The 456,346-nt window shown below is 60.2% G+C and carries 436 protein-coding genes, 4 tRNA genes and 2 pseudogenes (2 of these 442 running past the window's edge); 226 read left to right on the top strand and 216 right to left on the bottom strand.

The window, feature by feature from the left end; translation table 11 throughout:
• Together AC1DK3_RS16735 and AC1DK3_RS16730 are read right to left on the bottom strand one after the other, a co-directional pair.
• Positions 1-2,398: the 5' portion of a helicase-related protein gene (locus AC1DK3_RS16735; RefSeq protein WP_477193376.1), read on the bottom strand. Its footprint begins 815 nt before the window's first position; the window shows 2,398 of its 3,213 coding nt (coding positions 1-2,398); its start codon is at positions 2,396-2,398; its stop codon lies beyond the left edge, outside the window.
• A gap of 114 nt (positions 2,399-2,512) precedes the next feature.
• Positions 2,513-3,373 (bottom strand): DUF3108 domain-containing protein, encoded by an 861-nt coding sequence (locus AC1DK3_RS16730; RefSeq protein WP_477193375.1) that lies wholly within the window; start codon positions 3,371-3,373, stop codon positions 2,513-2,515.
• A 223-nt stretch (positions 3,374-3,596) separates the two neighbouring features.
• On the opposite strand from AC1DK3_RS16730, the gene rpmB reads away from it, so the two are divergent.
• The gene (gene rpmB / locus AC1DK3_RS16725; protein ID WP_477193374.1) at positions 3,597-3,905 is read left to right on the top strand and encodes a 50S ribosomal protein L28; all 309 of its coding nucleotides are present in this window, start codon (positions 3,597-3,599) and stop codon (positions 3,903-3,905) included.
• 55 nt (positions 3,906-3,960) lie between these two features.
• On the opposite strand, the gene AC1DK3_RS16720 is transcribed toward rpmB, so the two are convergent.
• The 4 genes from AC1DK3_RS16720 to AC1DK3_RS16705 all read right to left on the bottom strand — a co-directional run bounded on the left by AC1DK3_RS16720 (position 3,961) and on the right by AC1DK3_RS16705 (position 8,689).
• Positions 3,961-5,031 carry an esterase-like activity of phytase family protein gene (locus tag AC1DK3_RS16720; protein WP_477193373.1) on the bottom strand — a complete coding sequence of 357 codons (1,071 nt, stop codon included), beginning with the start codon at positions 5,029-5,031 and terminating at the stop codon, positions 3,961-3,963.
• Between the two features lie 10 nt (positions 5,032-5,041).
• Positions 5,042-6,934, bottom strand: coding sequence for a cobaltochelatase subunit CobT (gene cobT / locus AC1DK3_RS16715; protein WP_477193372.1), 1,893 nt, complete (start codon positions 6,932-6,934; stop codon positions 5,042-5,044).
• Positions 6,935-6,967: 33 nt separating this feature from the next.
• Complete coding sequence (gene cobS / locus AC1DK3_RS16710; protein ID WP_477193371.1) at positions 6,968-7,969, bottom strand: cobaltochelatase subunit CobS; 1,002 nt, start codon at positions 7,967-7,969, stop codon at positions 6,968-6,970.
• 96 nt (positions 7,970-8,065) lie between these two features.
• A complete protein-coding gene (locus AC1DK3_RS16705; protein ID WP_477193370.1) occupies positions 8,066-8,689 on the bottom strand; it encodes a J domain-containing protein in 624 nt (207 codons plus the stop codon).
• A 149-nt stretch (positions 8,690-8,838) separates the two neighbouring features.
• On the opposite strand from AC1DK3_RS16705, the gene AC1DK3_RS16700 reads away from it, so the two are divergent.
• A complete protein-coding gene (locus AC1DK3_RS16700; RefSeq protein WP_477193369.1) occupies positions 8,839-9,120 on the top strand; it encodes a BolA family protein in 282 nt (93 codons plus the stop codon).
• A 22-nt stretch (positions 9,121-9,142) separates the two neighbouring features.
• Here AC1DK3_RS16700 and AC1DK3_RS16695 read toward each other — a convergent pair whose 3' ends face one another.
• Together AC1DK3_RS16695 and aroB are read right to left on the bottom strand one after the other, a co-directional pair.
• The gene (locus AC1DK3_RS16695; protein WP_477193368.1) at positions 9,143-10,450 is read right to left on the bottom strand and encodes an HlyC/CorC family transporter; all 1,308 of its coding nucleotides are present in this window, start codon (positions 10,448-10,450) and stop codon (positions 9,143-9,145) included.
• Between the two features lie 74 nt (positions 10,451-10,524).
• A complete protein-coding gene (aroB, locus tag AC1DK3_RS16690; protein WP_477193432.1) occupies positions 10,525-12,219 on the bottom strand; it encodes a 3-dehydroquinate synthase in 1,695 nt (564 codons plus the stop codon).
• 261 nt (positions 12,220-12,480) lie between these two features.
• Between aroB and AC1DK3_RS16685 the strand changes: the two genes are divergently transcribed.
• From AC1DK3_RS16685 to AC1DK3_RS16640, 10 genes are all read left to right on the top strand, one after another.
• The gene (locus AC1DK3_RS16685; RefSeq protein WP_177228187.1) at positions 12,481-12,624 is read left to right on the top strand and encodes a hypothetical protein; all 144 of its coding nucleotides are present in this window, start codon (positions 12,481-12,483) and stop codon (positions 12,622-12,624) included.
• Positions 12,625-14,526 (top strand): hypothetical protein, encoded by a 1,902-nt coding sequence (locus AC1DK3_RS16680; protein ID WP_477193367.1) that lies wholly within the window; start codon positions 12,625-12,627, stop codon positions 14,524-14,526.
• 7 nt (positions 14,527-14,533) lie between these two features.
• Positions 14,534-15,466: a site-specific tyrosine recombinase XerD gene (locus AC1DK3_RS16675; RefSeq protein ID WP_477193366.1), complete on the top strand. Its 933-nt coding sequence runs from the start codon at positions 14,534-14,536 to the stop codon at positions 15,464-15,466.
• Between the two features lie 56 nt (positions 15,467-15,522).
• The gene (locus tag AC1DK3_RS16670) at positions 15,523-16,182 is read left to right on the top strand and encodes a pyridoxamine 5'-phosphate oxidase family protein (RefSeq protein WP_477193365.1); all 660 of its coding nucleotides are present in this window, start codon (positions 15,523-15,525) and stop codon (positions 16,180-16,182) included.
• On the top strand, positions 16,182-17,732 hold the full coding sequence (locus AC1DK3_RS16665; RefSeq protein ID WP_477193364.1) for a peptide MFS transporter: 1,551 nt from the start codon (positions 16,182-16,184) through the stop codon (positions 17,730-17,732). Before AC1DK3_RS16670 ends, AC1DK3_RS16665 begins: the two co-directional genes overlap by 1 nt.
• A gap of 158 nt (positions 17,733-17,890) precedes the next feature.
• Entirely contained in the window at positions 17,891-18,838 is a 948-nt protein-coding gene (locus tag AC1DK3_RS16660) for an acetyl-CoA carboxylase carboxyltransferase subunit alpha (RefSeq protein WP_092869137.1), read from the top strand.
• A 234-nt stretch (positions 18,839-19,072) separates the two neighbouring features.
• On the top strand, positions 19,073-19,975 hold the full coding sequence (locus AC1DK3_RS16655) for a L,D-transpeptidase family protein (protein WP_477193431.1): 903 nt from the start codon (positions 19,073-19,075) through the stop codon (positions 19,973-19,975).
• A gap of 78 nt (positions 19,976-20,053) precedes the next feature.
• A complete protein-coding gene (locus AC1DK3_RS16650; RefSeq protein WP_477193363.1) occupies positions 20,054-20,899 on the top strand; it encodes a L,D-transpeptidase family protein in 846 nt (281 codons plus the stop codon).
• 70 nt (positions 20,900-20,969) lie between these two features.
• Positions 20,970-22,025 (top strand): L,D-transpeptidase family protein, encoded by a 1,056-nt coding sequence (locus tag AC1DK3_RS16645; RefSeq protein ID WP_477193362.1) that lies wholly within the window; start codon positions 20,970-20,972, stop codon positions 22,023-22,025.
• Between the two features lie 162 nt (positions 22,026-22,187).
• The gene (locus AC1DK3_RS16640; protein WP_477193361.1) at positions 22,188-22,763 is read left to right on the top strand and encodes a TIGR00645 family protein; all 576 of its coding nucleotides are present in this window, start codon (positions 22,188-22,190) and stop codon (positions 22,761-22,763) included.
• A 64-nt stretch (positions 22,764-22,827) separates the two neighbouring features.
• Here the strand turns inward: AC1DK3_RS16640 and AC1DK3_RS16635 are convergent, their stop codons facing one another.
• Both AC1DK3_RS16635 and secA read right to left on the bottom strand, forming a co-directional pair.
• Positions 22,828-23,031 (bottom strand): SEC-C metal-binding domain-containing protein, encoded by a 204-nt coding sequence (locus AC1DK3_RS16635; RefSeq protein WP_477193430.1) that lies wholly within the window; start codon positions 23,029-23,031, stop codon positions 22,828-22,830.
• Positions 23,025-25,779, bottom strand: a pseudogene (gene secA, locus AC1DK3_RS16630) (preprotein translocase subunit SecA); the annotation flags it as partial. The gene AC1DK3_RS16635 and the pseudogene secA, both read right to left, overlap by 7 nt.
• Before the next feature lie 422 nt (positions 25,780-26,201).
• Here secA and AC1DK3_RS16625 point away from each other — a divergent pair.
• From AC1DK3_RS16625 to mutT, 4 genes are all read left to right on the top strand, one after another.
• A complete protein-coding gene (locus tag AC1DK3_RS16625) occupies positions 26,202-27,122 on the top strand; it encodes a peptidylprolyl isomerase (RefSeq protein WP_477193360.1) in 921 nt (306 codons plus the stop codon).
• A 94-nt stretch (positions 27,123-27,216) separates the two neighbouring features.
• On the top strand, positions 27,217-28,464 hold the full coding sequence (gene argJ, locus AC1DK3_RS16620) for a bifunctional glutamate N-acetyltransferase/amino-acid acetyltransferase ArgJ (RefSeq protein ID WP_477193359.1): 1,248 nt from the start codon (positions 27,217-27,219) through the stop codon (positions 28,462-28,464).
• 14 nt (positions 28,465-28,478) lie between these two features.
• Entirely contained in the window at positions 28,479-29,138 is a 660-nt protein-coding gene (locus AC1DK3_RS16615; RefSeq protein ID WP_477193358.1) for a thiopurine S-methyltransferase, read from the top strand.
• Positions 29,135-29,557: an 8-oxo-dGTP diphosphatase MutT gene (mutT, locus tag AC1DK3_RS16610; protein ID WP_477193357.1), complete on the top strand. Its 423-nt coding sequence runs from the start codon at positions 29,135-29,137 to the stop codon at positions 29,555-29,557. The genes AC1DK3_RS16615 and mutT overlap by 4 nt, the downstream gene beginning before the upstream one ends.
• Here mutT and AC1DK3_RS16605 read toward each other — a convergent pair.
• Positions 29,520-30,416 carry a methyltransferase domain-containing protein gene (locus AC1DK3_RS16605; protein WP_477193356.1) on the bottom strand — a complete coding sequence of 299 codons (897 nt, stop codon included), beginning with the start codon at positions 30,414-30,416 and terminating at the stop codon, positions 29,520-29,522. The genes mutT and AC1DK3_RS16605 overlap by 38 nt on opposite strands.
• 123 nt (positions 30,417-30,539) lie before the next feature.
• Here AC1DK3_RS16605 and AC1DK3_RS16600 point away from each other — a divergent pair, with 123 nt between their 5' ends.
• The 9 genes from AC1DK3_RS16600 to AC1DK3_RS16560 all read left to right on the top strand — a co-directional run bounded on the left by AC1DK3_RS16600 (position 30,540) and on the right by AC1DK3_RS16560 (position 38,288).
• The gene (locus AC1DK3_RS16600; protein WP_477193355.1) at positions 30,540-31,367 is read left to right on the top strand and encodes a ComF family protein; all 828 of its coding nucleotides are present in this window, start codon (positions 30,540-30,542) and stop codon (positions 31,365-31,367) included.
• Between the two features lie 127 nt (positions 31,368-31,494).
• On the top strand, positions 31,495-31,755 hold the full coding sequence (gene grxC, locus AC1DK3_RS16595; protein ID WP_477193354.1) for a glutaredoxin 3: 261 nt from the start codon (positions 31,495-31,497) through the stop codon (positions 31,753-31,755).
• Positions 31,756-31,757: 2 nt separating this feature from the next.
• Positions 31,758-32,633, top strand: a complete 876-nt coding sequence (locus tag AC1DK3_RS16590) for a carbon-nitrogen hydrolase family protein (protein WP_477193353.1) — start codon at positions 31,758-31,760, stop codon at positions 32,631-32,633.
• Positions 32,630-33,082 (top strand): DUF1178 family protein, encoded by a 453-nt coding sequence (locus AC1DK3_RS16585; protein ID WP_477193352.1) that lies wholly within the window; start codon positions 32,630-32,632, stop codon positions 33,080-33,082. The genes AC1DK3_RS16590 and AC1DK3_RS16585 overlap by 4 nt, the downstream gene beginning before the upstream one ends.
• Positions 33,083-33,229: 147 nt before the next feature.
• The gene (bioB, locus tag AC1DK3_RS16580) at positions 33,230-34,294 is read left to right on the top strand and encodes a biotin synthase BioB (RefSeq protein WP_477193351.1); all 1,065 of its coding nucleotides are present in this window, start codon (positions 33,230-33,232) and stop codon (positions 34,292-34,294) included.
• Entirely contained in the window at positions 34,278-35,411 is a 1,134-nt protein-coding gene (locus AC1DK3_RS16575) for an 8-amino-7-oxononanoate synthase (RefSeq protein WP_477193350.1), read from the top strand. Before bioB ends, AC1DK3_RS16575 begins: the two co-directional genes overlap by 17 nt.
• The gene (gene bioD, locus AC1DK3_RS16570; protein WP_477193349.1) at positions 35,408-36,055 is read left to right on the top strand and encodes a dethiobiotin synthase; all 648 of its coding nucleotides are present in this window, start codon (positions 35,408-35,410) and stop codon (positions 36,053-36,055) included. Before AC1DK3_RS16575 ends, bioD begins: the two co-directional genes overlap by 4 nt.
• Positions 36,052-37,311 carry an adenosylmethionine--8-amino-7-oxononanoate transaminase gene (locus AC1DK3_RS16565; RefSeq protein WP_477193348.1) on the top strand — a complete coding sequence of 420 codons (1,260 nt, stop codon included), beginning with the start codon at positions 36,052-36,054 and terminating at the stop codon, positions 37,309-37,311. Before bioD ends, AC1DK3_RS16565 begins: the two co-directional genes overlap by 4 nt.
• Positions 37,308-38,288: a beta-ketoacyl-ACP synthase III gene (locus AC1DK3_RS16560; RefSeq protein ID WP_477193347.1), complete on the top strand. Its 981-nt coding sequence runs from the start codon at positions 37,308-37,310 to the stop codon at positions 38,286-38,288. Before AC1DK3_RS16565 ends, AC1DK3_RS16560 begins: the two co-directional genes overlap by 4 nt.
• 27 nt (positions 38,289-38,315) lie before the next feature.
• Here AC1DK3_RS16560 and AC1DK3_RS16555 read toward each other — a convergent pair whose 3' ends face one another.
• The 5 genes from AC1DK3_RS16555 to AC1DK3_RS16535 form a co-directional block, all read right to left on the bottom strand.
• A complete protein-coding gene (locus AC1DK3_RS16555) occupies positions 38,316-38,894 on the bottom strand; it encodes a YceI family protein (RefSeq protein ID WP_477193346.1) in 579 nt (192 codons plus the stop codon).
• The gene (locus tag AC1DK3_RS16550) at positions 38,891-39,475 is read right to left on the bottom strand and encodes a cytochrome b (protein WP_477193345.1); all 585 of its coding nucleotides are present in this window, start codon (positions 39,473-39,475) and stop codon (positions 38,891-38,893) included. The genes AC1DK3_RS16555 and AC1DK3_RS16550 overlap by 4 nt, the downstream gene beginning before the upstream one ends.
• A gap of 115 nt (positions 39,476-39,590) precedes the next feature.
• A complete protein-coding gene (locus AC1DK3_RS16545; RefSeq protein WP_477193344.1) occupies positions 39,591-40,496 on the bottom strand; it encodes a transglutaminase family protein in 906 nt (301 codons plus the stop codon).
• The gene (locus AC1DK3_RS16540; RefSeq protein ID WP_477193343.1) at positions 40,493-43,060 is read right to left on the bottom strand and encodes a circularly permuted type 2 ATP-grasp protein; all 2,568 of its coding nucleotides are present in this window, start codon (positions 43,058-43,060) and stop codon (positions 40,493-40,495) included. Before AC1DK3_RS16540 ends, AC1DK3_RS16545 begins: the two co-directional genes overlap by 4 nt.
• A 117-nt stretch (positions 43,061-43,177) precedes the next feature.
• On the bottom strand, positions 43,178-46,480 hold the full coding sequence (locus AC1DK3_RS16535; RefSeq protein ID WP_477193342.1) for a transglutaminase family protein: 3,303 nt from the start codon (positions 46,478-46,480) through the stop codon (positions 43,178-43,180).
• Between the two features lie 361 nt (positions 46,481-46,841).
• Between AC1DK3_RS16535 and AC1DK3_RS16530 the strand changes: the two genes are divergently transcribed.
• From AC1DK3_RS16530 to hutX, 10 genes are all read left to right on the top strand, one after another.
• Complete coding sequence (locus AC1DK3_RS16530) at positions 46,842-47,879, top strand: zinc-binding metallopeptidase family protein (protein ID WP_477193341.1); 1,038 nt, start codon at positions 46,842-46,844, stop codon at positions 47,877-47,879.
• Between the two features lie 85 nt (positions 47,880-47,964).
• Positions 47,965-48,144 carry a hypothetical protein gene (locus tag AC1DK3_RS16525; RefSeq protein ID WP_477193340.1) on the top strand — a complete coding sequence of 60 codons (180 nt, stop codon included), beginning with the start codon at positions 47,965-47,967 and terminating at the stop codon, positions 48,142-48,144.
• Entirely contained in the window at positions 48,145-48,705 is a 561-nt protein-coding gene (locus AC1DK3_RS16520) for a hypothetical protein (protein ID WP_477193339.1), read from the top strand. It abuts the gene before it with no gap.
• Between the two features lie 53 nt (positions 48,706-48,758).
• A complete protein-coding gene (hemP, locus tag AC1DK3_RS16515) occupies positions 48,759-48,980 on the top strand; it encodes a hemin uptake protein HemP (RefSeq protein WP_477193338.1) in 222 nt (73 codons plus the stop codon).
• Positions 48,981-49,002: 22 nt separating this feature from the next.
• Entirely contained in the window at positions 49,003-49,914 is a 912-nt protein-coding gene (locus tag AC1DK3_RS16510; protein ID WP_477193337.1) for a heme/hemin ABC transporter substrate-binding protein, read from the top strand.
• Positions 49,911-50,996 carry a FecCD family ABC transporter permease gene (locus tag AC1DK3_RS16505; RefSeq protein WP_477193336.1) on the top strand — a complete coding sequence of 362 codons (1,086 nt, stop codon included), beginning with the start codon at positions 49,911-49,913 and terminating at the stop codon, positions 50,994-50,996. The genes AC1DK3_RS16510 and AC1DK3_RS16505 overlap by 4 nt, the downstream gene beginning before the upstream one ends.
• 3 nt (positions 50,997-50,999) lie before the next feature.
• Positions 51,000-51,821 carry a heme ABC transporter ATP-binding protein gene (locus AC1DK3_RS16500; protein ID WP_477193335.1) on the top strand — a complete coding sequence of 274 codons (822 nt, stop codon included), beginning with the start codon at positions 51,000-51,002 and terminating at the stop codon, positions 51,819-51,821.
• Positions 51,818-52,228, top strand: a complete 411-nt coding sequence (locus tag AC1DK3_RS16495) for a bleomycin resistance protein (RefSeq protein ID WP_477193334.1) — start codon at positions 51,818-51,820, stop codon at positions 52,226-52,228. Before AC1DK3_RS16500 ends, AC1DK3_RS16495 begins: the two co-directional genes overlap by 4 nt.
• A 183-nt stretch (positions 52,229-52,411) precedes the next feature.
• A complete protein-coding gene (gene hmuQ, locus AC1DK3_RS16490) occupies positions 52,412-52,762 on the top strand; it encodes a heme-degrading protein HmuQ (RefSeq protein WP_477193333.1) in 351 nt (116 codons plus the stop codon).
• Between the two features lie 5 nt (positions 52,763-52,767).
• A complete protein-coding gene (gene hutX / locus AC1DK3_RS16485; protein WP_477193332.1) occupies positions 52,768-53,289 on the top strand; it encodes a heme utilization cystosolic carrier protein HutX in 522 nt (173 codons plus the stop codon).
• Positions 53,290-53,373: 84 nt separating this feature from the next.
• Here hutX and AC1DK3_RS16480 read toward each other — a convergent pair whose 3' ends face one another.
• The 3 genes from AC1DK3_RS16480 to AC1DK3_RS16470 all read right to left on the bottom strand — a co-directional run bounded on the left by AC1DK3_RS16480 (position 53,374) and on the right by AC1DK3_RS16470 (position 56,817).
• Entirely contained in the window at positions 53,374-54,744 is a 1,371-nt protein-coding gene (locus AC1DK3_RS16480) for a sensor histidine kinase (RefSeq protein WP_477193331.1), read from the bottom strand.
• Entirely contained in the window at positions 54,731-55,408 is a 678-nt protein-coding gene (locus AC1DK3_RS16475; protein WP_477193330.1) for a winged helix-turn-helix domain-containing protein, read from the bottom strand. The genes AC1DK3_RS16480 and AC1DK3_RS16475 overlap by 14 nt, the downstream gene beginning before the upstream one ends.
• 143 nt (positions 55,409-55,551) lie before the next feature.
• Positions 55,552-56,817, bottom strand: a complete 1,266-nt coding sequence (locus AC1DK3_RS16470; protein ID WP_477193329.1) for a multidrug effflux MFS transporter — start codon at positions 56,815-56,817, stop codon at positions 55,552-55,554.
• A 520-nt stretch (positions 56,818-57,337) separates the two neighbouring features.
• Here AC1DK3_RS16470 and AC1DK3_RS16465 point away from each other — a divergent pair.
• From AC1DK3_RS16465 to AC1DK3_RS16455, 3 genes are all read left to right on the top strand, one after another.
• Positions 57,338-57,898: a LabA-like NYN domain-containing protein gene (locus AC1DK3_RS16465; RefSeq protein WP_477193328.1), complete on the top strand. Its 561-nt coding sequence runs from the start codon at positions 57,338-57,340 to the stop codon at positions 57,896-57,898.
• A gap of 731 nt (positions 57,899-58,629) precedes the next feature.
• Complete coding sequence (locus AC1DK3_RS16460) at positions 58,630-61,794, top strand: efflux RND transporter permease subunit (protein WP_477193327.1); 3,165 nt, start codon at positions 58,630-58,632, stop codon at positions 61,792-61,794.
• A gap of 14 nt (positions 61,795-61,808) precedes the next feature.
• The gene (locus tag AC1DK3_RS16455; protein ID WP_477193326.1) at positions 61,809-62,993 is read left to right on the top strand and encodes an efflux RND transporter periplasmic adaptor subunit; all 1,185 of its coding nucleotides are present in this window, start codon (positions 61,809-61,811) and stop codon (positions 62,991-62,993) included.
• A 94-nt stretch (positions 62,994-63,087) separates the two neighbouring features.
• Here AC1DK3_RS16455 and bcsS read toward each other — a convergent pair whose 3' ends face one another.
• The 3 genes from bcsS to AC1DK3_RS16440 form a co-directional block, all read right to left on the bottom strand.
• Positions 63,088-64,518, bottom strand: coding sequence for a cellulose biosynthesis protein BcsS (gene bcsS, locus AC1DK3_RS16450; RefSeq protein ID WP_477193325.1), 1,431 nt, complete (start codon positions 64,516-64,518; stop codon positions 63,088-63,090).
• Positions 64,519-64,712: 194 nt separating this feature from the next.
• A complete protein-coding gene (locus AC1DK3_RS16445) occupies positions 64,713-68,807 on the bottom strand; it encodes a Pls/PosA family non-ribosomal peptide synthetase (RefSeq protein ID WP_477193324.1) in 4,095 nt (1,364 codons plus the stop codon).
• Positions 68,704-69,381 (bottom strand): 4'-phosphopantetheinyl transferase family protein, encoded by a 678-nt coding sequence (locus AC1DK3_RS16440; protein ID WP_477193429.1) that lies wholly within the window; start codon positions 69,379-69,381, stop codon positions 68,704-68,706. Before AC1DK3_RS16440 ends, AC1DK3_RS16445 begins: the two co-directional genes overlap by 104 nt.
• 415 nt (positions 69,382-69,796) lie before the next feature.
• On the opposite strand from AC1DK3_RS16440, the gene AC1DK3_RS16435 reads away from it, so the two are divergent.
• The 3 genes from AC1DK3_RS16435 to AC1DK3_RS16425 all read left to right on the top strand — a co-directional run bounded on the left by AC1DK3_RS16435 (position 69,797) and on the right by AC1DK3_RS16425 (position 71,569).
• Positions 69,797-70,558: a M23 family metallopeptidase gene (locus tag AC1DK3_RS16435; protein WP_477193323.1), complete on the top strand. Its 762-nt coding sequence runs from the start codon at positions 69,797-69,799 to the stop codon at positions 70,556-70,558.
• Positions 70,559-70,662: 104 nt separating this feature from the next.
• Entirely contained in the window at positions 70,663-71,199 is a 537-nt protein-coding gene (locus AC1DK3_RS16430; RefSeq protein ID WP_477193322.1) for a VOC family protein, read from the top strand.
• 211 nt (positions 71,200-71,410) lie between these two features.
• The gene (locus AC1DK3_RS16425; RefSeq protein ID WP_477193321.1) at positions 71,411-71,569 is read left to right on the top strand and encodes a Classical arabinogalactan protein; all 159 of its coding nucleotides are present in this window, start codon (positions 71,411-71,413) and stop codon (positions 71,567-71,569) included.
• Positions 71,570-71,819: 250 nt separating this feature from the next.
• On the opposite strand, the gene AC1DK3_RS16420 is transcribed toward AC1DK3_RS16425, so the two are convergent.
• Positions 71,820-73,211, bottom strand: coding sequence for an aminotransferase-like domain-containing protein (locus AC1DK3_RS16420; protein ID WP_477193320.1), 1,392 nt, complete (start codon positions 73,209-73,211; stop codon positions 71,820-71,822).
• Between the two features lie 288 nt (positions 73,212-73,499).
• Here AC1DK3_RS16420 and AC1DK3_RS16415 point away from each other — a divergent pair, with 288 nt between their 5' ends.
• The 8 genes from AC1DK3_RS16415 to AC1DK3_RS16380 all read left to right on the top strand — a co-directional run bounded on the left by AC1DK3_RS16415 (position 73,500) and on the right by AC1DK3_RS16380 (position 81,290).
• Positions 73,500-73,895 carry a RidA family protein gene (locus AC1DK3_RS16415; RefSeq protein WP_477193428.1) on the top strand — a complete coding sequence of 132 codons (396 nt, stop codon included), beginning with the start codon at positions 73,500-73,502 and terminating at the stop codon, positions 73,893-73,895.
• 15 nt (positions 73,896-73,910) lie between these two features.
• A complete protein-coding gene (locus AC1DK3_RS16410; RefSeq protein WP_477193319.1) occupies positions 73,911-74,717 on the top strand; it encodes an ABC transporter permease in 807 nt (268 codons plus the stop codon).
• On the top strand, positions 74,714-75,589 hold the full coding sequence (locus AC1DK3_RS16405) for an ABC transporter ATP-binding protein (RefSeq protein WP_477193318.1): 876 nt from the start codon (positions 74,714-74,716) through the stop codon (positions 75,587-75,589). The genes AC1DK3_RS16410 and AC1DK3_RS16405 overlap by 4 nt, the downstream gene beginning before the upstream one ends.
• A complete protein-coding gene (locus AC1DK3_RS16400) occupies positions 75,586-76,554 on the top strand; it encodes an aliphatic sulfonate ABC transporter substrate-binding protein (protein ID WP_477193317.1) in 969 nt (322 codons plus the stop codon). Before AC1DK3_RS16405 ends, AC1DK3_RS16400 begins: the two co-directional genes overlap by 4 nt.
• A 3-nt stretch (positions 76,555-76,557) precedes the next feature.
• On the top strand, positions 76,558-77,214 hold the full coding sequence (locus AC1DK3_RS16395; protein ID WP_477193316.1) for a cysteine hydrolase family protein: 657 nt from the start codon (positions 76,558-76,560) through the stop codon (positions 77,212-77,214).
• Positions 77,201-78,817 (top strand): gamma-glutamyltransferase family protein, encoded by a 1,617-nt coding sequence (locus AC1DK3_RS16390; RefSeq protein ID WP_477193315.1) that lies wholly within the window; start codon positions 77,201-77,203, stop codon positions 78,815-78,817. Before AC1DK3_RS16395 ends, AC1DK3_RS16390 begins: the two co-directional genes overlap by 14 nt.
• A gap of 35 nt (positions 78,818-78,852) precedes the next feature.
• Positions 78,853-79,554: a cysteine hydrolase family protein gene (locus AC1DK3_RS16385; protein ID WP_477193427.1), complete on the top strand. Its 702-nt coding sequence runs from the start codon at positions 78,853-78,855 to the stop codon at positions 79,552-79,554.
• Positions 79,555-79,976: 422 nt separating this feature from the next.
• Complete coding sequence (locus AC1DK3_RS16380) at positions 79,977-81,290, top strand: tyrosine-type recombinase/integrase (RefSeq protein WP_477193314.1); 1,314 nt, start codon at positions 79,977-79,979, stop codon at positions 81,288-81,290.
• A 332-nt stretch (positions 81,291-81,622) separates the two neighbouring features.
• On the opposite strand, the gene AC1DK3_RS16375 is transcribed toward AC1DK3_RS16380, so the two are convergent.
• The gene (locus AC1DK3_RS16375) at positions 81,623-81,835 is read right to left on the bottom strand and encodes a hypothetical protein (RefSeq protein ID WP_477193313.1); all 213 of its coding nucleotides are present in this window, start codon (positions 81,833-81,835) and stop codon (positions 81,623-81,625) included.
• A gap of 182 nt (positions 81,836-82,017) precedes the next feature.
• On the opposite strand from AC1DK3_RS16375, the gene AC1DK3_RS16370 reads away from it, so the two are divergent.
• The gene (locus AC1DK3_RS16370) at positions 82,018-83,310 is read left to right on the top strand and encodes a virulence-associated E family protein (RefSeq protein ID WP_477193312.1); all 1,293 of its coding nucleotides are present in this window, start codon (positions 82,018-82,020) and stop codon (positions 83,308-83,310) included.
• Positions 83,311-83,662: 352 nt separating this feature from the next.
• Here the strand turns inward: AC1DK3_RS16370 and AC1DK3_RS16365 are convergent, their stop codons facing one another.
• From AC1DK3_RS16365 to AC1DK3_RS16355, 3 genes are read right to left on the bottom strand one after another with little or no spacing between them, the layout of a single operon-like run.
• The gene (locus AC1DK3_RS16365) at positions 83,663-84,850 is read right to left on the bottom strand and encodes a patatin-like phospholipase family protein (RefSeq protein WP_477193311.1); all 1,188 of its coding nucleotides are present in this window, start codon (positions 84,848-84,850) and stop codon (positions 83,663-83,665) included.
• The gene (locus AC1DK3_RS16360; RefSeq protein WP_477193310.1) at positions 84,840-87,095 is read right to left on the bottom strand and encodes a ThiF family adenylyltransferase; all 2,256 of its coding nucleotides are present in this window, start codon (positions 87,093-87,095) and stop codon (positions 84,840-84,842) included. Before AC1DK3_RS16360 ends, AC1DK3_RS16365 begins: the two co-directional genes overlap by 11 nt.
• Positions 87,085-88,263 (bottom strand): ComEC/Rec2 family competence protein, encoded by a 1,179-nt coding sequence (locus AC1DK3_RS16355; protein ID WP_477193309.1) that lies wholly within the window; start codon positions 88,261-88,263, stop codon positions 87,085-87,087. Before AC1DK3_RS16355 ends, AC1DK3_RS16360 begins: the two co-directional genes overlap by 11 nt.
• Positions 88,264-88,744: 481 nt before the next feature.
• Between AC1DK3_RS16355 and AC1DK3_RS16350 the strand changes: the two genes are divergently transcribed.
• The 3 genes from AC1DK3_RS16350 to AC1DK3_RS16340 all read left to right on the top strand — a co-directional run bounded on the left by AC1DK3_RS16350 (position 88,745) and on the right by AC1DK3_RS16340 (position 92,809).
• On the top strand, positions 88,745-89,491 hold the full coding sequence (locus AC1DK3_RS16350; protein ID WP_477193308.1) for a hypothetical protein: 747 nt from the start codon (positions 88,745-88,747) through the stop codon (positions 89,489-89,491).
• Between the two features lie 39 nt (positions 89,492-89,530).
• The gene (locus tag AC1DK3_RS16345) at positions 89,531-91,558 is read left to right on the top strand and encodes a nuclease-related domain-containing protein (RefSeq protein WP_477193307.1); all 2,028 of its coding nucleotides are present in this window, start codon (positions 89,531-89,533) and stop codon (positions 91,556-91,558) included.
• 123 nt (positions 91,559-91,681) lie between these two features.
• Entirely contained in the window at positions 91,682-92,809 is a 1,128-nt protein-coding gene (locus AC1DK3_RS16340) for a hypothetical protein (RefSeq protein WP_477193306.1), read from the top strand.
• A gap of 702 nt (positions 92,810-93,511) precedes the next feature.
• Here the strand turns inward: AC1DK3_RS16340 and AC1DK3_RS16335 are convergent.
• Positions 93,512-94,534, bottom strand: coding sequence for an Lrp/AsnC family transcriptional regulator (locus AC1DK3_RS16335; RefSeq protein ID WP_477193305.1), 1,023 nt, complete (start codon positions 94,532-94,534; stop codon positions 93,512-93,514).
• A gap of 272 nt (positions 94,535-94,806) precedes the next feature.
• On the opposite strand from AC1DK3_RS16335, the gene AC1DK3_RS16330 reads away from it, so the two are divergent.
• From AC1DK3_RS16330 to AC1DK3_RS16250, 17 genes are all read left to right on the top strand, one after another.
• On the top strand, positions 94,807-95,493 hold the full coding sequence (locus tag AC1DK3_RS16330; RefSeq protein ID WP_477193304.1) for a flavin reductase family protein: 687 nt from the start codon (positions 94,807-94,809) through the stop codon (positions 95,491-95,493).
• A 472-nt stretch (positions 95,494-95,965) separates the two neighbouring features.
• Entirely contained in the window at positions 95,966-96,334 is a 369-nt protein-coding gene (locus AC1DK3_RS16325; protein WP_477193303.1) for a Zn-ribbon domain-containing OB-fold protein, read from the top strand.
• Complete coding sequence (locus AC1DK3_RS16320) at positions 96,334-97,479, top strand: thiolase family protein (RefSeq protein WP_477193302.1); 1,146 nt, start codon at positions 96,334-96,336, stop codon at positions 97,477-97,479. Before AC1DK3_RS16325 ends, AC1DK3_RS16320 begins: the two co-directional genes overlap by 1 nt.
• A complete protein-coding gene (locus tag AC1DK3_RS16315) occupies positions 97,479-98,234 on the top strand; it encodes an SDR family NAD(P)-dependent oxidoreductase (protein ID WP_477193301.1) in 756 nt (251 codons plus the stop codon). The genes AC1DK3_RS16320 and AC1DK3_RS16315 overlap by 1 nt, the downstream gene beginning before the upstream one ends.
• A gap of 8 nt (positions 98,235-98,242) precedes the next feature.
• Positions 98,243-99,046 (top strand): enoyl-CoA hydratase/isomerase family protein, encoded by an 804-nt coding sequence (locus tag AC1DK3_RS16310; RefSeq protein WP_477193300.1) that lies wholly within the window; start codon positions 98,243-98,245, stop codon positions 99,044-99,046.
• Between the two features lie 61 nt (positions 99,047-99,107).
• Positions 99,108-100,586, top strand: a complete 1,479-nt coding sequence (locus tag AC1DK3_RS16305) for an aldehyde dehydrogenase family protein (RefSeq protein WP_477193299.1) — start codon at positions 99,108-99,110, stop codon at positions 100,584-100,586.
• 239 nt (positions 100,587-100,825) lie between these two features.
• Positions 100,826-101,923: an LLM class flavin-dependent oxidoreductase gene (locus AC1DK3_RS16300; RefSeq protein ID WP_477193298.1), complete on the top strand. Its 1,098-nt coding sequence runs from the start codon at positions 100,826-100,828 to the stop codon at positions 101,921-101,923.
• A 2-nt stretch (positions 101,924-101,925) separates the two neighbouring features.
• The gene (locus AC1DK3_RS16295) at positions 101,926-102,144 is read left to right on the top strand and encodes a hypothetical protein (protein ID WP_477193297.1); all 219 of its coding nucleotides are present in this window, start codon (positions 101,926-101,928) and stop codon (positions 102,142-102,144) included.
• Complete coding sequence (locus AC1DK3_RS16290) at positions 102,141-103,553, top strand: cytosine permease (protein ID WP_477193296.1); 1,413 nt, start codon at positions 102,141-102,143, stop codon at positions 103,551-103,553. Before AC1DK3_RS16295 ends, AC1DK3_RS16290 begins: the two co-directional genes overlap by 4 nt.
• A 97-nt stretch (positions 103,554-103,650) precedes the next feature.
• Positions 103,651-104,013 (top strand): NIPSNAP family protein, encoded by a 363-nt coding sequence (locus AC1DK3_RS16285; protein WP_477193295.1) that lies wholly within the window; start codon positions 103,651-103,653, stop codon positions 104,011-104,013.
• A 111-nt stretch (positions 104,014-104,124) separates the two neighbouring features.
• Positions 104,125-105,393 carry a nuclear transport factor 2 family protein gene (locus tag AC1DK3_RS16280; protein ID WP_477193294.1) on the top strand — a complete coding sequence of 423 codons (1,269 nt, stop codon included), beginning with the start codon at positions 104,125-104,127 and terminating at the stop codon, positions 105,391-105,393.
• Positions 105,394-105,567: 174 nt separating this feature from the next.
• The gene (locus AC1DK3_RS16275; protein ID WP_477193293.1) at positions 105,568-106,725 is read left to right on the top strand and encodes an acyl-CoA dehydrogenase family protein; all 1,158 of its coding nucleotides are present in this window, start codon (positions 105,568-105,570) and stop codon (positions 106,723-106,725) included.
• Positions 106,726-106,748: 23 nt separating this feature from the next.
• Positions 106,749-108,698, top strand: coding sequence for a CoA transferase (locus tag AC1DK3_RS16270; RefSeq protein WP_477193292.1), 1,950 nt, complete (start codon positions 106,749-106,751; stop codon positions 108,696-108,698).
• Complete coding sequence (locus AC1DK3_RS16265) at positions 108,695-110,176, top strand: aldehyde dehydrogenase (protein ID WP_477193291.1); 1,482 nt, start codon at positions 108,695-108,697, stop codon at positions 110,174-110,176. Before AC1DK3_RS16270 ends, AC1DK3_RS16265 begins: the two co-directional genes overlap by 4 nt.
• A gap of 3 nt (positions 110,177-110,179) precedes the next feature.
• On the top strand, positions 110,180-111,370 hold the full coding sequence (gcvA, locus tag AC1DK3_RS16260) for a transcriptional regulator GcvA (RefSeq protein ID WP_477193290.1): 1,191 nt from the start codon (positions 110,180-110,182) through the stop codon (positions 111,368-111,370).
• Positions 111,371-111,698: 328 nt separating this feature from the next.
• Entirely contained in the window at positions 111,699-113,204 is a 1,506-nt protein-coding gene (locus AC1DK3_RS16255; RefSeq protein ID WP_477193289.1) for a sodium:proton antiporter, read from the top strand.
• 817 nt (positions 113,205-114,021) lie between these two features.
• On the top strand, positions 114,022-114,558 hold the full coding sequence (locus AC1DK3_RS16250; RefSeq protein WP_477193288.1) for a terminase small subunit: 537 nt from the start codon (positions 114,022-114,024) through the stop codon (positions 114,556-114,558).
• A gap of 607 nt (positions 114,559-115,165) precedes the next feature.
• On the opposite strand, the gene AC1DK3_RS16245 is transcribed toward AC1DK3_RS16250, so the two are convergent.
• A tRNA-Ala gene (locus tag AC1DK3_RS16245) sits at positions 115,166-115,241 on the bottom strand.
• A 184-nt stretch (positions 115,242-115,425) separates the two neighbouring features.
• Between AC1DK3_RS16245 and AC1DK3_RS16240 the strand changes: the two genes are divergently transcribed.
• The 3 genes from AC1DK3_RS16240 to folD all read left to right on the top strand — a co-directional run bounded on the left by AC1DK3_RS16240 (position 115,426) and on the right by folD (position 116,974).
• Positions 115,426-115,716 (top strand): YggT family protein, encoded by a 291-nt coding sequence (locus tag AC1DK3_RS16240; protein ID WP_477193287.1) that lies wholly within the window; start codon positions 115,426-115,428, stop codon positions 115,714-115,716.
• Positions 115,717-115,778: 62 nt separating this feature from the next.
• On the top strand, positions 115,779-116,063 hold the full coding sequence (locus tag AC1DK3_RS16235) for a DUF167 family protein (protein ID WP_477193426.1): 285 nt from the start codon (positions 115,779-115,781) through the stop codon (positions 116,061-116,063).
• Positions 116,064-116,086: 23 nt separating this feature from the next.
• Entirely contained in the window at positions 116,087-116,974 is an 888-nt protein-coding gene (gene folD / locus AC1DK3_RS16230; protein ID WP_477193286.1) for a bifunctional methylenetetrahydrofolate dehydrogenase/methenyltetrahydrofolate cyclohydrolase FolD, read from the top strand.
• A gap of 28 nt (positions 116,975-117,002) precedes the next feature.
• Here the strand turns inward: folD and AC1DK3_RS16225 are convergent, their stop codons facing one another.
• The 6 genes from AC1DK3_RS16225 to AC1DK3_RS16200 form a co-directional block, all read right to left on the bottom strand.
• Positions 117,003-117,284 (bottom strand): KTSC domain-containing protein, encoded by a 282-nt coding sequence (locus AC1DK3_RS16225; protein ID WP_477193285.1) that lies wholly within the window; start codon positions 117,282-117,284, stop codon positions 117,003-117,005.
• 11 nt (positions 117,285-117,295) lie between these two features.
• Positions 117,296-118,822: a YifB family Mg chelatase-like AAA ATPase gene (locus AC1DK3_RS16220; RefSeq protein ID WP_477193284.1), complete on the bottom strand. Its 1,527-nt coding sequence runs from the start codon at positions 118,820-118,822 to the stop codon at positions 117,296-117,298.
• A gap of 279 nt (positions 118,823-119,101) precedes the next feature.
• On the bottom strand, positions 119,102-119,995 hold the full coding sequence (locus AC1DK3_RS16215; protein WP_477193425.1) for a DUF3800 domain-containing protein: 894 nt from the start codon (positions 119,993-119,995) through the stop codon (positions 119,102-119,104).
• A gap of 25 nt (positions 119,996-120,020) precedes the next feature.
• On the bottom strand, positions 120,021-120,560 hold the full coding sequence (locus AC1DK3_RS16210) for a hypothetical protein (RefSeq protein ID WP_477193283.1): 540 nt from the start codon (positions 120,558-120,560) through the stop codon (positions 120,021-120,023).
• Complete coding sequence (gene gshB / locus AC1DK3_RS16205) at positions 120,557-121,507, bottom strand: glutathione synthase (protein WP_477193282.1); 951 nt, start codon at positions 121,505-121,507, stop codon at positions 120,557-120,559. Before gshB ends, AC1DK3_RS16210 begins: the two co-directional genes overlap by 4 nt.
• A gap of 173 nt (positions 121,508-121,680) precedes the next feature.
• The gene (locus AC1DK3_RS16200; protein ID WP_477193281.1) at positions 121,681-123,915 is read right to left on the bottom strand and encodes a primosomal protein N'; all 2,235 of its coding nucleotides are present in this window, start codon (positions 123,913-123,915) and stop codon (positions 121,681-121,683) included.
• 104 nt (positions 123,916-124,019) lie between these two features.
• Between AC1DK3_RS16200 and fsa the strand changes: the two genes are divergently transcribed.
• From fsa to AC1DK3_RS16180, 4 genes are all read left to right on the top strand, one after another.
• The gene (gene fsa / locus AC1DK3_RS16195; protein ID WP_477193280.1) at positions 124,020-124,676 is read left to right on the top strand and encodes a fructose-6-phosphate aldolase; all 657 of its coding nucleotides are present in this window, start codon (positions 124,020-124,022) and stop codon (positions 124,674-124,676) included.
• A gap of 15 nt (positions 124,677-124,691) precedes the next feature.
• Entirely contained in the window at positions 124,692-126,116 is a 1,425-nt protein-coding gene (locus AC1DK3_RS16190; RefSeq protein ID WP_477193279.1) for an FAD-binding oxidoreductase, read from the top strand.
• 82 nt (positions 126,117-126,198) lie between these two features.
• The gene (locus AC1DK3_RS16185) at positions 126,199-127,170 is read left to right on the top strand and encodes a tyrosine recombinase XerC (RefSeq protein WP_477193278.1); all 972 of its coding nucleotides are present in this window, start codon (positions 126,199-126,201) and stop codon (positions 127,168-127,170) included.
• A 31-nt stretch (positions 127,171-127,201) separates the two neighbouring features.
• The gene (locus tag AC1DK3_RS16180; RefSeq protein WP_477193277.1) at positions 127,202-128,236 is read left to right on the top strand and encodes a TraB/GumN family protein; all 1,035 of its coding nucleotides are present in this window, start codon (positions 127,202-127,204) and stop codon (positions 128,234-128,236) included.
• A 4-nt stretch (positions 128,237-128,240) separates the two neighbouring features.
• Here the strand turns inward: AC1DK3_RS16180 and lpdA are convergent, their stop codons facing one another.
• The 5 genes from lpdA to sucC all read right to left on the bottom strand — a co-directional run bounded on the left by lpdA (position 128,241) and on the right by sucC (position 136,264).
• The gene (gene lpdA, locus AC1DK3_RS16175) at positions 128,241-129,644 is read right to left on the bottom strand and encodes a dihydrolipoyl dehydrogenase (protein WP_477193276.1); all 1,404 of its coding nucleotides are present in this window, start codon (positions 129,642-129,644) and stop codon (positions 128,241-128,243) included.
• A 3-nt stretch (positions 129,645-129,647) separates the two neighbouring features.
• Positions 129,648-130,955 (bottom strand): 2-oxoglutarate dehydrogenase complex dihydrolipoyllysine-residue succinyltransferase, encoded by a 1,308-nt coding sequence (odhB, locus tag AC1DK3_RS16170; protein ID WP_477193275.1) that lies wholly within the window; start codon positions 130,953-130,955, stop codon positions 129,648-129,650.
• 18 nt (positions 130,956-130,973) lie between these two features.
• Positions 130,974-133,934, bottom strand: a complete 2,961-nt coding sequence (locus tag AC1DK3_RS16165) for a 2-oxoglutarate dehydrogenase E1 component (RefSeq protein WP_477193274.1) — start codon at positions 133,932-133,934, stop codon at positions 130,974-130,976.
• Positions 133,935-134,046: 112 nt separating this feature from the next.
• Positions 134,047-134,946: a succinate--CoA ligase subunit alpha gene (gene sucD, locus AC1DK3_RS16160; protein WP_477193273.1), complete on the bottom strand. Its 900-nt coding sequence runs from the start codon at positions 134,944-134,946 to the stop codon at positions 134,047-134,049.
• A gap of 118 nt (positions 134,947-135,064) precedes the next feature.
• On the bottom strand, positions 135,065-136,264 hold the full coding sequence (gene sucC, locus AC1DK3_RS16155; protein ID WP_477193272.1) for an ADP-forming succinate--CoA ligase subunit beta: 1,200 nt from the start codon (positions 136,262-136,264) through the stop codon (positions 135,065-135,067).
• 196 nt (positions 136,265-136,460) lie between these two features.
• Between sucC and AC1DK3_RS16150 the strand changes: the two genes are divergently transcribed.
• On the top strand, positions 136,461-137,099 hold the full coding sequence (locus AC1DK3_RS16150) for a 2OG-Fe(II) oxygenase (protein WP_477193271.1): 639 nt from the start codon (positions 136,461-136,463) through the stop codon (positions 137,097-137,099).
• Between the two features lie 60 nt (positions 137,100-137,159).
• Here the strand turns inward: AC1DK3_RS16150 and mdh are convergent, their stop codons facing one another.
• Entirely contained in the window at positions 137,160-138,131 is a 972-nt protein-coding gene (mdh, locus tag AC1DK3_RS16145; protein WP_477193270.1) for a malate dehydrogenase, read from the bottom strand.
• A gap of 176 nt (positions 138,132-138,307) precedes the next feature.
• Complete coding sequence (zapE, locus tag AC1DK3_RS16140; RefSeq protein WP_477193269.1) at positions 138,308-139,411, bottom strand: cell division protein ZapE; 1,104 nt, start codon at positions 139,409-139,411, stop codon at positions 138,308-138,310.
• 275 nt (positions 139,412-139,686) lie between these two features.
• On the opposite strand from zapE, the gene AC1DK3_RS16135 reads away from it, so the two are divergent.
• On the top strand, positions 139,687-140,283 hold the full coding sequence (locus AC1DK3_RS16135) for a GNAT family N-acetyltransferase (RefSeq protein WP_477193268.1): 597 nt from the start codon (positions 139,687-139,689) through the stop codon (positions 140,281-140,283).
• Positions 140,284-140,558: 275 nt separating this feature from the next.
• Positions 140,559-140,687: a hypothetical protein gene (locus AC1DK3_RS16130; RefSeq protein ID WP_339086324.1), complete on the top strand. Its 129-nt coding sequence runs from the start codon at positions 140,559-140,561 to the stop codon at positions 140,685-140,687.
• 286 nt (positions 140,688-140,973) lie between these two features.
• Here the strand turns inward: AC1DK3_RS16130 and AC1DK3_RS16125 are convergent, their stop codons facing one another.
• Complete coding sequence (locus tag AC1DK3_RS16125; RefSeq protein ID WP_477193267.1) at positions 140,974-141,567, bottom strand: C40 family peptidase; 594 nt, start codon at positions 141,565-141,567, stop codon at positions 140,974-140,976.
• 339 nt (positions 141,568-141,906) lie between these two features.
• Here AC1DK3_RS16125 and AC1DK3_RS16120 point away from each other — a divergent pair, with 339 nt between their 5' ends.
• The 3 genes from AC1DK3_RS16120 to AC1DK3_RS16110 all read left to right on the top strand — a co-directional run bounded on the left by AC1DK3_RS16120 (position 141,907) and on the right by AC1DK3_RS16110 (position 145,378).
• The gene (locus AC1DK3_RS16120; protein ID WP_477193266.1) at positions 141,907-142,932 is read left to right on the top strand and encodes an aldo/keto reductase; all 1,026 of its coding nucleotides are present in this window, start codon (positions 141,907-141,909) and stop codon (positions 142,930-142,932) included.
• An 82-nt stretch (positions 142,933-143,014) separates the two neighbouring features.
• Positions 143,015-143,938: a polyphosphate kinase 2 gene (gene ppk2, locus AC1DK3_RS16115; protein WP_477193424.1), complete on the top strand. Its 924-nt coding sequence runs from the start codon at positions 143,015-143,017 to the stop codon at positions 143,936-143,938.
• Between the two features lie 99 nt (positions 143,939-144,037).
• Positions 144,038-145,378: a PQQ-dependent sugar dehydrogenase gene (locus AC1DK3_RS16110; RefSeq protein ID WP_477193265.1), complete on the top strand. Its 1,341-nt coding sequence runs from the start codon at positions 144,038-144,040 to the stop codon at positions 145,376-145,378.
• Positions 145,379-145,388: 10 nt separating this feature from the next.
• Here the strand turns inward: AC1DK3_RS16110 and AC1DK3_RS16105 are convergent, their stop codons facing one another.
• Entirely contained in the window at positions 145,389-146,327 is a 939-nt protein-coding gene (locus AC1DK3_RS16105) for a hypothetical protein (RefSeq protein ID WP_477193264.1), read from the bottom strand.
• A gap of 119 nt (positions 146,328-146,446) precedes the next feature.
• Positions 146,447-147,127 carry a YggS family pyridoxal phosphate-dependent enzyme gene (locus AC1DK3_RS16100; RefSeq protein WP_477193263.1) on the bottom strand — a complete coding sequence of 227 codons (681 nt, stop codon included), beginning with the start codon at positions 147,125-147,127 and terminating at the stop codon, positions 146,447-146,449.
• 171 nt (positions 147,128-147,298) lie between these two features.
• Here AC1DK3_RS16100 and AC1DK3_RS16095 point away from each other — a divergent pair, with 171 nt between their 5' ends.
• The 6 genes from AC1DK3_RS16095 (at position 147,299) to AC1DK3_RS16070 (ending at position 153,909) form a co-directional block, all read left to right on the top strand.
• On the top strand, positions 147,299-147,703 hold the full coding sequence (locus AC1DK3_RS16095; RefSeq protein WP_477193262.1) for a GlcG/HbpS family heme-binding protein: 405 nt from the start codon (positions 147,299-147,301) through the stop codon (positions 147,701-147,703).
• A 361-nt stretch (positions 147,704-148,064) separates the two neighbouring features.
• Complete coding sequence (leuS, locus tag AC1DK3_RS16090) at positions 148,065-150,689, top strand: leucine--tRNA ligase (RefSeq protein ID WP_477193261.1); 2,625 nt, start codon at positions 148,065-148,067, stop codon at positions 150,687-150,689.
• 22 nt (positions 150,690-150,711) lie between these two features.
• A complete protein-coding gene (locus tag AC1DK3_RS16085) occupies positions 150,712-151,263 on the top strand; it encodes a hypothetical protein (protein ID WP_477193260.1) in 552 nt (183 codons plus the stop codon).
• A 53-nt stretch (positions 151,264-151,316) separates the two neighbouring features.
• The gene (gene holA / locus AC1DK3_RS16080; protein WP_477193259.1) at positions 151,317-152,363 is read left to right on the top strand and encodes a DNA polymerase III subunit delta; all 1,047 of its coding nucleotides are present in this window, start codon (positions 151,317-151,319) and stop codon (positions 152,361-152,363) included.
• A 63-nt stretch (positions 152,364-152,426) separates the two neighbouring features.
• Positions 152,427-153,425 (top strand): adenosine kinase, encoded by a 999-nt coding sequence (locus AC1DK3_RS16075; RefSeq protein ID WP_477193258.1) that lies wholly within the window; start codon positions 152,427-152,429, stop codon positions 153,423-153,425.
• 190 nt (positions 153,426-153,615) lie between these two features.
• Complete coding sequence (locus AC1DK3_RS16070; RefSeq protein WP_477193257.1) at positions 153,616-153,909, top strand: hypothetical protein; 294 nt, start codon at positions 153,616-153,618, stop codon at positions 153,907-153,909.
• Positions 153,910-154,028: 119 nt separating this feature from the next.
• On the opposite strand, the gene coaA is transcribed toward AC1DK3_RS16070, so the two are convergent.
• The 7 genes from coaA to mnmE all read right to left on the bottom strand — a co-directional run bounded on the left by coaA (position 154,029) and on the right by mnmE (position 161,424).
• Complete coding sequence (gene coaA, locus AC1DK3_RS16065; protein ID WP_477193256.1) at positions 154,029-155,027, bottom strand: type I pantothenate kinase; 999 nt, start codon at positions 155,025-155,027, stop codon at positions 154,029-154,031.
• Positions 155,024-155,356, bottom strand: a complete 333-nt coding sequence (locus AC1DK3_RS16060; protein ID WP_477193255.1) for a phosphoribosyl-ATP diphosphatase — start codon at positions 155,354-155,356, stop codon at positions 155,024-155,026. Before AC1DK3_RS16060 ends, coaA begins: the two co-directional genes overlap by 4 nt.
• Positions 155,357-155,471: 115 nt before the next feature.
• On the bottom strand, positions 155,472-156,344 hold the full coding sequence (locus AC1DK3_RS16055; protein ID WP_477193254.1) for a ParB/RepB/Spo0J family partition protein: 873 nt from the start codon (positions 156,342-156,344) through the stop codon (positions 155,472-155,474).
• Between the two features lie 70 nt (positions 156,345-156,414).
• Positions 156,415-157,260: a ParA family protein gene (locus AC1DK3_RS16050; RefSeq protein ID WP_477193253.1), complete on the bottom strand. Its 846-nt coding sequence runs from the start codon at positions 157,258-157,260 to the stop codon at positions 156,415-156,417.
• 3 nt (positions 157,261-157,263) lie between these two features.
• The gene (gene rsmG / locus AC1DK3_RS16045; RefSeq protein WP_477193252.1) at positions 157,264-157,935 is read right to left on the bottom strand and encodes a 16S rRNA (guanine(527)-N(7))-methyltransferase RsmG; all 672 of its coding nucleotides are present in this window, start codon (positions 157,933-157,935) and stop codon (positions 157,264-157,266) included.
• Between the two features lie 61 nt (positions 157,936-157,996).
• Complete coding sequence (mnmG, locus tag AC1DK3_RS16040) at positions 157,997-159,976, bottom strand: tRNA uridine-5-carboxymethylaminomethyl(34) synthesis enzyme MnmG (protein ID WP_477193251.1); 1,980 nt, start codon at positions 159,974-159,976, stop codon at positions 157,997-157,999.
• 134 nt (positions 159,977-160,110) lie between these two features.
• On the bottom strand, positions 160,111-161,424 hold the full coding sequence (gene mnmE, locus AC1DK3_RS16035) for a tRNA uridine-5-carboxymethylaminomethyl(34) synthesis GTPase MnmE (protein WP_477193250.1): 1,314 nt from the start codon (positions 161,422-161,424) through the stop codon (positions 160,111-160,113).
• A gap of 74 nt (positions 161,425-161,498) precedes the next feature.
• On the opposite strand from mnmE, the gene AC1DK3_RS16030 reads away from it, so the two are divergent.
• Positions 161,499-163,541 carry a thioredoxin domain-containing protein gene (locus AC1DK3_RS16030; RefSeq protein ID WP_477193249.1) on the top strand — a complete coding sequence of 681 codons (2,043 nt, stop codon included), beginning with the start codon at positions 161,499-161,501 and terminating at the stop codon, positions 163,539-163,541.
• Between the two features lie 91 nt (positions 163,542-163,632).
• Positions 163,633-164,601, top strand: a complete 969-nt coding sequence (locus AC1DK3_RS16025) for a sterol desaturase family protein (RefSeq protein ID WP_477193248.1) — start codon at positions 163,633-163,635, stop codon at positions 164,599-164,601.
• Positions 164,602-164,724: 123 nt separating this feature from the next.
• Here AC1DK3_RS16025 and rho read toward each other — a convergent pair whose 3' ends face one another.
• The 3 genes from rho to hemE form a co-directional block, all read right to left on the bottom strand.
• Positions 164,725-165,990 (bottom strand): transcription termination factor Rho, encoded by a 1,266-nt coding sequence (gene rho / locus AC1DK3_RS16020; protein WP_477193247.1) that lies wholly within the window; start codon positions 165,988-165,990, stop codon positions 164,725-164,727.
• A gap of 202 nt (positions 165,991-166,192) precedes the next feature.
• Positions 166,193-166,735 carry a protoporphyrinogen oxidase HemJ gene (gene hemJ, locus AC1DK3_RS16015; protein ID WP_477193246.1) on the bottom strand — a complete coding sequence of 181 codons (543 nt, stop codon included), beginning with the start codon at positions 166,733-166,735 and terminating at the stop codon, positions 166,193-166,195.
• Between the two features lie 3 nt (positions 166,736-166,738).
• Positions 166,739-167,794: a uroporphyrinogen decarboxylase gene (gene hemE, locus AC1DK3_RS16010; protein ID WP_477193245.1), complete on the bottom strand. Its 1,056-nt coding sequence runs from the start codon at positions 167,792-167,794 to the stop codon at positions 166,739-166,741.
• A gap of 451 nt (positions 167,795-168,245) precedes the next feature.
• On the opposite strand from hemE, the gene AC1DK3_RS16005 reads away from it, so the two are divergent.
• Genes AC1DK3_RS16005 through dnaQ form a run of 5 tightly spaced genes read left to right on the top strand, consistent with a single transcriptional unit; the run spans position 168,246 to position 171,900 of the window.
• Complete coding sequence (locus AC1DK3_RS16005) at positions 168,246-169,097, top strand: pyruvate, water dikinase regulatory protein (protein ID WP_477193244.1); 852 nt, start codon at positions 168,246-168,248, stop codon at positions 169,095-169,097.
• Positions 169,090-169,701, top strand: coding sequence for a Maf family protein (locus tag AC1DK3_RS16000; RefSeq protein WP_477193243.1), 612 nt, complete (start codon positions 169,090-169,092; stop codon positions 169,699-169,701). The genes AC1DK3_RS16005 and AC1DK3_RS16000 overlap by 8 nt, the downstream gene beginning before the upstream one ends.
• A complete protein-coding gene (locus AC1DK3_RS15995; protein WP_477193242.1) occupies positions 169,698-170,528 on the top strand; it encodes a shikimate dehydrogenase in 831 nt (276 codons plus the stop codon). Before AC1DK3_RS16000 ends, AC1DK3_RS15995 begins: the two co-directional genes overlap by 4 nt.
• Entirely contained in the window at positions 170,528-171,142 is a 615-nt protein-coding gene (gene coaE, locus AC1DK3_RS15990) for a dephospho-CoA kinase (RefSeq protein ID WP_477193241.1), read from the top strand. Before AC1DK3_RS15995 ends, coaE begins: the two co-directional genes overlap by 1 nt.
• A 41-nt stretch (positions 171,143-171,183) precedes the next feature.
• Entirely contained in the window at positions 171,184-171,900 is a 717-nt protein-coding gene (gene dnaQ, locus AC1DK3_RS15985) for a DNA polymerase III subunit epsilon (protein WP_477193240.1), read from the top strand.
• Positions 171,901-171,950: 50 nt separating this feature from the next.
• Here the strand turns inward: dnaQ and secB are convergent, their stop codons facing one another.
• Positions 171,951-172,457 carry a protein-export chaperone SecB gene (gene secB, locus AC1DK3_RS15980; RefSeq protein ID WP_477193239.1) on the bottom strand — a complete coding sequence of 169 codons (507 nt, stop codon included), beginning with the start codon at positions 172,455-172,457 and terminating at the stop codon, positions 171,951-171,953.
• 138 nt (positions 172,458-172,595) lie between these two features.
• Positions 172,596-173,126 carry an FxsA family protein gene (locus AC1DK3_RS15975; protein ID WP_477193238.1) on the bottom strand — a complete coding sequence of 177 codons (531 nt, stop codon included), beginning with the start codon at positions 173,124-173,126 and terminating at the stop codon, positions 172,596-172,598.
• 297 nt (positions 173,127-173,423) lie between these two features.
• Between AC1DK3_RS15975 and AC1DK3_RS15970 the strand changes: the two genes are divergently transcribed.
• From AC1DK3_RS15970 to AC1DK3_RS15960, 3 genes are all read left to right on the top strand, one after another.
• The gene (locus AC1DK3_RS15970) at positions 173,424-174,179 is read left to right on the top strand and encodes a Tim44/TimA family putative adaptor protein (protein ID WP_477193237.1); all 756 of its coding nucleotides are present in this window, start codon (positions 173,424-173,426) and stop codon (positions 174,177-174,179) included.
• A 64-nt stretch (positions 174,180-174,243) separates the two neighbouring features.
• Positions 174,244-175,542 (top strand): murein transglycosylase A, encoded by a 1,299-nt coding sequence (gene mltA / locus AC1DK3_RS15965; RefSeq protein ID WP_477193236.1) that lies wholly within the window; start codon positions 174,244-174,246, stop codon positions 175,540-175,542.
• Complete coding sequence (locus AC1DK3_RS15960) at positions 175,539-176,189, top strand: Smr/MutS family protein (RefSeq protein ID WP_477193235.1); 651 nt, start codon at positions 175,539-175,541, stop codon at positions 176,187-176,189. The genes mltA and AC1DK3_RS15960 overlap by 4 nt, the downstream gene beginning before the upstream one ends.
• Position 176,190: 1 nt before the next feature.
• On the opposite strand, the gene AC1DK3_RS15955 is transcribed toward AC1DK3_RS15960, so the two are convergent.
• Both AC1DK3_RS15955 and AC1DK3_RS15950 read right to left on the bottom strand, forming a co-directional pair.
• A complete protein-coding gene (locus tag AC1DK3_RS15955) occupies positions 176,191-176,721 on the bottom strand; it encodes an invasion associated locus B family protein (RefSeq protein WP_477193234.1) in 531 nt (176 codons plus the stop codon).
• Positions 176,721-177,227: an RNA methyltransferase gene (locus tag AC1DK3_RS15950; protein ID WP_477193233.1), complete on the bottom strand. Its 507-nt coding sequence runs from the start codon at positions 177,225-177,227 to the stop codon at positions 176,721-176,723. Before AC1DK3_RS15950 ends, AC1DK3_RS15955 begins: the two co-directional genes overlap by 1 nt.
• Positions 177,228-177,279: 52 nt before the next feature.
• Between AC1DK3_RS15950 and AC1DK3_RS15945 the strand changes: the two genes are divergently transcribed.
• Positions 177,280-178,260: an NADPH:quinone oxidoreductase family protein gene (locus AC1DK3_RS15945; RefSeq protein WP_477193232.1), complete on the top strand. Its 981-nt coding sequence runs from the start codon at positions 177,280-177,282 to the stop codon at positions 178,258-178,260.
• 10 nt (positions 178,261-178,270) lie between these two features.
• Here AC1DK3_RS15945 and thpR read toward each other — a convergent pair whose 3' ends face one another.
• Together thpR and AC1DK3_RS15935 are read right to left on the bottom strand one after the other, a co-directional pair.
• Complete coding sequence (gene thpR / locus AC1DK3_RS15940) at positions 178,271-178,843, bottom strand: RNA 2',3'-cyclic phosphodiesterase (RefSeq protein WP_477193231.1); 573 nt, start codon at positions 178,841-178,843, stop codon at positions 178,271-178,273.
• 37 nt (positions 178,844-178,880) lie between these two features.
• On the bottom strand, positions 178,881-179,603 hold the full coding sequence (locus tag AC1DK3_RS15935) for an arylesterase (protein WP_477193230.1): 723 nt from the start codon (positions 179,601-179,603) through the stop codon (positions 178,881-178,883).
• Positions 179,604-179,708: 105 nt separating this feature from the next.
• Between AC1DK3_RS15935 and AC1DK3_RS15930 the strand changes: the two genes are divergently transcribed.
• The 3 genes from AC1DK3_RS15930 (at position 179,709) to AC1DK3_RS15920 (ending at position 183,881) form a co-directional block, all read left to right on the top strand.
• Entirely contained in the window at positions 179,709-180,440 is a 732-nt protein-coding gene (locus tag AC1DK3_RS15930) for an ABC transporter ATP-binding protein (RefSeq protein WP_477193229.1), read from the top strand.
• On the top strand, positions 180,437-183,013 hold the full coding sequence (locus AC1DK3_RS15925) for an ABC transporter permease (protein ID WP_477193228.1): 2,577 nt from the start codon (positions 180,437-180,439) through the stop codon (positions 183,011-183,013). Before AC1DK3_RS15930 ends, AC1DK3_RS15925 begins: the two co-directional genes overlap by 4 nt.
• Before the next feature lie 106 nt (positions 183,014-183,119).
• Positions 183,120-183,881, top strand: a complete 762-nt coding sequence (locus tag AC1DK3_RS15920; protein WP_477193227.1) for a Bax inhibitor-1/YccA family protein — start codon at positions 183,120-183,122, stop codon at positions 183,879-183,881.
• Positions 183,882-184,018: 137 nt separating this feature from the next.
• On the opposite strand, the gene AC1DK3_RS15915 is transcribed toward AC1DK3_RS15920, so the two are convergent.
• A complete protein-coding gene (locus AC1DK3_RS15915; RefSeq protein ID WP_477193226.1) occupies positions 184,019-184,402 on the bottom strand; it encodes a DUF2794 domain-containing protein in 384 nt (127 codons plus the stop codon).
• Positions 184,403-184,882: 480 nt separating this feature from the next.
• Between AC1DK3_RS15915 and AC1DK3_RS15910 the strand changes: the two genes are divergently transcribed.
• Positions 184,883-186,961: a M3 family metallopeptidase gene (locus AC1DK3_RS15910; RefSeq protein WP_477193225.1), complete on the top strand. Its 2,079-nt coding sequence runs from the start codon at positions 184,883-184,885 to the stop codon at positions 186,959-186,961.
• Positions 186,962-187,018: 57 nt separating this feature from the next.
• Here the strand turns inward: AC1DK3_RS15910 and AC1DK3_RS15905 are convergent, their stop codons facing one another.
• Together AC1DK3_RS15905 and acnA are read right to left on the bottom strand one after the other, a co-directional pair.
• Complete coding sequence (locus tag AC1DK3_RS15905) at positions 187,019-187,792, bottom strand: DUF1223 domain-containing protein (RefSeq protein WP_477193224.1); 774 nt, start codon at positions 187,790-187,792, stop codon at positions 187,019-187,021.
• Positions 187,793-188,000: 208 nt separating this feature from the next.
• Positions 188,001-190,715, bottom strand: coding sequence for an aconitate hydratase AcnA (acnA, locus tag AC1DK3_RS15900; protein ID WP_477193223.1), 2,715 nt, complete (start codon positions 190,713-190,715; stop codon positions 188,001-188,003).
• Positions 190,716-190,950: 235 nt separating this feature from the next.
• Here acnA and ccmA point away from each other — a divergent pair, with 235 nt between their 5' ends.
• The 5 genes from ccmA to AC1DK3_RS15875 are packed head-to-tail and all read left to right on the top strand — an operon-like array spanning position 190,951 to position 193,816.
• Positions 190,951-191,574 carry a heme ABC exporter ATP-binding protein CcmA gene (ccmA, locus tag AC1DK3_RS15895; protein ID WP_477193222.1) on the top strand — a complete coding sequence of 208 codons (624 nt, stop codon included), beginning with the start codon at positions 190,951-190,953 and terminating at the stop codon, positions 191,572-191,574.
• Positions 191,571-192,236, top strand: coding sequence for a heme exporter protein CcmB (ccmB, locus tag AC1DK3_RS15890; protein ID WP_477193221.1), 666 nt, complete (start codon positions 191,571-191,573; stop codon positions 192,234-192,236). The genes ccmA and ccmB overlap by 4 nt, the downstream gene beginning before the upstream one ends.
• 52 nt (positions 192,237-192,288) lie before the next feature.
• Positions 192,289-193,056: a heme ABC transporter permease gene (locus AC1DK3_RS15885; RefSeq protein WP_477193220.1), complete on the top strand. Its 768-nt coding sequence runs from the start codon at positions 192,289-192,291 to the stop codon at positions 193,054-193,056.
• Between the two features lie 6 nt (positions 193,057-193,062).
• Positions 193,063-193,236 carry a heme exporter protein CcmD gene (ccmD, locus tag AC1DK3_RS15880; protein WP_477193219.1) on the top strand — a complete coding sequence of 58 codons (174 nt, stop codon included), beginning with the start codon at positions 193,063-193,065 and terminating at the stop codon, positions 193,234-193,236.
• Between the two features lies 1 nt (position 193,237).
• The gene (locus AC1DK3_RS15875; protein WP_477193218.1) at positions 193,238-193,816 is read left to right on the top strand and encodes a DsbE family thiol:disulfide interchange protein; all 579 of its coding nucleotides are present in this window, start codon (positions 193,238-193,240) and stop codon (positions 193,814-193,816) included.
• 12 nt (positions 193,817-193,828) lie between these two features.
• Here the strand turns inward: AC1DK3_RS15875 and AC1DK3_RS15870 are convergent, their stop codons facing one another.
• Genes AC1DK3_RS15870 through AC1DK3_RS15860 form a run of 3 tightly spaced genes read right to left on the bottom strand, consistent with a single transcriptional unit; the run spans position 193,829 to position 196,627 of the window.
• Positions 193,829-194,467, bottom strand: a complete 639-nt coding sequence (locus AC1DK3_RS15870) for a carbonic anhydrase (RefSeq protein WP_477193217.1) — start codon at positions 194,465-194,467, stop codon at positions 193,829-193,831.
• On the bottom strand, positions 194,464-195,654 hold the full coding sequence (gene nhaA / locus AC1DK3_RS15865; protein ID WP_477193216.1) for a Na+/H+ antiporter NhaA: 1,191 nt from the start codon (positions 195,652-195,654) through the stop codon (positions 194,464-194,466). The genes AC1DK3_RS15870 and nhaA overlap by 4 nt, the downstream gene beginning before the upstream one ends.
• Positions 195,655-195,712: 58 nt before the next feature.
• Positions 195,713-196,627 (bottom strand): bifunctional hydroxymethylpyrimidine kinase/phosphomethylpyrimidine kinase, encoded by a 915-nt coding sequence (locus AC1DK3_RS15860; protein WP_477193215.1) that lies wholly within the window; start codon positions 196,625-196,627, stop codon positions 195,713-195,715.
• Between the two features lie 172 nt (positions 196,628-196,799).
• On the opposite strand from AC1DK3_RS15860, the gene AC1DK3_RS15855 reads away from it, so the two are divergent.
• The 10 genes from AC1DK3_RS15855 (at position 196,800) to AC1DK3_RS15810 (ending at position 205,448) form a co-directional block, all read left to right on the top strand.
• Positions 196,800-197,699 carry an HpcH/HpaI aldolase/citrate lyase family protein gene (locus AC1DK3_RS15855; RefSeq protein ID WP_477193214.1) on the top strand — a complete coding sequence of 300 codons (900 nt, stop codon included), beginning with the start codon at positions 196,800-196,802 and terminating at the stop codon, positions 197,697-197,699.
• 183 nt (positions 197,700-197,882) lie between these two features.
• The gene (locus AC1DK3_RS15850; RefSeq protein ID WP_477193213.1) at positions 197,883-198,947 is read left to right on the top strand and encodes a MaoC family dehydratase; all 1,065 of its coding nucleotides are present in this window, start codon (positions 197,883-197,885) and stop codon (positions 198,945-198,947) included.
• Between the two features lie 83 nt (positions 198,948-199,030).
• On the top strand, positions 199,031-199,558 hold the full coding sequence (locus tag AC1DK3_RS15845; RefSeq protein WP_477193212.1) for a superoxide dismutase family protein: 528 nt from the start codon (positions 199,031-199,033) through the stop codon (positions 199,556-199,558).
• A gap of 173 nt (positions 199,559-199,731) precedes the next feature.
• The gene (locus AC1DK3_RS15840) at positions 199,732-200,709 is read left to right on the top strand and encodes an NAD(P)/FAD-dependent oxidoreductase (protein ID WP_477193211.1); all 978 of its coding nucleotides are present in this window, start codon (positions 199,732-199,734) and stop codon (positions 200,707-200,709) included.
• Between the two features lie 85 nt (positions 200,710-200,794).
• Positions 200,795-201,205, top strand: a complete 411-nt coding sequence (gene sdhC, locus AC1DK3_RS15835; RefSeq protein WP_477193210.1) for a succinate dehydrogenase, cytochrome b556 subunit — start codon at positions 200,795-200,797, stop codon at positions 201,203-201,205.
• Complete coding sequence (gene sdhD / locus AC1DK3_RS15830; RefSeq protein WP_477193209.1) at positions 201,205-201,588, top strand: succinate dehydrogenase, hydrophobic membrane anchor protein; 384 nt, start codon at positions 201,205-201,207, stop codon at positions 201,586-201,588. The genes sdhC and sdhD overlap by 1 nt, the downstream gene beginning before the upstream one ends.
• Before the next feature lie 5 nt (positions 201,589-201,593).
• On the top strand, positions 201,594-203,441 hold the full coding sequence (gene sdhA / locus AC1DK3_RS15825) for a succinate dehydrogenase flavoprotein subunit (RefSeq protein ID WP_477193208.1): 1,848 nt from the start codon (positions 201,594-201,596) through the stop codon (positions 203,439-203,441).
• An 84-nt stretch (positions 203,442-203,525) separates the two neighbouring features.
• Positions 203,526-204,125 carry a hypothetical protein gene (locus AC1DK3_RS15820; RefSeq protein WP_477193207.1) on the top strand — a complete coding sequence of 200 codons (600 nt, stop codon included), beginning with the start codon at positions 203,526-203,528 and terminating at the stop codon, positions 204,123-204,125.
• Positions 204,126-204,231: 106 nt separating this feature from the next.
• On the top strand, positions 204,232-205,011 hold the full coding sequence (locus AC1DK3_RS15815) for a succinate dehydrogenase iron-sulfur subunit (RefSeq protein WP_477193206.1): 780 nt from the start codon (positions 204,232-204,234) through the stop codon (positions 205,009-205,011).
• A gap of 53 nt (positions 205,012-205,064) precedes the next feature.
• Entirely contained in the window at positions 205,065-205,448 is a 384-nt protein-coding gene (locus AC1DK3_RS15810; RefSeq protein ID WP_477193423.1) for a VOC family protein, read from the top strand.
• A gap of 18 nt (positions 205,449-205,466) precedes the next feature.
• Here the strand turns inward: AC1DK3_RS15810 and AC1DK3_RS15805 are convergent, their stop codons facing one another.
• A complete protein-coding gene (locus AC1DK3_RS15805; protein WP_477193205.1) occupies positions 205,467-206,498 on the bottom strand; it encodes an MBL fold metallo-hydrolase in 1,032 nt (343 codons plus the stop codon).
• 129 nt (positions 206,499-206,627) lie between these two features.
• Between AC1DK3_RS15805 and AC1DK3_RS15800 the strand changes: the two genes are divergently transcribed.
• The 4 genes from AC1DK3_RS15800 to AC1DK3_RS15785 all read left to right on the top strand — a co-directional run bounded on the left by AC1DK3_RS15800 (position 206,628) and on the right by AC1DK3_RS15785 (position 212,414).
• The gene (locus tag AC1DK3_RS15800) at positions 206,628-207,380 is read left to right on the top strand and encodes a helix-turn-helix transcriptional regulator (protein WP_477193204.1); all 753 of its coding nucleotides are present in this window, start codon (positions 206,628-206,630) and stop codon (positions 207,378-207,380) included.
• Between the two features lie 84 nt (positions 207,381-207,464).
• Complete coding sequence (locus AC1DK3_RS15795; protein WP_477193203.1) at positions 207,465-208,676, top strand: aminotransferase class I/II-fold pyridoxal phosphate-dependent enzyme; 1,212 nt, start codon at positions 207,465-207,467, stop codon at positions 208,674-208,676.
• 17 nt (positions 208,677-208,693) lie between these two features.
• Positions 208,694-211,447 (top strand): FtsK/SpoIIIE family DNA translocase, encoded by a 2,754-nt coding sequence (locus AC1DK3_RS15790; RefSeq protein ID WP_477193202.1) that lies wholly within the window; start codon positions 208,694-208,696, stop codon positions 211,445-211,447.
• Positions 211,448-211,652: 205 nt separating this feature from the next.
• Entirely contained in the window at positions 211,653-212,414 is a 762-nt protein-coding gene (locus AC1DK3_RS15785) for a LolA family protein (protein WP_477193201.1), read from the top strand.
• 391 nt (positions 212,415-212,805) lie between these two features.
• Here the strand turns inward: AC1DK3_RS15785 and AC1DK3_RS15780 are convergent, their stop codons facing one another.
• Both AC1DK3_RS15780 and AC1DK3_RS15775 read right to left on the bottom strand, forming a co-directional pair.
• Complete coding sequence (locus AC1DK3_RS15780; protein WP_477193200.1) at positions 212,806-213,330, bottom strand: cyclic nucleotide-binding domain-containing protein; 525 nt, start codon at positions 213,328-213,330, stop codon at positions 212,806-212,808.
• Between the two features lie 199 nt (positions 213,331-213,529).
• Positions 213,530-214,216, bottom strand: a complete 687-nt coding sequence (locus tag AC1DK3_RS15775) for a response regulator transcription factor (RefSeq protein ID WP_477193199.1) — start codon at positions 214,214-214,216, stop codon at positions 213,530-213,532.
• A 225-nt stretch (positions 214,217-214,441) separates the two neighbouring features.
• Between AC1DK3_RS15775 and AC1DK3_RS15770 the strand changes: the two genes are divergently transcribed.
• Entirely contained in the window at positions 214,442-214,906 is a 465-nt protein-coding gene (locus AC1DK3_RS15770; RefSeq protein WP_477193198.1) for a L,D-transpeptidase family protein, read from the top strand.
• Positions 214,907-215,028: 122 nt separating this feature from the next.
• On the opposite strand, the gene AC1DK3_RS15765 is transcribed toward AC1DK3_RS15770, so the two are convergent.
• The 3 genes from AC1DK3_RS15765 to tesB all read right to left on the bottom strand — a co-directional run bounded on the left by AC1DK3_RS15765 (position 215,029) and on the right by tesB (position 218,059).
• Positions 215,029-216,549 carry an ammonium transporter gene (locus AC1DK3_RS15765; protein WP_477193197.1) on the bottom strand — a complete coding sequence of 507 codons (1,521 nt, stop codon included), beginning with the start codon at positions 216,547-216,549 and terminating at the stop codon, positions 215,029-215,031.
• A gap of 44 nt (positions 216,550-216,593) precedes the next feature.
• Positions 216,594-216,932 carry a P-II family nitrogen regulator gene (locus AC1DK3_RS15760; RefSeq protein ID WP_013950212.1) on the bottom strand — a complete coding sequence of 113 codons (339 nt, stop codon included), beginning with the start codon at positions 216,930-216,932 and terminating at the stop codon, positions 216,594-216,596.
• 230 nt (positions 216,933-217,162) lie between these two features.
• Positions 217,163-218,059, bottom strand: coding sequence for an acyl-CoA thioesterase II (tesB, locus tag AC1DK3_RS15755; RefSeq protein WP_477193196.1), 897 nt, complete (start codon positions 218,057-218,059; stop codon positions 217,163-217,165).
• 112 nt (positions 218,060-218,171) lie between these two features.
• On the opposite strand from tesB, the gene AC1DK3_RS15750 reads away from it, so the two are divergent.
• Positions 218,172-219,446, top strand: a complete 1,275-nt coding sequence (locus tag AC1DK3_RS15750) for an FAD-dependent monooxygenase (RefSeq protein WP_477193195.1) — start codon at positions 218,172-218,174, stop codon at positions 219,444-219,446.
• Here AC1DK3_RS15750 and rimM read toward each other — a convergent pair.
• The 5 genes from rimM to AC1DK3_RS15725 form a co-directional block, all read right to left on the bottom strand.
• Positions 219,443-220,036, bottom strand: a complete 594-nt coding sequence (gene rimM / locus AC1DK3_RS15745; RefSeq protein ID WP_477193194.1) for a ribosome maturation factor RimM — start codon at positions 220,034-220,036, stop codon at positions 219,443-219,445. The genes AC1DK3_RS15750 and rimM overlap by 4 nt on opposite strands.
• A 98-nt stretch (positions 220,037-220,134) precedes the next feature.
• The gene (locus AC1DK3_RS15740; RefSeq protein WP_477193193.1) at positions 220,135-220,653 is read right to left on the bottom strand and encodes a hypothetical protein; all 519 of its coding nucleotides are present in this window, start codon (positions 220,651-220,653) and stop codon (positions 220,135-220,137) included.
• Positions 220,654-220,661: 8 nt separating this feature from the next.
• Positions 220,662-221,033: a 30S ribosomal protein S16 gene (gene rpsP, locus AC1DK3_RS15735; RefSeq protein WP_339086416.1), complete on the bottom strand. Its 372-nt coding sequence runs from the start codon at positions 221,031-221,033 to the stop codon at positions 220,662-220,664.
• A 54-nt stretch (positions 221,034-221,087) separates the two neighbouring features.
• Positions 221,088-222,665 carry a signal recognition particle protein gene (ffh, locus tag AC1DK3_RS15730; RefSeq protein WP_477193192.1) on the bottom strand — a complete coding sequence of 526 codons (1,578 nt, stop codon included), beginning with the start codon at positions 222,663-222,665 and terminating at the stop codon, positions 221,088-221,090.
• 363 nt (positions 222,666-223,028) lie between these two features.
• Positions 223,029-223,595, bottom strand: coding sequence for an acyloxyacyl hydrolase (locus AC1DK3_RS15725; RefSeq protein WP_477193191.1), 567 nt, complete (start codon positions 223,593-223,595; stop codon positions 223,029-223,031).
• 504 nt (positions 223,596-224,099) lie between these two features.
• Here AC1DK3_RS15725 and dapF point away from each other — a divergent pair.
• The 6 genes from dapF to AC1DK3_RS15695 all read left to right on the top strand — a co-directional run bounded on the left by dapF (position 224,100) and on the right by AC1DK3_RS15695 (position 229,413).
• Positions 224,100-224,969, top strand: coding sequence for a diaminopimelate epimerase (gene dapF, locus AC1DK3_RS15720; RefSeq protein ID WP_477193190.1), 870 nt, complete (start codon positions 224,100-224,102; stop codon positions 224,967-224,969).
• Between the two features lie 56 nt (positions 224,970-225,025).
• Complete coding sequence (gene mtaB, locus AC1DK3_RS15715; protein WP_477193189.1) at positions 225,026-226,288, top strand: tRNA (N(6)-L-threonylcarbamoyladenosine(37)-C(2))-methylthiotransferase MtaB; 1,263 nt, start codon at positions 225,026-225,028, stop codon at positions 226,286-226,288.
• Entirely contained in the window at positions 226,285-227,379 is a 1,095-nt protein-coding gene (gene ftsY / locus AC1DK3_RS15710; RefSeq protein ID WP_477193188.1) for a signal recognition particle-docking protein FtsY, read from the top strand. The genes mtaB and ftsY overlap by 4 nt, the downstream gene beginning before the upstream one ends.
• A 24-nt stretch (positions 227,380-227,403) precedes the next feature.
• On the top strand, positions 227,404-228,072 hold the full coding sequence (locus tag AC1DK3_RS15705) for an inner membrane-spanning protein YciB (RefSeq protein WP_477193187.1): 669 nt from the start codon (positions 227,404-227,406) through the stop codon (positions 228,070-228,072).
• A gap of 4 nt (positions 228,073-228,076) precedes the next feature.
• On the top strand, positions 228,077-228,688 hold the full coding sequence (locus tag AC1DK3_RS15700) for a septation protein A (protein WP_477193186.1): 612 nt from the start codon (positions 228,077-228,079) through the stop codon (positions 228,686-228,688).
• A 221-nt stretch (positions 228,689-228,909) separates the two neighbouring features.
• Positions 228,910-229,413 (top strand): MarR family winged helix-turn-helix transcriptional regulator, encoded by a 504-nt coding sequence (locus AC1DK3_RS15695; protein WP_477193185.1) that lies wholly within the window; start codon positions 228,910-228,912, stop codon positions 229,411-229,413.
• Here AC1DK3_RS15695 and AC1DK3_RS15690 read toward each other — a convergent pair.
• The gene (locus AC1DK3_RS15690; RefSeq protein ID WP_477193184.1) at positions 229,410-230,438 is read right to left on the bottom strand and encodes an aspartate-semialdehyde dehydrogenase; all 1,029 of its coding nucleotides are present in this window, start codon (positions 230,436-230,438) and stop codon (positions 229,410-229,412) included. The genes AC1DK3_RS15695 and AC1DK3_RS15690 overlap by 4 nt on opposite strands.
• Positions 230,439-230,708: 270 nt before the next feature.
• Here AC1DK3_RS15690 and AC1DK3_RS15685 point away from each other — a divergent pair, with 270 nt between their 5' ends.
• Positions 230,709-231,161: a hypothetical protein gene (locus AC1DK3_RS15685; RefSeq protein ID WP_477193183.1), complete on the top strand. Its 453-nt coding sequence runs from the start codon at positions 230,709-230,711 to the stop codon at positions 231,159-231,161.
• A 124-nt stretch (positions 231,162-231,285) separates the two neighbouring features.
• Here the strand turns inward: AC1DK3_RS15685 and leuB are convergent, their stop codons facing one another.
• Positions 231,286-232,401 (bottom strand): 3-isopropylmalate dehydrogenase, encoded by a 1,116-nt coding sequence (gene leuB / locus AC1DK3_RS15680; protein ID WP_477193182.1) that lies wholly within the window; start codon positions 232,399-232,401, stop codon positions 231,286-231,288.
• A gap of 121 nt (positions 232,402-232,522) precedes the next feature.
• Here leuB and AC1DK3_RS15675 point away from each other — a divergent pair, with 121 nt between their 5' ends.
• Positions 232,523-233,602: a M23 family metallopeptidase gene (locus AC1DK3_RS15675; protein ID WP_477193181.1), complete on the top strand. Its 1,080-nt coding sequence runs from the start codon at positions 232,523-232,525 to the stop codon at positions 233,600-233,602.
• Here the strand turns inward: AC1DK3_RS15675 and AC1DK3_RS15670 are convergent.
• The 19 genes from AC1DK3_RS15670 to AC1DK3_RS15580 all read right to left on the bottom strand — a co-directional run bounded on the left by AC1DK3_RS15670 (position 233,582) and on the right by AC1DK3_RS15580 (position 252,631).
• Complete coding sequence (locus AC1DK3_RS15670; RefSeq protein ID WP_477193180.1) at positions 233,582-234,211, bottom strand: DUF4337 domain-containing protein; 630 nt, start codon at positions 234,209-234,211, stop codon at positions 233,582-233,584. The two genes, AC1DK3_RS15675 and AC1DK3_RS15670, sit on opposite strands and share 21 nt — an antisense overlap.
• A gap of 63 nt (positions 234,212-234,274) precedes the next feature.
• On the bottom strand, positions 234,275-234,949 hold the full coding sequence (locus AC1DK3_RS15665) for a 2,3-bisphosphoglycerate-dependent phosphoglycerate mutase (protein ID WP_477193179.1): 675 nt from the start codon (positions 234,947-234,949) through the stop codon (positions 234,275-234,277).
• Between the two features lie 44 nt (positions 234,950-234,993).
• Entirely contained in the window at positions 234,994-235,791 is a 798-nt protein-coding gene (dapB, locus tag AC1DK3_RS15660; protein WP_477193178.1) for a 4-hydroxy-tetrahydrodipicolinate reductase, read from the bottom strand.
• A 134-nt stretch (positions 235,792-235,925) separates the two neighbouring features.
• Entirely contained in the window at positions 235,926-236,459 is a 534-nt protein-coding gene (gene ppa / locus AC1DK3_RS15655; RefSeq protein ID WP_477193177.1) for an inorganic diphosphatase, read from the bottom strand.
• Between the two features lie 139 nt (positions 236,460-236,598).
• Positions 236,599-237,105: an N-acetyltransferase family protein gene (locus tag AC1DK3_RS15650; RefSeq protein ID WP_477193176.1), complete on the bottom strand. Its 507-nt coding sequence runs from the start codon at positions 237,103-237,105 to the stop codon at positions 236,599-236,601.
• Between the two features lie 154 nt (positions 237,106-237,259).
• Positions 237,260-237,736, bottom strand: a complete 477-nt coding sequence (locus tag AC1DK3_RS15645; RefSeq protein ID WP_092868809.1) for a phasin family protein — start codon at positions 237,734-237,736, stop codon at positions 237,260-237,262.
• A gap of 260 nt (positions 237,737-237,996) precedes the next feature.
• The gene (locus tag AC1DK3_RS15640) at positions 237,997-239,292 is read right to left on the bottom strand and encodes an ATP-dependent DNA helicase (protein ID WP_477193422.1); all 1,296 of its coding nucleotides are present in this window, start codon (positions 239,290-239,292) and stop codon (positions 237,997-237,999) included.
• A 293-nt stretch (positions 239,293-239,585) separates the two neighbouring features.
• Positions 239,586-239,843, bottom strand: coding sequence for a hypothetical protein (locus tag AC1DK3_RS15635; RefSeq protein WP_477193175.1), 258 nt, complete (start codon positions 239,841-239,843; stop codon positions 239,586-239,588).
• 113 nt (positions 239,844-239,956) lie between these two features.
• Complete coding sequence (typA, locus tag AC1DK3_RS15630; RefSeq protein ID WP_477193174.1) at positions 239,957-241,795, bottom strand: translational GTPase TypA; 1,839 nt, start codon at positions 241,793-241,795, stop codon at positions 239,957-239,959.
• Positions 241,796-242,024: 229 nt separating this feature from the next.
• Positions 242,025-242,807 (bottom strand): hypothetical protein, encoded by a 783-nt coding sequence (locus AC1DK3_RS15625; RefSeq protein ID WP_477193173.1) that lies wholly within the window; start codon positions 242,805-242,807, stop codon positions 242,025-242,027.
• Between the two features lie 77 nt (positions 242,808-242,884).
• A complete protein-coding gene (locus AC1DK3_RS15620) occupies positions 242,885-243,604 on the bottom strand; it encodes a site-2 protease family protein (protein ID WP_477193172.1) in 720 nt (239 codons plus the stop codon).
• A gap of 65 nt (positions 243,605-243,669) precedes the next feature.
• Positions 243,670-244,197 carry a hypothetical protein gene (locus tag AC1DK3_RS15615; RefSeq protein ID WP_477193171.1) on the bottom strand — a complete coding sequence of 176 codons (528 nt, stop codon included), beginning with the start codon at positions 244,195-244,197 and terminating at the stop codon, positions 243,670-243,672.
• Between the two features lies 1 nt (position 244,198).
• Positions 244,199-244,408, bottom strand: a complete 210-nt coding sequence (locus AC1DK3_RS15610) for a TOBE domain-containing protein (protein ID WP_477193170.1) — start codon at positions 244,406-244,408, stop codon at positions 244,199-244,201.
• A 15-nt stretch (positions 244,409-244,423) separates the two neighbouring features.
• On the bottom strand, positions 244,424-246,829 hold the full coding sequence (locus AC1DK3_RS15605) for a TonB-dependent receptor plug domain-containing protein (protein WP_477193169.1): 2,406 nt from the start codon (positions 246,827-246,829) through the stop codon (positions 244,424-244,426).
• A 203-nt stretch (positions 246,830-247,032) separates the two neighbouring features.
• A complete protein-coding gene (aguB, locus tag AC1DK3_RS15600) occupies positions 247,033-247,893 on the bottom strand; it encodes an N-carbamoylputrescine amidase (protein ID WP_477193168.1) in 861 nt (286 codons plus the stop codon).
• Complete coding sequence (locus tag AC1DK3_RS15595; RefSeq protein ID WP_477193167.1) at positions 247,894-248,916, bottom strand: agmatine deiminase family protein; 1,023 nt, start codon at positions 248,914-248,916, stop codon at positions 247,894-247,896.
• 414 nt (positions 248,917-249,330) lie between these two features.
• A complete protein-coding gene (locus AC1DK3_RS15590) occupies positions 249,331-249,549 on the bottom strand; it encodes a hypothetical protein (RefSeq protein ID WP_477193166.1) in 219 nt (72 codons plus the stop codon).
• Between the two features lie 48 nt (positions 249,550-249,597).
• Positions 249,598-251,259, bottom strand: a complete 1,662-nt coding sequence (gene ybaL, locus AC1DK3_RS15585; RefSeq protein WP_477193165.1) for a YbaL family putative K(+) efflux transporter — start codon at positions 251,257-251,259, stop codon at positions 249,598-249,600.
• A gap of 142 nt (positions 251,260-251,401) precedes the next feature.
• The gene (locus AC1DK3_RS15580; protein ID WP_477193164.1) at positions 251,402-252,631 is read right to left on the bottom strand and encodes an argininosuccinate synthase; all 1,230 of its coding nucleotides are present in this window, start codon (positions 252,629-252,631) and stop codon (positions 251,402-251,404) included.
• A 150-nt stretch (positions 252,632-252,781) separates the two neighbouring features.
• Between AC1DK3_RS15580 and AC1DK3_RS15575 the strand changes: the two genes are divergently transcribed.
• Both AC1DK3_RS15575 and AC1DK3_RS15570 read left to right on the top strand, forming a co-directional pair.
• Positions 252,782-253,390, top strand: coding sequence for a DsbA family protein (locus tag AC1DK3_RS15575; protein WP_477193163.1), 609 nt, complete (start codon positions 252,782-252,784; stop codon positions 253,388-253,390).
• A 214-nt stretch (positions 253,391-253,604) separates the two neighbouring features.
• Positions 253,605-254,408 (top strand): hypothetical protein, encoded by an 804-nt coding sequence (locus AC1DK3_RS15570; protein ID WP_477193162.1) that lies wholly within the window; start codon positions 253,605-253,607, stop codon positions 254,406-254,408.
• Between the two features lie 62 nt (positions 254,409-254,470).
• Here AC1DK3_RS15570 and AC1DK3_RS15565 read toward each other — a convergent pair whose 3' ends face one another.
• The 6 genes from AC1DK3_RS15565 to hslV all read right to left on the bottom strand — a co-directional run bounded on the left by AC1DK3_RS15565 (position 254,471) and on the right by hslV (position 260,482).
• On the bottom strand, positions 254,471-255,064 hold the full coding sequence (locus AC1DK3_RS15565) for a hypothetical protein (protein WP_477193161.1): 594 nt from the start codon (positions 255,062-255,064) through the stop codon (positions 254,471-254,473).
• 125 nt (positions 255,065-255,189) lie between these two features.
• Complete coding sequence (locus tag AC1DK3_RS15560; protein WP_477193160.1) at positions 255,190-255,960, bottom strand: hypothetical protein; 771 nt, start codon at positions 255,958-255,960, stop codon at positions 255,190-255,192.
• Between the two features lie 97 nt (positions 255,961-256,057).
• Positions 256,058-257,251, bottom strand: coding sequence for a dual-specificity RNA methyltransferase RlmN (gene rlmN / locus AC1DK3_RS15555; RefSeq protein ID WP_477193159.1), 1,194 nt, complete (start codon positions 257,249-257,251; stop codon positions 256,058-256,060).
• Between the two features lie 226 nt (positions 257,252-257,477).
• Positions 257,478-258,782 carry an ATP-dependent protease ATPase subunit HslU gene (hslU, locus tag AC1DK3_RS15550; RefSeq protein ID WP_477193158.1) on the bottom strand — a complete coding sequence of 435 codons (1,305 nt, stop codon included), beginning with the start codon at positions 258,780-258,782 and terminating at the stop codon, positions 257,478-257,480.
• Positions 258,779-259,867 carry a hypothetical protein gene (locus AC1DK3_RS15545; RefSeq protein WP_477193157.1) on the bottom strand — a complete coding sequence of 363 codons (1,089 nt, stop codon included), beginning with the start codon at positions 259,865-259,867 and terminating at the stop codon, positions 258,779-258,781. The genes hslU and AC1DK3_RS15545 overlap by 4 nt, the downstream gene beginning before the upstream one ends.
• Before the next feature lie 45 nt (positions 259,868-259,912).
• Entirely contained in the window at positions 259,913-260,482 is a 570-nt protein-coding gene (hslV, locus tag AC1DK3_RS15540) for an ATP-dependent protease subunit HslV (RefSeq protein ID WP_477193156.1), read from the bottom strand.
• 208 nt (positions 260,483-260,690) lie between these two features.
• Here hslV and hisB point away from each other — a divergent pair, with 208 nt between their 5' ends.
• The 3 genes from hisB (at position 260,691) to hisH (ending at position 262,545) form a co-directional block, all read left to right on the top strand.
• Positions 260,691-261,314, top strand: coding sequence for an imidazoleglycerol-phosphate dehydratase HisB (hisB, locus tag AC1DK3_RS15535; RefSeq protein ID WP_339086467.1), 624 nt, complete (start codon positions 260,691-260,693; stop codon positions 261,312-261,314).
• Between the two features lie 64 nt (positions 261,315-261,378).
• Positions 261,379-261,879 carry a DUF2628 domain-containing protein gene (locus AC1DK3_RS15530; protein WP_477193155.1) on the top strand — a complete coding sequence of 167 codons (501 nt, stop codon included), beginning with the start codon at positions 261,379-261,381 and terminating at the stop codon, positions 261,877-261,879.
• A 12-nt stretch (positions 261,880-261,891) separates the two neighbouring features.
• Positions 261,892-262,545, top strand: coding sequence for an imidazole glycerol phosphate synthase subunit HisH (gene hisH, locus AC1DK3_RS15525; RefSeq protein WP_477193154.1), 654 nt, complete (start codon positions 261,892-261,894; stop codon positions 262,543-262,545).
• 214 nt (positions 262,546-262,759) lie between these two features.
• Here hisH and AC1DK3_RS15520 read toward each other — a convergent pair whose 3' ends face one another.
• The 3 genes from AC1DK3_RS15520 to AC1DK3_RS15510 all read right to left on the bottom strand — a co-directional run bounded on the left by AC1DK3_RS15520 (position 262,760) and on the right by AC1DK3_RS15510 (position 264,342).
• A complete protein-coding gene (locus AC1DK3_RS15520) occupies positions 262,760-263,119 on the bottom strand; it encodes a hypothetical protein (RefSeq protein ID WP_477193153.1) in 360 nt (119 codons plus the stop codon).
• Positions 263,120-263,376: 257 nt separating this feature from the next.
• Positions 263,377-263,745 (bottom strand): hypothetical protein, encoded by a 369-nt coding sequence (locus AC1DK3_RS15515; RefSeq protein ID WP_477193152.1) that lies wholly within the window; start codon positions 263,743-263,745, stop codon positions 263,377-263,379.
• Positions 263,746-264,033: 288 nt separating this feature from the next.
• On the bottom strand, positions 264,034-264,342 hold the full coding sequence (locus AC1DK3_RS15510) for a hypothetical protein (protein WP_477193151.1): 309 nt from the start codon (positions 264,340-264,342) through the stop codon (positions 264,034-264,036).
• Between the two features lie 274 nt (positions 264,343-264,616).
• On the opposite strand from AC1DK3_RS15510, the gene hisA reads away from it, so the two are divergent.
• Genes hisA through AC1DK3_RS15495 form a run of 3 tightly spaced genes read left to right on the top strand, consistent with a single transcriptional unit; the run spans position 264,617 to position 267,194 of the window.
• A complete protein-coding gene (hisA, locus tag AC1DK3_RS15505; protein ID WP_477193421.1) occupies positions 264,617-265,345 on the top strand; it encodes a 1-(5-phosphoribosyl)-5-[(5-phosphoribosylamino)methylideneamino]imidazole-4-carboxamide isomerase in 729 nt (242 codons plus the stop codon).
• Positions 265,342-265,566, top strand: coding sequence for a hypothetical protein (locus AC1DK3_RS15500; RefSeq protein ID WP_477193150.1), 225 nt, complete (start codon positions 265,342-265,344; stop codon positions 265,564-265,566). Before hisA ends, AC1DK3_RS15500 begins: the two co-directional genes overlap by 4 nt.
• Positions 265,567-265,580: 14 nt before the next feature.
• A complete protein-coding gene (locus AC1DK3_RS15495) occupies positions 265,581-267,194 on the top strand; it encodes a peptide chain release factor 3 (protein ID WP_477193420.1) in 1,614 nt (537 codons plus the stop codon).
• 35 nt (positions 267,195-267,229) lie between these two features.
• Here the strand turns inward: AC1DK3_RS15495 and AC1DK3_RS15490 are convergent, their stop codons facing one another.
• Entirely contained in the window at positions 267,230-267,541 is a 312-nt protein-coding gene (locus tag AC1DK3_RS15490; protein ID WP_477193149.1) for a hypothetical protein, read from the bottom strand.
• Between the two features lie 156 nt (positions 267,542-267,697).
• Between AC1DK3_RS15490 and hisF the strand changes: the two genes are divergently transcribed.
• Positions 267,698-268,474, top strand: a complete 777-nt coding sequence (gene hisF / locus AC1DK3_RS15485; RefSeq protein ID WP_477193148.1) for an imidazole glycerol phosphate synthase subunit HisF — start codon at positions 267,698-267,700, stop codon at positions 268,472-268,474.
• Positions 268,475-268,606: 132 nt separating this feature from the next.
• Here hisF and nth read toward each other — a convergent pair whose 3' ends face one another.
• Positions 268,607-269,395 (bottom strand): endonuclease III, encoded by a 789-nt coding sequence (gene nth, locus AC1DK3_RS15480; protein WP_477193147.1) that lies wholly within the window; start codon positions 269,393-269,395, stop codon positions 268,607-268,609.
• Between the two features lie 76 nt (positions 269,396-269,471).
• On the opposite strand from nth, the gene AC1DK3_RS15475 reads away from it, so the two are divergent.
• Complete coding sequence (locus AC1DK3_RS15475; RefSeq protein WP_477193146.1) at positions 269,472-269,969, top strand: DUF2244 domain-containing protein; 498 nt, start codon at positions 269,472-269,474, stop codon at positions 269,967-269,969.
• A gap of 8 nt (positions 269,970-269,977) precedes the next feature.
• On the opposite strand, the gene AC1DK3_RS15470 is transcribed toward AC1DK3_RS15475, so the two are convergent.
• From AC1DK3_RS15470 to AC1DK3_RS15435, 8 genes are all read right to left on the bottom strand, one after another.
• Positions 269,978-270,730, bottom strand: coding sequence for a sulfite exporter TauE/SafE family protein (locus tag AC1DK3_RS15470; protein ID WP_477193145.1), 753 nt, complete (start codon positions 270,728-270,730; stop codon positions 269,978-269,980).
• Between the two features lie 16 nt (positions 270,731-270,746).
• Positions 270,747-270,959 carry a hypothetical protein gene (locus AC1DK3_RS15465; RefSeq protein WP_092868839.1) on the bottom strand — a complete coding sequence of 71 codons (213 nt, stop codon included), beginning with the start codon at positions 270,957-270,959 and terminating at the stop codon, positions 270,747-270,749.
• A gap of 17 nt (positions 270,960-270,976) precedes the next feature.
• On the bottom strand, positions 270,977-271,372 hold the full coding sequence (locus tag AC1DK3_RS15460; RefSeq protein WP_477193144.1) for a VOC family protein: 396 nt from the start codon (positions 271,370-271,372) through the stop codon (positions 270,977-270,979).
• 17 nt (positions 271,373-271,389) lie between these two features.
• Positions 271,390-271,998 (bottom strand): 3-isopropylmalate dehydratase small subunit, encoded by a 609-nt coding sequence (gene leuD, locus AC1DK3_RS15455; protein WP_477193143.1) that lies wholly within the window; start codon positions 271,996-271,998, stop codon positions 271,390-271,392.
• Positions 271,999-272,027: 29 nt separating this feature from the next.
• On the bottom strand, positions 272,028-272,459 hold the full coding sequence (locus tag AC1DK3_RS15450; RefSeq protein ID WP_291164376.1) for a hypothetical protein: 432 nt from the start codon (positions 272,457-272,459) through the stop codon (positions 272,028-272,030).
• A gap of 90 nt (positions 272,460-272,549) precedes the next feature.
• Positions 272,550-273,080, bottom strand: coding sequence for a hypothetical protein (locus AC1DK3_RS15445; protein WP_477193142.1), 531 nt, complete (start codon positions 273,078-273,080; stop codon positions 272,550-272,552).
• 169 nt (positions 273,081-273,249) lie between these two features.
• Positions 273,250-273,561, bottom strand: coding sequence for a metallopeptidase family protein (locus AC1DK3_RS15440; RefSeq protein ID WP_477193141.1), 312 nt, complete (start codon positions 273,559-273,561; stop codon positions 273,250-273,252).
• Positions 273,562-273,719: 158 nt separating this feature from the next.
• The gene (locus AC1DK3_RS15435; RefSeq protein WP_477193140.1) at positions 273,720-274,541 is read right to left on the bottom strand and encodes a class I SAM-dependent methyltransferase; all 822 of its coding nucleotides are present in this window, start codon (positions 274,539-274,541) and stop codon (positions 273,720-273,722) included.
• A 173-nt stretch (positions 274,542-274,714) separates the two neighbouring features.
• Between AC1DK3_RS15435 and AC1DK3_RS15430 the strand changes: the two genes are divergently transcribed.
• The gene (locus tag AC1DK3_RS15430) at positions 274,715-275,476 is read left to right on the top strand and encodes an N-acyl amino acid synthase FeeM domain-containing protein (protein ID WP_477193139.1); all 762 of its coding nucleotides are present in this window, start codon (positions 274,715-274,717) and stop codon (positions 275,474-275,476) included.
• A gap of 64 nt (positions 275,477-275,540) precedes the next feature.
• Here the strand turns inward: AC1DK3_RS15430 and leuC are convergent, their stop codons facing one another.
• The 3 genes from leuC to trxB all read right to left on the bottom strand — a co-directional run bounded on the left by leuC (position 275,541) and on the right by trxB (position 279,113).
• Entirely contained in the window at positions 275,541-276,941 is a 1,401-nt protein-coding gene (leuC, locus tag AC1DK3_RS15425; RefSeq protein ID WP_477193138.1) for a 3-isopropylmalate dehydratase large subunit, read from the bottom strand.
• A 160-nt stretch (positions 276,942-277,101) separates the two neighbouring features.
• Positions 277,102-277,995, bottom strand: a complete 894-nt coding sequence (locus AC1DK3_RS15420; protein WP_477193137.1) for a LysR family transcriptional regulator — start codon at positions 277,993-277,995, stop codon at positions 277,102-277,104.
• 149 nt (positions 277,996-278,144) lie between these two features.
• On the bottom strand, positions 278,145-279,113 hold the full coding sequence (gene trxB / locus AC1DK3_RS15415; RefSeq protein ID WP_477193136.1) for a thioredoxin-disulfide reductase: 969 nt from the start codon (positions 279,111-279,113) through the stop codon (positions 278,145-278,147).
• Between the two features lie 200 nt (positions 279,114-279,313).
• Between trxB and AC1DK3_RS15410 the strand changes: the two genes are divergently transcribed.
• Positions 279,314-280,582: an MFS transporter gene (locus AC1DK3_RS15410; RefSeq protein WP_477193419.1), complete on the top strand. Its 1,269-nt coding sequence runs from the start codon at positions 279,314-279,316 to the stop codon at positions 280,580-280,582.
• A 28-nt stretch (positions 280,583-280,610) separates the two neighbouring features.
• Here the strand turns inward: AC1DK3_RS15410 and radC are convergent, their stop codons facing one another.
• The 3 genes from radC to rplS form a co-directional block, all read right to left on the bottom strand.
• Positions 280,611-281,405: a RadC family protein gene (gene radC / locus AC1DK3_RS15405; protein WP_477193135.1), complete on the bottom strand. Its 795-nt coding sequence runs from the start codon at positions 281,403-281,405 to the stop codon at positions 280,611-280,613.
• A gap of 14 nt (positions 281,406-281,419) precedes the next feature.
• Positions 281,420-282,253, bottom strand: coding sequence for a type I methionyl aminopeptidase (map, locus tag AC1DK3_RS15400; protein WP_477193134.1), 834 nt, complete (start codon positions 282,251-282,253; stop codon positions 281,420-281,422).
• Positions 282,254-282,417: 164 nt separating this feature from the next.
• Complete coding sequence (gene rplS / locus AC1DK3_RS15395) at positions 282,418-283,113, bottom strand: 50S ribosomal protein L19 (RefSeq protein WP_477193133.1); 696 nt, start codon at positions 283,111-283,113, stop codon at positions 282,418-282,420.
• A gap of 43 nt (positions 283,114-283,156) precedes the next feature.
• Here rplS and AC1DK3_RS15390 point away from each other — a divergent pair, with 43 nt between their 5' ends.
• Positions 283,157-283,798: a hypothetical protein gene (locus AC1DK3_RS15390; protein WP_477193132.1), complete on the top strand. Its 642-nt coding sequence runs from the start codon at positions 283,157-283,159 to the stop codon at positions 283,796-283,798.
• A 130-nt stretch (positions 283,799-283,928) separates the two neighbouring features.
• The gene (locus AC1DK3_RS15385) at positions 283,929-284,315 is read left to right on the top strand and encodes a hypothetical protein (protein WP_477193131.1); all 387 of its coding nucleotides are present in this window, start codon (positions 283,929-283,931) and stop codon (positions 284,313-284,315) included.
• A 310-nt stretch (positions 284,316-284,625) separates the two neighbouring features.
• On the opposite strand, the gene AC1DK3_RS15380 is transcribed toward AC1DK3_RS15385, so the two are convergent.
• From AC1DK3_RS15380 to hrcA, 10 genes are all read right to left on the bottom strand, one after another.
• A complete protein-coding gene (locus tag AC1DK3_RS15380; protein WP_477193130.1) occupies positions 284,626-286,311 on the bottom strand; it encodes a L,D-transpeptidase scaffold domain-containing protein in 1,686 nt (561 codons plus the stop codon).
• 134 nt (positions 286,312-286,445) lie between these two features.
• Positions 286,446-287,174: a tRNA (guanosine(37)-N1)-methyltransferase TrmD gene (trmD, locus tag AC1DK3_RS15375; RefSeq protein WP_477193129.1), complete on the bottom strand. Its 729-nt coding sequence runs from the start codon at positions 287,172-287,174 to the stop codon at positions 286,446-286,448.
• Positions 287,175-287,250: 76 nt separating this feature from the next.
• Positions 287,251-287,538: a DUF1330 domain-containing protein gene (locus tag AC1DK3_RS15370; RefSeq protein ID WP_092868854.1), complete on the bottom strand. Its 288-nt coding sequence runs from the start codon at positions 287,536-287,538 to the stop codon at positions 287,251-287,253.
• Positions 287,539-287,696: 158 nt separating this feature from the next.
• Positions 287,697-288,716: a L,D-transpeptidase family protein gene (locus tag AC1DK3_RS15365; protein ID WP_477193418.1), complete on the bottom strand. Its 1,020-nt coding sequence runs from the start codon at positions 288,714-288,716 to the stop codon at positions 287,697-287,699.
• A gap of 158 nt (positions 288,717-288,874) precedes the next feature.
• Complete coding sequence (pyrF, locus tag AC1DK3_RS15360; RefSeq protein ID WP_477193128.1) at positions 288,875-289,576, bottom strand: orotidine-5'-phosphate decarboxylase; 702 nt, start codon at positions 289,574-289,576, stop codon at positions 288,875-288,877.
• An 8-nt stretch (positions 289,577-289,584) separates the two neighbouring features.
• Positions 289,585-290,184 (bottom strand): NADPH-dependent FMN reductase, encoded by a 600-nt coding sequence (locus AC1DK3_RS15355; RefSeq protein WP_477193127.1) that lies wholly within the window; start codon positions 290,182-290,184, stop codon positions 289,585-289,587.
• Between the two features lie 46 nt (positions 290,185-290,230).
• Positions 290,231-291,388 carry a molecular chaperone DnaJ gene (gene dnaJ / locus AC1DK3_RS15350; RefSeq protein ID WP_477193126.1) on the bottom strand — a complete coding sequence of 386 codons (1,158 nt, stop codon included), beginning with the start codon at positions 291,386-291,388 and terminating at the stop codon, positions 290,231-290,233.
• A gap of 158 nt (positions 291,389-291,546) precedes the next feature.
• Entirely contained in the window at positions 291,547-293,475 is a 1,929-nt protein-coding gene (gene dnaK, locus AC1DK3_RS15345) for a molecular chaperone DnaK (RefSeq protein WP_477193125.1), read from the bottom strand.
• Between the two features lie 383 nt (positions 293,476-293,858).
• Positions 293,859-294,512 (bottom strand): nucleotide exchange factor GrpE, encoded by a 654-nt coding sequence (gene grpE / locus AC1DK3_RS15340; RefSeq protein ID WP_477193124.1) that lies wholly within the window; start codon positions 294,510-294,512, stop codon positions 293,859-293,861.
• A 126-nt stretch (positions 294,513-294,638) separates the two neighbouring features.
• Positions 294,639-295,712: a heat-inducible transcriptional repressor HrcA gene (gene hrcA, locus AC1DK3_RS15335; RefSeq protein WP_477193123.1), complete on the bottom strand. Its 1,074-nt coding sequence runs from the start codon at positions 295,710-295,712 to the stop codon at positions 294,639-294,641.
• A gap of 155 nt (positions 295,713-295,867) precedes the next feature.
• Between hrcA and rph the strand changes: the two genes are divergently transcribed.
• From rph to AC1DK3_RS15290, 9 genes are all read left to right on the top strand, one after another.
• Complete coding sequence (gene rph, locus AC1DK3_RS15330) at positions 295,868-296,581, top strand: ribonuclease PH (protein ID WP_477193122.1); 714 nt, start codon at positions 295,868-295,870, stop codon at positions 296,579-296,581.
• Between the two features lie 20 nt (positions 296,582-296,601).
• Positions 296,602-297,027, top strand: coding sequence for an anthrone oxygenase family protein (locus AC1DK3_RS15325; RefSeq protein WP_477193121.1), 426 nt, complete (start codon positions 296,602-296,604; stop codon positions 297,025-297,027).
• A complete protein-coding gene (locus AC1DK3_RS15320) occupies positions 297,012-297,446 on the top strand; it encodes a VOC family protein (RefSeq protein WP_477193120.1) in 435 nt (144 codons plus the stop codon). The genes AC1DK3_RS15325 and AC1DK3_RS15320 overlap by 16 nt, the downstream gene beginning before the upstream one ends.
• Complete coding sequence (gene rdgB / locus AC1DK3_RS15315; RefSeq protein WP_477193119.1) at positions 297,443-298,327, top strand: RdgB/HAM1 family non-canonical purine NTP pyrophosphatase; 885 nt, start codon at positions 297,443-297,445, stop codon at positions 298,325-298,327. Before AC1DK3_RS15320 ends, rdgB begins: the two co-directional genes overlap by 4 nt.
• Entirely contained in the window at positions 298,320-299,639 is a 1,320-nt protein-coding gene (gene hemW, locus AC1DK3_RS15310) for a radical SAM family heme chaperone HemW (protein WP_477193118.1), read from the top strand. The genes rdgB and hemW overlap by 8 nt, the downstream gene beginning before the upstream one ends.
• 9 nt (positions 299,640-299,648) lie before the next feature.
• Positions 299,649-300,230: a YqaA family protein gene (locus AC1DK3_RS15305; protein ID WP_477193117.1), complete on the top strand. Its 582-nt coding sequence runs from the start codon at positions 299,649-299,651 to the stop codon at positions 300,228-300,230.
• Between the two features lie 14 nt (positions 300,231-300,244).
• Positions 300,245-300,787, top strand: coding sequence for a disulfide bond formation protein B (locus AC1DK3_RS15300; protein WP_477193116.1), 543 nt, complete (start codon positions 300,245-300,247; stop codon positions 300,785-300,787).
• Positions 300,788-301,208: 421 nt separating this feature from the next.
• Entirely contained in the window at positions 301,209-301,394 is a 186-nt protein-coding gene (locus AC1DK3_RS15295; RefSeq protein WP_477193115.1) for a hypothetical protein, read from the top strand.
• A 251-nt stretch (positions 301,395-301,645) separates the two neighbouring features.
• On the top strand, positions 301,646-301,864 hold the full coding sequence (locus tag AC1DK3_RS15290; RefSeq protein ID WP_477193114.1) for a hypothetical protein: 219 nt from the start codon (positions 301,646-301,648) through the stop codon (positions 301,862-301,864).
• Between the two features lie 41 nt (positions 301,865-301,905).
• Here the strand turns inward: AC1DK3_RS15290 and AC1DK3_RS15285 are convergent, their stop codons facing one another.
• Together AC1DK3_RS15285 and AC1DK3_RS15280 are read right to left on the bottom strand one after the other, a co-directional pair.
• Positions 301,906-302,466 (bottom strand): HNH endonuclease, encoded by a 561-nt coding sequence (locus AC1DK3_RS15285; protein ID WP_477193113.1) that lies wholly within the window; start codon positions 302,464-302,466, stop codon positions 301,906-301,908.
• A gap of 132 nt (positions 302,467-302,598) precedes the next feature.
• Positions 302,599-303,294, bottom strand: a complete 696-nt coding sequence (locus AC1DK3_RS15280) for a DNA-3-methyladenine glycosylase family protein (protein ID WP_477193112.1) — start codon at positions 303,292-303,294, stop codon at positions 302,599-302,601.
• A 164-nt stretch (positions 303,295-303,458) separates the two neighbouring features.
• Here AC1DK3_RS15280 and AC1DK3_RS15275 point away from each other — a divergent pair, with 164 nt between their 5' ends.
• The 21 genes from AC1DK3_RS15275 to AC1DK3_RS15175 all read left to right on the top strand — a co-directional run bounded on the left by AC1DK3_RS15275 (position 303,459) and on the right by AC1DK3_RS15175 (position 322,339).
• The gene (locus AC1DK3_RS15275; RefSeq protein ID WP_477193111.1) at positions 303,459-303,893 is read left to right on the top strand and encodes a hypothetical protein; all 435 of its coding nucleotides are present in this window, start codon (positions 303,459-303,461) and stop codon (positions 303,891-303,893) included.
• Entirely contained in the window at positions 303,893-304,753 is an 861-nt protein-coding gene (gene gluQRS / locus AC1DK3_RS15270; protein WP_477193110.1) for a tRNA glutamyl-Q(34) synthetase GluQRS, read from the top strand. The genes AC1DK3_RS15275 and gluQRS overlap by 1 nt, the downstream gene beginning before the upstream one ends.
• 256 nt (positions 304,754-305,009) lie before the next feature.
• A complete protein-coding gene (locus tag AC1DK3_RS15265; RefSeq protein WP_477193109.1) occupies positions 305,010-305,423 on the top strand; it encodes a hypothetical protein in 414 nt (137 codons plus the stop codon).
• A 169-nt stretch (positions 305,424-305,592) separates the two neighbouring features.
• On the top strand, positions 305,593-306,525 hold the full coding sequence (rsmI, locus tag AC1DK3_RS15260) for a 16S rRNA (cytidine(1402)-2'-O)-methyltransferase (RefSeq protein ID WP_477193108.1): 933 nt from the start codon (positions 305,593-305,595) through the stop codon (positions 306,523-306,525).
• Complete coding sequence (locus tag AC1DK3_RS15255; RefSeq protein ID WP_477193107.1) at positions 306,522-306,905, top strand: YraN family protein; 384 nt, start codon at positions 306,522-306,524, stop codon at positions 306,903-306,905. The genes rsmI and AC1DK3_RS15255 overlap by 4 nt, the downstream gene beginning before the upstream one ends.
• A 435-nt stretch (positions 306,906-307,340) precedes the next feature.
• Positions 307,341-307,904 (top strand): F0F1 ATP synthase subunit delta, encoded by a 564-nt coding sequence (locus AC1DK3_RS15250; protein ID WP_477193106.1) that lies wholly within the window; start codon positions 307,341-307,343, stop codon positions 307,902-307,904.
• A gap of 110 nt (positions 307,905-308,014) precedes the next feature.
• Positions 308,015-309,544 (top strand): F0F1 ATP synthase subunit alpha, encoded by a 1,530-nt coding sequence (gene atpA / locus AC1DK3_RS15245; protein ID WP_477193105.1) that lies wholly within the window; start codon positions 308,015-308,017, stop codon positions 309,542-309,544.
• Between the two features lie 25 nt (positions 309,545-309,569).
• Positions 309,570-310,457 carry a F0F1 ATP synthase subunit gamma gene (locus AC1DK3_RS15240; protein ID WP_477193104.1) on the top strand — a complete coding sequence of 296 codons (888 nt, stop codon included), beginning with the start codon at positions 309,570-309,572 and terminating at the stop codon, positions 310,455-310,457.
• Between the two features lie 15 nt (positions 310,458-310,472).
• Entirely contained in the window at positions 310,473-310,877 is a 405-nt protein-coding gene (locus AC1DK3_RS15235; RefSeq protein WP_291164489.1) for an organic hydroperoxide resistance protein, read from the top strand.
• A 22-nt stretch (positions 310,878-310,899) separates the two neighbouring features.
• Positions 310,900-312,333, top strand: a complete 1,434-nt coding sequence (gene atpD, locus AC1DK3_RS15230; protein ID WP_477193103.1) for a F0F1 ATP synthase subunit beta — start codon at positions 310,900-310,902, stop codon at positions 312,331-312,333.
• Positions 312,334-312,399: 66 nt separating this feature from the next.
• Positions 312,400-312,672 carry a hypothetical protein gene (locus tag AC1DK3_RS15225; protein ID WP_477193102.1) on the top strand — a complete coding sequence of 91 codons (273 nt, stop codon included), beginning with the start codon at positions 312,400-312,402 and terminating at the stop codon, positions 312,670-312,672.
• 29 nt (positions 312,673-312,701) lie between these two features.
• Positions 312,702-313,100 carry a F0F1 ATP synthase subunit epsilon gene (locus tag AC1DK3_RS15220; protein WP_477193101.1) on the top strand — a complete coding sequence of 133 codons (399 nt, stop codon included), beginning with the start codon at positions 312,702-312,704 and terminating at the stop codon, positions 313,098-313,100.
• A 247-nt stretch (positions 313,101-313,347) separates the two neighbouring features.
• On the top strand, positions 313,348-313,611 hold the full coding sequence (locus AC1DK3_RS15215) for a hypothetical protein (RefSeq protein WP_477193100.1): 264 nt from the start codon (positions 313,348-313,350) through the stop codon (positions 313,609-313,611).
• Positions 313,612-313,949: 338 nt separating this feature from the next.
• Positions 313,950-315,092, top strand: a complete 1,143-nt coding sequence (gene cyoA / locus AC1DK3_RS15210; RefSeq protein ID WP_477193099.1) for a ubiquinol oxidase subunit II — start codon at positions 313,950-313,952, stop codon at positions 315,090-315,092.
• Between the two features lie 18 nt (positions 315,093-315,110).
• Positions 315,111-317,117 carry a cytochrome o ubiquinol oxidase subunit I gene (gene cyoB, locus AC1DK3_RS15205; RefSeq protein WP_477193098.1) on the top strand — a complete coding sequence of 669 codons (2,007 nt, stop codon included), beginning with the start codon at positions 315,111-315,113 and terminating at the stop codon, positions 317,115-317,117.
• Positions 317,118-317,120: 3 nt separating this feature from the next.
• Positions 317,121-317,765, top strand: a complete 645-nt coding sequence (cyoC, locus tag AC1DK3_RS15200; protein WP_477193097.1) for a cytochrome o ubiquinol oxidase subunit III — start codon at positions 317,121-317,123, stop codon at positions 317,763-317,765.
• Positions 317,762-318,145, top strand: coding sequence for a cytochrome o ubiquinol oxidase subunit IV (gene cyoD, locus AC1DK3_RS15195; protein WP_339086548.1), 384 nt, complete (start codon positions 317,762-317,764; stop codon positions 318,143-318,145). The genes cyoC and cyoD overlap by 4 nt, the downstream gene beginning before the upstream one ends.
• A complete protein-coding gene (locus tag AC1DK3_RS15190) occupies positions 318,142-319,014 on the top strand; it encodes an SURF1 family protein (RefSeq protein ID WP_477193096.1) in 873 nt (290 codons plus the stop codon). The genes cyoD and AC1DK3_RS15190 overlap by 4 nt, the downstream gene beginning before the upstream one ends.
• 6 nt (positions 319,015-319,020) lie before the next feature.
• The gene (locus tag AC1DK3_RS15185; RefSeq protein ID WP_477193095.1) at positions 319,021-320,412 is read left to right on the top strand and encodes an ATP-binding protein; all 1,392 of its coding nucleotides are present in this window, start codon (positions 319,021-319,023) and stop codon (positions 320,410-320,412) included.
• Entirely contained in the window at positions 320,402-320,935 is a 534-nt protein-coding gene (locus AC1DK3_RS15180) for a response regulator transcription factor (RefSeq protein WP_477193094.1), read from the top strand. Before AC1DK3_RS15185 ends, AC1DK3_RS15180 begins: the two co-directional genes overlap by 11 nt.
• Positions 320,936-321,211: 276 nt before the next feature.
• Positions 321,212-322,339 carry a hypothetical protein gene (locus AC1DK3_RS15175; protein ID WP_477193093.1) on the top strand — a complete coding sequence of 376 codons (1,128 nt, stop codon included), beginning with the start codon at positions 321,212-321,214 and terminating at the stop codon, positions 322,337-322,339.
• Between the two features lie 352 nt (positions 322,340-322,691).
• Here AC1DK3_RS15175 and AC1DK3_RS15170 read toward each other — a convergent pair whose 3' ends face one another.
• The 3 genes from AC1DK3_RS15170 to AC1DK3_RS15160 form a co-directional block, all read right to left on the bottom strand.
• Complete coding sequence (locus tag AC1DK3_RS15170; protein ID WP_477193092.1) at positions 322,692-323,618, bottom strand: glycosyltransferase 61 family protein; 927 nt, start codon at positions 323,616-323,618, stop codon at positions 322,692-322,694.
• A gap of 258 nt (positions 323,619-323,876) precedes the next feature.
• Positions 323,877-324,527: a hypothetical protein gene (locus AC1DK3_RS15165; RefSeq protein WP_477193091.1), complete on the bottom strand. Its 651-nt coding sequence runs from the start codon at positions 324,525-324,527 to the stop codon at positions 323,877-323,879.
• 208 nt (positions 324,528-324,735) lie between these two features.
• Positions 324,736-324,812: transfer RNA gene (locus tag AC1DK3_RS15160), tRNA-His, on the bottom strand.
• Between the two features lie 302 nt (positions 324,813-325,114).
• Between AC1DK3_RS15160 and AC1DK3_RS15155 the strand changes: the two genes are divergently transcribed.
• From AC1DK3_RS15155 to AC1DK3_RS15145, 3 genes are all read left to right on the top strand, one after another.
• Positions 325,115-325,309 (top strand): hypothetical protein, encoded by a 195-nt coding sequence (locus AC1DK3_RS15155; protein ID WP_477193090.1) that lies wholly within the window; start codon positions 325,115-325,117, stop codon positions 325,307-325,309.
• Between the two features lie 189 nt (positions 325,310-325,498).
• A complete protein-coding gene (locus tag AC1DK3_RS15150) occupies positions 325,499-326,740 on the top strand; it encodes a sensor histidine kinase (RefSeq protein WP_477193089.1) in 1,242 nt (413 codons plus the stop codon).
• Between the two features lie 300 nt (positions 326,741-327,040).
• The gene (locus AC1DK3_RS15145; RefSeq protein ID WP_477193088.1) at positions 327,041-327,565 is read left to right on the top strand and encodes a hypothetical protein; all 525 of its coding nucleotides are present in this window, start codon (positions 327,041-327,043) and stop codon (positions 327,563-327,565) included.
• Positions 327,566-327,589: 24 nt separating this feature from the next.
• On the opposite strand, the gene glpD is transcribed toward AC1DK3_RS15145, so the two are convergent.
• The 3 genes from glpD to AC1DK3_RS15130 all read right to left on the bottom strand — a co-directional run bounded on the left by glpD (position 327,590) and on the right by AC1DK3_RS15130 (position 332,060).
• Complete coding sequence (glpD, locus tag AC1DK3_RS15140; protein WP_477193087.1) at positions 327,590-329,086, bottom strand: glycerol-3-phosphate dehydrogenase; 1,497 nt, start codon at positions 329,084-329,086, stop codon at positions 327,590-327,592.
• Positions 329,087-329,173: 87 nt separating this feature from the next.
• The gene (locus AC1DK3_RS15135) at positions 329,174-331,105 is read right to left on the bottom strand and encodes a sodium:solute symporter family transporter (protein WP_477193086.1); all 1,932 of its coding nucleotides are present in this window, start codon (positions 331,103-331,105) and stop codon (positions 329,174-329,176) included.
• A 421-nt stretch (positions 331,106-331,526) separates the two neighbouring features.
• Positions 331,527-332,060: a copper chaperone PCu(A)C gene (locus AC1DK3_RS15130; protein ID WP_477193085.1), complete on the bottom strand. Its 534-nt coding sequence runs from the start codon at positions 332,058-332,060 to the stop codon at positions 331,527-331,529.
• A 177-nt stretch (positions 332,061-332,237) separates the two neighbouring features.
• On the opposite strand from AC1DK3_RS15130, the gene coaBC reads away from it, so the two are divergent.
• The 4 genes and pseudogenes from coaBC to AC1DK3_RS15110 all read left to right on the top strand — a co-directional run bounded on the left by coaBC (position 332,238) and on the right by AC1DK3_RS15110 (position 336,041).
• On the top strand, positions 332,238-333,473 hold the full coding sequence (coaBC, locus tag AC1DK3_RS15125) for a bifunctional phosphopantothenoylcysteine decarboxylase/phosphopantothenate--cysteine ligase CoaBC (RefSeq protein WP_477193084.1): 1,236 nt from the start codon (positions 332,238-332,240) through the stop codon (positions 333,471-333,473).
• Positions 333,470-333,910 (top strand): annotated as a pseudogene (gene dut / locus AC1DK3_RS15120) (dUTP diphosphatase); the annotation flags it as partial. The gene coaBC and the pseudogene dut, both read left to right, overlap by 4 nt.
• 243 nt (positions 333,911-334,153) lie before the next feature.
• On the top strand, positions 334,154-335,155 hold the full coding sequence (gene cysK, locus AC1DK3_RS15115; protein WP_339086564.1) for a cysteine synthase A: 1,002 nt from the start codon (positions 334,154-334,156) through the stop codon (positions 335,153-335,155).
• Between the two features lie 34 nt (positions 335,156-335,189).
• Complete coding sequence (locus tag AC1DK3_RS15110; RefSeq protein WP_477193083.1) at positions 335,190-336,041, top strand: HesA/MoeB/ThiF family protein; 852 nt, start codon at positions 335,190-335,192, stop codon at positions 336,039-336,041.
• Positions 336,042-336,115: 74 nt separating this feature from the next.
• Here AC1DK3_RS15110 and AC1DK3_RS15105 read toward each other — a convergent pair whose 3' ends face one another.
• The gene (locus tag AC1DK3_RS15105) at positions 336,116-337,114 is read right to left on the bottom strand and encodes a 2-hydroxyacid dehydrogenase (RefSeq protein ID WP_477193082.1); all 999 of its coding nucleotides are present in this window, start codon (positions 337,112-337,114) and stop codon (positions 336,116-336,118) included.
• Between the two features lie 309 nt (positions 337,115-337,423).
• Here AC1DK3_RS15105 and AC1DK3_RS15100 point away from each other — a divergent pair, with 309 nt between their 5' ends.
• Positions 337,424-337,981, top strand: a complete 558-nt coding sequence (locus tag AC1DK3_RS15100) for an SH3 domain-containing protein (protein WP_477193081.1) — start codon at positions 337,424-337,426, stop codon at positions 337,979-337,981.
• Positions 337,982-338,046: 65 nt separating this feature from the next.
• Here the strand turns inward: AC1DK3_RS15100 and irrA are convergent, their stop codons facing one another.
• A complete protein-coding gene (gene irrA, locus AC1DK3_RS15095) occupies positions 338,047-338,484 on the bottom strand; it encodes an iron response transcriptional regulator IrrA (protein WP_477193080.1) in 438 nt (145 codons plus the stop codon).
• A 275-nt stretch (positions 338,485-338,759) separates the two neighbouring features.
• Here irrA and fabA point away from each other — a divergent pair, with 275 nt between their 5' ends.
• From fabA to AC1DK3_RS15070, 5 genes are all read left to right on the top strand, one after another.
• Positions 338,760-339,284, top strand: coding sequence for a 3-hydroxyacyl-[acyl-carrier-protein] dehydratase FabA (gene fabA / locus AC1DK3_RS15090; RefSeq protein ID WP_477193079.1), 525 nt, complete (start codon positions 338,760-338,762; stop codon positions 339,282-339,284).
• 66 nt (positions 339,285-339,350) lie between these two features.
• A complete protein-coding gene (fabB, locus tag AC1DK3_RS15085) occupies positions 339,351-340,583 on the top strand; it encodes a beta-ketoacyl-ACP synthase I (RefSeq protein WP_477193078.1) in 1,233 nt (410 codons plus the stop codon).
• A 134-nt stretch (positions 340,584-340,717) separates the two neighbouring features.
• Positions 340,718-341,587, top strand: a complete 870-nt coding sequence (gene fabI / locus AC1DK3_RS15080) for an enoyl-ACP reductase FabI (protein WP_477193077.1) — start codon at positions 340,718-340,720, stop codon at positions 341,585-341,587.
• Positions 341,588-341,637: 50 nt separating this feature from the next.
• The gene (locus tag AC1DK3_RS15075) at positions 341,638-342,483 is read left to right on the top strand and encodes a glutamate racemase (protein ID WP_477193076.1); all 846 of its coding nucleotides are present in this window, start codon (positions 341,638-341,640) and stop codon (positions 342,481-342,483) included.
• 134 nt (positions 342,484-342,617) lie between these two features.
• Positions 342,618-342,878 (top strand): hypothetical protein, encoded by a 261-nt coding sequence (locus tag AC1DK3_RS15070; protein WP_477193075.1) that lies wholly within the window; start codon positions 342,618-342,620, stop codon positions 342,876-342,878.
• Between the two features lie 91 nt (positions 342,879-342,969).
• On the opposite strand, the gene pnp is transcribed toward AC1DK3_RS15070, so the two are convergent.
• The 29 genes from pnp to mutS form a co-directional block, all read right to left on the bottom strand.
• The gene (gene pnp, locus AC1DK3_RS15065) at positions 342,970-345,177 is read right to left on the bottom strand and encodes a polyribonucleotide nucleotidyltransferase (protein ID WP_477193074.1); all 2,208 of its coding nucleotides are present in this window, start codon (positions 345,175-345,177) and stop codon (positions 342,970-342,972) included.
• Between the two features lie 171 nt (positions 345,178-345,348).
• The gene (gene rpsO, locus AC1DK3_RS15060) at positions 345,349-345,630 is read right to left on the bottom strand and encodes a 30S ribosomal protein S15 (protein ID WP_477193073.1); all 282 of its coding nucleotides are present in this window, start codon (positions 345,628-345,630) and stop codon (positions 345,349-345,351) included.
• Positions 345,631-345,830: 200 nt separating this feature from the next.
• Complete coding sequence (gene truB / locus AC1DK3_RS15055) at positions 345,831-346,751, bottom strand: tRNA pseudouridine(55) synthase TruB (RefSeq protein WP_477193072.1); 921 nt, start codon at positions 346,749-346,751, stop codon at positions 345,831-345,833.
• Positions 346,752-346,795: 44 nt separating this feature from the next.
• A complete protein-coding gene (rbfA, locus tag AC1DK3_RS15050; protein WP_477193071.1) occupies positions 346,796-347,200 on the bottom strand; it encodes a 30S ribosome-binding factor RbfA in 405 nt (134 codons plus the stop codon).
• A gap of 15 nt (positions 347,201-347,215) precedes the next feature.
• Positions 347,216-347,767: a YcxB family protein gene (locus AC1DK3_RS15045; RefSeq protein ID WP_477193070.1), complete on the bottom strand. Its 552-nt coding sequence runs from the start codon at positions 347,765-347,767 to the stop codon at positions 347,216-347,218.
• Between the two features lie 101 nt (positions 347,768-347,868).
• Complete coding sequence (locus tag AC1DK3_RS15040) at positions 347,869-348,399, bottom strand: hypothetical protein (protein WP_477193069.1); 531 nt, start codon at positions 348,397-348,399, stop codon at positions 347,869-347,871.
• A gap of 145 nt (positions 348,400-348,544) precedes the next feature.
• Positions 348,545-351,316, bottom strand: a complete 2,772-nt coding sequence (gene infB / locus AC1DK3_RS15035) for a translation initiation factor IF-2 (RefSeq protein ID WP_477193068.1) — start codon at positions 351,314-351,316, stop codon at positions 348,545-348,547.
• 18 nt (positions 351,317-351,334) lie between these two features.
• The gene (locus AC1DK3_RS15030; RefSeq protein WP_477193067.1) at positions 351,335-352,027 is read right to left on the bottom strand and encodes an RNA-binding protein; all 693 of its coding nucleotides are present in this window, start codon (positions 352,025-352,027) and stop codon (positions 351,335-351,337) included.
• A gap of 33 nt (positions 352,028-352,060) precedes the next feature.
• Positions 352,061-353,713, bottom strand: a complete 1,653-nt coding sequence (gene nusA / locus AC1DK3_RS15025) for a transcription termination factor NusA (RefSeq protein ID WP_477193066.1) — start codon at positions 353,711-353,713, stop codon at positions 352,061-352,063.
• A gap of 4 nt (positions 353,714-353,717) precedes the next feature.
• Entirely contained in the window at positions 353,718-354,356 is a 639-nt protein-coding gene (rimP, locus tag AC1DK3_RS15020; RefSeq protein WP_477193065.1) for a ribosome maturation factor RimP, read from the bottom strand.
• 125 nt (positions 354,357-354,481) lie between these two features.
• Positions 354,482-355,066, bottom strand: coding sequence for a tRNA (guanosine(46)-N7)-methyltransferase TrmB (gene trmB / locus AC1DK3_RS15015; protein WP_477193064.1), 585 nt, complete (start codon positions 355,064-355,066; stop codon positions 354,482-354,484).
• 172 nt (positions 355,067-355,238) lie between these two features.
• Complete coding sequence (gene metK, locus AC1DK3_RS15010; protein WP_477193063.1) at positions 355,239-356,444, bottom strand: methionine adenosyltransferase; 1,206 nt, start codon at positions 356,442-356,444, stop codon at positions 355,239-355,241.
• 214 nt (positions 356,445-356,658) lie between these two features.
• Positions 356,659-357,126, bottom strand: a complete 468-nt coding sequence (locus AC1DK3_RS15005; RefSeq protein ID WP_477193417.1) for a helix-turn-helix domain-containing protein — start codon at positions 357,124-357,126, stop codon at positions 356,659-356,661.
• A 112-nt stretch (positions 357,127-357,238) separates the two neighbouring features.
• Positions 357,239-358,864 (bottom strand): apolipoprotein N-acyltransferase, encoded by a 1,626-nt coding sequence (gene lnt, locus AC1DK3_RS15000; RefSeq protein WP_477193062.1) that lies wholly within the window; start codon positions 358,862-358,864, stop codon positions 357,239-357,241.
• Positions 358,864-359,895 carry a hemolysin family protein gene (locus AC1DK3_RS14995; RefSeq protein ID WP_477193061.1) on the bottom strand — a complete coding sequence of 344 codons (1,032 nt, stop codon included), beginning with the start codon at positions 359,893-359,895 and terminating at the stop codon, positions 358,864-358,866. The genes lnt and AC1DK3_RS14995 overlap by 1 nt, the downstream gene beginning before the upstream one ends.
• 14 nt (positions 359,896-359,909) lie before the next feature.
• On the bottom strand, positions 359,910-360,422 hold the full coding sequence (gene ybeY / locus AC1DK3_RS14990; protein WP_477193060.1) for an rRNA maturation RNase YbeY: 513 nt from the start codon (positions 360,420-360,422) through the stop codon (positions 359,910-359,912).
• A 2-nt stretch (positions 360,423-360,424) separates the two neighbouring features.
• Entirely contained in the window at positions 360,425-361,438 is a 1,014-nt protein-coding gene (locus AC1DK3_RS14985) for a PhoH family protein (RefSeq protein ID WP_477193059.1), read from the bottom strand.
• Between the two features lie 164 nt (positions 361,439-361,602).
• Positions 361,603-362,955: a tRNA (N6-isopentenyl adenosine(37)-C2)-methylthiotransferase MiaB gene (gene miaB / locus AC1DK3_RS14980; protein WP_477193058.1), complete on the bottom strand. Its 1,353-nt coding sequence runs from the start codon at positions 362,953-362,955 to the stop codon at positions 361,603-361,605.
• A 74-nt stretch (positions 362,956-363,029) separates the two neighbouring features.
• Positions 363,030-363,911: a lyso-ornithine lipid O-acyltransferase gene (gene olsA, locus AC1DK3_RS14975; RefSeq protein ID WP_477193057.1), complete on the bottom strand. Its 882-nt coding sequence runs from the start codon at positions 363,909-363,911 to the stop codon at positions 363,030-363,032.
• A gap of 8 nt (positions 363,912-363,919) precedes the next feature.
• Positions 363,920-364,375 carry a Fur family transcriptional regulator gene (locus AC1DK3_RS14970; RefSeq protein ID WP_477193056.1) on the bottom strand — a complete coding sequence of 152 codons (456 nt, stop codon included), beginning with the start codon at positions 364,373-364,375 and terminating at the stop codon, positions 363,920-363,922.
• Positions 364,376-364,462: 87 nt separating this feature from the next.
• Positions 364,463-364,972, bottom strand: coding sequence for a ribosomal protein S18-alanine N-acetyltransferase (gene rimI / locus AC1DK3_RS14965; RefSeq protein ID WP_477193055.1), 510 nt, complete (start codon positions 364,970-364,972; stop codon positions 364,463-364,465).
• A complete protein-coding gene (gene tsaB / locus AC1DK3_RS14960; protein WP_477193054.1) occupies positions 364,969-365,667 on the bottom strand; it encodes a tRNA (adenosine(37)-N6)-threonylcarbamoyltransferase complex dimerization subunit type 1 TsaB in 699 nt (232 codons plus the stop codon). The genes rimI and tsaB overlap by 4 nt, the downstream gene beginning before the upstream one ends.
• Before the next feature lie 14 nt (positions 365,668-365,681).
• Positions 365,682-366,272, bottom strand: coding sequence for a malonic semialdehyde reductase (locus AC1DK3_RS14955; RefSeq protein ID WP_477193053.1), 591 nt, complete (start codon positions 366,270-366,272; stop codon positions 365,682-365,684).
• Positions 366,273-366,345: 73 nt separating this feature from the next.
• Positions 366,346-366,900 (bottom strand): NifU family protein, encoded by a 555-nt coding sequence (locus AC1DK3_RS14950; RefSeq protein WP_477193052.1) that lies wholly within the window; start codon positions 366,898-366,900, stop codon positions 366,346-366,348.
• Positions 366,901-367,028: 128 nt separating this feature from the next.
• Positions 367,029-367,529 carry a universal stress protein gene (locus AC1DK3_RS14945; protein ID WP_477193051.1) on the bottom strand — a complete coding sequence of 167 codons (501 nt, stop codon included), beginning with the start codon at positions 367,527-367,529 and terminating at the stop codon, positions 367,029-367,031.
• A 57-nt stretch (positions 367,530-367,586) separates the two neighbouring features.
• The gene (gene trpS, locus AC1DK3_RS14940) at positions 367,587-368,624 is read right to left on the bottom strand and encodes a tryptophan--tRNA ligase (protein WP_477193050.1); all 1,038 of its coding nucleotides are present in this window, start codon (positions 368,622-368,624) and stop codon (positions 367,587-367,589) included.
• A 105-nt stretch (positions 368,625-368,729) separates the two neighbouring features.
• Positions 368,730-370,310, bottom strand: a complete 1,581-nt coding sequence (gene murJ / locus AC1DK3_RS14935; RefSeq protein ID WP_477193049.1) for a murein biosynthesis integral membrane protein MurJ — start codon at positions 370,308-370,310, stop codon at positions 368,730-368,732.
• A gap of 189 nt (positions 370,311-370,499) precedes the next feature.
• Positions 370,500-373,301, bottom strand: a complete 2,802-nt coding sequence (locus AC1DK3_RS14930; RefSeq protein WP_477193048.1) for a [protein-PII] uridylyltransferase — start codon at positions 373,299-373,301, stop codon at positions 370,500-370,502.
• Positions 373,298-376,129 carry a DNA mismatch repair protein MutS gene (gene mutS / locus AC1DK3_RS14925; RefSeq protein ID WP_477193047.1) on the bottom strand — a complete coding sequence of 944 codons (2,832 nt, stop codon included), beginning with the start codon at positions 376,127-376,129 and terminating at the stop codon, positions 373,298-373,300. The genes AC1DK3_RS14930 and mutS overlap by 4 nt, the downstream gene beginning before the upstream one ends.
• 196 nt (positions 376,130-376,325) lie before the next feature.
• Between mutS and AC1DK3_RS14920 the strand changes: the two genes are divergently transcribed.
• Entirely contained in the window at positions 376,326-378,599 is a 2,274-nt protein-coding gene (locus tag AC1DK3_RS14920) for an NADP-dependent malic enzyme (RefSeq protein WP_477193046.1), read from the top strand.
• 16 nt (positions 378,600-378,615) lie between these two features.
• Here the strand turns inward: AC1DK3_RS14920 and olsB are convergent, their stop codons facing one another.
• The 6 genes from olsB to AC1DK3_RS14890 form a co-directional block, all read right to left on the bottom strand.
• Positions 378,616-379,584 (bottom strand): l-ornithine N(alpha)-acyltransferase, encoded by a 969-nt coding sequence (olsB, locus tag AC1DK3_RS14915; protein WP_477193045.1) that lies wholly within the window; start codon positions 379,582-379,584, stop codon positions 378,616-378,618.
• A 78-nt stretch (positions 379,585-379,662) separates the two neighbouring features.
• Entirely contained in the window at positions 379,663-381,600 is a 1,938-nt protein-coding gene (locus AC1DK3_RS14910) for an ATP-binding protein (RefSeq protein ID WP_477193044.1), read from the bottom strand.
• 141 nt (positions 381,601-381,741) lie between these two features.
• Positions 381,742-381,969 (bottom strand): Trm112 family protein, encoded by a 228-nt coding sequence (locus tag AC1DK3_RS14905; protein WP_477193043.1) that lies wholly within the window; start codon positions 381,967-381,969, stop codon positions 381,742-381,744.
• A 14-nt stretch (positions 381,970-381,983) separates the two neighbouring features.
• Positions 381,984-382,667, bottom strand: a complete 684-nt coding sequence (locus AC1DK3_RS14900; protein ID WP_477193042.1) for an LON peptidase substrate-binding domain-containing protein — start codon at positions 382,665-382,667, stop codon at positions 381,984-381,986.
• Between the two features lie 30 nt (positions 382,668-382,697).
• Entirely contained in the window at positions 382,698-383,609 is a 912-nt protein-coding gene (gene trxA, locus AC1DK3_RS14895; RefSeq protein ID WP_477193041.1) for a thioredoxin, read from the bottom strand.
• Positions 383,610-383,640: 31 nt separating this feature from the next.
• Positions 383,641-384,138 (bottom strand): prolyl-tRNA synthetase associated domain-containing protein, encoded by a 498-nt coding sequence (locus AC1DK3_RS14890; RefSeq protein ID WP_339086620.1) that lies wholly within the window; start codon positions 384,136-384,138, stop codon positions 383,641-383,643.
• 184 nt (positions 384,139-384,322) lie between these two features.
• On the opposite strand from AC1DK3_RS14890, the gene AC1DK3_RS14885 reads away from it, so the two are divergent.
• From AC1DK3_RS14885 to AC1DK3_RS14875, 3 genes are all read left to right on the top strand, one after another.
• A tRNA-Gly gene (locus AC1DK3_RS14885) sits at positions 384,323-384,397 on the top strand.
• Positions 384,398-384,785: 388 nt separating this feature from the next.
• The gene (locus AC1DK3_RS14880; RefSeq protein ID WP_477193040.1) at positions 384,786-385,601 is read left to right on the top strand and encodes a class I SAM-dependent methyltransferase; all 816 of its coding nucleotides are present in this window, start codon (positions 384,786-384,788) and stop codon (positions 385,599-385,601) included.
• 288 nt (positions 385,602-385,889) lie between these two features.
• Complete coding sequence (locus AC1DK3_RS14875; RefSeq protein WP_477193039.1) at positions 385,890-386,087, top strand: hypothetical protein; 198 nt, start codon at positions 385,890-385,892, stop codon at positions 386,085-386,087.
• A gap of 351 nt (positions 386,088-386,438) precedes the next feature.
• Here AC1DK3_RS14875 and AC1DK3_RS14870 read toward each other — a convergent pair whose 3' ends face one another.
• On the bottom strand, positions 386,439-386,780 hold the full coding sequence (locus AC1DK3_RS14870; protein ID WP_477193038.1) for a hypothetical protein: 342 nt from the start codon (positions 386,778-386,780) through the stop codon (positions 386,439-386,441).
• Positions 386,781-387,002: 222 nt separating this feature from the next.
• Positions 387,003-387,740 (bottom strand): hypothetical protein, encoded by a 738-nt coding sequence (locus AC1DK3_RS14865; RefSeq protein ID WP_477193037.1) that lies wholly within the window; start codon positions 387,738-387,740, stop codon positions 387,003-387,005.
• A 338-nt stretch (positions 387,741-388,078) separates the two neighbouring features.
• On the opposite strand from AC1DK3_RS14865, the gene AC1DK3_RS14860 reads away from it, so the two are divergent.
• From AC1DK3_RS14860 to AC1DK3_RS14845, 4 genes are read left to right on the top strand one after another with little or no spacing between them, the layout of a single operon-like run.
• Positions 388,079-388,699 carry a LemA family protein gene (locus tag AC1DK3_RS14860; protein WP_477193036.1) on the top strand — a complete coding sequence of 207 codons (621 nt, stop codon included), beginning with the start codon at positions 388,079-388,081 and terminating at the stop codon, positions 388,697-388,699.
• A 36-nt stretch (positions 388,700-388,735) separates the two neighbouring features.
• Entirely contained in the window at positions 388,736-389,578 is an 843-nt protein-coding gene (locus tag AC1DK3_RS14855) for a TPM domain-containing protein (RefSeq protein ID WP_477193035.1), read from the top strand.
• A 38-nt stretch (positions 389,579-389,616) separates the two neighbouring features.
• Entirely contained in the window at positions 389,617-390,237 is a 621-nt protein-coding gene (locus tag AC1DK3_RS14850; protein ID WP_477193034.1) for a TPM domain-containing protein, read from the top strand.
• A 57-nt stretch (positions 390,238-390,294) separates the two neighbouring features.
• Complete coding sequence (locus AC1DK3_RS14845) at positions 390,295-391,752, top strand: MFS transporter (protein WP_477193033.1); 1,458 nt, start codon at positions 390,295-390,297, stop codon at positions 391,750-391,752.
• Between the two features lie 6 nt (positions 391,753-391,758).
• Here AC1DK3_RS14845 and purH read toward each other — a convergent pair whose 3' ends face one another.
• The 4 genes from purH to htpX all read right to left on the bottom strand — a co-directional run bounded on the left by purH (position 391,759) and on the right by htpX (position 397,672).
• Entirely contained in the window at positions 391,759-393,342 is a 1,584-nt protein-coding gene (gene purH, locus AC1DK3_RS14840) for a bifunctional phosphoribosylaminoimidazolecarboxamide formyltransferase/IMP cyclohydrolase (RefSeq protein ID WP_477193032.1), read from the bottom strand.
• A gap of 105 nt (positions 393,343-393,447) precedes the next feature.
• The gene (locus AC1DK3_RS14835; protein WP_477193031.1) at positions 393,448-395,166 is read right to left on the bottom strand and encodes a heparinase II/III family protein; all 1,719 of its coding nucleotides are present in this window, start codon (positions 395,164-395,166) and stop codon (positions 393,448-393,450) included.
• 117 nt (positions 395,167-395,283) lie between these two features.
• Positions 395,284-396,711, bottom strand: coding sequence for an RsmB/NOP family class I SAM-dependent RNA methyltransferase (locus tag AC1DK3_RS14830; RefSeq protein ID WP_477193030.1), 1,428 nt, complete (start codon positions 396,709-396,711; stop codon positions 395,284-395,286).
• A 1-nt stretch (position 396,712) separates the two neighbouring features.
• On the bottom strand, positions 396,713-397,672 hold the full coding sequence (htpX, locus tag AC1DK3_RS14825) for a zinc metalloprotease HtpX (protein ID WP_477193029.1): 960 nt from the start codon (positions 397,670-397,672) through the stop codon (positions 396,713-396,715).
• Between the two features lie 153 nt (positions 397,673-397,825).
• Between htpX and AC1DK3_RS14820 the strand changes: the two genes are divergently transcribed.
• Entirely contained in the window at positions 397,826-398,077 is a 252-nt protein-coding gene (locus AC1DK3_RS14820) for a DUF1674 domain-containing protein (protein ID WP_477193028.1), read from the top strand.
• Between the two features lie 34 nt (positions 398,078-398,111).
• On the opposite strand, the gene acs is transcribed toward AC1DK3_RS14820, so the two are convergent.
• The 6 genes from acs to tsaD all read right to left on the bottom strand — a co-directional run bounded on the left by acs (position 398,112) and on the right by tsaD (position 403,805).
• Entirely contained in the window at positions 398,112-400,058 is a 1,947-nt protein-coding gene (acs, locus tag AC1DK3_RS14815) for an acetate--CoA ligase (RefSeq protein WP_477193027.1), read from the bottom strand.
• 148 nt (positions 400,059-400,206) lie between these two features.
• Entirely contained in the window at positions 400,207-400,875 is a 669-nt protein-coding gene (locus AC1DK3_RS14810) for a class I SAM-dependent methyltransferase (protein WP_477193026.1), read from the bottom strand.
• Positions 400,872-401,312, bottom strand: a complete 441-nt coding sequence (locus AC1DK3_RS14805; RefSeq protein WP_477193025.1) for an EVE domain-containing protein — start codon at positions 401,310-401,312, stop codon at positions 400,872-400,874. The genes AC1DK3_RS14810 and AC1DK3_RS14805 overlap by 4 nt, the downstream gene beginning before the upstream one ends.
• 52 nt (positions 401,313-401,364) lie before the next feature.
• Positions 401,365-401,580, bottom strand: a complete 216-nt coding sequence (locus AC1DK3_RS14800; protein WP_477193024.1) for a hypothetical protein — start codon at positions 401,578-401,580, stop codon at positions 401,365-401,367.
• A 99-nt stretch (positions 401,581-401,679) separates the two neighbouring features.
• The gene (locus AC1DK3_RS14795; protein WP_477193023.1) at positions 401,680-402,675 is read right to left on the bottom strand and encodes an NAD(P)H-dependent glycerol-3-phosphate dehydrogenase; all 996 of its coding nucleotides are present in this window, start codon (positions 402,673-402,675) and stop codon (positions 401,680-401,682) included.
• A gap of 59 nt (positions 402,676-402,734) precedes the next feature.
• Positions 402,735-403,805 (bottom strand): tRNA (adenosine(37)-N6)-threonylcarbamoyltransferase complex transferase subunit TsaD, encoded by a 1,071-nt coding sequence (gene tsaD / locus AC1DK3_RS14790; RefSeq protein WP_477193416.1) that lies wholly within the window; start codon positions 403,803-403,805, stop codon positions 402,735-402,737.
• Positions 403,806-403,965: 160 nt separating this feature from the next.
• On the opposite strand from tsaD, the gene hemC reads away from it, so the two are divergent.
• From hemC to AC1DK3_RS14770, 4 genes are all read left to right on the top strand, one after another.
• A complete protein-coding gene (hemC, locus tag AC1DK3_RS14785; protein ID WP_477193022.1) occupies positions 403,966-404,898 on the top strand; it encodes a hydroxymethylbilane synthase in 933 nt (310 codons plus the stop codon).
• Positions 404,898-405,623 carry a uroporphyrinogen-III synthase gene (locus tag AC1DK3_RS14780; protein WP_477193021.1) on the top strand — a complete coding sequence of 242 codons (726 nt, stop codon included), beginning with the start codon at positions 404,898-404,900 and terminating at the stop codon, positions 405,621-405,623. Before hemC ends, AC1DK3_RS14780 begins: the two co-directional genes overlap by 1 nt.
• A 133-nt stretch (positions 405,624-405,756) precedes the next feature.
• Positions 405,757-407,478 carry a COG4223 family protein gene (locus AC1DK3_RS14775; protein ID WP_477193020.1) on the top strand — a complete coding sequence of 574 codons (1,722 nt, stop codon included), beginning with the start codon at positions 405,757-405,759 and terminating at the stop codon, positions 407,476-407,478.
• 20 nt (positions 407,479-407,498) lie between these two features.
• Complete coding sequence (locus tag AC1DK3_RS14770) at positions 407,499-409,226, top strand: heme biosynthesis HemY N-terminal domain-containing protein (protein ID WP_477193019.1); 1,728 nt, start codon at positions 407,499-407,501, stop codon at positions 409,224-409,226.
• Between the two features lie 107 nt (positions 409,227-409,333).
• On the opposite strand, the gene AC1DK3_RS14765 is transcribed toward AC1DK3_RS14770, so the two are convergent.
• Positions 409,334-410,068 (bottom strand): outer membrane protein, encoded by a 735-nt coding sequence (locus AC1DK3_RS14765; RefSeq protein ID WP_477193018.1) that lies wholly within the window; start codon positions 410,066-410,068, stop codon positions 409,334-409,336.
• A gap of 616 nt (positions 410,069-410,684) precedes the next feature.
• Here AC1DK3_RS14765 and AC1DK3_RS14760 point away from each other — a divergent pair.
• Positions 410,685-410,760: transfer RNA gene (locus tag AC1DK3_RS14760), tRNA-Thr, on the top strand.
• 242 nt (positions 410,761-411,002) lie between these two features.
• On the opposite strand, the gene AC1DK3_RS14755 is transcribed toward AC1DK3_RS14760, so the two are convergent.
• From AC1DK3_RS14755 to AC1DK3_RS14745, 3 genes are all read right to left on the bottom strand, one after another.
• Entirely contained in the window at positions 411,003-411,728 is a 726-nt protein-coding gene (locus tag AC1DK3_RS14755) for a hypothetical protein (RefSeq protein ID WP_477193017.1), read from the bottom strand.
• A gap of 562 nt (positions 411,729-412,290) precedes the next feature.
• Positions 412,291-412,671 carry a hypothetical protein gene (locus tag AC1DK3_RS14750; RefSeq protein ID WP_477193016.1) on the bottom strand — a complete coding sequence of 127 codons (381 nt, stop codon included), beginning with the start codon at positions 412,669-412,671 and terminating at the stop codon, positions 412,291-412,293.
• Positions 412,672-412,681: 10 nt separating this feature from the next.
• Positions 412,682-413,143 (bottom strand): DUF3157 family protein, encoded by a 462-nt coding sequence (locus AC1DK3_RS14745; RefSeq protein WP_477193015.1) that lies wholly within the window; start codon positions 413,141-413,143, stop codon positions 412,682-412,684.
• A gap of 537 nt (positions 413,144-413,680) precedes the next feature.
• Between AC1DK3_RS14745 and AC1DK3_RS14740 the strand changes: the two genes are divergently transcribed.
• From AC1DK3_RS14740 to AC1DK3_RS14730, 3 genes are all read left to right on the top strand, one after another.
• On the top strand, positions 413,681-414,535 hold the full coding sequence (locus tag AC1DK3_RS14740) for an SPFH domain-containing protein (RefSeq protein WP_477193014.1): 855 nt from the start codon (positions 413,681-413,683) through the stop codon (positions 414,533-414,535).
• Entirely contained in the window at positions 414,535-414,804 is a 270-nt protein-coding gene (locus AC1DK3_RS14735; protein WP_477193013.1) for an NfeD family protein, read from the top strand. Before AC1DK3_RS14740 ends, AC1DK3_RS14735 begins: the two co-directional genes overlap by 1 nt.
• A gap of 377 nt (positions 414,805-415,181) precedes the next feature.
• A complete protein-coding gene (locus AC1DK3_RS14730) occupies positions 415,182-415,994 on the top strand; it encodes a class I SAM-dependent methyltransferase (RefSeq protein WP_477193012.1) in 813 nt (270 codons plus the stop codon).
• A 68-nt stretch (positions 415,995-416,062) separates the two neighbouring features.
• Here AC1DK3_RS14730 and AC1DK3_RS14725 read toward each other — a convergent pair whose 3' ends face one another.
• Both AC1DK3_RS14725 and AC1DK3_RS14720 read right to left on the bottom strand, forming a co-directional pair.
• Positions 416,063-416,302 (bottom strand): hypothetical protein, encoded by a 240-nt coding sequence (locus AC1DK3_RS14725; RefSeq protein ID WP_477193011.1) that lies wholly within the window; start codon positions 416,300-416,302, stop codon positions 416,063-416,065.
• Positions 416,303-416,742: 440 nt separating this feature from the next.
• Positions 416,743-416,928, bottom strand: a complete 186-nt coding sequence (locus tag AC1DK3_RS14720; RefSeq protein WP_477193010.1) for a hypothetical protein — start codon at positions 416,926-416,928, stop codon at positions 416,743-416,745.
• A 357-nt stretch (positions 416,929-417,285) separates the two neighbouring features.
• On the opposite strand from AC1DK3_RS14720, the gene AC1DK3_RS14715 reads away from it, so the two are divergent.
• Positions 417,286-417,786: a hypothetical protein gene (locus tag AC1DK3_RS14715; RefSeq protein ID WP_477193009.1), complete on the top strand. Its 501-nt coding sequence runs from the start codon at positions 417,286-417,288 to the stop codon at positions 417,784-417,786.
• A gap of 160 nt (positions 417,787-417,946) precedes the next feature.
• Positions 417,947-418,276, top strand: a complete 330-nt coding sequence (locus AC1DK3_RS14710) for a hypothetical protein (protein WP_477193008.1) — start codon at positions 417,947-417,949, stop codon at positions 418,274-418,276.
• A gap of 58 nt (positions 418,277-418,334) precedes the next feature.
• On the opposite strand, the gene AC1DK3_RS14705 is transcribed toward AC1DK3_RS14710, so the two are convergent.
• From AC1DK3_RS14705 to AC1DK3_RS14690, 4 genes are all read right to left on the bottom strand, one after another.
• The gene (locus tag AC1DK3_RS14705) at positions 418,335-418,613 is read right to left on the bottom strand and encodes a hypothetical protein (RefSeq protein ID WP_477193007.1); all 279 of its coding nucleotides are present in this window, start codon (positions 418,611-418,613) and stop codon (positions 418,335-418,337) included.
• Between the two features lie 145 nt (positions 418,614-418,758).
• The gene (locus AC1DK3_RS14700) at positions 418,759-419,082 is read right to left on the bottom strand and encodes a hypothetical protein (protein WP_477193006.1); all 324 of its coding nucleotides are present in this window, start codon (positions 419,080-419,082) and stop codon (positions 418,759-418,761) included.
• An 86-nt stretch (positions 419,083-419,168) separates the two neighbouring features.
• Positions 419,169-420,335: an efflux RND transporter periplasmic adaptor subunit gene (locus AC1DK3_RS14695; RefSeq protein ID WP_477193005.1), complete on the bottom strand. Its 1,167-nt coding sequence runs from the start codon at positions 420,333-420,335 to the stop codon at positions 419,169-419,171.
• Between the two features lie 118 nt (positions 420,336-420,453).
• Positions 420,454-423,642, bottom strand: a complete 3,189-nt coding sequence (locus tag AC1DK3_RS14690; protein ID WP_477193004.1) for an efflux RND transporter permease subunit — start codon at positions 423,640-423,642, stop codon at positions 420,454-420,456.
• Positions 423,643-423,915: 273 nt separating this feature from the next.
• Here AC1DK3_RS14690 and AC1DK3_RS14685 point away from each other — a divergent pair, with 273 nt between their 5' ends.
• Positions 423,916-424,839: a LysR family transcriptional regulator gene (locus AC1DK3_RS14685; protein ID WP_477193003.1), complete on the top strand. Its 924-nt coding sequence runs from the start codon at positions 423,916-423,918 to the stop codon at positions 424,837-424,839.
• Positions 424,840-424,862: 23 nt separating this feature from the next.
• Here the strand turns inward: AC1DK3_RS14685 and AC1DK3_RS14680 are convergent, their stop codons facing one another.
• Positions 424,863-427,106 (bottom strand): ABC transporter substrate-binding protein, encoded by a 2,244-nt coding sequence (locus AC1DK3_RS14680; protein WP_477193002.1) that lies wholly within the window; start codon positions 427,104-427,106, stop codon positions 424,863-424,865.
• A 367-nt stretch (positions 427,107-427,473) separates the two neighbouring features.
• Between AC1DK3_RS14680 and AC1DK3_RS14675 the strand changes: the two genes are divergently transcribed.
• Entirely contained in the window at positions 427,474-428,358 is an 885-nt protein-coding gene (locus tag AC1DK3_RS14675) for an SDR family NAD(P)-dependent oxidoreductase (RefSeq protein WP_477193001.1), read from the top strand.
• A 247-nt stretch (positions 428,359-428,605) separates the two neighbouring features.
• On the opposite strand, the gene AC1DK3_RS14670 is transcribed toward AC1DK3_RS14675, so the two are convergent.
• Positions 428,606-429,505 (bottom strand): alpha/beta hydrolase, encoded by a 900-nt coding sequence (locus tag AC1DK3_RS14670; RefSeq protein ID WP_477193000.1) that lies wholly within the window; start codon positions 429,503-429,505, stop codon positions 428,606-428,608.
• Between the two features lie 355 nt (positions 429,506-429,860).
• On the opposite strand from AC1DK3_RS14670, the gene AC1DK3_RS14665 reads away from it, so the two are divergent.
• The gene (locus AC1DK3_RS14665) at positions 429,861-430,976 is read left to right on the top strand and encodes a beta-ketoacyl-ACP synthase III (protein ID WP_477192999.1); all 1,116 of its coding nucleotides are present in this window, start codon (positions 429,861-429,863) and stop codon (positions 430,974-430,976) included.
• A gap of 46 nt (positions 430,977-431,022) precedes the next feature.
• On the opposite strand, the gene AC1DK3_RS14660 is transcribed toward AC1DK3_RS14665, so the two are convergent.
• Positions 431,023-431,574, bottom strand: coding sequence for a DUF1345 domain-containing protein (locus tag AC1DK3_RS14660; protein ID WP_477192998.1), 552 nt, complete (start codon positions 431,572-431,574; stop codon positions 431,023-431,025).
• A gap of 412 nt (positions 431,575-431,986) precedes the next feature.
• Between AC1DK3_RS14660 and AC1DK3_RS14655 the strand changes: the two genes are divergently transcribed.
• A complete protein-coding gene (locus tag AC1DK3_RS14655; protein ID WP_477192997.1) occupies positions 431,987-432,418 on the top strand; it encodes a response regulator in 432 nt (143 codons plus the stop codon).
• Positions 432,419-432,449: 31 nt separating this feature from the next.
• Here the strand turns inward: AC1DK3_RS14655 and AC1DK3_RS14650 are convergent, their stop codons facing one another.
• Positions 432,450-433,154: a response regulator gene (locus AC1DK3_RS14650; RefSeq protein WP_477192996.1), complete on the bottom strand. Its 705-nt coding sequence runs from the start codon at positions 433,152-433,154 to the stop codon at positions 432,450-432,452.
• A complete protein-coding gene (locus AC1DK3_RS14645) occupies positions 433,144-435,507 on the bottom strand; it encodes a sensor histidine kinase (protein ID WP_477192995.1) in 2,364 nt (787 codons plus the stop codon). Before AC1DK3_RS14645 ends, AC1DK3_RS14650 begins: the two co-directional genes overlap by 11 nt.
• A 652-nt stretch (positions 435,508-436,159) precedes the next feature.
• On the opposite strand from AC1DK3_RS14645, the gene AC1DK3_RS14640 reads away from it, so the two are divergent.
• Positions 436,160-436,684, top strand: a complete 525-nt coding sequence (locus AC1DK3_RS14640; RefSeq protein WP_477192994.1) for a nucleoside deaminase — start codon at positions 436,160-436,162, stop codon at positions 436,682-436,684.
• Between the two features lie 9 nt (positions 436,685-436,693).
• Here AC1DK3_RS14640 and AC1DK3_RS14635 read toward each other — a convergent pair whose 3' ends face one another.
• Positions 436,694-437,374 carry a hypothetical protein gene (locus AC1DK3_RS14635; RefSeq protein WP_477192993.1) on the bottom strand — a complete coding sequence of 227 codons (681 nt, stop codon included), beginning with the start codon at positions 437,372-437,374 and terminating at the stop codon, positions 436,694-436,696.
• Between the two features lie 433 nt (positions 437,375-437,807).
• Between AC1DK3_RS14635 and AC1DK3_RS14630 the strand changes: the two genes are divergently transcribed.
• Positions 437,808-438,197, top strand: coding sequence for a hypothetical protein (locus AC1DK3_RS14630; RefSeq protein ID WP_477192992.1), 390 nt, complete (start codon positions 437,808-437,810; stop codon positions 438,195-438,197).
• A gap of 41 nt (positions 438,198-438,238) precedes the next feature.
• Here AC1DK3_RS14630 and AC1DK3_RS14625 read toward each other — a convergent pair whose 3' ends face one another.
• Entirely contained in the window at positions 438,239-439,981 is a 1,743-nt protein-coding gene (locus AC1DK3_RS14625; RefSeq protein WP_477192991.1) for a carboxylesterase/lipase family protein, read from the bottom strand.
• Between the two features lie 369 nt (positions 439,982-440,350).
• Here AC1DK3_RS14625 and AC1DK3_RS14620 point away from each other — a divergent pair, with 369 nt between their 5' ends.
• Together AC1DK3_RS14620 and AC1DK3_RS14615 are read left to right on the top strand one after the other, a co-directional pair.
• Positions 440,351-442,045, top strand: coding sequence for a carboxylesterase/lipase family protein (locus AC1DK3_RS14620; RefSeq protein WP_477192990.1), 1,695 nt, complete (start codon positions 440,351-440,353; stop codon positions 442,043-442,045).
• A 195-nt stretch (positions 442,046-442,240) separates the two neighbouring features.
• Positions 442,241-442,837, top strand: coding sequence for a DUF938 domain-containing protein (locus AC1DK3_RS14615; protein WP_477192989.1), 597 nt, complete (start codon positions 442,241-442,243; stop codon positions 442,835-442,837).
• A 2-nt stretch (positions 442,838-442,839) separates the two neighbouring features.
• Here the strand turns inward: AC1DK3_RS14615 and AC1DK3_RS14610 are convergent, their stop codons facing one another.
• Positions 442,840-443,508, bottom strand: a complete 669-nt coding sequence (locus AC1DK3_RS14610) for a response regulator (RefSeq protein WP_477192988.1) — start codon at positions 443,506-443,508, stop codon at positions 442,840-442,842.
• Positions 443,505-444,896 carry a HAMP domain-containing sensor histidine kinase gene (locus AC1DK3_RS14605; protein WP_477193415.1) on the bottom strand — a complete coding sequence of 464 codons (1,392 nt, stop codon included), beginning with the start codon at positions 444,894-444,896 and terminating at the stop codon, positions 443,505-443,507. Before AC1DK3_RS14605 ends, AC1DK3_RS14610 begins: the two co-directional genes overlap by 4 nt.
• A 254-nt stretch (positions 444,897-445,150) precedes the next feature.
• Here AC1DK3_RS14605 and AC1DK3_RS14600 point away from each other — a divergent pair, with 254 nt between their 5' ends.
• From AC1DK3_RS14600 to AC1DK3_RS14580, 5 genes are all read left to right on the top strand, one after another.
• Positions 445,151-445,885, top strand: coding sequence for a MotA/TolQ/ExbB proton channel family protein (locus AC1DK3_RS14600; protein ID WP_477193414.1), 735 nt, complete (start codon positions 445,151-445,153; stop codon positions 445,883-445,885).
• Complete coding sequence (locus AC1DK3_RS14595) at positions 445,882-446,547, top strand: hypothetical protein (RefSeq protein WP_477192987.1); 666 nt, start codon at positions 445,882-445,884, stop codon at positions 446,545-446,547. Before AC1DK3_RS14600 ends, AC1DK3_RS14595 begins: the two co-directional genes overlap by 4 nt.
• Positions 446,544-447,143 (top strand): hypothetical protein, encoded by a 600-nt coding sequence (locus AC1DK3_RS14590; RefSeq protein ID WP_477192986.1) that lies wholly within the window; start codon positions 446,544-446,546, stop codon positions 447,141-447,143. The genes AC1DK3_RS14595 and AC1DK3_RS14590 overlap by 4 nt, the downstream gene beginning before the upstream one ends.
• A gap of 74 nt (positions 447,144-447,217) precedes the next feature.
• Positions 447,218-447,466: a hypothetical protein gene (locus tag AC1DK3_RS14585; protein WP_477192985.1), complete on the top strand. Its 249-nt coding sequence runs from the start codon at positions 447,218-447,220 to the stop codon at positions 447,464-447,466.
• Positions 447,466-448,974: a sodium:solute symporter family protein gene (locus AC1DK3_RS14580; protein WP_477192984.1), complete on the top strand. Its 1,509-nt coding sequence runs from the start codon at positions 447,466-447,468 to the stop codon at positions 448,972-448,974. Before AC1DK3_RS14585 ends, AC1DK3_RS14580 begins: the two co-directional genes overlap by 1 nt.
• A 33-nt stretch (positions 448,975-449,007) precedes the next feature.
• Here the strand turns inward: AC1DK3_RS14580 and AC1DK3_RS14575 are convergent, their stop codons facing one another.
• The 4 genes from AC1DK3_RS14575 to AC1DK3_RS14560 form a co-directional block, all read right to left on the bottom strand.
• On the bottom strand, positions 449,008-449,487 hold the full coding sequence (locus tag AC1DK3_RS14575) for a DoxX family protein (RefSeq protein ID WP_477192983.1): 480 nt from the start codon (positions 449,485-449,487) through the stop codon (positions 449,008-449,010).
• A gap of 9 nt (positions 449,488-449,496) precedes the next feature.
• A complete protein-coding gene (locus tag AC1DK3_RS14570; protein ID WP_477192982.1) occupies positions 449,497-450,285 on the bottom strand; it encodes a molybdopterin-binding protein in 789 nt (262 codons plus the stop codon).
• On the bottom strand, positions 450,282-451,130 hold the full coding sequence (locus tag AC1DK3_RS14565; protein ID WP_477192981.1) for a cytochrome b/b6 domain-containing protein: 849 nt from the start codon (positions 451,128-451,130) through the stop codon (positions 450,282-450,284). Before AC1DK3_RS14565 ends, AC1DK3_RS14570 begins: the two co-directional genes overlap by 4 nt.
• 90 nt (positions 451,131-451,220) lie before the next feature.
• Positions 451,221-451,514, bottom strand: a complete 294-nt coding sequence (locus AC1DK3_RS14560) for a pentapeptide MXKDX repeat protein (protein WP_477192980.1) — start codon at positions 451,512-451,514, stop codon at positions 451,221-451,223.
• Between the two features lie 231 nt (positions 451,515-451,745).
• Between AC1DK3_RS14560 and AC1DK3_RS14555 the strand changes: the two genes are divergently transcribed.
• The gene (locus AC1DK3_RS14555; protein WP_477192979.1) at positions 451,746-452,243 is read left to right on the top strand and encodes a DUF2165 family protein; all 498 of its coding nucleotides are present in this window, start codon (positions 451,746-451,748) and stop codon (positions 452,241-452,243) included.
• A 34-nt stretch (positions 452,244-452,277) separates the two neighbouring features.
• Here the strand turns inward: AC1DK3_RS14555 and AC1DK3_RS14550 are convergent, their stop codons facing one another.
• Positions 452,278-453,492 carry a tetratricopeptide repeat protein gene (locus tag AC1DK3_RS14550; RefSeq protein ID WP_477192978.1) on the bottom strand — a complete coding sequence of 405 codons (1,215 nt, stop codon included), beginning with the start codon at positions 453,490-453,492 and terminating at the stop codon, positions 452,278-452,280.
• A 246-nt stretch (positions 453,493-453,738) separates the two neighbouring features.
• Here AC1DK3_RS14550 and AC1DK3_RS14545 point away from each other — a divergent pair, with 246 nt between their 5' ends.
• Positions 453,739-454,032: a hypothetical protein gene (locus AC1DK3_RS14545; protein ID WP_477192977.1), complete on the top strand. Its 294-nt coding sequence runs from the start codon at positions 453,739-453,741 to the stop codon at positions 454,030-454,032.
• A 301-nt stretch (positions 454,033-454,333) separates the two neighbouring features.
• Positions 454,334-454,627 (top strand): hypothetical protein, encoded by a 294-nt coding sequence (locus tag AC1DK3_RS14540; RefSeq protein WP_477192976.1) that lies wholly within the window; start codon positions 454,334-454,336, stop codon positions 454,625-454,627.
• 121 nt (positions 454,628-454,748) lie between these two features.
• On the opposite strand, the gene AC1DK3_RS14535 is transcribed toward AC1DK3_RS14540, so the two are convergent.
• Entirely contained in the window at positions 454,749-455,531 is a 783-nt protein-coding gene (locus tag AC1DK3_RS14535) for a bestrophin-like domain (protein WP_477192975.1), read from the bottom strand.
• A 572-nt stretch (positions 455,532-456,103) separates the two neighbouring features.
• Here AC1DK3_RS14535 and AC1DK3_RS14530 point away from each other — a divergent pair.
• Positions 456,104-456,346: the start of an FAD-dependent monooxygenase gene (locus AC1DK3_RS14530; protein ID WP_477192974.1), read on the top strand. Its footprint extends 1,305 nt past the window's final position; only the first 243 of its 1,548 coding nucleotides appear in the window; the start codon lies at positions 456,104-456,106; the stop codon falls past the right edge of the window.

Here is a 456,346-nt window from a genome sequence, read left to right as displayed (position 1 = left end):
CGCTCAGTTCGTCGACGGAACAGCCGAGGATCGACATCATGTCGTCGGTTGCTCGGAAGCCGCCGTCGCCGGTCGATCCTTTCGGAGGGGCTTCGGTTTTGCCGGGGCCTGAGCGCCAGGCGAGCAACGGTCTGATCAGATCGGCGAGCCGCTCGAGGATATCGAGGCGAATGGCGCGCGGGCCGCAGAGGTGGAAACCGTGGGCGCGATAGAGCGCTTCCGGCGTTGCCGGATCGACCGCAACACTTGTCAGGCCGGGGCGCGGAAGTTGCGGCGCCGTGCCTGCTGGCGTCGGGTTCTTCAGAAGCCAAAGCGTCGCCGCGAGGTCGGCCGGCGCGGGCTTCAGCATGAGCGGGAAGAAGATATTGAAGGCACCGAAACGCAGCCCGAATTTGCGGAGTTCCGCTCGCGCCGCCTGATCGAGTGCGTTGATCTCGTTCGCGACTGTCTCGCGCTTCAATGCGCCGAGACCTTCCTTGAGCTGGAAGGCGATGCCGCGCGCCAAGCCCTGCAGCTCCGTGCTGCGCGACATCTCAACGAGCGGCTTCAATTTATCGGCGATCGTATCGTCGAGCCACGTTTTGAGACGCGCTTGGACCTTCTCGCGATCGGCTTCGCTCATCGCATCGTCGGCGAGCAGCGTCAGGCCCGGCTGCAACGGATCTTCGTTGCGTTCGAGCTTTGCAAGCTCATCCTCGCGCCAAATGATGCTGCCGGTGCGCGTCAGCTTGAACGCTTCGTTCTGAGCCGCAGCGACCCGGCGCGCACGCATGCCGAGTTCGCGCGTCACCACCTGCATTGCGGCCTGACGCGTCGCTTTCTCGTGGATGCCGTCGCCAGCCGCGTCGAGGGTGAAGCGGAAGCCCTTGAGGCGTCCCACGAAGTGATTTTCGACAGTGATTGCGCCATCGTCTGCGATGTCGGCTGTCAACTCGTCTTTGTCTCGCATGCCCTTCATCAAAGCGCTCGTCCGCCGATCTACAAATCGTTGTGTCAGACACTCATGCAGAGCATCGGACAGGCTGTCTTCGATGGCCCTTGTCCGTTCCTGCCAGTGTTGTGGGTCGGCTAGCCAATCGGGACGATTGGCGACGAATGTCCAGGTCCGGATGTGCGCGATACGGTTCGCAAGCGTATCGATATCGCCGTCGGTGCGATCGGCCAACGAGACCTGCTTGGAGAACCAATCTTCGTCGATACGATTGTTGCCGGTCGTCAAATGCCGGTAGATATTGCCAACCAGTTCGGCGTGACTCTGGCCAGAAATCTTCCTGTAATCGGGAACCTGACAGACGTCCCACAGCAATGCCACACGATCGCGGTTCGTCGCGATATCGGTGATTTCGCGATCAGCCGTCAAAGCTTCGAGCGCCGCGACGTCGTCGGCCGTGCGCGCCCGCGTCAAGCGCTGCTCGCGCGGCAGTTCGCGAAGCGACGCGTGCAGAGCGTCGAGCGACGAGAAATTGAGCTCGCGGCTACGCCATTGCAGTGTCTTGACGCTATCGAAGCTATGGGTCTCGAGACGCTCGACCATATCGGCGTCGAGACCGTCGGCGCCGCCTGTCACGCCGAAGGTGCCGTCATTCATATGACGGCCGGCGCGGCCGGCAATCTGGCCGATCTCAGCGGGCGTCAGATTGCGATGATTGTAACCGTCGAACTTGCGAAGTGCCGAGAACGCGACGTGATCGACATCGAGGTTCAGGCCCATGCCGATGGCGTCGGTCGCGATCAGGAATTCGACGTCGCCGGATTGATAGAGCGCGACTTGCGCATTGCGCGTCCGGGGAGACAGCGCGCCGAGGACGACGGCCGCTCCGCCGCGCTGGCGACGGATCAATTCCGCAAGCGCATAAACTTCCTGCGCCGAAAAAGCGACGATCGCAGTGCGCGAGGGAAGACGCGTGATCTTCTTCTCGCCGCTGTACGTCAGCTTCGAAAGCCTGGGCCGTGAAATGAAGTTGGCGCCTGGGATGAGATCGCTGATCGCCTCGCGCATCGTCTGCGCGCCGAGGAGCAGCGTTTCGGACCGGCCGCGGGCATGCAGCAAGCGATCTGTGAAAACGTGGCCCCGTTCGGGATCGCCGCACAGCTGGATTTCATCGATCGCGAGGAAATCGACGTCGATGTCGCGCGGCATTGCCTCGACGGTCGAGACCCAGTAGCGCGCGCGCTCCGGCTTGATCTTTTCCTCGCCGGTGATGAGCGCGACCTTGTCCGCCCCCACCCGCTGCTTGATTTTGTCATAGACTTCGCGCGCGAGCAGGCGCAGCGGAAGGCCTATCATGCCGCTTTCGTGGCCGAGCATCCGCTCTATTGCGAGGTGCGTCTTGCCGGTATTCGTTGGTCCGAGCACCGCGGTCACGTTTCGGATGCGGGCCTCGAGATCACTTGCCATGTCGTACTTGACTCCGATCGAGCCCTGGCATTGCAGAGGAGGGCCAAGAGATCAAGGGTTATTCGGCCCCTCTGCGAAGGGTATCGGGTCGCGCAACCCCGCGCCCTAGGCGTATTATTGCTTCAGCGCTATCTGCTGATTGTTCGCGGCGGTGATGTTAATCGTATCAATCATCATAACGGCGGGGCCTATGCTCGACGGCACCGTCACCCGGTAAGGCACATATATTCCGGCCGCAGGCACGGCGCGCAGTGCAATCTCAATATGGTCGTAGTCGATCCAGGGATTGACGAAGTCCTTGGGCTTATGGCCCGCGATCGGAACATATTTTACCTGGCAAACCACAAGTTCGGGCGGCTGGCCCGAGGGTTGCTTCTCCTTGATCGGTTCGCGTCCTTTGAAGGACAAGCGAAGATCGTAGCGCGCCTTGCCATCGAAAACGGGGATGGTGCGATTGCACGCATCTTCGGCATTGGCGTTCGAGATCGCGAGCGTCGCGCCCATGGGATCGAAGACGTTCTGAAGGTTTTCCGGCTTCAGCTTGACCGCTTCCGCAGACGGCGACTTGTTGGGGACGAGCGCCACCGAAACGACGCGGGTGCCATCGAAGCTGAGCTTCACGGAGGTCGTTTTCGACTTCGTCTTGGTGCTCATCTCGAAGCTTGCGGGCCGAGGGCCGCCCGTCGTCTCGACAGAGCCGCTGCCGATGAAATTTCCCGCCCATTTGAAGGCGCCGAACAGGGCCGAAATATCGGTCTTGCCGTTCGCCGTATACGATTTACCGTCGTAGTGGGAGTTGAACCGGTATTTCCCGACGTTGAAGCCGTTGAACGAAAGCCGGTAAACTGCGTCAACCTCGCTCGGGTAGGCCACGTCGCCCGCCTTGGCGGCCTGAAGCGGCAAAACCGCCGCCGCGATCAGCAGAAAACAGCAAAAAGCGCCATGTCTCGTGGCTCCAGCACGCAAATTCGACATCGTTCTTCCCTGCAATCCCCTTAGGCAACCCGGTGGTAGGGCGGATTTGCGACGAATGTTGGACTTTGAGTACTCTTAGAACCCAGTCTTGACGTGCGTCAGCCAAGTCCATTATACAGCTGGCGAAACCCCGTAGGCGCTGCTTGCGGGGCACAATTTTTTGCTGCAATAGCAGCCTTTAGATCAACCGCGCTCGTAAAAAGCAGCGGCACAGGAGATAGTTATGACCAGGCGCTGCGAGCTGACAGGGACTTTGCCCCTCTCAGGCAACCTCAGAAGCCACGCCGAAAACAAGACGAGGCGCACGTTTCGTCCGAATTTGCACGTCGTGACCTTGCTGAGCGATGTTCTCGGACGGAAGGTCCGTTTGCGCGTTTCGGCACGGGCTCTGAAAACCGTCGAGCACCGCGGCGGTCTCGATGCATTCCTTCTGAAGGCGGACAACGACGAACTGTCGCTGACCTGCCTCAAGCTGAAGCGCGAAATTCAGAAAGCGCAGGCTTCGAAGGCCGAGACCAGTAAGGCTGCCTAAAGCGGCCTTTCGCCCTTTAGCCGATATTCAGCCACCGATATTTAGCCCGGCGCCCTTAACCCGGCGGCCGGGCTTTCGCTTGCTCTTCGTCCTTCAGGACGAACTGCAATAGCAGCGTGCGCTGCAGCACCTTGTTGAAGTTGTCGTCCGAGATCATCGTAATCAGGATTTCTCCCGTCTTGAGACGCGTGACGGCGAGACCTTCCATATTATCAATCTGATCATTCATATCGGCTTCGATCAGTATCTCGCCTTCGGACGTGTGATCGGGCCCAAGGTCATCGGGCGCAACGCGTCTCAACCGCATCTTGACGCCTTCCAGCCAGCGGAAGCGGCGTTCCAGGACGAAAAGCGTTCCGTCATCGAGGCTCGAAATGTCGGTGACATCGTAGTCGCCGATATTTTTCAGATGGATGGTTCGCGGGCCGCTTGCCGTCCAGAGCCAGCCTGTGTGATTGCGGGACGGATCGTAGAGCCGTTCCGAGAACGCGATGGGAGCGCCCTTGTAGGGACCGCCCTTCATGACAGTCAGCGCTTCGAGGCCCTGATTGGAGTGCATTTTTTTGGCGCCGGCTGGCAGCTTGAGAGTTCCGCGGTCGGCCGACAGACCCGCAGGCGTCAAGTCATAGCGCTCGATGCGGTGTCTTCCTTCGAAACCGATGAGAACCGAACCGCGCTCTAAGGTTCCGCTTTCAAGGGCGATCGATTCAGAATCGCGGTCGCGGCTTCTCCGGATGGGTTGGCCCGCCGTCTCCCGAAGCGGACCGATGCGGGCATTCGTTATTCCAGCTGGATGAGTGCCGTCGTAAACAAGCGTTCCGGTCAGCCACTCGCCGGCGTCTGAAATCGAAACGAATGTTTTTGCGTCGTCATCCATCAAGAGGGCGGACCAGCCGCCGAATTGCGGCGCGGGCGACGTCAGTTGCAGACCGCCACGGAACGTCACCTTGGCGAGGGGCTTATCGGCTTCGAAGCGTTTGAAGGACGTGATGCGGCGGCTTTCAACGACGATCGGGCCGGGCTTGAGCTTCGAGATGTCCGGCTTGTCGTCGGCTGTTGCTGCTCCAGCCATCAGGCCAAAAAGCGCAACGGCGAGGCCGATACGGCTCAAGCTGTTCAGCGACAAGCGTCGACCCTCAATGAGCGCGTGCGTAGCGGCGGCGCGCCGCGACCGGCTCGTCGGCGTCAGGTTTTTCCTCAAACAGTTCGACGAGTTTTTCGGTCATCGCGCCGGCGAGCTCCGAGGCATCCGTAATCGTGACGGCGCGCTGGTAGTAGCGCGTCACGTCATGTCCGATGCCGATGGCGATGAGTTCAACCGGCGAGTGCGTTTCGATCTCGTGGATGACTTGGCGAAGATGCTGCTCGAGATAGCTTCCGGAATTCACGGAAAGCGTTGAATCGTCGACCGGCGCGCCGTCTGAAATCATCATCAGGATGCGGCGCTGCTCGGGGCGATTGACGATACGGGAATGCGCCCAAGCCAGCGCTTCGCCGTCGATGTTTTCTTTGAGCAAGCCTTCGCGCATCATCAAGGCGAGCGCGTTCTTCGAGCGGCGCCACGGCGCGTCCGCCGTCTTGTAGATGATATGCCGGAGATCGTTGAGGCGGCCCGGCGACGGCGGCTTTCCTGCCGCGAGCCATTCTTCGCGCGACTGTCCACCCTTCCAGGCCTTCGTCGTGAAGCCGAGAATTTCGACTTTGACGCCGCAACGTTCGAGCGTGCGCGCGAGGATATCGGCGCAGCATGCCGCGACCATGATGGGCCGGCCGCGCATCGATCCTGAATTGTCGAGCAGCAGCGTTACGACGGTGTCGCGGAAATCAGTATCGCGCTCGCGCTTGAAGGACAGCGCGCCTGTCGGGTCGGTGATGATCCGCGTCAGCCGCGCGGCATCGAGCTGACCTTCCTCGAGATCGAAATCCCAGCCGCGGTTCTGTTGCGCCAAGAGACGCCGCTGCAGCTTGTTGGCAAGCTTTGCGACGGCCGCTGAGAGCGTCTTCAGTTCCTTATCGAGAAACGCGCGGAGCCGTTCGAGTTCTTCCGGCGTCGACAGATGATCGGCGCCGATCTCTTCGTCGTAGGCGTGCGTGAAAACCTTGTAGCCGAACGCTTCCGGGTTATCGAGAACGGTCATGTTCGGACGCCACGGCGCGGGCGTCTCGTCGTCGTTCAAATCGCCTTCGTCGAGATCTTGCGGTTCGGTCTCGCCCGACTCCATCGTTTCCTCGGATTCCGAAAGGTCGCCTTCGGAGAGCTGCTCCTCGCTCTGCTGATCCTGGCCCTCGGACGCGTCCTCGCTCTTATCGCTCGAGTCTTCGGCGCCGCCCTCGGCTGCGCCCTCGTCGCTCTCTTGCTCTTCGTCCTCGGACTGCGGCTGGTCGTTCTGATCGACCATTTGGAGGATCTTCAACAGATCGCGGATCTGGCGTCCAAACTGCTCCTGATTTTCGGAGAGGGCCTCGAGCCTGCTCAGAAGCTTGCCGCCGCGAGATTCTATCAGCGGCCGCCAAACGTCGACGAGGCCTTTCGTCGAAGGCGGCGGCGCCTGGCCGGTGATTCGTTCGCGAATGAGCAGGGCAAGCGCGTCTTCTAGCGGCGCTTCGGCACGCGTGCTGACGGTGCGAAAACGGCCGTGGCTGTAATGGTCTTCGAGGCGGGCCGTCAGGTTCGATGCCATTCCCGGCATGCGCGCCGATCCGACCCCTTCGACGCGCGCGCGTTCCGCTGCTTCGAACACCGCGCGTGCGGGACCTGCCGATGGCGCGATCCGGCGATGAAGTTTGGCATCATGGCATCCGATGCGCAGCGCCAAGCTATCGGCCCAGCCGCGCGTCAGTGCGATGTCCTTGGCGGACGGCGCGCGCGGCAGGTCGGGAATGTGCACGGCCTTGCCTGCGATATCGCCCTTGCCCGGGCCGAAATCGACCTCGACCTCGCTGTCGCCCGCAATGGCACGGACAGCAGGACCGAGAACACGCTTCAGCGGTTCAGATGGAGCTTCGCGGCGTTTGGTCGGAAGTGTCATGAACGGCCCAGATTAACGGCCTCGATCAATCGGTCAGCTCAGCGCAACGTTTGCCGTGCTCTCGGGCAGTTCTTCGCCGAAGCAACGCTGATAGAATTCAGCGACCAGCGGCTTTTCGAGATCATCGCATTTGTTGAGGAACGTGACCCGGAAGGCGAAGCCGATTTCGCCGAAGATCTCGGCGTTCTCGGCCCACGTCATCACGGTACGCGGGCTCATCACCGTCGAGAGATCGCCGTTGATGAAGGCAGACCGCGTCAGATCCGCGACGCGGACCATGTGCGAGACCTGCTTGCGCTTGGCTTCCGTCTTCGCAAACGACTTGACCTTCGACAGCACGATCTTTGCTTCATCGTCATGCGGAAGATAGTTCAGCGTCGCGACGATCGACCAGCGGTCCATCTGGCCCTGGTTGATCTGCTGCGTGCCGTGATAGAGGCCGGACGTATCGCCGAGACCGATCGTGTTCGTCGTTGCGAACAGCCGGAATGCCGGATGCGGGCGAATGACCTTCGACTGATCGAGAAGCGTCAGCTTGCCCGACACTTCGAGTACGCGCTGAATGACGAACATGACGTCGGGCCGGCCGGCGTCGTACTCGTCGAACACGAGCGCGATGTTGTTCTGCAGCGCCCAGGGAAGAATGCCTTCCCGGAACTCGGTGACCTGCTTGCCTTCCTTCAGCACGATCGCGTCCTTGCCGACGAGATCGATGCGCGAGACGTGGCTATCAAGGTTGACGCGAACGCACGGCCAATTGAGGCGCGCCGCCACCTGCTCGATGTGGGTCGACTTACCGGTGCCGTGATAGCCCTGGATCATCACGCGGCGGTTGTGCTTGAAGCCCGCGAGGATCGCGAGGGTCACGTCCCGGTTGAAGAGATAGTCGGGATCGAGATCCGGCACGTGCGCATCCGCCTGCGAATAGGCCGGAACCTCCAGATCACTGTCGATATTAAACACTTGGCGGACAGACAGTTTCATGTCCGGAAGGTTGGCGACTGGCGCGCCGGCCGCGCTAGATGACGTGCGCATTTCCATGGAGTTCCCGATCAAATCGCCCAGTTGCCGCGTGCGCCCCCGAACAGGTGCAACTCCTGTCGGGTGCACTCGGTTCAAAGGCTCGGAGGATTAGACCAGGCCAGATTGCTTCAAGTAATTATAGGCTTGCAGGATTTCGCGCAACTTTTCCTCGGATCGGCTATCTCCGCCGTTGGCATCCGGATGGTGCATCTTCACCAATTCCTTAAAGCGCGTCTTGATATCTTGGGGTGTCGCCTCGTTGCCGAGGTCCAGAACGCGGAGCGATTTCTGTTCCAATGGCTTCAGCTGGCGGCGGAATGCGGTCGCGGCCGTCGCTGTACGAGACGAGCGGGCTTTCCGGTTCGTTCGCTGCGTAGCGTTTACGCGGGCCTCGGCGTCGGCCGTTCTCGCCTCGTCGCGCGCGCCGTTAGCCCAGGCGTTTGCGCCCGTTTTCCAGGTAGGACGATGACCCGTCAGCGCGTCCTTGCGGAAATTGCTGACCTCGGTGTCGCTCATACCCTCGAAGTAGTTGTACTCCTGATTGTACTGGCGCACGTGGTCAATGCAGAAGCTGAAAAACTCGTTGTCGCGTCCGCGGCCCTTCGGCGCCTTATGGCCGCCGGGCTTATCGCACCCCTTCCATTGGCAAACGGGTGGGCGCTCTTCCTTCTTGGCGCCTTGGCGCTTCGAGGAGACGCGGATGCTGTCGAAGTATTTCGATTCCAGTTTCATTGTCTGAATTATGAGGGTTGGCGCGCCCAGAAACAAGGCGGCAAGAAAACTCTTGATTTCCGTCCCGACTGTGCGGTCAATCCCTTAATAGGCCCTTTCGGCGCCCATCGCAGTCATGCCGTTCAGAAGATTTTCTTTAAGAGACAAAAATGTCGGTTACGGGTCGAGTTCGAGAAAAGCTTATGATCGCGCTTCGTCCGACGCGGCTCGACGTTATCAATGAATCCGAGCTGCATGCCGGCCACCGCAATTCGCCTGGAACGGGCGACAGTCATTTTCGCATCCTCGTCGTCTCCGAAGTTTTTTCGGGAAAGTCGCGCATCGAGCGCCATCGCCTCATCAACGACCTCCTGAAGGACGAGCTGGCCGGCGGCATTCACGCCTTGGCACTTTCGCCCCTCGCGCCCGGAGAACCTCTGCCGAAGGGCTGAGCTTCCAACCGCGGAAAACTGGTCACCGTACAGTTCTCGCGGCGTTCGATCCAGCACTTACCATGTCGGATTTGGACACCGGCTTGATGCGGATTGCCGTGATTTTATTGCGGCTTTTGCGCAAAATCTCAAATCTGTAACCGTGGAAGGTGAACACCTGACCGGGTTCCGGGATCGTCTGGGCCTCGTGTATCACGAGCCCTGCAACGGTCGTCGCTTCATCGTCGGGCAGCTCCCAATCCAAATGGCGATTGAGGTCCCGAATTGCAACGGTGCCGTCGACGTTGACGGTTCCATCCGACTGCATGCGGATGTGGCTGTCGGGCACGTCGTGCTCGTCGGTAATCTGCCCGACGATTTCTTCGAGAATGTCTTCGAGTGTGATAAGACCTTGCACCTCGCCGTATTCATCGACGACGAGTGCCATCTGCGTTTTCTTTTTCAGAAACTGATTGAGCTGGTCCTTCAGCGTCGTCGTATCGGGAACGAACCACGGCTCGGACGCCGACTTCATAATATCGAGTTTATCGGGCTGCCAGTCGGTGCGCGACAACGCCTGCAGCAGATCTTTCGTATGCAGCACGCCGACGATATTCTCGGGCTCGTCCTTCCAGAGCGGTACGCGGGTATATTGCGAGCGCAGCACCAGATCGAGGATCTTGGCCGGCGGATCGTCGACGTCGATCGTTTCCATTTTTGTCCGATGGACCATGATGTCGGCCACCTGCAGGTCGCGCAGGTCGAGCACGCCGCCGAGCATCTCGGCATCGCCCTTGGCGACCGTGCCTTCTCTCGCCTGAAGATCGATGGTGCCGCGAATTTCCTCGTGCGCCGCGAGGATGTTCGCCTCGTCGTCGGCCTTGCCGGGCGTCCAAATCAGAATGCCGCGAACGACGAACTCAATCGCTTTCGTGAATGGCGTCAGGGCATAGATCAATACCTGCATGACCGGCGCCACAATGAGCGCAACGCGATCGGCGTAGGCGAGGGCGTAGGTCTTCGGAAGGACAGCGGCGAAGATCACGATCAGGATCGTGATGATGGCGGTCGCGTATGCGACGCCGACCTCGCCGTAGAGGTGCACCGCGATGTTAGAGGCGAGGGCTGCCGCCAGAACATCGACCAGCGTGTTTCCGAGCAGAACCGTGCCAATCATCTTTTCCGGCCGTGACAGCACCTTGTTCACGAGGGCGGCGGCCGTGTTGCCGTCCTCTTCGAGGGAGTGCATTCGCGCTCGGGACGCGGCGGTGAGCGATGTCTCGCTGCCGTTGAAGAATGCCGACAACACAATCAGCAGAACGATGGCTGCCAAGCTTATGACGATGGTCATGGTCGGTGTTCGCTGTTCCTGATCAGGGGAGGCAGCAGTCTAGCACATCAATCGGTTGCGGACGCTTAATATGCTCAGCGATCAATTTCCCGGGCGAGGAATGCCAGCACGGTTTCGGGCGGGACATCGCGGGAAACGAAGGCTTGGCCGATGTCGCGGACGAGAATGAACGCGAGCTTTCCGGCTTTAACTTTCTTGTCTTGCCCCATCAGCCTGAACAGTTCTTCGGGACTTGCCCGTCCGCCCGGAATATCGCTGATCTTCGTCGGAAGGCCCACGGCGCTCAAATGCTTCGCTGCCCGTTCGGCGCGACCTGCCGGACAGATCCCCAACTCCTCCGAGAGGCGGATCGCCAAGCACATCCCGATGGCGACGCCTTCACCATGCAAGAGGCGGTCGGAATAGCCGGTCCACGCTTCGAGCGCGTGGCCGAACGTGTGGCCCAGATTGAGCAACGCGCGGTCGCCCGTTTCCGTCTCGTCGCGCGCGACGATTGCCGCTTTGGCCGCCACACTCGTTTCGATGGCCTGCGTCAGAGCCGGACCGTTATTGCCGAAAACGCTCTGCCAGTTGGCCTCGAGCCAAGTGAAGAATTCCGCGTCGCCCAGCAGACCGTATTTCGCGACTTCGGCATACCCAGCGCGCATCTCGCGCGGGGGCAGCGTCGTCAAAACGGCGGTGTCGGCGACCACGAGATTTGGTTGGTGAAATACGCCGATGAGATTTTTGCCTTGCGGGGTGTTGATGCCCGTCTTGCCGCCGACGGAGCTATCGACTTGGGCCAGCAGCGATGTCGGAATTTGAACGAAGCGCACGCCGCGGCGCAGAATGCCCGCCGCGAAACCAGCGAGATCGCCGATGACACCGCCGCCGAAGGGCAAAACGAGATCGCCGCGTTCGAGGCCCATCTCCAAAAGCCGTTCCGAAAGCGCAGCGAGATCGCGGAAGTTCTTCGTCGCTTCGCCGGGCTTCATGATCACGGAGCCCGCAAACATGCCCTGGCTTTTTAGGCTTTCCTCAAGCGTCGCAAGGTGGTGGCGGGCGACATTCTCGTCGGTCACGACACCGCATTTGACCTCACCGAAACGCGCCTTGAGAAGCGCGCCGGTTTCGCGAAGAATCCCGCGCGCAATCAAAACATCGTAGGAGCGATCGCCGAGTTCGACGTGCACCGTTCGCGATGGATTTGCATCCGCGGCGGAGGTTGCTGCGAACTCCGTCCCGGCTGCGAGGCGGTTGATGATTTCGGTGACGATGACGTCATGGGGCTCGTCGCGGCTTTCAATCGTCATGTCGGCTTCAGCATATATTGGATACCGTTCTTCAATCAGCTTTCGCATCGTGGCTTCGGGATTGCCGTCGCGCAGGAGCGGCCGGTGATCGCGCTTCGACACACGACGCATGAGGACCGGCAGGTCCGCTCGCAACCAAACGGAGACGGCGATGTCTTTAATGCGCAGTCGCGTTTCCGGATTTATGAAGGCGCCGCCTCCGGTCGCGAGCACCTGCGGCCCGTTGCCGAGCAGCCGGGCGATCACCTTGCGCTCGCCGGCGCGAAAATGAGCCTCGCCGTGATCTGCAAAAATCTCGTTGATAGTTTTGGCGGCGGCACGCTCGATCTCGTCGTCGGCGTCGACGAAGGGTAGATTGAGTTTGACGGCCAGCCTTTTGCCGACCGACGACTTGCCGCAGCCCATGAGGCCGACCACGACGATCGGTCGCCCTCCGACGTTCTTTTTCGCGCGCTCAATCGCTTCGGCTTCCATCATCCGAGGCTCAATACCGACGGGTTCGGCGAGTTGGTTGGTTTCTAGGCTGGTTTCTGGCGGTGGTTCGCGCGGCGGGATGGTCATTTCGGCGCCGTCATGCCACGAACCAAAAACGTTCGCAAATTGGAAACTCACTGGAAAGCCACAGCGAACCCATACCATCTTGCCGATCCATGGAGGGGCTCTTCGGCAAAATACCATAATGAGTCATAATCACGCCTACAAAGATGTTCACCTAACGGCCGGGACGGGACACACAAAATGCCGAGCCTTTTCCGGCTTTTATTCGTACTTTGCGCGCTGACGGCGCTGGTTCTGGGCAGCCTTTACGTGCTGGCGACCCGGTTTGAGCCGGAGCAGCAGACGATCAGCAAGCCCGTGCAGAATATCAAAATCCGGCGGTGAATGACGATGGTGTATGCACACCGAAGACTGACAGCAGCAGCCAAATGCCTTCTGGTGCTCCTACTCCTTCCGCTCGCCGCCGCCACCGCGTCACTTCCAGCTTCCGCGCAGGATGCGCCGGCCGCACCCGCAAAAAAGAAGAAAGCTGATCGGAACGACGCTTATTCGCCACCGGCTGAGCAGCGCACCTATCTACAGCCGTCGGGCCTGGAACCGTCGGGCGGGCCAGCGGGAAGCTCCGGCGGCGGTACGTGGGGGCAGCCGAACCCGGATAGCGTGGTGCAGCCGGATCCCGGTCGGGGCGGCCAATCTGGTCCGCAGAACGGCGTCGTACGCGGCGCCATCCTTCCGGGCGTGGAAAAGGACGAGCTGGCACCCGTAATGTCGGGCGACGGCTCCGGGTTGCCTTACGAACTGTGGGGCGGGATGGACGTCGGCGCACTCGAGAAGCTGATCAGCACGATCGAGATCCCGCCCAGGTCGCCGGTTTTGCACGACCTGTGGAAGCGGCTGATCACGTCGCCTTCGCCCGGCGCATCGAGCGCGGATTTTGGAGCGCTGCGGCTAGAAGCGCTTTACCGCTCGGGATTGGCGCGGGAAGCCGCCGCCGAAATCGCGAAACAAGGCGGTAACGACAGCCCGCTTCTCGTCACGCTTCAGGCTCGCAACGAGCTTGCCTCCGGGCATTCGGATAAAGCCTGCGAACTCGTCGCCAGGTCGGCGACGCTCAAGGGCAACATCCCAGCGCGGCTCAAGGGACAGTCGATCCTGATGGCGGGCTATTGCTCGGCGATCCAGGACGACAAATCTTCCGCGGGCCTTGCCGCGGAGCTGGCGCGCGAGGAAGGCGTAGAGACGTCTCCCGGCCTCGAGGCGCTGGATGCTCTCGCGATGAATTCCAAGCCTCATTATTCGCCGGTCAAACAGATAACGCTCCTCGACTACCGGATCGCCGAACGGGTTGGAGGGCTTCCTCACAAAACGGTTTTAGAGAAGGGCGAACCGGCGTTGCTTGTCTCGCTCGCGAGCGATCATTCGACGCCCGTCGATCTCGGGTTGCCCTCGACGGAGGCGGCCGCGCGATTGAACGCGCTTACCCCGGAGCAACTTGCCGGCATCTATCGGGTCAATGCGGAGCAGGTGCCGGCGGATGATCTTCTGGCCGGCCGCGGACCGCAAGGCGTTGCCCGCCGCTCGGCGCTCTTCAGAGCTGCCGAAGATGAGCGCACGCCGATGCGCAAGGCGCGACTTATCCGGACCTTCCTCGATGACGCCAAGCACGAAGGTCTCGGCATGATCGGCGCCCAGATGATTGCGCCAACCACGGCACAACTCCGGCCGGCTCCCGAAATCGTCTGGTTTGCCGAAACCGGCGTCGAGATCGGCTTGGCGTCGAGCCAATTCAACATGGCTCGCGATTGGATCGGCGTTGCCGATCAGGGCGGCGGTCCGGGCCTCGGACATTGGCGCGCCTTGATCGATATCGCCGACGCCAAAGAGCCGGACCGGGGCCGAAGCTTTTCGGCTCTCGAGACCTATGCCGCGAATGGCCGCTTTCCGTCGGCCGCGCTCTATCGGCTGACGACGGTGCTCGAAGCGCTCGACTATCTGGTGCCTATCCCGCTCTGGGATGCCGCGAACAAGACACCACAGCCGACGTCCGGCTATTTGCCGGAAACCGGCGTTTTGACTGAATTGCAAGTGGCATCAAAAAAGCAGGAATTCGGGCACACCGTTCTGCTCGTCATGAAGGCGCTCGGGCCGAACGGGGCGCAGGACGCTAACCTCATCGCGCTCGGAGACAGCATTCGGGCGTTGAAGCGCGCCGGTCTGGAAGCCGACGCGCGGCGGCTCGGCCTTGAAGCGCTGCTTCCTTCATGGCCGCGCACGGAAACGAATTGAGGGCTCGATGACGCGTGTCGCGGAACGCGATGGCCACCTCGCGGACTTTCTTGCGATGCTTTCGGCCGAGCGCGGCGCCTCGGAAAATACCATCGAAGCCTACACGGCGGACCTCGAAAATTTTCTCGGCTTTTTGTCGGAGAGAGGGATCGCGCCGGCGGACGCCAAATCAACCGATGTACAAGCCTATCTCGGATTTCTCGCAAGCGAGGGGCAAGCGGCGACGTCGCGCGCGCGGCGGCTCTCGGCAATCAAGCAGTACTATCGTTTTCTGCTGGCCGAAGACATGATCGCTCTCGATCCGACGTCCGGCCTCCAGGGGCCGAAGAAGCAGCGCGCTCTACCGAAAGTTCTGAGCATCGCCGAGGTCGACCGGTTGCTGACCGTTTCCCAGCAGCAGTGCGAGGGTCAAGACGGCCGAGCGCTCTTTCGCGCGTTGCGGTTTCACTGTCTCCTCGAAGTTCTCTACGCGACAGGGATGCGCGTTTCCGAACTCGTTGGGCTGCCGCGCAACGTTCTCAGAGGCGATCAGCGCGTTTTCACCATCAAGGGCAAAGGCGGCCGCGAGCGGCTCGTTCCGCTCAACGCGACAGCGCGTTCGGCGCTCGATGCGTTTCTCGGCGTTTCGGCGCGGCTCGACACTTCAGAATGGCTTTTTCCGTCGAAATCGGCGCTTGGCCACGTGACGCGGCAAGGTTTCGCGCAGGATCTCAAAAGCGTCGCCGAAGCGGCGGGAATTGCGCCGGAACGCGTGTCGCCTCACGTGCTCCGCCATGCGTTCGCAAGTCATCTACTCGATCGCGGCGCGGACTTGAGAGCCGTGCAACAGCTTCTTGGCCATGCTGACATTTCGACGACAGAGATTTATACGCATGTGCTGCAGGAGCGGTTGAAGGCACTCGTCAACGCCCATCACCCGCTCGCCAAAAAAACGAACTAGACCGACGCCGGCGATCCTTTGGGATGGCGGCGCGTCCAACTCAAGGGGAGACGCCAATGAGCCGCCTTTACGGAGACGTTCATCGCGCCATGCAAATGGCTTTCGATACGCGAGCGATGGCAGACCGGGTCGAGGCGGTTGCCCTCAAGCCGGAGATCGACGAGACTGCGAAGGCTTTCATCGAAAGCCGCGACATGTTCTTTCTGACGACGATCGACGATCGTGGCCGTCCGACAGTCTCTTACAAAGGCGGCACTCCCGGCTTCATCAAGGTGCTCGATGCGAACGCGCTGCTTTTTCCGAGCTACGACGGCAACGGAATGTACCTGTCGATGGGCAATATCTCGGGCAACCCGGAGATCGGCATGCTGTTCATCGACTTCGAGAAGCCGTTTCGCCTGCGCGCGCAAGGGCGTGCCGAACTCATCGTGAGCGGGCCCGAGCTCGACGGCTTCAAAGAGGCCGAAATGGTGGTGAAGGTGAGTATTCACGAAGTCTGGATGAATTGTCCGCGATATGTCCACCGTCACGCGAAGGTCGAAGCTTCGCGTTATGCGCCGGGCGTCGAAACCGAAACGCCATTTTGCGAGTGGAAGCGCATCGACGCGATGCAAGATGTGCTGCGTCCGTATGAGCGGACCAAAGTGGAAGAACTCGGAACAACAACCATCGATGAGTGGATGGGCAAAGTCATGACCGGCGACAAAGGCGCCTGATGCCTTCGCGCAAGGGCGAACAGATTTCTGCAAACGGGGTCGCAGCTTCGATCGTTTCGGAGCCGCGCGGCTCTTGGTTCGGCCTCGGGCTCGGCCTGTCATCGCATCCGCGCGGGCTTTCGGCACTCTACTTCACCGAGCTTTGGGAGCGCTTTTCGTATTACGGAATGCGGGCGCTCTTGGTTCTGTTCATGGTGGCTCCCGTCACCGAGGGCGGGCTCGGCTTCGCGACACCCAACGCCGGCAGCATCTACGGCACCTACGCGATGGCGGTCTATCTCCTGGCCCTTCCCGGTGGCTTCATCGCGGACCGGCTTCTCGGTGCTAAACGGAGCGTGCTCTTCGGAGGGGCGACGATCGCCTGCGGGCACTACGCCCTGGCGTGGCCCTCGCCTTCGACGTTCTATCTGGGTCTGGCGCTGATCGCGATCGGCACGGGCCTTTTCAAGCCGAACATCTCAGCCCTTGTCGGCGGTCTTTATTCAAAAGACGACACGCGGCGCGACGCCGGTTTCTCGCTCTTTTACATGGGCATTAACATCGGAGCGTTTTTGGCGCCGCTGGTGACGGGTTTTCTCGCGCAGAGCAGCATGTTCAAGGGTTGGCTCACTGCTGCCGGTTTCGATCCCAGAATGAGCTGGCACTGGGGCTTCGGCGCGGCCGGCATCGGCATGACGATAGCGATGGTGCTCTTTTATCTGAACAGGAACCAGCTCAAAGATCCCGATGTCGCGACCCCCGAATCGAGGTCGTCGGTGGTCCGTCAGGGCATTCTTGTCGGCGTCGGCTCGCTGGCTCTCCTTGCGATTGCACTGGCCTCCGACGTCGAGGGCTTCCACTGGCTGCGCTGGCTCTTCGTCGTGCTGCCGCTGCTCGGCATCGCTTATGGCACTACGCGCCAGAACGACCCGGACGCTCGCCGCATGGCGGCCGTCGGCGTCTTCTTCATCGCGGCCATGATTTTCTGGGCGGTCTTCGAACAAGCCGGCACCACGCTGTCGCTTTTCGCTGACGCGCTGACGCGCAACGAAGTCTTGGGGTTCTCTTTCCCGTCGTCGTGGTTCCAATCGGCCAATCCCATCTTCGTCATACTGCTGGCGCCGATCGTCGCGGCGCTTTGGATAAAGCTCGGCAAGCTGCAGCCGTCTTCGCCCGTCAAATTCGGCCTCGGCCTCACCTTCCTCGCTGGGGCGTTTCTCCTGATGGTTCCAGCCGCCACCTACGCGGCCGACGGTCGTGTCTCGCCGCTTTGGCTGCTCGGGCTCTACTTTCTGTTCACCATCGGCGAGCTGATGCTGAGCCCAGTTGGACTTTCGACGATGACCCGCATCGCGCCGCCCCGAATGTCGGGCCAGGTGCTTGGAATTTGGTTCCTCGCGGCCGCGTTCGGAAACAAGCTCGCCGGCGACATCGGAGGCGCCTTCACCGCCAGCGATCCAGATGCACTTGCGCTCTCGTTCCTGGCGCAAGCCGGGCTGGTTGCCGTTGCCGCGGCGCTCATGTTCGCGGTCGCGCCAACGGTAAGGCGGCTTTCGGAGGGCGAAAGTTAAATAATCTCAGAGCCCCGGCGTGCCAGAACTGGGTGCCGCAGGGCTTGACGACTTGACACCCGCGGCCAGCCGTGGCGAATGTCGCGCGTGAAAAAGGCGCTTGCCGCACGCTTCAGTTGCACAGCAGAAAGCCAAGTTCCGTGAACGCTACGACCGCATTGCGTACCTACCTCGACTTCGAAAAGCCGATCCTCGAGCTTGAGAACAAAGTTGCCGAGCTCAAGGCCATGCAGACCGAAGGCAAGGGTCCGCACATCGCCGACGAGATCACCAAGCTCGAGCAGAAGGCGAAGGCCGCTCTGGCCGATACGTATGCCAAGCTGACGCCCTGGCAGAAGACGCTGGTTGCGCGGCATCCCGAGCGGCCGCACGCGCTCGACTTCATCGGCGGCCTCATCGAGGAATTCACGCCGCTCGCGGGCGACCGGTATTTCGCCGAAGATGAAGCCATCGTCGGCGGCATAGGCAAGTTCCGGAACCGGTCGGTCGTCGTTCTCGGGCACGAGAAGGGCGCCGACACCGAGCAGCGCATCAAACACAATTTCGGCATGGCGCGCCCAGAAGGCTACCGCAAGGCCGTGCGGCTGATGGAACTCGCGGAACGCTTCAATCTGCCGATCATCACGTTCGTCGATACGCCCGGCGCCTATCCCGGGATCGGGGCGGAGGAACGCGGACAAGCCGAAGCCATCGCGCGGTCGACGGAATGCTGCCTGCGGCTCGGCGTTCCGATCGTCACCGTGATCGTTGGCGAAGGCGGTTCGGGCGGTGCGATCGCCATCGCGACGGCCAATCGGATTCTTATGCTCGAGCACGCCATTTATTCGGTCATATCGCCCGAAGGCGCCGCATCGATCATCTGGCGCGACAGCAACAAGAAAGAAGAAGCCGCGACCAACATGAAGATCACGGCGCAGGACCTCGATCAGCTCGGGGTCATCGACGCGATCGTGAAGGAACCGACAGGCGGCGCGCATCGCGACCGCGAATCAGTAATTATCGCGACCGGTAACGCGATTGCCCGCATGCTTTCGGAGTTCGACGGCAAATCGGCCGAAGATATTCGGGCTCAGCGTCACGAGCGGTTTTTGTCGATAGGGCGCTAGGTTCGCACGAAACTCCTGTCCGACATTCCGTCCGGCGGGGCTGACCCGCCCACCGTGACGCCGCATTTGGACACGATACTTGAGTTGACTCGGATCTTCTCCGATTTCAGTAATCGTTTGAGTTCATTGTGCTAACAGTCCGCCAGCCCGCGGCACGGGGAATTTGTTCGGGACGGGAAGGGCGTATTGGTGGGAACCAACACTGGCTCAACGATGAGAGCCGTTGTGCTGCTCATGACTGCACTCGCCGTCGCGACGCTCGCGGCGTGCTCGAGTGCGCCCACTATTCCTCCGCCATCCGAAGTGCCGTTGTCGAACGAGGCGCTGTCGCTCCTCGCCAAGAAGGGCATGCAGCCCGGGTCCCCGGTTTTCGTTCGGATCTTCAAGGAAGAATCCGAGCTTGAAGTCTGGAAGCAGCGCGACGATGGCCGCTTCTATCATTTCAGGACCTACCCGATCTGTAATTGGTCAGGCGAGATCGGGCCGAAGCAAAGCACCGGCGACCGGCAAGCCCCTGAGGGCTTCTATTCCATCACGCCCGTCCTGATGAACCCGAACTCGAAATTCTATCTGTCGTTCAATCTCGGATATCCCAACGCCTTTGACCGGTCTTGGGGCCGCACGGGCGATTCCGTGATGGTGCACGGCAACTGCCGCTCGGCGGGCTGCTACGCCATGACAGACGCCCTGATGGAAGAGATCTACGGGCTTACCCGCGAATCGTTGAAGGCAGGCCAGCCGAGCTTCCAGCTTCACGCCTATCCCTTCCGCATGACAGACGCGCGGATGGCCCGAGAGAAGTCCAACAAGTGGTACGGCTTCTGGAAAACGATGAAGCAGGGATACGACTACTTCGAAAAGTACCGCATTCCGCCGAGCATCACCGTCTGCGAACGCCGGTACGTCGTCGACGCCGTTGCACGCAGCCGCCCCGACCCTGCTGGACGTTGCCCGGCGTTCGATCGACCGTTCGTCACGGCCTTTACGCCGCTGCCCGAGCCTGCTCAAACGGATGTAGCGAGCGGCAACAAGCTCAAGGGAATTGCCAATCCCGATAACGAACCATCGCTCGCCGAGATCAAGACTGCAAAGCAGCAGCAGAGTTCGCAATCGTCCCTTGCGAACGCGGCGAACTGATCTTTCGGCGTTGCGGGCAATTCAATGACAAACAAAAGCGCGACCCCGTCCAAATCGCGACAGCCACGGCGACGCCGGGTGGGCAAAACGCTCGGCTTTGGCGCCGTGCTTTTAGCGCTCGCTGCGGTCGCGTTTGTTTCTGTACCTGTATTGTTGCCGAAACTGCCGGGCGGCGACGTTGTTCTGATCAAGTACGAGCGAAAACTACGGCGGCTTCTCTGGGATTTCGGTCTGCCTATGCCAAGGGAGCCGGATCTCGCGAATTATTCCGAGCGGCTTCGCAGTGCCGGCGTCGCCGAGGGTGCGCCTGTGCTGATCAGGATCTTCAAGAGCGAATTCGAGCTTGAACTCTGGATGCAACGTGACGGCGTGTTCCGCCGTTTCGCGACGTATCCGATCTGCCGCTGGTCGGGGGATCTCGGGCCGAAGCTGCAAGAGGGCGACAGCCAAGCGCCGGAAGGCTTCTACACGGTCGATTCCTCGGCCCTCAATCCCAACAGCCGCTGGTATCGTTCGTTCAATCTCGGCTACCCGAACGCGTTCGACCGGGCGCATGGGCGCACCGGTTCGCTGATCATGGTTCACGGCGGCTGCGCGTCCATCGGCTGCTTCGCGATGACGGACGCGCAGATGCAGGAAATCTGGAAGCTCGTCACCGCGGCGCTTTCTGGCGGCCAAAAGCGCTTTCAAGTTCAGGTCTATCCGTTCCGGATGTCGGAGGAACGGATGAACGGCCATGCCCAGAGCCCCGCTCTCGACTTCTGGAAAAACCTGAATGCTGGCAATGACCTGTTCGAATCAAGCATGCTGCCTCCGAAAGTGAATGTCTGCGCGGGTAAGTACCGGTTCGCGCCGGGAGAAAAGGGCTCCCCCGACGCCTCTACGATCGACGACACGTGCGTCGGCGAAGACGCCAAAAGTTAACCGTTCACAGCGTCGCTTATCTCGCCGGTGTTGGCGAAAAGTCACTTCGAATTGCGTGCTCGGGGCGTTAATGTTCCGTTCGCGAGAGGGCAAGGTACTCGGTCGCAAGTCCATGGTGTCGTACGGTTCAACGCGTCTGAAGCTCGTCGCGGCGATGATCCTCGGTCTCGTCGCGATCAGTCATGTCTCGATTGATGACGCCAATGCGCTGACGATCGAACTCAAGGACGTTGCCGCCGATCGCGTCGAACGCCAGCGTGCGGCAGCTACCGGTGCGCTGCCGCTGCCCGGAACTCCCGACGTCGGCGTGCTGCAGCAGCGCTTAAAGGAAAAGGGCGTGACGCTGTCGTCACCCATCCTCATCCGCATCTTCAAAGCTGAATCCGAGCTCGAAGTCTGGAAGCAGAAGGATGACGCCTTCATCCTGTTCGCGACCTATCCCATCTGCCACTGGTCGGGCACACTCGGGCCGAAACTTCGCGACGGCGACCGGCAGGCGCCCGAAGGCTATTACACGGTGACGCGCGCGCAGGCGCGGCATGTGGGTCGATGGCCGGTGTCGCTCGATATCGGCTTTCCCAACATCCTCGACCAGTCACAGGCGCGGACCGGGTCCGACATCCTCATTCACGGCGGATGTTCGTCCGTCGGCTGTTTCGCGATGACGAACCCGGTATCGGAAGAGATTCATCAGCTGACGATAGCTGCGATCGACGCGGGAGAGCAGCTCGTGCCGGTGCACATTCTGCCGTTCCGCATGACGGATGAGAACATGGCTCAGCAGAGCGCGTCGCCGTGGTCGCCGTTCTGGAACAATCTCAAGGACGGTTACGACGTCTTCGAGCGTACGAAGCGTCCCCCGGCCGTCGGGGTGTGCAGCGGCCGTTATATTTTCCGCGAAGCGCGGGCGAAAGAATTGCCGGGTCAGCTCGACGCATGCGGTCCGACGATCGCGTCCATCCGCGAGCAAGATCAGTGGCTCGCCAACGTGCCGCCGCCCTCGCCCATTCTGCCCAAGGCTGCTGCTCAAACGGCTCAGTCGAAGACGCCGCCCATTCCGCAGATTCAGACGAGCCTCGAAAGCGAAGCACCCCCGCCGATGTTTTCGTGGCGGCTTATTCGCTGACTTTGCCGCGCTGACACATTGTGGCGCTAACTTTAGCCGCCGCTTGTGATTTTGCCCCGCAATCCTACCTACGTTAGCGCCTAGTCGCCGCACTGGCGGGCGCTTGCCTTGCGTGGCCAACGTTGCGATAGAGCACACAAATTCACGGATTGAGGATCATCGATGGCCGAAAAAACAATTGCGAAGCGCATAGAGATCACGCTGGAAGGCTGGTTGTTCAGCTCGCGCTGGCTGCTCGCGCCATTCTATTTCGGCCTCGCGCTGTCGCTGATCATTCTCATGATCAAGTTCCTGATGGAGCTTTTTCACCTCGCCGCCGTCGCGTTCTCGTCAACAGAGTCCGACGTGATCCTCGGCTTGCTGACGCTCGTCGATTTGACGCTGACAGGATCGCTGCTGATCATCGTCATCTTCTCGGGATACGAAAATTTCGTCTCGAAGATGGACCATTCGGATGACGGCGACCGGCCGGCGTGGATGGGAACGATCGACTTCGCCGCTCTGAAGCTCAAGATGCTTTCGTCGATCGTCGCGATCTCGGCCGTGCAGCTTCTCCGTCAGTTCATGTCGCTCACCACCGTTACGCCAGAGCGCGAGAAAGAGCTGATGTGGCTCGTCATCATCCACGTGGTGTTCGTCGTTTCGAGCGTGCTCCTGGCGCTATCCGACCGGATCGCGGGCGGCGGACATGACGAACAGCCGGCTTCTTCCGGATCGTCGAAGGGGAACGGCCACTAACAACCGGCGCGCTTCACACGAATATCGGAATAAGATTGAGGCGCCTTTCGGCGCCTCAATGCGTTCAATCCATTTTGCCGTGGCAGTGCTTGTATTTCTTGCCTGAGCCGCAGGGGCAGAGGGCGTTGCGCGAAACGCGGCCCCAGGTTGCGGGGTCCTTCGGATCGACCGCGCCCTCGTTCTTACGGCTCTGCAGCGGTGCGCGCCTCTCGGGCTCGGGTCCCGCAGCGCGGCGTGCACGGGCCCCTTGAATGGCGGCGTCGGCCAACGCCAGTTCGGGATCGCGCTCGAACTCGTCGAAGCCCGTCGTCGCGTCGACGTGGTGGGCTTCCATCGGCGGCAGATCGACGGGCTGCAGCGCGGGCTGATCCTCGGGCGGCGCCAGTTCGACGTGCATCAGCTGGCCCGTCACGTTTTCGCGCAGACGTCCGAGCATGCTCTCGAAGAGGACGAACGCTTCGGATTTGTATTCGTTCAGCGGATCGCGCTGACCGTAGGCGCGGAAGCCGATCACCTGACGCAAATGCTCAAGCGTCACAAGGTGCTCGCGCCAGAGGTGATCCAGCGTCTGGAGCAGCACCATCTTTTCGATCTGGTGATAGAGCTCCGGTCCGAGTTCCTTGGCTTTCTCGTCCGCCTTGGCGTCCGCGGCGGCCTTGATGCGTTCCTTGATCTCTTCGTCGGCGATGCCTTCCTCGGCAGCCCAGGCGTCGATCGGAAGATCCAGCGCGAGAACGTCGTTGACCTGCTCGTAGAGGCCCTTCGTGTCCCACTGCTCGGCATAGGCCGCCGGCGGAATGAAGCGCGTGACGTATTCGTCGATCAGCTCGTTGCGAAGCTCGACGACCGTCTCGGAAACGTCCTCCTGGCCCATGATGTCGAGCCGCTGCTCGAAGATGACCTTGCGCTGGTCATTCATGACGTCGTCGTACTTCAGGATCTGCTTGCGGATATCGAAGTTGCGCTGCTCAACCTTTTTCTGGGCCGTTTCGAGCGACTTGTTCATCCAGGGATGCGTGATCGCTTCGCCGTCCTTAAGGCCGAGCGTCTGGAGCACCTTGTCCATGCGCTCGGATCCGAAGATGCGCATCAGGTCGTCATCGAGCGCCAGATAGAACTTGGAACGGCCTGGGTCGCCCTGACGGCCGGAACGGCCGCGCAGCTGATTGTCGATGCGGCGGCTTTCATGGCGCTCGGTCGCGAGCACGTAGAGGCCGCCGGCCTCGAGCGCCTTTTTCTTATTGGCGGCGACGTCTGTGACAAGCTCAGCGCGCTTGCTGCTGATCGCCGTCTCGTCGGGCGGGGTTCCCTTTGCCGTTTCTTCGGCGATCCAATCGCGCAGGCGGAACTCGGCGTTGCCGCCCAGCTGAATATCGGTACCGCGGCCCGCCATGTTGGTGGCGATCGTCACGGCTCCGAACTGGCCGGCCTGCGCAACGATGCTCGCTTCCTGCTCGTGATAGCGTGCGTTCAGCACCTGATGCGGGACCGGGTCGCCCTTGCCCTTGGCTTCGGACGCGAACTTGGTCAGCATCGCCGCCATATCCGTCAGATGCTTGCGCAGTTCTTCTTCCTTGCCGGGCTTGATGGCAGCGGCCTGCTCTTCGAGCTGCTTGGCAAGTTCCTTGAAATACTTGTGGTCCTTCAGAAGCTCTGAAAGTTGCTCAGACTTCTCGATCGACGTGGTGCCGACAAGGATCGGCTGTCCGCGATGTCTGGCTTCCGCGATCGATTGCACGATGGCTGCGAGCTTCTCGCGCTGTGTCCGGTAGATCTCGTCATCCTCGTCGATACGGCTGACGGGGAGATTGGTCGGGATGTCGATGACCTCGAGCCCGTAGATATCCATGAACTCGCTGGCTTCGGTCATTGCCGTACCGGTCATGCCGGCGAGCTTCTTGTAGAGACGGAAGTAGTTCTGGAACGTGATCGACGCCAGCGTCTGGTTTTCGGGCTGGACCTCGACCTTCTCTTTGGCTTCGAGCGCCTGATGCAGGCCTTCCGAATAACGGCGGCCAGGCATCATGCGGCCGGTGAACTCGTCAATGATGACGACCTGCCCGCCTTTGACGATGTAATCCTTATCGCGCTGGAACAGCTTGTGGGCCTTCAGCGCTTGCGTCAGGTGATGGACGATCGTGACGTTGTCGATGTCGTAAAGCGTGCCCTTCAGGAGGCCCGCGGCTTCGAGCGCGCGCTCCATCTTTTCGTTGCCGGCTTCCGAGAATGAAACCTGACGCTGCTTTTCGTCGAGTTCGAAGTCTTCGGGTGCGACGATCTTCATCATCTCGTCGATCTGCTGATACAGTTCGGCCTGGTCTTCCAATGGGCCGGAGATGATCAAGGGCGTGCGTGCTTCGTCGATGAGGATCGAGTCCACTTCGTCGACGATTGCGTAAATGTGCGGCCGCTGCACCATCTCGGTGTAGTTCATCTTCATATTATCGCGGAGATAATCGAAACCGAGCTCGTTGTTCGTGCCGTAGGTCACGTCGCAGGCGTAGGCGATCTTGCGGGATTCGTCGCTCATGTCGTGTACGATGCAGCCGACAGTGAGACCGAGGAAGCGATAGATCTGCCCCATCCAATCGGCGTCGCGCTTGGCGAGGTAGTCGTTGACGGTAACGACGTGGACGCCTTTGCCGGTGAGGGCGTTGAGGTACACGGGGAGCGTGGCGACGAGCGTTTTACCTTCGCCCGTTCTCATTTCGGCGATATCGCCCTGATGGAGGACCATGCCGCCAATGAGCTGCATGTCGAAGTGGCGCTGGCCAAGCGTGCGCTTTGCCGCTTCACGGACGGTCGCGAACGCGGGAACGAGGAGATCATCGAGCGAGGCGCCGTCGTTCAGCTGCTGACGGAATTGCTCCGTGCGCGCTCGAAGCTCTTCGTCGGATAGGTCCTGCAGCTCGGGCTCGAGCGCATTGATCGCCGCGACACGAGACCGAAAGCCTTTGACTCTCCTCTCGTTCGAGGAACCGAAAATCTTCGAAGCGAGATCACCGAACGAGAGCATATTTTTAGATCCGTCCTACAAATTCGACTTGGCCGTACCCCCTGGCACGGCCGGCTCAGTCTCTTATCGCCGGGCAGCGTAAAGCCAAAAAATGCGCGGCCAGGGCCTCCCCCGCCACGCCTGCGTCGACGTTCCCACAGCGCCACTAATTGCGCGGTCGACACGGGCTTTAACGCCCGACCCGATTAGGCGCAGACATAAGAACTCGCCCCCCCGACTGTCAATGTTATGCGCTATAACGCCGACGTAAGAGATTTTCTTCCCGTGGCCAAGAATTAACTTGGTTTTCTGGCCTTGGCCCGCTATCGAAACCCGCTTGTTGGCCGCCTGCCGCGGTCTTGCCGTCGTGCCCAAAACGAGCCCCATACGAGCCCTGGGACGGCAACTTAAGGTCCTCAACCTCCAACGCGGAGCCAACGCTGATGAAGCGTATCACCCTTATTCTTATGACTTTCGCGCTCGCGGGCATGGCCGCACCTTTCACGGCGGTGGCCGAGGACAAGGTCGTCGCCACGATCGACGGCAAACCCATCACCGAAGGCGATCTTGCGGTGGCCGAGAGCGAAATCGGCTCAGACATGGGCACAATGCCGCCCGAGCAGAAGCGCACATCCCTTCTCGAATTTCTCATCGATAATCAGCTTTTTGCGGAAGCGGCCGAAGCCCAGAAGCTGAATGAGGGCGCCGACTTCGAGACACGCCTCAACTATCTGAAGCGCCGCGCCCTTCGGGAGCTCTATTTCGACAAGGTCATTAAGGCCTCGGTTAGCGATGCTGACGCGCGCAAGATTTACGACGATCAAGTCAAGTTGTTGAAGCCAGAAGAGGAAGTATCGGCGAGACATATTCTTGTCGCTACTGAGGATGAGGCTAAGGCGCTGAAAGAAAAGCTCGACAAGGGCGCCGATTTTGCTCAGCTCGCCAAAGAAAACTCCAAGGATCCGGGTTCGAAGGACGATGGCGGCAACCTTGGTTACTTCGGTCATGGGCAAATGGTGCCGCAGTTCGAAGAGATCGTCTTCAAGCTGAAGAAGGGCGAAGTCTCCGATCCGGTGAAGACGCAGTTCGGCTGGCATCTCGTGAAACTCGAGGATCGCCGGACCAAGCAGCCGCCGGCGTTCGAGATCGTCAAGGACCGGATCGTCCAGTCCCTGCTTCTGCAGAAAGCTCAGCAAACGGCTGTGGGCCTGCGCGGAAAGTCGAAGATCGAGATCGTCGATCCGGAAATCAAGAAGACGGTGGATGCCCGCAATGCGGCGGTCCAGGCCCAGTCGAAGCCGGCGGCCGCTGAACCACCCAAAGACGCTCCGAAGGACGCTCCCGCAGAGGCGGCGAAGCCCTAAGCTTCCCTGCCAGTCAAAAGTTCTTGCTCGGGCCGCTTGATTATGGCGGCCCGATCTGTTTCAGGGAGCCTCGCACCCTCTCCGGAGATCCCTTATGAGCAAAGCTTCGAGCGTTTCGCCGTTCGCCCCTAAAGCTCTCGCTAAATTGCCGATCATCGAGGGCGTTGCCTTTGCGACTGCGGAAGCCGGTATTCGCTACAAGAACCGCACGGATCTCTTGCTCGCCGTGCTCGACGAAGGGACTTCGGTTGCTGGCGTTCTTACACAATCGAAGACCGCGTCCGCCCCGGTTCTCACTTGCCGGAAGCACCTGAAAAAGGGTGCGGCGCGGGCGGTCGTCGTGAATTCCGGCAACGCCAACGCCTTTACGGGGAAAAAGGGCAGCGAGGCGGTCGACATCACGGTTGCACATGCCGTTGCGGCCGTTGGCTGCAAACCGCACGAAGTCTTCGTCGCTTCGACCGGCGTCATCGGCGAACCGCTCAATGCGGAAAAGTTTGCCCATCTTCTCGGTGACCTCGCCAAGCAGGCCGAGCCCGACGCTTTCGAAAAAGCGGCGCGGGCGATCATGACCACCGATACCTTTCCGAAGCTCGCGACGCGGACCGCGCTGATCGGGGACACCGAGGTCACCATCAACGGCTTCTGCAAGGGCGCGGGGATGATCGCGCCCGACATGGCAACGATGCTGTGCTTCATCTTCACGGATGCCGCGATCTCGTCCGATGCGCTGCAAGAGCTGTTGGCCGAGCACGCCGCCACCACGTTCAACTGCATGACCGTCGATGGCGACACGTCGACGAGCGATACTTGCCTGATGTTTGCGACTGGGAAGGCGGAAGCTCGCGGGCAAAAGCTCATCACGAAGGCCAAGTCGAAGAAGCTCCAGGCGTTTTCGGAGGCTCTCTACGACTTGATGCGCGATCTCGCGATCCAGGTCGCGAAGGACGGCGAGGGACTTACGAAGTTCGTGACGTTCGAGGTCGGCGGCGCCAAATCATGGCACGCGGCGCGGGCGATCGCGCTCTCCTGCGCCAATTCACCCATTCTCAAGACGGCGATTGCCGGAGAAGATCCGAACTGGGGCCGCGTCGTGATGGCTGTCGGCAAGTCCGGCGAAGCTGCCGACCGCGACAGGCTTGCAATCTGGTTCGGTCCCCACTGCGTTGCGCGCGACGGGGAGCGCGCCGCGGATTATGACGAGAAGACCGTTGCCGCTTATATGAAGAACTGCGAGATCGTCATTCGCGTCGACGTCGGGGTTGGCAAGTCGGGAGCGCGGGTCTGGACCTGCGACCTCACGCACGGATACGTATCGATCAATGCCGATTACCGGAGCTGAGAAGCTGAGAGCCAATGGATAAGGCGTTCTGGAACGAGCGCTGGCAGCGCCGCGAGATCGGGTTTCATCAGCAGCGAATCCATTCGCAGCTTTTGCGCTTCTGGCCGAAACTTGGATTGCGCCAAGAGACCGCCGTTTTCGTGCCGCTTGCGGGCAAGAGCCGCGACATGGTCTGGCTCGCGACGCAGGGGCATCGCGTCATCGGGGTCGAGCTGTCGAACGTTGCGGTCCGCGAATTTTTCGACGAAGGCGGCCAGGTGCCGAATCGCTCCTCGGCCGGCGCGTTCGAGATTTCGTCCGCCGGGCCGTTCGAGCTTTATTGCGGCGATTTTTTCGAATTCGACGGCGATGTCCTGAAGGACGTCGTGGCGGTTTACGACCGCGCCGCGCTGATCGCGCTGCCACCTGGAATGCGCGCCTATTACGCCGAGACGCTTGCTCGGATCGTGCCGCGTGGGGCCATCATTTTCCTCATCGCGATCGATTATCCCGAGGGTGAGATTTCCGGGCCGCCATTTCCGGTTTCGCGTGACGAGGTTCACCGTCTTTACGGAGATACGTTCGAGATCGACGTGCTCGAGACGCGCGATGGCCTCGCCGATAGCGACAACCTCAAGAAACGCGGCGTCACTCGCCTCGACGAGACCGTCTACCTGCTGAGGCGGCAGGCATGAAGCCATTGCTTCTCGTTGCGGCCGTCGCGCTCATCGACGACGACAAACGCGTGCTGATCGCCCAGCGCCCGGCGGGAAAGTCCATGGCTGGCCTTTGGGAATTTCCCGGTGGCAAAGTGGAGCCGGGGGAAACGCCTGAGGACGCGCTATGCCGCGAAATCAAGGAAGAACTCGATATCGAACTTTGCCGGACGTGTCTCTCGCCGTTCAACTTCGCGAGCCATGCGTACGAGAATTTCCACCTTCTGATGCCGCTGTACCTCTGCCGCACCTGGGAGGGAGAGATCGCGCCGCGAGAAGGCCAGACCGTGAAGTGGGTCCGGGCGCTCGATCTCAACCGCTATCCGATGCCGCCGGCGGACGAACCGCTCATTCCGTGGCTCAGAGATCTTTTGAGCGGGGCTTCAGCACATCTTTGAGACTGACTTCGGCCGATCCTGGCCGCAGCGGTTTCTGCTGGCTTTTGTGGGGCACCCATCCGGTCAGCGTGACGATTTCGAACGTCGCCGGGACGCGGCCGCCAGGAAGGCCAAAACGCTCCTGATAGATTTGCGCTGCCCGTAACAACAGGGTGCGCGTCACCGGCGTGCGGCGGCGCTCCGTCAGGGCATTACTCGCCGCCATGGCCTTGATCTCCTGCATCAAGGCCAGAGGCGACGCATAGGTTACCTCGACGAGGTCGCTATCGGCGACCGGCAGCGCGAAGCCCGCGCGCTGGAGAAGCCCGCCAAGCTCGCGGACGTCGGCGAATGGCGCGACGCGGGGAGAGGCACCGCCGAGGACCTCATCCTCAGCGAGAATCCAGGCCTCGCGCAATTCTTTTAGCGTTTCGCCCCCGAGCAGCGCGCCGAGAAAAAGCCCGTCGGGCTTCAGTGCGCGATTGATCTGGATGAGAGCGCCGGGGAGATCGTTGACAAGATGGAGCGCCAGACCGGACACCACGAGATCAAGGCTGCCCGCCGCGAACGGCAGTGCTTCCTCGTCGGCACCGACTTTCAAACCGCGTGCGCGCATGAGGCTCGCGAGAGACGATTCGACATCGATGATCGTGCCGATCGCCGGAAGCGTCCGGAGCCGTTCCGCCACGAGCCCGTTATACGCACCCAGACTGACGGCAAGCGGAAAATCCCGGCGCACGAGCGAAAGGCGTTCGGCGAAATCGTCGGCGACGCGCTCCAGCAGAAAATCGGGAAGGTTCGCGCCGCCGGTCGCCTTGGCGATACGCTCGCGGCGCATTCTCATAAATTTGCGGTCAAAAATCTGCGGTGCGCCGGGCATCGCTTGTCTTTCTCGTAAGTGGGATTCGGCTCGTAGCTGATCGGGGCCGATTGCCGGGACCCTGGAAGGGCGGCCGGCGTCGAAGCACTCGCTGGCGTTAGCGCGTTGCGCTAGTGTTGTGCAATGTCGAACAGTAACACGGTTGCGAACGACGATACGGGAGATGGCCCGAGCGGCAGCTCAGGCATGCCCTCGCGGCTTCGTCCTTTCCGGGGGCTTCGGCTCACTCGGCTTCGGCGGGCAGCCCTCGATCTGTTTCTGCCTCCGGTCTGCCTCGGCTGCCGGATCCGGATCATGGACCACGATTCCCTCTGTCCGTCCTGCTGGAGCCAAATCAATTTCGTCCGCCCTCCAGTGTGCGACAGGCTCGGATTGCCTCTCGCCATCGATACCGGCGGCCTCACGCTCTCGGCGGCCGCCATTGCGAACCCACCGGACTACGATCGTGCCCGGGCAGTCGCCAGCTTCGGCGGGCTCCTGCAGGTGCTCATTCACGGGTTCAAATTTCACGACAATCATAACGTCCGGCGGCTTTTCGGGCGGTGGATGGCGGACGCGGGGCGCGAGGTGCTTGCCGAAGCCGACCTTCTGGTGCCGGTGCCGCTCGCGCGGTGGCGGCTGATGGGACGGCGATTTAACCAAGCGCAAATTCTGGCGGCGGAGGCCGGGCGGCGAACCGGCAAGCCCGTCAATCCGTTCGCGCTCGTCAGAATCCGTTCGACGCCACATCAAATCGGCCTCACCCGGGCTCAGCGGAGCCGGAATGTGGCGGGTGTTTTCCGCGTACCTGCCCGTGAATTGCCGAATATCTCAGGAAAAGCCATAGTTTTGGTCGACGATGTCATCACGAGCGGTGCAACGGCATCGGCCGCGGCCCGGGCCTTGAAACAGGCAGGCGCTCGCAAAGTCGACGTGCTCGCACTTGCGATAGTTTCAGAACGTTATTCCTGAGACTGCAAAGGGCGTGGCAAAGCCGCGGCACAGCGGCGCAAATCAACGATGCAAGGTTGCATGACCTCGGGAACGGTTTAGTTTTGATTCGAACTTTTCGTATGGCGTGTTGAGAGGCGCCGAAGAAATGCAGAAGGTGACGGTCTACACTGCTGGCAACTGCTGCTACTGCCATATGGCCAAAGACCTATTGCGGCGCAAAGGTGCAGCGTTCGAGGAAATCGACCTGTCGGGCCGCAACGATTTGCGTGCTGACCTTACCTCGCGCGCGGGCGGCCGAAGAACAGTTCCTCAAATCTGGATCGGGAATGTACACGTGGGTGGCTGCGACGACCTTTTCGATCTCGAGCGCAGCGGACGCCTCGATACGCTTTTGACCGCAGCCTGATCATGTCATCACGTTCCAAAACAGCATTTCGGGCCGCTCTCGTACAAATGCGAGCCGGTCGTAGCGTCGAACGCAACGTTGCCGACGCGGTATCGCTCATCAACGAAGCGGCGGACCGCGGAGCAGAGTACGTTCAGACGCCGGAATGCACGACCTTGATGGAGCTCGATCAGGCACGTCTCATGGCGGAGACGAAGCCCGAGGACGGCAACGTCGCGCTCGCGGCATTTACCGATGCCGCCCGCAAGCGCAAGATCTGGTTGCACATCGGATCGATGGCCGTGAAGGTCGGCGAGCGGCGTCTCGCCAATCGCACGTACGTCATTGCTCCCGATGGTGCGATCGCCGCACGATATGATAAGATCCACATGTTCGATGTCGATCTCGGCGGCGGCGAGTCCTACAGCGAAAGCGTGAACTATCAGGCCGGTCCGAGCGCAATTATCGCGGAACTTCCGTGGGGCCGTCTTGGCCTGACCATTTGCTACGATTTGCGATTCCCCGCGCTGCATCGGGCGCTGGCGAAGGCCGGAGCTAAATTCATCACCGCGCCGGCAGCATTCACGCGGACCACGGGCGAAGCGCATTGGCACACGCTGCTCAAGGCGCGTGCCATCGAGACCGGCGCTTATATCCTGGCGGCGGATCAGGGCGGCCGGCACGAAAACGGCCGGGAGACGTTCGGCCATAGCCTCATCATCTCGCCTTGGGGCGAGGTTCTGGCGGAGGCAGGCGTTGATCCCGCGGTCGTCCTCGCCGACATAGATGCGGCCTACGTCGACCAGGTGCGGCGGAAGCTGCCGTCACTCACTCACGACCGCGATTTCGATGTCGTGGTCGCCAACTCGAAGGCGCCGTCACTGGTGCACGGATCGTGATCAAGTACCGTCTTGAATGTTCGTCGGGACATGAATTCGAAAGCTGGTTTCGCGCGAGCGCCGATTTCGACTCCCAATCGCTTGCGGGAGAAATCGCCTGTCCGCTTTGCGGCTCGATCGACATCGCGAAGCAGCCGATGGCGCCCTCAATCGTGACGAAGGCGGCCGTCGCGTCGCGATCCGCCGGTCCCGCCCCGATGCAGAGCGGGGCGATGCAGACCGGGGACGCGAAGGCTGCACTCGAAGCACTGCGCGCCATAAAGAAGACCGTCTTCGAGAACTCTGAAGACGTCGGATCGCGTTTCGCGGACGAAGCGCGCAAAATGCATTTCGGCGAAATTGAAGAGCGCCAAATTCGCGGAAGCTCGACCCTTGAAGAGGCGCGCGAGCTCGTCGACGAAGGCGTACCGTTCGGCATCCTCCCCGCACTTCCCGAGGATCTTAACTAAAGCTCAAGGGAAAGCTCCCCGATTGCCGTTTTCCGTGGGCCCGTCCGGCTCAGAGAGGCATTTTGGCGGTTGCTAGCCGGGGCGGAAGCGGTGCAAACATCTTCTCCGGATCGGGGCGTTGTCCGCCCCCGCGGAGATCGCACCTGAATGACCTCACCCGTTACCCGTCTCGATGCCTCTGCCCGTACCCGCGGAGGCCCGGCAATCCGCCATGACTGGACGGGCGCCGAAGCTCTGGCGCTCTACGAGCTTCCGCTCATGGATTTGCTATTTCGCGCCCAAAGCGTGCATCGGACGTCTTTCGACCCGAACAAAGTTCAGATGAGCCGTCTCCTGTCGATCAAGACGGGCGGCTGCGCGGAAGACTGCGGCTACTGCAGCCAGTCCGCTCACCACAAGACCGGCCTCAAGGCATCGAAGCTGATGGAGGTCGAACGCGTCCTCTCGGAGGCCCGGAAGGCCAAGGCCGCCGGTGCAACGCGCTATTGCATGGGCGCCGCATGGCGCAGCCCCAAGGCGCGAGACATGGACGTCGTCGTCGCAATGGTTGAAGGCGTCAAAGCGCTCGGCATGGAAACGTGCATGACGCTCGGCATGCTTTCGGACGACGATATCCTCAAGCTGCGCGACGCCGGTCTCGATTATTACAATCACAACGTCGATACGTCCGAAGCCTACTACGACAAGATCATCACCACGCGGACGTACGCCGACCGGCTCGATACGCTGGCGCGCGTTCGCGATGCGGGCATGAAGGTTTGCTCGGGCGGCATCGTCGGCATGGGCGAAGAGCGGCAAGATCGCGTCGACATGCTCGTGACGCTCGCCAACCTCGAAGAGCATCCGGAGAGCGTTCCGATCAATATGCTGATCGCCATTCCGGGAACGCCTCTCGGAGATACCGAGCGGATCGACCCGATCGATTTCGTCCGCACGATCGCGGTCGCCCGCATCATGATGCCGAAGTCGTTCGTGCGTCTCTCGGCGGGACGCACAGAAATGAGCGACGAGATGCAGGCGCTCTGCTTCTTCGCGGGCGCCAATTCCGTCTTCGTCGGCGATACGCTGCTGACGGCGGACAATCCGGGCGAAGACAAGGACAGCAAGCTTTTTGCGAAACTCGGCCTGTCGGCGCTCGACATCGAAATCGCCGATCCTCACGAGGCGGAGCTAGCGTCCACTGCGGTTCAACGGGATGCCCGGCAATCATGAGCGTGCGCTCGACGCGCTCCTCCGCCGCGGGCGTTTGAGGACGCTCGAAACGGCGCACGGCATCGATTTCACATCGAACGACTATCTCGGGCTCGCGCAATCGCGCGAGCTGGCGCAGGCGGTTGAGCGGGCGGTTGCTCGCGGCGTACCGGTCGGCGCCGGCGGCTCGCGCCTGCTGCGCGGCAATCACGAAGAACACGAGGCGTTGGAGCAGGAAGCGGCGCGGTTTTTCGGCGGCGAGACGGCACTGTTCTTTGGCGGCGGCTTCATCGCCAATTCGGCTCTGCTCTCGACCTTGCCATCACGGGGCGACCTGATCGTCTACGACGATTTCATTCATGCGAGCGCTCACGACGGCATGCGCTTGTCGAAGGCGAACTCGGTCGCGGTTCGTCACAACGATGCGCAGGCCTTCGAGGACAGCATCGCGGCTTGGCGGCGTGACGGCGGAACGGGACAGCCGTGGATCGTCATCGAAAGCCTTTACAGCATGGATGGGGACCGGGCGCCGATCAGGGATCTCTTCGACATCGCGCGGCGTCACGACGCGATGCTCATCATCGACGAAGCGCACGCGACGGGCGTCTTCGGCGCGATCGGCCGCGGACTTGCAGCCGATCTCGAAGGCAACGACAACGTCATCAGTTTGCATACGTGCGGCAAGGCACTCGGCGCCATGGGCGCGCTGGTAATTGGACCACGGGTCATTCGCGATTTTCTCGTCAACCGAGGCAGGCCATTCATTTACGCAACCGCTCCATCACCGCTGATCGCAGCGACGGTGCGCGCGGCGCTCGAGATTTGCCAGACGCAGCCGGAACGGCGCGAGCGTCTCATGAGCCTCGTCGCGCATGCGGAACGAGAACTCGCGGCGAAGACGCGCTTTACTCCTTCCGGTTCGCAAATCCTGCCCCTGGTCGTCGGCGGCGATGTACCGGCGGTGGCGCTTGCGAAATCGATGCAGAGCCGCGGTTACGACATACGCGCGATCCGTCCGCCCACGGTGCCGGAAGGCACGTCCCGGCTGCGGCTCACGATTACTCTCAACGTGGATGACGTCGCAATTACACGGCTTGTCGACGAAATCGCAGCGGCCGAAGCGGAGACCGCGGCATGACCATTCGTATCGTCGTTGCCGGCACCGGGACGGATATCGGCAAAACCGTTTTCGCCGCCGCGCTCACAGAAGCGCTCGATGGATATTATTGGAAGCCCGTGCAGGCGGGCCTTGCGGGCGACACCGATGCCGAGACCGTCAATCGGCTGACGACCTTGGCAGAGTCACGAATTCTCCCGGAGAGATACCGGCTGAAAACGCCGGCCTCACCGCATTATGCCGCCGAGGTCGACGGCATCGAGATCGATTCCAAGAAGCTTTCGCCGTTCGGGCTGCCGACACCGCTGGTGGTCGAGACGGCCGGCGGCCTGATGGTGCCGCTGACGCGGCGCTTGTTGCAGATCGACTTGCTGGCGCAATGGAGATTGCCTGTCATTCTCTGCGCTTCGACCGCGCTCGGAACGATCAATCACTCGCTGCTTTCCATCGAAGCCCTGAAGCGCCGCGCCATTCCAATTCTCGGCGTTGCTTTCATCGGCGACGAAAATGCCGATAGCGAGCGCACGATCGTGACGTTCGGGGCCGTGAGGCGACTCGGCCGTCTACCGCGCATCGACAATCTCAACGCTGACACTTTGCAGGCGGCATTCGCCGAGAATTTCGCGGTTGCAGACGTTCTCGATATCGGGGCCGTCGGCCCATGACATCGTCCGCGATCTGGCATCCATTCACGCAGCATGCGCTCGAACCATCGATGGCTCGCATCGCCCGGGCTGAAGGCGCGTGGCTCGAAACTCCTGAGGGGAAGCGCATTTTCGACGGCGTCTCTTCGTGGTGGGTCATCACACACGGGCACCGGCATCCGAAGATCATCGAAGCCATTCGCGCGCAAGCCGAGTTGCTTGACCAGGTCATCTTCGCCGGCTTTACGCACGAGCCTGCGGAAGCCGTTGCGGCTGGTCTGTTGAAGATCACGCCGCAAGGTTTGCGCCACGTGTTCTTTTCCGACAGCGGTTCGACGTCCGTCGAAGTCGCGCTCAAAATGGCGCTCGGATATTGGAAAAATATCGGGCAATCCCGCACGCGCATTCTCGCGCTGGAAGATGCCTATCATGGCGACACCGTCGGCACGATGTCGGCGGGTGCTCGCGGCGTTTTCAACGCGGCTTACGAGCCGCTGCTGTTTGAAGTCGGCCGCATTCCGCTGCCCAAGCCGCATCATGCGCAGCCGACGTTTGATGCACTCGAAATCGCCTGCCGGAAAGGGGACGTCGCCGCGTTCATTTGCGAGCCGCTGATCCTCGGGGCGGGCGGCATGCTGATGTACGACGCGGACGCCCTCAAGGAGATGCACCGGATCTGCAAGGCGCACGACGTGCTCTTCATTGCAGATGAGGTGATGACCGGCTTCGGCAGAACGGGAACCGTGTTTGCATGCGAGCAGGCGGGAATATCGCCCGACATCCTCTGCATCGCCAAAGGAATTACCGGCGGGTCCATACCGCTCGCAGTTACGATGTGCAGTCCGCCCATATACGACGCCCATCTCTCGAAAGACCGTTCGCGGACATTCTTTCACTCAAGCTCTTACACGGCCAATCCGATCGCCTGCGCTGCGGCGGCTGCCAATCTCGAAGTTTGGCGCACGGAACCCGTTATCGAGCGAATTTTGGCCCTTACGCAGAAACAGGCCCTGTGTCTTAAAGACTTGGAAGCCGACCTGCGCTTCTCGAACCTCCGGCAGCTTGGTACAATCACGGCCTTCGAGCTTGCCGACGCTCAACAAGGCTATCTTGCCGATATTACTCTCGCAATGCGCGCACGCCTCCTCGAACGCGGCGTGCTTCTCCGGCCTTTGGGATCGACCGTTTACGTGATGCCGCCCTATTGCACGACCAAGGATGAACTCAAATTCGTCTATCGCAGTCTCGTCGATACCGTCGATGAGGTGCTCTCGTGACGGGCGTGGAAATCATCAGTTATGGCCATTACGCGCCGGAGCGCATCGTATCCAATCGGGAGATCGAGACGCGCCTTGGTCTAGAGGACGGTTGGATCAAGCGACGTACCGGCATCGAGGAACGCCGATATGCGGCGGACGGCGAAGCGCTTTCGGACATTGCGGTGAAGGCCGGCGACATGGCGCTGGCACGAGCTGGGCTTTCGCGCGACGATGTCGGGTTGCTGTTGCTCGCGACATCGACGCCGGATCATTTGCTGCCGCCGTCGTCGCCGCTCGTCGCGCATCGTCTTGGATTGGCGAACGCCGGTGCGATCGACATGGCGGGCGCTTGCGCAGGATTCATCTATGCGCTGACGTTGGCCGACAGTTTCGTGCGGACGCAGGGAATAGCGGTTCTCGTCATCGCAGCCAACATTCTTTCTCGCCGTATCAACGAAGCGGATCGTGCAAGCTGCGTGCTCTTCGCGGACGCTGCAGGCGCAGTCTTATTAGCGCCGTCCGCGCGTGCGGAAGCTGGCATTCAAGGCGCGCATCTCGCGGCCAAGGGCCAGCATTATGATCTGATCACGATACCTGGCGGCGGCAGCCGCAAACCGTTTTCCAAAATCCGCGACCCGCAAGACGTATTGATGGTCATGAACGACGGCAAAGCCGTCTACGCGGCGGCCGTCGATATGATGACGGAGTGTGCGGAAAAGGCGTTGGCAAAGGCCGGGATGTCCACGGGCCAAGTCGATCATCTCATACCGCATCAGGCCAATGAGCGGATGATGAATACCTTAGCGCACCAGCTTGACGTTCCGCCCGAGCACCTCAGATCGACGATCGAGAATTTCGGCAACAGCTCGGCTGCGACGATCCCGTTCACGTTGTCGGCCACAGCGGTCGACCGGCCGTACGCGGCGGGCGAGACCGTGTTGATGACCGCGGCGGGCGCCGGATTAACTGGCGGCGCCGCAATCTTCAGATTGTAATTCCGCGTCGGCCGTTACTCGCAGCCGTTACTGGCGGATGCCCTCGACGTCGAGCATGAGTTCTACGGTCTTCGACGCGGGGCCAAGATCGCGGTTGATGCCGAAATCAGCGAGCGTCAACTCCGTCGTTCCCGTGAAGCCATCGCGGTAGCCGCCCCAGGGATCTTTGCCGCCACCGAGGCGCTCGGCATCGATCGTGATTTCTTTCGTCACGCCGTGCAGCGTGAGATTGCCGGTGATCTTTGCCTTGTCGGGTCCGGACGCCTTGACGCTCGTGCTCTCGAAGGTCGCCGTCGGGAACATCTCGGTATCGAGCAGATCGGCCGCGCGCAGATGCTTGTCGCGTTCGGCGTGATTGGTATCGATGCTCGTCGTGTCGATTTCGACCTTCACTTTCGAAGCGTCGGGGTTCTTGTCGTCGAATGTAAAGTTGCCGGAGAACTTATCGAAGCGGCCGGTCAGCCAGCTGAAGCCGAGATGCTTAATGCGGAAGGTGATCGACGCGTGGGCGTTCTTGGTGTCGATGACGTAGTCGGCCGCCGACGCGGGGAGCGCGAGCAGCGAAACGGTCATCGATGCCGCAAGAGCCGCTATTCTGAAGTTCATTGCCGATTTTCCTTTTCTTGGACGAGTGATTCAATTGGCGGCGGACCCGACCACATGCGTGTCAGGACCGGGCTTTTGTCGAGGTAATGATGCTTCAAAGCGGCGGCAGCATGAACGACGGCGAGCGCGATCGTCGCGTAGCTGAGAATTCTGTGAACGTAGCCGGCGCGGCTTTCGAGCCCGTGCATTTGAAAGATCGACGGAACTGAAAACCAACCGAAGACGCTGATCGGCTCCCCGCCTGCGGTCGATATCAGGTAGCCGCTCGCCATCAGCACGAACAGCAGAACATAAAATCCCCAATGGACGGCGTAGGATGCCCTTTGCTCGAGAGGCGAAAGCTCGCGGTCGGACGGCTTCACGTTCGCCGCTCGCCAGATCCAGCGAACGAGGAGCGCAAACAGCAAGAGCATGCCGACGCTACGATGGATGTCGGGGGCGGAATTGTAATACGGGCTGTAGTAGTCGAGGCGCACCATCCATAGGCCAAGTATAAACATGGCGACGATCGCAATCGCCATGAGCCAATGGAAGAGACGCGAGACGACCCCGTAGCCCTCCGATGTATCGCGAATAAGCATCGTAGCACCAGCTTGCGCGAAGGCGCGACGTCTCTCGACGCCCCCTGATGCAGAACAAATGCGAGCGGTGTACGGCTCCTTCAAGAGGGCACAAAAAGGTAACTATCCGTGACGTTTAGCGACCGCTTAGCGCGTCAGCTGGCGCGCCCGCGATCATATTGACGTCGACGCCGACGCTGACGGAATGCTCGCCTCCGCCGCGCAGCACGCCGCTGATCGGGCTCACGTCATCGTAGTCGCGGCCGTAAGCGACCGTCACGTGTTCGTCACGAACCATGATGCCATTGGTCGGATCGAAATCCACCCAGCCGTATTCCGGCGACCAGACCGAAATCCACGCGTGCGTCGCGTCCGCGCCTTGCAGCTTCGGACGTCCCGGCGGTGGCCTCGTGTGGAGATAGCCGCTGACGTAGCGGGCGGGAATACGAAGCGCACGAAAGCACGCCAAGGCAGCGTGCGCGAAATCCTGGCAGACGCCGCGTTTCGTCTGGAAGACTTGCGTCAACGGGGTCGAGACATCGGTTGCGTGCGGATCAAATGTGAAATCGTTATACATCCGCATGACGAAATCCATCGCCGCATCGAGGACTGGCCGTCCCGGCGCGAACGACGGCGCGGCATAGTCGGCGAACTCGAGCGTCGGCAGCGTGATCCGCGAGGCGCAGCGGTACATCAGAACGTGGACATCGCGCTCGCCGCCAGCTTTCAGCAGGCAATCATCGAGATGATCCCACGGCGTCGTCGACGAGAGATCAACGGGCGGCGGCGTTCGCTTCTCGACCGTGCTCCGCGCCAGCAGCACAAGCTCTTTGTGCTGCGACTCCATATCGAGAATGATGTCGATGTTTCCGAAGGCGTCTATCCCGTCCTGCCGCGACGTCGGCACCGGCTCGACAGTCAGGCTGTGATGGCGGACGATCTGCCCCGGCAGCGAGCGCGGCGTCATGTGCGCGATATGCAGAGACTGCACGACCATCGAGCGATAGCGGTAATGAGTTTTATGCGTAATATCGAAGATCATAGCGAGGGTTCTACCCTCGTGTGAGTCCGATGGGGCGCTTCGTCCATGACGTTGAAGTAGTGCCGCGTTATTTCGTTGGAAAGCTCGGGCAGCATTTCCAGCTGATCCAGCAGAAGCCGTTCGAGCATCGCGCCGCTTTCTTCCTTCGCCATCGCTTCGACGTCGGCCCTGCGGATCGACGTCAGCAGCGCGAGGATGAGCCGGCGATCTTCCGGCAGCCCCGGGCCCTGGTGCGTATCGGGAAGTCCTTCGAGATGCCGGGCTATTGCCGAGAGCTGATAGGCAAGGCTTCGCGGGTTTGCTTCGTCGAGCAGAAGAAGGTCGAGCACCAGCGCCAGCATCGGGTCGAGCCTGTAGCGCGAGCGATACGTGATGAAGCTGTCGGCGAGTTCGAGCAAGAGCAACAAGCTGCTCTGCGTCTCTTCCGGATCAGGCAACGGAATGAACAGCGTGAGAATTGCCTCGCTGAGATTCTGCGCTCGTTCGATGCGCCGGCCCATGTCGAGGAATGCCCAGCCCGAGTTCCGCGTCATGTTCTCGTGCATGAAGCCGTTGAAGGCGGCGATGGCGGCGAGCCCCTCGTCCAACACATCGAGGACTTCGAGCGGTTGCGCCGAGTTCAGCGCCTCTCTCCAACGGTTACCGGAGCGGAATTTGCTCAGCGTCTGCCAAGCTTCGAGCGACAGACGATCACGTACGAGATGGGCAACGCGATAGAGCCCATCGAGCGTGCGCTCGAGAGTGCGCGAGCCGATGCCGCTCGTGATGAGACGTTCACACAGCCGCTCGATTTCGGCATCGGGCGGCGTCTCCCGGCTGCCGGTGACGAGACCTAGATCCCTGCCGAGAAGAACTTCGAGGCATTTGCGCGCCGCGCGGCGGCCGGTATCAGGCGCGCCATCTTCCTGGATCCGCCGAAGGGCGCCGCGAAGCACCCGCATCGTCCAATCGGCGCGCTCGCTGTAGCGGCCAAGCCAGAACAGATCATCGGCGACGCGACTCTGGATGACGCGCTTTGAACGTTCGATGCGCGTCGTTGCCAGCGTCGGCCGCCAAAGGCTGACGTGCGGCGCGAGTTCGCTTTCCGACAGGACCCAGACGTCGCGCGTGCGGCCGTCCGGAGCGCTGAGCGCCACGGCGCGGTCAGGATCGATGCTCATCGCGAGCCCTCCCGGCATGACCTGATAACCGCTCTCCGTTCTGCAAACGAAGAGGCGGACGGCAAAGGGCTTTGGCACGAACCCGTCGCGACCGAGGATCGGTGCAGAACTGAACCCCACCTTTTCCTCGGCGACCAACGTTGCTCCATGAAGCTCGATCTCGCGCTTCATTTTCTCGCGTTCGGGCGCGGAAAGTCCGCGGGCTTCCCAGCCGAGCGCGGCCTGGCCCGGCCGCCCTGTGCCCTCCTGCGCCTTGCGGATGATGAACTTGTCGGGCCGCGCGAAAAGCTCGCGGCGCGCGTCGGGATCGCCAAGCCAGCGGCGCGGTGCATCCGCGAGTTCGAGATCCTCTCCCAGAACGTGACGAGCGAGTTCCGGCAAATAAGGTCCGAGGCCGCGGTTTTGCGCGAGCGCCGTTCCTATGGCGTTGACGACAATGCGCGGCGACTTGCGGCAGACGCGGAGCAGGCCGGAGGGGCCGATAAAGCCCGTCGGGTCGAGTTCGAGCGGATCGCTCGATTTGCCATCGATGCAGCGCACGAGGAGGTCGATCTCTCTCAAACCTTCGAGCGTCTTCAGATAGACCTGCTCGTTTCGCGTCTTGAGATCGTGGCCTTCAATGAGCAAGTAGCCGAGGTAGCGCGCGAGATAGGCGTGCGAGAAATAGTCTTCGTGATGCGGGCCCGGAGTCATCAGCGCGATACGCGCATTTTCGCGGCCGCTGTGGAGCGTCAGCGTCGACTGCAGTTTCTGAAAATAGGGCGCCAAGCGGCGCGCGTTGCAGTCTTTGAAGAGATCACCGGCGACGTGCGTGTGCACGACGCGGTTTGCCAAAGCAAAGCCGATGCCCGCCAGCGTCTCGGTGTGATTGTCGATGATATGCCATTTGCCGTCTTCGCCGCGGGCGATGTCGGCGGCGTAAAACATCAGGCCGCCGGCATTCGGCAAGATGCCATTAGCCGGTGCGAGATAAGCGGCGTCGGAAAAGATCAGCTCGGCAGGCACCCGTCCTTCGCGCAGAAGCTTCTGCTCGCCATAGACATCATTCAACAGCGCATCGAAGAGCCTCGCACGTTGAATGAGCGCCGATTCCAAGTCTTGCCATTCGCTTGCAGAAATGACGACGGGCAAGAGGTCGAGCGTCCAGCGTTGCGGCGTGGTGTGTGGATCGGCGAAGATATCGTAGGCGATACCCGTTTCACGGACGCGAGACGCGAGACGGCCATATCGCGCTTGCCGTTCGGTTTCGGGCAGCTCGGCCAATCCTTCGAGCAGCCGTCGCCAATGCGCGCGAACCGTTCCCGACGGATCCAGCAGCTCATCGAATCCCGTTATCTCCTTGCGCCGGTAGGCGTTCAAGAGATCGGAAACCGGCTGTTCATTCATTGCCGCTGCTGTCGTCATTCCGACTGGTCCACGCCGCGACGTCCTCCCCCAAATCGATCAAGGCACTATCGTGCGACGAGGCGCGGTCCGCAAGCGACGGGAGAATGCAAGAGGCGACTACACACTGCTTGTCTTTCAGCCCGGAAAGCGGCGGAGGTCCAGCGTGCATGGATAATCCGGGTTAACGCTCTCGGGCTTGACCGACATTGGTCCGGCCGTGTGGCCTTCCGCGTCGAAACGCGCTAGGCGGCGGCCTTCGGCTTCGTAGCCGTTGATCGGGAACACATCGTAGCTGCGTCCGCCCGGATGTGCGACGTGATAGCGACAGCCGGCAATCGACCGCCCGCTCCACGTATCGACAATATCGAACGTCAGCGGCACGTGCGCGCCGATCGTCGGATGCAAAGCGGACGGGGGCCACCAAGCGCGATAGCGGACGCCCGCGACGGCTTCGCCCCAGTTTCCGGTGGGCGCCAACGGTAGCGGACGCCCGTTGCATGTAACGACGAAGCGATCGCCCGTCTGACCTTTGACCTTTGCTTCGACACGCTCGAGCGAAGAATCAACGTAGCGCGCGGTGCCCCCCGCAACGCTCTCTTCGCCGAGCACATGCCAGGGCTCGAGCGCCTGACGCAATTCGAGCGTGAGGTTCGATGCCGACACGGTGCCGTAAAGCGGGAAGCGGAATTCAAAGTGCGGACGGAACCATTCGAGCTCTACCGGCAGGTTTGCCGCCTTGAGGTCGGCAATGATCGTCGCAAAGTCGGACCAAAGGTAATGCGGCAGCATAAATCGATCGTGCAGCGCTGTGCCCCAGCGCACCAGCTTCTGGCGATATGGCTTTTCCCAGAACATCACGATCAGGGCGCGCAACAGCAGTTGCTGCGCAAGACTCATGCGGGCGTGCGGCGGCATTTCGAACGAGCGGAACTCGACAAGCCCCAACCTGCCCGTCGCGCTGTCCGGAGAATAGAGCTTATCGATGCAGATCTCGGCACGATGCGTGTTGCCCGAGACATCGATCAGCAGGTTGCGGAAGAGCCGGTCGACGAGCCACGGCGGGATGTGCCCAACTCCTCGATCCGGCACTTGCGAAAGAGCGATTTCGAGTTCGTAGAGCGCTTCGTGGCGGCCCTCGTCGGCGCGCGGCGCTTGGCTCGTTGGTCCAATGAACATGCCGGAGAAGAAATAGGAAAGTGAGGGATGATTTTGCCAATAGGCAATGACGGACGCCAATAGATCCGGACGGCGCAGGAAGGGACTGTCTGCCGGTTCCATGCCGCCGAGGACGATGTGGTTGCCGCCGCCGGTTCCGGTATGACGACCATCGAGCATGAACTTTTCGGCGGAAAGGCGCGTGTCGTGCGCCTCCTCATAGAGCGCGGTCGTTATCGCGACTGTGGTCTCCCAACTCGCCGAGGGATGAATGTTGACTTCGATGACGCCGGGATCGGGCGTAACCTTGATCACGTTGAGGCGCGCATCCGACGGCGGATTATAGCCTTCGACCTGAACCGGAACGCCGGTCTCTTTCGCCGCTTCCTCAATCGCCGCAACGAGGGCCGCATAGTCTTCGGCATCTGTCAGCGGCGGCATGAACACGCAAATGGCGTTGCCGCGCGGCTCAACCGTCAACGCGGTTCTGACGGAGCCTGCGATGTCCGGCGTGATCTCGATGGGTGTGTTCGGCTTGGCGGCTTCTAGCGTCACGACGCGGCGTTCCTGCAGCAGGACGGAGCGCTCGGGCAGCGCCCGGGATTGGCTCATCGGATCGCGCGGGATGACGTTCGATTGCTCGGTTGGCTCAAGCACGGGGAACGATTGCAACGGAAGGCGGAAGCCGGCGGGAGAATCACCCGGCACGAGGAAAAGATGCTCCCGCCGGAGCGCCCAGCGCTCGGTGACCCATCGACGGCCGCGGTCCGCTGTCTGCCAAGCTTGTATCGGAAGAACGTAACTCGCGACTTGGCCCAGTCCGCGATCGAAAACGCGCGCGATCCGTTCGCGCTCGGCGGGGTCGTCCAGCCTATTGGCTTCGGTCGTGACATTGATCGGCAGGTTGCGCTCGACGAGCAGGAAGTGCGCCGGATCTTCATAGGCCGGGATGGCGCTATCGACCGGAAGGCCGAGCTTCGCACACAGGCCGCGCACCAGATTGTCGGCGTCTTCGATCATCGCGGGGCGCGCGACGCTCTCGCTGACGATCAAGTCCTGGTTTTCCCAGAGCGGCAGGCCATCGCCACGCCAGTAAAGAGCGAACGCCCAGCGCGGTAGCTGTTCGCCCGGATACCATTTGCCCTGGCCGTAGTGGAGCAGTCCGCCCGGCGCGAAGCGGCGTTGCAGCCGGCGGATCAATTCATCGGCGTAGCGGCGCTTGGTCGGTCCGACGGCTGCCGTGTTCCATTCGGCGGCTTCCATATCGTCGGCGGCGACAAAGGTCGGTTCGCCACCCATGCTGAGCCGCACGTCGCCCTTGACGAGCCGATCGTCGATCGCGTTGCCGGTCGCGACGATGGTCTTCCACGTTTCGTCGTCATAGGGTTTCGTTACGCGCGGCGTCTCGCGAATGCGTGTGACTGCCATCTTGAAGTCGAATGAGACTTCCGCCTTCGTGTGGCTGCCGCTGATGGGCGCGGCGCTGACGGGATGAGGCGTTGCGGCGAGCGGAATGTGGCCTTCGCCGGCCAATAGACCGGATGTCGCGTCGAGGCCGACCCATCCGGCACCCGGAATATAGACCTCCGTCCAGGCGTGGAGATCGGTGAAGTCCGTGTCGGCCCCGGCAGGACCGTCGTGAGGTTTCACATCCGGCTTCAACTGAATGAGGTAGCCCGATACGAAACGCGCCGCGAGGCCGACGTTGCGCAGGATCTGCGTCAGAAGCCACGCGCTGTCGCGGCAAGATCCGGAACCGTTCGCGAGCGTTTCTTCGGGCGTTTGAACGCCGGGCTCCATGCGGATGAGATAGCTGACATCGCCCTGCACCATGCGATTGAGATCGCAGATGAAGTCGATCGTCGTCTGCGATTTGGGAACGATCTTCTTGAGATAGCGCTCGAGGTTTGGTCCGAGAGGCGCCGCAACGAGGTAGGGCGCGAGTTCTTTCTTGACGACGTCATCGTAAACGAACGGCCAAGCCTGGGCTTTCTCTTCGATGAAGAAGTCGAACGGATTGATCACCGCCATGTCGGCGACGAGATCGACGGTGACGGAGAATTCCGTCGTCTCTTCTGGGATGACGACACGGGCAAGGAAGTTGCCGAACGGGTCCTGCTGCCAGTTCAGGAAGTGCGATTTCGGCGTGATGGTGAGCGAGTAGCTCAGAATGGGTGTCCGGCAATGCGGGGCGGGGCGAAGCCTGATCACCTGTGGCGCCATACTTACCCGTCGGTCGTAGCGGTAACTCGTTTGATGGGTCAGCGCGACGTGAAGGACCATGAAGCAGCATCATCCCTGTTTTATCTGATCGCGGTGCCGGGCCTTCGGGAGGGCCCCAGGCAACGAAATAGTCTTACCTGCGTTACCGGGCCGAAAGTTATGGTACAAGCGCGGGTTAGCCTAAAAAGTTCGCAGCCGCCAATTCTGCATCACGTTTGAGCAGGGTGCTGAAAAATTTGGACCCCAGTGCGATTTATAAGGGCATCGACGTGTTTTATCGGCAAGGCCCAATGAGCCGACAAGGAGCGGTCAGCGATTTCCGGCACCCCCCGTTCGGGGCCATTTGCGCGTTTGCCTACGGGCACCGGGGCGTTTGGTACGCGGCATGAAGAATTTCGCCTGCTCGCACTGCGGAAACACCGTGTATTTCGAGAGCGTGAAGTGCGTGAAATGCGGCAGCACGCTCGGTTTCGATACCGGGGAAATGGCCATCGTTGCGATCGCGGAAAGTGGTGACAGTGAGGTTGCGCTCGAGACCCCCATCTTCCGCAAGCAGAGCAGCGCTCCGACAGATGTTCCGCTTCGATATTGCGCGAATGCGGAGTTCGGCGTTTGCAACTGGCTGACGCCTGAGTCCGAGAGCAACGTCTTCTGCAAGGCATGCGACCTCAACCGCCTTATCCCTAACCTTTCGGAACGTGGCGGTCTCGGCGCGTGGCGCGCGCTCGAACATGCCAAGAAGCGCCTCGTTTATTCGCTTCTGCGATTTGGACTGCCTTTCGATGGCTCAGCTTCGGCGAAGGGCCCGCTGACATTCGATTTCGTGCGGAACTCGCTGACCGGCCATCTCGATGGCGTCGTTACCATCGACGTCAGCGAAGCCGACTCCGTGCAACGGGAACGGCAACGGCAGCGGTTCGATGAACCCTACCGTTCGCTACTCGGCCATCTGCGCCATGAAAGCGGGCACTACTACTGGATGGTTCTCGTTGAAGAGCGCGATCGGCTCGACGAGTTTCGCGCGCTCTTCGGCGACGAGCGCGAAGACTATGACGCTACGCTTACGCGCCATCACAGTTCAGGCCCCGCGCCCGATTGGCAGGAGCGGCACGTTTCCGCCTATGCTAGCGCGCACCCGTGGGAAGACTGGGCGGAAACTTGGGCGCACTATCTGCACATGGTCGATGCCCTCGACACCGCTGCGGCCGAAGGCATGGAAGGCCATGGCGTTCATCTCGACCTGCGCGACGATATCTATTCGAGCGTGACGTTCGGCGCGCTGATGGCGCGATGGATACCGCTGACGATCGCCATGAACAGCCTGAGCCGCAGCATGGGTCATGATGATTTTTATCCGTTCGTAATTCCCGGCGCGGCTTACGACAAACTCGCATTCGTGCATCGCGTCATCCACGAGCGCACTCAGCAGCCGGCTGCTACCGAGACCTCCAAAGTTTAAACTTGACTCTCGTAGTATACTTTCGCTTAATGGCTTCATTCGCCATTTGCGGGGCCTTGAACCTCGATATTTTGGGTAGAAAACCATGAAACAATCGCACCTTAACGGTGAGCGATTGGACGTGCGCGATAATTCCGGCGCAGTCCTAGCCGCATCGCTGTTCGCCGCCTCCGCGGGAATGATTTGGGATTTAGCGACCGGCCATGTCTCGGCATTCGATCGCATGCTCTCCAACCTTTCTGACGATGAAGGGGATGAGCGATAAATGCGGAACAAATCTCCGAAGCCAAACGACGGCAAGACCGACGGCGAGGATACCTGTGCGGGCCACGCACTCGGATTTCCCCTGCGCGCCGAACTCGAATTTCTGCCGATCGAGAACGTTACGCTCGATATCTTCCGCTGCCTTTGCGAAGTGTACACCACAGGCGCGGCGCAGCCGTGGGAGATCGCGATGAAAGAGGCCGAGGCAAAGCTCGGCCCCGCTGAAGGCCCTCTTCTTGTCGCTCGTGTAACGGCACTCCTCAGAGCGCTCCGATTCGAACGCAAAGTCGGCTTTTCCTATCTCAGCATCGGCTGCCAGCATGTATCGCCCGACGAGCTTGCGGTGTCGGGGCTTTTGAAAGCTGCGCGCTCCGGCAACGAGATCGCATTGGACCGTGGATTGAAGCTGCTGGTAGAGGATCCGCAGGCACCGGCGCGCACACAGTTCGCCGCTCGCGCGCTCGCCTCCATGCAGTCGCAGCACATTGCTTCCGACGTGGACGTTCGTGGCGATAGCCGCACGTCGGAAAAGAAGACCGCGCCGGCCCATTATCTTCACTAGAGCGGCTATTGAAAGATATGTCCGCTCCCAGCCCCTCATCCTTGATCGAGCGAATGCCTCAGAAAAAAGAGGTCGCAGCATCCGTACTGCGCCAAGCGGGGCAAAGCCCTATTTCGATGACCGAATTGCCAAACACCGATGGCCCGATCGAGAACGGCGTCCGATATCGGGTCGACGAATTGCTCAAAGGTAATCGCGAAGCAACTCTCTTGCACCGAGGGCAAGAGTATCGCCTGCGCATTACCGCAACGGGCAAGCTGATCCTAACCAAGTAAGACACAACCAGGGACGCACGATATGGGCGTGGCAACACGACGATTTGCAATTGCTGGCGCGGCTCTCACGCTGGCTGGGTTACTGACCGAACTCGGCTTTGATCGCTCCCGTGCTGTCGCGGCCGATACGGGCGCGGTACGGATTCTGTCTCTCGGTGGCGACGTGACAGAGATCCTTTACGCGCTTGGGCAGGAGCAAAAGATCGTCGCGGTCGATACGACGAGCCAGTTTCCAGCGAGTGCCCTCGCCGACAAAAAGTCGGTTGGATACTTGCGCGCGCTCTCTGCAGAGGGCGTGCTTTCCATGAACCCCACGCTCATTATCGCATCCGAGCAAGCTGGGCCGCCCGAGGTCGTCAAAGCCATCAAGGGCAGCGGCGTCCAATACGTCGATATCGCCGAAAAGCAGACGGCAGAGAGCGTGCCCGAAAAGGTTCGCCGTATCGGCGAAGTTGTCGGCGCCGCCAGCGAAGCCCAGACGCTTGCGTCGAAAATCGAGGCCGATTTTGCGTCTCTCGAAAGCGATCGCAAGCAGAACAAAGATCGCAAGAAGGTACTGTTCGTTCTCGCCGTTCAAAACGGCCGCGCGACGGTCGGTGGCGTGGGCACGGGCGCTGACGCCGTCTTGCAGCTTGCCGGCGCCGACAATGCAGCGGTCGGAGTCAACGGCTACAAACCGGTGAGCGATGAGCAGTTGGCGGAGTTTTCTCCCGACGCGGTTGTCGTGATGAGCCGCGGCAGTGGCGATCGCCACGGCGCCAGCACGGCGCTGGAGTTGCCGGGTCTCAGCCAGACACCGGCTGCAAAGACCAATAGTCTCATCGAAATGGACAGCCTTTATCTTCTCGGCTTCGGACCGCGCGCCCCTTCAGCCGCGCATGACTTGATGAAGGCTCTCTATCCCGAGCCGGGCCAGACCGCTGCAACGCCGTGACAGCCATCGATGCCAGGTTCGCTAAAGTCGCCGGCGCGGTGAGGCCTGCGCGAGCCAAGGTTTTCCTTCTGCTCACCGGGCTGCTGCTCCTTTCGGCAATCTTGTCGCTCGCTATCGGGCCGACCGGCGTTTCGCTGCAGTCACTGCCCCGCGCGCTTGCGGCGGCTGCCGGCTATGCCGCCGATTCCAGCGCTGAGCGAGACAGGCTGGTTCTGATCGATCTCAGACTGCCACGAACACTGCTCGCTGCTTTCGTCGGTGCGGCCCTCGCTACGTCGGGCGCGATGATGCAAGGCCTATTCCGCAATCCGCTCGCAGACCCGGGCCTCATCGGCGTTTCTTCGGGCGCGGCGCTTGCTGCGATTGCAACGATCGTGCTCGGTCACGGGATCGCAGCTCCCTTGATCGCGCCTCTCGGAATTTACGCATTGCCTATCGCCGCGTTCTTCGGCGGCCTTGTCACGACGGTCACGCTTGTCGCCATCGCTGCGCGCCGAGGACGGCTCGCAGTTGGCACATTGCTGCTTGCCGGCATCGCTCTCGGCGCGTTGGCTGGTTCGCTCGGCGGATTTCTTGCATACGCGAGCGATGACCGGGATTTGCGGGATCTGACGCTCTGGTCGATGGGCAGCCTTTCCGGCGCTAGCTGGCAGAAAGTTTTTGCCGTCCTTCCCTTTGCTGCCGCCATCTGTCTGGCCGTGCCGCACCTCGTGCGCGGGCTCAACGGATTTCTCCTCGGAGAGTCGGAAGCGATGCACCTCGGCATCGATACCGAGCGGACAAAGCGGATCACCATTGCGACCACGGCCGCGGCCGTTGGAGCAGCCGTCGCTGTTGCCGGCGTGATCGGCTTTGTCGGTCTCGTTGCACCCCACGTCATGCGGCTGCTTTCCGGCCCCGATCATCGTGTCGTTCTTCCGGGAAGCGCCATCCTCGGTGCGACACTCGTCATCGTCGCCGACATTATCGCGCGCATGGTGTTACGGCCCGCAGAGCTGCCCATCGGCATCGTGCTCGCGCTCGTCGGCGCACCCGTGTTTCTTCATCTCGTGCTGAGGCGCGGCATCGGCGGGGGAGAATAGGCGATGCTTGAAGCGCGAAGCGTCTCGGCGGTGGCGGGTTCGAAGCGGCTCATCGACAACGTGTCGTTGGCGATCACGCCCGGCCGGCTCACCGCCGTGATCGGCCCGAATGGCGCCGGAAAATCTACACTTCTGCGCGTCATGGCGGGCGAGCTCAAGCCGAGCGAGGGCGCGGTCTTCCTCGACGACACCGATCTCCGGAAAGTGCCGGTCGCCCGACTTGCGGCACGGCGATCGGTCGTCGCGCAATCGACGACACTTTCATTTCCGTTCACAGTTCTCGAAGTCGTCATGCTGGGCGCGACGGTGCCGGGATTTGGCATTCGCGATTCCGCTGCGGCGAACGCTGCACGCGACGCACTAGAGGCCGTCGGCTTGGCAGAATTCGAAACGCGGATGCTCAATGAGCTTTCCGGCGGCGAGCGCCAGCGCGTCCATATTGCTAGAGCCCTATGCCAATTGGCCACCGCTCCGCGTTCGCAGGCGGGAGCGGCCGCAATCTTGCTCGATGAACCAACTGCGAGCCTCGATCTCAAACATCAATGCGATGTGCTCGCCCTAATCAAAGCGCAGGCCGAAATGGGACGCGCAGTCATGCTCGTCATTCACGATCTCAATCTTGCCGCAGCATTTGCTGATGAAATCGTACTGATGGCCGCAGGCAGGATCGCCGGAAAAGGTAAACCCGACGATCTCTTGAATGAGGATCTGCTCAGCCACACGTTCGGGTGTCGATTGCGGGTGGTTTCGTCCAAAGATGGCGGGCGATTGATCTTGCCTTCGGCCATCACGCGCGAAGCGACCATGGGAGCGGCTGCAGAATGATGACGTTACCTGATGAACTGACTGCCAACGGCGTTGCGGTGCCATTGGCGATACCCGTCCTACTTTCAACCAATATCGAACGCTCCGCCGAAATCTATGACAGCAAAGGGTTCGTCGTCGTGCACCCCGCGCATAACTATCTGATACTGCGCCGACGCGCTGTCGAGCTGCACATATCTTCCGTTGCGGTCGTTCCCGAACCGCATTGCGTCTCCGCTTACATTCGCGTCAACGACGTCGACGAATGGCATTCCGCATTCAAAAACGGCCCGTCCAAGCGGCTATCGGAAGTTTCGGACAAGCCTTGGGGTATGCGGGAATTCCACTTTATCGACGATGACGGCAATCTTCTCAACATTGGCCAAATGCTGCCGACGCACATGGAATACCGGATAGGCGCAGCGTGACGATAATGTTGACTTTTTGCGGACACAATAGTAGCGTGCCGCCGCGGTAACGCACTGCAAACAACAAGAATTCAAAATGCGTCTTAGAGCACGATGACATCCGTCTCGCAGCTCCGAGATGGCCGGCGGACCGGAAATCCCAGCTTCCGGTTCGCCGTTTTTCTCAAAAGAAAGGTGCACTAAATGTACATCGCGATGAACCGCTTCAAAGTCGAGCCCGGCCTCGGAAGAGATTTCGAGCAGCTGTGGATCGCTCGGGAAGTGCACCTGCACAAGGAACCCGGTTTCGTATCGTTTCACTTGCTTCGCGGACCCGAGCGCGAGGATCATCTTCTTTATTCATCGCACACGGTGTGGCGTTCATTCGCAGATTTCGATGCGTGGACGAAATCTGAATCGTTCCGCAAGTCGCATTCCAGCGCCGGAACGACGAAGAAGCTTTATCTCGGCCATCCCGAGTTTGAAGGCTTCGAAGCGATCCAGGAAGTTCGCTCCGACGGCTCGAAGTCGGTGTTTGCAGCGGCGGCCGAGTGAGCAGCATGAGCGAAACACTGACATCTGAGGCAGGCGAACGCCTGCCGCTCCGCGAGCGTCTGGCAAAGAATGCGGATGGTATCCTCGAGCAGATCGCCCGCGAATACGGCGTCAGCACGTTTGAGGCTGTCGAAGCGCTTCCTGATCCGCACCGGGCCATTATTCCCGGCAGCGCGTTTGAGACGATATTGACTGCCCTTACAGCGTGGGGACCGGTGGTCTTCATCGTTCACACGCCCGACATCGTGCTCGAATGCGAAGGCCCGATCCCGCCCGGTACGATCGGCCGCGGATATTTCAATCTGCATGGCGACAGCCCCATCGGCGGCCATATCAAAGCAGAGAACTGCACGCACATCGTCTTTGTTTCGCGTCCCTTCATGGGGCGGGAGTCGCGGTCGGTTCAATTCTTCAACGGCGCCGGCGAAGCGATGTTCAAGATCTTCGTTCGCCGCGACGAGAAGCGCGAATTGATCAAGGAACAAGTTGCGCTGTTCGACGACCTGAGAAAAAGCTTCGCGGGCTAACCAAGCGGCGCTCAGAGCGACGGAAATTTCCAAGGGGCGCATCAAAATTGCGCCCCTTAATTTTTTTGCGTCCGCTGCCTCGGCTTACATGCCCGGGAATCTCACTTCCACGCGCAGCCCGGGGGCGTTGTCAAAGAGCTCGATCTTTGCGGAATGAAGTTCGACGATCGCTGCAACGAGGCTGAGGCCCAAGCCGCTCCCCTCGGTCGAGCGGGCACGCTCCAACCGATACAGGCGGCGGAACACGTTCACCCGTTCGTGCTCCGGGATACTCGGTCCCGAGTCAGAAACTTCGACGACGTGCACGGCGCCGCGTGAGGAGAGGCGCATGGTAATCTCCGTGCCGGGCGGGCAATGGCGAATGGAATTCTCGACGAGGTTGGCGAAGAGCTGAACGAGGAGTTCCGGATCTCCCCGAACGTACACCGGGCCGATGCAATCGCTGACGTACTTTAGCTTGTCGCCCGCGTCCTCGGCCACGACATCGTAGACGTCGCGAACGTCGGCGAGGAGAAGCGAAAGATCCACCATTACGAAGCGCGATTTACGAGCGCCAGCCTCGATCTGCGTAATCCGGAGTAGGGCGTCGAATGTTTCCGATATAGAATCGATATCGCCGAGCGCCGCATCGATTGCGTTTTGAAACTCCGCTTTGTTTTCCCCGTTGCGCGCGTCGTCCAGGCGTTGGCGCAAGCGGCCGAGCGGCTTCTTCAGATCGTGCGCGATATCTGACGAAGATTGATTTACGTTCTCGATCAGTCTCTGCAGGTCGCCCAGCATGCGGTTCACTTGCAATGCGACCTGGTCGATGTCGTCATGCTGTCCGGAGATCGGAACGCGGGCGGTGATTTCGCCTTGTGAGACTCTCGCAAGGGGCCGGGCGAAGGCATTGATGCGATGTTGCGCTTCGCGTGCGAAATAGGCCGCGCAAAGAGCGAGCGCCAGGGCGGCCGCGACCACGCCGTATGCGAGCAGCCTCAGCAGAAACGACTTCATCTGCTTGACTTCGCTATTATCGCTGCCGACGAGGAGCCGCCCTTTGACGAGGGGCCTCCATATTGCGAGAAATTCGTCGTCGGGTTCGCCGCGATCGAGGGTGAGAAACATGTCGGAGCGCTTCAGCGTCATCCATTGCTTCGAATCTTTTACACCCCGAACATTGCCCGCCAGAAAATTTCCGTTCTTGTCGACGAGCTCGATGATGAAGTCGGGATCGCGGACGGATTCGCTTTCACTGGCGACGAGGGCAACGAGATCGTCGAACGTGCGGTCGCCGTCCAGAGCTGCGAGAGAATCGAGTGTCGTCTCGACGCGGTCGCGAATGTCTGTCACGAGCCGCTCGCTGGCGACGAAATAGACGGCTGTGAAAAGCGCTAATATCGTCGTTAGGAAAAACAACGAAAACGTCGCCGCCAATCGAAACGGCGTGCGTTTGAGGAGATCACGTGCCGTCATGGACCGTGTATCCGCTCCCACGAATGGTGTGGATCAGCTCTTTGCTATAGGGCTTATCGATCTTGGCGCGCAGCCGGGAAATGTGCGTTTCGACGACGCTCGTCTTCGGATCGAAATGGAAGCTCCATACCCGCTCCAACAGCATCGTGCGCGTGACGACGCGACCGCGATTGCGCATGAGCACTTCGAGCAGGCGAAACTCACGCGGTTGGAGATCGATGATATCGCCCGCGCGCGTCACCTTTCTGCTCACGAGGTCGATCTCGAGATCGCCGACCTTGAGGCGCGTCTCTTCACCTTTCGTATGCGGGCGGCGCGCCAGCGCGTTGACGCGAGCAAGAAGCTCGGAAAACGCAAATGGCTTGACGAGGTAATCGTCGGCGCCCGCATCGAGACCTTCGACGCGATCGTCGACGCCTCCCAGCGCCGTCAGGAATAATACGGGCACGCCGCGTCCGGCACTTCGAATTGTCTTGATGATCGCGAGCCCGTCGAGGCCGGGAAGCATGCGATCAAGGATAATCACGTCGTAATTCTCGGCGACGGCTTGAGCGACCGCATCGCGGCCGTCAGCGAGGTGATCAACCGTATGACCTTCTTCCTCAAGGCCCTTCAAGATATATCGTGCGGTATTCAAGTCGTCTTCAAGCAGCAGAATTCTCATGTCCGTACTGCCCTCGCGCCCCGGGATCGACCCGTCAGCAATCACCGTCGCCGTCGCAGCATTTAGTACACGAGGCGAAGGGTGGCCAGTGCGAGATGGCTTTTAGGCGCTCGTTACGTAAATTTTAGGTGGCGAACCTTGCATTACGCCGGGCGGTTTCGGCCGAACAGGCCCTTCGAGCCCTCGATATAGAGGACAATGAGGCCCGCAATTATGCTGCATACTGCAAATCCGGCCGTTATCGGAAAGATCGAGCCGTCGAACGATGCGCCGACGATGCCGCCTGCGATAGCGGCGATGGCAGTCCCGAGCGAGCCAATCACCGACGACGCCATCCCCGCATTGTGACCTTGCGGCTCCATGGCGAGTGCATTGAAGTTCGGCGCAATCAATCCGAATAGGAAAAACTGAACGCCGACCGCCGCCGCGAAGAGCCAAAATCCGGCCACGCTCAGCGCGGCTGCTATCGCCAGCAGAATCGCAACGCCGATGAAGGCGACCAGTGCCGAGTGCGACACCCACCGCATTCCAAGCCGGCCGACAAGACGCGCGTTGGCGAATGAAGCGAAAGCGATCGCAGACGCGAGCGCGCCGAAGATGATGGGGAAGTTCTCTCCCATGCCAAAGACGCCGACGAAAACTTGCTGGGCGCTAGCGACATACGCCAGCAAGCAGCCGAACATGAAGCCGCCCGCCACCCCGTAACCCGATGTCTGCGGATTGAGGATGGCGGCCATCAGAGACTTCCCGAGCGTCATCGCGCGGTCTGTTCCGAGTGCGGGGCCGGCGGTTTCGGGTAATCTCGTCCCTGACCATACTGCCGCGAGCACCGCCATCGCGAGCAGCACGGCGAAGATCCAGTGCCAGTCACCGAAAAGAACGACGGCCTGCCCGATCGAGGGGGCGAAGACCGGGATCATGATGAACACCATCATCGCAAACGACATCACCCGCGCCATTTGCCGACCGCTATACAGATCGCGAACGACCGCGACCGCGATGATCCGCGGAGACGCCGCGCCGACACCCTGAATGATGCGTGCGATCAGCAGCGTTTCAAACGTGCCTGCCAGGATCGCTCCGAGGGTCCCCAAAATGAAAATCGCGAGGCCGGTCATAAGGACCGGCTTACGGCCAAGGCGGTCTGAAAGTGGGCCGAACAACATCTGGCCCACCGAGAACCCGGCCATATAGAGAATGATGACGAGTTGCCGGTCGTTGTCCCTGGCGACGCCGAAAGTCGAGGCAATTTCCGGTAACGCCGGCAGCATGATGTCGATCGCCAACGCGGTCAGCGCCATCAGCGCCGCGATCAGGCCGACGAATTCGACGAACGGAATCGATAGCAAAATAGCCGGTGTGTCCGGGCGCGACGCTTGAATGCGCGCCTCACGCTCTGACGTTGTCATGTGATGGTCCTGAAGCCTTTTGCGGCCGATACGGGGAAGGCCCGTCGCTCAGCGTTGAAATCGCGCGAACGCGGCGTCTGTCTCACTGCCGCTTTTTCGCGCGCTGGTTAGCACGCGGCTCGGCGTTCGTCATCCGGCTGGTTCATGGCCTTTCTGCGACGAAAGACCGGATGACGGCGCCATGCGCTCGCAAACGCCCGGGGCATCGGCAGATTCGTCGGTCACGCTGGGATCGGTCGATGGCCACATCAACTTCGCTTTCACCACCTGATATATTTTTTTTATAAATAGTGGAACCAATTGGTGGGTGCAATCAATGGCCTTCGCCCCGAAATTCGTGCTGTCAAATTGTCCGAATTGGCTGGGACTATCCATTGGCTAATAATTGCCACTCATCGGACGACGCGGCACAGCGATGGAAACGAACGCGATCGAGAGCCGACAACCATTGACAATCTGGGATATAGACTGAAAATACTCGGTGCGAGGATTCTTCTGCTGCAGGAGTCTGAAACCCCTCATGCATTTTTATCCGACTGAGCGGGTCGCGTTATTTATTGATGGCGCCAACCTTTATGCTGCTGCGAAATTGCTCGGATTCGATATCGATTACAGGAGATTGCTCCGGCATTTTAGGAGCAAGGTTCAGCTTGTAAGAGCGCTCTATTACACGGCAATTGCTGACGAGCAGCAATATTCGTCCATACGTCCTTTGATCGACTGGCTCGAGTATAATGGGTTTTCGATGGTGACTAAGCCATCGAAAGAGTTCGTCGACAGCGCGGGACGGCGACGCATCAAAGGCAATATGGACATCGAGCTTGCCGTCGATGCCATGCGGCTGGCGGGGAATCTCGATCACATCGTCATCTTCTCCGGCGACGGCGATTTTCGCAGTCTGGTCGCTGCTTTGCAGCAAATGGGCAAAAGGGTGAGCGTTGTGTCGACGCTTCAGACGCAGCCTCCGATGATTGCCGACGAGTTGCGGCGTCAGGCCGATCAATTCCTGGATCTCGCCGATCTCGAAAAGGAGATTGGCCGCGCTCTGAATGGCAAGGGAAGCCCGCAAGGGGAGCTGTAAGCGCTCAGTCCGCGCCGTGAAACTGTCGTTTCACGTTTTTTTGCGGTCCTCCGCTTTTTAGGAAATTGCGGCGCGCTTTCGCTCACGCGCTGCAATCGTCGCAAACCGTCAGTCCCAGATGTTGCTACTTCGGCTACAATCTAGGGCCGCCGCTTTAACAGCGGAACCCTGACGCAGATCAAACTCACAGTATCGACAATCAGATTTCTCTGTTTTCATATGCTCGTCATTGTCGATCTCTCAAAAATGGCCCTGCGCCGGGTTCATTGCCCAATCCAGCGGCATCTCTGCCGTCTGATCTTCAACTCTGAGCTTGCGCGGCGCTTTTTTGATCAGTCTCGGTGCAGCATTATTCGTGGGGTCCAATTTCATTGAGAGTTGATCGCTTCCAGCGATCTTTTATTGGCCATTTTTCACGAGCCGTCGGCAGGTAAAACGACCTCGCCCTGAATTTCGGAGCGAACGACATATCGCCACGCGGCTTCGGATGGCTTTGTGGCCGCAAAGATACGATCCTCGGCAGAAGTGCCCGTGAAAGCTGGCGAACCCCGTGAGGTTTCCTACTTTTCATCAGGCGGATCGTCAGGCTTCAGCATATTTACCTCGCCCAAAGATCGTCTCAATGGCTGCTTGAGGTGAGACAGGTTTAAAGGCTTTAAGAAGGGCAGGCGATCCCAGAACGGGACACCCGAGCCGCCATCCGCGGCTACACGCATTAATGTGGACGGCGTATGGTCAACTTCTTCATCCACCGGCCCATCTTCGCCTCGGCGATCGCCGTCATCATGGTTCTGGCAGGAACCATTTGCTATTTCCTGCTGCCCGTTTCGCAACTTCCTGACGTCACGCCGCCGCAAGTCGTGGTGAGCGCGATTTATCCGGGCGCCAGCGCCCAGGTTGTTGCCGATACGGTCACGACGCCGCTCGAACAGCAGATCAACGGCGTCGAAGGCATGACGTACATGTCGTCGTCGAGTTCGAACGACGGCTCGTCCAACATCACGATCACATTCGATGTCGGTTATCCGCTCAGCATTGCGGCCGTCGACGTCCAGAACCGCGTGGCGGAAGCTGCATCGTCGTTGCCGCCTATCGTCAACCAAGCTGGCATCTCGATCAGGAAACAAAACCCGAATTTCGTTTTGATCGTCAATTTGACGTCGCCCGATCAATCCGTCGATCCGGTGACGCTCAGCAATTACGCCTACCTTCAGATCGTCGATCCGTTGAAGCGGCTGGCGGGTGTGGGCGACGTACAGATCTTCGGCGAACGGCGCTATTCGATGCGGTTGTGGCTCGATCCCGATAAGCTGTCCCAGCTCGGGATCACGGCAGTCGACGTTCAAAACGCGGTCGCGGAACAAAACATTCAGGTCGCGGCCGGAAAGATCGGTCAGTCGCCGGCGCCGCCGGGGACGCCGTTCGAGATGCAGGTCAACGCGACCGGACGCCTGAGCAATCCGGAAGAATTCGGAAATATCGTCGTTCGGTCCAATCCGTCGACGGGCGCCATCGTGCGCCTTCGGGATGTCGCCCGCATCGAGCTTGGGGCGCTTCAATATTCGTCGTCGGCATTTTTCGGCAAAGACCCTTCGGTCGTGCTCGCCGTATTCCAGATGCCGGGATCGAACGCGCTCGATCTGCAGCAGCGCGTGCTGACCAAGATGGACGAACTGTCGAAGCGGTTCCCGAAGGGGATCGCCTACGGCATGCATTATGACACGACCCGCTTTGTTTCGGCGGCCATGCATGACGTGGTTTTCACGCTGCTCGAGGCGCTGATCCTGGTCGTTCTCGTTGTGTACGTCTTTCTGCAAAGCTGGCGCACGACGATCATTCCGACGATTGCCATACCGGTTTCGCTGATTGCGACGCTCGTCATTATGCACGCGCTCGGATTCTCGCTGAACATGCTCAGTCTTCTCGGCATGGTGCTGGCGATCGGCCTCGTCGTCGATGACGCCATCGTGGTCGTCGAGAACGTCGAGCGGCAGCTGGAAAACGGTCTCAAACCCATGGCTGCGGCTTTGAAGGCCATGTCGGAAGTGACGGGTCCGATCATCGCGACGACCGGCGTTCTCATGGCGGTGTTCATTCCCGTGGCGTTCATTCCGGGTGTCTCCGGCCGTCTCTATAATCAGTTCGCACTGACGGTCGCGATTTCGGTCGGATTATCGGCTTTCAACTCGTTGACACTCAGCCCGGCGCTGGCCGCGGTCTTTCTTCGCCATCGCGGGCCGCCATCGTTCGTGCTCTTTCGCTGGTTCAACGCCGGCTTCGACCGGATCTCGCACGGATACGCTCACCTGGTGCGCTTCATGACACGCATCCGCTGGGTGATGCTCTTCCTTTTCGCGGCCGTGCTCGGCGCCACGTATCTGCTCTCCCAGCGCATTCCTTCGACATTTTTGCCCGTCGAAGACCAGGGATACTTTTTCGTCGTCGTCCAGCTACCGGACGGATCATCGCTCGAACGAACCGATGCCGTCGCCAAGAAGGTCAGAGACATTCTGGAAAACACTCCGGGTGTCGATATCGTCGGCTCGATCAGCGGCCTCAACTTCCTGACGAGCGCGGCGCAATCGAACTCCGCCGTCGAATTCGCCATTCTCAAGCCGTGGAACGAGCGGCCGCCCGAGCAGAGCGCGTCGAGCTTGGTGCAGGCGGTTCGCGGGCAGTTGCTCATGATCCCCGAGGCCGTCGTGCTCAGTTTCGACCCGCCGTCGATACCCGGCCTCGGAACGACGGGCGGATTTGAATTCCAGGTCGAAGATCTGACGGGCCGCGGCAGCGTTGCTCTCAACGACGCGACACAGGCGCTGATTGCCGAGGCCCGCAAACAACCGGAGCTCGATGCGCAGCAGCTGTTCACGTCGTTTTCGACCTCGACGCCGCAATTCAACTACGACCTCGATCGCTCGAAGGCGAAACTGCTGGGGCTCAATCTGCCGGACGTATTCAACACGCTGCAGATCTACCTCGGTTCGCTCTATGTGAACGACTTCAACCTTTTCGGGCGCACGTTCCGCGTGACGCTGCAAGCGGACACCAATGCACGCGCGGATCCGTCGAGCCTCTCGCGGCTTTACGTTCGGAACGCGACGGGCGGAATGGTGCCGCTCAGTACGCTCGGAACGCTGAAGCCGATCGTCGGGCCTGAGACGGTTCCTCATTACAACAACTATGCTTCGGCACTGATCAACGGCGGTCCCGCGCCGGGCTACAGCACCGGGCAGGCCATTCAGGCGATGGAACGCGCCGCGGCGGCGGCTCTGCCTCGCGACTTCAGTTACGAATGGACTGGCATTACATTCCAGGAACTGAAGGCGGGTTCGATCGCCCTCGTCGTCTTTGCGTTGGCCAGCGTGTTCGTCTTTTTGATCCTTGCTGCGCAATACGAAAGCTGGTCGATGCCGTTCATGGTGCTGCTTGCAGTGCCGCTCGCGCTGTTCGGCGCGCTCCTTGCGCTCTGGGTTCGCGGCCTGCAAATCGATGTCTATTCGCAGATCGGATTTGTCATGCTCATCGGTCTTTCGGCGAAGAACGCCATTCTGATCGTCGAGTTCGCGAAGAGACGGCGTCTCGAGGGCTTGTCCATCGTCGATGCTGCGATGGAAGCGGCGCGGCTTCGGTTGCGCCCTATATTGATGACCGCATTCGCTTTCATTCTTGGCGTCGTTCCGCTCATGATCGCGAGTGGGGCGGGCGCTGCCAGCCGGCAATCGATCGGAACGACGGTCTTTGGCGGAATGCTGGCTGCGACGCTGCTTACGCTGCTGTTCGTTCCGGTGTTCTACGCGGTCATCGAAGAGTGGCGGGAAGGGCGTGATGCCCACACTTCCGGGAAGGTCGACACATCAGGCAGCGATGCTTCGCATCCGGCTGCCGCCGAATAGACAGGGATTTCGCGATGCGCCTTTGGAAGATCATTGGCTTGGTTTTGCTGGTTGCCGCTGGCAGTGCGGCCTACGTTCACCGGCAAGAAATCGAGAAGCTTGTTGCCTCGCTCGAGCAGCCGGCGGCCGCGCCGCCTCAGGCCAGCTTCGTCATGCCCGTACCTGTCGCGCCTGTCGTCAAACGCTCGGTGAGTATTTATCTCGAATATCCTGCGCGGACGGAATCCATTCGTGACATCACGCTGCAGGCGCGGGTTTCAGGCTACGTCCAGAAACAGAATGTTCCCGACGGCGCGGACGTCGCCGCCGGCGACCTTCTGTACGTGATCGATCCGCGGGATTATCAAGCGGCGCTCGATCGCGCGAAAGCTCAGAAACAGCGCGATATCGCTGCCCGGGAATACGCCAGCTCCAGTCTCGAGCGTGGGTCGGAACTCACCAAAAGCGGGTGGCTCGCCAAGGATACTTTCGATCAGCGATCAAGTTCGCTGCGCCAAGCCGACGCCGCCATAACGATTGACGAGGCCGCCATCCGGGAGGCCGAGCTCAATCTTGAATATACCGAAATTCGTGCGCCGTTCGCTGGACGGCTGGGCAAGAACCAAGCGCCGATCGGCGCGCTCATCAACGTTGCGGGAGCGGCCCTCAATACGCTGGTACAGATCGATCCCATTTACGTGACGTTCAATCCGAGCGAGGCGGATCTCGCCGCCATTCAGAAAGTGCATGCTAGCGGCACAACGGCTGCCGAGATCTTTGTTCCCGGGAACGACAAGGCGAAGCACAAAGGCACGATCACGTTCATCGACAACACCGTCGACCGGCTGACGGGGACGCTCACGGCCCGGGCCACCATCGCCAACGCCGATCGCGCGCTCTTGCCGGGGCAATACGTTCGCATCCGCATTCATGCCGGCGAAGACCCCAATGCTCTGATGGTACCGCAGACCGCGCTCGGCTCGAGCCAGCTTGGAAAGTATGTCTACGTGGTCGGCGAGAAGAACATGGCGGAGCAGAAACTGGTGACGACGGGCCCGACGGATGGGGATCTCATCAGCGTGGTCGGCGTGAACGAGAAAGATCTCATCATCACTGGGAATCTGCAAAAGATCGGGCCTGGATCTCCGGTACAGCCTCTCACGGCTCCGCCGCCACAGGCTGGCGAGAAGCGCACCGTCACGACCGGCGCCGTCAATTAATTCGAATAGCGCTCAAAGAGAAAGGCGCGGCTGACTCAATGTAGAGTTCAGCACGCCCTTTTTTTATTCGTCTCGGGCTTGGCTTCGCGCCGCGTTAGAAATCAACGCGCAGCATCGATCCGCCGTAAGCGCCTTCGCCGCCTGCTCTCGATTCGCCACCGCCACTACTGTCGTTCACGAACTGCTGACCAACGTTGAAGGTCAGCTTGGCAGGAAGACCACTCCACCAGAGATGGAACGGGATCGTTGCGAATGCGCCGACGCGTGTCGCGAGATCACCCTCGTCGCTGTAAACAGAGCTTTCAGGTCCGAAGATGATCGTCTTCATGTTGTAGCCCACGCGAGCTTCCGCGTAGTACGAGTTGAAGGCGGTCGAGTAGCTGCCTTCCAAGCTGCCGTACAACGGGCTTTCATCGTCGGTCTCGAGTTCGACAGCGACTTTGAAGCCGTCGGCTCCACCGCGGACGTCGTTATTCGGGTCAAAGGGCGACAGGTGAACGTTGCGCACCTCGTAGCCGAGGTAGGCAATGGCGCTCCATTTTGAGAAGACCCACTGATAGCCGAGCATGATGTCGAGCGAGCGGTCGTCGGCGTCGACTTTCCTGTCGAGCGGTTCGCCGGCCTGATAATTGTAATCCGCGATGATGCCCTGCGTGCGAAGCAGGAAGCCATTCTTGTAAAGATCGCCGCTCAAGCCGAAGACCGTGCCGCCGTAGTAAGCGACCGCATCATTCGCTGCGTCGATGCCGCTGTAGGTAATGACCTTCGGGCCGCGATCTTCCGTGATCGGGTCGGGGTTCAAAACTTTCGAACGGTCGAGCTTATAGACGAGCCCTGCCTGCACCGTCCAAATCGAGGGAACTTCGCGGTCTACGAAATCTACCCCGTCAACGGTGCCGCTATTCGTGATTCTGGCTGAGAAATCCGAATAACGCGCCTCGCCGCGCAGATAGAAGTTATCGGAAATCCGCCGTTCGACGCCGCCGCCGACAAAGTAGCCGCCGAAGTTCTGGCCGCCCTTGCCGTGGGCCGTCGTGTCGTCGGTGTCGATGTCCCACCATCCATCGTTGGAGAAGTGAGCCTGTGTGTAGCCGCCCGTCGCGTAGACCAGCGTCCGCTCGTTGACCAGAACGCCAGCGCGCGCGCCGATCGCCCATGAGCGATCGATTGTCATCGCGTTATGAATGTCTTCGTTGCCGCGATTCAATTCGGAGACCGAGAAGTCGGCGAAGGCGCCGACGACGAAGCGGTCGCCCACCTGACGGTCGATGCCGTAAATCAGCGAGACCAAGCCGCCATCAGCGAACTCGTTCTTGGACGAGGTCGTGTCCTCGCTGTCGTGATAGTTGTTTTTCGAGTGGTTGTGCCCGTAACCGCCGCTAACTCCGAAATATACGCCCGACCAGCTCGGCGCTTCGACCTGAACTGGCGTGTCCTTCAAAGAGAAAGGTCCATCGGCGAGCGCGGGTGCGACCATCGCGGGCATCGCCGCGCCGCACGCCATCACCGCAAAAAGTTTCTTCATTGGTCTTCCTCAAGCGCAAAGTCGCGAGCGCAACGACCATCCTCAATGCGAAGATGTCGAAACACGGTCTGGTACTTCTCTCAACGGTATGAGGGGATGTGATTCGCGTGTCAGAGTCGAGTTTGAACGTCAACGAACAAATGCGTCGGCGCCGCGGTGATGTCCGCGGTGCCACAGTTTCACATTAGTTGTACTCACACGGGGACGTGTAGCAACTCGATTTGCTTTTTCACCAGCCGCGGTGACCTCCTATGTTGTGCATAAGAGTCGCCATCGCCGGCCCGCGGATTGTCGCTTACGGCGACGCTTTCCTTCGGCGCGGCAAGAGGCTCGCACGGTGTGCCGTGCCAGCGCGTTCCGGCTGGCAGGACGTCGCCTTTCATCAGGACCGATAGCGCACCGAGGTTCGATGCAGCGTGCATTTCCGTTCCGTAGAGAACGACCGCCATATTACCGACGGTGCAGCCATCGCCGATTTTGATGTGATCAGCCTTGAAGACGCGATCCTCGAAGAGATGGTTCTGGATCGTCGCGCCGACGTTCAGGCACGCGCGGTCACCGATGTGCACGAGATCGAATTCGGAAAAGAGGGTCGTTTCGAGGTAGCACCACTTCCCGATTTTGCAGCCCATCATGCGCAAGCACGATGAGATGAACGGCGTTCCCATCAGCGGCGTCATGGTCGTCGCCGCCACTGTTTCGTACACGCCATTCACGAGTTCGTTGTTCCAGATAAACCGGCACCAGAGAGGCTTCACTGTCGGCGCGATGCGGCCGACGAACAGCGCCTTGACGAGAGCCGCGAGTACAATGGACCCAGCCGCCAGAGCCGCCGCGACAAAGGGAATGCCCACGATCACGGCCCAGAGCGGCAAGGTGCGATAGCCGATCACAAGATAGCTCGCGAACGCGATGCCTTCCGCGGCGACGATAAAGCCCGGCAATAGTATGCGGAGCGTATCGGTCGTCGTCCGGGCGATCTTCGCGCGGCGCGTCGGCTCAAATATTTCCGCGTCGTTGAAGCAAACATTGCGCTGCGTTTGGGGGAGAGCAAATCCAGGCGAACCCAGCCAGCGCGTATCGTCGGGAATTTCAGAGGCGTTTGCCGGCGGCGTCGACGCAACGCCAATCAACGCGTTGTCGCCCACGGCATGACCGCCCGGAATGAGCGCGCTGTTGCCGATGAAAGAGCGCGAGCCGATGCGCACCGCTCCGATCTCGACCGTACCGGCGTTGAGTCGCTCTCCGCCGACGAGGCAAGCGTCGGCCAGGAAGCTCCCATCGCCGACCTCGAGGAGGCTCGGCATAACATGCGAGACGGTTGAAACTTCCGAGCCAGCGCCGATCTTCGCACCCAAAGCGCGGAGAAAGACCGGGCAGTAGACTGTCGCGTAAACCGGCAGCAGGATGGTCTTCGTGTTTTTCAGCAGATAGCTGACGAACCAATGCCTCAGGTAGGCGAGGCTGAGGACCGGCATTTGGCCAGCCTCGGACGGCTGGAGAAGGGTAACAAGCGTAATTGCGCCGATCGCGTAGGTCAGGACTCCGACCGGTACCGCGATGAACGCGCCGATTGCGCCACCGAGCGGACCACCGAACGAAAGTCCAGCCGCGATGATAATGGCGGATGGGATGATCGTCGCGATCAGAAAATATCCCATCACGTAAATAAGCGCGAGATGCAGCACGCCGAACGAGAACGATCGCAGCAGCGTTGGCGAAGGCGTCGTGGCTTCCGGTGTTACGACTTCGGCCAGCAGCGCGGGCGATCCGCGACGGCATTCGTAACTTCCCATAGCGGCTCCGTCGGGCAGCGACGACATATCGTCGAGCCGTGCGCCGTCGCCCATGCTCGTGCCGAGACCGAGACTGCAGTGCATGCCGATGAAGCAATTCTCGCCGATGTCGACCGGTTCGATGACGAGGTAGCCGTCCTCAACGCGATACCCGAGGATCTGGCTTTCAAGACCGATGCTCGAACCGCGGCCGATGGAGACGACGTCGTAGGCGCCGCACAAGGATGTCGACAGCGAGACGTTGCGGCCAATCTTGGCACCCATTGCGCGCCAATAGAGATTCATCAACGGCGTGCCCGCGAACATATCCGACCAGCTCAAGGCTTGGAAACGGGTCACAAACCACCACCGGAAGTAATAGAAGCTCCAGAGAGGATAGCGGCCGGGCTTGACGCGGCCGATGACCAGCCACTTGAGCGCGATGCTCAAGAACAGCATGCTCGGCCAGATGGCGAAGCCGACCATCGTCGAGATTTGCGCCGCGCGCTGCCACGTGAGCTGGCCGTCGGTCACGGCGGTCGCTATCAGCACCATGTACGCGAGGGGCGCTAAGAGAATGCCGTAATAAGCTGCGATGCTCAACGCCTGGAGCGACACCGTCGTCCAGCGCATCAGCGGATGTACGCTTTTGAAGGCTTCCTCCGATACGTTCGCCCGCGACGGGTTTTCCTGTTTTTCTCCGCCCATGCGGCTTTCGAGAACGGAGGCGAGAGCCCTTACGGAGCGATGCTCATAAAAGTCGCGAACCGAGACTTGAACGCCGGCGATCGCTTCACGCACGCGGCTCGCGCATCGCGAAGCCAAGAGTGAATGTCCGCCGAGATCGAGAAAGAAATCATCAGTGACCGAAATGCTCGGCAGGTGAAACGCATCGGACCACGCCGCCGCGATGCGCGCCTCGAGCTCGCTTGCAGGGGCGACGACATTGCCGAGCCCCTTCAGAAGCGTCTTGGGCTGCGGGAGCTTTTTCCGGTCGACCTTGCCGCTCGTCGACATCGGAAGCTCGTCGATGACGTCGAGATATTGGGGCACCATGTATGCAGGCACGCGGCGGCGCAGCAGTTCGTCGACCGCTTGACGATCGAGGCTTTCTTCCGCTCCGTGACAAACGACGAAAGCCGCAAGCTCCTTCAAGTCTTCTCCCACCGCGATGACCGCAGCGGCAGCAGCCTTGATTTGAGGATGCTCCATCAGGACGGCTTCGATCTCGGAAAGCTCGATGCGAAAGCCGCGGAGCTTCACCTGGTCGTCGAGGCGCCCGAGAAAATAGAGTTCGCCTTCGTGCCCGAGCCGCACATGATCGTATGTGCGATACAATCGGCCTTTCGTTGCCGGTTCGAATGAATCGGCAACAAAGCGCTGATCGGTGAGCGTTTGGAGATGCATGTAGCCGCGTCCGACGCCAGCGCCGCCGATGAACAGCTCGCCGTTTTCGCCCGGTGCCACGGGCTGAAAATTTTCGTCGAGGACGTGCGTGGAATAACCCGGCAGAGGTCTACCGATGGCAACCGGCTCGCCGCTTACGCACTCATGCCACGTGGCAACGACGGTTGCCTCCGTCGGGCCGTACGTATTCAGCATTCGGCGTCCCGGCTTTGCCCATCGCGTTACCAACTCTTGCGAGCAGGCTTCGCCGCCAAGAACGAGCGTCGTCACCGTCGGAAGATCGCGATCGATCATCGCGAGCATCGTCGGCACGGTCGAAAAATAGCTGACCTGCATGTCGTCGATAAATTGAGCGACGTCGGCGGGCGACCTTTCGACTTCTTCGGGCGGAACGATCAACGTTCCACCGCGAGAAAACGCAGCCCAGATTTCTTCTACCGATGCGTCGAAGGCGGTCGAAAATCCCTGATAGATGCGATCGTTCGCGGTCACCTTGTAGACTGAACGCAGCGATTTGACGAAAGCGACAACGTTGCGATGTTCGATCATCACGCCCTTTGGGCGACCCGTCGAACCCGATGTGTAAATAATGTAGCTCAACGCACTCGGGTGGATTTCCGCATCGAGCAGAAGGTCGACGGACTCGTCCGGTTGCCCGGCCAGAACGTGCCGTTGCCGGTCAACCAGCAGGAGCGGCGTCGCGACTTTACCTTCGAGCGCGCCTGCGAGCGCGTTTTCCGAGATGATCAAACGTAGCTGCGCGTCTTCTTCGATTGCGCGGATACGCTCCAACGGCGAACGCGGATCAATTGGCACATAGGCGGCGCCGGCTTTCAAAATGCCGAGAATCGCCGCGTAAAGCTCCGGCGATTTCTTAAGATAAATTCCGACGAGATCCTCGGCGCCTATTCCGCAAGAAACCAAATAATTGGCTATGCGATTTGCGGCGGCATCAAGCTCTTCATATGTGAGCGTTTCGCCGGCAAATTCGATTGCAGGATGATCAGGCCGCCGCTGCGCTTGGAATTCGAAATAGTGGTGGAGGAGCCGTGGCCCTCTTGTTCGCCCAGGTTCCAGCGAATGCCAATTTGGTTCGTATACTGACACGGGCTTCCTCGATGGGCTGACGCCACGAGCCCCCTTCTTCCTTGCGGCCGCCCATTGCGACGGCCACGGAAAGTCGATGCCCTTGGCATTTGGCGATCCATGTCCGGAACGTTACCGGTTCGCTCTGGCGGTCCTGATGTCCCGGCCAAAGGCGATCGTTGCGGGGATCAAATGCAACTGATGATGCTTCAGCAATTCCGGTGCCAAGCATCTTGAGGTAGGCTTCTTTGAGAGCCCAAAGCCGAGAACCCGCCGTTTCTCGCTCCCCCACAGCCATCGATTTCAGAGCCGCGCGTTCGTCAGTTGTGAAGACGTCAGAAAGCCAGGCGTCATTCGTATCAGCGATGGCATTTTCAATATCGATACCAACCGGTCCACACGTAGATACCGCAACAACGGACGCCCAACGCGTGTGAGAACAGCTGAAATTCAACGCGCCAGCGTTGTTCGATAGCGTTGGTTTTCCCCACGCCGACCTTTTGAAACTCCACTCGTGCGTTGCAGTCCGGCCGCCGACACTTTCCGTCAACGCTTTCCGAAGAACTGCGCGCGTCGCAAGCGAGCGGCTGCGCATTTCGACGTTGCGTATCGAAGCGAACTCGTCGACGTCGGCTTGGGTCGGTGTCCCGAAATGGTCCGTAAGGTTACTCGCGGCAGCATGTGGCACGTACCAAATTCGTACACCCGGGAAAACGGGCTCGGCCTCGAACGCATTAATAGAGATTTCCACCTCGGCGCCGCGGACGGGCGGGCCTTGGGTTAACTTCCCCGGAAAAGAAAACAGACGAGCCATTTTTGCAATCAATGCAGACGGACACAGACGCGCGTCATCGCGGGCCGCATGCGATCTGCTCTAAAAAGAATTGGGTGTTAATGAAATGCTAAACTATGCTTACTGATCAAATTGCTGATATAAAGGTAAACTGCACTTTTCAGGCAAAAAATCCGCGACACATTCAAATCGGTGTCGCAAGGGTATTGGTATTGGTTTGAAAATTCCAGAGAGTTTAAAGGACGTGCTTCTATTTCGGTATGCGATTTTTATCGTCGTTGGCTTCTACGTTACGCTCACAGTCACAACGGGAAATGCCGCTGATTCGAACGACACATCGACTGTTACACCTAGCGGCTTAAAACCGAATTACCCCGCCGACTACAATTGCACACCCATTTCGTCACCATATGGGAGTTGGATTGACGTCGACGGTACGCGCCGCGATGAAATTCATACGGGCGTCGATGTCGGCCGACTGGGCGAATGGATATTGGCGCCTGCGTCGGGAACGGTGCGCGCGGCTTGGCAGGCAAATTGGAAATGGGGCACCGAAGGCGCCCTCCTGATCCGGCACGATCGCGAAGATCTAAATCTTACCAAAGGGCCGAAATATTATTACTCCGAGTTCGATCACCTGGACTTCGACGAAATCAAACATTTCAGCGAAGGGCAAAAGGTGAAGCGCGGTCAGCGGCTGGCTCGCGTCACGCATCCCGGTGAAAACCAAACCTATCTGCCGGAGGTTCATTGGGAAGTCTGGAAAGCCGATCATGATAATCTGACATGGCGCACCAATAGTTACGGCGCACCTGATTGGTGGAATGACAGCGCGGAGCTTGTCGACCCTCTCTCGCTGCTTGGCCTTAATAATCCGCCGACTGAGGATAAGAGCGTTGCCATTGTCCCCTTCGTAAATGGCAAGGACTACGCCGGCTTTCGCGGTTTCACCTATATTATGCCGTGTACTCCGAAGTGAGCCGTGTTCCGGACCGAAAACCTCGGTGCGGGGTCGTGCTCATAGTTGGCATTACGCTTGCTTAGATATCTCCAAAATTCGATCCGAACCAGGAGTGGGGTCACATGTCCCAAATTATTTCGAAGCCGCGCATCGCCGTAATCACATTATTCTCGGCAGTATTCGCCGCTTTCTTTTCGCTCCCGGCTAATGCCCAGAGCCCGGCACCCGCCGCGCAGGCTGATAACGGAAGCGTTTGGTGGAACGAACTCATCAGCGCCAACCCGGAGCGCAGCCGCGATTTCTACGCGGGCGTGATCGGCTGGACGCCGAAGATCGTTGCCGCGGAAGATACCTCTCGCCCTCCCGCTGCCGGCGAAAACGAATACACTCTGTTCATGCAGAACGGCAGCGAGAGCGCCGGGCTCGCGAAGTATGACGGCAAGGAGCCGACCGATCCCAAGCCCGGCTGGCTGACCTACATTCAAGTCAGCAATGTCGACGACGCCGTTGTCGAAGCCTTGAAGAAGGGCGGCAAAGTTCTCAAGGCTCCGACCGACGCGAATAACATCGGTAGACTTGCGATTGTCGCCGATCCCGACGGCAATCCCTTTGGCCTCGTCACGCCATTGAGCAAGGATTCGACCGCCGCGGGACATTAGAATTTCGAAGGTCACCCGCGAAGATCGGAGCGTTCCATCATAGGCCCGGTGGGGATCAGCAATCCCTGCCGGGCCTTCATGCTTTCGGCCCGCTCTCGGCCAACCCACCTATTTCTGCCGACCCTCGAGGGAACGCACCCTGTTCAGAAGGCGTTGCCAAGTTGATACGGGTGCTCCGTTAGACGATTGGGAAGAAGCAAAGGACGCTGGGATGGGAAACGGCAACGATCCTCCACGAATTCCTTTCCCCACGCAGGAGCCCGGAGAGCTTCCGACCCTGCCGCCTGCACCGAAGGAACCGCCCCAGCCCTCTCCCGTGCCGCTCGACGAGCCTGGCGAGAAACCCGATCCGGAAGCTCCGGTGACGTAGTCCACCTGCAGTTCTGGTTTTCCAGAAGCGTCGTTCGATCATCCTTTTCAGCATGCGTGGTCGATCCTCCGGGGGTTTTGGCAAATGCCGCCGCGCGTTCGAGATTTGGAACCGCACCCCATCAGGCGAACCATCGAAGCCCTGAAATGGCCGACGAACTGGTGTGTCTTGAAACCGCTCACAACTGATAAGTCGCGTTCGACTGTCGATGACTGACAGTCGAGGACCGCGAGCCATTCCAAGCTGCGCTTTAAGCCATCGCGGCGGTCGGCGCCCAAGGGTTGCCGCTCACCACGAGGTCGGCAAGGATTTTCGCGGCTCTCTGAAGCACGTCATGGCTTTCGGCTGCCGAGAGGCACACACGGACTGCGTCGCGGGCATTCTTCGGATCCAAATTGAAAAATGCGGCCGGACTGACGCCGACGCCCCGAAGCTTGGCTTCGGCAGCAAAGACTTCGCTTTGCCAGCCCGACGGCATGCGCAGCCAGACATGAAACGCGGTCGAGCTCGATGAATAATCCAACCCGCGAAAAGCCTGTTCGGCAATCAGTTGCCGTTCCGCGTTGCGTGCCCGCTGTGCGTCCTCGAGCTCAGCGATAAGTCCCGTGCGGACGAGACGAGCTGCTATTTCGGCCTCTATCGGCGCCGCCATAAGAGTCGTTGCGCGGAGTGCAGTTCCGACAGCGCGCCGCCATTGCTCTGGCACGCGCATATAGCCGACGCGCATGCCGGGTCCGCAATTCTTAGAAAAACTCGTTATATATATGGCTTGAGAGCGGAGGCGAGCCGCCAGCGGTTCAGGGCGCGGCGAAAGAAGAAACCCGTATACGTCGTCCTCGATCACCGCGATCTTGTAACGTTCGCAGATTTTGGCGATCGCCTTTCGACGCTCCGGAGGCATGGTCGTGGTGGTCGGATTATGCAGAGTCGGTGCGCAATAGAGCACCCGGGAATGGCTTGAGCGCAAAGCGTCCTCGAGAGCGTCCGGCATCAATCCATCGTCATCCATTGCCACCGGGACGACGTTACGACCGAGCATTCTGGCGGCAGTTCGCGCGCCATAAAATGTTGTCGCCTCCATGAGGATGCTTTCGCCGGGCTCCGTCAGCGCGGCGAGCGCAATAGCGATACCATGCTGGGCGCCAGCACAAACGACGATATCGTCACTCCCCGCCTTCACGCCCATGGCTTGCAGATAAGTGGCTCCAGCTGCGCGATGGGAGACGGTTCCGATGTCGGTCTGTCTGCCGAGAAGAGCGCCATAATCCAGGTCGCGGGCGACTTCGCTTACAAGCTCGCGCAAGTTCGGCAGAGGCGGCGCGCCCGCGGGGAAATTATGCGAAAGATCCGTAAACGGCGCGTTATTTGGCGTCGTCAACGACGATACAGGAGAGTCTGGAAGCCTCGCGAGCACGAACGTCCCCTGACCGACGCGCGCTTCCGCAAGACCCCGTCGCTGTATTTCCGAATAGGCCCGCGTTACCGTGGTGACATCGAGTTCCAATTGATCGGCGAGTGAGCGATGCGTCGGCAATCTGGCGCCGTTGAGAAGCACGCCATCATCGATCGCACGCGTGACGGCGTCAGCAATCGCGAGATATCGCGGTCCATTGAGACGCCTGACTTCAGAGATCCACTTCATGCTGCTTCCACGCGAGGGTCCGACGTCATTGTATGGATTTTCGCGCGTCACAGAAGATCATTTGTCTGCATATATTGGATGCACACCGCCATTCAGTTGGGCAGAGCGTAACTTGCAGAGCTCCCTCTCCTTTGCCTGAGGCCAAGAGAACCAGTATTTTTAAATGAGAAATGCGAGCCGCGCGCTGGCGGCCACGGCGCAAAGCACTGGCCCACACCTTGCAAAATCTGGTGCAGACATTTCGTCTGTATGGATCTGTTCATGTCTGCAAATATCGCGACCTCGGGATTGAGTTTTTACATGGTCCCGAATGCTCCCGAGCCGGTCGCTACCTTTTCACACGCCGTCGAAGCGGGAAGCTTCATTCACGTTACAGGACAGATGCCGACCTATCCCGGCGAGCCTGAACGTCCGATACCGGACGACATCGAAGAGCAGACCCATCGGGTGATGGCCAACCTGCATATTGTGCTAACCGGATTGGGTCTCGATTGGTGGAGCGTCGTGCGCGCCGGCGCATATCTGACGAATTTCGAAAAGGACTACGCGCGCTTCAACGAGATCTATTCGAGTTACTTCCCGGCCAATCGGTTGCCGGCGCGGACGTGCATCGGTGTAACGGCCCTTGCACGCAGCGCGCGGGTTGAAGTCGATCTCGTGGCCTTTCGGCCCCTCACGCGGTAGAGAGGCATTGGCTCGATGAGTGCGACCCAGCCCGGCCTGACATTGCAGTTACGACGCAGCATCCCAAGGCGGCAGTATCGTCTTCTCGCCGTTGTCGGCTTCGTCCTCTGTCTGTTCGTTTGGGGGCTCATCAGCGCTTCCGCCATCGTCGATCCGGTCTTCCTGCCGTCACCTGTCACCGTCGCTCATACGATGGCAGATATATTCAGTGATCCAACGATCTGGTCGGATCTTTGGGTCAGCTTCGTGCGAGTCACAGTTGGCTTTTTGCTCTCCGCGATGGTCGCGCTGCCCATAGGCATCTTGATGGGCTCGTTCAAACCGGTCGAGGCCATTGTTCAACCGGTGACGGAATTTATCCGGTACGTTCCGGTTCCGGCACTCATTCCGATTTTGATGGTAACGCTCGGGATCGGCGAAGAGTCGAAATGGGCTCTTATTTTTATCGGCACCTATTTTCAGCTTGTACTCATGGTCGCCGATGAAGTGCGACGTGTCCCTTATGAGCTCTTGCAGGTGGCTCAGACGCTGGGCGCGACGCAGGGCGAGATTATTCGCCGCGTTCTGTGGCGCTCCGCGATGCCGGGCATTTTCGACGCGCTTCGTCTCTGCAACGGCTGGGCCTGGACATATCTGATCGTTGCCGAGCTAGTCGCCGCGAACGAGGGATTGGGATTTCGCATTCTGAAATTTTCGCGCTTTCTGCAGACGCCGAAAATATGGGTGTATCTCATTCTCCTCGGCACTATCGGCCTGCTTATCGATTTGATGTTTCGCGCGCTCAACCGCCGACTGTTCAAATGGGCTGAGAGCGGAAAATGAGCCAGATTCTCGAGGTCCAGAACGTCTCGAAGGTCTATCCCACCGACAAAGGTGGCGTCGAAGCCTTGCGTCCGACGTCATTCAAAGTCGAGCGCGGGGAGTTCGTGACGCTCATCGGTCCATCGGGCTGCGGTAAGACGACGATGCTGTTCATCCTCGCCGGACTCGAAGAGCCGACCGATGGATACATGTTCGTCAATGGGCGCCAAGCTATCGGCCCCGGCGCCGACCGCGGCATGGTTTTCCAGAATTACACTCTCTATCCCTGGCTGAACGTCACCCAGAACATTCTCTTCAGTGCGACGCTGAACGGCTCTCGTCAGAGTGGCGAAGACCTGAAAGCCGCCAAGGAGCGATGCGCCGCGCTTCTCTACCTGATGGGTCTTGAGGCGTTTGCGAATGCGTATCCGCGCGAGTTGTCCGGGGGGATGAAGCAGCGCGTTGCCATTGCGCGCGCGCTGCTTCCACGCCCGGCAATCCTTTTAATGGACGAGCCTTTTGGCGCTCTCGATGCGCAGACGCGCGAGGAAATTCAGCAGCTGACGGCGCTTCTCAGCCGCCATGAAGGCACGACGGTGCTGATGGTGACGCATGACGTCGATGAAGCCCTCTTTCTATCGACGCGGACGTTGGTGTTCTCTCCTCGTCCCGGCAGGATCGTCGACGATATTTCGGTTCCGTTCGGCGATGTTCGAAAGCTCGATCTCAAGCTGGCGCCCGAATTCATCTCTCTCAAGCGTCACATGCTCGGCCTCTTGAGGCGCGAGTCGGACGCCCACCGCGAAGATTACCTGCAACGGCTGCTGCAAGCGCAGGAGCCGGAGTTGTCCCATGTGAGTCAGTTGCACAAAGCGCGAAAGGGAAGCCAATGAAAGCTGTGTTCAGAGCCTTGACGGCAGTTCTAATGATGGCGCTATCCGCGGTCTCGTGGTCGACGGCGCGTGCGGACGCGCTGAAGCCCTATAAGGTCGGCTATAATAGTTGGATCGGATACATTTCCCTGTTCATCGCGAAAGAGAAAGGGTTCTTCAAGGACGAAGGTCTGGACCTCCAGATGCAATCGTTCAGTTCGCCGGGTGATGGCCTCGCACCGCTCCTCGGAGGCCAGCTTGATGCGCACTTCACGACTGCCGATAGCGTCATCACAGCGCTCGACAAAGCTCCAGGCCGTCTGGAGATCGTCTATATGACCGACACATCTGCCGGCGCCGACGCCATTCTCGCGAAATCAGATATTGCGACGCCCGCAGATCTCAAGGGAAAAACCGTGGCCGTAACCGCTGGCCAGTGCAACGAACTCCTCCTTCGCAAAGCGCTCACGAAGTATGGTCTGGCACCGAGTGATATCAAGCTGACGAACATGAATCCCGACGACGCGGGCGCGGCCTTCGCCGCTGGCAAGCTCGACGCCGCCGTCACCTGGGAACCTTGGATCACGAAGGTGCAGGGCGAGAAAAAGGGTCATGTCATTTTCTCGTCCAAAGAAGCGCCGAACCTGATCCTCGACGTTGTTGCCATCAGCGACAAGACCGCGAAGAACAAGTCTGACGAGACGAAGGCGTTTCTTCGCGCGTTGAACAAAGCCAATGAACTGGCGATCTCCGATCCGAAGGCGGCTTCCGATGTCGCGGCGAAATCCCTGGAGCTCAAGCCGGAGGAAGTGCTCGACATGCTGCCGAAGGTTAAGCTTTATGGCGCGTCCGATAACGTCACCCAGATGAAGGGTCCGGCAATCGAAGTCGGAAAGGAACTGGCCGCGTTCTTCAAAGAAGTAAAAGTAAACGATGGCGTCGTCGACACGTCGAATATTTTCAATCCGTCATTCATAGGCAAGTAGCCCATGGAACCACTTTACCGAGCCATACCGGCGGGCAAAGTCGGGACGCAAAACACGGCCCTGCTCGTCATCGACATGGAGCGCGACTTTGTCGATCAGGGAGCCGTTCAACAAACTCCGGGAGGGCGGGCGATCATCCCCGCCATCAACCGGCTCATCGGTTGGGCGAGGCAGCACGCGTTGCCCATCATTTTTACGCACGAAATGCATCGGTCAGATCTCAGCGACTACGGGATCGAGCTGGAGTTCGACCCTGTACACTGCCTCGAAGGAACGGCGGGCTGCGAGCTGACCGAGGGCCTCGATGTCCGTCCCGAAGATTGGCGCATTCGCAACAAGCGTCGATACGACTGTTTCGTCGGAACCGACCTCGATCTCCTCCTGCGTTCTCGCGGCATCAAGAACCTGGTCTGCTGTGGAGTGACGACGCACTGCTGCGTGATGAGCACGGTTTATTCGGCTCGTAACCTGGATTATCGCGTCACAGTTCCGACGGACGCCGTTGCGGCCGTTTCTCCGGCTCATCAAGCGGCTGCGCTGCTCTGCATGAGCGATGTGTTCGCCTATCTTTCGTCGACGAGTGCCATCACGTCGTGGCCGCTCGCGGCGGGCGTTTTCGAGACCAGCACGGTGGCGCAGCGTTCGCATGCCGTTGTCTGAGAACACACCGGAGAGCGTCTCCAAGCTTTACGCGTCGGGCACTCGAGGTTGTATCTCGGCTCCGCATCATGCTGCGGCGGAGTCGGGACGCGCAGTGCTCGCCGAGGGCGGCACTGCCATCGAGGCGATGGTTGCGGCAGCAGCGACCATCGCTGTCGTTTACCCACACATGAACGGCTTGGGCGGGGATGCATTCTGGCTGATAAAGCGCAAGGACCAGGAGCCGATTTTCATCTCCGGCTGCGGCCGTGCAGCCGCGCGCGCAACGGTCGGCTATTATCGCGATCGCGGATACACCGAGCTTCCGGTGCGAGGCCCCGATGCGGCGCTGCTGGTTCCCGGTGCGATTTCCAGTTGGAAACTGGCGCTCGATCTCGTCCCTGAAGCGCGACGTCTCTCGTTGGAACGTCTGCTGCGAGACGCGACGGATCATGCGGTCAACGGCTGCCCTGTATCCCGCAGCCTTTCGGCGACCCTCGACAGCTTCTCCGCCGAGCTCTGCACGATCCAAGGATTTGAGCAGGTGTTTCTGCCTGATGGGCAGGTTCCAGCTCCCGGCGAACGTTATTGTCTGCCCGCACTTGGAGCGACGCTTCGCAGGCTCGCCGAAGAAGGTCTCGACAGCTTCTATCGAGGTGCGCTCGCGGAGATTCACGGGCAATTCTTCGAGGAAGCCGGCAGTCCACTTCGACTCGAGGATTTCCAGTCGTACACAGCGGAATACGGAAAGCCTCTATCTGCCCTCGTTTCCGCGGGAACGCTCTACAATTCCCCGCCCCCAACGCAGGGGTTTGCCTCCTTACTCATTCTTGCAATCTTTGACCGGTTGCGTGTCAGCTCGGCCGACGGCAGTTCGTACATCCACAGCTTGGTGGAGGCGACCAAGCGCGCATTCGATCTTCGGAACAAAAACCTCGCCGATCCGGATTTCATGCCGATTGAGGCATCCCAATTCCTTCTGCCTAGTGCGGTATCGGAAATGGCGGCAGCTATTGATGAGAGCCGGGCATCACGATGGCCGGGCCCGTCGGAACTCGGGGGTACCATATGGATGGGCGCGGCTGACAGCGATGGCACTGTCGTGAGTTTCATTCAAAGCCTGTTTTGGGAATTCGGATCCGGTTTGACGTGTGCGAAGACCGGAATCGCCTTCGAAAATCGCGGCGCAGGCTTCTCGCTCGCACCCGGCCCCAATCAGGTGGCCCCGCGAAAGCAACCCTTTCACACGCTCAATCCCGCGCTCGCCCAACTCAACGACGGCCGGACAATGGCCTACGGCACGATGGGAGGCGATGGCCAGCCGCAAACGCAAGCAGCACTGTTCACGCGTTATGCCCTGTTCGATCTCAGTCTTGAGAATGCGATCAGCGCGCCTCGTTGGCTTCTTGGGAAGACGTGGGGTAACAGCAGCCTGTCGCTAAAGCTCGAAGGGCGCTTCTCTCAGGAAATAGAGAACCAGCTGATCAACCTCGGCCACAGCACCGAGCGGTTCTCCGATTACTCCGAATCGATGGGACATGCCGGCGCGGTGGTTCTTCATCCTTCAGGTCGTGTGGAGAGCGCCACCGATCCCCGATCGGATGGTGCAGCCCTCGCAATCTGATTGTGTCCGTAACCTCTGGGCTATCCGGGCATTCGATTAAGGAAAGAAGCGGTGTCAAAGACATTCATACAGCAGATCCTTACCCGTGGCCGCACGACGGAGACCTGCAGCCCGAAACAACAGCTTTACTCGTCATCGATATGCAGCGCGATTTCTGCGATCCGAATGGATATCTTGCGTCATCGGGATATGACATCGCCGCAACGCGCGCGATTGTGCCGAGGGTAGCCGCCGTTTGTGAGAAGGTCAGGACCTGGGGTGGTCTTGTGGTATTCACCCGGGAAGGCCATCGCCCGGATCTCAGTGATCTCCCACGTCTCAAAGCTTGGCGATCGCAACAAGCAGGCGCCGAAATCGGATCGGCCGGACCGATGGGACGATTGCTCGTCAGGGGCGAACCTGGCTGGGATATAATCGGTGAACTCGAACCGCAGCCCGGCGATGTCGTGGTCGATAAGCCTGGGTACAGCGCATTCTATGCCACCGACCTCGAACGCATACTCAGCACGCGTCGTATACAGAAGCTTATTTTGACCGGCGTGACGACCGACGTCTGCGTTCACTCGACGCTCCGCGACGCAGTCGACCGAAATTACGAGTGTTTGGTAATTGCGGATGCATGTGCTGCAAGCGTTCAAGAAAACCACGCCGCTGCATTACACACCATAAAAACAGAAGGCGGGATATTTGGTGCTGTCGCGAATTCCGGCAGCCTTGGCTTTGAGTCGAAGGCATAGAGCATGGTTCCAAGCGAAACGGCTCGTTTGCCCGACGTCGCAGAGCAACTGCCTCCGCTCCGGCATGACGAGTACTCCATCGAAGTGGTTGGGTGAGCGCCAAGCGTCTGCAGCGATCCGCGTCTAGCCACGGTCCGAAGTTGACGCAGCGTTAGACGCAACGGATGATCCGTTTTGGAAAAACACTATAATTTCCGTATGTTATGAAATTCCATGGTGGAGCCGAGGGGAATCGAACCCCTGACCTCTGCAGTGCGATTGCAGTGGACGATAGTTTTAGCGAGTTTACCCTCAGTGGATGCCGGTTCCACGCCATTGACGTTTCACAATTTTCTTCGTTATGCCTGGGTTCGGGTAAGCACTAGTAATTACCGTGCATTGCTTACCCTCGCTTACCCCATGCTTACCCGAAAGCTCTCCGCATGCCCAAGCTGACCAAGCGCGCCATCGACGCGATCTCGCCGGATTCCAGTCGGGACGTGGTGATCTGGGATGATGGTCTGCCGGGCTTCGGGCTACGGGTGAAGCCGTCGGGTGCGAAGTCCTTCGTCATCCAGTATCGGAACGCGCTTGGTCGATCTCGCCGCGTTACGGTAGGACGGTACGGTGTCTTGACTCCGGATGAGGCGCGCGACGAGGCAAGGCAGTTGTTGGCGGCCGCGGCGCGAGGCCAAGACCCAGCGCAGCAGCGCGGCGAGGACCGGTCCGCATGGACCGTCAAGGACCTGTGCGCTGACTATCTCGACGCGACGAAGGCGGGAAACATCCTCAGCCGCCAAGGCAAGACAAAGCGCGCCTCAGCGCTTGCGATCGATGAGGGCCGGATCAAGCGGCACATCCTGCCGCTTCTCGCACATCGTGCCGTTCGGGATCTCAAGCCTTCTGATGTCCGGTCGTTCTTCGTTTCAGTGAAGGCGGGCAAGACCGCTGCCGACGTCAAGACCGGTTTCCGTGGTCGAGCTATCGTCACCGGCGGCCAGGGGACAGCAAAGCGCACAATAGGACTGCTGTCAGGCATTCTGGCACACGCAGTCGCAATCGGGTTGATCGAGCGAAACCCCGCTCACGGTCTTCGCCTGCCGGCCGACGGCAAGCGTAGACTTGGCGACTTCCCTAAGAAGTATTCTGCGTTAGGTCGGGCTCTCGCCCTGGCCGATGAGCGGCGAGAGCCTTGGCAGGCGGTGGAGGCTATCAGGCTCGCAGCTCTGACCGGCATGCGGCGCGGCGAAGTAATCGGGCTGCGGTGGAGCGAGGTCAACCTTGAAGGTCGCCTTCTACACCTGACCGAAAGCAAGACCGGGGAAAGCGTTCGCCCGCTGGGCAGCGAAGCCGTTGATCTTCTGCGGTCCATATGCCGTCGCAACGGAAAGGGCGAGTTCGTTTTCACGACAGAACGAAAGGACAATGCACCATTCGGTGGCCTGCCCAAGGCATATCGACGGATCGTGCAACATCCCGATCTCCATGCCGACGATCGTCAGCCGCTCGCCGACCTAACACTACACGGCCTTCGGCACGGCTTCGCGACCACGGCGGACGGGCTCGGAATGACACTGCCGACCGTCGCGGCTCTTCTCGGCCACGCTTCTGGCGGCGTAACGGCAGGATATATTGCGCGTGTTGACACGGTTCTCATCGCCGCCGCCGATAAGGTTGCCGGTGAGGTAGCGAAGATGATGGGACCGGCTCAACGGGCTGCTGTTGTCAGAAGCCTGGCAGCGGCGAGGAGCGCGTAATTTTCGCACCCCATTGATTTCATTGATGATTCTAGCCAACAACCATTCGTCGTCCATCTAGCGCCGGTAATTTATCGGAAAGGACGACGCTAAAATGCTTGATCTAGAAAACCTACCGCCGCGCCTAACCCGCGCAGAGGCTTCCGCGTATCTTCACAAACGCCATGGCATCAGTCGCTCACACAGCACACTGGCAAAGCTCGCGTGCCTCGGCGGCGGACCGTCCTTCCGTAGGGCCGGTCATCGTAGCGTTCTCTACGACGTTACCGAGCTGGATCGTTGGGCCTCCTCCCTACTGAGCCAGCCAGCGCGATCGACCAGCGCATTCCTCGTCAATGAGATACGGTGAGGGCTAATAAATGCATTCTCAGACAAACCAACTCCGCTTGGATAATGCAGCACAGCTGCATTTTGCTGGCTGCATAGGCCTCGCCGAACTTTTGGTACGTATTGAAAACTTGGTCCGGTGCGGGACGATCCCTGACGAAATCATCATCGAGCTGACCGAGCGGCATGAAGCTTTGATTAAGGTCTTCAAGCGTCACCGGTCGAAGCTTCGCGTCTTGTTCCAGGCAAGCAGGCCGCTGCCTCGCGTGGAAGTTCAGCCGGATTTTCGGGCGGCACTTGCTGATCGCAGATTCGAGTCCGCGATCGGATACGCCTACCGATTGAAGGCATGGCTAGATCGACTTGAATCGCGCTTCAACCTGCCGGGAGACGATATCTGATGGGCCACGCCACAACTGATCACGGGGACCAAACCGTGGCCTCCCTCATACCTGCTTCGACGCTGCCCGCTGCGGGGCAAGTCGGCCAGATTATGGGCATCGGCAGGTTCGACGTTGAACTTGAGGCATCGCTCAATGATCGAGGATGGGCGATTAAGTTCAACCAGCTATCGGGCGAGTTGGAACTGCATCGACCCGAGGGCGTCACCCCGATGAGCGACGAGCGGTTGGCCGAAATTCGGTTCACGATCGAATATGCTTCCAACGGCAAGGAGCCGGCGAAGGAAAAGATCATGGACGCTGTCGGACTCATAGGCGAGCGGCGGGCATATCACCCCGTTCGCGACTACCTCGGAAACTTGCGCTGGGACGGCGTTGAGCGCTTAAACAGGTGGCTTGTCGATTATTTGGGCGCTGATGACACTCTCTTGAACCGGGCCTTCGGACGGAAAATACTGTGCGCAGCCGTTCGACGAGTGCGGCACGCCGGCTCCAAATTTGACGCGATGCTCGTGCTTGAAGGTCCGCAGGGCATAGGGAAGTCCTCTGCCATCCGCGGGCTGTGCCATGATCAAGCGTGGTTTACCGACCAGCTAGAGGTGGGGGCCGATCCAAAAGTAACCATAGAGAAAACGGCAGGTGCGTGGCTCGTGGAAATGCCAGAATTGGATGGACTTGGACGGCGCGATACGAACCGGGTCAAGTCGTTCATCACTTCAACACATGACCGGGCGCGGCTGGCCTACGGTAGGTTTGCTGTCACGAAGGGCCGCCAATTCGTTCTATTCGGGACCACCAACGAAAGCCGCTACCTTAGCGATCTTACCGGCAATCGACGGTTCTGGATCGTTCGTGTCACGAAAGCAGATCTCGCAGGCATTGCCGCCGTCCGCGATCAACTGTGGGCGGAAGCTGTTCTTGAAGAGCCAAGGGAAAATCTATGGCTCGATGAGCTTTCACTTAAAGCAGCAGCTGCCCAGCTCACGCACGAAGCATCGGATTTCGGGCCGTGGCTAGAACCGCTCGAAAACAGCATTCCTGATGGGCCCCTCAAAATCAAGGTCACTGATGTTTGGAAACTTGTTGGCATCGACGGTGCGCAGAGCATCAACAAGCTGACGAAGGGTCATCAAGCTCAATTGAAAGCGACAATGGCGGGTCTTGATTTTGAACGAAAAGATACCGGGATTCGGGACGCTGCCGGCAAAAAAGTGCGCGCATACGTGCGAGGCGAACTCGATGACGCTCGATGGTGGCAACCCGGAGATCCTCAGCCACCGATCATTTGGTAGCGAAAAGAGCCGGCAAGCACTTTTCTGCCGGTCCTTTTGTAAAGGGCTGCGCACAGAACCCGTTCCACAACTCTCCCACCATGTAGAACCCGTTCCACCCAGCGCTGATTTGGGAAGCGGTGGAACGGGTCGGCAGCGAAACCGCTTCCAGCGCTCGACCATTAAAATATCTGGCATGGAAGCGATGGATTGGGTGGAACGGGTTATTTTTCTGGAGATACCAAAGTTCCTGCTAAATACCGATTTGTTGCGAATTCTAATCGCTTAAGGGAAGTTTGGGCGAATGAGTCTGAACCCCGTCCGACCGATTCCGAGGGCGCAAGCGGGAAGAGAAGCTACATAGCCATGGCTCTCAATCGGCAAGGCTGGGCAGATATCGCTCGATAATGATGTGTGTCAGCTGCTCCCCGCGCTTTGCCAGTGCATCCAGATCCCGCTCGCGCACGGGCGCAAAGTCGGTCGGGTAGTCCCTCACAGCATCCCGCGGCACCAGATCGGCCGGCGCCCATGGCAGCTTATTGTCCTGCTGGCCGAGATAGACCATGCCGAAGCCCTGGAGGTCGCCGCATTCTGCAAATTTGTGCAGGCGCTGGTAAACTGCATCCTGCGCCTTGCGATGTACTCCTGCGAACGAGCGCGCGACACGGCTCGGCCACCAATAGTGTCGATCCTCTCCGCTCATCTGACCGGCGCCCGCATTCAGACTGACGATGTGGGTCACTGGATAGTTGAACAGAAAATCGACGGAACGTCCGGGCTCGAGCACCGCCACGCCGAGATTGTCGAATACGCCGCCATCCGTCAGTGAAACTGTATCGCGCCTGATTCCACCTTTGGAGACGAAGTCGAAGCTCTCAAGTAGGGACGGCAACAGCAGCGGAAACGCTGCGGATGCCGCCACTGCCTTGGCGACGCTTGGCGCTGGGCCGCTGATTGCACCGTACCTCCAACCGCCCGATTTCTTAGAACCAAACCGAAACGCCGTCCCTGTCCTGAGATCGCAGGCGTTTATAATAGTGACCAGTCCTTCGCGTTGCACCTCGTCGACGCGTCGCTCGCCAAAAAGGTTGCGTGTGAGTGCCGCTTCGAATGCTGTCGAAAGGCTGCCCCATACCGGCAGGCGCGTTGCAAGGTCATCGACCTTGTGAGCCAGACGACCCGTTGGAAACCCTAGCCATCGGCGCATGCGGGAGGCAGCGAAGGACACGGCCCATAAGAGCAGAGACAATGTCCCTGACACCAGCGTTGTCGCTAGGATGCGAAGACCTTCAGAGCTGAGAAACACCTCACGTAGAATATCCCATTGCAGGCCACGCCGGAGAACCGACACCATGTGCCGGTCGAATGTAGGAAAAGCCTCGCCACGATAGGCCCAACAGGAACCGATGATACTGCCACCCGAGACGGTCGACAGAACCCTCACTTTTTCCAGGATCTTGCGGTCGTGAAGCGCACGCAGGCAACCCAGATGGAAAGCCATCGCGCGCGCGCCGCCGCCGGAAAGAGCCAGTCCGATTACGGGTTCGGGTTCAGGCGCCATAATCGGACCGTTGGAAGACGCTTGCGGAAGGGATCGGAAAACGCGAAGTGCCACCCATGATCAGCATGAGGAAGCGCCGCCCCAGATATGAGCCGTCTTCTCCCAGTAGGACCCTCATCGCCTCCAGATCGGTCGGGCTCGGCGATGGCAGGCCCATCGGATGCGTGTGCCACATGCCGACGAATGCGACCGACCCGCCCGTCCTTCTTTTCCTTTCGTCATGCGCCGCCGCCACGTTGGCCGTACCGCACAAGAACCCAGCCGCCGATGCGATGCTGTCGGCCGGGGGACCGCTGATCTCGTCAATCGAGATCACTTTCAGGAATTCATCGACAGAACCAAAGAGGATGCCACCTGTTTCTGTGCGATCACCGTGCAATCTCTCGCAACGGCGCACCCAGGCCAGCATGGAAGCCAGCGCCTCGCGGTTCACGCGTATCTCGTATCCGTGGCGGGGGTCGCGAAGCACATGGTCCGGCTGCCAGCTGAAGTCGATCTCCCGGGCGGGTCCGGTGGCAAGCCCTCCGCCTGAAAGATTTATCCCCAAAAACCTTTGCCGTTGGATTCCCGGCAATTCCGCGAGCCAGGTCGCGGCGACGTTCGTCATTCTCGAGCTGAGTCCGACCACATCTGCAAATGAGCCCCTGAAGGTCGGGCTCGAACATCCCGGCTCCGGCTGGAAGAGCTTCCGGCGCTCCGGCGCTTTTGGCCAGAACTCCTCCAGGTACGCTGCGCCATTGTGACAATTGCCCAGCGCAATTTTGCTCTTCCTCTCAAGTGCGAGCGACATACCGGGCGCCCTCTCGATGGCAAGTGTCATCATCCCGAAATCCGCATTGTGCCCGATGCACATCGAGAGGATCGGAGGGTGTTTCTTTGGATGCGTACGAAAGTGCAGCTCGAGCGCGCTGGCCACTGCATTAGAAGCCGTCGCGTCAATGATGACGTCGGCGCTGACGAGTTCTTTCAGCCGCTCGTCGCTTCTGAGATGCGAGACGATGTCCTTATCGTGATCGGACACTTCGACGCCAGGGTTGGCGTCCCTAACACTCAGTCTCAATGAGCTGCATTTTGTATATCCGACATGTCTGCTCGGGAAGGCTTGCCGCACGAGGATACCCGGCGTCACAGGCCCGCGGTCGTAGAGCTGAAGGCGACGGACTCCCGCCCGCGCAAGCATCATCGCGACCGCGCTGCCGATCGCTCCGCAGCCCAGGATCGCGATATGGCGACCGCGCCACCAGGCTGCTGCGGACAACCCGTCGCGTCGTTCGACGATTTCAGGGCGATCCTCAAGCACGCGGCACCATTCGACCTTCGCCTCGCCCGCCCATGCGAAGAATGCGTCATCATCCGTCGTCTTGTCCGGCGGCGCGTTCAGCGAGGCCTCACGGAGTTTTTCCGCCTGCTCCGGCTGAATGCGCCAGCAGGCCAAATGCTGAAGCCGCTTGCCGCCTGCGATCCCGCGCATCGCCGCGCCCAGTAGAAATAATGCCGGCTTTTTGCTCTCCGTCCTCAGCACGCCAAGTGAGATGATGTTCTGGATCATTTGTAGCGGCACGCCCCGGTCAATGAGCGCGAGCATGAGATCGAGCCTGGTGGTTGGATATTCGTGCGGCATCGAGCCCGGCAGCAGAATGGCCGTGGCGAGCCTTCCGTCCGGCACCTCCTCACCGATCTCGATCCAGCCCCCGAGCTCCGCTACAACCTCATTCTCGCGGCTGATAAGGGCGTAGCCGCCCCAGAACGCATCGGCCGGGTTCGGCGTGTTTTCTCTGGGGATGACCGCAAAATTCGTCACCGAATAAGCGATCGGCGGATGCAGCGGCAGGCCTAGAGAATCGAGTTCTCCTGACGCTCCAGCCTTCAGCCAGTCGTTCAGCCGCTGCATGAACCCGAACAGGCCCTGCGACGGCTGCCATTCCACATCCGGCGCTTGGTAGAGGCAGATCGTGTCCCCCCACTGCACATGTGGGAAATCGGCGTAGCCTTTATGGGAAAAACGGACTTCCGGCCGCGACAGGGGGAAGGTCCAAGGGATGCTCAGGCGGAAAGCCTCGCGAAGCCGGAGTGGCACGGCCCCCGTCTTCCGCGCGAAACCGCGGCAATCGATTGACACACTGACATCGAGGTTCTTACCTTCGTCGGCCGGCTCAAGGATATCCAACACCTCGATAGCGCCGTTTGACGCCCGTGCTATTTCGTCGAGCTGTTCAAGCGCCCAAGCCTGACCGTCAGACCTCATGCGCGCCGAAACCGACTTTGGCGCTCGGTGGCACGTTGCTGCCGCGCGCCTTGGCAATCGCCAGCGCGAGAGCGCTCTCCGCGCTTTCCGAAAGCTCATAATTCTCGCCGGCCAGCCTCAGACCCTGAGATGTGGCAGTGAAGATGATGGGCCGCACATGCTCCGGCGTACTTACCTCGCCGGTGCAGACGAAGCCCGTGTTACAGATCTCCTCGTAACGGTTTCTCGCCTTCCGGTGCGGGGGGAGATCACCCGTATAGTTCAGACCGGGAAACTCATTTGAACTCGCCACAATGTAGCCGGGATTGAGCTGGCAAGCTTTGAGTTCCGCCATGATGTCCTGCTGTAGAACGTCTCCATCAGCGCACCGCTCATACATCGCCTTCTTGGAGCAATGATGCGGCGCCAGGAGCACGTTCCACTGCAGCATGCGCTCGTTCTGGTGCCGGTGAGTCTCCTCGAAGATCTGCATCAGCGTCGGATAGGAAAGATCGCCCAAGAAGAGAGCACGAATGGGCTGTCCCGGTCCGATCGTGACCTGCATCGCAAGGCTCGTTTCGTTGCGCGCATCGGCAAGGCCGCTTTTGAACGGCGCATGGATGAATGCGTGGAAACGGTTCTTCACGTCGACGCCGTCGATCGTCACGACCGAACTCCCAGGCCGCGTGTAGAATTCGTGCTTCGGAAATCCTTCGTATCGCTTGCCGGGCTCGAACAGCTCGCTGTAACCAATTATCCGGACACGATGACCCGATCCCGGATCACCGCCAACCTCAATGCTTCGCTCTGCCCTCCGGTGCGCCTCCTGACTAAACGCTAGCGCGTCATCGCAAAGCTCATTCTCGTCCTCATACTCCCAGAAAATCCGTGGAGTGTGCCAGATCTCTCCAATCGTTACGCGCTCCAGGAGCTCCGCGAAGCCCCGGCAGTGGTCCTGGTCCGGATGCGTCAGCACAAAACACGACAGGTAGGGCTTTCCGTTGCGCAGTGGCAGCTTGGCGACTAGCTCGTCGACGATGGGCACATGCTCATTTCCTTCCTCGTCGGCCATGAGCTTGTCATTGATGTCGACCTGGATGATCTCGCTTTCACTCACGACGATCGTGGTGCTATCGCCGCATCCGACAGGCCAGAAAATGAATGATGGGCCGGAAACCCCGCTGAACATCTTTTCCCCCTAAAGGATTCTATTCGTAATCGAGCGGACGCCCGGAGATAGTGCGCCTCGATTCCCCGTCAGGGAAAGGTAGTCGATGCGTCCAATGTGGAAAACCTGCTAAGGGCTCTGGTGGCCTTAACAATATTTTCCGCCTGCGTCTTTTTTCGTTTTTCCAATCGGTCGGCATGCCCGCTGGCGCTAGAATAGCGAGATGAGTGATTCGGCTTCCACTGCAGCTAAAGATCCTCCTTCGACCGCGCCGGCCTCCTATCCTATCTTGGTCAGCTGTTTCGCTGACCGAGAAAGGGCGGAGGCTTTCGGGTATTTAGTTGCCGCATAAATCTCGTTCTTCGGACGGCGCTTCGATCTATCAGCGCTGGATGGCGTCACCGTCGCGAGCGATTATGCGAAGGCGCTCACCAGCCTCGACCGCGGCTACGACGCACACGCGCCGCTCGTGCCTTCAAGCGCATTCGCGCAGGGAGTCGCCATGACGCCCGCCGTGATGCGAGACAGCCGGATCAAAAGCCACATCGTCCTCAATGCCTCGATCATCCTCCCGATCGAGGACGATAGCCTTGAGGGATGGGGCCAAGCGGTCCAAACGCTCGCCCATGAGTGCGCCCATGTGGAAATTACCAAGGTCTTCAACACCTGCTTTCCCGGAACCTTGCTCAAGACCGTGGTCGGCGATTTCCGGGACGCGCTTCGCTGGCAAGTTATAGGGGCCTGTTGGGACGAATACGCCGCCTCCCTTCTCGCCGCGCCCTTCGACCGGGACCCGACCGACAATTACGAGTGCACCTTCCTGCAGACGCTCGCCGTCGTCGATGCCGCCGCCGAGGCCGCGATCCGGACATATCGCCTGCACGGGAACCATCGGCAAATAGCTTGCGAGGTCTTCGGTGCCTACGGCTCGCTTCTCAAATACGCTGCCTATCAGCTGGGCAATCTGGCTGGTAGCGCCCGCTCCTTAACTGACCTGCCCCGTACGCAGGCCGCGCTAGCGGGGCATTGGTTCGCTCAGTATTACACTCAGCTCGATGCCACGCTTCACAGCTTGTGGGAATCCTACAGTGCCTGGGAAAGCAAGGCAGTCTTTGAGAGAATCGGCGATATCGCTGAAAGTCTAGTCGCAAGCAAAGGCCTCGCACTGCGCAGCCTCGGGGATGGTTCCGTTTACGTTGAAGTCCCTTTCACAGCCCGCACTTTGCCACTGGACAGTGCGACCAGATAGCCGGGGCGCGCCGCGACCGGTGCCGCAGCAGGATTCCAAATGATCAAAGCTCCCAACGTCCAAGCATTTCTACGTCTCCTGGAAAAACGCGAGCTGCCAGCCAAGACTCTAGACGGCTCGGTAGCGCTCGATGGTGCTACCATCTTTGGCCAGATCAAAAATATCCTGGAGCGGCCGGCGCCTGGATTGCGCAATGAAGACCTGTTCAGGCTCAAGAAAACGATCAAGATGGCTGCCATCGCGGGGCGGGCCCCTGCAGTCGCCGTCACCGCCATCAACTGCATTTGGGATGCGACAAAACTCTCGACTGCGCTTGTGCCACTTACAGACTTCGAACCCTGGTCAAGGGCGATCGATCTTGCTCTCGCCGCCGCTGTGCATTGGGATTCCGGCCAGTATCACCTGGAGCGTTTCTCGCGCGAGCATGCTGTCGCGCATGCTGCGGAGCGGCTCAAAAATCAAGGCTATACATTCGATCTTCTAGAGGGCGGCATCGCGTTAGATGCCGCCGCCTTCAAACGGGCATGTGCCCGTATCGATGGTCTGGTGGCCGGTCTCGGCGGTCGAGCTGTCGCCGAACGAATCGTACGCGAATATGTTCGGACCGATCGCATGTTCGATGGCTCTTTCCTTTATGGCCGCAACGTCGATCAGATCGGCAACGCACGACTTCCATCAATCCCATGGCACTACCTGTTTCAGCTGGCGATGAAGCATATTCATAGACAGCCGTCGTCGACGACGGCGCAACAGGATTGGTCTGTGGTTGTCGATCTCGCGCGTGATCTGTGCGCCACTCTCGATGTCGAGCCGTACTCCGCATACGATGGGATCGACATAGCGCCCAAGGGCCTGCAGGACACGCTACAGGACTTGGTGCTCTACGATGAACTCTTCAGCTTCCAGCAATGGCAGCCGCGCTATGCCAGCGAGTTGATGGATGCGTGGCTGTCATTCATGGCGTCGAAGGGCTATCCGGTGCCGGATCAGACAATGGCAAACTGGTGCACTTTGTCGGGATCGCTGCTGAAAGCTGCTGCCGATGATATGTTCGTCGTCACGGCGCCGACTGCCCACGCCGACATAGACTTCGCCGCGGCAGCCGCCATGTTGTCCTCCATGGCCACCGGATCGGACAATTTGAACCACGGCTACGCGACGCCGCTCGATACCGCCAAGCGCACCGCTCCGTACGTGCCACTCATCAAGATCGTCGGTGATCTCTACCTCATCCCGCCACGCGCCCTGCTCGCTCGCGCGCTCTACGAGTGGTTCTACAAACGTATGCGTGAGGCGCCCGTCAGTAAGGTCAATCCGCCACCCGACACTCTGGACAATACGATGGGTGCCGCCCTCGAACATCAGGCAGCACTGGTGGTTCGAGGCGTTAATCACGATGCCATCATCGCCGGCCGCAAGTATCGCGATCCACTCAGTGGCAAGATCCCGGAGATCGACGTACTCGTCGAAACTTCGGAGCGCATTTTTCTGATCGAGTGCAAGAAGAAGCCACTGACCAATCTCGCCCGCGGCGGCAGCTCGCTGCATGCAATCATCGATTTATCGAAAGCGCTCTTGGACATGCTTGTGCAGCTGGCGCGCCACGAGAAAGTGTTGCGGTCGCAAGGACGCATTGATTTTCTCGATGGCAGCTCGATCTCCCTCAACGGTCGTGCGGTGGAGAAGATTGCTGTGACGATGCTGGATCACGGTTCCTTGCAGGATCGAATGGTTATTTCCAGCATCGTCCGCGGTCTGTTTGGTCGCCAGCTTTTGGCCGCTTCCTCAGATGACCAAACACTGTTGCAGGGTGTCAATAAAACGCTCACCGATCTACAAGCCGAGCTAACTTCTCTGGCCGGCGCCGCCGAAGGTGGTGACGTCGGTGAATTGCTGCGAGTGTATGCGCTTGGCACGTGGTGGTTGGGGCTCGATGCGTTGCATTACCTATCCCGCACCCACCGCGATCTGTGGGCGGCTTTGCGGCCTCTGCGCCATTTGACCTTCCGAACGGGCGACATGATGACCGAAATCGCCTATCTGCGCCGGGCCAAAATGATCACGTGACCGGTTTTCGAAAGCGCTGCCCATCATGATTGTTCGCACCGCCTTTAAGTGCCTCACCTGTGACCAGGCTCACACTATCCGCATCGGGCCCGGCCAGGAGGATTACCAAGATCATCGCTTTCCTTGCACCGTCTGCGGCGAGCCGATGGCCGTCGCCGTCCATCTCGATTTTGCCAAAGCCGGCTGGCGGCTCGAGGCTCTGGAAAACCCGAACACTGCGTCGAGGTCGACGGCGCACCGATCGTCAATGTCGATGCCAATTTCATCGTCCCCAAGAAGCAGCGCCACGCCGATATGGCGTTTCCACGCCTGCAGCAGATGCACGCCATGTCGCTGGCTGCCGAGAAAGCCGGCTACATCGGACAACCGACCCCGATCGGCCAGTTAAGTCAGCAGCGGCCGTTGCGGCGTCCAGATTTTTTGGGCGAATGGCGGCTCCTCAAAAAGGCATGGTCCCTGCGCCGCAACGGCCACGAAAAGCTGTCTGACCGCAAAATGGAAGAGGCCAGCGCGACGTTCTATTTGTCTGATCCGCTAAGGACCTTTGATGATTGGTTATGGCGTTTCCTACTCAATCTCTGTCAACCCGCTTTCCTCGCCCGCTTCAAGGACGCATTCGCGAGCATCCAGCCCTTGCTAGGAAGTTCCGAGTTCGATCGCTTCCTTAAAATCTATGACGCGTTGGCGGCCGAGCGGGGAACTCGCAATTTCGATCTCATTCGTGCTTACTTCGCGGCCTATAGCGATTTTTCCCAGGTCCTGTTTCTCATTACGCAAGGCGTGGTAATTCCCGCCGCGGATGCCGCATCAACGATAAACTTTGACGCCACGCGCATGTTCTACGGCAACGCTTTCGAGGCGTTTTCGTCCTCTGTCGACATTCTGGCCTATATCAATAACATCATCGAAGGCCGACCCTTCGATACCTTCCAAACGACGACACGCGACAAGTATCTTACCCTCGACAAGTCGAGTCGCTGCCATCCCTTCGCCTCCAATCCGGTCTTCGCGGCTTTGTGCGGTGAATTCGACAACCAGCTCCGTAATGCATCTCACCACGGAGGATTCGCCTTCGATGCCAGGACCCAACTGATCCTCTATCGTGCCGGTAAAGGTGGAAGGGGAGAGGAGCAAACGCTCCCTTACGTGTCCTATCTGGCCCGCTCCACACATTTGTTTCTTCAGGCTATGACACTACTCCAAGTCGAGGTCATGCTCTGTCACGTCACGGGCCGCCGCACCCGGGTCTAGTCTAGCATGCTTTGTGGGCGCAAAATCAGGACACAAATAAACTGTCTGCGCGATCATACCGGCTCAACTTATCGTGCTTGTTCCCGCTTTTTAATGTGGTGCGCAAAAGATACGAGAAGCTTTCAGCTTACTGGGGGAGTAGTTCGAAAATGTCCGCTTCCTCCGCAAAGAAGACTGATCGCGAGACCGCTTTGTCCCATGAGCGGAAATCGATCGCGCGCATGATCGGCGAGGCGGAGGCTATTGCCGACCGAGTCTGCTTACTGATGTATTGCGTCAGGCCATGGCGAGTTGAACAGAGTGCCTTGCCTGCATCTGAAGTTTGGTTCGGATCGACCACGCCTGGATCGGCCTCAGCCCCGATTAGCTTGCCCTTACACCAGGGCATGCGAACTGTCTGCTTGTCAGCCGTGCATGTTTATTCTTGGTGGAGAGACAAACAACATGCACCCGCTCAACCCATTTCCGTAGTCCAACGTCCAGTTTTGGAAACTATCTCCGATCTTTTGATGAGCGGTCGACACCTAGCAGACGTTGACGCTTGCTTATCCACCGGCAGACAGAGCGTAAGTCGACCTGGCGATTCAACGTCGACTTTCAACGGTGGATCTCACGTGTCGCACAACTTTCCCTGACCAGACGAGACTTCGATCCTCGTTCTTCCAATTTGATAAGCCAAATGAGAGAAGTTCGGTCCGCGGCTCATCGTACAGTAAACCGGTCAGTTCCGAGCAACTGAGCATCGGCGTCGCGGATAGGTGTGAGGCGCTTGTAGTGCAGGTCGATGTAAATCGACACTTCCACGCAGGCTACCGACGGCCAGCGCCGTATCTCATTGTCGATAATCTCCAGCAGCTCGTGCTCTGACCTGCATATGATTTCCGTAAAGATGTCGTACCGGCCCGCGCAAATCGCGACGTAAGTCGTATTGGGCAGGCGTGCCAGCGCGTCGGCAAGGTCGGCAACCCGGTGGCCTGGTGCTGCGCGCGATGCCACCAAGGCCATGCTCCGGTATTCAAGGCCCATGGGATTAATGAGCGCGATCACCTCGAGGATTCGCGACTCGGTGAGCTGCTTCACACGCGTGCGCACCTGGGTTTCCGAGATATTTAAATCGTCGGCGATCTGCTGAAAGGATGCGCGCCCATCTCCACTGAGCGCTCTCACGATATTCTTGTCGGTCTGATCGAGTTCGCGCGGTCGAATCCCGTCATGCGCATCGATTTTGGTTCGCGCGGAAGCAAAATGCGCGTTTTGATAGAGCAGGTTTAGATAAGGAAAGACCTCGATCGAATTGATCCCTTCTATAGGGCCGATTTGAGCCTCGATCGTCTCTTGCAACTTGCTCATGTCGGGGCACAGGATCTCCGCATAGATTGCGAAACGTCCCGTCGCGATAATGACGTAGTCGATCGCCGGAATCTTCTTCAGCGCCTCCGCAATCCGTGAAGCCGGTACCTTGGGATCGGTCGTGAGGCCGAGGAGCGCTGCTGCGCCATAACCGAGCACTCTGGGATCGGTGAGCGCAGTGATCTGGATGATGCCTTCGTCGAGGAGATGCCGCACGCGTTGGCCCACCGTTTTCTCGGCGATGCCTATGTCGCGCGCGATCTGAGCGAACGACTGGCGCCCGTCCGCTTGCAGCATCGACACGATTTGTCGGTCAACGTCCGAGAGCGGAGCTGCCAGTCGTAAGTAGTCTGTAGTCGTAAGCTTTTTCGCCATCCTGCCCCGCTTTTGCCGCCTCGGCGGATCGTGGTCCAAAAAATGTCAATAAACGCGAAACGTGTCTATTGACCCGACACAATACGCGGAATACTGTCGTTTTGTCGCGTGACGCGGCGGAAGATGGCTTCTGGCGAGCTGGTAGTTCACTAAGCTACTGCCGCAGATCGAGAAAACAGGCATGGACGATCTTCCCTTGCGCATTGACGGCCTCAAGCACTCAGACATCGAGAATTCGCTCGGACTGATGGGTGGGAAGGTCGCTCTTGTTGTTGACCGACAAGCAGTTCTGGCAGTTGCCCGATGAGAGGCGCCGACACGCCGTCCGACGAAATCGTCGCCAGATCCACCGCATCAAGTTTGGTTTCCCGATGTGCTCGGCCGGAAGGCGTGGCCGAGAAACTGATGCCAAAGACGGAACGCGTATGAACCACATCCTCGATCCTCACTTTGTCGTCGAATGCAACGGCATCGACCCGAATGTCTTCAAGGGGGCCATGGCCGCCATGCCGGCCGCGGTAACGGTCATCACGACGCTTGCTCGGGATGGTAGCCCGACAGGCGCGACGCTGTCGGCAGTGACGCCTCTTTCGTTGAGTCCCGCCCTCATGCTCGCCTGCTTCGACCATCACTCGGATACCCTAACGGCTATTCGTGCGACGCGCCGCTTCCTTATCCACGTTCTGGCCGACGGCCAGCAGGAGCTTGCACGGTGTTTCGCCCGGAAGGGCTTAGGCAAGTTCGACGGTGTTGATTGGACTGAAGGTCCTTTGCAACTGCCGTTGCTCAAGGGGAGTGCCATCACCGTCGCCTGCTGTCTATCCGAAGTGGTCCCCGGTGGTGATCACACCATCGTCCTCGGCGAGATTGCGGACATCAATATGAACAGCAAGCTGCGTCCGCTCGTCTATGCTCAGCAGCAGTTCATTCCTCTGATGCTCGAAGGCGCGAGGGGATGAAACGGGTCGTCGAGCAGTTGCCCCCATGAACGATCGCGTGATTAGTTCGGCCGTGACGAAAGTGCGATGGCGCTTAACCGTGTGAACATGGAATTTGCCGCCGTCACCGTCGACGACGATATCCGCATCGGCCGTGAGGCGTTTGGATTTAGTGCCAAGGCAAACGCTTCTTAGCAGCGCCTCTTCATCGGCAAACGGTCTGAACATTGCTTTGGCCGTCATTACTGGCGTCTGCCTTCAGTGTCATTGCGCCAGCGCAATACGCTGCGGACAGTTTCGCAGAGCAATCACCACACTGAACATCTGCATGAATGGTCCTGACCGAAGTAGCGCCACTTCGGTTCGTTGGCGGCTGCGGAGGAGAATACCAAACCAGAGTGACTATAGATCATTCAGCAATGAGAATTTGGGGGCCTACGTACGGAAGAAGTTTCTGCCACTCTGAGCAATCATTCTGTCGATCGGAGCTGTAATGCCTGCTGAATATGCCTTTGTTTCAGACGAGTCGGGCGAGATGACCCTTCTTGCATCGAGGAGCCGAAAAACTGGTTTGGGAGTCTTCCCCCGCCTGCCCGCAACTGCACCGTCTGCATCACAATATGAAGATCTTGAGATTCACGGGGATGCTTCGCTCTACAGCTTCACAGTCATTCATCCGAATCCAAAATCTGGTCTCGCACCTTTCGTGCTCGCAATGGCCGACTTCTCCCAGGAGGTGCGGGTGCTTGGCCGGATCGAGTGTCCACTCGAAGACGTTGCTATCGGCATGAAATTGAGCTGTCGGCAATCCGGCGACAACGCATCGGGCTTCGTCTTCGTTCCTGCTGCGGGGGCCGCGTAATGCGTGAGGTTTACATTTCCGGAGCGGCGATGACGCCCTTCGCCCGGCACACCCGCTCGATGCAGGACCTCGTGCAGGAAGCCGTTCTCGGTGCCGTGCGCAATGCAGAGATCGAGCTTTCCGACATTCAGGCGATGTATAACGCCAACGTTTTCGGGGGCATGATCCTCGGCCAAGTGCTGGTTCGCGACCTCGGGATCACGGGACCTGCGCTCTATAATGTGGAGAATGCCTGTGCCAGCGGTGCGACTGCCGTGCATCTGGCGCGGATGGCTCTGCAGCTCGGCAAGTACGATACCGTCGTCGTCTGGGGCGTGGAGATGCTTAGCCAGCTTGGCGGCGGCACTATCCCTCTTCAGCGCAATGACTACAAAACCGAGCTCTACGCTGCTCAAGGCCTGACCCTTCCATCGGTCTACGCGATGCGGGCGATGCGCTACTTGCATGAGCGCGACCTTCCGCTGTCGGTCCTTGCTCAAATCGCTGTCAAGAATCGCGCCGCAGGCAGTCGCAACCCGTATGCGCAACAGCGCAAGGAAGTGACCGTCGAGGAGGTGCTCGCCTCGCGGCAGGTCGCGGAGCCGCTGACCTTGCTGCAATGCTGTCCGTCGGTCGTTGATGGCGCGGCGTGTGTGGTTCTCACGACCCGCAAGCCGACCAATAGCGCCAAGCCAGTGCGCATCCTCGGTTCCGCTGTGCAGTCGGGTCACCAAGAACTCGGGTGTGGAGACATTCTCGATGGCGAGATAACCGCGCGAACGGCGCGGCTGGCTTACGAAGAAGCCGGCGTCGACCCGAGCGAAGTGGACGTCGTCGAACTGCACGACGCCTTCACGATTGCCGAGCTCATCTACTACGAAGCGCTCGGTCTTTGTGCTCCCGGTGAGAGCGCGTCGCTCCTTCAGAGCGGCGCGACAAGTCTCGGGGGCCGCGTGCCGGTCAATCCGAGTGGCGGGCTGCTGGCCAAGGGACACCCACTCGGCGCCACGGGCGTCGCGCAGATGGTCGAGATCGTCTGGCAGCTTCGAGGTCAGGCGCAAGGCCGTCAGGCTGAGGGTGCGCGGGTCGGCGTAACTCAATGCACTGGCGGCGGCATCGCTGGCGTCGACCACGCCGCCTCATCTGTTCATGTGCTGGCGGTGTAATGATGGAACAACGAACCGTCATCGTCACCGGCGGCGCTCGAGGCATCGGCTTCGGCATCGCTGAGCATTTTGCCCAGCATGGCTATAACGTTGTGCTGTTCGATCGGGATAGCGCTGCATTAGCTGAGGCGAAGGAAAGGCTCTCTGAGGTCGCGGGCGAAAAGAGCCTTCTCACTCTAGAGGTCGACGTCACCCACGGTGCGGCCGTGAAGGGGGCTATCGAGGCAACGCGAACGGCCTTCGACAGCGTCGACGTTCTGGTCAACAACGCCGGCATCGTGCGCGACAAGCGCATCGTGAACATGGAAGAGGAAGATTGGGACGTCGTCATTGCGACCAATCTGCGATCTCAATTCCTGGCATGCAAGTACGTCGCCCCCATCATGTTCGAGCAGGGGGCGGGGCGGATCATCAATATCTCGTCGCGCGCTTGGCTTGGCGGGTTCGGACAGAGCAATTATTCGGCTGCGAAGGGCGGTGTCGTCAGCCTCACTCGCAGCCTTGCCCTCGAATTCGCCAGCAAAGGCGTGACTGTCAACGCCATTGCGCCCGGCATTATCGAGACACCGCTTTTCCTCGGGTTCGACGCCAATGTGCAAGAAAATCTGCGCTCCTCGGTGCCGCGCAAGCGAATTGGCCGGCCCGATGACATTGCGCGGCTGGCTCTGTTCCTAGCAGAACCCGACAATGACTACATGACTGGGCAGACGATCTACGTTTGCGGCGGTCGTTCCCTTTCAAGCGTCAGTGTCTGAGGGGCGCCATGGGAATTCTCACAAACATCGAAGCTGGACTGGCGATCGTCACCATCGACCGCGCCGAAAAGCACAACGCGCTCGATATCGATCACCTTAAAGCATTGCGTGACGCTCTTACTCGCTGTGACGCCGACCCGGACGTCAGGGTCGTGCTGCTGACTGGAGAGGGAGGGCGCGCCTTCTCTACGGGAACCGATCTCTCCTCCGTCGGGACCGATGCTCCGCGTTACGCGGAGGCTTACGGGAAGGACCTCGATTCGGCATCGCGGACGGGACTCTACATCCGGCTCCTGGACTTGACCAACCTACCGCGCCGCAAGCCGCTCATCGCTGCTGTCGACGGCTTCTGCCTTGGCGGCGGTTTCGAGCTCGCGCTTCAGTGCGATCTCATCATTGCCAGCGACAAGGCCCAGTTCGGTCTTCCCGAAGTGTCGATCGGCAGTCTGCCCGGAGCAGGCGGCGTCTGGAACATCTTCCGCTGGCTACCGCGGGGGCTGGCCATGCATCTGCTGCTGACCGGAGAGCGCTTATCGGCAATGCGTGCTGTCGAGGTCGGTCTCGTCGGCAAGATCTTTCCGGCCGAGGAATTCGCTGTTCTTAGTCGGTCTTACGGCGCCTCTCTCGCCCGGCAAGCGCCTCTGTCTCTGCAGCTTATCAAGATGCTTGCTTCACAGACCGAGGGCGCTCCTCCCGCTCTCGGCATGCAGTTGAGCGAGTTGGCCTGGAGCCACTTGCGCGACACGGAAGATCGTCTCGAGGGCCGTCAGGCTTTCATGGAGAAGCGAGCGCCGGTCTACAGCGGACGATGAATTCCAGCAAAAGGTCACCGATACCCATGGCCGGTCAGGACGATTGAAGGATACGATGTTGATGACGCAGACCTCCTCGACCTCATTGCGCGCTCTTGAGTTTGCAGCACGCTCTCACCGGATATTCATCGGCGGTGAATGGGTGCCTGCCGCATCCGGCGAAACCTTCGACACCATCAACCCGGCGACCGAAGAGCTGCTCGCGACCGTTCCGAAGGGTGGTGCGGAGGACATCGACCGTGCCGTCCGCGCCGCGCGCAACGCCTTCGAATACGACGCGCCTTGGAGGCGCATGACCCCATCGGAGCGTGGCAAGGTCGTCCATCGGATCGGCGACCTGATCCTCGAGAATGCCGACGAGCTGGCGATGATCGAGACGCTCGACAACGGCAAGCCGTTTTCGGTCGCTCGTCACGGCGACATCCCCTTTGCCGCCGACGTCTTCCATTACATGTCGGGTTGGGCGACGAAGCTGGAAGGAAGCTCTATTCCGCTCGGGCAGAAGTACCTCGCGTTCACGCAGAAGGAACCGGTCGGGGTCGTGGGCGTCGTCATAGCGTGGAACTTTCCGCTGCTTTTGTGCGCGTGGAAGCTCGGTCCGGCTCTCGCCGCCGGATGCACGGTCGTGGTCAAGCCGGCTGAACAAACGCCGCTCGCGGCATTGCGCTTAGCGGAAATCGCGCGCGAGGCCGGACTTCCAGACGGCGTGCTCAACGTAGTTACCGGCTACGGCGACGCGGGAGCCGCTCTGACGGCACACCCCCACGTCGACAAAGTCACGTTCACCGGCTCGACTGAGGTCGGCAGGAAAATCGTGCACGCTGCAACTGGCAACCTCAAGAAGGTTTCGCTCGAGCTCGGCGGGAAGTCACCCAACATCGTCTATGCCGACGCGGATCTCGCCACCGCCATCCCCGCCGTAGCTAACGCGATTTTCGCTTACCACGGACAGGCCTGCAACGCCGGCTCGCGGCTCTACGTCGAGAAATCGATCTTCGACAAAGTTGTGGCTGGCGTGAGCGACTACGCCAACAGCATCGTCCTAGGGCCGGGCGCCGAGAGCACGACCCAGATGGGTCCGCTCGTGAGCGAAGAGCAACTCGATCGCATCCTTGGCTACATCGCCGCGGGCAAGGGCGACGGCGCCCAGATCGCCGCGGGCGGCGAGCGGCACGGCAGCAAAGGGTACTTCGTCAAGCCGACCGTACTCACCGATACCCGCCCCGATATGTCCGTCGTGCGAGAAGAGATATTCGGCCCGGTGCTGGTCACCATGCCGTTCACGGATCCTGCCGATGTCATTCGGCAGGCCAACGACACTTCGTATGGCTTGGCCGCGGGCGTGTTCACGACAGACTTGTCGCGAGCCTACACCACCGCCGCGCGGCTCCAGGCCGGCACCGTCTACATCAACCAGTACCACATGCTCAACGCGGCGCTGCCGTTCGGCGGTTACAAGGAGTCGGGTTGGGGCCGCGAGTTGGGTCGGCTCGCAGTCGATGACTTCATGGAGTCGAAGTCGGTGGTGGCGGCACTGTGACGATCACCGCAGCGAGAGTTCCGACAAATCGGAAGGAGGAGGAATGAGGTTTTACAGCTCATCGCGGATTGGGCAACAGCGCGATCCGATAAGGGGTCGGCCATTGAGATTGGATCGAGATCGCATGTCACGCTGACCGATCGCTGGGCGCGGACCTCGGAAGTTCACGAGGCCGTTCCAACGAGTTTCGCCTCTGCTGCCAAAGCACGGACAGATATAATCCAGGGAGGAAGAAAAGTATGCGCGTAGGCTTTCTGCAAGAGGGTGATTTCACCGGCACGACGATGGCGAAACGCTATCGCGAGATGATCAACGAGGTGTCGCTCGCCGATAAGATGGGTTTCTCTGCGTGGGGAACGTCTGAGCAGCACTTCAGTCCGCCATCGTTCAGCGTCTCTGCTCCAGAAGTGCTGTATGCCGCTGTGGCAGAGAACACTGAGTCGATCATCATTCGCTCGATGGCCTCGATCCTCGTTCAGTACAATCATCCCGTGATGATTGCCGAGCGCGCCGCCACGATGGACATCATTTCCAACGGCCGATACGAGCTTTGCACCGGCCGATCCAACAACCAGGTCACCCTGAATGCCTTCAAGGTGCCTATCGCCACCACTCAAGAACAGTGGACTGAGGGCATTGAACTGCTGCGTCGAGCGTTCACCGACGACGTGCTGACCTTCGACGGCAAATTCTGGCAGGTTGGGGAATGCCAAGTCACTCCCAAACCGATCCAGAAGCCGTACCCACCACTTTCAGTCACCGCGACCAGCGTGAAAACCCACGGCTTGGCAGGTGCAAAGGGGCTCGGCGTTGTCTCAGCGGACAGCTACTTCGGCTGGGACTACATCCGTCAGTGCGTCCGCGCTTACGTCGAAGGCACCGAGAGCGAGCCGAACGTACAGCCGCGCAACAACTATTACGGATACTACGTCTGCACGGCCTACTGCGCAGAAACGCGGGAGGAAGCTCTCGCGGTCGCTGAAGCGCAAGCGCTCCAGTACTTCAAGGCCATCGTCGATCTGTACCAGGGGATGTCGAAGAACGCGTCCTACGAATACATGGCGCAGATCGAACCCCTGTTGAAGCACAAGGACGACATCCAAGCCCTCATGCAGCATACCCCTGCTGTGATTGTCGGCACCCCCGAATATTTCATAGAGACCTTCCGCAAGCTCGAGGAGCAAGGCGTCGATGAGGTGCTGCTACGAATCGATGGCTTCGGCCACGAAAACCACCTGAAGACAATCCGTTTGATCGGCGAGGAAGTGATCCCCCACGTGCGCGGGGGGCGTGGTCGTGACGTGCGCGCCAACATAACTATGAAAACGGGAGCCTGAAAATGTCCAAGCACTTCGCTCCAGCGGAGAGTGTTACTTCCGCGAACACTGCAATGCAGGGTCATGAAGCCGAGTTGGCTTCCCTTCTCGCTCAAAGGATTCGTGTGGTCGAGCAGAGTGCCTCCGAGGAGACCTCTCTGCGCGTACGCGACTACGTGTTGGCAATTCTGGTGGCAGGGGTTCTTCCTTTGGTCGCACTGGTGATTGGGGGGATGCAATGAGCGAGTCGACAGCGTCTTACGTCACGCGAGCTAACGATGAGGGCTGGTGGCCGGCAGCGCCGGGCGACCGGATCTGGTCGACGACGACCTTGTTCGGCGTCGCGGTTAGTGTGGCCGTCGCCACGTGGGTGTTCATCATCGGCGCTACCGCTGCTGCGTATCTGAATTTCACTCAGGGCGTCGTGGCGATGCTCGCAGGGTCGATGCTCGGCATTCTCATTCCGGTTCTGGCCGTTCTGCCGATCACTGCTAAGTACGGCATTGACTCGGTGGCGGCACTGCGGCCCCAGATGGGCACGCGAGGCGCATACTTCGGTCTGATTCTGCTTGCGCTCTCCGTCATCGGGTGGAATTCGGTGCTGACCATCTTCCTCGGCCAGGCATCGTCACAAATCGGAGTGTCGCTCGGGCTGGTCGGCGCCGATCAGGCCGCCAGCGTCCAGATCGCTGTTATTGCTGCGACCGTACTCGGTGTATGGATCACCCTGGCGCGCGGCGCCCAATCGGTATCGATGGTCGGCACGCTTGTGGCGGTCTCCATACTCGTGCTCAGCGCCTTGATCATTTTCCTGATCATCAACGGGTTCGGCTTGGACAAGCTACTGGCCGCCAAGCCCGCGTACGCTAGCGAGTCTCGGAGATACAATTTCACCACAGGCGTCGAACTGCTGATGGCGATCAACCTCGCATGGTGGCCATACATCGGCGGCCTGGTACGGCTGGGTAATGGTCCGCGCCGCTCGATGTGGCCCATGATCCTGGGCATCGGACTGTCCGTTGCCGGCGTTTCAGTCATCGGTCTCGCGGCCACGCTCGCAGTGCCGGATTCCGCTGGCGACCCGACGAAGTTCCTGCTTCAACTCGCGGGACCGATTGGGGCTGTCCCGATCCTGCTGTTCATCATCCTGGCCAACTTCGGCACGCTGCTGGTCGGAACCTACGTGTTCGCAGTCGGCATCGGTCAGGTGACTTCGCTTCAGGGTAAGTTGCCGTGGAACGTGGCGACGCTGCTGGGCATCTTGCCGGTGTTCATCGTATCGACGTTCTTTGCCAAGCAGCTGTACGGAAATATTCCGGTGTTTCTCGCTTTCCTCGGCCTGACCTTCGCACCTGTGTGCGGCATCCAGCTTGCCGACACGTTCCTGCTGCGCCGTAAGGCGTCGCTTACGGGGATCTTCGTGCACGGACCGGGCACGCCCTACCACTACGTGGGCGGTGTGAACCCGTTCGCGGTTGTCGCGCTGGTCGTAGGCGTTGCCACGTACATGTTCCTGCTCGATCCGCTGACGTTCGCGTCCAGCACGCCCTACGAGTATGTGACGGCGACCCTTCCGTCAGTGTTGTTATCGGGCCTTTCCTACGCGGCGCTGATGAAGTGGGCGGCGCCCAAGAGTTGGCTGGAATCATGAACCCAACCCGACTGCGAGTCGCGCAGGGCGCTGTCAGTGCCCTGCGCTACCGAGCATCTCCCGACTTTCCGCAAGATCCATCGAGAAGGGTCAATGCATGATCTTCGAGTATCGCAAGTACGTCGCCACTCCTGGCAAGCTGCTGAACGTCCACGCGCGTTTCGAGAACCACCTCGTGGCGCTCTTCGAGCGGCACGGAATGGAGGTGATCGGATTCTGGACGCCCGTGCATGGCGGCTCCTTCATCAGCGAACTGCACTACATTCTGCGGTGGCGCACCATCGACGCGATGCAAGAGGCGTGGGCACGTCTCGTGGCCGACCCCGATTGGATAAGTGCAGCGGCAGAATCGGAGCGCGACGGACCTCTTATCCAGAGTGCGGAGTCGCACATCTGGGCAGCGACGCAGTATTCGCCAGTCCCCACTTCGCAGACGACCAGTTCGCAAAAAAATTCATGACATTTGCTCTCGCCTCCCGGCGGGGACCTCAACCACCACGATAGGTTCGCGATCGGACGAAACGGCTTCGTCCGGTTCAACCGATCGAAAAGCCTGCAAGGAACTGAAGGAATGCTTGAGTTCTTCCACTATGACGACGCTGGACTGGAGAAGCAGTACGCGCTGCGGATGTACCGGCCAGACTTCGAAACCGACATTTGGCCGTCCTGGGTGAAGAGAGCCGACGATTATCGTGCGATCGCTCCCTGTCGGCTGGATTTGGAGTATGGAAGCCGTCCGCGCGAGCGATTGGATTTCTTCTCTGCACAAGGTGGAAAGGACTCACCTGTTCTTGTCTTTTTCCACGGTGGATACTGGCAACGCGGAAGCAAGGACTTCTACAGCTTCCTCGCCGAGCCGTTCGTCAAGAACGGCATTTCCATCGCGATCGTAAATTACGATCTATGCCCCACGGTACGAATCTCGGAGATCAGCAAGCAAGCTCGCGGCGCAGTGGCTTGGATCTGGCGCAACGCATCTAATCTAGGCGTCTCACGAGACAAGGTTTTCGCCATGGGGCATTCGGCGGGTGGGCATATTACGGCAATGCTCATGGCGACCGATTGGCCGTCCCACGGCAGCGACTTGCCGCGCGATCTCCTGAGGGGCGGCATACCCGTCTCGGGCCTGTTCGACCTTGTGCCGCTGCTCCCAACGTCCATCAACGCGGGCCTCAAGATGGATGAGGCGGAAGCCAAGGCCGAGAGCCCAATGAACAACCCTCCTGCAACGAACGCTCCGCAGCTTGTTGTCGTCGGGGGCCGTGAGACGCCGGAGTTCCACCGACAATCAGATATCTACGCGAATGCCTTCGCCATGACAGAAAGAAGTATGGAGCGCTACGACGTTCCCGCCAGCGATCACTTCGACGAATTGAATGAACTGGCCCAAGAGAGCAGCGAATTCTTCCGGAGAACGAAGGAGTTCATCTTCGCCACGGTCGACAAAGCTGCGAATGGTCCTGTCACCGAGGCAGTCGTGCGCGAGTACCTGGCCGCCTTCAATAAGCATAACCTCGATGCGATCGAGGCATTGTTCGCAAGTGACGTTGAAATGCTGACGCCGGGAGGATCCGATTTCTGGGGTACGCGCTTCAAAGGCAAGGACACCGTGATGGATGCGATCCGCGCGCGACTTGCTGCTTCTTCCGATCTGCAATGGAACGATGAACGCTCATGGGTGATGGGCAACAAGGCTGTCATCGAGTGGCGGGTTACTGCTACGCAGACAGACGGAAGCAAGCTCGATTGCCTCGGCGTCGATCTATTGGAGTACAGGGGCACAAAGATCACGAAGAAAGACACGTACTATAAGAATGTCCAAAAAAATGTCGCACGCTAATAGGCCGAAGACGTCTCACGGCCCCTCTCTCGCAGCCCTCGACCATATCGGAGTCTTTGCACACAGGCGCGACCGGGATGTTTCGGTGTCTGCTGAAGATCAAGCTCGCCAGCGAAGTCTGCGCTTCCATCAGGGAAGCAAGTTGAGCGAAGCAAACAAGCGATGGGTAGCGAGATGAATTTTCAACTGACGGAAGAGCAGCGATTGCTCGTCGATGCCACGCGACGGCTTACGCTGGAGACACTCGAGCCGATCCTCAACCGGCATGCGCCTGACCGGTCTTTGCCAAAGCAAGCCATGCTCGAAATCTACGCTGCATTGGCGGAGTTCGGCGTGACCTCGATGCGGCTTCCGGCCGATCGGGGCGGCGCGGGAATGGCGGCTCTCGACTTCGGATTGATGCTGGAGCAACTGCCGCCGGTCGTGGCGATCTCACTGATCTCGCACGATGGGTCCACGGTGCGCCTCAGCGCCGGCGCCAGCGAGGCCGTATGCGCGCGCTATCTGCCGGACCTCACCGCGGGGCGCAAAATTGCCTGCACCGCGACGAGTGAAAGCGGGTCAGGTTCGGATTCGAACGCAATATCGACGCGGCTGACAGTACGAGGTGAACGCGCAATCATCTCGGGGCAAAAGCTTTGGATTACCAATGGCTCGATCTGCGACGTGATGGTTGTCGCCTGCACGACGGGGGCAGACGACAGGGGCCGTCCACTTAATCGCCGCGTCATCGTGGACCTTCATGAAGCAAAGAACGTTACCATCCGCGAAATTCCAATCACCGGCGTTAGGCAGGGGCATCTCAGCGAGGTCTTCTTCGACGACGTCGAGGTGCCGGTGGAGAATATTGTCGGCGAGCCGGGCGATGCCGGAAAATACATGACGCTGATGTGGAACGGAAACCGGCCGCTTCTCGGCTTGATCTGCACCGGCATCGCGTCACGAGCCTATAAGATCGCAAGAGATCACTGCGCAAACCGCAAACAGTTTGGCCGCACTCTCGCCAGCATGCAGTTAGTCCAACAAGACTTGTCAGACATCGAAACCGCCGTCACGGCGTCGCGGCTGATGTGCCTTTCGGCATTGGATGCGCTGGATCATGGACTACGCGGCAATGGCACCTCGGCGATGGCTAAACGATTTGCCACGAGCCAATCGCTACGCGCTGTCGACCTTTCGATGCAGCTCATGGGGGCGTTGGGTATCTGCGAGGAGGTCGGGCTTGAGCAGATGTGGCGCGATGCTCGCGTGTTCCAGGTCCCCGATGGAACCAATGGGGTCCTCGCGCTGATCCACGGCCGCGAGATTACTTCCACCGCGGCCTTTCGCTAATCTGAGTGAAGATAGACAGAGCCATGAATGTCTTAAGTTTGGATGGGCGTCTCGCCGTTAGACTTTGCGGCCAACTGCTGCGAAAGGCGGGGGCGAAAGTGCATCTGGGAGATTGCGCGCAATTTGCCGGTCCATACGATGTCGTGCTGTTCTCGTCGGACGAAAACGATGCGGCTGCGATCGCCGCGGAACATTGCAGTGCAATCCTGTGCGACATTGCAACCGGGTTTGGGCCAAATTGCGATGGGCCGAGCTTGAGCGATGCCGAGATCCAGGCGCTTTTTGGCCTGACCGATGTCACGGGCTTTGCCGAGCACGGGGCTACCGCAACGCGGATACCGGTGGTCGAAATCTCGGCTGCCCTGTATGCAGCCGCACTTATTTCGGCCTCTCGTCTAGCGGAGAAACCTCCGCGCCGGATCGACGTATCGTTGGTCGCCGCAGCGGCGGCAATGCTGACCACATTTCTGCCGAAAGCCTTCCTCGGTCATCGCAGCGGGCGCGTCGGTAATCGCCACCCAGCAGCTGCTCCCTGGAATGGCTATCCTACACGTGATGGACACGTGTTGATTTGCACCAGCACAGAAGCTCAATGGGCGCGCCTGCGCGATACAATATGCGATCCCGCACTTGAGGATCCGCGCTTTGCTACCTTGTCGGGCCGCATTGCGGTCGTGGACCATTTGGATGCGTTGATCGCCAAATGGACGGCTTCACAGGCGACCTCGGAATGTGTTGGCCTCTGCGAGGCCATTCAGATTCCGGCTGGGCCCATAATTGCTCCTGAAGATCTTTGGCGCGAACCGAACTTCGCCTTCAGACATCCTGAAGCCGCCGCAAAGCTGCAAGACTCAGTATCAGGCAGCACCGTAGCGGCTAACATCGACCTCTTTCGTCTCTCTCTCCTCAATAATGGGGTGGCTGACATACCGCGCGGGACCGGCACCACAACCCAACCGCTGTCGGGCTGGAAAGTGGTCGAGCTTGGCCAATTCACCGCCGTCCCTCTAGCTACCCGGCACTTAGCTTCGCTCGGCGCGACGGTTGTGAAAGTCGAGGCACCCTCCGGCGAAACATCGCGGCGCTGGCAGCCGGGGATGGATGGGACGAGCTACTACTTCGCGCAGACGAATGCCGGCAAACGCTGCGAGCGGTTGGATTTGACCGCGCATGAGGGCAAGAGGCGTCTGGAAGAGTTGATCAGTGACGCTCACATACTGGTCGAGAACATGCGCCCCGGCTCGCTTGAGAAACTAGGTTTCGGCGTCGAGCGATTGGCCCAGATCAATCCAAACTTATTGTATTGCTCGGTCTCGGGTTTCGGGCTTGCAACGGCCTATCCTGGCCGACCCGCATTCGACACAGTGATACAGGCCATGTCGGGGGCGATGGTCGCAACGCCAAGCAGTCGAGGTCCGGTGAAGCTCGGCATTTCGGCCGCCGACATTCTTGGCGCCCAGGTGACGCTGTTCGCCATGCTGGCAGGCGTGTGGTCGACGAACCGCTTTGCCGACGTCGCGATGCAGGACGTCACTGCCTGGGCCGCACTTCTGGCCGGCGAAGGCGAAGGGAACGCAGGCTATCTGCTTGAAGTTTTAGACGGGCCAATTTGGATCGCCGACGAGTGCATCGTGGACGAAGCTGAATTGCTCTTCGTGACAACGCTTCCTCGAGCGCACGCAGCATGTCGACTCCGTAGCGCGGGCAATCGTGTGCAACCGGTGCGCAGGGTGGACGAGCTGCTCTTCGATCCAGCATTTCAGCGCGACATGATCCTTACCGCCTCCGATGAGGATGGTCGGGGATGGCCGCTTCTTCATCCGCCTTATCGCATCGATGGCGTGGAGTTTCCGCCGCCAAGTTTACCGGCGCGGGTCGACCGGATGCCCTTATACGGCCCCCTCGATTCGGCTCTCACGCGTGAGACTGTTTTACTGGACGGATGGCGTCACTCCCATGGAAGTAACATATGAAGACCTACCAGCTCTTCATCGACGGTGCTTTTGTCGATCCGGTTTCAGGATCGTGGTTTGATAGCATCGATCCCTACCGGGGAACCGTTTGGGCAAAGCTGCCGCGCGGCGGCGAAGCCGATGTAGAACGCGCTGTAGCAGCGGCCAAGAGCGCCATGACTGAGGGGCCTTGGTCCCGGATGAGCGCAACCGAGAGGGGCTCGATCCTTGTAAGGCTCGCGGGACTGATTGCCGACAATGCCGAGCGACTCGCGCAGATCGAAGTGCGGGACAATGGAAAACTTCTGACCGAGATGCTCGGCCAGCTGCGCTACATCCCGCACTGGTGGCGCTACTACGGTGGTCTTGCCGACAAGCTGCAAGGCCATGTCGTGCCTATCGACAAGCCTGACATGTTTGCATTTGTCGAGCACGAACCGGTCGGAGTAGTTGCCGCGCTGACCGCTTGGAACTCGCCTCTGCTTTTTGTTGCATTCAAATGTGCTCCGGCGTTGGCAGCCGGCTGCGCGGTCGTCGTGAAACCGTCGGAGTTCGCTTCGGCCAGCACTCTGGAATTTGCCGAACTTGCAGCATTAGCGGGAATCCCGCCCGGCATATTCAACGTCGTCACGGGTTTCGGGCCGGAAGCTGGCAAGGCACTCGTCGATCATCCGGACGTAGCAATGGTGACTTTCACCGGGTCCGACACCACGGGTGCCGCGATCTATGCTCAGGCTGCGAAATCCATGAAGCGGGTGGCATTGGAGCTGGGAGGCAAGTCCCCCAATATCGTCTTTGCTGATGCCGACATTGACGCTGCCGTAGCAGGAGTCGTGTCGGGAATCTTTGCCGCCACCGGCCAGACTTGCATCGCTGGATCGCGTCTTCTCGTGCAAAATTCAATCCGCAACGATTTTGTCGAGCGCCTGGTTGAAATGGCGAGCTCCGCTCGGATCGGCGATCCTATGTTGCCGCAGACCAATATTGGGCCAATCACGACGCCCAGCCAGTATCAGAAGGTGCTGGATTATATAGAGATCGCCAAACGCGAAGGCGCGCGCTGCATCTTGGGTGGTAAGCCCGCTTCGGGCAAAGGGATATCGGGCGGGCAGTTCATCGAGCCCACCATCTTCGATGACGTAACGTCTCGCATGCGTATCGCGCAAGAGGAAGTCTTTGGTCCGGTCCTATCAATTTTGGGCTTCGATGACGAAGCCGAAGCCGTGCGGATCGCCAACGACACGATCTACGGTCTGGCGGCTGGGGTCTGGACCAAGGACATGAAGCGCGCGCTCCGGATACGGAAAGCACTTCGCGCAGGAACCATTTGGGTCAATACTTACCGTGCTGTCAGCTTTATGATGCCATTTGGCGGAATGAAACATTCCGGTCTGGGGCGTGAGAACGGCATCGAGGCGATTAACGATTTTCTCGAACGTAAAAGCGTTTGGATCTCGACTTCGGACAGCGTTCCCGGGAATCCATTCGTGATGCGTTGAGCTATGACTGACTCAATGTTGGCTCGGGTGTTTCCTAACGGCTTTCCGCTAGCCTGCTCGTCTTTTCAAGACGAAGCTGACAGCTTCGCCCGCATTCGAAGGTGGCGCTCCGAACGGCGGACAATTGGATTGCTTAGCGCCGAGTTCCGTGCAACGTTGAATATCAAAGTCAATGCGCCGAAACAACGCTCCATCGGCTGCAACGAGATACCGCGAATGCGCAGTCTTCCGCCGCTAAATCCCTTACGCGCATTCGAAGCTGCCGCACGGCACAAGAGCATCCGAAAAGCCGCGGAAGAGTTGGGTGTCACGTCAGGGGCAGTTAGCCGGCAAGTTAAGGTTCTCGAAGAATTCCTTGGCATCGCCATGTTTCGTCGCTCGCCCAGCGAAGTAATTTTGACGGCCGAAGGCGAACAATACTTTCAGATTGCAACGGTGCACCTGCACGCTTTAGCCGAAGGAACGAACATCCTCACTGGGTACAAGGACGAGCAGATTGTTCGAATTCGAGCTTACACAACGTTTGCCGCCAAGTGGCTAATTCCGCGAACAAAGTCGTTTTATTTGGAAAATCCGAATACAGAGTTGCGCCTCACGACCTCACTTGAGGGCGTCGATTTTGACCGAGAAAACATCGATGCCGCCATTCGTTTGTGCGATGGCAACTACCCGGGCTGCGAAGTAGATCGTCTCGTTGCGAATGATCTGGCTCCCCTTTGTAGTCCCCAATATGCCGCTGAGAATGGCTTGCACACGGGACGGGATCTTGCTCGCGTAAGATTTCTACATACGGTGGCGAGGCCCGACGACTGGCGACTCTGGATCGAGGCGGCGGGGCTTACGGGGGTGGTCGATGCACACGGAGGGCCTAAGTTCGCCTCCTCGCTTCTCGCTTACCAAGCCGCGATGGGGAACCAAGGCGTGCTGCTCGGGCCGATTGCGCTATTCCGCAAGGACATCCAGCAAGGAACGCTCATTCAAGTATGCGATCCTGTCGTGTCTCGTGGGAATTTCACCTACTATTTTGTGTATCCGCGGAGCCGACTGCGAAATCCAGCGTTGAGACGTTTCCGTTCGTGGTTGTTGAAAGAGATAGAAGAGGAAATGGAACTAGACGCTGCGCAGGGCGCCAAGACGATTCCGCAATGTCGGCATGACAACTCACTAATTTCAGATGAATGGAGTTGGGGTTGAGCCGGCGTTCAAGTATCGCCTGTCTTGTGTAACGTGCCTTTTGGCGGCGCTCGCACTCGGCGCGGGCACCTCTGTTGCGCTGATCTATCCCATCACCTTCGCACAGAACCTTGAGGGAGGTGCAATTCACTCCGGCATCGCTACCCTCAGTGCTGGTAGGAGCATTGGTTTACACGGTTGCGTTTGGCACCTTGCGTGTTGAGCCGCAACTTTCACGGATGCCAGATTACATCACAAATGTCGGGCGCCAATCGCGGCGTCCGGATCCCTACCCTTCCTCTTTTCGATTTTATAACCCCGCTCACGTTAGCGGCTTAATGAGCGGAGCTTGCGTTTGGGCGTGTGGTTTGACTTCTTGCTTTTTGCCGTAACGCTAGCCTGTATCGCCGTATTGAAGTATCGCGCAATAGCGGCTGCCATCATAGGTCCGAGCGCCATTATTGCCGGCTCATTCTTCTTCGTAGGTGGGGCCTGGGCGGGAGAACGCGTACACATTGACGGTCAGCACCTCGGCGCGCTGTGGATCGTTCCGTTTGTAGGCCTTTTGTTGTCGATCGCCATTGTGCCCCTGACGCATCCGCGCTTTTGGCATCACAACTTCGGAAAGATAGCAGCGGCCTGGGCGCTCGCTTTTCTTTTGCCCAGCTCGCTCGTCTTCGGTCTCACTTCAACGCTCTACGAACTCGCTCACACTCTGTTGCTCGAGTATATTCCATTCGTGGTCCTGCTTCTCGCCCTCTTCACTGTGGCCGGAGGCGTACTGGTGAAGGGGAACCTCCACGGCTCGCCGGCTCTCAATACGAGCATTCTCGGAATTGGGGCACTCATCGCCGGGGTAGCCGGAACAACCGGTGCAGCTATGCTCCTTATCCGTCCGGTTATTCGAGCTAACGACAACCGACTTCACAATGTGCACGTCATCATCTTCTTCATCTTCATCGTTGGGAATATGGGTGGCGCACTGACGCCCCTCGGAGACCCTCCTCTGTTTCTTGGCTTCCTGAAGGGGGTTGGTTTTTTCTGGCCGACCGTCCATCTCTTTGGCCCCTGGCTCGTCGTCGTGTCGGCATTGCTCGCCGTTTTCTTCGTCCTCGACACACATCTCTTTCGGCTCGACAAGAGAAACCCTCCCAAGCCAGATCCTACTCTCGACAGCAGGCTGAGCATTGCGGGATGGATCAATATTGCGCTGCTCGCCGGTATCTTGCTCGTGGTGTTGGCTAGCGGTCTGTGGAGGCCGGCAGTTGGTCTGAACATCTTCGGCGTCGAGATTGGGCTACAAGATCTACTACGTGATGTCGTACTCCTGCTGATCACTTGGTGCTCGTGGGCAAGCACTTCAGAGGATATTCGCGCTGGCAATGACTTCAGCTGGGCCCCGATCGTCGAGGTTACAAAGCTGTTTGGCGGCATCTTCATCACCCTTATCCCGGCGATCATCATCCTGAAGGCCGGTAGTGCGGGTGCGCTCGCACCAGTCATACGCCTCGCAATGGACGAGGCCGGTCAGCCAAACAACGTCATGTATTTCTGGCTTGCAGGTGGTCTGTCGAGCATTCTCGACAATGCCCCAACCTACCTTGTGTTCTTCAATATGGCAGGTGGAGATCCTGCCCTCCTCACTGGCCCTTTGCGCACTACACTAGAGGCAATCTCCGTGGGCGCAGTGTTTATGGGTGCGAATACCTACATCGGCAATGCTCCCAATTTGATGGTCAAGGCCATCGCCGAGAGCCAAGGAATCCGAATGCCAAGCTTCTTTGGCTATATGGCTTGGTCGGGGGCCATTCTCGTCCCTTGCTTCTTGCTGCTCACATGGCTCTTCTTCCTATGACTTCAGTTGCACGCTGAGTCGAAAGGTGAGAACCGTCGTTACGACCGGTGACCTTCATTAGTGACTATCCAGCGAATGACCGCGACCATGGTGAGGTCTATGATCCAAAGGACGCGCAGCGACGTAGCGCAAGAAGGACGACATGAATGACATCCTGGTCGTCGGCATTCACTGGATTCGCCAGCAAGTAATTTGAAATCACGACGCTGCGGAGCCGGCCAGTCTCCCGCTTAGCCACTAAGGACGCCGAAGCGCATTTCTGCAGCTTACTTGGATTTGCAGACCCGATGTCCCATACAGCATCCTTTTCCCCCGAAGTGATCCAGCGCATGACCGACGTCTACAGACGCGCGGCCTAGGTACTCAAGCTTGACCGGGCGCGCGAGCGCAACCGTCTTGTCGTCTATATTCCGTCCGTCGATGACGCGCACCGGATGCGCGACCGTGCCGTGCGCATGTATAGACGGGCGGCAATGCTCGATGGGCTTCCCCTCGCCAGCACCAGGGCCTCTTCCGACCTCGACTCTCGGTCTGACGAAAGCGCGGCAGAGTCACCTCCCTCGGTAGTGGAGCGGCATGTTCCCGATTAGGCGGTCACCCACGCGAACGCCGGAATGATTTTTGTTGTTGGCCCTTTGCGTCAATTGGTGGTTGTCTGCTTTCGGTGGTCTTGCCGACGTAACCGCAGCACACTTGACCTAGCGTGACGGCGGACGAAGGAAGGTCCGTTTTCTCGGCGAAGCGGAAGTGCCCGGTCGCCAGTCAGCTCCATAACCATTGATGCCTAATATCAACACCGAATGAGGAGGTGTTGGCGATGGCTGGGTTGACTGCAAAGCAAGAGCGGTTCGTTGAAGAATTTCTGCTGGACTTAAACGCTAAGCAGGCAGCTATCCGCGCGGGCTATGCTCATAATAGCGCAGAGGTGCAGGGTTCCAGATTGCTAAGCAATGCTAATGTGTCTGTTGAAATCGAACGACGCCGCGGTGAGCGTTCCGAAAAATTGAACATTGACGCCGTTTGGGTGCTCAAGCGTCTCTCAGACGAAGCAAAAGCGGATATTGCTGACCTTTACGACAAGAACACAGGTGCACTCCTGCCGGTGCACGAGTGGCCGTTGATCTGGCGTCAAGGGCTCGTCCAGAGCATCGAGTCCAAAGAGCTATTTGAGGGCAAGGGCGATGACCGCGAGCACATCGGGCGAGTACGTAAGATCAAGCTCGACAACCGCGTGCGCCGCCTTGAATTGATCGGCAAACACGTCCAGGTCAATGCTTTCCAGGATCAGGTGCACGTCCAAGGCATCGACGGTCTAGCGGAGCGGCTTGCACGAGCACACAAAAGGATGGCTTAGGGCGCGAGCTTTACCGGGAGCCCAGCGCCCGCAGCGTTATGGCGCAACAGCGGCGCGAGGCACCACGGCGGAACTAATCTTTCGTCTGCCTACGCGTCTGGTTCGATCGATATTACGGACCTCACTTTTCTGTTGAATTTCGGTGGCGAGTAGCGGCACCGAATGCAGTTCTCTAACAGCTTGGAAATACGGCCCAGGAGTAGGACTCTCGCTGGCGCCTCTGAGGCCTTCCGCCGGCGCGGACTTCATCCGAACATACAGCCGCGGGCCTTAAGGGAGACGCGCGGCGTTATGGAACAGTTCGCTCGCGAGGCGAAGCTTATGGAAGGCCTGGATCCGAATGCGGATGTGCGTTGCCATTCCAATCTGCGGAGCAGCAGAGCATGTCAGCGCTCGTCAGATGCTCATTGCAATTGCTGGGACGGCTTCCGTCCGCCTCGCAAGGCGCCGAGTTCGAGCAGCCGGACGACGGAAAATTTCAAACCTGAGACGCGACCTGCGAAGCATCGAAATTGACGCTGCTGCTTACCCTGCGCTTACCCGAACAGAGTGAAGCGCGCGGCCCCGGATTAGGTACAGAAGAAACCGCTTTATAATCGGATGTTTTTGGTGGAGCCGAGGGGGATCGAACCCCTGACCTCTGCAGTGCGATTGCAGCGCTCTCCCATCTGAGCTACGGCCCCAATGGTCGGGCATTTAAAATTTGGCCTCGTTCATTGTCAAGAAAGCGCGTCGTGCGGAGCCCGCTCGCGACGCCGTAATTGCCCCTGCCTACCGGCCAAGTCCCAAGCAAGCGGGATCAACTACTTGCGGCGCACTGGTCGTCAGGGCTACATGGCGCAACAGTCGACAACTGCGGGACGACGAATGCTCGAGCTTCTGGGTTTTATCAGTTATCTCATCACTCTTTATACGTACATCATCATCGCCGTGGTGATCGTCAGCTGGCTCATGGCGTTTGGGGTTATCAACGCCTACAACCCCATGGTGCGTTCGATCTGGCAGGGGTTGAATGCGGTGACGGAACCGTTGCTGCGGCCCATCCGGAACGCGCTTCCCAACTTGGGCGGTCTCGATATTTCGCCCGTTATTCTGTTGCTGCTCTGCTATTTCATCCAGACGGTCGTTCTTCCGAATATCGCCAAGGCGGTCGTGTGATCAGCCGCCTGGCGTCCCAGCCGCCGGCTCGCAAGGCCTGGCGGCATGGGAGCGCGTGCGTCATTGCGCACTTTCGGCTGACGCCGAAATCTTCCAAAGAGGCGATTGACGGGATCGTCGAAACCCCCGACGGTCCGGCCTTTCAGGCGCGTGTCCGCGCACTTCCCGAGGATGGAGCCGCCAACAGGGCGCTCGAAGAGCTGGCCGCCCGGTGGCTCGGAGTGACCAAGAGCTCGGTTTCGCTCGCAACGGGGGGCAAGTCGCGGCTCAAATCCTTGAAGATTTCCGGTGATCCGGAGACGCTTGAACGGCTACTGCAAGAACGAACAAACGTATTGAGAAAATAGGCGAACCAGGAGGAAAGACGGGAATGTCCGTGGCGCACATCATCGATGGGAAAGAGATTGCGGCGAAGGTCCGCGCTGAAGTGGCGTCCGAGGTCGCGCGTCTTCAGAAAGAACATGGCCTGAAGCCCGGACTTGCCGTCGTGCTTGTCGGCGAAGATCCGGCCAGCAGGGTCTACGTTGCGAACAAGGCCAAGCAGACCGTCGAAGTCGGCATGAACTCTTGGGAGCATCGCCTTCCGGCTGAAACGCCCGAGGCCGACGTGCTGGCGCTCGTTCAGAAGCTCAACGACGATCCGTCCTGCCATGGCATTCTCGTGCAGCTGCCGCTGCCGAAGCACATCAACGCCGAGAAGGTGCTGAACCTCATCAGCCCCGACAAGGATGTCGACGGGTTCCATCCCGTGAACGTCGGCCGGCTTTGGGTTGGCGAACGCGCACTCGTCCCGTGCACGCCGACCGGCTCGGTCATCCTCGCGAAGAGCGTGCTGCGGAACCTCTCGGGCCTCAACGCCGTCGTCATCGGCCGGTCGAACATCGTCGGCAAGCCGGTCGCGGCGTTGCTGCTCAGGGAAAACTGCACGGTGACGATCGCCCACTCGCGCACGAAGAACATTGAAGACGTCGTTCGTGGAGCCGATCTCGTTATCGCCGCCGTCGGCATTCCGGAGATGGTCAAGGGAAGCTGGATCAAGCCGGGCGCGACCATCATCGATGTCGGCATCAATCGCGTTCCGTCGGACAACGGAAAGACGAAGATCGTCGGCGACGTTGCCTACGAAGAGTGCGCGAAAATCGCAGGCGCGATTACGCCGGTTCCCGGTGGCGTTGGCCCCATGACGATCGCGTGCCTATTGCGGAATTCCGCTCAGGCCGCCGCGATGCAGGCCGGCGTCAAGTCTGCTTTCGGCTGAGCCGACACGTTAAAGTCCGTGGCCCAAGTCAGTGAATTGTGCGCCGGGACCTTCGTGTCCCGGCGTTTTTCGTTGATCGCCAGCGGCGCGTTTCAACGCACTCTTCGCAGGCGTAGTGGCCGCGAATGCGGGTCTTGAAATATTCCGCGACGGAGGCCGCGTTGACGAGGCCCTCGTATTCCCGGCCCGGCACTTCGAAGTAGGTGATGCAGCTGCCGTTCGAAAAAACGATGTCCAACTTCCGGCTTGCAGCGTCGTATTCAGCGGCATGAATAACCGACGATTTCCGAAACTCCATTTTCTTCACCATTCTCGACTTCACTATACTCTGACTTGCCGCAGCGTCTCCCCTCGATAGCTCAGGGCTTCCGCTACATGAGCGCGGGCCACGGTCTCACAACTCTCCAGGTCCGCTATGGTTCGAGCGACCTTGAGCGTGCGGTGAAAGCCTCGCGCCGATAATCCAAGGGTTCCCGCCGCATGGCGGAGCAGCGCCACACCCGCTTCGTCGGGCGTCGCCGTTTGTTCGAGAAGCGTTGCCGAGCAATCGGCATTCGTGCGGACACCTTTTGCGCCCAGCGCCGCGAACCGCGTGCGTTGTCGATCGCGAGCCGCGGCGACGCGAGAGCGGACTTCGGCGCTTCCTTCGGACGGCGCGGGCAAAACGAGATCAGCCGCTGATATCGCGGGGACCTCAATCTGCAGATCGATGCGATCCAGCAGCGGCCCAGACACGCGCGCCTGATAATCGCCAACGCAGCGCGGACCGCGGCGGCATGGTTCGCCGGGATTGCTGCCTCCGCATTTGCACGGGTTCATCGCTGCGATCAGCTGAATGCGGGACGGGTAAGCAATACGGTGGTTCGCCCGGGCGATGACCGTCTCGCCCGATTCCAACGGCTGGCGCAACGCGTCGAGCACGTTCGGCTGGAACTCGGGCAGCTCATCGAGGAAGAGGACGCCATGATGCGCAAGCGAGACCTCGCCGGGCCTTGGCCGCGAGCCGCCGCCAACGAGCGACGCCATGCTCGCCGAGTGATGCGGCGCGCGAAACGGCCGCTCGACCGTGAGCTTGCCGCCAACGAGTTCGCCCGCGAGCGAATGCACCATCGAGACTTCGAGTATCTCTTCGGGTTGTAGGTGCGGGAGGATCGACGGCAGGCGCGAGGCCAGCATCGATTTGCCGGAGCCGGGCGGCCCGATCATCAGCAGGTTGTGGTTGCCTGCAGCCGCGATCTCCAAGACGCGCTTGGCCGTTTCCTGGCCTTTGATATCGCGGAGGTCGACGGCGTAGCTCTGGGTCGGGAGGACGTTAGGCTCGGGCCGGGACAGCGTCTGTGTGCCCTTGAAGTGATTTACGAGCGACAGGAGATGCGGCGCGGCCAGGATCGCGAGGTCTTCGCTGGCCCAGGCCGCTTCGGGGCCCGAGGCTGCGGGGCAGATGAGGCCCTTGCCGATGGCGTTGGCGCCCATCGCAGCGGGCAGCGTGCCCGGCACGGCGCGTATCGAGCCGTCCAGCGCCAGTTCGCCGATGGCGGCATAGCCTGCGATGGCATCCGGCGCGATCGCCTCCATCGCGCACATCATCGCGAGCACGATGGGCAAATCGAAATGGCTGCCTTCCTTCGGCAGGTCGGCGGGCGCGAGGTTGACGGTGATGTGCTTGAACGGGAGCCCGAGGCCGACGGCGTGGAGGGCGTTGCGGACGCGCTCGCGGCTTTCGGCGACCGCCTTGTCGGGCAAGCCGACGATGGCGAAGGCGGCGGCTCCAGGCGTCACGCGGACCTGCACTTCGACAGGCCGTGCCTCTATGCCGATGAACGCGAGCGTGGAGATCTGACCGTACATGTTGCTCCCCCAAGGGGAGCTAATCAGCGGGCTGAGATAAAGTCAAGAACGAATGGGGAACACACGAAATGAACGAAACAGTCCATCAGAATTGAGTTCAATGAATCGAAAACGGAATCAAAATCAATGGGTTGCTCAACTAATTGATTCATAACGACTTATCTTGCCGCAGATGCGAAAATAAGCTACTTTGCAGCCGCTGGTGCGAAACGCTGGAACTATCCGAAGCTGCGGCTGACTGCGGCTCCTAGAGGGAATGACAGCCGGAATGGTTGTCTATCAACCCTCTGGAAGAATCGGACCAGGGCGCACCAGCTTTTCGTCATCATAGCCGAACATCCGAAACAGCTTTTCTTGGCCAGCGCTCAGATTGGCTTCCCAAAGATTCCAAGGCAGACCAGTGACGCCCCATCCGGCGATGCGTCGGTCTTTTCCTTTCCGTGCGATTCGCCCACCGAGATTTGAGACAAACCGGGTGTCGCAAGAGTGAAACCGTCGCTCGTCGACTGCTCTCGAGAATGAACCGCTTATTATGTCAGCAATCTGCAACCCTGCGACGTTGCTCGCCGGCGCGGTCGTAATCAGATCCAAATCTACGACCGGCCAGGCTAGATTGCGTGGCAGCGTGTTAGTACCGGAAGCAAGATTTCTCCGGTCTTTCTCGAGGTATGTTTTAAACCGATCTAAGTAGAATCCACCGCGCTGCGCGATCGTGATTTCCACCGGCCGAGCCTCACCGTAATCGCGGTGGCTTCGCGCGAGGCACCACTCCGTCGCTCGCTCCAGGAGAACTTTTAGAACCATCTGGGAGTACCACAGCTTCCGCCTCGGCTCGATCGAAAAGCTAGTGGCGTCATCTGAATAGACTCGCAAATCCGCGGCTCGCTCAGCGCGCACATTACGATAGTTGAGCATGTTGCCCTTATGAGAAATCAGAGTGAAGCATCGAAGGGGCAACTTGCCGATAAATCGGGTCGCCCAAAGCTTCGTCCGCTCATCGAGGTCGGTAAAATGCAGCGGCTGTCCGCGCCAATGCCGTCGTTGCTGGTTGATCCGATGTACCCATTCGGGAAGATCAGGCTCGCGCCGAGCTGCAACCACAACAGCAGAAACAATGAAAAATTCTGACGCAGCAGCCTTGAGTGCTTGGTCGCCAAATTCATCGCTGAAAATGTGGTAAGCTGGCGGTGCGATATGATCACCCCTTCGTCATCACCAGCGTCATGCCGATCAGGGATGAATTCGTGAACTGAATTTCGACAGCCTGCTTATCGTTGTTGACGACGATGTCCATGTTGGCGGCGACGTCGCTGCCCTGGATGACGACGTGAAAGCCTTTCGGCGTAACGTCGCCGATCAGGTCGCCCTCGAAATTGTGGATCGTCTCTTTCCAGTGTCCCGTCAGCTTGCCGCCCGTTTCCTTCACATTGCTGACGATCTCGACGGCACCGCCGGCCGTGGCACAGCGGATCGTCTGCTTCAGCTCGTCCTCGGTGTCCGTCAACAGGTAGGTCGCGCGGCATTTGATTTTTTCGGTCGGGCTCGCTTTGTAGCCAATCATACCGATGCCCGACCACCGTCCGAGAAGCGGTGCGAACGGTGAGGCGGTAACGGCCTGCGCTTCATTCCATGGCAACGCGGGGGCAACGAACAAAAGCGCCGCGAGCGCGCTTACGATCGTGATCGATCTCATCGTGAATTGGCCTTTCATCGTCTTGATATCGATACGCGCGTTCATGCTTGCGATTTTCTCTTGTCTTCGATGACGTCCCAGATCATCGCGGCGATGTCGTTGCCGCCGAACTTCTTCACCTGGCGAATGCCCGTCGGGGACGTGACGTTGATTTCGGTGATAAACGGGCCGATCACGTCGATGCCGGTGAAGATCAGTCCGCGGCGTTTCAATTCGGGCTTGAGGCGCGCGCAGATCTCGCGGTCGCGGTCGTTTAATTCGACGGGCACGGCGGTGCCTCCGACGTGCAGGTTCGAACGCGTTTCTCCGGCTTGGGGAACGCGGTTGATCGCGCCTGCGATTTCGCCATCGACCAGGATGATGCGCTTGTCGCCTTCCTTCACCTCGGCGCGGAATTCCTGCACCATGAAGGGCTCGCGGAACACTGTTTGAAAGAGTTCGACGAGGGAGCCTAGATTTCCGTCCTCCGGCCTGATGCGGAACACGGCGGCGCCGCCGTTGCCGTAGAGCGGCTTGACGATGATGTCCTTATACTCAGTGCGGAACGCCTGCACGTCGGCGAGCGAGCGCGTGACGAGCGTCGGCGGCATCAGGTCGAGGAAATCCAGGACGAACAGTTTTTCCGGCGCGTTGCGCACGCTCGCCGGGTCATTGACGACGAGCGTTTTCGGGTGGATGCGTTCGAGAAGATGGGTCGTGGTGATGTAGGCCATGTCGAACGGCGGGTCTTGCCGCAGTAGGACGACATCGAGGTCGCCCAGGTTTTCGGTGCGCGGATTTGAAAGCGCGAAATGCGCGCCGTGCTTGTCTTCGACCTTCAGCGACTGGCCGCGGGCGAGAAGCTTGTCGCCGTGCAAGGCCAGATCGAGCGGCGTGTAATAGAAAATGTCGTGTCCACGCTTCTGCGCTTCGAGGAGGATGGCGAACGTTGAATCGCCGCTGATGTCGATGCGATCAATCGGGTCCATCTGGACGGCAATGCGAAGAGGCATAAAAGACTTTCGTACGTGGTGTTGAGATCGGTGAAGCCGCGAGGCTCTCATCGTCGTTTAGACGATTTGCGCACCGGGCGGAATGATTGGAAACGCTCTCGCCAGTAAGCGCCGCGGCTTATGGCAAACATGCCGCACACGTATTCGAAAGGCGGCGCCAAATCAGAGCCGGATCATAGGAAATTATAGGGGTCGATATCGACGGTGATCCGGACATCGGATTTGAGTTTTGGAATCATTCCAGCCCACGCACGCAGATAGCTTTGCAAATCGACATCGCGCGGCGCTTTCACGAGAAGCCGCCAGCGATGGCGGCCGCGGACGACGGCGATCGGGGCTTCAGAGGGGCCGAGCACCGAAATCATTTCGCTAGGAGGCGCACGGCGCGCAATTTCGCAGGCGACTTGCTCGGTCAGCGCTTTGTCGCGTGCTGAGACAATGATTGCCGCCAACCGGCCATAGGGCGGCAGGAGGCCAGCCTGGCGCGTCTTGACCTCGTAGTTCAGGAAGGCGTTGCGGTCGCCGGCGACGATTGCTGTCATCACCGGGTGGTCAGGCGAATAGGTTTGCACGAAGCCGCGGCCGACGAAGCTCGTTCGCCCGGCGCGGCCCGTCACCTGATGCAAAAGCTGGAACGTGCGCTCGGCGGAACGCGGGTCGGCTCCGTGTGCCAGCCCCAAATCGCCGTCGACAACGCCGACGAGGGCGAGGCCCGGGAAGTTATGGCCCTTCGCAACGATCTGCGTGCCGATGATAATGTCGAACTCGCGGGCTTCGATGCCGCGGATCATCTCGCGCATCTCGGGCAATCCGGGAATGAGATCGGACGAGAGCAGCGCGACGCGCGCGTCAGGGAAACGCTCGGCGACTTCTTCCTGGACGCGCTCGACACCCGGGCCGCAGGCAACAAGCGAACCGGGTGCTGCACACTTCGGGCATTTCTCCGGAAGCGACAGCGAGAAGCCGCAGTGGTGACAGGTCAGCTTTTTCTTGAAGCGATGCTCGACAAGCCAAGCTGTGCATTGCGGGCATTCGAGGCGGTGGCCGCAGGATCGGCACAAGGTCAGCGGCGCGTATCCACGCCTATTCAGAAACAGTAGTGATTGCTGGCCTTTTTCGAGCGTCTCGGTCATCGACGCAACAAGACGCTCGGCCAGCCATTTGCCCGGCACCAGCTTTTCGGAGCGAAGATCGATCGCCGATACGTCCGGCATATCGACACCCGAGAAGCGGCCCGGAAGCACGGCATGTCGATACCGGCCGATCAGCGCATTCACGTGGCTCTCGATCGACGGCGTCGCGGAGGCGAGGATGACGGGGAATTTTCCGAGGTTGCCGCGGACGACAGCCATATCGCGCCCTTGATAGTGGACGCGGTCATCCTGCTTGAAACCCTGGTCATGCTCTTCGTCGACGACGATGAGGCCCAGCTCGCAGAACGGTAGGAACAGTGCCGAGCGCGCGCCGACGACGCAGCGGACGTCTCCGCGTGCGACGCCTTTCCAGATGCGGCCGCGTTCGGCTGGGCTGAGTGCTGAATGCCATTCGACGGGTGGCGCGCCGAAGCGGCGGGCGAAGCGGTCGAGGAATTGGCTGGTCAGCGCAATTTCGGGGAGCAGAATGAGGGTTTGGCCGCCCGCTTCGAGCGCACGCGCAACGGCTTCGAAGTAGACCTCGGTTTTGCCCGAGCCGGTGACGCCGTCGAGCAAGGTGACAGAGAAATTATGGGCATCGACCGCGCTGCGCAGGCTTTCGACAGCACGCGTCTGATCGGCGGTGAAGCCTGTCGTGCCGTGTTGCGGCTCTGGCCGCGGAAAGACCCGCTCGGGAATAGCGACTTCGACGAGCATCCCGGCCGCGGCGAGACCATCGACCACGCCCGTCGAACAGCCGGCGAGATTTGCGAGATCGGATTTCGCACGGACAAGGCCGTCGGCTGCGATCTCGAGGACGCGGGTGCGCGCCTGGGTCATTTTCGGCGGCGGGGTGGCACCTTCGACGATACAAACGCCGAAACGGTGTTTAGGGGGCTCGAACGCGGCGTCGGCGCTCATCATCATGCGCGCGACCATGCCGAGCGGCGCCAAGGTGTAGCGTGCGACCCATTCGGCGAAGCGCATCGAAATTTCGGGCAGGCACGGTGCGTCAATGCGGCTCGTCAGTGCCTTGAGCTTCTTCGGATCGACGGGTTTACCCTCGCCGCGCGGACTATCCCAAATGATCCCTATGCGCGTCTGCGGCCCAAACGGCACCAGCACGAACGCGCCAGGTGCGGCGTCCATGCCTTCCGGCACGAGATAGTCGTAGGTCTGGTCGAGCGCCACAGGCATGAGCACAGGCACGCTGCGGGCGGCCTCGACGGCGCTGTTATCCAGAATTTGAAGCAGGCTATCCAAAGGGGCGTTCAACGGACTAGAAGCTTCCTCCGAGAATCGGTCGTGCTAGGTTTGCCGGGAAGTTGCGGCGCACCAAAGGCAGGGCCAAGACTTAAGGACGAGGTGAGGAGAAAGAAATGAAATTCTTCGTCGATACCGCCGACGTGACCGAGATCAAAGAGTTGGCGGCGACGGGCTTGCTGGACGGCGTTACGACGAACCCGTCACTTGTTGCCAAAGCCGGCCGCGACTTCAAGGAAATCGTCAAAGAGATCTGCGCGGTGGTGCCGGGTCCCGTATCTGCGGAGGTCGCCGCGACCGACTACGCCGGCATGATGCTGGAAGCTGAAGTGCTGCGGAAGATCGCGAAGAACGTGACCATCAAGGTCCCGCTGACGCTTGACGGTCTCAAAGCCTGCAAAGCTCTGACGGGCGACGGCACGATGGTGAACGTTACGCTGTGCTTCTCGGCCAACCAGGCGTTGCTCGCGGCTAAGGCCGGGGCGACGTTCGTTTCGCCGTTCATCGGGCGTCTCGACGACATCGGTCTCAACGGCATGGACGTCATTCGCGAAATCCGCACGATCTACGACAACTACCCGGATCTCTCGACCGACATTCTCGCAGCATCGATCCGGACGGTGAACCATGTGAAAGAGGCGGCCCTCATCGGCGCCGACGTCGCGACCATTCCGCCGAGCATTCTGAAGGCGCTGGTGAAACATCCGCTTACGGATGCCGGTCTCGTCACCTTCGTCAACGACTGGAAGAAGACCGGACAAACGATCGTGTGAGGCGGGCACGGCAAAGTGCGAGCACGGACCTTATCCAACGATCTGATCGGACGCTTCGCACACATCGTCGGCGATGCGAACGCGTTGACGCGCGCCGAGGACCAAGCCGGATATCTCACCGAATGGCGGGACCGCTACACCGGTAAGACGCCGGTCGTTCTGCGTCCGGGTTCGACGGAGGAGGTTTCGCGCATCCTCGCGCTTGCCTATGCCGAAAACGTCGCTGTCGTTCCGCAAGGCGGCAACACGGGGTTGGTCGGCGGACAGATCCCATCGGCCGAGGGTAATGAGATCGTGCTGTCGCTCGGCCGTCTCAAAGCCGTTCGGGACGTCGAGGCGGCTGGCGGGACGATGGTCGTCGAAGCTGGTGTCACGCTGCACGCGGCGCAGATCGCGGCCAACGAAGCCGGGCGCATCTTCCCGCTGAGCCTCGCGTCGGAAGGCAGCGCGCAAATTGGCGGCGTGCTGGCGACCAATGCGGGCGGCACCGCGGTTCTCGCATATGGAAATGCGCGCAGCCTGACGCTCGGTCTTGAAGCCGTTCTTGCGGACGGCCGCGTTTGGCATGGCTTGCGGCGGCTCAAGAAGGACAACACCGGTTACGACCTGCGCGATCTTCTGATCGGCTCGGAGGGTACGCTCGGCATTATCACGGCGGCTTGCGTGAAGCTCTTTCCGACGCCGGCGGAACGCGAGACGGCGATCGTCGCGCTGCAATCGCCGAAGCATGCGCTCCGGCTCTTTCGGATGGCTGAAGCGGAGGCTGGAGGATCGCTGACTGCATTCGAGTTCTGGGCGCATCGCGCGCAAGAGTTCGCGCTGAGCTACGTTCCCGGTCTGCGCGACCCCTTCACGGACGCTTATCCTTGGTATGCGCTGATCGAGCTCTCGCATGGCGGGACCGGGGCGCGCGTCGCTAATACCATCGAACGAATGCTGACGAATGCGCATTCGAAGGGACTGATCCTCGACGCCGCCATTACGCGATCGCTCCGGCAGGCGGAGGATTTCTGGCGCTTACGCGACGGCTTTTCCGAAGCGCAAAAGGGCGCGGGTGGAAGCATCAAGCACGATATCTCGGTGCCGGTTGCGCGCATTCCGGAGTTTCTCGAACGCGCTGCCGCCGTCGTCGAGGATATTTGCCCAGGTGCGCGGCCGGTTCCGTTCGGACACTTCGGTGATGGCAACCTGCATTACAACGTCAGCCAACCCGAGGGGATGGATCGCGCTCAGTATCTCGCGCTTTGGGATACGATGTCGGAGGCGATCTTCGCGCTCATTGCGGAACTCGACGGTTCGATTTCGGCCGAGCACGGGATTGGGCAAATGAAGCGGGACGCTCTCGTCCGCCATAAGTCCGCGGTCGAGATCGACATGATGCGCGCCATCAAGCGTGCGCTCGATCCCAAGGGGATCCTCAATCCGGGTAAGTTGCTTTAGCGAAGCATCGCGTTATCGTTTGATTAACCAACGCGGGTAACGTTCGGAGGCATGTGCCGAGCACCGGCATGGGGAACAGCCATTGGCGCAATCGCTCGACGAAGTATTGGCCGCGGATACCGAGCTGCCGCTCAGCGACGATCTCAAGAGCGTCATCGTGGCGTGGCTCGATCATCTCGTCGTGGAGCGCGGGCAGAGTGCGGCAACGCGCGAGGCCTATGAGCGCGATGCTCGCCAGTTCCTTGCATTCCTCAAGACGAAACTGGGTCATCCGCCGTGTCTTGGCGATCTCGAACGGCTGGACGCAAAGACGATACGGGCTTTCCTCGCCGGGCGTCGTAAGGCAGGCGTGACGTCGCGGTCGCTCGCACGGTCGCTATCGGCACTGCGCACGTTGTTCCGCTGGATGGAGCGCGAGGAAACTTTGAAAAACCGCGCGATCTTGCAAGTCGCAGCACCGAAGATCCCGCATTCCATTCCGAAGCCTCTGACCGTTCAGGGCGCAGCCTCGCTCATCGAGCGCGACGGCGGCGACGCTGAGGACTGGATCACAGCCCGCGACGTCGCGGTCATGCTGTTGCTCTATGGATCGGGGCTGCGCATCAGCGAAGCCTTGAGCCTCATGCCACGCACGGCGCCGATCGACGGGCGCGATATCATGCACGTGACCGGCAAGGGCGGTAAGCAGCGGCTGGTCCCAGCGCTCGCCGTCGTCTCCGAGGCGATCTCCAAATATATGCGGCTTTGTCCTTATCCACTTGAACCGGACAAGCCGCTCTTTCGCGGGGCCCGGGGCGGACCGTTGTCGCCGCGTTTGATCCAGCTCGCGATGGAGAAGTTGCGCTTCGAACTTCAGTTGCCGGATACGGCGACGCCGCATGCGCTGCGGCACTCCTTCGCGACGCACCTGCTTTCGGCAGGCGCGGATTTACGCCAAATTCAGGAGCTTTTAGGTCACGCCTCGCTGTCCACAACGCAAGTCTATACGGAAGTGGACCGGGCGCGCTTGCTGACGGTGTACGATCAGGCCCATCCGAGAGCGTCTCGCAGTTGAAGGCCGCTCCGACTTGTTCAAGAGTATCGCCATGACGTCTTTCCGCCGGCTGAGGTTCAGCCGCCGTTCGCTTTTTGCTCTGACGGTTTTTGCTCTCGCATTCGCTGCAGGTCCCGTTGCTGCGGAGGACTCGCCAGCGCGATGTCAGGGCATCGACATGCTGGACGAGATGCAGGTCAAGCAGCCCGCGCTCTACGATAAGATCATGGCGGAAAGCAACGCGACGTCCAACGCCGAGGCCATGCTTTGGAAAGTCGAAAAGCCCGGCGTTCCGGCATCCTATTTATTCGGGACGATGCACCTCAGCGATCCGCGCATCACCGAACTTCCAGCGGCAGCGATCGACGCCATTGCGCATTCGAAGTCGGTCGCGCTTGAGGTTGCAGATCTATCTCCGGAAGCCGTGGCGGCGGCGATGGCGAAAGCCGCCGGGCTCATCGTCTATACGGACGGGTCGTCGCTCAAAAGCGCGCTTTCAGCAGACGACTACAGTAAGGTTGAGCGGGTCGTCGTCAAATCCGGCATGCCGGGAAAATTGGCGGCGATGATGAAGCCCTGGCTCGTCAGCATGCTGCTCGCGACGTCCGATTGCGAACGCAAGCAGATCGCTTCCGGCAAGGTCGTTCTCGATCTCCGCGTTGCGGCAGAGGCCAAGAAAGCCGGCATTGCTGTTACGGGATTGGAGACGATCGAGGGCCAGCTTCGTGCGCTCGCGTCCATTCCCGACGATCAGCAAGTGGCGATTTTGAAAGTCGAACTCGACACCATCGACCGCGCCGACGACATGATGGAAACGATGGTGCAGATGTACGTGAAGCGGCAGATCGGTGCGGCGATGCCGTTCCAACTGGCGCTTGCGGCCGAGAGCGGAGCGTCTCCGGACGTTTTTGATGGATTCAAGAAAGCCCTGCTGATCGACCGGAACGCGGGGATGCGCGACGCGGCGTTACCGCTGCTTGAGAAGGGCAATGCCTTCGTCGCGGTCGGCGCGCTGCATCTCCCCGGCCCGACCGGGCTCGTCACGTTGCTGCGAGAGTCGGGCTACACCGTCACGCCGGTGATGTAGCGCATCAGAGGTGGATGGCGCGCTTGGCGACGGCCAGCGCCGCTTCCTTGACGGCTTCCGAGAACGTCGGGTGAGCGTGGCAGGTGCGGGCCAGATCTTCCGCCGAGCCGCTGAACTCCATCAGGACGCAAGCTTCCGCGATCAGCTCGCCGGCATTGGCGCCGATGATGTGAACGCCGAGAACGCGATCGGTCTTGGCGTCTGCAAGGATTTTCACGAAGCCGTCGGTCATATGGATGGCTTTGGCGCGCCCATTCGCGGTGAAGGGGAACTTGCCGACATTGTAGGCGATGCCCGCTGCCTTCAATTCCTCTTCGGTCTTGCCGACGCTTGCGACCTCGGGGCTCGTGTAGATGACGTTCGGGATCACGTCGTAATTCACGTGCCCTGCCTGGCCGGCGATGATCTCCGCAACGGCGACGCCTTCGTCTTCTGCTTTATGCGCCAGCATGGGACCGGCGATGACATCGCCAATGGCGAAGACGCCTGTGACGTTCGTTTGATAGTGGCCGTCGACGAGAACGCGCTTTTTGGGATCGAGCGCAATGCCTGCTTCGGCGAGGCCCAGTCCCTCGGTGAAGGGCACCCGGCCGACGGCGACGAGAACGGCATCGGCCTCTACGGATTCAGCAGCGCCGCCTTCGGCCGGCTCGACCTTGGCCGTCACGCCGGTGTCCGACGTTTCAACGGCGGAGACTTTGCTCGACAGCCGGAACGCAATGCCCTGCTTTTCGAGGATGCGTTGGAATGATCGGCCGATCTCGGCATCCATGCCGGGCAGAATGCGGTTCAAATATTCGATGACGAGGACTTCCGAGCCGAGCCGCCGCCAAACGGAGCCCAGCTCAAGCCCGATGACGCCGGCGCCGACGACCAAGAGCTTTTTCGGCACTGTCGTAAAGTCGAGAGCGCCGGTCGATGAGACCACACGCTTTTCGTCGATTTCGATGCCGGGAAGCCGCGTCACGTCGGAGCCAGTCGCGATCACGATCCATTTCGTCTCGAGCGTCTGCGTCTCGCCGCTCGGCGACGTGACGGCGACCCGACCCGATCTGACGATGCGGCCGCTGCCGAAAACGCTGTCGATCTTGTTCTTCTTCAGCAGATAGGCGACGCCGTCGACGTTGCCTTTGACGCCTTCGCGTTTGAACGCCTGCATCTTCGCGAGGTCGAGCTTCGCGTCGGTGTTGATGCCCATCGATGCGAAGCCGTGCTTCGTCTCGTCATAGGAATGCGAGGCGTGGAGCAGGGCCTTCGACGGGATACAGCCGATATTCAAGCAGGTGCCGCCGAACGTCGCCCGCTTTTCGACGACGGCAACCTTCATTCCGAGCTGCGCTGCACGGATCGCGCAGACGTATCCGCCAGGACCGGTGCCGATAACGATGAGATCGTACTGCGCTGCCATCCCTTAAAGCTCCAGGATGAAGCGCTGCGGGTCCTCAAGGCATTCCTTGACGCGAACAAGGAAGGTGACGGCCTCCTTGCCATCGACGATGCGGTGATCGTAGGAGAGCGCAAGGTACATCATCGGCCGGACGACGACCTGGCCGGCGCGGACGACAGGGCGTTCCTCTATGCGATGCATGCCGAGAATGCCGGCCTGCGGCGCATTCAAAATCGGCGTCGACATCAGCGATCCGTAGACGCCGCCGTTCGAGATCGTGAAAGTGCCGCCCTGCATGTCCTCGATCGACAGCTTGCCGTCTCTTGCCCGCTTGCCGAACTCGTTGATGCGCTGCTCGATCTCGGCAAGGCTCATGCGATCAGCATCGCGCACGACGGGCACGACGAGGCCTTTCTCCGTCCCGACTGCGACGCCGATATGATAGTAATTCTTGTAGATGAGATCGTCGCCGTCGATCTCGGCGTTGACGGCCGGAACGTCGCGCAGTGCCTGGATGCAGGCTTTGACGAACAGCCCCATGAAGCCGAGCTTCACGCCGTGGCGCTTCTCGAAAATGTCTTTGTATTGCGAGCGAAGCGCCATCACGGCGCTCATGTCGACGTCGTTGAACGTCGTCAGCATCGCGGCCGTATTCTGCGCATCCTTTAGGCGGCGGGCGATGGTCTGGCGCAGCCTCGTCATCTTGACGCGTTCTTCGCGTGTCGCGTCGTTGCCGGGCGAGGGAAGGCGCGTATCCTGCGGGGGCACCGCCTTCAGCGCAGGCGCCGTTTGAATGGCGACGACGTTCGTCGCGGGCGCGGCGCTTAGAACCTCATGCACCTGCGGCGCGGCGGCCGGTCTCGGCGCCGATGCCGTGGCGTTGACGACATCCTCTTTCAGGATTTGTCCACGCCTTCCCGAGCCACGTATTTCTGACGCTTCGAGGCCCGCCTCGGTCATCGCCTTCTGCGCTGCCGGGGGTGGCGGAGGAGGAGCACTTGCGGCTGCGGGCGCCGGCTTTTCAGCCTCGCGCTCGGGAGCGGACGGCGCGGCCTGAGATTTTGCCTCGGGCTTTTGCGGTTGAGACGTGGCGGCGCCTTCCCTCAATGCGGCGAGAAGCGATCCGACGGCGACTGTCGATCCGGATTGAACGAGAATTTCGCCGAGCACCCCTGAGGAGGGCGCCGGGACTTCAAGTGTCACCTTGTCGGTTTCAAGCTCGACGAGCGGCTCGTCCGCGTTGACGGTATCGCCTTGCTTCTTGAACCATTTGCCCACAGTCGCTTCCGTCACGCTTTCTCCGAGCGCGGGGACGCGAATCTCGATCGACATCTGAGCCTCTCAGCCTTCTTAAGTTCCGAGCGCGTCGGCGACGAGCGCGGTCTGCTCCTTGATATGCTGCGAAAGTAATCCTGTCGCCGTGGACGCGGATGCGGGCCGTCCTGCATACCGCGGACGGCGATGTATATATCCGAGATGGTTCAGAACCCACTCGATATTCGCATCCATGAAGTACCAGGCACCCATATTTTTGGGCTCCTCCTGACACCAGACGATCTCGGCGAACTTGAAGCGGCTGAGTTCTTGGATAAATGCGCGTGCCGCAAACGGATAAAGCTGTTCGACGCGAAGGATATAGATGTCGTCACGGCCTTGCGCGTCGCGCGCATCGAGAAGGTCGTAGTAGACCTTGCCGGTGCAGATGACGACGCGCTTGATCTCGTTGTCGGGCTTGAGCTTAACGGTCGAGGTGCCGCGTTCGGCATCGTCCCACAGCAGACGATGGAAACTCGCGTTCGGGCCGAAATCCTCGATCTTGGAGACGACGCGCTTGTGGCGCAGCAGCGACTTCGGCGTCATCAGGATCAGGGGCTTGCGGAAATTGCGATGCAGCTGCCGGCGTAAAATATGGAAATAGTTTGCGGGCGTCGTGCAGTTGGCGACCTGCCAATTGTCTTCAGCGGAAAGCTGCAGATAGCGCTCGAGGCGCGCCGAGGAGTGCTCCGGTCCCTGGCCCTCGTAGCCGTGCGGCAGCAGGCAGACCAGCCCGGACATACGCAGCCACTTGCGCTCACCCGATGACAGGAACTGGTCGAAGATGACCTGCGCACCGTTCGCGAAGTCGCCGAATTGCGCTTCCCAAAGCGTCAACGCGTTCGGTTCGGCGAGGGAATAGCCGTATTCGAAGCCGAGAACCGCTTCTTCCGACAACATCGAGTTGACGATTTCGAAGCTCGCCTGATTGGTCGAGAGGTGCTTCAACGGAGAAAACCGGCGTTCGTTTTCCTGGTCGATGAAAACGGCGTGACGCTGCGAGAAGGTGCCGCGTTCGCAATCCTGGCCGGACAGGCGGACGCGGAAGCCCTCCATCAAAAGCGACGCGAACGCCATATGCTCGGCCATCGCCCAGTCGATGCCCAGGCCCGTATCGATCATCTCGCGACGGCGCTCGAGCAGCTTGCCGGCCGTCTTGTGGATGTGGAAATCGTTCGGGATCGTGGTGATGCGATGCCCGATATCTTTCAGTGTATCGATCGCGATGCCCGTGTTGCCGCGCCAATCATCGCTATCGGGGCGGGTGATGCCGGACCAGCGTCCGTCGAGCCAGTCGGCCTTGTTGGGCTTATAACCGTCCGAAAAACTGAATTCATTGTCGAGGTTGGCGCGGACCGTCGCCTTCATCTCGGTGAACTCGGCGGGGGTCATCACACCCTCATCCATGAGTTCTTTCGAATAGATGTCGACGACCGTCGGGTGCGATTTGATGCGTTTGTACATCGCCGGCTGCGTGAACATCGGCTCGTCCGTCTCGTTGTGACCGTGACGGCGATAGCAGAACATGTCGATAACGACGGGCTTCTGGAAGCGCTGGCGGAACTCGGTCGCAATTTTCGCGACGTGGACGACGGCCTCGGGACTGTCGCCGTTGACGTGGAAGATCGGCGCTTCGATCATCAGCGCCACATCAGAACAATAGGGCGATGACCGCGAGTGATGCGGCGCGGTCGTAAAGCCGATCTGATTGTTGATGATGAAGTGAATAGATCCGCCGGTCCGATGCCCCCGGAGGCCTGAGAGACCAAAGCATTCGGCGACCACACCTTGGCCTGCGAACGCCGCGTCGCCGTGAATGAGAAGGGGCATGACCCGCGTGCGATCGCCGCTCGGGCAGCCTGCCTGGTCCTGCTTTGCGCGGACTTTGCCGAGCACAACCGGATCGACGATTTCGAGATGCGAGGGATTGGCGGTCAGCGACATGTGAACGGTGTTGCCGTCGAACATCCGATCCGACGACGCGCCGAGGTGGTATTTCACATCGCCGGAACCTTCGACGTCGTCCGGCTTGAACGAGCCGCCCTTGAACTCCTTGAAGATGGCGCGGAGCGGCTTCGACATCACGTTCGCGAGCACGTTGAGACGGCCCCGGTGGGCCATGCCCATGGCGATTTCCCGAACGCCCAAATGGCCGCCGCGCTTGATGATCTGCTCGAGCGCCGGAATGATCGATTCCGCGCCGTCGAGGCCAAAGCGCTTCGTGCCGGTATATTTGAGATCGCAGAATTTCTCGAAGGTTTCGGTTTCGATCAGCTTTCGCAGAATGGCCTTCCGGCCTTCCGGCGTGAACCGAATGTCTTTCTCCGCGCCTTCGATGCGCTCTTGGATCCAGCCTTTTTGCGTCGGGTCGGTGATGTGGGTGAACTGAACGCCAATTTTCCGGCAATAGGTTCGCCGCAGGATCGTAACGATCTGGCGCATCGTTGCCGTTTCGAGGCCCATCACGCGGTCGATGAAAATCGGGCGGTCGAGATCGGCTTCGGTAAATCCGTAGGTTTCCGGCATCAGCTCGCGATGGGCGCGGCGATCTGCGAGACCGAGCGGATCGAGGTCTGCTGCCAAATGGCCGATGACGCGATAGGCGCGGATCAGCATCAGGGCGCGAATGGAATCCTGCGTGGCACGGAGGGAAGCCGCCGGCGTCATCTCGAAGCCCGAGATCTGCGCGCGGCGTTCAATCTTGTCGCGAATGGTGCGCTCGGCTTCGCCGTAGTCGCCCGTCAGTGCACCAACGAGATCCCGGTCCGATCCGTTCTCATTCAGAAGCGCCGATAATGGAGGCGCCCAGGCTGGTCCTCCGGACGTCGGGATTGCGGACGGAGGCTCCTTGATGCTTTCGAAAAACCTTCGCCATTCATCGCTGACGGCGCCCGGATTGCGCTCGTATTCAGCCTGCATGTCTTCGATGTAGGGCGCGTTGGCCGCGCTCAAAAAGGAAGTGCGTAGAAAAGCTTCGTTCTGGCCATTTCGTGCCATGAAATTCGTCCTTATTCATACTCCAGAAGCATCGCCTTCATGCTCTGGATGACGCGGACAAGACCGGATAATGCGTGCCGCCGGTCGTTCGGCCTATTCGTTCTGGCGGAGGCTACGCTCGCAAGACTTCAACAAGAGTACGACCTAGAGCGGCGGGGCTCGGCGCGATGGCGATGCCTGCGGCCTTCATCGCCTCAAGCTTGTCCTCTGCCTTACCCTTGCCGCCCGAAATGATTGCACCGGCATGACCCATGCGCCGCCCAGGGGGCGCGGTCACGCCAGCGATGAAACCTGCCATCGGCTTTTTGCGTCCCTTCTGCGCTTCGCGCATCAGGAACTCAGCGGCGTCTTCCTCAGCGGAACCGCCGATTTCGCCGATCATGATGATCGACTGCGTGTCGTTGTCGGAAAGGAACAGGTCGAGGACGTCGATGAATTCCGTGCCCTTGACGGGGTCACCGCCGATGCCGACGGCGGTCGTCTGCCCGAGCCCAACATCAGTTGTTTGTTTCACGGCCTCATATGTGAGCGTTCCGGAGCGCGATACAATGCCGACTGAGCCCTTCTGGAAAATGTTGCCGGGCATGATGCCGATCTTGCACTGGCCAGGCGTCAGGAGGCCCGGACAGTTCGGCCCAACGAGGCGCGACTTCGAACCATCGAGGGCCCTTTTGACGCGAACCATATCCATCACCGGGATGCCTTCGGTGATGCACACGATGAGCGGCAATTCCGCGTCGATGGCTTCGAGAATGGCGTCAGCCGCGAAGGGCGGGGGAACGTAAATCGAGGTTGCCGTAGCACCCGTCTTGGCGACAGCCTCGCCGACGCTGTCGAAAAGCGGAACGTCCGCGAGTTCGGCGTCGGGGTGCTTGGAGCCGCCCTTACCGGGCGTGACGCCGCCGACGATCTTGGTGCCGTAGGCGCGGGCCTGCTTCGTATGGAAGGTGCCTTGGCTTCCCGTTATTCCCTGGCAAATGACCTTGGTATTCTGGTCGACAAGAATAGACATTCCAACCCCGCGTGAAGGCGTGTCTTCAACGCCTAAATGTTGCGCATTTTTTGCAGTGCAGCAAGTGGAACCGGCTGATTAAACCGTAAGCTTACGAAGTTTCAACCGCACGACACTGCTAAGCTGCGTTCTTCAGCTGATCGGTGATTTTCTGGGCGGCGTCGGCGAGATCGTCGGCGGGGATGATTTTCAGACCCGATTCCTTCAGGATTTTCTTGCCGAGATCCACGTTCGTTCCTTCCAGCCGGACGACGAGCGGGACTTTGATATCCATCTCGCGCGCGGCGGCGACGACGCCCTCGGCGATGATATCACAGCGCATGATGCCCCCGAAAATATTGACCAAGATCCCTTTGACCGACTCGTCTGCCAGAATGATCTTGAACGCCGCCTGAACCTTTTCCTTCGAAGCGCCGCCGCCGACGTCGAGGAAGTTTGCGGGCTCGGCACCGTAAAGCTTGATAATGTCCATCGTCGCCATGGCAAGACCGGCGCCGTTCACGAGGCAGCCGATGTTGCCGTCCAGCTTGACGAAGGCGAGATCGTATTTCGAAGCTTCGATTTCGGTCGGATCTTCCTCGCCGAGATCGCGCAGCGCGACGATCTCCGGGTGGCGGTAGAGCGCATTTGAATCAAAGTTCATCTTGCCGTCGAGGCAGATGAGCTTGCCGTCCTTCGTGACGACGAGCGGATTGATCTCGAGGAGGCTCATGTCCTTCTCGACGACCATGCGATAGAGGTTTTCAACAAGGTTTCCACAGGCTTTCAACTGGTCGCCCCTCAGGCCCAGCGCGAAGCCCACCTTGCGGCCATGGAACGGTTGATACCCGGTCGCGGGGTCGATGGTGAGGGTGTGGATTTTTTCGGGCGTGTCGTGGGCCACGTCCTCGATGTTCATGCCGCCGGCTTCGCTGACGATGAAAGCAACGCGCGACGTTGCGCGGTCGACAAGCGCCGAGAGGTAAAGCTCGCGCGCAATCGCGGAGCCGTCTTCGATATAAAGCCTGTTGACGACGCGGCCTGCAGGGCCGGTCTGGACGGTCACGAGCGTCTTGCCGAGCATTTCCCTGGCGAACTGCTCGACCTCTTCCAGAGACTTCGCGAGGCGGACGCCGCCCTTGTCCCCGGCTGACGGCTGCTTGAACTTGCCTTTACCGCGGCCGCCGGCATGGATCTGGGCCTTGACGACCCAAACGGGGCCGGGAAGCTTTTTCGCAGCCTCGACGGCCTCTTCCACGGAAAATGCGGGAAACCCGTTCGGGGTCGGCACGCCATATTCCCGGTAGAGTTCTTTGGCCTGATATTCGTGGATGTTCATAACCCTGCCCTCACAGAACAAATCTCCGTCATCATGCGCATCGCGGCAGCGCGTGCCGCTTTTTGTCCAAATTCCCAACGATAAGGTCGCGATGCCCTGGCATTTCCGGGGTGCGCCCAGGCCGCATATTGAGTCGGCCACGCAAGAACCGTAAACCCGGTTCCGATACTCGCTTAGTCAATAACGGGGAACGTCCATGACATTTGCCTGCATCAACATCGACGGCCTGAAGGCGGCGCGGACTGGCCGCGATCCCTTCAATTTCCTGGTCGGCGAGAATTTCATTCAGCCGTCGACTGTCGAGCCGCTGAAAAAAGATTTTCCCGATCTCAAGGAGCCGGGGTTTCTGACAGAGTCCGACATTGGAGCGGGCATCCACGGCGCCTTCCAGAAGCTGCTCGCAGATCTGAAGAGCCCCGAAGTTTCCAAGATCATCTCCGAGAAGCTCGACATCGATCTCGTCGGTAAGCCGAAGATGATCACCATTCGCAAGCTGTCGGCTGCGAAGGACGGACGCATCCACACGGACGGCGAAGCCAAGATTGCGACGATGCTCACCTATCTCAACGATAAGTGGGACGGCACCGGAGCCGGTTGCCTGCGCGTTCTGCGCAACGATCACGATTTCGAGGATTACATCGAGCAGATCAGCCCGCTCACCGGCACGGTTTTCGCCTTCCGGCGCTCCGATTCTTCGTGGCACGGGCACACGCCGTTCGTTGGCGAACGTCGCGTCGTTCAAATGACGTGGCTTAGAAGTGAAGCCGATGTCGCCCGCAAGGAGAAGCGCGGCGCGCTCTCGCACAACCTCAAGAAAATGTTCAAGTTCGGCTGAGGCCGAAAATCTTATCTCTTCTCCTTGAGGGTGGCGTGCCGGCACGGTTGCGCCACCCTTTTAGTTTGCGAGGACCGGATTGATTTTCTTGCAAGCGTCGATGAGGCCCTGCACGGAAGCGACCGACTTCGCAAACATCGCCGTTTCGCCGTCATCCATCGAAAGCTCGACGATCTTCTCTATACCGCCAGCACCGATGATGGCGGGAACGCCGACGTAGGTGTCCTTGACGCCGTATTCGCCGCTCAAATAGGCGGCGCAGGGCAGCATGCGCTTCTTGTCCTTCAGATAGCTCTCGGCCATGGAGATGGCGGAAGCCGCCGGGGCGTAGAAGGCCGAGCCCGTTCCCAGAAGGGCGACGATTTCGCCGCCGCCGCCGCGCGTACGCTTGATCATCGCGTCCAGGCTCTCCTGGCTGAAGAAGCCGAGCTTCACGCAGTCGGGAAGCGGAACGCCGCCGATTGTCGAGTAGCGGATCATCGGCACCATGTCGTCGCCGTGGCCGCCCAGCGTCAAGGCGCGAACGTCCTCGATCGAAACACCGGCCGCTTCGGCGAGGAAGCAAGAAAAGCGGGCGCTATCGAGCACGCCTGCCATGCCGACGACTTTGTTCGTGGGGAGCCCGGTGAATTTCTGGAGGGCCCAAACCATGGCATCGAGCGGGTTGGTGATGCAGATGACGAAGGCGTTAGGGGCATGGGTTTTGATCGCGGCGCCGACCTGCTCCATCACTTTCAGGTTGATGCCGAGGAGATCGTCGCGGCTCATGCCGGGTTTGCGAGGGACGCCGGCGGTGACGATGCAAACGTCCGCTCCGGCGATTGCCGCGTAGCCCTCGGGGCCGGCGCCGGAAAGCTTGGCATTATATCCTTCGACAGCGGCGGTCTGCGCCAGATCGAGGGCTTTTCCCTTCGCGACACCTTCTATGATGTCGGTCATGACGATGTCGCCGAGTTCCTTGAGGCCTGCCAGCAGGGCGAGTGTGCCACCAATCTGTCCCGATCCGATCAGTGCAATCTTGGTGCGCGCCATGCTGCTCCCCCAGGGATGACTAAAGTTATGTTTGCCGACAAACCCGCGACGTTGGTTGCTGCCTAATCAAATTCCTCAGTCCGTCAAGCACAAGCCGCAACTTTCATCCCAAAATCCAGTCGCGCGCGATGATTTCTTTCGACGCCCTCGACAAGTGGGCCCGGCACGAGGCGTTGTCAGTGGCGGGTTCGGCCTCCGGAATGGCCCGCCAAATAGGCCTCCGAACGCATTTCGGTCAGCCGAGACGCGGTTCGCTGGAAGAGATCGGCGCCATCGCCCTTGGGGTAAAGCGCGGACGGCTCAGCCGCGGCGGAGGCGATGAGACAGATGCGGCCGTCGTAGAGGGCGTCGACAAGATTGATGAAGCGACGCGCGACGTCCCGCCGGTCGGGCGTGAGCAGAGGGATCCCATCTATAATGACCGTGTGGAAGGCGTGGGCGATATGAATGTAATCGTTCGCGCCCAATGGCCGATCGCAAAGGTCGGCGAACTGAAAGCGGGCGACGCCCATCGATGCAACCGGCACCTGGAGCTTGCGGCCTTTGACATCCAGCGTTTGCGGTTTACCGGGATGGTTGCCGGTCAACCGTTTCCAATGCGCATCGAGAGCGGCTTTGGCGGCGGTATCGATCGGATGAAAGTAAAGCGTCGCGCCTGAAAGCTTATCGAGCCGGAAATCCTTCTTTGCGCCGAGCTCGACCACATCGAGCCGCTTTTCCAGCGACGATATAAAGGGAAGGAAAAGCTGGCGATTGAGACCGTTCTTATAGAGCTCCGATGGGCGCGCATTGGACGTCGCGACGACGACGGTACCTGCTGCGAAGAGCGCTTCGAACAACCGGCCAAGGATCATGGCATCGGCAATATCGGTGACGTGCATCTCATCGAAGCACAGGAGCCGCGCTTCTTTTGCGATCCCTTCCGCGACGTGCGGAATTGGATCGCCGTCGACCGTCTTTCGGGCTTCGCCGATGCGGTCATGCACGTCTGCCATGAATTCGTGAAAATGCGCACGCCGTTTCGGCTCGAAGGATGTCTCCTCAAAAAAGAGGTCCATCAGCATTGTCTTGCCACGGCCCACCGAGCCCCAAATGTAGAGGCCCTTCGGCGGTACCGGCGGTTTGCTGAACACTTTCGCCAGCATGCCGTTCTTCGGCCGATACGCCGCGAGTTCGATCTCCAGCTCGTCGAGACGTATCGCGAGTGCGGCCTGCGCAGCGTCAGGCTCGATCTCTTGCTCGGCGAGCCGCCGCTTATATCCATCAGTGATCGTCGCCATCCGGCCCCCAATCGTGATCGTTCTCGGTAGTCGGCGGAAGCCGAGAGATGCAACAGCGGATCGCCGCGACGAATTGGGGTGCGCCGAATGTCGCTCTCCAATTGCGTCGCCTCGCTCAACGCCGAGCAATCAAAGGTTCTCTGCCACCCGTCGCCTAAAAACGCATTGCTGCCGTGCAGCATTTTCTATCGCCCGGCGCAGAATAAGTCCCATTTTAGGGGATGTTACAAGCGCTTAGCGCGCGGCGGCGCGGCGCGACACGAGGAGACCGAATAATGTTGAAAGAGGCCCCGGAAGCAAGCGCGGACCGGCTTGGCTCCATCAGGCGACTGCTGACAAGCGAGAGCTACTTGCTCGCCGAACATTTGCAGCGGCTCGACCCCGAGGCGCGTCATCGCCGTTTCGGTCACGATGTTTCGGATGAATTCATCACTCGATATGCGTCGCATGCGGGCGATTTCGGAAACGTGACGTTCGGCTATTTCGTCGACGGCGAATTGCGTGCTGTCGCGGAATTGCGTCCGGATGATCTCATGCATCGCCCCGGTGCGGAGGTTGCATTTTCAGTGGAGAAGCCGTTCGTCGATCGCGGGATTGCTACACAGTTGATGGGTCGCGTGATACGCACTGCACGCAATCGTGGACTGCGCCACCTCATTCTCGTGTGCTTGCCCGATAACGCGAAGATGCAAGCGATCGCGCGTCACTACGGAGCAGAGATCAAGGTCGAGGACGGGTCCGTCATCGCCGACATCATTCCGAAAGATCCGGATTATCAATCGTGGGTCGGCGAATTGTTGGACGAGCGAATGACGTACCTTCACTCCGCGCTCGATTTCCAAAAGCGTCTCAGAGGCGCGGCCGAATTGTAATTGCGATTGGCTGTCCGAACGCGAATTGCGTAATTCGAAATGGCTTAATTCAGATACAACGAGATGTTTGCAGCGCGGTAATTCGAGCCCGCGAGTCGGTCTAAAGGCCAATAGACGTCGAAAAATAAGAAAAATTGAGTCATTATCGCAACAGTTTGCGTTAATAAACGCCTTTTTGCCCGCGATTTCAAACTTCTCCGTCTACAAAGCTCTCGAATTTGCTCATGTTTGTGAAGTTCGAGCTGATTCGAACATCCTAGAGGGAGATTAATACTATGGCTAAGGCAGCTAAGACCGTTAAGGCAGTCGCGAAGCGCAAGAAACCCGTTGCCAAGAAGGCAGCTCCTGCGAAGAAGACCGTCAAGAAGGCAGTCAAGAAAGTCGCTAAGCGGAAAGCCGCTTAATTCCATTTCGCGTCCCGGAGCTCTGGACTGGGCACTCAGGCTTCGGACGCAAATGCAAATGGCGAACGGGCGCTCTCGAAGCGCCCCTTTCTCTCCAAACGGTACTATCCAATGGCCGGGCGATTGCGATAAGCATCACCGGCCATATCTTTTTTCCGATATAAACTAGCTATTCCGCCAATCCCGCCGCGGAATTTGCCGTCGATATCGGATCGGCAATCCCCATGCGTTCGTTCAAAACGGTCAAATATGAGCAGGCCGATTGCTCGACCTGCCCATATTGCATTTAGCCTACGCGGAACACGGCACCGGCGACTGACCTCGCCCGCTCGCGCACTGCGTTTCCGTCGTTGCCGGATTTTACGATCCACTGTCCGTTGGACGCGCGTCCGGTGATCATGCCGACGTGATGCGGCCAGACGACCACGGCACCGACCTGCGGTCCGCTCGAGCGTCCGTAGCGCTTCCAGTTGGCAGCAAGATTGTATTCTGGACCGCCGCCCAACTGCGTGCGCATCCACCAACCGCACCATGCGCGCGGACGGCCGCCTACGCTGCCACCACCGGCTGACGCATATTTGCGGCCGCTGTAGGAGCGGTGCTGAGCGTACTTCCGGTGGCCGCTGCCGCTATTGGCATAATGACGGCGTGTTCCGGAACGAGACGCATATCCGGAACCAGACTTTCGGTATGAGGATTGACGGTGGGCAGAACGACCGCGCTGAGCGTAGCGGGCCGAATACTGGCGCTTGCCAGCCGAATGCGCATGGGAGCGCTCGTATCGGTCACTCTTGTAACCGTGTTGAGGGCGCGCCTCCGCAGATGCCATTCCGGCAAACCAAGCAAAACACATCGCCACTGCGATTAAACTCAATCGCATTTTAACTCTCCTTACTACTTGTCTTCACAAACGGGGCGCACTCACCGTCGTAATGGGGCGAAAACAAGAGAGGATTCGACGCGCGGCATATCGTCTTGCTGATGCACAACTGGCGGGATTTTGGGAATTTCCGTCTATTTATTAAAAAGTTAACTCAAATAAGACCGTGTACAGAAGATTTTATTTACTACCTTGGGGCGAGTAAATTGTGAAGTTTGCGTAAGGAACGATGCCATATGTGATCGATTTTAACCGTCATATCGGGCGTTTTTTGAAACGGGGGTGCGGCGACAATCCGCACGCAGACGCCTAAATCACCGCCAAATGAGGACTGTTCCGATGGAATACCGAAGACTTGGCGCATCCGGACTATCGGTTCCACTCTTGAGTTTTGGCGCAGCCACGTTCGGCGGTTCGGGCGAATTCTTCAGTGCGTGGGGCTCTACCGATGTCGCGGAGGCGCGCCGCATGGTGGATCTCTGCCTCGATGCCGGCGTTACGCTTTTCGACACGGCCGACATCTATTCAAATGGAAATTCAGAGATCGTACTCGGCGAAGCACTGAAAGGCCGCCGAGACAAAGCTCTCATTTCGACGAAAGCGACATTCCGTTTCGGTGATGATCCCAACGCCGTCGGATCATCGCGTTTTCATCTCTTGAAAACCTGCGAACAGGCACTGAAACGCCTGCAGACGGATCACATCGATATTTTCCAGCTTCACGGCTTCGATGCGATGACGCCGCCGGAAGAAGTGCTCTCGACGCTCGACCAACTCGTACGCGACGGCAAAATTCGCTACGTCGGCGTATCGAATTTCTCCGGCTGGCATTTGATGAAGTCGCTCGCGGTCGCCGATCGCTACGGCTATCCGCGCTACGTCGCGAACCAGACTTATTATTCGCTTGTCGGTCGCGATTACGAATGGGAACTCATGCCGCTCGGCCTCGATCAGGGTCTCGGCGCGCTCGTCTGGAGCCCGCTCGGGTGGGGACGACTTACCGGCAAGATCAGACGTGGACAGCCATTGCCGGAGACGAGCCGTCTTCATAAGACGGCCGAGCAGGGGCCGCCTGTTCCGGACGAGCATGTATATAAAGTCGTCGATGCCATTGATGAGATCGCGAAAGAAACCGGCAAGAGCATTCCGCAAATCGCGCTCAATTGGCTATTCCATCGCCCGACGGTTTCGAGCGTCATCATCGGCGCGCGCAACGAGCAGCAACTTCGGGACAATCTCGGTGCAGTCGGCTGGAGCCTGACGCCTGAGCAAATGAAGAAGCTCGATGCCGCCAGCGAGACGGCGAAAGCTTACCCGTATTGGCATCAGATGAACTTTACGGAACGCAACCCGCCGCCAGTTTGAGAGGCGGAGTCGCATTGTCACAGCGTTGTCATCTGGCTCGCGAAAGGATCGCGAGCAATTGGGCAAAAATAGACGGGCGATCATGGACGAGCAGGAAAAAGCCGAGCGGACACTATCAGCGCGCATCGAGGCCGAAATCGCCGACAGCTTCGACGAGGAGCTGGAAATGGAGATGGACGATGGCCGGCTGGAACGGCTTCTCGATGGACGTGATCGCGACGGCGATGCGGGCCTTCTCGATCGCCAGGTCTATTTCAAAGAGCTGTTCCGTCTGCAGCGGGAACTGATCAAGCTGCAGGACTGGGTCGTCAACACCAAGGCTAAGGTCGTCGTCATTTTCGAGGGACGCGATGCGGCCGGTAAAGGCGGCGTCATCAAAAGGATCACGCAACGTCTCAATCCGCGTGTCGTGCGCGTCGTCGCGCTGCCGGCGCCGAGTGAGAGAGAGCGCTCGCAATGGTATTTTCAGCGTTACGTTCCGCATCTCCCGGCTGGCGGCGAAATCGTTCTCTTCGATCGCTCCTGGTATAATCGCGCGGGCGTCGAGCGCGTCATGGGCTTTTGTACGGACTCCGATCTCGAAGAATTCTTCCGCACCGTTCCCGAATTCGAAAAGATGCTGGTTCGTTCGGGGATCACGCTCATCAAATACTGGTTCTCGATTTCCGATGACGAGCAGCATTTGCGATTCGAGATGCGCATCCACGATCCGATCAAGCAGTGGAAGCTATCGCCGATGGATCTCGAGTCGCGGCGGCGGTGGGAAGACTACACAAAAGCCAAGGAAGGGATGCTCGAGCATACGCATATTCCGGAGGCGCGCTGGTGGGTGGTTCACGCCGACGACAAGAAGCGTGCACGGCTCAATTGCATCCATCATCTGCTGAGCCAAATGCCGTATGAGGAGATTCCGCGGGCGCCAGTGGCGCTGCCGGAGCGCGTGTATCATTCGGATTATAGCCGGACGCCGGTGCCGGCTGATCTCCACGTGCCGGAGACCTACTGACCGGCACACTGGATCAGCACATGGGCTTTGCAGGAACTTTCTTCGAAGCGAAAGCGTAACTTCCCATCAGGCTCCGGCGGGAGCCGATGTGGAGGCGCTATGTTTTTTCGTTCGATTTTGTCGCTAGCCGGCGCGACAGTTCTTGTCTGCGTTGCGCCGGTTGCCACTTTTGCCGATGCGGCGATGCCGGCGGGCTTCGGACCGAATCCCGATCTTCCGGCACCGCAATCCAGTATCGTGCCGACGATCAAAGTCGCGCCCGGTGTCGGCTGGCCGCAGAGTACGAAGCCTTCGACGCCAGCGGATCTTTCGGCGACGGCGTATGCGACGGGACTAGACCATCCGCGCTGGCTCTATGTGCTGCCGAACGGCGACGTTCTTGTTGCCGAGACGAATGGGCCGAAAGGTCCTGACGACGGCAAAGGCATCAAGGCGTTGTTTCAAAGACTTTTTCAAAAATATGCGGGCGCTCGGACCGCGAGCGCGGATCGCATTACGTTGCTGCGCGGCGTGAAGCCTGACGGATCCGCCGAGGAGCGATCGGTTTTTCTGAGCGGATTGCATTCGCCGTTTGGGATGGCGCTCATCGGCAATGATTTGTACGTCGCCGACACCGACAAGCTCCTGAAGTACGAATACCACTCTGGCGATAAGACGATTACGTCGCCCGCCGTGAAAGTCGCCGATCTTCCGGGCGGCCCGATCAATCATCACTGGACCAAGAACATCATTGCGAACCCTGACTGGTCAAAGCTCTACGTAACCGTCGGATCCAACAGCAACGCCGGCGAGAACGGTCTCGATAAGGAGACTGACAGAGCGCGCATCCTGGAGATCGATCCGAAGACGGGCGCAACGCGGGCTTTCGCGATCGGCCTCCGTAATCCCAACGGCATGGGCTGGGAGCCGACATCCAAAACGCTTTGGACTGTCGTCAATGAGCGCGACGAACTTGGAGACGATCTCGTTCCGGACTATTTGACGTCCGTTCGTGACGGAGGCTTCTACGGCTGGCCTTATAGCTACTTCGGTCAGCATCTCGATCCGCGCGTAAAAGACGAGCGTCCGGAGCTTGTCGAAAAAGCCCTGGTGCCGGATTACGCGCTTGGCGCTCACACGGCTTCGCTCGGTCTCGCGTTTTCTTCAGATAAAGCGTTACCGTCGCGTTTCGCGCATGGCGCATTCGTCGGCCAGCACGGGTCGTGGAACCGCAGCAAACCTGCGGGTTACAAGGTCATCTTCGTCCCGTTCACGAACGGTAAACCGTCCGGCCCACCCGAAGACGTCTTGACGGGCTTTCTCGATGCCGACGGCAAAGCGCGGGGACGCCCCGTGGGAGTCGCGATCGGCAATGACGGAGCACTTCTCGTCGCCGACGACGTTGGCAATTCGGTTTGGCGCGTCTCGCCGTCAGGCAGAACCGCCCAGCGCACGCCGTGAAGGCTCTGCGCTAGCGAATGCGGCGCGGGTTCATATAAAGGTCGGCTTCCTGGCGCTGGATGTCGGGTTTAATACGTCCGTCATGAATATCGCGCGCCAGTTTCTTCACGTGGCGACGGGCTCCGCCATTGAAGACGAGCATTCCGGTGAAGAGCTTCATCACCATCAGCAGTCGCGGATCGGCATGATCGCCGCGCACTTTGCACCGCCATTTGCCGCCGATCGTGAACACAGCACCATCAATGTGGCCGACGTGCTCGCCGTGCTGATCGATCAGCGTGTAGTCACCGCCGAGATTTATGAAATCGCGACGGAACCTGTAGAATTTCGGTTCGCCGCCTTCCATCAGGAAGAACGAGAAATTCTCCGGCATCAGCGGCCATTTGTGGGCTGAGCGTTCGAGATAGACGATATAGTCGTCGGGGCTCGTATTGATGGAATAGCAGGGGACGGGAAGCCCGTGCGCCGCGAGCGTCTGCTGAACGGACCGGCCTAGCATCATGTCCATGCTGGCCTTCCAATTCAACGTCTCGGAGAACAGCTTGAAGACGAGACGCTTGTTCATGCCGGTCGCGTCTTTCCAAAGCTCCCTGCGATAACCGAGGACTCCGGTGCGCGCGCCGTTCTCGATGACCTCGGCGAAGATATCCATGTCGGTCGTAAACTGACGCGACTTGCCGCGATTGCGCTCTTTCTTCCAGAAGCCGAATTCGTACGAATTGAAATTCGTGATCCAGACGTCGACCTGAAAGTCGTGCCAGGTTTTACGCGCTGCGCTGGTCGCGTCCTTCTTGCCCTTCTCGAGCTTTGAAACGGCTGTCTTGGCTTTGACGGTTTCTTCCTTTTTCGCCTGCTCCAGCACTTCCGCGCGCGCGACGTTCGCAGCTTCAGCAGCGGCCGTGTTGGCTTCGACTTCGGCGATATCTTTTTTCTGAGCAGATGCAGTCATCGGGGAAAGTTACCTCGCGTGCGCCAACGCCCACACATCAAGCGAATCACTTGGGGAACGTAGCACCGCGAGTGCTTGTCACTGTGGTCGTGAGCAAATTTGCCGTGGGAAAAACCGGATCAGCGGACGCCAAAAATCGCGCTCCCCACACGGACATGCGTTGCGCCAAAGGCGATTGCGGTTTCGAAATCGCCGCTCATGCCCATGCTGAGGCCGGCGAGTCCCAATTCGCGCGCGAGCTTCGCGAGAAATGCGAAATGGACAGCGGGCTCTTCGTCCACCGGCGGAATGCACATGAGGCCTTTGATCTCGAGCTTCAGGTCGTCACGGCAAAACGCGACGAAGGCGCGCGCATCACCCGGCATGATCCCCGCCTTTTGCGGCTCTTCGCCGGTATTCACTTGAACGAAGAGGTCGAGGCTACGGTCTTGCGTCGCCATTTCACCGGCGACGGCGCGCGCAATCTTTTCGCGATCGATCGTATGGATCGCGTCGAAGAAGGCGACTGCTTCCTTCGCCTTGTTGGATTGCAGCGGACCGATGAGATGCAACCTCACGTCCGGAAACTCGGCGCGCAGCGGGGGCCATTTGCGCTCCGCCTCCTGGACGCGATTTTCGCCGAATATGCGCTGCCCAGCCTCGATGACGGGACGGATCTCGCCGGCATCGAAAGTTTTAGAAACCGCAACCAGTTCAATGCTTTCCGCGTTACGACCTGCGGCTTTCGCGGCGGCGGCGATTTCGTCGTTTACGCGCTTTAACCTGTCGACTGCGCTTTCCTGATAGTCGTTCTGTTGCACGCGTGTTCCTCGTTGGTCTCAAGTCTTTCCATAGACATTCCGGGGCATGAGGAACAAGTGTCGCAATTTCGCGCGGGCAATCTATGTAAAGGGTTGAGGCGCGACTGAAACGTCCGGCTTCGCTAACCGTTATCCCCCGAACCTTTAGACCGAACTCAAGGAGCATCCCCTATGCTGAAACTCGCCGACGCTCGCCGCATCATCGACGCCGCAGAAAAGAAGGCGAAGGAGATCGGTCAGCCCATGAACATCGCCGTCGTGGACGAGGGCGCGAACTTGATCTCGCACATCCGCATGGACGGGGCGTGGCTCGGATCGATCAACATTGCGATCAACAAGGCCTTCACATCGCGCGCCTTCAATATTTCGACGAAGGAATTGGCCGAGAACAGCCAACCTGGCGACCAGTTCTTCGGCATCCATGTTTCCAACCACGACCGTGTGATGATCTTCGCGGGCGGCATTCCGCTGAAGGGTTCCAAGGGAGAAGTCATCGGCGCCATTGGCGTTTCAGGCGGCAGCGGCGCGCAGGATCAGACCGTTGCAGAAGCGGGCGCTGGCGCGCATACTTGCTAACAGGTGACGTTCTCGCCGGATCATATGCTCGACATTCGGGTGCATGATCTGGCGGACGCACAATCGACACTTAGCTGCTCGCATCCCGCACGATCTAACCGCTTTTATGTTTTTGGGGCGATTTGCTATCGGTCGAGCTCCGCTCGCGCTCAGACGCTCTTCACCGTGGCCAACTGCCCTGGCTCGCCCAATTGTTGTTCCTGCAACCTTGACGTGACGGGCGCATGTAGGCGATTACGCGGGCCCGCTCTGATCGCGCTGGCCCTGGCCGGCCAATTGTTGTGCCAACGACTTGACCGGCTTTACCATTCGGGCTCTTTACGGCCTTCCGACGAATTCATGAACGAGATCCAAGGCCCCCATGGCCAATGAACGTTACAACGCGGCTGAGCGCGAAAAACACTGGCAGTCCGTTTGGGAAAAGGGCGAGATCTTTCGCGCCTCCGAAGATCCCTCACGTCCGAAATCCTACGTGCTCGAGATGTTCCCGTATCCTTCGGGGCGCATCCACATGGGCCATGTCCGCAACTACGCGATGGGCGACGTCGTCGCGCGTTACAAGCGGGCTCGCGGTTTCAACGTGCTGCACCCCATGGGTTGGGATGCTTTCGGCATGCCGGCGGAAAACGCCGCGATGGAACGCAAGGTCCATCCTGGCACGTGGACCTATGCCAATATCGACACGATGCGCGGACAGCTCAAATCGATGGGCTTGTCGCTCGACTGGTCGCGCGAGATCGCGACGTGCTCGCCGAGCTATTACAAGCATCAGCAAAAGCTGTTTCTCGATTTCCTGAAGAAGGGGATCGCGTACCGAAAGTCTTCGAAGGTCAATTGGGACCCGATCGATCAGACGGTGCTCGCGAACGAGCAGGTTATCGACGGCCGCGGCTGGCGTTCCGGTGCGCTCGTCGAACAGCGCGAGCTGACGCAATGGTTCTTCAAGATCACCGACTATGCCGACGAACTGCTGAGCGATCTCGATACGCTCGTGAACTGGCCCGAGAAAGTGCGCCTGATGCAGGCGAATTGGATCGGCCGCTCGGAAGGCATGCTGGTCCGGTGGGCTCTCGATAAGACGACGGCGCCGAAAGATTTCAGCGAGCTCGAAGTTTATACGACGCGGCCCGACACGCTTTTCGGCGCGTCGTTTCTCGCCGTCGCGGCCGATCATCCGCTGGCAAAAGCCGCAGCCGAACGCGATCCGAAGCTCGCCGAGTTCTGCGACGAGTGCCGCCGCATGGGCACATCGGTCGCCGACATCGAAGCCGCTGAAAAGCGCGGTTACGACACGGGCATTCGCGCCGTCCATCCGTTCGACGATGGCTGGGAGCTTCCGGTCTACGTAGCGAATTTCGTTTTGATGGACTACGGCACGGGCGCGATCTTCGGCTGCCCTTCCGGCGATCAGCGCGACATGGATTTCGCGCGCCGCTACAATCTTCCCGTCGTACCCGTCATCTTGCCGCCCGGCGAAAACGCCGAGACGTTTCAGCTGACTGACAAGGCCTACGTCGACGACGGCACGATAATCAATTCGCGGTTCCTCGATGGCCTTTCGACGTCAGCCGCTTTCGAAGAGGCGGCCAACCGTCTCGAAAAGCAGAAGCTCGGTTCGCGTCCGCAGGGCGCGAGAAAAGTCAATTACCGGCTCAGAGACTGGGGCATCTCGCGGCAGCGCTATTGGGGCTGCCCGATCCCCATCATCCACTGCAAAACGCACGGTCCTGTTCCGGTTCCCGAGACGGACCTGCCGATCGAGCTTCCCGAGGATGCGACGTTCGATAAGCCCGGCAATCCGCTGGACCGGCATCCGACGTGGAAGCACGTCAATTGCCCGATTTGCGGCGAGCCTGCGGTTCGCGAAACCGACACGATGGACACGTTCGTCGACTCGTCCTGGTATTTCGTACGCTTCACCGCGCCTGAAGCTCAGACGCCGGTCGATCTCAAGGCCGCTCACTATTGGCTGCCGGTCGATCAATATATCGGCGGCATCGAGCACGCGATTTTGCACCTTCTCTATTCGCGCTTCTTCGTGCGGGCGATGTGCGACACCGGGCATCTCTCTTTCGCGACGAACACGCGGGAGCCGTTTGCAGCGCTCTTCACGCAAGGCATGGTGACCCACGAAACTTACAAGTCCGAGGATGGCCTTTGGCTCTTGCCGAACGAAGTCCGGATCGAAGGCGAAGGCGCAAACCGCCGGGCTGCCGAGATTTCGACCGGGCGTCCGGCCGCGATCGGCAGCATCGAAAAGATGTCGAAGTCCAAGAAAAACCTCGTGGACCCTGACGACATCATCGCCCATTACGGCGCCGATTGCGCCCGCTGGTTCATGCTGTCGGACAGCCCACCGGAGCGCGACGTCATTTGGACGGAAGCCGGTGTTGCCGGTGCAGGTCGCTTCATTCAGCGCGTCTGGCGGATCGTCGAGGAGATTGCCGAAACGTATCCCGGCGAAAAAGGCCCGAAGCCGGATTCATTCGGCCCGGAGGCTCTTGAGGTCCGAAAGGCTGCTCACCGGGCTCTCGACGCCGTGGGGCGGGCCATCGAATCGCTGCGTTTCAACGTGGCGGTGGCCAATATCCACGAGTTTTCAAATGTGCTCCAATCGGCTTTATCCAAGCGCGGTCCGGACGTTGCCTGGGCCGTTCGGGAGGCCGCAGAACTGCTCATTGTCATGATCGGCCCGATGATGCCGCATTTGGCTGAAGAATGCTGGGCGCGGCTCGGATACAACACGCTGGTTGCGAATGAACCGTGGCCAGCCCCAGAACCTGAGCTGCTCGTTGACGATCGAGTCACCATTGCCGTACAGGTTAATGGTAAGCGACGGGACGAACTTGTGATTTCGCGCAGTGCGAAACCCGAGGAAGTTGAAGCGGCGGCGTTGCAGCTTGGATCGGTGGTGCGTGCGTTGGATGGGCGGCCGCCGAAAAAAGTTATCGTCGTTCCGCAGAGGATCGTGAATGTCGTTGGTTGAGGGGCGGGTTGGGAGACGTGGCATGTGCAGCAGCCGGTCGGTTGCGCGCGGCCTTTTCGCGTCTTCGGTCTTTATTGCCGTTTCAGCACTTAGTTCGACTCTGGGCGGTTGCGGCGACGGCGGTTTCCGTCCTCTTTACGGCTCGGCGTTGATCAACGGTTCTGCCGTCACCGAAAGAATGGCCTCAGTCGACATTGCGCCCATTCCGGGCCGCGTCGGCCAGCGGATTCGCAACGAGCTGATCTTCCAGGCGACCGGCGGGGGCGCTCCGAAGCCGCCGCAGTACCGTCTCGACGTCGCCATCCGCGAATCCGTCACTTCGATGCTCGTTGCCGTCGACGGCAACGCGGGCAGCCAGATTTACAGCATCGACGCTTCGTTCAACCTCATCAGGCTTTCCGACAAGAAGGTCGTGGCGAGCGGCACAAGCTATGGCCGCGCTTCGTTCGATCGCGTGTCGTCGATTTTTGCCAACGTCGAGGCGCGTCAGAACGCAGAAAACCGGGCGGCCGAGACGGTTGGCCAGGAAATACAGACGCGGCTGCTCGCAGTTCTATCGACCGGCAACGTCTAGCTCTGGTATCTTCAGCTCTGATTTCTGGGGTAGCGCCCTAGAAGAGCATCACGATGACCGCCGTCAAACCACAACAAGCTCCAGCGTTCATGAAGGCGCCGCCTGCCGATTTGGTGGCTGTGCTTTTCCACGGGTCGGACCCTGGCCTCGTCAGCGAACGTGCGGCGGCGCTCGCCAAAGGCTTAGCGGCTCGCGAAAATCCGCCGGGCGAAGTCCTGAAGCTCGACGAAACGGAACTCGACGAAGACCCCGCGCGGCTCGAGACCGAGTTGCAGACACGCCCAATGTTTTCGGGGCGAAGAATAGTCCGCGTCATCGCCGGCCGGCGCATTTCAACGGCGCTTCTGAAGCCGCTTCTCAATTCAGGGCCGCTCGAAGGCTTGCTGGTCGTCGAAGCGGGCAATCTGAAAGCGGACGACAGCCTGCGGGCGCTTTTCGAATCCCAGTCTCGTTGTTTCGCCGTCGCCTGCTATCCCGATAGCGCCGCCGACATCGACACGCTGATTTCGGAAGTCCTTTCTTCCTTCTCGTTGACGATCGAAGGCGACGCCCGAGCGTTGCTGCAAAGCCGGCTCGGCGCCGATCGCGCTTTGTCGCGCGCCGAGATCGAGAAGCTCGCGCTTTTTTGCCTCGGCCGTCCATCGATCACGCACGACGACGTCGAAGGGTTGGTCGGCGATGCGGCCGGGCTCGCGCTCGAACGGATTGCAGAAGCCGTCGCCGAGGGCCGAACGAAAAGTGCGATCAGCGATTTCGGGCGCGCGCTTGCGTCGGGTGAGAACGCGCAAGTGATCATCTCGATCGTGCAAAGATATTTCCTGAAGCTGCATCGCGTCAGGAGCGACGTCGATGCAGGCCAGCGTCTCGACGATGCGCTGAGGTCTATTCGGCCGCCGCTGTTCTTTAAGCAAAAGGACAGTTTTTCGCGCCAGGTGCGGAGCTGGTCTCGCGGCCAGCTCGATCAGGCGCTCAGGCGGATTTCGGAAGCTGCAAAAGCGGCACGTCTTACGTCGAGCCTCGAAGACGTTATCGCCGAGCGCTTGATTTTGGCTCTCGCATCGATGGCCGCAGTGTCGGCGGCTGCGGCGGGCGGCCGCTAGCGGGCGGCTTGCGACCGTCTCTCGCGTCCCTATAGTGCCTGCGCAAATGGCAAGGGGGACGTCATGACTGACGCGCGTTACGACGTAATCGGGATCGGTAACGCGATCGTCGATATCATTGGGCGCTGTAACGACGCCTTTCTCTCCGAGATCGGCGTCACCAAAGGCAGCATGCGCCTCATCGACGCCGACGAAATCAAAAAGATCTATTCGTCGATGGGACCCGCCGTCGAGATCTCCGGCGGTTCGGCCGCCAACACGATTGCCGGCGTCGCCTCGTTCGGCGGGCGCGCGGCATTCGTCGGCACCGTTGCAGACGACGATTTCGGCAAAGTCTTTTCGCACGACATTCGTTCGATCGGCGTGGCGTTCACTTCGCCGGCCGTTTCGAATGGCGCGCCGACATCGCGTTCTCTCATTCTCGTTACGCCCGATGGCGAACGCACGATGAATACGTTCCTCGGTATTTCGACGAGCCTTGGAGAAACGCAGCTCGATTTGGAAATGATCCGCGCGGCATCAATTCTTTATCTCGAAGGATATCTCTTCGACGAACCGCAAGCGAAACAAGCATTCCGGGCAGCGCATCAGGCTGCAAAAAACGCGGGCCGAAAAACGGCGCTGACACTTTCAGATGGTTTTTGCGTCGACCGCCATCGCGGGGAATTTCTCGATCTCATTCGTTCCGGCGTCGATATTCTTTTCGCCAACGAAAATGAGATCAAATCGCTTTATCAAACGGATTCGTTCGAAGTTGCAGCAGAAAACGCGAGAAATGACGCGAAACTCGCCGTTCTGACGCGCAGCGGCAAAGGCTCGGAGATTCACAGCGAAGGCCAATCCATACGGATATCGGCATTCCCGGTCGATAAGGTCGTCGATACGACCGGCGCGGGCGATTTATATGCGGCCGGATTCCTATTTGGATATGCGAAGGGATTAAATCTCGAAATTACCGGCCGCTTGGCCAGCCTCGCCGCATCCGAAATAATCAGCCACATCGGCGCACGGCCCTCCGTTTCACTCGCCGAATTCGCGAAGCAACACGGCATTATTCCGTAACCCGGGGCATGCGTCGCCTTATCGTCGAATGAGTTTGAAATGCCTATTTCCGATGAACGGTGTTCACATGGAGAATGTATAGGGGGTGAAACGTGTCCAATTCGGACTCAAATTTATTCTCCCTGGAATTAGAGAATGTATTCGCGCAGTCTCGAAATAACGAATCGCTTCGTTTCGAGGTTCGCTCAAAATGCTTCACTCTCCCATTCGCCGTGGCCGCCCGAAAGGTACCGGTATCGATGATAGCGACCGTATTGCACGGCTGGACGAGTTGCTGAGGGTACACCCCGCATTGAGACCGACGACCGCAATACGGTTGATGGGATATTCAAACCCGTCGGCGATCCGCCGCCTTCGCGACAAATACAAAGTCTTTGCCTTGAAGACCCGCATCGAGTTTTCAAAAGACCTTCGGGGAGCCGCGCCGGTATCTTCCGGACACGCCTCCGAGCAGTCGCCTCAGGCGATGCTGCCAGGTCGCTGAGCCTTTGCAGCAACCGACCTAATCGATAATTCGATTTCTGAACTCATCCTGTGAATCACTCATGGGCCGCTTCCCCAAGCGGCCCCTTTTTTTGTCGATCCAGGCTGGACAATCGCCGTCTAAAGCTTGCGCAGCGACGCCGCTTCGACGCGATGGCTCTCGCCTTTTTGCAAAATGAGCTGGGCGCGGCGGCGCGTCGGAAGAATGTTTTCTTCGAGGTTCTTCAGGTTGATTTCGCGCCATAGCTTCAGCGCCACCCGGCGCACCTCGTCAGGCGCGAGAGCCGCGTATTTATGGAAGTAGGCGCCGGGATCGCGAAACGCCGTGCTTCTGAGGCGCATGAAGCGTGTCAGATACCATTTCTCGATCACCGCCGGGTGGGCGTCGATATAAATGGAGAAATCGATGAAATCGGAGACGAATGGAATTGTGCTGCCGTCTTTCGGCATCTCGGCCGGCYGGAGAATATTCAGTCCTTCGATAATGAGGATATCGGGCTGATGAACCTCCACTTCGGCGCCGGCAAGAATATCGTATTGGAAGTGCGAATAGACGGGCGCGGCAACGCTCGATACGCCGGATTTCACGTCGCCTAAAAAGCGCAAAAGGCGCTCGGTATCGAAGCTTTCGGGAAAGCCCTTGCGCTCCATCAGGCCGCGGCGTTCAAGCTCGGCGTTGGAAAAGAGAAAGCCGTCGGTCGTCATCAGGTCGACGCGTGGATGGTCCGGCCAACGCGCGAGCAGGGCCCGCAACACGCGTGCAGTCGTGCTCTTGCCGACTGCTACTGAGCCCGCCACACCGATAATGAAAGGGACTTTGGTATCTTTGCGCCCCAGGAATTCCGAGCTGACGGAATGCAGTTTTTGCGCGGCCGCGACGTAGAGATTGAGAAGCCGCGACAGGGGCAGATAGATCTGTTCGACCTCGTCGACTGAAAGCTCCTCGATGATACCGGAGAGCTGCTCCAGCTCATTCGACTGCAGCGTCATCGGCGTATCGGCACGAAGCCTCGCCCATTCCTCGCGGGTAAAGACCCGGTAGGGAGAGAACGGGACGCTCTCGGGCCGCGCCTCTTCGCGCGCCTTAGGCTTCTTACGAGGGGCGACCCGTGTCTTCACGATGCACCCTTGGTCCGGGAGGCCTTCTCGTCGAGACCCGATGTGCCCATGCGTCCGTCAAGAACCTTCAGCACCTCGTCGAGGGTGACGTCGCGGGATTCAAGCAGGACGATGAGGTGATAGAGGACGTCTGCCGCTTCGGCCTTGAGCGCGGTGGTATCCGTTCCCATCGCAGCTATGACGGCCTCGACCGCTTCTTCGCCGAACTTCTTGGCGCAGCGTTCCGTACCAGCGGTCAACAGCTGGGATGTATATGACTTTCCACTCGTATCGGATCGCCGCGAATGGATGAGCGCGGCAAGACGCTCCAACGTATTCACTTCGCTCATTTTTGTGTCTCGTGCGATTGGGCTCGAAGCCCCGAGCCTTTCAGCACGCACAGCATCAAGCCGCCGCGACAGCGTCAAGCGGCGGCTTCAGAATTGCGATAAAAAGCTTAAAAACTCAACCTCCGCCAAGGCGTTGGCGGATGTAGTCGAGCTGGTCGAAGTTGCCATACCTGATTGTGAGGGTGCCGGTTTCGCCGGAACCGCGGCGGACTTCCACCTTCAGGCCGAGGAGATCGGTCAATTCCTTCTCGAAGGCTTTGGTATCGGCATCCTTGTCGCGCGCGCGCCGGTTTCCGGTCGGGCCTTGTTCGCCGAAGGTTTGGACGAGGGCTTCGACGTCTCGGACGTTCAGGCTGTCATCGATGATCTTCTTCGCCAGCGTCTCCGCATCGGCCCGGCCGATCAAAGCGCGGGCGTGGCCAGCCGTCAGCTGACCCTGCTGGACGAGCGATTGCACGCCTGTCGGTAGTTTCAGCAGCCGGAGCGTGTTGGCGACGTGGCTGCGGCTCTTGCCGATGATTTCGGACAGCTGCTCCTGGCTGTAGTCGAAGCGCTCGACCAGCTCGCGATAGCCAGACGCTTCTTCGATAGCGTTGAGGTCCTGCCGCTGGACGTTTTCGATGATCGCCAGCTCGAGGACTTCGCGGTCACTGAGTTCGCGGATGATCACCGGGATCGTATGCATCCCGGCCTTTTGCGCGGCGCGCCAGCGGCGTTCACCGGCAACGATCTCGTAACCGCCCGACATGCCGTTCGGACGAACGACGATCGGCTGGACGAGGCCTTTGGTGCGGATCGATTCAGCGAGTTCCGCGAGTTCATCTTCGCGGAAGTCCTTGCGGGGATTGAGCGGGCTCGATTTGACCTCGGCTATGGAGACCATGCGCTGCTCGCCTTCCGGCGGAAGGCGGTGTCCGAGGGGTGCCGGTTCTCCGATCAGAGAGGCAAGGCCACGGCCCAGGCGGCTCTTCGGCACTACGGAATTCATCTGCTTTTTCGTCCCCTGCTTGTCAGTTTATAGCTGCAATAATCCCAGTGATTTCGGGCACTCGCGATGATCAGGCTGCCTTATACCGCCGCTCGCGTTCCATGATTTCGGTCGCCAGCCGGATGTAGGCCTGGCTGCCGGCGCAATCGTAATCGTAGAGGAGGATGGGCTTGCCGTGCGACGGCGCCTCGGCGATGCGCGTGTTGCGCGGAATGACCGTGTCGTAGACCTTGTTGCCGAAGAAGGCGCGGACGTTGTCGGCGACTTCGCGCGAGAGCGACGTGCGCGCGTCGTGCATCGTCAGCACGACGCCTTGGATCTCGAGGCGCGGATTGAGCGTCGCGCGGATCTGCTCGATGGAATCCTTCAACTGCGAAATACCTTCGAGTGCGAAGAACTCGCACTGCACGGGCACCAACACGGCATGCGCTGCCGACATCGCGTTGAGCGTCAGCAGATTGAGCGAAGGTGGGCAGTCGATCAGGACATACGTGAAATGGGTGTCGGCATCGCGCGCGCGCTGATGCCCGATCAGCGCCGTGATCGCGTCGCGGAGCTTGAATGCTTTGTTTTGATCGGTTGCGAGTGCCGCGTCGATACCGACCAGATCACTATTCGCCGGTACGACGAAGAGGTTCGGGACTGCGGTTTTCAGCACTGTTTCGAGGATCGCAGCGTTGCCGGTCAATACGTCGAACGTCGTCTTGAAGCGCTGCTCGATGTCGATGCCGAGCCCGGTCGAGGCGTTGCCCTGGGAATCGAGATCGAGAACCAGAACCCGCTCGCCGACGGCCGCCAAGGCGGTGCCGAGATTGATCGCCGTCGTCGTCTTGCCGACGCCGCCCTTTTGATTGGAGACAGCAACGATCCGCGGCCCTGCGTTCGCACCGCCCGTGCCTGATACGTAGCCGGCCACGGGTTATCCCTCCGTCCTTGGGTTCAACGCTTTGAGCAACACAACACGGCCGCCCTCTTCCGTAACGCTTGGAATCAGCTCAAAGGCAAACTGCCAATCCTGAGCTGCGTTCTCGATTTCGGCCGCTACCTCACGGCCCTTCAAGAACATGCCAAGCGTAGAAGACGCAAAATAAGGTGCCGCGATCTCGACCAGCCGAGAGAGTGGAGCAAGAGCGCGCGCAGTAACGCAGTCGGCCTTGCCTACCTTAGCGTGAGTCTCGGCATTTTCGATCCTCATGCACAGAATGTCCACAGCAACGCGGGTCTCGCGGGCAACCTCGCGCAGGAATGCGGCCTTGCGGCTGTCGCTCTCGACCAGTATGTGGCGCGTCCCGCCGGTTTCGGAAGCCATGATCGCCAGGACGAGGCCCGGAAAACCGGCGCCGGACCCAAGGTCGAGCCACGTTCGCGCGCCTTCCGGCCGGTACTTCCAGAGCTGGGCGCTATCGGCGAAATGACGGTGCCAGATCTCGTCCAGTGTGCTCGGCGCGACGAGGTTGATCGTTTTCTGCCAGCGTTTGAGAAGGGCTGCGTAAGTCTCTAGCTTTTCACGGACGTCACGTGAAATTCCGAAGCGCCGCTGGAATTCTTCCGGGGTATCGATGCGCGGCAGGGCCATATCTCGTTGTTTCATCGCATTTTCTTTACGCGAACCTTCTTACGCGAACGGGGGCCCCACTTTGCTTGAAAATGCTCTAGGCGCTCTTGCTGCCGCTTTGACGGTCACCCTTCGCTTCCCGCGTCCCATCCTTTGCTGCCTTGAGCCGGGCTAGCAGGGTCAGAAGGGCGGCGGGGGTCATGCCCTCGAGCCGTCCAGCCTGGGAAATCGTTGCCGGGCGATGGCGAGCCAGCTTCTGCTGGATCTCGGCGGACAGGCCCGGAATGGCGGCGTAATCGAAGGCGTCGGGGATGCGAACGGCCTCGTCCCGCTTCAACTGGGCGACGTCTTCGTCCTGGCGCCGGAGATAGGCGGCATACCGGCCGTCGACCTCGAGCTGGGCGGCTACGGCCGAATCGATCTTGCCGATCTCAGGCCAGACGGCCTTCAGGCGGTCGAGCGAAATGTCCGGAAAAGCCAACAATTCGAAGGCCGTACGGCGGCGGCCGTCGCGGTTGATCGCCAAGCCATGGCGGGCGGCTTCGGTCGGGGTCATGGCGAGCTGGTTCAGAAGGTTCAGGCCGTCGGCGAGGGCCTTAGCCTTGGCTTCGAACTTGCGGCGGCGCTCAGGGCCGACGCAGCCGAGGGTGATGCCTTCGGGCGTCAGGCGTTGGTCGGCGTTGTCGGCGCGCAGCTTCAGCCGGAATTCGGCCCGCGACGTGAACATGCGATAGGGCTCGGAAACGCCCCGGGTTATGAGGTCATCGACCATCACGCCCAGGTAGCCGGCGGTGCGCGAAACGGCGTACGTTTCACGTGAATCCTCCGTAACCCTCGGATTTGTTTCACGTGAATCCGTTTCACGTGAATCACTGGAGGTTGAATCGCGCGTGGTTTGGCTTGCCGTCAGGGCGGCATTGATGCCCGCAAGAAGGCCTTGGGCGGCGGCTTCCTCGTATCCGGTCGTTCCGTTGATCTGACCTGCCAGAAAGAGGCCCGGCAGACGCTTGACCTCCAGACCCGGGGTCAGCTCGCGCGGATCGACGTAGTCGTATTCGATGGCATAGCCCGGGCGCTTGATCACGACATTCGCCAGACCGGGCATGGTTTTCAGGAAGGCTTCCTGGACTTCCACGGGGAGAGATGTCGAGACGCCGTTCGGGTAGATCGTGTCGTCGTCGAGGCCTTCGGGCTCGAGGAAAATCTGGTGGGCTGCACGGTCGGCGAATCGCACGACCTTATCTTCGATCGACGGGCAATAGCGCGGACCGACGCTCTCGATTTGGCCGGAATACATTGGCGAACGGGCGAGATTCGCGCGGATGATGTCGTGCGTCTCTGCGGTCGTGTGGGTGATGCCGCACGCGATTTGCGGGGTCGTGATGGCCTCGGTCAGAAACGAAAATGGCACCGGATCGTCGTCGGCCATTTGCATTTCGAGGCTCGCCCAATCGATCGACTTGCCGTCGAGGCGGGCGGGGGTGCCGGTCTTCAGGCGACCGAGCTTCAGCCCGAGCCCATAGAGCCGCTCGGACAGCTTGAGGGCGGGCGCCTCGCCAGCCCGGCCGGCCGGAATCTTCTGCTCGCCCATATGGATGAGGCCATTAAGGAAGGTGCCGGTCGTCAGAATGACAGCGCCCGCTATGAGGTGCTGGCCGTCCGCGGTGATCACGCCCTGGACGCGGCCCATGTTAACGATGAGGTCTTCAACGCCACCTTCGATCACGTCGAGGTTTGGGATGGCGGCGATTTCGGCCTGCATGGCCTGGCGGTAAAGCTTGCGGTCGGCCTGGGTGCGGGGGCCGTGGACCGCGGGGCCCTTCGAGCGGTTGAGCAGCCGGAACTGGATGCCCGCGACGTCCGCGACGCGGCCCATCAGACCGTCTAGGGCGTCGATTTCGCGGACTAGATGGCCCTTTCCGAGGCCGCCGATTGCCGGATTGCACGACATTTCGCCGATCGTCGCGAAAGTATGGGTGACGAGCGCCGTCCGCGCACCCATCCGCGCCGCGGCTGCTGCTGCTTCGGTCCCGGCGTGGCCGCCGCCTACTACGATGACGTCGTACGTGCTGCTCATGGCGTGGATCATGGCCTGACCTAGCGCATCCGGGGTTCGCACAAAAGACGGCATGTCGCCGGATGTTGCCCACAGGAGTCTGAAAAATGGGGGCTTGCGAATCCGGGAATCATTTCACGTGAAACCTTTTGGACTCACTTGCCGATGCAGAATCGACTGAAAATTTGGTCAAGGACGTCCTCAACGTCGACCCGGCCGGTGATCCGGCCCAGCGCGTGAGCGGCGCGGCGCACGTCCTCCGCCCGGAGTTCGATGGAATCGGCAGGGCCGTTAAGGAAGGCGCCGATATCGTTCAGGGCATTTTCCAGGGCTTCCCGGTGCCTTACCCGGGTCAGCGCCGGTTCGGTCCCGGAGCCGACAGCCGCGCCGGCCCGGAGGGCGATCTCGGCGATGAGCTGGTCGATCCCGGCACCGGTTTTGGCCGAAATCGCTAAGCCCCTGATTTCCGACTCAAATCCAAGATCCTGTTTGGAACGGATTTCAAGACTTGTTTCACGTGAAAAACTAAGTGGCGGAATCGATTCAGAATTTTCCGTTAACCACAGCACCAGATCGGCGTCGCGAGCGGCGGCGAGGCTGCGCCGTATGCCCTCGCGTTCGATGTCGTTCGCGGCTTCGCGGATGCCCGCCGTGTCGGAGACGATGACCGGGAGGCCGGCGAGATCCAGCCGAACCTCGATGACGTCGCGGGTCGTTCCGGCTTCAGCGGAGACGATTGCGGCTTCGCGGCGGGCGAGGGTATTCAGCAGGGTCGACTTTCCCGCGTTCGGCGGTCCCAGCAGGGCGACGCGAAAGCCGTCGCGAAGGATCTCTCCTCGATGGCCGTCGTCAAGATGCGCGGCGACCTCCGTTAGCAAAGAAGCTGCGCGTTTTCTCGCTTCGGCGAAGGACGATGCCGAGACGTCGCCTTCGTCGGAGAAATCGATTGCCGCTTCGGTCAGCGCGGCAATCTCGATCAATCGCGTCCGCCAGCTTTCGTAGATCTTCGAGAGAGCGCCCGCCGTTTGCGCCAGGGCTTGGCGGCGCTGGGCGTCGGTTTCTGCGTCGATCAGATCGGCCAGGCCCTCGACCTCGGCGAGATCGAGCTTGCCGTTTTCGAAGGCGCGACGGGCGAATTCGCCGGGCTCCGCCAACCGGCATCCGGCTATTTTACCCAGCGCCGACAGGATCGCGGCAATGACGGCGCGACTTCCGTGGATCTGGAACTCGGCGATGTCCTCGCCTGTTTCGGTCGAAGGCGCCTTGAACCAAATGACGACCGCTCTATCGAGCGCTTCTCCGGTCGTTGGATGCTTGATGGTCCGGTAAGCAGCGAAGCGCGGCTTCGGCAATGGTCCCGACATCATTTCGAGAGCCTGCTGGGCTGCCGGACCCGATACGCGGATCACGGCGACGCCGGCGCGTCCCGGTGCGCTCGACAGCGCGAAGATAGTTGAAGCCTCATTCATTTGGTTCGCGTACTCGTAGACGCCGTCGGGTGCAACTCGATCACGAAAACCCTCCTAACTCATACTAGAGTGCAATGAGCGAAAACCGGCTGAAGTACGAGACGAGTCCCTATCTCCTGCAGCACAAAGACAATCCCGTGCATTGGTGGGGGTGGGGTCCGGAAGCGCTTGCGGAAGCGAAGCGGACGGGCAAACCCATTCTACTCTCCGTCGGGTACGCTGCATGCCACTGGTGCCACGTGATGGCGCACGAAAGCTTCGAGGATGCCGCGACTGCCGAGGTGATGAACAGCCTCTTCATCAACATCAAGGTCGATCGCGAGGAGCGTCCCGACATCGATGCGATCTACATGGGCGCGCTGCATCGTCTCGGCGAGCAGGGTGGGTGGCCGCTGACGATGTTCCTCGACAGCGAGGCAAAACCCTTCTGGGGCGGCACGTACTTTCCACGTGAATCACGCTACGGGCGTCCGGCGTTCGTGACCGTTCTTCTCCGCATCGCGGAGGCTTACCAGAACCAGCCCGACAATGTGCGCAAGAACACCGAGGCGCTTCTCGCATCGTTGAAGGACGATGCTGTCACGCACTCTCGCGGGAATGTGCCCGGTCCTGACGTTCGCGATCTTGTTCAGCGCATCGCGCGTGCGGTCGACCGCGAGCGCGGCGGTCTCTCGGGTGCGCCGAAGTTTCCGCAGTGGAACATCTTCTGGCTCTTGTGGCGTGGGGCCATTCGTTTCGACGAGCAAATTGCGAAAGACGCTGTCGTCACGACGCTTCGCAATATTTGCCAGGGCGGCATCTACGATCATCTCGGTGGAGGCTTCTCGCGCTATTCCGTCGACGAGCTCTGGCTCGTGCCGCACTTTGAAAAGATGCTCTACGACAATGCGCTGCTGATCGATCTCATGACGGAGGTTTGGCGCGAGACGCAGGAGCCTCTCTTCAAGATCCGCATTGCGGAGACTGTCGATTGGATGACGCGTGAGATGATCGGTGAAGCCGGTGGGTTCGCCGCTTCTCTCGATGCAGACAGCGAAGGCGAAGAAGGCAAGTTCTACGTCTGGAGCGCAGCGGAAATCGCGGAGGTCCTCGGCACTGAGGATGCGGAATTCTTCGACCGCGTTTACGGCGTGACGCCCAACGGCAACTTCGAAGGGCACACAATTCTCAATCGTCTCGACTCGCTCGCTTTGCTTTCGGATGCGGAAGAGGAGCGACTGGCGGCGATGCGTGCGAAGCTTCTGTCGCGTCGTGCGCTGCGCATCCGTCCGGGATGGGACGACAAGATCCTCGCCGACTGGAACGGGTTGATGATCGCCGCGCTGTCGCGCGCTGCTGTTGTGTTCGAAAATCCGGAATGGCTGATGCTCGCCGAGCGCGCGTTCACGTGTGTCACGACGAAGCTCTCAGCGGGTGGAGATCGTCTTTTCCATTCGTATCGCGATGGTCTCGCGAAGGCTCCGGCGACAGCGTCGGATTATGCGAATATGACCTGGGCCGCGCTTCGCTTGTTCGGCGCGACGCAATTGGAAACCTATCTCGCTCAGGCACAGCGCTGGGCAGAAGTTCTCGATCAGCATTATTGGGATGGCGAAGACGGCGGCTATTTCACAGCGGCCGACGATACGACCGATGTCGTGGTGCGGCTCAAGACGGCATCGGACGACGCTGTTCCAAGCGCCAACGCGATCCAGCTTTCCAACTTGATTGCGCTCGCGGCGCTGACCGGCGAGAGCCGGTACGATGACCGGGCGCGGGAACTCACGCGTGCGTTTGCGGGCGCAGAGGCTCGGGCGCCCACCGGGCACTGCGGTCTTATCGCCGCGGAACTGGATTTGGATCGTCTGGTTCAGGTTGCAGTCATTGGCGGCGGCGATGATCAACTCGCAACGGCGCTGCGCCATATTTCGTTACCCGGTGACGTCGAGTTCATTTCGGCAGCGGCGACACCGTTAAGCGGCCAATCGGCTCTTGGCGGAAAGTCCAGCATCGGAGGCAGATCAACGGCTTATGTGTGCACCGGTCCCACTTGCAGCGCGCCTTTGCACGAGCCTGAGGAATTCCTCGAGCGCCTCAGAGCAGCGCGCCGCGAAACGAGAGATGCAACTTTTCGATGACTCTTTACCGCGTTGAAACGTCTCAGAGTTCAAACGCTTGGCTGAACCAGCCTCGGAGCGATATAGAGGCTGGGTGGAAAGGCCGCGCTGCATGAAGCTTCTTCGCGAAATCGTTCGATACGGATATGCGCCCTTCATGATGTTCGGGCTGACCGCGGCCGCCTATTGGGTGGTGAGCGAGCTCGTCGTCGCGCGGGGCAACAGCTGGGCCTATCTCTGGCTCTTGCCGCTGCTCGCAACCGCCTATGCAACTTCATTCGCGGCCGAGAAGATCGCCCCGTTTTTCGATGAGTGGAACGATCACTCCGAACACGGCGACATGGCCGCCAACACAGCGCACATCGCGGCTTACGAATTGTCGGCGATGAATGGCGTCTTCCTGATCCCGGTCATCTGCTGGCTTTTCCCGTTCCAGGGTATTTGGCCGACGCATTGGCCGATGTGGACGCAGGTCCTGATGGCGTTCCTCGTCGCCGACTTCGCGTTCATGATGATGCACTACCTGAGCCATCGGTATGCGCCGCTCTGGAGGCTGCATGCGGTCCATCACGGTGTCGGCCGGCTGTACGGCTACAATGGCGTCATCCGCCATCCCATCCATCAAGTCATCGATATGGTCGTCGGCAACATGCCGCTCGTGATCATCGGCATGCCGGTTCCGGTCGCGGTGGTGCTCGGCTTCCTGATCTCGGTGACGCTGATCGTGCAGCACTCGAATGTCGATGCGCGGCTCGGTCCGCTCCAGAAACATCTGTCGATTGGCCGTCTCCATCACATGCATCACGTGAACTGGGGTACGGAAGGCGACTGCAATTTCGGCCTGCTTCTGACGATCTGGGACCGGATGCTCGGCACGTTCAGCGACAAGCCGAAGCGTGAAATCACGTCCGAGGATATGGGTGTCGACGAGCTTCCGAATTTCCCGAAGGGCTACATCGAGCAGCTGCTGCTGCCGTTCTACTACGAGCCCGGGAAGGGTGAGCCCGAGCGCTATAAGAAGCTCGCCGCCAAGACGCCGGCGCAGGAAGCTCGGGACCAAATCTTTCACGCGGCGGAGTAAGTCTCACCTAGTCGTCAGGTGATGTGCCGCCGGCTTCCGATCTTCAAAGCCCTTCTGCCATCGACCAATAAAAAAGGCCGCCCTAGCGAGCGGCCTTTTTCACGTGAATCATTTTTCGGTGGATTACGTGTTCATCGACTGGAAGAACTCGCCGTTGGTCTTGGTGGACCGGAGCTTGTCGATCAAGAACTCGATGCCGTCCATCGTACCCATCGGGTTGAGGATGCGGCGGAGCACGTAGACCTTCTTGAGCTGATCTTTTGGTACGAGCAGGTCTTCTTTGCGCGTGCCCGAGCGCGATACGTCGATTGCCGGGAAGACGCGCTTGTCGGAGACCTTGCGGTCCAGAATGATTTCCGAGTTGCCGGTACCTTTGAACTCTTCGAAGATGACTTCGTCCATGCGCGAGCCGGTATCGATCAGCGCGGTCGCGATGATGGTCAGCGAGCCGCCCTCTTCGATGTTGCGGGCTGCACCGAAGAAGCGCTTCGGCCGCTGCAGGGCGTTCGAGTCGACGCCGCCGGTCAGAACCTTGCCGGAAGACGGTACAACCGTGTTGTAGGCACGACCGAGACGCGTGATCGAGTCGAGCAGGATGACGACATCCCGCTTATGCTCAACAAGACGCTTAGCCTTCTCGATGACCATTTCGGACACTTGAACGTGGCGCGACGGCGGCTCGTCGAACGTGGAGGATATGACCTCGCCTTTGACGTTGCGCTGCATGTCGGTGACTTCTTCCGGCCGCTCATCGATGAGCAGAACGATCAGGTAGCATTCCGGATGGTTGGCCGTAATTGAATGCGCGATGTTTTGAAGAAGGACGGTCTTGCCGGTGCGGGGCGGCGCCACGATTAGGGCGCGCTGGCCTTTGCCGAGCGGCGAGACGATGTCGATCACGCGGGAAGAGAAGTCTTTGATGGTCGGGTCTTCGATCTCGAGCTTCAGCCACTGCGTGGGATAAAGCGGCGTCAGGTTGTCGAAATGGCTCTTGTGCTTCGTCATCTCGGGGTCTTCGAAGTTGATGTTCGAGACCTTGAGGAGGGCGAAGTAGCGTTCGCCATCCTTGGGCGACCGGATCTGGCCTTCGACGGTATCGCCCGTGCGGAGGGCAAAACGGCGGATCTGCGAGGGCGAGACGTAGATGTCATCGGGACCGGGCAGATAATTCGCGTCGGGCGATCTTAAAAAGCCGAAGCCGTCCTGGAGGACTTCAACGACACCGGTCGCGGTAATTTCGGTTTCCTGGGTCGCGAGCTGCTTGAGCGTCGCGAACATCAATTCCTGCTTACGCAGGGTCGAGGCGTTCTCGACACCGGCCTCTTCGGCAAAGGTGACGAGCTCGGCGGGGGATTTCCGCTTCAAATCCTCGAGCTTCATTTGCTTCATTGAAAAAGAACTCCACGGAGCGCCGCATTAAAGCGGTATCGGGTGGTGAGGTGGGATGAATGAGCCTGGCATGACGGCGACGAGGCGGGCGCCTCGTCATGGACCGGCGGGCGTTGACGCATCAAAACGTCGAAACGTGCCGTCTGCCAAAATCCTATGAGGACTGATTTTCCATAGCAGATCGGCGCGGATTAGGAAAGTCTCAAAATGGCTTTACAATTACAAGGATGACAATGCCGATCATCAGCACCGCCGGGACCTCATTGATAATCCGCCAGTGACGCGCGGGTTTCGTGTTGCGATCTTCACGAAAGGCGCGAGCCGAAGCCGACAGGTAGCCATGCAACCCGGAAAGCAGGAGGACCAGCGTAATTTTGGCGTGCAACCAAGGTGCTGACCAGAAGTGGCCCGTGGTCGCAAGCCATAGGCCGAGCACCCAGGCGATGATCATCGCCGGCGTCGCGATGATGTTGAGAAGCCGGCCTTCCATCACCTTGAAGCTTTCGGACTGAGCGGAGCCCACCGGCGCCTCGGCATGATAGACGAAAAGCCGCGGCAGATAGAGCATGGCCGCCATCCAGGCGATGATGGCGATGACGTGGAAGGATTTGATCCAGAGATAGGCGTCTGTAGGGAAGATGAGGACGAAAGCCGCGGCCAGAAGAATTGTCACCCCCAGCGCAATCGCGGCGCGGCGCGCTGGGGAGCCTGCCTGAGGCGAGACGGTGGAGGGAGCGTCTGACATGCTTCAGTTTCCCTTTTCGCGGACCTTTTGAACAAGCCGGGCGACATTTTCGGTCGGCGTTTCGGGTACGATGCCGTGCCCGAGGTTGAACACGAAGGGTAAGCCGGCCATAGCCTGGCAGATTGCGCCGGTGCGGGCGTCGAGCGCGTCGCCACCGCTGACCAGTAGCAGCGGATCGAGATTACCCTGGACGACTTTGCCTGTTTTCGCGATTGCCTGCATCACGCTCAGCGGGCAGGCCGTATCGCAGCTCACGCCATCGACGTTGGTTCCGTCGATATATTTCTGAAGGCTTGCTGCCGCTCCGCGCGGAAAGCCTATGATCGGTATGCCAGGGTGACGGCTTCGGACTTCGGCGACGATGCGCGCCGTCGGTCTGATGACCCAGCGCTCGAATTCATCCTCGGCGAGGCTACCCGCCCAGCTGTCGAAAATCTGCAGCGCATTCGCGCCGGCTTTCACTTGGCCCGACAGGTAGGCGATCGAGGCTTCGGTCAGGATGTCGATGAGCGCCGAAAAACCCGGCCGATCGCGATACGCCCAGCTGCGCGCAGCTGCCTGATCGCTCGATCCCCGCCCTTCGGCCATGTACGTTGCGACGGTCCAAGGTGCCCCACAAAATCCAATCAAAGCCGTTTCGCGCGGCAGCTCCCGGCTGAGCAGCGCGACCGTCTCGCAAACTTTTGCGAATTTGTCGTGGGTGTTCGATAGGGCGAGTCGGGAGAGGCCTGCAACCGTGTTGATCGGGTCGAGGCGGGGGCCTTCGCCTTCGGCAAAACGGACGCTTTGGCCAAGTGCGTCGGGAACGACGAGGATGTCGGAAAACAGGATTGCGGCGTCGAAGCCGTAGCGCCGGATCGGCTGCAGCGTCACTTCGGCAGCGAGCTCCGGCGAATAGCACAGGTCGAGAAAGGTCCCGGCTTCGGACCTGATTTTGCGGTATTCCGGCAGATAGCGTCCGGCTTGGCGCATCAGCCAGACTGGAGGCGGCGCAACGGCCTTGCCCGAAAACGGGGTCAGGAAACGCTTCAGGGGCTGGTTGGCCTTCAGGTCGTGCAACGTCGTTCTTCCCTTCACTTCAAATCAGATAAGTTTTCTTGAAGCTTATTTTTTAGACTCTTAGGGCAGCGAGGTTCGGGGATGATGAAATCGTCCACATGCTGTCCACAAGGTTTCAGTCAGTCAGATCGTGTAGCACGAGCGATAGTGCTTGTGGGGCTCCCAGCGCAATAGCAGGATAAGGCGTCTATTTATCAATGTCTTGCGTACGACCTGCAACGACAACCCAGAAGGGTTGTTTGTTGAAAACCGCAGGACAGGGGCTGGAGAGGCCCGTTGTCCCTTGGGATAGCCATTCGTCGAACAACATCTTTCCCTTTTGCCCGGATGTGGGTATCGCGGTGGGCGAGCCGATGGTTGTTCTCTCAACCCGAAACGAGCCCACCGGGTCCGGGGATAACGTCGGGGTTTTGAACAGGCTGCCGCCCGTCAGTCGCAAGAGATCGATGTCATGACGCTGCCGAGCCTGTTTCATATGCACCTCGTTTCCGATGCGACCGGTGAAACGCTTGCAGCGATCGCGAAAGCGGCGATCGTGCAGTATCAGAACATTCGGGCGATCGAACACGTGCACCCATTGGTGCGCACCCAGCGGCAATTGAAGCGTGTGCTTGCCGACATCGAAGCCGAGCCCGGCATCGTGCTTTATACTGTCGTCAACCAGGCGCTGGCGGTCGAGCTCGAGCAGCATTGCCAGAAGCTCAAGATTCCATGTCTCGCGATCTTGCGTCCGATCATGCAGGTGTTCGAGAGCTATCTCGGCGCACCGCAAACGCCGACGGTCGCAGGCCAGCACGTTCTCGATGCCGATTATTTCCGGCGCATCGATGCGATGAATTTCACGATGGCGCACGACGACGGCCGGTTGCCGGACAATCTCAGCGATGCGGACATCATATTGCTCGGCATTTCGCGGACGTCGAAAACGCCGACTAGTCTCTATCTCGCGCAACGCGGATACAAGACGACGAATTTGCCGCTCGTTCCGCAGGTGTCGCTGCCCGAGCAACTGTTCCGGCAGCACTCGGCATTTGTGGTGTGTTTGATTGCAAATGTGGATCGAATTGCAGACGTGCGTCGCAATCGCGCGATCCTCATGGCTGACCGGGATCTCGAAACGTATGTCGATCGTGATATGATATCGGCCGAAATCGCCTATACGCGGAAGATCGCCGCTCAATACGGTTGGCCGATCATCGACGTGACGCGACGGTCCATCGAAGAATCTGCAACGATGATCCTGAAGCTCTTAAACGACCGGAAGGCCGGATCAAAACCGGAGACGGACCCGGTCAATGTCTGACGTCACCCGGTTGATACTCGCTTCGGCCAGCATCGCGCGTCGCACGTTGCTCGAAGCGGCGGGTCTCGAATTCGAGGTCATTCCCGCAGAAATCGACGAGACGGCCATTCGGGATGCCATTCTCGAAAAGACATCCGGCGCGGAGGCGGCAGATGTTGCCAGCGTACTCGCGGCGGAAAAAGCCCGCGTCGTTTCCATCGAACATGGGGATGCTCTCGTCATCGGCGCCGATCAGGTGCTGGCGCTCGGCCCTAAGATTTTTTCAAAAGCCGAGAGCGTGAGTGAGGCACGCGAACACCTCGTCATGTTGCGCGGGCGCACGCACGATCTCGTTTCCGCCGTTGCGCTGGCTCGAAACGGGGTCGTTCACTGGCAAACGACATCGACGGCCGCGATGACCATGCGGAATTATTCCGATGAATTTCTCGGCGCCTATCTCAAGCGCGCCGGAGATCGCGTTCTCGGTAGTGTCGGCTGCTACGAATTGGAAGGTTTGGGCGTGCAACTCTTCGAACAAATCGAGGGCGATTATTTCACGATCCTCGGCATTCCGCTGCTGGCGCTTCTCGCGCGTCTTCGCGAAGAACAGATGATCACAGCATGAAGCGGGCCTGTGTCATCGGGTGGCCGATCGCGCACTCGCGCTCACCGCTCATTCATCAGTATTGGCTGCGGACGTACGGTATCGAGGGCACTTATACGAAAGAGCCGGTTCGAGCCGAGGAGCTGCCGCAGTTTCTCGCGTCTTTGAAGGATCGCGGATTTGCGGGTTGCAACGTAACCGTCCCGCATAAGGAAGCTGCGTTTGCGGCTGCCAAGATTCAATCTCCTTCGGCCATCGCGGTCGGCGCCGCGAACACGCTCTGGTTCGAGGGCGATGCTCTGGCCTGCACTAATACCGACACCTACGGCTTCATGGCCAATCTCGATCAGTCGGCGCCACATTGGAAACAGTCGCCGCGCCCCATCATGATCCTTGGCGCGGGAGGATCAGCGCGGGCGGTGATCCATGGATTTCTGGAAGCCGGCCGCGACGACATTCGCGTTTACAACCGGACGGTCGAGCGGGCGCAGGAGATAGCGCGTCACTTCGGCGCGCGCGTTTCCGCTTGGCCTTGGGACGTTCGAAATGATCATATCACGGACGTTTCCGTCATCGTTAACACGACGACGCTTGGCATGAACGGCGCGGGGGATACGGGCATCGATTTTTCTCGGGTACCCAAAGATGCGGTTGTCGCGGATCTCGTTTACGTCCCGTTGGAGACCGGATTGTTAAGCTCCGCTCGCAAATATGGGCTCGTTGGCGTGGACGGGCTCGGGATGTTGCTACACCAGGCTGTCCCCGGGTTCGAGAAGTGGTTCGGCGTTCGCCCGGAGGTGACGCGCGAGCTTTATCGGCTTGTTGCAGAAAATATTCGTGAGGCGTGATGCTTGTCGTTGGATTGACGGGTTCGATTGGCATGGGCAAATCGACCGCGGCGGCACGGTTCCGTGCGCGCGGAATCAGCGTTTTCGATGCGGACGCCGAGGTGCACCGGCTCTACGCCGGTCCGTTGAACGACGAGATCGAGCGGGCTTTTCCGGGATCGGTCGCCGGCGGCGTTGTCGATCGCGGCAAGCTCGCGGCGCAGCTCGTGGCCGACTCTCATCGCTTCAAAGATCTCGAAGCAATCGTGCATCCTCACGTTCACGAGGCGGAGCGTCGCTTCTTGCAAGACGAGAAGACACACGGCGCAGTGATGGCAGTTCTTGAGATTCCGCTCTTCTTCGAGGGCGGGCGCGACGAGCATGTCGACGCTATCGTCGTCGTTACGGCGTCGCCCGAGTTGCAGCGCGAGCGTGTGCTGGCGCGCGCGGGGATGACGGATGCCAGGTTCGAGGCCGTGGTTGCGCGGCAGCTTCCGGAGGACGAAAAGCAATCGCGCGCCGATTTCGTTGTGGACACCAACGGATCGGTCGAAAGCTGCAACAGCCAAATCGATCGCATCATCACTAAGCTACTCCCCCTTAGCGCCACGGCTTACGATAAGTATTGGCGATAATTCTTGGCGCCCGACGGCGTCTCCCGGGGGAAACGGACTGAATGCGCGAAATCGTACTCGATACCGAAACGACGGGCCTCGATCCGAAGAAGGGTCATCGCCTCATCGAAATCGGTGGCGTCGAAATGGTCAATCGCATTCCGACGGGCCGAGAGTTCCATCGCTTCATCAATCCGCAACGCGATGTGCCGCGGGAAGCGCAAGAGATCCACGGGATCGCGACGGAATTCCTCTACGACAAGCCGTTGTTCCGCGATGTCGTGCGCGAGTTTCTGACGTTTGTCGGTGACGACGTTCTCGTCATTCACAACGCCCAGTTCGACATCATGTTTTTGAATTACGAGCTCGGACTCGTCGGCGAGAAGGCTTTGAGCTTCGATCGCGTGGTCGATACGCTCGCGATTGCGCGGCGACGGCATCCTGCGGGCCCGAATACGCTCGACGCGCTTTGCAAAAGGTATTCGATCGACAACTCCCAGCGCACGAAGCACGGCGCGCTCGTCGACAGTTTGCTTTTGGCGGAGGTCTACGTCGAGCTGCTCGGCGAGCGGCAAGCGACGTTCGGTCTGCAGTCGGCGAGCGCTAACGCGTCGGGCAATCAGCGTGGTGGGGCACGGGGTATGGCGGCAGCGGTTCGTCCGCGGCCGTTACCGTCGCGGATCGGGCTGGCGGAGGCCGACGCTCATCGTTCGTTCGTCGAGAAAATGAAAACATCGGCGCTTTGGCTTCGTTTCTGGGGTGAAACGCCGGTCGCCTAGGCTCTGCAGTGAAGCCTGAGATTGATCTCAGGCCGAGATCGCATTCGGGTTTAGGCGTTGGCCCGGCCCGATCCCTGGCTTCGTTGCTGCTGGCGGCTAACATAGAGTGCACCGAAATCGATCGGATCGAGAAGCAGCGGGGGGAACCCGCCTTCGCGCGTTATGTCGGCGACCAGGCGGCGGAGGAACGGGAAGATCATCGCGGGGCCGGAGATCAGAAGAAACGGCTCCAATGCGCCTTCCGGCATGCTTTCGATATTCAACAGGCCAGCATAGACCGTCTCCAGCACGTAAATCGTGCCGATGTTGTTCGTTGCGGTGGCTTTGAACTCGATCGACGTCTCGTAGAGATCTTCGTTGATCTTGTGAGCGCCAACGTTGACCTCGACCTTGACGCTCGGCTGGTCGCCGGCCGACGCAATCAGCTTGTGAACGTTCGGATTTTCGAACGACAGATCCTTGATGTATTGATTGACGATCTTGGCCCGGATCGGATTTTGGCCGTCGGGTTTCTGCGCGGCGGCAGCGCCGTTGCCATTGGTTCCCTGTTCGGCCATCGTGCCCTCTTCAATTCATCTATGGATCGAGAAATTCGGAGCGCGGTCGCTAGCACGTCATGCCCGGGCGCGCAACGGAGAGCGCATCAGTTGCGTCAGCGTCTTGAACGTTCCGAACGCCTCAGTTTCGCGAACGTCTTAGTTTCGCGAACGTCTGGGCTGAACGGCTTTGCCCTGATGCAGCGGGCGTTCGCTTACGCGCTCGTATTCGCCCTCGATGACGACACCCTCATCGCCAGCCGGCGTTTCTCCGGTGCTGGCGCGGAAGGTCTCACGGCTGACCTCGGCCTGATAGTGGAACAGCGTGACAAGCTTCAGGAGCCCGGTCCGGATGACGAGGTGGCGGACTTGAGGGATGAGAAGGCACAGGCCGAACAGATCCGAGATCACGCCAGGAAAGATTAGGAGCAGGCCGGCGAGGACCTGCAAAAATCCATCGAAGAGCGGCGGGAAGCCTTCCCGTTCCGTGCCCAATCGCGACAACGCCCGCTCGAAGACGGAGAGGCCGACCCGGCGAATGACGTAAGTTCCGAGGACTGCGGTGCCGAGAACGATTGCAGCGAGCCACCAGATGCCGATTGTCTGCCCAAGACGGATCAGCAACCCGATTTCCAGCAGCGGGAGGGCCGCGAACGCCAGGATCAGGGCAATTTTGAACGGTTGAGACATAAGCGCTCGCAAAACTATTGCGGCACCTTAGCGCGGATGGGCGTCAGCGGCCATCGACCATCAGGAAGCAGGCCCCCATGTTCAACGATATTCACATTGTGGCGCGGGCCTTGGCCTCCGTAATCCAGTCGTCAAGGGCCAGCGGCGACGGGCGGCAGACGCCGGATGCTTAAGGTGTTATAGAAGTTCTATCTTCAAATCGTCCGTCCGGGCCCTTAGATAAGGGGCCTAGGGTGGCGGGCCATCCAATAGAAGCCTTTTTTGGCACCACGTCACCCGGAGGCGCTGACCTTTAGTATGAACGGTCAATTCGATCTTATTACAATCATTGCTCTCGTCATCGCTGTTGCAGCGATCATCAAGCTTCGGAACGTGCTTGGCCACCGTACGGACGATGACGAGAAGCGCGTCGAGCGGCTGAAAACGCGTGAGCGGGAAGCGGCCCAGCGCCCGGCCACGGAGACGGCTTCGGCTGACGTCATCACGATGCCGCGCCGCGATCGGGAGCCATTAGCTCCTGTGTCCGCGCCTGAAGCCGCTGCGACAAACGCCGAGGCACGCATCAGGGCGTATCCTGTTTCGGATCCCGCTATAACCACCGGTTTCCTCGATATTGCGAAGGCCGATCCGTCGTTCGATCCCGACGCCTTTGTGGCTGGCGCAGGCCGCGCTTACGAGATGATCGTGTCGGCGTTCGCGGAAGGAAACCGCAAGGCGCTGAAGGACCTTTTGAGCAAAGAGGTCTACGACGGCTTCACGGCTGCTATCGCAGAGCGGGAAGCTCGCGGCGAGACGATCGAGCAGCAGTTCGTCGGCATCCGGAAGGCCGATGTTGTCGAGGCGGAACTCAAGAATGGCGTGGCCTCGGTGACGGTGCGCTTCGTCAGCGAGCTGATCTCGGCAACCCACGACAAGGCCGGTGAGGTCATCGCGGGCGACGCCCAGAAGATAAAGGACGTGACCGATATCTGGACGTTCAGCCGCGATATCTCGAACGCCAAGGCTCGGAGCAACCTGAATTGGCGGTTGGTTGCAACTCAGGCTCCAACTTAAGAAAAGATTAACAGACGCGATGTGACCGTGTGGGCGGGTATGCCGCTTCACACGGAAAAGCGTCATGCGTTGGTCAGGCACCTCAAGGGCGTTCAGCCCGCAATTTTTCAACCCCGTTCGTCTCGTCACGCTGTTATTCTCTCTCGTATCGATGCAGATTGCGCACGTTCCCGCGTTCGCAAAAGCACCGTCCGATAAGTCTCAGAACAAAGCACAGTCGCGAATGGCTTCGAACCCAATCTCCTTCGAGCCCATTTCGTTCAACGATCTTCCCGCCTGGGAAGAGGACGATCATCTCGCTGCCTGGAAGGCGTTTCTGGCGTCATGCGGGCCCTTGCTGAAAGCGGGCCCGCGCGAGCCGACGCCCGGAAGTGCCGGTTCACCGCAAGAGCTTCTCGATGTTTGCTCGCGGGCCGTTGCGTTGTCGAAGTCGAAGACCCCGCAAACGCGGCAGGGCGCCCGGCAATTCTTCGAGGCTCATTTCCAGCCCAATCGGGTCGTGGGGAACGACCACGATGGTTTGCTCACCGGGTACTTCGAGCCGGACATCAAAGGTTCGCGGACGCCGGACAAGACCTTCAAGGTGCCAGTCTATCGACGGCCGCACGACCTCGTGAATATGGTTCCGGAAAGCGAGCGCGGTTCCAAGTCGGCAGCCCTCACGCATCAGCGCAAGACTGACCGTGGCTTGGAGCCCTATTTTACGCGCACCGAGATCGAGGAGGGCGGACTCGAGGGCCTGGGTCTCGAGCTCTTTTACCTCAGGGACGCGGTCGACGTTTTCTTCATGCAGGTCCAGGGGTCCGGGCGTATCGAATTGCCGAACGGCGACAAAGTTCGGATTACCTATGACGGCAAGAACGGTTACCCCTATAACTCAATCGGACGATTATTGATCGATGAAGGTCATCTAACGGCGGATGAGATGTCGTTGAAGTCTTTGAAGAAATGGCTGAAGGCCGACAAAGACCGGGCGAAACCCGTTATGCGGAAAAATCATTCCTACGTTTTCTTCAAAGAGCTGTCGGGCGAGCAAGCCAAGGCGCCGATGGGCGTTCACTGCATTCCTCTCCAGCCTTTGCGAAGTCTCGCTGTCGATACGACGTATTACCCGATCGGGATTCCGATCTATGTCGACGCTCCGCAAATCACGCATGCAACTCCATCGCGCGAATTTCACAGGCTGATGATCGCCCATGACGTCGGCTCGGCGATCAAGGGATCGGAGCGTGGCGATATTTTCTTTGGTTCGGGCGATGCGGCGGGCCGGCTTGCGGGCGTGACGAAGCACCCAGGCCACCTTTACGCGCTGCTGCCCCTTGACGGCTCGCACGCTCATAAGACTGCGAGCGATGGGCCGTGAAAAAGCAGAGTGGCGGGGGCAAGGGGCGGGGATCGGCCGACGACAACGATCTGGATCAAGAAATCTGGCGGCACACCGCTGCAACGATCGAGCCTTTGAAACGCGCCAAGTCTCGCTTCCATCCCGCGAGCGATGCCCTAAAAGCCGGCGGCAAAGCGGCCGGCGTTCCGAAGCCGAAGGCGTCCGCCGAGCCCGAGAGACTGCCGGTCAAGCCGCGTTCGACGCCCGCTCATCCCGAAATTTCGCGTCCGAAGCCGTCGCTCGCGAAAGCTCCTGACCTTGCGCTCTTCGATCGCAACAGCGTGCGGAAATTGCGCGGCGGCCGGACAGAGATCGAAGCGCGCGTCGACCTTCACGGCATGCGCCAGGACGAAGCCCACGTGGCGCTGCGAAGCTTTCTCTTCAGCTGCCAACGGCGCGGCTTGCGGTTCGTTCTCGTGATCACCGGCAAGGGCAAGACGAACGGCAAAGCCGTTTCGGAAGAGGGGTACGGGGAGCGGGAGCGCGGTGTTCTCAAGCGCAACGTTCCGCGTTGGCTCGATGAGCCCGAGTTGAGGGCAATCGTCGTCAGTTTTACGGTGGCCGCCATCCAGCACGGCGGCGAAGGCGCGATGTACGTTCATCTGCGTTCGAAGAACCGGGCCTGACTTAAAAGCAAGTTTCCTGAAGCTTTTGCAGCGCCTGTCCGATGCCGTTCAAGGAGTAGGTGTCGGTAACGTTGGCGCCGCGATCGGAGGAGATCGCGATCGTCATCGTGTTGCCTTTCCGCATGGCCTCGACGAGCTTCAGTTCCTGCGTGGAATCGCCGACGTAGGCCCGATCGCTCGCGCCGAAAAGCCTGAAGCCGGCCGGGCTGACGGTCGCTGTGCCCTGCGCGAGTTTCTTGATGCGGAATCCCATGAGGAAGCTGACTTCGGCGCGGATGCCATCCTTGGGCCACGCTGAGATATAGGCCCGTGGGGCTTCGCGGGGCGTGTCCTGCGGCTCGCTCGTTTTCGGTTCGCTCGTTACGAAGCAGAAGAGGTGCGGGTCATTGGTGTCGGCCATCACGACCCAGTCGCCGAAGGTCATTACGCGGGTCATCTGCTCTGCACCGAGAGCGGGCCTCGGCGCTGGGCTCAACGCGACGAGACCAAGAAATAGAACAAACAAAATGCTCCGCACATTCTGCTTCCCCATCAAGGTCCCCCCTCACCGATCGGGCGATCGGCGAACCGCGCCAAGCTCCTCATGCGATCGTACATCACAATCGCGCCGGCCATCGCGACATTGACGCAAAAGGACGTCGGGATCTTGACGACATAGTCGCAGCGCTCGATCAGCGGTTCGGAGAGCGAACCAAGCTCCGGTCCGAGCACATATGCCGCTCGAAGGGGATGACGAAAGCTCGGCAGGTCAATCGCGTCGTCGAGAAGCTCGATGCCGACGAGCTTGCAGCCGCCGGGCAGCGCCATTTCGTCGAGGGTCGACCAATTGTAGTGGGGCAGGTGCAATTGGCTTTTCGACGTGTCAGCGTGAGCTTCCTGGGCCTTATAGGTGGCGCCGACGGTAAAGGTGAAGCTCGCGCCGAAGGCGTGCGCCGAGCGCATCAGATTGCCGAGGTTCAGCGACTTCGACATCCGCTCGGCTCCGATTGCGAAATAGCCCTTCGGGTGCGGCGGCCATGTGGTCGCTTTTCTTGACATTGTGTTCTGCTCGTGTGTGTCAGAGGGATATGCAGCGAGTGGGACGTCACACATGAAAGCAGCTCTTTGCAAGAGCCTTGACGGGGCAAAAAGTCTCGCCGTCGAAACACTGCCGGAACCGGTTGCGGGACCGGGGCAGGCCATCGTTCGGGTGGCGGCCGTGGGCCTCAACTTTGCCGATACGCTGATCACGCGGGGCAAATACCAGTTCAAGCCGGAGTTGCCGTTTTCGCCTGGGGCGGAGATTGCGGGCGTCGTCGAAAGCATCGGCGAGAACGACACGGGCATTTCCCCCGGTCAAGCCGTCATGGCGTACGTCAATTGGGGCGGGGCGTCGGAGAAGATCGCCGTCGATGCCGATCAGCTCATTCCTATTCCCGACGGCGTGGCGGTGACGGTCGCGGCGGGGCTTTCTGTGACGTATGGCACGGCGATGCATGGGCTTGCCGATCGCGGCCGCATGCAGTCTGGAGAGACGGTCGTCGTGACGGGTGCTGCCGGAGGCGCGGGTCAAGCTGCCGTCGAGATCGCCAAGCTCATGGGTGCTCGCGTGATCGCCGTCGTCTCGTCGGAAGACAAGAGTGCGATTGCTAAAGCCGCAGGCGCGGATGACGTGATCCTGTTTCCGGGATCGGATCTCAAGGCGAAAGTTCGTTCGCTGACGAACGGCGACGGTGCCGATGTGGTCTATGATTGCATCGGCGGAGACGCGTCCGAACCACTGGTTCGAGCGCTCAACTGGCAAGGCCGGTTTCTGGTCGTCGGATTTGCTGCGGGGGACATTCCAAAGATCCCTCTCAATCTGCTGTTGCTCAGGGGCGCGGAGATATCCGGTGTTTTCTGGGGCGAGTCCGTGAAGCGCGATCCTACTGGGCATCGCCGCAACATGGAGCAAATCTTGCGCTGGGTGCGCGACGGGCGCCTGCAGCCGCGCATCCACGGTATTTACCCACTTGAGCAGATCCGCGAAGCGCTTGAGGTTCTGGAGCGGCGCGAGGCGACCGGTAAGGTCGTCCTGACGATGTCGTCATAGGCGACGCTCACTACCAGCTGGCTTCGCTGTCGTCGGCGAGAAACCCAAATCCGCGCATGGGAAAACAATCTTCGATCCCATAGGGCCCGCCGCCGACGCCGGGCCGCGACGACATCAACACGGTTCGCCCAACAAAGAAGGGTTCAGAGCGATAGCCGCCGTGACTCGATAGAAAACGAGCGACGACGTCGGCGTTGGAGTGCTTCAATCTTGCGAGCGTGACATGTGGTTTGAACGCGCGCGTATCGGGCGGCAGGCCCGCATTGCGCGCGGCTTTCTCGTGTGCGCGCGCTAATTCCTCGAGTTCGGGGCGGAGTTCAACCGCGGCGAAAATCGATCGAGGATCATCGCCGCCGAAGGCGCCGAGACCCGAGAGGCGGACTTCGAATCCATCAGGTTCGATCATGTTGAGGTTTGCGGTGAACTCGCGTGCTTGCGCATTGCCGATATCGCCGCCGAATCTCAGCGTGATGTGATAGCTCTCGGGCTGCAGCCAACGCGCGCCGGGCAGCGGCACACGCAGGCGATGCAGCTCTTCGCGGATATCGTCCGGCAACTCGATGGCGGTGAACAAGCGGGGCATCGGAATGTCCTTGCTCGCAAGAGGGGCGAAGGCGCCGTTATTTTTTCTGCGCTTCCTTTTGCTCGACGCTTGCGACGAGCGCTTCGGCGTCGGGCATGATGCGCTTGACGACCTCGGCGACACCGGCTGCAGTCGGGTGCAAGCCATCAGGCTGCGTGAACGATCGATCCAAGGCTACGCCCTCGAGGAAAAAAGGGTAGAGCGGAACGGCGTATTTCGAGGCAAGGTCCGGAAATATCGCGTCGAACGATTTTGCGTACTCGTCGCCCCAATTGTTCGGTGCCTTCATGCCGGTGAGGAGGACCGGGATACCCTTGTCTTTCAAAGCGGCGAGCATCTTGTCGAGATTGGCGCGCGGCACTTTCGGATCGATGCCTCTGAGTGCATCGTTGGCGCCAAGCTCCAGGATCACCGCATCGGGTTTGGGGTCGAGCGCCCAGTCGAGCCGCGACAAGCCGTCGGACGTCGTGTCGCCAGAAACGCCGGCATTGACGACGGTGACCTTGTGCCCCTTCGCCTCAAGCGCCATCTGAAGCTGCGCGGGGAACGAATCAGTAGTTTTGACGCCATAGCCGGCGGTAAGACTATCTCCGAAGGCAACAATCGTCGCCGGTCGCCCTTGAGCGGCTACTGGGGACGTCATGATGGGAGTGGCCGTGGAGGCAAAAATCGTCATGAGGCAGAGTGCCGCCTTCGCAAACCATGGCCTTGGCCGGGCCTCCAGATACTTGCGGGGACCAAGGGAAAATCCATCGTTCATTTTTCGGCCCCACACATCACGCAATTCATGAGCTGACGTAGAGGCTCGATACGCACGGTACAAGGCCGCCACGACAACGGCCATGATAACACAGGGCATCTTAGCTTGAGCGAACCCATCATCAAACTCGACAATGTGCATCTCTCTCTGACGAGCCGCGCAGGTCCAGTCCATATTCTCCGCGGTGTGTCGCTTGCGATCCCTCATGGGCAGTCCGCGGCGATCGTCGGGCCATCGGGGTCCGGCAAGACATCGCTGCTCATGACGATGGCGGGGCTCGAGCGGGCGACAAGCGGTGAGATCAACGTATCAGGGCGGAGCATCGGGCCTTTGTCCGAGGATGAGCTTGCCATGCTGCGCGGCGCGCATATGGGCATCGTGTTTCAATCATTTCACCTTGTCCCGACGATGACGGCGCTCGAGAACGTCGCTTTGCCGATGGAACTCGCAGGCGACAGCAAGGCTTTTGAGACGGCGCGCGGTCTTTTGGACGAGGTTGGGCTCGCGGCGCGCGTCGAGCATTTTCCGGCGGAACTCTCAGGCGGCGAGCAACAGCGCGTTGCCATCGCACGGGCGCTCAGCCGTTCGCCCGAGATCATTTTTGCCGACGAGCCGACGGGCAATCTCGACGGTCGAACGGGGCGACAGATCATCGATTTGCTTTTTGGTCTGCGCGAGCGCCGAAACGCGACGCTCGTGATCGTCACTCACGACAACAAGCTTGCCGCGATGGCGGATCGCATCATCCGCATGGCGGATGGCGCGATCGTATCGGATGAGCGGACTGGCGTCTCCGATGCGGGTTCCGGTTCCGCGATGCACGCGGTGTCGTCGTGACGGTGTCGGCGCTGGAAAGCGCCCTACCGCAACCGCGCGCCGGATTGCGCACGATCGTGCGTCTCGGTTTGCGTGAGCTTCGCAATGGGTTCGACGGGTTCCGGATCTTCATCGCCTGCCTGGCGCTGGGCGTGATGGTGATCGCCGCGGTCGGTGCGCTTGCGGATGCGTTGCGTGCCGGGCTCGCGACCCAAGGCGAGGTTATTCTCGGCGGCGACGTGATGTTTGCGCGTGCGCACGTGCGGGCGGCTCCTGCCGAGCGGGACGTATTCCAAAGTCTCGGTCAGGTGAGCGAAACCGCCACCATGCGGACGATGGCGCGCCGTCTCGATGGATCGGATCAGGCGCTGGCGGAACTCAAGGGTGTCGACGGTCTCTATCCGCTGGCGGGCGACGTCACGCTCAAGAGCCCCGGCTCGTTTGCCCATGCCATCACGGGCGACGGAGTCGTCGCCGACGCGATGCTTCTCGATCGCCTGGGGCTCAGGGTCGGCGACAAGATGCGCCTCGGTGAAGCCGAGGTCGTGGTCGGAGGCACTCTCGATAACGAGCCCGATGCCGTCGCGGACCGGATGACCTATGGGCCAAGAATTTTCGTCTCTCTTGAAACGCTTGAAAAGACGGGCCTCGTCAAGCCTGGCACGCTGATACGCTGGCGTTATGCGATCAAGCTTCCAGCGAACGCCGCGAGCGACCGGCAAGCGCTCAGCGAGTTGCGGAAAGACATCGCGCTAAAGATTCCCAATGGCGGCTTCACGAGCGGCGACCGTTTCGATCCTTCACCACAGATCACCAGGGTGCTCGAGCGGCTGCGGCAGTTCCTCATCCTCATCGGACTTGCGTCGCTGCTCGTCGGCGGCGTCGGCATTGCCAATGCGGTTTCGACGTTCATCGACAAGCGGATGAAAGTGATCGCGACGCTCAGAAGCGTTGGCGCGTCGGGCGCGCAGATCATGGGAATTTTTCTCGTTCAGCTCGGGCTGATGACCGCGATCGGTATCGCGATCGGTTTGGCGTTGGGCGTTGCCGTTCCGTCGATCATCGATGCGTTCTACGGAGATCTTTTGCCGGTCCGCATCAATGTTCAGGTTTCGCCGCAGAGTTTGGGGATTGCCGCGCTCTACGGCGCCATCATTGCGTTGCTGTTTGCACTCTGGCCGCTTGGGCGCGCCGAAAATGTGCGCGCGAGCGTCCTCTTTCGCGATTCCGTCAACTCGCCCGGCGGCAGACCCCGCCCAGCGCTCATCGCGATCATGGGCGTGCTGGCCGCTCTTCTCGTCGGCGTCGCGGTCCTGACGTCGGAGCCGCGTTCAATCGCTCTCTACGTCGTCGCGGGCCTCGTCGTCATGCTGGCGGTGTTTGGATGGCTCGGCGGCTATCTCTCGCGTCTCGCCGGCCGGCTGCCGCGACCTCGGCGGCCCGAACTTGCTCTTGCCCTGCGCAACATCGCGTCGCCGGACGGGTTGACGCGGTCCGTCCTCTTGTCGCTTGGCACGGGTCTTTCGTTGCTGGTCGCGGTGGGGCTTGCCAATGCTGCTCTCGTCGCCGATCTCCAGGAGCGGCTGCCGGCCGAGGCGCCCGACTACTTCCTTCTCGATATTCCGCCTGCCGACTTCGAAGGGCTCACGGCGCGCGTTACGCAGCATGTGCCCGGTGCGAAGCTCGTCGAAGCGCCGATGCTGCGGGGCCGGATCGTTGCGATAAAGGGGAAGCCGGTCGAAGAGCTGACATTCCCGGCAGACGCGCAATGGGTTTTGAACAGCGACCGAGGGCTCAGCTATGCCGATACCGTTCCGGAGGGGTCGACGGTTTCGAGCGGCACCTGGTGGGATAAGGACTATTCCGGGCCACCGCTCGTCTCGTTCGAGGGCGAGATCGCCAAAAAACTCGGCATCGGCTTGGGCGACAGCGTTACGGTCAACGTGCTCGGTCGCAATATCGACGCCAAGGTCGCAAGCCTGCGCGACGTCAAATGGGAAAGCATCGCCCTGAACTTCATCATGGTCTTCTCGCCGAACACACTCCGGGCGGCCCCGCACAATCTGCTGGCGACAGTTCGTTTGCCGCATGGCGGCCCGCCAGGGCCCGAGTCAGACATGGTGCGGGATCTCGGGAAGGCCTATCCGAGCGTCAGCGCGATCAGGGTTCGCGACGCAATCGACCAGTTCAGCAAGATTTTTGCTAAGGTCATGGTCGCCGTTCAGGTGGCGGGCAGCGTCACATTGACCGCAGGCGCGCTCGTTCTCGCGGGCGCTTTGGTAACCGCCCAGCGCCGCCGCATTCTGGAAGCCGTCATCTTGAAAACGATTGGTGCCCGCCGGCGGCAGATCCTCGAGGTTCACGCCTGGGAATATGCGGTTCTTGCCGCCATTGCCGCGCTCGTCGCCATTGGGCTCGGAAGCGCCGTCGCCTGGGTTGCGGTCACGCGGGTCATGGAACTAGACTACGTCTTCTCTCTCAGTTCCATCGGCATCAGCCTTGGGCTGGCGGGGGCCATGATTGCCCTATTCGGTGGCATTGGCACTTGGGCTATCCTGCGGGCGCCCCCGGCGCCGTACCTGCGCTCGGAATAAAAGACTAACCCCTTTTGTTTACGGGGCTTGAAAGCAATCAGATGAAATAACATATGATTGCGCGGGACCCGGCGACTGGCCGGACACAATACGAGGATACGAGACCATGGCTGAAGTTTTTACGCGACCAAATAGCCCGTACGGCGGCGCACGGACATCTGGCGCGATCGACCAGGGGCTGCGCTCGTTCATGCTCGGCACCTACAACTATATGGCGCTTGGCGTCGCCGGCACGGCCGTCGTCGTCATGCTCTTGATGGCTAACCCGCAGGTCATGGCGGCGATTGCCCTCGGCCCGATGAAGTGGGTGGTGTTCGCGGCCGTTCTCGGCCTCGGCTTTTTTGCGCCGCGTCTTTTCTTCGGCGGAAGTGACGTTCTCGCGCACGGCGCCTACTGGCTCTATTGCGCTCTCTGGGGTGCTTTGATCGCTCCGATGGTGTCGCTGTACGTCGGCATGGGCATGGCTGGCATCGTCGGTCAGGCGTTCTTCATCGCTGCTGCGATGTTCGCCGTGACGAGCCTCATCGGCTACACGACGAAGAAGGACATGACGGGCTGGAGCGGCTTCCTGTCCATGGCATCGATCGGCCTGATCGTCGTCATGCTCGGTAGCTTCTTCTTCATCAACGATGCCGGCACCAGCAAGTTGGTGAGCATGGGTATCTCGGCTGTCGTCGTGTTGCTCTTCTCGGTCATTACGGCCTTCGAAACGCAGGCGATCAAGTCGATGTACATCGAGCAGGCGTCGTACGGCAATGAAGCCCAGCTGAAGCGCTCGTCGATCTTCGGCGCCTTCATGCTCTACGGCTCGTTCGTGACGCTGTTCATCCACATCCTGAATCTCTTGGGATTGGCGAACCGCGAGTAACGACTAACCGCCGAGACTCATCTGAATTGAGAAAGGCCCCGGTTTTCGGGGCCTTTTTTGTTGGGCGCTCTTTTTGATTGGCACTTCCGACTCCCGTTCCGGGAGCCGGCCGAAAGTGCGGATGAGATCAGCGGATCTTAGGCTCCCACGACGCCCGGGCGATCTTCCAGGACGCTGAGGACGCGTTTCAAGTCCTGACCACGCTTCATAATCAGGCCGCCCGCCGCGATGACGCTGTAGGCGCCCTGCTTCCGGGCTAGGCGCAAGTCTTTCTCGATGCGGTAGAGCGGATATTCGCTGGCTTTGCGGTAAACGGAAAAAACCGCCTTATCGCGGAGGAAGTCGATGGCGTAATCGCGCCAGACTCCGGATGCTACCTTTCGGCCGTAAAGATCCAGAATTGCGGTCAGCTCGTATCGATCAAAAGTGGTACGGCGACCGGGCTCCGAGGCGGTATCGGGTGCCCCAAGCTTGCCCGCAGGCCGCGGGCGAAAAGCTATCGGTTCGGTTGTCTCGCTCAAACGGTCTTGTCCATCGTTAGCCTCTTAAAGATCGCGCCAACGCTCGAGGAATGCAAGAGAGCAAGGTTGATAATCTTATGACCCAGAATTGCATGGCCGGGAATTCAACGGGCAGTGCACGGAAAGACCCTCAGGCGGACAAATTCGCGACTCCGCGGAGGCCACAAACAGCCGTAATAAAACGCAATAAAGATAACCGTTGCCTTTGGATCAAGCTTCAAAGGACCGGCTCTGGACTCATAGCCCCCCAGCCCCCCGGGGCCACAGTTTCGAGGTTGGGTTCACAGGCAACTCTTCCCCTCCTGCGTTTTGGCTCCCCGTCCAAGACGAACTTCTTTCCCCTGATCGTCCTACTTCCGGAGGATCGGCCCAAAAGGCCGATCCTCCGGCTTTATTCATTGCGACTGTTTCATTAGTTGTCGCGCGCTTTTGTGCGTATATAAAGTTACATAGCGGGGAAGATTAGAGATCGATCTCAGGATGATAGCAAAGCGCAAGGCGGCTCCGAAGCCGCGTTCCAAGCCCAGTATCAATCCACTCATGGCGAAGTGGAACGGCCCGTTTCAGATGCCGCCGTTCGCCAAAATAGAAGCGCGCCATTTCAAACCGGCCCTCAATGCCGCCTTTCGCGAGCACAAGGCCGAGATTGAGAAAATCGCGAAAAACCCGGCGAAGCCGACATTCGCCAATACCATCGTGGCTTTCGAGAAGAGTGGCTGGCAGCTGTCACGGGTCGCGTCGGTTTTCTGGAATCTCGAGGGGTCCGATTCGACGCCTGAGTTTCAGGAAATAGCGCGCGAGATGGCGCCGCGATTTGCGGCCCATGAAACGCAGATCCTGCTCGACAAGCGCCTCTTCAAACGCATCGACGATCTTTATGAGCGGCGTGACGCGTTGAAGCTCGGCGAAGAAGATCTGCGCGTTCTCGAACGCCATCACCTAGAGTTCGTCCGTTCGGGCGCGCGGCTTTCGGCGGCGGACAAATCGCGCGTCAAAGAAATCAATGCACGGCTCGCGACGCTCGTTACGCAGTTCATGCAGAACGTGCTCAAGGACGAGCAGTCGTGGCGGCTCGTTCTCGACGGCGAGAACGACCTCGCGGGTTTGCCCGACACTCTGAAAGAAAGTGCCGCGCGCGCTGCTGCCGATGCGGGCTTCCAGGGTAAGGCGATGATTACGCTCGCGCGTTCGAGCGTCGAAGGATTTCTCACGTATTCGAGCCGGCGCGATTTGCGCGAGCAGGCTTTCAACGCGTGGACGCGCCGCGGTGCGCATGACGGCGAGACTGACAATCGCCAGATCGTCGCCGAGGCGGTGGCGCTGCGCGGAGAATACGCGCGGCTGATGGGCTTTCCTTCGTTTGCCGAATTCAGCTTGCAAGACACGATGGCGAAAACGCCCGGCAGGGTCGATGAGCTTCTTCGCGCCGTGTGGGAAAAAGCTGTCGTGCGCGCGGGCGAAGAGCGCGATGCGCTTGCAGCCGAAGCCGTCAGCAGCGGCGATAACACAGAGATCATGCCGTGGGACTGGCGGTATTATTCCGAGCGCGTGCGCAAGGCAAAATACGATTTCGATGAATCGAAGTTACAGCCCTATCTAGAGCTCGATCAGATGATCCGCGCGGCGTTCGACACGGCGTCGCGCTTGTTCGGTCTGAAGTTCCAGGAGCGCAAAGATCTGCCGCGCTATCACCCGGAAGTGAGGGTGTGGGAGGTGCTCGACAAGAAGGGCGCCCACGTCGGCATTTTCATGGGCGATTATTTCGCGCGTCCGACGAAGCGTTCGGGCGCGTGGATGTCGGCATTCCGCGCGCAGCACAAGCTCGGGAAAGGCCAGAGCCCGATCATCGTCAACGTGCTGAACTTCGCGAAGGGCGGCGAGGGCGAGCCGGCGCTTCTGTCGTTCGACGATGCGCGCACGCTGTTTCACGAATTCGGACACGGGCTGCACGGGTTGCTTTCCAACGTGACCTATCCGTCGATTTCCGGGACGTCGGTGTCGCGGGATTTCGTCGAGCTGCCGTCACAGCTTTACGAGCATTGGCTTTCGACGGCGGAAGTTCTCGAAAAGCATGCGCTGCATTACAAAACCGGAAAGCCGATGCCGAAGGTTTTGCGGCAGCGGCTAGCTGCGGCGCGGAATTTCAATCAAGGCTTCGCGACGGTCGAATACACGTCGTCGGCGCTCGTCGACATGGCGCTCTATTCGGCGGAAACGGCATCGATTGCCGACGTCGAAGGCTTCGAGCGTGTGGCGCTCGCGCAAATCGATATGCCGAAAGAGATCGTAATGCGGCATCGTCTTCCGCATTTCATGCACATCATGTCGGGCTACGCTGCTGGGTATTACAGCTATCTGTGGTCGGAAGTGATGGACGCCGACGCATTCGCCGCGTTCGAGGAAACCGGAAACGTCTTTCATCCGGGCACGGCGAAGAAGCTTCACGAGTTCATCTACTCGGCTGGAAACCGGCGTGATCCGCACGCGGCTTATGTGGCGTTTCGCGGACGGCCGCCAAAGATCGATGGTCTGTTGAAGAAGCGCGGGCTCGCCGCTTAAAGGGGTCGCGTAAAGTCTGGCTGGGCTGCGGCGGCTCTGGAATTACCAGAGGTTTATTCACCAGAGGCCGGCCATCGTCGCTCCGATGATCGGGCCGCTACGCCCTTCCTGCACGAGGACGACGAGTTTTTGCACGTCGGCCTGCATCATCGCGGCTCGGGGCAGCTGCACTTTCATCGGCATCCCCTTCCAGATGCCGATGGGCGTCAATTCGCGGACGATGTTGGTGTAGGTGAGCGTCTTGCCGGCGTTCTCGCCTTCCTTGATCTGCACGGCTCCCGTCATTTGGACGACGCCGAGCCAGATCGTCGCTTCGCGTGGGTTGCGTCCCGGCGTATCGCCGCCCAAGGCGAAGTTCAGGGTATTGCGCTCCTGCCAAAATCGGACTGGCACCTGCATTGGTCCGCCCGTTTTCACGGTGTCGTCGATCGCCTGCTGGATTGCCGCTTTCGACCCGCCGTTTACGTGCGCCACGCCATTGACGATGGCTTGCGGCGTGAAAATCTCGCCGTCGCCGCGGTTGCGGGCGTAATTTCGCTGACGCTCGCTGTTGCGCGGTGAGCCGAACGTGTCCTTCCAGCCGAGATAGTTCCAGTAATCGACGGGCAGCGAGAGCGCGATGATCGAGGGATCATCCGATAGCGTTTTGAGGAGCGCGTCTGCCGGGGGGCAGGACGAGCATCCCTGGCTCGTGAAGAGTTCTATGACGCCCTTGATCGGCTTCTCTGTTTGGACATCGAGGGAAACTTCCTGCGCCCGCGACGGCGACGCCAAAGCCCAAGCTGCGGCGAGGGCCGTCAAAACCAACGGGGCGATGATGCGGAAACGCATGGAGGTGTCAGCCTTCGAGCCTAAGTGGCAGGTGCCACAACAATCCTTTTAGCTTGCCGCCCGCGAATGAAAAAGTGAAAGGCTCGAAAGCCTTGTCACGAACGGGTGAGCATTGAGACGTTCGCTCCAGCGAGAAAGATCGTTACTGGAGCGCATGATTAATTTGGTCCCGGCCGGGCTGAGCTTCGGCCGGGACGCCGGCGCCTTCTCAGGCCGCCAGGTTTCTCAAAACGTAGTGCAAGATGCCGCCGTTCCGGAAGTACTCGAGCTCGTCGAGGGTATCGATCCGGCAGAGGACGGGTACGGGGATCGACGTGCCGTCGGCGCGCGTGATCGTGAGCGTCAGGACTTCCCGCGGCTTGATGGTGGCGAGGCCCGGGATGGTGACGCGCTCGTCGCCCTTGAGGCCTAGGGACTGCCAGGAAGCGCCTTCGGTGAAGACGAACGGAGCGATGCCCATGCCGACGAGGTTCGAGCGATGAATTCGCTCGAACGATTGGGCGATGACGGCGCGGATGCCGAGAAGGTTTGTGCCTTTCGCCGCCCAGTCGCGGGATGAGCCGTTGCCGTACTCGATACCGGCGAACACCACGAGCGGCACGCCCTCCGCTTCGTATTGCATCGCCGCGTCGTAGATCGCCATTTCCTTGCCCGACGGATAATGGATCGTCAGGCCGCCTTCCTTCACGTTGCCGTTCGCATCTTTCACCATGTGGTTCTTGATGCGGATGTTGGCGAACGTGCCGCGCATCATCACCTCGTGATTGCCGCGCCGCGTGCCGTACTGGTTGAAGTCGGCGGGCTCAACACCGTTGTCTAGGAGATACTTTCCAGCGGGGCTCGCGGTTTTGATCGATCCGGCGGGCGAGATGTGGTCGGTCGTGATCTTGTCGCCGAAGAGACCAAGAATGCGGGCGTTGACGATATCGTTGATCGGTTTCGCGTCGCGAGAGATGGTCTGGAAATAGGGCGGGTTCTGAACGTAGGTCGACGAACCATTCCAGCCGTACGTCAGGCCACCGCTCGTCGCGATGCCTTGCCAATTGCTGTCACCCTTGAAGACGTCGGCGTAGCGAGACTTGAAGAGTTCGCGCGTGACGTTTTCGATGATGAATTTCTGGATTTCCTGCGACGTCGGCCAGATATCCTTCAGGAAAACCGGCTTGCCGTCGCTGCCTTCGCCCAATGGTTCCTTGGTCAGGTCTTTCTGCACGGTGCCAGCGAGCGCGTAAGCGACGACCAGCGGGGGCGACGCGAGATAATTGGCCTGCACGTCCGGGCTGACGCGGCCTTCGAAGTTGCGGTTTCCGGAGAGCACGGCGGCGGCGACGATGCCGTTGCCGTTGATCGCCTTTGAAATTTCCGGCGCGAGCGGGCCAGAGTTTCCGATGCAGGTGGTGCAGCCGAAGCCGACGAGGTTGAATCCGATCTGGTCGAGGTACGGCTGGAGGCCGGATTTCTCGAGGTAGGCGGCAACGACCTGCGATCCCGGCGCCAGCGAGGTCTTGACCCAAGGCTTGCTTTTCAGGCCGCGCTCCGCCGCGTTGCGGGCGAGGAGGCCCGCAGCAATCAGGACGCTCGGATTGGACGTGTTCGTGCAACTCGTGATCGCAGCGATGACGACATCGCCGTGGCCGATGTCGAACGTTTTGCCTTCGACGGGTGCGCGTTTGGTGAGTTCGCCCGGCTTTTTGTATTCGTCGGCAAGGGCCGCCCCGAAGCCGCTCTTGATGTCGGTCAGCGCGATGCGGCCTTCGGGGCGCTTCGGGCCAGCCATCGACGGCACGACGTCACCCAGTTCGAGGGACAGCGTGTCGGTGAAGACCGGATCGGCCGATCCCGCGTCGCGATACAGGCCCTGGGCCTTGCAGTAAGCTTCGACAAGCGCGATGCGATGGGAGTCGCGGCCCGACATCGTCAGATAATTGACGGTTTCCTTGTCGACGGGGAAGAAACCGCACGTTGCGCCGTATTCGGGCGCCATGTTGGCGATCGTGGCGCGGTCGGCGAGCGACATCGAGTCGAGGCCGGGTCCGAAGAATTCGACGAACTTGTTGACGACGCCCTTCTTGCGCAACATCTGCGTGACCGTCAGCACAAGGTCGGTTGCCGTCACGCCCTCCGGGAGCTTGCCGGTCAAGCGGAAACCGATGACTTCGGGAATGAGCATCGATTGCGGCTGGCCGAGCATTGCGGCTTCGGCTTCGATGCCGCCGACGCCCCAACCGAGCACGGCGAGACCGTTGACCATCGTCGTGTGACTATCGGTGCCGACGAGCGTATCGGGATAGGCGATGGTTTTGCCGTCCGACATCTCGTTGGTCCACACGGTCTGCGAGAGATATTCGAGATTGACCTGGTGGCAGATGCCGGTGCCGGGCGGCACGACGCGGAAATTCTGGAAGGCGCCCTGGCCCCATTTCAGGAAGTTATAGCGCTCGCCGTTGCGCGCATATTCGAGCGCGACGTTATCGGCCAAGGCTTTCGGCGTGCCGAATTCATCGACAATGACGGAATGGTCGATGACGAGATCGACAGGCACGAGCGGGTTGATCTTCGTCGGGTCGCCACCGAGCCTCGTCATGCCGTCGCGCATGGCGGCGAGATCGACGACGGCTGGAACGCCGGTGAAATCCTGCATCAGGACGCGGGCCGGGCGAAAGCCGATTTCCTTTTCGGTCTTGCCCTTATTGCCGATCCATTCGGCCATTGCGACGATGTCGGCTTTGGTGACCGAGCGGCTGTCCTCATGCCGCAAGAGGTTTTCGAGTAGGACCTTCATCGCGTACGGGAGCCGCGAAATCCCTGTCAGACCATTCGCCTCGGCATCGGGCAGCGAATAGTAAACGTAGTCCTTGCCCTCGACGGTGAGGGTTTTGCGGCAGTTGAAGCTGTCGTCGGAAACGGGTGTATGGGCGCTCAAGATCAGGCCTCCGAAAGATTAAGACGAAGGGCTGCGCCGCCGGAGTGCCGGCGGATCGAGGTGTCCCGCGGCACGAGCTCGTCGGTCCGCGCGACCCCTCGCTTTTGCGCTAGCGAAGGATACAACGTGCCTTCTATATAATCGTTATAAAATGAAAACACCAATCGCGAGATGGTCAAATTAGCGCGCAAATGCCACCGTCTTGCTCATTCACACGCCACGGAATCTCATCGCTGTGCAGCTGATTGCCGAAGACTTGGTCATAGATCGCGGTTCACGCCGCATCATCGACGGGCTGTCGTTTGCCGTCAAAGGCGGGGAGGCGCTGGTTTTGACCGGTGCGAACGGCATCGGGAAGACGACCTTGCTGCGCACGCTCGCTGGCTTCATCCGGCCGTTCCGCGGCGTCATCCGGCTCGATGGCGGCGACGATGAGCTGACGCTCGGGGAGCAGTCGCACGTCGTCGGGCATACCAACGCGGTGAAGTCGAGCTTGTCGGTCGCGGAGAATGCGGGCTTTTGGAATACATATCTCGATGCCGGCGGCAATGGAGTCTCGCGGATCGCGGCATCGCTTCGCCATTTCGGCCTTGAAGACTTGAGCGACTTTCCTGCGGCTTACCTGTCGGCTGGGCAGAAGCGGCGGCTCGGACTTGCCCGGCTGCTGGTCGCACACCGTCCGGTCTGGCTGCTTGATGAGCCAACCGCATCGCTTGACACAGCGTCATCGGAGCGGCTGGTCGCTGCGGTCAATGATCATACGAGTTCCGGCGGCGTTGCCGTCATCGCCACGCATCTGCCGCTCGGTCTCGAGCGCGCGCGGACGCTGGATCTCGCAGCGCAGAGGATGGCGGCTTGAAGAGCTTTTGGGCTCTCCTTTCCCGGGATGTGAGACTTGCGGTCCGCGAAGGCGGCGCGATCGGGACGGCGCTCGGCTTCTTTCTCGTCGTCGTGTCGCTCATGCCGCTCGGCCTTGGACCGGATCTCAATCTGCTGTCGCGCATCGCGGCCGGGGTGCTGTGGATCGCGCTGCTGCTGGCGGCGCTTCTGTCGCTCAATCGGATTTTCGAGGCCGACCACGAGGATGGGACGCTCGATGTGCTCGCGACGGGCCCATTGCCGCTGGAATTGGTTACCACTGCCAAGTCCCTGGCGCATTGGATCACCACCGGAATTCCGCTCGCCATCATGGCGCCGGTGCTCGGCATTCTCCTGAACCTCGATCTTGCGGCGTATCCGATCCTGGTCGCGACCACGCTCGCCGGCACTCCGGCGGTCAGTTTTCTCGGCGCCATCGGCGCGGCGTTGACGATGAAGACACGTCGCGGCGGCCTGCTGCTGGCGCTCATCGTGCTGCCGCTTTACGTTCCTACCTTGATTTTCGGGATATCGGCTGTCAGCGCCGGGGCCGGGCCGACGGGGATGGCGGCGTCGTTCCTCATTCTGGCGGCGATTTCCCTTGTCGCAATCGTGCTGGGGCCCCTCGCCGCAGCCGCCGCACTGAAGGTCCAGCTACAATAATTGTAATCTGCCCTTCATTGCGCCTTACCTTTTAAAGTCTTAGATCCGGCACATGCAGACACTGACGCAACGCCTCGCCAACCCGACCCGCTTCATGGAGCTTTCCGCACGGCTGCTGCCGTGGATTTCGGGGGCGGCCGCCATTCTGTTGGCCTATGGGCTTTATCTCGCGTTCTTCGCGTCGCCCGCCGACTATCAGCAGGGCGAGACGGTGCGGATCATGTACATCCACGTGCCGTGCGCGTGGCTCTCGATGATGGTCTATGGGCTCATCGCGCTTTCGAGCTTCGGGCTTCTGGTTTTCCGCCATCCCTTGGCGGATGTCTCGGCGAAGGCCGCTGCGCCGCTCGGAGCCGCATTCACGTTCCTGGCGCTGCTGACAGGCTCGCTCTGGGGTAAACCGATGTGGGGCACCTATTGGGTCTGGGACGCGCGGCTGACGTCGGTCCTGATCCTGTTTTTTCTCTATCTCGGATTGATGGCACTTCGGTCGGCACTCGAGGACGAGGGCGCGGCGGCGAAGCTGACCGCCATCCTGGCGCTCGTCGGAGTCACGATCCTGCCGATCATCAAATTCTCTGTCGACTGGTGGAACACGCTACATCAGCCGTCGACCGATTTCACGTCGACGGTCGATCCGAGCATGCGGCTGCCGCTTCTCGTCATGGCGGTTGCGTTCACGCTTCTGTTCTTCGCTATGCATCTCAAAGGCATGCGAAATGAAATTCTGCGCCGGCGGGTGAAAGCTCTCAGAACGCAGGCCGTCGCCGGACGCGACCGGCTCGCGGCGCAGGCTGCAAATCAAGGCGCGGCGGAGTAAACGATCATGGATCTCGGACCTCACGCCGCCTTCATCTGGATTTCTTACGCCGCCGTGACGGTGACCGTCACCGGGCTCATTCTTTGGCTGATCGCGGATGGCCGCAAGCAGGCTGCCGATCTCGAAGCTCTCGAGCGGCAGGGTGTGAAGCGCCGTTCAGCGGCGGCGGGAGGACGATAGAGTGGCCGAAGGCAAGTCGAATTTAGTACGCGTTTTACCGGTCGTGGTTTTTGCAGTCGTCGCGGGGTTTTTCGCGATGGCGTTGCGGTCCGGCGATCCGTCTCGGTTGCCGTCTACGCTCGTCGGAAAGACTGTGCCTCAGACGACCTTTCCGCCGCTCGAAGGGCTTGAGGTTGACGGCAAACCGGAGCCGGGGTTCAGCTCTTCCGATCTTGCGAAGGGCAAAGTCTCAGTCGTCAATTATTGGGCGTCCTGGTGCCAGCCCTGCGTTGAAGAGCATCCGTTTCTCGAACAGCTGAAAGAAGAAGCGGGCGTCGATATCTACGGCGTCAACTACAAGGACCAGACGGACGCGGCGCGCCGTTACATCGGCCGTTACGGCAATCCTTATTCAGCTGTCGGGACGGACAAAAGCGGGCGCGCGGCCATCGACTGGGGCGTCTACGGCACCCCTGAGACCTTCATCGTCAATGGCCGGGGCGAAATCGTCTACAAGCACGTCGGGCCGATCTCGGCCGACTCTTTGACGACGAAGCTTCTGCCAGCCATCGAGAAGGCAAAAGCTGCGCCGGCGCCTTGAGCGGCGTTCGCCTTAGAGCGGATAGAACATTCCGCGCGAATGGTTCAGCACCGTCAACGTTCCCGTTCTGATGTCGAAGTGCGCTCCGTGCAGCGCCAGGCGGCCGCGTTCTTCCTGATCGCGAACGAACGGGAACGTCCGCAGGTTTTTGATCGCCTGCTTGATGCCTTCCTTCTCGAGAGCTTCCTGCTTGATGGCCTGGGGGCTGTTTTGATGCGCGGCGAGCACCGAGAGGCGGGCGTCGTCGAGCATCGACATCCAACGCGAAATGAATTGCGCTTCCGTTTGGATCGCAGCGCTCTGATCAAGGGCGGCTTTGACGCCGCCGCATCCGGAGTGGCCCATGACGATGAGATTTTTGATGCGGAGATTCATGACCGCAAATTCCACGGCCGTACTGACGCCGTGATATCTGCCGCCCGTTTCGTAGGGCGGCACAAGGTTCGCCACGTTGCGGACGATGAAGAGTTCGCCCGGCATCGCGCTGAAGATCGTTTCCGGATCGACGCGACTATCCGAGCAGGAAATGACCATCGTCTCCGGGTTCTGCCCGTAGGTAGCTAGCTCTTCATAATGGTCGGCGTTGAGAACGAAGTGGCGGTGCCTGAAACGCCGGTAGCGGTCTGTGAGGGATTCGGGGAAACTGCTCATTTATTCTTGTTGCTCCTGACGTCTCGTTCCGACCCGCTTCTAATAATTACAATGTAACCGACGACCGCCGACAGTAGAGAGCCTGCGAGGACGCCCAGACGGACTTCCGCACTCGCATCCGATTCGGGAAATGCCAGCATGCCGATGAATAGGCTCATGGTAAAACCGATGCCGCCCAAAATAGCTGTGCCGAAAAGCTGCATCTGGGAGGCTCCGCGGGGCATTTCTCCTAAACCGGTGGCGAGTGCAGTCCTGACTGCGCCGTATATTCCGAGTGGCTTGCCGAGGAAAAGACCCAACGCGATGCCAATGGGGATTTGCGACAGCATGTCGTCGGCTGACATGCCGGTGAGAGATAGTCCGGCATTGGCAAAAGCGAAAACCGGCACAATGAGGAAGCTGACCCAGGGGCTTAGCGCGTGCTCAAGTCCCTCGAGCGGGCCCTCGGTACCCCTTTTGTTTCCCGTTAGCGGAATTGCAAGCGCGGTTGCGACGCCAGCCAGAGTTGCGTGGACGCCGGACTTCAACACGCAGAGCCAGACAAAAGCGCCGATCAGCAAATAGGGCCAAGCGCGGATCACGCCCGAACGGTTGAGAAGGACCAGGCCCGCGATGCCGACGGCTGCGAGCGCGAGGGCCTGCATCGAGAGATCGGCTGTGTAGAAGAAGGCGATGATCAGGATTGCGCCGAGATCGTCGATGATGGCGAGCGCGAGCAGAAACACTTTCAGCGCCGGTGGCACCCGGCTGCCGAGGGCCGCCATTATGCCGACGGCAAAGGCGATGTCGGTCGCCGCAGGAATCGCCCAGCCGCGAAGCGCGACGGCGTTGTCCCAGTTGATGATGGCGTAGATCAGCGCGGGAACGATCATACCGCCCAACGCGCCAACAATCGGCAGCATAGCCGCGCGGCGGTTGGAGAGTGCGCCGCGGATCGATTCGCGTTTGATCTCCAGCCCGACGACAAAGAAAAAGACGGACATCAGTCCGTCGTTGATCCAGTGGATCACTTCCTTCGTCAGAGCGAACGGCGCAATTCCCAATTGAACGGGCGTCGCGAGCGTTTGGTCGTAGATACCCTTGAGCGGCGAATTGGCGACTATCAACGCCAGTATCGCGGCGCTCAGCAGAACCAATCCGGCTGCGGCTTCGCGATTGAGGCCTTGGGCACTCGTTTCTGGTTTCATTCGGCCCTCCACATGCGTTTGGGACAGGTATGCAAGTCGAAGCCCGGATCAGCAAGACTTACGGCTGGTTGCGTGCGGATTTGCGCAGCGGGAACGCCTCGATTTCGTCGGCTGAGAAGCCGTTTTCCCAGTCCACGAGATGGGGTAGCAGATGATCGCTGCCGCGGCTGACTTCGAGCGTTCGCCGCACGCCCGCGATGGCATATCCGAGCGCTTGCTTGGGCGATTGCCCGAGCATCAGCTTGGCCGTCAAGCAGCCTGCGAAAATATCGCCGGTGCCGTGGGGAACGTCGTTCCATCTCTCGACGGTGCCGATGAATGCGTCGTCACCGGCGACGAGCGCGGTTGCCAGTTGCGATGGTCCATCCGGTATCGACGTGCCGGCGACGATCGGGCGAATAGGTTTTTTGTCTGTCGCGTTTTCTTCACGCGAACCGGTATCCACTTCGCTTGAAAACGCTCTGAGCCTGCCGATCGCTTCGAGGGCATCTGCACGCGATCTGACGTCGACGCCGGAGAGCCAGGACAGCTCGAACCGGTTTGGCGTCAGGACGTCGGCGAGGGGAAGCAAGAGATCACGGGTCGCGGCGGCTGCCTGTTCGTCGAGGTAATGGCCTTTCGGATCGTCGCCAAAGATCGGGTCGCAGATGTAAGTCAGCGCGGCATTCAATCCCCGCATGCGCTTGACGGTGGCGGYGACGATTTCCACGTGCCCGGCGGACGGGAGATAACCTGAGAAGACAGCGTCGAAATTTCCGAGCCAGCCATTTTTCTCGAGTGCCCCGATCATGTTGTCGAGAAGGGCCGGATCGAGCGTCATGCCGGCGATATGGGTCCGTATCGGGTGGTTGGAGAGGACGACCGTCGGCAATCCCACGACCTCGATGCCGGCTCGCTGCAAGGGCGGCATCGTGGCGGTCAGCCCCACGGGATCGCGGGCGACGTACGAGGAAATCATCAGGATTCGGGACATGAGGCCGATAAAGTCGTTGGAGGGGTGAGTGTCCTATACCAGCACGCAGGGGACGTACCCAGCGAGAGCACTATGATTCATGTGAAACGCTGTGAAACCTCGGTTCCGCTCAAGGTTGCAAAGCGGGATGGTTGCGTTGCACAATCCGGCAATTCATCTCGGAGTCGACGCAATGGTCATGAGACCGAGACGCAGTGTTCTCTATCTTCCGGGCGACAACGAGCGGGCGCTCGAGAAAGCGAGAACGCTGCCGGCGGATGCGATCATCATAGATCTCGAAGACTCGGTCGCTCCGGCGAACAAGGAACGGGCGCGCAATCAGGCGATCGCGGCCATTCATGAGGGCGGCTTCGGGTCTCGAGAGGTGATCCTGCGCGTCAATCCGATCGAAACGCCGTGGGGGATGGTGGACCTTCACGCGGCGATCGCGGCGGTTCCAGACGCGATCCTCATCCCGAAGGTTTCAAACTCGGGCGATATCTTGGGCACTGCCAAGGTCGTCAAGGCGGCGGAGGCCGATCCGCGCATCAGGCTCTGGGCGATGATCGAAACGCCCATGGGTATCATCAACGCCAAGGAAATCGCGGCTTGCGGCCCTGATCCCGACAACCGGCTCGTCTGTTTGGTTCTCGGCACGAACGACCTCTTGAAGGAGAGCAGGGCGCTCGCCAGCAGCAACCGTTTCGCGGTCGTTCCCTGGCTCGCGATGACGCTCGTCGCGGCGCGCGCCTACGGGCTCGACGTGATCGATGGCGTGTACAACGATTTCAAGGATGATTTGGGTTTTCGGGCCGAGTGCGAGCACGGCCGGACGCTCGGCATGGACGGGAAAACGTTAATCCATCCCTCGCAGGTGGTGCCGTGCAACGAGGTCTTTTCGCCGACCGATGAGGAAATTGCGTGGGCGCGCAAGATCATCAGGGCGTTCGAAGAGCCCGAGAATGCGCGCAAGGGCGTCATCACGGTCGAGGGGCGCATGGTCGAACGGCTGCACCTCGTCATGGCGAAGCGGGTCGCGGCGATTGCCGAGGCGATCAGCGCTCGCTCCAGGGTGGAAGAGCCCTGGTTCTGAAAAGGGCGGCCCGCTGCCTTCTGCGGCCCTAGATCGCGTCCTCAAATCGCGAAAAAAGTTGCGGTTGCGGGTGGACATCCCGAAATAGGGCTGGCCGAAAAAGGCTGACCGAAAAAGACGTAAGTAACCGAAGCCCAGTTTCTGGGCATTCCGAAATACTTTCCGAAATACAAGGCGGGGACGATGGCCGGTACAAAGACCAACGCAGGCAATTTCTTCGAAGATTTCACGTACGGCCAAATGATCCATCACGCGACGCCTAGAACCGTCACCGACGGCGACGTCGCGCTTTACACCGCCCTTTACGGTTCCCGGTTCGCCGTTCAATCGGCTGATACCTTCGCGACGGCGCTCGGGTATCCGAGGGCGCCGCTCGACGACATGCTGACGTTTCATGTGGTCTTCGGGAAGACGACGCCCGATATCTCTCTCAACGCTATCGCAAACCTCGGGTATGCCGATTGCCGGTTCCTGAAGCCGGTCTATCCGGGCGATACGTTGTCCTCGACGTCGGAGGTGATCGGGCTCAAGGAAAATTCGAATGGCGAGACGGGCACCGTCTACGTACGTTCGACGGGGCGCAATCAGCACGATGAAATCGTGCTCGAATATTGCCGTTGGGTGATGGTGCGCAAGCGCACCAAGGGTTCGCCAGCGCCGGAAGCGGTCGTACCGAAGCTTCCCGAACGCGTCGACCCGCAAGACTTGGGCCGCGCCGTGCCGCCGCTCGATATCAGCAAATACGATTTCGCCCTGTCGGGCTCGCCGCATCGGTGGGAAGACTACGAGCCGGGCGAGAAGATCGACCACATCGACGGCATGACACTCGAAGAAGCCGAGCACCAGACGGCGACGCGGCTTTATCAGAACACCGCCAAGGTGCACTTCAATCAGCACACGGAATCCAAGGGGCGCTTCGGCAAACGCATCGTCTACGGCGGCGTCGTGATCTCGCTCGTTCGGGCGCTGTCCTACAACGGGCTCGGCAACGCGTTCCATCTCGCGGCGATCAATGGCGGGCGCCATGTGGCCCCGACCTTCGCAGGCGATACGATTTACGCCTGGTCGGAAGTGCTTGAAAAAGCAGAGATTCCTGGCCGCAAGGACATCGGTGCGCTGCGTGTCCGGTTCGTTGGCGTCAAAAACCAGGATTGCGCGTCGCTGCCGCTCAAAACGCCGACGGGCGAGTACGCGGAGGGGGTTGTCCTCGATCTCGATACGTGGCTTCTGCTGCCTCGCCGGGTGTAAGCGAAACTCGGCACTGGGCCAGCGTGGGGCCGTTCGCGGCGGTTCAACCGTCCGGCGGCGCGTGATGCAAGGGGAGCAGTCGCATGAAGATCGGAACGACGGCAACTGCGGCGGTGGCGGTCCTTCTCTTTGCTGCAACCCCGAGGGCGGAAGCCATGGGAGAGACCGCGGTCGCCGAGATCAAGTTTGCCAACGGCAGCAGCGCGGGCACCATCACGCTGACGGAAATCGCCGCGGGCGTTCTCCTGAAGATCGATCTCAAAGGATTGACGCCCGGCGCGCACGGACTGCACCTTCACGAAGCCGGCAAGTGCGAAGGCGATTTTTCGTCGGCGGGCGCGATTTATAATCCCCTCGGGGCGAAGCACGGTTTCCTCAACGAGGAAGGTCCGATGGCGGGGGATTTGCCAAACGTCGTCGCCGGGGCCGACGGCGTAGCTTTGGCCGAGATCCTCAGTCCCTACCTGCATCTCAGCAAAGATACCGAAGACTCGCTTTTCGATCCCGATGGGTCGTCGCTCGTATTGTTCGAAAAAGCGGACGATTATCAGGCCGATCCCGAAGGCGGAGCTGAGCCGAGGATTGCCTGCGGTGTCCTCAAAGCGCAGTAGGCGACGCGGCCGACGCGCAATCATCGTGATTTATACGTTGATCACTCAACCGCCCGATATGCTTCGATAACGATTGGGCAAGAATTCCTATACAAGCTGGTTCCGTTGACGCCGGGTCGTCGTCGTGGCGCGTCGCGCCGCGAGGCGCGCAGGGTCTTGGAAGCGAGCCTTCAGTGCCAAACAAAGTTGCCATTATCGGCGCTGGGATGGCCGGCCTGTCGTGTGCGCGCCTGCTTCGGCGGGCGGGCTTTGTTGTCGATGTCTTCGAGCAAGACCGGAATATCGGCGGCCGCATCGCAACGACGCGCATCGGCAACGATACGTTCGATCACGGGGCGCAGTACCTCTCCGGGCATTCGGAAGGTTTTCAAGATTTTCTCGATGAGGTTTCCGGCCTCGGCTACGCCGGTCAGTGGGCACCGCGGGCGACCAGCAATGGGACGCGAGCGGACGAGCAAAGCCAGCCGTGGGTCGTCGGCACGCCCGGAATGTCGTCGCTCTTCCGGCCGCTCGTCGAGGGGGTACGCGTGACGACCGGCCGGCGCGTTCAGTCGCTGGAGCGGCGCGACAAGGGCTGGCACCTGTGGTTCGAGGATCAAGCATCGGCCGGTCCGTTCGATGCCGTCGCCGTCGCGGTGCCCGCGGCGCAAGCGCGATTGCTTCTCGGGCGCATCGGTGAATTCGCGGCGCCGCTCGCGGACGTGTGCATGACGCCGTGCTGGGCCTCGATGGTGCGGATCGAAGAGAAGGTCTTTCCGGCTCAGGACGTCTTCACGGATATGTCGGAGAGCATCACGTGGATCGCTCGCAACAATACGAAGCCCGGCCGTAATCCAGCGGGCGAGAATCTCGTCATCCATGCTTCGCCCGTCTGGAGTTTGCAGGCGGAGGATGCCGATCCCGACGATGTCGCGGCGGAGCTTTGGAGCCAGGTCAGCTACGCCTTGGATCTGCCACCTGTCAGACCGTCGCGGATGACGGCGCACCTTTGGCGTCAGGGGCTCGTCGATCGGCCGCTCGGGGAGTCGCATCTCTATTCCCCGGAGCACAGGGCGGGCGTTGCCGGTGACTGGTGCCTTGGGGCGTCCGCCGAGCATGCCTTCGATAGCGGCGGTGCGCTCGGCCGGGCGATCGTCAATTCGCTGGCCTAGTCCCACTCTCTGTGGCATTTGGCGAATTGCCGCGCTCGCTTCGAGCCGCTACACGTTTGCTTCACACGCATCAGAAGGACGTCCGATGGAGGCTACATCAGGCCGCGGCGTGCGACCCGAGCGGCCGCTCTCGCCACACCTTCAAATCTATTCTCCGCTCATCAATATGGTGATGTCGATCCTGCATCGCATCACTGGCGCTGCGCTTTACGCCGGCTCGCTGCTGCTCGCGTGGTGGCTGATCGCGGCGGCGTCGGGCCCTGACTATTACAACTATGTCTCGAGCTGGTTCGCCACTATGCCCGGCAAGATCATTCTGCTCGGATACACGTGGGTTCTCATGAACCACATGCTCGGCGGCCTGCGCCACTTCCTTTGGGACACGGGACACGGCTACGGCCTCAAGACGATCGACATTCTATCGTGGGGCTCGCTCGCGGCATCTTTCACGCTGACCGCCATCATCTGGGCGTTCGTCGCTCTCGGGGGCGCCTGATGAAATCGATGCGCACGCCGCTGAAGAAAGTTCGCTACCTCGGGTCGGCGAAAGAAGGCACCGATCACTTTTGGAAGCAGCGGGTGACGGCGGTCGCCAACGTGTTTCTCGGCATCTTCCTCGTTTGGCTCATCGTGTCGTTGCTCGGTGCCGATTACGCGACCGTGCGCCAGAAGCTCGGAAACCCGCTGATCGCGCTTGCGTTGCTCGGGCTAATCCTGTCGGGCACCATTCACATGCGGCTCGGCATGCAAACGATCATTGAAGACTATGTGCATGAGGAAGGGCTGAAGCTCGCAGCCCTCATGCTGAACACGTTCTTTGCGATCTTCATCGCGCTCGTGAGCGTGTTCGCCATTTTGAAACTGAGCTTTGGAGCCTAAGACGGATGTCGGCAGCGAATGGCAAAGCCAATGGTGCGATTGCCGCGCCTTCCCAGGTCGGCAAGGCCTATCCCGTGCAGGATCATGTCTACGATGTCGTCGTCGTCGGCGCCGGCGGTGCGGGACTTCGGGCGACGCTCGGCTGTGCGGAGGCCGGTCTTAAAACCGCGTGCGTGACGAAGGTTTTTCCGACGCGGTCGCACACCGTCGCGGCGCAGGGCGGCGTTGCCGCGGCGCTCGGCAACATGGGTCGCGACGACTGGCGCTGGCACATGTACGACACCGTCAAGGGCTCCGATTGGCTCGGCGACCAGGACGCGATCGAATATCTTTGCCGCAACGCGCCCGCCGCCGTTTACGAGCTCGAGCATTACGGCGTTCCGTTTTCGCGCACCGAAGACGGCAAGATCTATCAGCGGCCTTTCGGCGGCATGACGACCGACTACGGCGAGGGTCCGCCCGCGCAGCGCACGTGCGCCGCCGCCGATCGCACCGGTCACGCGATGCTGCATACACTGTACGGCCAATCGCTGCGGCAGTCGGCCGAGTTCTTCATCGAGTATTTCGCGCTCGACCTGATCATGGACCGCGACGGCGTTTGCCGGGGCATCATGGCGCTCAATCTCGATGACGGCACCGTGCATCGGTTCCGCGCGAAGAAGACCATTCTCGCGACGGGCGGATATGGTCGAACGTATTTTTCGTGCACATCGGCGCACACCTGCACGGGCGACGGCAACGCGATGGTTCTGCGCGCCGGTCTGCCGCTTCAGGACATGGAATTCGTGCAGTTTCATCCGACCGGAATTTACGGCGCGGGCGTGCTGATCACGGAAGGTGCGCGCGGCGAAGGCGGATATCTCACCAACTCGAAGGGCGAGCGCTTCATGGAGCGTTACGCGCCGCACGCGAAGGATCTCGCGTCGCGTGATGTCGTCTCGCGCTCGATGACGATCGAAATTCGCGAGGGCCGCGGCGTCGGGGCGGAATCAGATCACATCTATCTGCATCTCGATCATCTCGATCCGAAAATTCTTGCGGAGCGTTTGCCGGGCATTACCGAGAACGCGAAGGTCTTTGCCGGCGTCGATCTTCGCCGTCAGCCTATCCCCGTGCTGCCGACGGTCCATTACAACATGGGCGGCATACCGACGAATTATCACGGTGAAGTTCTGACGAAGAAGGACGGCGATCCAGATCACGTGGTGCCGGGCCTGATGGCAATCGGCGAAGCGGCGTGCGTATCGGTGCACGGCGCCAACCGCCTCGGCTCGAATTCGCTGATCGATCTCGTCGTCTTCGGCCGCGCGGCCGGGCTTCGCTGCGCGGAGACGATCGAAGCGGGCGCGTCCCAGCCTGATATGGCGAAAGATGCCAACGAGCCGGCGCTCGCGCGGCTCGACCGCTTCCGTTACGCCAAGGGTTCAACGCCGACGGCGGCGCTCAGGCTCCGCATGCAGAAGACGATGCAAGCGAACTGCGCCGTGTTCCGGGATGGACCGGTGCTGAAAGAAGGCGTCGAAAAGATTAATGCGGTGTGGCGCGACGCGAATGACATCTCGGTCACGGATCGTTCGCTCATTTGGAATTCGGATCTCGTCGAAACGCTGGAGTTCGACAATCTGATATCGCAGGCGGCCGTCACGGTCGTCGGGGCGGAGAACCGCAAGGAGAGCCGGGGCGCACATGCGCGCGAGGACTATCCGAAGCGCGACGACGTCAACTGGATGAAGCACACGCTCACCTGGGCCGATTATGCGACGAAGACCGTCAAGATCGACGACAGGCCGGTGCATACCAAGACGATGACCAACGAGGTCAAGTACATCGAGCCCAAGGCGCGGGTTTATTGAGCGGTTCTGGATGGCGCGAGTACAAATAGCGCCGTCACAGGAAGTCGCCTATGGTGCGGCCGCTACTGGAAAGGCGCATCAGGCTTGAGCAAAGTTCCGAGGGAAGACGCCGACGAGACCGACACGCGGATGTCGCCCGATCCGTTCGCGGCGGTGCTGCCCGCGTTGGCGGCGCTCGGAGCCGTCGCGTCGATCGCCGCCATCAACTGGTCGGGAGAGGGAAAGCTCGCGACGCGCACGCGAACGAAGCGCAAAACCGGCGCGGCGCTTCGTGATCTCGAAACCTGCTGCATCGGCCTTGCCGAGATTTTCCGCCGCTTTCAGCGGCACCCCCGCGTTTTCGCCGGCGAAGGCGGGCAGGCGTCGGCACCCCTCAAATTCGGTGTCCATGGGCAGCGCATCCGCGCCGACGCACAACGCCTTTATCTGCAACTGATGAACGACATTGCGTCGATGCTGGTTCTGGCCGCCCAGAACGCGTTCGACGTGATGACCGCCATCGAGGACGGCGATATCGACGCACCTGAAGAGATCTTTTTCGGGTTCGGCGAGCAGCAGGAGCGGCTCAACGAAATCATCCAATCGCGGGTGCCGCTGCGCGTTGCCGTCGATACAGGGGCCGAGATTGCCGATCAGCTGACGGCTCTCGTCCGGGAGCTCAAGAAGCACCAGAAAGCCGGCTAAGCGAAAGAACCGCGCGCGGCGGTCCCGCATGTTGACACTGGTGGCTTGTTCAAGCTTCTGTCATTAGACAGTTCGTTATTTTCCGCAGGCGGGACCCCGAAGTCTCATGGTTGAGCTCACGCTTCCAAAAAATTCGAAGATTTCCGAGGGCAAGACCTGGAACAAGCCGGATCATGACGGCGACTGGAAGGAGTTCCGCGTCTATCGCTGGAACCCGGACGACAGCCGAAATCCGCGTATCGACACGTATCATATCGATCAGAAGCAGTGCGGGCCGATGGTGCTCGACGCGCTCATCAAGATCAAGAACGAGATCGACCCGACGCTGACCTTCCGCCGTTCGTGCCGCGAAGGCATCTGCGGCTCGTGCTCCATGAACATCGACGGCACGAATACTCTCGCTTGCTTGAAGGGTATCGACGAGGTCAAGGGCGCCGTGAAGGTCTATCCTTTGCCGCACATGAAGGTCGTGAAGGATCTCATCCCTGATCTGACGAACTTCTACGCGCAGCACGCATCGATCGAGCCGTGGCTCAAGACGGATAGCCCGACGCCGCCGAAAGAGTGGCGGCAGTCGCGCGATGACCGCGAGAAGCTCGACGGTCTTTACGAGTGCATTCTTTGCGCGTGCTGCTCGGCGTCGTGCCCTAGCTATTGGTGGAACTCCGATCGGTATCTCGGTCCTGCTATTCTGCTGCAGGCCTATCGCTGGGTGGTCGACAGCCGCGACGAGGCGACTGGCGAACGGCTCGACAATCTCGAAGATCCGTTCCGTCTTTACCGCTGCCATACGATCATGAACTGCGCGAAGGCGTGCCCGAAAGGTTTGTCGCCTGCCAAAGCCATTGCCGAACTGAAGAAGCTGATGGTGGAACGGCGCGTCTAGAAATTCGCGCCGCTCGATCAGACAGCCAGTCGATAGGAGCAGCCGTGCTGGACATTCTCGATCACATCGGTTTCCCGATTTCCGACTACAATCGGTCGCTGAATTTCTACACCAAGGCGCTGGCGCCTTTGGGCATTCTGCTCCTCAAGGAAATGAAATTCTCGGAAGAGGACGAAGACGGCTACGCGGGCTTCGGGCGCGAGCGTCCGCAGTTTTGGATCGGTACCGGAACGGCGCTGAAGGGCCGGCTGCACGTCGCGTTTTCCGCGCAGAATCGGGCGGAAGTGCAAGCCTTCTACGATGCGGCGATTGCCGCCGGCGGCAAGGACAATGGACCGCCCGGCCTCAGGCCGCATTATCACGCCAACTATTACGGCGGCTTCGTCATCGACCCCGACGGGCACAACATCGAGGCCGTGACGCATCTGCCGGAATAATCGCTCCGCCTGCTGACGTTAGAGGTTGAGCTGATAGGTGTGGGCCAGCCAGCGGTAGCTGCCGGGTGCGATTGTTTCCACATACCCTAGCGACGGGAACGGCATATGGTAGCCGATGACCGGCAGGCGATCCGTTGCTGCCATATCGAATATGCGCCGTCGCGTCGCCACGCTCTGCTCTTTGTCGGTGTCGAAAACGCAGTGCCATTCCGGATGCGCGAGCGACGCGACCTGATGGTGGGCGCAATCACCCCAGAACAGAATCGATTTGCCGCGACTCTCGATCATGTAGGCGAGGTGTCCGGGCGTGTGGCCATGGGCTTCAACGGCGCGGATACCGCTCACCACATCGTCTCCGGGTTTTATGAACGTGTACTTGTCGACGATCGGTTTCGAGTTGGCCCGGTAAACACTGGCGAACTTTTCCATGTCGCCTGAGAATTTTCCCTCTGGAGCCCAGAAGTCGTGCTCGATGCCGCTGATCACGTAGCGCGCGTTCGGGAAAAGTGGTTCGCCGTTCTCCATGACGCCGCCGATGTGATCGGGGTGGCCGTGGCTCAGAAGAACGATGTCGATATCTTCGCGCTTGAATCCGGCCGGTGCGAGTTGTGCTGCGAGCCATCCGCCATCGGGACGCGGGATAAAGCCATTGGAGCCGTTTCCGGTGTCGATCAGGATGATTTCCTTCCCCGTGTTGACGATCGTCGGAGAAAAGCCGGGCTGATATTTCTGTTCGGGCAAGAGATTGTCGCGCATCAGCTTTCGGACGTCGGCTTCGTCGGCGTTTTTGCCGATGAGCGGGAACGGTCCGTCGATGAAGGATTCCGAATCCGAAATTGTCGTGATCTCGAAGTCGCCGAGTTTGAAGCGATAAAATTTCGGCTGCCAACCGCCGAGCAATGCGGCCGAAGCTTCGCCGCGTGATGCCGTCGACAGGCTCAGTGCGGGCATTGCTGCGAGACCGAGGCCTGCTGCTAGAAGCCTGCGGCGGTCGAAGTTCAGCGCGGCGGGCACTTTGCCCGAGATTTCATTTGCGGTTGTCTTCGACATTTCGGCGTCCCACGGAGGTGTTAAAAGATTGGGCGAGGCTAGACTGGGAGAGAGGACGCGCGCTTGTACGAACCTGCTACTGACGTGAACCAAGGCCCCAAACCGTTGTGGCATGTCGGGGACGGGCGGATGCTTTTCGCCGGTTGTTTGCGGCGGAATGCACTTCACAGTCATAGCGCTTCGGTGCTTCTCGCAGGGCTCTACGATGACTTTCGGCTGAAGCTCGGCGGCGGCAACTGGTTTTCCTGCCGGGCCGCGATCATCCGCGCCGGAGACGCGTATGAGTTCGACGCGGACGGCCGTCCGTTGGCTGTTCTTTACGTCGAGCCCACTGAAACCTCTGCCGAAGGCCTTGCAGCACTCATCCAGGAGACGCGCGAAGAACATGGCGCTCTGATCGGACAGCAGTCGGACCTCGGCCTGCTGCGCGGGATCTACGAGGATGCGGGAAGTTCTCGATGGGTGCATGAAGCCGCGGCCGAGCTCATCGAATTTTCGAAGTCTGGAACTCGCCCGACGATCGACTTTCGCGTGGCGCGGGCCATCGAGGCGATCGCGGTGAAGGAGCGTGACGAAAGAGAAATGGACGCCAAGATGGACGTCGGGCGTGCGGGTCCGCCAAGTGTCGCCGATGCCGCTCGAGGCTCCGGTCTTTCGATGTCGCGGTTTCAGCATCTCTTCAAACAGGAGACCGGCGTTTCCTACCGCCGCTACGCCGCCTGGACCAGGATGCGGGCCGCCGTTTCGGAAGTCGTCGCCGGCAGCAACTTCACGACCGCCGCGCATGCCGCGGGTTTTTACGATCAGCCGCACTTTGCGCACGAATTTCGCCGGATATTCGGTGCGCCCGCATCGCGCAGCCTCGCGAATGTCAGGTCGTGAGCTTTGCCGCGCTTACCGCTTCCCGCTTCCATCTGGCGCGCGAGCGTGCGATAGCGGCTTAGACGCAGCCTCGACTGTCCGCTGATGAGCCATCCGCTTTCCTCTCTCACATCCGGCGCGATTTCCTCGCCCTTCACGCAGCTTCGGAAGCTTCTCGCCGGTATTCCATCCGGCCACGAGAAGCCTGTTGAGCTGACGATCGGCGAACCGCGCGAGGCGATGCCGGATTTCATTGCGGCGAAGCTCGCCGAGGCGACGGCGCTTTACGGGAAATATCCGCCGATCCGCGGCGCGGAGGATGCGCGGCTCGCGATTTCCGAGTGGCTTCAGAAGCGTTACGCGTTGCCATCGGCGGTCGATCACGAGCGGGAAGTGCTGATGCTCAGCGGCTCGCGGGAAGGGCTGTTCTTCGCGTGCCTTCCGGCCGTTGGACGCAAGGAGATCAAGGGGCGTCCCGCGATCCTGATGTGCAATCCCTATTATTCGGCCTACGTCGCCGGTGCGTTGGCGGTCGGCGCCGAGCCCGTGTATCTCAACGCGACCAAGGCGACGGGCTTCCTTCCGGATCTCGATGAGATCGCGCGCGATAAGAGCCTGCTCGCCCGAACGGCGGCACTTTTCATCAACTCGCCCGCCAATCCGCAGGGCGCGGTTGCCGATAGGCGTTACATCCTGAAGGCGCTCGAACTCGCCCGCGCGCATGACTTCATGCTGTTTCTCGATGAATGCTATTCGGAGATTTATACAGAGGCTCCGCCGACGGGCGGTCTCGAAGTCGCTATTCAGACGCCCGAGCGCTTCCGCAATCTCGTGGTTTTCAATTCGCTGTCCAAGCGTTCGAACCTGCCGGGACTTCGATCCGGCTTTTGTGCTGGAGATGAGACTTTCCTCGAGGCCTACGGCGAGGTCCGGAACATGTGCGCTCCGACCGTGCCGCTGCCGGTACAACATGCGTCCGCCGCCATTTGGCGCGACGAGGCTCATGTTGAGACCTCTCGAGCGGCTTATAGAGACAAATTCCTCATTGCTGACAATGTGTTAGGTGACCGTTACGGCTATAAACGCCCCGCGGGCGGCTTCTGTCTCTGGCTTGATTTGAGCCAATTCGGTGGCGGCGCTCAGGCGGCGGTAACCTTATGGCAACGTGCAGGCGTCAAGGTTATTCCCGGCAGCTTTCTGGCTCAGACGGGACGGGACGGCACCAACCCCGGCGCGGACTATGTGCGCGTCGCGATGGTGCAAGACTCTTCGACGATCCGGGAAGCGCTCGAACGCACGATTTCCGTGCTGCGTTAAAGAGTACGTTCGCCGTTATGTCGCTTGATACGCGTGGATTGGATCCTCAGCGGCTGCTTCCGCAGTCTCTGGAGGACCGGCTGTTAGGCTGGGTAGGCCGCTTTGGCGGGGCAATTTTGCTCGGCTCGACGGCGCTCATCTGGGTCAGCCTTGTGTCGTGGTCCGTGCTCGATCCGAGCCTGACCCACACGACGACTGTTGCCGCTCGCAACTTCGCGGGGCCGGTCGGTGCAATCATTTCTGATCTTCTCTTCCAGATGTTGGGTTTCGGAGCGGTCATCGCGCTCGTTGCTCCCGTCGTCTGGGGAATTGAAATGGTCAGATCAGAGCGTGTCGATCAAGGCCGCGTGAAGCTCGGCTTTTATCCGCTTTCGATTTTAGCGCTCGTCGGGGCGATCTCTGCTCTGCCGATGATGACCGGGTGGCCGCTCCGTCATGGCTACGGCGGGCTTCTGGGCGATGGCGTCTATCATTTGGCGCTCAAAATTTTTGCGATGCTGAACGAGGAGCGGGCTCCGCTCGCCGCCGGCTGCGTGCTCATGGCCGCGGCGATCCAGACGTCCGGCAAAGCGATCGGGTTCGAGCCTGAGGCCGTCTTCAGGTCGCTGCTCAGTTCTTTGAGCTCGGGTTTGCGCTACGCGACAAGCAAGCGCCGCTTGGAAGAAGCGGCCGCTATCGCTCCTGTATTCGCAGCCGGTGCTGCCCGTGTTCGAAAGAGCTGGTTCGGGCGATCCTCCGAGGCGGCTGGATCCGCTGACACGTATTCTTCGCTCGACGCGTACGCGGATGGGCCGACGCGTACCCTCGATCTCAATCCGGAACGCACGGCGCGTCCGCGCCGGGATGGGGATGCCGACGTCCATTCCGATGTGTCGCTCAACGTTTCGCCCCACGACGAGATGCATGGCGCGCGGGAGAACTTCGACCGGGCCGGGATCAATCCTGGTGCCAATGAGGCGGACGTTTCGCGTGACCATTCCGCGGACGACATCCTCAACCGCGAGTTCGATTTCGACGACAGCATCGACAATTCCAGCCGCGAAATCGCAGCGCGCTTTGCGCCGGCTTCTGCAGGCCGGGAATACGAGAAATACGAGAGGTCTCCGGATCGGTCATCCGAGCGGGCGCCTGCAGTCATGCCACCGCCCATTCCGGCAGCGACAGCCGCCCCTCAGCCGCAACGGCCCGCTTCACCGGCGAAGCCAGCTGCAACTCAGAGCAATGGGCTTCTTGCGGGTATGGCGTGGTCGCGCGTGCAACCTCAATGGAAACGCCCTTCTCTCAATATGCTGAAGCGGCCCGGCGCTCAGAAGCCGCGTCCGGAGCTGTCGCAGACCGTCATGCGCGGAAACGCGCGACTGCTCGAGGACGTGCTCGCGGACTTCGGCATCAAAGGCGAAATCAAGGATATCCGTCCCGGTCCGGTCGTGACGCTTTACGAACTCGAGCCGTCTCGCGGCACGAAGTCTTCGCGCGTCATCGGACTTGCGGAAGATATCGCGCGCTCGATGAGTGTCGCGAGCGTTCGCGCGGCCGTCGTGCCCGGCCGCAATGCCATCGGTCTCGAATTGCCGAACACGCGCCGCGAAACCGTGCTTTTACGCGAAATTCTCGAAGCCGACACGTTCAAGGCGGAGAGCGCAGGCTTGCCGCTTGGGCTCGGCAAATCGATCAGCGGCGATCCGGTCGTCGCCGACCTCGCGCGCATGCCGCACCTGTTGGTCGCGGGTACGACGGGGTCTGGCAAATCCGTCGGCATCAATTCGATGGTGCTATCGCTTCTCTGTCGTCATTCGCCCGACGATTGCCGCATGCTGATGATCGACCCGAAGATGCTTGAGCTCTCGGTCTACAACGGCATTCCGCATTTGCTGACGCCGGTCATCACCGATCCGCACAAGGCCGTTGCCGCGCTCAATTGGGCGGTGCGCGAAATGGAAGAGCGCTACAAGCGCATGGCCGGGCTTTCGGTGCGCAATATCGACGTCTTCAACAATCGCGTGCGCAACGCGAAGAAGCGCGGCGAGATGCTGTCGCGCACGGTTCAAACGGGATTCGACAAGTCAGGCCAGGCGCGGTTCGAGACGCAGAAAATGGATCTCGAGCCGTTGCCGCGCATCGTCATCATCGTCGATGAGTTCGCGGACCTGATGATCGTTGCGGGCCGCGAGGTCGAAGCCTCTGTGCAGCGTCTTGCACAGATGGCACGGGCTGCCGGTATCCATCTCATCATGGCGACGCAGCGGCCCTCGGTCGACATCATCACCGGAACGATCAAGGCGAACTTCCCGACGCGCATTTCGTTCAAGGTCACTTCGAAGATCGACAGCCGCACCATTCTCAACGAGCAGGGCGCAGAGCAGCTGCTCGGCCAGGGCGACATGCTCTACTCGACCGGGGCAGGGCAGCTCGTGCGCGTGCACGGCGCATTCGTCACCGACGAAGAAGTCGTGGCGTTTGCGGATGCGCTGAGACAAGAGGCATCACCCAAATACGTCGAGGGCATTACGGATGCGCCGCCGCCGTCGGACGTTGCGGGCGGGGTTCGGGAGGCGAGCGACGACGACCTCTACGATCGGGCCGTCGCCATCGTCTTGAGGGACGGCAAGGCGTCGACGAGCTATGTGCAACGCCGGCTTTCGATCGGTTACAATCGGGCCGCGGATTTGATCGAGCGCATGGAACGCGAAGGGCTTATTTCTGCGGCGAACTCCGTCGGGAAGCGCGAAATTCTCGTTCCGCGTGGCGGCGGTGCCGACGCTGCTGCGTGACATCGATAACACGCGGCGCTGCAACTGAGGATAATCGCCTAGTCAATCCGCTCGCGGCTTGCCTGTGACATGGCAATCGCCGTAGGCAACAAACACAATAGAATTTCCGCCTAGTTCTGGACGCAATCTTTGCCGAAACCGTAATCTGCGTACAGAGCCCCGCGATGGGGCTTCGGGGCTTTGGGGGGCCACGATGGGACGATTCATGAGCGAAATTTTGCGCGTAGGCGCCTTGTCGGTGGGCTTTGCCCTCGCGTCGATCGGAGCTGCCACGGCGCAGGATCCGGACGGGCCGACGAATACGATCGTCAATCCGCCGGCCAACGCAACCAAGCCCGCAGATACAGCTAAGCCCGCCGTCAAGGGTTGGACGGGAGAGGTTTCTCCCGCGAATAGTCCTGACGGCATCACGCTCGATGCGAATCAGACGAAGCTCGTCGAGCAGGTCAGCGGGTATTTCCAGTCTCTGCAGAATTTGAAGGGCGCGTTCGTTCAGACGGACGCCGAGAACAAGCGGATGAAGGGGAAGTTCTTCGTCAAGCGACCGGGTCGCTTCCGGTTCGATTACGCTCTGCCGTCGAAACAAGTCATCGTTTCGGACGGCGAGAACCTTGCCATTCAAGATCTCGATTTGAACAACGAAGATCGGGTGTCGCTCGATCAAACGCCTTTCCGGCTCTTGCTGCGTAAAGATGTCGATCTCATTCGCGATGCGCGCATCATCGAAGTGCAGCAGGCCGACGACCTCATTGTCCTCTCGCTGGAGGACAAAGATCCCAATTCTCCGGGCAAGATAAAGCTGTATCTGGCGACCAAGCCGGCGTTGGAACTGAAGGAATGGGTGACTACCGATCCGCAAGGCCAAGCCACCCGAATCGAGTTATCGCAGCTGAACAAAAGCGATGAACTCGATGGGAATTTATTTAAAATTCAACCGCTTGGGCCAAAAAAGGCGACCCCTTTCTGAGTTTTTGATGGCAAATCAGGGTGTTGCGCTTTCGACGCGATGCAATACCCAACCTGTGGATAAACTCAAGTTTGTCTTCACATTTTCGTGATGTGCCCGCGCAGGCACTATTGAATTCTGTGTGCTTGCGCTTAAGTCCAATCATGCAGGTGGCGTCACCCTGTATTCGGTAGTGCCCCCCGTCTAGCCGAAGACGCCGCCTCTGGTACCGGCTTCCCTCCCGGTGCCGAGCGCGACAAGCGCATAGCGCCCAGTTCCTCCCCCCGGGACTGGGCGCACTCTTTTTCAGCCCCTAATTCAGCCCCCCAATTTCCGGCCCTTTTTCTTGCCAAGATTTGGACAAGATCTGCCGCGCTCAAACGCTGGGGTCAGCGTGAGGTGCCGTTGGATGTCAGCCTGGGTGCGCTTCGATGGGCAGATTCGGGCGAACCTGAGGTAGCTGTGGGGCGACGGTTGCACGCTCCATGATCGTATCAACAGCTTTCATGTCGTTCGCCAATAGTTTTAGCCGGGTGGTGATGCACGAGGAGAAGTGCTGCGCGAGCCCGGTGTCCTCCTCCATCAGCTCATGCATTTTCTGGCGCGTGAGGCGCAGTGCTTTCACTTGGCTCTGCGCAATCACCGTCGTCGTGTGCACGAGTTCAATGAACATCGCCAATTCCGCGATCATCACGCCTTCGGGCAGAGTTTCGCCGCGCGATTTTTGCGGAACGTCGCGATGATCGTTGATGCGGACGCTGGTGCCCGAGACGATGACGATTGCCGCGTCGCTCGGTTCATCCTCGGCGATGATGGCATCGCCCGGTCGATAGATGATGCGTTCCGCGCGCCGAACGATCTCTGTCAATTGCAGTGGCGTCAGACCTTGGAAGAGCGGCAACGCCAAAAGCGGTTTGACGAGGGCGTCGATAGCCATCGTTCTAGAACTCCATGCCGACAGGACAGATCGAACGCGCCAGCGACGTGGCTTGGCTCGCCGAGCGAGGGAAATTTAAAACACGACTCGCCAGTCCCCGAAACAATCGCCGGGCCAAACGGCGAAGGGGCCTGTGGATGCATCCGATTAGCAACGGATGCGCGGTCGAAGTGCTTCCCGAAAGGCTAATGCAACTCGCCTAAGGCGCGAGCTTGTAGCCACCACTCTCGGTAATCAGCAACTCGGCGTTGGAAGGATCTTTCTCGATTTTCTGACGCAACCGATAGATGTGCGTTTCGAGAGTGTGTGTGGTGACGCCAGCGTTGTAGCCCCAGACTTCGTGCAGCAGGACGTCCCGCGAAACGACCTTGTCGCCGGAGCGATAGAGATACTTCAGGATCGAAGTCTCTTTCTCCGTCAGGCGGATCTTGCTGCCAGTCTGATCTACCAGAAGTTTCGATGCGGGCTTGAAGGTGTAGCTGCCGATCGCGAAGACAGCGTCTTCGCTCTGCTCATGCTGGCGGAGCTGAGCGCGAATGCGCGCGAGGAGAACCGCGAACTTGAACGGCTTTAGCACGTAATCATTGGCGCCGGCATCGAGCCCCAAAATCTGGTCGGCGTCCGATGTATTGCCGGTCAACATCACGATCGGGGTTTTAAATCCCGATTTGCGAAGCAGCTTCACGGCCTCGCGGCCGTCCATGTCCGGCAGGCCGACGTCGAAAACAACGAGATCGAAACGGCCTGTCTTTGCCGCTTCTATTCCTTTGCTCGCGGTCGCGGCTTCCGACACCTCGAATTCATCGTGTAGGACGAGTTGATCTTTCAACGACGTACGCAGATCTTCATCGTCGTCGACGAGGAGGACCTTTCGGGCCGTGCTCATGGACGGGGCTCCAGTTTCTTGGCTTGCTTTTAGTGTGGAACACTAGCATCGCGTGCGGGGGCAACATAGGGTCTGCAAGCAAACAGGCAAGGGGAATGGCTGGTTCCTTGAATGGCGGCATTGAAGACCCGTGGACGGCGCGCGCGCAGCGCCTCTCAGAGCGGCCCCAAACCGGCGGCAAAGCTCTTCGTTAGGGCGTTGTCTCGGGCCTCGCGGCGAGGCCGTTTGCAGTTTGGCCAGTTCGACGTCCCCTGCGCATTGGGTTTTGGCGGCATCAGGGTTTTGAAGCGCGAGGGGGATGGCGCAACGCCGACGGGGCGGTTTGCGGTGCGCTATGCGCTCTATCGGCCGGATGTGCGGCGGCCGCGCACGGTGCTCGATGTTTACCCCATTCATCCGAATGACGGGTGGTGCGACAGTCCCTTCGACCGCAATTACAATCGTCCGGTGAAGCTGCCCTATCCCGCAAGTGCCGAGCGTCTTTGGCGCTCCGACCGGCTCTACGATGTCGTGGTGGTGCTCGGCTATAACGATGCGCCGCGTGTGCGCAATCGCGGCAGCGCCATTTTCATGCACATCGCGCGGGGCGATTTAAAGCCGACGGAAGGTTGCATCGCGCTGCGGCGTACGGATCTTCGGCGGCTCCTCGCGATGCTGCCGCGCGGATGCGAAGTCATCGTTTCAATTTGAAGACATAAAAAAGGGCCCGATGCACGAAGCGCCGGGCCCAAGGTTGAGCACGTCTAGGTGGAGACGCGTGCTCGGGAGGAGAGATCCCGCGGCCCTTTTCAGGGCCACGGGAAATGCGTGGATCAGTAGTGGTAAGCGCTCTCGCCGTGATCGACGAGATCGAGACCTTCGCGCTCTTTCTCCTCCGACGGCCGGAGGCCGATGACGATATCGACCAGCTTGAAGAGAACGGCGGAGCCGATGCCACTCCAGAGGAGCGTCAGTCCGACCATCTTGGCCTGAGCGGTTACCTGAGCGACCATGTCGTAGGTGCCTGCCGCCATTTCGCCGGGCTTCGAGAGGTAGTCGGCGATGCCGGCTCCGCCCCACTCGGGATTGACGAGAAGGCCCGTACCGATTGCGCCGACGATGCCGCCGATGCAGTGGACGCCGAAGACATCCAAGCTGTCGTCGTAACCGAGCGCTCCCTTAACTGCCGAGCAGAAGAAGAAGCAGATCGGGCTGACGACGAGGCCGAGGATGATCGAGCCCATGACACCGGAGAAACCGCAAGCCGGCGTGATCGCCACGAGACCAGCGACGACGCCCGACGCCATGCCGAGTGCCGACGGCTTGCCTTTCGCGATCCACTCAACGAGCGTCCACGAGAGGCCTGCTGCGCAGGTCGCGATGAACGTGTTGATGAACGGAACGCCAGCAAACTGGTTGATCTCGAGGTTCGAACCAACGTTGAAGCCGAACCAACCGACCCACAGGAGAGCGGCGCCGATCATCGTCATCACCAGCGAGTGCGGAGGCATGGGTTCTTTACCGTAGCCGATGCGCTTGCCGAGGATCAGACAGCCGACGAGTGCGGCGATGCCTGAGTTGATGTGAACGACGGTGCCGCCAGCGAAGTCGAGTGCGCCCCACTGGAAGCCGATGCCTGCATCCTTCAGCACGGCGTCGAGAGCCGCTTGTGCCTGGACTTTCGCGTCGCCCGATGCGGACGCCACCGCCTTGGCAGCACTAGCGAAGGCATCTGGACCGCCCCAGTACCAGACCATATGCGCCATCGGGAAATAGATGAACGTTACCCAGAGCGCCATGAACACGAGCATCGCCGAAAATTTCAGACGCTCGGCAACGGCACCCAGGATAAGGCAGGGTGTGATACACGCGAACGTCATCTGGAAGATGATGTAGGTGTATTCAGGAATGTAGACGCCGTTCGAGAAGGTTGCGGCGAGCGAGTTCGAATCGACGCCCTTCAAGAAGGCTTTGGAGAAACCGCCAACGAAGTCGTTGAGGTTGCCGCCGTTGGTAAAGGCCATGGAGTAGCCGTAGAGCACCCAAAGAATCGCGACGAGGCAGAGCGTTGCGAACACCTGCATCATCATCGACAGCATGTTCTTCGAGCGAACTAATCCGCCGTAGAACAATGCGAGGCCCGGCACCGTCATCAGAAGAACGAGGACTGATGCGATGTACATAAAGGCGGAGTCGCCCTTATTTGGCACCGGAGGCGCCACTGCGGCCGCGGCGGGAGCCGCAGGGGCAGCAGTCGTTGCTGCGTCCTGGGCTAACGCCGGGTCGATAATAAGCGCAATGGCGCCGAGGGCCCCCAAGACCCCTGCGTACCGCGCTATAGTTCGAAACTCCATGTGTGTGCTCCCTGATTGACGTCTAAAAAGCGAAATCCTGGGCTTTAGAGCGCGTCGTCGTCCGATTCACCGGTCCGTATGCGGACCGTGTGCTCGATCGGCGAAACGAAGATTTTGCCGTCGCCGATCTGACCGGTTTTCGCGGCGCGCTGGATCGCAGCGAGCGCCTTGTCCACCTGTGCGCCCGGCACGACGACTTCGATCTTGATCTTGGGAAGAAAGCTCACCGCGTACTCGGCGCCGCGGTAGATTTCCGTGTGGCCCTTCTGGCGGCCGTAGCCTTTGACTTCAGTGACGGTCATGCCCTGCAGACCGAGATCGGTCAGCGCCGAGCGAACCTCCTCGAGCTTGAATGGCTTGATTACCGCGGTAATGAGCTTCATAGGGCCCCCTTTTCTCGTTGAACCGGCCGTGACCGGGTGATCGACAAAACAGTCTCATCCCCACGCCGGGAAGCAGACTTCGCGACGTAGGGAGTCAAGACGCGTGCCAGTTTCGCAGCGCTTACTCAAGCTGTTGATTAGACAACGGAAAGTTTATCAGCCCGCAGATCCGGTGCGCGTTCAGCACACGTAGCAAGCACAGAAATTGTGCATTTTGGGCCGATTGAACGCTATTTGGGCAGGAATGCGGTTTCTCTGGGGCGCATCAGTCCTTCCTGGACTGCAGACGCAACCAGTTGTCCCTGGCGGTTGAATATCGCGCCCCGGCAATAGGCGCGCGCGCCAGAGGCGCTGGGGCTGTCCTGGACGTAGAGCAGCCAGTCGTCGGCGCGGAACGGCCGGTGAAACCACATGGCGTGGTCGAGGCTCGCCAATTGGATATCGCTGTCGAACAGCAGCTTGCCGTGGGCGACCAGGGCCGTGTCGAGCAGGGTGAAGTCCGACGCGTAGGCTAGAACCGCCTGGTGGATGTAGGCATTCCCATTGAGCGGGCCATTGGTTTTGAGCCAGATCGATTGCATTGCGGGCCTCGGCTCCCGGCTGGCGTAGCGAGAAGCATCGACAATGCGAACGTCGATTGGCCGGTCGCGGCTGAGGTAGGAACGCATGCTTTCGGGCAGATCGGCATTGCCGGCGCGCAGCAGCTCCTGGCTGCTGGGGAGGGCCTCGGGCGGGGGCACGTCGGGCATTTTCGACTGATGCTCGAAACCCGCCTCCGGTTTGTGGAACGAGGCGCTCATCGAGAAAATGGCGCGTCCATGCTGGATGGCGCGCACCCGGCGGGTCGTGAAACTGCCGCCGTCGCGGATACGTTCAACGTCGTACACGATTTCTCGCTCGGGATCGCCGGCGAGCAGGAAGTAGCCATGCAATGAGTGGATGGACCGGCTCTCGTCGACCGTCGATGCGGCTGCAACTACGGCTTGGCCAAGAACCAAGCCGCCGTAAACGCGTTGCCAGCCTTCGGTCGCCTTCGGTCCGCGGAACAGGTTGTCTTCAAGCGGTTCCAGGGTCAGCGTCTCAAGGAGCTTGTCCAGGGCCGAATGCGACGAAGGCGATGCTGTCATGATGGACTTTCGCAAGGAAGTTGTAGTGAGATGAAGACGTTGACGGTCTGGCAGGCGCGTTGAAGGCCGGCGCGAAGATATCTAGGCTGTCACGGCGTCAGCGAAAAGCAAGTTGCTGTCGCGGCAATTCAGTCCGGTGGTGCAGTCGGTGGTGCGTGTTTTGAAATTCGATGTGGCGATTGCGGGCGGCAGCTTCGCGGGCTTGGCAGTCGCGCGGGGGCTCGCTCAGGCCCTTGGGCCGGATATCAAAATTGCCGTCATCGAGCGCGCCGATCCCGCGGCGACGCCCGCCGGTTCCGACAGCCGGGCGTTTGCGATTTGGGCCGGGACAAAGAAAATCCTCGAGGGTCTCGGCGTCTGGGATGCGGTGAGCGGCGACGCTCAGGTCGTCACATCGATCGAGATTTCGGATTCGAATATCGACGACGCCTTCAGGCCGTCGCGGGTCACTTACGACGCGCACACGAAGGACGGATCGCCCGCCGCCTACATTGTGCCGGCAACGTCGCTTCAGGCGGCGCTCTACAAGTCGGTCGCCAACGATCCCTCCGTCAGCTGGATCGCTCCGGCGGACGTCGATGGGATGTTGCTCGGAGAATATTCGAGTGAACTTACACTTCGCGACGGAAGGGCGATCAGCGCTCAGCTCACCATCGCCGCCGACGGAAGAAATTCAAAGCTCAGGGACGACGCCGGCATCAAGACGATCGGCTGGGCCTATCCGCAAACCGGCATCGTGGCGCGCGTGAAATTCGAAGAGCCGCATGGTGGCGTCGCGATCCAGCATTTCTTGCCGGGCGGTCCATTCGCGATCCTGCCGCTGCCGAACAATCGCGCCTGCATCACTTGGAGCGCGGACAAAGACGAAGCGGCGCGGATGACGGCTCTCAATGACGATGATTTTCTCGCTGAACTCGATCGGCGCATTGGAGGCCGTTTTGGCGCGATCACGCTCGACGGGCGTCGCCAGTCTTGGCCGCTCGATGTGCGCATTGCGCGGCGGCTCATCGCGCCGCGGTTCGCGCTCGTTGGCGATGCGGCGCATGGCGTGCATCCAATCGCGGGACAAGGCGTCAACCTCGCTCTCAGAGACGCGGCCGCGATGATCGAAGTTTTGGCGGATGCCGGGCGTCTCGGGATCGACTTCGGCAACGGTACGCATCTCGAGCGTTATCAGCGCTGGCGCCGCTTCGATTCCACAATGTCCGCGACGCTTTACGATAGCCTCAATCGCACCTTCGCCGTCGACAACATCGTGCTCAGAGCAGGCCGTGGCGCGGCGCTGGGGGTTCTCGACCGTCTGCCGAGCCTCAAGGATTTCATTATCGCCGAAGCCGCGGGCGTTACCGGAGATCTGCCGAAGCTCGCGAGGGGCTGCCCCGTCTAGGAGCGATCGTCTTCGCCCGATACTTCCGATTCTTCCGGGCCTTCGGATCGATCCTCAGCGTCCTCATCGTCGCTTCCCGTCAATTCAGGGCGATTGATAACTATGGTACCGGCTGCAAGGTCGACTGCCGGAACCCATCGATCCTCGAACGGAATGAACTCGGTCTCGGTGCCGTCGCCGGGTTTCAGCTCGAGTAAATCTCCCGCGCCGAAATTCTGTACGGAGACGATCTTTCCAAGTGCGCTGCCGTCGCTTGCCACTGCGCGAAGGCCGATGAGATCGGCGTAATAGTATTCCGCGCTTTCCGATTCCGGCAATCTATCGCGGTTTATATACAGCTTGGTTCCTCGCAACGGCTCAGCGGCATTGCGGTCCTCAATTCCACCAATTCGCGCGACGATGCCTTTGCTCGTCACGCGCACGACGCGGAGTGTGAAACTTCGCTGTCCCGCAGCGTCGGTTAGCGGCCCGTAGGACGCGATGGCTTCGGGGGCTCCGGTGTACGCGCGGACCAGGACGTCGCCGCGGATGCCGTGAGCGCCGGAGATTTCGCCGACGAGGATTCGGTTTGTGGTCTTGTTGTTCGGCAATGGAGGTTCCAGCCAAGTCTCGGGTTGCAAGTGGCGTTATATTTTCAATCGCGCGGTGCCGCAGTTTTTATTTTCGGAGTTTTATTGTTGCGGGGCGGCTACTGGCTCGGCAAGGGGCCGAGATACGTAATCTGGATATCTATCTTTTTGCCGCCGACGAGGACTGTCACATTCTGAGATAATGCGTAGGGATCGATTTCGCCGCTTATTGGTACGGTATAGCTCGGCTTGGAGTGCGCGGGGTGGCGCGCCGATCGATAGCGCAGCGGAATTTTGTAAGTTCCGCGCAGGAAAGTCCTCGCTGCCGGGTGCTTCGGGTGTGAATCCAGCTCGCCCGTATAGACCCTGCCTTGAGGATCCGCGCCGAACAGCCGGCCTTTGCGGCGTATCAAAATGAATCGCTCAAATGCATGTACCTGTTTGCGCTCGCGCGCACTCGTGATCTCATACAGGCCATCTGCGGCCTTCCACTCTATCATTGCGGTCCACTCCCACTCACCCAGAGGTGGTGCTCCAAAATTCGGGCCAGTGAGAGCTGCAACGAAAAAACCTCCCGAGTTGCACTCGAGAGGTTTTTTGGAAACACGAAATATCTCGCGCGTCAGTTCGCGGTTCAACTCGCGGTTTAGGCGGTCTCGCCCTGTGCGGCTTCGGCAGCCTTGGCGGCTTTCTCTGCAGCTGCGGCGGCGCGCTCCTGAGCCTTCTTCTTCGGCTTCGCCTTCTCGGGATTGACCGATGCCTCGCGCTTGGCAAGACCGGTAACGTCGAGCAGGCGGAGAACGCGATCGGTCGGCTGCGCGCCAACGCTCAGCCAATGCTTTACGCGCTCTTCAACGAGCTTGATGCGGTTCGGATCGTCCTTCTTGAGCATCGGATCGAAGGTGCCGATCTGCTCGATGTAACGGCCGTCGCGCGGGCTCGTGTGGTGGGCAACGACGACGTAGTAGTAGGGACGCTTCTTGGCGCCACCGCGCGACAAGCGAATTTTCACCGACATAGTACTGTTCTCCTGTTCAAATCGAATGCGTTTTTGAAGTGGTTGTTTGAGACGTCATCTTTTCTTTCCGGGAAGCCCGGGGAATTTCGGCATTCCCCCGCCGAGGCCTGGAAGGCCTCTCGGCAGTCCGGCACCGAGACCAGGAAGGCCGAGACCGGAAGGAAGGCTCGGCGTGGACCCGCCGGTAAGGCCCTTGGCGACCTGCTCCTTGAGTTCGGCGGGGAGCTGTTCGAGCGCCTTCGGGTCGAGCTTTGCGAGATCGGCCTGCATCGCCTGCATCTCGGCCTCCGAAGGCCCACCGCCGGTGCGCCCGAGGAATTTGTTCAGCATGCCGCCGTTGCGGCCCATGGTTTTCATCATGTCCGCCATCTGGCGGTGCATCTTGAGTAGCTTGTTGAGCTCTTCGACCTTGGTGCCCGAGCCCGCAGCGATGCGGCGCTTGCGCTTGGCGTCGAGAATTTTCGGGTTGCGCCGTTCCTTCGGCGTCATCGACGAAATGATCGCGCGCTGATGAACGAGGCTTTTGTCGAGACCAGCTTCGTTGATCTGGCCTTTGATCTTGGAGACGCCCGGCAACATGCCAAGCACGCCGCCCATGCCGCCGAGCTTTTGCATCTGCTGCAATTGATCGGAGAGGTCTTCGAGGTCGAAGTTCCCCTTCTTCATCTTCTCGGCGATCTTCGTCGCCTTTTCGACGTCGATCGTTTGAGCCGCTTTTTCGACGAGCGAGACGACGTCGCCCATGCCGAGAATGCGCGACGCGATGCGGCCCGGATGGAAATCTTCGAGCGCGTCCCATTTCTCGCCGACGCCGATCAGCTTGATGGGCTTACCGGTTACCGCGCGCATCGAAAGCGCGGCGCCGCCGCGGCCGTCGCCGTCGGCGCGGGTCAGGACGATGCCTGTCACGCCGATATGGCCGTCGAAGGCCTTCGCGGTGTTGACGGCGTCCTGGCCGGTCAGCGAGTCGGCGACGAGAAGAACTTCGTGCGGGTGGATCGCGGCTTTGACGTCGCGAACCTCATCCATCAGCTCTTCGTCGACGGTCACGCGGCCGGCGGTGTCGTAAATGATGACATCGAAGCCGCCGAGCTTGGCTGCGTCTTCGGCACGGCGGGCGATCTGAAGCGGATTTTGGCCCGCGATGATCGGGAGTGTCGCGACGCCTGTCTGCTCGCCGAGGACGCGCAGCTGTTCCTGTGCTGCCGGTCGCCGCGTGTCGAGCGACGCCATCAGCACTTTCTTGCGATCGCGGTTCGTCAGGCGGTAGGCGATCTTGGCGGTTGTCGTCGTTTTGCCCGAGCCCTGCAAGCCGACCATCAGGATGCCGACGGGCGGAGCCGCGTGCAGGTCAATCGGTTGCGCATCCGAGCCGAGCATCGCGACGAGCTCGTCGTTGACGATCTTGACGACCATCTGGCCGGGCGTGACGGAGCGGAGGACTTCGGCGCCGACGGCCTTGGCTTTGACCTTCTCGGTGAAGTCTTTCACGACATCGAGCGCGACGTCGGCTTCGAGAAGGGCGCGGCGAACTTCGCGCATGGCCTCGACGACGTCGCCTTCGGTCAGCGCGCCGCGTCGGGTCAGCTTATCAAGGACGCCTGAGAGGCGATCTGAGAGACTCTGAAACATTCAGCCTTGCAAACCCGTTCTTGCTAACTCGTTTCGGTCGTCATCCCCGTGCAGGCGGGGATCCTCCCAAGCCTGAAGCCTGGATGGATCCCGGCCTTCGCCGGGATGACGTTAGATGTGGGAACGTCCGTCCCATGCGCAAAGCTGGACCGCGCACAAAGCACAAACGCACCCGGGAGCGCCACGCGCCGCCGGATGTTAACCCCCCTGCCTCCCGGACGCTTTTCGCGAAAAAAGGCCATGTGCAGGGCGGCGGCTCTGTGTTCAGGGCCGTCGGAATGGCGTGGGTATGGGGGAAAGGGGCGAAAATGTCAACTTTGGAGGCGGGTGCGACGCCTCCACGCGGGGCCGGCGCAGGCGCGGTTAGAAGCGGTAGCCGTAGCGGAGGCCGATGCGGTCCATGCCTTCGTTGAATTTTTGGGTGTAGGCGTTCGACATGTGCTCGAAATAGACCGAAATGTCGGAATGCTCGTCGAGGTGGTAGCCGACCTCGAGCGGAATGTGGAACAGGACGCGCGAGCCCAGCCATTTCTTGTCGGGATCGGAGCCCGGTCCGCCGATTTCGCCGTCGTGGATGGCGGCGCCGAGGCCCAGTCCAAAGAATAGCCCAGACGGGCAATCGCCTTGCCAGCGGGCGTCGATGTAGCCGTCGCTGGTGTCGCCGCGGGTGTTGATCGAGCCGCCGATCACCGGCCGGATGGCGCCCCAGGGCAGCGCCCACGCCGCTGCAAATTGGGCTTCGATATTGATGTCAACGGCGTTGTGCTCGACCTGGAAGCCGCTCCAGAGGTCCGGCACGTCATGGGCGAGAACGCCGACTTTGAGTGCATAGAGAAGGCTTTCGGCCGACGCACCGCTCGTCGCCCCGGCCACCATGACGGCGGCAAGACCGGCTGTCGCCACGATGCGCGCGTAAACGCCCAATCCCAAGGCCCTGTCCCCGACGACTTAAAGGGTACTTGTGCGGGATTTCGTTATCTGCGCAAGGCGCGAACGACAGAAACTCGGGCCGGCTTGCGCCCCTGTCACACTGTCCGCCCGGCCTACTTGCTAACTTTGTAAAGCCGGGGTGCGTCGCTTGTGTTGCCTGCCCCAGGCGCGCGCCAATCTGAAAACGCGGCGCTCATAGGCTCGTTCGTCGGGGGCGAGGCAAATACAACCGTAGCAATAGCAAGGGCGCGCGCGGGCCAGGGCGATTTTGAAAAGGAGCGGGTTCGACGAGTGTTGCGCCATTTAGGTTCTCATGGGATTTGAGCGACGCTCGAAGTTCGTTCAACTAAAACAAGCATTTGCGGCACTCTAACGGACAAGCCAGGGCGTTTGTTCCGCGACGAGGACAAGGCAATCGCCGGAATATCGATCATAGCGCGGCCTTTCCGATCCGTGACCCTGTTCCGATTGTCATTTTTTGCGCTTCTCGCCATATAGGCTCACATGAATACCGCAACGACACTTCCCTTCCTCAAAATGAACGGACTCGGCAACGAGATCGTCGTTGTCGATTTGCGCAATAGCTCCCGGACGTTCACGCCGGAAGAAGTCGCGGCGGTTGCCGCGGATCGTATTTCGCGGTTCGACCAGATGATGGTTCTGCACGCGCCCAAAACGGCGGGCACCCAATCGTTCGTGCGCATTTATAACGCCGACGGATCGGAAGCCGGAGCGTGCGGCAACGGCATGCGCTGTGTCGGCTGGTTTCTTGCCCAAGGCGGCGCGGGCGATCGCTTTCTGGTCGAAACACGCGCAGGCGTTCTCGACACGGTCGTCAAAAACCAGGCTTCGATAACCGTCGATATGGGAGAGCCCAAATTCTCGTGGCAGGATATTCCGCTGGCGGAAGAATTCCGCGACACGCGGGCGATCGAGCTGCAAGTCGGGCCGATCGATAATCCGGTCTTGCATTCTCCGTCCGTCGTCAATGTCGGCAATCCGCATGCGATCTTCTGGGTCGATGATCTCGATCTCTACGACCTCGGGCGATTTGGGCCGTTGCTCGAGAACCATCCGATTTTTCCGGAGCGCGCGAATATCTCGCTGGCTCATGTGACGTCTTCGGAATCCATTCTCGTCAGAACGTGGGAGCGCGGAGCGGGATTAACGTTGGCATGCGGCTCGGCGGCGTGCGCCGTGGCGGTGTCGGCTGCCCGGAAGCGGCTCACCGGACGCCGCGTGAAAGTAACCCTACCCGGCGGCGATCTCATGATCGAGTGGGCGGCCAATAACCACATCCTGATGACGGGCCCCGTGGAGTTCGAGTACGAGGGCGCGATCGATTTTTCCAAATTGGCAAAGGTGTCGGTCTAGTCCGACGCCCGGCTTCGCTATTGCGAGCGCCTCTCAAAAGGACGACGACGAAGCTTATGTCCGAACCCGAAGTAATCACGCTCGGCTGCCGGCTGAATGTCTATGAATCCGAGGTTATGCGGCGTCATGCACGCGAGGCGGGGCTTGATAACGCCGTCATCGTCAATACGTGTGCAGTGACAGGCGAAGCCGTCCGCCAGGCCGCGCAAACCGTGCGCAGGCTGCGGCGCGCGAGACCGGACGCACGCATTATCGTTACCGGCTGCGCGGCGCAAATCGAGCCAGAGCGCTTTGCCGATATGGCCGAAGTCGATCACGTCATCGGCAATGACGAGAAGATGAAGGCAGAGACCTTCGCCGGGTTGTCGACGTCGACGAGCGAGCGGGTTCTGGTGAACGACATCATGAGCGTGCGCGAGTCGGCGCTCCATATGATCGACGGTTTTCATTCCCACACGCGCGCGTATTTGCAGATTCAGAATGGGTGCGATCATCGTTGCACGTTTTGTATTATTCCGTTCGGCCGCGGTCCGTCGCGCTCGGTGCCAGCTGGCGAAATCGTCACGCAGGTGCGCGGGCTCGTCGAGCGTGGATACTTGGAAGTCGTGCTGACGGGCGTCGACATCACGTCTTATGGCCGCGATCTTCCCGGTGCTCAGACGCTCGGCCAGCTCGTGCGGCAGGTGTTGAAGCATGTGCCGGAACTTGTGCGTCTTCGCCTGTCGTCGATCGATCAAGTCGAAGCCGATGCCGATCTGATGATCGCGCTCGGCGAAGAGGAGCGGTTGATGCCGCATTTGCATTTGTCGCTGCAAGCCGGCGACGATCTTACGTTGAAGCGAATGAAGCGGCGGCATTTGCGCGCCGACGCGATTGCGTTTTGCGAGAAAGCGCGGACGCTACGGCCCGACATCGTGTTCGGCGCCGATCTCATCGCGGGGTTTCCAACTGAAACGGATGACATGTTCGAAAATTCTCACAGCATCGTCGATGAATGCGGACTTACGTATCTTCACGTGTTTCCATTTTCTCCTCGCCAAGGAACACCGGCAGCACGTATGCCGCAAGTTCCAGGGAACGTCGTGAAGGAGCGTGCAGCCAAGCTTCGCGCCAAGGGCAGCGACGTGCTCGCTTCGTATCTCGAAAGTCAACGCGGGAAGGTGGTCGAAGTGCTGGTCGAACGCGACGGCAATGGACGCACGCCGCAATTTGCAGAGGTTCTCATGCAGGGCGAGCGTATTCACAGTGCGGGCGCGATCGTGAGTGCTCACATCAAGCGCGCGGATGCGCAACGGCTCGTCGGCGAGGTTTGCGCGTGAGCGAATCCAAGGAAAAAGGCAAAGGGATCTTCGGCCGCTTTTTCAAAGGTGCGTCAGAGCCTGCCCCTGAACAAGAGGCGAAACGCAGCGAGGAGGTTCCTCCGTCTGACGCTCCGGACGCCGCTCCGCCGGTCGCCGTCGCCAAAGACATCGCGCCCGTCGCCGAACCGCCTGTGAAACAGAGCTGGTTTCAACGGCTGAAGTCGGGGCTTGGCAAAACGTCATCGAAATTGACGTCCGGCATTACCGATCTATTTTCAAAACGAAAGCTCGACGCCAATACGCTCGATGATCTCGAAGATCTCTTGATCCAGTCGGATCTCGGTCTCGAGACGACGAGCCGGATCACGAACGCCATCGGCAAGGGGCGCTTCGAGAAGGGCATTTCCGCCGACGAGGTGCGAAGTGTTCTCGCGACGGAGGTTGAGCGGGTGCTGACGCCCGTCGCCAAGCCGCTTGTCATCGAGCCGTCGCATAAACCGCATGTGATCATGATGGTCGGCGTCAACGGCACGGGCAAGACGACGACGATCGGCAAGCTTGCCAACAAATACAAATCCGAAGGAAAATCGGTTGTGCTCGCCGCGGGTGATACGTTCCGTGCGGCGGCCATAGACCAGTTGAAGGTATGGGGCGAGCGCGCGGGCGTTCCCGTCGTTGCGCGCGAAGTTGGCGGAGATTCTTCAGGCCTCGCCTTTGACGCCTTGAAGCAGGCGCAAGCGACTGGCGCGGATGTGCTTTTACTCGATACGGCCGGGCGGCTGCAAAATAAGCAGGTCCTGATGGAAGAACTCGAAAAAGTCACACGCGTTCTAAAGAAGCTTGATCCGAGCGCACCGCACGACGTTGTGCTTGTGCTTGATGCGACGACGGGTCAGAACGCCCTGAACCAAGTCGAGGTTTTTAGAGACCGCGCCGGTGTGACAGGTTTGATCATGACGAAACTCGATGGGACGGCCCGTGGGGGCATTCTTGTCGCGATTGCAGCCAAGTTCGGCTTACCAGTGCACGCCATCGGCATCGGAGAAGGGGTGGACGATCTGCAGGCCTTTTCGGCGGCGGATTTTGCGCAAGCCATTGCAGGGATCTGACCTCTCGGGGGAACGGAACACCATATGACCCAAGACTTAAATATCGGGAATGCTCCACTGATGAAGGCACGGAAGCGCTTCTTTCCATTCAACGCCGAGCAGACGATCAACATTCTCAGTGAGTTCGGCCCGTTGGTGACGATGTTCGTCGTCAACGCATTCTTCGGCATCAATGCGGGGACCTGGGCGCTGATCGGCACGACGTTCTTGGCGATCGGCGTGATGCTTTACATGTTCCACCGGCCGCCGATTTTCCCGCTTATCGCGTCGAGCGTCACGATCGTCTTTGCAGCTCTGACGCTCATCACGCATGATCCGATGTGGGTTCAGATCAAAGTTACGATCTTCAATGCTCTGTTCGGTGTGTTCCTGATTTCCGGGCTTTGGTTGAACCAGAACTTTTTCAAATATGTTTTCGATAAAACGTTCCACTACACCGATGAAGGCTGGCACAAGTTTACTTGGAGCTTCGCGCTCTTCTTCTTTTTGACGGCTGCCGCGAACGAATACGTTCGTCAGACCTTTCAAGAAAACCGGATGTACGAGATTTTGGGCCATGAAATGGACGGTGTGAACGTCTGGATCCTGTTCAAGGTCGCGATCGTCCTGCCGGTGTCTGGACTTTATGCGTGGGTCCTCACCAGGTTCATGCAGAAATATCGCCTGCCCGATCCGGCGAACGTTGAAGGCTAGAGACATGTCGGATCAGCAAAATGCGCCGGGTTCCAGCGACGAGCCGCAGTTCGATCGCAAACAGCTGATCAAGCTGCTCGTCGAGCTTGGCCCGCTCGTCGTATTTTTCATCGGCAACAGCCGCTACGGCATCTTCGCTGGCACCGGGGCCTTCATGGTCGCGACGGTCATTTCGCTTGCGGCGTCACACATTCTGCTCGGGCGGATCGCTACGATGCCGCTCGTTACCGGCGTCTTCGTGCTGGTGTTCGGTGGCTTGACGTTGTGGCTGCAGGACGATCATTTCATCAAGATCAAGCCGACCATCGTGAACGGTCTCTTCGCGGCAATTCTATTCGCGGGGCTTGTTTCGGGCCGTCTGTTTCTCAAGATCGTCTTTGGTGACGTCATGCGCCTCTCTGAAGAGGGCTGGCGGATTCTGACGCTCAGATGGGCGTTGTTCTTCGTATTTCTCGCGATCCTCAACGAGGTGATGTGGCGGCTGTTCTCCACCGACACGTGGGTGGCGTTCAAAGTCTTCGGCATTATGCCGATCACATTCATTTTCGCGCTCGCCCAAATAGGTATCCTGAAGAAATACGAAGCCCCTGCCGGCGATGGGCCTAAAGCGCCGTAATTCGAAGGGCCGCCTCGACGCCTTTCTGTTATTCGCAAATTTTTGAACGCCGTTTCCCTTTTCACTGGACGGAGCACTCCGCATGGTATTTCTTGGCAGGAACTACCGGACTAAACTTTAGGTTTGATCATTTCGCCTTATCGCTGAGCCAGGATTTTTGAGTCTTGGAACTTCGATGAATCTTTCGGGGGGAAGATGGGTGGAATGTACTGGGGCATGGAATGGCACGCGATACAATCAACCGCCTTGAACGGTCGCCTTTGCACCTTCTACACAGAGCCGGACAATGTGCGGCTGACATCTTCCAAAGTGAACTTGGCGAGGATGATCTAACACCTCGCCAATATGCCATCTTGTTGACGGTCGCCAACAATGAGGGCGTCAGCCAGACTCAGCTCGTAGAGCTGACCGGCATCGACCGCTCGACACTGGCGGACGTGGTCCGCCGCATGCTCAAGAAGGGCTTGCTTCAACGCCGCCGTACGAGGGACGACGCGCGAGCCTATGCCGTCAAGGTGACGGATGAGGGTGCGAAAGTTCTGAAAGCGCGCGATCCGCTTGCTCGCAAGGTCGACGAGCGCATTCTGTCGGGCCTGCCCGCATCGCAAAGAGACCGGTTTCTCCAGGATCTCGGGGCGATCATTCAGACGCTCAACCGCCTGAGAGAAAAAGAGAGCGCCGGCAAATCTGCAGACGCTCCCTCAACTCAGCGGCGTGGAGCTTAAGCGGCCTTCGGTACGAGCCGCTGATTGACGATCGTCTCTGCGATCTGCACGGCGTTGAGAGCAGCGCCCTTCAGCAGATTGTCGGAGACGATCCACATCGCGAGACCGTTTTCGACGGTCGCGTCTTCGCGGATGCGCGATACGAACGTCGAGAATTCGCCGGCCGCTTCGACAGGCGTGATGTAGCCGCCGGGCTCGCGCTTATCGATGACGACGATGCCGGGTGAAGCGCGCAGAATTTCGCGGGCTTCCTCGGGGCTGATCGCGTTCTCGAACTCGATGTTCACTGATTCCGAATGGCCGACGAATACCGGAACGCGCACGCACGTCGCCGTCAGCTTGATCTTGGGGTCCAAGATCTTCTTGGTCTCGGCGAGCATCTTCCATTCCTCCTTCGTGTATCCGTCTTCCATGAAGACGTCGATGTGAGGAATGCAGTTGAAGGCGATCTGCTTCGGAAACTTCTTCGGATCGACTTCCTGGCCCGGCACGTACTTGCCTTTGGTCTGCTGCCAAAGTTCGTCCATCGCGTCCTTGCCGGCGCCGGAGACGGACTGGTAGGTCGAAACGACGACGCGCTTGATCTTCGCTGCATCGTGAAGCGGCTTCAGCGCCACGACGAGCTGAGCCGTCGAGCAGTTCGGGTTCGCAATGATGTTCTTCTTCGTGAAACCGCGGATCGCGTCGGCATTTACTTCCGGCACGACGAGCGGCACGTCCTGGTCGTAGCGCCAGCACGACGAGTTATCGATGACGATCGTTCCCTGTGCGCCGATACGCGGCGACCATTCCTTCGAAACGGTCGATCCTGCCGACATCAAGCAGAAGTCGACGCCGGTGAAGTCAAACGTTTCCAAATCCTGGCATTTGATGACGCGATCGCCGAACGAAACCTCTGTGCCCATCGAACGGCGCGATGCCAAAGCATGGATTTCGCTGACGGGAAATTTGCGTTCCGCGAGCACATTCAGAATCTCGCGGCCTACGTTGCCCGTGGCGCCGACGATGGCGACCTTATAGCCCATAACGTTATGTCCTTGAAAACCTTGGTTTTTATCTACGAGCTTGGCTCGCGCGACGCATGTCTTCCTGGGCGTTCACATACTCGGCCAGCCCAAGATTTTCAAGGATTGTCGAGGCATGGCAGGTGCACGCGGTCTTAATTGAACTTCGCATACGGAAAATGAGGGTCGAGACATCCCGTCCAAGCGTCCGCGGCCGCGAAGGAAACATTTTATGTCTTTAGTAGCGGCAACTGTTCGCCGCTCGCGACAGAAGGAAAAGGGGGACCACCCGTGAATCCGTTGAAGACGCTTACGATGTTTGCCATCGGGGCGCTTGTGCTTACTGCTCCAGCATTCTCGCCATCCAGCTTGGCGATCAGCGCGTGGCTGGACGATGCGGAGCTTCAGCGGTTCAAGGACGCGACGCTCGACGGCCGCTACGCGAACGGCAAGCATTTCACCGAACACTACGGCAGCGATGGGCGGCTCAACTACGTCGAAGCCGCGATGTCGCTCCGCGGGCATTGGTCGATCACCCAAGGCACGCTGTGCACGATCTATGATTTCGACGAGACGGGCGGGTGCTACCGCGTCGCGAAAGTCGATACGAACTGCTACGAATTTTATTTCGTTTCGCGGACGGAACAAGCAGCGCCGGGTCCGGGCGACGGCAAGCCGCGCTGGACTGCTCGCGGGGCCATTCAGGGCCTGCCAAGCGCCTGCCAAGACGAGCCGGCTGTTTAATTGCGCTTGGCGATCGCGTTCCGCGGGCCGACCGCCAAGCGCGTGACGTTTCTTCGTTCTTCTGCTGTCATCCCGGCTGTCGCAACGCGGAGAGCCGGGATCTAGAGCACCTTGTGAAGTGCGATTAGGCGGCGAGCGACTTCAGTTCTGCTTCAATGGCTTTGCCCATCTCGCTCGTGCCGACCTTGGTCATTCCGGGCTGCATGATGTCGCCGGTTCTGAGGCCCTTATCGAGGACGCCCGCAATCGCCTTCTCGACGAGATCGGCTTCGGTGCCAAGGTCGAACGAATAGCGAAGCGCCATCGCGAACGAGGCGATCGTCGCGATCGGGTTCGCGAGGCCTTGGCCGGCTATGTCGGGCGCGGAACCATGCACGGGCTCGTAAAGCGCCTTGCGGCGGCCGGTCTTGGGATCGGGAGCACCGAGCGAGGCTGACGGCAACATGCCGAGCGAGCCCGTCATCATGGCTGCTTCGTCGGACAGGATATCGCCGAAGAGATTGTCGGTGACGATGACGTCGAACTGTTTCGGATTGCGGATCAGCTGCATCGCGCAATTGTCGGCGAGAATGTGCTCGAGCTTTACGTCCGGCGCATAAGACTTATGGACGTCGGTCGTGACCTGCTTCCACAGCACGCCGGTCCGCATGACGTTGTGCTTTTCGGCCGAATGCACGAGGTTGTTGCGCTTCCGTGCGAGGTCGAAAGCGACCTTGGTGATCCGCTCTACTTCATGCGTGGTGTAGACCTGCGTGTCGACTGCGCGGCGCTCGCCGTTCTCGAGCGTCACGATTTCCTTTGGCTCGCCGAAATAGACGCCGCCTGTCAGCTCGCGCACGATCATGATGTCGAGGCCTTCGACCAGCTCGCGCTTCAGGCTCGAAGCGTCGGCGAGCGCGGGGTAGCAGATCGCCGGGCGAAGATTGGCGAAGAGATCGAGATCTTTCCGCAGGCGCAGGAGGCCGGCTTCCGGGCGATGCTGATAGGGAACGTTTGCCCAATTCGGTCCGCCGACGGCGCCGAAGATCACGGCGTCGGCTTTTTCCGCCTTCGCCATTGCCTCGTCGGTGATCGCGACGCCGTGCGCGTCGTATGCCGCGCCGCCGACGAGATCGCGGTCAACCGAGAAGCGGACGACATTGCTCTTGCTGTTGAAGAAACCGATGAGCCGTTCGACCTCTGCGATTGTTTCAACGCCGATGCCATCGCCAGGGAGCAAAAGTAGGGTGTGCGTCGTCATCGGTTAACAATCCTTGGTCCAACTCAGGAGGGGAAATCAGTCGGGGGGAGTGCTAGCGTTTGGACAGGCGCGCGGCAAGCTCCCGGCCGCGGAAAACGGCACTTTGGCGCAGAGGGGTGATATGCAGCTTCGACGGTGTCGGTCCGCTTCGGCGGCATTAGGACTTCTGCTGACAGGCCTTCTGACCGGAGGCGCGGCTTCAGAGGACCGGCCGGAGCTGTCGCTGCCGCTTGCCTGCCAGCCCCATAAGACCTGTTTCATTCAGAACTACGTCGATATCGACCCTGGGCGCACCGCCAAGGACTACATGTGCGGCCGGGCCACTTACGATAAGCACAGCGGCGTCGATTTCCGCCTGCTCTCGGCCGCCGCTACGCAGCCGCCGGTGGCCGTCCTCGCGTCGGCCGATGGCACTGTCAAAGCGGTGAGGGACGGGGTCGCGGACGTTTTCTTCAAGAAGGCAAAGCCGCAAGACGTTGCGGGCCGCGAATGCGGCAACGGCGTCATTCTCGATCATGGGGGCGGCTGGGAAACCCAGTATTGCCACATGCGCCAGGGCAGTGTGCGCGTCGCCAAGGACCAGACCGTCAAGCGCGGCGATCAGCTGGGCGAGGCCGGATTTTCCGGCATGGCGGACTTTGCACAGGTCCACATCAGCGTTCGTCACGACGGGAAAATCGTCGATCCTTTTCTCCCCGATGCTGCAGACGGAAAATGCGATCCCAATGCTCGCGGTCCCGGGATGTGGCAGCCGGCGGCTGCTGCGGCATTCCCTTATAAAAACGGTGAATTGATCGGCGCGGCGTTCGCAGGCGCGCCGCCGACTGTCGAGGCGCTCGAGATCAACGATCGCGACGTCGTTCCGCTGACGGCGTCATCGCCCGCGATCATCCTCTTCGGCCGATTCATCAACCTGATGAAAGGCGACCTCGTGCGTTTCGTCGCCTCGGGGCCGGGGAGTGAGATTTTTGACGAGAGTGCCGCTCCGCTCGAGCGCGATAAGGCGACATACGTTGCTTTTGCAGGCAAACGCCGCCTCTTGGACACTTGGCCCGCGGGACACTACAGCGGGCGCGTGGAGCTCATTCGCGATAAAGGCGTGATCGCGACGAACCTCGTCAGCTTCGATCTCGCTGGGGCGCCCGGTTCAAAAACGTCTGGGCCCGAGCCATCCGTGCCGTCACGACAGGAAGCCCGGTAGCGGAACGAGCAGCGTGAAGCCGCCGATGGTCAGAACCGCACCGAAGCCGCCGAGCACAAAGCTTACGTAAAGGAGGAAGTTGCCGCCCGAGATCAGCGCAACGGAAGCAAGAACGATCGCGATTTGCAGGAGCGCTTGGCCGTAGTCGAAATAGGGGCCGCGCTTCAGGGCTTCGTCACGCGAGGCTTCAAGGGCTTTGGCCTTCGCGAAGAGTTCGTCGAGGCCTTCGCCCCGATCCGGATCGGAAGTGAGCTGCTTATCCAGAACCTTGTAGTCGGCGATTTTTGCTTCGATCAGCTTTTTGGCGTCGTCCGGCATCGCGGGCGTCGACTTCAGCATCACATCGAATTCGTCGACGTGAAGCCGCAGTGACTGGCGGCGCGCATTCTTGGCCTGGAAGAAGGACCAGACGTTCGCGGCGGCGATATTGTGCTGGGTCGCGTCTTGCTGGGAGTTGCTGTCGCCGAGGCTGCAAATGGCTAGAAGGACAGCGAGAATGCCGACATAGACGCCGATGAGCTTCTCTCGGGTCTTTACGATGTGGTCGCTTGTGCTTTCGCGGTTGACGCCTTCTGCGGCCGCGTCGCCACTGAGTTCTTGCAACGCCATCTCACCCCCCGGTCGATCAGCACTGTTTAGATAAAGCGGTCCTTAGTCGATGCGGTCCGAGCCTTAGACAATACGATCCTCAGGGGGCGCCGCAAGCGAGCGCGCCGGAAGCAGATCCTTGCGGTCGATTGCCTTGCCGTCTGCCCCGAGTCTGTAAAGAATTGGAGCGCCCGTCGCGAGCTCGCGTTCGAGGATTTCATCCTTCGACAGATTTTCCAGGATCATCACGAGGGATCGAAGCGAGTTGCCGTGCGCCACGATGATCACGTTCTTGCTCGCGGTGATTTGCGGCCAGATGACGTTATCGTAATAGGGACGCACGCGAGCGAGCGTGTCCTTCAGGCTTTCGCCATCGGGCGGCGCGATATCGAAGGAGCGGCGCCAGAGCTGGACCTGGGATTCGCCCCACTTCTTCCGCGCCTCATCCTTGTTCAGGCCGGAGAGCGCGCCGTAGTCGCGCTCGTTCAAAGCGGCGTTGCGAATGATCGGCACATCGGGCTGGTGAAGCTCCGACAGGATGATATCGAGCGTGCGCTGCGCGCGCTTCAGAGAGCTCGTGAAAGCTATATCGAACTTGACGCGGTGGTCGCGGATCATCCGGCCCGCCACCCGCGCCTCGATCACGCCCTTTTCCGTCAGATCCGGATTGCGCCAGCCGGTGAACAGATTGAGCTTATTCCACTCGCTCTCGCCGTGGCGGACAAGCACGAGAATGTTGTCTGTCAGAGCGTCCGTCATATCTTCATCCCGGCGTCTCCAGCAGCGTTCGGCAATTGCCTTGATTAGATACCCAGCACGTCGGTCATCGCGTAGAGACCCGGCGCGCGGCCTTTTGACCAAAGGGCCGCTCTCACTGCGCCCCGGGCAAAAATCCCTCGATCAGCTGCGCGATGGGTGAGTTCGATACGCTCTCCCTCGCCAGCAAAAATCACCGTGTGATCGCCGACGACGCTGCCTCCGCGCAATGTTGCAAACCCGATATCGCCTGCCCGGCGGGGACCGGTATGTCCGTCGCGGACGCGAACAGAATGATCTTCGAGCGCGATTTTGCGGCCAGCGGCAGCGGCTTCTCCCAACATCAAGGCCGTTCCGGACGGGGCGTCTATCTTCGCCCGGTGATGCATTTCAACAATTTCGATGTCGTAGTCGTTCCCGAGCGCGGCGGCCACCTGGCGTGTCAGCGCCTGCAGGAGGTTGAGGCCAAGGCTCATGTTTCCAGCCTTGACGATCGGCGTCCGCTTTGCGGCGTCTGCAATCGCGGCCAGGCCCTCTGCGTCGAAGCCGGTCGTGCCGATGATAGCGGCTGTTCCGGAGCTTGCCGCCAGCCGGGCAAATTCCACGCTCGCTTTCGGAATGGTGAAATCGACGATGGCGTCGGCTCCAGCGATAACGGCGGCGGCGTCGCTCGTCACCGCGATGCCGAGGTGCTCAAGCCCCGCGAGTTCGCCGATGTCCTTTCCAAGGACCGAGGAGCCCGGCGTTTCGGTGGCGCCGCTAACGCTGCAGCCGGGTTCGGCGGCGATCGCGCGGATCAGTTCGCGGCCCATTCGGCCGGCCGCGCCCATGACGGCGATCTTCATGTCGTCTCCGGTAGCTCGAAGGTAAGCCGTTCAGCCGGGCGGATATAGCAATTCGGTTGCTCGACCGTAAAGGGCAGGTCCGGGATAATTACCGGATTGAGGCCCTTAACGGCGAGCAATCGACGTTAAATCCTTTAAGCGGGGGTTTTGGCGCGCTTCAGGGCATCCACGATGAGCGATTTGGCTTCGTCGGCGTGGCCCCAGTGATCGATCTTCACCCATTTGCCGGGCTCGAGGTCTTTGTAGTGGGCAAAGAAGTGCTCGATCTGCTCGATGGAGATCTTCGGAAGGTCGGTGTAGGTCGTCACGGTGTCGTAGCGCTTCGTCAGCTTGCTCGAGGGCACCGCGATGATCTTTTCGTCGCCGCCGCCGTCGTCCGACATCACGAGAACGCCGACGGGCCGGCAGTTGATGACTGCGCCCGGTACGATTGCGCGCGTGTTGCAGACGAGAACGTCGATCGGATCGCCGTCACATCCCAATGTATGGGGGACGAAGCCGTAATTGCCGGGGTAACGCATCGGCGTGTAGAGGAAGCGATCGACGACGAGAGCGCCGGACGCCTTGTCCATCTCGTACTTGATCGGCTCGCCGCCGACCGGCACTTCAATTACGACATTGATATCATCCGGCGGCATGTTGCCGGGGCTGATTGCGTCGAGACGCATGGGTGGACCTCAAATTAAATCGTTTCGTTTGCGGCCGGACTTCGCGTGGAAGAACGGCGGTTCCAGGACCGCTTAGGTCACAGCCTGCAAGCATCACATGCGGCAAAAGCAGCCCGCTGGCCATAGGCCAATGGTGCCTTTACCACTCGAACGCGATGCGGGTGCTGAGGACTTTGCCAAATCGGACGCAGGACCGGCGCGTCGGGCGGCCGCCGCGGCGGATGTAGAAGGCTCGGGCCCTGTCATTGCCTTCGAGCGCCCAGACGATCAAGCGCTCCAGGTCGAGGCCGTCGAGCGTCGCGCGGCAGGCTTCGAACAAGTGTTCGCCGATGCCGAGACCTTGGTAAACGGGCGTTAAGTAGAGTTCGTAAATCTCGCCGCCGTCGCGGCCCCCGCCACGAGCGCGCCCGCACGTTGCATAGCCTGCGATGGTGTCGCCGTGCAGAGCGACGAGCAGATTTCGTTCGGCCGCGATCGCGCGACGCCACCAAGTGGCATCCCGGCGCATAATTTCTCGTTCGAGATGGAGAGATGGGAGGATGCCGGTGTACGCGAGCCGCCATGAATCGCGGAAAACCTGAGCGATCTCCCCTGCGTCGGCAGGCCGGGCGTTGCGGACAGAAACCTTGAGGCTCTGGTTCAGCATACCAATAGTCTAGCGCCAAGACGGGTAAAACGCATCAGCGGTTCTGACCGCGACCCAAATAAAAAAGACGCGGAACAAGTGTCCCGCGTCCAGTTTTCGACAGAAGTGCCCCACTCGACCGGCCTTAGAGGCGGCCGTCATCATACTCAAGTGCTTAGCCGACGCTCTTGAACTGCTCGAACGACTTCGTCGTCGCGGCGCCAACCGTTTCAAGAGTCTGCTTGGTGACCTTGTTCGAAAGCTCGAAGAGCTCCTTCGACTGCGAACCCGCAACGGCGAACTGCTGCTGCCAATAGTTTGCCTGAAGGCGTGCGATTTCCGGGAACGTGCGGGCGCGTGCCATAGCCTGGGCGGCTTCGAAAGCGGCTTCCGTGTTGGCAAGCGTGTTCGCAACGATCTTCTCGCCGATCGACTTAGCGCCGGCCTGGGTCGTCAACAGGACTTCCTCGGCGACCTTGGCGTTGTCTTTCGCGAGGGATGTGAACTTGTGATAGGCGTCGCGCGATTTCGCGATTGCATCCTCAGCGAACGCGGAAATGTTCTCAGGAACCTTGGCGTCCTTGCCAGCGGTGAACATCTCTTGAGCCTGCTTGGTGAAGTCTTGAACTTGGCGAGTGAAAGCATCGGTCATTGGGGTGACTCCTAATTTTTCAATAAATCGAGTGCGACTTCCAAAAAGGGCTGGCGCCCGATGGCGAAACCAGTGCTCGATATATATGCAAAGTCATTGTGCGATGCAATATGTTTTTGCTTCGCACTTCAAGAAATGCGCGTTTCAGTGCCTAAAGCGCGTCCTTATGCCTCAAATATGGTTAAACGCCGACCTGGACGGGCAGTTATCCCCTACCCTGTTGTTCGCACGTGCGAAGGTAGATGCCCATTTCAAATGCGTCAAAGTTTTGAAAAAACATCGCGATAGCCGATCGCGCTGGGATCGAACATAACGTCACGGCGCGTCAGCGGGCGGGCCAAAGCCAGTCCTTCGAGCGTCCGGCAGCGCGAAAGCGCGACGTACGTTTGGCCGTGCGCGAACGTGCCTCCGCCGAGGTCGACATAGACCTTATCGAGTGTCAGCCCCTGGGCTTTGTGAATCGTCAGCGCCCAAGCTAAGCGAAGCGGGAATTGCTTGAACGTCCCCGCGATCGTCTCGACGATCTTTTCGGCGGATTGATCGAAGGCATAACGCCGATGCTCCCAGGCGACCTGCTCGACTTCGTATTCCTTGCCTGAAACTTCGACGAAGATCTGCTTTTCCGTCAGGCGCGAGACGCGGGCGATCGTGCCGTTGACCCAACGCCTGTCGGGATCGTTTCTCAGCATCATCACCTTGGCGCCGACCTTCAGCTCGAGAGCGACGTCGGCGGGCTGGACGTTCGTTGCAAAGTCGCCGGTGATATTCGCGTCGAAACGCGTCGGCTGGCCTTTCAACGCTTCGAGATACGCGGTGTTGATGCGCTTGGCGGCTGCGTTCGTCGTCGTCAGTATCACATAGGGCTCGCCTTCGGCGAGCGTGCGGATCGGGCTGACGCGCTTATTGATGAAGGCGAGATCGTCGTCGCTGACGCTGCCCTCGCGCACGGAGTTCAGCACATGGATCAGCGCGTCGTCGGTCTGGCGGAAGATCTGGTCGAGTTCGAGAAGCGCCGTGCCGTTTCCTTCCCTGAGCGCCGGTATCGAAAAGAAAAATGGGCTTCCGTGCGTTTCGACGAGATGCGTGAGGACTTCGCGCTCCTGAATGACCGGCGGCAATTGATGGAGGTCGGCGAACAGCAAGATGCGCGCGCCGCCGAAGGGCTCGCGCGGGCGTCCGCGGTTGACGCGCAGCGAGCGGTCTATGGCCCACATCATATCGGATCTGACCATCGAGGCTTCGTCGATGACGACGAAATCGAGTTCGCGCATCACGCGGCCGTTGCGGCTTCGCCGAATGTCGCTTTCCTGGATGAGCCGGGGCGGAAAGCCGAAGAATGAATGGATGGTCTGGCCGCCAATATTGATCGCGGCGAGGCCCGTCGGTGCGAGCACGACCATGCGGTCTTCGTAGGCGTCGCGCAGCGCTTTAAGCAGTGTCGACTTGCCGGTTCCGGCGCGTCCGGTGACGAACAGGTTGCCGGTCTCTTCTTCCATGAAGGCGGCCGCACGCTCGAAGGCCGGTGTCGGCGTTACGCCGTTGGGCCAGTCGATCACTGCAGCCAACGGCTGTCGGTGGCCGTCTCCAATGAGGTGTCGATGGAAGGAGGCATTGTCAGGTGGTTCGGCCCATTGCCCCGTGACGCCCGAATTGGGCCCCGGTGACGCCGAATTGGCGCCCGGCAGTCAAACCAAACGTCAACTCATAAGTCAAATCGGCGCTCCGAGAGATGCGGCGCGCGCCGGGTTTGCTGGAGGGGCTTGATATGGGCCGCGATCGCTGATGGCGATAAAATTACGGGCGGAACTCCGAAGAGCCGCCCGTAATGTCATTCAATGAGTTTGCGATGTCAGTCGGCGCTCATGTCGATCAGCTTAAAGTTTTTATCAAACTTCAAGTCGTACTGGCCGCCCTCTTTGCATTTGGCATCATCGAGCTCGTAAACGCCGGTGCCTTCGGATTCCTTTTCCCATTTGCCGCCTTCGCATCCCCATGCGGCGGCTGCAGCGGTCGCCCGCTTGGCCTCATCGTCGGACAGAGGCGCATCTGCAAATGCGGGGACCGATAGCGCGCATGCCGCGCACACCGCGAAAATGAGCTGCTTCATCGAAAAACTCCTGTGTTCTTTCCTCAGAAGTCTTTCACTTGGGCGCGGGATGCGAATGGACAAGGCCGAGCTGCGGTGTTCGGCCGGATTGTCACAATATTGTTAAAGCAAGTTTACGCAGCGCCGCTCGCGCGGTCGGCATCGCTCTTGCGGCTCTGGCGCTTGCGCTCATTCGGGTCGAGCCAACGTTTGCGCAGACGGATGTTCTTCGGCGTCACTTCGACCAGCTCTTCGTCCGTGATGTAGCTCATCGCCTTTTCGAGCGTGAGGCGCATCGGCGGCGTCAGGAGCACAGCTTCGTCTTTGCCGGAGGCGCGGACGTTCGTCAGCTTTTTGCCCTTGACGACGTTCACTTCGAGATCGTTCTCGCGCGAGTGCTCGCCGACAATCATGCCTTCGTAAACGCGGTCCTGCGGGTTGACCATGAAGGGGCCGCGGTCCTGCAAGTTGAAGATGGCATAGGCCACGGCTTCGCCGGGGCTGTTGGAGATCAGAACGCCGGTGCGGCGTCCCATGATTTCGCCCTTGAAGGGCTTATAGTCATGAAACAGCTTGTTCATGATGCCGGTGCCGCGGGTGTCGGACAGCAGCTCTGCCTGATAGCCGAGCAAGCCGCGCGTGGGGACATGGAATACCATGCGCGTGCGTCCGCCGCCTGATGGGCGCATTTCGAGCAAATCGCCCTTGCGCTCGGAGAGCTTCTGCACAACGACGCCGGTGTAGTTGTCGTCGACGTCGACGATGACTTCCTCGATCGGCTCCAATCGTTCGCCGGTTTCGGGATCAGTCTTGATCACGACTTTCGGGCGCGAGACCGTCAATTCGAAACCTTCGCGGCGCATGTTTTCGATCAGGATCGCGAGCTGAAGCTCGCCGCGGCCCGAGACGATGAAGCTGTCTTTGTCTTCGTTTTCTTCGATGCGGATGGCGATGTTGCGCTCCGCTTCCTTCAGGAGGCGATCGCGGATGACGCGGCTTTGAACCTTGTCGCCTTCTTGACCGGCAAACGGGCCGTCGTTGATGCGGAACGTCATCGACAGCGTCGGCGGATCGACGGGCTGGGCAGGGAGCGGTTCGGTAACGGCCGGATCGCAGAGCGTATCGGCGACGTTCGCCAAGCTCATGCCTGCGAGCGCGATGATGTCGCCGGCGCCTGCGGATTCAACGGGGGTGCGTTCCAGGCCGTGGAAGGCCAGAACTTTTTGAACGCGGAATTGCTCGAGAACCTTGCCCTCGCGGTCGAGCGCTTTGAGCGCCTGGTTCGGCTTCACAGTCCCCGACGTGACGCGACCCGTGAGAATACGGCCAAGGAAGGGATCGGCGTCCAGTGTCGTCGCTAGCATGCTGAACGGGCCGTCATCGACAGCCGGCGGCGGCACGTGCTCGAGGATGAGATCGAACATCGGCGCCAGATTTTCCTGCGGACCCGCTGGATCGCGCGCCATCCAGCCCGAGCGGCCTGAGCCGTAAAGAATGGGGAAGTCGAGCTGCTCGTCGGTCGCGTCGAGGTTGGCGAAGAGATCGAAGACTTCGTTCAAAACGTCTTGGTGCCGTTCGTCCGGGCGGTCGATCTTGTTGATCGCGACAATCGGGCGGAGGCCGCGCTTCAGGGCCTTCGAGACGACGAATTTCGTCTGCGGCAGCGGGCCTTCCGAGGCGTCGACCAGCACGACGACGCCGTCGACCATATTGAGGATGCGTTCGACCTCGCCGCCGAAGTCGGCGTGACCGGGCGTATCGACGATGTTGATGTGGGTACCTTTCCACTCAACACTCGTACATTTGGCGAGGATGGTGATGCCCCGCTCGCGTTCGATGTCGTTCGAGTCCATCGCGCGTTCGGCGACCTTCTGGTTTTCCCGGAAGGAGCCGGACTGCTTCAGAAGCTCGTCGACGAGTGTCGTCTTGCCATGGTCAACGTGAGCGATGATCGCGATATTGCGAAGGGCCATTTCAAACCTGAGTTATGGATGAGCGCCACGGGCTGTGCCACTGCGGCGCAATATAGGGCTCGCACGTAGCATGGCGGCACGGCGCTGGGCTAGGCAGCTTCGGAAATCTAGGGTGCGGCTTAACAGTCGGAAAGCCCGACATGGCGCCCCTTGGCACGATATTTGTTATGTGGTGCCGCAGAGGCGCATATCCAACCCGATTAGATCGCTCAGAACGTCGCTGGCCGAGCTAGCGGACGGGGACGGTTTCAGTCGCCGGTTTTGGGGTCTCTTCCTCGGTCCGCAGGGTTGTTAGAAATTCGTCAATATCGGGCCGCGGAGAGGGTTCGCGCTCAAGGCGCCGACGCTGGTTTTCCGCGACGACGAGCGCCGAGACAGCGGCCCCCGGGGTCTTCAGGCGGCGGCTTCCGGGGATCAACAGCGGATGCTGCGGCTCTTCCAGGTCGAGCTCTTCGAGGAAGGTTTCACGAAGTGCCGCGAACGCTTGCAAGATCGCATCGCGGACGAGTGCCTTCTTCTCGTTCGATGCCTCCGGCGTGACCCTTGGGTCAAGCGTTTGAAGCGCCCGGCGCATGTCATGGAGCGGCGCGTAGGGATAAAGGCCGATCAGGCCATCGGTCTCGCCGGTGTTGCGATAGACGATGCGCATCGTGTCGATCGTCTCGCTGATCCGGTAATACGCCGCGAGATAATCGTCGGTCGCGAGATAAGGCTTTTCACAGGTCGACAGCAGGACGGACTTCGTCCGCACGATGTTGCGCCATTCCTCTTCGAGGCTATCGATGAAATTCGACCGCTTCTGGAAGACGTTGGAAATATAGGCGACGCCGCCCGTCGCGATCAGCAACGACATGTCGCGCATGAATTCGTAAACGTTGCTGGCGGCGGAGACGACAAAGGGCGGCAGGCCCGGAATGTCGTCGGCGAACTTCGACACGAGCAGCAAAGCCAAGACGACGGCGAGCAGCCAGTACAGCCGCGAGAGCGTGCGGTTGACGGAGACGCGGGTCATGACATCAAAACTCCGGCGGGCGCGACGCTGCGCGCGAGATATGCCCGGAGAAGCCGGTCTTTTGCAAATGCCGCCCGCTAATTATTTTCCCCGTCGGCCGGCTGCTTCAGGATCGACCAGTTGATGATCGCGATCTGAGCGCCGATCAGCAGCATCACGAGATTGATGCGAAAGCCGATAAAAGCGGCCCATAACCCGACGACGACACCGAGCAGGGCAATTGTGCGGACGGCACCCGCTTCGGGCAGTATCGCGCCCAGCATGTCCCGATAGATCCTGCCGCCATCGAGCGGAAAGGCCGGAAGCAGATTGAAGACGAGCATCGCCAGGTTGATGCCGCCGAGCGTCAGCGCGGCTTGCAACTTCCACGGACTGTCTTCGAGCCATGGTGCCGGATCGATCGGGCCGAAGCGGCCATTGAAGCCGACATCGGGTTGGCCGAGAGCATTCCAGCACAGAAGAAAGATCAGCCCGTTGGTCAGGGGGCCCGCAAACAGGATGATGATGTTTGCGAGCTTGGACGGGGGCGGGCGGAGCATCCGGGTCCAGCCGTAGAACCCGCCGACAAGAATTTCACCGACTGGAACGGCGAAAAGCCGGGCAACGATAGCGTGACCGATTTCGTGGAGGAGCACTGACAGAAATACTCCGGCCACCAGGACTGAGAAGGCAACCGGCGATTGCTGGAAGATGCCGATCAGGAATAGCGGCACCAGGGCGAACGTGATGTCGACCTTGATCGGAATTCCGGCGAGGCGGAAGATTTCCAGTCTCGGCGTATCGGCAAGGTAATTCATGTCAGCCCTGCCAATCCGCCGAGTGGAAAAATCCTTCAGACTCTTATCGCCTATCGCCCCGGCCTCTACTCGGCTTGCCGGATGGCGAACTTGATCGAGTCCTTTTTAATGTTGCTGAATTGGACGGTAAACGGTGTGGCATCCAAATTAAAGCGAAGTGTCTTTCTGACGCCATCGCAATCAGATTTGCCGCTGTGTGCTGTCGGCTTCAAGGACTTGCCATCCTGCACGATGTCAATCCAGCCGGGGGATTGGAGCGTGACCTGATACAGGCCAGGTGCGCTGCTCGGACTCTGGAAATCGACGATGCCGCCGTAGACGTCGCCTTCCGGTTTCAGTCTGCCTGTCGGCGCAACGGGGAAAACCACGGCGCTCATCGGTTCGAGCGAAAGCGTCACGGCTTTTGCGGGTGGTTCGGCAAGTTTTGCGCCAGACTTTAAGGCGTCGCTGTCCGCAGCCTTCATCCATTGGAGTTCGGTCTTGATCGGCCAGGGAAAGCTATCGCAGCCCCCGGTTTCTGCAGCAAAAGCCGTCGATGCCGTTGCCAGCACGACAGTACAGGCAGCGATGGGCAACAATCCGAATTTTCTCATGCTAGTTTACCATCACCATGACGTCGGTCGCTTTGATCACAGCTGACGCTGCCATGCCTTTGACGAGCCCGAGGTCATCAACGGCCTCGTTGGTGATCGAGGCCATCACGATGGTGCCGCCGCCGACGTCGATCCGAACGTGGGAGGTCGTCGCGCCCTTATGGACGTCGACGATCGTTCCTTTGATGACGTTTCTTGCACTGATCTTCATGCGAATTCCTCTTCGTCAGAAGCGAGCCCGCACATTAGCGAACAACTGCCGCCCTGGCTCGGGGAAACCATCTGCCAGAGAATAATTTTCATCGAGCAAGTTCATGGCGCCAAGCGCAATTGAGGTGCCCTCGGTAAACGTATATTCAGCCTGGAGGTTCACCAGAGCATAGGCGCCGAGATCAATGTAGTTCGGCCTGCCGGTGTAACCGCTCGTCTTACCGCAGTTGCCGGTCGCGTTGGCCGCACCTGTCGTATTCACAAGCGTCGATGAGCAGCTGGTGACGAGGGCCGTGCGGTCGGTCGCGAGTTCGACGCTCGGCGTCAACGTCAGCCTGTCGGTGGCTTTCCAGGCAAGATAGATGAGAGCCTTATGCCGAGGCGTGCCTTCGAGCTGCGTGGCGGCGACTGAATTGTACTCCGTCGTCGTCGAGCCCGGGGAGAGCGTTGCTGAGTCAAAGTCGAGGTGGCGCTCGAGATATGTGTAGTTGCCGCCGAGCCGCAGGCCGGGCATCACGTCCCAGTCGGCCGACAGTTCGAAGCCATAGTTATAGCCGTCGGCGTTGAAGCCGATGATCGAGTTCTTGCTGTTGGCGCCGCCTGAGAAGGCGTTCTGAATGCTGTCGTCGATGTTGGCATAGAAGATCGCCGACGATACGTGGACATTCCGGAACACGGTCTCGCTGATACCGATTTCGTAGTTGGTTGCGCGCTCGGGAGCGATGTCGGGGTTTGCCGTCTTCGAGCCAAAGCGCGTGCTGTAGCGCTCGAACAGCGTCGGGAAGCGCGTGCGGCTTGAAACGTCGGCGTGGACCTTGCCGGTGTCGCTATAGCTGTAGATCGCTGCGGCTTGCCAGTTCCAGGCATCGACGTCGGGCTTATCTGTGCCGCCGTTGGCGTCGAGAACCTGGTTGGTGTCGTAGCTGGTGCCCGTCACGATATCGAGCGAGCGGGTTGCGTGGAACGTGTTCTCGAGAGCGAATGACCACGTTTCTTCCGACTGCCGTTTCGCGGGATCAAGTGTCGTTGAGTAGGCCGGCACATATTTGTAGTTGATGCTCTGCTCGTTGTGGAAGTCGCGACGGAAGTGGATCGCGCCCTTCAGCGTGTTCATCGGAATAAGGTCGGTGCCCATCTCGACGAAGCCACCGTAGGAATAGTCATCGTACGGGCTGTCGGTGAACTGGTTCGTATAGGTCGCGTTCGGATAGAACGAGATCGAGTTCTGGAAGGTGTTATAGTAGGCGTTGGTCTTGATGTAGGACGCATCGCCGAGTTTCGTCTTCGACAGCCACGACAGCGATGACGTATCCCATTGCGGCCAATCCCAATAGCGAACCGTGTTGCCGTTGAAGTAGCCCTGCACGATCTGCCGATCGACGCTCAGCGGCGCGCTCTTTTCGCCCTGCTGATTGGTGTAGTTGATGCTGTATTCGTCGGTCGCGTTCGGCGTAAGGCCAACCTTGGCGTTGATGCGCCAATCGCGGAAGTCAGAACGATCGCGTTCGCCGCTTCTCTGATAGGGGAAGCCCGCCGCGACGCCCTGGTTATAGCCAAGGGTCGAGAAATTGGCGGGCTTAAAGTCGTGCGAGAGATTGAAGTGGTCCTGGTCGACGATGTTGCCGCTGACCTGGGCGTAGTAGCCCTTCTGACGGGTGCCGGCGTAGGCGTAAGCATTCCAGGAATTGAGGCTGCTGAGATCACCGTTGGTGACGAGTCCGGTGCGGCCCTCGAGTTCGATTTTCTTCGTCGGCTTGCGGCTGACGAGGTTGATCGCGCCGCCTTCGCCGCCTGGACCGTTCAGGACGGAGACATAACCTTTCGCAACCTGGACTTCAGCAAGGTCCGGCGTCAGGAAGCGGCTGAAATCGAGCCGGTTATCAGCCGGCAGATAAACGCGCACGCCGTCGATCGACAGAGGCACCTGATAGCGGTTGAAGCCGCGCACGAAGATATCTTTTTCGTTGCGGCTGCCGCCGGAGTTGGTCGACGACACGCCCGGCAACAGGTTGACGGCCTGATCGAGTGAGTTCTTGTTGAACGTCCACATTGCCTCGTTGGTGACGGTGCTGCCGCCGATCATATCGATCTGGCCGAGCGTAAACACGCCGATGGCGGGTCCGCCCGATCCTGACGTTGAGCCGGTAGGACTTGCGCCTCCGGCAGATCCTTCACTCGCGTCGGCGGTGTTTTCTTGCGCCGTGCCGGACGGGGAGGCTTTCACAATTTGTGATGATGGTCTGGGCTTCGCGCGTCGACCGATCGGTTCGGTCGGGGACTGCACAACGACAGGTGGCAGAACCGAGGCCTCGTCGGCCGTTACATCGCCACCTGGTGTCGGCGCCTGTTGTGCTTCTGCTTGATGTGATTCAACCACGACAACGCACACGGCCGCTATGGCGGCCAACGCAATCCGCGACATCTTCCCCCCAATTGAGTTCTTACGCGGTGCCCCCGCACCGATCGTCCGTTATAGTTTCCGGGCTATATAGTCACAAAGCTATAACGTTGCGCAAGCGGAAATGTCCGCGCCGATTATTATCGGCGCGGAGCGGGCAAATCGGACGTCAGGCGAGATTTATCGTTGCTCGCGAAGCGGCAGAATTGCGACGCGGTCTCGTCAGCTCAGATGATGCTCTTTGCGTAGAGGTCGGTGCGGCGATCGCGGAAGAATCCCCACTCGGCGCGATATGTTTCGATGAGGTCGAGATCGAAGGTGTGAATGAGAACGCCTTCGTCTTCGGCACCGAATTTCTGGACGAGTTCGCCGCGGTGGTCCGAGATGAAAGAGTGGCCGTAGTATTTCTGCTTCACGCCGTCGTTGTCTTCCTCGCCGATGCGATTGGCTGCAACGATCGGTATGGAGTTCGAAACGGCGTGGCCCTGCATCGCGCGCTGCCACTGCAGATGCGTGTCCAGTGACGGATCATAGGGTTCCGATCCGATCGCGGTCGGATAGAACAATATCTCGGCGCCTTGGAGAACCATGGCGCGGGCGCTTTCGGGGTACCATTGGTCCCAGCAGATGCCGACGCCGATCTTGCCGCGTTTCGTATTCCACGTCTTGAAGCCGGTATCGCCCGGCCGGAAATAATATTTTTCCAGGTAGCCGGGACCATCCGGAATATGGCTCTTGCGATAGACGCCGAGAATTTCGCCGTCAGCGTCGGCAATCGCGATGCTGTTGTAGTAGCGGGGGCCGTCCTTCTCGAAGAACGATATCGGGATGACGACCTTTAGCGACTTCGCAACCTCGCGGAGTGCGATCACGCACGGATGCTCCATCACCGGATGCGCGGTTTCAAACCACTTCGGTTCCTGGCGCGTGCAGAAGTAGATGCCTTCGAACAGCTCGGACGGCAGAATAATTTCCGCGCCGCGGTCAGCGGCCTCGCGGACAAGCGCTTCCGTCTTGGCGATATTGATTTTGATATCGTGTCCGTAGGACGTCTGAATGCTGCCGACCGTGATCGAGCGTCGCGCCATCTACAGGGGCTCCTGTTGTGTGATGCAGTGAAATGATCCGCCGCCGGCCAGTCCACAGCCAAGCAAACCGCGAGACGATACGCCAACAACTGCGCGTGTGGGAAAAACAGCCTGCAAAGCCTGGAGAGCGTCTGCCTCGGTCGCGGTTCCATAAATCGGCACAACGACAACATCGTTGGCGATTATAAAGTTCATATGGGAAGCCGGCGAAACGTCTCCAAGGGCGTTGCGGTAAAGGCCGACACCCGGAATGCGAATGACCTCGAGCTTGCGACCGAGCGCGTCGGTCGCGGCTTCAAGGCGCGTCGCGATGGCGTTCAACGTTTCGGCGTTCGGATCGTCGGGGCCGGCGGGCTCCTGGCAGACGACGCGGCCGGGCGCGACGAAGCGAGCGATATTGTCGACGTGGCCATCGGTATGGTCGTTCTTGAGGCCTTCATCGATCCAGATGACCGTCTTCGCGCCGAAGGCTTCGGCGAGCGCCTGTTCGGCTGCTTCTTTCGTCCAGCCATTGCGATTGGGGTTGAGCAACGTCTGCCGCGTCGTCAGGATCGTGCCTTCTCCGTCGTGGTCGACGGCGCCGCCTTCGAGCACAAAATCAAAACGGCGTATCGGCGTCTTCGCAAGCTCGGCAACGTCGTCGCCGACGGTCGCGTCATCGGGGAGATCGTATTTTCCGCCCCAACTGTTCGTCTTGAAGCGAAGAGCAACGGCGCTGTTCCCGCTCTGTGCGAAAATCGGGCCGGTGTCGCGCAGCCAGATATCGCCGTACTTCGCGGGGATGATTTCGGCGGCATTGCCGAGTGCTGCGAGCGCCGAGTTGCGCGCTTCTTCGCCGTTCGCGAGAAGCCGGACCTTGTTGCCGGCGATGCTGAGCGCGCGGATGAGCGCCGCCACGTCGCGACGGGGCGTTTCGAGATCGCCGCGCCACTCATCGGGATCGGCCGGCCATGCGGTCCAAATCGCCTTTTGAGGCGCCCATTCGGCGGGCGTCACCACCGGCGTTCCGTCCGCTACGTTCATTCTCAGGTCCTCACAATTATCGTTTCGAGACGCATTTTATGATCGAGCACGCGATGTCGGGGATCGAGACCCCCTCGTCAAGACCAGAGATGGCCGAGGAGGTGCGTCACACCGTAAAATCGCGCGGGAGAGGGGTGCCTAGCCGATGATGACGATGCTGAGATGACGGTATCGGGTGGCCGAAGGGCAGAAGCGGGCCTGGACGACTGGGACCACATGCAAGGAGCCATAAAATACAGCGCCTGAAAAAAAGCGGGAGCGGCTGCCGATGATGGGGCGCGTGCCGAGTGAGACGCCCTGACGCCATCGGAGCCAGCCGGTCCCGTTAAACGTAGAATGCCTATTGATTCTTTAACGCATCGTTAACTCGTCAGCGTGCGGTCTTTTCGTTCCGGCTGCGCCAGTGCGAAGGCGTCAGACGCGCCTGCTGAACATTGATGCAAACAGGCCGACGATGATCAGCGCGGGGATGACGATGAGCGCGATGGCGCCGATCGTTACCGCGATGCCGAGCATCAGGAATGCCATGACGGCGAACAGCAGGACCGCCGCCACGAATACCACAAACTTGACTGCCCATTCGCGCCAGCCAGTGAGCACCGTCGTCTCGCCGTTTCTTGTAATGACGATCATGGTCTCAACCTCTATTTGAACTTCATACCGGTTCAGAATTTAGTGTCGTCACGGAACTCGTGCAGCCATTGCGTCGGCGATTTCCTGTGATCCTTGGATGACGATATTTGTGCCACAAGCTTGGAGGTGCGTTACCTCAGCGTCGGAATGACCTCGCACGATGATCGGCAACCCGGGGTTCGCCGCCCGCGCCTGGGCCACAATTTGCCCTGCTTCGAAGCTGTCGGGAATGGCGACGAGCAGACATTTCGCTTGCTGCAGATTGGCAAATTTGAGAAGCGCCACGCCGTTGCCCGCGACCGCTTCGACCTTCTTTTCCTTGAGCTTGTTCACGACGTCATCGTTCTCGTCGATGACGTACATCGGTATATGCCGTCGTTCCAGTATTTCGCCGATAGGACGTCCTACGCGGCCGTAGCCGATCAATACGGCGTGGTCCTGCAACGTCGTCTTTTCGATTTTGACGGGCGGTGCGGGCTGAGGCGCGTTCGCCGCCTCACGCTTTTCGAGCTTTTCCTCATACCGGTCGAGCGCAAAGAATAGAAGCGGGTTCAGCATTATGGAGCCGATGGCGCCGGCCAGGACGAGTTCACGGCCAAGCTCGGGCAAGACGCCGAGTGTGACGCCCAACCCAGCGAGAATAAACGAGAACTCGCCGATCTGCGCCAAGCTGACGGAAATCGTGAGTGCAGTCGCGGCGGGATATCCGAATGCGCGAACAATCCCGTAGGCCGCCACCGATTTGCCGACGATGACGATCGTCAGCGTCGCTATGACAGCAAGGGGATCGCGGAGGAGAATGGCCGGATCGAACAACATGCCGACGGATATGAAGAACAACACGGCAAAGGCATCGCGCAGCGGAAGCGTTTCAGATGCTGCCTGCTGGCTGAGCGTCGATTCGCTCAGGATCATGCCAGCAAAGAAGGCGCCGAGAGCGAACGACACGCCGAACAGCTTGGCCGCCCCGAAGGCCGTTCCGAGCGCAATCGCGAGCACGGCCAGGCGGAACAGCTCTCGCGACCCGGTGTGGGCAGCGTAATGCAAAATCCAAGGAATAATTCGGCGGCCAGCGACGAGCATCAGAACGACGAAGGCGACGATCTGGAGTACGGTCACCCCAAATGTCTTCAGAAGATTGAAGCTCTCGGCATTGCTTACCGGTACGTCCCCCGTGGCGACGTTGAACATTGGGAGCAGCGCCGGCAGCAGCACCAGCGTCAGAACCATCACGATGTCTTCGACGATGAGCCATCCGACGGCGATGCGGCCACGCTCGGTATTGAGAAGCCGTCTCGCCTGCATCGCTCGCAATAATACGACGGTACTCGCAACGGAGAGCGCGAGGCCCATAACGATGCCGGCTCCCGGCTGCCAGCCGAGATGAAGCGAAAGGCCCAAGCCGAGCAGCGTCGCGACGACGATCTGCACGACTGCGCCCGGAATCGCGATTGCGCGGACCGACCAAAGATCTTTCATCGAGAAATGCAGTCCGACGCCGAACATCAATAGGATGATGCCGACTTCCGCGAGTTCGGAGGCGATCGTCTGATCAGCAACAAAACCGGGCGTTCGCGGGCCGAGCGCTACGCCTGCAAGAAGGTATCCGACGAGCGGCGAAGCGCGGAGACGCTGCGCTATCGCTCCAAATATGAAGGCCAAACTCAGGCCGACGACGATCGTAGCAATTAGGGGTGTTTCGTGAGGCATCGAATCCTTCTTCCGGACGGAGGAAGGCCGCACTTTTCACTACGAGCGTCGTAATTTCAACCTTGGTGCCATCTGGACGCTTCGTGGGGCGTCTCAGATGGTCACGCGAGAGGCCCCAGTCAGCGAGAAGGAGCAGTGAGTCTTACGTCTTGTTTCGCTGGCCGAGCGTGCGCAAACGCAACGCATTGAGCTTGATGAAGCCTTCAGCGTCCTTCTGGTCGTAAGCGCCTTTGTCGTCCTCGAACGTGACGAGCGTCGGCGAATAGAGCGTCTTCGGGCTCGCGCGGCCAATGACGATGACATTGCCCTTATAGAGTTCGAGCGTGACTTCGCCCTCGACGTTCTCCTGGCTCTTGTCGATCAGGGCCTGAAGCATCTCGCGCTCGGGCGAGAACCAGAAGCCGTTGTAGATCAGCTCCGCGTAGCGCGGCATGATCTCGTCTTTGAGATGCGATGCGCCGCGATCGAGCGTCAGGCTTTCGATGGCGCGATGGGCGGTGAGCAGGATCGTGCCGCCGGGCGTCTCGTAAACGCCGCGCGATTTCATTCCGACGAAGCGGTTCTCGACGAGGTCGAGACGACCGATGCCGTTGTCGCGGCCGAGATCGTTGAGGGCCTTCAAGAGAGTGGCGGGCGAAAGCTTCTTGCCATCGAGCGAAACCGGATCGCCCTTTTCGAAGCCGATCTTGATGGTCGTCACCTTATCGGGCGCGGCCATCGGCGAGATTGTGCGCTGATAGACAACCTCGGGCGGTTTCTTCGCGGGGTCTTCGAGCGCTTTGCCTTCGGACGAGGAGTGCAGAAGGTTGGCGTCGACGGAGAAGGGCGACTCGCCTTCTTTGTCCTTCGCGACGGGGATTTGGTTCTGGCGAGCGAAATCCAGAAGGTCTTCCCGGCCCTTGAACTTCCATTCGCGCCAGGGGGCGATGATTTTGATGCCGGGCTCGAGCGCGTAATAGCCGAGCTCGAATCTGACCTGATCGTTGCCCTTGCCCGTTGCGCCGTGGCAGACGGCGTCGGCGCCGACCTTGCGCGCGATCTCGATCTGCTTCTTCGCGATCAGTGGACGGGCGATGGACGTGCCGAGCAAATAAACGCCTTCGTAGACCGTGTTGGCGCGAAACATCGGGAAGACGAAATCGCGGACGAATTCCTCGCGCAGGTCTTCGATGAAGATGTTTTCTTCCTTGATGCCGAGCATCAGGGCCTTCTTGCGGGCCGGCTCCAGCTCTTCGCCCTGTCCAAGGTCGGCGGTGAACGTCACGACTTCGGCGCCGTAGGTCTCCTGCAGCCACTTGAGGATGATCGAAGTGTCTAAACCGCCGGAATAGGCGAGTACGACCTTTTTCACGGTTTTAGGCGCGGCGCTCATGGGAGATCTGGCTTTCGAATTTGGAATGGGACGGAAACGCGCGGCACTATAGGGTCGGCGGCGCTGCCTGCAAGTACGGTTGATGCCATGTCCTACATGTCGCAATCGGGCTTAGACATTAACGACAGCGGGCTCAACTGAGGAAGCGCAATGAAACCGACTATCGTCTTCTGGTACGAGTTCGCGTCGACCTACTCTTACCTGAGCGCCATGCGGATCGAGGAAACGGCAGCCGAGGCCAACGTCGCTGTCGATTGGAAGCCATTTCTGCTCGGGCCGATTTTCAAATCGCAAGGCTGGGAAACCTCGCCTTTCAATATCTATCCGGCGAAGGGCCGCTACATGGTGCGGGACATTGGGCGCACCGCGGCGTCGCGCGGAATTCCTTTCCAGATGCCCGCGTCGTTTCCGGCCAATGGATTGAAGGCAGCACGCCTTGCGATCGCGGCGCGAAGCAAAGGCGCGGACGCCGCATTCAGCCGTGCGGTCTTTGCCGCGGCCTTTGCCAAGGGTTTGGACATCTCCGATGACGCTGTGTTGACGGATTGCCTAACGAGCACCGGTCTCGAGGCGGACGATCTCAGGCGGCTCAGCACGGACATCGCGGTCAAGTCGGAGTTGCGCGCCAATACGGAAGAGGCGCAGGCGCTCGGGATATTCGGTGCGCCGAGTTTCAGCACCCCAGATGGGGAAATGTTCTGGGGAGACGACCGGCTCGACCAAGCTTTGACCTGGGCGAGGAAGCGCGCGCCCGAATGAATGAGGATTGATTTTCCAACGTTTTGAGCCAGATGCGGGCTTCGGCCGATCACTTCTCGGCGGGCATTTGTGGCGCAAATGACGCGTATTAACCGGTTCCGCACCGCAGCAAACTCATGAACATAAAAAAGGCATCGCAAAGGTGTTTGCGATGTTTCTGTCCAACGTCAACTGATAGAAGCTCGGGAATATATCTCATCGGGGGAGAGCGGCCGTGATCAGGTCGATTCGCATCGTCGGGAATCTGGTGTGGTTAGGTTTGCTCGGCTGCGCCTTGGCGCTGCCGCTGGCTGCCGAAGAAATCACCGTAACGATCCCTCCGGACGATCCGCCGGCACAAGCGGCCGCGCCAGCTGAGCCGGCAGCTCAACCCTCAGCGGTTCCGGCATTCACGCCGCACGACAATCTCCAGAAGTCCGCCGACAGCACCGATCCGACGGCGCATCCGACCGACTCGGCTCCGCCAGTTGCTCCGGTCAAACACAAGCAGAAGGCGGCGGCTGCGCCTGCTGCCGCGCCGGCTGATGGTTCGGCCATCCCGGCTGCAACAGACGGAGCGGCCAAGCCCGCCGAAAAGCCGAAGACGGCGAAGGCGAATTCGCCATGTTTCAATATCGATGAGAACGCCTGCGGCGAGCTCAGTAAAGCGTGCATCTGGGTTGCGGCGGGTACCAACGATGCGGGCAAGCCGACGAAGGCCCGGTGCCGGTCCCTGGCAATTCTGAAGAGGGAAGAAGAGAAGGCCGCAAAAGCTGCCAAGGCCACGGGCGCAACGCCGGAAGTGCTGCCGTGGGCCACGAACGGCGCAGCAGCGCCGCCGGCGTCTGCCGATGGGGCCGCTGCGGCTCCTCCGGCCGACGCAACCAAGGTTGCCAAGAAAACGAAGACGGCAGCCGCTAAGAAGACGCCGAAGCCGAAGCCCGAAACGGTCAATGCCGCTCCTGCTGCTGCGGTTGGCGACGCGGATGCCGCGGCTGCGCCTGCTTCCGGTTCAGCTCCGGAGCCCGACGCACAATAGGGGTTTCAGGTTGAATAACTAGCGCTTGCCGGATCGAGTCCTCGTCGAGCGGGGACTGGTCTTCAGTGCAAATAGGCCGACCAAGGTGAACGCGGCGTGAAGTGCCGGTCCATCGCTTGGTGTCCTTCGGGATTTCCAAAGACAAGCCGCCACTGCGTGCATGCGGCGTCCGCTGCATCCATGGCTGACGTGCTTGCCCGGGCCGTCGGTGCCGCCACGGCATACGGCACGCCGTAGGACAGCATCATCGCCATCATGGGACCCTGATAGAGCGTCCAAGGCGAACTGCCCCAGTATGCCTGAACCGATGCGGGCCAGAACGTATCGCCGCCGGGAAATACGCGCGACGCGGCTATGGCCTGCTGCGCGCCGGGCCAGTAAGCGAGAGATGCGCTCCCCATCGCCAACCACGCCTGCATGATTTCGTTCTGGAAGGGTGCGGGCGCGTGGGCGACGGGGGTCCAATCACCGAACCAAGCAGACCAGGCCAAGGGCTGTGGGGCAGCCGGTTCAGGCGCGAGGAGACCTTGCGGCGTCATTTCTTCGTAAAGGCGCTTCTGACACGCCAAGCCCGCGGCGATGGAGGCCTGCCCCATCTCGAACATGGCTTCCGTCGCTTTCTGCAGAAAGCGGAAATGCAGGGCGCAATCGAACAAAATACTGTCCCTCGGGTTCGGCTTTGACGTTACCAGGGATGGTGCATCGCAGCAACAATGAAGCCCTTCTGCAGCACTGTTGGTTAATCAACTGTTCGCGAGGTCGGCTGCCCGAAGGGCGAATGTCAGTGCAGCGTCTGCGTTTTGTCGCGGCCGTTTGGCGCCGGGTTGCCGTCCCTATCGATCATCTCATCTTCGCTCTCGTTCGCCGGGGCGATGGCAGCGTCGTCGGACCGTTGGCGGTCAGACCTTGTTTTCGACAGCGTCAGGCGCTGCATGATCGGACGCCCGCCGCGCGTTTGCTCGTCCACGGTCGGCGGTCTCGTGATCACGACTTCGGCGCCGTCATTATTATTCTCGGCATTATTCTCGGCGCGTAACGCTACTTCGGATTGCGCGCCAGGAATCACTTCAGCTGTTTGGGGCACCGAAGCGGTTCGCGCCTGATGCTCGGCATGCGGACGTCCTGCGAACTGACCGGCGGCGAGCCAATAAAAGAAGCCTCCGAAGAAGCCGATCGTGAGGAATGCCTTGACCGCATAATTGTTGAGGATCGTCGTCGGCTGGCCCACGACTTCGCTCGCATATTGCGCGACGAAACCGAGCATCGAGATCGCGACGCCGGCGAACAGATAGAACGTCAGCGAGCGGACGGAGAACGACTCGCTCAGAATCGCGACGATGAGAACGAAGACGGATGCGAAAATTCCGAGATGTGTTGCGGCGAGCAGACCGAGCTCGATTGTTTCGCCGGCCGTTTTCGGCAACCGCTCGATGGGCTCAGTCAGCACGTCGATAGGCGTCGTGACGAACATGACGGTCACTAGCCCCGCGGCCAAGCTCGCGAGCAAGAACCCGAACATCACACGCGCTATTGTGCTGAGAAACCGTAGCACGACGACCCCGCCCCTGCGTCTCATCTCGTGCGAAATGTATATGAGTGAGCGCCGCGGGCTCAATCAAAATAACGCGGCGACCGTTCGAGAGGGCCCGTTAGGCGCCCTGGGACGCGGCGTTGCGCTCGCTGGCCGAGAGCTTGAGGCTTTCAGACCTAAGTTGCCCGCAGGCCGCGAGAATATCGCGTCCGCGGGGTGTGCGGACAGGGCTCGCGTAACCAGCCCGATTTACGACGTCTGCAAATCGTTCGATGGTTTCCCAATCCGAGCATTCATAGCGCGTGTTCGGCCACGGATTGAACGGTATCAAGTTGATTTTGGCGGGAATTCCCGCGAGGAGGCGCACGAGCGCCCGCGCCTCCGCGAGGCTGTCGTTGACGCCTTTCAGCATCACATATTCGAACGTAATGCGGCGCGCATTCGAGAGCCCCGGATAATTGCGGCAGGCCTCGATAAGCTCAGCGATCGGATATTTGCGATTGAGCGGCACGAGTTCGTCGCGCAGCGCATCGTTCGTCGCGTGCAGCGAGATGGCGAGCATGGTGTCGGCTTCTTCGCCCCAACGCGGAATTTCGGGAACGACACCCGACGTCGACAGCGTGATGCGCCGCTTCGAGAGCGAGAGGCCTTCGCCGTCCGACGCGATGTCCATCGCCGCCTTGACGTTGTCGAAATTGTAGAGCGGCTCGCCCATGCCCATCAGCACGACGTTCGTTATCTTGCGTTCGCTCTGCGGCAGCAGACGGCCGTCGTCGGGACCCTTGGCGCCGGGCCAGTCGCCGATGCGGTCGCGGGCCAGCATGATCTGAGTGACGATTTCTTCCGTCTCGAGATTGCGCACGAGCTTCTGCGTGCCGGTGTGGCAGAACGAGCAATTCAGCGTGCAGCCGACCTGACTCGAAATGCAAAGCGTGCCGCGGTCGCTCTCGGGGATGTAGACGGTTTCGATTTCCGGCGCGCGCGCTTCGTGGCCGCGCTTTGGGAGCCTGAGGAGCCATTTGCGCGTGCCGTCGACGGAGATCTGTTCGGAGACGATCTCGGGGCGGTCCAGAACGTAAAGCTCTTCGAGCTGGCGACGGAGGTCTTTCGAGACGTCCGTCATGTCTTCGAAGCGGGTGACGCCACGTACGTAGATCCAGCTCCAGAGCTGGCCGACGCGCATGCGAAGCTGCTTCTCCGGAACGCCTGCCGCAGCCAGCGCCAGTTTCAAGCGGTCGCGCGTCAACCCCGCGAGCGAGAGCTTGGCGGCGGGCTGGTCGGCGTCAATCTTGATTAAAGGCGCGGCGGTCATAGCGAAAACATGCTTTCGGTTCGGAAAGCGCTCCTTTTACAGGCGTTCGGGGTCGATTGGTAGCATGCGCGATGCCGCGCTCGTTCTGACGACCGGAAAGATTAATTTCTTGCAGTCGGTACCGGAGTTTAACCCCCACCCCTAACCCCTCCCCGCAAGGGGGAGGGGAAACAGGCGGACTTTCCCTGCGAGGGAGTGGGGAAGCGAGCGAACCGGCTTAGCGAGTTTAAAGAATGAAGCGGCTCAGATCGGCATTCTTCGAAAGCGTTCCGACGCGTTCCGTCACGTAAGGGCCGTCGATAACCACGGTTTGCACGCCTCGGTCGGCGGCTTCGAACGAGACGTCATCGAGCACGCGTTCGAGCACCGTCTGAAGCCGCCGGGCGCCGATGTTTTCAACGGTCGAGTTCACTTCGACGGCCGCGTCGGCGATGGCTTCAATCGCGTCCGGCTTGAATTCGAGCGTGACGCCTTCGGTCTGGAGCAGGGCTACGGACTGCCTGATGAGGCTGACCTGCGGCTCCGTCAGGATGCGTTTCATGTCTTCGCGCGTCAGGGCGTTCAGCTCGACGCGGATCGGGAGACGGCCCTGCAATTCCGGCAACAGGTCGGACGGCTTCGAAACGTGGAACGCGCCGGAGGCGATGAAGAGGATATGATCCGTCTTCACGGGGCCGTGCTTGGTCGCGACGGTCGTGCCTTCGATCAACGGCAGGAGATCGCGCTGCACGCCTTCGCGCGAGACGTCGGCACCGCCGCGCGCAGCATCGCCGCGCGATGAAATCTTATCGATCTCGTCGAGGAACACTATGCCGTTGTTCTCGACAGCAGCAATCGCTTCGCCGGAAATCTGATCGCTGTCGATCAGCTTGTCGCTTTCCTCGGCGATGAGAATGTCGAAGCTATCCTGAACGGTGACGCGGCGCGACTTCGTTCGCTGTCCGAGCGCCTTGCCGAGCATCTCGCCGATGTTGATCGTCGCCATCGAGCCGCCCGGCATGTCGAATTGCGGGATGGGCGAGGAGGTATCGGCGACGAGAATGTCGATCTCCTTGTCGTTCAATTCATTGTTGCGGAGCTTCTTGCGGAAACTGTCGCGCGTCGCCGGGGACGAACCGGAGCCGACGAGTGCATCGAGCACGCGTTCTTCCGCGGTCTTTTCGGCTTTCGCGCGAACGCCTTGGCGTTTCGCTTCCTTGACGAGGGCGATGCCGACTTCAACGAGATCGCGAACGATGCTGTCGACATCGCGTCCGACGTAGCCGACCTCGGTGAATTTGGTCGCTTCGACCTTGAGGAACGGAGCGCCCGCGAGCTTCGCCAACCGGCGGGAAATCTCGGTCTTGCCGACGCCGGTCGGGCCGATCATCAGGATATTCTTCGGCAGAACTTCGTCGCGAAGCTCGCCGGTCAACTGCTGACGGCGCCAGCGATTACGCAGGGCTATGGCGACGGCACGCTTGGCATCGGCTTGGCCGACGATGTAGCGGTCGAGTTCAGATACGATTTCGCGCGGTGAAAAATTCGTCATTGTCTCGCTTCAGGAAGATAGGGAGCAAAGGCGGTTTTTTGCAGGTGCGGCAAAAGCCTGTTTCTGATGGGGTGCCAAAAGACGCCCAGAAACAGGACGAAAATGCCGACGACGCCGAGCGTCAGCACGAATGTCGACGAGTTGCCTCCGGCCGCCGACAGGAGGAAGCCGCCGCTCAGGAGATCGTAGACGGCGTACGTGAAGTAGATGAGCGACGACACGAGGAGCGCGCGCCGATCGATGGCGAGCGCGAACACGGCGAGCAGGAGCACGGTTGCCAAGATGGCCGCCGATGTCGCGGTGCCGTTCGTCGATTGCTTGATGAGAAGGATGACCGGCGAAACGATCAGCGGCGCTGCGACGAGCTGCAGCCAGAAGGCGCAGTCGGAGAGGCGCGTTATCCGTTTCGTGTCGCGGGCGTCGTAGGCGAGCGCTGCACTGAGAACGACAAGGCCATAGCCGAAGGCGACGAACGCCGGGCCGATCTCGACGATTTGGAGAAGGCTTTTGCTGACGACGGCGTAGCCGAAGAACGCGATCAGCGCGAGTGCGAACGGCAGGCGGAACCGCAGGTAATAGACAATCGCGGCGACGAGCGCCGGTCCGCCGAATGTGAGCGATGGGTTGCGCCAGAATGCGAATTCGGAGTCGGCGTCCCAGTGAGATGAGGCGAAGTTATTCCAGTGCATCTGGACCACGACGGCCGCAGCCGCAAAGGCGACGAACAGCGTGGAGAGCACTATTCCCGGCAGCACGGCGCGTAGCCGCCCGACGAGGATTTCACTCAAGATCCAGAACGTCAACGCCGCGAACGCGAGGGCGCCGAACCAGCTCATGCCGAAGGCGCTCGTCGAACTCAGGATGAGGAAGGCGCCGGCGACGAGCAGCACGCCAATCGTCAGGAAGACGTCGTTGAAGCCGTTGAGGAAGCGAAAGCGCTCTTCATCGGCAATGGCGGGTTCGCCGTCGGGACCCAAAACCGCGGAACCCTGGCGCATGGCCTGCAACTTCTCGGCCTGTGCCGCGTCGATGACGCCGGCTTCGACCGCCGCTTTCAGATCTTCAGGTGATAATGCGCTTGGCATCTGGTCAGTGATCCGGGTGTTGGCGATTGGCGTTTCACTTGTCCGCTAGCCTGGTGCGTCCAGGGCTTCGACGACAATGTTCTTATTCGTATAGACGCAGATGTCGGCTGCAATGGACATTGCCTTGCGGGCGATGGCTTCGGCGTCGAGAGGCTGATCGAGCAGCGCGCGGGCGGCGGCCAGCGCATAATTGCCGCCGGAGCCGATGCCCGCGATGGCATTTTCGGGCTCGAGAACGTCGCCGGTGCCCGTCAGGACGAGGGTCGTCGACGCATCGGCCACGATCATCATGGCCTCGAGGCGGCGCAGAAAACGGTCGGTGCGCCAGTCCTTGGCGAGCTCGACCGCGGCGCGGGTCAGCTGGCCTGGGTACATTTCAAGCTTGGCTTCGAGCCGCTCGAAAAGGGTGAAGGCGTCCGCCGTCGCGCCGGCGAACCCGCCGATGACATCGCCCTTGCCCAGGCGACGGACCTTCTTGGCATTGGCCTTGATGATCGTCTGGCCGAGGCTAACCTGGCCGTCACCGGCAACTACAACACGGCCGCCTTTGCGAACGGTAAGTATTGTGGTGGCGTGCCACGACGAATCGCCAGCATTTGGGCTCTGGTTGGTCATTTGTACCGCGTCAGTTAAGCTTTTGCAGGCAGTATGCAAGTGAAGCCGGGTGCCTGCGGCCACGGGGCCGCTGCGCCGACCTTGGCCGGGCGGCCCACAAGCTGATAAACGCTCTCGCATGTGTCCGGAAGTGTCTTCGTTTGCCCCGGCGACTCTCCTTCGGAGAGCCGGCCGCCGGGGCAGGCCGTGGTAGAGTGGAATTAATGATATGACGGGCGTCGGAGAGATTCACGTGAAGCAGCGGCAGGCCTCGATCACGCGCAAGACCAAGGAGACGGAGATCTCCGCGACCGTCGATCTCGACGGGACAGGCGCATACGATATTTCGACCGGGATCGGGTTTCTCGATCATATGCTGGAGCAACTCGCTCGGCATTCGCTGATCGACATCACGCTCAGGGCCAAAGGCGATCTGCATATCGACTTCCACCACACGGCCGAAGACACCGGCATCGTCATCGGGCAGGCCATCGCCAAGGCGCTCGGCGATAAAGCCGGGATCGTGCGCTATGCCGACGTGCATCTGCCGATGGACGAAACCCTGACGCGGGTTGCGCTCGACGTCTCGGGGCGGCCGTTTCTGATCTGGAAAGCCGACTTCTCGCGGCACAAGGTCGGCGAGATGGACACGGAGCTATTCCGCGAGTGGTTCCAAGCCTTTGCGCAGAACGCCGGCATCACGCTCCACGTCGAAAACCTTTACGGCGAGAACAATCACCATATTGCCGAGACCTGCTATAAAGGTTTGGCGCGGGCGCTGAGGGCCGCTATTGCTCTCGACCCGCGGCAGGCGGGCCGTATCCCGTCGACGAAGGGCATGCTGCAAGGCTGAGTTCCGGCGAAGCCTTCCGCACACGTGGCTGGCGTCGGCCTGAGTTCGATGGACCGAGAGTTCGATGGACCAAGGAGTTTTGAGTTCCGTGGCGACCTACACCGTGCACGAACCCCCTGTTTCCGATTCCGACCGGGTCGACCGCGCCGTCGAGCTGGCGTTCGTGAAGGACGGGTTTTCCTGGCTGACGGCCATTTTTCCGCCGCTGGGTTTTCTCTCCCATGGTCTGTGGCTGATGGCGATCGCTTATCTCGCCGGAACGGGCCTTCTCAGTTACGTGCTTGCCCAGGCCAAAGTCGACCCCGACTGGATCGGCCTGATCATCCTCATGATCAATATCTATCTCGGTTTTGAGATTTCGACGCTCAGGCGCTGGATGCTCGATCAAAAAGGCTGGCGCATGCTCGGCGTCGTCAACGGCCGCTCGATCGCAGAGTGCGAACGGCGCTTCTTCGAGAGCTGGCTGCCCGATCAGCCGGTCATTCAGAGCGATACACCGAAGGCGCAAGGCAATCCCCCGGCGCAAGGTGGTTCACGCTTCTGGCCTTTCGGGGCGGGGGCTTGAGGCCCGAGCCTGATGCAGAACGTTGTCATTATCGATTACGGGTCGGGAAATCTTCACTCGGCCGCAAAAGCTTTCGAGAGCGCTGCTCGGGATAGCTCCACTCCATCCAAAATCGTCGTCAGTCCGCGGCCGGAGGACGTGCTCGCCGCCGATCGCATCGTGCTGCCGGGTGTCGGCGCCTATGGCGATTGCAAACACGGTCTTGAGCGCGTTCCGGGGTTGATCCCGGCGCTCGAAGAAGCTGTCCGGCAAAAGGGCCGGCCGTTTCTTGGCATTTGCGTCGGCATGCAGCTCTTGAGCGAGCGCGGCCTCGAGTTCGTCGAGACGCCGGGGCTCGGATGGATCAAGGGCGAGGTTCGCGCCATCGAGCCGAAAGATCCGGCGCTCAAAATTCCGCACATGGGCTGGAATACGCTCAACGTCGTCAGTCCGCACGCGCTGCTCGACGGCATTCCGACAGGCTCCGACGGCTGGCACGCGTACTTCGTGCACTCCTTCGCGATGGTGCCCAAAGAGCGCCGCGTCGTCGTCGCCGAGACAGACTACGGCGGGGCGATTACGGCACTCGTTGCGGACGGCAATATCGCGGGCACGCAGTTCCACCCGGAAAAGAGCCAGAAGCTCGGCCTCAAGCTGATTGCGAACTTTCTCGGCTGGAAGCCTTAACCCCGTCTTCCGTCGGGATATGCCCGCGTATCATCATTCGTCTATCGTCATTCCGGCGCAGGCCGGGATCTATCCAAGCTGATGGCTTTATCTTCTCGTCGACGCCCGGATCGACGCTCTGACGGATCCACGCCGACGCTGGGATGACGGGAAGGAAAGAGCGATCACCGCCGCACTAGCTTTGCGTGAGTGGCGTAAAGCAGGGTTCAACGCTTCACTCCGAAGGGCGGGCGATTGTGCCGACGGCGGATTGGAGCGCATTCCAGACGCTCCGTGGCATGTGCCACGATGATTCGTCAGGTTCGTCCTCTTCGAGGCGGCCCTGCAGCCAGTTCAGCCGTCCGGTCGAAGCCCGATCAGCGCGGCCGAGTTCGTGCACGCCGAGTTCGTCGGGGTGATCGAAGAGGATCGCGAGACGGCGCTTGATCTGATCGGCTCCGAGCCACGTCCGGACGTACCAGACGCCATTGCCAGCGGGCGCATATTCGGTCGCGATGTAGGGGAGCGAGAACGTCACCGTCCAGGTGTCCTGGTTGGCGGACCTGGGGGTGTGATGGAGGAGGAACGTTTTCATGGCGAGCATTCCGGTGCGGGGGGCTGGGAAAGCGGGAACGCAGGAACGCAACTTGGGTACCGAACTAGCCGACAGACTTGGCTAGGAACTCTCTTAGTCTAAGAACTCTGGGGTTATTCAAAAAGGGAGGCCAGGGGGACCAGGCTTCCATTTCGGTCGAGTCTAACACCGGGGCTTTGGACGGGACGGACCCGTTGGGAACGGCGAGGGGGGAGAAAGTCCGCCCCGCCCAAAGACCGGAATTCGTTTGTTCGAGATCAACCGGCTCTTGCGAACGGCAGCTCGGGCTCCATCGGCTCGGCGGCGACGACTGCCGGGAGCGGGAACGCGATGACGTTGCCATCGGGCGCAAGGTCGAGACCCGGTCGGCGTTGGCGGAACCAGCGGAGCGACGTATTCGTCATCACCGCCTCGCGCTTCGTCGCCTGGATCACGAGACCATCCTCTTCGGCGAGAAGTTCTTTCAGCTCGGTCTCAAGTTCGAACTCTTCGCGGTCCGACGTTACGTACCAAGTGTTGGAGAGCGGCCGTGCCCACTTATCGCCAAGGCCCATGATGACCTGCGCAAGGACGTGCTGGTTGCGGTTCGGTTGGGCGAGATCGTACGAGATGAGGTAGGTGCGCATGGGGGCTCTCCTAGTGTTGTGCGGAGGGTCTAACACGCTACTCTGACCCGGGTAGGCGCCTCTTTTGGGGCACCAGTGAACATAGACAGAACATGCCACGACTCACTGGCCCTGTCCAGCGTTTGTTCTAAAAATGTTCTTGCAAAGTGCTTAACATTAATGCTTATGCAAGGCGGGGATTTAACCGGAAAAACGCATGATTTTGCTGTGTCTCAGCCCTGTCTTGGCGGTTTCGCGCGGCGGTGCCGTGCCGAGGCGTTCTCGGTGCGCGAAGCGCGTTCTCGGAACTTACGGAAAGAGGCTGAGCTGATCGGGATGTGGCGCGAGGGGGATTCGCCGGTGGGGTCCTGGATCAAAGCGCGGTTCGAGCCCTGGGAAGCGGCTCTGAAATTCTTCGAGCGCCCGCTTGCGGCTTCCGGGAAAGCGCGTCTCCTCCCATATCTCATAGAGACGTCGCGGATCGCATGCGTAGCGCCGCTGGAGGTCGATAGGGCGGATTTTGAGCCAGCGGGCAATCCAGATGTCGACGGCGTCGGTCTCCGTCAGGGGACGCCGTGCGACGTTGGGTGGTGGCTCGTTAAGGAACGCAATGGCCATGATTTTTTGTCTTCGCATTACGACTTGGCTTCGCCAAGCCGGCCGCAATGCGTGAATGCGGGTGCTTGACGCCGGGCGCGATCCGCGATTGATCGCGCCTGAAGATAGCAATCTGATGGCTGCTTGTTCAAACGTCATCCCAGCGAAGGCGGGGATCCGTCCAAGCGTTGGTTTGAAGTTCGCCATCCAGCTTGGATAGTTGCCCGCCTGCGCGGGCATGACGGAAATTATGGATGGTTCGTCGCGGGCCATCACAAAAGGTGGCGAGCCCGAATTGATCCTTTTTCCTGCAATCGACCTCAAGGACGGCCAGTGCGTCCGGCTGAAGCTCGGCGAGATGGACGCCGCGACCGTGTTCAATGACGATCCGGCGGCGCAGGCGGCCAGTTTCGAGCGCCAGGGCTTCAAGTATCTGCATATCGTGGACCTCAACGGCGCGTTTGCGGGCAAGCCCGTCAACGGCGCGGCGGTCGAGGCGATTTTGAAAGCGATCTCGATCCCGGCGCAGCTTGGTGGCGGCATCCGCGATCTGGCGACGATCGAGGCTTGGCTCGAGAAGGGCATTCGCCGGGTCATCCTCGGCACGATCGCGGTGCGCGATCCGGCCCTCGTTCGTGAGGCTGCGAAGCGCTTTCCGGGGCGGGTTGCCGTCGGCATCGATGCGAAGGGCGGCAAGGTCGCCGTCGAGGGCTGGGCGGAGACGTCCGAGCTGACGGCTATCGACCTCGCCAAACGATTCGAGGATGCGGGTGTCGCCGCGATCATCTATACGGACATCGAGCGCGACGGGGTCCTGAAGGGCCTGAATTTGCCGGCAACGGCGGCATTGGCCGCCGCGACGCGCATTCCGGTGATCGCCTCGGGCGGCCTTGCCTCGATTGCCGACGTCCGCGAGCTGATAAAGCCTGAATATCGCATGCTCGAAGGCGCGATCACGGGCCGCGCACTATATGATGGGCGGATCGATCCCAAAGAGGCGCTCGAACTTCTGGAGATGGCATGAACATTGGTGACAAGGTCCGCGTTCTCAAAGTGCCTGCGGACCTGCCGAAGGACAACAAGCAGCTGGTGACGCTTTTCCGCGGCTGCGTCGGCAAGACCTTCCCGATCGTCAAATTCGACGACGGTCTGGTCGAATTGCACGTCGGCGAAGCTTTCGGAAAGCCCGCCGAATATCACCAGATCTGGCTCGAACCGAGCCATGTTTCGCTCGTCGAGGCCTGATCCTTTTGAACTTAATGCCCCAATCCTCGCTCGCTGAAGCGGAGCTGCCGCCCGAGATCGCACGGCGGCGCACGTTCGCGATCATCTCGCATCCTGACGCCGGCAAGACGACGCTGACGGAAAAGCTTCTTCTGTTCGGCGGAGCGATCCAGATGGCGGGCGCTGTCAAAGCGCGCGGCGAGCGGCGGCGTACGCGCTCCGACTGGATGCAGATCGAGCAGCAGCGCGGCATCTCCGTCACGTCGTCAGTCATGACGTTCGAGCGCAACGGCATCGTCTACAATCTGCTCGATACGCCGGGTCACTCCGACTTCAGCGAAGATACGTACCGGACGCTTTCCGCTGTCGACGCCGCCGTGATGGTGATGGACGCAGCGAAGGGCATCGAGGCCCAGACGCGGAAGCTTTTCGAAGTTTGCCGCCTGCGCGACATTCCGATCATCACGTTCATCAACAAGATCGACCGTGAAGCCGAAGACCCGCTGACGCTGCTCGATCAGATTGCGTCCGATCTGGCGCTCGATCTCGTGCCGATGGGCTGGCCTGTCGGCATGGGCTCGGATTTCCGCGGCGTTCTCGATCTCGTCGGCAACAAGATCCTGCTGCCAGAGAGCGAAGAGCGCGGCGCTCCTTATGGCCGTTCACAGCCGCTCGACACGTTCGAAGGCTTGCGGCGGATCGAAGGTATCGACGAGCGCATTGCAGAGCGAACCATCGAAGGCGTTGAGCTCGCACAAGGTGCGCTTCCCCAGTTCGATCTCGAGGCATTCCACGAGGGGCATCTGTCGCCCGTCTTCTTCGGCAGTGCGCTCAAAAATTTCGGCGTCGAGCAGTTGCTCGATGCGCTCGGGCAATGGGCGCCGGGGCCGTTGCCGCGGGCCGCGACACAGCGAACTGTCGAGCCCGGCGAAGATCAGGTGACGGGCTTCGTCTTCAAGGTGCAGGCGAACATGGACCCGAACCATCGGGATCGCATGGCGTTCGTGCGTCTTTGTTCAGGACGCTTCAAGCGCGGCATGAAGCTCATTCACGTGCGCGAAAACAAAGCGATGACGATATCCTCGCCGACGTTCTTTTTCGGACAGGGGCGGGAAACGGCGGACGAAGCGTGGGCCGGCGATATCATCGGCGTGCCGAACCATGGAACGCTGCGCGTCGGCGATACGCTGACGGAGAAGGAAAGCCTGAAATTCACGGGCATTCCGAATTTCGCGCCGGAGCTTTTGCGCCGCGTCGTCATTCAGGATGCGATGAAGGCGAAGCAGCTCAATCGCGCGCTCGACGATTTGGCGGAAGAAGGCATCGTGCAGGTGTTCACGCCGATTGCCGGTGGCCGTCAGATTCTGGGCGTCGTCGGGCAGCTGCAATTCGAGGTGCTGCAGTCGCGGGTTGCGGTTGAATACGGCGTGCCGGTGACGCTGGAGCAATCGCCCTACGAGTTGGCGCGCTGGATTTCGGCCGACGACCCGGCAAAGCTTCAGAAATTCGTCGATGCGCATCGCGGCGAGATCGCGACGGATCGCGACGGGGCACTGATCTTCCTCGCCGAGAGCCCCTGGATGCTGAAGTACAAGAGCGAGAAATTCCCCGACATAAAGTTCGCCGCACTCAGGGAGCGCGGCGAATAGAGGTCAGTTGTGTAGAGGTTAAAGCGTTTAAGTTTTCACATCGAAATGTTGGGCTCGCGGCGTTTCGGACTGGCGAAGCGGGTCTCAACGGTTCCGAGCCAATCGGTCAACGCCTTTTCGAGCGCATCGGTTTGAGCCGATGCCTTGCTGTGCTGGATCTCGGTGACGGTACCCTCGGTATCGAGAGAGCCCCGGATCGCATCGTGCTGATCGATGAAGTTGGTCAGCGCGTCGCCCTGGTCGCCGATGAAGCCATGGGCCTCGAGCTGGGTCCTGGCCTGGGCAATGCGGTCCTGCACCGCGTCGAGACGGGCGCGAAGGTTTTTCGGGGCGAATTCGTCGACCATTAATGTCAGTTCCTTGAAAGCTTGCGCGCAACCGCACGTGACAGCTTAACTGCGAGACCAATCCAAAGTTCCAGGCGGTTCGGTTAAAATTCTCGACGCCGTCTCATGCTCCGTGATACTTGGCGGCGCTGACAGCAGGAAGAAAACTTTGCCAATATGCTGAAAATCCGCATCATTCCATGCCTCGACGTCAAGGACGGTCGCGTCGTCAAAGGTGTTAATTTCGTCGACCTCATCGATGCCGGAGATCCGGTCGAAGCGGCGGCGGCCTACGACGCCGCGGGCGCGGATGAACTCTGCTTTCTCGACATCACAGCAAGCCACGAGAACCGCGAGACGATTTTCGATGTCGTCGAGCGCACCGCAAACCGGTGCTTCATGCCGCTGACCGTTGGCGGCGGCGTCCGCACGGTCGAGGATATTCGCAAACTGCTCGAGGCAGGCGCGGACAAGGTTTCGATCAATACGGCGGCAGTCGACAATCGCGCTTTCGTCAAGGAAGCGAGCGAGAAATTCGGCGCGCAGTGCATTGTCGTCGCGATCGATGCGAAGAAAGTTTCCGCCGAGGGCGAGCCGCCGCGCTGGGAGATCTTCACGCACGGCGGCCGTAAGGCGACGGGACTGGACGCGATCGCCTATGCACGCGAAGTCGCCGAACTCGGAGCGGGTGAAATTCTTCTCACATCGATGGATCGCGACGGCACGAAGGCCGGTTTCGACGTGGCGCTGACGCGAGCGATCGCGGATGCCGTTACCATCCCCGTCATCGCATCGGGCGGCGTCGGCACGTTGCAGCATCTGGTCGATGGCGTCGAGAAGGGTCACGCCAGCGCGGTGCTCGCGGCGTCGATCTTCCACTTCGGCACGTATTCGATCCCCGAGGCGAAGGACTACATGGCGAAAGCCGGCCTCGCGATGCGGCTCGATCCATAAGGCTCGCCAGGCTATCCCGCTCTGTCACGCCGACGAAGGTCGGCACCTAGATAAGCATCAGAATTACGTCTGCTGAGACTTGCCTGGATCCCGGCCTTCGCCGGGATGACGTCGTGTGGTGCGTTTTTATGCTTAGGGTGCCGGGGTCTTATCGGGATAGAGACAGATGTCACTGATCAGACAGCGCCAGCATTCGGGTTTGCGGGCTTTGCAAACGTAGCGGCCGTGCAGGATCAGCCAATGGTGCGCGTGCATCAGGTATTCGGGCGGGATGACGCGCAGCAAATCTTCTTCGACGGCGAGTGGTGTCGTTCCGTGCGATAGGCCGATGCGATTGGCGACGCGAAAGACGTGCGTGTCGACTGCGATCGTCGGGTGTTGAAACGCAATGTTCATCACGACGTTCGCGGTCTTGCGGCCGACGCCTGGTAACGATTCCAAGATGTCGCTGTCGGCCGGAACCTCGCCGCCGAAATCGTCGACGAGCCGTTGCGAGAGCCCGATGACGTTCTTCGCCTTGGCGCGATAAAGGCCGATTGTTTTGATGTGGTCGCGAACCTTCTCTTCGCCCAACGCCAGCATCTTCTCCGGCGTGCCGGCGGCTTTGAACAGCGCGCGCGTCGCTTTGTTGACGCCGGCATCGGTCGCCTGCGCGGACAGGACGACCGCGACCAACAGCGTGTACGGATTGATATGCTCAAGCTCGCCCTTGGGCTCAGGGTTTGCCGCGTGGAAACGCAGGAAAACCTCGTGAATTTCCGCTTCGCTCAAGAGGCCAAGCTTAGCGCTTTTCTTGGTGATTTTCGTTGCGGCGATCGTTCCCGATTTAGCCGCCGATTTATCTCCCGTTTTTCTGGGCTTGCCTTTAGAATCGGAACTTCGGATGCTTGCTGATCTTATATCCGAGGACGCTTTGGCCATCAGAACTCCGTTTCGTTGATGCGCAGCGCCCTTGGGAAAATCGCGTGAGAGACGTACGACGGGCAGTCGTTGCGAAATGATCGATAATCGGTCCGAAAATCAATCCTCGAAAGAGGCGCAGTTTGTGCTTCATCCGCACCGGTCGCTGCCGCCAAGCGGCTTCGTGATCATGATGGTGCTGATCAGCCTCGTCAGCTTCATCGTCGGCATGGTCTTCTTCCTCATGGGGGCGTGGCCAGTCTTCGGATTTTTCGGGCTCGACGTGGCGCTGATCTATTGGGCGTTCAAGCTCAACTATCGCTCGGGCCGCCTTTACGAGACGGTGACGCTGTCGCCGGAGCTTTTGAAGCTGACGCGCGTGCACCCATCGGGGAAGCGCGAGGAGTTCGATTTCAATCCCTATTGGGCGCGCGTTCGCTGCACGGTCGACCGGCCTGACGGACGGACGTCGCTACACCTTGTGGCGCAAGGCAAGGACGTCCTGTTCGGACAATTCCTGACGGATGATGAGCGCCGCCATTTTGCCGATGCGCTCTCCGGTGCACTCGTCGCGGCGCGCGGATCGCTGTTCTAGAAATCTCGTTACGCGAATACCATTCTGACGCCCGCCGCCAGAAGAAGGCCGGCGAGAATGTACCGCAACGCCTTTGGCTGCAGGAATTGGACGCCGAGCCCGGAGCCGAGCAGTCCGCCTGTCGCGACGGCCAGCATCCACCAGGGCAGCGGTTCGGGCATCGCGGGGATCACCGTCCAAATCGCGGCGAGCGCTGCGGCGGAATTCAAGAGATTGAAGACCGCGGAAACTCCTGCGGTCTGCCGCGTACCGATCCAGCCGAAAGCGAGCACGAGGGGGGAGAGGAATATTCCGCCGCCGACACCTGTCAGCCCCGATACGTATCCGACCACGGCTCCCGCCACGAGGGAGGGCCAGAAGGGCGGCGTTACGGCTGCGGCGCTATCGATCTCGGCCGCGCGACCGGCGGAGCGGATCATCAACGCGCTTGCGACCAGCAGCAATATTCCGACGACGGGTTGATAGAGGCCGTGCGGCAAGTCGCTGATGCCGCCGAGAACCGAGAACGGCGCGCCGAGGATGGCGAAGGGATAGAAGCTTCGCCACGTCAGCAGGCCTGCGCGGGCAAATCTCGCGCAGCCGATGGCGGCGACGATGACATTCAGCGCGAGGGCGGTGGGCTTGATGACTTCGGGGCCGTAGCCCGCGAGGCCCATGATTGCGATGTAGCCGGTTCCACCTGCCTGCCCTACGGACGCGTAGAGCGCGGCGACAACAGCGAAGACGATGGGTAGCAGCGCATGCTCGAGGGTAAGGGGCATGCGCGATCAGAGGACGCTAGTCGTTCAACATCGTCAAGGCGGCGCGGCGATCGCCGGGCTTCAGCCGCAGGAATTGCGTGCGCGCAGCCTTGATGTCTTTTTCCGCGCCGGTCTCGGATGCGGCCTTCAAGGCCTTCGTTGCCGCGTGATCGGCGCCGACGACGAAAGACAGCGCGCCTGCGAGGCGGCCCATCATGGCCGCGTCGAACTTGAAGTCGTCATCGGCCATGATCGGCTATGTCCCGGTTATTGGAAGCGTCCGCCGCGTTGGAGGACCTCGATCTTGTAGCCGTCCGGATCTTCGACGAAGAAGAACGTGCCGAAGGGTTTGCCTTCGAAGTTCATCGTCTTGATGTCTTTCGGCTGATAGCCGGCGGCCGTGATCCGCTTGTGGTCCGCTTCGAGCTCGACGGAGACGAACGCGAGATGGCCGTAGCCATCGCCCAGATTGTAAGGCTCGGTGCGGCCTTTGTTGACGGTCAGCTCAACCTCGAAATCGGTCTCGAGGTTTTTCAAGTAGATGAGCGTGAAGTCCGGCCATTCCTTGCGGTCTTCAACCTTGAGGCCAAAGCACGCCTCATAGAATCTCACCGAGCGCGCCTCGTCGAGTACGCGGATCATCATGTGGACGGTTTTGGCCATCTCGGTTGTTCCTCAGTTCAGAGCCAGGGGCGCGATGCTGCGGTCGATGTTTCGAACGACGAGATTTCCTTACCCTTCTCGAGCGTCAGGCCGATGTTATCGAGGCCGTTCAAGAGGCAATGTTTGCGGAACGGATCGATTTCGAACTTGATGACGCCGCCGTCGGGACCGCTGATCTCCTGCTTCTCGAGATCGACGGTGATCTTCGCGTTGGCGCCGCGGTTGGCGTCGTCCATCAGCTTGTCGACGTCGCTCTGTGGCAGCTTGATCGGCAGGATGCCGTTCTGGAAGCAGTTGTTGTAGAAGATGTCGGCGAAGTCGGTTGCGATAACGCAGCGGATGCCGAAATCCAACAATGCCCATGGCGCGTGCTCGCGCGACGAACCGCAGCCGAAGTTATCGCCGGCGACGAGGATCGTCGCGTCGCGGTACTGCGGGTTGTTCAGGACGAAATCCGGAATTTCCTTACCCGTCGCCGGGTCGAAGCGCATTTCGTAGAACAGCGACTTGCCGAGGCCCGTGCGCTTGATCGTTTTCAAGAACTGCTTCGGGATGATCATGTCGGTGTCGACGTTGCGGATCGGCAGGGGAGCCGCGACGCCGGTCAGAACCGTGAATTTGTCCATGCTTAGGTCTCCGCTTAAGTCTTCGGGCGTCAGGCGCGCAGCGTGTCCGCAAGCGCCCGGAAATAGCCTTCGGCCGAGGCGAGACGCCGGGCGTGCCGGAAAGCACCGAACTCCCGGATGGCGGCCTCGAGATCGAAGGGCTGCAAATGTTCTAGGCGTCGTTTAACGCCAGCGCGCTTGCGCCCGTCAAGATGATCTTCAAGCGTCGCGACAATCGTTTCGACGTAGCCGGCGATGCGTCCGAGTTCACGGGTGGCGGAAAGTAGCGCGGGGCGGTCGTTTGGGTAAACTTCCAAAGTCGCAAGGTTCGCGGCCGCCCGGGCAAGGGTCGCCGCCACTTCCTCGGCGTAAAGTGCGACCTTCTCGCGCCGAAGGACGTCGAGCCGCGCCGCCAGCGCTAACCAACGGTTAACGGTCCGGGCAAGTTCTGAGAGGCGCTCGGTATATTCGGCAAGCCGCATTGCAGATCCTCGGGTCGGCGGATCTGCGATTTTAAGGGGCGGGCGACGCGCGGGGATAAGTTTTCGGAGGCGGGGTGCCCCGCCCCAGCTTCAGCGGATATTCGGGTCCTCGTAGCACTTGCGCATGTATTCGCAGCGGTAGGAGCCCGAGAAATGCATGCTGTCGCCCTTCGCGGGGGTGATGAAGGTGCAGATCTCTTCGAGACCGTCAGGCTTCAGCCATCCCTGGCGGCGGCCGCGCTGGACGGCGAAACAGTCTGCCGTTTCCTCATCGGGTCCTCGGAACTGGTGGCCGCATTCGTGCGCATAGATCCACTGCTTGACCGGCGTCGAGACGCGATCGAGCAATTTGGGGTTCATGATGAGAAAGCCCGGATAGGCAGCGCCGTAATCATCGAGCTTGTTGTCGATCACGGTCGGCCGCTGACCGCAGTATTGCATGCGGCCGTCGAGCTTGAATTCGCCGGGCGCGACGAGATGGCTGTCACCGCCGACGGTCGAGATGTATTGCTCGGGGGTCGGAATGCCATCGCGTATGGGCGTGGTGGTGTCTTGGGCATACGCGGCAGGCGCGTAGGCGACCGTCGGCAACGCCACCGATAAAACCGAAGTTACACCCAAGACGAATCCGTGAATGAATCGTCGCACTCTCATTCGTCCATGCTTTCAGAAGAGCCCCGCCTGCCCGCTCGGCCTGCCACTACAACATGGCCCGAAATTTCTCTCGGCTCAAGCTGCGGTATCTTGTGACATAAAGGGAGTTAAGCCGGTGTGACTTCCGGCCACGGGCTCAGTCTGAGACCCGCTCCTCGATCTGCTCCATGTCGTCGTCGGAAAAGCCGAAATGATGACCAATCTCGTGGATCAGCACATGGGCCACGAGATGGCCAAGCTCTTCGTCGCTGGACGCCCATTCGTCGAGGATGGCGCGGCGGTAAAGAATGACCATGTCCGGCTCGCGGGTTTCCTGCGTCGCGCCCTGCCGATCAAGGCTCACACCGTGGTAAAGGCCGGTCAGCTCGAACGGATCTTCGATGTCCATTTCGTCGAGGAGATCGTCGGACGCCAAGTCCTCGATGCGAATCACGACGTCGCCGGCCATCGAGCGGAACTCGGACGGGAGCGAATTCCATGCCACCTGTGCGAGCGTTTCGAAATCAGCCAGCGTTGGTGGCGTTGCGTGAATCCAATCTGTCGACATTGCGGCGCACTCCCGAAGTTGAGTGCAGGAGATAGGTCTGGTTGGACCAAATAGGAAGGTTATTCGTTTCGATCTGTCGGATCGGCCACAAGAAGCAGCTCCTGCAGCGTGAAATTCAGGGCGCCATTTTCGTCGAGCCTCGGCTTCAAAAATGATCTGAGGTGTGGCGGGCCCGAGTTCAAAATACGTTTCAGCTCGGCAATAACCGCGGGCGTGCAGCGCATGCGGGCGACCCATGGCTCGAACGCCAATTCTTTTTCCATCTGCTGGCGGGCCGTAATCTTGAAGCCGGCGGCGCGAAGAAGATCACACCAGTGTTCGGGCGGCGGCGCGAAACCGTGACTCGGATCGCGCAATTTCTCGAAAGCATTGTAGTCGCGGATTGTCTCGTCGATGGCGCCGGGGCTCGTGCCGGGAAGTCGCTCTTGATCGGGCGCGACGTTGTCGACGAGGGCGAAGCGGCCGCCCTTTTTCAAAACGCGGCGAACCTCGGCGACGAACTTTTCGAGATCCGGAAAATGATGTGCCGCCAAGCGGCAGCAGACGAGATCGAAGCTTTCATTTGGGAACGGTAACGCGCTGGCTGATGCCGTCGCCGTCGACATGTTGGCGAGCCCGCGAACTGTCGCGAGTTTCGCTGCTTCATTCAGCATCTCGTCGGTGATGTCGCTCGCGATGACGGTCGCGACGTGGGGCGCGAAGACGGCGGCCGTATGCCCGGCGCCCGTCGCAACATCGAGGGCTACCCAAGTTTTTTGCGGTGCCACAAGCTCGACGATCCGAGCGAGGCTTTCGCCTTTCGCATGCACCTCGGACGTCGCGTAGTCGGCCGCGGCCGCGCCAAACTTCGAGCGGACGACGGCATCCGAATCCCTGGTCAAGTTGCACCTCTGCATCAGTGTCGAAAAAACGTTTTGTGCCCACAAGGTAACCAGGCAATCTTAACGCAACAAAACAACAAATGTCGCGTTGGCCGTAGGCTACAAGGCTTCTATCTCTCCGCGAACTTTCTGTTCGTATAGCTCACCGCCCGCCAATTCCGAGAATTCCATACATGTCGACACCGCTATCGTTTCGTCCCCGGCAAGACACCCTGCCGCCCGATGAGGGATCTTGGCATGGCGACACCCAAAGTTTCGAGCTCAAGGTGTTGTCGAAGGAAAGCGATGTCAGCGAGGCAACTGCGCTTCGGCTGCGCGCCTATCAGGCGATCGGCTATGACGTCTCGAGCGACAACGGGAAATATACCGACAGGTTCGATACGCTTCCCACCACGGTGCTGCTCGGCGCCTACGATCAGGGCCGTCTCGTCGGCAGCGTAAGACTTTGCTTCAATCATCCGTGGCAGACCGTTTCATCTCTGCCTTGCGGGCCCTACTATCCCGCGCTGAAGGAAGCGAAGAGCAAGGTCGACGGCGCACTTGTCGAGGTATCGCGCCTTTCCATCGAGCCGGGTGTCAGCAACACATCGTATCGGACAACGCTCTACGCTTTCCTCGTGCGCGCGGCGCTGACGGCGGCGCAGGCAGCCGAGGTTTCGATGCTGCTGATCGCGACGCGGCCCGACTGGGTGAAGTTCTACAAATACATGCTCGGCTTCCAGCCGATCGGCGAGCCCGCTCTCTACCCGCCGGGCGATTTCAAGATCACGCTGCTAGGCGGCAGCCTGAAGCAGGCCGAGAAGCGCCAGCGGCTGCAGAACCGCTTCTTCAAGATCACGCCGGACGAGGTCGCTAGTATGCGCGTTGTCATTCAACCCGCGCTTGCTGCTTCGGCCGTTCGGGACGACGACGATAAGGTTGCCGTTCCGGCGTAACGGCGCTCAATTTTTTGGATCGGCGTAAATCATGGCAGGCCAAAACGGCCTGCCAATTTTTTTACTACCAGTTTCTCACGTCGACGAAGTGGCCTTCGAGCGCTGCAGCCGCTGCCATGATCGGCGAGACGAGGTGCGTGCGGCCCTTATAGCCTTGGCGGCCTTCGAAGTTGCGGTTCGATGTCGAGGCGCAACGCTGGCCCGGCTTCAGCTGATCCGGGTTCATGCCGAGGCACATCGAGCAGCCCGGTTCGCGCCATTCGAATCCGGCATCCTTGAAGATCTTATCGAGGCCTTCGGCTTCCGCCTGCTCTTTGACGAGACCCGAACCTGGCACGATCATCGCGTACGCAAGGCGCGACGAGATCTTCTTGCCGTCGACGATCTTGGCCACGGCCCGCAAGTCTTCGATCCGGCCGTTCGTGCAGCTTCCGATCCACACGACGTCGAGCGGGATGTCGGTCATCTTCGTGCCGGGCGTCAGGCCCATGTATTCGAGCGCGCGCTGCATCGAGTTGCGCTTGTTCTCGTCATGCACGTCGGCGGGATTGGGAACGGAGGAAGCGACCGACGTCACGTCCTCGGGACTCGTACCCCAGGAAACGATCGGCGGCAGCTTGGCGGCGTCGAGGCGAACTTCGCGATCGAAGTGCGCGCCTTCATCCGTGCGCAGCGTTTCCCAGTATTCCATCGCCATGTCCCAGGCCGCGCCTTTGGGGGCCTTGGGACGATCCTTGAGGAAAGCGAAGGTTTTCTCGTCGGGCGCGATCATGCCGGCGCGGGCGCCGCCTTCGATCGACATGTTGCAGACCGTCATCCGGCCTTCCATCGAGAGCGCGCGAATGGCTTCGCCCGCGTACTCGATGACGGAGCCGGTGCCGCCTGCGGTGCCGATCTCGCCGATGATCGCCAAAGTGATGTCCTTGGCACCGACGCCGTGCGGGGCGACGCCGTCGACTGTCACCCGCATGTTCTTGGCTTTCTTCTGGATCAGCGTCTGCGTGGCGAGCACGTGCTCGACCTCGGAGGTGCCGATGCCGTGGGCCAATGCGCCGAACGCGCCATGCGTCGAGGTGTGGCTATCGCCGCAGACGATCGTGGTGCCGGGAAGGGTGAAGCCCTGCTCCGGACCGACGACGTGGACGATGCCCTGGCGCTTGTCGAGTTCGTTGAAGTATTGGATCCCGAAGTCGCGGGCGTTCATCGCCAGCGTCTCGACCTGGACGCGGCTTTGCTCGTCGGCGATGCCTTTGGAGCGGTCGGTGGTCGGGACGTTGTGATCGACGACGGCGAGCGTCTTTTCCGGCGCGCGCACCTTGCGGCCGGCCATGCGGAGTCCCTCGAAGGCCTGCGGGCTCGTGACTTCGTGGACGAGGTGGCGGTCGATATACAGGAGGCTCGTTCCGTCCGGCGACTGTTCAACTACGTGATCGTTGAAGATTTTATCGTACAGCGTTTTTGCCATGACTTCGTCGAGCCTTCGCGAACGGCGGATGAGGATGAATGAACCGGTTAGATAGCGTCTAGCGCCGGTTTCCGCAAATCAGTGCTCGTCGCAGCTGCGATAAGCTGACAAGGGCTCCATAGCGCTAGCCGGATCGCGATCTAGACCATCGCGATTAACGTCAGGTATTTCTGTTTTTCGAGATCTTCGAGACCAGGAAGTCCCGCAAGAGCTGGACTTTTTTCGAGGATTTAAGCTCTTCCGGGTAGGCAAAGACCATATTCAGCGAGGGCTGCTCGATCTCGGTCAGCACCGGAACAAGGTCGGTCTGCTCCTCGGTCAGGTAGTCCGGGATCATTCCGACGCCGATGCCAGCCCGGATCGCGTATTTGATCGCCACGACGCTGTTGACCCGGAGGGCGGCGTCGCGCATGGCCGAGCCGTTGCGGCCCGCCGTCTCGATCCAGGACATGGCGTCGAGATGCTGGGCAGACGGCCCCGTGTAGCCGATGACGCGGTGCTGATCGAGATCAGCGAGGCTTTTCGGCGCGCCGTATTTGCGGATGTATTGCGCGGATGCGAAGGCGCGGACGCGGCTTTCGAACAGGGGCCGCCGGATGAGGTCGGCCTGCTCGGGTTCGCGGGTCCAGATCGCCGCATCGGCGGCACGCATGCCGATATCGACCTGATCGTCGTTGAGGATCAGTTCGACACGGATTTCGGGATAAAGTTCGCCGAACTCGCGAAGGCGCGGCGTCAACCAGATCGTGCCGAAGCCGATCGGCGCCGTGATCCGGAGGTCGCCGGACGGCTTCGTCGTTGAATCGGACAGCAGAGTCTCGGCCGTTTGGAGCTTGGCAAAGACTTCCGCGACCGTCCGGTTCAGAAGCTCGCCCTGCTCGGTCAGCACGAGGCCGCGCGCATGGCGATGAAACAGCGTGACGCGAAGGTTCGCTTCCAGCGCTGAAATTTGCCGGCTGACGGCCGATTGGCTCATGTGGAGCTGTTCACCCGCATGGGTGAAGCTGCCAGCCTCGGCGGCCGCATGGAAGATGCGAAGCTTATCCCAATCCATAGTGGAAGCCTGCGAATGCAGTTGAGGGGCCATAGCATTTAGCTATGCACTGGACGCAATGCAACCGGTGCATGGCAGAATAGCAATTGCGCTAGTTAGCCGAGCGCCGTCTTGTCGCGCTTTTTCGCGTTCCAAACGGCGCCCGAAGCCTATTCGGCGGCGTCGGCCTGGTCTTCGACCTGGGTCAGGTAGCGTTCAGCCTCGAGGGCGGCCATGCACCCCATACCGGCGGCGGTCACGGCCTGGCGGAAGATTTCGTCTTTGACGTCACCCGCGGCGAACACGCCGGGAATGGCCGTCGCGGTCGAATCCGGCGCCGTGATCAGGTAGCCCGACGGGGTCATCTCAAGCTGCCCCTTGAAGAGCTCGGTCGCGGGCGCGTGGCCGATGGCGGTGAAAACGCCGTCGGCGGGCAGTTCCGACGTCATGCCGGTCTTGAGATTTTTGAGGACGATGCCCGTCACCGATTTCGGCGAATGCGTGCCGACGATTTCCTCGACGACGCTATCCCAGATGACATCGACCTTCGGATTCTTGAACAGCCGCTCTTGCAGAATCTTTTCTGCGCGCAGGAAATCGCGGCGATGGATAAGCGTCACCTTGCTGGCGAAGTTCGTGAGGAATATCGCTTCCTCGACGGCTGTGTTGCCACCGCCGACCACGACGACTTCCTTGCCTTTGTAGAAGAAGCCATCGCACGTCGCGCACGCCGACACGCCGTGGCCTTTGAAGTGCTCTTCCGAATGCAGCCCGAGCCAACGCGCCTGGGCGCCTGTCGCGATGATGAGCGCGTCGCACGTATAGGTATCGCCGCTATCGCCTTCGAGACGGATGGGGCGTGTGCGAAGTTCGACCTTGTTGATGTGGTCCATCACGATGTTCGTGCCGACGTGCTCGGCCTGCGCCTGCATCTGCTCCATCAGCCACGGACCCTGGATCGGATCGGCGAAGCCCGGATAGTTCTCGACGTCGGTCGTGATGGTCAGCTGGCCGCCGGGTTGCGAACCTTGGATGAGGGTCGGTGCGAGCATGGCGCGGGCAGCGTAAACCGCAGCCGTATATCCGGCGGGGCCCGAGCCTAGGATTATTACCTTCGCGTGATGCGGTTTTTTTGTCATGCTCTCAAATCTCCGGCCCGCTCGCAGTGCGGTCAGGGTTGCTAATTAGGGGGGCCGTCTACCAATCGTCAATGTCGCTGGGGATGGCGTCCCCGTTACGAGCGGAACTGCGGCACTCCGGCGCGGCACGTGCTAGATTCACGCAAAAATGCGGAGGGAAAAGGCGCGTGCAAGACATTAAGGCCACGCCGGCGCTGAGCATGCCTCAGCGGATTAAGGCCATTCTGATCGGTTCGTCGGGCAATCTGGTCGAGTGGTACGATTTCTACGTTTACACGGCTTTTTCGCTCTATTTCGCCAAAGCGTTCTTCCCCGAAGGCAACCAGACCGCGCAGCTTTTGAACACGGCGGCCATCTTCGCCGTCGGTTTTCTGATGCGTCCAATCGGAGCTTGGTTTTTCGGCCGTATGGCCGACCGCCATGGACGCCGTGTGGCGCTGACGACATCAGTGCTGCTGATGTGCTTCGGTTCGGCACTCATCACAGTTACTCCGGTCTATGCAACCATCGGTGTTGCGGCGCCGATCATTCTGCTTCTCTCGCGCATGATTCAGGGACTCAGTCTCGGCGGCGAATACGGCACCAGTGCTACCTATCTTTCGGAGATGGCGACATCCGAGCGCCGCGGGTTCTATTCGAGCTTTCAGTATGTGACGTTGATCGGCGGGCAGCTGGCTGCCATGTCGGTGCTGATCGTGCTTCAAAAGTTTGTGCTGACGCCGGCCGAGCTCGAAGCGTGGGGCTGGCGTATTCCGTTCGCCATCGGAGCGTTCCTCGCCGTCATCGCGTTCGTGATGCGCCGCGATCTCGTCGAGACGGAATCCTTCCGGACTGCGAAGTCCCATGAGGGCTCGATAGCGGCCCTGATGAGACATCCGAAGGAAGTCGCGATCGTCGTCGGGCTGACGCTCGGCGGCACGTTGGCGTTCTACACCTTCACGACCTACATGCAGAAATTCCTCGTCAACACGTCCGGCTTTTCGAAGGACACGGCGACGATGATCTCCGCGTCGGCGCTGTTGATCTACATGCTGCTGCAGCCAATCGTCGGTGCGCTGTCGGATGTCGTCGGCCGCCGTCCCGTGCTGATCACCTTTGGCGTGCTCGGAACACTCTGCACGGTGCCGATCCTTACCACGCTGCAAACGGTGAACGAGCCGCTGCACGCGTTTGCTCTGGTGATGGCGGGGCTAGCGATCGTCTCGTGCTACACGGCCATCAACGCGGTCGTCAAAGCGGAGCTATTTCCGACATCCGTTCGGGCGCTGGGCGTCGGCTTGCCGTACGCGATCACGGTTGCGATTTTCGGCGGCACGGCGGAATGGGTTGCGCTGTGGCTGAAGCAGTTGGGAAATGAGCACTATTTCTATTGGTATGTGTCGGGCTGCATCGCCGTCTCGCTCTGCGTCTATGCGACGATGCGAGATACGCGTTACGACAGCGCGATCGACAAAGCCAACCGGGCGTAGATCAGGCCCGACTCAGATCAAGCCCGACTTAGATCAGGCGCAGGGCCTTCAGGCTCGCGTGACCGTTGCGGCCGACGATGATGTGATCGTGCACGGCGACGCCGAGCGGCCGCGCCGCGTCGATGATCTGCTTGGTCATATCGATGTCGGCGCGCGACGGGGTCGGATCACCGGACGGATGATTGTGCACGAGGATGATGGCGCTCGCCGAGAGCTCGAGAGCGCGCTTCACGACCTCACGCACGTAGACAGGCGTGTGATCGACCGTGCCGTGCCCCTGCACTTCGTCGGCGATGAGCTGGTTCTTCTTGTCGAGAAAGAGGATGCGGAACTGTTCGCGCGTTTCGAAGCCCTGCACGAGGCGCAGATAATCGAGCACGCCGTTCCACGATGACAGCGCGGGCCGAGTGGCGATCTGACCTCGCGTCAGGCGCTCAGCGGCGGCCTTGATCAGCTTCAGTTCTTCGACGGCACGATCGCCGACGCCTTCGACTTCCTTCAACCGGTTGGCGGGCGCCGAAACCACATCGGCAAAGGAGCCGAATTTCGCGATCAGCCGCTTGGCGATCGGCTTCGTGTCGATCCGCGGAAAGGCGCGGAACAGGATCATTTCGAGAAGCTCGTAATCCGGTAGGGCGTCTGCGCCGCCGGTCTCAAAGCGCTCGCGCAGCCGGCGGCGGTGGCCCACCTTGTCGTCGGCTACCTTATCGCTGGCCACCTTTTCGCTGCGAGGGCGTTTCGCTTCGGCTTCGGGCGCGACGGTAAAAAAGGTCGATTGCTCGGCAGCGCTTGTCTTGTCGCGAAATCCATCGGAGCGCGACATCGACATTCACTCCATCAAGCGGCGGCGCGAACGCCGTAGGGTGGAAAGTGTAATCCGGCGGGACTTTCGGTGAAAATCTCGCAGCCGGTTTCGGTTACGCCAACCGTGTGCTCGAACTGGGCGGACAGCTCGCGGTCGCGCGTCACGGCGGTCCAACCGTCCGCCAGAATTTTCACGTGCGGCTTACCGAGGTTGATCATCGGTTCGATCGTGAACAGCATCCCCGGCTCAAGCACGGTGCCTTCGCCCGGCTCGCCGTAGTGCAGGATGTTCGGACGGTCGTGGAAAACGCGGCCGAGGCCGTGTCCGCAGAAGTCGCGGACGACGCTGCAGCGCTCGCCTTCGGCGAACCGCTGAATTGCGGCGCCGATGTCGCCCGTGGTGTTGCCCGGCTTTACGACCGCGATGCCGCGCATCAGGGATTCATAGGTGACGTGCATCAAGCGCTCGGATCGGCGCGAGACATCGCCGATGGCATACATGCGGCTCGTGTCGCCGTGCCAGCCATCGACGATCAGCGTGACGTCGATGTTGACAATATCGCCCGACTTCAGTGGCTTGTCGTTGGGCATGCCGTGGCAGACGACGTGATTGATCGACGTGCACGTTGCGTAGCGATAGCCGCGATAATTGAGCGTCGCGGGGATGGCGCCGTGGTCGAGCGCGAAGGAGAGCACCAGTTCGTCGATCGTCGCGGTCGTGACGCCCGGCTGGACGATGGGAACGAGCATATCGAGCGCTTCGGCTGCGAGCTTTCCAGCTTTGCGCATCGCGGCAAACGCGTCGGGGCCGTGCAGCGGAATCTTGCCGTCGCGGCTGGCCGTTTTCGATACTTCGATGTTGGACATATGACTCCACGCCACGTCAGACAGTGCTTACGCTTCTATATTTAGTGCGAAATGTTCGCCGGCAAAATACCTTGTGACACCGCGCGGCAATTCTAATGCAAAAAGCGCCGGAGAAATTCCCCGGCGCCTTTTAATTCGATAGCCACCATCAGCCGAGGCTGGGGTTAAGCTTTGGCTTCTTCAGCGGGGACTTCAGCGGCCGTCAGCTCAGCGAGAAGACGCTGTGCCTGTCCAACCCAGTCCTGCTTCTCGATCGCGCCCTTGAGGATCAAGGTCTCGTCGATGTTGGCGATATCTTCGTCCGAAAGGTTGGCGATCTGCTCCACCTTGTAGCAGTTGAGCTGCTTCAGGCGGTTCTGCAGGTCGATATCGATCCCCTTGATCTGCGTCAGATCCTCGGCCTCGCCCTTCGGCTTCTTGAAGCCCTTCCAGGCGGCGTTCAGGCGGCGAGCGCGTGCGTCCGTACGTTCGAAAATACGGGCGGCTTTGCCGCGGCGGCCGCGGAGGTAATAGAGCTTGGCGCGGCGGACTTTGCCGCGGCGCACGACTTCGATCTCGCCGATGTAGGGCGAATAGACCGGGAATACGCGCTCAACGCCTTCGCCATAGGAGATCTTGCGGACGGTGAAGTTCTCGTTGATGCCGGCGCCCGAACGCGCGATCACGACGCCTTCATAAGCCTGGAAGCGGACGGTCGGCACTTTGACGGCGTTCTTCTTCTTCTTGTCCTTGGGGTCATCGACGGTCTCGACGACCTTGACCATGACCTTGACGGTGTCGCCGGGGCCGAATTCGGGGACGCCACGCTTCGCGAGGACGGCGTCCATCTGCTCGCGCTCGAGCTGCTGGATGATGTTCATCTTATTGATTCCATTTCGTTTTTTGATGACGCAGAGGATCGACTTGGCGTCCATCAGGACCCGAGCCGGTCATGCAACCCATAAGGGCAACCCGTTTGAGGGAATTGTTGTTGGCCGGGTGATAGCGGAAGAGGCTGGTTTTGTCGAGTGGGCCCAAGCCCATATCGCGGCCTCGAGCTGGCGCTGCGTCAAAGGTTCCGGGTCGCGGCCGCTGACCGGTGCCACGGCCCCTGTCATGGCGGGAACAGCGGCGGCGCTGACGAAGGCCCACAGAGATGGCGATCCAACTCATCTCAAAGGGAGAGATGCCGCCATGTTCACCGCAGAGACTATCTTTTATTGCGTCAGCGCGACGCTGATTTCGGCTTTTATCATCTATAGCGTTGTTTACGGCTTCGATGCCGGGAGCAGCACGCCTACGACGCCGCCGGCGAACCCTCCGATGACTAGTGTGGAGCGCGCCGAGAGGAGGCGCGACGCCGCCGCAAACCTCATCAACATCGTGCTCTTGCTCGCAGCCATGATGAAGATTGTGAGCCATCTCGGTTGGGTTGCCGTGAGTTGGAAGGCCGTTCTTGTTCCGGTTCTCGTGATACCGCTTCTGCTTTCGATTGGCGTCTACCTGAAAGCGCAATGGGATGTGAAGCGCGCGAACGCGGCAGCGGATGCCGGGCTGGCCGCCTAGGGGGAGCCCAGGTCGTCGCCCGCGCAATTTGGTCGGTTTGCCACACTGCAACAAGCGTCGTGAGCGGACGCGGCCCGAAAACCCTCTGACTCTGTTATGATTCGCGTCGAATCACACTCGGAGGCGCGGAATGGCCGAATGTCCGCTCGTCATTATCAGGTGGCTCGACAGCAGGCAGCCTTGCGGCCAGTGGCGCTATCTTTCGGCACTGCCCGATGCGCGGCCAGTGGAAGTCGCGAGTGTCGGTTGGCTCGTCAAGGATACGGCGGACGTCAAGGTCGTCTGCCAGAACGTCGGCGATCTCGAGCACCCTGAAAAAGCGCAAGCGAGCGGGATCATGACGATACCCACTCGCTGCGTCCTTTCGATCGAAAGGCTGACGGAAGACGAAAGCAGACCTAACGCTTCTGCTGACTTTGCGACTGAGGGTTCGACTGATTTTGTTGGTTCTGAGCGCTTTGCTGCGATTTCTGATGATCTGAAGCTTGTGTCAGAACAGATGCGGCGAGCTCTTTAATTTCATCGGCATTCAGCGACTGAGGGTTCTGCAATGCCTTCGAGGCAATCGCACTCACGCGCGCAGATGTTTTCTCATTCTGTGCCATGTCGATACTCACTTTCTCTCAAATTGAGGAACGACTTTCTTGCACAGGCAACTGACCACGTTAGCGTCAGCGAGTCCCGTTACGCTACGAAGTTATCCACGGCTTAGTGCGTACACGGTATATCTTTCCGGCCGATGCCGAGCGCGCTGATTTGTTCAGCGTAGGCAATTGCTTGCCGCATTGATTGCAGGCTGATCTTTGATCAGTTCGCCAGATGGGATCTCAGTAGCTGAGGCCGAAGGCGTTGCCGATCATGTCGCCGACGCTTGCGTTCTTCTTCTTCTTGGAAGTCGGGCCGTACGCACCGTAATCGTTTTCGAGGTTCTGTCCGCGCGCGGCGACGGCGGACGGGTCGAATGAAGGCTCGACCGGCGCCAAGTGATCGCGGCCCTTATTGATCTTATTCCATTGGCCATCGAGCGCCTGCGTGACGCGTTTCTCGTGACCGTAGACGTCGCGGAAGGTTTTCAGCTTGCCGTCTTCGCCAACCCACGCCGTGAAATAGACGAGGTGGATCGGAATTTCCTTCGTGATCGGAATCTCGTTGTTGAGCGCGCCCGCCCGGTCGAGTTCGGCGATCTTGCTGGCGTCCCAGCCCTTGTCTTCCTTGAGAATAAGCTCTGCCAACTGCATCGGTTTCCAGACCCGCAGACAGCCATGGCTCAGCGTTCGCTGCGCCGGTTTGAACATCCACTTGTCGGGCGTGTCGTGCATGTAGATCGTGTGCTGACTTGGGAACGAGAACTTGACGTGGCCGAGCACGCTCTTCGGGCCCGGCGGCTGCACCACGTCATAGTTGCGGATGTCCGTCGTCGCCCAGTTGATGCTGCGGTAGTCGACGGGGCGCTGGCCGTCTTTGGTCACGATCTGCAAGCCGTACTGACGCATCATGCCGCCGCCCCGGATGAGGTTCGGCCAAAGCTCGTTGACCATGATGCTTTCGGGGACGCGCCAGGCCGGGCGGAGTACGACGAATTTCAAGGGACGCGAAAATATCGTCGTCTGCTTGTCGAGGAGACCGACGACGATCTTCTCCGAGCGGATGATTTGGCCGTCCTTGTAGACGTACTGCATGTACTCGGGGATGTTGTTCAGGACGTAGAAATCGCCCATGTTGGTCCACATCCAGCGCCACATCTCCATGTTGGTGCGGATGCGCTTGGCGTCGGGGCTGAGCTTGCCCGGTTTGCCGTCTTTGGGCAGCATCGTCAGATAAACTTGGCGCAGTTTTTCGAATTGCGGCTGCTGCGGCTGAAGGCTGCGCAGGTAGGCGTCGGGCTCGTGCGTCGCTGCGAGCGCTTCGATGACGATCTTGGGTTCGATCCATTGCGGACGCCGGTCGAAGTTCGTCGTCAGCATTTCGGAGGGATCGGGAATGCGGCCGCCGCGCGCGTCGCGGGCGTAAAGAAGAGCAGCCCTCGAATATTCGATTTCGGCTTCGGCGAGCGAGTCCGTGTCGGTTGCGGTCAGTGCGCCTTCGTTGAGCGCGGGAAGCTTGAGCCTCCCCGGATCGAGACCGTACGCCCAGGCATTCTCGATTTCGGCTGCGAGCGTCTTGGCTTCAGGCTTGACGCCGGCTGCCGTCACCCAGAGCGCCTCTCCGTCGCGGGCCGCGTAGAAATCGATGAGCGCGGTTTGGTCCTTGCGGTCGCGGTCTTCCTCCGCCGCCGGGCCGGCGGCGAGCTTGCTGCGCACGGCCATCAGAACGGCGTCGTCGTGCACTTCGGGGGGCTGGACTTCGGGCGCTGCCGCAGGCTCGATAACAGCGGTCGAGGGGGGTAATGCGGTCGCGGGCGGCGAAACATCTTCTGCAAACGCCGGATATGCAACCAGCGTCCCGGCGATCAGCATTCCGCCGGCAAGCGTCAGGCGCGGCAGAGCAAGCAGAAGGTTCTTGAAACTCTTCATCCCCGTCTCTCAATTGGCAACGCGCACGTGGCCTCGAGCCCTGTTCGCGATATGCCGTGAAGCCGCCGCGAATCTTCTTCCTCCGTATTTGCCCAAGAAATCCTGGCCATGCAAAGGCGAAGCGCCTCGCGCTGTCACTTTGAGGTTCGGGTGGTACGCAAGAGATCGGGGCGACGGTCCGCCGTCAGCTGCTCGCTCTGCCGCCGCCGCCACTCCGCGACTTTCTTGTGGTCGCCCGAGAGGAGAATGTCCGGGATCGAGAGGCCCTCCCAATCACGCGGCTTCGTGTACTGCGGGTATTCGAGGAGGCCGGTTTCGAAGCTTTCGCTCGCGAGGCTTTCGGCGCCGCCGAGGACGCCCGGCAGAAGCCGGACGCAGGCTTCGATGAGGACCATCGCGGCCAGCTCGCCGCCAGCGAGAACATAGTCGCCGATCGAAATTTCCTTGAGGCCTTTGTCGTCGATCACGCGCTGATCGATGCCTTCGAAGCGGCCGGCTAGCAAGGTCACGCCCGGTCCTTCGGAAAGATCTCGGGCCAAACTCTGCGTCAGCGGCGTGCCGCGCGGCGATAGATAGATGAGCGGCGAATCCGGCGAGATGGTTTTTGCGTGATCGAGCGCGGGGCCCAGAACATCGGCGCGCAGCACCATACCCGCCCCGCCGCCTGCGGGCGTGTCGTCCACCTGGCGGTGCCGGCCGAGGCCGAAGTCGCGGATCTGCAATGTATCGAGGGACCAGATGTTCGCTGCCCGGGCTTGGCCGAGGAGCGAGACATCAAGCGGTCCCGGAAACATCTCCGGGAACAATGTCAGGACGAGTGCCCGCCATGCCGGCCGTCCATCATTGGCGGGAAAGTGAGCCATGGCGGGGTTATCTCACGATTTAGGTCATCCCGGATGTTTCTCCGGGATGAGAAGTGCAGCTAGTCGCGGACGGCGATCAGACGCCTTCGACGATCGTCATGTCGAGCGTTCCGGCGCCCTGGCGAAGCACCTTCGCTTCCGCATATTCGGGCGACGTCGCGTAACTGCGCGCGTGCTCGTAGCTCGGAAACTCGAGGATGACGTTGCGCGGGGTTCCGTTGCCTTCGACGATTTCGCTCTTGCCGCCGCGCGCAATGGGCTTGCCTTCGTACTTTTCGAGCGCGATTTTCGATTTCGCCACGTACTCCGCCCATTTCTCGGGGTTCGTGATTGTGGCGTGGGCGATGACGTATCCCTTCGGCATTGCAATCTCTTTCTTGGAGTTTCGGGCCTGGAAGTTGGGGCCTGGAAGTTTGGGCCGTAAAGTCTGGCGCTGATTGTCAGGCGAGGAGCCATAGCCGGACCGGCACCATTTGGGCAACTGGACTCGTTGTTGGGTAAGGCGCGGGAGGCCGAAGCCCGTCAGCGCTTCAGGATGGGCTGCATGGCGCCGAGCGCTGCGTCGCTTTCGTTTTGAGAGGGTTTGGCGGGCCGCGCGCTCGGAGTGGCGCTGTCGGTGCCCCATGCGAACACCGCGCCCGAGACCGGTGATGTCCAGCCGAAGCTTGCCTCGGCCGATTTCAGTTTGGGGCCTTGGGCTTCGAGGCGCGGATCGGCTTTGACGAGACGCTTGGACGACCGCGGCGACAGTGGCGCAATGCGCTTTCCGATGACCGTCGGGCAGTCGGCATTGGGATCGTTGCCGACGGGCGTCAGGGCATTGACGACGTAGCGCTTGCCGCACATTCCAATCTTCGGCGGTTCGCGGGTTCGCGCGAAATCGTCGAAGGCTTCCCGCAGAGGCTTCCAGGTGGCCCGCGCCTCGTTCTCGGCATGGCGCTTCATGTTCTCGGCCGTCATGCGAAACGGGAAAACATGGATCGGAATGCTGGGTTCGCCCGCGTTCAGCGCGTCGCGCACGAATGCGTAAATTTCTTCGATGTATTTGTCGGACATCGCGAAGCAGCCGACGCTTCGGCAATCGCCGTGGACCATGATGTAATTGCCGGTCCGGCCGAGCGCGCGGTCGAGGGCGTTCGGATAGCCGATGTTGAAGGCGAGATGGTATTTGCTGTCCGGCTTCAGCCCTTCAGGCGTCACGCGGTAGAAGCCTTCGGGCGACATGCTATCGCCCATCACGCGTTTGGGTCCGAGCGTGCCGCCCCAGTTGCAGACGGGGAATGTTTTGACGAGGGCATAGCGGCCGTTCGGGCGGGCCTTCCACACCTCGAGTTCCGATTCCTCCTTGAAGACGCGGATATAGACCGGCGCTTCCGGCACGATCTCTTTCATGATTAGGGCGGCTTCGACGGCGGACGGCAGCGGCTTTTCGGCTGCGGCTTCGTCGGCGCGGGCATGCCTCTGCATCACGGCCGATCCGGCGACAACGACCATTGCGGCAAGCAACAGGGCCTGCTTGGTCAAATGCCAACGCCAACGCATCACGCTTTAAAAACCCCGCCTACTCTTACCCGTGGGCTGCCTCAGCTAATCCCCGGGACGGTTAAGGGTGGGTAAACCCGGAGTATGGGCTCGGCGTGGTGAGAGATGGGCGATGCTGTGGCAAGGCCATGATCGGCCATAGGAATTAGGCGAGATGTTTAAGCCGCTGCGATATGCGCGAGGAACGTCTCGGCCGCCGCTTTCGGATCGCCTGCGGCGTTGATCGGACGGCCGACGACGAGGTGGTTGGCGCCAAAACGAAGCGCTTCTTCGGGCGTCGTGATACGGCTCTGATCGCCGGTCTCGGCGCCCGGCAGCCGAATGCCCGGCGTGACAATCAGGAACTTCGGGCCGGTCTCGGCGCGGACGGCGGCGGCTTCTTGGCCCGAGGCGATCACACCGTCGAAGCCCGCGTTTTCCGCCATGCGCGCACGTCCGACGACCAAGCCGCCCGGCGTTGCCACAATACCCTGCTCGTCGAGGTCGGATTGATCTAGGTTCGTCAGCACGGTGACGGCGAGCAGCTTCAGATCGGAGCCGCCACGTCCGCGGACGGCTGCCGTCATCGTCTTCGTATCGTGGCCGTGCACCGTGACGAAATCGACGCCGAGTTTTGCCGCGGCGGCGACGGCGTGCTCGACCGTATTGCCGATGTCGAGAAACTTCAGGTCGAGAAAGACGCGCTTGCCCTCGCGCTTCAATTCCTGGGCCAACGCCAGGCCGTCGGCGAACAGAAGCTCAAGTCCGATCTTGTAGAAACTCACGGTGTCGCCCAGGCGATCGACCAGGGCGCGCGCCTCTTCATAGGCGGGCAGGTCGAGAGCGACGATCAGTTTGTCCCGGGTGGCGCGGTCGATCATTTTTTTGCTCAGCCGTGGAGCACGCGGGCGGCGCGTGCGAGTTTCTGGATGACCGACTTCAGCTGCTCGGTCTGGTCCTTGTTCTTCAAGTGGCCGTGGTCGTCGAAGGCTTCGCGCGCCCGGGGCAGGGCGAACTGCTCAGGGAGTACCAAGGCTCCGGTTCCGAGTTCGAGCACGGYGCGGATCTGGATCAGACCGCGAAGGCCACCGAGACCGCCTCCCGAAGCCGAAGCAAGCGCAAAGACGCGGGTCTTGAAGACCTCGAGCGGCGCTTCTCCGTCGTCGCGGATGTGACTGATCCAGTCGATGGTGTTCTTGAGGAGCGGCGAGAACGAGGCGTTGTACTCGGGGCTGACGATGAAAATGCCGGTGTGGGCCCTCATCAAGTTCTTGAGCTTGTGAGCGTTCTCGGGCTGGCCTTCGTCCGCTTCAAGATCGCCGTGATAGATCGGCATCGGATAGTCGGCGAGGTCGGCGAACGTCGAGGGGATGGAGTTGGCATCGGCAATCATGGCGCCGAGCTTCGCCAACCGTTTGTTGAACGAGCCCATACGTGCGCTGCCCGCGAAGAAGAGCAGTCGCGGATCTTTGGCGGCAGCGTCAGTCATGGGGTGTCAGTCCTGGGCGGTCGATATCCGGCAAAAAAGCAGCTGATCAGCCGCTCTTCCCTTCGAAGAATTCCTTGACGCGAGAAAAGAAGCCGGCGCTCTCGGGGCTTGTTTCTTTGTGACTCGCGCGCTCGAATTCCTCGAGCAGTTCACGCTGTTTGCGCGTCAGGTTCTTCGGGGTCTCGACATCGACCTCGATGTACATGTCGCCGGAGACCTTCGAGCGGAGCACCGGCATGCCCTTGCCGCGGAGGCGGAACTGCTTGCGGCTTTCAGTACCTTCCGGGATCTTGACGCGCGTGGTGGTGCCTTCGAGCGTCGGCACATCGATCTGGCCGCCGAGCGCGGCAGTCGTCATCGCGATCGGCACCTTGCAGAAAATGTCGGCGCCATCGCGCTGGAAGAACTCGTGGGGCTTGATCGACAGGAAGATGTAAAGATCGCCCGGCGCGCCGCCTCTGAGGCCGGCTTCGCCTTCGCCTGCGAGGCGGATGCGCGTGCCATCTTCGACGCCGGCCGGGATGTTCACCGATAGCGTGCGTTCTTTCTGGACGCGGCCCGATCCGGCGCAGTCGGCGCAGGGGTCGTCGATCATCTCGCCGCGGCCCTGACAGTGCGGGCAGGTGCGTTCGATCGTGAAGAAGCCCTGGCTGGCGCGGACTTTACCCATGCCGCCGCAGGTCGTGCAGGTTTTGGCTTTCGTTCCGGGTTTGGCGCCCGCGCCTGAGCACGTTTCGCATTTGACGCTTGCCGGGACGCGGATTTGCGCGGTCTTGCCGGCGTAGGCTTCGGCGAGCGTGATTTCGAGGTTGTAGCGAAGGTCGGCGCCTGCTTCGCGGCCTGTTCGCGATCGGCCGCCCCCGCCGCCTTGGCCTCGCCTGCCGCCCATGAACTCGCCGAACAGATCGTCGAAGATGTCCGACATCGAGGAGGCGAAGTCAGGGCCAAAGCCCGGACCGCCGCGGGCTCCCATTCCCCCTTCGAACGCCGCATGACCAAATTGATCGTAGGCGGCGCGTTTCTGGGGATCCTTCAGGGCTTCGTAGGCCTCATTCAGCTCCTTGAAGCGGCGCTCCGCTTCCTTGTCCCCCGCGTTCCGGTCGGGGTGACATTCCTTTGCGAGGGTACGATAGGAGGATTTAAGCTCAATATCGGTGGCGCTCCGCTTGACGCCGAGGATTTCATAATAATCGCGCTTAGCCATGATGCGCTGTTCTATGACCCGTTAGGTGAAATGTTGCTGGTCGGCGAATGGTCGCAACGATTACTCGCGTCTTTATCTCAATTTTTCGCCCCCAGACCAGACCGGCCCTCCATTCGGGGAGGGGCCGGGGGGTCCGAGGGCGATTTCGAGTTCGACTCTTAAGCCGATTTCTTCTTGTCGTCTTTGACTTCTTCGAAGTCGGCGTCGACGACATCGTCGCCGCTATCCGACTTCTTCTCGGCAGAGGGTTCGCCACCCTCGACGCCTTCAGCACCGCCCTTGGCGGTGTAGACGGCTTCGCCGATCTTCATCGCGACCTGGGTGAGTGCCGTTGACGCGGAGCGGATGGCTTCGACGTCTTCACCGGCAATCGCCGTCTTGGCGGCGGCAATTGCGGCTTCCACGTCGCCCTTGATCGCGGCGACTGCCGGGATCGAGCTGTTCTCGGTGAGAGACTTCTCGGTGCCGTGGATGAGCGCTTCCGTCTGGTTGCGCACTTCGACGAGCTCGCGACGCTGCTTGTCTTCGGCAGCATGAGCCTCGGCGTCCTTGACCATCTTGTCGATGTCGGCATCGGAAAGACCGCCCGACGCCTGGATGCGGATCGACTGCTCCTTGCCGGTTGCCTTGTCCTTCGCCGAGACATGAACAATGCCGTTGGCGTCGATATCGAAGGTGACTTCGATCTGCGGAACGCCGCGCGGCGCCGGCGGAATGCCGACGAGATCGAACTGGCCGAGCAGCTTGTTGTCGGCCGCCATCTCGCGTTCACCCTGGAATACGCGAATGGTCACGGCGCCCTGGCTGTCTTCTGCCGTCGAGAAGGTCTGGCTCTTCTTGGTCGGGATCGTCGTGTTGCGATCGATCAGACGCGTGAAGACGCCGCCCAACGTTTCGATGCCGAGCGACAGCGGCGTCACGTCGAGCAACAGAACGTCCTTGACCTCGCCCTGCAGAACGCCGCCCTGAATCGCAGCACCAATGGCCACGACTTCATCCGGGTTGACGCCCTTATGCGGTTCCTTGCCGAAGAGCGCTTTCACGACTTCCTGGACCTTCGGCATGCGCGTCATGCCGCCGACGAGAACGACTTCATCGATCTCGGCAGCCTTCAGGCCAGCGTCCTTCAATGCCTTTTCGCAAGGCGCTTTCGTGCGGTCGATGAGGCCGCCGACGAGGCTTTCGAGCTTGGCGCGCGTCAGCTTCATCGTGAGATGCTTCGGACCCGACGCATCGGCCGTGATGAAGGGCAGGTTGATTTCGGTCTGCGGAGCGCTGGACAGCTCGATCTTGGCCTTTTCAGCAGCTTCCTTGAGGCGCTGAAGGGCGAGCTTGTCGGAGCGAAGATCGATGCCCTGCTCTTTCTTGAACTCGTCGGCCAAGTAGGAGACGAGCAGCATGTCGAAGTCTTCGCCGCCAAGGTGCGTGTCGCCGTTCGTCGACTTCACTTCGAAGACGCCGTCGCCGATTTCGAGAATGGAGACGTCGAAGGTGCCGCCGCCGAGGTCGTAAACCGCGATCGTCTTGGCTTCCTTCTTCTTGTCGAGGCCGTAGGCGAGTGCGGCTGCCGTCGGCTCGTTGATGATGCGGAGAACTTCAAGACCCGCAATGCGGCCAGCGTCTTTCGTCGCCTGGCGCTGGGCGTCGTTGAAGTAGGCCGGAACGGTGATGACCGCCTGCGTAACCTTCTCGCCGAGCTTGGCTTCGGCGGTCTCTTTCATCTTCTGAAGGATGAAAGCCGAGATCTGCTGAGGTGAGTACTGTTTGCCGTGGCTTTCAACCCAGGCGTCGCCGTTCGGGCCCTTGATGATATGAAAGGGGACGAGCTTGACGTCCTTCTGCACGTCGGCATCGTCGAAGCGACGGCCGATCAGGCGCTTGATCGCAAAAAAGGTGTTCGTCGGGTTGGTCACGGCCTGGCGCTTGGCCGGCAGACCGACGAGGCGTTCGTCATCGGCGGTAAATGCAACAACAGAAGGCGTCGTATTTGCGCCTTCGGAATTCTCAAGAACCTTCGGCTTTCCGCCTTCCATGACGGAGACGCACGAGTTGGTCGTGCCGAGGTCGATACCGATTACTTTAGCCATTCTAGTCAATCCTTCTTAGTTGCGGCAGACCGGGTGGACCCTGTTTGGCATCCGTCGTGCTCCCCAACGAGAGGTTAGAGGCACCGGTCCCCAGGATTTCAATTGCGTAACCGACGGTTATATAGGGGCCTGTTTTGGGGGTGCAACGCTTCTTCCACCCGTTACAGATCACTTTCTAGCCTTTTCAGTTACACGATTGCGGTCGGCACGGGTCTGGTAAAAAGCATCTATTTTCAGGGCTTTCGGCGGCTCCAGGCCGCCGGGCCGGCGTGAGCCCCCTTTATGGGAGGCTCATATTTTAAAATCCCTAAGGTCTGTCTCCAGGTCCTCTGTCGCCAAACTTTAGGGGGGTGAGCCGTCAAGCGCGGACTCAAGCATCGGACTCAGGCATCCGAGGGGGGATTATCCTGCGGCGCCTCCTGTGGCCCATCGCCAGGCTTTCCGGCTTTCGGGCCGCCTCGGGAAACAACGACCATGGCGGGGCGCAAGCAACGGTCATCAAGAAGATAACCGACCTGATAGACCTGCAGCACGGTGCCGGCCGGGACGCCGGCATCTTCCTGTTCCATCACGGCTTGATGGTAATGCGGGTTGAACGGCTGGGCCACGGGGTCGATGACGCGGACGCCGTGCCGCTCAAGAGCGGTCTTATAGTCGCGCTCTGCCAGAACGACGCCATCGAGCAGCGCTTTCAACGCTGGGTCGGTCTCGACAGCATCTTTGGGCACGGCCGCGATGGCGCGCTGAAAATTGTCGCCGACGGACAAAATGTCGATCGCAAATTTGGCGATTGCGTACTTGGCCGTGTCTTCCTTTTCGCGTTCGAGACGTCGCCGTACGTTTTCGGTTTCGGCGACCGCGCGAAGATATTGATCCTGCTTACCAGTCAGCTCGTCGAGCCTCTTGTCGAGATCGCTCTGGAGGGCACCGACCATGGCCTTGAGCTGCTCAACGCCGACGCCGTCCGGCGTGGAGGTCGCTGCCGCCTCGGAGGGCGATTGAACGGTGTCGTCGACCGGCTTCTTTTCGTCGCTCATTTTTCTCTTCGCTGAAAATGCCAATGGTGAATTTCGAAGGGTGCCGGGATATCGGCCGCGGAACGGGAAAAATCAAGGCGGTTCAAAATGCACGCGTCCAGCGGATGCAGGGTGCAAGCCGAAATCTCAACCAATGAGGCGGCTTACGAGCTTTGCCGTATAATCCACCATCGGGATGATCCGGGCGTAGTTGAGACGCGTCGGCCCGATGACGCCCAGCACGCCAACCACGTGGCGCGTCTGGTCCCGGAACGGCGCTACGATCAATGATGAGCCCGAAAGAGAGAACAACTTGTTTTCCGAGCCGATAAAAATGCGCACGCCTTCGGCGGTTTCCGAAGCGCCCAGCAGCTCCACAATATCTTGCTTCGACTCGAAAGCATCGAACAGCTGACGGATGCGATCGAGATCTTCGGCTGCGGTCACGTCTTTCAGGAGATTGCTTTGGCCGCGAACGATGAGGCTCTTGCGGTCGTCGGAGACGCCAGACCACTCGGCAAGTCCGGCCTTGATGACCTTCTGGGTCAGCTGGTCGAGTTCGGCTTTGGCCGCATTCAACGACTTTTCGATCTCGGCCTTGGCTTCCGCGAGCGTCATGCCGCGAAGATGAGTGTTCAGATAATTCGATGCTTCCTGGAGCGCCGAGGGCGGCAAGCCTTCGGGCAAATTGATGATGCGGTTTTCGACGTTCTGATCCTCGTCCACGAGGATCACCAAGCCGCGCAGCGGTTCCAGCGGAACGAACTCGATGTGGCGCAGGCGTGCGACCTGCTTTTCGGCGAGCACGACGCCCGCGCAATGGGATAGACCTGAGATCATCTCGCCGGCTTCGCTCAAAAGCTGGTCGACGGACTTGTCGCGCCGGTAGGCGATCTGCGTTTCGATCTGGCGGCGCTCTTCCATCGAGACGTCGCCGACTTCGAGCAAGCCGTCAACGAAGAGCCTCAGCCCGAGCTGGGTCGGCAGGCGCCCGGCCGAGGTGTGGGGCGAAATGATGAGGCCCAGCTGCTCCAGATCCGACATGACGTTGCGGATCGACGCCGGCGACAGGGCGATCGGCAGGGCGCGAGACAAGTTACGCGAACCGACCGGCTCGCCCGTGGCGAGGTAACTTTCGACAATCCTTCGAAGAATAGTCCGGGACCGCTCGTCCAGCCTCTGGAGCTGGGTTTTGCCGTCGAGCAGCGTCGCACTCACCATATGTTCCTCTAATCTCACGGTCTGAATCTATGAACCGCGGGGCCCGGCGTCAAATGCCGCGCGCGTCATGAGGTAAAGTTAGCCTTGTTTCCGGTTGATGGACCCCAGGGCCTTCATTAGGGTCGCGGCCGCAACGTTAACATTTCAGGGAAATCATGCGACCTTCTAAACGCAAGCCGGACGAGCTGCGCCGCGTTTCAATTGAACGCGCCGTTTCTAAACACGCCGAGGGCTCCTGCCTGATCAAGTTCGGCGATACGCATGTCCTGTGCACCGCCAGCTTGGAAGAGCGCCTGCCGCAGTGGCTCAAGGGTCAGGGCCGCGGCTGGGTTACCGCCGAATATTCGATGTTGCCGCGCGCCACGCATGAGCGCACGCGGCGGGAAGTTTCGAGCGGTCATCCATCGGGACGTACACAGGAAATTCAGCGGCTTGTCGGCCGGGCGCTCAGGGCGGTCGTCGATCTGACGAAGCTCGGTGAACGCCAGATCACGGTCGATTGCGACGTCATCCAGGCAGACGGCGGCACGCGCACGGCTTCGATCACCGGCGCCTGGGTTGCTCTGCATGATTGCATCCAATGGATGAAAATGCGCGACATGGTGAAGGAAAACGTCTTGCGCGACCATGTGGCGGCGGTTTCCTGCGGACTTTACAAGGGCGAACCGGTTCTCGACCTCGATTATGCCGAGGACAGCAACGCGGACGCGGACGCGAATTTCGTCATGACCGGGGCAGGCGGAATCGTCGAAATTCAGGGTACCGCAGAGACGACGCCCTTCAGCGAGGAGCGCTTTACCGACCTTATGCAACTCGCGAAGAAGGGTATCGGGGAACTGGTCCAACTGCAGAAGCTGACGGTCGCTTAACGCCCTACAAGGTGAGAGCCATGTTCGGAGAGTTTGCCCTTGTCGTCGCCGCGCTCTTCACGGGTGCGGCGTTCTACATCAACTGGTCGGAGCAACCCGCCCGGCTCGGACTCGACGATTCTGCGATGCTTGCCGAATGGAAGCCTAGCTATGCGCGGGGGTTCCAGATGCAGGCATCTCTCGCCGTGATCGGGTTCATCCTCGGCACACTCGAATGGCTCGTCACGGCCCAGTGGCTCTGGCTCGTTGGTGCGGTGGCCCTTGTCGCCAATTGGCCGTTTACGCTTTTTGCGATCATGCCCGTTAATAAGAAGCTTGAAGCAACGGCCCTCGAGAGCGCAGACGAAAGTACGCGCGCGCTCGTCGAGAGGTGGGGGACGCTGCACGGTGTTCGAAGCGCGCTTGGCGCGCTCAGCGTTGGATTGTTCCTATGGGCGTCGATCTGAACTCATCCCCCGCGCCACTGCGAATTCTTGAAACGGTTCTTTACGCTCCCGATCTTGCGCGGATCGAGGATTTCTATCGACGCGCTCTTGGATTGGAGCCGTTCGCGGCCGTTCCGGGCCGTCACATATTTTATCGGTGTGGAGACCAGATGCTGCTGATTTTCAATCCTGACGCGACGCAATTCCCAACCGCCGATGCCTCGCTTCCCGTTCCCCCGCATGGTGCGGAGGGTGAAGGACACGTTTGCTTTGGCGTGTCGGGCGAAGCGATCGAGCAGTGGCTGACGAAACTTGAAAGCCTTGGCGTGCCGATCGAGGCGGACTTCGAGTGGCCGCGCGGGGGAAGGTCGATTTATTTCCGCGATCCGGCGGGCAACTGTCTCGAAATCGCCGAGCCGCGTATCTGGGGAATTGCATGATGCGGCTTTCGAAAGGTACGCGCCTCGTCGTCGCGAGCCACAATCCGGGCAAGGTGTGGGAAATCAACCAGCTCATTCATCCCTATGGGCTCGATGCTGTTTCGGCGGGCGAGCTTGGCCTTGCAGAGCCCGAGGAGACCGAGACGACGTTCGAAGGCAATGCGCGGCTCAAGGCAGTCGCTGCGGCGCAGGGATCTGGATTGCCGGCGCTCGCTGACGATTCAGGGCTTGAAGTCGATTGCCTCGATGGCGCTCCGGGCATCTATTCGGCGCGCTGGGCGGGTGCCGGCAAGGACTTCGGTCTCGCCATGCAGAAGGTCGCCGACGAGATCAAGCGTAGCGACGGCTGGAACGGCAGCGGTCCGCGCGCCAACTTCATCTCCGTCCTTTGTCTTGCTTGGCCGAACGGCGACGTCAAAACATTCGAGGGCAAGGTCTTCGGAAATCTCGTTTGGCCACCGCGCGGCGGGAACGGCTTCGGCTACGATCCGATGTTCGTACCCAAGGGGGATACGCGGACGTTCGGCGAGATGAAGCCGGACGAGAAATATGCGATCTCGCACCGGACTCGCGCGTTCGCCGCCTTCAAAGCCGCGATGCTAGACGAAATTTCGCCTGGTGCGGCGAACGCGGAACCCGATAAGCGGGACATCGCCGCATTTTCAGCGGCTGCCGCCAGTCTTTCGACACGCGTCGAGGCTGCGGCTTTTATCGAGCGTTTGAAAGACGATCTTGCTGCGCACCGGCAGGACTGGAAAAACGCGACGCTTGAATCGTATCTCGATGCGTTGGCGCGCGCTCTCGGAACGATGCCGGCGAGCGAGGAACCTGCGTGGCGGCAGTTGTCCAAGGCCATGTTGGCCGCGAGCAGCCATGACTGATGTGGATCAGACATTCGGCGTCTATGTGCACTGGCCGTTCTGCGCCCAGAAGTGCCCCTATTGCGATTTCAATAGTCACGTGCGTTTCGGCGGCTGGGACGAGGCGCGCTTTCTCGCAGCGTATAAACGCGAGATCGATTGGGTCGCTGAGCGTATCGGGCCGCGTACCGTCACGAGCATCTTCTTCGGCGGGGGAACGCCGTCGCTGATGCAGGCGGGTACAGTTGCTTCGATCATCGAGCACATCGCGAAGCGCTGGGGCATTGAACGGCAAGCCGAGATTACGCTCGAGGCTAATCCGGGCAGCGTCGAAGCCGGCCGTTTTCGCGGGTTTCGGGAAGCGGGTGTCAATCGCGTTTCAATCGGCGTGCAGTCACTCAGAGATCCGGAGTTGCGCAAGCTCGGGCGCATTCATAGCGTTGCGGAAGCCAAGGCTGCTCTCGAAATTGCGCGCGGAACGTTCGAGCGGTTCTCGTTCGATCTCATTTACGCGCGTCCTGGTCAAACGGCTGAGGCTTGGCGCGCGGAGCTCGCGGAAGCTCTCGATCTCGCGGGCGATCACCTGTCGCTCTATCAGCTGACGATCGAGCCTGACACTCCGTACGCGGCGCTTCATGCCGCGGGCAAGCTGATCATTCCGGATGATCACGATGCGAGCGCACTCTACGAAATTACGGAAGAGATGACGGGCGAGCATGGTCTCGCGGCATACGAGGTTTCAAACTACGCACGGCCCGGTTCTGAGAGCCGGCACAATCTTCTCTATTGGCGCTATGGCGAATACGCGGGGGTCGGCCCCGGCGCGCACGGCCGCATTCTCGTCGGCAACACGCGCACGGCGACGGTCGCCGAACGCAATCCGGAAGCCTGGGCCGCCCGGGTCGAGGAGGCGGGTCACGGCTTCACCGAAATGACGACGCTTGCACGCGAGGAGCAGGCTGATGAAATGCTCTTGATGGGTCTACGCCTAAGCGAGGGCATCGATCTCGGCCGGCTCGCGGCGCTTGGTGGCACCCGCCCGTCACGGCCCGTCATCGCAGAACTCGAAGATCTCGGCCTGCTGCAGTCTGCTGTCGACCGGACGCCAGACACCTCGGGAAACTCCGGCACTTCGGGAAACTGGCGGCGAAACGAGCTGGACGACATCGTGGCCTGCGCGGGCCCAGGATTGCGGCCTGAAACGGGTGCGCCCGGCCCCGATCGAATTCGCGTGACGCCTCAGGGCCGTCTCGTGCTTAACGCGGTTGTCGCAAAGCTTTCAAAAAGTTTTCAATCGCCGGAACGCGTAGACAACCTTCGAAGCGCCGGTTAATCAGCGAAGATGCTCCGGGGAATTTACGATTGGACGATGCGGATGGCGGCCAGCGCCCGGGCGCCCTGGGCGCTTGCGGGCGTCTCGTTCGCGGAAAGCTCGTTCTTTCCCATTCCTCCCGACATCATGCTCATCCCGATGGTGCTCAGCCAGCCGCGGAAGGCGTGGTGGTACGCGACGATCGCGACCGTCGCCTCCGTTCTCGGCGGATTGCTCGGCTACGCGATCGGCTATTACCTTTATGACGCCATCGGCGCGCCCATTCTGAAGTTCTACGGACGCGAACACGCGCTCGACGGCTTCGAGACCTTCATTCAGGAGTACGGTGTCGCCGCCGTTATCATCAAAGGCATGACGCCGATCCCTTACAAGGTCGTGACCATCGCGGCGGGTGTCGGCAAGATGGATATCTTAGCGTTCGTCGGCGCAAGCATCGTTGCCCGCGCCATGCGCTTCTATCTCGTCGCCGGTCTCTTATATTTCTTCGGTGAGCCTATCCGCTCTTTCATCGAGGGCCGGCTCGCGCTCGTGACGACGGCATTTCTCGTGCTGCTCATCGGCGGGTTCGTGGCGGTACGGTACATCTTCTAGCTCGGATCTCGATCATGGCGTTTAGCGAGCGAATTGCGCGAGGGACGGATTACCAGCTTGGCGCGCTCGCGCTTTTCCTGTCGATCGCAACGATCGCGGTAGCGCTCGGATTTCAATACATCGGCGGCTATGTGCCGTGCATGCTCTGCCTGATCGAGCGCTACGCCTATTATGCAGCCATCCCGGTGCTGTTCATCGCGCTCGTGCTGACGGCCGGCGGTCATCGCCGGTTTGCCGCCGCGCTCTTTCTGATCGTCGGCCTCGCGTTCTTGGCGAACACCGTGCTCGGCATCTACCACGCCGGCGCCGAGTGGAAATTCTGGCCGGGTCCGGCAGCGTGCGGTGGCGGGCAATCTTTGACGACGTCGGCCGGCAATCTCTTGAGCGAGATTGAGAACATCCACGTCATCAAGTGTGATGAAGCGTCTTTGCGCTTTCTCGGCATATCCTTCGCCGGGTGGAATGCCGTCGCGTCGTTTTTCCTGATGTTGATCTCATTCGCCGCCGCTTTGGCCGCTCGCGAGCAGAGCTACGAGACGACTGCCGCCGATCTCTGACTCTTGTCCACAAATGTCGTGGCGCGGAAAAACGTTGATTTCGTTGCCTCATCGATACTGTCAAGCAAACAAAGTTCGAATTTCATCCCAGAGACAGAATCGCGCCTTCCCGTTGCCCGAATGTGACGGCTATTCTTGCTTCGTTCGCGGGACACGGGCGTTGTTGGATTGTGTGGATATCGGTCAAGCGTAGGGAGCCTTCCCAGTGGCGTATGCGTTGCGTTCTTCGAGAGCAAAGCTCGAAGCAGGTTTCACTGGTTCAAACGAGCCCGTTTCCGCCCCGGATTTGAGTACGCGTGGCGTTGTTGCGTTTCGTAAGCGTTCGTTGCGTAGCGTTGAGTTCGAGTGCGGCCAGACCCCGAAAGAGGTTCTGTCCGGTGTGTTCAAAAATCTCAGGCGAGCCGCCTCGACAAGTTCGTCGATGCGTATGTCCCGGCGGTTCGCCCGCACTTACGACGACGGTCGCCATTCCTATCCGGAGGCCGATCTGTGGGTGAGTGCGAATACCGAAGATTGGGCTTGGCGTCCGATTGGAGATGTTGCGCTGACCGTCATGCGGAGCGCCGCTCTTTCAGCCGCCGTCGCGAAGTTGCGATTGCCCCAGTAGCGTACCCGTTGCGTTCGCGTGCGTGTCGAATTGTAAGGCGTTGGACAAAAGGATTTCGGAGAGCAGCTGGCTTTCCAACGAGCTGGCAGACGCACGGAGCGTGATCGAGTTAGCCCTCAATCGAGACATCATGTGACAAGGTCTCGCGTAGTGATGTCAGGGCGCTCTGTGTGTCTGCCGCCATCGTTTGGGAACGGCCAAGCCTCGGGAATCGTTCCTCGAAGAACGTTTTTTTTGCGGAGTTCGCCCAGATGACCCCGTCTGTTCCAGATTATCTCAGTCCCATTCAGTGGCATCAGGCCGTGGCTGTCAGCCGTGAGCAATGCGCAAGAATTTTCCGGGATGGCGGCGCGCCGACCGATGCGCTTCTCGCGTTCGGGCTTCATGGTGAGACTGGCGCCAATTGGGAACGCGTCGTCGATCTGATCGCCGCAGAGCTTTGCGCGCATCCGATCAAGCACGCTGCGTAGCTCAGGCTTGTAGCTTCGCCGACGAAGCTATGGTCAGAGGACTACGGTTCGAGTTCGGTATCCCAGTAGAGATAATCGAGCCAGCTTTCGTGCAGATAGTTTGGCGGGAATAGCCGACCGTTGCGATGCAGTTCGAAGACGGTCGGCCGATAGGGTTCGTGAGCGGGGAACATGCCCGCCGCCCTCGGCATCAAACCACCCTTCCTGAGATTGCATGGTGCGCACGCGGTGACGACGTTGTCCCATCGCGTTTGTCCGCCGCGCGAGCGCGGGATCAAGTGATCGAACGTCAGATCGCTCTTGTCGCCGCAATACTGGCAGCTGAAGCGGTCGCGCAGGAAAACATTGAACCGTGTGAAAGCCGGATACAGCGCAGGCTTCACGTACGTCTTCAGCGATACGACACTCGGAAGCTTCAGCTCGAACGATGGGCTTCGGACGTATCTCTCGTATTCGGAGACGATGTTCACGCGGTCGAGGAAGACAGCTTTTACCGTATCCTGCCAACTCCACAGCGACAGCGGATAGTAGCTGAGCGGCCGGAAGTCGGCGTTCAGTACAAGAGCCGGACAATTGTCCGGTAATGTCACGTGAACATTCACGTCGCGCAAACCTCGCGGTTTAGATTCCGCCGAATCGCGTTTTTGGCCCCACTTGAACGCGGGGATACTAGCCGCGCATATCAATTCTGTGAAGCATTCGGTCGGATGTGTCGCGGCAGCCATTTTCGAGCTTTATTTCAATATCTTGTACGTTTTTGTGACAATCGGCTTTGCGGGTTTCCCCAGAAGAGCGCGGCGGGCAAACGCGTAATCGGCCCACAGGAGGCGCGCGGCAACGGCGCGTGCGGGCCGCCAGCGTTCAGCGATTTCCTCCAGTTCTTCCGCTGTTGGGCGCTGCGCAAGCTTGAAGTGGTGTTGAACCGCGAGCTGAAGAGCGAGGTCACCCGGCGCGAAGGCATCGCGCCTGGCCAGTGCAAAGAGAAGATAGATGTCGGCGGTCCACGGACCAATGCCGTGAATGGATGTGAGCCGTTCTACGATGATGTGCTCGTCGGCAGCATTCAGCGCCGGGAAATCGAGACCGTCTTCGAGCACAGCGCGCGAAAGCGCCTTAAGCGTCCGTATCTTCCCGTTCGAAAGGCCGAGATTTTTTAGATCGTCGTCGCGTCGCGCCAGCATCGCTTCCGGCGTGAAGGGCAACAATGCTCCCTCTACGCGAGACCAGATGGCGGCGGCGCTTTGTGCCGAGAGCTGCTGGCCGACGACGATTTTAGAGACGCCCGCAAAACCCGTTGGAAAGTTTCGCATCGGCGGCGTTCCCGTGCGTTTGAATATGAGTGACATGACTTTGCATTGCTGCGCGAGTTTCGCTGCAGCAGCTTTGAGCTGGCGCTCGGTCGTCACGGTCGGATATCGTTGCTCGGCCAAACCTTTGCTCCAGAGTTGCGTTTAAAGAGCGATACCGGGTTTTGATGCGTCTCGCGTGGTGGGAGAGCGTAAAGATAGCAAGGATAGCTCGAATTCTATTTGCCGCAATTTTATACGTAAGCGGCGTTTCGCAAGCCGGTGCGCGATCTTGGCAAGAGAGCTGGGTGACCGTCATAAATGAGCGTCACGGTTTTGCCATTGCCTACCCCGACAATATTTTCGCGCAGAAGAGCGATCAACCGAAGACCGATGAGGGTGGTGTCTACCTATCGAAGGACGGCAAGGCAAAGTTACTTGTCGGGGCATTCGAAAACGCAGATCGCCAGTCTTTGGAGGACTATCGCCAATTCCTGATCTCCGACCAGTATGCGACCGCGAAGATCGACTACGCGCCGGTGAAGGCGCGCTGGTTCGTGTTATCGGGCGATCGAAATGGCGAAACGTTTTATCAACGCGTCAGCTTTACGTGCGGCGGCAAACTCATAAATAGTTGGGCCATGCTTTATCCGACCAGTGAACGAAAAACATACGATCGCGTCGTCGAGGCGGTTGCGCGGACATATACGCCGGGAGCGGGCCGAACGGGCTCTTGCGATTGATGTCTTCCGTCACTCGTTTTGCGCCCTCACCCAACGGGCTCTTGCACGTTGGCCATGCGCTCTCTGCCATCATCGCCCACGACGTCGCGCGCAAGAATGGCGGCCGCTTCCTGCTCCGGATCGAGGACATCGATATCGAGCGGCGGCGTCCGGAGTTCGTGACTGCGATCTTCGAAGATCTGAATTGGCTGGGCCTTACTTGGGAAGAGCCCGTCCTCGTGCAATCGGAGCATTTTTCCGAATATCTCGCGGCTGCGGACCGGCTGATTCAAGCGGGCCTGCTGTATCCCTGCTTTGCGACGCGCAGCGAGATCGCAGCCGCCGCAGATCCGGAACAGGCCGATCCCGATGGCGCGCCGCGTTATCCCGGGCTCTGGCGCGGAGCGTCAGCGGAGAATGTCGGAGCACGGATGGCGGCGGGCGAGTCGCCCGCGTTGCGTCTCAACATGGACGGAGCGCTCAAGGCGTTGAAGGCGAAACGCGGAGACGCTCCGCTCACGTTCGTCGAGGTCGCGGAGGACGGCACGCAGCAAACGATGACTGCCGACCCGCAGCGATGGGGCGACGCGGTTATCGTTCGCAAAGACGTGCCAGCGAGCTACCATCTTTCCGTCGTTGTCGATGATGCGCGGCAGGGCGTGACGCACGTGACGCGCGGACAAGACCTGTTGGCTGCAACCGATTTGCAGCGGCTTTTGCAGGAGCTCTTGGATTTGCCGGAGCCCGTCTATTCGCATCATCGGCTCATCAAGTGGTCGAACGGGCTCAAGCTCTCGAAGTCAAATCAGGATATGGGTCTGCGGATACTGCGCGAGGAAGGCGCGACCGCGGACGATATTCGGCGGGTCATATTCAGCTGACGCCCTTTCCAACGACGCTTTGGCGGTCGTCAGTTTGGGGCATCCGGATAATGCGGGTTTGTTAGGGTACGGGCGGTTTATTGATTCGTATTTCGGCCGTCGCAATTCGCGGCCGGCTCAATTGACCATACATTTCGATATTTATTCTCCCAATCGTAAAAATTAATACATATTTACCGAGACTAATACTTGTAACTTTCCCCAAATCATCCCAGCTTTAATTATTCTCTAATCAGTTGTCGGGATTCTGGTATCTATGGCAGATACACCGAAAATCAGGGTCGCCAATGTTTGGGCCGCTATTTCCATGGCGGCGGCGACGATTTTCAATTTTGTTTGCTCGCAGCTCACGCGTTCGCCGGCGAAGGAGATGCCGCGGCAGGTTGGGTCACGGCGGATTGAGCCTCCCCGGCTCTCGATCTCGGAGCAGTGGGGCCACATCAGCGGCATCATCGCCGGGGCTGCGTCTCGGGCCGAGGAGGCGACGCGCTGCCATGCTTCAGCAACTCTGCAGCTCGATCTTGCCCAGTATGCTTTGACGTCTTTGGTCGATGAGTTGACGGCCGTCATGGATGTCGGCGGCCGGCGCCGCAGAGCGACGGTCCATGTGCTCGGACTTGCACCTCCGTCGTCGCCGCGGCCGACAGTGGGTAATGCGATCGCCGCCTAGCGCGTCGCGTCCGCCGCAATTATTCTCGTCCCATTCCCGATATTCCGTTAAGCCTTCCGCGCTTAAGCGAGAGGCTGCAAATCCTATGAGTTCGCGCGTAGGCTTGTGACGGCTCGCCTCATATTGGTATTGATGATTATCCGGTTCGCCGGGATGCAGGACGACATTGGTGTCTGAAGAACAACGATCTTTGCAATCTGAAATAGAGGCCGTTCCCGGTTCGCGTCCGGCTGCCCGTGCCCAGGATGCGATTGCCCGGCTTTTGTCCGAACCGTTGGCGCCGGGGCTCTATTTGGTCGCGACGCCGATCGGCAATCTTAGTGACATCACGCTCAGGGCGCTCGGCGTTCTCGCGCGTGCGGATGTTATTTATTGCGAAGACACGCGGCATTCCGCGAAGCTTCTTCAGCATTACTCCATCACGGCGCGCACGCGGCCTTTTCACGATCATAACGAAGACCGCGAAATAGATCGGGCGATCGCAGATCTCGAATCCGGCAAGCGCATCGCAGTGATTTCGGATGCCGGAACGCCGCTTCTTTCCGATCCCGGATTCAAGCTCGTTCGCGCGGTTGCGGCGGCGGGTGTCGCCGTTGTTCCAATTCCCGGTCCCTCAGCTCTTTTGGCGGCTTTGACCGCGAGCGGCTTGCCGACGGACGCTTTCTTTTTCGCGGGTTTTCTACCGGCAAAGCAGGCGGCGCGGCGGACCCGATTATCGGAACTTTCGCCGATACCCGGGAGCCTGGTTTTCTATGAGGCGCCTCACCGGGTCGCGGAAACACTCAGCGATATGGCGGGGCTGCTCGGCGATCGTCAGGCGGTGATTGCGCGCGAATTGACGAAATTGCACGAAGAAATCAGGCGCGGAAGCTTGGCGGAACTCGCCGACGCTGCAAGTGAGGATCTCAAGGGCGAGGTCGTGATTGTCGTCGGCCCTCAGCAGGCTCAGGCGGTCAGCGACGAGACGCTTGGCGCTCGCCTCGCCGATGCGCTTGCGGTCATGAGCTTGAAAGACGCCGCCCGGGCTCTCGCGGATGAATTCGGAGTTCCCAAGGCTCGGGTCTACGGGCTCGGCATTAAGTCGAAGGGGGGCCAGCGATGAACTCCAACGTCAACGACGAATTCCGGCAAAGGTGGGAGCGGCGCAGGCGGCACCATAGTGGGCTCAGGGCGGAAACGATCGTTGCGGCCGTCTATCTGGCGACGGGGCATCGCATTCTTGGCAGGCGGTTCAAAACGCCCGTTGGGGAGATCGACCTGATTGCGATCCGGAAAAACCGGGTGGCGTTCATCGAGGTCAAGCGGCGTCCAAACGTGGCAGACGCGGAAGATGCGATTACCCTGACGATGCGTCAGCGGGTGCGGCGGGCGGCCGATCTATGGCTCGCACGAAATCCCCAGTATCAGACACACGATGTTGGTTTCGATCTGGTTTTTGTCGTGCCGTGGCGCTTCCCGATCATCATGCGCGACGCGCTTTAAAAAAGGGCCCGCTAGAGCGGGCCCTGAAGTTTTTGGGACGTTGGTCGTATGACGCAAACATGCAGGCGCGGGCCGCTTAGGCGCGCGGCACACTCCTGTTCATAATCCGGCCAGCCTGAACGCAGTTTGAACGGGATACACGGCCTCTGTTCAGCATTCGCGGTAATCGCGGGCCGGGCTTCCGCGAGCCGGCGCAGTCCATCGCTGGATTTTTGGCTTGCCCAAGCCTTGTTATGCGGCAACGCGCCCTCTTGGCGCACGGTTGAAGCGTTTGGGAGTGCATGTTAAGGACAGCGCGGCTTTGAAAGGGGGCGGCTGGCAGGTTCCGGCTACGTACGCTCTTCTTTTGTCGAAGGCCTTTCCTTGGAGCGGGCGGAATTCCGGGCTTTTCATGCCCAGCCCTCTATGCGCCTTAGGCGCGACGGTGAGAGCGACGTGGCGACGAACGATACAATCGTTGAAGGGGTGGCCGGGCGCTACGCGTCGGCTCTGTTCGATCTTGCGAACGAAAGTTCCAAGACTGCGGAAATCGAGAGCGATCTCATAAAATTTCAGGGGCTCCTGGACGAAAGCGCCGATCTCGTGCGCCTCGTTCGCAGCCCCGTCATCGCGTCGGCCGATCAGAGCCGGGCGGTGGGTGCAATTCTGGAGAAGGTCGGCATCGGCGGCCTCACAGCAAACTTCTTGAATCTCGTGACGGCCAATCGCCGTCTGTTCGTCATTCAGGACATCATCAAGGCCTATCGTGCGCTCGCAGCGAAAGCTCGCGGCGAAGTCGGCGCTGAGGTGACGAGCGCGTTCGCTCTCAATGATTTGCAGATCGCCTCCCTGAAGGAGACGCTGAAGGCTTCGGTCGGCAAGGACGTGACGCTTCAGACGCGCGTCGATCCAAGCATCCTTGGCGGTCTCATCGTCAAGGTCGGCAGCCGCATGATCGATTCATCGCTCAAAACCAAGCTTCAGAACCTGAAGGTGGCTTTGAACGGAGCCGGAGCATAAGCGAGACGGCCGAATAGCGCTGAACGGCGCGTGCGCCGGCTGCGCTTAAGAAATTTGAACAAGGGGCCGAACCAGGCTCCGTAATGGAAACGACCAGGGAAGAGGTTTCAATGGAAATCCGGGCCGCAGAAATTTCGTCGATCCTCAAGGATCAGATCAAAAACTTCGGCAAGGATGCCGAGGTTTCGGAGATCGGCACGGTGCTGTCGGTCGGCGACGGCATCGCACGCGTTTATGGCCTCGACAACGTTCAGGCCGGCGAAATGGTCGAGTTCCCCGGCGGCATCCGCGGCATGGCGCTGAACCTCGAAGCCGATAACGTCGGCGTCGTTATTTTCGGCGACGACCGTACGATCAAGGAAGGCGACACCGTAAAGCGGACTGGCGCCATCGTCGAAGTTCCGGTCGGCAAGGGCCTTCTCGGCCGCGTCGTCGACGGTCTCGGCAACCCGATCGACGGCAAGGGTCCGATCAAGTCGGACAAGAAGATGCGCGTTGACGTCAAGGCGCCGGGCATCCTGCCGCGTAAGTCGGTGCACGAGCCAATGGCGACGGGCCTCAAGGCGATCGACTCGCTCATTCCGATCGGCCGCGGTCAGCGCGAGCTGGTCATCGGCGACCGTCAGACCGGCAAGACTGCCGTCATTCTCGACACCTTCCTCAACCAGAAGCCGTTGAACGCCGGCAAGGACGAAAGCGCGAAGCTCTATTGCGTCTACGTCGCCGTCGGACAGAAGCGGTCGACCGTCGCGCAGTTCGTCAAGACGCTCGAAGAGCGCGGCGCACTCGAGTACTCGATCGTGGTCGCTGCGACCGCTTCGGATCCGGCTCCCATGCAGTACCTGGCTCCGTTCACGGGCTGCACGATGGGCGAATATTTCCGCGACAACGGCATGCACGCCGTTATCGCCTATGACGATCTTTCGAAGCAGGCTGTCGCCTATCGTCAGATGTCGCTTCTGCTTCGCCGTCCGCCGGGCCGCGAAGCCTATCCGGGCGACGTTTTCTATCTCCACTCTCGTCTTCTGGAACGCGCCGCTAAGCTCGGCGATAAAGCCGGCAACGGCTCGCTGACGGCACTTCCGGTCATCGAAACGCAGGCGAACGACGTGTCGGCCTACATTCCGACGAACGTGATCTCGATCACCGACGGCCAGATCTTCCTTGAGTCCGATCTCTTCTATCAGGGCATCCGTCCGGCCGTGAACGTCGGTCTTTCGGTGTCGCGCGTCGGATCGTCGGCGCAGACGAAGGCGATGAAGCAGGTCGCCGGCAAGATCAAAGGCGAGCTCGCACAGTACCGCGAAATGGCGGCCTTCGCGCAGTTCGGTTCGGATCTCGATGCCGCGACGCAGCGTTTGCTCGCACGTGGTGCTCGTCTGACCGAGCTTCTGAAGCAGCCGCAGTTCTCGCCGCTGAAGATGGAAGAGCAGGTCGCGGTGATCTTCGCCGGTACGCGCGGTTACCTGGACAGCATTCCGGTTTCGGCTGTCGGCAAGTTCGAGCAGGGCGTTCTCGCCGGACTTCGGTCTGAGAAGACGATCCTCGAGACGGTCGCCAGAGAGAAGGCCTTGTCGGCAGACACCGAGAAGAAACTGGTCGAGTTCCTCGACAAGTTTGCCAAGGGTTTTGCAGCTTAATCGGGTTCCTTGAGGAGAACGCCCGATGGCGAGCTTAAAAGAAATGCGCAACCGCATCGCCTCGGTGAAGGCGACGCGGAAGATCACGAAGGCGATGCAGATGGTCGCCGCGGCGAAGCTGCGCCGCGCGCAGGAAGCCGCGACGGCCGCCCGCCCTTATGCAGAGCGGATGGCCGACGTTCTCGGTAGCCTCGCCTCGAAAGTCGCCGACAAGAATGGTGCTTCGCCCCTGCTCGTCGGTACGGGCAAGGACCAGGTCCATCTTCTCATCGTCATGACCGCTGAGCGCGGTCTTTGCGGCGGCTTCAACTCGAACATTTCGAAGCTTGCGCGTGCCGATGCCAATCGGCTGATCGCGAACGGCAAGACCGTCAAGATCTTGACCGTCGGCCGCAAGGGCGCGGACAACCTGCGTCGCGATCTTGGCCGGAACATCGTCGAGCGCAAAGATTTCCAGGGCGTACGGCAGTTGACGTTCTCGCACGCCGAAGGTCTTGCAAAGCGCGTCCTCGAGATGTTCGAAGCGGGCGAATTCGACATCGCGACACTCTACTTCTCGGAATTCAAATCGGTCATCGCGCAGAAGCCGACGGCGCTGCAGCTCATTCCGGCAACTGTCTCAGAGACGCCGGGCGACGCAGCAAAGGGCGGCGCGGCGGCGGTTCACGAATACGAGCCGAGCGAGGAAGAGGTATTGGGCTTCCTGCTTTCGCGGAACATCTCGACGCAGATTTTCCGCGGGCTTCTTGAGAATTCGGCATCGTTCTATGGCTCGCAGATGACGGCCATGGACAATGCGACCCGTAACGCTGGCGACATGATCAACAAGCTTACGATCAAGTACAACCGTCAGCGTCAGGCGAACATCACGAAGGAACTGATCGAGATCATTTCTGGTGCTGAAGCAGTCTGATCCGGAGGCTGAGCGATGGCTTATGTGACGCGTGCAACGACGAAGGGCGGCCGAGACGGTCGCGCGGTTGTCGAAGATGGCAAGCTGGCGCTGGCGATGGCGCTGCCGAAGGATCTCGGCGGGTCGGGCGAAGGCCATAATCCGGAGCAGCTTTTCGCTCTCGGCTGGTCGTCGTGCTTCGGTCAGGCAGTGCTGCTGCTCGCCAAGAAGCATGGGCTCGACGGTCAGGCAGCGAAGGTCACGTGCGAAGTGACACTCGACAAGGATGCGACGAGCTTCGCTCTCAAGGCGCATCTCACGCTTTCGATTCCCGGCGCCGATAAGGACAAGCTGCAGGCACTGATCGAAGACGCCCATCAGATCTGTCCCTATTCCAAGGCGACGCGCAACAACATACCGGTGACGCTGTCCGTCGCCTGATCAAATCCGTTGGAGAAGAAAAATGGCTAAAAACGTAGGGAAGATTCACCAGGTGACGGGTGCCGTCGTTGACGTGCATTTTGACGGTCAGCTGCCGGAAATTTTGAACGCGCTCGAGACGATGAACCACGGCAACCGCCTCGTTCTCGAAGTCGCGCAGCATTTGGGCGAGAACACGGTTCGCACCATTGCCATGGACTCGACGGAAGGTCTCGTTCGCGGTCAGGAAGTTTCCGATACGGGATCGCCGATTTCGGTGCCGGTTGGTGACGAAACGCTCGGCCGCATCATGAACGTCATCGGCGAGCCGGTCGACGAAGCGGGCCCGATCAAGACGAAGACGCTCCGTGCCATCCATCAGCCTTCGCCGACCTTTGAGGATCAGGCGACGGAAGCGCAGATTCTCGTAACGGGCATCAAGGTTGTCGATCTTCTCGCGCCTTACGCCAAGGGCGGCAAGATCGGCCTGTTCGGCGGCGCCGGCGTCGGCAAGACGGTTTTGATCATGGAACTGATCAACAACATCGCCAAGGTGCACGGCGGCTACTCGGTGTTTGCGGGTGTCGGCGAGCGTACGCGTGAGGGCAACGACCTCTATTACGAAATGATCGAGTCGAAGGTGAACATCGACCCGAAGAAGAACAAGGGCTCGGCTGAGGGCTCGAAGTGCGCCCTCGTGTACGGTCAGATGAACGAGCCGCCGGGTGCTCGCGCCCGCGTTGCGCTTTCGGGTCTGACGGTCGCCGAGCATTTCCGCGACCAGGGTCAGGACGTTCTGTTCTTCGTCGACAACATCTTCCGCTTCACGCAGGCGGGCTCGGAAGTGTCAGCGCTTCTCGGCCGTATTCCTTCGGCCGTGGGCTATCAGCCGACGCTTGCGACGGACATGGGCGCGCTGCAGGAACGCATCACCACGACCCACAAGGGTTCGATCACGTCGGTGCAGGCCATTTACGTTCCGGCCGACGACTTGACCGACCCTGCGCCTGCCGCATCGTTCGCGCATCTTGATGCGACGACCGTTCTTTCGCGTTCGATCGCGGAAAAGGGCATCTACCCTGCCGTCGATCCGCTCGACTCGACCTCGCGTATGCTTGACCCGCGCATCGTCGGCGAAGAGCACTATCAGGTCGCTCGCCGGGTACAGTCGATCCTGCAGAAGTACAAGTCGCTGCAGGACATCATCGCCATTCTCGGCATGGACGAGCTGTCGGAAGAGGACAAGCTGACCGTCGCGCGCGCTCGTAAGATCGAGCGTTTCATGTCGCAGCCGTTCTCGGTCGCGGAAGTGTTCACCGGCTCGCCCGGCAAGCAGGTTCCGCTCGAAGATACGATCAAGGCCTTCAAGGGCCTCTGCGATGGCGAATACGATCACCTGCCGGAGCCTGCGTTCTACATGGTCGGTTCGATCGACGAAGCGATCGCGAAGGCAGAGAAGCTCGCGGAAGCGGCATAAACACAGGCCGAGCGGTTTCGCGCGGGCCAATGTCCGCGCGAACGCGCCGCCAGGAGAGACAAGTTCATGGCGGAAGCCGCTAAGACGTTCGGAAGTTGCTGCGAGGAGCTGAAGGAAGCTCTCGAAGGCGGCGACTTCGAGCCACTGATCACCGTCGGAGAAGACGGGGTCATCTATATGACCGTCGGGTTGGTGGATCTCGAGGAAGACGAGCCGGGTCTCGTCGACCATCCGTTGTTCTTCTGTCCGTTTTGCGGCACCAAGCTGCAAACTCCGGAAGAAGTCAGGGCAAAGGCCGGCGCCGAGGGCGACGGCGAAGATGAACCGCCTCAGGCTTGAGCGAAGCGTTCGAAGGGTGACGGACTAAAATGGCAGGCACATTCAGGTTTGAACTCGTCTCGCCCGAGCGGGTGTTGCTTTCGGTCGACGCCGATCAGGTTGTCGTGCCGGGGGACGACGGCGATTTCGCCGTTCTCGCCGGCCACGCGCCGGTCATCTCGACGCTCCGTCCGGGCGTGCTCGACGTAACGGCGGGTGGCGTGCGCAAGCGTTTGTTCGTCAAGTCGGGCTTCGTGGAAGTCGACCCGTCGCGGCTGACTGTCCTCGCCGAGTCGGCTTACGACCTCGACGACATTTCGGCGGCCACAATGGCTGAAGAGCTCAAGACAGCGGAAGCGGAACTGGCTGCGGCGAAGGACGATTCTGCGAAGCGCAGAGCCGATACGCTCGTCAGCGAGCTGCGCCGGTTGTCGACGCGGGCGGCATAAGCGGGCTTTCGCCCTCGCACCGCCTTATCGGTTTTTTCCAGTTCTTTTCAGCGGCGTTCGGCCTTCAGTCGAACGCCGTTGTCGCGTTCATGCTTCCGGCGGCCCGCAATCGTTCGGGAGCCTTGCTGCGTCTGCGCTCGGCCGCAATTGGCTCCGATGACGTACCCCTCAGACATCGTTGCGCTGTTCAACGCGCATGCAACCTGGGGCGTCTTCGGCGGTTGAATCTACCGAGGAGTATTCTCCCATGTCAGAAATCGACAACAAGCTGGCCGAGTCAGTCAAGCACATCGCCGAGACGGAGCGTCAGGCCAACGCTCTGAAACATGCCGCGCAATATCGTCCATCGGCTGTCAGCGACGAAGACGTCGTCCTCGCCGAGCAACTGGCTGCTGGATGGAAGACGCTTCGTGCGTCGTTTGCGAAGCATCCCGACTTTCAAGAGCGTGCTCGCGATCTCGCGTTAAAGAGAGCTACCGGCCGGGCGGACGCGAAGACGAACGAAAAGTAGTTTCGCGGCCTTGCTTGCTGATCGGATGTCAGAGTCCTGACAGGGCCTGCCTGACCACAGCAGCATTCCTTGCTTCAAACAAAAAACTACGCAGCGTAAGAACGAAGCATGCGGACGTCCTGACGCGACCGGCGCAGTTTTGAACGCGGTTTTGAAYCGAGAGTTCGACGCCAACAAAAGCATCGTTCGGCTGGGCAAAAATTCTACATCTTCAGCGGTTTTGAGCGGCGTTTAATCCTGCGGCCAACTGGCGTTGGGCAAATTGTCCAATGTCGCACAACGCTCTGCAAGTTTAGCGGAGTGACCGAGGAAGCTCTGTCGATGGGACGCGGACCGCCTTGAAGCTATTTCGGAATATTGCCCTTCTGCCACTCCTCGCTTTGGGCGGCTGCAATGCAATCGTGTTGAACCCTGCCGGCGACGTCGCCATTCAGCAGCGCGATCTTATCATCATCTCCACCGTGCTGATGTTGTTCATCATCATTCCGGTGATGGCGTTGACGGTGTATTTCGCTTGGCGGTATCGCCAGTCGAACAAGTCGGCGCCTTACGATCCCGACTGGGATCACTCCACCCATCTCGAGCTGGTGATCTGGGCGGCTCCGCTGCTCATCATCATTTGCCTTGGCGCCATCACGTGGATGGCGACGCACTTGCTCGATCCCTTCCGTCCGTTGGGGCGCACCGCTCCCGGCCAAGCCGTGGCTCACGCGGTGAAGCCTCTCAAGGTTGAGGTCGTCGCGCTCGATTGGAAGTGGCTCTTCATCTATCCGGATTACGGTATCGCGACCGTCAACCAGATGGCGGCGCCTGTCGACCAGCCGATCCATTTCCGCATCTCGGCGTCGTCGGTGATGAACGCCTTTTATGTACCGGCGCTTGCCGGCATGATTTACGCGATGCCGGGAATGCAGACGCAGCTTCATGCCGTCATCAACAAGCCCGGCGACTTCAAAGGCTTTTCGGCGAACTACAGCGGCGACGGTTTCTCGAAGATGCGCTTCGATTTCCTTGCCAGAGACGAAGCCGGTTTTGCGAAATGGGTTTCGGACATCAAGGCGAACGGCGGCAATCTCGGGCGCACGGAATACCTCGAGCTCGAAAAGCCGAGCGAAGGGGTCGCCGTAAGGAAGTATGCAAGCGTCGATCCACAGCTCTTTCACCGGGTGGTCAATCTCTGCGTCCAGCCCGGCAAAATGTGCATGCACGAAATGGCGGCCATAGACGCCAAGGGCGGCCTCGGTCTTGCGGGCGTCAATCTGGTTCAGAGCATTGAATACGACAAATCCGCTCGACGTGGTTCGGCGCCGATCCTGGCGAAGGCTTACGTCGCGAGCGTGTGCACGACAAATGATCCGATGGGCGCCGAAATGGCGGACGTGCAAGTGACGCCGGTGAGCTCTACGCCCCTTCTGGGTGCGGGTCTGCCGCGTCCTGCAGCGACGTTCCAATCCTTCGCACCGCGACCGTCAAACTCCTGACCGGGAACGAATACAACGATGTTTGATAACCCTGAACTCATGAAGGCCGTCTTCGGACGGCTGACGCTAGAAGCGTTGCCGCTTCATGAGCCGATCCTCGTCGCGACATTCATCGCCGTCGCCATCGGTGGCGTCGCCACGGTCGGCGCCCTCAGCTACTTCAAGCTTTGGGGCTACCTCTGGAAAGAGTGGTTCACGAGCATCGATCACAAGCGCATCGGCATCATGTACATCGTGCTCGGCCTCGTGATGCTGCTTCGCGGCTTCGCCGACGCCATCATGATGCGCGTCCAGCAGGCCGTGGCCTTCAATGGCTCGGAAGGCTATCTGCCGGCCCACCATTTCGATCAGATCTTCACCGCGCACGGCGTGATCATGATCTTCTTCGTGGCGATGCCGCTTGTGACGGGTTTGATGAACTACGTCGTGCCTCTGCAAATCGGCGCGCGCGACGTTGCCTTTCCGTTCCTCAACAACTTCAGCTTCTGGATGACCACAGCCGGCGCGTCTCTGGTTATGGCCTCGCTGTTCATCGGCGAGTTCGCGCGAACGGGCTGGCTTGCGTATCCGCCGCTCTCGAACATCGCCTATAGTCCGGATGTCGGTGTCGATTATTACATATGGTCACTACAGGTGGCGGGCGTGGGGACGCTTCTATCGGGCGTGAACCTCATCGCGACCATCGTGAAGATGCGCGCTCCGGGCATGAGCCTGATGAAGATGCCCGTCTTTACGTGGACGGCACTCTGCACCAACGTCCTCATCGTCGCCGCGTTCCCCGTGCTGACCGGCGTTCTCGGGCTCCTCTCGCTCGACCGCTACGCGGGCACGAACTTCTTCACGAGCGACTTCGGCGGCAACGCCATGATGTACGTGAACCTCATCTGGATCTGGGGCCATCCCGAGGTTTACATCCTCATCCTGCCGGCGTTCGGCGTTTTCTCCGAGATTGTCTCCACGTTCAGCGGCAAGCGGCTCTTCGGCTATACGTCGATGGTCTATGCCACGGTCGTCATCACCATCCTGTCGTATCTCGTCTGGCTGCACCACTTCTTCACGATGGGCTCCGGCGCGAGCGTCAACTCGTTCTTCGGCATCACGACGATGATCATCTCGATCCCGACGGGCGCGAAGATGTTCAACTGGCTGTTCACGATGTACCGGGGCCGGATTCGCTTCGAAGTGCCGATGATGTGGACCATCGCGTTCATGCTGACGTTCGTCGTCGGCGGCATGACCGGTGTGCTTCTCGCCGTTCCGCCAGCAGACTTCGTGCTCCACAACAGCCTCTTCCTGATCGCGCATTTCCATAACGTCATCATCGGCGGCGTGGTGTTCGGCATGTTCGCCGGCATCACCTACTGGTTCCCGAAGGCGTTCGGCTTCAAGCTCGATCCGTTCTGGGGCAAGATGTCATTCTGGTTCTGGGTCCTGGGCTTCTGGTTCGCCTTCATGCCGCTGTACGTCCTCGGCTTGATGGGTGTCACTCGCCGCCTGCGCGTGTTCGACGATCCGTCGCTGCAGATCTGGTTCATCATCGCGGCCCTCGGCGCAGTCATGATCGCCATCGGCATCGCCTGCTTCCTGATCCAGATCGTGGTCAGCATCAAGAACCGCGAAAAGCTGCGCGACTGGACGGGCGATCCGTGGAACGGCCGCACGCTCGAGTGGTCGACGTCGTCGCCGCCGCCTGTCTACAACTTCGCCTTCACTCCGGTGATCCACGACAACGATGCGTGGTGGGATATGAAGAAGCGCGGTTATCAGCGGCCGGCCGAGGGCTTCAAGGCGATCCACATGCCGAGCAACACGAGCGCGGGCATCATCCTCGCCGGTATCAGTGCGGTCGTGGCCTTCGCTATGATCTGGCAGATCTGGTGGCTGGCGATCGTAGGGTTCGTGGCGCTTATCGGAACTGCGATCGGTCACACGTTCAACTACCATCGCAGCTTCCATATTCCGCGAGAGCAAGTCGTTGAAACCGAGCGTGCGCGCACGCAGCTCCTTCAGACCGCACGGGCATAATCGATGACGACGACAACAGCGGCGAGCACAGCCCTTGCCGAGACGACAGAGGCTCCGGTCTTCTACGTCGCCGACGAGCATGACCATCCGGAAGGTTCGAGCACCATGCTCGGCTTCTGGCTCTATCTGATGAGCGACTGCCTCGTGTTCGCGGTGCTGTTTGCGACTTACGGCGTTCTCGGCGCCAACTACGCGGCCGGACCCTCGCCGAAAGAGCTTTTCGACCTGCCGCTCGTGGCGTTGAACACGTCGATGCTGCTTCTTTCGTCGATCACCTACGGTTTCGCGGTGCTCGAGATGCAGAAGAAGAACCAGAACGCGATGCTGTTCTGGCTCGCGGTGACAGGGCTTTTCGGCGCCGCCTTCCTCGGCATCGAGCTCTACGAGTTCGCTCATATGATCCACGAGGGAGCGACGCCGCAGCGTAGTGCGTTCCTCTCGTCGTTCTTCACGCTTGTCGGTACGCACGGCCTGCACGTCACCTTCGGCCTCATCTGGATGATCACGCTGATCGTGCAGGTGTGGAAGTTCGGCCTGATCGAAGCCAACAAGCGGCGCCTTCTGTGCCTCAGCATGTTCTGGCACTTTCTCGACGTCGTCTGGATCGGCGTCTTCACCTTCGTCTATTTGATGGGAGTGCTCCGATGAGCTCGGGTCCGCACGGCGAGCACAGCCACGATGCACACGGTCACGAGAGCGGCCATCCGGAATCGACTTTGCGCGGCTACTTGATCGGCTTCGGCCTTTCAGTCGTACTGACGGCCATTCCTTTCTGGCTCGTGATGACGGGCAAGCTTGGCAGCAACGAAGCGACGACCATCGCGATCCTCATCCTGGGCGCGGTGCAGATCGTCGTGCACATGATCTACTTCCTGCACATGACGCCGAGCTCGGAAGGCGGCTGGACGATGATGGCCTTGATCTTCACCGTCGTCATGGTGGTGATCACGCTCGCCGGTTCACTGTGGGTCATGTACCACATGAATACGAACATGATGCCGGGCATGGATCCGAGCCAGCTGCCGTGAATGCCGACGCCAAGGGGCGCGGGGAATTCGGGGATGAAGGACTGGATGGCGGGCGCAAGAAGCGTCCGCGTTCGGCCTTCTCTCTCGCCGTACTCGGCATCATAGGACTTCTCGGCATCGCCGGTTTGTTGTCGCTCGGCGTCTGGCAGATCGAGCGACGTGCGTGGAAGCTCGACCTTATTGAGCGTGTCGAAAAGCGGGTTCACAGTCAGCCGACGGCCGCACCTGGTCCTGCCGACTGGACGTCGATCGACGCCAAGACCGACGAATATCGCCGGGTCACCGCTACCGGTCATTTCCGCAACGATCGTGAAGCGCTCGTGACTGCCGTGACGAACAATGGCGCAGGCTATTGGGTCGTGACGCCGCTCGAGACCAAGGATGGCTTCACGGTTCTCGTCAATCGCGGGTTTGTGCCGCCGGACCGCCGGGATCCGGCGTCGCGCGCTGCGGTCGAGCCGGACGGCGACGTGACGGTGACGGGCCTCGTGCGTCTGACCGAGCCCAAGGGCGCCTTTCTGCGGAGCAACGATCCGGCTGCGAACCGATGGTTTTCCCGCGATGTGGAAGCGATTGCGGCCGCGCGGGGCCTAACCAACGTCGCGCCCTATTTCGTCGATGCGGATGCAACGCCAAACCCCGGCGGGTTCCCTGTCGGCGGATTGACCGTGGTCGCCTTCCATAACAATCACCTCGTCTATGCGTTGACTTGGTTCACGCTGGCGTTGATGCTCGCGGTGGCGACAGTCCGGGTCGCGCGCGAGGAAATTCGCATTCGCCGGACGGCTCACGCATCTGAGGCCATCGGTAAGACCGGAACTTCCATGGCGGACGGATCTGTTCCGCCGCCGGAGCGACATAGGACTTAGCGCGATATGCTGGGCCGCACTGAGACAGTCTCCGGCTCCGGAAACGAAGACAGGCCGGCTGTTTCAGATGGCGTTTCGGGCAGCGTCGCCCGGAATGTTTCTGGCGCTCCACCAGCGGGCGATCCTGCCGCCACCCAGAACATGCTGCTGCTGATCCAGCTTCGCTGGATCGCTGTCGCGGGTCAGATTGCGACGATTGTTTTCGTCGAGTTCGTCCTTGGCATCGGCCTGCCGCTTTTGCCGATGGCCGTGATCATTGCGGCCCTGATTGCTCTCAATCTCGCAAGCCTTGCGTGGCTTAGAAACGGCCGTAACGCCGGAGATGCCGGTCTGCTCGGGGCGCTGCTGTTCGACGTCGCGGCATTGACCGCGCAACTCTACTTCAGTGGCGGCGCGACGAACCCGTTCACGTTCCTCTATCTCTTGCAGGTGACGCTTGCCGCCGTGCTGCTCGACCGGCGCTCGACGTGGGCCATGGTCGTTGCGACATGCGCAAGCTTCTCGCTGCTCACCGTCGATTACCGGCCGCTCGCCGTGCCGGAAGGCTTCGGCGATCTCTTCAAGCTTCACATCGCCGGAATGCTCGTTTGCTTTGCGCTCGACGCGGCTTTGCTCGTTGTGTTCGTGACGCGCATCACGCGCAATCTTCGGGAGCGCGACGCGCGGCTCGCGGCCTTGAAGCAGCACGCTGTCGAGGAAGATCACATTGTCCGGATGGGCCTTCTCGCCTCGGGCGCGGCGCATGAACTCGGCACGCCGCTCGCATCGCTCTCGGTCATCCTCGGAGACTGGAGGCGCGTGCCAGCGATCGCGTCGAGCCCCGAGTTGCTGGAAGAGGTCGAGGAAATGCAGGCGGCGGTGAAGCGCTGCAAATCGATCCTGACAGGCGTCTTGTTATCGGCCGGCGAAGCCCGCGGAGAAGCGCCGCGCGTGACGACGGTCAATACCTTCGTCAACGAACTCGTGGAAGAATGGCGCGCGGCAAGGTCGCCACCGTCGCTCGATTATACCAACGCATTCGGTGCGGATCTTCCGATCGTGTCGGACTCGACGCTGAAGCAGGTCGTCTTCAACGTCATCGACAACGCTTACGATTCGTCTCCCGCATGGATCGGCGTTTTCGTCGAACGCATCGGGGACGCGCTCGCCATCCGTGTTTCGGATCGTGGACCAGGCTTTGCGCCGCAGATGCTTGCCCAGTTCGGAAAGCCCTATCAATCAAGCAAGGGACGGCCGGGCGGCGGCCTCGGGCTGTTCCTCGTGGTGAATGTGGTACGCAAGCTCGGGGGCAGCGTCTCGGCAGCCAATCGGCCCCGGGAACATGGAGGCGGCGCATCCGTGACGTTGAAGCTGCCGCTTGCTGCCTTGGCCCTCGGAGCGCGATCGCATGGAAACTAATCGCACGCTTGTGATCGTCGAAGACGATGCCGCATTCGCGAACACGTTGAAGCGATCGTTCGAGCGGCGCGAATACATGGTCGACGTCGCGTCGGGACGCGAGGCCCTGGAGGCGATTTTGGACGTGCGGACGCCGGGCTACGCGGTCGTCGATCTGAAGCTCAATGGCGAATCCGGGCTCGCGTGCGTCGAGGCTTTACACGAGCACGATCCGTCGACGGTGATCGTCGTGCTGACGGGATTTGCGAGCATCGCGACGGCGGTTGAAGCTATCAAGCTCGGCGCGCGGCATTACCTCGTGAAGCCGTCGAGTTCGGACGACATCGAGGAAGCGTTCGGCAGGGCCGAGGGCGATAGCGCCGTCGCGCTGACCGAGCGGCCGACGTCGATCAAGACGCTCGAATGGGAGCACATTCACCAGACGCTGGTGGACACCGGTTTCAACATTTCCGAAGCCGCGCGGCGGCTTGGCATGCACCGGCGGACATTGGCGCGGAAGTTGGAGAAGCGGCAGGTGAAGTGAGCCGTTCGCGCGCAATCACCAATTCGACCGCAATATATTCCCAGTTCGGGCGAATAGCTCGCTGGAATTTCTAGGCTTCGCTTTATCGCTGATTATTTTTCGCCCCAGCATATCGCCATCTATGACCTCGTGACGCTACCGCCTTGCGCAAACACGCGAACGAGCAGAAGTGCGTGAGAAACGTCGGACGCGGAAACTTGGGGATCGTAGGCCCCTGGCCATTCGGGATATGCCAAATTGCCTATAGGCTCTCCTTCGGATGACTGGAGGAGCGCGATGAGCAAACAAGTATTTTTGCACATCGGTGGCGAAAAGACTGGCACCAGTACCCTTCAGCGTTTCCTGACTCGCAATGCATCGCGTTTGAAGCGATCTGGTTTTTACTACCCCTGCGAAGCAAGTAATATTTGTTTCGCCAGCATGGCCCATCTCCCCGTTGCTGCCTGTTTGATTGACGAAAAAGTCGAGTTCGTAAGTGAAGAAAGTCAGCGCACGCTTCCATTCGTTCTGCGGGTGCTGACGCGGGTGGTCGCGGCAACGAAGGGAGCGGTTGTTCTATCCAGCGAGCATTTCTCATCGAGACTAATACAGAGGCGGCAGCTCGTGGCGCTGCGGGACGCCTTACCCGCGGACGATATCAAGGTCATCTACTACATTCGGGAACCTTCAGAACTCGCATTGGCTGCTTGGTCGACCGGTATCCGCTGCGGCGGAAGACACTCGTTCAACGCCAATGATGTCACGCCCGAAAATCGATATTACAACCACCTGGAAACTCTAAAATTATGGGGCTCGGTATTTGGCGAGCCGAATTTAATCGTACGAGAGTACAATCGTGCGCGTCTCAAGGACGGTGACATCCGAAAGGATTTTTGCGCGCTATTGGGACTTAAGTCCGAAGATATGCGGTTTGACAGAGATGAAAATCAGTCGTTCGACGTGCAACGCCTGGAAGCTCTCAGATACATCAACTGCGCTTTGCCCGCATTTCATGAAGGGGAATCTGAATGGCGTCGGGCCCAAAATATTAGGCGGCTCGTATCCGTGCACATCCCTCAAAGTGGGACGTTAAAGGACTTGTTGAGCGAGCGAGAGCGCACACTTATCAAATCACGGTTCAGCGACATCAATCAGGAGATAAGCGGGCGATATTTTGCTGGTCAACTCTCGCGCGACTGGTTTCCCGATTGCGCGGAGCGGGAAGAAAGAACTGATCTTCAGCATCGCTCCCAAGTGGACTTAGCTTCCGCTCTCCGAGAAACCGTCATTCGATTGGCTCAAGCGAACAGCGATTACGCCCGTCCGAAGGGGAAACTCAGAAAGCTTGTGAAGCAGATAAGGGAGAACCTCTTCGAGAGTGCTTTTAGACCCCTGCCATCGGCAATTCGCCGTCGAAGTCCTTAGCGCGTCGTGCGGTGTCTGGTCTCTTCTGCTTTTTCGATGACTTTACAATTCCGTATCACTTGCGCCACGGTTGGATCATCCTCTGCACTCAGCGTACAGCCCAAAATGGGGCGGCTCGCAGTGCATCTTGCTTTTTTGATTACGTTCCTCGCTCTCCTTGGCAAAGTTGGAGCGGCCGCCATCGCAGTGTTCATCACACTTTTCGGCCTTCTCCCATGGCTCATCGCGAAAATCTTGAGGTGGTGAACCGTTCATTCTTCAGAGCGCCTTGTTCGTGCGCCTCCCTGGAGTTCGGACGATATCGAGGAAGCTAGAGAAGCGGCGGGTGAAGTGAGGGGTTCGCGCTCAGTCGTCAATGCGATCGCAACAGATTTCCAATTCGGGCGAATAGCCCGCCGGAATTTCTGGGCTTCGCGTGCTCGCTTACTATTTTTGCGAGCGCCCGCGCCAGCATCTCGCAATCTATGGGTCCGTGACTTTGACCCTGCGCCAGCGAATGATAGCGCTGCCCAAGACAGTGGGCCAAGGACTTGAAGTGGTCAGATTTTTGGGTGCGGTCGCGGGGGATGATCTCGACGACATCCAGCTTCTCGCCGGCCCATAGCAGATTCGTGAGGGCCGCTCCGTGCTGCGCGATGACAATATCGGCCGTGTCGAATAGGGCGATCTGGAACGCGAGCGACTTTCCTTCCAGCGTGCAGGGCAGAAAATTCAGATTTTGCGACAACAGCAAGTCACTGCATTCAGAGAAATTTTTAATCGACCTTCTATCCCGGCCAGCGGATGTTATTTCGGAGTCACCCGTCGAATAGAGAAGCGTGGGGTCGCCTCTATCGATGAAGACGATTTTTGGTCCAGTGGCCGGGAACGCGTCACGCAACGCACGTTTCTCGTATTCCACACCGTCGAATAATTTCGCTTCCAGTACTCGTTTCAGGGATCTGAAAACGGTCGCATCATAGTAGCTGCGGTTGTCGAAGCCATAGATCGTCTCGAAGCGCAGTTTTGGATTGTTCGATGATCGCGCTTCATCGAGGAGCAGCGCATGCTCGAGCTTCGGGAGGATCTTTATGCCGTTGGGCAGAACCTCGCGGATGAGGCCATCCATCGGCCCACAGCTTCTGACGCAGATTGTACGGGCGTTATCACGGAGCGTCGTGATCCGCTGGATCAGAGGCGCGAGGAAGCCCAGCAGGAAATGGTAGTAGTGCTCGACGGAGCCTTTGCGATTTATGATATCGACGACCAATGCCTCAGCGAGATCGGTCGAAATTTCCATCACACGCGAACCCCCATCCCCAGTCGGCCGGATAGTACGTTAGCGGATTTATTGGGAAGGCGTTCGATATTTCGATGCTGCGTTGCGGCTTGGGATGCATCGACGGATATTGGGGCAGAAGCTGGAGAAAAGGCAGGTGAAGTGAGTGGTGGGCGCGCTCAGTTCGTGACTTGCGAAACCAAAAATTCGTGTTGTTCTCCGGCAAAATCGACTGTGATCGCGTAGGACTTCGGTGCGCTGCCGGAATATGCCGGTTGGTCAAGCACAATGGTGCCGCCGACCCACTCTCCCGGCATCACGGTGTTGTCTTTCAGAATGGTTTGCTGAAGCTGAGATAAATTTTGCTCGCCGCCGGGCCGCTTGAAGGGCAGCAATGTCTTCGCGCGTTTCGTAATTCGCATTTTGCTGCGCGATTTGCGCTCTTAGCGGGTCATAAGTCGTCGCCGCGTAGGTTCCGTAGTTCCCGTTGGCGTGGACGGTTCCCGTCGTGTTGACGTAACCCGCATTCACCGCGTTGATCCCACGTGCGGTGGCGGAGAGAACTGCACCGACGGCTTGTATGGTTTGGCGTGTATGTTCTTCCCGTACCAGCTCGTCGTATCGATAGACGCGCAGCGCGGTTTGTTTGCCTTCGACCGTCTGGTGCGCGTTGATATTCGCCTCAAGCAAGGTCTGCGGTTTATTTTCGAGATTCCGCACGGCGACGGTGAATGCTGGCCGCGCATTGCCTTTCAGCAATTGATTATTTGGTCGGAGCATCACCAAGTTCTTTTTCTTCGAGATCAAGGATGGGATGCCATCGCGCACGATGGCTTCCTGGCCCGGCGCCGCTGAGAGCTGGATTTTTTGCGAAGCGCACGCAATGAGAAGCGGAGTGATTAAAACTGCGAAAAATGGCATTGCACGCATGTGGCCCCCCGGCGTCTGCGCTAGACTGTCCGCAGTCAGAATATCTGATTACTGAGCTGGAGTCTCCCGGCGAGCATTTTCTGCACGCAGTTCGATTTTGCCGCGCAGCATTGGCGGTCAGCGGCACGAGAGCCTTAGCCGAGCAGTGTGGAGGAGCGGCAAGGGGGGTGCCCGGAACTTCTCGGGGAGCCGATGATTCGGATTGGAATGGTACCGCCTCCCAGATTTGAACCGGGGACCTCTAGATCCACAATCTAGCGCTCTAACCAACTGAGCTAAGGCGGCATGCCAAATGGCCTGGGATGATTTTAGGGCGATCGGGCGGGGCGTTGCACGTGCAAATCACCGCGTCGTCGCGCTTTAATGAATCCCGGCTGCAGGGCGATCCCGATGGGAGCGCACGCCGCGTGTTTCCAACACAGCGGAAGCCGGGGGTCAAGGGCGACTTATGGCTCTCGCCTTGAGTTTACCTGTTTTTGGGTGCCCTTACAGATCGTAGCGGCAACGCGAGGAACCCTAGCGGTCCCGTTGCGTTCGTACGCCAACTGGTTCATCACGACGCTGTTTCCGGGGGGATGCAGAACATCATGACGCTTTGCCCTTATAGTTCCGACGAGCTCAAGGACCTCCATCGCCTGCTCAAGAGCATCATCGAAGAGGCTCACGAGCGGTCGCTTAACATTCCCGACGACGACATCATCGAGAAATTGTTCGATCTGGCCGACCACGGCGAGCGAGATCCGGAGAAGCTGCGCGCAGCCGTGCTGGATAAGGCCGCCTGAGTCGCGGCCTGAACTGAGTTCTACCCGAGATTGTAGTCCGATACGTTTGGGTGGGCCGTGATCGCGAGCGGCCCCCTCTCGCCGCCGATGACAGTGGAAAATCACGCGTTTGCCGTTCTGGCCGCCCGCAAATCACGTAGATGATCGTGGTGCGTTGCGCATGAGCCTTTTGAACGGGCGATTTTCCCTATGGCGGTCTCCGCTAAACCCGCAATGCCGGCGATGCCGATCCGGCGCGATGACCCTGCGCTGCTCGACGCCGCACCCGCGACGCAGGCGGTCATCACGATTGACCCAGAGGCGGCCGAAATTCTTGGTGCGACCCCTTCAGGGGCTGCCGCGCTCGGGCTTTTTCCCTATGCGTCGTTTCCCATCGCGCTCGATCCCGCGACGCCCGCCCTCGCGAAGCTGCGCCAGATCGCGCCCCAGGTCGCGCTTCAGGGTGATTTCCGCAAAGGGGATGTCGAGACGCTGGTGTTCTGGAACAGCGGCCTCCTGAAACGCTTGAAATGCCGGGTCACAAGGCAGGGGAGAAAAGGCTCGAAAGTTCTGCTCCTTCACGTTGCCGACGAAGCCGAGGCGCCGGATCCCGAGCAGAAAATTTCAGCGGTCGCGTCCTCCGGCAGTCGCAATCTGGCTCCGCTGTATGCGGCCGTAACCGCGGAAATCGATGCGTTGCGAGCGGCAGGAGCAGCGGATGCGGCGGCCGTGGAGGCAGCGCCCCAGCCATTCATCGTGATGGATGCCGATCATCTCGCGAAGCTCGCGCATGAGCTCAAAACGCCGCTGACGGCCATCGCCGCGGCTTCCGAGATCATGCGCGACGAACGGCTCGGCGAGATGAAGAACGAGCGATATCTGAGTTATGCGGCGGACATCCACGAAAGCGCGACACATGCGCTCGACGTCATCACGTCGTTGCTTTTGAACCGGGACCGGTCATCGAGCTTGCCGGTGGCGCGGCTCATCGCGCTCGATCTCAATGCGATTGTCGAACGGACGGTGTCGAGCGTGCAGGCGCTCGCGCAGTCGTGCGGATTGACCCTCGACTTCAAGAGCGATGGAAGCCGTCCGCACGTCGTCGCCAATCCGACCGCGCTTCGCCAGATCCTGCTGAACCTGTTGACGAACGCGATCAAGTTCACGCCGCGCGGCGGAGATGTTCGCGTGGAGACGGGCCATATCGGCGACGGGCGTGTTTTCCTCGTCGTCAGCGATACCGGCCGCGGCATGAATGGAACGCGTTCGGCCGCCTACAGGGCCTCCGCCGCAGAGTTGCAGCCGCCTTGGGCAGCCAGCACGGGTATCGGCCTGCCGCTCGTCGCGCGTCTCGTTCGCGAGATGGGCGCTGAGTTCGAGATCGAAAGTATTCCCGAAGGCGGAACTGCCGCACTCATCGTTTTCGGGGACTTTTCGCGCCGGATGGAGTAGTCGGCCCGGCTGTTGAACGCACCAGGTTAGCCAGTTGAAAATTATAAAAATTCTAATGTAAGCGCGACCGCTTACAAATGGTTGACCGAGCCATCTTCCTCGCGCTAGCTCAAGGTAAGGCGTCATCGCGATGCCCGCGCCATCGTTGGCGCTAACCGATACCGGGGCCTTGAACCCTGATTATTGGAGTCGAAATGACAGTTGCTCTGCGGGCGCTCGATAGCGCCATCAATTCCGACGCCGGTTGCCGCTCCAGCTCATGCGCAAATTCCACGCGCTTCTCGGGGGAGATTTGCAACAATGACTAATTCGGCATCGAACACTTCAATCCAACATATGCGGCGTTCGGCCAAGGTCGTGCCGCTTCCCGCGCGCGCGCCGGAGAGACTCGTCGGCGTCGGCTTCCGTTGCTGGCTCGCGGGTTTATCGACCGGCGACATCAAGTGCTGGGAAGATGCGTGGAACACGTTCTCGGGCATGCTCGGCCCCGAGAATGCCAAGACGTTGCTTCTCGATCTCTCGAAGTTCGTTCGCGCGGTGAAAGCCAGTGCTCAGCGCGATATCGAGATCTCGCCGGCCGGCTGCCGTAGTTTCTGCCGCGACGAGTGTCTCGCGATCTCGATCATCGCTGCATGTCAGCATAACGAGCGGCAGGCTTTGACGGCGTCAGTCGCGGCACTGATCGGCACCGAGGACATCGGCGACACCTTGAATGGTGCGCTGGCGCTCGCGGCCGCTCTTCGCAGCGCCAATCAGCTGCTCTGCGCGGAATCGGTATGCCCTGCGACGTGTGCTCTGCGCGCTCAACGCCGCCGCTTGATGTAAGCGCGCCTCGCCAGCCGGCGGGGATCAAGATTTGTCGAGACAGGCTTGGATGCGATCAGCAATGCGCGTGCTGTCGCCTTTGAGGTGCAAGCCTGTCTTCGTTCGCCGCCAGAGAACGTCGATTGCGGTCTCCGCCCATTCTTCTGATTTCAAATAGGCGACTTCGCGCGCGGTGAGGCCGCCGCCGAAGTCTTCGCCAAGGTCCTCTTCGGACTTGGCGCTCGCGATGATCTTCGACGTTCGCGTGCCGTGCCTCCGAGCGAGCCTGCGAAGGAAGCCCTGCTCGAACCCGCGGTTTTCGCGCGCGAAGTCTTTAAACCAAAGATCGAAAGTTCGGCCACCAAGATCGCCGCCCGGCAGCGACGTACCTCGTGTCCGGCCCGGCTGCATTTGCGGAAAGTGCGGGTGCAGTAATTTCAGCGCCGCCTCTGCAAGCTTGCGATAGGTGGTGATCTTGCCGCCGATCACGTGAAGGAGGGGCGGCTTATCACTCACGCTGAGATCGAGCCGGTAATCGCGGCTTACGGCGGATGCACTTTCGCTGCCGTCGGCCTCGAGCGGTCGCACGCCTGCGAAACTCCAGACGATGTCGCGGCGTGAGACGGGTTCGCGGAAAAAGCGATTGGCGGCGTCGAGCAGGTAATCTTCTTCTTCGTGCGAAGGGCTCGCTCTGCGCGGATCGCCTGCGAATGTCTCCTCGGTAGTTCCGATCAATGTGAAGGCGTCTTCGAACGGTAACGCGAAAACGATGCGGCCGTCGCGGTTTTGAAATGTGTACGCGTCGTCGGCTCCGGCAATACGCGGCACGGTGATATGGCTGCCTTTGACCAATCTGACGGTTGGCGGTGCCGCATTCAACTGGCCGGTCGTGAGGGCTGCTACTTTCGCAACCCAAGGCCCCGCCGCATTGACGATGGCGCGGGCTGCAACGCGTCGTCCTGAATTTCCGAGAGCTGCTGTCCAAACACCGTCTTCGGCTTCTAAGCCGGTGACGGGCGTTCTCGTCTCGATCTGTGCTCCTGCTTCGCGCGCGGCGATTGCGTTCAGAACGACGAGACGGGAATCGTCGACGGCGCAGTCCCAGTACGTGAAGCCGCGATGCAATTCGGAAACGAGAGGTGCTCCGGCTGGATCTTGCCGCAGGTCGATGGCGTGCGACGCGCCGAGGGACTCGCGGGCGGCCAGATGATCATAAAGAAAAAGTCCCGCGCGCATCATCAGCTCGTGTCGCATCCCGGCGACTTGCGGGAGGATGAAGCGCAGCGGGCGGATGATGTGCGGCGCGTTCGCGAGAAGCACTTCGCGCTCGGCCAATGCTTCGCGAACGAGCCGGAATTCAAAATGTTCGAGGTAGCGGAGGCCGCCGTGGATGAGTTTGGAGCTTGCCGATGACGTTGCGCCCGCAAGGTCGTCCGCTTCGGCAAGGAAAATCGACAGGCCACGCATCGCCGCATCGGCGGCTATTCCCGCGCCGTTGATGCCGCCGCCAATCACGAGGAGATCGTAAATCTCGTCAGCCATTGCGTTGGTGCCGCCGTGCGTTGCGCCGTTTCTCGACGCGTGGTCACGCGCCCAACTCTAGGCGACTCGTTCGCGCGCGCGAAGGTTTTAGGCGGGCGCTTCGGGCGTCTTTTTTCGCGACCGCAGCAGCAGGCTGATCAAAAGTCCTGCAATGAAGCCTGCGGGGACAGCAACGAGCGTGATGGCTGCCGGTTTCAGGCCGCCCCAGTTGGCAATCGTCGTGACGTGCTTGGCGAGCGCCGCGTGCGCGAGCGCCGCGGCGTCGGGTGTCGTTGCTGCGGCTACAGCGGCCTGGAGTTCCACGAAGCGCTTTGCGGCCGCTGGCGGCGCATCAGAAAACCCGCCCGAAATACTGAACAGTTCGACCGGCCAGATGTGGACACCGAGCAGATAGACGGCGGTGATCAGCGTTCCGACGAGCATCGCTGCAATCGCGCCAGCGGCGTTCATATGGCGCCAGTGCAGCCCAAGAACGAGGGACGGGAAGATGCCTGCGGCCAGCAACGCAAAGCCTTCGGCAGCGAGCAGCCCCGTTCCGATAGCGGCAAAGAGCGCTACCAGCGCGGCGACGACGAGAAGCGTTCCTCCGACCGACACCGAGCGAAAATCAATATCGGGCGAGCGCTCATCACGCGTGGTCCTGATCTCGCGATCGGCGACGACGATCGAGGAGAGGAGCGCGTTTCCGACGAGCACGGACGCGAGCACGACGGCGAGCAGCAGCGGATATTCCAAAATGGGGCTGAGGCCAGAAATCATGGGTGCTGCAACGACGAAGCCGTCCGTCGTGAATGCCAGATCCTGAAGTCTCAGGAAGCCGCGCTGTCCGGAAGCCTTGGCGCACGCCGCGGCAAGATCGGCCGATGCGAGCGAGGTCTCGTCGCAGACTTTCACCCAGCCGTGCGCACTCGCCTCGGCGAACGACTGTGGAATCGCAGCAATTTCGATGCCTTTGGACATCACCTCTTCGAAGCCGATGCGGCTGTAGATCGCGAGCGGCGGAAGGCTGGCAATCAGAATGGCGACGGCGACGAGGGCCACCGCCGTCCGCTTCACGGCTCCGCCTGGAGCAACAGCCGATTGCGACACGTGACGCCCGAGCAGATGGGGCGCCGCGACTACGCCGAGCGCGACTGCGAGCAGGAGGCCCGCGAAATTCCGCATCGAAAGGAGCAGGAATGGCGACGTCATCGGCGTCAAGGATTTGACGTCCGACAACCGATTGACGACGAGCGCCTGATTGAGGTTGGCGTGGCTTTCGAGGGCCGATCCGAGCGAGAAGTGCGGCATCGCCGAGCCGCTTGCAAAGACTGCGAGTGCAATGAGAGTTGCGAGCAATCCGGCGGCGACGGCGACAAAGCCCAATCCGCCGCTCATTTTTGCCGGCGCAAAGAAAGTGCCTGCGAGCCAAGTCGCTGCGATGGCCACCGTGATACCGAGGATCGCCTGGTGCATCTGGATGTTGATGAGGCTCTGCAACGCGAGCGAACCCGCTCTGATGTCGGCGGCCAGTAGCAGGCCTGTTGCGGCCGACGCGATGAGAAACGCCAGGCGACGCGTCAGGCTTCCGCCGTAGCGGATCGCGAAGAAGCCGCTGATCGATTGCACGGGATAGAGAACGAAGCGCGGCGCTACGAGGATTGCGAGCAAGGCGACGCCCGCGACGAGGCCGAGCGGCAGCGCCAAGCCGTCATAGCCCATCGCCGCGATGTAACCGGTGAAACCTAGAAGCGCGACTGCACCGACGATCTCGCCAGCGAATATGAGTGCAGGGCGGATGCCTTCGCGGACCGGCACGCCGCCGGCTCTCCAGGCATAGAAAGCGACCAACGCAACGAGACCGATGATTGCGCCCTGCGCCGCAATCCAGAAGCCGAGCGGGAATCCGCCGATGCGAATGACGTTGAGCGTCAGCGCCGACAACGGCAACGCAATCGCCAAGATCAGCCAAATCAGCAGGCTCGCCAGCAGCAGGCGACCAGAAGGCCGACTCGCGCCGGCAATATCCCCCAGACCCATCTTCACCCTCTCTGCGCCCCCGACACAGCACTTGAAGCGCGCTATTGGCGTCAGAAAGGCGTTACGATCAAGGCAGCGGGCACAATCTGCCCCGGTGGCCTGCCCGCCGGCGCGGCTCGGGATATCGAGATCCGGCTCCGTTGTGCTGGAGTTGCCAGCCCGCGTGTTTGAAATGTGAGGGGTACTAGAACGGCAATGGGGCGGTCCGCGTTACCGAACCACCCCGATACTTTCGTCCCTAGACTTGGACCTTTATTCGTTTTTTTGTCCTGCGACCGGTCCCGGCCATCGCAAGTGGCGGCACCATGTACCAAACGATCTTCTGCGTCAAGTCACCGCGCGACATAAATAATTTTCGATTTTTCGATGCCCGAAAGATGATCAGTTGCCGATGGCACGAAGGTCTTTTTGCGGCGTCGTTTTACTCATGTGGCATATCGTGGTGCATTGAGCCCATCGAATCATCAACGGGCTGCTTGGCAAGTCCGTGCGGGCCCATGGCGCCTGGCGCTTCGACAGTTCCTTCGACTTCGATGGGTCCGGCTTTTTCGAAGGTTAGCGTGAGCTTGACGAGGTCGCCCTCCTTAAGCGGCTCTTTCAAACCCAACAGCATGATGTGATCGGCCATCGGCTTCAGCACGACGGATTGGCCGGGCTTCAGGTCGATGCCGTCGAGGCGGCGCATCTTCATGACATCGCCTTCCATCGTCATCGAATGGACTTCGCCGTTTGTGGCGACGGGCGATGAAACGCCGATCAGCCGGTCGGAGGTATCCTTGTCGGTCTTGATCTCGGCGAACGCCGCGCCGACTTTCTGGCCTTCGGGGGTCGCGCGCGCCCAGGGATGGGCAACCGTTACGCCTTTGACAGTCTCCTCATGGGCCTCAGCCAGGGCCGGCGCAAAGGCCGCTGCAAGGCCTGCCAGGATGGCAAGGGAAGGGATTTTGAAACGCATGGGTCAATTCCTCCAGAGCGCGCATTTCGGCGGATATAGGTCAAAACCGGATAAATGGCACGGGGGCGCCCGTGAAAACGGCCGTGAAATTTGCCCTCTTGGCGAACGGCTTAACCTCACGCTTCGGGGAATGTGCTAAAATGTGCCTCCTATTGAGCGGTAACGGGACTTAACGATTTGTCGTCGGCCAAGCGTATCCTACTGATCATCGGCGGCGGAATTGCTGCCTACAAGTGTCTGGACCTGATCCGGCGGCTAAGGGAGCGCGGTCATAGCGTTCGCGCCGTCATGACCAAGGCTGCCCATCATTTCGTGACGCCGCTTTCCGTCGGCGCATTGACGAACGAGCGGGTGCTGACCGACCTCTTCGATCTCGACGAGGAACGGGAGATCGGACACATCAGGCTGGCGCGTGACAGTGATTTGATCGTCGTCGCACCGGCGACGGCCGATCTCATCGCGCGGATGGCCGGGGGCCATGCCGACGATCTCGCGACGGCCGTTCTGCTTGCGACCGAAAAGCCCGTCGTTCTGGCACCCGCGATGAACCCTGCGATGTGGCGCCACCCGGCGACGCGCCGGAACGTTGCGCAGCTCAAGGCCGACGGCATTCGGATCATCGGACCGGCTGTCGGCGAGATGGCGGAGCGCGGTGAAGCTGGGCCTGGCCGTCTCGTAGAGGTTCCGGACCTCATCGCTGCCATAGAAGGCGCATTCGAAGCCGGCGCGTCCCGCGGCGGCGTCCTCGAAGGACGGCACGTCATCATCACGAGCGGCCCGACGCACGAACCGATCGATCCGATCCGGTATCTCGCGAACCGCTCATCCGGCAAACAGGGTTTCGAACTCGCGGCTGCCGCGGCCGAACTCGGCGCGCGCGTGACGCTGATCACCGGCCCCGTTTCGCTCAGCGAACCGGCTGGCGTCGAAATCGTCCGCATCAAGACCGCTGCAGAAATGCTGGAAGCGGTGAAGGCCGCGTTGCCCGCCGATATCGCCGTTTTTGCTGCGGCCGTTGCCGACTGGCGCGTCGAGACCATCCAGACCGAAAAGATCAAAAAGTCCGAGAAGACGGGTGCACCTACGCTTTCGCTCACGGAAAATCCGGACATCCTGAAGATGATCGCACGGCCGGGCCCTGAGCGGCCGCGTCTCGTCATCGGTTTCGCGGCTGAAACGCAGAACGTGTTGACCCACGCTCAAACGAAGCTCAAATCCAAGCGCGCGGACTGGATCGTCGCCAACGACGTTTCGCCGTCGTCGGGTGTGATGGGCGGCGAAAACAATACCGTCCATTTGATCACAGCAAGCGGTGTGGAGAGTTGGCCTGAGATGAGCAAGGCGAAGGTTGCGAGAAAACTCATGGAGCGCGCCGCAGAGCAGCTTCACGCCAAACGCACGGCCGCTGAATGAAGGTCAAGGTCAGGCGTCTCGAGCACGCAGAAGGTCTTCCACTTCCCGACTATCAGACGGCGGACGCCGCGGGGTTCGATCTCGTGGCGGCTGTTTCGGGCGAGGTTGGTGTCACCATTGCGCCGGGAGCACGCGCGCTTATTCCGACGGGCTTGATCTTCGAGCTACCACGCGGGATGGAAGCACAGGTTCGTCCGCGATCGGGGCTTGCCGTGAAGCACGGCGTGACGGTTCTCAACAGCCCCGGCACGATCGACGCCGATTACCGGGGCGAAGTCGCGGTCGTTCTGATCAATCACGGGACTGCCCCGTTTGTCGTGGCGCGCGGTGAACGGGTCGCGCAAATGATTGTTGCTCCGGTTGCGCGGGTAAAACTCCGCGAGGCCAAAAGGCTGACCGCAACGAAAAGGGGTGCGGGCGGTTTCGGGTCTACGGGTATTAGCGAGGCCCCATCCCATGCCGGGACCAGGCGGCAGAAAGCCGTTGCCAAACGATCGAGCAAGGCGCAAAAAAAATCCCAATCGTGAGATCGCGCGCAGGTGCGTTAAGCACAAAAAGTGCAATGCTTATGGGCCTCTGTGCGCGTTCCTCACCTCTTGAGGGTGACCCTCGAACCTGCGAGAACCGTTCCCATATTGCGCACTGTGAGCGCGTCAATCCGAGGGCGAGTCGAGATAACCATGACAGACACGATTGAGATCAAAACACTCGAAGCCACGAAGAGCTGGGGGCGCGGCCGCGTCTACGAGAGCATCACCGAAACGATCGGTCATACGCCCCTCGTGCGACTCTCCAAGATCAAGGCGGCTGCGAAGCTCAATGCCGATATTTTGCTGAAACTCGAATTCTTCAACCCGCTGTCATCGGTCAAGGATCGCATCGGCGTCGCGATGGTCGACGCACTGGAAGCGGAAGGCCGCATCAAGCCGGGCAAGACGGTGCTCATCGAGCCGACGTCCGGAAATACGGGTATCGGTCTCGCGTTCGTCGCAGCTGCCCGTGGCTATCGGCTCATCCTCGTCATGCCCGAGACGATGTCGATCGAGCGCAGAAAAATCCTGTCGCATCTCGGCGCGGAACTCGAATTGACGCCGGGCGCCGGCGGCATGCCGGCAGCGGTCGCCAGAGCCGAAGAAATTGCGAAGACGCTTCCCGATGCGGTCATCCCCGGGCAGTTCGACAATCCGGCCAACCCGCTCGTTCATGCAAAGACGACGGCGGAAGAAATCTACAACGACACGAAGGGCAAGATCGACGCGCTCGTAATCGGTGTCGGCACGGGCGGCACGTTGACGGGTGTCGGCCAGGTCCTGAAGAAGCGTATTCCCGGTCTCAAGATATTTGCGGTGGAACCGACGACCAGCGCGATACTCTCCGGTCAGCCGCGTGGCCCGCACAAGATCCAGGGCATCGGCGCCGGGTTCATTCCGGGCAACCTCGACCAAAGCCTGATCGATGAAGTCGTGACCGTTTCGAGCGATACTTCATTCGAAACATCGCGCCTGGTGGCGAAGGTCGAAGGGATTCCCGGCGGTATCTCGACCGGCGCCAACGTCGCTGCTGCGATCACGGTCGCCGAGCGGCCGGAATTCGCGGGTAAGACGATCGTGACGTTTGCGCCGTCGTCTGCAGAGCGTTATTTCTCCAGCGAGCTCTTCGTCGATCCGCAGCCGAAGACCTAACCCACCTCGCAACGCGCGAAAGATTATCGGCCACATGGCACAGCTCACGTCAGACGAAGTGCAGCGCTACAAACGCCACCTCGTTCTGCGTGATGTGGGTGCTCCGGGGCAGCAAAAACTCAAGGCAGCGCGCGTGCTCGTTATCGGCGCCGGCGGACTTGGTTCGCCGGTCGTCACCTACCTCGCGGCGGCGGGCGTCGGAACGATTGGCATCATCGACGACGACACCGTCTCAATCGACAATCTTCAGCGCCAGATCGCGCATCGCACTGAGGATGCGGGCAGGCTGAAGGTCGACAGCGCCTGTGACGCAATCCTTCGCATCAATCCGCACGTAACCGTCGAGACTTATGCGGAGCGCATCGACGCGTCGAACGCGCTCGCGATCATCTCGCGCTACGACATCGTTGCTGACGGCTCGGATAATTTCGCGACGCGTTATCTGGTTTCGGACGCGTGCTATTTCGCGAAGCGGCCGCTTGCCTATGCGGCGCTGGGATCGTTCGACGGCTACGTCTCGGTCTTCAAGCCGCACGAGAAAGACCCGCAAGGGAACCCTTACCCGTCGCTCCGCTGCGTTTTTCCGGAAGCGCCTCCGGCGGGACTAGTCGCCAATTGCGAAGAGGTCGGGGTGCTCGGACCGGTCGCGGGTGTCGTCGGGACGTTGCAGGCAACGGAAGTCGTGAAAGAGCTGTTGGGTCTCGGCGAGAGCCTTGCCGGACGCCTGCTCATCTACGACGCGCTCGCCACGCGGTTCGAAGTCGTCGCAATCGCCTGGGATCCGGACAATCCTCTGACGGGACGAGATCCGACGATTACCGATCTCGCGTCGGGCCAAGCTTCGGCGAATCTGGCTTCGGCCAATCCGGCGTGCGCCGCGGAATAATTTTTAGAAAAATTTCGAGACTCAAGTTTTGAGACCGGCGGCGCCGCTTATCGCCGCCGCCGGTAAAACTCGGCTCAGAGCATCGCGGGATGAACGCGGTCGGGCGGTGCGTGCCCGTCGGCGAACGCCTTGATGTTGATGATCACCTTCTCGCCCATGTCGACGCGGCCTTCGATCGTCGCCGAGCTCATGTGCGGCAACGCGACGACGCGCTCCGACGCTAAGAGCCGCGGATTGACGGCCGGCTCGTGCTCGAACACGTCGAGGCCTGCGCCCGCGATCGCGCCCGCTTCGAGAAGGCGAGCCAGCTCGTTCTCGTCGACGACTTCACCGCGCGCCGTGTTGACGATGTAGGCCGATGGCTTCAGCAGCTTGAGCCGCCGTGCCGACAGTAGGTGATAGGTGCCGGGCGTGTGCGGGCAGTTGATCGACACGATGTCGACGCGCGTCAGCATCTGGTCGAGGCTTTCCCAGAACGTCGCCTCGAGTTCCTCCTCGATCTCGTCGAGGACGCGGCGCCGATTGTGATAGTGGATCTGCAAGCCGAACGCCTTGGCGCGACGTGCAACCGCCTGGCCGATGCGGCCCATGCCGACGATGCCGAGCCGCTTGCCGTAGATGCGGTGTCCGAGCATCCATGTCGGTGACCAGCCGGACCATTTTGTCGCGGGGTCGCGCATGTACGCTGCGCCTTCGGCGAGCCGCCGGGGCACCGCGAGGATGAGCGCCATCGTCATGTCGGCGGTATCTTCGGTCAGCACGCCGGGCGTGTTGGTGACCAGGATGCCCCGGTTCCGGGCGGTGTCGAGATCGACATTGTCGACGCCCGTTCCGAAGTTCGCGATGAGGCGAAGCTTCGGGCCGGCTTGCGTCAGCACGGCGCGGTCGATGCGGTCAGTCACCGTCGGCACGAGGACGTCGGCGGTTTTGACGGCTTCGACCAGCTGAGCCTGACTGAGAGGCTTGTCTTCGATATTCAGGCGCGTGTCGAAAAGCTCGCACATCCGAGTCTCGACGACATCGGGCAGCTTGCGGGTGACGACGACAACAGGTTTCTTCTGTGGGGTGGGCATTCGTTTCCCGTTGCAAGAAAATCGCGGCGTTCACATGTCCCTTGCGAGGCCGCTTGAGAAAGTGCGGCCCCGTGTCTATCAGATGGTCTTCGCGAAGACAAAGTCCTGAAATCAGTTGCGGACGCCTAACACGAAGGCACGCTAGCCGGTTTCTTTGCCGAGCGCGGGTTACACGCGGGGTTACAGGCCGCTTCAATGACAATATCATTCCTAGAGCATAGACACGCCCGGCCGCGGGTGGGGTTGCGGCTAACGCTTGGAAGCGGCTGGGCGACCGGCGTTCGGGCCAGAGAGGTCAGGATAGCCGGCGTGAGGGCAACGCGCATAGGGGTAGTCCTCGCAGCTGCAGCAATCGCATTGGCCCTGGGAGCGCCCGTCGGCGCGCCCGTGCGCGCGGTGGCGGCTGATTCGCCGGCGCTCGTCGGAAGCGGCTTGCCGGTGCCGCGGTTCGTCAGTCTCAAGTCTGACAGGGTCAATCTCAGGAACGGGCCGGGGACCGACTACCCGACCTCATGGGTCTATCGGCGTGCCGGACTTCCTCTGGAAGTCATCAAGGAATTCGAGATCTGGCGGCAGGTCCGCGACGCCGAGGGCGCCACGGGCTGGGTTTTGCAGTCGTTGCTGTCGGGCCGGAGAACGGCCCTCGTTCTGCCTTGGGAACGCAAGACCGGGACTTCGCCGCCGCTGGTGCCGATCATGGCGAGCGACAGCGAGCACACGAACGTGGTCGCGAATGTCGAAGCGGGCGTCATCGCCGACCTGCACATGTGCGACGGGCGCTGGTGCCGCGTAACGGTCGACCAATACAGCGGTTACATCGAGCAGAAAAAGCTTTGGGGCGTCTACGAAGGCGAGACGTTCAAGTAGGCCGTTACTTGCGCTAACCGGCGAGCGAGACGATCAGGCCTTTCGATACGCCCAGCTCTTTCGTCTCAAGCTTTCGTCAGGCGCACGACCACATCGACGTGCGTGATCTTGAGGCCTTCGGGCGGCTCGGGGAGGCCGGCGACGGTGATCGCATCGCCGGGGATGTCCATCAGCTCGCCGTTCGGCTCGAGCAAGAAGTGATTGTGATTGGATGTGTTGGTGTCGAAGTAGGCTTTCGAGCCTTCGATCGCCAGTTCGCGCAGAAGACCCGCGCGCTTGAACTGGTGCAGCGTGTTGTAAACCGTCGCAAGGGAGACGTGCTCTCCGAGGCCCGCGACTTCGGCGTGAAGCTGCTCGGCCGTCACGTGGCGGTCGCCGCCGTCGAACAGCAGCTTGCCGAGCGTCATGCGCTGCCGGGTCGGCCGGAGACCCGCTTTTCGCAGGAGCTCTGGCGTGGAGAGCGGTGCTTCTGTTGCCATGTTTGCCGGAGATTTGTCAGACATTTGCGTTTGCAGAACCGTGATTGCGTCCCCACGTTGGACCAACATGATGTCAGTCCCTACGAAACGCGCCTAATTCGTATGAGTATAGTCACTTGCCTTAAAAGCCGCAACTTACGGCGAGAATGGGTCTTTAAGACCGGTCAACGCCCTGTTACACGCAGCGGCCGGCACTGCTAGGCGCAAGGGCAAGCGTATGTTACGACCCCCTTATCTTGACCTTCCCGGAGCATAATGTGAACGAACACCGCATAGTTGGCCATGAAACGAGGGGACCAGTGGCGGAACGCCGTTCGAGCTTCGAATTTGATGATTTGCTGGCCTGCGGGCGCGGCGAACTGTTCGGCCCGGGGAATGCGCAATTGCCGCTTCCGCCGATGCTTATGGTTGATCGCATCGCGACGATCTCAGAAACCGGTGGCGCACACGGTAAAGGCCTCATCGTCGCCGAGCTTAAAGTTGCTGGCAACGAACGCCTGGACTGGCTATTCGCCTGCCATTTCAAGGGCGATCCGGTGATGCCGGGATGTCTCGGCCTCGACGCTCTCTGGCAATTGACGGGATTTTATCTCGGCTGGCTCGGTCTCACGGGCCAGGGCCGGGCATCCGGCTGCGGCGAGGTCAAATTCACGCGCGAAGTTACGCCTGACGTAAAACTGCTTGAATATGTCATAGACATTAAACGGGTCATTGCCCGGAAGCTGAAGCTCGCAGAGGCCGACGGCGTCCTTAAGGCCGATGGCGAGGTGATATACACAGCCAAGGACCTAAGGGTCCTACTCAAGTCGAGCGAAGGCTCTTAAGCGTTTGCGCAGAGAGCCCGGCTGTCAAAGCGGGCGGCAGCAGGAACCGCAGGAGTGAACGAGCGCATGCGGCGCGTAGTTGTGACTGGCATGGGTGTGGTGTCCTCGATAGGGAACAACACCCAAGAAGTTCTCGCTTCGTTGAGAGAGGCGAAGTCCGGTATTTCTCGTGCGGAAAAGTACGCCGAGTTGGGCTTCAAATGCCAAGTCCACGGAGCCCCACAAATCGAGTGGGAGGCGATGGTCCCCCGGAAGCCGAAGCGCTTCATGGGGCCTGGCGTCGGCTGGAACTGGATCGCGATGGATCAAGCCATCCGCGACTCCGGTCTCGAAGCATCTGACGTCGTCAACGAGCGCACCGGCATCATCGTCGGTTCGGGCGGACCGTCCACACGCGCAATCGTTCAGGCAGCTGAAGTTACGCTCGAATCCGGGGGGCCGAAGAAAATCGGGCCGTTCGAAGTGCCGAAGGCCATGTGCTCGGGCCCGTCAGCGGCGCTCGCCACGGCTTTCCAGATCAAGGGCGTTAACTATTCGATTTCATCGGCTTGCGCGACAAGTTCGCACTGCATCGGCAATGCGGCCGAGATGATTCAGTGGGGCAAGCAGGACGTAATGTTCGCCGGCGGGTGCGAAGAACTCGATTGGACCTTGTCGAACCTCTTCGACGCGATGGGCGCCATGTCGACGCACTTCAACGACACGCCGTCGCGGGCGAGCCGTGCCTACGACAAGAATCGCGACGGTTTCGTCATCGCAGGCGGTGCTGGCGTCGTTGTGCTCGAAGAACTGGAGCACGCGAAAGCCCGTGGCGCCAAGATCTACGCGGAGATCGCAGGCTACGGCGCGACGTCCGATGGTTACGACATGGTCGCACCGTCGGGCGAGGGTGCGGAGCGCTGCATGCGCTTGGCGCTCAAAGGATTCGACGGTAATGGTTTGCCCGAAATCGATTATCTCAATCCGCACGGAACGGGCACGCCCGTTGGTGACGCGAAAGAGATCGAGGCTATTCGCAAGGTGTTCGGCAGCAAGGCACCGGTCATCTCGGCGACGAAATCGTTAACTGGGCATTCGCTCGGCGCGATCGGTGTACAGGAGGCGATTTTCTCGCTTCTGATGATGAATAACGGTTTCATCTGCGAGAGCGCCAATATCGACGAGCTTGACCCGGCCTTCGCCGATATGCCAATCGCTCTGAAGCGTATAGACAACGCGGAACTTAACTGTGTGATGTCGAACAGCTTCGGTTTTGGCGGCACAAATGCCACTCTGATTTTCCGCCGGCATGATGCGTGAGTAACGAAAGCTTTCCTGGTCGCCGCTAGGAAGTGCGTAGCGGCGGACGGTAGAGGGCTATGAGAGTATATAAGCGCGGTGCCGGCTGGTTTGACGTACGCGGGCGTACCTTTGGTGACAAAACGAGGCTTCCTATGACCGACTTCGATATCGCAAAGCCTGGCCCTTTGATGGCGGGCAAGCGCGGTCTTGTAATGGGGGTCGCCAACGATAGGTCGATCGCTTGGGGAATTGCGCGCGCTCTTGCGGGCCAAGGCGCCGAACTCGCCTTCACGTATCAGGGCGGCGCATTCGGCCGCCGGGCGCTGCCTCTCGCGCAATCGCTCGGTTCGAAAATCATCGAGGAATGCAACGTCCTCGATCTTGCGAGCGTCGACAATGTCTTCGCGCGCATCAAGGAAGAATGGGGCGGCATCGATTTCGTCGTTCACGCGCTCGCCTATTCCGATCCGAAGGAACTTGCAGGACGCTACGCCGATACGACCCGCGAGAATTTCATCAACTCGATGGTGATCTCGTGCTTCTCCTTCACCGAAATCTCGAAGCGCGCTGCAGCGTTGATGCCGAACGGCGGCTCGCTGATCACGCTCTCTTACGGCGGCGCGACGCGCTGGGTGCCGTCCTATAACGTTATGGGCGTTGCGAAGGCCGCGCTCGAAGCATCCGTCCGTTATCTTGCTGCCGATCTCGGACCGCAGGGCGTTCGCGTCAACGCGGTTTCCGCTGGCCCCATGCGCACGCTTTCGGGCGCCGGTGTTTCCGATGCGCGCGTGATCTTCAATTTCCAGCGCGATAACTCGCCGCTGCAGCGCACGCCGACACTCGACGAGGTTGCAGGCTCCGCGCTCTATCTGCTGTCGCCGATGTCCGGCGCGGTTACCGGCGAAGTTCATTTTGTCGATTGCGGCTATAACACCGTGTCGATGCCGTCGCTCGAAGGCCTCAAGGAGCACGACACCGAGGCCAAGACGGCCAGCCGTTCGCCCTCGGCCGCTGCGGAGTGACATTTGGCGGCCGTTGACGTTCGCCAGCGGGCGTCGCAAACACTGCGGCCATGATCGGGGTATTTGATTCAGGTCTTGGCGGGTTGACCGTCCTTCGAGCGCTCGTCGAGCGATTCAAGACCGTCGATTTCGTCTATCTCGCCGATCACGCGCACGTCCCCTACGGCGACAGACCCTCGGAAGACATCGTCGATTTTACCCGTGATTGCGTAGAGCAATTGTTCGCGCGCGGGGCCAAGCTCGCGCTTCTCGGCTGCAACACGGCGACGGCCGTGGCGCTCCGGCGCTTGCAGCAACAGTGGCTGCCGGAGAGCAAGTGGGCGGGCGCACACAACGTGCTCGGCATCGTCGCTCCGACCGTCGAGGCTGCAACGCAGACGCCGTGGGCGGTGACGTCGCCGCAATATCCGCAGAAGTACAATACCGACACCATCGGCGTGTTCGGGACGACGCGTACGATCTCATCCGGCGTCTATGCGGAAGAGATCCGCAAGCGCTGTCCGAAGGTTACGGTCGTCCAGCAGATCTGCTCGGAGCTTGCGGGCGCAATCGAGAACAAACGTCCGCTGGCGGAGCTCGATGTGCTGGTCCGCGATGGCGTCGATGGCCTTCTCGGTCAGACCGGAAATTTGCCGCCGCATCGCGCGATCCTTGGGTGCACGCACTTTCCGCTCGTCGAACCTTTGTTCAGGAAATATCTCCCACCGTTCACGCGTATTCTTTCGCAGCCCGAGGTCGTGGCCGACAGCTTCGAAGACTATCTCGCGCGCAGAACGAATTACCTGGACGGTGGCGAAGGCGGTACGCTGACGTTGTTGACAACCGGTGATCCGGACGAAGTGAGTGAAAAAGCACGCGTTTTCTGGCCAGAGGTGCCGCATTTCGCGAAAGCCTGACGCCGAGTTGCAACGCAGACACGGCATAGCTTCTCCGCCGTCACTGATCCGATGGCGGTCATTATCCTCTCCTGCTAGCGTCGCCCCGTAAAACTTGGCAGGAGGCTTTGCCTCCAGGGGAGAGGAGTAGCCGAATGGCTCGAAAGCTTTCGCTCGTGGCAGCGATGGTGGTGGTGGGCGTGTTGTCAGCTGCGTCACAAGGCATTGCAGCGACAGGCGGATCTCTTGGCGCGCTGAAGGGCGTCGGGGCCGCTCAGTCCACTGTCGAACAAGCGCACTTCTGGCACCGGACCTGCCGTAAGGGTCTGAACGGCTGGCACAAGCATGTCAAAGGCATCGGCCGCGTCCAATGCACGAACCACGTCTGCAAGCACGGCAAGTGCTGGTGGTATTGATTGCATCGTCTCAGTCGAGACACTCGCGACCATTAAAAAAGCCGCCGGATCGATGATCCGGCGGCTTTATCAATTCTAGACGAGCGACGCCTTAGTTGCGTTCGCGACGCGGACCGCGCGAGCGATCGCCACCGCGTCCACCTTCACGGCGGGGCGGACGGCTCTCGAAGACCTCTTCCGGCTCGCCTTCGGCGCGCGGGATTTCCTGACCGGTTGCCTGATCGATGATCTTCATCGACAGGCGCGTCTTGCCGCGATCGTCGAAGCCCAGAAGTTTCACGTAAACGTCCTGGCCTTCCTTCACGACTTCGCCGACGGTCTCAGGACGTCCCTGAGACAGCTGCGAAATGTGGACGAGGCCGTCCTTCGAGCCGAAGAAGTTCACGAATGCGCCGAACTCCATGATCTTCACGACCTTGCCCTTGTAGATCTGGCCGACCTCAGGCTCGGACGTGATGCCACGAATGCGGGCGAGCGCCTTGTCGATCGAGTCACGATTGGCCGACGCGATTTTCACCGTGCCGTCGTCCTCGATGTCGATCTTGGCGCCCGACTCGGCGACGATCTCGCGGATGACCGAACCGCCGGAGCCGATGACTTCGCGGATCTTGTCGACCGGGATCTTGATGGTTTCGATGCGCGGCGCGTATTCGCCGAGCTCGGTGCGAGCACCCGTCAGCGCCTTCGACATTTCGCCGAGGATGTGGAGACGACCCTCCTGCGCCTGATCGAGGGCGATCCGCATGATCTCTTCGGTGATGCCGGTGATCTTGATGTCCATCTGCAGCGACGTGACACCCTTATCGGTGCCGGCCACCTTGAAGTCCATGTCGCCGAGGTGATCTTCGTCGCCAAGGATGTCGGAAAGAACGACGTAGTCGTCGCCTTCCTTGATCAGACCCATCGCGATACCAGCGACCGGCGATTTCAACGGCACGCCGGCGTCCATCAGAGCGAGAGACGTACCGCAGACCGTTGCCATCGACGAGGAGCCGTTCGACTCGGTGATCTCCGAGACGACGCGCAGCGTGTATGGGAACTCTTCCGGCGGCGGCAGCATCGGACGGATGGCTCGCCAAGCAAGCTTACCGTGGCCGATTTCGCGGCGGCCGGGTGAACCCATACGGCCAACTTCGCCGACCGAGTATGGAGGGAAGTTGTAATGGAGCAGGAAGCGCTCTTTCTTCGTGCCTTCGAGGCTGTCGACGTACTGCTCGTCTTCGCCGGTGCCGAGCGTCGCGACGACAAGCGCCTGCGTCTCGCCACGTGTGAAGAGCGCCGAACCGTGCGTGCGCGGAAGGACATGAACTTCCGAAAGGATCGGGCGAACCGTCTTCAGGTCGCGTCCGTCGATGCGCCGCTTCGTCTTCAGGACGTCGCCGCGCATGATGTCCATCTCGAGCGACTTGAACGCGTCGGTGAGAAGAACCTTCTCATCGGGGCTGTCGGGCGGAATGGAAACGCCTTCGGTGATCTGCTTCTTCGCCTGGGAAACGAGATCCTGGCGCTTGCCTTTTTCCTTCGTCGAGAACGCTTCCTTGAGGGTCGCTTCGGCGATGGTCTTGACCTGAGGCGCGTACTTCGCCTTGTCGGGGATCTTGATGTCCCACGGTTCCTTGGCGGCCTTCTCGGCGAGCTTGATGATCGCCTGAATGACCGGCTGCATGTGCTTGTGGCCGAACATCACGGCTTCGAGCATTTGCGACTCGGGCAGCTCCTTGGCTTCCGATTCGACCATCATCACCGCGTCGTTCGTGCCGGCGACGACGAGATCGAGGACGCTGTCCTTCATCTCATCGACCATCGGGTTCAGTACGAACTCGCCGTTGATCAGGCCGACGCGCGCGCCGGCAATGGGGCCGAGGAAGGGCAAGCCGGAAAGCGTCAACGCGGCTGAGGCCGCGACCATGCCGAGGATGTCGGGATCGTTCTCGAGGTCGTGCGAGAGGACGGTTACAACAACCTGCGTTTCGTTCTTGAAGCCTTGGACGAAGAGCGGGCGGATCGGACGGTCGATCAGGCGAGACGTCAGCGTCTCTTTCTCGCTCGGGCGGCCTTCGCGCTTGAAGTAGCCGCCAGGGATCTTGCCGGCGGCGTAAGTGCGTTCCTGATAATTCACGGTCAGCGGGAAGAAATCGATACCGGGCTTTGCAGACCGGGCGCCGACAACGGTCGCCAGCACAGTCGTATCGCCGTACTGCGCCATGACTGCAGCATCCGCCTGGCGGGCGTAGTGGCCGGTCTCGAGCTTCAGCTTGCGGCCACCCCAATCAATTTCGACGCGATGGATATCAAACATGTTCAATCTTTCGTTTTCGCTTTTCTGTTCGGTCGGTCAGCCCGCCGGCCTCATGCCGGACGAGCGCTATTGGCGGCCGGCGCTCGTGAGCGCCAGCGGCTTTCTTGTTTATCGATTCGTGTGACTGGCCATCGGCCTGTCCTGACTGAAGCGCTGAAATGAGCGCGCGAATTAACGGCGGATGCCGTTCTTCTCGATGATCTTCTGGTAGCGAGCGTTGTCCTTGGCCTTGACGTAGTCAAGCAACTGCCGGCGCTGGCTGACCATCTTGAGAAGGCCGCGGCGCGAGTGGTTGTCTTTTTTATGCATCTTGAAGTGGTCGGTCAGCTCGTTGATGCGATGCGTGAGCACGGCGATCTGAACTTCCGGCGAGCCGGTGTCGTTGGCCTTGGTTGCGCTATCTTTGATGACGGCCGTCTTCGCCACACGCCTGTGTGGTGCTACCTGCGACATCGAATTCTCCTTTCGGATTTGGAGTTTAGATCAAGCGGCGCCAGCCGGGATGTCGTCCAGCGGGGTCGCAAACGAAAGCCGCGCGGAAACGAGGCCCGCGCGGATTGGCTACTTATACACGAATGCCCGCCAAAGGCGAGTTTCAATTCGAGCATAAATCCTCAAGTGTCTTCAATACGTTAAGCCGATTTGACCTTTGGCTATCCGAGATTGAAGACGCGTGTCGGGTGCAGGGCGCCCTTGGCGAGTTCTCCGAGCGCGACAAGCCGGCCCTTGGACGTGGCGTAGGCGGGGCCCGACATGATCGGGGCGTCGCGGCCGCGGATCAAAACGGTCTGGCCTCGTGCAAGTGTTGCTGCATCGCTCTGCGAGACGAGCAGCTCCGGCAGATCGGCGAGCGCCGACTCGACGGGAAGAAGGTATTTCAACACCTCATCGGGATCGCCCGACTCGGCGGCTGCGAGGAGCGTTTCCAACGCCACCGCGCGGCCTTCGTCGAACGGACCGACCTGCGTCCGGCGCAGCGCGATAACGTGGCCGTAGCAACCCATGATACGGCCCATGTCCCGCGCGAGCGCACGCACATAGGTGCCTTTACCACAGCGGGCTTCGAACACGCTTGTCGCTTCATCGGGCATTTCGACGAGTGTCAGGCTGTCGATGAAGACAGGGCGCGGCTCGAGCACGACCGTCTCGCCGCTGCGTGCAAGGTCATAGGCACGCTCACCGGCGATCTTGATCGCAGAATAAGCGGGCGGCTCCTGCATGATCTCGCCGTGGAAGCGCGGCAACAGCGCTTCGATGTCGGCGCGTGCCGGACGGTCGTCGCTCGACTTCGTGATCTTGCCTTCGGTATCGTCGGTGTCGGTTTCGGCGCCCCAGCGAACCGTGAAGCGGTAGGCCTTTTCGCCGTCGACTGCGAACGAGACGGTCTTCGTTCCTTCGCCGAGTGCGATCGGAAGAATGCCTGTCGCCAGCGGATCTAACGTTCCCGAGTGCCCGGCCTTCTGGGCGTTGAACGCGCGTCGCACAGCGGCGACGGCCTGCGTCGATGTCATGTTGATCGGCTTGTCGAGGACCAGCCAGCCGTTAACGGCGTTACCTTTTTTGCGTCGTGCCATCTTTTCTCTCAATGCTTCTTCCCATCAGGAATGGGAGAGAAGGTTCAATCTTTTTTTTCGACGTCGCGCCGAACTCGTTCACTGTCGAGAAGGCGATCGATACGCGTTGCTTCCTCGAATGTTTCGTCTTCGCGGAAGCGGAGATCGGGCGCGTAACGCAGGTTCAGCGCCGCTGCGACTTCGGTCCGGATGAACTTCTTGTGTTTGGCCAGGGCCTGGATGACCGGCCGCACGTCGTTACCGCCCAGCGGCATGACGTAAACCGTCGCGAGCTTCAGATCCTGCGTGAGACGAACCTCGGGGATGGTGATGACGTGCGATGCCAGAACGTCGTCGTGGATCTCGCCACGCGAGAGCAGCTCCGAGAGTTTATGCCGGATAAGCTCGCCGATGCGCAGCATGCGCTGCGAAGGCGCTTTCGCGGATGCTGTTTTGCTCTTGGATCGCATTGTTATTTTCCTCGCTTAGGCATCGCCGTCGGCTCCGCGCGATAGCGCTTCTGATAAATCGGCGAACGCGCGCATGTCAGCAACCGAATGAAAGGCGCGTAGCGGCACGATGACCGCGTTTCGCGGTGTTAGGCACAGAAACACATGCGCGCGCGCGTCAATTACGCGGGCGATGCTGTTCCATTCGAGAATTCGCGCCGGCCGGCCGTCGCTGATTTTCAAATTGTCTTCCGAGATTTCGATTTCCGTATCCTCGGGGGGATACTCAGCCTGTGCGATGCGCCAATACGAGAGCAACGTCAGCGCAAGGCTGAATGCCGCGAAGCCGATCGCCCCGGCGATGACCGAAAAAATGATATGGTTGTATCCCGCGAGCGTCTCCGGGACGAAGCGTTCGAGTTGCTCGTCGAAAATCGCGAGCGCCATGCCGCAAGCGAAGATCGTTGCAAAGAATGCAAGCGTGCTGGATCGCGTGAATTCGCGCGGCAGACGCTCGTACGCTGCGATATCATCGCGCGTCAGGCGGAATGTCAGCCGCAGAGGCAGCTTAATCGTCTGATCTGTCATGTTCCGACCGCCGCAGGATGGGACCGCGCGCGAGCATTCCACTACGCTTGTGTCTGACGAGTTCACCGATGTGCAGCATTCGCTGCGACGGGCTCTGTCCTTTATTTTTTGTATCCGTTGCCACCGAACTTTTCCTCGATGAATTCGCGTGCGGCCTGGTAGGCATCAGGTGAAGAAAACGCGGGCTTGGGCAGAACAAATCCGCCGTTTTGCGCCATCCAGACAATCGATGCGCTTCCGTCTTCGAGATGCGTGATGCCGTGGAGCGCGGTCCAGGGCCAATGCTCTCTTGCGCCGTCGTCGCGGAAGGTCGACAGCCCCTCACCGTCTATAGTGAAATCAAGTTTTTTCCCCGCGGTCGGACAACTTTTGAAAGAAATCCGAGGGGAAAAAAACCGTAAAAAGTAATAGGCCACCACGCCAAGCAACAGTGGGAATCCCACGATGTCGAAAGCAATCTGCTCAACGGTAACGGGCGTCTGCTGAAAATACGCAGGCACCGCGTTACAAATTGAAGGCACGAGAAATACAATCAGCGGCCACCAGATGTAAAAGATTTTGCGCCCGTACACCGCTCTATGAAGAGCCTCGAAGACTGCAAGATCGTATACGTACGACGCGTGATATTTCATTCTCTGTCCGGCGCGGGATGGGACCGCGCGCGGCCTCTTTCATTCGAATTGAACAAACACTTCGGCTCAGAGAGCGAAGCAAGCATGCCGGCCAACGAAGCAACGCCGCGCGGGAAGATCCCGCGCGAGCTGCATACGTGGACGATTAGAGCGTTCTGGCAATCGTCTCGACCTGGAAGCACTCGATCTGGTCGCCTTCGCGGATGTCCTGGTAGTTCGCGAAGGACATACCGCATTCCTGACCGGCGGTGACTTCTTTGACGTCGTCCTTGAAGCGCTTGAGGATCGCAAGCGTGCCTTCGTGAATGACGACGTTGTCGCGCAGCAGGCGAACCTTGGCGCCGCGCTCGACCTTGCCTTCGGTGACCACGCAACCGGCGACCTTGCCAGCCTTCGTGATGGTGAAGACCTGCTTGATCGTGGCGTAGCCAAGGAAGATTTCGCGCTTCGTCGGAGCCAGAAGACCCGACATCGCCGCCTTAACCTCATCCACGAGATCGTAGATGATGTTGTAATAACGGATCTCGACGCCCTGGGCATCGGCTGCCTGCTTCGCCTGCGCGTTGGCGCGGACGTTGAAGCCGATGACGACGGCCTTCGCCGCAGCTGCCAGTGCGATATCGGATTCGGTGATGCCACCGACGCCCGAATGCACGAGGCGAGCTTCGACTTCTTCGTTGCCGACTTTCTTCAAAGCCCCAACGATGGCTTCGAGCGAGCCCTGCACGTCGCCCTTGACGACCAGCGGGAATTCCTTCCGGCCAGCGTCCTTGAGCTGCTGCATCATCTGCTCGAGCGAGCTCTTCGTACCGGCCGAGCCGAGCGTCTCGCGACGCTTTCTGACGCGATAGTCGGTGATCTCGCGGGCACGTGCCTCGTTCTCGACAACGGCGAACTGATCGCCGGCTTCGGGTGCCGAGTCGAAGCCCAACACTTCGACGGGAACCGAAGGTCCGGCCGTCGGGATATTGCCGCCCTGGGCATTGAGAAGCGCGCGGACGCGTCCCCACGCCATGCCGGCCACGATGATGTCGCCGACGTGCAGCGTGCCGCGTTGAACGAGAACGGTGCCGACGGGGCCACGACCGCGTTCAAGCTTCGCTTCGATAACGACGCCTTCAGCCGTACGCGCCGGGTTGGCACGAAGGTCGAGAATTTCCGCCTGCAGATGGATCGCTTCCAACAACTTGTCGAGGTTGGTGCGCTTCAGCGCGGACACCGGAATTTCGAGCGTGTCGCCGCCCATGCTTTCGACGACGATCTCGTGCGAAAGCAGTTCGGTGCGGACGCGGTTCGGGTCGGCCTGCGGCTTGTCGATCTTGTTGATCGCGACGATGATCGGCACCTTGGCGGACTTGGCGTGATTGATCGCCTCGACCGTCTGGGGCATGACGCCGTCATCGGCTGCGACGACGAGCACGACGATGTCGGTCACCTTCGCACCGCGTGCACGCATGGCCGTGAAGGCCTCGTGGCCGGGCGTGTCAATGAACGTGATCTTGTCGCCGTTCGGCGCCGTCACCTGATAAGCGCCGATGTGCTGGGTGATGCCACCGGCTTCACCGGACACGACGTTCGTCGAGCGGATCGCGTCGAGCAACGACGTCTTGCCGTGATCGACGTGGCCCATGATCGTGACGACCGGGGCGCGATGTTCGAGCGCGATTTCGTCGCCTTCCTTGCCGCCGACGAAACCGATTTCGACGTCGGCTTCCGAGACGCGCTTCGGCGTATGACCGAACTCTTGAACGATGAGCTCGGCCGTATCCGCGTCCAGGACGTCGGTGATTTTGTGCATCGCGCCTTGCTGCATCATATACTTGATGAGATCGACGGCGCGCTCGGCCATACGGTTCGACAATTCCTGGAGCGTGATGGCCTCAGGAATGATGACCTCGCGCGAGATTTTCTCGCGGGTCTGCTGAATACCCATCGCCTTGAGCTTTTCTTTCTCGCGCTTGCGCTTGAGAGAGGCGAGCGAGCGAACCTGGGCTTCGCGATCGAAGTTCGTGATCGTGAGCTTCTGACGCTGACGGCCGTCGTCCTGAACCTTGACGGCCGGACGCGCGATTTTCACGCCGCCGGGGCCGCGCTTGCCGCGATCGTCTTCTTCGGCCTGCTGACGAACAACGGGCGGGCGTACGGGACGCGTCGGCTTCTCGATCGTCGTCGAATCTGCAGCGGGAGCACCGCGGCGTGCCGGTGCCGGCAGCTCGATTTCGCGCGGGCGACCGGCTTCACCACGCGGCATGAATGCCGTGTTGGCCGACGGACGATTCGGCGTTCTTTGGAATGGCGGACGGCCACCCTCTCCGCGCGGCGATGACGACGGACCGGAGTCGCGACGATATTCACGCTGCGGAGCGTTGTGGTCGCGCGCAACCGGTGCGGACGGCGCCGGCGACGCGGGCTGCGAAGGTGCAGTCGCTGCCGCAGGAGGCGGTGCAGCGGCGGCGGGTGCGGGCGCGCTTGGTGCCGGCTGGGCCGGAGCCTCGGCGCGGGGTTGCGGCTCGGGCGGACGCGGAACCGGCTCGAAACGGATCGGCTCGACTTCGGCGGCGCGATTTGGTTCGTCGGCGCGTGCGGCAGCAAGCGCGCGCTCGCGAGCGGCGCGTTCCTCGTTCGAAAGAACGCGGCCAGCGGACCGCTCGTTTGCATTCGGCTGATTCTGGGGCGACGGCGGCGGAACTCTTGAGGGCGGAGTAGGCCGCTCGATCGTTTCGGTCGCTGCCGGTGTGTTCGGCTCTGCTTCGCCGCCGAGCCGGCGTGTTTTCTTTTTCTCGACCACGACGGATTTGGACCGCCCGTGGCTGAAGTTCTGCCGCACATGGCCAGACTCGACCGTTCGCTGCAGCGACAGCGGCTTGCGCGCTCCGACCCGGATGGTCTTATCGGTCTGGTCGTTCGAATCCGTCATGCGTTATCCGTTCAGCCTTCAGCTAGATAGTTCAGAAATTTCGCCGGCGGCCACTGGGGTGGCCTCAATCGCAGAAGACCGGTAGCGCAGAAGCCGCTCCGCTTCTTCCAGAAACCGATCCGACAGTCCTCCGGGTGTGAGGGCAGCATGTACCACACTTCCGCGGCCAATGGCCAAGCTCATTTGCGCAATGGTCAGAACATCGACAATTGCGGCGTGAGCACCCCGGCTGGCCTGAATGGCCTTGTATTTTCGATCAATTTTACTTCGTCCGTCCAAGGCCGCATCGGAGCCATGGAGTATCGCTCTTACTGGCTTCTTCTCGAGCGCGGCATAAATTTTTTCAAATCCAGCGATAACGTTGCCCGCTTTATTGGCGAGGGACAACATTCCCGCAACGCGCTTAACGATAAGATCATCTACTCGTTCTGCAAGATCTACCGGGGCTTCGGCCTTCATTTTAAGGCTTTTTGAAAAGGCGTGTGTCGAAACAGCCTTTTCGATCAGGCCCCGTTCGCAGCCAACCCAGACGCCGCGGCCCGGCAAACGCCGGTCGAGATCCGGGACGATTACGCCGTCCGGCGACAAAGCGAAGCGGATCAGGTTTTCCGGATCAAGGGCTCGGCGCGTGACGGCGCACAACCGCTCGGAACCCGGGACGGAGCCTTGCTCCGTCCGATCCCGCGTAGGCCGATTTTGCCGTTTTGCCATCACGCCTGTTTGTTGCCTCTCCGGACATTCCCGTTAGCTTTCGACGCCGACGCTACCGGTATCGGCAGCTTCGGTTTCGTCGTCGCCAGCGGGCTTTTCGAGATCTTCAGCTTTGATCCAGCCCGCGTGGACGCGAGCCGCCATGATCATGTTTTCGACGTCGGTCCGCGACAGCTCGAATCCGTCGAGGAAGCCCGCGTGGCGCGAGTCGCCGTCTTTGTCCTTCTCTTTGTCCTTGTCCTTCTTGCGCTCGGTCCAGCCGATGAGTTCATCGGTCGCGCAGTCGGCGAAATCTTCGACGGTCTTGATGCCGTTTTCACCGAGCGCAACCATCATCGCGGTGGTGATGCCAGGGATCTCGGCCAACTCGTCGGCGACGCCAAGCTCACGGCGCTTCGCATCGCGATCGGCTTCCTGCTGCTCGAGATATTCGCGGGCGCGGCTTTGAATCTGCTCGGCCGTGTTCTCGTCGAAGCCTTCGATATGCGCGATTTCGGCGATATCGACGTAAGCGACTTCTTCGATCGTCGCGAAGCCCTCGGTCACGAGAAGCTGGGCGATGACCTCGTCGACGTCGAGCGAATCCATGAGAAGCTGAGTACGCTCGGCGAATTCCTTCTGCCGGCGTTCGCTCTCTTCCTGCTCGGTCAGAATGTCGATGTCCCAGCCGGTCAATTGCGAGGCGAGCCGCACGTTCTGGCCACGGCGGCCGATCGCGAGCGAGAGCTGGGCTTCAGGAACGACGACCTCGATGCGATTTGAATCTTCGTCGAGAACGACCTTGGTGACTTCAGCGGGCGCGAGAGCGTTGACGATGAAGCTCGCCGCGTCCGGGTTCCATTGGATGATGTCGACCTTCTCGCCCTGCAGCTCGTTCACAACGGCCTGCACGCGAGCACCGCGCATACCGACGCAAGCGCCGACGGGATCGATGGAGGAATCCTTCGAGATCACTGCGATTTTCGCGCGGCTTCCCGGATCGCGGGCAACCGACTTGATCTCGACGACGCCGTCGTAGATCTCGGGGACTTCGGCGCGGAACAGCATCGACATGAATTCGGGGCGTGCGCGCGTCAGAAAGATTTGCGGGCCGCGCTGTTCGCGGCGGACCTCGTAGATGAAAGCGCGGATGCGATCGCCCAGGCGGACGTTTTCGCGCGGGATCATTTCGTCGCGACGGATGATGCCTTCGGCGCGGCCGAGATCGACGATGACGTTGCCGTATTCAACACGCTTCACGGTGCCGTTGATGACGTCGCCGCTGCGGTCCTTGTATTCGGAGAACTGGCGGTCACGTTCGGCTTCGCGGACCTTCTGGACGATGACCTGCTTGGCATTCTGGGCAGCTACGCGGCCGAATTCCAGCGGGGGCAGCGTTTCGGCGATCATGTCGCCGGCTTTGGCATCCGGGTTGCGCTTCTTGGCGTCCTGGACGTTGATCTGCGTCGCGTCGTTCTCGACTTCGTCGACGACGGCGAGGACGCGGGTCAGCTTTGCTTCGCCGGTCTTCGGGTCGATCTCGCAGCGGATATCGTTCTCGGCGCCGTAGCGCGACTTCGCGGCCTTCTGGATGGCGTCTTCCATCGCCTCGATGACAATCTTTTTGTCGATCGTCTTTTCGCGGGCGACGGCATCTGCAATTTGCAGAAGCTCGAGCCGGTTGGCACTGATGCCTGCCATGGCCATAGGGTCAATCCTCCAGGTCGTCTTCGTCGAGTTCGGCGCCGTCACCGGGCCGAATGGAATGGCGCTCTTTGGCGCGCTGTAGTGCTTCGCGAATAAGTTCGTCCGTCAGAACAAGTTTGGCGTCGGATATCAAATGAACCGGCAGGCCGAGGTGCTGAACGCCATGCTCGCCGGTATCGGTTTTGATCCGGACTTCGCCGTCCTCGAAACCTTCGAGCACGCCCTTGAACCTTTTACGACCTTCGATCGCTTCATTGAGCTCAATCTTGGCTTCGTGACCCGACCAATCTTCGAAGTCGCTCGGGCGAACGAGCGGGCGGTCGATGCCAGGCGATGAAACTTCAAGACGATATGCGCCAGAGACCGGGTCGTTGACATCGAGCACCGGCGAAAGAGCTTTCGAGATCGCTTCGCAGTCATCGACGTTGATCGAGCCGTCGGGGCGTTCCGCCATGAGCTGGACGGTGCGGTCACGGCCCTCGCCCTGAATCTTCACGCGGACCAACCGGAAGCCGAGATCTTCGAGAACGGGTTCGACAACAGCTGCAACGTCTGCTGCAAGACCTGTCTCGCGCAGAAAGCGGCTGGTATCGGAATCCTGTTCCGACGGCTGAGCCGAGCTATTGGCGATGGTATCCTGCAATGGCGTTCCCGAGTTTAAAGTTCGTCCGGAGCGGGCCTTGCGGTCCACTCTCTATCGGATCGACGTGTTATTGGAATGACTGCTAAATAGGCGAGATTTCGCCTTTGTGCAAGGCTCGGTTGCCGCTATCGACGTAGAAAACGGAAATAATAGCGCCGACGGCCTTCCCGCACCGCCTTTGCCTCGTAGCGCGTTTCCGGCCAGTCGAGCGGGCGGTCACGCCAGTCCGCGGGGGTCGCTGCCTGCCATGCAAAGGCCGGTTCCGTCGCAAAAGCCTCAAGCATCGTGCGGGCATAGTCGCCGATATCGGTGCCGATGCGCAGTTCGGCGCCCGGCCGCATGACGCGTGCTAAAAGTTTCAGCAGGGAAGAATTAACCAGCCGGCGCTTTCGATGCTTTCGCTTCGGCCAGGGGTCGGGGAAGAGGATAAAGGCGCGATCGATCGAGTTCGGGGCGACGGACTTCAGAATTTCGCGCACGTCGCCCATGTGTACGCGCACGTTCTCCAAGTTTTCGGAGGTGACGGCAGTCAAGACCTTTATGACGCCGTCCTCGAAGGGTTCGCAGCCGATCAGCGCAACGTCGCGGTTCTGGCGGGCCTGCCAGAGAAGGTGCTCACCGCCGCCGAAGCCGATTTCGAGCCAATGCTGCCGGAAGCCTTCCGGCGGCTTCACCGGGTCGAACGAAAACCGGGGCAGATCTTCGCTCAATAGGGAAGCTTGGCGCGCGCTCGGCTTTCGCCCCCGCCTTCGTCCAAATGATCTCAATTCGTGGTCGTCGGCCGGCATTTGCGGGTTACATCACATCAAAAAGGAAAGGCGGCCGTTTGCGCAGCCGCCTTTGAATCTCACAGGCCCAGGCCCGTATCGTGGCTCGTTCGCGTCAGGAAACGGCCTTTGCGATCTTGGCGGCGAGGTCGGTTTTCTCCCACGAGAAGCCGCCGTCCGCTTCGGCCGGGCGGCCGAAATGGCCGTACGCGGATGTCCGGGAATAGATCGGCTTGTTGAGATCGAGATGGCTGCGAATGCCGCGAGGCGTCAGATCCATGACTTCGCCGAGCACCTTCTCGATCACGGCTTCATCGATTTTGCTCGTGCCGTAGGTATCGACATAAATCGACAGAGGCTTGGCGACGCCGATCGCATACGACAGCTGGATCGTGCAGCGGTCAGCGATGCCTGACGCAACGACGTTCTTCGCGAGATAGCGCGCAGCGTACGCTGCCGAGCGGTCAACCTTCGTCGGATCTTTACCCGAGAATGCGCCGCCGCCGTGGGGCGCTGCGCCGCCGTAGGTGTCGACGATGATCTTGCGGCCGGTGAGCCCAGTGTCGCCATCAGGGCCGCCGATGAAGAATTTTCCGGTGGGGTTGATGTGCCATTCGGTGTCTTTTCCGATCCAACTGTCGGGGAGCGCCGCGCGGACGAAAGGCTCGACGATCTCGCGAACTTGGCGCGAGGTCAGATCTTCGACGACATGCTGGTGCGAAACGACGATCTGTGTGACGCCGACGGGCTTGCCGTTTTCATAGCGAACGGTGACCTGGCTCTTGGCATCCGGGCCGAGCTTGGCGGCATCGCCCTGTTTGGCTTTGCGGGCGGTCGAGAGGTCGCGCAAAATTTTGTGTGCGTAGTAGATCGGCGCCGGCATCAATTCCGGCGTCTCGTTGCAGGCGTAGCCGAACATGATGCCCTGGTCGCCCGCACCTTCTTCCTGGTTCGTCGGCTGCTTGGCGTCGACGCCAGCTGCGATATCGGCCGACTGGGAATGCAACAGAACTTCGATGTTGCAGTTCGCCCAGTGGAAGCCTTCCTGCTCGTAGCCGATGTCCTTGATGGCTTTGCGCGTCAGGTCCTGGATGGCGGCGACGGTCACGCCTTTGGGGCCGCGCGATTCACCGGCGATGATGACGCGATTTGTGGTCGCCATCGTTTCGCACGCGGCGCGGATGCCCCAGGGGTCGAGACCTTCCTTGGCGCCTTCGCGATAGAACGCGTCGACGACCTCGTCGGAAATGCGATCGCAGACTTTGTCCGGGTGACCTTCAGAGACGGATTCACTCGTGAATAGGAAGGACTTGCGCGCCACTGTGGCCCCCGTGTTGAGAAATTAGGTCTCGGCGATCGTTGCCAGATGTCTTCAATGTCGGCGATGCCGGCCGCTTGAAAAGCGCCGGTTTGTCGCAATCTTGGTGGATTCGGTCAAGCCAGCGCGTGCGTCCGCGCGCCAAACAGGCCGCGACCTAGCGACCCTTCTGCCAAACTGGAGGCTCAGCCGAATATCGAAGTGCTCAAGCTTCGCTTCAGCTTTCTTCGCCGGCCAGTGCGCGAACGAGGTCGACGATCGAGCGGCGCACCTTCGGTTCGGTGATACGCGCGAAGGCTTTGTTCAGTTCGAGCCCTTCGCGCGTGCCAAGAAAGTCGACGACATAGCTCTCGTCGGGCTGGGTCTCAGCAAAGCCTGGCATCTGAACGCTTGCAGCGTGGGCGCCCAGCGGCGCCTCGTCATAGAAGAACTGCACCGGTACGCCGAGAACGCGGGCGAGATCGAACAGCCGGCTCGCGCCGATGCGGTTGACGCCCTTCTCGTATTTTTGAACTTGCTGGAATGTGAGACCGAGATGCTCGCCAAGTTTCTCCTGGCTCATCCCGAGAAGCATGCGCCGCAGTCTCACGCGTGAGCCGACATGGACGTCCATCGGATTAGCGCGACGAGAACCTTTCGGCGTTTCTTCGCTTGTGTCGTCTTCGATAGATATTTCGTTCACCATCACGCGTACAGCCACCAGTTCCCATCGAGAAAGGCTCTGCACTTCCTAGGTGCACGGGAGACGGGCGTCAATGTTTGACCGCCTCCGCGACAAGTTGACTTCAACACTTTGATTAACGGCCATTTTTCCGAAATCGGAAAGCGGCCCCTGCAAACGCTGCCAGAATGAGAGCTAAGGTCCAGTCGCCAAGCCTTGCGTAGAGGGGTGGAGATATGGCCTCCGGCAGGGCGCTATCGATCTGACCCCGCACGTTCAATCCCAGCGATTGGAGCGCGCGTCCATAGGGGTCGACGACGCTGGAAATGCCATTATTCGCGGCCCTTACGAGGGGTACGCCCTCCTCTACGGCGCGAATGCGCGACTGGTGGAAATGCTGGTAGGGGCCGGTCGATTCGCCGAACCAGCCGTCGTTCGTGACGTTCATCAGAACGCCCGGCCTCTGGCTTCCCTGGACGATGTTTCCTGGAAAGAGGGCCTCGTAGCAGACGAGGCCCAACGTGGGCGGAAGGCCCGGGATCGTCATCAGGGGCCGGGGCTCCCGGCCGACCCCGAATGAACCGCGGCCCTGGGTGAGCTTTTGGATGCCGACCTTGGAAAGCGCGGCCTCGAAGGGCACATATTCGCCGAACGGGACCAAATTGATCTTGTCGTAAGTCGCCAGCGGTTCGGCGCGCTCGTTCAAGACCAGGATGCTGTTCAGCGCCCGGGCATCGGGTGCCGCGGCCGTGCCGGGGGCAGGTGACGGGTCGTGGCGAAGGGCGCCGGTGATGAGCGTCGTTCCCGGAGGCAGGATATTCGCCAGAATGTCGAGGGCAGCGGGCGCCTCCAGCGGGAAGAAGGGCATGGCCGCTTCCGGCCAGATGAGGTGCGTGATGCCGTGCAGCGAATCCTTCTCTCCCGCCGGGTTTTCGAGCGAGAGCGCGATGTGATCGTCGAAGATGCGGCGCTGATATTCCGACATCCATTTTTCGCGCTGGGGAACGCTCGGCTGAACGATCCGGAGCATAACGTGAGGGACAAACGCTGGCGGCGCCTCCAATCGCCAGAGGCCGTACGCGAAGAGGAGGCCGATGGGCACTGCTGCGATCGCTGTGGCGTCAACGATCTTCCGCAGCGAAAGCGGGCCGCGGCTGTCGCCGAGTGCAACGAGCGGTGCCGGAAACACGAATAGCGCGATCGCTGTCAGTCCATAGGCGCCGAAGAGCGCCGCGCTCTGCATCAGTGGCAGAGGGTAGGTCAGCGCATAACCAACGAGGTCCCAGGGGAACCCGGTCAGGATATGTCCACGCAGCCATTCGGCTACGGCAAATGTTATGGCGAAGACGAAAACGCGGCCGATGCCTTCGCACCAGAAGACGCGCGCGGCGGCGGCGGCGAGACCCCAGAACAGCGCAAGCCCCGCGGGCAAAAGCGTCACCGCGAACGGCAAGAGCCATGCAAACTTGTCGGCTTCCACAAGGAAAGCTTCGCCAATCCAGAAAAGATTGAAAAAGAAATAGCCGAAGCCGAACGCCCAACCCGCCGTGAATGCGCGACGCCGATTGGTGCTGCCGTCGATGAGCCAGACGAAGACGGGCAACGTCAGGAAGAGAATCGGGAAAGCAAAAATCGGCGCGAACGAGAGTGCCGAAAGGCCGCCGGCAACGAAGGCTGCGAGCATTCGCCGCCAGCCGCGAAGCGCCATTATCCTGGCGCGAATGCCCAAGATCGCTCGCGGATTTGCGATTGTGGCGTCCATTACGCCTTCGGCGTTTCAGGCAACGACTTCGTGTTGGTGACGGGCGCGCGCGGCGGATGGACCTTGAGTTTTTTCACGCGCCGGGGATCGGCGTCGAGCACTTCGAACTCGACACCTGTCGGGTGACGGATGAGTTCGCCGCGGGCGGGGACGCGCCCCAGCATCGAGAAGATCAAACCGCCGATCGTATCGACTTCGGTCTCTTCGTCATCGGGCACCAGCTTCACGCCGAGATGCTTCTCAAGCTCTTCTATCGGCGTGCGGGCGACCGCGACGATGCCGAGCTTCGGATCGACGACGATGTTGGTTTCCTCATCATCATCGTGCTCGTCCTCGATGTTGCCGACGACCTGTTCGATCAGATCCTCGATCGTGACGAGGCCATCGGTGCCGCCGTACTCGTCGACGACGAGGGCCATGTGGATGCGCGTCGACTGCATGCGGATGAGCAGATCGACGGCGGGCATCGATGGCGGCACATACAGGATCTGCCGGCGTATCTTGACCGACGTGATGGGACGGCTGAGATCGACGCTTCTCAGATCGAACAGATGAGCCGCGGGCTTCTCAGCCTCCGGGTCGGTTTTGGCATTTTTGACGGGCTGCCCCGTCGCTTCCGCCATCAACCAGCGAAGCACATCCTTGATGTGAATCATGCCGCGCGGATCGTCGAGCGTTTCGCGGAACAGTGGTATGCGCGAGACGCCCGCTTCGTTGAATGTCTGAAGGAGCTCGGAGATCGGCTCGTCCTCATCGAGGGCGGTGATATCTGCGCGCGGGATCATCAGCGACGCGACCCGGCTCGAGCCGAAGCGCAGGAGCCGTTCGAGCATTTTGCGTTCGGCGTCGGTGAAGTTCGCCGAAGTGCCGGTCTTGAGTGCGCCCTCGAGCGCGTCGCGGACGTTCTGGGGCACCACAAGGCCAAGCTTGGCGCGAACCGTCTGGAGCCAGCCGTGCGGACCGAAGGATCGACTGTCGCCGTCTAGGGTGTCGGACACTGTCTTATGCTGTGTGTTGTCGGTCATGGCCATGGGTGGGAGTCCGGTCAGTCATTTGTACCGGTTTCCAGAGCGCCCGTGTAGGGATTTGCAACGCCCAATTTAGAAAGTATTTCAATTTCAATAGTTTCCATACGTTCCGCATCAGCGGTCGTCTCGTGATCATAGCCTAAAAGATGCAACACGCCATGCACCACCAAGTGCTGCACGTGGTGTTCGAACGGCACGCCCTGTTCCAGGGCTTCGCGTTCAACGGTTTCCAGTGCCATGATGATATCGCCCAGCTGGCCGTCCGAGGCGCCGTGGCCCGCCGGAAAAGACAATACATTCGTGGGCTTAGCTTTTCCGCGGAAACGCTCGTTAAGATCGGCGACGATGGCATCGGAGGATAGGGCGATGGTCAGGAACGCCGTTTGCAAGCCGTCGCCGGCCGCCAAAATAGCCGCGCGGGCTGCATCGTCGATGACGCCATCCAGGTTGCTCACGCGCGACCAGTCGCCGTCATCTTCGACGATTTCGATCTCGAAGACCGAAGCAGACGCTTTTTGAGACCGTGGCATGGTTATTTGGGTCGGATGTCCTTCGGCCGATCGTAGGCGTCGACGATCTTGGCGACAAGATCACGACGAACGATATCGCCCGCGAGGAACTTCACGATCGAGATGTCGTCCACCTCGCCGAGCAGATCGACAGCTTCGACGAGACCCGACTTCGTTCCCGGCGGTAGATCGATCTGCGACGGATCACCCGTCACGACCATTTTCGATCCTTCGCCGATGCGGGTCAGAAACATCTTCATCTGCATGCTGGTCGTGTTCTGGGCTTCGTCGAGAATGACGAAAGCGTTGGCCAGTGTGCGGCCACGCATGAACGCCAGCGGCGCAACTTCGATGACGCCGGTTTCGATATCGCGCTCGACCTTTTCGGGCGGCAGAACATCATAAAGGGCGTCGTAGAGCGGCCTCAGATAAGGGTCGACCTTGTCGCGCATGTCGCCCGGGAGAAAGCCGAGACGCTCGCCTGCTTCGACGGCGGGACGCGAAAGGATGATGCGCTCGACAAGCCCGCGTTCGAGGCACTGGGCCGCGAAAGCGACAGCGATATAGGTCTTGCCGGTGCCTGCCGGTCCGAGACCGAATACGAGGTCGTGCTTATCGATGGCGCGGATATAGGTGCTTTGCGTCGGCGTGCGTGCTTTGACGACGCGACGGCGCGTGGCGACTTGGGCCTGTCCCTCGGACGTGGCGGTTCCTTCGGCGCGGGCATGACGGATCAGCCCGTCGATATCGCCGGGGCCGACCGCTTCGCCTTTTGCAATTCGGGAATAGAGGCGTTCCAGGACACTTCGCGCGTTGGCGCAGGAAGTTGCGGATCCCGTCAGGATGACGACGTTGCCGTGGGCATGCGCGTCGATACCTAATCGGTCTTCTATGAGGGCCAGGTGGCTGTCGTATTCCCCAAGCAACTGCGTGAGCAGCCGATTGTCTTCAAAGGGTACAACGACGCGAGCATCTTCGAACTCCGGCTTATTGGGCCGTTTCGATGCCGACGCGGAGGCCCCGCGGAATGCTGCCAATCCTGACACTCCCTTGCTGGTTGCTCGTGCTCTTCTAGCCGTATCTCTCAAATTCGAATCGACCACTATCCCGACGTTAGCATGTGACAAAGAGGTTCGGCATGTTCCGGTATGGTTAACGCACAGCCAACCTCAAGCAACCCGGTCCGATCAGTATAACCCGTTTATGCTGCGGGAATGACACCTGACAGGCTGACGCGCCGTGTTTCCGTCACCGCGACGCCGGCCGTCTGGCCCAGAAAATCGTCGCCATCTCCCACCGCATATACAAGCTGTAGATAGGGTGTCCTTCCGACGAATTCACCTGGGCTGCGTCCGCGCCGGTCGAAAAGCACAGGCAAGGTGCTTCCGAGCGTCTTGGCGTTGAAGGTGGTCTGCTGCTCTTCCAGCAGCGCCTGGAGCCGCTGCAGCCGCCCGTTCTTCACGTCCTCGGGGACCTGCACTTCGAGGTCTGCGGCGGGCGTTCCGGGCCGCGGGCTGTATTTGAACGAAAAGGCCTGAGCAAAGCCGACGGCCTTCACCAGCGCGATCGTTTCTTCAGCGTCTTCTTCAGTCTCGCCCGGGAAGCCGACGATGAAGTCGCTCGAGAGGGCGATATCTGGCCGAGCTTGGCGGACCCGTGCGATCAGATCGATGTATTCCGCGGCGCGATGCTTGCGGTTCATGGCCGTCAGCATGCGGTCGGAACCGGACTGCACGGGGAGGTGCAGAAACGGCATCAGCTGCGGCACCTCGGCGTGCGCGGCGATCAGATCGTCGCTCATGTCGCGCGGGTGGCTCGTCATGTAGCGAATGCGTTGGATGCCGTCGATATCGGCCAGCCTGCGGATCAATTCCGCGAGGCCGACGGCGCGTCCCGACGGGCCTTCTCCGTGGTAGGCGTTGACGTTCTGGCCGAGGAGAACGAGTTCTTTTGCGCCTGCGGTCGCCAACTCTCGTGCTTCCGCTTCGAGCTTGGCGACGGAACGGGAAAACTCGGCGCCCCGCGTATAGGGCACCACGCAGAACGTGCAGAACTTGTCGCAACCTTCCTGGACGGTGAGAAACGCCGACGGCGAAGAGACGCGGCGCGGCGCCTTCATCGCGGTGAATTTCTCGTCGCCCGGAAATTCCGTTTCGACGATGCGCTCGTTTTTGGTTTCGGCGCGGACGATCAGCTCGGGCAGGCGATGATAGCTCTGCGGCCCGATGACGAGATCGACTGCGGGCTGACGCCTCGTGATCTCCGATCCTTCGGCTTGGGCGACGCAGCCGGCGACCGCGATGACCGTTTCCTTGCCGTCGTGTTTGCGTGCGTCCTTGATGTCGCGGATGCGTCCGAGATCGGAATAGACTTTCTCGGCGGCTTTCTCGCGGATGTGGCAGGTATTCAGGATCACCAGATCGGCGTTGCCCACGTCATCGGTCTGGCTGTAGCCGTCGCGCGCCAGGGCTTCCGCCATACGCTCACTGTCGTAGACGTTCATCTGACAGCCGAACGTCTTCAGAAAATAGGTTTTCGGGTTTGCGCGCTGCACGTGAATGGCCGGCTCGAAATGGTCTTATTTGCTCATGAACTCGTTGGACCAGCGCATAGCATAGAAAGCCGCGCTTATGTCCATTTCTCGCTGCGGACCTGCGGCAATGCGAGCTTTTGCCGGCGGCTTTCCTGAGACGGTTCGACCGGAACGAGGCCGGGATCGCCCGGACGACCGCGGAGGATGCCGAGAACAGCTGTGCGGATCGCCCGTTCGGTCTTCAGGGCCAAATCCTTGCGATCCTTGAATTCGCTCAGGGGAACGGGTGGTCCGACCTTGATCGTGACCGTTATCGGCCCCGATCGCAAAACGCCCCAGGCGTGCGACGTCATCTCCATGTCGCCGTACCAGCCGATGCGCGGGCGGTCGGCGCGCGTCAACGGAATGCCGCGGACGTGGGTATAGACGACGGCTGCGGTCTGGACGACGACCTCCGGGTCCGACGGCGCGGCCACGCCCGAGACGGCTCCAAACAGCGACGTTTTGAACGGGAGCACGCGATTGCCGTCACTCGATGTTCCCTCGGCGAAGAGAACGATCGTGTCGCCCTGCTTCAACCGCGTCATGATTTCGGCTGCGGCATCGCCCGTTGCCTGCCGTCGCGTCCGATCGACGAATACGGAGCGCTGCAGGCGCGCGAGCGCTGAGACGAAGGGCCAACCCCCGACTTCCAGCTTGGCCACGAACGAAACGGGCGCAAGCGCCGAGAGTACGGGGATGTCGAGCCATGACGTATGATTGCAAACGAGGAGCACGGGCGAATCTTCGACGACCGCGCCATCGATCTCGAGCGTTATCCCGAGTATCCGGCAGACTTGATTGTGGTACCAATTCGGAAAGCGCCGCGCGGCTTTGGGGGCGAACTGCAATAGGAGAGCCTGCAGCGGCATCAACGGCACAGTGACGCCCATGAAAGCTAAGAGTACGGCTGAGGCGCGAAGTGAGCCGTTTGCCATTCTGGTCGCTAGCCCTTCCGGTTCGAAGGCTTTTTCTTCGCGAGCGGCACGCCATAAAGTTCCAGCCGATGGCCGACCAGCTCGAAGCCGAGTTCGCATGCGATGCGCTCCTGCAACTCCTCGATTTCGGGATTCGAAAATTCGATCACACGGCCGCTCTCGATGTCGACGAGATGATCGTGATGCTCGCGCGGGGCCGCTTCGTAGCGTCCACGGCCGTGGCCGAATTCATGTCGTTCGAGAATGCCTTTCGCCGAAAACAGCTTGAGCGTGCGATAAACGGTCGAGAGCGAAATTCTTCGATCGATCGTATGGGCGCGGCGATGCACCTCTTCGACGTCGGGATGGTCGGTTGCGGACGAGAGCACCTGGGCGATGACACGCCGTTGGCCCGTCATTCGCAGTCCGCATTCCGCGCATCGCGATTCGATAGAGGTTTCGGACTTCGCGGCCGGCAGGGTCATAGCGATTAGGCTTTGGCTTAAGGGCGACTATTTCTCGTCGCCGGAGTATGGCCGGGTTATAGGCAGTGACAAGGCTGCGCGTCTACATCAGGCCGGCTGTTCAGAATCTTCGAGCGTCAGAACGAGCGTCAAGGCATCAACTCGGGCGTTGCCGGGACGCTCATAATAGCGCTTTCGCCGTCCGGCTTCGACAAATCCAAGCTTACGGTAGAGGGCGAGGCCGGCTGCATTGTCCTCTGCAACCTCAAGGAATATGCGTTTTGCGCCGCCGCGCCGCGCCGCGCGCATCAAACCTTCGAGGAGGCCGGTTGCGAGCCCGACGCGCTGCCAGTCGGGCGACACGCCGATCGAGAGGATCTCGGCCTCGTCGGCGGCGAGCTGGCCGATCAAGAAGCCGATGACCGCTTTTTTCTGGCCGCCCGCGACGGCGATCAGGGAGGTTGCGGCCGGGTGTTCCAGAAGCGATTTGATTGCAGCCGCATCCCACGGCGGATCGAAAAGTTTGGTGTGCAGTGCTGCGATTTCTTCGGCTCGATCCGGCGCCGCCCAAAGCATGCTCGCATGCTTCAAATTTCGGAACGGCGTGACGTTCGTCATGCCCCGGCTCCGATGAATGGGCTCGGCGCTGGGGGCTTTGCGTCGGGCGCGCGGAGATAGAGCGGCTTCACCGTTCGCATTACGGGAAGCTCGCAGGCGGGGAAAAGCATATCGAGGGCGTCGGGAAGCAGGTCGGCCAAGATGGCCGTCGCCTCGGCTCCCTCGCGATTGGCTTCACTTGCGAGCAGCTCGGCGCCGGAACCCGCGATGACGATCGGTCCTTGTCCCAGCAACTTGGCTGCGGCGGAAATCGTCGCGCATTGCGCCTCGACGACGGTTTGCATCGTGTGGCGGTCGAAGACCTCGAAATAGACCTCTCCACGCCGCGCGTCGGTCGCGATGGCTATGCGCCGCGTTGGGGCGGCCGGAATTCGCGCGCTCATCGCCATCAATCTGAGGCTCGAAAGAGCGACGAATTCAGCACCTGTCGCGAGCGCCAGCGCACGCGCCGCGGAGACGGAAATGCGCGTGCCGGTAAACGTCCCAGGCCCGTAGGTCAGCGCGATCCGGTCGAGCGATTTAAATTCGAGCCCGGCCTCCGTCATCACCGCCCCGATCATCGGCAGCAAGCGCTCCGCGTGCCCCGTTTGCATGGGCTCGAAGGCAAACGCGATGCCCGGGGTGAGGGAACGAAGCCCACGGCCCGCCGCAGCCGAGCAAGCATCGAAACAGGTGTCGAGCGAAAGTATGTTCATTCCTGGCGGAGCTTTTAAATGACCGTGGCTATTTCGTCGAACGTGAAGCGTGGTGAGCGCGGGTGGATCCCCGCCGGATCCCCGTACCCCAAATTGCAGAGGAAATTCGACTTAATTTCTGTTCCGGTAAAGAACTCCGCGTCTACCCCCGCATTTTGAAAGCCTGACATTGGACCGCAGTCGAGCCCGAGGGCGCGCGCTGCGAGAATGAAGTACCCGCCTTGGAGCGTTCCATTACGAAACGCGGTTGTATCAGCGTGCTGCTTTTTGCCCGTGAACCAGCTTTTGGCGTCGGTATGCGGGAAGAGCTTCGGCAGTGCTTCGTAGAAGTTCAAATCGTACGCAATAATGGCCGTTACCGGTGCGGCCATCGTCTTATCCACATTGCCGGCGCTGAGGTGCGGCTTCAGGCGCGCCTTTGCTTCGGGCGATTTGACGAAGACGAAACGGGCTGGCGAGCAGTTAGCGCTCGTCGGAGCCCATCTCATATGCTCGACGATCTGGCGAAGGAGGGCGTCGGGTACCTCCTTGGGTTGCCATTTGTTGTTGGTGCGCGCCTTGTCGAACAGTTGGTCGAGTGTGGTTTGATCGAGCGGTTCAGCCATTATGTCCTGTGCGTTTTGAAGTCCAAATACGAAGAACCCCGCCGAAGCGGGGTTCGAAGGGACGAAATCTGGCTTAGACCGCCTGCACGGCTTGCACGTCAGGGCAGAAGTGCTTCAGCAAGTTTTCGATGCCGTTGCGCAGCGTGGCCGTCGAACTCGGGCAACCCGAGCAGGCGCCGCGCATGTGGAGATAGACGACGCCGTCGCGGAAGCCTGAAAACGTGATGTCGCCGCCATCCTGGGCGACGGCCGGGCGCACGCGCGTTTCGAGCAATTCCTTGATTGTCGCGACGGTCGACTCGTCTTCCGGGTCGTAACTTTCCGAGGCGTTGTCGTTGGCGTCTTCGCCTTCAGAGACTGGCGCGCCGGACATGTAATGTTCCATGATGGCACCCAGCACCATCGGCTTCAGATGCTGCCACTCGATGTCGCCCTTGGTGACCGAAATGAAGTCGGAGCCAAAAAAGACGCCGTCAACGCCCTCGATCGAAAAGAGCCGGGTGGCGAGCGGTGATGCAGATGCATCGTTCTTCGAACGGAAGTCTGCGGTGCCGTCCGCGAGTACGTCTCGTCCCGGAATGAACTTCAGCGTCGCCGGATTAGGCGTGGCTTCCGTTTGAATGAACATATTGCCTCACTTCGTGGTCGTTGTTCAACGCGCGCAGTCCCGCACGGGGTAGTATGGGAATGGTTCAAATATAAGTATGGTGGCTGCCCGTGTCGAGGTGTCGATCCCCGGCTGCCAGAAGCGTCATTTTAGGCCAAAGCCTTGATTTCCGCGAGTGAAAGTTGCCCTGGGACTACCGTTACGGGTACGGCGAAGCCGCCGGTTGCCCGGGCTGTGGCCAAGGAAGCCACCAAAGGACCTGGCCCCTTCGCGTCTATTGAGGCCCCGAGCACCAGGATGGCGATGTCCTCGTCTTCGGCGATAACGTGGTTGATCTCTTCGGCGGTGCGACCTTCGCGCACGACGTCCTCGGTCTCGACGCTCTCAAATCCGGCGTGTGCGAGCTTTCGCCGGAAAAGGCGGAACAGCGCCTTTGCCTTGGTCGTCTCTTCGTCCAGCTGGACCTGGTGGACGCCTGCCCAATGCTGCAACTCGCTCGGCTCGATCACGTAGAGCATGACGAGCAGGCCTGATGAACGCTGAACGCGGCTCGCCGCGTAATAGAGCGCGCTTTCGCCTTCCTGACTCTCGTCGACGACGATCAGGAATTTCCGACGATGGCCTTCTTCGAACGAGCGGCGAGGTTTCATGGACGCGATGCTGCCATTCCTCGGCAATCGCTGCAACGGCCAGTGTCGGTGAATTCGTCAGCTTCTGATGAAGCCGACGATGTCCTTGACTTTACCCATGATGGGGGTTGCGATTTCCCGCGCCCGCGAAGATCCATCAGCGAGAATACGATCGATCTCGGCCGGGTCGGCGGTCAGCCGCTTTATCTCGTTCGCGATGGGTTCGATCTTCGCGACGAGCGCGTCGGCCAGAACCTTCTTGAACGCGGAGAATTGCTGGCCGCCGAATTCGGCCAGCACGGCGTCGACGGGCTTGTCGACCAAAGTCGCATAGATTCCGATCAGATTTTCCGCTTCCGGGCGGCCGGTAAAGCCGCCTTCGTCGCTTGGCAGCGGCTCGGTGTCGGTCTTGGCTTTCTGGACCTTCTTGGCGATCGTGTCGGCATCGTCCGTCATGTTGATCCGCGACAGGTCGGACGGATCGGACTTCGACATCTTCTTCGAGCCGTCGCGCAGGCTCATGACCCGTGTCGCCGCGCCCGTGATGACCGGTTCCGGCTGGGGGAAGAAAATTCCGTCGGCAAAGCCTTCGGCGATGATCGAGGCCGAAAAATCATTGTTGAACTTCTGCGCGATGTCGCGGGCAAGTTCCAAGTGCTGCTTCTGGTCCTCGCCGACGGGAACGTGCGTTGCCCGGTAAGCGAGGATGTCGGCGGCCATCAAGTTCGGGTAGGCGTAAAGACCGACCGATGCCTGCTCGCGGTCCTTGCCGGCCTTCTCCTTGAACTGGGTCATGCGGTTCAGCCAGCCGAGGCGGGCGACGCAGTTGAAGACCCAGGCGAGCTCAGCGTGAGCGCTGACCTGCGATTGATTGAAGAGAATGCTTTTCTTCGGGTCGAGACCGGCGGCGATATAGGCTGCCGTCACCTGGCGGATCGCGTTCTTGAGTTCAGCCGGGTCCTGCCACACGGTGATCGCATGCAGATCAACGACGCAATAAATGCACTCGTGCGTCTCCTGCATTTTGATCCAGTTGACCATCGCGCCGAGATAGTTGCCGAGATGCAAGCTGCCGGTCGGCTGCATGCCGGAGAAAACGCGCGGCGTGATTTTCATTGGAGTACGTACCGTGTTGAAGGGATCCGGCGGCCTTATCGCGTGCGGAGGCTCGCCGCGCAAGAGCGAAGGCTTTTGGCTAATTCTTGTTGCTAGTTCTCGTCGCTAGTTTTGGCGCCGCGTCAGGCGGCCGAGCTGGCCAATGGACATGACGCCCGTGGCCAAAATCAAAAAGCCGAAAACCCCCAGTCCGACGCCGATCTCGAGCGCCAGGAAGGACGCCTTGACGAAAAACCCGCCGCTGTGATCGAGATGAGGCGCGAGGACGTGGCTCGTGCCCAGCAGGGCGACCACCATGGCAACGCTCGAAAACAGGATCAGCGGAATGTTCCGCTTGATCCGCGCGTCGACAATGAAGTCGCCGCGACGCCGCAAGGTCGACCACAGGAGATAGGCGTTGAGCCAGCCGCCTAGGGTGGTGGCGATGGCGATGCCGAGCTGAGGCATCATGCCGAGATGGCGCAACAGGAAGAACAGCGAGATCGAGCCGATCGTGTTCGCCGTGAGGCTGATCGTTGCGTAGCGCATCGGCGTCGTCGTGTCTTCGCGAGCGTAATAGGCTGGCGAGAAGACCTTGATCATCACGAATGCGGGAAGGCCGAGCGCAAACAACGCCAGCACCGATGCCGTAACTTTGGTGTCCTCGGGGCCGAACGCGCCGCGCTCGAAGAGAACGCGGGTAATGTCAGTCGGGATCGCAACGAGGGCGAGAGCTGCCGGGATCGTCAGCAGGAGCGCGAATTCCAGCGAGCGGTTCTGGCTGTCCATCACGCCTGCGGTGTTGCCTAATCTGAGCTGGCGCGAAACGTCGGGCAGCAGCACAATCCCAATGGCGATACCGACGATCGCCAGAGGCAATTCGTATATCCGGTCCGCATAATAGAGGTGGGAAACGGCGCCCGGCTGGAGCGACGCGATGATCGTTCCAATCGCGATATTGAGCTGTGTCACGCCGCCGGAAATAACGCCGGGGATGCCGAGGCGCACGAGCTTGCGCACGTCTGGCGTCAGCCTCGGCCGCCGGAGGGAGAGATGCATTCCCGCACGGCGCATGCCCCACATCAGCAGCGCGAGCTGAAGGAAGCCTGCCGCGAAGACGCCCCATGCCTGGATGATGCCTGCTTCGGGGCCCGCCTTGTAGCCGTACCACAACGCGATGAGCGTCGCGATCATCATGACGCCGTTGAGCACGATCGAAACCGATGCGCTTTCAGCGAAGCGCCCGACGGAGTTCAGCGCGCCCGACATCAACGCGACGATCGACATGCACAGCAGATACGGCATCGTGATCCGTGTCAGGAGCACGGCCAAATCGTACTTCTCCGGATTGGCGTCGAAGCCCGGCGCCAAGCCGTACATCAGCACGGGCATGGCGATTTCCGAAACGAACGTGACGATCAACAGGATGAAGAGAAGGCCCGCCATCGCGTCTTCGGCAAACCTGCGGGCTGCATCCTTGCCGTCGCCTTCGAGCTTCTTGGCGAATATCGGCACGAAAGCGGAATTGAAGGCGCCTTCTCCGAACAGCCGGCGAAACAGGTTGGGAAAACGGAAGGCGACGACGAAGGCATCAGCCACCCATCCGGAGCCGAGGGTCGCTGCAATCAAGATGTCGCGCATAAAGCCGAATACACGGCTCAGAAGGGTCAAGCCGCCGACGGTCGCGAACGATTTATAGAGTTTCATCGATTGAACGGCTTACGGTTCGCGTTTTGCCAAGGCAGCAGGCTGCCCTCTTAAACCGGCTTAGGCCGGCAGACATCCGGCATTTTGATGGTCGGACGGCCTCAATTGTGAGGAGTGGCCGACAAGTCACGTCGAGGCCTCGTTGCATTTGTCCCATTTCGGGCGTTCCGAGGACATTCGCCGCGTCCGTTAGGCGCGGGCGGGTTCAGATGCAGTTTTCACAGGATCGGTGTCCGGATCGAGAACGGACTGCAGCCGTGTCCGGAGCGCGTTCTGGCGCGCTTCGTTGACGATCTGCTTGCCGACGAGATCGGTCACGTAAAACACGTCGACGGCCTTTTCGCCGAACGTCGTTACGTGTGCCGAGGCGATATCGAGAGACAGATCCGAGAGGGCGGACGTCAATTCGTAGAGCAGGCCCGGGCGATCGCGGCCGGAAACTTCGAGAACCGTCAGGCGATCGGAGAGGGCGTTGTTGATGACGACCTCCGGCTCGACAGTAAAGGCCTCGACGCCTCTCGAGCCAGTGCGCCGCTTTTGCAGGAGGCTCGCTAGCTGTTCCTTGCCGGTCAGCAGCCGCTCGATCGTATCGATGATGCGACGTGCACGGCGAAGCTCGTCCTCGTCGTCCCGGAATTCGCGATTGAGCAAAAACGTGTCGAGTGCGAAGCCGTCCCGCGTCGTCGTGATGTGCGCGCCGGCGATATTGGCGCCGGCTGCAGCGCAGGCTCCGGCGAAGAGCGAGAGAAGCCTCGCGTGGTTCGGGGCGAAGACCGTCAGCTCCGTTATCGCGGTGAAGGAATCGGTTTTGATCGCGGTCGCGAATTTCGTCTGCGAACGCATGGCGTCGCGCACGACGTTCGCGTGCTCGATTTGCGTGGCCAGATCGGTTCGGAGCCAATAGTTCTGATAGTGCCGCGCGATGAAGCCGTCGACGTCGCTCGCCGGCCAGTTGAAGAGGGCGTTGCGCAAGGCCGTCTGCGCCTCCTCGATCCGCTCACCGCGCGGCGCTTGCGTATGGCCGCCCGCAACGAGCGGTTCGGTTTCGTGATAAAGCGTGCGCAGGAGCTGACCTTTCCAGCCGTTCCAGACGCCGGGACCGACGGCCATGATATCGGCAGAGGTCAACAGCAGAAGCATTTTCAGGCGCTCCGGACTTTGCACGATGTTGGCGAACGCGCGGATCGTATCGGGGTCGGATATATCGCGCGAATGCGCAAAGTTGCTCATCGTCAGGTGCTCTTGGATGAGCCACGCGACGAGTTCCGTTTCGGCCGCCGTCATGCCTAGTCGCGGGCAGATCTTGCGAGCGATACGTGCTCCGACCGTCGAGTGGTTTTCCTTGCGGCCTTTGCCGATATCGTGAATGAAGGCCGCAACGAGCAGGGCACGGCGATTTTGAAGCGAGGAAAAGACGGCTGTCGAGAGCGGCAGTTCGGCTGCAAGATCGCCGCGCTCGATGGCAACGATGTTGCCGAGCGTTCTCAAGAGATGCTCATCGACCGTGTAGTGATGATACATGTTGAACTGCATCATCGCGACGATGCGGCCGAACTCGGGTAGGAAGCGGCCGAGCACGCCGGCCTCGTTCATGTGCCGGAGCGATGCCTCGGGATTGCCGTGCGCGGTCAGCAGCGAGAGGAAGATGCTGTTTGCTTCGGGATCATGCCGCAGCTTGTCGTCGATCAATCGAAGCGAGCCGCGAAGCAGGCGAATGGCGTCCGGATGGAGGTAAGCGCCGGTGTTCGCAGCCTGCGCGAAGAAGCGGATGAGATTGACTGGATCGCGGACGAACACATCGGCGTCGGCGACGTTCAGGCGATCGTTGTCGATGCGGAAATCGGTTTTCTGGCGGACTTCGCGCCGCATCTTCCAGCTCAGCGGGTTCAGCAGGCGCTTGTAGCCGGGCGATGTCTTCAGCTGCTGCATTTCGAGCGCGCCGCAGAGGATTGTCGTCAGGTCGCCGACGTCCTTGGCGATGAGAAAATAATGCTTCATGAAGCGCTCGACCGCGCGCAGCCCTTCGCGCGACGTATAGCCTAGGCTTTGCGCCATCGCGGGCTGCACCTCGAACGACAGAACCTCTTCGGCGCGTCCCGTCAGGAAATGCAGGAAGCAGCGAACGCGCCAGAGAAAATCTTCGCAGCGGCGGAAGGTCTGCACTTCTTCGGGCGTAAATATTCCGGCTTCAACGGCCGCGGCGCCCACGTCCTGGTTGAAGATGTATTTCGACAGCCAATGCAAGGTATGCAGATCGCGGAGGCCACCCTTGCCGTCCTTGATGTTCGGTTCGACCTTGTAGCGGCTTTCACCTGCGCGCCGCGTTCGCTCGTCGCGTTCGGCCATCTTGGCGTCGATGAACTGGCGCGCCGTGCCGGCGATGACTTCAGAGCGGAAACGATCCTCGAACTCGGCAAAAAGCTGCTTGTCTCCGAGGATGAGGCGTGAGTCGAGAAGGGCCGTGCGGATCGTGATATCGGCGAGGCCGAGCTTCAGGCACTGTTCGACGGTGCGCGTCGCGTGCCCGACTTTGAAGCCCAGGTCCCAGAGCAGATAGAGCATGTACTCGGCGACGCTCTCGCCCCATGGCGTCTGCTTGTAGGGGAGCAGGAACAGGAGATCGATGTCGGAGCCCGGCGCGAGGAGACCGCGTCCGTAGCCGCCGGTAGCGACGATCGCCATTCGCTCGGCGTCGGAGGGGTTGGTTGCGCGATAGACGTGCGTTACCGTGTAATCGTAGATCAGCCTGATCATCTCGTCCTGAAACAGGCTCAGGCCGGCGGCGCATCGTCTGCCGTTGCCGTCTGCTTCAAGCGCGGTTCGCGCAGATTCCCGGGCGTTTTTGAGAATGGTCTTGAGGCTGTCGAGAACCTGAGGGCGTGCTTCAGACGGCGACGGACCCGCATTGAAATGCGCGGTCAGTTCGCGACGCGCCGCGACCGTATCGAAGTAAGGCGGGGGGACCAGCACATTGATTGTTTCGTCGGTCAAGGCTTTGTCTTCTTCTGGGCTTCGGCAAGGGCCTTGAGTTCATAAAGCTTTTCGAGCGCCGCCTTCGGCGACAGTTCATCAGGATGCATGGCGGTGAGCAGCTTTTCAACGGCAGAAGGCTCTTTGACTGTAGCTGCGCCCGTCGGCCGCGCTGCTGAAAACAAAGGCAGATCGTCGATACCTTCATTGTCGACGCGCGGACGCCGATCCGCCTTTTCCAATCGCTCCAAAACCTGACGGGCCCGGGTGACAACGGCGTCTGGCAGGCCCGCCAGCTTCGCGACCTGGATACCGTACGAGCGGTTGGCGGCGCCGGGCTTAACTTTATGCAGAAAAACGATGGTATCCTGCCATTCGGCAACGTCCATCGTGACGTTTGCGATCCCGCCGAGGCGTCGCGCGAGCGCGGTCAGCTCGTGGTAGTGGGTGGCGAAGAGCGCTCGCGCCTTGGTTATTCCGTGCAGGTATTCGACGGTCGCCCAGGCGATGGATAGCCCGTCGAACGTCGCGGTGCCGCGGCCGATTTCATCGAGAATGACGAGGGAGCGCTCGGTCGCCTGATTAAGGATGGCGGCCGTTTCGACCATTTCGACCATGAAGGTTGAGCGTCCGCGCGCCAGGTCGTCGGACGCGCCGACGCGCGAGAATAGCCGGTCGACGATACCGATGTGTGCGGAACGCGCGGGCACGTACGAGCCCATCTGCGCCATTACCGTGATGAGGGCGTTCTGGCGGAGGAAGGTCGATTTGCCGGCCATGTTCGGGCCAGTCACAAGCCATATGCGGGCGTCCGGCAACTCGTCGAAGCCAGGGGGCGCTGCCGCTCCACCCCTGCCCAGGACGCAGTCATTTTCGATGAATGCCGCGCCTTCACTTTTCGCCAGGGCTTGCTGAACGACGGGGTGACGGCCGCCGCGGATTTCGAATGCCGAGCTTTGGTCGGTGATCGGCCGCACATAGCCTTGTTCGAGCGCCAGAGAGGCGAGCGCTGCATAGACGTCGAGTTCGGCAAGTGCGCCTGCCGCCGCGCCGAGCGCCTCCGTTGCCGCTCCGATGTCTTGTGCGAGACTCGCGAAAATTTCCTGCTCCAAGCTCAGCGCACGTTCGCTTGCGGATGCGATCTGGCCTTCGGTTTCGAGTAGCTCGGCGGTCGCAAATCTGACCGCGTTGGCCATCGTTTGTCGATGCCTGAAACGTTCGGACAGAGGCGGGGACAGCAGCGGCTTGGCGTTGAGCTGCGTCACCTCGATATAGAAGCCGAGGATGTTGTTGTGGCGGACGCGAAGCGTCTTGACGCCCGTCTCTTCGATGTAGCGCGCTTCGAGGTCAGCCATCACGCGACGGCTATCGTTCCGCAATGCGCGAGCCTTTTCGAGATCGGCGTTGTAGCCGTCTTTGACGAAACCGCCGTCGCGTTTGAGAAGCGGCGGATCGTCGATGAGAGCGCTGTCGAGCGCGGAAGCGAGCGACGGCGGAACAGCTGTAAGACGCGAGCGGATCGATTGAAGTTCGGGCGGCAGCGGCAGCGGTCCTGTCGCCGCCGTCAGCATGGCGGCAGCTTCTCCGGCCGCATCCAGGGCGTCGCGCACGGCTGCCAAATCGCGAGGGCCACCACGTCCGAAACCCAGTCGGGGCAAGGCGCGGGCGAGATCGGGTGTTCCGCGGAGGAGAAAGCGGAGGTCGTCCATCAGGCGGCGATTGGAAAGCAAGCAACTGACGGCGTCGAGCCTTGCTTCGATAGCGAGAGGATCTGTGAGGGGACTCGATATTCGCGCGAGCAATTCGCGGGCGCCTGCGCCGGTTATCGTCCGGTCGATGGCGCCGAGCAGCGACGACGACTTGTCGCCGGATGACGATTTCACCAACTCCAGGCTCGTTCGGCTCGCCGCATCGATGAAGAGGCAGGCGCTGCCCGTCCGGCGCGGAGCGTGGATGAGCGGCTTCTGGCCCATCTGCGTTAGGTCGACGTACTTCAGAACTGCGCCAATCGCCGCCAGCTCGCGGCGCGAAAACCCTCCGAAGCCTGCGAGATCGGCGACGCCCAAGCAGGCCTTGAGGTCGCGTGTGCCTGCAGCGCTGTCGAAATATGCGGAGGGTATCGGCGTCGTCTTGCCGCCCGAATATTCGACGGCCCTGACGAATGTTTGATCGGCGAGCAGCGTATCGGAGCTGAGAACTTCGCTGGGCGCTAAGCGTATGAGCTCGCCGGCCAAATCGAGCGCCGATATCTCGGCCACCTCGAATTCACCCGTTGAGATGTCGAGCGAGGCGAGCGCGACGCGCGTTTGGGCCGGGTCGCTGGCGAGCGTGCCGGATGACGAGCCAAAAACCGCGGTCAAGTAATTGCTGGCTTTGGCGTCGAGGAGCGCTTCTTCCGTGAGCGTGCCCGGCGTGACGAGACGTACGACATCGCGTTTGACGACAGCTTTGGCGCCGCGCTTTCTCGCTTCAGCCGGATCTTCGAGCTGTTCGCAAACGGCGACGCGATACCCCTTCTTAATCAGACGCTGCAAATATTCATCGGCCCGGTGCACGGGAACGCCGCACATCGGGATGTCATTTCCCCTGTGCTTGCCGCGCTTCGTCAAAACGATCGACAGCGCTTCGGACGCGGTAACCGCATCTTCAAAGAAAAGCTCGTAGAAGTCCCCCATGCGGTACCAAAGGAGGCTGTCCGGATTTGCTGCCTTGATTTCGAGGTACTGCGCCATCGACGGCGTCGCCTCGTAAGAGACGGCCGGTTCACCTTCGCTGTGCGACACTTCGGCTGTCGCCGGCGGCTCCGATTCGGGCGGCCTGCTCTTGCGCTGCACGTCGGTTCTGGACATCAAGTGACTACGTTTCAATTTGCCCCATTGGCTTTGATCGATGGCGCAGCGTGAGACGCTCCATCGCCCCGATCGAAGCGTCGGATATGCATAGGTTGCTGTCCCGTCTGCTGCAACCTATCGTGCCGGCACTTTTTCCCTGATGTGTGGTTCAGCAGCAATGCCGCCCGCAAAAATCGATAAACGGTCCAACAACATGGCCTCCCTTCATCGCGCAGCCCAAGTTACGGCTCAGGAAGCGCTCGCCTTTCACGCGGGCGGCAAGCCTGGAAAACTCGAGATTGCGCCGACGAAGCCCTTGGCGACGCAGCGCGATCTGTCACTCGCTTACTCTCCGGGCGTTGCTATTCCGGTTCTCGCGATCGCGGAGAACCCACGAGACGCATACGCCTATACGAGCAAAGGCAACTTCGTTGCGGTGGTGTCGAATGGCACGGCCATTCTCGGACTTGGCAATCTCGGCGCGCTTGCTGCAAAGCCGGTCATGGAAGGCAAGGCGGCGCTCTTCAAGCGCTTCGCTGACCTCGACGCGATCGACCTCCTCGTCGATACCGCCGATCCCGAGGCCTTCATCAACTGCGTTCGTTATCTCGGCCCCTCGTTCGGCGGCATAAATCTCGAAGACATCAAGTCACCCGACTGCTTCGTCATCGAAGAGAAGCTCAAAGAGCTGCTCGACATCCCCGTCTTTCATGATGATCAGCATGGGACAGCCATCGTCGTCGCGGCCGCCGTCTTGAATGGCTTGAGAGTCGTCGAGAAAGACATCGGCGACGTGAAGCTCGTCTGTGCCGGCGCGGGTGCTGCGGCGCTGGCCTGCCTCAATCTGCTCGTGATGATCGGCGTCAAGCGCGAACACATCACCGTCTGCGATATCGAAGGCGTCGTCTATGAGGGCCGCAAGGAACTCATGGACATCTACAAGGCGCCCTTCGCGCAGAAGACGAATGCGAGGGTGCTGGCGGAGGTCATCGAAGGCGCCGACATCTTCCTCGGGCTCTCGGCGGCGGGCGTGCTTTCGCAAGAAATGGTCGCTGCGATGGGGCCAAAGCCGATCATTTTCGCGATGGCAAACCCTGATCCGGAAATTACGCCGGAAGAAGTGAAGGCTGTCCGGTCGGACGCGATCATGGCGACGGGCCGCTCCGATTATCCAAACCAGGTCAACAACGTTCTCTGCTTCCCCTTTATCTTTCGCGGCGCGCTCGACGTTCACGCAACGACGATCAACGATGCGATGAAGATTGCCGCAGCGGAAGCTATCGCGGCGCTCGCGCGCGCCGAGGTTCCGGACAAGGTCGCGGCAGCCTTTCTCGGAGAACGCCCGACGTTCGGGCCGGGGTACATCATTCCCGCGCCGTTCGACCCGCGGCTTCTGCCGCATGTTTCGGCGGCCGTTGCGAAAGCCGCAATGGATTCCGGCGTGGCGCGCAATCCGATCGTCGATATGGAAGGCTACGTCGCGAGGTTGAGGGGCCGCCTCGATCCTGTCGCAAGCTGGCTGCAATCGACATTCGATGCCGTCCGCAGCGATCCGAAGCGCGTTGTCTTCGCCGAGGGCGAAGATCATGCCGTCATTCGCGCGGCCAACACGTTTCTGCAGCAGGGCTTTGGGCAGCCGATCTTGATCGGTTCGAAAAAGGTCGTCACCGAGCGGTTTCGCGAACTCGGCATACCGCTACGAAAAGAATTCGCGTTGATCGACACGACGGCGTCGCCGTTCCTCGAAGAGTTCTCGGATTTTCTCTATTCGCGTCTTCAGCGCCGGGGATATCTGAAGCGCGATTGCGAACGTCTCGTCACCAACGAGCGCAATGTGTTCGGCGCGTTGATGGTGGCGCACGGCCATGCGGACGCGATGGTTTCCGGCGTCACGCGCAACTGGACGAGCGTCTATTCCGACGTTCATCGCGTCATGGATCAAAAGCCGGGACGTCACGTGATCGGCGTCTCGCTGGCATTGAACCGCGGCCGCGCCGTTCTCATCGCCGACACCAGCATCCATGACATGCCGACTTCAGAGCAGCTCGCCGATATCGCCGTCGAAGCCGCGCGAGCCGCACGTGCCTTTGGTATCGAGCCGCGTGTCGCGCTGCTCGCTTACTCGAATTTCGGGCAGCCGAAGAGCGAACGCACGGAGAAGGTTCGGCAAGCGGTACGTATTCTCGACGAGCGTCTTGTCGATTTCGAGTACGACGGCGACATGGCTGCCGACGTGGCGCTCAATCGCACGCTTATGGATCATTATCCGTTCTGCCGTCTGTCGGAGACTGCGAACGTTCTCGTCATGCCGGCCTTTCATGCCGCATCGATTTCAACGAAGATGCTGAAAGAGCTCGGAGGCGCGACGCTCATCGGGCCGATCATCGTCGGTCTTTCGCATCCGGTGCAGATCTGCACGTTCGGGTCGACCGACGCCGATGTCGTCAATATGGCAGCGCTCGCAGCCTACGGCGCCGGCCGCACGTAAGAGCGGCTGGGCCCGCTCAGGCGTCGACGGCTATCCGGCTCTTCGTTTCAGTCGGCGTGCCATAGTGCTCGAAGTAGCGCGGATCGATATTGGCGACCGGCATGATCACGAGAACGTCCGTCGTGCCGAATTGCTTGTCGAGTACGGCGCCGTCGCCGAAATACGCGCCGAGACGCAGGTAAGCCTTGATCAGGGGCGGCATCGCCTTCAACGCGGCTTTCTGGTCGAGGTCGGCCTCCGGCATGCGGTTCATTGGGATATAGAGATGATCCTTTGCGCGGCAGCGCCACTCATCGGGAGCCAATGCCCGGTGGTGAAGAAAGCTCAGCGCCATTCTGTGTTCATCGAGGTCGATGCCTTCGAAGCTCGCGCAGCCGATCATAACGTCGATACGATTTTCGCGGACGTACGTCCAAAGACCGTGCCACAGAAGTTCGACCGACCGTTTGCTGCGATAGGGCGAGAGGACGCAAGAACGGCCGAGTTCCATGAACCGGTGCGTCGACGATTTGCGCCGTAGAAGCGGCGAAATATCGTATTCGCTTGCCGAATAGAATCCGGGGCCGCGTTCGGCGACTTCCTGGCGAAGGATACGATATGTGCCGACGACCTTCGGCCTTTCGGGACGTCCGGCGCGTCCCGGTTTCGTCTGATCGATATCGACAACGAGAAGGTGATCGCAGAGCGCGTCGTAGGCGTCCTCGTCGCGGCGGCGAAACTGCGCGAGCCTCGTCGGGACGGCCGACATTTCTTCGTAGAAAACCTGATAGCGAAGGCGCTGCGCGAGCTTTATTTCCGCCCATGTGCGGGCCAAGCGAACCTCGAGGTTGCCGACGCGGCCGTAGATTTTGGGTTCGATGTCGCGGGCCAATCCCGTGAGGCGAAGCGCCGGCGTCTTCACGGCGCCCAATGCTGCGAGCGCTGCCGGAAACTTCCCGGGAATGCCCGGCCGCCGTCTACCCCGGTCTGCGATCGACTGCCACATAGTGCGCGCATCCTTCCTCAGTTCCTGAGATGGCGCTACCACGATTCCGTGACAGTTTTTAGATTCGATGAATGCCTATCAGGAGGCCGGGGTGGCCGCGCTACGCGACGGAGCCGTCCATCTGAGCAGCAAATCATGGAGATCGCGGGCGTCGAACGGCTTCGCAAGATAGTCGTCCATTCCGGCCATGCGGCAGCGCTCGCGGTCTTCAGGGAAGGCATTCGCGGTTAATGCGATGATCGGCGGGCAGGAAGGGCCAATGGCTTTCCGCTCTGAATATAGGGCCTTGATCGACTTCGTGGCCGTGAGGCCATCGATGTCGGGCATCAGCAGATCCATCAAAATCAGGTCGAATGCCGGGCGTTTGTGCTCTAGCGTTTCCCAGACGACCCTTATTGCGGAGCGTCCGTCCTCGACGACCGTGGGGTTGCCGCCCGCGCGCTCGATGACCTTGCAGGCGAGCAGGGCGTTGATCTGGTTGTCTTCGGCGACGAGGACGCTGAAGGGGCGCCGGTGTTCGCAGCGGCCCGCGTCGCCGGATCGTTCGCCGGTGCTGGAAAAAGATCGCACGGCAGCGCCGCCCGGATTACCTCCGCGTTGGAGTTCCAACACAGCCGTGAAGACGGCGCCCTTTTCAGGATCGCCGCTGGCGACGATCTCTCCGGACATCGCTTGGGCGAGCCGCTTCGAAATCGCGAGGCCAAGGCCCGCGCCACCCGGATGGCTCGTTGCGGTTTCGCCTTGCTCGAATTCGTCGAAAAGCCGGTCTGCGGATTCGGAAGAAAAGCCGATGCCGGAATCGGCGACTTCGATCGCGATACGCACCGCGCCTTGGGATCCGGCTGCTTTATCCGGGGCCAACTCGGTCCTCACGGCAACGCCGCCGGTGTTGGTGAACTTCACGGCATTCGAAAGCAGATTGAGGACGATCTGGCGGACGCGCATCTCGTCTCCACGCACCCATTCGGGCACATCGCCGGACATCGTGCAGGTGAACGCGAGTTGTTTCGCGGCGGCGTCCGGCGTCATGAGCTGCATCGCCAGAGCGATACAGCTCTGCAGCGAGAAGTCTTCACTTGCGAGATCGAGTTTTCCGGCTTCGATCTTCGAGAAATCGAGAATGTCATCAAGCAGGATCAGCAATGCACGCGCCGACTCTTCGGCGATGCGCGCATGCGTCTGCTGTTCGGCATCGAGGCGCGTATCGCGCATGAGGCTCAGCATGCCGAGGATCCCGTTCATCGGCGTTCTGATTTCGTGGCTCATCGCAGCGAGGAACCGCGACTTTTCTCTGCTAGCGGCTTCGGCACGGTCGCGGGCGTCTTTGAGATTTTCCTCGATTTCACGCGCGACGGTGACGTCGTGTCCTACGCTTTGGACTTCGATCTCGCCGGTCTCGCCTCTGACTTCGCTCGTTTCCCACGCAATCCATCTCTTGCCGTGGCGCGTCCGCAAAAGTTCGAGCGTACGCCGGCCCGAGGAGGACGATCCTGCGAGTGGCTCGGTCCTGACGACGGGGGGACGGTAGATCGAGCCGGTGATGTCTTCGGCGCGGATGTCAAAGGCGTCAAAGAAGGCGCGGTTCGCGAACCTTAAGCGGCCATCGAGCGAGCGGCGAACGACAAAATCGCGCTGCGCATCGAGAAATTGGCGGTAGCGAATGGCGCTGTCGGACAACTGCCAATGCGCGTCTTTTATTTCTTCAAACTTGCGGATGCCGTCGCGTCTGCGCAATCGCGCGCCACGGGCGACGATCTCGGTCCACGGGTGAGATATCAGAATACCGGCGACGGCGCCGGCGACCAGCAGCGCGGTTCCGGCCAGAACAGCTGCGAGGCCCAAATCAAATTTGGGCCAGCTTGCCGTCAGTCCGCCGGCGAGCAAGATCACCCCACCGAAAAGTGCTATCGCCGCATACGGGCGTGATGCTTTGACCGCCTCCCGCCTGAGGCGGGATGACGGTTTTGCGCCCACACCCGCCTTAACGGGCCGCGCGTAGACCGGTTTTTGCAACAACGCTTTTGCCCCTGAATTCGGGGCGACAGTCGGCTGCCGGTATTTTACAGAATCTAAAGAGACGTGGTTAAGCCGGAAGGACGGTGCTCAAAAAATGTTGGTTGAAAGCTGCCCGTTGCCTTCACGCTGACACGATGAAAATCAAACGCGGCGTAAATCGTCGTCCGTCAACTTGCGCGCCGCTTCCTCAATCATGAGCGGAACACCATTCCTGATCGGAAAGGCCAAGCCAGCGGCCTTGCTGATGAGTTCCTTCGCCTTGGCGTCGTATACAAGCCGCGTCTTCGTCAAAGGACAGACGAGCAGTTCCAAAAGTTTCGGATCGACGGCATTCGCGGCGTCGCCGGATGCTTCTTCGCTTTCGCTCATCGACGCTCTCCGTACTATTGCAGCGTCGTGCCGCTGCTGCCGTTCGAGGCCAGATCGATTTCCGCGAGCGCGACGAGCACTTCGGCGCGGGATCTCAGATCCTTCGCTTCGAGAAGGGCCTGTTTCTCTTCGGGCCCATACGGACACATGACCGACAGTGCGTTGATGAGAAATTCGTTCGACGCGCGCTGGATCGTCGCCCAGTCGGTTTTCAAGCGGTTCGCTTCAAGATACGTTTTCAAGACGCGCAAGAGGTTTTGACGATCGACGAGCTCTTCGCCGAGACCTTCGGTCAAGTCGCTCGCAAACTTGTCGTAGCTGACGCTCATGATGCGATAGGGCATCTCGGTTTCGGCCTCGCCGACGCACTGGAAGCGCGTGATGCCGGTGAGCGTGATGATGAGGCGTCCGTCGTCGAGTTCCTGATACGAGGTCACGCGGCCCGCGCAGCCGACGGAACGTAGACCGGCCGTCTTTTCGACCGGGCTCTCCTGATCGTCGTCGCTCGACACGATCGGCTGCAGGATGCCGATGATCCTGGCGCCCGACATCACGCCGTCAATCATCTCGAGATAGCGCGGCTCGAAAATATTCAGCGGCAATGTCGCGCGCGGAAGCAGAATCGCCCCACGAAGCGGAAATACCGGAATTCTCGGGGGCAGGTCGGCTGGACGCCGGTAGCGTTCCGTGAGCGTCAAATTCGGTCGTCTCCGCTTTGTGCCGAAAAACTAACTGAACAGGATCGATGCGAGCTTCCGCCGGCCGTCTGCGACGAGCGGGTCCTTCGGGCCCCACGCGTCGAAAAACTGCAGGAGTTGTTTGCGGGCCGCCTCATCGTTCCAGTTCCTGTCCATCCTGACGAGATCGAGCAGAAGTTCAAGGGCCTCTTCCCTGTCGTCCCTGGCGGCCAGCCCGACCGCCAAATCGAGGCGGGCTTGATAGTCGGCCGGATTTTTAGCCGCCCGTGTCCGCAAGGCGGTGAGGTCGGTTGTGTCGGCGCCCTTCTCGGCCAGGAGAATAGCGGCTTCGATGCCTTTGACGATGGCCAGCTCCCGTTTGTCAGGCGGGACGAGGGCGAGGGTTTGCTTGGCGCGCTCCACGTCGCCGCTTTTCATGTAGCAGGTGGCGAGGCCGGCCAAGGCTTCGGCGTTGGTTCTATCCTCCTGAAGGACGGACGCGAAAGCTTCGGCCGCGCCCTGCAGGTCGTCCTGCTCGAGCAACTCTTCGCCGGCCTTCAAGATTTCGGTAATGCCGAGTTCGGCATCATCGGCGACGAGCCGGTCGATGAAGGTCTTGATGGCGCTTTCCGGTTGCGCGCCGACAAATCCATCAACCGGCTGGCCGTCGCGGAAGGCGTAGATCGTCGGGAGCGATTGCACGCGTAGCTGCGCGGCAATCGCCTGATTTTCGTCGACGTTGACTTTCACGAGGCGAACCTTGCCCCGATAACTGCGGACGACCTTCTCGATCAGCGGTGTCAATTGCTTGCACGGCCCGCACCACGATGCCCAGAAGTCAACAATAACCGGGACCGATTTCGACGCGTCGAGAACGTCCGCCTTGAAGGACGCGGTCGTCGCGTCCTTTACGATGTCCGCCGCGCCCGGGGCGCCGGCGAATTCTTTGTCACCGAATACCATTGACCCAATCTCCTCGCCGCCGCTCAGACCTTCAAGATGCGGTCAATACCATGACATGGGGATCATGGCCGGTTGTTTGAATGAACCGCAAAAGATCTTCCCGTGCAATGTTCGTGGTCGCGGTGTTCTCGAGCGGGTGGCAGTTGATGGTTTCCGCGGCCATGAGAGCCTGGTCAAACACGATCTTCACGCGCTGCGCAGTGTCGTTGATGGCGGCAAAAGCCGTTACGGCGCCGGGGGTCACGCCAAGCGCTTCCAGCAGCAGTTCCGGCTTGCCGAACGAAAACCGGCCCGCGGGAAGCCTCTTCGAGAGCGCTTTGAGGTCCACGCGCGTCTCGGTGTTGGCGATCACAAGGAAGAGCGCTCCTTTATCGTCTTTGAGGAAAAGGTTCTTCGTGTGCGCGCCGGGGAGCGCGATCTCGATCGATGTGCTGTCGGCGACAGTAAAGGCGGGCGGATGCTCGACCGTCTTCGTCGGAATTCCGAGGTGATCCAAAACCGAGAAAAGTTGCTCGCGCGTGTGGGGCATCGATGGGGGACTCATGCTGAGATCGGGACGTTATCATTCGGATGGATGCAAGTTGCGAGGAGGGTCTTACATTATGTCTCAACCGGCGCCCGCATTCTCGTTGTGAAGGGGCCTTGCATTGGTTTCTCACTTGCGCCATAAGGCGGGTCTTCCATCGCCGCAAGGCGCTGATGCTGCTGGACATGCGGGTGTAGCTCAGGGGTAGAGCACGACCTTGCCAAGGTCGGGGTCGAGGGTTCGAATCCCTTCGCCCGCTCCAGTATCTTCAAGGGGTTATAGTATCTCCCCTTAAATCGGTGAAAACGCTTGGTGCCGCGTCGGCGTTGCTTAAGGCGTCGCGCCTACAAGTCGGCTTAGGCCTCCCGTTTATTAATGTGCCAACCGGATGCCGACGCAGCCAAATCTCCGTACGATAATTGGATGCCGGTCAAGCCACTCGGCTTGCATGATGCGAGATCCCGTGGGGCTCTGATACGGCGTGGCGTTGTCGCCCGGAGTGAATGTAACTTCTCGGCATTTTGGCCGGATCGGCAAACGGGCAAAACGTTGTGCCGATCTCTAGCAAAGCGGTGATTCGCCGGGTACACACGTCCATCATTTGAAATCGAGAACGGTGCTTCTCTCAAATCGCGCGTCGGGGATTGATCATGAATTTCGCCAAGCTTTTTCGGGCATCGCGCTCGCCCAAAGCTGAAGCCGTTCGCCTTACCCGTACCATGCCGCTGCTCGAATTGCCCCCGGCTGACGTTCTCCTCGCCGAGCTTCACGCGCTGGCAAGAAAGCAAGACCCAGTTTCAAGATACTTTGAGGCCTACGCTACGGGCACGTTCAAACATCCGGACGGCCGCACCGATGAACTCGGTGCCGTCAAGATGGACCCCGGTGCGATTGCCCTTCTTTCTTACCTCATCCGTAAAAGCCCAACGCCGCTAAGCGTTGAAGTTGGGTTCGGAATGGGATCGTCTTGCTCGGTTCTTCTCAGCACGCTTGCGGACAGCCAGCGTGACTTCGAGCACGTCGTTTTCGATCCGTACGGTCTCGTGAACGGACGCGGCACTGTCGTCGAAGCTTATCTTCAAGAGAGGTTCGCGCCGAAGTTTCGTCGCGTTCGTCAGCGGTCGGAGATTGGCTTGGGCCAGCTTTACGCCGAGCGCGGGCCGGCCACGGCGGGATTCGCGTTTATCGATGGCTCGCACCTTTTCGAAAACATCATGGCAGACTTCGTTTTAGCGGATCTACTTTGCGCGCGAGGAGGGTTTATCGCTTTCGATGACGCTCGCTATCCCGCAATCGAATCCGTCGTGAACTACATTGAAGCCAATCGGCCGGACTACGCGGTCATGCGTTTGGCCGCCACGAACCTTTCCATCATTCAGAAGGTGGCCGCCAATAAGCGTGAATGGTTCAGCTTCACGCCGTTTGAAGTCCCAAACCGCAGAGACTGGACGCCGGGTCCGGCGTAGATCGTTCGTCTGCTGACGGATTGATCAAGGCATAAGCAGGTGTTCCGACCCTTCCGACATGGCTGCGGTCCGGACTGACCGCCTTTCAGAATACCTCCTGAAATCAGCACGGATTGTGCAACGCCATATGGTGCGAATCATTTCGTCGCCCATGCAACACTCCAATTCGAGATAAGTCGACCACCGCTCGCTTTACGAAAACGTATGGAAAGCGGACGAGGCACCGTCGCTATAGGTAGCTCCTCACTTGGCGTCAAAACGACGCTCGTAACCAAGGAGAGAAGCCTCATGAAGACTACGTTGGGTGTCGCCCTCGCGGCCGTCGCGATGGTTCTTGGAGCCGGGATTGCAAACGCAGCTTCGGTCAGCAGCGACGTGAACACGCTTAAGCTCATTTCCGGCCAGTCGCCGGTGGCCCAGAACGTCTATTGGCGGCATCACCGCCATTGCTGGTGGAGACACGGGCATCGTCACTGCCGCTGGTAGTAGTTCAAGTACGGCGCCCACGGGGCGCCGTATTTCTATCGCCGCAACGCCGTTCTTGAGACTCGCTCACGACTCCCTGAAGCCATACACTCGGAGGAAAATGCACCCGCGTTGATAGGAAAGGGTGCAACAGTGTTGAAGCGCTCCGTGCAGTTTCTTCAAGCGGCATTGGCCTGCGGAATTATGGTCGTCCTTATCTTCAGCATTCCGATGCTAATGGCGGCAACTCCCATACACTTCGATATCTCCTTCACATCTCCGCGGGCATTGTCCGCCGCATTGGACGCTCAAAATCCATAAGGGCTGGCGCGAGATACGAAACCGGCCCCAATCGGGGCCGGGGTCGATCGCTTATCTGTAATAGTAACGGTGATGGCGGCGGCGATAGTAATAGTCGTCATAGGGATAATCGTCGTAATAGGCGTAGTCGTCGTAATAAGGTCCGTAGAACCCGATTGCCGGACCCCATCCCCAACGACCTCCGCCCCATCCGCGATGGCCCCGCCAATGGCCACCGTATCCGTGGGCAAACCCGCCATGACCGAAGCCGTGACCGAAATGACCGCCGTGTCCGCCCCGCGCTTCGGCACTCGCCGAGAAGCCGGCGACGGCAATGGCCGCTAACGCGCCGCCGAGAGCTTTCTTCCAACCGTCCATATCGAACTCCCATTTCAATTTGCGAAACGACCTCATTGATCGCTCTACGCAAATAACTGGGATCGGCCGGCGCTGGTTCTAATGCGATTGCCGCAATGCTGCTTCGCAGATATGGCATCGACAGCCAATACCCGTGCTATTTCCGCACTTATTCGGTGTCAGTTATGCAACTTGCCGCTGAAGCACGCGGCGAATTTCGCAATTGAACAATGCGGTAGGCGGACGTTCAATTTGAGCGCTGGGAGCGGACGGCGGGGTTTACCTCGATCGCACCCAACCGTATCCGCCTTCGCGCACAAGAACGCGCTCGCGCTGGACCGAGATGACAGCGGGGTGATTCACGACTTCGGCTACGGCCGGGCGAACGACGATCGATCTGTTGATCACGCCGTGGACGGGTGGCTCATAAACGCGCGTGGCAGTTGCGGGTCTGATCAGGACGGCTCGCCGGGCGACGCCGTAGGTGGCGGGCGTCACGTAGATAATGCGCCGAGCCGGACTAACGACGACGTCTCTCGCGATCGTTTTCGTAACAGGCGGCGTTTTCACCTTGCACAGCTTCTCCCTGCCGTCGGGTCCGCTGCGACGTTCCCAGGCAAAGCCGCCGGGTGAGACGACGACAGTCTGCTCGACGCGCCGCGTGACGGGCGGAATGAATTCTTCGCGTTTGGTTTGTTGGCTGACGATTGCGCGCTCAAGTTTCGTGCCGTAGACGGGCGGCGTCGTCACTGTTCGCCATTTGCCGGGACGCATGACGACCGGAACGGCGACGTTTCTGACAACGGCAGGCGTCGCCAAAACTTCGCGCCAGCCGGGCCGGACGAGCACGTGGCGTGTTCTGGTCGTGTAGACGTCGGGAATTCTGACCTTGTCGTAGCAGGCGACGGCGTGCTCCCCGCAGCGACCGCTGGAGGCGGCAGCTGGTCCTGTCGCCAATACAACCAGCGACACAAACAGCGACGCGGAGACTGAAGCCGATACTGCAAACTTCCGCATTCCTGACCTCACGAAGTCCATCAAACTGCCTTCTCCGTGCCCACGAATTCGTCGAAAATCTCAATAGATGTCTGGTGATAAGCCGAGGCGTCAGACTTTCGGCGGTAATTTCAAGTATTCGGGCGGCAAGTTCAGGTTACCGCAAAGGCTACCTGCTTCGCAGGTTTGGTCCGCAACTTGGTAAAGCCGTTAGCTGTTACACGGGCTGAAGTATTCGCGGTGTCGCTTGAATGCCATCGGGAAAGCCCATACCAACATGCGAGTTGCAAACTCCGTATCGGTACGTCCACTAGCGGCTGTCGAATGGGATTCTGTTCAATCATGGGGAACGTCAAATCATGATCGCAATGACAAGAACTTTCATTGCCCGACCGATCGCGTTCCTCGCGATCATCGTGGCGGGCCTCTCGATGGCGGGATGCGGCGTCAACACCATTCCGACTTACGAGCAACAAGCCAAGGCAGCTTGGAGCGAAGTGCAAAACCAGTACAAGCGCCGCTCCGATCTCATTCCGAATCTCGTTTCATCCGTGAAAGGGTTCGCGGATCAGGAGAAGAGCGTTCTGACCGAGGTCACGAAAGCCCGCGAGCAGACGACGAATATCCAGTTGCCTCCTGACATTTTGACGAACCCGGAAGCGATGAAGAAATTCCAGGACGCGCAGGCAACGCTCAGCGGCGCTCTCGGACGCCTCATGGCGGTCGTCGAACGTTATCCCGATATCAAGTCGGGGCAGAACTTCCTGGCGCTGCAAAGCGAGCTTGCCGGCACGGAAAATCGCATCGCCATCGCACGGCGCGATTACATCGAAGCGGTGAGAAAATATAACACCGAGATCTCGACCTTCCCCGGCCGTTTGTGGAAGGTGGCGCTTTATCCGCAGGCGAAGGAAATGGCGACGTTCGCTATCTCGCCTGAAGAACAGAAGGTTCCGAAGGTCGATTTCAGCAAGCCATAGCGCTCGAAGCCTGCAACTTTGCTAGGAACTCGTCCGATGGCTGGCGCTTTCACCGCCGCTCGGTCTTTCACGCTGCATGATGGGCGTCGCGCGTTGCTGCGCGCGATGCTGATCTTGCTGTTTGCGGCGTTGTCCGTGCTCTTCGCGCCGGCTTTCGCCGAGCCCGTTTATCCAAATCTCTCCGGTCGCGTGACGGATGAGGCGGGTCTGCTGACGCCCGAAGACAAAGCCGAGATCGAAAAGGATCTCGCGGCGCTCGAAGATACCTCGACCGATCAGCTTGCCGTCGTCACCGTTAAATCCTTGCAGGGCTATCCGATCGAGGATTACGGCGTCGGCTTGGGCCGGAAATGGGGGATCGGTCAGAAGGGCAAAGACAACGGCATTCTCCTCATCGTCGCGCCGAACGATCGCAAGGTTCGTATCGAGGTCGGCCGCCGGCTCGAGCCGTTCATGACGGACACGATGTCGTCGCTCATCATTCAGAACGCCATTCTTCCGAAGTTCCGGCGTGGCGACTATGCAGGCGGCATCAAGGACGGCATCCGCGATATCAAGTCGGTTGTTCTTGGCGACAGCGAGGAAGTGAAGCGTCGCGCCGAGGGCGGGCGGACGCCCGAAGACGATCCGTGGGCGATCGTCCACCTCGTCATTTTTCTGATGATCGTCGCCTTCGTCCTCTGGGTCAATTACCGGCAGGCGCAAGCGGTGCAAGCGGGAATGCCCGGCTCGCGGCGGCGCGGCGGCGGCGCCGTCATCATTCCAGGCGGCTCGGGAAGTTGGGGCGGCGGGTGGTCCAGCGGCGGCGATAGCGGCGGTGGCGGATGGTCCGGAGGCGGCGGCGATTTCGGAGGCGGCGGCGCTTCGGGAAGCTGGTAGGGGCAAACAAATTCGATGCAAAAAGGCGGTCGCGCGCGATGAGCTTAATCAGTGCCAACGACGAAGAGCGCATTTCCGCAGCCATCACGGCGGCGGAGCGCAAAACGTCGGGAGAGATCGTTGCCGTCGTTGCGGATCAGAGCAGCCGCTATCAGCATATCCCGTTCATGTGGGCCGCGCTCCTGGCGCTCATCATTCCCTGGCCGTTCATCCATTTCACATGGATGCCGGTGCAGACGATCTTTCTCATTCAGCTTCTTGTCTTTCTTGGCCTGCTGGCGCTCACGTGGCATCCGCGCGTGCGTATCTCGCTCGTGCCGAAGGCGATTTTGAATGCGAATACGCGTCGGCGCGCGAGCGAGCAGTTTCTCGCGCAGAACCTGCACACGACCGAGGGCCGGACCGGCGTTCTTCTTTTCGTGTCGCTCGCGGAAAAGCGTGTCGAAATCATTGCCGATAACGGCATCGATGCCCTGGTTCCGAAGGGCACTTGGCAGAAAATCGTCAATCAGCTGACGGCGGAAATCGGCGCGGGGCGGGCGGTCGATGGTTTCGAGCACGCTATAAAGGAAATCGGCGATCAGCTGGCCGAGCACTTCCCGCCCGGCGACGCCGATCCGAATGAGCTTCCCGATCACCTTATCGTCTTACGGAGCTGACACACTTCCGGGCTAAGTGACGTGTGGCGCGGCCGGGCGGATCGAAGAGGGGAAGACATGGCGACGATCGATATCAGCGGTTCTGACGAGCAAGCGTCGCCTGTTGCGACGGGCGACGTGGTCCGCGCTCCCCTCCGCGCTCGCGTTTCGTGGATGCTTTATGATTGGGCCGTGCAGCCGCATTACACGCTGGTGCAGACATTTCTGTTCGGTCCCTATTTCGCGAATGCGATCGTGCAGAATTCCACTTGCGGCACGTTGATCGCCGAAGGCAGCGAGAAGGCCGCTTGCGGTCAGGCGCTGTGGGGGTATGCGGCCGCTGTCGCCGGACTGCTGATCGCGATACTCAGCCCACTATTGGGCGCCGCTGCCGATGGGCGCGGCTCGCGGAAGCCATGGATGGCCTGCCTGTCGCTCGTATTCCTCGCGGGCCTCAGCGTTCTTTGGCTCGGCGTGCCGGATGCAAATCTGACGACCATTCTCATCGTGCTCGCGGGTTTCGTTATGGCGACGCTCGCCGCCGAGCTGATGAGTGTTTTCTCGAACGCAATCATGACGGGCCTTGTGCCGCGCGAGGAGCTTGGCCGATTGTCCGGCACAGGCTGGGCGGTAGGCTACTTCGGCGGCCTCGTCAGTTTGGCGCTCGTTGCCGGCCTATTGGTGCCGATGCCGGGCGAAGCGACGACGCTTCTCGGGCTCGATCCGCTCTTAACGCTCGACGGCGGCGCGCATCAGGGCGACCGCATCACCGGGCCGTTCGCCGCGATATGGTTCGCTATCTTCATCATTCCATTTTTTCTCTTCGTGCCGGACCGGCGCAGGGCTGTTAGCGCACATCCGGAGCGTTCAGCGACGGCCGAGCTTTGGGACACGATCAGGTCCCTTCCCACGATGCCGAGCCTTCTGATCTTTCTGATCGCGCGCATGCTCTACACGGACGGGCTCACGGCCATCTTTGCTTTCGGCGGCATCTACGGTGCGTCCGTCTTCGGCTGGGGCGCGCTGGAGCTTGGAATTTTCGGGATCATCCTGACGCTCGTCGGCGCATTCGGTGCGCTATTTGGCGGCTGGCTTGATGATCGTTTCGGACCGAAGACCGTCATCGTCGCCGCGTTGTTAGCGTTGATTGTGGGCGCACTCGGCATTCTGTCGGTCGATAAGAATCACATTCTTTTCACGACGGCAGTTGCCGAGAAGGTTGTCGGTGCGAAGCCGTTTTCGTCACCCGGCGAGCAGGTGTTTCTTGCCTTCGCCATCCTCGTCGGCGTCGTCGCCGCGCCCGTTCAAGCTGCCAGCCGGTCGCTGCTCGCGCGCATCGCGCCGCCCGAGAAGATCACGCAGTTCTTCGGGCTCTTCGCGTTTTCAGGAAAAGTAACGGCGTTCCTGGCGCCGCTCGCCGTTGCCTTCGTTACGCTGCAGACCGGCAGTCAGCGCATCGGCATGTCGGCCGTGCTGGCCTTCCTCGCCATCGGCGTCGTGATGATGCTGTTCGTGCGGACACGTCCAGCCCAGTGAGACCGCCTAGTGCCGGAAGTGGCGGACGCCGGTGAAGACCATCGCTAAGCCGCGCTCGTCGGCGGCCTTGATGACTTCATCGTCGCGCATTGAGCCGCCCGGCTGGATGACGGCGGTGACGCCGGCTTCCGCCGCGGTAATCAGCCCATCGGCAAACGGGAAGAACGCGTCGGAAGCGACGACCGATCCGACAGTCAGCGGCTCGTTAACGCCCTGAGCTTTCGCGGCTTCCGCGGCCTTCCAAGCGGCGATGCGTGCGGAGTCGACGCGGCTCATCTGACCAGCGCCGACGCCAACGGTCGCGCCGCCTTTTGCGTAGACGATGGCGTTCGACTTGACGTGTTTGGCAACCTTGAAGGCGAACCGCAGGTCTTTGAGTTCGGCTTCTGTCGGGGCGCGTTTGGTGACGACCTTCAATTCGAGATCATCGGCGTTGCTCGCGTCCCGCGACTGAACGAGGAAGCCGCCGGCGACGGATTTGAAGTTGAGCCCGACAGCACGTGAATCTGCGAGGCCGCTCGTCAGCAGCAGGCGGAGATTTTTCTTGGTCGCGCAAATGGCTTTCGCTTCGTCGGATGCGCCTGGCGCGATGACGACTTCGGTGAAAATCTTCGTAATGTCGTTGGCGGCTTCGGCATCGATTGCCTGATTGAGCGCGATGATGCCGCCGAATGCGCTGACGGGATCGCAGGCGAGCGCCTTGCGGTAAGCGTCGGCAAGCGACGTTCCGGTCGCGACGCCGCACGGATTGGCGTGTTTGATAATGGCGACTGCCGGTACGCCGGGAGCGAATTCCGAGACGAGCTCGAAGGCCGCGTCCGTGTCGTTGATGTTGTTGTAGGAGAGTTCTTTGCCCTGAAGCTGTTCGGCCGTCGCGACGCCAATGCGATTTTCCGCGGAGAGATAGAGCGCGGCCGATTGGTGGGCGTTTTCGCCATAGCGGAGCGCTTGCGAGAGCTTGCCGCCGAACGCGCGGTAGTCGGGCGTCGTCGTGCCGATCTCGCGCGCGAACCAATTGCTGATCGCGGCATCATAGGCCGCGGTGCGTGCGAACGCCTTGGCGGCGAGGGTCTTACGCAACGCGAGTGTCGTCGCGCCGTCGTTGGCTGCGATTTCCTCAAGGACGCGATCGTAGTCGTCCGGTTCGACGACAACGGTGACGCTTTCGTGATTCTTTGCGGCGCCGCGGATCATCGCCGGGCCGCCGACGTCGATGTTCTCGACGCAGTCATCGTAGGATGCTTGTTTCGCGACGGTGGCCTCGAACGGATAGAGGTTCACGACGAGGAGATCGATCGGCGAAATTCCATGTTCGTTCGCTGCCGCGTCGTGAACGGCGTTGCCGCGAATGGCGAGGAGGCCGCCGTGCACTTTCGGATGCAAAGTCTTGACGCGGCCGTCCATCATTTCGGGAAAGCCGGTCAGCTCCGAAACGTCCTTTACCGCCAAGCCCGCAGCCTTGAGCGCGGCGGATGTGCCACCGGTCGAGACAAGCTCTATGCCCCGGTTCACCAGGGTCGTTGCGAAAGAAATGAGCCCAGTCTTGTCGGAGACTGAAAGGAGGGCTCGGCGTATCCGTTGATCGGCCATGTGCATCCCAGTTGTTCGCTCGTGCGCGGTTAGCACGGTGCGCCGGGCAAGGCTATCCCGCGCGTGAATCTGACGCGCGATTGCTCGATATGGGCCTTCGATCGGTCAGATTTGCCGGTCGTTCGGCCGTTCCGCGCGGACCGACCAGCGGACCTGCGTCTCGCCGTAGGTCGTTCCACGGAGGACGATCTGCAGGCTCGGCCGCGGGCCGGCGCTGTCGACAAAAAACAGGCTTTCTTCGATCGACATTTGAGCGGTGTCGTCGGCGGCCGAGAAGAGCCAGCTTTCGCCGTCGCGGAGGGTAATGCGGCAAACGCCGTGGCCGGCGGAAAGACAAACGCAATCGGGATGAAGATGGAAATGAATGGCGTAAGGGAGATCCTGCTTCAGGCGGAGCGTCCCCTTCGGCGGCTCGAGGATGTCGATGCCCTCGAGTTTGTCGCCGGCGGCGGAAAGAGCGAGGCGGCGCACATGGATCAACCCGAAGCGCTTCAGATAGCCGTCGTGGCTCGCGTTCAGCAGGGCTTGATCGGCGCCATCGGTAAATTCGAAAGCAACGGAATCGGGTCCCCTGATCGGCAGGCCGTCGACCATCGATTCCAGTTGCTCGTGCCGGATGAGGCGGGAGGACGACGTTTCTGCGAGGCAAAGCGTGTTGTGACTGGCGGTCGCGCGCGCAACGGAATCCCAGTCGCGATCGGCGGGGCCCGGAAATCCGCCGTTGGCGAAAATCAGATGCTGTCGCGAAGTCATTTCGAACGAGAGGGCGCCCGCTTGAGCCTGTGTCGAAAGTTCGAGCGGGGGAGGAGAGCCGACATCGGCGAAAACGATTGTCCGGCCTCGCTCGAGCCGGGCATACCCAGATTCATGAGCGACCGGCATGAAGTCGAGTTCGCCGCTCGAATAGCCGAGTGCGGTCGCGAGGGCTGCCGGTGAGCCTGTGCTGACGCCATTGAAGCGCGCGAGCATGCCGTCGCCAAGGCGCGTGAATCGCAAGAACCGCAGTGACTTCTTGATCGCCGTGTTGATCTCCTCGGGGGAGACGAGCGCGCGCGAGGAGAAACATTGTCCCAATGGCAGCAGGTCGAGGACGAGATCGGACAGAACGCTCGCGCTGCGGCTGACGTGGCCGCCGTCGTCGAGAATCTGGCGTTTCAACTCGACGATCAGCGCGGCTTCGGCCTCTTTCAGTTGCCGGTCGTGGCCGGAAACTGAAAGTCCCGTCAGGACAAGTCCAATCAGGCAGACCATGCGCGGCACGCCGTCCGGCGCGTTCCGCCACGTCGTCCGGAGCGCAACGATCTGCTGGCCCATGCTCGACATGATCTGCGTATAGGAGCGCGCGTCCAAGTCTTCGAGCAGCATGTTGGCTTGCGATATCCACGAGATCAGCCGCCGCGCGATGACCTCGGGCTCGTAAGCGATGCCGTGCGAGATCCGCTTCAGGGCGATCCATTCGAGAACTAGCTCTCGTGCGGCCGATGCCGCCTCTTCTTCTTCGGTCGCGGCCAAATGGCGTAACCAGCCGAACCCGTGGAGTTCCCGCTCCCAGGCTATGCTCGGCGGCGTTGCTCGAAACGCGGACGCACCCTTCAGGTCTGCGATCTCGGACGCTAAGCCGAAGTGGCCGTGCGCAATCTCTGTCCAAAAGCTTGGATCGGCAGCGCGCAGTTCTTGCGGCACGATCAGGATCTGATCGGCGCCGTTGCCCGCGTAGCGCCAGCGCATCAGCGGCGACGACAGTGTGAACGTCACGACCCGGCGGCGGAGGCGCTCAACGGAAAGGGAACGGATCTTCAGCCGTTCCGTGACATTGAGGCCCAAGGGGAAACGCTCCTGCGACGTTGCGCGAAAATCGGCTCGATCAGACGTTTGAAGTATCCCTGGACCCGCGCCAAAACAAGGCGCGCGGGTACAACATGCTGTTAGCTCACATTTGGCTCAGGGCGACTTCACGAGAGATGCCGCGAAAAAGCCGTCGAGACCTCTGAGGCCTTCCGGCATATCCGCGAAGTGCGACGGCAGGGTCCGGAGATCGCCCGCGCTCGTTCTCCATGACATCGGGATCGTTGCCTCATCGAGCATGATCGGGCGGCGCGCGAAATCGGCGTGACGGGCGAGAAACGCATCGACTTGCTTTTCGCCTTCCTCTGGCTCAAGCGAGCACGTGCAATAAACGAGGACGCCGCCGGGTTTCAAAAGATCGGCGGCACGGTCGATCAGATTGGCCTGGAGCGCCGCGAGGGCGGGAACGTCCTCCGGGCGCTTCAGATACAAGATATCGGGATGGCGGCGGATCGTGCCCGTCGACGTGCACGGGCTATCGAGCAGGATAGCGTCGAATTTCGTCTCGGACGTGAATGTGAGCGCGTCTGAGACCACGGTGTTTGCGGAGAGACCCAGGCGCGCAAGATTATCTCCGAGGCGTGATAATCGTCCGGCGGATTTGTCGATAGCCGTGACGTTCGCACCGAGTGCCGCGAGCTGGGCCGTTTTTCCTCCGGGCGCCGCGCACAGGTCGAGCACGGAGAGGCCCGCGACATCGCCGAAAAGCTTAACCGGCAGAGCTGCAGCGGCGTCCTGCACCCACCAGGCGCCTTCGTTGTAGCCCGGGAGTTCTTCGACGCGTCCGGCTTGCGCGCATCTTATCGAGCCGGTCGGCAGGACGACGGCGCCGATGCGCTCCGCCCACATTTCCGGATCGGATTTGACCGTTATATCGAGGGCCGGCTCGACCAATGATGCGCGCGCGATCTGGCGGGCTTCGGCCGGGCCGTATGCGGCGCTCCAGCGCGAGAGCAACCAGTCAGGAAATGTCAGCGCAACATTATCGAGAGACGCAAGGCGGCCATGTCCGCTTTCGCTCACGCGGCGCAAGACGGCGTTGACGAGATTTGCAAAGCGCTTGCCGTTCGTGTCGGCGTGGCACTGATCGACTGCAAGCGAAATCGCTGCATGGGGCGGCGTTTGCAGCAGAAGAAGCTGAGCCGCGGCAGCAAGGAGAATTTCGTCCAGGCGGCCGATATGTTCGGGGAGCGGTTTGGCGATGTAGGTGCGGAGTACGGCCTGCAGCGCGCCGCGATTGCGAAGTGCGCTCGTCGCTATGAGGCGCGCAAACGCACGATCGCGGGGAGCAAGATCGCGTGTCGCCGACGCCCTCGCGAAGACGTCGTCGAAGGGCTTGTGCTCAATCAGCACGGAAAAGAGCGCGGAGACGGCGGCGTCGCGCGTCTTCAGGCCATCCCCTGCGGGCGAGGGCGGCTGGGCGGCGGCCGTCTTCGGCTTGTGGTCGCGCTTGCCGTGCGCGCGAGCTGCGCCCGGGCGAACTCCAGCCGTGCGAGGACCATTTCGATTTGTGTTGTTTGACACTTCAGCCCCAGGGGTTCGGCGGCTTGGTATAATTCTGACCACCGATCCAGACTTCACCCGGACGGCTGCTGCCACCAGACGTTTCCGTTCCGGTGGCGCCCATCTCGCGCGCCAGCGCCTCAAGCGCGGCGATGCGATTTACGACATTCGGGTGTGTCGAGAAAAGATTATCGACGCCGTGGCCGTTCAGAGGATTGATGATGAACATATGCGCAGCCGCCGGAATAGCTTCAGCCTGCTCGTTGGGGATGCGGCGGGCGGAGCTGTCGATTTTCCGCAGCGCCGAGGCGAGCCAAAGCGGCTTGCCGCAAATGATCGCGCCCAACCGATCAGCTTGATATTCGCGGGAACGGCTTATCGCCATTTGCACGAGCCCCGCTGCCATTGGTGCAAGAATGATGGCGGCCAGAGTGCCGATCGCGCCGAGTGCGCCACGATCGTTACCGCGGTTGCCGCCGAACAGCATGCCAAACTGCATATATTGCGCGACCATCGAAACCGCGCCGCCGATGGTTGCGGCGACGGCCATGGTCAGTGTGTCTCTGTTCTTGACGTGTGCAAGCTCGTGCGCGAGCACCCCTTCAATCTCTTCTTTGTTGAGCGTCTCGAGAAGGCCGGTCGATGCGCAGACGGCCGCATGCGAAGGGCTGCGCCCCGTTGCAAAGGCGTTGGGCTGCGGATTGTTCATGATGTAGACGCGCGGCATCGGCAGATCGGCGTTGCGTGCCAAATCGCGAACTATCGAATAGAGCTCGGGGGCCGAGGTTTCGCTGACTTCCTGGGCGTTGAACATGCGGAGCACGATGGAGTCGGACTTCCACAGGCTGACCGCGTTCATTACGAGCGCGATGAAGAATGCAATGACAAGGCCGGCTTGGCCGCCGATGAGAGCGCCGAGGGCGACGAAGATGGCTGTCATCGCCGCTAGCAAAAGCGCGGTCCTGGCATAGTTCATAGGCATTTGATCATACTCGCGACTCGAGGTCCTTAAGACACGGGGTCCTTAAGCTAGTCTGCAACCTTACAGCCGCGTATATATGGTGTCTGGAGTATTCCATAAAGGCGATGCGCGGAAAAAGCTCGCGGAACCGCCCACTTAAGGACGTTTGTCATTATGACGGCCGCAGATCGCAGAGGTGAAGACCAGAAGGGCGAAGATCAGACGGGCGGAGTTGAGCGAGGCGACGCCCAGCCTGCTCCGCGCGTGTTGACGCCGGAAGCCAAGCGGGCGCTGGAAGAGGCGGAAGCGCGGCGTATCGCGCAGGCGGCCGAGCCCAAGCCGCCTCGTGAGGTCGGCCGCAGAGACGGACCCGATCCGACACGTTTCGGCGACTGGGAGAAGGGCGGCATCACCTCGGATTTCTGATGCCGCCGCCAGTGGTCTTTGTGTGCTTCGAGCGTTAGATCACGCGCCTGTTCTGGCGATTGGAGATCAGATCGTCGACCACGGCCGGATCGGACAGCGTCGAGGTATCTCCCAAGCTGCCAAAATCGTCCTCCGCAATCTTTCTCAAGATGCGGCGCATGATTTTGCCCGAGCGTGTTTTTGGCAGTCCGGGTGAGAACTGGATGAGATCCGGCGAGGCGATTGGCCCGATTTCGCGGCGGACATGGGCAACGAGGTCTTTTTTCAGGGCGTCGTCGCCGCTTTCGCCCATGTTGAGCGTTACATAGCAATAGATGCCCTGGCCCTTGAGATCGTGCGGATAGCCGACGACCGCGGCTTCTGCAACTTTCGGGTGGGAGACGAGTGCGCTTTCGACTTCGGCCGTGCCCATGCGATGGCCTGACACGTTGATGACGTCATCGACGCGACCCGTGATCCAGTAATAGCCATCGCTATCGCGGCGGCAGCCGTCGCCGGTGAAATACATCCCTGGATACGAAGAGAAATACGTCTGAACGAACCGTTCGTGGTCGCGGTAGATGGTCCGCGATTGTCCGGGCCAGCTATCGAGAAGCACGAGGTTGCCTTGCGCTTCGCCGCCGAGGAATTGACCCTTGTCGTCAACGAGCGCCGGGCGAATGCCGAAGAAGGGCTTCGTCGCTGAACCGGGTTTCAACTGTGTGGCGCCGGGAAGCGGCGTGATGAGGATGCCGCCGGTTTCGGTTTGCCACCACGTGTCGACGATGGGGCACCGGTCGTCGCCGACGACGTGGTGATACCATTCCCAGGCTTCCGGATTGATCGGTTCACCTACCGAGCCGAGGAGACGCAGAGACGACCGGCTGGAGCCTTTGACGAACGCGTCGCCTGCACCCATCAAGGCGCGGATGGCTGTCGGCGCGGTATAGAAGATCGAGACCTTCCACTTGTCGACGACGTCCCAGCACCGCGATGCCGAGGGATAAGTCGGCACGCCTTCGAACATCAGCGTCGTCGCGCCGTTCGCTAGCGGACCGTATACGATGTAGCTGTGTCCGGTGACCCAGCCGATATCGGCGGTACACCAATAGATGTCGTCTTCCTTGTAGTCGAAGACGTATTGGTGCGTCATCGATGCGTAGACGAGATAACCGCCCGTCGTGTGTACGACGCCTTTCGGCTTGCCCGTCGAGCCCGACGTGTAGAGAACGAAAAGCGGGTCTTCGGCACGCATTTCCTGCGGCTCGCATTCGGCGGGAACGGTGAGCAATTCTTCATGCAGCCAGAAATCGCGGCCATCGGTCCACGGCACGGGATTTCCGGTGCGGCGGACGACCAGCATCTTTTCGTCGCCCTTGCATCGGGCGAGCGCAGCGTCCGCGTTTTTCTTCAGCGGAACGGGCTTGCCGCCGCGAAGCGCTTCGTCGGCCGTGATGATGAGTTTTGAATCCGCGTCCTCGACGCGGTTCTGCAGGCTGTCGGGTGAGAAGCCGCCGAATACGATCGAATGGACGGCGCCGATACGCGTGCACGCGAGCATCGCGTAGGCAGCTTCCGGAATCATCGGCAGGTAGATCGTTACGCGGTCGCCCTTCTTGACGCCGTGCTTCTTCAACACATTGGCGAAACGCTGCACGCGCTCGTGGAGCTGGCGATATGTGATCTGCTCGCTCTCGTTGGGATTGTCGCCCTCCCAGATGATCGCGACCTTATCGCCCCGCTTTTCGAGGTGACGATCGACGCAGTTCGCCGAAACGTTAAGCGTGCCATCCTCGTACCACCGGATGTCGACGTTGGCCGCGGCGAAGCTCGTGTTTTTGGCGCGCGTATAAGGCTTGAGCCAATTGAGCCGCTTTCCGGCGTCCGACCAGAAGCCCTCAGGATCGGCAACCGACCGCTCGTACATCGCCTCGTAGGAATCAGCGTTAACATAAGCCCGCTCGGCCCATTGAGGGGGCACGGCGTAAACTTTTTCCGACATTAGAAGCGCTCCTCCGGTTGGCCGTCTGCGTAGCGGCCATTTCCCGTATTATGCTGTGGCCAGCGCCGCTTCACAACATGCTCGATGGTGCCCGGACGAGCGTCTTCGGAAAAAAATTCCGCGGTTCGATACCGCACTGCCGCAAGACCTATGCGCCCCACACGGTCGTGCGCTTAATGTCGTAGTCCTCGAGTTCCCGGGTTACCGGGACCTGATATTCTGCGAGCGGTGTAAACCGTCCGTCCGGAAAATAGCTTCTCCGCGGATCGCCGATGTATACCGAGCATCCGAGGGCCTTCGCCCGGTCGATGTATTCGACGACGCGGCCGGCCAGTTGGCGCTCGTAAAAGAGGTCGCCGACGATGACGACGCAGCCGGCCGGCGGTTCTCCGGCAAGCAGATCGGCATCGGTGGTTTCGATCGAGGCGGCGTTGGCTTCGGCGTTTATGGCGCAGGCGGCGATTGCCAAGCCGTCGATATCCGCGGCGAGGACCCGGGCGGCGCCCGTCTTGGCGGCTGCAATTGCAGAAATTCCAGAGCCCGCGCCGATGTCGATAACGGTCCGGCCCCGGCAAATCTCGGGATGATCGAGCAGGTACCGGCTGACCGCTTGACCTCCGGCCCAGGCAAAAGCCCAAAACGGCGGTGGCACGTTAAGCTCGCCAAGTTCGTCTTCGGTCTTTTGCCAAATCGGCAGCGACTCTTCCGCCAGCCGCAACGTGATCTCGGGGACCAGGGGTGGTGCGATGGGCTTGGTATTTTCGACGATGAACCGTTTGGCGCTTCGAGGATCAGCGGGATCGAGCGTGGGGGTCATGAGCCCTTGAGCGTCTTCAGGTCGACACCGCCCATTTTGCACACTTCCTTCCATTCCTCGGCGGACACGGGTTGCACCGAGAGGCGTGAATTGTTGACGAGCACCATGGCGGAAAGCTTGGGATTTGCTTTGACGGCGTCAAGGCCGACAGGCTTCGGCACTGGTGCGACCGCTGCAACGTCGACGCATTCCCACTTGCCGGTATCGTCTTTCGCTTCGGGATGCGCGGGCGATATGACGCGCAGGATGCCGACGATCTCCTTGCCCTCGTTCGAGTGATAGAAAAATCCGAGATCGCCGACTTTCATCGCCCGCATGTTGTTGCGAGCCTGATAGTTGCGAACGCCGTCCCATGCTTCGCCCTTTGGTCCACGGGACACGAGATCGTTCCACGAGAAGACATCGGGTTCGGACTTCAAGAGCCAGAAGGCGGTCATGGGCTTGGCCTTTACGTAGGGGGCATGGTGCTAGCCCGAAACGGCGGGTTGCTCAAGCGAATGCCTGTAAAAGCAAAAACCCCATGCTCGGAAAGCATGGGGTTTTAGACGCGACACGAAACTTTGGCGGCTCGATCGAGCGGCGCGGGCTTGCGATCAGTCTGATCACGTTGCCAATCTGTTTGATCGTTATGTCAGCAATGCCTTGATATTCGGTAAAGGCGGTCTGCGGGTGAGCACTCGCGTTCGGAATAATTGAAATACTCATCGGCCCCGCAAGAGCGCCCGATAGCGGATCATCCGCGGGCGCATATCGTGCACGCGTTGCAAAACGCCGCAGAAGATTTGGACGCCGGCGCGGGTCTGCTCAGTCTTCCGCCTTCAGTGGCCGCTGCATCAATGCCGTGATCGCTTCATCGACGAGAAGCCGGCCTTCGATGATCCCGTGCACGGCTTCGGCGATCGGCATCTCGACGCCTTTCTCGTGCGCAAGGCGGACAAGTGCCGCGCATGTATAGACGCCTTCCGCCACGGATACCCTTGCGCCGAGAAACTCGCCCAGGTTGCGGCCTTCGCCGAGAGCACGTCCGAGAGACATGTTGCGCGACTGGGCGCTGCCGCAGGTCAGGATGAGATCACCGAGCCCGGAAAGACCGAGAAGCGTTTCCGGTCGCGCGCCCATCGCTTCGCCGAAGCGGCGAAGTTCGGCGAAGCCGCGAGTGACGATCGCCGCGTGAGCGCTCGCTCCGAGGCCGCGGCCCTCGACGATGCCCGCCGCGATGGCGAGAACGTTTTTCACCGCGCCGCCGAGTTCCGCGCCGAGCACGTCGCTCGACCAATAAAGACGCATTTGCCGGGAGGAGAGCGCAGCCGTCAGCGCGCGCCCAGTGGTTTCGTTGCGGCATGCGAGTGTCAGCGCCGACGGCAAGCCGCGTGCGACATCGGCCGCGAAGCTTGGACCGGAAAGCACGGCGCGCAGCGCTTGCGGCGCGGCTTCTTCGAGGACGTCGCCCATGAACCGGCCCGTCGCCTGTTCGATACCCTTCGCGCAGATGATGACCGGCGTGTTCTGAGCCAGTTGCTTGGCGAGCTTGCCCATCACGCTACGCAGATGCTGCGCGGGGACGACAGCGAGAAGGGCGTCCGCTTTTGCTATCGCCGAAAGGTCAGTGGTCGCGCGGATTGCGGGATTGAGACTGACGCCGGACAGGAAGGTTCGATTGACGTGCCGCTCGTTGATGTCGTCGACGACCTCTGGCTCGCGCGCCCAAAGCGTTACCTTGATGCCGCCATGCGCCAACGTCTGTGCCAGCGCCGTGCCCCACGCGCCGCCGCCGACAATGCTCACCGAATTTATTTGCAAGCGTGCCCCCGAGATCAAATCCGCTTCAGCTTAGCACGCAATTCTGACGGCCGCTGCCGCTAGGCTTTTACGCCGGCTCCGGTTGCTTTCGCCGCGTCGGGGTCAAGCGGCCAGCGCGGCTTGACGGGCGAGTCTAGCCCGTCGACGAGCCCAAGCGCCAGGCGTTCCGCTCCGGCCCAGGCAATCATCGCGCCGTTGTCGGTGCAGAGTTCGAGAGGCGGCGCGCGGAAGGCGAAGCCGAACTCGTCCGAAATCCCGACGAGCGTTGATCGCAGCGCCTTGTTGGCTGCGACGCCACCCGCGGCGACGAAGTTTCGCGGCGTTCCCTCGGGCAACCGCGGAAGGACGGACCGTATCGCCAGTCTCACCCGATCGGCGACGCTGTCACAAACAGCTGCCTGGAACGATGCGCAGAGGTCGGCGATATCCTGCTCGGAAAGCGGCGCGATTTTCGCGGCGGCATGGCGGACCGCGGTCTTGAGGCCGGCGAACGAGAAATGCGGGTCTTCGCGTCCGATCATCGGGCGGGGCAGGTTGAAGCGTCGCGGATTGCCGTTGAGAGCCGCCTTCTCGACGGACGGACCTCCGGGCATGGGGAGGCCCAGCAACTTAGCCGTTTTGTCGAAAGCCTCGCCGAGCGCATCATCGATCGTCGTTGCCAGCCGGCGATAGCGGCCGACACCCTCGACCCACAGGACCTGCGTATGTCCGCCGGACACCAAAAGCATCAAGTACGGAGGGCGGATGGCGTCGGTCAGGCCAGCCGTCAGTGCATGCGCCTCGAGATGGTTGATGGCGAGAAAGGGTATGCCGGTGGCGAGCGCCAGGGCTTTGCCGCTGGTCGCGCCGACGATCAGGCCGCCGATGAGGCCTGGCCCAGCCGACGCCGCGACGGCCGAAAGATCGCCGAGGGAAACGTCCGCTTCGTCCAGGGCTTTCTGAACGAGGAGATCGAGGCATTCGGTGTGGGCGCGGGCCGCTATTTCCGGTACGACGCCGCCATAGATGGCGTGGCTGTCGAACTGGGAAAGAACAATATTGGATAGAATGCGGCCAGTGCCTTCCGCATCGCGCGCGACGACCGCGGCGGCGGTCTCGTCGCAGCTCGTCTCTATGCCCAGCACGAGCAGGGCAGAGGGAGTAAAATCGGGAAGCTGGACCATATGATCTGGAACTTGCCGCCGCGAGGTTGGAATTCGCGCGCCTTTGGAGCATTAGTATCGCCCGAATACCGGCACTCATCCCAGCACCCGGGTACAAGTGCCCCGCCTAGCATCCGGAGAAACCTTTTTGCAAGCGACCCGCATACGTATCGGGACTAGAGGCTCGCCTCTAGCCCTGGCCCAGGCCCACGAAGTGCAGGCGCGCCTTACCGCCGCGCATGGCCTGCCGGAAGGCGCCGTCACGATCCACGTCATCAAGACGACGGGCGACCGTGTGCTCGACCGGCCGTTGGCCGATATCGGTGGCAAGGGGCTCTTTACCAAAGAAATCGAAGAGGCGCTTCTCTCGAACGAAGTGGATGTAGGCGTCCATTCGATGAAGGACATGCAGACGCTGCTTCCCGATGGGCTGGTCATCGGCGGCGTGCTGCCGCGCGAAGACCCGCGCGATGCTTTCATTTCGTTGAGGCATGCCGATCTCGGCGCACTTCCTCTCAATGCGGTTGTCGGAACGTCGTCGTTGCGGCGGAAGTCACAGGTGCTCAATGTGCGGCCCGATCTTCGCGTCGTCGAATTTCGCGGCAATGTGCAGACGCGGCTTCGCAAGCTCGAGGAAGGTCAGGCCGAGGCGACGTTTCTCGCGGTGGCCGGTCTGAAGAGACTTGGCATGGAGGACCGGATCACGGCGCCGGTTTCAATGGACGTGATGTTGCCTGCGGTGGCGCAGGCCGCGATCGGGCTTGAAGTTCGCGAAGGGGACGAGGCGACCGCCCGGCTCATTGCGGCGTTGAACGATCCAATGACTGCCTTGGCGGTTACCGCCGAGCGGACATTTCTTGCGCGCCTGGAAGGTTCTTGCCGGACGCCTATCGCTGGTCACGCCCTGATCGCAGATGGCACCATGGTCTTTCGCGGGCAGATTCTTACGCCCGATGGTCAGCAGGTGTACGACGTTTCTCGAACCGGCGCGCCGGAAGACGCTTCCGATCTTGGCCTTTCCGCCGCCGACGAAATCCTGTCCAAGGCGGATCCCACCCTTCTTATCCGGTCGAAAGTCTGATGCACGTCATCRTCACGCGACCGGCTGGCGATGCCGAGCCTCTCAAATCAAGCATCGAAGGCCTGGGCTGGCGGGTGACGCTCGCGCCGCTGATCGACATCGTGCCGAACGATATATCGGCTGACGCGCTCCGCGATGCGACTTCGCTGATCGCGACGAGCCGCAATGCGTTGACGCCCGCCTTGGGGTCCCTGATCGACTTGCCGTTTTTTGCGGTCGGTCCCGGTACGGGAGCCGTCGCGCGGGGAATAGGTTTCACGAAGGTCGTCGAAGGTCCGGGAACCGGCTCCGAGCTCGTGCCTATTATTGCTTCGCGCCGGGCGGAGCTGGGTGAACGCCCAGTGTATCTTCGAGGTGACGTTGTTGCATTCGATGTCGAAGGCGCGCTGGGGAAGGCCGGGATTAAGGTCAAGGCTGTGAACGCCTATCGGTCAGTTGCGGCTGAAGCGTTGGACCCGCCGGTCGTCAATGCGCTCCGAAACGGCGAGATCAATGCGGTTACACTGATGTCGCCGCGCACTGCCAAGACCTGGGCGAGGCTCGTCGGTGCGGTATCGCCGCCGGTACAACTTTCCGGCGTAACCCATCTCTGTCTTTCGGATCGCGTCGTCGAGGCCTTGGGTCTACCGGAAAAAAACTTTAAGGTTCTGGTGGCTTTACATCCTAATCTCGAAGAAATGATTGCCCTCGTAAAACGTCTCGCGGCAAATTCGAAAGCGGAGTAATAAGCGCGTATCGGCCGGTTAGATGCCCCGGCAACTGAGCCATCTCAACCAGACAAAATTTTTGCTTGAATGCCCGGCTACGAACCGGGATCAGGTGGCGTTACGCGAGTTCCGTGTGGAGGCTAAAGCTTCAATGGCAGACGACAAATCGAATGCAGGATCAGGTAGCAAGCGGCCTTATGCGACGCTCGACCTCAAGGCGACCGAGGTTGAAATTACCCCGGTGAAGGTTGGTGCTTCATCGGCTGGGGCAAAGGCTTCCGCGGCCGGTGTGCCTCTTCCCGCGGCGGCACGATCGTATGCAGAAAAGCCAACTGATGCTGCGAAGGCGAGTGCCGCTCAATCGCAGGCCGATGCCAAGGCTGACGCGATGCCGGAGTTCCTGAAGAAGGACACCGCGAAAGCGGAAGCCACGTCGTCGGCTTCTTCGGCTTCCAGCCGTGTCCGAGACAGCGACGACGAGGTCGTCGTCCGGAAGGGCGGTGGCTTCTTCAGTCATCTCGCGGCCGGCGTTGCGGGCGGCGTTCTCGCGCTCTCGGCTTATCAATGGGCGCTTCCGCAGCTGGGATTGCGCGGGCCAAACGATGAAACCGCCGCGCTTTCGCAGCGCTTGGCCGACGTCGAGAAAAAACAAAACGTTGCTGCTCCCGCTCCAGATTTGAGCGGCATCGAATTCCGTCTCTCAGATCTCGAGACGGTGACGAAGAAAATCCCGGCCATCACGGAAAGCCAGAACCGCCTCGTTGCGGAAACGAAGGCAGCGCTCGCGTCGGCGGCGTCGGATGCGGGCTCGCCACAGCTCATCGAGCGTATCGGCAAAGTCGAGGATAAGTTCAAGGCGCTCGCAGAGGCGGGCGTCAACGATCCCAACGCGAACCGCATCGAGCAACTCGCGGCGCTGACCGGTAAAGTCTCCGATCTCGAAACCAGTCTTTCGACGCAGCTTACGGCGTTGCGCGTCAGCGTCGCCAAAGACGTCGAGGGACGCGTCCAAGCGGCGACGGAAGCTAGTGAAGCTGCCCGGGCTGGAACTCAGCGGATCGATAAAGATGTCGCCGGTTTGAAGACGGACGGCGTGCGTATCGAAACTGAAATCGCGGCGGTGAAAACTGCGAACGACCATGTCGCAGCCGATCTGAAGGTTGCTCAAGACGAGACGCAGAGCCTCAAAACTGCGTTCGAGGGATTGAAAACAGCTGCCGCCAAGCCGGCAGACATCGTGGCCGCTGTTCAGCCTCTCTCCGATCGTACGGCCGCTCTGGAGAAGAGCGTGCAGGACGTCGTTCAGGGAGATGCCGTCCGGAAGGAAAGCGCCGAGCGCGTCGTGCTCGCACTCGAGCTGCAAAATTTGCGGCGTGCGCTCGATGGCGGACAGAGCTTTGCGAGCCAGCTCGCCGACGTCAAGAAAGTCGCGGGCAATACCATCGATCTATCGGCACTCGAAGCTTTGAAGGAAACCGGCGTTCCATCTCTCGCGGAACTCAACAAGGATTTCAGATCTGCTGCCGATCGCGCCATCGATGCTGACGCCGAGCCTGAGAATGCGGGTGTCGTCGATCGTCTTTGGGCCGGCGCAAAATCAATCGTTCGCGTCCGCCGCGTCGATCTCAAACCCGAGGACAAGAGCACGGAAGCAACTGTCGGGCGTATGCAGGTCGCATTGAATGACGGGCGTCTGCCGGATGTGCTCGAGGCTGCCAAAGATCTCTCGCCGAAAGCACAGGATGCGGCGCGGCCGTTCCTCGATAAGGTTTCCGCGCGCGTCAGTGTGGATACCGCGCTTGCCAACCTCGAAGCTCAACTCAAGTCATCTATTGCGACCGGCTCTCAGCCGGCGGCGAAGCCGTCGCCTTAATCATTCGAAGGGTTTGCGTCATGGTACGCCTCGTCGTCTATCTGGTCACGATCGCTCTCATCGCCTCCGGTCTCGCCTGGCTCGCCGACCGGCCCGGCACGTTGCAGATCGCCTGGCAGGGCTACGATATCGAGACGTCGGTTTTCCGCGCGGTCGTCATTCTGGCGGCGGCTGTGGCGACCCTCGTGTTCCTGTGGTCCATCTTTCGCGCGCTCTGGAACAGCCCGGCTGCCATCGGCCATCGCATGCTGCGGCAACGGCAGAAGAAGGGGCTCGATGCTCTTTCCGGCGGTCTGATTGCTATCGGCGCGGGCGACAGTGCGCTCGCTTCGCGTTATGCGCTGCAGGCGCGCAAGACTTTGCCGCATGAGCCGTTGACGCATCTCTTGCGTGCGCAGTCCGCCGAACTTGCTGGCGATCGCGCCGCGGCGCGCCGCATATACGAAGCCATGCTCGCGTCGCCGGAAACGGAGCAGCTCGGCCTTCGTGGGCTCTTCCTGGAAGCACAGCGGGAGGGCGCAGGCGAAGCGGCCCGGCAATTCGCTGATCGGGCGCTCAAAGCCAATCCCAAGCTCGGATGGTCGTCGACGGCGCTCTTCGAGCAGCAGTGCAAGCAGAAGGATTGGTCGGGCGCACTGGCGACGCTGGAACACGCGAAGAAGAGCGGCCATATCACGAAGCCTGTCGCCGATCGCAAGCGCGCCGTTCTCTTAACGGCAAAGGCTGTCGCCATCGAGGACGATGCGCCGGACAAGGCGCTCGCCTGGACGCTCGAAGCGCACGGGCTCGCGCCGGACCTCGTGCCCGCAGCAGTCATCGCCGGGCGTATCCTCGCGTCACGCGGCAATACCGCCAAGGCTGCGAAGGTACTTCAGAAGACGTGGACGAAATCTCCGCATCCGGATCTTGCGGCGACCTACGCCTACGCCCGCATTGGCGACAGCACGCGCGATCGTCTCGACCGTGTGCGCCAGCTTGCGGCCCTCAATCCGCATTCGATCGAAAGCCCCATTGCCGTTGCCACTACGGCGACGGAAGCCCGGCTGTACGACGAAGCCCGCCAGGCACTCGAACCGCTTCTTGCCGATCGTCTCACGCAGCGCGTCGCGATGCTGATGGCGCGCATCGAAGCCGGCGAGAACGGCGAGAAGGGACGCGTGCGCGAATGGCTGGCGCGGGCAATGAACGCGGCTCGCGATCCGGCCTGGATGGCCGACAGCGTCATTTCCGATCATTGGGAGCCGACATCGCCGGTCGATGGCCGTCTCGATGCCTTCCAATGGCGCGTGCCGGTTGAGACGACGGACGGCAAGGGGAGCGAAATTCTCGCCAGCAGGATCGATGAGCTCATCGCAATTGCACCGGTTGCGACGAAGGATGATGCCGAGCATCCCGAAGCCGGACGCCCCGACATTCCGGATGATGTGGAAAGCAAGCTGGCTCAGACTGACGGCGACATCGTCGAGGCTGAACCCGTCACTGTTACGGTCAAGCCAAAGGGCGCCGGAGGCGAGCCGACAGCTCAGTTTCCAGAAGCGTCAGTCAACGGCGTCGCTCGTCCTCTGCCTGCTGCGGAAGACGCGATCAACGCGGCCCGGCGGGTGGCAACTCCGGATCGGGCCCCGGCCGCGAAGTCTGAGGCGAAGGTCTATGTCGCGCCTCGGGCGCCTGACGATCCGGGAACGGACCCCATCGAGCCAGAACTCGAACAGCCCGTGGCGCGTCGAAACTTTCGCACGGTCAACTAACGACAGCTCGACAGGGCGGCCTGCCGGCCGCCCGGTTTGGCCGAGCTCGCAAAGTGTCGCGAGCTGCGGCTTGTATCTGGAGCTTGCCCCGGTTCGAATGGCACAAATTACTTAAACGGGACCGGTTCGGGTTCCCACTCGTTGCTGTACCCGCCGAACTTGTAGCTGACTGAAACGCGCAGCGTGTCGATCGGGCCGAGGCTCGTCGCGATGTCGGATCCGCCGTTGAGTGCGGGAACGTCGGCGATGAATCTGTCCTTGTTGAAATCGTAATGCAGATATTCGGCGGTCAGGACGATGTTGTAGGCGAAGAGCAATTCGAAGCCGCCGCCATAGACCGCTCCCATATCGTTAGAGTGGAATTTGATCTTTCCCGCGATCTCGTCGGCATCTCGAAAGGTGTAGTCGGCGTTGCCCCAGCCGATGCCGGCGGTGCCGAAAACCATCATGTTGTCGAAGATCGCATATCCTAGGCGTCCGCGAACGGTGCCAAGGCTGTCGAGCCGGGCGCTGGCGCTATCGATGCCCGGCCCGCCATCGTCGAGAATGGCGGTTTCGTTTTTGCCCGATCCCCACTGCCAATCGCCCTCGACACCAACGACGTATCGGTCGAATTGGAAATTGTACCCGCCCTTCACGCCATACGTCGGATGGTCTCTGCTGCCGGAATGAAGCGGCGGATCTCCGCCAACGTGGTCGTCAAAGAGCGTGGCACTCGGGCTGTCGAAAACTGCGCTTGCGATGCCGCCGATGTAGAACCCTTCGAATTGGCCGGGTTCGGCGACTGCCGTTCCCCCGGCAAAAATCACTGCGATTGCTGCAATACCAAAAACTTTCACCATGACTAGAAATCCCTCACGCCAATAAAAGACGCAAATACTGGGCTAAGGGGTGCCTCGGGATTGATCCGTCTACAACTCAAACTGCGGGCGGCGCGCAACATTTCTGTGCATTGGTTGTGGAGCCAACGTCGAGAGCGTTCAAAACGCGTGTTTGGCGGATGGACGAGTGGACGAAAGGCAACAACTGCCAAGAGCGATTCGTGCGACGACAAAATTGGGGCGCCGCCTCGCGTGAAGCCCCCGGCAAAGTTGTCATGTAGGCCGGCGCATGAGCCAGGCGTCGTCCGGGTCTCATTCAGCCCGGGGAGGGGCCGGCAAACCCGAACCGTCGCTGCCGTGCGGCGTTTTTGCCGGCATCGCCGCAATAAGCCGCTTTCAGAACAGCAGATTAGGGCTCTGCGGCACTGTCTGTCCCGGCGACATCGTTTGTATCTTGCGATGTTGGAGTTGGTGCGCTAGGACGCTCGAACTCGAAGCGCGATGCGCCGACTTCCGAGGTTCACCCGGGCCGACTTAGCGGGAACCAAGGATACCGGCGCATTCTGTGCTTAGAGGGTGCGAGATAAATTTTCGCGCACGGGATATCGACAAGCATCAACCGGCTTTGTCGAGGTATGCCGCTTTAGCTCAGCCGGTAGAGCACGTCATTCGTAATGACGGGGTCAGGTGTTCGAGTCACCTAAGCGGCACCACCGTTTTCTCAATAAAATCAATGCTCTCATCCGTTCTCGCACTTACACAGAGTTGTAGAACGTGTGCCGAACATAGCCGAACATAGCCCAACGATACCCTGCGAAATACCCTGCAAACGTTCGCAGATATTCTGCAATCACAACGCGAATTGCAGAGGCAATAATCAACCCGGAATGCATAAGCAAGTCATTTGCTGGCGCGTTGATTGTTGGATTGGCTGATCGGGAGATCAGTTGAGATCTCAGTCAACATTCAACACAGCAATATAGCCCGCGAAGAGGTAGACCAGGGTCCAGAGCGCTGAGCCATAGATCAGGTAAGTGAGTATTTTTGCCCTCGGACCGTGATGTCGCACCGCGTGCTTACCAAAAGCACGAAGCATGGTGTGCGCGGGATTTTTGACGAGTTTGTTTGCCTTTTTATTGGCCAAATCCGCCATCCATTCCGCGGCAAGGGCGATCGCCAAACTTATAACTACTAAGGCAACAAACGAGCCAAACATCCCCCATTTGAAAACGCCTTTGTATTTATCGACCTTCTCAGACGTTAGGGCGCTCAAGCAGCCCAAAGCTACTCCACCGTTTGCTATCAAGATGAAGTTCACGCCGGCCAGCATCATGTCGTGAGATATTTGGAACTGTCTAGAAGTGAGATCTTTCCAATATTCAATCGAGAGTTTGTATTCCTCGCCGACCAGTTCCATCCATTTCAGGTTTTGATTGTGAAGGAAGTTGGCTTCGTCAATGTCGGTTTCCCAATTGTGATTTGGATCGAGCTTTCCTTCTTTGAACTTGATGGCAACGATGTTGAGTTTCTGAGTCAAAGCATTGACCTGCAGGGCGACAGGCTTATTCAGCGAGACCCGTTTGATGATGCCTTGCCATTCGTTCTGGACTTGGCGCCAAACGCTCCTCTCGGGAGGAGGAGGGGGCAACGTCATATGATGCGGTATCGGCGCGTCGTTCATAGTGCCCTATGCGGCAGCAGGTTGTATGCGAGATATTCTCCTACAGTGATTCTTTCCGGTAAGACTCAAATCGAGACAATGGCGACGACACCGTTTGTTGAATACAACCTCACGTGTTTGTTGGTTTGTTCGGCTAGTCCAATGGCGAGATTTTTTTTGCATTGAAGCCGAAAACGTTCTCCCTGCGAGCTACCCTGCGAAACCAACTAAGTGCTGATTTCATTGGGTTTCTCGCGGCATTCGTAATGACGGGGTCAGGTGTTCGAGTCACCTAAGCGGCACCACTACATTAAACCTCACAAAATCAGGCAGTTGAGCGACAGGCGGGCCATTCGTCTAGCGACCCCGGTTAAGGGTTCGTGGCTGGCCACTCGTATTTATTTTTAGTCTGGGCGTACGCAATGTTTCGGACGTCGTACCGAACTTTTAACTTCCGAGCCGGTGTTGACGTTTGAGCAGTGCCGCCGATTGGCGGGCGAGACCAGCTGAACAGTTTGCAATTTCGTGTATCTCTAAATCTCGCCCTTCCCCTCCATTTAAAATCTTCGCGACAATCCAACGCCTAGACCTTGCTATCAGCGGCCGGCGTTACTCCGTTCGGCTCTGGAACGGCCTTCTTGGCAGTCGATACGGCTAGCGTGCCAAGGAGCGCCGCAATGATACCTCCCAGGACTTGCTCGGTGACAGGGAGGCTAGGAGCTGACCCCATCAAAACAGCAGAACCGATCAGCGCCAGCGCAGTCAGCCATTTCAGCCAAGCCGCCACCCGCTGGAACAGACTCACCAACAGCACTCCTGCAGCAACTACGCTTGCGAGCAGCATGCCCGTGTAGAAGGGAGCGTCGGCCCCTCGAAACGCGCCTACAAATGTGGACAACCTGTTTAGACCTTCAGCAGCAAACAACGCACCGACGAGCCCAATTAAGCCGAGAAATTTGCGCATAATATCGTCCCTACTGATGGCTGACGTTGATTGCGCGAATCCCGGGGGTAAATAGAACCAAGTTCTCAACGATATCCCCCTCTACAACCAACCGACATCCTTGCCCGCAGTTCGATATGATCCACTTTCGGGTATCGCGGGGAAGGTCGTCGATTTTTATGAAGATCGGGCTAGTATCGAATGGTTGCTCCGGATCGCCTAGCATCAGCATCTCGCCGAAGTAGCTTCCCTTTCCGCGCACGCGTACTTTCGTGCCCGTCATTTCTTTTATATCGACCTTTAGGTCAGCCATTTTGATCTCTGAGTAGGCTCCGGATTTTGTTTCCTTCTTATCTTGGTCCACGTATTCATAAGTTCCGTCGTCCTTCAGAAGAACTTTTCGGCCGTCATTAAGTGTTGCTGTTTCTTCCGCAAAGGCAGAGCCGAAACTTAGTGCGGTGCAAAAAATCCCTAGGCAGAAAGTCCGAAGCATTCCCATCCCCCAATTAGACGAATAAGAAACTCATCTGTCATCAATGCGTGCACGGGACAAGGCTCGCGATTGCGTTTTTATTGGATATGCGTCCACGCCGGACTAAATCCGGTCTCTTTCTGACCTTTTCCGATCTCACGATCGTCGCTCCTTCTTCGCAAGCTCCCGCCGCCTATTTTGCTTCCGGCGGCATCCAGGATTTCGTACGCGTTTATGCCCAGCGTGTTTATGGCGTGTGCCGGAGCAGGTAGTCGGCGGCGTGGGCGCGACAAATTTCGGTTACAAGGACGGGAAGCCGGTCCTCACAGAAGTGCCCCAGGTACTCCTCAACGACGAGGAAGCCGGTAAGCCCGAAGGCATCCCTGACGGGAGGGTATTTGGAGAAGCTCCAGGTAGCGGGGTAAAACTTATTCACGGCCTCAATTCAGGGAAGCTGATCAACTGCGGTCCGAATATTCGGACTCTTGACGTCCCACTCATTGTCACGCCCTTAGCTATCAGATTAAGTTGCGCTGAGAATATCGGTGGGGGGAAGTGATGACGACTGTTGTTCTTTCGATTCTAGCTGTTTGCCTTTTCGTCATCTTTCTTAGTTTGAAGATCGTTCCCCAAACGGAAAATTGGCTTGTCGAACGCATGGGACGGTATAGCCGAACCCTGAGTGCCGGCGTTCATATCGTTACGCCGTTTATCGATCGCATCGCGCACAAGGAGAACATTCTCGAACGTCAGTTGCCGGTAAAGTCGGTGCCGAGCATCACGAAAGATAACGTTCAAATCGAAATCAAACTCGCCATTCTCTATCGCGTGACGGATGCCTCCAGAGCTTGGTATCGAATCAAAAATATCGACCAGGCAATCGAGACAATCATCACCGGCATCGTTCGAAGCACGATCGGCAATTCAGACCTCGACGATGTTCAGTCGAACCGTCGCGTGCTTTCAGATACGATCGAGGCTGAGATCCAGCACGTCACTGAGGAATGGGGTATCGTTCTTACGCGGGTCGAGATTTTAGACGTTGAAGTTGATGCCGAGACGAGAACGGCGATGCAGCTGCAGTTAAATGCCGAACGCACGCGCCGGGCTCTCGTTCGCGAAGCCGAGGGCAAGAAGCAAGCCGCCAATCTCAATGCCGATGCGGAGCTGTATACCGCACAACAACAGGCGCAAGCTCAACGCGTTCTGGCCGATGCGCAAGCCTATACGGTCAAGACCATCGCAGAAGCCATTAACAATGGCGGGGAAGCGGCGATAAACTTCGACATCAAGAAAATCCAAGCTGAGGCTGTTAAAGCGTTAGGGACACAGCCTTCGACGAAGTTGATCCTGCTTCCGTCAGACTTGCTCGAGACGCTGTCTTCTGTCGCAAGCAAATTGGTTTTGAAATAATGATGGATCTCCAGCCTTACGAAGTGGCTCTAATCCTCGGCGTCGTGATCTTGGCGCTCGAGATGATAACCGGCGTGTTTATCTGCCTCAGTCTCGCGATTGGCTTGTTCAGCGTGGCACTGACGGAATTTCTATCTCAGAATTTCCACTTGGAACGAGACGTCCTAATTTTTGTAGTCGTCGCGATGGGCGCCTTTATCGGACTGCGTTTGACCTTTCGATCGAAGGGCGATGTGAAAACTGCCCGCGAAGACGTGAACGATTATTGACGCCGTAAATGTGATTTAGCTGTCTCGCATTTCCTTTCGAGGGGGCGGAACGCCCTCTGTCATCCGCCCCGCGGGAATGTTTGAGAATCCAAACGATTTTGCGACGTCGACCCAATTCCGTCGGATCCGACGAGCACCTCGCGCGGCGCACCATTGATGCAACTCCAAGTTCCCCATTGGCGCCTCGGGTGCGACCCAACCTCTGAGCACGGCTTGGCGTTCTCGCCTGCCGCGAAAGTCACGCCCTGGCACTTGGACGGATCGGCCAAGACAGAAACTAATGCCGACCTCTAGCATTAGAACGATTCTCCGAATAATGACTTTCAGTAAGCGGACGGAAATGTCTGCGGCGCTCAAATCGCGTTGGGGGGTCGACCATGAACTTAGCCAAGCTCTTTGGTGCTGCGGGTCCGCGCAAGTCTGGAGCAAGCGAAGCTGACGTATCGCCGGTCGAAGTGCCGCCGGCTGATGTCCTCCTTGCCGCGCTTCACGCGCTGGCCAAAAAGCGCGACCCGGTTTCCCGATACCTTGAGGCATTCAATTCGGGGACGTTCAAACATCCGGACGGCCGCACCGATGAGCTGGGCGTCGTGAGGGTGGAGCCCGAAGCGGTTGCCCTTCTTTCCTATCTCATCAAGAAAAGCCCGACGCCGCTCAGTATCGAGGTCGGGTTCGGAATGGGCACGTCGTGCGCGGTTCTTCTCAGCACACTTGCCGACAGCCGGCGCGATTTCGAACACGTCGTTTTCGACCCGTTTGGGCTCGGAGGCGGTCGCGGGACAGTCGTTGAGGCTTATCTGAAGGAGACGTTTGCGCGGAAGTTCCGCCGCGTCCATCAGCGGTCGGAGATCGGCTTGGCCCAACTTTACGCGCAGCGCGGGCGGGGCGCAGCGGGCTTTGTGTTTATAGATGGCTCGCATCTTTTCGAGAACGTCATGGCCGACTTCGTTCTAGCGGATCTGCTTTGCGCTCGAGGCGGCTTCATTGCGTTCGATGACGGCTGCTATCCGGCGATCGAAGCCGTGGTGAATTACATTGCCGCTAACCGGCCGGACTATTCGGTCATGCGTTTAGCGGCGCCAAACCTTTCGGTAATCCAAAAAATATACGGCGATAAGCGTGAGTGGTTCAGCTTCAACCCGTTTGAAGTCCCCAACCGCAGAGACTGGACGCCGGCCGACGCGGCGTAAATCGTTCGCTCTCGGCCGGATTGACCGGAAGCCCCAGCGGCGTCGGCAAATTCGCCCCACGCGCTACCTCAGGCAGCGCGCCAGTGGTGCAACTCCATGGTCTCCATTAGCGCCTCGGGTGCGACCCAACCTCTGAGCACCGCTTGGCGTAGACGTTCCGGCTCGCGAATGCCTGTGTCGGCTGCTTCGAACAACCGGTGGATCATATCGTAGACGGTGATCTGCAATTCACGGTCGGCAACCTCCGTCACAAGCCGATCGAGAACGCCATAAAACGAGTGAAGCTCTTCCGTTGTATAGCCGTACATGCGCATTGAATTCCCTCATCGCGATGACCCGGCACGCCCCCCGTTCCGAATCACGCCAACGAATGTGACGGAATCAGAATCGGATTCTGGGCGCTGTACTCTTTCGGACTCTCCCACAGGGAACGCACGGTTTTTTAACAGCTTTTCCTCGGAGCCCGAATTTTAGCGGCGCTCACGATTTGGAAAGGTTTTCAACCCATTAGTTCGTTCATTGTTTTGCGTACCCAAACAAGAGGCGGTCATCTTCGGATGGCCGCCTTTTTGTTTTGGATCGGGTGGTCACCGGGTGCGCGGGATCTGATGCTCTTGTAGAGACAGCTTCAGTGCAGGCGCTTAGCGTGCGTCTCGCAAGCGCTATGCAGGCACGAGTGTGAGGCCTCGCCGGCGGACCGTGTCACGAAGGCGGCGTCAACGTGCAATCGGCTCTAGCGGTGCTCCGGCTAGTATCCATCTTCTTCCTCGACGCGATAATTGTAGGGCATGTTCCCGCAATATTCGGCGGCTGCCCTTTGCGCGTCGTCCCAAGTCTCAAACGCGCTGCCTATCGTCTCCGAGCCGCCGCCGAAGCATCCTTCGACGTCGTTCCGGCAATTTTCACACCACACGACGACTTTGAATTTCTGCATGTTGGCTTCTCCCCGTTAGAAAAGCCCCACGGCGCTGCTCCCATTTGCGCGCAAGTTTTGCAGTCTGAAACGCGAGTACCCTTTGTCGCCCGACGGCAACTTATAATACTGGTTTGCGCGCGTTTTCCTCGCGTTACGGTCCGATGACAGACTCGGATTGAGGCTACCATTTGGCGAGGAGACTAAACGTGACCGGGCCGTAACACTTCGCGCGAAAAGCGAGGCGGCTCTTCGACAGCCTTCGCAGAGATGCGCATAAAGTCACATCAGTGGGCGGCGAACTCCGCACGCCACAATCTGTCTGTTACGATCTGTTGCTGCGCTGGCGGCAACATCTGCTTCGGGGAGCCAAACGCTGTGAATTCCAGATCGATTGCTGTTCTTCTTGCCTTGGGTGCCGTCGCCGTCCATGGCCGCGCTGAGGCCTGTACGCTCAACGAGATACAGAAAGCGGACATGCGGCTCGGCCTTTGCAGGCAGCACGTCGGCATAGCGACCGGTTATGCGTGCACGACGCTCGTCATGCGGTCGCAAGTCGCCGACCAATTCCAGCAGATCGATTTGGCGCGGCGCTGCGGTTTCAACGCAGAAGCCCAGAAGCTCGAAAAGTACTACAACGAGACGACTCCGCTGATCGCCAAACTGTATGAGTGCATCGATACGGCGATCGATCGCCCGACGGTCGAGAAGCAGGCGAAGGAAGAGGTCGACAAGGCATTGTCGAAGCTCGCGCCCGGCTGCCCGAGCGAGTTGAAAGAGAAGATGGCGAAGCGGCTGCCAACGCTCATCGAGATCGATCAGAAATCGCTTCGCGACATTCAAACGATCGCTTCGCAAATAGGGTTGACGCCCAATTAACTGAACTCGATGTGAGGTTTCCGCGCTTACTCAGACGCGGGAGCTCAGTCAGGCGCTCAAGAGTTTGTTGACCTTACTTTTGCTCGGGTCGCCGCAAATTAACAGCGTCTTCTAAGCTCCCCCCTTAATGCAGGTCGTGAGTGCATCTGGGAGAGCCCCCTTGTCCTACAGAACATATGCCGCCGCGCTGCTCGCGGCTTTGAGTTTTGCCGTCGCCACGTCGGCTGAAGCACGCCATCGCCGTTGCGATTTCGATCCCTACGGATATCGCGCGCCGAGCCGCTGGTGCGGTCGTGAGGGCTGGGGTTTCTATCCGGCTTACGGGTTCTATCCTGCCGGTAGCTATTACGCGCTGCCGCGCTATCCCGTTTATGCCGTTCCGGTTCCGGTGCCTGTTCCGGTTCGCGTTCGCGCGTATCCAACGACCTTCTGCTACTTCGACAACGGATACGATTTCCGTCCGCGCCGGGTCTGCGTGCCGGCCTGGTGAGCCGAGCCGGGCACGTTTTTCCTATCGCTTGCCTTGATCGATCTGGTCTGAGCGGGGCTTAGCGGAAGTGTAGCCAGTCGAGAGGGCGGGGCCCGCGGCAGAAGCTGCGATGGTGCAGATAATAGCAGCGGCGGCCATCGTAATAATCATCTCGAGCGAATGGGTCGCCGGCGTAGGTGTAGAATCCGAAGTGCGGTCCGTAGGGCGGTCCGTACCTATGGAAGCCGAGGCGGAAGGGATGACATCCGTCGCACCGGTGCCGGAAATGGGCATCGGCCGACGGCACAAGCGTCGCCAGACCCAATACAAAGCTTGCGACGCCTAGAAACTTCAACATGCGGTGCCTCTCATTCGTCTGCCTACCCCCTTTTTCAGTCGCTGTTTTCCGATAGGGATGCAACGGCGACCGCGGGAATTGGCAAACGGCGCAACGCAAAGGTCGTCTTCATTTGATTAAACCGTGAATCTCGCGGTTGATGAGTTCACTGCAAGCCTGGCGCCGACGGGTTATGAGGCGGCGCCGTCCCTTCGGGGCCGCTGCCTTGTTCGCCGGAACTCCCTCCGCCACCTGAGTCCGCTGGCAAGCTTATATCGGGGGGTGGCTGTTTCTCGATGGGCACCTCCGGCGAGGTCGGCGAAATCTCGGCATTCTTTTCGCTACCCGGTCCAACCTTGCCGGGCTCAATGCTTTGAGCACCGCCTGGCGCATTTGCCGGGACATTGTTCGCCGACGGCTCAGCGCGCAGCGGCGAATTCAGGACGACCGCGGCCACGAGTGCGGTGCCGGCGAGAATTCTCACCCTCATGAGGAAATGATCCTTCCATTGTTCCATGCGCGTGAAACGCATGGGCCAACTCGCGTGTTCCCCAATATTCGAGGTCTCGTGAACCGTCACCCCTTGTTGGGTGGATTGGGCCCGTTCGACGATGAAGGCGCCGTCGAGGAATTCGGCCGTTCCTTCACGTTGACGCGGTCGCCATCGACGATGCCGTCGGGAACGCTTTCGATCACCCGGTCTTCCGGAGCGAGACCGGACGCGACTTCGATCGTCGCCCCCAAGTCACGGCCAATCGTGATTGGCTTGAGGAGCACCTTATCGTCGGTATCAACCGTCGCGACACGCAAGCCTGCTTTGTCGAACAGGACGGCACTCGCCGGGATGACCAAGACGTCGTGCTTGTTGCCGACCGTCAAATGAACGCTGGCGTAGGCGCCCGGCATCAGCTCACCAGCGGCGTTGTCGACGACAAGCTGCATGCGCGTTGTGCCGGACGCGACATCGACGGCGCCGGAAGAGGCTTCGACCTTCGCGTCATACTTCTTGCCGGGCCGCTCGGGGACAGTCAGCACGCCGATCGTGCCGTTCGGAATCATAGGAACGTACACTTGGGGCACGTTCACATAAAGCCGCAGTTTGTGGACGTCGGCGACCACGAACATTTCCGAGCCGGTGGAGCTGCCGACGTTGATCAAATTTCCAACGTCGGTATTGCGCACGGTCACGATGCCGTCGAACGGCGCAACGATGCTTTTGTATTGCGTGAGCGCCTTCAGCCGATCGACGTTGGCCTGCGCCGACTTCACCAACGCGTTCTTCGACTCGAGGTCGGACAGTTTTTCATCGGCCTGCTGGTGAGTAACGTAGCTGTTTGGCAGAAGCGCCTGAAAGCGTTGGTTGGTGACGGCGGCAAGCGCTGCGTTGGCCTTCGCGTTGTTCAGATCGGACTCCGACTGAGACAGTTGCTGATCGAGATCGGGTGCATCGATCGTCGCGAGCACATCTCCCGTTTTTACGCGTGTGCCGATGTCGGCGTTGCGGCTCGCCACGTAGCCGCTAACACGTGCAAAAAGTGCTGCCTGATAGTAGGCGTCCAAGCGGCCCGGCAGGTCGAGCAAGCCTATGCTCTGCTGAACGGCCGGCGTCGAAACGGCGACCGTCGGAATGGCGCGCGTCGCGGATTTGCTCTTCAACTGAGCAACGCTCTGTTCGCGGCTCGTGATGCCGGTAAAGGCGAGGAAGGCTGCGCCGGCGATGAAAAGGAGAGCAGCCAACGGCATTTTCCAGCGCGATCGCCGGGCCTTGGTAGGCGGATTCCCTACCAGATTTACTGCTGGGCTTGCTGACGGTTTCTCTTGCCGATTCTCTGGCCTGCTCTCTGGCGGCTTCACCAACGGCTCATGCTGCATGAAACTCTCCAGGGGTTGCACCTTGCGGCGACAACGAGCTTGCGGACTTCCGCCGGTGCATCAGGCTGAAAATAATTGGCACAATGAATAACGTTGCAACCGTTGCGAACAAGAGGCCGCCGATCACCGCGCGGCCAAGTGGGGCATTCTGTTCGCCGCCTTCCCCAAGGCCCAATGCCATCGGCGCCATGCCGATAACCATGGCAAGCGCCGTCATCAGGACGGGACGGATGCGGACAAAGCCGGATTCAAGCGCGGCCTGGATGGGATCGCCGTGCTCGGCCAGCCGCTCACGTGCGAAGGTGACGACCAAAACGGCGTTCGCGGTCGCGACGCCCATGCACATGATGGCTCCGGTTAATGCGGGCACCGATAGCGTGGTTCCCGTGACGAATAGCATCCAGACTATGCCGACGAGAGCCGCGGGAAGCGCCATGATGATCACGAGCGGATCGCCCCAGGATTGAAAATTTACGACGATCAATAGGTATATGAGCACGATGGCGCCGAGGAGTCCGAACAACATTCCAGTATAGGCACTGTTCATTGTGCGAACTTGACCGAGGAGCACCGCTGTCGCGCCTTTCGGAAGATCGGCTTTGGTGGCGTCGACGATATTCTGGATGTCGGCTGCAACGGCACCGAGATCACGGCCTTCGGTCGTCGTGAGGATCTGCACCATCGACTGGATATCGTATTGCGAGACGACGGCGTTGCTCGTCATGCGATCGACACTGGCGACGGCTCCGAGAATTTGAGGCGCCGGTGCGCCGTCGGCGGTGATCGGCATGTTCTCGAGGGACCTCAGCGAGTCGATCTTGTACTGCGGTGTCTGAATGACGATCGGATAGGTGACGCCGTTCGTCTTGTTGAGCCAGTAAGTTGGATTGACCTGGCTCGTGCCGGCGAGGCTCGTGCTCAAGCTCGCAGTAACGTCGCGCTCGGTCACGCCGACGTATTGCGCGCGCGAGCGGTCGACGTTCACCTTGAAGCCCGGGTTCTCTCGCGATTGCTGAATGCGCGCGTCGGCGACCCCCGGGATTAGTTTGATCTGTCGCAAAACCTTCTCGGCATAGTCGAAGTTCGGGTCGAGCTTCGGTCCTCTGATCTGCAGATCGATGGGCGTCGGCGCGCCGAAGTTCAAAATCTGACTGACGATATCGGCCGGCAGGAACGAAAAGGTCGCTCCGGGAAAACGCTTTGGCAGTTGATCGCGCAGCTCTTTGACATAATCGGGCGTCGGGCGATGGCCCGGATTGAGCGCCACTTGGATATCGCCATCCTGCGGCCCGATCATGCCGGTGTTGTTATAAGACGTGTTGATGCCGCTGACCGGCATGCCGATGTTGTCGACCATGGCGCCGAGGTCTTCCGGCGCGATGATTTCACGGATGGCATCCTGAATTTGCGCAAACTTTCGCGCGCTCTCCTCGACACGCGTGCCGATATCGAGCCGCACATGCATCAGAATCTGACCGGAATCGACCCGAGGAAAGAAGTTGCGGCCGAGATAGGGGACCAGGAAGAACGATGCGCCAATAAATCCGAATGAAAAAATCAGAACGATCGTTCGATGTGAAAGCGCGCTTTCGAGAAGGCCATGATAGCCGTTACGCATTCTCTCGAAGCGATGTTCGAATGCACGCTGAAAGAGAAGGAACGGATTGCGGGTGGGTCTCCCGTGTCCGTCAGGATCGTGCATCTTCAGCAGGTACTTTGCCATCGTCGGCACCAGGGTGCGTGACAATATGAAGGACGCGACCATGGCGAACACGACGGCTTCCGCCATCGGAACGAACAGAAATCGTGCAACGCCTTCGAGGAAGAACATGGGGACGAAAACGATACATATGCAGAGCATCGAAACAAATGCGGGCGTCGCGATCTGATCGGCGCCGTCGAGGATCGCGGTCTCGACGTCCTTTCCTTGCTCCAGATGGTAGTTGATGTTTTCGATCGTCACCGTCGCTTCGTCGACAAGAATACCGACGGCCAGCGCCAAGCCACCGAGCGTCATGACGTTCAAGGTTTCTCCGAGCGCCGAAAGCATCGCTACCGATGCCAACACGGCCAGCGGAATCGAGGTTGCGATGATGATGGTCGAACGGACACTGCCCAAGAAAAGAAGGATCATAATGCTCGTCAAAGCGGCGGCGAGAACGCCTTCGTGAATGACGTTTTGCACGGCCGCGCGGACGAAGATCGATTGGTCTCCGAGTAGCGATATTGTCAGCGCATCGGGAAGCCCCGGCTTGATCTCCTGAATTTTGTCCTTCACGCCTTGGATGATGGCGAGCGTCGAAACCGCGCCGTTTTTCAGCACCGACAGCAGAACGGAGCGGTTGCCGTTGACGTGCACGATGTTTTGTTGCGGAGGGTTGCCGTCGCGGACGTGGGCAACATCGCGGATGTAGACCATTGCGCCATTGACGGCCTTGATTGGCAAGTCACCCAAGGCGTTGATGTCGGACGGCGCGTTGTTCAGCTGCATCGTATATTCGGTGCCGCCGATTTTCTGGGTGCCGACCGGATTTATAAGATTCTGGGCGCCGAAGGCGTTTGAAACATCCTGCGCGGAGAGGCCCTTCGCATGGAGCGCCGTGTCGTCGAGATCAATCTGGATCTGGCGTGTCTTGCCGCCGAAGGGATAGGGGACGGCGGCCCCCGGCACCGTCACGAGCCGCGTGCGGATGTTGTTCAGGGCGAGGTCGGATAGGTTCTGTTCGGTCAAGCCGTCGCCGCCAAGTGCGAGCTGCACTATCGGTACGGTCGAGGCGCTGTAGTTGAGAATGAGCGGCGGCGTCGAACCGGGTGGCAACTGTTTTAGGAGGGTCTGCGACACCGCCGTCACCTGCGCGTTGGCAGTGCGGATATCGGCACCCGGCTGGAAGAAGATCTTGACGACACCGATGCCGTTATACGAGTTCGCCTCGATATGTTCGATATCGTTGACGGTCGTCGTTAGTACGCGCTCGAATGGCGAAACCACTCGGCCCGCCATCTCATCGGGAGGCAGCCCCGTATATTGCCAGACCGTTGCGATGACGGGGATGCGAATTTCGGGGAAGATGTCGACCGGCGTGCGGAAAGCCGCCAAGGCACCCGTAAGTAGAATGAGCAGCGCCAACACGACGAATGTGTACGGCGACCGCAGCGCTATACGCACCAATGCAGCCATGCTTCAGAAATCTCCACATCGCCGGCTAGAATTCGAAACCATCTGACGCGTCAGCTAGAAAACAGGATGAGGCTTCGGTTCCGTCTGTTGACACACATTACTTATCGGCGATGAAGGGCGCGGTTCAATTACAGTCCGCTATCTTCATCTACGCTCGTTAACGCAGACACAAATCAATTGCCCGACCGGCAGAAATGGGGGTCTACGGCTCATCTGTCCAATAGTATGTTGGGATGCTATTATTCTGTTTTACAGATTAGTCGGAAGCGCCGAATGGACCTCAAGCAACTCGAACATTTCGTTGCTGCCGCAGAAGAGCAGCACTTCACGCGGGCTGCGCGCAAAATGAATATCGTTCAATCCGGGCTTTCGGCCTCTATCCGGGCGCTCGAGCAGGAAATGGGCGCACCGCTGTTCGTCCGCACTACGCGGCGGGTGGAGCTGACGGTCGCCGGTCAAGTGCTCTACGAGAGGGCTCTTCAGATCATAGCTGGCGTAAGAGACGCGCGTCGCGCGGTCGCGGCTATCAGCGGCTTAGAGCGGGGCTCACTGAGCATCGGGACGTGCGCGAGCCTCAATGCTTTTTTCGATCTTCCGCTCTTGCTCGGAGAGTTCCGCGCGCTGCACCCGGATGTCGAAATTCGCCTCTGCCACAGCACGGCAGCGAAGCTGATGGACAAGGTGAAGGACAGCAGCATCGATTTGGCGTTCTTGCCGCTCTACGAAAAGAGCCGGGAAATCGTGTCCATGCCGATCGCTTCCGATCGTCTGGTCGTTGCCCACCCTTTGGGTCATCCGCTCGAGGGCCGCGAAAGCGTTTCGCTTCACAGCCTCGCGGGCGAGACGTTCGTCGACTTTCAGCCTGATCAAGGAACGCGGCGGATCGTCGACCGGGCATTCGCCGCTATCAACGTCTCGCGCAGGACGGCGCTCGAGGTTGGCGATGTGCAGGTCCTGCTCGATCTCGTCGCGCGGGGCTTCGGCATCGCTCTCGTTCCGTACACGTTCGTCATGGCACGGGCCGCGCTCTCGACGACGCCCAAGATCGGCATCACGTCGCTCCGAAAGCCCGGGATCCGCTGGGAGCTCGTTGCCGCATTCAGCGGACGCGCGGGGTCGGCGCAATCGCGCAATCCGGCCGTCGCGGCTTTCACCAAGGTCTTGGACAGGGTTCGCTCGGAGAAGATACTTTTCTGAGCGTGGCCCGGCGCTGCCAACGACTACACAGAACTCGCGAGATAGACGTAGTAGGCCATCGCGGCGACCATTGCGGGAACCGCTACGATGTGCAGGAAGATCAGGCCCGTTTTCAGCCAGCGGATCGGTTCGACCCTCTTGTTCTCACGCGCAATCGTAATGGCGATGATCACGCTCAACATGAAATAGGTGAACAGGAACATTCGATCCGAGAGCGTCTCGATGTTGGCGTCGATCTTCGGTAGCGCGAGATACAACGCGACAGCCGACAGCAATGCTGTGACCTGTATCGTCACGATCGCCTCGAAGTGATGCGTCGAGATGAATATCGACAAATAGGCGATGATCAGGATGAAGGCCAACGGCACGACGACCCTGAGAAAATAGTCCGTCGTTTCGCGTTTCATCAGCCATGCGAAACTGGCTTTATAGAAGGGAAATACGCTCGGCTCGAGTGTTTGCGCGTCGACTGTGCGAACGAAGTCCACGTCGTATCCAACATACTGGTCCCTCGCGTCCCAGCCATCCACCTTCACCACATGGTCTCGCACCTGCTGCGGCGGCGGCTGAACGATGAACGGCGTGGTGCCGGGCTTCGGCCGCAGATCGATCGAAAAGCGCTGCGTATCGAACGGATAATTTCTGAGATCCGGCGAGTATACGAATTTGCCCGTCACCTGATAGATTTTCATGTGGTCGGGATAGGCGGCGCTTTGGCCGCCGTCGTGAATGGCGCGGACGGTGATCTGACGTTCGTTGGAGCCGGGCTCGAGATAGGCGTTGGCGAATTCGATCTGCTCGATCGAGGCGCCGCTCCGGTCATTCATCGATAAATAGAAGTCTGCGAAGAAGGTCTTTTCGGAGTCGTCGATACGTTCGGCATGGATGAGATCTATGTCGGCGTAAAGCGTATCGATCCGTTGCAAACTCTGATCGCGCAGGTGAAGGAACTGTATCGGTGCAAGCTGTGCGCGGTTGCGGCCGCGTGGGAGCATGACGATCAGCGGTGTCCGGGCTGCGGCGCGCGATGCCGGCTGGAACGACCAATTGTCGAACCGTCCCTTGAATATCCCGCGGCCCGATGCGTAGCCGGTCTTCAGCTGGTTGACGATCAAATTGCGAACATCGGGTATCTCAGCGGTGATTTCCGCCGATCGCGCCGCTTCAGCGATCAGACTGACGACATCGGCGTATTGTGAGCCGACCGACAATGCACGCATGTTGACCGTATCGAGAACGTTGAGGGGAATGTCCTCGTCTCTCGGCTTGCAGGTTGCATCCTTCCAGCCGGGCGCGCTTGCATTTTTCGCGCCCTCGAAGATCCATTGGCTCGGATATGGCGTGCTCATAATAAGCTCGCGCAGTCTCTCGCTGTAGCCGTCGGGAAGCTCGTTCCAGGCGAGCTGATAGACATCGTTCGCGTAGGCATCCGCACCTTGGTTCGTGACTGAATCGACGCGGCCGGTGACGAATAGCGGCGGCGTAAAACCAGCGTCCTGAAACTGCTTCACGACCCCCTTCATGCGGTCGCCGCCGACGGCGACGAAGACAATCCCGACATTTTTCGATTTGAGGTCCGCGACCGCGGCTGCGACTTCACTCGGATCGAGCTTGTCGTTTGTAAGCTGCAGCCGATGATCGGCGACGAGGCCTCCGCTCAGAAACTCTTTAAGGCTGTCACTGAAATTGGTGCTTCCAAGCAAGGACTGGATCCCGATGAAAGCAGGTCGCTCGAAATGCGCAAGTTTCACAAACTCCGCGATCACCGGCATGCGCTCCTCGTCTTCGGATGCGCGAGTGGTGAAGACGTTGGGGTAGTCCTTAATGAGGTCGGTTACCGATATATCGGACATGAACGGAATGCCGCTCGCCTTCAGGTCCTTGCCGTTCGCATCCAGTGCCGCCTTTGCGCGGGTCGCGTTCGATATGCCGATCATCGCAATCGTCTGGGGATCGGCGATGGCAGTCGCTAAATTCTCGATCGTGCTCTGCGGCAGGCGCTGATCGTCGAGAATGTTCACGACGACCTTGCGGCCCGCTATGCCGCCGTCCTGATTGATGCGGTGTTGGGCGAGCGTCGTAAGGCGTTTGATCGCCTTCAATTGGCCGCCGTCGTAGCAGTCGTCATTTCGCGATGTGACGAAGATCTGCATGACGAGTGGAGGCCGCGCTGCTGCTTCCGCTTTATCCATGGCGTGCGCAATTGGCGGAGTGAAGGCGCCGGCAGCAATCAACGACGCGCCGAAAGCGGCAACGGCCTGCGCCACAGACGCCCGACGACGCACGCTCGCGCAAAACTCAGACAAAACTGATCCCACGTTTCCCACCCGCTACTAATTTGAGCATCCGGCACGCCGGACCGTCCAAATTCCCCGTTGCTGTCCTTTGGCGTTCCCGGCCCCGAAGCGCTTATAAAGCGCTTATAAAGGCTTCGCCCAGAGAGGGGTAAGAATTTGGTTTGTGTGGGGCGCATTCAGGGTCGGCCGCCGCAATTGCGGAATTGTCATTGACTTGTCTTTATAGAGGACGCCCAGGATCCGGCTGCGGGGTAAGGGTTATCCGGCTTGCAGGCGGGCAGGGGTTTGCCTAGTTTCAGGCCCGCACATTGGAAGCACTACGGGTCCAGCTCAACAGATGCAGAACAGTTCGGCGTCATGGCGGTCGCTGCTTTGGCCGTGGCGGTCACCAGCTGATCCGGCTGACGTCCGTGAGGCGCGCAAAGCCGTCGCGCACTTGAAGCCGGCAGTCGTCATCACCGGCGGGGCAAGCGGTATCGGACTGGCACTTGCGCAGCGTTTCATCGAGGCCGGGCATGAAACGGCCATCGCCGGGCGGACCCAGTCCAAGCTCGAAGCCGCGGCCGAGCACCTCAAGTCAAGCACCGGTTCATCGGTCACGACGATCATTTGCGATGTCAGTCAGTGCGATGCGCTGGACAAGATAACCGCGGGCCTCAGTGGGGCCGGGCTCTATCTCGACGTGCTCGTCAATAACGCCGGGATGGGTCTAGCCGGACCATTTCTCAGCCATTCGCAGGATGACCTTTCGCGCCTCATCGCCGTCAATATTGAGACCGTGACGCGTCTATCGCGGGCGGTGCTGCCCGACATGCTGGCTCGTCAGCGTGGCGGTGTTTTGAACGTCGCGTCGCTGGGGGCGGACGTCCCCGGGCCGAACCAGGCGGCTTACTATGCAAGCAAATCATATGTCGTTTCACTGACGGAGGCGATTGCCAGCGAATACTCCGGGCAGGGGGTCAGGATTTCTGCTCTTCTGCCGGGGCCGGTCGATACGGCCTTTCACCAGAATATGGGAGCGGAACAATCGCTCTATCGTTGGGTGCTGCCTTCGATGTCGGCCGATAGCGTCGCGCGGAGCGCCTATCGCGGCTTCATGTTCGGCAATCGCGTGATTGTGCCGGGAATATCCAATATTTTCTTCTATGTCGCGCTCAAGATATTGCCACACACGCTCACTGTGCCCCTTGTTTACTGGCTGTTGCGACGGCCAAATATTTAAGCCCCTATTAAGATGGGAGCAGGACATCGCAATAATTGCAGACGTTTGTATTATGGCAACTAATTTGGCGCTAAGTATAAATGGGCTCTAGAATGAGGTTTCGCGTATCTGGAGTTCCCGACGCGGCTGCGCTTAGCGGGTTGAACGGGCTCCTTAGAGCTCGATAGGCCGGTGCGTGGCCGCGCTGCATTCGACGTGACGACGGCGCAGCGTGTAAACGCATTTTGCTACCGTCACGCTGCCCCGATCAAGCCGCTGCCATCGCTTCTGTACTTGCGCCAACGGCCGTGCCGATACTCTCTGCAATGCGCGCGACGAAAGCGCGGGTCTTGTCCACCACCACATGACGCTCCTTGTCGAGCGTGACCATGTGATAGCTGTCTTCCAGTACGACGAGATCGACGGGCGCCGCCAGATTTGCCTGCACGTAAGTGGCATTATTCAAATTTGCGTAGTCGTCCTGGCGCGAATGGACGATGAGCGTGGGCTGACCAATTCGACCAAGAAGCTTTTTTGCGGCGGAGACGAGGCGGCGATGCTCGAGCAGCATAGCGCCGGGCGTGCCGACCGTTCCGAGGTCTGAGCCATCGGACGCCGCGAGTGCGGCTCGAACGAACTCACGCACGCGCGGGCATTTGATGCCGAGAGATGCCGCGTCGGGAAACTCCATCAAGTTCGCCATCCAGCGGGTGCGGACGAGCGAAAAGAACTTCGTGTACCAGGGCATCGCCCAGCCGTTGATCCACAGGGTCGGCGAGAAGAGCGCGACGCCCTGAACCTTGTCGCGGTTGTTGGCTGCGAGATGGAGGCCGATGATGCTGCCGAGGCATAGGCCGCCGACGATCACCGTATCGCAGTCTTTACGGATTTCATTGAGCGCCGCTTCGGCGCTCTCATACCAGTCCTGCCAGGTGGTGTTGACGATGTCCTGACGGGTGCCGCCGTGGCCGGCGAGCGTTGGGCAATGCACCGTGTACCCGGCGCGGGCGAGACCCATGGCGACGAAGCGCATTTCGGCAGGTGTGCCGCAGAGACCGTGGATCAGCAGCACGCCGACTTTTCCGCCCGCGATGCGATACGTCGTATCCTTGGCGGCCGCGGGGGTTAGCGAGGCGGCGGGCGTCAACTTGGTGATTTCAGCGGACATGGGCTCGTCTCCCTTTGGTCTTCGGGACGAGCTTTAGGTTGGGAGTGGACGGCGGTCTGTTCCGCGGGCGACAAGCCGATGAGGCCGAAAGGAAAATCGTGCGCGATGAGTTCCCGCGGGAACAAGGGCGGCGCATCTCCCGGCTTGCCGGCAGCATCGACAAGCGGCAAATCTGATGGCAGAGGAGCAGGTGCGGGGCGGGCGCGGTTGCCCGAGGAAACAGTTAACAACCGTTTTTAAAGTTAAAGCGCTGCCATCGCGCGCGCTGGAGCAAAGTGCGGCATGCTAATGACATCCAAACGACAACAAAAAAGTGGGCTCTGCGCCAGGCCCATCAAGGGAACTGGGAACGCACGTGCACCAACCTGTCATCGCCGCAACTGGGATCTACGTCCCGCCACACAGCATTTCGAACGACGAACTCGTGGCGGCCTTCAACGCCTATGTCCGCGAGTTCAACTCGGTTAACGCGTCGGCCATTGCTGCTGGGGACGTCGCGCAGCTGTTGCCGTCGTCGTCGGAGTTCATCGAGAAGGCATCGGGCATCAAGTCCCGGCACGTCGTGGACAAGGACGGAATACTCGATCCCACGATCATGCGCCCGCATATACCCGAGCGACCAGACGAACAGCATTCGGTCCTTGCGGAGATGGCGGTTCATGCCGCGCGCGACGCAATCGCAAATTGGGGCGGCGATATTCGTGACATCGGCGCCGTCATTTGTGCGGCGTCGAACATGCAGCGCCCTTACCCGGCGATGGCGGTCGAAGTTCAGAACGCGCTCGGGATCAGCGGCTTCGCGTTTGACATGAATGTCGCTTGCTCGTCTGCAACGTTCGGTATCAAGACCGCGACGGACTTCATTCGCGGTGGCTCTCCGAAGGCTGTCCTCGTCGTCAATCCTGAGATCTGCTCGGGCCACCTCAATTTCAGGGATCGCGATAGCCACTTCATCTTCGGCGATGTCGCGACAGCCGTGATCGTGACGGACGCCGCATTAGCCGAGGGCGGGTGGGCTATTCTCGGCACGCGTCTCAAGACGCAGTTTTCGAACAACATCCGCAACAATTTCGGTTTTCTAAACCGCTGCGCGCCGGAAGGAATAGGCGCGCCGGACAAGCTTTTCGTGCAGGAAGGACGGAAGGTTTATCGCGAGGTCGTGCCGATGGTCATCGAGATGATCATCGAACACGCGCGCGATATTGGCGTCGATCACAAAGCACTGAAGCGGCTGTGGCTGCATCAGGCGAACATCAACATGAACGAGATGATTGGCCGAAAGGTTCTGGAGCGCGAGCCGATGCCCGGAGAAAACGTCATCATTCTCGATACCTTCGCCAATACGAGTTCGGCGGGGTCGATCATTGCGTTTCACACCGCGAGCTGCGATCTCGTTCGCGGCGACACCGGGCTCATCTGCTCGTTCGGGGCGGGTTATTCCGCGGGTACCGTTTTCGTCGAGAAGCGGTAGGCTCCGAATACGGCTATCGCAGCGGCCCGGAGCGAAGGCCAGAGCATCAAGCCAAGCTGGCCGCGAGATTGATCGTGAGGGCGAGAATCATCGTGTTGAAGAAGAAAGAGACGATGGCGTGGAGGATCGTCAAACGCCGGATCTCTTTGCTGTTGATGATGACATCCGATGTCTGCGACGCCGCTCCAAACGACGTGGCGAAATAGAAGAAATCCCAATAATCCGGCGTCGGGTCGGCCGGGAACGTCAAGGGATTTATGCCTTTTGCGGCTTGTTCGGAAAATTCGCGGGGCGCGTAGTACTCGTGCGCGTAGTGCAGAGTGAACGACACCTGAGTAACGAGCCATGAAATGACGATCGTTGCGGCGGCGAGGCCAACAAGGAGAGCCTTGCCTTCGTTCGATGCCGCCTTGGCTGCGGAGATCAAACCGAAAATCGCAGCGAAACTCGAAAATATTGCGAGAAGAACAAGCACCAAGATAACGACGCCGCTATCATCCTGGCGTGCTGCTCGGGTGCGGATCTTGTCGGAATGGCATTGGCGCATGACCGTGAATGTCGTCACGAGGTAGATCGCGCCGCTCAGACACCAGGCCATGGCCTCGCGAACGGAAGCGTGAAGCGAAGACGGTAATAGGCTGAGAGCAAGCACGCCGACGGCCGCGGCTAATAAAACCCTCGGCCTAATGATCAGGGAACGGCCGATCGATCGGGGGCTGTACCAATTTGCTCGCTTTCGAGCCGTCCTGATGGGGTCGTTCATGCCGGGATCGCAAACATCTCTGGAAAGGACGCCTAAGCCGCAAGGACGACGCGCGCCCCGGATATGATAGGGATTGATCCGGTTCGTTCAACGTACATTACGCTTAATTGGAGCCGATTCTGTGCGCTCCGGCTAGCGCGCTCGATGTCTAGTCCGAGAAGCCTAGAGCCTCCCGCTGACTATGCCTTAATTCAAAAATCGCCTCTGATTGCCTGGTGAGACCGGCAAAACGGAAGGAGGCCGCGTGATGTCCACCACTAGGCCAGCGACGGCCGTTGGTTGCGCTCCGCTGGCGTCCGCTGGGCTGTCCACGCGCCCGCTGATCGCGTTAATCGAAGATGACTATCGCTCGTCAATGGCTTTGAGCATGCTGATCGATGACTGGGGGTATTCCTGCATAGCCGCCCGCTCGTGCCTCGAAGCGGTCCAGACTTTGGGGCATCGGCTCAGCAATGTTTCCGCAATCATTACGGACATCGAGATCGAGGGCGAGATGCGGGGCGTCAATGATGCGCTCGCGCTTGCCGCGATGATCGGACATCCGGTGCCAACGATCATCACGACGGGTCATTCCGACATTGTTTGGGTCACATCGCCATTCCCGGTCGTCGGGAAGCCGTTCGATCCCGACATTCTGCATCGATGGCTGCTTCACAACCTCGGGCCCACACTGCAGTAAAAAGTAGGCCCCCATTATTCTTGTTTCGAGCTTAGCTCCGCGTTGCGAGTTCGGTGCGGTTGCGGGCTCCAAAATGCGAAAAGAGAGCCGCAAGGTGGATTTTCACCGTGCCTTCGGCGATGTCGAGTTCGCGTGCGATCTCTTTATTCGAAAGGCCCCGGCGGACACAATCCAGGACGTCGCGTTGTCGCGGTGAAATGGCTTTGTTGGTGGCTCCACCGCCGGGGTCCCGTTTCGCGGCAAGTGTATCGGAACTCGCGAGCTTTGCTGCGTGTTCGGCGTTGCCCGACGTCATGAAACGCGGCACGAAAACGCGGCCATCCAGTATGTCTTTCAGCGCGCCGACGATCTCGTCATCCGCCATCGATTTTGGTACATATCCGTTGAGGCCCATGGCAACGGCCTTGACGACATCGTTGCGTTCTTCCGATCCCGAGACGATCGCAACGCGAATGCTGGGATAGGCCTCTTTCACCACGCGCAGGCCCTCGGGCCCCGATATCCCCGGCATCGCCAGATCGAACAGTGCGAGCTCTACGTTTGGTGTTTCTGCAAGGCGATCGAGCGCAGTGTCGAAGGACGATGCTTCGATGACAGAACGAAACCCCATTCGATCACGGAGCAAAAAGCTGAAGCCGGACCTGTAAAGTCCGTGGTCGTCGGCCACGAGAACGGTATCGCGTTGGATCACCGGCATCGCTTTTTCTATGCTGGCTTTTTCTAAATTAGCTGGCACTTGCATTTGCTCCGTACTCGGCATTGAAACCATTCAGCGAAACCTTATGAGCGTTGAGAATTGCACTCAGCGTGGCAGCGATAAGCTCGGGATCTGCGGGCTTTGTGAGCCATGGTCTCCCTGATTTTGCCAGGATCGCCAGGGTAGCAGAATCAGTGGCGCCGGAAAGGATCACGGTGGGAATATCCGTGTTCGTCCTAGCTGCCATGCGTTTGATGAATTCCAGACCCGTTTCCGATCCTCTCAGATCGAAATCGAGTACGGCCGCATCGATCGCTAACCCCTTGCCGAGGCCCTTCTCGGCTTCGGCCGCCGTTTGGTAGCCAAAGGCGAGATTGCCGCGATCTTCGAGATCGCGCGTCAGAGCTGCAACGATGAGCGGATCGTCGTCGAGGACGAGTATTCTCATTCCGTAGATGGCCGTTTCGGACTTGGGCGACGGCTCGGGCCGGCGCGCGACTTCGAGGACGCGGCTCTTCGGCAATACAATCGTAAATCGCGAGCCGCGTCCGCGCCGCGAGGCGACGAGAATTTTCATGCCGAGCAGCTCGGCGTACCGGCGCGCGATCGAAAGGCCGAGACCAAGTCCGTCGTTGACGCCATAGGCGCGCTGATCGGCACGTGAAAATTCTTCGAATATTTTTTCGCGCCGTTCGATGGGAAAGCCGGGACCGGTGTCGAAAACGTCGATCACGCGTTCGCCGTCACGTTCGCGCGCGGCAAGTATGACGCCGCCATACTTCGTGAATTTCAAGGCGTTCGAGACGAGGTTGCGGATAATGGTTTCGAGCAAGGCGGCATCCGTCTCGATGATCCAGTCGCGCGAGCGGCTGAGAAACCTCAATCCGTTCTGCTCGGCTTCGACTTTCGAGCCAACCGATATCCGCTCGATGATCTCGCTGACCGACACAGAGGTTTTCGCCGGGTCAATCAGCCTAGCGTCAAGGCGCGAAATGTTGAGAAGCGCATCGAACATTCCCTTCAATCCGCGCAAACCTTCCTCCATCTGAGCAACGAGCGTCGTCGCTTCGTTGCCGCTGACACGGCGCGCAAGTGCACGCGCGAATAATGTCAGCGCGTGCAGAGGCTGCCGGAGATCATGGCTGGCCGCCGCGAGAAAGCGGGATTTGGCTTCGGTCGCAAGTTCCGCTTCGGCCTTTGCGCGCTCGAGGCCGATGTTTTGCTCTGCAAGTCGCTGCGTTCGTTCCTGCACCTGAGTTTCAAGCGATTGGTTGGCGGCCGCAAGGGAAGCTCTTTGGGCGTCGAGTTCTTTGACGAGGGATCTGAGGGATTTCGACAGGACGCGTGCTTCGTCGTAGCCGCCGACCTGCGGAAACTCGAGCTTCTGCCCGCGCCGCAGGCCTTCAGCCGTATCGGCAAGCTGCAGCAACGGTTGCGAGAGCTTGCCTGCGAGTATCCAAGCCAAAAGAGCGGCAAGCGCCGCAACGATGCCGCCACATATCAGAATCGTTGTCTGCAAGCTTCGCACGGGTGCGAACGCGAGTTTCTGATCCTCCCGCACGAGAACGATCCAGTGCAAGCCGGGATAAGACCGGTAGCCATCGCTTTTGGAAAATCCTGTCACGTACGACGTATTGTCCGGCCACTGTTCGACGGCAAAGCCGGCTTCGCCTGGACGCGCGGCTCTGATACTCGGTAGATCCAACGTCTTTCCGGTTATGTTGTCAGGACCAAAAAGGACCCGCCTTGTTTCGTCGAGCACAATAACGTCGGCGGGCATTGCATCTTTCATGCTGCCGAGAAGCGTGTCGCGAACTTCTTCCGCCCAATCGGCGCTCAACGTTGCGCCAAGGACACCGAACGTCGACTCCTCGTCCGAGATCGGGACCGCGAGATCGATAAAATCGGATGTCGTGTGACCGTCGCGCGGGGGCGGACTGCGGTCGGACCGGGCCGGGAGTTTGACGTCGCCCACATACGGTTCGTGTAGGCCCTTCTTGAACCAGACCTGATCGCCGACGTTTTGTCCTTCGTATTCGCCGCGAGTCGAGCTCAGGATTTTGCCGTTGCGGTCGGCGAACCCTATCCAGGAATAGTCGGAGTATGCGCTTTGAAATCTTTCGAGAGAGGCGCGCAACGCGTCTGGCGTGTCGGTCTTTTGCAAGATCTTGCCGATAGCGGCCATGTTGTCGAGGGATTGGAGGCGCTCGAACATGGCGCGGTCGAGCTTGTCTTGCATTTCATCCGCCAGCAACGCCAGCGATTGACCGATCTGGTGTTCAAGCCGGCTCACAGCATCGCGCCCGATCACGTAGGACACGGAGACCGTCAACAAAAGTGAAACTAGGGAGATCGCCGCTGCAATCAGAACTTTCAACGAAACGCGCCGCATCGGATCTCTATCTTCTTTCCGCTAGCCGGGGTTAGCCTCGAACCTAATCAAGGCGAATATCAAGCGGGATTTCGACGCCCCCCGGGGGGTGCGGAACACCGCAGCCCTCGCCGCAAAGACGGTTTCTTGGCAATAGACCATCCGGCCTAGCAAATGTTCATTGACCTAGACTGCCGGGCTGAGTGGTGCCGGCAATTCATCCGGGGCAAACATGATTTGCCAAGCGGATCCATAGCCCTATCGGTATTGGTCTCTCACGTTAGGCGGATCCGCTTTTTCGCGAGCGAGCGCCGTCCCTCACCCCCCACCCAAAGCGCCGCTTTCGATAGCAGGGGCCCGGCTTATCCCCCAAGCCGGGCCCCATTATTTTGGCCGCTTCGTCACTCCTTAATTCGTCGTAAGCTGGCACTGCCGCGACGTTCGGCGCCGGTCGCTCAAGGTGCTCTTCAGGATTTCGATTTCGATGTTCACGGTCTGGGCCGTCGACGCGCAGACATCCGCGGCAAGTTCTCGCAACGGATAAGAGACGCGCTTTGATGGAATCGAAAAGCCGCCCACCGAAACGGCTTTTTGCGGAAAGCTTCGATCCGATTAATGCAAAATAAGTCTAAAAGCGGGTAGGGCCGTCATCGGCAACGTGGGGAATAAAAAAATGCATCGGCGAACCGTGCTTCAAGGTGGAATGACGCTCATTGCGGCCGCGATGACAGGCGCCGGCGAAGCAGCCGCTCGCCAGACGGCCGTCCTGCCTGATGATGATGTTTTCATGAAGCTCGCGATCGAGGAGGCCGCGAAAGCGGAGTTTCCTTTCGGCGCGGTCATCGTCAAAAATGGGGAGGTCATGGCGCGTGGGCACAACCGGACGCGCGCCGATAGAGATCCGACCGCACACGGCGAGATGGTGGCGATACGGGCTTTCCTCGCGGCTCACGGCCCGGATGCGCTCGAGGGGAATACAACACTCTACACCTCGGGTGAGCCCTGCTGCATGTGCATGGGCGCGATCCTGTGGTGTGGCATCGGACGGCTCGTTTACGCCGCGTCGGTCGAACAACTTTCGACGAAGATAGGTCAGATCATGCTGTCGGCCGAGGACGTGGCGTCCAAGGCACCGTTCGTTTCCATCGACATAGCCGGACCCGTGCTCGGCGAGGATGCGATGAAGTTATTCAAGTAGAGCCGGTTGCTAAGACAGACGCTTGCCAAGTTTGCGGTCGGCGACGGTCGCGCCGAACAACGTCATCGTTACGAACTCGCGGGTTGCCCGCAGAAGCCGCCTTCGGACGTTCTTGCTTTTTGCTTTTGTCCGGGCGCTATCGTGGACGATTGCGGAATTCGCCGGGGCCTTCGACCACTCTAGACCGCGATGCGTGCCGGGAAGCGCCTGAAGGGATGTGCCGACCGTTTTGGCGATAGCAACCATCAGCAGAATCTCGTCGTTGTTCACTTCGGCCCGCTGGCAAAGCTCCGACCAATTATCCAGAAGCCTGGTTGCCCCGGTTGTCGGGCTCCATACCGTCACTCTGGACGTCGGATAAAGCCGCGCCGCGCGCTCTCGTATTTCATTGAACGCCAAGCCGACGTCGGCGCTGATCGCGAGCCCCGACGCTATGGGTTCCTTGATGCTACAATCGACATCCATGCTGACAATTGTCTTTGCGGGGTATTCGGCCCTCGCGCGCTTTATGTAGACGGGCTTGAGCAAGGTCGCTGCGTGCCACTCCGCAGCCGTTGTCGCGTAGAGGTGGTGGGGAATATCGAACTTCGACAAATCCTCGGCGAGACGCGAAGCCAACGGCCGATAGTCCGGCGTGAAAAATCCGATCACAACGTAGCTGTCATTCGTCCCGCCGATGATGTCGGTCATGACCTGCCCCCGCCTTTGAATTCCCCGATGCGTGCCAGCCTAAGCAACGCGGCGCATGCGCGAACGGCATATCGGCCGCGGCTGTGCACCGCAATTCGCCTTATGGCCTATTCCATCGGCTGGTTGCCGATCCTGAAAAATCGGGTCTCGGGACCGATCTGCACGATTTTTCTACTCGGTGGCGTCAATCGCCGCGGCGCTGCAGGCGCCTCTCCCGACGATGTGTTTCTCGACAATGCGTTCGCACCCTGCCTGTCGCGGCGGCGACTTTGGGCGTCGAGTCAAATTTGCCAATGCATTTTTACAATTTGTTTCGCGCGTTCCGCGCCTCTTCTCCAATCACGGACCGGTCGTGGGACGATGATGCAGTCGGGATTACCGGGGCACTGGGTAAGTGCCGGTGCGACGGATCCCATCGCTGAAGAGGTGTGCTGTGGGCGATATAACGACTGTGAGCTTGCTGGTCGTCCTCGGCATCGGCACGGCCGTCGGAGCTTTCGCCGGCATGGTGTTCGGTAACGCGATGGACCCCAACGCGCTGCTTGCGGTGCTTTCTGGCCTGTCGGGTACGGTGGTCGCGGTGGTGTCGCGTAATGCGCTAGTCGAATTGGGCTTCGGCGTCGGCGAGTTCGAGCAGGCGTTGCCAATGCCGGTCTTTATCTTCGCCGTCATTGCCTCGATCATCGGAAGTCTCGCGGGCTTTGAAGTTGCTGCGCTCTCGAGCGCCCTTTTGCCGGTCTACATTGGCGCACTCGCGGGTTTGCTTTCGTCAATTCTGACGGCGCTCCTGGTTATCTCCTATCATATGCCGGGACAAAAATAGGGCCGCGCTGAAGCGGCCCTAAAGTTGCTCGGGACCTTAAATTACTGCAGCGGATACAGCAAAACCGTATCCCAGAAATCGCACTTGTACGTAGCTCGGTAGCTCGAGCGGCCGTTCGTCGAGAGAGGAATATCCTGAACGAGGTAGTTCGCGTTGCCGCCGGCGTATTTCGGCCAGGGCGAGTTCCCCGAACCGTTCGGATTTCCCGTTGCGGCGAAGTTGGTCCACGCGGCAACCAGCTGATCGGAAAGTTTGCTTTCCGTCTGATTGAGATCGCGAGGCGCTCCCGTCGTTTGGTCGAGGTTCACGCCGAGCTGACCGCCATGCCAGTTGTTGAAGAGGAACTGGATGTCGATCGTATGCGCCGCGTTCGGTTTGAAGCCCGGCATTTTCGGGAAGTAGTAGGGCGCGTCGGAGTAGGTGAAGTCATAGCCGTATGTCGGTATCTGTGGCGCCCAAAGATTCAGGACGTGATCGGCCTGACATTTCTGCGCGTCCGTCGTCACCCTATTGTAGGCTTTCATCGGATCGTTGCCGTAGGCCGACAACGGATACTGATTGAGCACGGCCGTCGCAGTTCCTGCCGGGTAGGCCGGTGGCGCGCCGCCAGGGCCAGCGTTGCCGGAGTATGTTCTGGTCACCGCGGCAGTGAATTGATCCGCAGTCATCGGTACCTGAGGCGGTCCGGAGAAGTACTCGGTAATGCTGATACCGAAATTGCCTTCATCGCGAACGCGGCCGCCCATGGTCGGCATCTTGTTGTACTTTCCGGTGGTCCACGCCTTCTCAGGCGCAATCGGAATGACAGTGCCGTCAACGAACGGACCCGTGATGTAAGGCCCGTTGGCGTTCGGCGTGCCTTGGAGCTGCAGAATTCTCGCGGCAGTCAGATCTCGGAGACAGGAAGCTGCCGGCTTGCCCGAGGTCGTGGGGCATCCCGCCGCGACAGCAAAGTTCTGCCCGTTGGTTTGGGCCGTCGTCGCCGCCGGGAGATTCGGCAGAGGTCCGCTCTCATAAATCGCCCGGTTGAAGAGATTGGTGGCCAAAGGCGAGAGGACGTTCGCGCCGGTGTCTGTTGCGCCGGCCGATTGTCCGCCAACAGCCACTTTATTCGGATCGCCTCCGAACGCCGCAATATTGCGTTGAACCCAGCGAAGCACGGCTTGAATATCCATGATGCCGTAGTTGCCCCACAGATGGCCTTCGCTGTTCAGTGCCGGATGCGAGAGATAACCGAACAGTCCCATGCGGTAATTCAGAGTGACGACAACGGTTTCTTTTCCATCCGGGCCGCCTTGGGCGAGTTTCGTCCCGTCGTAGTCATTCGATTCACCGTCGACGTTGCCGCCGCCGTGGATCCAGACGATGACGCCTTTCTTTTTATTGCTGTTACCGGTCGTGAAGACGTTCAGATAGAGACAGTCTTCGGTGATGCTCGTCGGACCCGCAAATGCTCCGAGTTCGGTGACTTGCGGGCAGGTGTTGGCGAACTGCGTCGCGTCGAGCGTGCCCTTCCATTTATTCGCCGGCTGCGGCGGCTGCCAACGAAGCTTTCCGACGGGCGGCGCAGCGTATGGGATGCCCAAGAAGACGTTGACGCCATTCTTCGAGTATCCTTGCACTTTACCATCTGTGACAGAGACGGTGGGTCCGCCGTGTCGGCTATCCGAATCGTCGTCGTGTGCGAATGCCGGCGTGCATGCGATACCTGCAGCGGCTAGCGAAAGCACAAAGGCGCTTCTGCTCCATGCGCTGCGGTATCGCTGACTATAAGATCTACTCATATCTCTGCTCCTTGGCGTTTTTTTAATTCTCCGAGTGTGTTCGTTCGCGCTCGCCGACAGAATTTTGCGGGAGCAGGAGCAGCGAAGCGCGCTTTCAAAAGCATTGCTCGGTGCGAGGTGTACCGAATCTCTTCGAGAGCGCACTGGCCCAAAAAAATTGTGAGATGCGTCGTTCGCTTTTTTTGGAGCGGCTCTGGGGGCGTGCACACTGCGTGCACTCATTGACGAGAACGGTACGCTCTCAGCGTAGCCGCGTTTTTCATTTCATCGGAAAACAGATCCACCCGCATGCGGGCACATGATCCCGCGCCGACACCTGAGTGCCGGCGCCGCGCTATTAGCTGCGATCAACAACAGAAAATTTTTTGTATGGGAGTAATTGCCTTGATCAAGTCTTCCGATTTTCGGGGGCGCCGGCCCCATTCGTCGTCTCTCTCCATAATTGCGCGAGGAGTTTGCGTGGCGTCCTTCGCGGCAGTGGCGTTTGCCGGAGCCGCACTGGCGGACAATGATGGACCAACGGTTAGCACCGGCGATGGAAACGTTCGCGGGTTCAGCAAGAACGGCGTCAGTATTTTCCTCGGCATTCCCTACGCCGCGCCGCCGGTCGGAAAGCTTCGGTGGCAGCCGCCGCAATCCGTCAACAAATGGAAGGGCTCACTCGACGCGACGCAATTCGCCAATCCGTGTCCGCAGGTGACTGAGCTCGGTGCCTTCGCCGGTCCGTCCAGCACGACCGAGGATTGCCTCTATTTGAATGTCTTCTCGACGGGGAGCAGTCACAACGGAAAGAAGAAGCCGGTCATCGTGTGGATCCACGGTGGCGGCAACATCGACGGGGAGACCGTCGATTACGACGCAAGCAAACTTGCGCAAGGTGGGCCTGACGGCGTCGCGTCGGTCGTCGTGACGATCAATTATCGCTTAGGCGTGTTCGGTTTCTTCTCGCATCCTGCCGTCAATGGCGAAGGCCATCTCTGGGGCAATTACGGCGCTCTCGATCAGCAAGCTGCGCTTCGTTGGGTTCAACGCAACATCGCCTCGTTTGGCGGCGATCCAAACCGGGTCGCGCTCGGTGGCCAGTCCGCCGGTGCGGTCGACACGGGAGTAAACCAAGTGTCGCCCTTGGCCCGCGGGCTCTTCAACAGAGCTATCTATCAAAGCTCGCCAGGCTTCTTCGCGACGCTTCCATCTGCGAGCGACGCGCTGACCAAGGGGAAGAATTTCGGCACCGCGGCAGGATGCTCGGGGTCGAACGCGGCTGCTGCAAATTGTCTGCGCGGATTGACTGCCGCTCGTATTCTGCAGCTTCAGGGTACGCCGAATGCCGACGGACAATATACGTCGGGTCCTTTTGTCGACGGAACGATCATTCCTTTGACGCCGCAACAGGCATTCTCGAGCGGCAAGTTCAACAAGATGCCGATCATGGGTGGCGCGGTGAAGGACGAGTTGACGTTCATAACCGGCATCACGGAATACTTCTCGGGGCCGCCGCAAGCTCCGATGACAGCGGCGCAATATGCGGCGGCCGTCACCGGTCCTGCTGCGGCACAGTATCCGCTCTCGGCGTACGGCGGCGATCCGATGCTTGCTTACGAACGGTACTTGACCGATCCGAACAAGTGTCGCGAGCTTCACGTCGTACAGCTATGGGCGCCTCAGGTGCCGACTTATGCCTACGATTTCACGTATCAGAATGCCCCGTATTACTTTCCCAAAATGCCCGGTTTCAAACCGCTCGCCGCACATACGATCGATATTCAATTCGTCTTCAATAACTGGCACGGCGGGAATTTGGGCGTGAACCTCGACCAGAATTCAGGTCAGCCGCGCGAGATCAATCAGCAGGAGACAGTCTTGTCCGACCAGATCGTTGCGGCTTGGACAAACTTTGCAGATACCGGCAATCCCAACGGCTCCGGAAATTCGCCGTGGCCGAAATTCGACGGCGGAAGCGGCGCCAAATATTTCGTCCAGGACATACCGCTTTCGACGACGTCGATTGCGAATTTCAGAGCCGCCTACAAGTGCGATTTCTGGGATCCGCAGTTGAGCTATTGATACAGCATGCCGATGCAGTGGCCGGGGGCACTGCCATTGCATCGGCTTTTCGATGCGCTTCCTTGCGTCACTGACCGGTGAATTCGGGAACGCGTATGTTATGATGGTGGGCGAAGCTTTCTGATCTAGTCCCCCACAGGGAAATCGGCTCTGGGCATGCAGTGTGAAAACTTGGACAGTCTTTCGGAACACCGGTTGGTCAGCCCATCAGCGGAGCGCAACAAGGGCCCGGTCGCGGACCTGCTCACGCGGCTCTTGCCAGATCATGGTCTCATCCTCGAGGTGAGCAGCGGCACGGGGCAGCACATCGTGCATTTCGCCCGGCAGATGCCGTATCTGCATTGGCAGCCGACCGAACGCGACGAGGAAAGTCTCAAATCCATCGCGGGTTGGCGGGCGGCAGAAGCGTTGCCGAACGTAGGTGAACCGCTCCGCCTTGATGTAATCGATCAGCCTTGGCCAATCGGCTCTGCCTCGGCTGTCATATGCCTCAACATGATCCATATTGCGCCTTGGGCGGCGGCGGAAGCTTTTATCCGCGGCGCAGAAACGATCACAGTTCCGGGAGGGATCTTATTTCTTTACGGGCCTTTTCGCAGAAACGGCCGGCACACGGCGCCGAGCAATGAAGCATTCGATCGAGAGCTGCGGGCGAAAAATCCGGAGTGGGGTGTACGCGATCTGGAAAGCGTTGCGCGTTTGGCCGAGCTGCACGGTTTCAAGGGGCCTGAGGTACACGACATGCCGGCGAACAATCTGTCGGTTGTGTTTCGCAGGCGCCAGACCGGCTAAATCTACGACGGCTGAGCTTCAAATCTCGCGTCTTCGATGGTGACCAGACCAGCACTCACAGCAAGCCAGACGAGATGCGCATCGTTTTGCGCTCCGATCTTGCCTTTGATCGCGTAGTGATGGTTACGCACTGTTTTCGTGCTGAGATTGAGCATCTCCGCGATGGCTTCGCTCGTGAGGCCGGTGGCTAGAAGCCGAAGAATTTCGGTTTCGCGAGGGCCAAGCTGGTCGATGACGCGCTCCGGTCCCGCAAGTCGGTCTGCTGCAATAGCGCGAGAAATATCTTCGCTCAGGAAGCGGCCACCGGCTGCGACCGCCTTCACGGCCTTCACCAATTCTCCCGGCGCGCTGCTTTTCGTTACGTAACCGGATGCGCCGGCTTCGAATGCCTTGAGTGCGAAGGCGACGCCCAAGTGCATCGTGAAGACCAGGATCTTGGCGTCTTTGTCCCACTGCCGAATATGGCGCACGCCTTCGAGTCCGCTCGCGCCCGGCAGGGTGAGGTCCATGACGACGACGTTCGGCCGGTGTTCCTTGTAGGCGCGATACGCTTGCTCGGCATCATCGGCCTCCGCGCAAACGTGAAGCCCGTCCTGACGTTCGAGCAGCCGATGGTAACCTTCGCGGACGATCGGGTGATCGTCCACGAGAAGGATCGTGACCGCACTCATGCGGCCGCCTCACCGAAGGCCAGCCCGCTGGGAACTCCGAGCACCGGAATGATGGCTGCTACGCGAATGCCCTTTGTCGCTTTGGCGATGGACAGACTGCCGCCGAGCGCGGCTATGCGCTCCCGCATCCCGAGAATTCCGTGACCGTTGCCACGGCTGATGTTGCTCGCATCGCCGCCGCCGTCGTCCTCCACGGTCAGGCTGATCGTGTCGCGTGCGACGCCGACATGCTCTACCCTTAAGCGCACCTCCGTCGGCGAACCGTGCTTCATTGCATTGGTCAGGCACTCTTGAGCGACGCGGTAAATGTCGATGGCGACCTGCTTCGGCAACGAAGTCATCTTGCCGATGACGTTCAAGCGGACGACCGCGCGGGAGGCAGACTGCGTGTTGTGGTCCGACACAAGTTGGCGAAGGCTGGCTTCAAGGCCGATCTCATCAATGTTCTGGGAGCGCAGACGCACGAGCGCCCCGCGAAGATTTTCCATCATGCGCCGCTGGGCGCGGGTGATCGCGCGCGCGTCTTCGACGAGATCCTGGCGGTCGGCGGGGGCTCCCGCTTCGATGCTGGCCGCGAGGGCTGCCGTTGCCGTCAAGCACTGGCCGAATTCGTCGTGGAGGTCACGCGCAAGCGCGCGGCGCTCCTCTTCCTGGACTTGAAACAGCTTGGTCGTCAGCGCTGTTCGCGCCGCATTGGTGCGCTCAAGTTCCTCGGACAGGTCGTTGACGGCACGGGCGATCAGATTGAATTCAGCGGTACGGAACCGCGGCAGCCGCCACGCGAGGTCGCCTTGCTGCAATTTTCGCAATCCCTCGATGATGGTCCGCGCCGGGATCAGTGCATGGCCGATCATCAGCGTCGTGAGCACGGCTATCGCTGCCGCCATCGCAATAGCGACGCCAACGACGATCGAGACTTGATGCCAGGCGAGGCGCAACTCGCCATCCCGCTGAGCGGCGGAAACGACGTAGCCGGCATCTTTATCCCGGACTGAAAGATAGCGTTTTTCCGGTGTCTGCTGGCCGAAGAGAAAATCATAGGTCGCTCCGAACCACGCGGGTGCGGGTGCGCCCAGGGCTTCGATTTGACTGCAGAGTTCTCGAGGATCGACGCCGGGCGGCTTGAATGTCACGCAAATACCGGGGGAAACGACGCTCGCGGTCGCCAGCGTTTCCCAGTCGGGCATGGGGAGCAGCGAGTCTCGGCTCATGCCATCGCGCCACACGAGCTTTTGCCAGTAAAGGCCTTCGAGACGCTGGCTAACGCGATCTGCGGTTGCGGCCGTTTCGTTCTCGATCGAGCGATGGGCATCGACCATGACCCAGCCAATCGCGCCCGCAAGGCACAACAGCACAACGGCCAAAAGGCGACCTACGAGGCGGACCATCAAATGCACGGCTTGGCTCCATCTTTTGCGCCGGATGATTTGGGACCGACAACGGACCCTTTGGCAATAGCCTAACCCATGGTCGGGCATTTTGCCTAACGTCTCGCGGGGCCTGTGCCCTTCTCCAAAATGGCGTGTTGCCTTCAGTTCTCGACCCGAACGGGGCTTTAACCGGCGTGGGAAATGTGAACTTGGAATATCGTGGGGAATTTCGAAAGCTTCTCAGGGGCGACCCTCGGAATGAGACGCCGGCATTGCTGCGCCGCACGCCGCTGCTGCACTGGATGATCTTCACCGGCGTGACCCTTTTCGCGGCGGTTCTGCTCTGGCACTTCGGCCTGATCCAGCAGATGGTCGTCAGCGACCGCACGCATATTTCGTCGTTGATTGCGGTGCTCTATATCGGGGCCTCGCTGCATTGCCTCTGGCGGACGATCATCATCTCCCGTGAAGACGACGCGGCGCGTCGGGCAGGACAACTGGTGGCGGCAGACAGCCGCCTTCTCGCTTTTCACGAGAGCGCCGCGGGCGTCGCCGGCGAACTCCCGAAGGGCCTCGTCACGTCGCATATTCGCAATCTGGCGACGAAGGCCGGTTTGCAGGGAGGCGGGCGCCTCGATCAAACGCTTCTTCTGCGTGGCCTCGCGGGACAGTTGCGGGGATCCAACCACTTCGGCTCGTTCGCGAGCGACACGTTGATGAAGCTTGGGCTGCTCGGAACGATTGTCGGCTTCATCATGATGCTGGCGCCCATCGCCGGACTGGATGCCGAAAATCGCGCGGCGCTCAGGTCATCCATGACGCTCATGGGCGACGGCATGGCGGTCGCCATGTACACGACGCTTGCGGGCCTCGTCGGGTCGATCCTGATCAAAATACAGTATTACATGCTCGATGATGCCACGAGCCGGCTCTTCAATCACGCTGTCGGTATGACCGAGGTTCATGTCGTCTCGGCCCTCGAACGGCAGACGGCGGGAAGCAAATGATCGACGAGTTTGATCTCGCTTCGCGCGACGAGCCGTTCGATCCGTTTGGCGTCATGCTGTTCAAGGCGCTACAGGTCGTCGCCTTTCTGTTCTTCATCACGCTGCTGATGGTGGCGCCGGACGCGAAGAGCGGCAAGGTCGATACGAAGGCTGAATTTCTCATCACCATTTCGTGGCCGGATAACCATCCCGACGATATCGATCTCTTCGTGCAAGACCCGCTCGGGCATATCGCTTTTTATCGCCGGCGCGAGGCGGGGTTCCTGGTGCTCGATCGCGACGACCGCGGTGGCGCGAATGACTTCATCCTTGTCGGGGACACCAAGGTCAATTCACCGATCCGGCAGGAAATCGTCAGCATTCGCGGCATCGTTCCGGGCGAATACACGGTGAATGTCTACCATTTCACGGCGACCTCCGGAAAACCGGTGCCGGTATCGGTGAAGGTCGAGAGGCTCAATCCCACCGTGCAGGTCGTGCATTACGACACGATTGAGCTCAACAGCAGCGGCGAAGAGAAAACGGCTGTTCGCTTCACGATGGATAAAGAGGGCCAAGTTACCGGTGTCAACCGCGAGCAGAAGTCGTTGTTACGCGAGCTCGCCTCTTTCAACGGCTCGGTTTGGACCGGCATGGGCATGGACAAAGGCGACGGCAAATGAGCCTGCAAAGCGAAATTCTCGGACTTGCGCTTGCGTATGCGGCGCTCGGCGTCCTGCTGTTGATCGCGCTCACGCGAAGCAATCTCGGAGTGAAGGCCAAGACAGGCGCGATCATCGCGACCAGCGTGCTCTATGTTGTCGTCTTCTTCAGGCTGCAAGGGCTTCTCGGTTGGTCTGCCTACGAAGGCTTGCCACCGCGATTTGAACTGTTGTGGGCGCGGGTCGTCGAAAGCAATGTCGTCAACAACGAGCCCGGCGCCATCCATTTATGGGTCGAGGAACTGGACGAAAAAAATCGGCCGAGCCAGGTGCCGCGCGCGTTCGTACTCCCCTATTCGGCGGCACTCGCGCAAAAAGTCGAAGCAGCCAAGAACGAGCTCAAGCTCGATCACCATCTGTGGGGAAAGCCCAAAGATTTCGGTTCGGGCGGCGGACAAGACAATCCCGGAGGCGCGGCTGTTCGCACGGGTGGCGGCATCGGAGGAGATCCATCGGGTGGGGGACTTCTCGATACCACGTTTCTCGCCGGCGGCGCGCCTGCCATCGAATTCGCGCCTTTACCTCCGCCCACGTTGCCGCCCAAAGACGATCCGTGATGCTCGTGGTGCGGTAGCTTCGGCTTTCGCGATCAAGAAGTGCGCATAAAAATAAAAATGAGGGAGTGCTCGCGGTGTCCGACGACGGCAAGACCAATCCCAACAGAAATCCCAACAGGCACGCGCCATGGATCCTAGGATGGTTCATTCTCGATGCGGTCGTCGCGCTCGCTCCACCGATCTACTGGGCTGTTGACGGCAACAGAACCGCGATTCTCGGATTGCCGGCTGTCGTGATCTACTTCATTGCCGTAGCCGTCTTCATAACGGCGAGCATCGTCGCGGCTTATCTGGCCGAAGCCCGCTCAGGGGAGGCCGGTTGATGCTCATCACATTTGGCGCCATCGCAATATTCTTCGCGATCATCATCGTCGTTCTGCAGCTCAGCGGCATCAAGGATCGCGATTTCACGGACTACGCGGTGGGTGGGCGCTCTTTCGGCGCGCGCTATCAGGCGATGTCGTTCCTCAACACCTGGTATCCCGGTGCGATGTTCACGGCGTTTGGCGGCATGGCCGCGGGCGCCGGCGTGATCTCGTTCTATGTTCTTTCCTACAGCCTGCTCACCGTCGTTCTCATGTACTTGATGGCGAAGCCCGTATGGATTTGGGGGAAGACGTTCAATCTTCGTACGCAGCCCGATCTTCTGGCGTTGCGTTTCGGCTCGCGTCATATACGGACGATTGCGGCCGTCGTCGGCATCATTTCCGGCGTTCCGTGGCTCGTTCTCGGCATGCAGGCGCTCGGTACGCTTTTCCAGCATATGTCGCTCGGCACGCTGTCGTTTGCTGAATCCGTCATGCTTGGCGTGGCGGTCATCGCGCTCCGGCAAGTGTGGACGGTGCGTATGGGCATGCGCGGCGTCGTCATCTCCGATATGGCGCAGGGCATTGTCGCCTACATCATCGGTAGCGCGGTGCTGATCGGCCTTATCGTGTGGATGGTGCTCGCACGCGGCATCACGTTCGACGCTCTCGATCAGAAGATGTTCGCCATACCTTCCATCGGTTCGACGGAAGGCCCGCTTTACCTCTTCAGCCTGATCCTGACGGGCGCGATCGGCGGATGGTGCTGGCCTTACATTTTCGTCCGACTCTTCACCGCCGATGGCGTGGAAAGCCTGAAAAAATCCGCAGCACTCGCTGTTCCGCTGTCGCTCGTCTTCGGTGTGGCGCTGCTGATATTCGGAATGCTGGGGTCGCAAATTCCGGGCGTCTCAGCGCATCCCAATGATGTGTGGTTCATCGTCAGCCAGGAAGCCGGAGGGCTTTGGCTCCTGGGACTGGCGGGCGTGATCGTGCTCGCTGCCTCGATGGGGCACACGGACGGCAACATTCAAGCGACGGGGGCGCAGATTGCCAACGATCTCGTCGGCAACTACTGGCAGCTCGGCGAGCGTCAGCTGATCGTCATCGCCAAACTCGGCATGCTCGCATTGACGGTCCTGTCGTCGTGGCTCGCTTGTCTGGAGTTGCCCGCGCTTTTCTCTCTTGCTGTCCTTGCCTATCAGGGCATCATCCAACTTGCCGTTCCGCAGTTCCTCGGCATCTTTTGGAAACGGGGTAACAAGTACGGCGCGATCGCCGGAATGGTCGCGGGGTTCATTGTTGCGGTCGTTCTAGAACTTGCGCATCCGGGTTATTTGCCTTGGGCCTACGGACTGACCTCGGGTGCCGTCGCGCTGGTCGTCAACCTGACGATATACATCGCAATGGCCTACCTGCTTCCCCAATCTCAGGCCGAACGGCAGCGCGTCGAAGAGCTGTTCGGTTTGATCGAAGGGAAGCGTTCGGAAGCGTCGCTTTCGAAAGGCGTGCGAGAGCCGGCATAACGTTTAGAGTTTTCCTGCTTTAGGGCTCGGAGCTTAGCCATGGTCTTTCGAATTCATTCGATATGCGTCAACTGAGATGGGCCCTGGGCCGCCTAAGGCGAGCGCCGCTAAGCAGGCAAGATATAAAAGATCGCACTCGATTCCCGGCTGACCGAACTGCGCTCCTGTTGGCGTTATTGCCTGAAGCTTGATCGAGCTGAAGCCATACTGCCAGTGCACGCTGAACATGGCGACGATTAGAATGATCGCCATCGGTATGCTCGCTACGCTGACGAACGCTCCGGCCAGGATCATCGCTCCGCCCAAGATTTCGATGGCAATCGTCGCCAACGACATGATGTAGGGAAGCGGCACGCCGAGCGCATTCAGGATATCCGCGAAGTGTTCCGGCCCGCGCCCCAATTTGGCAAGACCGTGCGCCATGAAACCATAGCCGACGATGAAACGCAGCGGTACCGGTGCCCAGTTCGCGAGGGCGTTCCTAGGAATATTGATCAAGGTGAGTTCGCTCATCGCCGCTTCTTAGATGCCTGCGTACCAATCGTATCCGAGGTCTTCCCAAAATCCGCCTTTGCCGCGGCCCATATGCGTGAAGCTGTCGACGAGCTCGATGGTGTGAACATATTTGGGCTGTTTGTAGCCGAGCGCGCGCTCGATGCGAACGCGGACGGGTGCGCCGTTGGCGACAGGCAGACTTTCGCCGTTGAGCCCGTACGCCAAGATCGTCTGCGGATGGCGCGCGTCGATGAGATCGCAGCTCTCGTAGTAAGGTACGGCACCGGCGTTGTCGTCGTACTTGTCATAGCAATGAAAGACAACGAAGCGCGCATTCGGCTTCAGGCCGACTTCGTCGAGAATGCGAGAGAGCGGCGTACCGGTCCATTTGGCAATGCAACTCCATCCCTCGACGCAATCGTGGCGGGTGATCTGAGTTCGCGATGGCATATTTCGCAGCTCCGCCAGCGAATAGTTTCGCGGCCGCTCGACGAGCCCGGTTACCGAGAGGCGGTAATCGGCAAACCCGTTGTCTTTGAGCGTCACATACTCGTTCGTTTGCGGATCGGTCGACCCGTTGGGGCGTTGGCCCTGGCGAATCTCGGTCTCGGAATATTCCGTTGCGAGCGCGCCGTTGCGGATCAGCAGCCGCTGGGCGTGGTAGGTGAGATCGTTTGCTTTTTCGAGAACGGCCCGAGCGGCGCTGTCGTTTTGGCTCAGGAAATCGAACGTATCGCAGCCACCGAGAGCCAGCGACGAAGCCCCAATCGCTCCCGTAAACAAGAGTTTTCGGCGGGTCAGCATGATCCTGCTCATGGCTTTTCCCCTTCATTCGCAACCTTGTCGGGGCTGGTGCGATACCACCCCGTTATCATCGAGCGTAGTTCGTTGAGGGGACCCGCTAACAAAACCATCATCACGTGGACGACGAAAAATAGGACGAGCAGGAACATCGCGAGGAAGTGGAGCGTGCGCGCCGTCTGGCGGCCGCCGAAGATTTCGACCATCCAGGGAAATCCCGCGTCAATGCCTGGGCTCATCGTCAGTCCGGTTGCGATGATCAACGGAAACAGGACGAAAAGCACGACGCAGTAGGCAAGTTTTTGGAGGACGTTGTAGCTCTTGCCGTGATGAAAGCGGAAGTGCACGTGCTCTTTAACGTCGTGCGGAAAATTTTCCAGATCGTTGCGCGTCGGAGTGAGGTCGCGGCGCAGGTGGCCGTTGGCGAGGCTTGCTGTCAGCCAAACGATCAACGTGGCAACGAGCAGCCATGCAAAGAAGAAATGAACGACACGTCCCGTTCCGAGATCCCGGTACGAGGGAATTGTGAGCGCTGCCGGAATACCGCGATAGCTCGGGTTGTCCGCGGAGCCGCTCACACCGAAGACGCCGGTTGTTTTGAATTCGTGTCCAAGGATGTTCGTCCGGCCCTCGGGGCCATTAGGTGTGTCGACGGCACGCATGCTCAGAACGGCGTTGTCGAATCCGAAGCCGCTCTGATTGCCGATATAGAGCGTCGGATGCGCATTGAAGATCTGCAGTCCCGACAACAGTAGAAAGAACAAGCAAACGGCCCACGTCCAATGGGTGAGCCGCGTTATGAGGGCTTGGCGGTAGATGAGCGGTCCTTGCGACGCCGCGCTTTCCTGAGCGATGGACATTTGCTCTCCGCATTTTATTAGGGCGACCACGATCCGGGTTCCGCGCTTCACCCCGAGGAGGGAAGCGCGGAGCAGCTATTCTCCGGAACCTTACTTCTTTTCCGGAGCCATCGAGTCATGAGCCGTTTGGCCCATGGCGTCAGACCCCATACTGTCCTTCTTCATCGCGCCTGAACCCATGGCATCTTTACCCATGCTGTCTTTTTTCATCGTGTCGGACCCCATACTATCCTTTTTCATCGCGGCGGAATCCTTGGTCATGCTGTCGCTCTGCATGGCGTCGCCCGATTTGCTCATGGAATCATCAGCAAAAGCAGGGCTCACCAGCGAACCGGCAGCGGCGAAAGCGACGGCGAGAACGATACTGCGAATGGGAAGGGCCATGCCAAAATCTCCGGGGCCGAGCGTGACCACCCCGACCCCATGGCCGGTATGCACGCTGCCTTTCGTAGTTCGATGGCGGCGTGGGGATGGTTACATGGGTGGATAAAAAAATCCGGCGGGTCGAACTACCGTAAATCCTGGGATAGTTAAGGCGAAGATAGGCAACTTCCGTCGGGCGGAACGCCTGCCGATCGGTCACGGGGAGGAAAATCGGATGCAGGGGACAAGCCAATGCTCATAACGCGCTATGCCAAGATCATAATGTGCTTAGCACTCGGCGCGGTTTGCCTATTGGTTGCTTTCAACAACATCACAGATTACGGCACGAACTACGTGTTCGTGCAGCACGTGCTGAGCATGGACAGCACGTTGCCCGACAGCAACCTCAAGTACCGGGCGATCTCAGATCCTGTCCTATGGGAAATGGCATACGCCGCGATCATAACGGCGGAGGCTCTGACGGGCGTTTTGTTCATCGGCGGAGCGGCATCACTTTGGCGCACGCGTCTGGCGCCGGCCGAGGTATTCAATCGCGCAAAGGGTTATGCGATTGCCGGGGGTACGCTTGCGTTCCTCGTCTGGTTCTTCGGCTTCATGGGGATAGGCGGCGAATGGTTCGCGATGTGGGAATCGCAAATGTGGAACGGCCAACAGTCAGCTTTCCGGTTCTATATGACGATGCTCGCGGTGTTGGTTTTTCTTAATCAGCCCGATGCCGATTTGGATTGACGGCAACGATGCTCCAACCGCTCTCTCTGAAACGTCAGGCGACAATCAAGCCGGCAACTTTTTTGCCGGTTCCGGAGATCGATTCCAACGGTTCGGATAAGAAGAAATTCTTGGACACGTTGGGCCAGTCGGCTTTGACGATGACCGCCTCTTTTCGCGCGGCCGTTGGCAAGCCGCTTACGCCATATGTAACTGCCAGGGTGTAATGGTTCGGCATGAACGATGGGTTGATCTCGATGCCCTGGAGAAATGCTTCGATTGCGCTTTCATATTCCGCCAGTGCGAAGTGACACAAGCCGAGGGCGTAATAATAAAAACTCGACGGATGCGGCTGCAGCAGCATCGCCGTTTCCATGTTGCGCATTGCGGCTTCGCCGTCGCCATGCGCCGCGAGGGCTAGGGCCAAGAAGAGCCGTCCATCGGGGAAGTTGGGCTCGAGCACGCACGCACGTCGCGCGGCTGTAAGAGCTTCGACGCCGTCTTTCGTGTGAAGCAACGTCCAACCTAGAACGGCCTGGGCCATCGGCGATTGTCCGTCGAGCGTCACGGCATGATTGGAATGCTCGAAGGCAAGACCGAGTGCAGATACGTGGTTGCTTTGCCACCCCATGCTGTGCGCGAATACCAACGCGCGTGCGAGCCAAGCATGAGCCGCGGCGTATTTTTTATCGAGTGTGATCGCGCGCGTGAAATGCTCTTGCGCCTCAAAGCAAGATTGACGGGTGTACCGCCAAAATGCCGATAATCCGCGAAGTAACGCATCGCTGGCTTCTGGGGAGGGCGTGCCGTCCGGTCGCCTGTGCGAAGTGTCCGAGAGATTCAACTCCCTGAGGCGGGGTGAAACGCCAGAAAAATGAGTGTCCGCTCGTTCCCGTTCCGGACGATTGAGCGGCTCCCGGCGGATCTCAATTCTTGGCACATAGCCGCCCCTCGGCAGCTCGACGACGATGGGATCAAATCGCCCAATCGAACGGTAATAGTCGCGGAGTTTGTCCCGCAGGCGCCCGGCTTCCATTCGGACGATCGGATTGACGAGCGGATCGAACGAGGCGGGGCGATCAAAAACATCGAGTGCAATCGTGTAGCCTTTGAGGCGTTCGGCGCGGCCCGCAAGTGTTTCGCCGACGATGTATGCGAGAAACCTCCGTCGTCGCTCGGAGTGTTTGAAAATCTCACTGCTCAAGATGCGGTCGAGCTGTCCAACGATGGCTTTCCGGTCTGACTCGCTCCAATCCATTGGCTTCGTCACATCAGGCCTCGTCCCTGCCCTCTGATCGCCGGTTGTTACCGTAACATCCTATCGTAGAGACTTTCTCCTGGCATTATTGCTCCGTAGGCGGAAAGAAAAAAAGTCGGTGGATCTAGATTTTGAAATATCGTGCGGCCAAGAACATCCAATTGCGCTTCGGCTAAACGATCGTGAGCATCAAATAACTCCGTTCAGAAATCCAGGATCGTCCGGCGTCAGCGGAATTGATTTTAATGGAGCATTGAAATGAACGCTCAAAAGCTCGTCGTCGCCCTTCCGGTGGCGCTCCTCTTTGCCGGTGGCGCACAGGTACAGGCCGGTCAGACAATTGAGGAGGCATTCGCACTCGCATGCGTGACCGATAAGTGGGACGTTAAGGAGCCCGAAAAGGGACACAAGCTGGTCCACTACGCCGGCCGATGCATTGACGTTCCCGACGATAAGAGCGAAGCACTCACTTCAGAGGATTGCGTCGGCAAGTACGAGTATATGCCCGATTGGGAGTTGGAAGGGCTCCGGTACCTGCACCCGGAACCTTAAAGGTGGTGACCACATCACCGACACATGGGAAGAGGGGTCACACCTCAAAGTGAACGTCCACAAGACGACCGGTGGAACGGGAAAGTACCAAGGTGTAACCGGTGGCGGCACGTACACGATGGACAGTATTACGGATACCCTTGGTGGCGGCAGACTCATAGGCAAGATCTCGCTGCCCTGAGATGACGTCCTCCAGACGCCAATGCTCGATGACGACAGAGTGAGTGCCTCAGTCCGACATTTCGCTGCCGGAGCGTTCTGATCGGTAGTTGGGTTGAGCATCGATAGGGGCTGGCCGCCCATGACCATGACGCCCGACGAGATGCGAGAGGAGATGAAGCGAGGCATCGACTCTCTTCTCGATCTCGTCTTTTCTCAAAGCGCATGTGAGACGCCGTTGTATTCAAGAAGCGAGGCGTTCGAGCTGATTCACGCCGCCTTACGGGTTTGCAGCGTGAGCTCGGAGAGCACGCTCGCGGCCTATGCGACGACAACCATCTTGGACATGCTGGGGCTGAAGTTTTGGACCTTCGACGAGTACGAGGCGCAGGTCTGCCGCGGAGCCATTCGGCCGTTCAACCTCGATGAGGAATAGGATCGAAACTCCCGAATTTCGCGCGCAAGTTTCGGGCTGCTTGCGAGACGCGATTGGACGAATGCGCAGATGGCTGCCATAGCCGGCGACTGGGATTTCCCGAAAGGTCGAGGCGCAAATGTTAGGTGCGATGGCCGAAATCTGTGAGAACCCTACTGAGGGCTTCGCTATCGATATGCACGGGTCCGGTGAAGGGATGATCGATTGAAACGATCACGAGTAGGCCCATAAAGACGATCGTCGATAGGATGCCTGTCATCAGAACTTGAGCGCTAAGATTTTCGGTTCCAAAGAAGAACGTGAATCCGACTGTGAGGATCGCGCCAAAAACCAAGACGAGCCACAGAACGCTCGGCACAATGCCGGCGGCGAGCTGAATTCTCGTTCGCCGAGATTGGGTAAGGGCGTCGAGCTGTTTGAACATCTCGGTATATACCGCCGATGACCCGCCATCCGCGCTGCTTGCGCGAATTTCCGCCAGGTAAAGATCATCCAGTGCTTTTCGCACATCTTCGCTCGCGTCCTCGCCGGCCATTCGCGGCCAGTCTTTCTCAATCGCGAGAGTCAAATAGTTGCTAAGCGCGTTCTGCATCACAACCGCGTCAGGGACGGGGCCTGTGGAGAGTCGATAAAGCGTTGCGGATGCGCCCGCTTCTTGGAGGACGGCGGTTTCGGCATCGCTAAAGCGCTCCCAAACGACGATGACCGCGAATGCCAGAAGGACCGCGCAGATGACGCCAACGGTCGCAAATTTGAAGCCGGCAATTTCATTGTTCGACGTCAAACGCTCCAGTCCGACTCTGTGCCGGACGAACACTGTGCCGATCATCGCGGCTCCCGTGGGAATGACGACGACCAGGAGCATCCCCAGCCAAAGAGGAAGTGAGGACAGGTAATGCGACATCGACTGATTTCCCCCGACTGGCGCTGTCGGGGACAATAAGCATGGTCACGCGAAATACGCATCTACCGTGCGGGGGCCTGGGGGCGAATCTTCGGATGGGAACGGAAACCGCGGATGCGCTTGCGCGGCACTTTCGCGGCGAGACCATTGTCTGCCGAGCGCCCGCCAGACGAATTCTGCGGAAGGCGAAATGTCGCTAACCTATTGATTTTTGGCGCGCCGGAGATGAGAACTTTTTCTTCCTCGTTACGGTCGATTGATGCCCTCCTAATCACCTTGGACGTGCGATTGCTCCCTCTTGGGCTGTCAGCGGAAGTCGATTGAATCGGCGGGGGGGGGTGCGCCAATGCCCGTTGCTCGTTAATCGCTGCAATGCTAATTGGCTGATGTCGGAAAAGGCTGACTTGGTTTGGTAAGCCCAAGTCCTTTCGATAACGAAAGCTCTGGTCTTTGGCTTCGTGCACGAGATCCCCGCGACGAACATCGGGCGCCGTTTGGCAGTCCAATCGTTCGTCCGTGTGGTTCTCAGATGCGAGGAACGCTCCGGTCGAACATCGACCTAGGAGCGGTTCATGCACAGCCACCACCACCCTGAAATTTATGATGTCGTGATCGCCGGCGCTGGCCCTGTAGGCTTGTTTCTCGCGTGTGAGCTGCGCCTCGCAGATCTCTCGGTTTTGGTGCTGGAGCGAGCTGAGGATCCGCGATCGCCCCTGAAGCGACTTCCATTCGGCATGCGTGGCTTATCCGCTTCCACTGTCGAAGTCTTCTATCGTCGTGGTCTGCTGGACGACCTCGTGGTGGCGGGACGCGTT

The organism is Hyphomicrobium sp. 01T421 (assembly GCF_056398805.1).
Note: the sequence above shows the minus strand (reverse complement) of the source record. Positions and strands in the feature narration are given on the sequence as shown.

Bases quoted from the DNA above. Each gene is read 5' to 3' on its own strand.
- AC1DK3_RS16390 (WP_477193315.1), top strand. From the start codon at position 77,201: ATGCCGTTGTCTGAGAACACACCGGAGAGCGTCTCCAAGCTTTACGCG.
- AC1DK3_RS16360 (WP_477193310.1), bottom strand. From the start codon at position 87,095: ATGAGGTCTGACGGTCAGGCTTGGGCGCTTGAACAGCTCGACGAAATA.
- AC1DK3_RS15975 (WP_477193238.1), bottom strand. From the start codon at position 173,126: ATGTCTCAACCGTTCAAAATTGCCCTGATCCTGGCGTTCGCGGCCCTC.
- AC1DK3_RS14610 (WP_477192988.1), bottom strand. From the start codon at position 443,508: ATGAGTGCGGTCACGATCCTTCTCGTGGACGATCACCCGATCGTCCGC.
- AC1DK3_RS15300 (WP_477193116.1), top strand. From the start codon at position 300,245: ATGGCGTTTAGCGAGCGAATTGCGCGAGGGACGGATTACCAGCTTGGC.
- AC1DK3_RS15530 (WP_477193155.1), top strand. From the start codon at position 261,379: ATGGACCAAGGAGTTTTGAGTTCCGTGGCGACCTACACCGTGCACGAA.
- AC1DK3_RS15135 (WP_477193086.1), bottom strand. From the start codon at position 331,105: ATGGGTCTGGGGGATATTGCCGGCGCGAGTCGGCCTTCTGGTCGCCTG.
- argJ (WP_477193359.1), top strand. From the start codon at position 27,217: ATGAGCAAAGCTTCGAGCGTTTCGCCGTTCGCCCCTAAAGCTCTCGCT.
- AC1DK3_RS15255 (WP_477193107.1), top strand. From the start codon at position 306,522: ATGAACTCCAACGTCAACGACGAATTCCGGCAAAGGTGGGAGCGGCGC.
- AC1DK3_RS15885 (WP_477193220.1), top strand. From the start codon at position 192,289: ATGCAGACACTGACGCAACGCCTCGCCAACCCGACCCGCTTCATGGAG.
- AC1DK3_RS16120 (WP_477193266.1), top strand. From the start codon at position 141,907: ATGGAATACCGAAGACTTGGCGCATCCGGACTATCGGTTCCACTCTTG.
- AC1DK3_RS14875 (WP_477193039.1), top strand. From the start codon at position 385,890: ATGAAGACTACGTTGGGTGTCGCCCTCGCGGCCGTCGCGATGGTTCTT.
- AC1DK3_RS15850 (WP_477193213.1), top strand. From the start codon at position 197,883: ATGGCCGGTACAAAGACCAACGCAGGCAATTTCTTCGAAGATTTCACG.
- tsaB (WP_477193054.1), bottom strand. From the start codon at position 365,667: ATGAACATACTTTCGCTCGACACCTGTTTCGATGCTTGCTCGGCTGCG.
- AC1DK3_RS15870 (WP_477193217.1), bottom strand. From the start codon at position 194,467: ATGAGCAGTTTCCCCGAATCCCTCACAGACCGCTACCGGCGTTTCAGG.
- AC1DK3_RS15465 (WP_092868839.1), bottom strand. From the start codon at position 270,959: ATGGCCGATGACGACTTCAAGTTCGACGCGGCCATGATGGGCCGCCTC.
- AC1DK3_RS16280 (WP_477193294.1), top strand. From the start codon at position 104,125: ATGCTTGAGTTCTTCCACTATGACGACGCTGGACTGGAGAAGCAGTAC.
- AC1DK3_RS14800 (WP_477193024.1), bottom strand. From the start codon at position 401,580: ATGAGTATTTCAATTATTCCGAACGCGAGTGCTCACCCGCAGACCGCC.
- AC1DK3_RS15580 (WP_477193164.1), bottom strand. From the start codon at position 252,631: ATGAGCGCCGCGCCTAAAACCGTGAAAAAGGTCGTACTCGCCTATTCC.
- AC1DK3_RS14880 (WP_477193040.1), top strand. From the start codon at position 384,786: ATGAATTTCGCCAAGCTTTTTCGGGCATCGCGCTCGCCCAAAGCTGAA.
- AC1DK3_RS15910 (WP_477193225.1), top strand. From the start codon at position 184,883: ATGATAGCAAAGCGCAAGGCGGCTCCGAAGCCGCGTTCCAAGCCCAGT.
- cyoC (WP_477193097.1), top strand. From the start codon at position 317,121: ATGACGACGACAACAGCGGCGAGCACAGCCCTTGCCGAGACGACAGAG.
- AC1DK3_RS15150 (WP_477193089.1), top strand. From the start codon at position 325,499: ATGGCGGTCTCCGCTAAACCCGCAATGCCGGCGATGCCGATCCGGCGC.
- ybeY (WP_477193060.1), bottom strand. From the start codon at position 360,422: ATGCCACGGTCTCAAAAAGCGTCTGCTTCGGTCTTCGAGATCGAAATC.
- AC1DK3_RS15005 (WP_477193417.1), bottom strand. From the start codon at position 357,126: ATGGTGAACGAAATATCTATCGAAGACGACACAAGCGAAGAAACGCCG.
- AC1DK3_RS16500 (WP_477193335.1), top strand. From the start codon at position 51,000: ATGCTTGAAGCGCGAAGCGTCTCGGCGGTGGCGGGTTCGAAGCGGCTC.
- AC1DK3_RS15700 (WP_477193186.1), top strand. From the start codon at position 228,077: ATGTCGGATCAGCAAAATGCGCCGGGTTCCAGCGACGAGCCGCAGTTC.
- AC1DK3_RS16565 (WP_477193348.1), top strand. From the start codon at position 36,052: ATGACATCGTCCGCGATCTGGCATCCATTCACGCAGCATGCGCTCGAA.
- mnmE (WP_477193250.1), bottom strand. From the start codon at position 161,424: ATGAATGAGGCTTCAACTATCTTCGCGCTGTCGAGCGCACCGGGACGC.
- AC1DK3_RS16325 (WP_477193303.1), top strand. From the start codon at position 95,966: ATGCCTGCTGAATATGCCTTTGTTTCAGACGAGTCGGGCGAGATGACC.
- AC1DK3_RS15070 (WP_477193075.1), top strand. From the start codon at position 342,618: ATGGCTCGAAAGCTTTCGCTCGTGGCAGCGATGGTGGTGGTGGGCGTG.
- hmuQ (WP_477193333.1), top strand. From the start codon at position 52,412: ATGTACATCGCGATGAACCGCTTCAAAGTCGAGCCCGGCCTCGGAAGA.
- gshB (WP_477193282.1), bottom strand. From the start codon at position 121,507: ATGCCTCTTCGCATTGCCGTCCAGATGGACCCGATTGATCGCATCGAC.
- AC1DK3_RS16470 (WP_477193329.1), bottom strand. From the start codon at position 56,817: ATGACAACGTCAGAGCGTGAGGCGCGCATTCAAGCGTCGCGCCCGGAC.
- AC1DK3_RS16495 (WP_477193334.1), top strand. From the start codon at position 51,818: ATGATGACGTTACCTGATGAACTGACTGCCAACGGCGTTGCGGTGCCA.
- AC1DK3_RS14765 (WP_477193018.1), bottom strand. From the start codon at position 410,068: ATGGTGAAAGTTTTTGGTATTGCAGCAATCGCAGTGATTTTTGCCGGG.
- hslV (WP_477193156.1), bottom strand. From the start codon at position 260,482: ATGACCAACCAGAGCCCAAATGCTGGCGATTCGTCGTGGCACGCCACC.
- leuC (WP_477193138.1), bottom strand. From the start codon at position 276,941: ATGGCAAAAACGCTGTACGATAAAATCTTCAACGATCACGTAGTTGAA.
- trxB (WP_477193136.1), bottom strand. From the start codon at position 279,113: ATGACAAAAAAACCGCATCACGCGAAGGTAATAATCCTAGGCTCGGGC.
- AC1DK3_RS14640 (WP_477192994.1), top strand. From the start codon at position 436,160: ATGCATCGGCGAACCGTGCTTCAAGGTGGAATGACGCTCATTGCGGCC.
- AC1DK3_RS15760 (WP_013950212.1), bottom strand. From the start codon at position 216,932: ATGAAGCTCATTACCGCGGTAATCAAGCCATTCAAGCTCGAGGAGGTT.
- cysK (WP_339086564.1), top strand. From the start codon at position 334,154: ATGACAGACACGATTGAGATCAAAACACTCGAAGCCACGAAGAGCTGG.
- dapF (WP_477193190.1), top strand. From the start codon at position 224,100: ATGAATACCGCAACGACACTTCCCTTCCTCAAAATGAACGGACTCGGC.
- cobS (WP_477193371.1), bottom strand. From the start codon at position 7,969: ATGCGCACGTCATCTAGCGCGGCCGGCGCGCCAGTCGCCAACCTTCCG.
- nth (WP_477193147.1), bottom strand. From the start codon at position 269,395: ATGGCCAAAGCGTCCTCGGATATAAGATCAGCAAGCATCCGAAGTTCC.
- AC1DK3_RS16365 (WP_477193311.1), bottom strand. From the start codon at position 84,850: ATGGCGCCTGAACCCGAACCCGTAATCGGACTGGCTCTTTCCGGCGGC.
- gcvA (WP_477193290.1), top strand. From the start codon at position 110,180: ATGACTGACTCAATGTTGGCTCGGGTGTTTCCTAACGGCTTTCCGCTA.
- leuB (WP_477193182.1), bottom strand. From the start codon at position 232,401: ATGACGACGCACACCCTACTTTTGCTCCCTGGCGATGGCATCGGCGTT.
- ybaL (WP_477193165.1), bottom strand. From the start codon at position 251,259: ATGCCTCACGAAACACCCCTAATTGCTACGATCGTCGTCGGCCTGAGT.
- AC1DK3_RS15185 (WP_477193095.1), top strand. From the start codon at position 319,021: ATGCTGGGCCGCACTGAGACAGTCTCCGGCTCCGGAAACGAAGACAGG.
- AC1DK3_RS16695 (WP_477193368.1), bottom strand. From the start codon at position 10,450: ATGACCATCGTCATAAGCTTGGCAGCCATCGTTCTGCTGATTGTGTTG.
- AC1DK3_RS15110 (WP_477193083.1), top strand. From the start codon at position 335,190: ATGGCACAGCTCACGTCAGACGAAGTGCAGCGCTACAAACGCCACCTC.
- AC1DK3_RS14740 (WP_477193014.1), top strand. From the start codon at position 413,681: ATGACGACTGTTGTTCTTTCGATTCTAGCTGTTTGCCTTTTCGTCATC.
- AC1DK3_RS15130 (WP_477193085.1), bottom strand. From the start codon at position 332,060: ATGCGTTTCAAAATCCCTTCCCTTGCCATCCTGGCAGGCCTTGCAGCG.
- AC1DK3_RS16395 (WP_477193316.1), top strand. From the start codon at position 76,558: ATGGAACCACTTTACCGAGCCATACCGGCGGGCAAAGTCGGGACGCAA.
- AC1DK3_RS16555 (WP_477193346.1), bottom strand. From the start codon at position 38,894: ATGAACTTCAGAATAGCGGCTCTTGCGGCATCGATGACCGTTTCGCTG.
- cyoD (WP_339086548.1), top strand. From the start codon at position 317,762: ATGAGCTCGGGTCCGCACGGCGAGCACAGCCACGATGCACACGGTCAC.
- dnaK (WP_477193125.1), bottom strand. From the start codon at position 293,475: ATGGCTAAAGTAATCGGTATCGACCTCGGCACGACCAACTCGTGCGTC.
- AC1DK3_RS14850 (WP_477193034.1), top strand. From the start codon at position 389,617: ATGAGCTTAATCAGTGCCAACGACGAAGAGCGCATTTCCGCAGCCATC.
- AC1DK3_RS16545 (WP_477193344.1), bottom strand. From the start codon at position 40,496: ATGATCTTCGATATTACGCATAAAACTCATTACCGCTATCGCTCGATG.
- AC1DK3_RS16615 (WP_477193358.1), top strand. From the start codon at position 28,479: ATGGATAAGGCGTTCTGGAACGAGCGCTGGCAGCGCCGCGAGATCGGG.
- sdhC (WP_477193210.1), top strand. From the start codon at position 200,795: ATGGAGGCTACATCAGGCCGCGGCGTGCGACCCGAGCGGCCGCTCTCG.
- AC1DK3_RS16025 (WP_477193248.1), top strand. From the start codon at position 163,633: ATGAAGCTTCTTCGCGAAATCGTTCGATACGGATATGCGCCCTTCATG.
- AC1DK3_RS16095 (WP_477193262.1), top strand. From the start codon at position 147,299: ATGCTGAAACTCGCCGACGCTCGCCGCATCATCGACGCCGCAGAAAAG.
- AC1DK3_RS15780 (WP_477193200.1), bottom strand. From the start codon at position 213,330: ATGGCTATCGACGCCCTCGTCAAACCGCTTTTGGCGTTGCCGCTCTTC.
- AC1DK3_RS15045 (WP_477193070.1), bottom strand. From the start codon at position 347,767: ATGACAGATCAGACGATTAAGCTGCCTCTGCGGCTGACATTCCGCCTG.
- AC1DK3_RS14535 (WP_477192975.1), bottom strand. From the start codon at position 455,531: ATGTCGCATTACCTGTCCTCACTTCCTCTTTGGCTGGGGATGCTCCTG.
- zapE (WP_477193269.1), bottom strand. From the start codon at position 139,411: ATGGCGACGATCACTGATGGATATAAGCGGCGGCTCGCCGAGCAAGAG.
- sdhA (WP_477193208.1), top strand. From the start codon at position 201,594: ATGTCGGCAGCGAATGGCAAAGCCAATGGTGCGATTGCCGCGCCTTCC.
- AC1DK3_RS16265 (WP_477193291.1), top strand. From the start codon at position 108,695: ATGAAGACCTACCAGCTCTTCATCGACGGTGCTTTTGTCGATCCGGTT.
- dapB (WP_477193178.1), bottom strand. From the start codon at position 235,791: ATGAAGATCGCCGTCATGGGCGCGGCCGGCCGAATGGGCCGCGAACTG.
- AC1DK3_RS15945 (WP_477193232.1), top strand. From the start codon at position 177,280: ATGAAAGCAGCTCTTTGCAAGAGCCTTGACGGGGCAAAAAGTCTCGCC.
- AC1DK3_RS16000 (WP_477193243.1), top strand. From the start codon at position 169,090: ATGTCTGACGTCACCCGGTTGATACTCGCTTCGGCCAGCATCGCGCGT.
- AC1DK3_RS16480 (WP_477193331.1), bottom strand. From the start codon at position 54,744: ATGACGGCACGTGATCTCCTCAAACGCACGCCGTTTCGATTGGCGGCG.
- sdhD (WP_477193209.1), top strand. From the start codon at position 201,205: ATGAAATCGATGCGCACGCCGCTGAAGAAAGTTCGCTACCTCGGGTCG.
- AC1DK3_RS15905 (WP_477193224.1), bottom strand. From the start codon at position 187,792: ATGCGTTTCCGCATCATCGCCCCGTTGGTTTTGACGGCCCTCGCCGCA.
- AC1DK3_RS14660 (WP_477192998.1), bottom strand. From the start codon at position 431,574: ATGGCCTGGTGTCTGAGCGGCGCGATCTACCTCGTGACGACATTCACG.
- pnp (WP_477193074.1), bottom strand. From the start codon at position 345,177: ATGTTTGATATCCATCGCGTCGAAATTGATTGGGGTGGCCGCAAGCTG.
- AC1DK3_RS15590 (WP_477193166.1), bottom strand. From the start codon at position 249,549: ATGATCGTCATTACAAGAAACGGCGAGACGACGGTGCTCACTGGCTGG.
- tesB (WP_477193196.1), bottom strand. From the start codon at position 218,059: ATGACAGCATCGCCTTCGTCGCATTCGGCCCTGGACAAGCTCCTTGAG.
- AC1DK3_RS16085 (WP_477193260.1), top strand. From the start codon at position 150,712: ATGTGCAGCAGCCGGTCGGTTGCGCGCGGCCTTTTCGCGTCTTCGGTC.
- mutS (WP_477193047.1), bottom strand. From the start codon at position 376,129: ATGTCCAGAACCGACGTGCAGCGCAAGAGCAGGCCGCCCGAATCGGAG.
- AC1DK3_RS16700 (WP_477193369.1), top strand. From the start codon at position 8,839: ATGTCGGTTACGGGTCGAGTTCGAGAAAAGCTTATGATCGCGCTTCGT.
- coaE (WP_477193241.1), top strand. From the start codon at position 170,528: ATGCTTGTCGTTGGATTGACGGGTTCGATTGGCATGGGCAAATCGACC.
- grpE (WP_477193124.1), bottom strand. From the start codon at position 294,512: ATGAGCGACGAAAAGAAGCCGGTCGACGACACCGTTCAATCGCCCTCC.
- AC1DK3_RS16290 (WP_477193296.1), top strand. From the start codon at position 102,141: ATGAGCGAGTCGACAGCGTCTTACGTCACGCGAGCTAACGATGAGGGC.
- holA (WP_477193259.1), top strand. From the start codon at position 151,317: ATGACCGCCGTCAAACCACAACAAGCTCCAGCGTTCATGAAGGCGCCG.
- AC1DK3_RS15175 (WP_477193093.1), top strand. From the start codon at position 321,212: ATGAGCAAACAAGTATTTTTGCACATCGGTGGCGAAAAGACTGGCACC.
- AC1DK3_RS15595 (WP_477193167.1), bottom strand. From the start codon at position 248,916: ATGAACGTAGCGGACGGAACGCCGGTGGTGACGCCCGCCGAATGGGCG.
- mdh (WP_477193270.1), bottom strand. From the start codon at position 138,131: ATGGCGCGCACCAAGATTGCACTGATCGGATCGGGACAGATTGGTGGC.
- AC1DK3_RS15320 (WP_477193120.1), top strand. From the start codon at position 297,012: ATGGGCGTCGATCTGAACTCATCCCCCGCGCCACTGCGAATTCTTGAA.
- AC1DK3_RS15610 (WP_477193170.1), bottom strand. From the start codon at position 244,408: ATGAAGATCAGTGCAAGAAACGTCATCAAAGGAACGATCGTCGACGTC.
- hisB (WP_339086467.1), top strand. From the start codon at position 260,691: ATGACGGGCGTCGGAGAGATTCACGTGAAGCAGCGGCAGGCCTCGATC.
- mnmG (WP_477193251.1), bottom strand. From the start codon at position 159,976: ATGAGCAGCACGTACGACGTCATCGTAGTAGGCGGCGGCCACGCCGGG.
- AC1DK3_RS15420 (WP_477193137.1), bottom strand. From the start codon at position 277,995: ATGGATTGGGATAAGCTTCGCATCTTCCATGCGGCCGCCGAGGCTGGC.
- AC1DK3_RS15040 (WP_477193069.1), bottom strand. From the start codon at position 348,399: ATGAAATATCACGCGTCGTACGTATACGATCTTGCAGTCTTCGAGGCT.
- fabI (WP_477193077.1), top strand. From the start codon at position 340,718: ATGACCGACTTCGATATCGCAAAGCCTGGCCCTTTGATGGCGGGCAAG.
- dnaQ (WP_477193240.1), top strand. From the start codon at position 171,184: ATGCGCGAAATCGTACTCGATACCGAAACGACGGGCCTCGATCCGAAG.
- AC1DK3_RS15145 (WP_477193088.1), top strand. From the start codon at position 327,041: ATGACTAATTCGGCATCGAACACTTCAATCCAACATATGCGGCGTTCG.
- AC1DK3_RS14590 (WP_477192986.1), top strand. From the start codon at position 446,544: ATGAGCCTGCAAAGCGAAATTCTCGGACTTGCGCTTGCGTATGCGGCG.
- AC1DK3_RS14810 (WP_477193026.1), bottom strand. From the start codon at position 400,875: ATGACCCCCACGCTCGATCCCGCTGATCCTCGAAGCGCCAAACGGTTC.
- AC1DK3_RS15460 (WP_477193144.1), bottom strand. From the start codon at position 271,372: ATGGCCAAAACCGTCCACATGATGATCCGCGTACTCGACGAGGCGCGC.
- mutT (WP_477193357.1), top strand. From the start codon at position 29,135: ATGAAGCCATTGCTTCTCGTTGCGGCCGTCGCGCTCATCGACGACGAC.
- AC1DK3_RS15075 (WP_477193076.1), top strand. From the start codon at position 341,638: ATGATCGGGGTATTTGATTCAGGTCTTGGCGGGTTGACCGTCCTTCGA.
- rpsP (WP_339086416.1), bottom strand. From the start codon at position 221,033: ATGTCGGTGAAAATTCGCTTGTCGCGCGGTGGCGCCAAGAAGCGTCCC.
- AC1DK3_RS14865 (WP_477193037.1), bottom strand. From the start codon at position 387,740: ATGCGGAAGTTTGCAGTATCGGCTTCAGTCTCCGCGTCGCTGTTTGTG.
- AC1DK3_RS15265 (WP_477193109.1), top strand. From the start codon at position 305,010: ATGGCAGATACACCGAAAATCAGGGTCGCCAATGTTTGGGCCGCTATT.
- nusA (WP_477193066.1), bottom strand. From the start codon at position 353,713: ATGGCCATGGCAGGCATCAGTGCCAACCGGCTCGAGCTTCTGCAAATT.
- AC1DK3_RS14545 (WP_477192977.1), top strand. From the start codon at position 453,739: ATGAACGCTCAAAAGCTCGTCGTCGCCCTTCCGGTGGCGCTCCTCTTT.
- sucD (WP_477193273.1), bottom strand. From the start codon at position 134,946: ATGTCTATTCTTGTCGACCAGAATACCAAGGTCATTTGCCAGGGAATA.
- AC1DK3_RS15430 (WP_477193139.1), top strand. From the start codon at position 274,715: ATGTCGACACCGCTATCGTTTCGTCCCCGGCAAGACACCCTGCCGCCC.
- AC1DK3_RS16070 (WP_477193257.1), top strand. From the start codon at position 153,616: ATGCTTCACTCTCCCATTCGCCGTGGCCGCCCGAAAGGTACCGGTATC.
- AC1DK3_RS14560 (WP_477192980.1), bottom strand. From the start codon at position 451,514: ATGGCCCTTCCCATTCGCAGTATCGTTCTCGCCGTCGCTTTCGCCGCT.
- acs (WP_477193027.1), bottom strand. From the start codon at position 400,058: ATGTCGGAAAAAGTTTACGCCGTGCCCCCTCAATGGGCCGAGCGGGCT.
- hutX (WP_477193332.1), top strand. From the start codon at position 52,768: ATGAGCGAAACACTGACATCTGAGGCAGGCGAACGCCTGCCGCTCCGC.
- rlmN (WP_477193159.1), bottom strand. From the start codon at position 257,251: ATGACCGCCGCGCCTTTAATCAAGATTGACGCCGACCAGCCCGCCGCC.
- nhaA (WP_477193216.1), bottom strand. From the start codon at position 195,654: ATGAAACCAGAAACGAGTGCCCAAGGCCTCAATCGCGAAGCCGCAGCC.
- AC1DK3_RS15215 (WP_477193100.1), top strand. From the start codon at position 313,348: ATGTCAGAAATCGACAACAAGCTGGCCGAGTCAGTCAAGCACATCGCC.
- AC1DK3_RS15410 (WP_477193419.1), top strand. From the start codon at position 279,314: ATGCCTCAGCGGATTAAGGCCATTCTGATCGGTTCGTCGGGCAATCTG.
- truB (WP_477193072.1), bottom strand. From the start codon at position 346,751: ATGGCACGACGCAAAAAAGGTAACGCCGTTAACGGCTGGCTGGTCCTC.
- ppk2 (WP_477193424.1), top strand. From the start codon at position 143,015: ATGGACGAGCAGGAAAAAGCCGAGCGGACACTATCAGCGCGCATCGAG.
- AC1DK3_RS14720 (WP_477193010.1), bottom strand. From the start codon at position 416,928: ATGCAGAAATTCAAAGTCGTCGTGTGGTGTGAAAATTGCCGGAACGAC.
- rpmB (WP_477193374.1), top strand. From the start codon at position 3,597: ATGACCAGGCGCTGCGAGCTGACAGGGACTTTGCCCCTCTCAGGCAAC.
- AC1DK3_RS16510 (WP_477193337.1), top strand. From the start codon at position 49,003: ATGGGCGTGGCAACACGACGATTTGCAATTGCTGGCGCGGCTCTCACG.
- AC1DK3_RS16320 (WP_477193302.1), top strand. From the start codon at position 96,334: ATGCGTGAGGTTTACATTTCCGGAGCGGCGATGACGCCCTTCGCCCGG.
- rph (WP_477193122.1), top strand. From the start codon at position 295,868: ATGCGACCTTCTAAACGCAAGCCGGACGAGCTGCGCCGCGTTTCAATT.
- AC1DK3_RS16225 (WP_477193285.1), bottom strand. From the start codon at position 117,284: ATGGTGAAGAAAATGGAGTTTCGGAAATCGTCGGTTATTCATGCCGCT.
- bioB (WP_477193351.1), top strand. From the start codon at position 33,230: ATGACCTCACCCGTTACCCGTCTCGATGCCTCTGCCCGTACCCGCGGA.
- AC1DK3_RS15665 (WP_477193179.1), bottom strand. From the start codon at position 234,949: ATGACGGACGCTCTGACAGACAACATTCTCGTGCTTGTCCGCCACGGC.
- fabB (WP_477193078.1), top strand. From the start codon at position 339,351: ATGCGGCGCGTAGTTGTGACTGGCATGGGTGTGGTGTCCTCGATAGGG.
- AC1DK3_RS16135 (WP_477193268.1), top strand. From the start codon at position 139,687: ATGTTGAAAGAGGCCCCGGAAGCAAGCGCGGACCGGCTTGGCTCCATC.
- htpX (WP_477193029.1), bottom strand. From the start codon at position 397,672: ATGCCTATGAACTATGCCAGGACCGCGCTTTTGCTAGCGGCGATGACA.
- AC1DK3_RS15440 (WP_477193141.1), bottom strand. From the start codon at position 273,561: ATGGCCGGCGACGTCGTGATTCGCATCGAGGACTTGGCGTCCGACGAT.
- AC1DK3_RS15955 (WP_477193234.1), bottom strand. From the start codon at position 176,721: ATGGGGAAGCAGAATGTGCGGAGCATTTTGTTTGTTCTATTTCTTGGT.
- AC1DK3_RS16350 (WP_477193308.1), top strand. From the start codon at position 88,745: ATGACGCCCGCCGTGATGCGAGACAGCCGGATCAAAAGCCACATCGTC.
- AC1DK3_RS14700 (WP_477193006.1), bottom strand. From the start codon at position 419,082: ATGAGGGTGAGAATTCTCGCCGGCACCGCACTCGTGGCCGCGGTCGTC.
- AC1DK3_RS16055 (WP_477193254.1), bottom strand. From the start codon at position 156,344: ATGAATTCCGTAGTGCCGAAGAGCCGCCTGGGCCGTGGCCTTGCCTCT.
- AC1DK3_RS14690 (WP_477193004.1), bottom strand. From the start codon at position 423,642: ATGGCTGCATTGGTGCGTATAGCGCTGCGGTCGCCGTACACATTCGTC.
- odhB (WP_477193275.1), bottom strand. From the start codon at position 130,955: ATGTCGATCGAGATTCGCGTCCCCGCGCTCGGAGAAAGCGTGACGGAA.
- AC1DK3_RS16645 (WP_477193362.1), top strand. From the start codon at position 20,970: ATGTTCCGTTCGCGAGAGGGCAAGGTACTCGGTCGCAAGTCCATGGTG.
- ppa (WP_477193177.1), bottom strand. From the start codon at position 236,459: ATGCGTCTCGACGCAATCAGCCCCGGCAACATGCCGCCGGATGATATC.
- AC1DK3_RS14685 (WP_477193003.1), top strand. From the start codon at position 423,916: ATGGACCTCAAGCAACTCGAACATTTCGTTGCTGCCGCAGAAGAGCAG.
- AC1DK3_RS14890 (WP_339086620.1), bottom strand. From the start codon at position 384,138: ATGCCCCACACGCGCGAGCAACTTTTCTCGGTTTTGGATCACCTCGGA.
- leuD (WP_477193143.1), bottom strand. From the start codon at position 271,998: ATGGACAAATTCACGGTTCTGACCGGCGTCGCGGCTCCCCTGCCGATC.
- AC1DK3_RS16315 (WP_477193301.1), top strand. From the start codon at position 97,479: ATGATGGAACAACGAACCGTCATCGTCACCGGCGGCGCTCGAGGCATC.
- AC1DK3_RS14705 (WP_477193007.1), bottom strand. From the start codon at position 418,613: ATGTTGAAGTTTCTAGGCGTCGCAAGCTTTGTATTGGGTCTGGCGACG.
- mltA (WP_477193236.1), top strand. From the start codon at position 174,244: ATGCGTTGGTCAGGCACCTCAAGGGCGTTCAGCCCGCAATTTTTCAAC.
- AC1DK3_RS16440 (WP_477193429.1), bottom strand. From the start codon at position 69,381: ATGCGCAGCCGCTCGCTTGCGACGCGCGCAGTTCTTCGGAAAGCGTTG.
- AC1DK3_RS16165 (WP_477193274.1), bottom strand. From the start codon at position 133,934: ATGGCACGAAATGGCCAGAACGAAGCTTTTCTACGCACTTCCTTTTTG.
- AC1DK3_RS16425 (WP_477193321.1), top strand. From the start codon at position 71,411: ATGGGAAACGGCAACGATCCTCCACGAATTCCTTTCCCCACGCAGGAG.
- infB (WP_477193068.1), bottom strand. From the start codon at position 351,316: ATGACGGATTCGAACGACCAGACCGATAAGACCATCCGGGTCGGAGCG.
- AC1DK3_RS15620 (WP_477193172.1), bottom strand. From the start codon at position 243,604: ATGAATTACCTTGCCGATACGCCGAGACTGGAAATCTTCCGCCTCGCC.
- AC1DK3_RS16520 (WP_477193339.1), top strand. From the start codon at position 48,145: ATGCGGAACAAATCTCCGAAGCCAAACGACGGCAAGACCGACGGCGAG.
- AC1DK3_RS15170 (WP_477193092.1), bottom strand. From the start codon at position 323,618: ATGGAAATTTCGACCGATCTCGCTGAGGCATTGGTCGTCGATATCATA.
- rplS (WP_477193133.1), bottom strand. From the start codon at position 283,113: ATGAACATCATCCAGCAGCTCGAGCGCGAGCAGATGGACGCCGTCCTC.
- radC (WP_477193135.1), bottom strand. From the start codon at position 281,405: ATGTCGCGCTCCGATGGATTTCGCGACAAGACAAGCGCTGCCGAGCAA.
- AC1DK3_RS14555 (WP_477192979.1), top strand. From the start codon at position 451,746: ATGCTCATAACGCGCTATGCCAAGATCATAATGTGCTTAGCACTCGGC.
- AC1DK3_RS16105 (WP_477193264.1), bottom strand. From the start codon at position 146,327: ATGACTGCATCTGCTCAGAAAAAAGATATCGCCGAAGTCGAAGCCAAC.
- rpsO (WP_477193073.1), bottom strand. From the start codon at position 345,630: ATGTCGCAGGTAGCACCACACAGGCGTGTGGCGAAGACGGCCGTCATC.
- AC1DK3_RS16355 (WP_477193309.1), bottom strand. From the start codon at position 88,263: ATGTTCAGCGGGGTTTCCGGCCCATCATTCATTTTCTGGCCTGTCGGA.
- AC1DK3_RS16250 (WP_477193288.1), top strand. From the start codon at position 114,022: ATGGCTGGGTTGACTGCAAAGCAAGAGCGGTTCGTTGAAGAATTTCTG.
- AC1DK3_RS15855 (WP_477193214.1), top strand. From the start codon at position 196,800: ATGGTCATGAGACCGAGACGCAGTGTTCTCTATCTTCCGGGCGACAAC.
- AC1DK3_RS16030 (WP_477193249.1), top strand. From the start codon at position 161,499: ATGAGCGAAAACCGGCTGAAGTACGAGACGAGTCCCTATCTCCTGCAG.
- AC1DK3_RS14970 (WP_477193056.1), bottom strand. From the start codon at position 364,375: ATGACCCTGCCGGCCGCGAAGTCCGAAACCTCTATCGAATCGCGATGC.
- AC1DK3_RS15705 (WP_477193187.1), top strand. From the start codon at position 227,404: ATGACCCAAGACTTAAATATCGGGAATGCTCCACTGATGAAGGCACGG.
- AC1DK3_RS15515 (WP_477193152.1), bottom strand. From the start codon at position 263,745: ATGCGCACCTACCTCATCTCGTACGATCTCGCCCAACCGAACCGCAAC.
- hslU (WP_477193158.1), bottom strand. From the start codon at position 258,782: ATGACGAATTTTTCACCGCGCGAAATCGTATCTGAACTCGACCGCTAC.
- lnt (WP_477193062.1), bottom strand. From the start codon at position 358,864: ATGGACGCCACAATCGCAAATCCGCGAGCGATCTTGGGCATTCGCGCC.
- AC1DK3_RS15695 (WP_477193185.1), top strand. From the start codon at position 228,910: ATGGCACGCGATACAATCAACCGCCTTGAACGGTCGCCTTTGCACCTT.
- AC1DK3_RS15305 (WP_477193117.1), top strand. From the start codon at position 299,649: ATGCTCCGGGGAATTTACGATTGGACGATGCGGATGGCGGCCAGCGCC.
- AC1DK3_RS14845 (WP_477193033.1), top strand. From the start codon at position 390,295: ATGGCGACGATCGATATCAGCGGTTCTGACGAGCAAGCGTCGCCTGTT.
- AC1DK3_RS14920 (WP_477193046.1), top strand. From the start codon at position 376,326: ATGGCCTCCCTTCATCGCGCAGCCCAAGTTACGGCTCAGGAAGCGCTC.
- hrcA (WP_477193123.1), bottom strand. From the start codon at position 295,712: ATGGTGAGTGCGACGCTGCTCGACGGCAAAACCCAGCTCCAGAGGCTG.
- AC1DK3_RS15475 (WP_477193146.1), top strand. From the start codon at position 269,472: ATGATCGATAATCGGTCCGAAAATCAATCCTCGAAAGAGGCGCAGTTT.
- thpR (WP_477193231.1), bottom strand. From the start codon at position 178,843: ATGCCCCGCTTGTTCACCGCCATCGAGTTGCCGGACGATATCCGCGAA.
- glpD (WP_477193087.1), bottom strand. From the start codon at position 329,086: ATGGCTGACGAGATTTACGATCTCCTCGTGATTGGCGGCGGCATCAAC.
- atpD (WP_477193103.1), top strand. From the start codon at position 310,900: ATGGCTAAAAACGTAGGGAAGATTCACCAGGTGACGGGTGCCGTCGTT.
- AC1DK3_RS15470 (WP_477193145.1), bottom strand. From the start codon at position 270,730: ATGCCCCTTACCCTCGAGCATGCGCTGCTACCCATCGTCTTCGCTGTT.
- AC1DK3_RS16525 (WP_477193340.1), top strand. From the start codon at position 47,965: ATGAAACAATCGCACCTTAACGGTGAGCGATTGGACGTGCGCGATAAT.
- aguB (WP_477193168.1), bottom strand. From the start codon at position 247,893: ATGGCGCGACGCTCGATCACGGTCGGCAGCATTCAGACGTCCTACGGA.
- AC1DK3_RS15490 (WP_477193149.1), bottom strand. From the start codon at position 267,541: ATGGTCGACGAATTCGCCCCGAAAAACCTTCGCGCCCGTCTCGACGCG.
- AC1DK3_RS15815 (WP_477193206.1), top strand. From the start codon at position 204,232: ATGGTTGAGCTCACGCTTCCAAAAAATTCGAAGATTTCCGAGGGCAAG.
- AC1DK3_RS14950 (WP_477193052.1), bottom strand. From the start codon at position 366,900: ATGTTCATTCAAACGGAAGCCACGCCTAATCCGGCGACGCTGAAGTTC.
- ffh (WP_477193192.1), bottom strand. From the start codon at position 222,665: ATGTTTCAGAGTCTCTCAGATCGCCTCTCAGGCGTCCTTGATAAGCTG.
- AC1DK3_RS16310 (WP_477193300.1), top strand. From the start codon at position 98,243: ATGGGAATTCTCACAAACATCGAAGCTGGACTGGCGATCGTCACCATC.
- AC1DK3_RS16380 (WP_477193314.1), top strand. From the start codon at position 79,977: ATGCCCAAGCTGACCAAGCGCGCCATCGACGCGATCTCGCCGGATTCC.
- AC1DK3_RS14745 (WP_477193015.1), bottom strand. From the start codon at position 413,143: ATGCTTCGGACTTTCTGCCTAGGGATTTTTTGCACCGCACTAAGTTTC.
- AC1DK3_RS16370 (WP_477193312.1), top strand. From the start codon at position 82,018: ATGGGCCACGCCACAACTGATCACGGGGACCAAACCGTGGCCTCCCTC.
- AC1DK3_RS14645 (WP_477192995.1), bottom strand. From the start codon at position 435,507: ATGCGGCGCGTTTCGTTGAAAGTTCTGATTGCAGCGGCGATCTCCCTA.
- AC1DK3_RS14775 (WP_477193020.1), top strand. From the start codon at position 405,757: ATGGCAGACGACAAATCGAATGCAGGATCAGGTAGCAAGCGGCCTTAT.
- AC1DK3_RS16305 (WP_477193299.1), top strand. From the start codon at position 99,108: ATGACGCAGACCTCCTCGACCTCATTGCGCGCTCTTGAGTTTGCAGCA.
- AC1DK3_RS14905 (WP_477193043.1), bottom strand. From the start codon at position 381,969: ATGAGCGAAAGCGAAGAAGCATCCGGCGACGCCGCGAATGCCGTCGAT.
- AC1DK3_RS15675 (WP_477193181.1), top strand. From the start codon at position 232,523: ATGCAGCTTCGACGGTGTCGGTCCGCTTCGGCGGCATTAGGACTTCTG.
- AC1DK3_RS15935 (WP_477193230.1), bottom strand. From the start codon at position 179,603: ATGAACGATGGATTTTCCCTTGGTCCCCGCAAGTATCTGGAGGCCCGG.
- grxC (WP_477193354.1), top strand. From the start codon at position 31,495: ATGCAGAAGGTGACGGTCTACACTGCTGGCAACTGCTGCTACTGCCAT.
- AC1DK3_RS15775 (WP_477193199.1), bottom strand. From the start codon at position 214,216: ATGAGCACGGCCCGAAAGGTCCTCCTCGTCGACGACGATGAAGATCTG.
- AC1DK3_RS15295 (WP_477193115.1), top strand. From the start codon at position 301,209: ATGCGTATGTCCCGGCGGTTCGCCCGCACTTACGACGACGGTCGCCAT.
- AC1DK3_RS15385 (WP_477193131.1), top strand. From the start codon at position 283,929: ATGGCCGAATGTCCGCTCGTCATTATCAGGTGGCTCGACAGCAGGCAG.
- AC1DK3_RS15220 (WP_477193101.1), top strand. From the start codon at position 312,702: ATGGCAGGCACATTCAGGTTTGAACTCGTCTCGCCCGAGCGGGTGTTG.
- AC1DK3_RS16540 (WP_477193343.1), bottom strand. From the start codon at position 43,060: ATGACGACAGCAGCGGCAATGAATGAACAGCCGGTTTCCGATCTCTTG.
- AC1DK3_RS14870 (WP_477193038.1), bottom strand. From the start codon at position 386,780: ATGAGGTCGTTTCGCAAATTGAAATGGGAGTTCGATATGGACGGTTGG.
- murJ (WP_477193049.1), bottom strand. From the start codon at position 370,310: ATGAAACTCTATAAATCGTTCGCGACCGTCGGCGGCTTGACCCTTCTG.
- AC1DK3_RS16535 (WP_477193342.1), bottom strand. From the start codon at position 46,480: ATGGTCCTTCACGTCGCGCTGACCCATCAAACGAGTTACCGCTACGAC.
- leuS (WP_477193261.1), top strand. From the start codon at position 148,065: ATGGCCAATGAACGTTACAACGCGGCTGAGCGCGAAAAACACTGGCAG.
- AC1DK3_RS15030 (WP_477193067.1), bottom strand. From the start codon at position 352,027: ATGGCAAAACGGCAAAATCGGCCTACGCGGGATCGGACGGAGCAAGGC.
- AC1DK3_RS15800 (WP_477193204.1), top strand. From the start codon at position 206,628: ATGCTTTTCGCCGGTTGTTTGCGGCGGAATGCACTTCACAGTCATAGC.
- AC1DK3_RS14540 (WP_477192976.1), top strand. From the start codon at position 454,334: ATGACCATGACGCCCGACGAGATGCGAGAGGAGATGAAGCGAGGCATC.
- AC1DK3_RS14955 (WP_477193053.1), bottom strand. From the start codon at position 366,272: ATGGCTGAACCGCTCGATCAAACCACACTCGACCAACTGTTCGACAAG.
- AC1DK3_RS16275 (WP_477193293.1), top strand. From the start codon at position 105,568: ATGAATTTTCAACTGACGGAAGAGCAGCGATTGCTCGTCGATGCCACG.
- hemJ (WP_477193246.1), bottom strand. From the start codon at position 166,735: ATGTCAGACGCTCCCTCCACCGTCTCGCCTCAGGCAGGCTCCCCAGCG.
- AC1DK3_RS15105 (WP_477193082.1), bottom strand. From the start codon at position 337,114: ATGCCCACCCCACAGAAGAAACCTGTTGTCGTCGTCACCCGCAAGCTG.
- AC1DK3_RS15765 (WP_477193197.1), bottom strand. From the start codon at position 216,549: ATGGAGTTTCGAACTATAGCGCGGTACGCAGGGGTCTTGGGGGCCCTC.
- AC1DK3_RS16220 (WP_477193284.1), bottom strand. From the start codon at position 118,822: ATGTACGGTCAGATCTCCACGCTCGCGTTCATCGGCATAGAGGCACGG.
- AC1DK3_RS16420 (WP_477193320.1), bottom strand. From the start codon at position 73,211: ATGAAGTGGATCTCTGAAGTCAGGCGTCTCAATGGACCGCGATATCTC.
- AC1DK3_RS16005 (WP_477193244.1), top strand. From the start codon at position 168,246: ATGACGCTGCCGAGCCTGTTTCATATGCACCTCGTTTCCGATGCGACC.
- AC1DK3_RS16130 (WP_339086324.1), top strand. From the start codon at position 140,559: ATGGCTAAGGCAGCTAAGACCGTTAAGGCAGTCGCGAAGCGCAAGAAA.
- mtaB (WP_477193189.1), top strand. From the start codon at position 225,026: ATGTCCGAACCCGAAGTAATCACGCTCGGCTGCCGGCTGAATGTCTAT.
- rimI (WP_477193055.1), bottom strand. From the start codon at position 364,972: ATGACGAACGTCACGCCGTTCCGAAATTTGAAGCATGCGAGCATGCTT.
- AC1DK3_RS16410 (WP_477193319.1), top strand. From the start codon at position 73,911: ATGAGTGCGACCCAGCCCGGCCTGACATTGCAGTTACGACGCAGCATC.
- AC1DK3_RS15805 (WP_477193205.1), bottom strand. From the start codon at position 206,498: ATGTCGAAGACAACCGCAAATGAAATCTCGGGCAAAGTGCCCGCCGCG.
- AC1DK3_RS16335 (WP_477193305.1), bottom strand. From the start codon at position 94,534: ATGGCGAAAAAGCTTACGACTACAGACTACTTACGACTGGCAGCTCCG.
- atpA (WP_477193105.1), top strand. From the start codon at position 308,015: ATGGAAATCCGGGCCGCAGAAATTTCGTCGATCCTCAAGGATCAGATC.
- AC1DK3_RS16210 (WP_477193283.1), bottom strand. From the start codon at position 120,560: ATGAACGCGCGTATCGATATCAAGACGATGAAAGGCCAATTCACGATG.
- AC1DK3_RS16295 (WP_477193297.1), top strand. From the start codon at position 101,926: ATGTCCAAGCACTTCGCTCCAGCGGAGAGTGTTACTTCCGCGAACACT.
- AC1DK3_RS14670 (WP_477193000.1), bottom strand. From the start codon at position 429,505: ATGTCCGCTGAAATCACCAAGTTGACGCCCGCCGCCTCGCTAACCCCC.
- AC1DK3_RS15165 (WP_477193091.1), bottom strand. From the start codon at position 324,527: ATGCGTGCAATGCCATTTTTCGCAGTTTTAATCACTCCGCTTCTCATT.
- AC1DK3_RS15950 (WP_477193233.1), bottom strand. From the start codon at position 177,227: ATGTCAAGAAAAGCGACCACATGGCCGCCGCACCCGAAGGGCTATTTC.
- AC1DK3_RS14575 (WP_477192983.1), bottom strand. From the start codon at position 449,487: ATGAGCGAACTCACCTTGATCAATATTCCTAGGAACGCCCTCGCGAAC.
- AC1DK3_RS14620 (WP_477192990.1), top strand. From the start codon at position 440,351: ATGGGAGTAATTGCCTTGATCAAGTCTTCCGATTTTCGGGGGCGCCGG.
- AC1DK3_RS15995 (WP_477193242.1), top strand. From the start codon at position 169,698: ATGAAGCGGGCCTGTGTCATCGGGTGGCCGATCGCGCACTCGCGCTCA.
- sucC (WP_477193272.1), bottom strand. From the start codon at position 136,264: ATGAACATCCACGAATATCAGGCCAAAGAACTCTACCGGGAATATGGC.
- AC1DK3_RS15575 (WP_477193163.1), top strand. From the start codon at position 252,782: ATGAAACCGACTATCGTCTTCTGGTACGAGTTCGCGTCGACCTACTCT.
- trpS (WP_477193050.1), bottom strand. From the start codon at position 368,624: ATGAAAATCACGCCGCGCGTTTTCTCCGGCATGCAGCCGACCGGCAGC.
- AC1DK3_RS16460 (WP_477193327.1), top strand. From the start codon at position 58,630: ATGGTCAACTTCTTCATCCACCGGCCCATCTTCGCCTCGGCGATCGCC.
- AC1DK3_RS16125 (WP_477193267.1), bottom strand. From the start codon at position 141,567: ATGCGATTGAGTTTAATCGCAGTGGCGATGTGTTTTGCTTGGTTTGCC.
- AC1DK3_RS16655 (WP_477193431.1), top strand. From the start codon at position 19,073: ATGACTGCACTCGCCGTCGCGACGCTCGCGGCGTGCTCGAGTGCGCCC.
- rho (WP_477193247.1), bottom strand. From the start codon at position 165,990: ATGAAGCAAATGAAGCTCGAGGATTTGAAGCGGAAATCCCCCGCCGAG.
- AC1DK3_RS15225 (WP_477193102.1), top strand. From the start codon at position 312,400: ATGGCGGAAGCCGCTAAGACGTTCGGAAGTTGCTGCGAGGAGCTGAAG.
- AC1DK3_RS15520 (WP_477193153.1), bottom strand. From the start codon at position 263,119: ATGAAAACGTTCCTCCTCCATCACACCCCCAGGTCCGCCAACCAGGAC.
- AC1DK3_RS15920 (WP_477193227.1), top strand. From the start codon at position 183,120: ATGGCTGAAGTTTTTACGCGACCAAATAGCCCGTACGGCGGCGCACGG.
- typA (WP_477193174.1), bottom strand. From the start codon at position 241,795: ATGGCCCTTCGCAATATCGCGATCATCGCTCACGTTGACCATGGCAAG.
- AC1DK3_RS15370 (WP_092868854.1), bottom strand. From the start codon at position 287,538: ATGCCGAAGGGATACGTCATCGCCCACGCCACAATCACGAACCCCGAG.
- ccmD (WP_477193219.1), top strand. From the start codon at position 193,063: ATGGATCTCGGACCTCACGCCGCCTTCATCTGGATTTCTTACGCCGCC.
- AC1DK3_RS15625 (WP_477193173.1), bottom strand. From the start codon at position 242,807: ATGACCCGCGTCTCCGTCAACCGCACGCTCTCGCGGCTGTACTGGCTG.
- secB (WP_477193239.1), bottom strand. From the start codon at position 172,457: ATGGCCGAACAGGGAACCAATGGCAACGGCGCTGCCGCCGCGCAGAAA.
- AC1DK3_RS16400 (WP_477193317.1), top strand. From the start codon at position 75,586: ATGAAAGCTGTGTTCAGAGCCTTGACGGCAGTTCTAATGATGGCGCTA.
- AC1DK3_RS14605 (WP_477193415.1), bottom strand. From the start codon at position 444,896: ATGGTCCGCCTCGTAGGTCGCCTTTTGGCCGTTGTGCTGTTGTGCCTT.
- AC1DK3_RS15605 (WP_477193169.1), bottom strand. From the start codon at position 246,829: ATGTCGCGGATTGCGTTGGCCGCCATAGCGGCCGTGTGCGTTGTCGTG.
- AC1DK3_RS15650 (WP_477193176.1), bottom strand. From the start codon at position 237,105: ATGCTGAACCAGAGCCTCAAGGTTTCTGTCCGCAACGCCCGGCCTGCC.
- trxA (WP_477193041.1), bottom strand. From the start codon at position 383,609: ATGGTATTCGGTGACAAAGAATTCGCCGGCGCCCCGGGCGCGGCGGAC.
- AC1DK3_RS16285 (WP_477193295.1), top strand. From the start codon at position 103,651: ATGATCTTCGAGTATCGCAAGTACGTCGCCACTCCTGGCAAGCTGCTG.
- hemP (WP_477193338.1), top strand. From the start codon at position 48,759: ATGCCTCAGAAAAAAGAGGTCGCAGCATCCGTACTGCGCCAAGCGGGG.
- AC1DK3_RS14725 (WP_477193011.1), bottom strand. From the start codon at position 416,302: ATGTACGGCTATACAACGGAAGAGCTTCACTCGTTTTATGGCGTTCTC.
- AC1DK3_RS16590 (WP_477193353.1), top strand. From the start codon at position 31,758: ATGTCATCACGTTCCAAAACAGCATTTCGGGCCGCTCTCGTACAAATG.
- AC1DK3_RS16675 (WP_477193366.1), top strand. From the start codon at position 14,534: ATGACGCGTGTCGCGGAACGCGATGGCCACCTCGCGGACTTTCTTGCG.
- AC1DK3_RS14820 (WP_477193028.1), top strand. From the start codon at position 397,826: ATGACGGCCGCAGATCGCAGAGGTGAAGACCAGAAGGGCGAAGATCAG.
- AC1DK3_RS15180 (WP_477193094.1), top strand. From the start codon at position 320,402: ATGGAAACTAATCGCACGCTTGTGATCGTCGAAGACGATGCCGCATTC.
- AC1DK3_RS15690 (WP_477193184.1), bottom strand. From the start codon at position 230,438: ATGGGCTATAAGGTCGCCATCGTCGGCGCCACGGGCAACGTAGGCCGC.
- AC1DK3_RS14695 (WP_477193005.1), bottom strand. From the start codon at position 420,335: ATGCCGTTGGCTGCTCTCCTTTTCATCGCCGGCGCAGCCTTCCTCGCC.
- AC1DK3_RS16730 (WP_477193375.1), bottom strand. From the start codon at position 3,373: ATGTCGAATTTGCGTGCTGGAGCCACGAGACATGGCGCTTTTTGCTGT.
- AC1DK3_RS14580 (WP_477192984.1), top strand. From the start codon at position 447,466: ATGCTCATCACATTTGGCGCCATCGCAATATTCTTCGCGATCATCATC.
- AC1DK3_RS15790 (WP_477193202.1), top strand. From the start codon at position 208,694: ATGTCGCTTGATACGCGTGGATTGGATCCTCAGCGGCTGCTTCCGCAG.
- lpdA (WP_477193276.1), bottom strand. From the start codon at position 129,644: ATGGCAGCGCAGTACGATCTCATCGTTATCGGCACCGGTCCTGGCGGA.
- AC1DK3_RS15845 (WP_477193212.1), top strand. From the start codon at position 199,031: ATGAAGATCGGAACGACGGCAACTGCGGCGGTGGCGGTCCTTCTCTTT.
- olsA (WP_477193057.1), bottom strand. From the start codon at position 363,911: ATGGCAAACGGCTCACTTCGCGCCTCAGCCGTACTCTTAGCTTTCATG.
- AC1DK3_RS16605 (WP_477193356.1), bottom strand. From the start codon at position 30,416: ATGCCCGGCGCACCGCAGATTTTTGACCGCAAATTTATGAGAATGCGC.
- AC1DK3_RS14635 (WP_477192993.1), bottom strand. From the start codon at position 437,374: ATGACCGACATCATCGGCGGGACGAATGACAGCTACGTTGTGATCGGA.
- AC1DK3_RS16060 (WP_477193255.1), bottom strand. From the start codon at position 155,356: ATGAGCGAAGTGAATACGTTGGAGCGTCTTGCCGCGCTCATCCATTCG.
- AC1DK3_RS16430 (WP_477193322.1), top strand. From the start codon at position 70,663: ATGTCCCAAATTATTTCGAAGCCGCGCATCGCCGTAATCACATTATTC.
- AC1DK3_RS16640 (WP_477193361.1), top strand. From the start codon at position 22,188: ATGGCCGAAAAAACAATTGCGAAGCGCATAGAGATCACGCTGGAAGGC.
- AC1DK3_RS15970 (WP_477193237.1), top strand. From the start codon at position 173,424: ATGAACGGTCAATTCGATCTTATTACAATCATTGCTCTCGTCATCGCT.
- trmD (WP_477193129.1), bottom strand. From the start codon at position 287,174: ATGGCTCACTTTCCCGCCAATGATGGACGGCCGGCATGGCGGGCACTC.
- AC1DK3_RS15635 (WP_477193175.1), bottom strand. From the start codon at position 239,843: ATGAAGCAGCTCATTTTCGCGGTGTGCGCGGCATGCGCGCTATCGGTC.
- dnaJ (WP_477193126.1), bottom strand. From the start codon at position 291,388: ATGGCTAAGCGCGATTATTATGAAATCCTCGGCGTCAAGCGGAGCGCC.
- aroB (WP_477193432.1), bottom strand. From the start codon at position 12,219: ATGATGGAAGCCGAAGCGATTGAGCGCGCGAAAAAGAACGTCGGAGGG.
- cyoB (WP_477193098.1), top strand. From the start codon at position 315,111: ATGTTTGATAACCCTGAACTCATGAAGGCCGTCTTCGGACGGCTGACG.
- AC1DK3_RS16670 (WP_477193365.1), top strand. From the start codon at position 15,523: ATGAGCCGCCTTTACGGAGACGTTCATCGCGCCATGCAAATGGCTTTC.
- AC1DK3_RS16270 (WP_477193292.1), top strand. From the start codon at position 106,749: ATGAATGTCTTAAGTTTGGATGGGCGTCTCGCCGTTAGACTTTGCGGC.
- AC1DK3_RS15290 (WP_477193114.1), top strand. From the start codon at position 301,646: ATGACCCCGTCTGTTCCAGATTATCTCAGTCCCATTCAGTGGCATCAG.
- AC1DK3_RS14730 (WP_477193012.1), top strand. From the start codon at position 415,182: ATGAACTTAGCCAAGCTCTTTGGTGCTGCGGGTCCGCGCAAGTCTGGA.
- AC1DK3_RS14675 (WP_477193001.1), top strand. From the start codon at position 427,474: ATGCAGAACAGTTCGGCGTCATGGCGGTCGCTGCTTTGGCCGTGGCGG.
- rsmG (WP_477193252.1), bottom strand. From the start codon at position 157,935: ATGAAACAACGAGATATGGCCCTGCCGCGCATCGATACCCCGGAAGAA.
- olsB (WP_477193045.1), bottom strand. From the start codon at position 379,584: ATGTGGCAGTCGATCGCAGACCGGGGTAGACGGCGGCCGGGCATTCCC.
- AC1DK3_RS14855 (WP_477193035.1), top strand. From the start codon at position 388,736: ATGGCTGGCGCTTTCACCGCCGCTCGGTCTTTCACGCTGCATGATGGG.
- AC1DK3_RS16110 (WP_477193265.1), top strand. From the start codon at position 144,038: ATGTTTTTTCGTTCGATTTTGTCGCTAGCCGGCGCGACAGTTCTTGTC.
- purH (WP_477193032.1), bottom strand. From the start codon at position 393,342: ATGGCCGATCAACGGATACGCCGAGCCCTCCTTTCAGTCTCCGACAAG.
- AC1DK3_RS16625 (WP_477193360.1), top strand. From the start codon at position 26,202: ATGAAGCGTATCACCCTTATTCTTATGACTTTCGCGCTCGCGGGCATG.
- AC1DK3_RS15785 (WP_477193201.1), top strand. From the start codon at position 211,653: ATGAGCGAAATTTTGCGCGTAGGCGCCTTGTCGGTGGGCTTTGCCCTC.
- AC1DK3_RS16680 (WP_477193367.1), top strand. From the start codon at position 12,625: ATGACGATGGTGTATGCACACCGAAGACTGACAGCAGCAGCCAAATGC.
- AC1DK3_RS15645 (WP_092868809.1), bottom strand. From the start codon at position 237,736: ATGACCGATGCTTTCACTCGCCAAGTTCAAGACTTCACCAAGCAGGCT.
- AC1DK3_RS15450 (WP_291164376.1), bottom strand. From the start codon at position 272,459: ATGCGGCTTGCCGAATATACCGAGCGCCTCTCAGAACTTGCCCGGACC.
- AC1DK3_RS15155 (WP_477193090.1), top strand. From the start codon at position 325,115: ATGACGCTTTGCCCTTATAGTTCCGACGAGCTCAAGGACCTCCATCGC.
- AC1DK3_RS16475 (WP_477193330.1), bottom strand. From the start codon at position 55,408: ATGAGAATTCTGCTGCTTGAAGACGACTTGAATACCGCACGATATATC.
- AC1DK3_RS14625 (WP_477192991.1), bottom strand. From the start codon at position 439,981: ATGAGTAGATCTTATAGTCAGCGATACCGCAGCGCATGGAGCAGAAGC.
- AC1DK3_RS16455 (WP_477193326.1), top strand. From the start codon at position 61,809: ATGCGCCTTTGGAAGATCATTGGCTTGGTTTTGCTGGTTGCCGCTGGC.
- AC1DK3_RS14995 (WP_477193061.1), bottom strand. From the start codon at position 359,895: ATGGCCATGACCGACAACACACAGCATAAGACAGTGTCCGACACCCTA.
- AC1DK3_RS14735 (WP_477193013.1), top strand. From the start codon at position 414,535: ATGATGGATCTCCAGCCTTACGAAGTGGCTCTAATCCTCGGCGTCGTG.
- AC1DK3_RS15615 (WP_477193171.1), bottom strand. From the start codon at position 244,197: ATGAGAAAATTCGGATTGTTGCCCATCGCTGCCTGTACTGTCGTGCTG.
- AC1DK3_RS16575 (WP_477193350.1), top strand. From the start codon at position 34,278: ATGCCCGGCAATCATGAGCGTGCGCTCGACGCGCTCCTCCGCCGCGGG.
- AC1DK3_RS15500 (WP_477193150.1), top strand. From the start codon at position 265,342: ATGAACATTGGTGACAAGGTCCGCGTTCTCAAAGTGCCTGCGGACCTG.
- hemW (WP_477193118.1), top strand. From the start codon at position 298,320: ATGACTGATGTGGATCAGACATTCGGCGTCTATGTGCACTGGCCGTTC.
- folD (WP_477193286.1), top strand. From the start codon at position 116,087: ATGTCCGTGGCGCACATCATCGATGGGAAAGAGATTGCGGCGAAGGTC.
- AC1DK3_RS16240 (WP_477193287.1), top strand. From the start codon at position 115,426: ATGCTCGAGCTTCTGGGTTTTATCAGTTATCTCATCACTCTTTATACG.
- AC1DK3_RS15670 (WP_477193180.1), bottom strand. From the start codon at position 234,211: ATGGCGTTGCAAGAACTCAGTGGCGACGCGGCCGCAGAAGGCGTCAAC.
- AC1DK3_RS16685 (WP_177228187.1), top strand. From the start codon at position 12,481: ATGCCGAGCCTTTTCCGGCTTTTATTCGTACTTTGCGCGCTGACGGCG.
- AC1DK3_RS16345 (WP_477193307.1), top strand. From the start codon at position 89,531: ATGATCAAAGCTCCCAACGTCCAAGCATTTCTACGTCTCCTGGAAAAA.
- AC1DK3_RS14565 (WP_477192981.1), bottom strand. From the start codon at position 451,130: ATGTCCATCGCTCAGGAAAGCGCGGCGTCGCAAGGACCGCTCATCTAC.
- AC1DK3_RS16075 (WP_477193258.1), top strand. From the start codon at position 152,427: ATGACTGACGCGCGTTACGACGTAATCGGGATCGGTAACGCGATCGTC.
- AC1DK3_RS16150 (WP_477193271.1), top strand. From the start codon at position 136,461: ATGACATTTGCCTGCATCAACATCGACGGCCTGAAGGCGGCGCGGACT.
- AC1DK3_RS15795 (WP_477193203.1), top strand. From the start codon at position 207,465: ATGAGCCATCCGCTTTCCTCTCTCACATCCGGCGCGATTTCCTCGCCC.
- AC1DK3_RS15510 (WP_477193151.1), bottom strand. From the start codon at position 264,342: ATGGCCATTGCGTTCCTTAACGAGCCACCACCCAACGTCGCACGGCGT.
- AC1DK3_RS14755 (WP_477193017.1), bottom strand. From the start codon at position 411,728: ATGAACGACGCGCCGATACCGCATCATATGACGTTGCCCCCTCCTCCT.
- bioD (WP_477193349.1), top strand. From the start codon at position 35,408: ATGACCATTCGTATCGTCGTTGCCGGCACCGGGACGGATATCGGCAAA.
- pyrF (WP_477193128.1), bottom strand. From the start codon at position 289,576: ATGATCGACCGCGCCACCCGGGACAAACTGATCGTCGCTCTCGACCTG.
- AC1DK3_RS14860 (WP_477193036.1), top strand. From the start codon at position 388,079: ATGATCGCAATGACAAGAACTTTCATTGCCCGACCGATCGCGTTCCTC.
- AC1DK3_RS14945 (WP_477193051.1), bottom strand. From the start codon at position 367,529: ATGAAACCTCGCCGCTCGTTCGAAGAAGGCCATCGTCGGAAATTCCTG.
- AC1DK3_RS16405 (WP_477193318.1), top strand. From the start codon at position 74,714: ATGAGCCAGATTCTCGAGGTCCAGAACGTCTCGAAGGTCTATCCCACC.
- AC1DK3_RS15240 (WP_477193104.1), top strand. From the start codon at position 309,570: ATGGCGAGCTTAAAAGAAATGCGCAACCGCATCGCCTCGGTGAAGGCG.
- AC1DK3_RS14805 (WP_477193025.1), bottom strand. From the start codon at position 401,312: ATGACCGCCTTCTGGCTCTTGAAGTCCGAACCCGATGTCTTCTCGTGG.
- AC1DK3_RS14750 (WP_477193016.1), bottom strand. From the start codon at position 412,671: ATGCGCAAATTTCTCGGCTTAATTGGGCTCGTCGGTGCGTTGTTTGCT.
- hisH (WP_477193154.1), top strand. From the start codon at position 261,892: ATGCAGAACGTTGTCATTATCGATTACGGGTCGGGAAATCTTCACTCG.
- AC1DK3_RS16180 (WP_477193277.1), top strand. From the start codon at position 127,202: ATGACGTCTTTCCGCCGGCTGAGGTTCAGCCGCCGTTCGCTTTTTGCT.
- rdgB (WP_477193119.1), top strand. From the start codon at position 297,443: ATGATGCGGCTTTCGAAAGGTACGCGCCTCGTCGTCGCGAGCCACAAT.
- AC1DK3_RS16465 (WP_477193328.1), top strand. From the start codon at position 57,338: ATGCATTTTTATCCGACTGAGCGGGTCGCGTTATTTATTGATGGCGCC.
- AC1DK3_RS14570 (WP_477192982.1), bottom strand. From the start codon at position 450,285: ATGAGCAGGATCATGCTGACCCGCCGAAAACTCTTGTTTACGGGAGCG.
- AC1DK3_RS16300 (WP_477193298.1), top strand. From the start codon at position 100,826: ATGCGCGTAGGCTTTCTGCAAGAGGGTGATTTCACCGGCACGACGATG.
- AC1DK3_RS15235 (WP_291164489.1), top strand. From the start codon at position 310,473: ATGGCTTATGTGACGCGTGCAACGACGAAGGGCGGCCGAGACGGTCGC.
- bcsS (WP_477193325.1), bottom strand. From the start codon at position 64,518: ATGAAGAAACTTTTTGCGGTGATGGCGTGCGGCGCGGCGATGCCCGCG.
- AC1DK3_RS16600 (WP_477193355.1), top strand. From the start codon at position 30,540: ATGTCGAACAGTAACACGGTTGCGAACGACGATACGGGAGATGGCCCG.
- AC1DK3_RS15325 (WP_477193121.1), top strand. From the start codon at position 296,602: ATGTTCGGAGAGTTTGCCCTTGTCGTCGCCGCGCTCTTCACGGGTGCG.
- AC1DK3_RS16550 (WP_477193345.1), bottom strand. From the start codon at position 39,475: ATGCTTATTCGCGATACATCGGAGGGCTACGGGGTCGTCTCGCGTCTC.
- map (WP_477193134.1), bottom strand. From the start codon at position 282,253: ATGTCCAACATCGAAGTATCGAAAACGGCCAGCCGCGACGGCAAGATT.
- irrA (WP_477193080.1), bottom strand. From the start codon at position 338,484: ATGTCTGACAAATCTCCGGCAAACATGGCAACAGAAGCACCGCTCTCC.
- AC1DK3_RS15495 (WP_477193420.1), top strand. From the start codon at position 265,581: ATGCCCCAATCCTCGCTCGCTGAAGCGGAGCTGCCGCCCGAGATCGCA.
- fsa (WP_477193280.1), top strand. From the start codon at position 124,020: ATGAAATTCTTCGTCGATACCGCCGACGTGACCGAGATCAAAGAGTTG.
- AC1DK3_RS16705 (WP_477193370.1), bottom strand. From the start codon at position 8,689: ATGAAACTGGAATCGAAATACTTCGACAGCATCCGCGTCTCCTCGAAG.
- AC1DK3_RS14595 (WP_477192987.1), top strand. From the start codon at position 445,882: ATGATCGACGAGTTTGATCTCGCTTCGCGCGACGAGCCGTTCGATCCG.
- rbfA (WP_477193071.1), bottom strand. From the start codon at position 347,200: ATGCGATCCAAGAGCAAAACAGCATCCGCGAAAGCGCCTTCGCAGCGC.
- AC1DK3_RS16665 (WP_477193364.1), top strand. From the start codon at position 16,182: ATGCCTTCGCGCAAGGGCGAACAGATTTCTGCAAACGGGGTCGCAGCT.
- cobT (WP_477193372.1), bottom strand. From the start codon at position 6,934: ATGACACTTCCGACCAAACGCCGCGAAGCTCCATCTGAACCGCTGAAG.
- gluQRS (WP_477193110.1), top strand. From the start codon at position 303,893: ATGTCTTCCGTCACTCGTTTTGCGCCCTCACCCAACGGGCTCTTGCAC.
- AC1DK3_RS15365 (WP_477193418.1), bottom strand. From the start codon at position 288,716: ATGCGTTGGCGTTGGCATTTGACCAAGCAGGCCCTGTTGCTTGCCGCA.
- AC1DK3_RS14770 (WP_477193019.1), top strand. From the start codon at position 407,499: ATGGTACGCCTCGTCGTCTATCTGGTCACGATCGCTCTCATCGCCTCC.
- AC1DK3_RS15545 (WP_477193157.1), bottom strand. From the start codon at position 259,867: ATGCCAAGCGCATTATCACCTGAAGATCTGAAAGCGGCGGTCGAAGCC.
- hisF (WP_477193148.1), top strand. From the start codon at position 267,698: ATGCTGAAAATCCGCATCATTCCATGCCTCGACGTCAAGGACGGTCGC.
- AC1DK3_RS14655 (WP_477192997.1), top strand. From the start codon at position 431,987: ATGTCCACCACTAGGCCAGCGACGGCCGTTGGTTGCGCTCCGCTGGCG.
- AC1DK3_RS15380 (WP_477193130.1), bottom strand. From the start codon at position 286,311: ATGAAGAGTTTCAAGAACCTTCTGCTTGCTCTGCCGCGCCTGACGCTT.